General features: G+C 71.7%; 435 protein-coding genes, 3 tRNA genes, 3 rRNA genes, 1 other RNA gene and 3 pseudogenes (2 of these 445 running past the window's edge). 159 read left to right on the plus strand and 286 right to left on the minus strand.

Annotated features, from left to right (window positions below; genetic code table 11):
• From FB470_RS05835 to FB470_RS05875, 9 genes are all read right to left on the minus strand, one after another.
• Window positions 1–1,324 carry the 5' end (the start) of an ATP-binding protein gene (locus tag FB470_RS05835; protein ID WP_306989342.1) on the minus strand. Its footprint begins 1,589 nt before the window's first position, so only the first 1,324 of its 2,913 coding nucleotides appear in the window; its start codon is at window positions 1,322–1,324; its stop codon lies off the left edge, out of view.
• A gap of 10 nt (window positions 1,325–1,334) precedes the next feature.
• A complete protein-coding gene (locus FB470_RS05840) occupies window positions 1,335–1,790 on the minus strand; it encodes a hypothetical protein (RefSeq protein WP_306989343.1) in 456 nt (151 codons plus the stop codon).
• Between the two features lie 18 nt (window positions 1,791–1,808).
• Window positions 1,809–2,075, minus strand: a complete 267-nt coding sequence (locus FB470_RS05845; protein ID WP_306989344.1) for a hypothetical protein — start codon at window positions 2,073–2,075, stop codon at window positions 1,809–1,811.
• Between the two features lie 765 nt (window positions 2,076–2,840).
• The gene (locus tag FB470_RS05850) at window positions 2,841–3,710 is read right to left on the minus strand and encodes an SCO6745 family protein (RefSeq protein ID WP_306989345.1); all 870 of its coding nucleotides are present in this window, start codon (window positions 3,708–3,710) and stop codon (window positions 2,841–2,843) included.
• Between the two features lie 38 nt (window positions 3,711–3,748).
• Window positions 3,749–4,135: RNase P RNA component class A (gene rnpB, locus FB470_RS05855), an RNA gene on the minus strand.
• Between the two features lie 86 nt (window positions 4,136–4,221).
• Complete coding sequence (locus FB470_RS05860; RefSeq protein ID WP_306989347.1) at window positions 4,222–5,448, minus strand: SLC13 family permease; 1,227 nt, start codon at window positions 5,446–5,448, stop codon at window positions 4,222–4,224.
• Window positions 5,449–5,660: 212 nt separating this feature from the next.
• Complete coding sequence (locus FB470_RS05865) at window positions 5,661–6,740, minus strand: bifunctional RNase H/acid phosphatase (protein ID WP_306989348.1); 1,080 nt, start codon at window positions 6,738–6,740, stop codon at window positions 5,661–5,663.
• Window positions 6,737–7,474, minus strand: a complete 738-nt coding sequence (locus FB470_RS05870) for a zinc ribbon domain-containing protein (RefSeq protein ID WP_306989350.1) — start codon at window positions 7,472–7,474, stop codon at window positions 6,737–6,739. Before FB470_RS05870 ends, FB470_RS05865 begins: the two co-directional genes overlap by 4 nt.
• Before the next feature lie 14 nt (window positions 7,475–7,488).
• A complete protein-coding gene (locus FB470_RS05875; protein ID WP_306989352.1) occupies window positions 7,489–8,295 on the minus strand; it encodes a Nif3-like dinuclear metal center hexameric protein in 807 nt (268 codons plus the stop codon).
• 40 nt (window positions 8,296–8,335) lie between these two features.
• Here FB470_RS05875 and FB470_RS05880 point away from each other — a divergent pair, with 40 nt between their 5' ends.
• From FB470_RS05880 to FB470_RS05890, 3 genes are all read left to right on the plus strand, one after another.
• The gene (locus FB470_RS05880; protein WP_306989354.1) at window positions 8,336–8,809 is read left to right on the plus strand and encodes a low molecular weight protein-tyrosine-phosphatase; all 474 of its coding nucleotides are present in this window, start codon (window positions 8,336–8,338) and stop codon (window positions 8,807–8,809) included.
• A 43-nt stretch (window positions 8,810–8,852) separates the two neighbouring features.
• Window positions 8,853–9,713, plus strand: a complete 861-nt coding sequence (locus FB470_RS05885; RefSeq protein ID WP_306989356.1) for a fructosamine kinase family protein — start codon at window positions 8,853–8,855, stop codon at window positions 9,711–9,713.
• A 665-nt stretch (window positions 9,714–10,378) separates the two neighbouring features.
• Window positions 10,379–11,251 carry an SURF1 family cytochrome oxidase biogenesis protein gene (locus tag FB470_RS05890; RefSeq protein ID WP_306989358.1) on the plus strand — a complete coding sequence of 291 codons (873 nt, stop codon included), beginning with the start codon at window positions 10,379–10,381 and terminating at the stop codon, window positions 11,249–11,251.
• On the opposite strand, the gene FB470_RS05895 is transcribed toward FB470_RS05890, so the two are convergent.
• On the minus strand, window positions 11,199–12,134 hold the full coding sequence (locus FB470_RS05895) for a cobalamin biosynthesis protein CobD/CbiB (protein WP_306989360.1): 936 nt from the start codon (window positions 12,132–12,134) through the stop codon (window positions 11,199–11,201). The two genes, FB470_RS05890 and FB470_RS05895, sit on opposite strands and share 53 nt — an antisense overlap.
• 34 nt (window positions 12,135–12,168) lie before the next feature.
• A complete protein-coding gene (locus FB470_RS05900) occupies window positions 12,169–12,837 on the minus strand; it encodes a FadR/GntR family transcriptional regulator (protein ID WP_306999072.1) in 669 nt (222 codons plus the stop codon).
• A 127-nt stretch (window positions 12,838–12,964) separates the two neighbouring features.
• On the opposite strand from FB470_RS05900, the gene FB470_RS05905 reads away from it, so the two are divergent.
• Together FB470_RS05905 and FB470_RS05910 are read left to right on the plus strand one after the other, a co-directional pair.
• A complete protein-coding gene (locus FB470_RS05905) occupies window positions 12,965–13,462 on the plus strand; it encodes a gluconokinase (RefSeq protein WP_306989362.1) in 498 nt (165 codons plus the stop codon).
• On the plus strand, window positions 13,459–14,832 hold the full coding sequence (locus tag FB470_RS05910) for a GntT/GntP/DsdX family permease (protein ID WP_306989364.1): 1,374 nt from the start codon (window positions 13,459–13,461) through the stop codon (window positions 14,830–14,832). The genes FB470_RS05905 and FB470_RS05910 overlap by 4 nt, the downstream gene beginning before the upstream one ends.
• Before the next feature lie 48 nt (window positions 14,833–14,880).
• On the opposite strand, the gene nudC is transcribed toward FB470_RS05910, so the two are convergent.
• From nudC to FB470_RS05930, 4 genes are all read right to left on the minus strand, one after another.
• Complete coding sequence (gene nudC / locus FB470_RS05915) at window positions 14,881–15,888, minus strand: NAD(+) diphosphatase (RefSeq protein WP_306989366.1); 1,008 nt, start codon at window positions 15,886–15,888, stop codon at window positions 14,881–14,883.
• The gene (locus FB470_RS05920) at window positions 15,885–17,267 is read right to left on the minus strand and encodes a M16 family metallopeptidase (protein ID WP_306989368.1); all 1,383 of its coding nucleotides are present in this window, start codon (window positions 17,265–17,267) and stop codon (window positions 15,885–15,887) included. The genes nudC and FB470_RS05920 overlap by 4 nt, the downstream gene beginning before the upstream one ends.
• A complete protein-coding gene (locus FB470_RS05925; RefSeq protein ID WP_306989370.1) occupies window positions 17,264–18,550 on the minus strand; it encodes a M16 family metallopeptidase in 1,287 nt (428 codons plus the stop codon). Before FB470_RS05925 ends, FB470_RS05920 begins: the two co-directional genes overlap by 4 nt.
• A gap of 166 nt (window positions 18,551–18,716) precedes the next feature.
• Window positions 18,717–19,574: an RDD family protein gene (locus FB470_RS05930; RefSeq protein ID WP_306989371.1), complete on the minus strand. Its 858-nt coding sequence runs from the start codon at window positions 19,572–19,574 to the stop codon at window positions 18,717–18,719.
• A 22-nt stretch (window positions 19,575–19,596) separates the two neighbouring features.
• Between FB470_RS05930 and FB470_RS05935 the strand changes: the two genes are divergently transcribed.
• The 3 genes from FB470_RS05935 to FB470_RS05945 are packed head-to-tail and all read left to right on the plus strand — an operon-like array spanning window position 19,597 to window position 21,134.
• Complete coding sequence (locus FB470_RS05935) at window positions 19,597–20,601, plus strand: stage II sporulation protein M (protein WP_306989373.1); 1,005 nt, start codon at window positions 19,597–19,599, stop codon at window positions 20,599–20,601.
• A gap of 46 nt (window positions 20,602–20,647) precedes the next feature.
• The gene (locus FB470_RS05940) at window positions 20,648–20,860 is read left to right on the plus strand and encodes a hypothetical protein (protein WP_306989374.1); all 213 of its coding nucleotides are present in this window, start codon (window positions 20,648–20,650) and stop codon (window positions 20,858–20,860) included.
• Window positions 20,841–21,134 (plus strand): hypothetical protein, encoded by a 294-nt coding sequence (locus FB470_RS05945; protein WP_306989375.1) that lies wholly within the window; start codon window positions 20,841–20,843, stop codon window positions 21,132–21,134. Before FB470_RS05940 ends, FB470_RS05945 begins: the two co-directional genes overlap by 20 nt.
• Window positions 21,135–21,185: 51 nt before the next feature.
• Here FB470_RS05945 and FB470_RS05950 read toward each other — a convergent pair whose 3' ends face one another.
• The 5 genes from FB470_RS05950 to FB470_RS05970 are packed head-to-tail and all read right to left on the minus strand — an operon-like array spanning window position 21,186 to window position 26,262.
• Entirely contained in the window at window positions 21,186–22,490 is a 1,305-nt protein-coding gene (locus FB470_RS05950) for a DUF58 domain-containing protein (protein ID WP_306989376.1), read from the minus strand.
• 1 nt (window position 22,491) lies between these two features.
• Entirely contained in the window at window positions 22,492–23,460 is a 969-nt protein-coding gene (locus tag FB470_RS05955) for an AAA family ATPase (protein ID WP_306989378.1), read from the minus strand.
• Window positions 23,457–24,575 (minus strand): DUF4350 domain-containing protein, encoded by a 1,119-nt coding sequence (locus tag FB470_RS05960; protein WP_306989379.1) that lies wholly within the window; start codon window positions 24,573–24,575, stop codon window positions 23,457–23,459. The genes FB470_RS05955 and FB470_RS05960 overlap by 4 nt, the downstream gene beginning before the upstream one ends.
• Entirely contained in the window at window positions 24,572–25,204 is a 633-nt protein-coding gene (locus FB470_RS05965) for a DUF4129 domain-containing protein (protein ID WP_370876447.1), read from the minus strand. The genes FB470_RS05960 and FB470_RS05965 overlap by 4 nt, the downstream gene beginning before the upstream one ends.
• On the minus strand, window positions 25,201–26,262 hold the full coding sequence (locus FB470_RS05970; protein ID WP_306989381.1) for a hypothetical protein: 1,062 nt from the start codon (window positions 26,260–26,262) through the stop codon (window positions 25,201–25,203). Before FB470_RS05970 ends, FB470_RS05965 begins: the two co-directional genes overlap by 4 nt.
• Before the next feature lie 241 nt (window positions 26,263–26,503).
• Here FB470_RS05970 and FB470_RS05975 point away from each other — a divergent pair, with 241 nt between their 5' ends.
• The gene (locus tag FB470_RS05975) at window positions 26,504–27,376 is read left to right on the plus strand and encodes a neutral zinc metallopeptidase (RefSeq protein ID WP_306999076.1); all 873 of its coding nucleotides are present in this window, start codon (window positions 26,504–26,506) and stop codon (window positions 27,374–27,376) included.
• Between the two features lie 82 nt (window positions 27,377–27,458).
• On the opposite strand, the gene FB470_RS05980 is transcribed toward FB470_RS05975, so the two are convergent.
• The 4 genes from FB470_RS05980 to FB470_RS05995 form a co-directional block, all read right to left on the minus strand.
• Window positions 27,459–27,908 carry a hypothetical protein gene (locus tag FB470_RS05980; protein ID WP_306989383.1) on the minus strand — a complete coding sequence of 150 codons (450 nt, stop codon included), beginning with the start codon at window positions 27,906–27,908 and terminating at the stop codon, window positions 27,459–27,461.
• Window positions 27,909–27,960: 52 nt separating this feature from the next.
• The gene (locus tag FB470_RS05985) at window positions 27,961–28,962 is read right to left on the minus strand and encodes a potassium channel family protein (protein ID WP_306999078.1); all 1,002 of its coding nucleotides are present in this window, start codon (window positions 28,960–28,962) and stop codon (window positions 27,961–27,963) included.
• A 70-nt stretch (window positions 28,963–29,032) separates the two neighbouring features.
• Window positions 29,033–32,269: an ATP-dependent helicase gene (locus tag FB470_RS05990; protein WP_306989384.1), complete on the minus strand. Its 3,237-nt coding sequence runs from the start codon at window positions 32,267–32,269 to the stop codon at window positions 29,033–29,035.
• 808 nt (window positions 32,270–33,077) lie between these two features.
• Window positions 33,078–36,293: an ATP-dependent helicase gene (locus tag FB470_RS05995; protein ID WP_306989386.1), complete on the minus strand. Its 3,216-nt coding sequence runs from the start codon at window positions 36,291–36,293 to the stop codon at window positions 33,078–33,080.
• Window positions 36,294–36,352: 59 nt separating this feature from the next.
• Here FB470_RS05995 and FB470_RS06000 point away from each other — a divergent pair, with 59 nt between their 5' ends.
• Complete coding sequence (locus tag FB470_RS06000) at window positions 36,353–36,640, plus strand: MGMT family protein (RefSeq protein WP_306989388.1); 288 nt, start codon at window positions 36,353–36,355, stop codon at window positions 36,638–36,640.
• Between the two features lie 26 nt (window positions 36,641–36,666).
• Here FB470_RS06000 and FB470_RS06005 read toward each other — a convergent pair whose 3' ends face one another.
• The gene (locus FB470_RS06005) at window positions 36,667–37,473 is read right to left on the minus strand and encodes a uroporphyrinogen-III synthase (protein WP_306989389.1); all 807 of its coding nucleotides are present in this window, start codon (window positions 37,471–37,473) and stop codon (window positions 36,667–36,669) included.
• Window positions 37,466–38,431 (minus strand): helix-turn-helix transcriptional regulator, encoded by a 966-nt coding sequence (locus tag FB470_RS06010; protein ID WP_306989391.1) that lies wholly within the window; start codon window positions 38,429–38,431, stop codon window positions 37,466–37,468. The genes FB470_RS06005 and FB470_RS06010 overlap by 8 nt, the downstream gene beginning before the upstream one ends.
• 61 nt (window positions 38,432–38,492) lie before the next feature.
• Here FB470_RS06010 and FB470_RS06015 point away from each other — a divergent pair, with 61 nt between their 5' ends.
• Both FB470_RS06015 and FB470_RS06020 read left to right on the plus strand, forming a co-directional pair.
• Window positions 38,493–38,885, plus strand: a complete 393-nt coding sequence (locus FB470_RS06015) for a DUF3224 domain-containing protein (protein ID WP_306989393.1) — start codon at window positions 38,493–38,495, stop codon at window positions 38,883–38,885.
• Entirely contained in the window at window positions 38,885–40,006 is a 1,122-nt protein-coding gene (locus FB470_RS06020; RefSeq protein WP_306989395.1) for a DNA glycosylase AlkZ-like family protein, read from the plus strand. The genes FB470_RS06015 and FB470_RS06020 overlap by 1 nt, the downstream gene beginning before the upstream one ends.
• Window positions 40,007–40,160: 154 nt before the next feature.
• Here FB470_RS06020 and FB470_RS06025 read toward each other — a convergent pair whose 3' ends face one another.
• From FB470_RS06025 to FB470_RS06070, 10 genes are all read right to left on the minus strand, one after another.
• Window positions 40,161–40,472, minus strand: a complete 312-nt coding sequence (locus FB470_RS06025) for a hypothetical protein (RefSeq protein ID WP_306989396.1) — start codon at window positions 40,470–40,472, stop codon at window positions 40,161–40,163.
• 96 nt (window positions 40,473–40,568) lie between these two features.
• A complete protein-coding gene (locus FB470_RS06030; RefSeq protein ID WP_306989398.1) occupies window positions 40,569–41,252 on the minus strand; it encodes a sirohydrochlorin chelatase in 684 nt (227 codons plus the stop codon).
• The gene (locus FB470_RS06035; protein WP_306989399.1) at window positions 41,249–42,361 is read right to left on the minus strand and encodes a uroporphyrinogen-III synthase; all 1,113 of its coding nucleotides are present in this window, start codon (window positions 42,359–42,361) and stop codon (window positions 41,249–41,251) included. Before FB470_RS06035 ends, FB470_RS06030 begins: the two co-directional genes overlap by 4 nt.
• A complete protein-coding gene (gene nirD / locus FB470_RS06040; protein WP_306989401.1) occupies window positions 42,358–42,708 on the minus strand; it encodes a nitrite reductase small subunit NirD in 351 nt (116 codons plus the stop codon). The genes FB470_RS06035 and nirD overlap by 4 nt, the downstream gene beginning before the upstream one ends.
• Window positions 42,705–45,251 (minus strand): nitrite reductase large subunit NirB, encoded by a 2,547-nt coding sequence (gene nirB, locus FB470_RS06045; protein ID WP_306989402.1) that lies wholly within the window; start codon window positions 45,249–45,251, stop codon window positions 42,705–42,707. Before nirB ends, nirD begins: the two co-directional genes overlap by 4 nt.
• Window positions 45,252–45,283: 32 nt before the next feature.
• On the minus strand, window positions 45,284–46,648 hold the full coding sequence (locus FB470_RS06050; RefSeq protein ID WP_306989404.1) for a nitrate/nitrite transporter: 1,365 nt from the start codon (window positions 46,646–46,648) through the stop codon (window positions 45,284–45,286).
• A gap of 10 nt (window positions 46,649–46,658) precedes the next feature.
• Window positions 46,659–48,101 carry an FAD-dependent oxidoreductase gene (locus FB470_RS06055; protein WP_306989406.1) on the minus strand — a complete coding sequence of 481 codons (1,443 nt, stop codon included), beginning with the start codon at window positions 48,099–48,101 and terminating at the stop codon, window positions 46,659–46,661.
• Entirely contained in the window at window positions 48,098–50,179 is a 2,082-nt protein-coding gene (locus FB470_RS06060) for a molybdopterin oxidoreductase family protein (protein WP_370876448.1), read from the minus strand. Before FB470_RS06060 ends, FB470_RS06055 begins: the two co-directional genes overlap by 4 nt.
• A gap of 124 nt (window positions 50,180–50,303) precedes the next feature.
• Window positions 50,304–51,110, minus strand: coding sequence for a TIGR02569 family protein (locus FB470_RS06065; protein WP_306989408.1), 807 nt, complete (start codon window positions 51,108–51,110; stop codon window positions 50,304–50,306).
• A 40-nt stretch (window positions 51,111–51,150) separates the two neighbouring features.
• Complete coding sequence (locus FB470_RS06070) at window positions 51,151–51,564, minus strand: helix-turn-helix domain-containing protein (RefSeq protein WP_306989410.1); 414 nt, start codon at window positions 51,562–51,564, stop codon at window positions 51,151–51,153.
• Window positions 51,565–51,588: 24 nt separating this feature from the next.
• On the opposite strand from FB470_RS06070, the gene FB470_RS06075 reads away from it, so the two are divergent.
• Window positions 51,589–52,443, plus strand: coding sequence for an alpha/beta hydrolase family protein (locus FB470_RS06075; protein WP_306989412.1), 855 nt, complete (start codon window positions 51,589–51,591; stop codon window positions 52,441–52,443).
• Between the two features lie 48 nt (window positions 52,444–52,491).
• Here FB470_RS06075 and moeZ read toward each other — a convergent pair whose 3' ends face one another.
• From moeZ to FB470_RS06090, 3 genes are all read right to left on the minus strand, one after another.
• Window positions 52,492–53,670: an adenylyltransferase/sulfurtransferase MoeZ gene (gene moeZ / locus FB470_RS06080; protein WP_306989413.1), complete on the minus strand. Its 1,179-nt coding sequence runs from the start codon at window positions 53,668–53,670 to the stop codon at window positions 52,492–52,494.
• Window positions 53,671–53,766: 96 nt separating this feature from the next.
• Window positions 53,767–54,876, minus strand: coding sequence for a DUF3152 domain-containing protein (locus FB470_RS06085; protein WP_306989415.1), 1,110 nt, complete (start codon window positions 54,874–54,876; stop codon window positions 53,767–53,769).
• Window positions 54,877–54,958: 82 nt separating this feature from the next.
• Window positions 54,959–55,969 (minus strand): alpha/beta fold hydrolase, encoded by a 1,011-nt coding sequence (locus FB470_RS06090; RefSeq protein ID WP_306989416.1) that lies wholly within the window; start codon window positions 55,967–55,969, stop codon window positions 54,959–54,961.
• Window positions 55,970–56,053: 84 nt separating this feature from the next.
• Here FB470_RS06090 and FB470_RS06095 point away from each other — a divergent pair, with 84 nt between their 5' ends.
• Window positions 56,054–56,692, plus strand: coding sequence for a TetR/AcrR family transcriptional regulator (locus tag FB470_RS06095; RefSeq protein WP_306989417.1), 639 nt, complete (start codon window positions 56,054–56,056; stop codon window positions 56,690–56,692).
• Window position 56,693: 1 nt separating this feature from the next.
• On the opposite strand, the gene FB470_RS06100 is transcribed toward FB470_RS06095, so the two are convergent.
• Complete coding sequence (locus FB470_RS06100) at window positions 56,694–57,587, minus strand: alpha/beta fold hydrolase (protein WP_306989418.1); 894 nt, start codon at window positions 57,585–57,587, stop codon at window positions 56,694–56,696.
• Window positions 57,584–58,489 (minus strand): AurF N-oxygenase family protein, encoded by a 906-nt coding sequence (locus FB470_RS06105; RefSeq protein ID WP_306989419.1) that lies wholly within the window; start codon window positions 58,487–58,489, stop codon window positions 57,584–57,586. Before FB470_RS06105 ends, FB470_RS06100 begins: the two co-directional genes overlap by 4 nt.
• Before the next feature lie 61 nt (window positions 58,490–58,550).
• On the opposite strand from FB470_RS06105, the gene FB470_RS06110 reads away from it, so the two are divergent.
• Both FB470_RS06110 and FB470_RS06115 read left to right on the plus strand, forming a co-directional pair.
• Window positions 58,551–59,309, plus strand: coding sequence for a TetR/AcrR family transcriptional regulator (locus tag FB470_RS06110; protein WP_306989420.1), 759 nt, complete (start codon window positions 58,551–58,553; stop codon window positions 59,307–59,309).
• The gene (locus FB470_RS06115) at window positions 59,299–59,616 is read left to right on the plus strand and encodes a DUF4873 domain-containing protein (RefSeq protein WP_306989422.1); all 318 of its coding nucleotides are present in this window, start codon (window positions 59,299–59,301) and stop codon (window positions 59,614–59,616) included. Before FB470_RS06110 ends, FB470_RS06115 begins: the two co-directional genes overlap by 11 nt.
• A gap of 54 nt (window positions 59,617–59,670) precedes the next feature.
• Here FB470_RS06115 and FB470_RS06120 read toward each other — a convergent pair whose 3' ends face one another.
• The gene (locus FB470_RS06120; protein WP_306989423.1) at window positions 59,671–59,901 is read right to left on the minus strand and encodes a DUF3107 domain-containing protein; all 231 of its coding nucleotides are present in this window, start codon (window positions 59,899–59,901) and stop codon (window positions 59,671–59,673) included.
• A gap of 42 nt (window positions 59,902–59,943) precedes the next feature.
• Complete coding sequence (locus FB470_RS06125; RefSeq protein WP_306989425.1) at window positions 59,944–60,591, minus strand: ferritin-like fold-containing protein; 648 nt, start codon at window positions 60,589–60,591, stop codon at window positions 59,944–59,946.
• A 336-nt stretch (window positions 60,592–60,927) separates the two neighbouring features.
• On the opposite strand from FB470_RS06125, the gene FB470_RS06130 reads away from it, so the two are divergent.
• The 4 genes and pseudogenes from FB470_RS06130 to FB470_RS06145 all read left to right on the plus strand — a co-directional run.
• Window positions 60,928–62,541 carry a DEAD/DEAH box helicase gene (locus FB470_RS06130; RefSeq protein WP_306989427.1) on the plus strand — a complete coding sequence of 538 codons (1,614 nt, stop codon included), beginning with the start codon at window positions 60,928–60,930 and terminating at the stop codon, window positions 62,539–62,541.
• A gap of 45 nt (window positions 62,542–62,586) precedes the next feature.
• A complete protein-coding gene (locus FB470_RS06135) occupies window positions 62,587–63,939 on the plus strand; it encodes an Rv3212 family protein (protein ID WP_306989428.1) in 1,353 nt (450 codons plus the stop codon).
• Window positions 63,936–64,781 (plus strand): alpha/beta fold hydrolase, encoded by an 846-nt coding sequence (locus FB470_RS06140; protein ID WP_306989431.1) that lies wholly within the window; start codon window positions 63,936–63,938, stop codon window positions 64,779–64,781. The genes FB470_RS06135 and FB470_RS06140 overlap by 4 nt, the downstream gene beginning before the upstream one ends.
• Before the next feature lie 229 nt (window positions 64,782–65,010).
• Window positions 65,011–65,303 (plus strand): annotated as a pseudogene (locus FB470_RS06145) (IS481 family transposase); the annotation flags it as partial.
• A 66-nt stretch (window positions 65,304–65,369) separates the two neighbouring features.
• Here FB470_RS06145 and FB470_RS06150 read toward each other — a convergent pair.
• From FB470_RS06150 to FB470_RS06160, 3 genes are all read right to left on the minus strand, one after another.
• Window positions 65,370–66,263, minus strand: coding sequence for an IS982 family transposase (locus tag FB470_RS06150; protein WP_306989434.1), 894 nt, complete (start codon window positions 66,261–66,263; stop codon window positions 65,370–65,372).
• A gap of 62 nt (window positions 66,264–66,325) precedes the next feature.
• On the minus strand, window positions 66,326–66,658 hold the full coding sequence (locus FB470_RS06155) for a hypothetical protein (protein ID WP_306989436.1): 333 nt from the start codon (window positions 66,656–66,658) through the stop codon (window positions 66,326–66,328).
• 306 nt (window positions 66,659–66,964) lie between these two features.
• Window positions 66,965–67,822 (minus strand): RecB family exonuclease, encoded by an 858-nt coding sequence (locus FB470_RS06160; RefSeq protein WP_306989437.1) that lies wholly within the window; start codon window positions 67,820–67,822, stop codon window positions 66,965–66,967.
• Between the two features lie 99 nt (window positions 67,823–67,921).
• On the opposite strand from FB470_RS06160, the gene FB470_RS06165 reads away from it, so the two are divergent.
• Both FB470_RS06165 and FB470_RS06170 read left to right on the plus strand, forming a co-directional pair.
• Window positions 67,922–68,650 (plus strand): ESX secretion-associated protein EspG, encoded by a 729-nt coding sequence (locus FB470_RS06165; protein WP_306989439.1) that lies wholly within the window; start codon window positions 67,922–67,924, stop codon window positions 68,648–68,650.
• A 74-nt stretch (window positions 68,651–68,724) separates the two neighbouring features.
• Window positions 68,725–70,152 (plus strand): hypothetical protein, encoded by a 1,428-nt coding sequence (locus FB470_RS06170; RefSeq protein WP_306989440.1) that lies wholly within the window; start codon window positions 68,725–68,727, stop codon window positions 70,150–70,152.
• Here the strand turns inward: FB470_RS06170 and FB470_RS06175 are convergent, their stop codons facing one another.
• From FB470_RS06175 to FB470_RS06190, 4 genes are read right to left on the minus strand one after another with little or no spacing between them, the layout of a single operon-like run.
• Complete coding sequence (locus FB470_RS06175; protein ID WP_306989442.1) at window positions 70,153–70,782, minus strand: MarC family protein; 630 nt, start codon at window positions 70,780–70,782, stop codon at window positions 70,153–70,155.
• Window positions 70,783–70,784: 2 nt separating this feature from the next.
• Window positions 70,785–71,642 carry a PHP domain-containing protein gene (locus FB470_RS06180; RefSeq protein ID WP_306989444.1) on the minus strand — a complete coding sequence of 286 codons (858 nt, stop codon included), beginning with the start codon at window positions 71,640–71,642 and terminating at the stop codon, window positions 70,785–70,787.
• A 46-nt stretch (window positions 71,643–71,688) separates the two neighbouring features.
• Window positions 71,689–72,249: a PH domain-containing protein gene (locus FB470_RS06185; protein ID WP_306989445.1), complete on the minus strand. Its 561-nt coding sequence runs from the start codon at window positions 72,247–72,249 to the stop codon at window positions 71,689–71,691.
• A gap of 21 nt (window positions 72,250–72,270) precedes the next feature.
• Entirely contained in the window at window positions 72,271–72,444 is a 174-nt protein-coding gene (locus tag FB470_RS06190) for a hypothetical protein (protein ID WP_085929391.1), read from the minus strand.
• 163 nt (window positions 72,445–72,607) lie between these two features.
• Here FB470_RS06190 and FB470_RS06195 point away from each other — a divergent pair, with 163 nt between their 5' ends.
• A complete protein-coding gene (locus FB470_RS06195; protein WP_306989447.1) occupies window positions 72,608–73,009 on the plus strand; it encodes an NUDIX hydrolase in 402 nt (133 codons plus the stop codon).
• 450 nt (window positions 73,010–73,459) lie between these two features.
• Here FB470_RS06195 and FB470_RS06200 read toward each other — a convergent pair whose 3' ends face one another.
• The 3 genes from FB470_RS06200 to FB470_RS06210 are packed head-to-tail and all read right to left on the minus strand — an operon-like array spanning window position 73,460 to window position 76,711.
• Window positions 73,460–75,052, minus strand: a complete 1,593-nt coding sequence (locus FB470_RS06200; RefSeq protein ID WP_306989448.1) for an acyl--CoA ligase family protein — start codon at window positions 75,050–75,052, stop codon at window positions 73,460–73,462.
• A gap of 39 nt (window positions 75,053–75,091) precedes the next feature.
• Window positions 75,092–76,198, minus strand: coding sequence for a DUF2332 domain-containing protein (locus FB470_RS06205; protein ID WP_306989450.1), 1,107 nt, complete (start codon window positions 76,196–76,198; stop codon window positions 75,092–75,094).
• A 9-nt stretch (window positions 76,199–76,207) separates the two neighbouring features.
• Window positions 76,208–76,711 (minus strand): MaoC family dehydratase, encoded by a 504-nt coding sequence (locus tag FB470_RS06210; protein WP_306989452.1) that lies wholly within the window; start codon window positions 76,709–76,711, stop codon window positions 76,208–76,210.
• A 314-nt stretch (window positions 76,712–77,025) separates the two neighbouring features.
• Between FB470_RS06210 and FB470_RS06215 the strand changes: the two genes are divergently transcribed.
• The 3 genes from FB470_RS06215 to FB470_RS06225 all read left to right on the plus strand — a co-directional run bounded on the left by FB470_RS06215 (window position 77,026) and on the right by FB470_RS06225 (window position 79,794).
• Window positions 77,026–78,111 (plus strand): magnesium and cobalt transport protein CorA, encoded by a 1,086-nt coding sequence (locus FB470_RS06215; RefSeq protein ID WP_306989454.1) that lies wholly within the window; start codon window positions 77,026–77,028, stop codon window positions 78,109–78,111.
• A gap of 169 nt (window positions 78,112–78,280) precedes the next feature.
• A complete protein-coding gene (locus FB470_RS06220) occupies window positions 78,281–78,949 on the plus strand; it encodes a metallophosphoesterase family protein (protein ID WP_306989456.1) in 669 nt (222 codons plus the stop codon).
• Window positions 78,946–79,794, plus strand: a complete 849-nt coding sequence (locus tag FB470_RS06225; protein ID WP_306989458.1) for a chromosome partitioning protein ParB — start codon at window positions 78,946–78,948, stop codon at window positions 79,792–79,794. Before FB470_RS06220 ends, FB470_RS06225 begins: the two co-directional genes overlap by 4 nt.
• 62 nt (window positions 79,795–79,856) lie before the next feature.
• Here FB470_RS06225 and FB470_RS06230 read toward each other — a convergent pair whose 3' ends face one another.
• From FB470_RS06230 to FB470_RS06240, 3 genes and pseudogenes are all read right to left on the minus strand, one after another.
• Window positions 79,857–80,366, minus strand: a complete 510-nt coding sequence (locus FB470_RS06230) for a DUF3558 domain-containing protein (protein ID WP_306989460.1) — start codon at window positions 80,364–80,366, stop codon at window positions 79,857–79,859.
• Window positions 80,366–80,794, minus strand: a complete 429-nt coding sequence (locus FB470_RS06235) for a hypothetical protein (RefSeq protein ID WP_306989462.1) — start codon at window positions 80,792–80,794, stop codon at window positions 80,366–80,368. The genes FB470_RS06230 and FB470_RS06235 overlap by 1 nt, the downstream gene beginning before the upstream one ends.
• 335 nt (window positions 80,795–81,129) lie before the next feature.
• Window positions 81,130–81,793, minus strand: a pseudogene (locus FB470_RS06240) (MFS transporter); the annotation flags it as partial.
• A gap of 100 nt (window positions 81,794–81,893) precedes the next feature.
• On the opposite strand from FB470_RS06240, the gene FB470_RS06245 reads away from it, so the two are divergent.
• Entirely contained in the window at window positions 81,894–82,565 is a 672-nt protein-coding gene (locus FB470_RS06245; protein WP_306989463.1) for a TetR/AcrR family transcriptional regulator, read from the plus strand.
• Window positions 82,566–82,749: 184 nt separating this feature from the next.
• Window positions 82,750–83,637, plus strand: coding sequence for a hypothetical protein (locus FB470_RS06250; RefSeq protein WP_306989465.1), 888 nt, complete (start codon window positions 82,750–82,752; stop codon window positions 83,635–83,637).
• Window positions 83,638–83,858: 221 nt separating this feature from the next.
• On the opposite strand, the gene FB470_RS06255 is transcribed toward FB470_RS06250, so the two are convergent.
• From FB470_RS06255 to FB470_RS06285, 7 genes are all read right to left on the minus strand, one after another.
• Complete coding sequence (locus FB470_RS06255; RefSeq protein ID WP_306989467.1) at window positions 83,859–85,040, minus strand: ABC transporter ATP-binding protein; 1,182 nt, start codon at window positions 85,038–85,040, stop codon at window positions 83,859–83,861.
• A gap of 5 nt (window positions 85,041–85,045) precedes the next feature.
• Window positions 85,046–85,888 (minus strand): carbohydrate ABC transporter permease, encoded by an 843-nt coding sequence (locus FB470_RS06260; RefSeq protein ID WP_306989469.1) that lies wholly within the window; start codon window positions 85,886–85,888, stop codon window positions 85,046–85,048.
• Window positions 85,888–86,835 (minus strand): carbohydrate ABC transporter permease, encoded by a 948-nt coding sequence (locus FB470_RS06265; RefSeq protein WP_306989471.1) that lies wholly within the window; start codon window positions 86,833–86,835, stop codon window positions 85,888–85,890. Before FB470_RS06265 ends, FB470_RS06260 begins: the two co-directional genes overlap by 1 nt.
• The gene (locus FB470_RS06270) at window positions 86,832–88,154 is read right to left on the minus strand and encodes an ABC transporter substrate-binding protein (protein ID WP_306989473.1); all 1,323 of its coding nucleotides are present in this window, start codon (window positions 88,152–88,154) and stop codon (window positions 86,832–86,834) included. Before FB470_RS06270 ends, FB470_RS06265 begins: the two co-directional genes overlap by 4 nt.
• A 157-nt stretch (window positions 88,155–88,311) precedes the next feature.
• Window positions 88,312–88,845 (minus strand): YflT domain-containing protein, encoded by a 534-nt coding sequence (locus FB470_RS06275; RefSeq protein WP_306989475.1) that lies wholly within the window; start codon window positions 88,843–88,845, stop codon window positions 88,312–88,314.
• 226 nt (window positions 88,846–89,071) lie between these two features.
• Window positions 89,072–90,268 (minus strand): acyl-CoA dehydrogenase family protein, encoded by a 1,197-nt coding sequence (locus FB470_RS06280; protein WP_306989477.1) that lies wholly within the window; start codon window positions 90,266–90,268, stop codon window positions 89,072–89,074.
• Window positions 90,269–90,359: 91 nt separating this feature from the next.
• The gene (locus tag FB470_RS06285; RefSeq protein ID WP_306989479.1) at window positions 90,360–91,187 is read right to left on the minus strand and encodes an SPFH domain-containing protein; all 828 of its coding nucleotides are present in this window, start codon (window positions 91,185–91,187) and stop codon (window positions 90,360–90,362) included.
• Between the two features lie 304 nt (window positions 91,188–91,491).
• Here FB470_RS06285 and FB470_RS06290 point away from each other — a divergent pair, with 304 nt between their 5' ends.
• Genes FB470_RS06290 through FB470_RS06305 form a run of 4 tightly spaced genes read left to right on the plus strand, consistent with a single transcriptional unit; the run spans window position 91,492 to window position 94,604 of the window.
• A complete protein-coding gene (locus tag FB470_RS06290) occupies window positions 91,492–91,632 on the plus strand; it encodes a hypothetical protein (RefSeq protein ID WP_306989481.1) in 141 nt (46 codons plus the stop codon).
• A 10-nt stretch (window positions 91,633–91,642) separates the two neighbouring features.
• A complete protein-coding gene (locus tag FB470_RS06295) occupies window positions 91,643–92,935 on the plus strand; it encodes a magnesium transporter MgtE N-terminal domain-containing protein (protein WP_306989483.1) in 1,293 nt (430 codons plus the stop codon).
• Entirely contained in the window at window positions 92,928–93,449 is a 522-nt protein-coding gene (locus FB470_RS06300) for a DUF1003 domain-containing protein (protein WP_306989484.1), read from the plus strand. Before FB470_RS06295 ends, FB470_RS06300 begins: the two co-directional genes overlap by 8 nt.
• A 9-nt stretch (window positions 93,450–93,458) precedes the next feature.
• The gene (locus tag FB470_RS06305) at window positions 93,459–94,604 is read left to right on the plus strand and encodes an Mrp/NBP35 family ATP-binding protein (protein ID WP_306989486.1); all 1,146 of its coding nucleotides are present in this window, start codon (window positions 93,459–93,461) and stop codon (window positions 94,602–94,604) included.
• A 132-nt stretch (window positions 94,605–94,736) separates the two neighbouring features.
• On the opposite strand, the gene tatB is transcribed toward FB470_RS06305, so the two are convergent.
• From tatB to sigE, 4 genes are all read right to left on the minus strand, one after another.
• On the minus strand, window positions 94,737–95,150 hold the full coding sequence (gene tatB, locus FB470_RS06310) for a Sec-independent protein translocase protein TatB (protein WP_306989488.1): 414 nt from the start codon (window positions 95,148–95,150) through the stop codon (window positions 94,737–94,739).
• Between the two features lie 101 nt (window positions 95,151–95,251).
• Window positions 95,252–96,781: a S1C family serine protease gene (locus FB470_RS06315; protein WP_306989489.1), complete on the minus strand. Its 1,530-nt coding sequence runs from the start codon at window positions 96,779–96,781 to the stop codon at window positions 95,252–95,254.
• An 81-nt stretch (window positions 96,782–96,862) separates the two neighbouring features.
• The gene (locus tag FB470_RS06320) at window positions 96,863–97,522 is read right to left on the minus strand and encodes an anti-sigma factor family protein (RefSeq protein ID WP_306989491.1); all 660 of its coding nucleotides are present in this window, start codon (window positions 97,520–97,522) and stop codon (window positions 96,863–96,865) included.
• On the minus strand, window positions 97,519–98,118 hold the full coding sequence (gene sigE / locus FB470_RS06325; RefSeq protein WP_370876449.1) for an RNA polymerase sigma factor SigE: 600 nt from the start codon (window positions 98,116–98,118) through the stop codon (window positions 97,519–97,521). The genes FB470_RS06320 and sigE overlap by 4 nt, the downstream gene beginning before the upstream one ends.
• Window positions 98,119–98,330: 212 nt before the next feature.
• On the opposite strand from sigE, the gene FB470_RS06330 reads away from it, so the two are divergent.
• The 3 genes from FB470_RS06330 (at window position 98,331) to FB470_RS06340 (ending at window position 100,291) form a co-directional block, all read left to right on the plus strand.
• Window positions 98,331–98,969: an O-methyltransferase gene (locus FB470_RS06330; RefSeq protein WP_306989493.1), complete on the plus strand. Its 639-nt coding sequence runs from the start codon at window positions 98,331–98,333 to the stop codon at window positions 98,967–98,969.
• Between the two features lie 149 nt (window positions 98,970–99,118).
• Complete coding sequence (locus FB470_RS06335; protein ID WP_306989495.1) at window positions 99,119–99,898, plus strand: helix-turn-helix transcriptional regulator; 780 nt, start codon at window positions 99,119–99,121, stop codon at window positions 99,896–99,898.
• A 24-nt stretch (window positions 99,899–99,922) separates the two neighbouring features.
• Window positions 99,923–100,291 (plus strand): VOC family protein, encoded by a 369-nt coding sequence (locus FB470_RS06340; protein WP_306989496.1) that lies wholly within the window; start codon window positions 99,923–99,925, stop codon window positions 100,289–100,291.
• Here the strand turns inward: FB470_RS06340 and FB470_RS06345 are convergent.
• Window positions 100,218–101,417, minus strand: a complete 1,200-nt coding sequence (locus FB470_RS06345; RefSeq protein ID WP_306999081.1) for an MFS transporter — start codon at window positions 101,415–101,417, stop codon at window positions 100,218–100,220. The two genes, FB470_RS06340 and FB470_RS06345, sit on opposite strands and share 74 nt — an antisense overlap.
• Before the next feature lie 140 nt (window positions 101,418–101,557).
• On the opposite strand from FB470_RS06345, the gene FB470_RS06350 reads away from it, so the two are divergent.
• Complete coding sequence (locus FB470_RS06350) at window positions 101,558–102,448, plus strand: LysR family transcriptional regulator (protein WP_370876654.1); 891 nt, start codon at window positions 101,558–101,560, stop codon at window positions 102,446–102,448.
• Window positions 102,449–102,452: 4 nt separating this feature from the next.
• Here the strand turns inward: FB470_RS06350 and FB470_RS06355 are convergent, their stop codons facing one another.
• Window positions 102,453–103,880, minus strand: a complete 1,428-nt coding sequence (locus tag FB470_RS06355) for a leucyl aminopeptidase family protein (RefSeq protein ID WP_306989498.1) — start codon at window positions 103,878–103,880, stop codon at window positions 102,453–102,455.
• Between the two features lie 72 nt (window positions 103,881–103,952).
• Window positions 103,953–104,120 (minus strand): DUF3117 domain-containing protein, encoded by a 168-nt coding sequence (locus FB470_RS06360; protein WP_081617745.1) that lies wholly within the window; start codon window positions 104,118–104,120, stop codon window positions 103,953–103,955.
• 168 nt (window positions 104,121–104,288) lie between these two features.
• Here FB470_RS06360 and FB470_RS06365 point away from each other — a divergent pair, with 168 nt between their 5' ends.
• Complete coding sequence (locus FB470_RS06365) at window positions 104,289–105,083, plus strand: enoyl-CoA hydratase-related protein (protein WP_306989504.1); 795 nt, start codon at window positions 104,289–104,291, stop codon at window positions 105,081–105,083.
• Between the two features lies 1 nt (window position 105,084).
• Here FB470_RS06365 and FB470_RS06370 read toward each other — a convergent pair whose 3' ends face one another.
• The 4 genes from FB470_RS06370 to FB470_RS06385 are packed head-to-tail and all read right to left on the minus strand — an operon-like array spanning window position 105,085 to window position 107,351.
• Entirely contained in the window at window positions 105,085–105,654 is a 570-nt protein-coding gene (locus FB470_RS06370; protein ID WP_306989505.1) for a DNA-3-methyladenine glycosylase I, read from the minus strand.
• A complete protein-coding gene (locus FB470_RS06375) occupies window positions 105,651–106,106 on the minus strand; it encodes an SRPBCC family protein (RefSeq protein WP_306989507.1) in 456 nt (151 codons plus the stop codon). Before FB470_RS06375 ends, FB470_RS06370 begins: the two co-directional genes overlap by 4 nt.
• Complete coding sequence (locus FB470_RS06380; RefSeq protein WP_306989508.1) at window positions 106,103–106,405, minus strand: DivIVA domain-containing protein; 303 nt, start codon at window positions 106,403–106,405, stop codon at window positions 106,103–106,105. Before FB470_RS06380 ends, FB470_RS06375 begins: the two co-directional genes overlap by 4 nt.
• Window position 106,406: 1 nt before the next feature.
• The gene (locus FB470_RS06385) at window positions 106,407–107,351 is read right to left on the minus strand and encodes a glucosyl-3-phosphoglycerate synthase (RefSeq protein WP_306999082.1); all 945 of its coding nucleotides are present in this window, start codon (window positions 107,349–107,351) and stop codon (window positions 106,407–106,409) included.
• Between the two features lie 48 nt (window positions 107,352–107,399).
• On the opposite strand from FB470_RS06385, the gene FB470_RS06390 reads away from it, so the two are divergent.
• The gene (locus FB470_RS06390) at window positions 107,400–108,071 is read left to right on the plus strand and encodes a lysophospholipid acyltransferase family protein (RefSeq protein ID WP_306989510.1); all 672 of its coding nucleotides are present in this window, start codon (window positions 107,400–107,402) and stop codon (window positions 108,069–108,071) included.
• A gap of 3 nt (window positions 108,072–108,074) precedes the next feature.
• Here the strand turns inward: FB470_RS06390 and FB470_RS06395 are convergent, their stop codons facing one another.
• The 3 genes from FB470_RS06395 to dapE are packed head-to-tail and all read right to left on the minus strand — an operon-like array spanning window position 108,075 to window position 110,514.
• Complete coding sequence (locus FB470_RS06395) at window positions 108,075–108,641, minus strand: LOG family protein (RefSeq protein ID WP_306989513.1); 567 nt, start codon at window positions 108,639–108,641, stop codon at window positions 108,075–108,077.
• On the minus strand, window positions 108,642–109,412 hold the full coding sequence (locus FB470_RS06400; RefSeq protein WP_306999084.1) for an LOG family protein: 771 nt from the start codon (window positions 109,410–109,412) through the stop codon (window positions 108,642–108,644).
• 25 nt (window positions 109,413–109,437) lie between these two features.
• A complete protein-coding gene (dapE, locus tag FB470_RS06405) occupies window positions 109,438–110,514 on the minus strand; it encodes a succinyl-diaminopimelate desuccinylase (protein WP_306989515.1) in 1,077 nt (358 codons plus the stop codon).
• Between the two features lie 34 nt (window positions 110,515–110,548).
• Between dapE and FB470_RS06410 the strand changes: the two genes are divergently transcribed.
• From FB470_RS06410 to FB470_RS06420, 3 genes are read left to right on the plus strand one after another with little or no spacing between them, the layout of a single operon-like run.
• Window positions 110,549–110,983 carry a hypothetical protein gene (locus FB470_RS06410; RefSeq protein WP_306989517.1) on the plus strand — a complete coding sequence of 145 codons (435 nt, stop codon included), beginning with the start codon at window positions 110,549–110,551 and terminating at the stop codon, window positions 110,981–110,983.
• 15 nt (window positions 110,984–110,998) lie between these two features.
• Entirely contained in the window at window positions 110,999–111,979 is a 981-nt protein-coding gene (gene dapD / locus FB470_RS06415) for a 2,3,4,5-tetrahydropyridine-2,6-dicarboxylate N-succinyltransferase (RefSeq protein WP_306989519.1), read from the plus strand.
• Window positions 111,980–112,015: 36 nt separating this feature from the next.
• Window positions 112,016–112,957: a CHAD domain-containing protein gene (locus FB470_RS06420; RefSeq protein WP_306989521.1), complete on the plus strand. Its 942-nt coding sequence runs from the start codon at window positions 112,016–112,018 to the stop codon at window positions 112,955–112,957.
• A gap of 287 nt (window positions 112,958–113,244) precedes the next feature.
• Here FB470_RS06420 and FB470_RS06425 read toward each other — a convergent pair whose 3' ends face one another.
• Window positions 113,245–114,621: an FAD-dependent monooxygenase gene (locus tag FB470_RS06425; protein WP_306989523.1), complete on the minus strand. Its 1,377-nt coding sequence runs from the start codon at window positions 114,619–114,621 to the stop codon at window positions 113,245–113,247.
• Between the two features lie 69 nt (window positions 114,622–114,690).
• Here FB470_RS06425 and FB470_RS06430 point away from each other — a divergent pair, with 69 nt between their 5' ends.
• On the plus strand, window positions 114,691–115,287 hold the full coding sequence (locus tag FB470_RS06430; RefSeq protein WP_306989525.1) for a TetR/AcrR family transcriptional regulator: 597 nt from the start codon (window positions 114,691–114,693) through the stop codon (window positions 115,285–115,287).
• On the opposite strand, the gene dapC is transcribed toward FB470_RS06430, so the two are convergent.
• Entirely contained in the window at window positions 115,281–116,375 is a 1,095-nt protein-coding gene (gene dapC / locus FB470_RS06435) for a succinyldiaminopimelate transaminase (RefSeq protein WP_306989527.1), read from the minus strand. The genes FB470_RS06430 and dapC overlap by 7 nt on opposite strands.
• A complete protein-coding gene (fdxA, locus tag FB470_RS06440; RefSeq protein ID WP_020420964.1) occupies window positions 116,372–116,692 on the minus strand; it encodes a ferredoxin in 321 nt (106 codons plus the stop codon). Before fdxA ends, dapC begins: the two co-directional genes overlap by 4 nt.
• Window positions 116,693–116,809: 117 nt before the next feature.
• On the opposite strand from fdxA, the gene FB470_RS06445 reads away from it, so the two are divergent.
• The 5 genes from FB470_RS06445 to FB470_RS06465 are packed head-to-tail and all read left to right on the plus strand — an operon-like array spanning window position 116,810 to window position 120,761.
• The gene (locus tag FB470_RS06445) at window positions 116,810–117,556 is read left to right on the plus strand and encodes a GNAT family N-acetyltransferase (protein WP_306989531.1); all 747 of its coding nucleotides are present in this window, start codon (window positions 116,810–116,812) and stop codon (window positions 117,554–117,556) included.
• Window positions 117,553–118,548 carry a 2-phospho-L-lactate transferase gene (gene cofD, locus FB470_RS06450; protein ID WP_306989533.1) on the plus strand — a complete coding sequence of 332 codons (996 nt, stop codon included), beginning with the start codon at window positions 117,553–117,555 and terminating at the stop codon, window positions 118,546–118,548. The genes FB470_RS06445 and cofD overlap by 4 nt, the downstream gene beginning before the upstream one ends.
• Entirely contained in the window at window positions 118,541–119,872 is a 1,332-nt protein-coding gene (locus FB470_RS06455) for a coenzyme F420-0:L-glutamate ligase (RefSeq protein ID WP_306989535.1), read from the plus strand. Before cofD ends, FB470_RS06455 begins: the two co-directional genes overlap by 8 nt.
• A complete protein-coding gene (locus FB470_RS06460) occupies window positions 119,869–120,399 on the plus strand; it encodes an NUDIX hydrolase (protein ID WP_306989537.1) in 531 nt (176 codons plus the stop codon). Before FB470_RS06455 ends, FB470_RS06460 begins: the two co-directional genes overlap by 4 nt.
• A complete protein-coding gene (locus tag FB470_RS06465; protein ID WP_306999086.1) occupies window positions 120,396–120,761 on the plus strand; it encodes a GntR family transcriptional regulator in 366 nt (121 codons plus the stop codon). The genes FB470_RS06460 and FB470_RS06465 overlap by 4 nt, the downstream gene beginning before the upstream one ends.
• 53 nt (window positions 120,762–120,814) lie before the next feature.
• Here the strand turns inward: FB470_RS06465 and FB470_RS06470 are convergent, their stop codons facing one another.
• Window positions 120,815–121,711, minus strand: a complete 897-nt coding sequence (locus tag FB470_RS06470) for a DNA-3-methyladenine glycosylase family protein (protein ID WP_306989539.1) — start codon at window positions 121,709–121,711, stop codon at window positions 120,815–120,817.
• Window positions 121,711–122,790 carry a mannose-1-phosphate guanylyltransferase gene (manB, locus tag FB470_RS06475; RefSeq protein ID WP_306989541.1) on the minus strand — a complete coding sequence of 360 codons (1,080 nt, stop codon included), beginning with the start codon at window positions 122,788–122,790 and terminating at the stop codon, window positions 121,711–121,713. The genes FB470_RS06470 and manB overlap by 1 nt, the downstream gene beginning before the upstream one ends.
• A 143-nt stretch (window positions 122,791–122,933) precedes the next feature.
• Here manB and FB470_RS06480 point away from each other — a divergent pair, with 143 nt between their 5' ends.
• On the plus strand, window positions 122,934–123,278 hold the full coding sequence (locus FB470_RS06480) for a hypothetical protein (protein ID WP_306989542.1): 345 nt from the start codon (window positions 122,934–122,936) through the stop codon (window positions 123,276–123,278).
• A gap of 6 nt (window positions 123,279–123,284) precedes the next feature.
• Here the strand turns inward: FB470_RS06480 and FB470_RS06485 are convergent, their stop codons facing one another.
• The 3 genes from FB470_RS06485 to FB470_RS06495 all read right to left on the minus strand — a co-directional run bounded on the left by FB470_RS06485 (window position 123,285) and on the right by FB470_RS06495 (window position 126,646).
• The gene (locus tag FB470_RS06485; RefSeq protein ID WP_306989545.1) at window positions 123,285–124,157 is read right to left on the minus strand and encodes a glycosyltransferase family 2 protein; all 873 of its coding nucleotides are present in this window, start codon (window positions 124,155–124,157) and stop codon (window positions 123,285–123,287) included.
• Between the two features lie 251 nt (window positions 124,158–124,408).
• The gene (locus tag FB470_RS06490) at window positions 124,409–125,554 is read right to left on the minus strand and encodes a glycosyltransferase family 4 protein (protein WP_306989547.1); all 1,146 of its coding nucleotides are present in this window, start codon (window positions 125,552–125,554) and stop codon (window positions 124,409–124,411) included.
• A gap of 42 nt (window positions 125,555–125,596) precedes the next feature.
• Window positions 125,597–126,646, minus strand: coding sequence for a glycosyltransferase family 4 protein (locus FB470_RS06495; protein ID WP_306989548.1), 1,050 nt, complete (start codon window positions 126,644–126,646; stop codon window positions 125,597–125,599).
• Window positions 126,647–126,664: 18 nt separating this feature from the next.
• Here FB470_RS06495 and FB470_RS06500 point away from each other — a divergent pair, with 18 nt between their 5' ends.
• The 3 genes from FB470_RS06500 to FB470_RS06510 are packed head-to-tail and all read left to right on the plus strand — an operon-like array spanning window position 126,665 to window position 131,189.
• On the plus strand, window positions 126,665–127,570 hold the full coding sequence (locus FB470_RS06500) for a glycosyltransferase family 2 protein (protein ID WP_306989549.1): 906 nt from the start codon (window positions 126,665–126,667) through the stop codon (window positions 127,568–127,570).
• Window positions 127,571–127,606: 36 nt separating this feature from the next.
• Window positions 127,607–130,111 carry a glycosyltransferase gene (locus tag FB470_RS06505; protein WP_306989551.1) on the plus strand — a complete coding sequence of 835 codons (2,505 nt, stop codon included), beginning with the start codon at window positions 127,607–127,609 and terminating at the stop codon, window positions 130,109–130,111.
• Window positions 130,104–131,189 (plus strand): glycosyltransferase family 4 protein, encoded by a 1,086-nt coding sequence (locus tag FB470_RS06510; protein WP_306989552.1) that lies wholly within the window; start codon window positions 130,104–130,106, stop codon window positions 131,187–131,189. Before FB470_RS06505 ends, FB470_RS06510 begins: the two co-directional genes overlap by 8 nt.
• Before the next feature lie 629 nt (window positions 131,190–131,818).
• Here FB470_RS06510 and rfbD read toward each other — a convergent pair.
• Both rfbD and rfbB read right to left on the minus strand, forming a co-directional pair.
• Complete coding sequence (gene rfbD, locus FB470_RS06515; protein ID WP_306999088.1) at window positions 131,819–132,700, minus strand: dTDP-4-dehydrorhamnose reductase; 882 nt, start codon at window positions 132,698–132,700, stop codon at window positions 131,819–131,821.
• Window positions 132,701–132,702: 2 nt separating this feature from the next.
• Window positions 132,703–133,695 carry a dTDP-glucose 4,6-dehydratase gene (rfbB, locus tag FB470_RS06520; protein ID WP_306989553.1) on the minus strand — a complete coding sequence of 331 codons (993 nt, stop codon included), beginning with the start codon at window positions 133,693–133,695 and terminating at the stop codon, window positions 132,703–132,705.
• A 108-nt stretch (window positions 133,696–133,803) separates the two neighbouring features.
• On the opposite strand from rfbB, the gene FB470_RS06525 reads away from it, so the two are divergent.
• From FB470_RS06525 to FB470_RS06550, 6 genes are all read left to right on the plus strand, one after another.
• Window positions 133,804–135,117 carry an LCP family protein gene (locus tag FB470_RS06525; RefSeq protein ID WP_306989554.1) on the plus strand — a complete coding sequence of 438 codons (1,314 nt, stop codon included), beginning with the start codon at window positions 133,804–133,806 and terminating at the stop codon, window positions 135,115–135,117.
• A gap of 52 nt (window positions 135,118–135,169) precedes the next feature.
• Entirely contained in the window at window positions 135,170–136,378 is a 1,209-nt protein-coding gene (locus tag FB470_RS06530; protein WP_306989556.1) for an LCP family protein, read from the plus strand.
• Between the two features lie 923 nt (window positions 136,379–137,301).
• Window positions 137,302–137,850 carry a SigE family RNA polymerase sigma factor gene (locus FB470_RS06535; protein WP_306989558.1) on the plus strand — a complete coding sequence of 183 codons (549 nt, stop codon included), beginning with the start codon at window positions 137,302–137,304 and terminating at the stop codon, window positions 137,848–137,850.
• Window positions 137,793–138,146: a hypothetical protein gene (locus FB470_RS06540; RefSeq protein ID WP_306989559.1), complete on the plus strand. Its 354-nt coding sequence runs from the start codon at window positions 137,793–137,795 to the stop codon at window positions 138,144–138,146. Before FB470_RS06535 ends, FB470_RS06540 begins: the two co-directional genes overlap by 58 nt.
• Window positions 138,143–138,841, plus strand: a complete 699-nt coding sequence (locus tag FB470_RS06545) for a TIGR03089 family protein (RefSeq protein WP_306989560.1) — start codon at window positions 138,143–138,145, stop codon at window positions 138,839–138,841. Before FB470_RS06540 ends, FB470_RS06545 begins: the two co-directional genes overlap by 4 nt.
• A gap of 343 nt (window positions 138,842–139,184) precedes the next feature.
• Window positions 139,185–139,334 carry a hypothetical protein gene (locus FB470_RS06550; RefSeq protein WP_306989561.1) on the plus strand — a complete coding sequence of 50 codons (150 nt, stop codon included), beginning with the start codon at window positions 139,185–139,187 and terminating at the stop codon, window positions 139,332–139,334.
• A 61-nt stretch (window positions 139,335–139,395) separates the two neighbouring features.
• Here FB470_RS06550 and FB470_RS06555 read toward each other — a convergent pair whose 3' ends face one another.
• Window positions 139,396–140,598, minus strand: coding sequence for an acyl-CoA dehydrogenase family protein (locus tag FB470_RS06555; RefSeq protein WP_306989563.1), 1,203 nt, complete (start codon window positions 140,596–140,598; stop codon window positions 139,396–139,398).
• Between the two features lie 63 nt (window positions 140,599–140,661).
• On the opposite strand from FB470_RS06555, the gene FB470_RS06560 reads away from it, so the two are divergent.
• Window positions 140,662–142,320, plus strand: a complete 1,659-nt coding sequence (locus tag FB470_RS06560) for a class I adenylate-forming enzyme family protein (protein WP_306989565.1) — start codon at window positions 140,662–140,664, stop codon at window positions 142,318–142,320.
• Here the strand turns inward: FB470_RS06560 and FB470_RS06565 are convergent.
• The 6 genes from FB470_RS06565 to FB470_RS06590 form a co-directional block, all read right to left on the minus strand.
• Window positions 142,317–143,351, minus strand: a complete 1,035-nt coding sequence (locus FB470_RS06565) for a F420-dependent hydroxymycolic acid dehydrogenase (RefSeq protein WP_306989567.1) — start codon at window positions 143,349–143,351, stop codon at window positions 142,317–142,319. The two genes, FB470_RS06560 and FB470_RS06565, sit on opposite strands and share 4 nt — an antisense overlap.
• A gap of 82 nt (window positions 143,352–143,433) precedes the next feature.
• A complete protein-coding gene (gene purE, locus FB470_RS06570) occupies window positions 143,434–143,976 on the minus strand; it encodes a 5-(carboxyamino)imidazole ribonucleotide mutase (RefSeq protein WP_306989568.1) in 543 nt (180 codons plus the stop codon).
• Window positions 143,931–145,130: a 5-(carboxyamino)imidazole ribonucleotide synthase gene (locus FB470_RS06575; RefSeq protein ID WP_306989569.1), complete on the minus strand. Its 1,200-nt coding sequence runs from the start codon at window positions 145,128–145,130 to the stop codon at window positions 143,931–143,933. Before FB470_RS06575 ends, purE begins: the two co-directional genes overlap by 46 nt.
• 7 nt (window positions 145,131–145,137) lie before the next feature.
• A complete protein-coding gene (locus FB470_RS06580) occupies window positions 145,138–146,280 on the minus strand; it encodes a glycosyltransferase 87 family protein (RefSeq protein WP_370876450.1) in 1,143 nt (380 codons plus the stop codon).
• Window positions 146,255–147,586: a glycosyltransferase 87 family protein gene (locus FB470_RS06585; protein WP_306989571.1), complete on the minus strand. Its 1,332-nt coding sequence runs from the start codon at window positions 147,584–147,586 to the stop codon at window positions 146,255–146,257. The genes FB470_RS06580 and FB470_RS06585 overlap by 26 nt, the downstream gene beginning before the upstream one ends.
• A gap of 43 nt (window positions 147,587–147,629) precedes the next feature.
• Window positions 147,630–148,445 carry a GGDEF domain-containing protein gene (locus FB470_RS06590; RefSeq protein ID WP_306999090.1) on the minus strand — a complete coding sequence of 272 codons (816 nt, stop codon included), beginning with the start codon at window positions 148,443–148,445 and terminating at the stop codon, window positions 147,630–147,632.
• Between the two features lie 167 nt (window positions 148,446–148,612).
• Between FB470_RS06590 and FB470_RS06595 the strand changes: the two genes are divergently transcribed.
• Together FB470_RS06595 and FB470_RS06600 are read left to right on the plus strand one after the other, a co-directional pair.
• Window positions 148,613–150,754, plus strand: coding sequence for a sigma-70 family RNA polymerase sigma factor (locus FB470_RS06595; protein ID WP_306989573.1), 2,142 nt, complete (start codon window positions 148,613–148,615; stop codon window positions 150,752–150,754).
• A gap of 89 nt (window positions 150,755–150,843) precedes the next feature.
• A complete protein-coding gene (locus FB470_RS06600; RefSeq protein WP_306989574.1) occupies window positions 150,844–151,371 on the plus strand; it encodes a GtrA family protein in 528 nt (175 codons plus the stop codon).
• A gap of 22 nt (window positions 151,372–151,393) precedes the next feature.
• Here FB470_RS06600 and FB470_RS06605 read toward each other — a convergent pair whose 3' ends face one another.
• Entirely contained in the window at window positions 151,394–152,683 is a 1,290-nt protein-coding gene (locus FB470_RS06605; RefSeq protein ID WP_306989576.1) for an ATP-binding protein, read from the minus strand.
• Complete coding sequence (locus tag FB470_RS06610; protein WP_306999092.1) at window positions 152,683–153,375, minus strand: response regulator transcription factor; 693 nt, start codon at window positions 153,373–153,375, stop codon at window positions 152,683–152,685. Before FB470_RS06610 ends, FB470_RS06605 begins: the two co-directional genes overlap by 1 nt.
• A 47-nt stretch (window positions 153,376–153,422) precedes the next feature.
• On the opposite strand from FB470_RS06610, the gene hisN reads away from it, so the two are divergent.
• On the plus strand, window positions 153,423–154,205 hold the full coding sequence (hisN, locus tag FB470_RS06615; RefSeq protein WP_306989578.1) for a histidinol-phosphatase: 783 nt from the start codon (window positions 153,423–153,425) through the stop codon (window positions 154,203–154,205).
• Window positions 154,206–154,296: 91 nt separating this feature from the next.
• On the opposite strand, the gene FB470_RS06620 is transcribed toward hisN, so the two are convergent.
• The 8 genes from FB470_RS06620 to FB470_RS06655 form a co-directional block, all read right to left on the minus strand.
• The gene (locus FB470_RS06620) at window positions 154,297–154,830 is read right to left on the minus strand and encodes a DinB family protein (RefSeq protein ID WP_306989579.1); all 534 of its coding nucleotides are present in this window, start codon (window positions 154,828–154,830) and stop codon (window positions 154,297–154,299) included.
• Window positions 154,831–154,898: 68 nt separating this feature from the next.
• Window positions 154,899–155,177, minus strand: coding sequence for a hypothetical protein (locus FB470_RS06625; protein WP_306989580.1), 279 nt, complete (start codon window positions 155,175–155,177; stop codon window positions 154,899–154,901).
• Window positions 155,174–157,093 (minus strand): TNT domain-containing protein, encoded by a 1,920-nt coding sequence (locus FB470_RS06630; protein ID WP_306989582.1) that lies wholly within the window; start codon window positions 157,091–157,093, stop codon window positions 155,174–155,176. Before FB470_RS06630 ends, FB470_RS06625 begins: the two co-directional genes overlap by 4 nt.
• A gap of 3 nt (window positions 157,094–157,096) precedes the next feature.
• Window positions 157,097–157,417: a hypothetical protein gene (locus FB470_RS06635; protein ID WP_306989583.1), complete on the minus strand. Its 321-nt coding sequence runs from the start codon at window positions 157,415–157,417 to the stop codon at window positions 157,097–157,099.
• A complete protein-coding gene (locus FB470_RS06640) occupies window positions 157,414–157,839 on the minus strand; it encodes a YbaB/EbfC family nucleoid-associated protein (protein WP_306989585.1) in 426 nt (141 codons plus the stop codon). The genes FB470_RS06635 and FB470_RS06640 overlap by 4 nt, the downstream gene beginning before the upstream one ends.
• 86 nt (window positions 157,840–157,925) lie before the next feature.
• Window positions 157,926–158,525, minus strand: coding sequence for a GNAT family N-acetyltransferase (locus tag FB470_RS06645; protein ID WP_306989586.1), 600 nt, complete (start codon window positions 158,523–158,525; stop codon window positions 157,926–157,928).
• Window positions 158,506–159,051 (minus strand): PH domain-containing protein, encoded by a 546-nt coding sequence (locus tag FB470_RS06650; protein ID WP_306989587.1) that lies wholly within the window; start codon window positions 159,049–159,051, stop codon window positions 158,506–158,508. Before FB470_RS06650 ends, FB470_RS06645 begins: the two co-directional genes overlap by 20 nt.
• A 23-nt stretch (window positions 159,052–159,074) precedes the next feature.
• Window positions 159,075–159,896, minus strand: a complete 822-nt coding sequence (locus tag FB470_RS06655; protein ID WP_306989588.1) for a biotin--[acetyl-CoA-carboxylase] ligase — start codon at window positions 159,894–159,896, stop codon at window positions 159,075–159,077.
• A 102-nt stretch (window positions 159,897–159,998) separates the two neighbouring features.
• On the opposite strand from FB470_RS06655, the gene FB470_RS06660 reads away from it, so the two are divergent.
• Complete coding sequence (locus FB470_RS06660) at window positions 159,999–161,129, plus strand: C40 family peptidase (protein ID WP_306999094.1); 1,131 nt, start codon at window positions 159,999–160,001, stop codon at window positions 161,127–161,129.
• Between the two features lie 423 nt (window positions 161,130–161,552).
• On the opposite strand, the gene FB470_RS06665 is transcribed toward FB470_RS06660, so the two are convergent.
• Window positions 161,553–164,513, minus strand: coding sequence for a BTAD domain-containing putative transcriptional regulator (locus FB470_RS06665; RefSeq protein ID WP_306989590.1), 2,961 nt, complete (start codon window positions 164,511–164,513; stop codon window positions 161,553–161,555).
• Window positions 164,514–164,581: 68 nt separating this feature from the next.
• On the opposite strand from FB470_RS06665, the gene FB470_RS06670 reads away from it, so the two are divergent.
• Window positions 164,582–165,451: an alpha/beta fold hydrolase gene (locus FB470_RS06670; protein ID WP_306989591.1), complete on the plus strand. Its 870-nt coding sequence runs from the start codon at window positions 164,582–164,584 to the stop codon at window positions 165,449–165,451.
• A 147-nt stretch (window positions 165,452–165,598) separates the two neighbouring features.
• Window positions 165,599–165,793 (plus strand): N-acetyltransferase, encoded by a 195-nt coding sequence (locus FB470_RS06675; RefSeq protein ID WP_306989593.1) that lies wholly within the window; start codon window positions 165,599–165,601, stop codon window positions 165,791–165,793.
• Here the strand turns inward: FB470_RS06675 and FB470_RS06680 are convergent.
• Both FB470_RS06680 and FB470_RS06685 read right to left on the minus strand, forming a co-directional pair.
• Window positions 165,790–166,965 (minus strand): serine hydrolase domain-containing protein, encoded by a 1,176-nt coding sequence (locus tag FB470_RS06680; RefSeq protein ID WP_306989594.1) that lies wholly within the window; start codon window positions 166,963–166,965, stop codon window positions 165,790–165,792. The genes FB470_RS06675 and FB470_RS06680 overlap by 4 nt on opposite strands.
• A 57-nt stretch (window positions 166,966–167,022) precedes the next feature.
• The gene (locus tag FB470_RS06685) at window positions 167,023–167,550 is read right to left on the minus strand and encodes a peroxiredoxin-like family protein (protein WP_306989595.1); all 528 of its coding nucleotides are present in this window, start codon (window positions 167,548–167,550) and stop codon (window positions 167,023–167,025) included.
• A gap of 50 nt (window positions 167,551–167,600) precedes the next feature.
• On the opposite strand from FB470_RS06685, the gene FB470_RS06690 reads away from it, so the two are divergent.
• Complete coding sequence (locus FB470_RS06690; RefSeq protein ID WP_306989596.1) at window positions 167,601–168,230, plus strand: TetR/AcrR family transcriptional regulator; 630 nt, start codon at window positions 167,601–167,603, stop codon at window positions 168,228–168,230.
• On the opposite strand, the gene FB470_RS06695 is transcribed toward FB470_RS06690, so the two are convergent.
• Window positions 168,227–168,667, minus strand: coding sequence for a PPOX class F420-dependent oxidoreductase (locus FB470_RS06695; RefSeq protein WP_306989597.1), 441 nt, complete (start codon window positions 168,665–168,667; stop codon window positions 168,227–168,229). The two genes, FB470_RS06690 and FB470_RS06695, sit on opposite strands and share 4 nt — an antisense overlap.
• A gap of 111 nt (window positions 168,668–168,778) precedes the next feature.
• Between FB470_RS06695 and FB470_RS06700 the strand changes: the two genes are divergently transcribed.
• The 4 genes from FB470_RS06700 to FB470_RS06715 all read left to right on the plus strand — a co-directional run bounded on the left by FB470_RS06700 (window position 168,779) and on the right by FB470_RS06715 (window position 172,280).
• On the plus strand, window positions 168,779–169,090 hold the full coding sequence (locus tag FB470_RS06700; RefSeq protein ID WP_306989598.1) for an ArsR/SmtB family transcription factor: 312 nt from the start codon (window positions 168,779–168,781) through the stop codon (window positions 169,088–169,090).
• Window positions 169,087–170,031, plus strand: coding sequence for an SRPBCC family protein (locus FB470_RS06705; protein ID WP_306989599.1), 945 nt, complete (start codon window positions 169,087–169,089; stop codon window positions 170,029–170,031). The genes FB470_RS06700 and FB470_RS06705 overlap by 4 nt, the downstream gene beginning before the upstream one ends.
• 358 nt (window positions 170,032–170,389) lie before the next feature.
• Complete coding sequence (locus tag FB470_RS06710) at window positions 170,390–172,030, plus strand: acyl-CoA carboxylase subunit beta (RefSeq protein ID WP_306989600.1); 1,641 nt, start codon at window positions 170,390–170,392, stop codon at window positions 172,028–172,030.
• Between the two features lie 10 nt (window positions 172,031–172,040).
• Entirely contained in the window at window positions 172,041–172,280 is a 240-nt protein-coding gene (locus tag FB470_RS06715; RefSeq protein WP_306989602.1) for an acyl-CoA carboxylase epsilon subunit, read from the plus strand.
• A 33-nt stretch (window positions 172,281–172,313) separates the two neighbouring features.
• Here FB470_RS06715 and FB470_RS06720 read toward each other — a convergent pair whose 3' ends face one another.
• Window positions 172,314–173,567, minus strand: coding sequence for an MFS transporter (locus FB470_RS06720; RefSeq protein ID WP_306989605.1), 1,254 nt, complete (start codon window positions 173,565–173,567; stop codon window positions 172,314–172,316).
• A gap of 59 nt (window positions 173,568–173,626) precedes the next feature.
• Between FB470_RS06720 and FB470_RS06725 the strand changes: the two genes are divergently transcribed.
• From FB470_RS06725 to FB470_RS06740, 4 genes are all read left to right on the plus strand, one after another.
• The gene (locus FB470_RS06725; RefSeq protein ID WP_306989606.1) at window positions 173,627–174,274 is read left to right on the plus strand and encodes a GntR family transcriptional regulator; all 648 of its coding nucleotides are present in this window, start codon (window positions 173,627–173,629) and stop codon (window positions 174,272–174,274) included.
• Window positions 174,275–174,362: 88 nt separating this feature from the next.
• Window positions 174,363–174,977 (plus strand): PadR family transcriptional regulator, encoded by a 615-nt coding sequence (locus FB470_RS06730; RefSeq protein WP_306989607.1) that lies wholly within the window; start codon window positions 174,363–174,365, stop codon window positions 174,975–174,977.
• Entirely contained in the window at window positions 174,961–176,409 is a 1,449-nt protein-coding gene (locus FB470_RS06735; protein WP_306989609.1) for a DHA2 family efflux MFS transporter permease subunit, read from the plus strand. The genes FB470_RS06730 and FB470_RS06735 overlap by 17 nt, the downstream gene beginning before the upstream one ends.
• Before the next feature lie 16 nt (window positions 176,410–176,425).
• Complete coding sequence (locus tag FB470_RS06740) at window positions 176,426–177,049, plus strand: Maf family protein (protein WP_306989611.1); 624 nt, start codon at window positions 176,426–176,428, stop codon at window positions 177,047–177,049.
• Between the two features lie 44 nt (window positions 177,050–177,093).
• On the opposite strand, the gene FB470_RS06745 is transcribed toward FB470_RS06740, so the two are convergent.
• Both FB470_RS06745 and FB470_RS06750 read right to left on the minus strand, forming a co-directional pair.
• On the minus strand, window positions 177,094–178,437 hold the full coding sequence (locus tag FB470_RS06745) for a dicarboxylate/amino acid:cation symporter (protein ID WP_306989612.1): 1,344 nt from the start codon (window positions 178,435–178,437) through the stop codon (window positions 177,094–177,096).
• 151 nt (window positions 178,438–178,588) lie between these two features.
• Complete coding sequence (locus tag FB470_RS06750) at window positions 178,589–179,245, minus strand: hypothetical protein (RefSeq protein ID WP_306989614.1); 657 nt, start codon at window positions 179,243–179,245, stop codon at window positions 178,589–178,591.
• A gap of 146 nt (window positions 179,246–179,391) precedes the next feature.
• Between FB470_RS06750 and FB470_RS06755 the strand changes: the two genes are divergently transcribed.
• From FB470_RS06755 to FB470_RS06770, 4 genes are all read left to right on the plus strand, one after another.
• Entirely contained in the window at window positions 179,392–181,191 is a 1,800-nt protein-coding gene (locus FB470_RS06755) for an acetyl/propionyl/methylcrotonyl-CoA carboxylase subunit alpha (protein WP_306989616.1), read from the plus strand.
• Window positions 181,192–181,200: 9 nt separating this feature from the next.
• The gene (locus FB470_RS06760; RefSeq protein WP_306989617.1) at window positions 181,201–181,689 is read left to right on the plus strand and encodes a DUF1707 domain-containing protein; all 489 of its coding nucleotides are present in this window, start codon (window positions 181,201–181,203) and stop codon (window positions 181,687–181,689) included.
• Window positions 181,686–182,048: a DUF1707 SHOCT-like domain-containing protein gene (locus FB470_RS06765; RefSeq protein WP_306989619.1), complete on the plus strand. Its 363-nt coding sequence runs from the start codon at window positions 181,686–181,688 to the stop codon at window positions 182,046–182,048. Before FB470_RS06760 ends, FB470_RS06765 begins: the two co-directional genes overlap by 4 nt.
• A gap of 134 nt (window positions 182,049–182,182) precedes the next feature.
• Window positions 182,183–182,821, plus strand: coding sequence for an AMP-binding protein (locus FB470_RS06770; RefSeq protein WP_306989620.1), 639 nt, complete (start codon window positions 182,183–182,185; stop codon window positions 182,819–182,821).
• 61 nt (window positions 182,822–182,882) lie between these two features.
• Here the strand turns inward: FB470_RS06770 and FB470_RS06775 are convergent, their stop codons facing one another.
• Window positions 182,883–184,595: a glycerol-3-phosphate dehydrogenase/oxidase gene (locus tag FB470_RS06775; protein WP_306989622.1), complete on the minus strand. Its 1,713-nt coding sequence runs from the start codon at window positions 184,593–184,595 to the stop codon at window positions 182,883–182,885.
• 150 nt (window positions 184,596–184,745) lie between these two features.
• Here FB470_RS06775 and FB470_RS06780 point away from each other — a divergent pair, with 150 nt between their 5' ends.
• Together FB470_RS06780 and glpK are read left to right on the plus strand one after the other, a co-directional pair.
• Window positions 184,746–185,738 carry an MIP/aquaporin family protein gene (locus tag FB470_RS06780; protein WP_306989623.1) on the plus strand — a complete coding sequence of 331 codons (993 nt, stop codon included), beginning with the start codon at window positions 184,746–184,748 and terminating at the stop codon, window positions 185,736–185,738.
• 32 nt (window positions 185,739–185,770) lie between these two features.
• Window positions 185,771–187,276, plus strand: a complete 1,506-nt coding sequence (gene glpK / locus FB470_RS06785) for a glycerol kinase GlpK (RefSeq protein WP_306989625.1) — start codon at window positions 185,771–185,773, stop codon at window positions 187,274–187,276.
• A gap of 54 nt (window positions 187,277–187,330) precedes the next feature.
• Here glpK and FB470_RS06790 read toward each other — a convergent pair whose 3' ends face one another.
• Window positions 187,331–187,825: a hypothetical protein gene (locus FB470_RS06790; RefSeq protein ID WP_306989627.1), complete on the minus strand. Its 495-nt coding sequence runs from the start codon at window positions 187,823–187,825 to the stop codon at window positions 187,331–187,333.
• A gap of 82 nt (window positions 187,826–187,907) precedes the next feature.
• Window positions 187,908–189,311: an NAD(P)H-quinone dehydrogenase gene (locus FB470_RS06795; protein WP_306989629.1), complete on the minus strand. Its 1,404-nt coding sequence runs from the start codon at window positions 189,309–189,311 to the stop codon at window positions 187,908–187,910.
• A gap of 97 nt (window positions 189,312–189,408) precedes the next feature.
• On the opposite strand from FB470_RS06795, the gene FB470_RS06800 reads away from it, so the two are divergent.
• Entirely contained in the window at window positions 189,409–189,861 is a 453-nt protein-coding gene (locus tag FB470_RS06800) for a gamma-glutamylcyclotransferase (RefSeq protein ID WP_306989631.1), read from the plus strand.
• A gap of 647 nt (window positions 189,862–190,508) precedes the next feature.
• Here the strand turns inward: FB470_RS06800 and FB470_RS06805 are convergent.
• From FB470_RS06805 to FB470_RS06825, 5 genes are all read right to left on the minus strand, one after another.
• A complete protein-coding gene (locus tag FB470_RS06805) occupies window positions 190,509–191,804 on the minus strand; it encodes a M20 family metallopeptidase (protein WP_306989633.1) in 1,296 nt (431 codons plus the stop codon).
• A 165-nt stretch (window positions 191,805–191,969) separates the two neighbouring features.
• Complete coding sequence (locus tag FB470_RS06810; RefSeq protein WP_306989635.1) at window positions 191,970–192,263, minus strand: hypothetical protein; 294 nt, start codon at window positions 192,261–192,263, stop codon at window positions 191,970–191,972.
• A gap of 42 nt (window positions 192,264–192,305) precedes the next feature.
• A complete protein-coding gene (meaB, locus tag FB470_RS06815) occupies window positions 192,306–193,289 on the minus strand; it encodes a methylmalonyl Co-A mutase-associated GTPase MeaB (RefSeq protein ID WP_306989636.1) in 984 nt (327 codons plus the stop codon).
• Window positions 193,290–193,293: 4 nt separating this feature from the next.
• The gene (gene scpA / locus FB470_RS06820; protein ID WP_306989638.1) at window positions 193,294–195,462 is read right to left on the minus strand and encodes a methylmalonyl-CoA mutase; all 2,169 of its coding nucleotides are present in this window, start codon (window positions 195,460–195,462) and stop codon (window positions 193,294–193,296) included.
• Complete coding sequence (locus tag FB470_RS06825) at window positions 195,462–197,333, minus strand: methylmalonyl-CoA mutase family protein (RefSeq protein ID WP_306989640.1); 1,872 nt, start codon at window positions 197,331–197,333, stop codon at window positions 195,462–195,464. Before FB470_RS06825 ends, scpA begins: the two co-directional genes overlap by 1 nt.
• Before the next feature lie 121 nt (window positions 197,334–197,454).
• On the opposite strand from FB470_RS06825, the gene FB470_RS06830 reads away from it, so the two are divergent.
• The 3 genes from FB470_RS06830 to FB470_RS06840 are packed head-to-tail and all read left to right on the plus strand — an operon-like array spanning window position 197,455 to window position 201,711.
• Window positions 197,455–199,236: a serine/threonine-protein kinase gene (locus FB470_RS06830; RefSeq protein WP_306999096.1), complete on the plus strand. Its 1,782-nt coding sequence runs from the start codon at window positions 197,455–197,457 to the stop codon at window positions 199,234–199,236.
• A gap of 40 nt (window positions 199,237–199,276) precedes the next feature.
• A complete protein-coding gene (locus FB470_RS06835) occupies window positions 199,277–200,068 on the plus strand; it encodes a purine-nucleoside phosphorylase (RefSeq protein ID WP_306989642.1) in 792 nt (263 codons plus the stop codon).
• A complete protein-coding gene (locus FB470_RS06840; RefSeq protein WP_306989644.1) occupies window positions 200,065–201,711 on the plus strand; it encodes a phospho-sugar mutase in 1,647 nt (548 codons plus the stop codon). Before FB470_RS06835 ends, FB470_RS06840 begins: the two co-directional genes overlap by 4 nt.
• 107 nt (window positions 201,712–201,818) lie before the next feature.
• Here the strand turns inward: FB470_RS06840 and rrf are convergent.
• The 3 genes from rrf to FB470_RS06855 all read right to left on the minus strand — a co-directional run bounded on the left by rrf (window position 201,819) and on the right by FB470_RS06855 (window position 206,943).
• Window positions 201,819–201,935 (minus strand): 5S ribosomal RNA (gene rrf, locus FB470_RS06845).
• Between the two features lie 76 nt (window positions 201,936–202,011).
• A 23S ribosomal RNA gene (locus tag FB470_RS06850) occupies window positions 202,012–205,132 on the minus strand.
• A 288-nt stretch (window positions 205,133–205,420) separates the two neighbouring features.
• Window positions 205,421–206,943: ribosomal RNA gene (locus FB470_RS06855) — 16S ribosomal RNA — on the minus strand.
• Together the 16S, 23S and 5S rRNA genes form the textbook arrangement of a ribosomal RNA operon.
• 785 nt (window positions 206,944–207,728) lie before the next feature.
• On the opposite strand from FB470_RS06855, the gene FB470_RS06860 reads away from it, so the two are divergent.
• From FB470_RS06860 to FB470_RS06870, 3 genes are all read left to right on the plus strand, one after another.
• On the plus strand, window positions 207,729–207,866 hold the full coding sequence (locus tag FB470_RS06860) for a hypothetical protein (protein ID WP_306989646.1): 138 nt from the start codon (window positions 207,729–207,731) through the stop codon (window positions 207,864–207,866).
• Window positions 207,867–207,952: 86 nt separating this feature from the next.
• Window positions 207,953–208,405, plus strand: a complete 453-nt coding sequence (locus tag FB470_RS06865) for a flavodoxin family protein (RefSeq protein ID WP_306989648.1) — start codon at window positions 207,953–207,955, stop codon at window positions 208,403–208,405.
• A gap of 66 nt (window positions 208,406–208,471) precedes the next feature.
• Window positions 208,472–208,861 (plus strand): hypothetical protein, encoded by a 390-nt coding sequence (locus FB470_RS06870; protein WP_306999098.1) that lies wholly within the window; start codon window positions 208,472–208,474, stop codon window positions 208,859–208,861.
• 25 nt (window positions 208,862–208,886) lie between these two features.
• Here the strand turns inward: FB470_RS06870 and FB470_RS06875 are convergent, their stop codons facing one another.
• Entirely contained in the window at window positions 208,887–209,867 is a 981-nt protein-coding gene (locus tag FB470_RS06875; protein ID WP_306989649.1) for an aldo/keto reductase, read from the minus strand.
• Window positions 209,864–210,268: a MerR family transcriptional regulator gene (locus FB470_RS06880; protein ID WP_306989650.1), complete on the minus strand. Its 405-nt coding sequence runs from the start codon at window positions 210,266–210,268 to the stop codon at window positions 209,864–209,866. The genes FB470_RS06875 and FB470_RS06880 overlap by 4 nt, the downstream gene beginning before the upstream one ends.
• 82 nt (window positions 210,269–210,350) lie before the next feature.
• Here FB470_RS06880 and FB470_RS06885 point away from each other — a divergent pair, with 82 nt between their 5' ends.
• Entirely contained in the window at window positions 210,351–210,941 is a 591-nt protein-coding gene (locus FB470_RS06885) for a TetR/AcrR family transcriptional regulator (RefSeq protein WP_306989652.1), read from the plus strand.
• On the opposite strand, the gene FB470_RS06890 is transcribed toward FB470_RS06885, so the two are convergent.
• Both FB470_RS06890 and upp read right to left on the minus strand, forming a co-directional pair.
• The gene (locus tag FB470_RS06890; RefSeq protein ID WP_306989653.1) at window positions 210,938–211,528 is read right to left on the minus strand and encodes a class I SAM-dependent methyltransferase; all 591 of its coding nucleotides are present in this window, start codon (window positions 211,526–211,528) and stop codon (window positions 210,938–210,940) included. The two genes, FB470_RS06885 and FB470_RS06890, sit on opposite strands and share 4 nt — an antisense overlap.
• On the minus strand, window positions 211,518–212,141 hold the full coding sequence (gene upp, locus FB470_RS06895) for a uracil phosphoribosyltransferase (RefSeq protein ID WP_306989655.1): 624 nt from the start codon (window positions 212,139–212,141) through the stop codon (window positions 211,518–211,520). The genes FB470_RS06890 and upp overlap by 11 nt, the downstream gene beginning before the upstream one ends.
• 257 nt (window positions 212,142–212,398) lie before the next feature.
• On the opposite strand from upp, the gene FB470_RS06900 reads away from it, so the two are divergent.
• The 4 genes from FB470_RS06900 to FB470_RS06915 are packed head-to-tail and all read left to right on the plus strand — an operon-like array spanning window position 212,399 to window position 216,261.
• The gene (locus FB470_RS06900) at window positions 212,399–213,019 is read left to right on the plus strand and encodes a DUF1707 SHOCT-like domain-containing protein (protein ID WP_306999100.1); all 621 of its coding nucleotides are present in this window, start codon (window positions 212,399–212,401) and stop codon (window positions 213,017–213,019) included.
• Window positions 213,016–213,969, plus strand: a complete 954-nt coding sequence (deoC, locus tag FB470_RS06905) for a deoxyribose-phosphate aldolase (RefSeq protein ID WP_306989657.1) — start codon at window positions 213,016–213,018, stop codon at window positions 213,967–213,969. The genes FB470_RS06900 and deoC overlap by 4 nt, the downstream gene beginning before the upstream one ends.
• Entirely contained in the window at window positions 213,969–215,402 is a 1,434-nt protein-coding gene (locus FB470_RS06910) for an aldehyde dehydrogenase family protein (RefSeq protein WP_306989658.1), read from the plus strand. Before deoC ends, FB470_RS06910 begins: the two co-directional genes overlap by 1 nt.
• Window positions 215,395–216,261, plus strand: a complete 867-nt coding sequence (locus FB470_RS06915; protein ID WP_306989661.1) for an aldehyde dehydrogenase family protein — start codon at window positions 215,395–215,397, stop codon at window positions 216,259–216,261. Before FB470_RS06910 ends, FB470_RS06915 begins: the two co-directional genes overlap by 8 nt.
• 572 nt (window positions 216,262–216,833) lie before the next feature.
• On the opposite strand, the gene FB470_RS06920 is transcribed toward FB470_RS06915, so the two are convergent.
• Together FB470_RS06920 and FB470_RS06925 are read right to left on the minus strand one after the other, a co-directional pair.
• Complete coding sequence (locus FB470_RS06920) at window positions 216,834–217,463, minus strand: GNAT family N-acetyltransferase (protein WP_306999102.1); 630 nt, start codon at window positions 217,461–217,463, stop codon at window positions 216,834–216,836.
• 11 nt (window positions 217,464–217,474) lie between these two features.
• Window positions 217,475–218,107, minus strand: coding sequence for a TetR/AcrR family transcriptional regulator (locus FB470_RS06925; RefSeq protein ID WP_306989662.1), 633 nt, complete (start codon window positions 218,105–218,107; stop codon window positions 217,475–217,477).
• 129 nt (window positions 218,108–218,236) lie between these two features.
• On the opposite strand from FB470_RS06925, the gene FB470_RS06930 reads away from it, so the two are divergent.
• Both FB470_RS06930 and FB470_RS06935 read left to right on the plus strand, forming a co-directional pair.
• Window positions 218,237–219,421 (plus strand): cytochrome P450, encoded by a 1,185-nt coding sequence (locus FB470_RS06930; RefSeq protein ID WP_306989665.1) that lies wholly within the window; start codon window positions 218,237–218,239, stop codon window positions 219,419–219,421.
• 8 nt (window positions 219,422–219,429) lie between these two features.
• Window positions 219,430–219,624, plus strand: coding sequence for a ferredoxin (locus FB470_RS06935; protein WP_306989666.1), 195 nt, complete (start codon window positions 219,430–219,432; stop codon window positions 219,622–219,624).
• A gap of 1 nt (window position 219,625) precedes the next feature.
• On the opposite strand, the gene FB470_RS06940 is transcribed toward FB470_RS06935, so the two are convergent.
• The 4 genes from FB470_RS06940 to FB470_RS06955 are packed head-to-tail and all read right to left on the minus strand — an operon-like array spanning window position 219,626 to window position 223,716.
• Window positions 219,626–220,450: a carbohydrate ABC transporter permease gene (locus FB470_RS06940; protein ID WP_306989668.1), complete on the minus strand. Its 825-nt coding sequence runs from the start codon at window positions 220,448–220,450 to the stop codon at window positions 219,626–219,628.
• The gene (locus FB470_RS06945) at window positions 220,447–221,382 is read right to left on the minus strand and encodes a carbohydrate ABC transporter permease (protein ID WP_306989670.1); all 936 of its coding nucleotides are present in this window, start codon (window positions 221,380–221,382) and stop codon (window positions 220,447–220,449) included. The genes FB470_RS06940 and FB470_RS06945 overlap by 4 nt, the downstream gene beginning before the upstream one ends.
• Entirely contained in the window at window positions 221,379–222,719 is a 1,341-nt protein-coding gene (locus FB470_RS06950) for an ABC transporter substrate-binding protein (RefSeq protein WP_306989672.1), read from the minus strand. Before FB470_RS06950 ends, FB470_RS06945 begins: the two co-directional genes overlap by 4 nt.
• A complete protein-coding gene (locus tag FB470_RS06955) occupies window positions 222,712–223,716 on the minus strand; it encodes a zinc-dependent alcohol dehydrogenase family protein (RefSeq protein WP_306989674.1) in 1,005 nt (334 codons plus the stop codon). Before FB470_RS06955 ends, FB470_RS06950 begins: the two co-directional genes overlap by 8 nt.
• A 137-nt stretch (window positions 223,717–223,853) precedes the next feature.
• Between FB470_RS06955 and FB470_RS06960 the strand changes: the two genes are divergently transcribed.
• Window positions 223,854–224,795, plus strand: a complete 942-nt coding sequence (locus FB470_RS06960; RefSeq protein ID WP_306999104.1) for a sugar-binding transcriptional regulator — start codon at window positions 223,854–223,856, stop codon at window positions 224,793–224,795.
• A gap of 130 nt (window positions 224,796–224,925) precedes the next feature.
• Here the strand turns inward: FB470_RS06960 and FB470_RS06965 are convergent, their stop codons facing one another.
• Window positions 224,926–226,188, minus strand: a complete 1,263-nt coding sequence (locus FB470_RS06965) for a cytochrome P450 (RefSeq protein WP_306989676.1) — start codon at window positions 226,186–226,188, stop codon at window positions 224,926–224,928.
• 154 nt (window positions 226,189–226,342) lie between these two features.
• Here FB470_RS06965 and FB470_RS06970 point away from each other — a divergent pair, with 154 nt between their 5' ends.
• A complete protein-coding gene (locus FB470_RS06970) occupies window positions 226,343–227,371 on the plus strand; it encodes a hypothetical protein (protein WP_306989678.1) in 1,029 nt (342 codons plus the stop codon).
• Between the two features lie 109 nt (window positions 227,372–227,480).
• Here FB470_RS06970 and FB470_RS06975 read toward each other — a convergent pair whose 3' ends face one another.
• Window positions 227,481–229,994 carry a DEAD/DEAH box helicase gene (locus FB470_RS06975; RefSeq protein WP_306989680.1) on the minus strand — a complete coding sequence of 838 codons (2,514 nt, stop codon included), beginning with the start codon at window positions 229,992–229,994 and terminating at the stop codon, window positions 227,481–227,483.
• A 108-nt stretch (window positions 229,995–230,102) separates the two neighbouring features.
• Between FB470_RS06975 and FB470_RS06980 the strand changes: the two genes are divergently transcribed.
• Window positions 230,103–231,368: a primosomal protein gene (locus tag FB470_RS06980; RefSeq protein WP_306989682.1), complete on the plus strand. Its 1,266-nt coding sequence runs from the start codon at window positions 230,103–230,105 to the stop codon at window positions 231,366–231,368.
• A gap of 6 nt (window positions 231,369–231,374) precedes the next feature.
• Here the strand turns inward: FB470_RS06980 and FB470_RS06985 are convergent, their stop codons facing one another.
• From FB470_RS06985 to FB470_RS06995, 3 genes are all read right to left on the minus strand, one after another.
• Window positions 231,375–231,539, minus strand: a complete 165-nt coding sequence (locus tag FB470_RS06985) for a hypothetical protein (RefSeq protein ID WP_306989684.1) — start codon at window positions 231,537–231,539, stop codon at window positions 231,375–231,377.
• Window positions 231,540–231,759: 220 nt separating this feature from the next.
• Entirely contained in the window at window positions 231,760–232,950 is a 1,191-nt protein-coding gene (locus tag FB470_RS06990) for an MFS transporter (RefSeq protein WP_306989686.1), read from the minus strand.
• 79 nt (window positions 232,951–233,029) lie between these two features.
• On the minus strand, window positions 233,030–234,130 hold the full coding sequence (locus FB470_RS06995; RefSeq protein WP_306989688.1) for an adenosine deaminase: 1,101 nt from the start codon (window positions 234,128–234,130) through the stop codon (window positions 233,030–233,032).
• A 215-nt stretch (window positions 234,131–234,345) separates the two neighbouring features.
• Here FB470_RS06995 and FB470_RS07000 point away from each other — a divergent pair, with 215 nt between their 5' ends.
• Both FB470_RS07000 and FB470_RS07005 read left to right on the plus strand, forming a co-directional pair.
• Window positions 234,346–235,494, plus strand: coding sequence for a PA containing protein (locus FB470_RS07000; RefSeq protein WP_306989691.1), 1,149 nt, complete (start codon window positions 234,346–234,348; stop codon window positions 235,492–235,494).
• A gap of 71 nt (window positions 235,495–235,565) precedes the next feature.
• Complete coding sequence (locus tag FB470_RS07005; protein ID WP_306989693.1) at window positions 235,566–235,934, plus strand: VOC family protein; 369 nt, start codon at window positions 235,566–235,568, stop codon at window positions 235,932–235,934.
• A gap of 647 nt (window positions 235,935–236,581) precedes the next feature.
• Here the strand turns inward: FB470_RS07005 and FB470_RS07010 are convergent.
• The 6 genes from FB470_RS07010 to FB470_RS07035 all read right to left on the minus strand — a co-directional run bounded on the left by FB470_RS07010 (window position 236,582) and on the right by FB470_RS07035 (window position 243,313).
• Window positions 236,582–237,856, minus strand: a complete 1,275-nt coding sequence (locus FB470_RS07010; RefSeq protein WP_306989695.1) for a thymidine phosphorylase — start codon at window positions 237,854–237,856, stop codon at window positions 236,582–236,584.
• Complete coding sequence (locus FB470_RS07015; protein ID WP_306989697.1) at window positions 237,853–238,242, minus strand: cytidine deaminase; 390 nt, start codon at window positions 238,240–238,242, stop codon at window positions 237,853–237,855. The genes FB470_RS07010 and FB470_RS07015 overlap by 4 nt, the downstream gene beginning before the upstream one ends.
• Window positions 238,242–239,510: an ABC transporter permease gene (locus tag FB470_RS07020; RefSeq protein ID WP_306989699.1), complete on the minus strand. Its 1,269-nt coding sequence runs from the start codon at window positions 239,508–239,510 to the stop codon at window positions 238,242–238,244. The genes FB470_RS07015 and FB470_RS07020 overlap by 1 nt, the downstream gene beginning before the upstream one ends.
• On the minus strand, window positions 239,507–240,598 hold the full coding sequence (locus tag FB470_RS07025) for an ABC transporter permease (RefSeq protein ID WP_306989701.1): 1,092 nt from the start codon (window positions 240,596–240,598) through the stop codon (window positions 239,507–239,509). Before FB470_RS07025 ends, FB470_RS07020 begins: the two co-directional genes overlap by 4 nt.
• Window positions 240,595–242,136 carry an ABC transporter ATP-binding protein gene (locus FB470_RS07030; protein WP_306989703.1) on the minus strand — a complete coding sequence of 514 codons (1,542 nt, stop codon included), beginning with the start codon at window positions 242,134–242,136 and terminating at the stop codon, window positions 240,595–240,597. Before FB470_RS07030 ends, FB470_RS07025 begins: the two co-directional genes overlap by 4 nt.
• Window positions 242,137–242,209: 73 nt before the next feature.
• Window positions 242,210–243,313 (minus strand): BMP family lipoprotein, encoded by a 1,104-nt coding sequence (locus FB470_RS07035; protein WP_306999106.1) that lies wholly within the window; start codon window positions 243,311–243,313, stop codon window positions 242,210–242,212.
• A 505-nt stretch (window positions 243,314–243,818) separates the two neighbouring features.
• On the opposite strand from FB470_RS07035, the gene sdhC reads away from it, so the two are divergent.
• Genes sdhC through FB470_RS07055 form a run of 4 tightly spaced genes read left to right on the plus strand, consistent with a single transcriptional unit; the run spans window position 243,819 to window position 247,284 of the window.
• On the plus strand, window positions 243,819–244,268 hold the full coding sequence (sdhC, locus tag FB470_RS07040) for a succinate dehydrogenase, cytochrome b556 subunit (RefSeq protein WP_306989704.1): 450 nt from the start codon (window positions 243,819–243,821) through the stop codon (window positions 244,266–244,268).
• Between the two features lie 7 nt (window positions 244,269–244,275).
• Window positions 244,276–244,695 (plus strand): succinate dehydrogenase hydrophobic membrane anchor subunit, encoded by a 420-nt coding sequence (locus FB470_RS07045; protein WP_306989705.1) that lies wholly within the window; start codon window positions 244,276–244,278, stop codon window positions 244,693–244,695.
• A 28-nt stretch (window positions 244,696–244,723) separates the two neighbouring features.
• Window positions 244,724–246,511 carry a succinate dehydrogenase flavoprotein subunit gene (gene sdhA / locus FB470_RS07050; RefSeq protein ID WP_306989706.1) on the plus strand — a complete coding sequence of 596 codons (1,788 nt, stop codon included), beginning with the start codon at window positions 244,724–244,726 and terminating at the stop codon, window positions 246,509–246,511.
• A complete protein-coding gene (locus FB470_RS07055) occupies window positions 246,511–247,284 on the plus strand; it encodes a succinate dehydrogenase iron-sulfur subunit (RefSeq protein ID WP_306989707.1) in 774 nt (257 codons plus the stop codon). Before sdhA ends, FB470_RS07055 begins: the two co-directional genes overlap by 1 nt.
• Window positions 247,285–247,340: 56 nt before the next feature.
• Here FB470_RS07055 and FB470_RS07060 read toward each other — a convergent pair whose 3' ends face one another.
• Together FB470_RS07060 and FB470_RS07065 are read right to left on the minus strand one after the other, a co-directional pair.
• Window positions 247,341–249,194: a vWA domain-containing protein gene (locus FB470_RS07060; protein WP_306989708.1), complete on the minus strand. Its 1,854-nt coding sequence runs from the start codon at window positions 249,192–249,194 to the stop codon at window positions 247,341–247,343.
• A gap of 186 nt (window positions 249,195–249,380) precedes the next feature.
• The gene (locus FB470_RS07065; protein ID WP_306989709.1) at window positions 249,381–249,620 is read right to left on the minus strand and encodes an SCO4848 family membrane protein; all 240 of its coding nucleotides are present in this window, start codon (window positions 249,618–249,620) and stop codon (window positions 249,381–249,383) included.
• A 73-nt stretch (window positions 249,621–249,693) separates the two neighbouring features.
• Here FB470_RS07065 and FB470_RS07070 point away from each other — a divergent pair, with 73 nt between their 5' ends.
• Complete coding sequence (locus FB470_RS07070) at window positions 249,694–250,896, plus strand: D-alanyl-D-alanine carboxypeptidase family protein (RefSeq protein ID WP_370876451.1); 1,203 nt, start codon at window positions 249,694–249,696, stop codon at window positions 250,894–250,896.
• A gap of 42 nt (window positions 250,897–250,938) precedes the next feature.
• On the opposite strand, the gene yhjD is transcribed toward FB470_RS07070, so the two are convergent.
• The 3 genes from yhjD to FB470_RS07085 all read right to left on the minus strand — a co-directional run bounded on the left by yhjD (window position 250,939) and on the right by FB470_RS07085 (window position 253,947).
• On the minus strand, window positions 250,939–251,943 hold the full coding sequence (gene yhjD / locus FB470_RS07075) for an inner membrane protein YhjD (RefSeq protein ID WP_306989710.1): 1,005 nt from the start codon (window positions 251,941–251,943) through the stop codon (window positions 250,939–250,941).
• Window positions 251,944–252,008: 65 nt separating this feature from the next.
• Window positions 252,009–253,037 (minus strand): tryptophan--tRNA ligase, encoded by a 1,029-nt coding sequence (gene trpS, locus FB470_RS07080; RefSeq protein ID WP_306989711.1) that lies wholly within the window; start codon window positions 253,035–253,037, stop codon window positions 252,009–252,011.
• A 13-nt stretch (window positions 253,038–253,050) separates the two neighbouring features.
• Entirely contained in the window at window positions 253,051–253,947 is an 897-nt protein-coding gene (locus tag FB470_RS07085) for a LysR family transcriptional regulator (protein ID WP_306989712.1), read from the minus strand.
• Between the two features lie 70 nt (window positions 253,948–254,017).
• Here FB470_RS07085 and FB470_RS07090 point away from each other — a divergent pair, with 70 nt between their 5' ends.
• Complete coding sequence (locus FB470_RS07090) at window positions 254,018–255,043, plus strand: TDT family transporter (RefSeq protein WP_306989713.1); 1,026 nt, start codon at window positions 254,018–254,020, stop codon at window positions 255,041–255,043.
• Here the strand turns inward: FB470_RS07090 and FB470_RS07095 are convergent.
• On the minus strand, window positions 255,022–255,318 hold the full coding sequence (locus FB470_RS07095; RefSeq protein WP_370876452.1) for a hypothetical protein: 297 nt from the start codon (window positions 255,316–255,318) through the stop codon (window positions 255,022–255,024). The genes FB470_RS07090 and FB470_RS07095 overlap by 22 nt on opposite strands.
• A 204-nt stretch (window positions 255,319–255,522) precedes the next feature.
• On the opposite strand from FB470_RS07095, the gene FB470_RS07100 reads away from it, so the two are divergent.
• Entirely contained in the window at window positions 255,523–256,137 is a 615-nt protein-coding gene (locus FB470_RS07100; RefSeq protein ID WP_306989714.1) for an ArsR/SmtB family transcription factor, read from the plus strand.
• Window positions 256,138–256,164: 27 nt separating this feature from the next.
• On the opposite strand, the gene FB470_RS07105 is transcribed toward FB470_RS07100, so the two are convergent.
• The gene (locus FB470_RS07105) at window positions 256,165–256,983 is read right to left on the minus strand and encodes an exodeoxyribonuclease III (protein ID WP_306999112.1); all 819 of its coding nucleotides are present in this window, start codon (window positions 256,981–256,983) and stop codon (window positions 256,165–256,167) included.
• Window positions 256,984–257,026: 43 nt separating this feature from the next.
• Here FB470_RS07105 and FB470_RS07110 point away from each other — a divergent pair, with 43 nt between their 5' ends.
• A complete protein-coding gene (locus FB470_RS07110) occupies window positions 257,027–257,761 on the plus strand; it encodes an MBL fold metallo-hydrolase (RefSeq protein WP_306989715.1) in 735 nt (244 codons plus the stop codon).
• A gap of 1 nt (window position 257,762) precedes the next feature.
• On the opposite strand, the gene FB470_RS07115 is transcribed toward FB470_RS07110, so the two are convergent.
• The 3 genes from FB470_RS07115 to FB470_RS07125 all read right to left on the minus strand — a co-directional run bounded on the left by FB470_RS07115 (window position 257,763) and on the right by FB470_RS07125 (window position 260,215).
• Window positions 257,763–258,080, minus strand: a complete 318-nt coding sequence (locus FB470_RS07115; RefSeq protein WP_306989717.1) for an SH3 domain-containing protein — start codon at window positions 258,078–258,080, stop codon at window positions 257,763–257,765.
• Window positions 258,081–258,175: 95 nt separating this feature from the next.
• On the minus strand, window positions 258,176–258,862 hold the full coding sequence (locus FB470_RS07120) for a hypothetical protein (RefSeq protein ID WP_306989718.1): 687 nt from the start codon (window positions 258,860–258,862) through the stop codon (window positions 258,176–258,178).
• Between the two features lie 129 nt (window positions 258,863–258,991).
• A complete protein-coding gene (locus FB470_RS07125; RefSeq protein ID WP_306989719.1) occupies window positions 258,992–260,215 on the minus strand; it encodes an NADP-dependent isocitrate dehydrogenase in 1,224 nt (407 codons plus the stop codon).
• Window positions 260,216–260,418: 203 nt separating this feature from the next.
• Here FB470_RS07125 and FB470_RS07130 point away from each other — a divergent pair, with 203 nt between their 5' ends.
• Window positions 260,419–260,991 (plus strand): HhH-GPD-type base excision DNA repair protein, encoded by a 573-nt coding sequence (locus FB470_RS07130; RefSeq protein WP_306989721.1) that lies wholly within the window; start codon window positions 260,419–260,421, stop codon window positions 260,989–260,991.
• Window position 260,992: 1 nt separating this feature from the next.
• Here FB470_RS07130 and FB470_RS07135 read toward each other — a convergent pair whose 3' ends face one another.
• A complete protein-coding gene (locus tag FB470_RS07135) occupies window positions 260,993–261,253 on the minus strand; it encodes a Prokaryotic metallothionein (protein ID WP_306989722.1) in 261 nt (86 codons plus the stop codon).
• A gap of 141 nt (window positions 261,254–261,394) precedes the next feature.
• On the opposite strand from FB470_RS07135, the gene FB470_RS07140 reads away from it, so the two are divergent.
• Window positions 261,395–261,595 carry a DUF1918 domain-containing protein gene (locus FB470_RS07140; RefSeq protein ID WP_306989724.1) on the plus strand — a complete coding sequence of 67 codons (201 nt, stop codon included), beginning with the start codon at window positions 261,395–261,397 and terminating at the stop codon, window positions 261,593–261,595.
• A 199-nt stretch (window positions 261,596–261,794) separates the two neighbouring features.
• Window positions 261,795–262,970: an MFS transporter gene (locus tag FB470_RS07145; protein ID WP_306999114.1), complete on the plus strand. Its 1,176-nt coding sequence runs from the start codon at window positions 261,795–261,797 to the stop codon at window positions 262,968–262,970.
• Window position 262,971: 1 nt separating this feature from the next.
• On the opposite strand, the gene FB470_RS07150 is transcribed toward FB470_RS07145, so the two are convergent.
• Together FB470_RS07150 and FB470_RS07155 are read right to left on the minus strand one after the other, a co-directional pair.
• Window positions 262,972–263,268 (minus strand): DUF3017 domain-containing protein, encoded by a 297-nt coding sequence (locus FB470_RS07150; protein WP_306989726.1) that lies wholly within the window; start codon window positions 263,266–263,268, stop codon window positions 262,972–262,974.
• Window positions 263,249–264,115, minus strand: coding sequence for a bifunctional methylenetetrahydrofolate dehydrogenase/methenyltetrahydrofolate cyclohydrolase (locus FB470_RS07155; RefSeq protein WP_306989728.1), 867 nt, complete (start codon window positions 264,113–264,115; stop codon window positions 263,249–263,251). Before FB470_RS07155 ends, FB470_RS07150 begins: the two co-directional genes overlap by 20 nt.
• A 162-nt stretch (window positions 264,116–264,277) precedes the next feature.
• On the opposite strand from FB470_RS07155, the gene FB470_RS07160 reads away from it, so the two are divergent.
• The gene (locus tag FB470_RS07160; protein ID WP_306989729.1) at window positions 264,278–267,616 is read left to right on the plus strand and encodes a glycohydrolase toxin TNT-related protein; all 3,339 of its coding nucleotides are present in this window, start codon (window positions 264,278–264,280) and stop codon (window positions 267,614–267,616) included.
• A 21-nt stretch (window positions 267,617–267,637) separates the two neighbouring features.
• Here FB470_RS07160 and FB470_RS07165 read toward each other — a convergent pair whose 3' ends face one another.
• The 7 genes from FB470_RS07165 to FB470_RS07195 all read right to left on the minus strand — a co-directional run bounded on the left by FB470_RS07165 (window position 267,638) and on the right by FB470_RS07195 (window position 275,406).
• Entirely contained in the window at window positions 267,638–268,222 is a 585-nt protein-coding gene (locus FB470_RS07165; protein WP_306989730.1) for a pentapeptide repeat-containing protein, read from the minus strand.
• Between the two features lie 108 nt (window positions 268,223–268,330).
• Window positions 268,331–268,801 (minus strand): NUDIX hydrolase, encoded by a 471-nt coding sequence (locus tag FB470_RS07170; protein WP_306989732.1) that lies wholly within the window; start codon window positions 268,799–268,801, stop codon window positions 268,331–268,333.
• The gene (locus FB470_RS07175; protein WP_306989735.1) at window positions 268,798–272,124 is read right to left on the minus strand and encodes an error-prone DNA polymerase; all 3,327 of its coding nucleotides are present in this window, start codon (window positions 272,122–272,124) and stop codon (window positions 268,798–268,800) included. Before FB470_RS07175 ends, FB470_RS07170 begins: the two co-directional genes overlap by 4 nt.
• Window positions 272,124–272,255 carry a hypothetical protein gene (locus FB470_RS07180; RefSeq protein ID WP_306989736.1) on the minus strand — a complete coding sequence of 44 codons (132 nt, stop codon included), beginning with the start codon at window positions 272,253–272,255 and terminating at the stop codon, window positions 272,124–272,126. Before FB470_RS07180 ends, FB470_RS07175 begins: the two co-directional genes overlap by 1 nt.
• Complete coding sequence (locus FB470_RS07185; protein ID WP_306999116.1) at window positions 272,255–273,841, minus strand: DNA polymerase Y family protein; 1,587 nt, start codon at window positions 273,839–273,841, stop codon at window positions 272,255–272,257. The genes FB470_RS07180 and FB470_RS07185 overlap by 1 nt, the downstream gene beginning before the upstream one ends.
• 211 nt (window positions 273,842–274,052) lie before the next feature.
• Entirely contained in the window at window positions 274,053–274,748 is a 696-nt protein-coding gene (locus FB470_RS07190; protein ID WP_306989738.1) for a hypothetical protein, read from the minus strand.
• A 118-nt stretch (window positions 274,749–274,866) separates the two neighbouring features.
• On the minus strand, window positions 274,867–275,406 hold the full coding sequence (locus FB470_RS07195; RefSeq protein ID WP_306989740.1) for a TetR/AcrR family transcriptional regulator: 540 nt from the start codon (window positions 275,404–275,406) through the stop codon (window positions 274,867–274,869).
• Window positions 275,407–275,523: 117 nt separating this feature from the next.
• Here FB470_RS07195 and FB470_RS07200 point away from each other — a divergent pair, with 117 nt between their 5' ends.
• Together FB470_RS07200 and FB470_RS07205 are read left to right on the plus strand one after the other, a co-directional pair.
• Window positions 275,524–276,465 (plus strand): aldo/keto reductase, encoded by a 942-nt coding sequence (locus tag FB470_RS07200; protein WP_306989741.1) that lies wholly within the window; start codon window positions 275,524–275,526, stop codon window positions 276,463–276,465.
• Window positions 276,462–277,292: a PhzF family phenazine biosynthesis isomerase gene (locus tag FB470_RS07205; RefSeq protein WP_306989742.1), complete on the plus strand. Its 831-nt coding sequence runs from the start codon at window positions 276,462–276,464 to the stop codon at window positions 277,290–277,292. The genes FB470_RS07200 and FB470_RS07205 overlap by 4 nt, the downstream gene beginning before the upstream one ends.
• Window positions 277,293–277,296: 4 nt before the next feature.
• Here FB470_RS07205 and purH read toward each other — a convergent pair whose 3' ends face one another.
• The 7 genes from purH to FB470_RS07240 all read right to left on the minus strand — a co-directional run bounded on the left by purH (window position 277,297) and on the right by FB470_RS07240 (window position 286,828).
• A complete protein-coding gene (purH, locus tag FB470_RS07210; RefSeq protein ID WP_306989743.1) occupies window positions 277,297–278,856 on the minus strand; it encodes a bifunctional phosphoribosylaminoimidazolecarboxamide formyltransferase/IMP cyclohydrolase in 1,560 nt (519 codons plus the stop codon).
• Entirely contained in the window at window positions 278,853–279,470 is a 618-nt protein-coding gene (purN, locus tag FB470_RS07215; RefSeq protein ID WP_306999118.1) for a phosphoribosylglycinamide formyltransferase, read from the minus strand. The genes purH and purN overlap by 4 nt, the downstream gene beginning before the upstream one ends.
• A 105-nt stretch (window positions 279,471–279,575) precedes the next feature.
• Window positions 279,576–280,988: a cell division protein PerM gene (locus FB470_RS07220; RefSeq protein WP_306989744.1), complete on the minus strand. Its 1,413-nt coding sequence runs from the start codon at window positions 280,986–280,988 to the stop codon at window positions 279,576–279,578.
• Between the two features lie 504 nt (window positions 280,989–281,492).
• Window positions 281,493–282,209, minus strand: coding sequence for a DUF5336 domain-containing protein (locus tag FB470_RS07225; RefSeq protein WP_306989745.1), 717 nt, complete (start codon window positions 282,207–282,209; stop codon window positions 281,493–281,495).
• A 202-nt stretch (window positions 282,210–282,411) separates the two neighbouring features.
• On the minus strand, window positions 282,412–283,302 hold the full coding sequence (sucD, locus tag FB470_RS07230) for a succinate--CoA ligase subunit alpha (RefSeq protein ID WP_091504942.1): 891 nt from the start codon (window positions 283,300–283,302) through the stop codon (window positions 282,412–282,414).
• A gap of 5 nt (window positions 283,303–283,307) precedes the next feature.
• Window positions 283,308–284,477, minus strand: a complete 1,170-nt coding sequence (gene sucC / locus FB470_RS07235) for an ADP-forming succinate--CoA ligase subunit beta (RefSeq protein WP_306989749.1) — start codon at window positions 284,475–284,477, stop codon at window positions 283,308–283,310.
• Window positions 284,478–284,632: 155 nt separating this feature from the next.
• The gene (locus tag FB470_RS07240) at window positions 284,633–286,828 is read right to left on the minus strand and encodes a hypothetical protein (protein WP_306989750.1); all 2,196 of its coding nucleotides are present in this window, start codon (window positions 286,826–286,828) and stop codon (window positions 284,633–284,635) included.
• A gap of 483 nt (window positions 286,829–287,311) precedes the next feature.
• Between FB470_RS07240 and FB470_RS07245 the strand changes: the two genes are divergently transcribed.
• Entirely contained in the window at window positions 287,312–288,127 is an 816-nt protein-coding gene (locus FB470_RS07245; protein ID WP_306989751.1) for a M23 family metallopeptidase, read from the plus strand.
• 16 nt (window positions 288,128–288,143) lie between these two features.
• Here the strand turns inward: FB470_RS07245 and FB470_RS07250 are convergent, their stop codons facing one another.
• The 3 genes from FB470_RS07250 to pcrA form a co-directional block, all read right to left on the minus strand.
• A complete protein-coding gene (locus FB470_RS07250) occupies window positions 288,144–288,386 on the minus strand; it encodes a hypothetical protein (RefSeq protein ID WP_306989752.1) in 243 nt (80 codons plus the stop codon).
• A gap of 103 nt (window positions 288,387–288,489) precedes the next feature.
• Window positions 288,490–289,596 carry an amidohydrolase family protein gene (locus tag FB470_RS07255; protein ID WP_306989753.1) on the minus strand — a complete coding sequence of 369 codons (1,107 nt, stop codon included), beginning with the start codon at window positions 289,594–289,596 and terminating at the stop codon, window positions 288,490–288,492.
• Window positions 289,597–292,002, minus strand: a complete 2,406-nt coding sequence (pcrA, locus tag FB470_RS07260) for a DNA helicase PcrA (protein WP_306989754.1) — start codon at window positions 292,000–292,002, stop codon at window positions 289,597–289,599.
• Window positions 292,003–292,112: 110 nt separating this feature from the next.
• Between pcrA and FB470_RS07265 the strand changes: the two genes are divergently transcribed.
• The 7 genes from FB470_RS07265 (at window position 292,113) to FB470_RS07295 (ending at window position 298,477) form a co-directional block, all read left to right on the plus strand.
• On the plus strand, window positions 292,113–292,499 hold the full coding sequence (locus FB470_RS07265) for a DUF1707 SHOCT-like domain-containing protein (protein WP_306989755.1): 387 nt from the start codon (window positions 292,113–292,115) through the stop codon (window positions 292,497–292,499).
• 165 nt (window positions 292,500–292,664) lie between these two features.
• Complete coding sequence (locus FB470_RS07270) at window positions 292,665–292,970, plus strand: chorismate mutase (protein ID WP_306989756.1); 306 nt, start codon at window positions 292,665–292,667, stop codon at window positions 292,968–292,970.
• Window positions 292,971–293,036: 66 nt separating this feature from the next.
• The gene (locus tag FB470_RS07275) at window positions 293,037–293,342 is read left to right on the plus strand and encodes a hypothetical protein (protein WP_306989757.1); all 306 of its coding nucleotides are present in this window, start codon (window positions 293,037–293,039) and stop codon (window positions 293,340–293,342) included.
• Window positions 293,343–293,653: 311 nt separating this feature from the next.
• Window positions 293,654–294,721 carry a hypothetical protein gene (locus FB470_RS07280; protein WP_306989758.1) on the plus strand — a complete coding sequence of 356 codons (1,068 nt, stop codon included), beginning with the start codon at window positions 293,654–293,656 and terminating at the stop codon, window positions 294,719–294,721.
• Between the two features lie 161 nt (window positions 294,722–294,882).
• The gene (locus FB470_RS07285; protein WP_306989759.1) at window positions 294,883–295,716 is read left to right on the plus strand and encodes a hypothetical protein; all 834 of its coding nucleotides are present in this window, start codon (window positions 294,883–294,885) and stop codon (window positions 295,714–295,716) included.
• A 187-nt stretch (window positions 295,717–295,903) separates the two neighbouring features.
• Window positions 295,904–297,451: a serine/threonine-protein kinase gene (locus FB470_RS07290; RefSeq protein WP_306989760.1), complete on the plus strand. Its 1,548-nt coding sequence runs from the start codon at window positions 295,904–295,906 to the stop codon at window positions 297,449–297,451.
• 81 nt (window positions 297,452–297,532) lie between these two features.
• Window positions 297,533–298,477: a serine/threonine-protein kinase gene (locus FB470_RS07295; protein ID WP_306989761.1), complete on the plus strand. Its 945-nt coding sequence runs from the start codon at window positions 297,533–297,535 to the stop codon at window positions 298,475–298,477.
• A 6-nt stretch (window positions 298,478–298,483) separates the two neighbouring features.
• On the opposite strand, the gene FB470_RS07300 is transcribed toward FB470_RS07295, so the two are convergent.
• Together FB470_RS07300 and FB470_RS07305 are read right to left on the minus strand one after the other, a co-directional pair.
• Entirely contained in the window at window positions 298,484–299,158 is a 675-nt protein-coding gene (locus FB470_RS07300; RefSeq protein ID WP_306989762.1) for a response regulator, read from the minus strand.
• Window positions 299,155–300,498, minus strand: coding sequence for an ATP-binding protein (locus tag FB470_RS07305; protein ID WP_306989763.1), 1,344 nt, complete (start codon window positions 300,496–300,498; stop codon window positions 299,155–299,157). The genes FB470_RS07300 and FB470_RS07305 overlap by 4 nt, the downstream gene beginning before the upstream one ends.
• Before the next feature lie 113 nt (window positions 300,499–300,611).
• Between FB470_RS07305 and FB470_RS07310 the strand changes: the two genes are divergently transcribed.
• Both FB470_RS07310 and FB470_RS07315 read left to right on the plus strand, forming a co-directional pair.
• The gene (locus tag FB470_RS07310; protein ID WP_370876655.1) at window positions 300,612–301,880 is read left to right on the plus strand and encodes a PspC domain-containing protein; all 1,269 of its coding nucleotides are present in this window, start codon (window positions 300,612–300,614) and stop codon (window positions 301,878–301,880) included.
• Window positions 301,873–302,115: a hypothetical protein gene (locus tag FB470_RS07315; RefSeq protein WP_306989765.1), complete on the plus strand. Its 243-nt coding sequence runs from the start codon at window positions 301,873–301,875 to the stop codon at window positions 302,113–302,115. Before FB470_RS07310 ends, FB470_RS07315 begins: the two co-directional genes overlap by 8 nt.
• Before the next feature lie 71 nt (window positions 302,116–302,186).
• Here the strand turns inward: FB470_RS07315 and guaA are convergent, their stop codons facing one another.
• Entirely contained in the window at window positions 302,187–303,743 is a 1,557-nt protein-coding gene (gene guaA / locus FB470_RS07320; RefSeq protein WP_306989766.1) for a glutamine-hydrolyzing GMP synthase, read from the minus strand.
• 335 nt (window positions 303,744–304,078) lie between these two features.
• Here guaA and FB470_RS07325 point away from each other — a divergent pair, with 335 nt between their 5' ends.
• Window positions 304,079–304,486, plus strand: coding sequence for a hypothetical protein (locus tag FB470_RS07325; protein WP_306989767.1), 408 nt, complete (start codon window positions 304,079–304,081; stop codon window positions 304,484–304,486).
• Between the two features lie 50 nt (window positions 304,487–304,536).
• On the plus strand, window positions 304,537–305,982 hold the full coding sequence (locus FB470_RS07330; protein WP_306989768.1) for an aldehyde dehydrogenase family protein: 1,446 nt from the start codon (window positions 304,537–304,539) through the stop codon (window positions 305,980–305,982).
• On the opposite strand, the gene FB470_RS07335 is transcribed toward FB470_RS07330, so the two are convergent.
• Entirely contained in the window at window positions 305,954–307,687 is a 1,734-nt protein-coding gene (locus FB470_RS07335; protein WP_306989769.1) for a GMC family oxidoreductase, read from the minus strand. The genes FB470_RS07330 and FB470_RS07335 overlap by 29 nt on opposite strands.
• Before the next feature lie 143 nt (window positions 307,688–307,830).
• Between FB470_RS07335 and FB470_RS07340 the strand changes: the two genes are divergently transcribed.
• From FB470_RS07340 to FB470_RS07350, 3 genes are read left to right on the plus strand one after another with little or no spacing between them, the layout of a single operon-like run.
• Window positions 307,831–310,443 carry an HAD family hydrolase gene (locus FB470_RS07340; protein WP_306989770.1) on the plus strand — a complete coding sequence of 871 codons (2,613 nt, stop codon included), beginning with the start codon at window positions 307,831–307,833 and terminating at the stop codon, window positions 310,441–310,443.
• Window positions 310,440–311,441 carry a class I SAM-dependent methyltransferase gene (locus tag FB470_RS07345; RefSeq protein ID WP_306989771.1) on the plus strand — a complete coding sequence of 334 codons (1,002 nt, stop codon included), beginning with the start codon at window positions 310,440–310,442 and terminating at the stop codon, window positions 311,439–311,441. Before FB470_RS07340 ends, FB470_RS07345 begins: the two co-directional genes overlap by 4 nt.
• A complete protein-coding gene (locus FB470_RS07350; RefSeq protein WP_306989772.1) occupies window positions 311,438–312,790 on the plus strand; it encodes a glucosyltransferase in 1,353 nt (450 codons plus the stop codon). Before FB470_RS07345 ends, FB470_RS07350 begins: the two co-directional genes overlap by 4 nt.
• Here the strand turns inward: FB470_RS07350 and FB470_RS07355 are convergent.
• Both FB470_RS07355 and guaB read right to left on the minus strand, forming a co-directional pair.
• On the minus strand, window positions 312,787–313,920 hold the full coding sequence (locus FB470_RS07355; RefSeq protein ID WP_306989773.1) for a GuaB3 family IMP dehydrogenase-related protein: 1,134 nt from the start codon (window positions 313,918–313,920) through the stop codon (window positions 312,787–312,789). The genes FB470_RS07350 and FB470_RS07355 overlap by 4 nt on opposite strands.
• A gap of 75 nt (window positions 313,921–313,995) precedes the next feature.
• A complete protein-coding gene (gene guaB, locus FB470_RS07360) occupies window positions 313,996–315,498 on the minus strand; it encodes an IMP dehydrogenase (protein WP_306989775.1) in 1,503 nt (500 codons plus the stop codon).
• A gap of 172 nt (window positions 315,499–315,670) precedes the next feature.
• Between guaB and FB470_RS07365 the strand changes: the two genes are divergently transcribed.
• On the plus strand, window positions 315,671–316,060 hold the full coding sequence (locus tag FB470_RS07365; RefSeq protein WP_306989777.1) for a DUF5319 domain-containing protein: 390 nt from the start codon (window positions 315,671–315,673) through the stop codon (window positions 316,058–316,060).
• Between the two features lie 138 nt (window positions 316,061–316,198).
• Here the strand turns inward: FB470_RS07365 and FB470_RS07370 are convergent, their stop codons facing one another.
• The 5 genes from FB470_RS07370 to FB470_RS07390 all read right to left on the minus strand — a co-directional run bounded on the left by FB470_RS07370 (window position 316,199) and on the right by FB470_RS07390 (window position 320,447).
• Window positions 316,199–317,140, minus strand: a complete 942-nt coding sequence (locus tag FB470_RS07370; RefSeq protein WP_306989778.1) for an anti-sigma-D factor RsdA — start codon at window positions 317,138–317,140, stop codon at window positions 316,199–316,201.
• Entirely contained in the window at window positions 317,141–317,713 is a 573-nt protein-coding gene (locus FB470_RS07375; protein ID WP_306999120.1) for a sigma-70 family RNA polymerase sigma factor, read from the minus strand. It lies immediately after the preceding gene.
• A gap of 252 nt (window positions 317,714–317,965) precedes the next feature.
• The gene (locus tag FB470_RS07380) at window positions 317,966–318,562 is read right to left on the minus strand and encodes a response regulator transcription factor (protein WP_017986686.1); all 597 of its coding nucleotides are present in this window, start codon (window positions 318,560–318,562) and stop codon (window positions 317,966–317,968) included.
• Window positions 318,563–318,703: 141 nt separating this feature from the next.
• The gene (locus FB470_RS07385; protein WP_306989780.1) at window positions 318,704–319,540 is read right to left on the minus strand and encodes a hypothetical protein; all 837 of its coding nucleotides are present in this window, start codon (window positions 319,538–319,540) and stop codon (window positions 318,704–318,706) included.
• 1 nt (window position 319,541) lies between these two features.
• The gene (locus tag FB470_RS07390) at window positions 319,542–320,447 is read right to left on the minus strand and encodes a MerR family transcriptional regulator (protein ID WP_370876656.1); all 906 of its coding nucleotides are present in this window, start codon (window positions 320,445–320,447) and stop codon (window positions 319,542–319,544) included.
• Between the two features lie 266 nt (window positions 320,448–320,713).
• Between FB470_RS07390 and FB470_RS07395 the strand changes: the two genes are divergently transcribed.
• Window positions 320,714–321,016, plus strand: coding sequence for a WhiB family transcriptional regulator (locus FB470_RS07395; RefSeq protein WP_306989782.1), 303 nt, complete (start codon window positions 320,714–320,716; stop codon window positions 321,014–321,016).
• Between the two features lie 39 nt (window positions 321,017–321,055).
• Here FB470_RS07395 and FB470_RS07400 read toward each other — a convergent pair whose 3' ends face one another.
• Entirely contained in the window at window positions 321,056–321,649 is a 594-nt protein-coding gene (locus tag FB470_RS07400; RefSeq protein WP_306989783.1) for a TetR/AcrR family transcriptional regulator, read from the minus strand.
• 74 nt (window positions 321,650–321,723) lie between these two features.
• On the opposite strand from FB470_RS07400, the gene FB470_RS07405 reads away from it, so the two are divergent.
• Window positions 321,724–322,464, plus strand: coding sequence for an SDR family NAD(P)-dependent oxidoreductase (locus FB470_RS07405; RefSeq protein ID WP_306989785.1), 741 nt, complete (start codon window positions 321,724–321,726; stop codon window positions 322,462–322,464).
• Between the two features lie 159 nt (window positions 322,465–322,623).
• On the opposite strand, the pseudogene FB470_RS07410 reads toward FB470_RS07405, so the two are convergent.
• The 4 genes and pseudogenes from FB470_RS07410 to FB470_RS07425 all read right to left on the minus strand — a co-directional run.
• Window positions 322,624–322,928 (minus strand): annotated as a pseudogene (locus tag FB470_RS07410) (leucine zipper domain-containing protein); the annotation flags it as partial.
• A gap of 148 nt (window positions 322,929–323,076) precedes the next feature.
• Window positions 323,077–324,693, minus strand: a complete 1,617-nt coding sequence (gene groL, locus FB470_RS07415; protein WP_306989787.1) for a chaperonin GroEL — start codon at window positions 324,691–324,693, stop codon at window positions 323,077–323,079.
• Window positions 324,694–324,770: 77 nt separating this feature from the next.
• Entirely contained in the window at window positions 324,771–325,064 is a 294-nt protein-coding gene (gene groES, locus FB470_RS07420; protein ID WP_026153773.1) for a co-chaperone GroES, read from the minus strand.
• Window positions 325,065–325,691: 627 nt separating this feature from the next.
• Entirely contained in the window at window positions 325,692–326,546 is an 855-nt protein-coding gene (locus FB470_RS07425; protein ID WP_306989789.1) for an NADP-dependent oxidoreductase, read from the minus strand.
• Between the two features lie 67 nt (window positions 326,547–326,613).
• Between FB470_RS07425 and FB470_RS07430 the strand changes: the two genes are divergently transcribed.
• Window positions 326,614–326,997 (plus strand): winged helix-turn-helix transcriptional regulator, encoded by a 384-nt coding sequence (locus FB470_RS07430; protein WP_306989791.1) that lies wholly within the window; start codon window positions 326,614–326,616, stop codon window positions 326,995–326,997.
• A 141-nt stretch (window positions 326,998–327,138) separates the two neighbouring features.
• Window positions 327,139–329,040 carry an N-acetylmuramoyl-L-alanine amidase gene (locus tag FB470_RS07435; protein ID WP_306989792.1) on the plus strand — a complete coding sequence of 634 codons (1,902 nt, stop codon included), beginning with the start codon at window positions 327,139–327,141 and terminating at the stop codon, window positions 329,038–329,040.
• Window positions 329,041–329,657: 617 nt separating this feature from the next.
• Here FB470_RS07435 and tsaD read toward each other — a convergent pair.
• The 4 genes from tsaD to FB470_RS07455 all read right to left on the minus strand — a co-directional run bounded on the left by tsaD (window position 329,658) and on the right by FB470_RS07455 (window position 333,179).
• Complete coding sequence (gene tsaD, locus FB470_RS07440; protein ID WP_306989793.1) at window positions 329,658–330,710, minus strand: tRNA (adenosine(37)-N6)-threonylcarbamoyltransferase complex transferase subunit TsaD; 1,053 nt, start codon at window positions 330,708–330,710, stop codon at window positions 329,658–329,660.
• A complete protein-coding gene (gene rimI / locus FB470_RS07445; protein ID WP_306989794.1) occupies window positions 330,710–331,180 on the minus strand; it encodes a ribosomal protein S18-alanine N-acetyltransferase in 471 nt (156 codons plus the stop codon). The genes tsaD and rimI overlap by 1 nt, the downstream gene beginning before the upstream one ends.
• Window positions 331,177–331,830: a tRNA (adenosine(37)-N6)-threonylcarbamoyltransferase complex dimerization subunit type 1 TsaB gene (tsaB, locus tag FB470_RS07450; RefSeq protein WP_306989795.1), complete on the minus strand. Its 654-nt coding sequence runs from the start codon at window positions 331,828–331,830 to the stop codon at window positions 331,177–331,179. Before tsaB ends, rimI begins: the two co-directional genes overlap by 4 nt.
• A gap of 644 nt (window positions 331,831–332,474) precedes the next feature.
• A complete protein-coding gene (locus tag FB470_RS07455) occupies window positions 332,475–333,179 on the minus strand; it encodes a FadR/GntR family transcriptional regulator (RefSeq protein ID WP_306989796.1) in 705 nt (234 codons plus the stop codon).
• Between the two features lie 100 nt (window positions 333,180–333,279).
• On the opposite strand from FB470_RS07455, the gene FB470_RS07460 reads away from it, so the two are divergent.
• From FB470_RS07460 to FB470_RS07470, 3 genes are read left to right on the plus strand one after another with little or no spacing between them, the layout of a single operon-like run.
• On the plus strand, window positions 333,280–334,575 hold the full coding sequence (locus tag FB470_RS07460) for an SLC13 family permease (RefSeq protein WP_306989797.1): 1,296 nt from the start codon (window positions 333,280–333,282) through the stop codon (window positions 334,573–334,575).
• 16 nt (window positions 334,576–334,591) lie between these two features.
• Window positions 334,592–336,031: an acyl-CoA synthetase gene (locus FB470_RS07465; RefSeq protein ID WP_306989799.1), complete on the plus strand. Its 1,440-nt coding sequence runs from the start codon at window positions 334,592–334,594 to the stop codon at window positions 336,029–336,031.
• Window positions 336,024–337,349, plus strand: coding sequence for a carboxyl transferase domain-containing protein (locus FB470_RS07470; protein WP_306989800.1), 1,326 nt, complete (start codon window positions 336,024–336,026; stop codon window positions 337,347–337,349). The genes FB470_RS07465 and FB470_RS07470 overlap by 8 nt, the downstream gene beginning before the upstream one ends.
• Here the strand turns inward: FB470_RS07470 and FB470_RS07475 are convergent.
• The 9 genes from FB470_RS07475 to glmS form a co-directional block, all read right to left on the minus strand.
• Window positions 337,346–338,347, minus strand: a complete 1,002-nt coding sequence (locus tag FB470_RS07475) for a zinc-dependent alcohol dehydrogenase (RefSeq protein ID WP_306989801.1) — start codon at window positions 338,345–338,347, stop codon at window positions 337,346–337,348. The two genes, FB470_RS07470 and FB470_RS07475, sit on opposite strands and share 4 nt — an antisense overlap.
• The gene (tsaE, locus tag FB470_RS07480; protein ID WP_306989802.1) at window positions 338,348–338,806 is read right to left on the minus strand and encodes a tRNA (adenosine(37)-N6)-threonylcarbamoyltransferase complex ATPase subunit type 1 TsaE; all 459 of its coding nucleotides are present in this window, start codon (window positions 338,804–338,806) and stop codon (window positions 338,348–338,350) included.
• A complete protein-coding gene (locus tag FB470_RS07485; RefSeq protein WP_306989803.1) occupies window positions 338,803–339,897 on the minus strand; it encodes an alpha/beta fold hydrolase in 1,095 nt (364 codons plus the stop codon). Before FB470_RS07485 ends, tsaE begins: the two co-directional genes overlap by 4 nt.
• Window positions 339,897–341,018 (minus strand): alanine racemase, encoded by a 1,122-nt coding sequence (gene alr, locus FB470_RS07490; RefSeq protein WP_306989804.1) that lies wholly within the window; start codon window positions 341,016–341,018, stop codon window positions 339,897–339,899. Before alr ends, FB470_RS07485 begins: the two co-directional genes overlap by 1 nt.
• A 101-nt stretch (window positions 341,019–341,119) precedes the next feature.
• Window positions 341,120–342,538 (minus strand): xylulokinase, encoded by a 1,419-nt coding sequence (xylB, locus tag FB470_RS07495; RefSeq protein ID WP_306989805.1) that lies wholly within the window; start codon window positions 342,536–342,538, stop codon window positions 341,120–341,122.
• Window positions 342,535–343,320, minus strand: a complete 786-nt coding sequence (locus FB470_RS07500; RefSeq protein ID WP_306989807.1) for a DeoR/GlpR family DNA-binding transcription regulator — start codon at window positions 343,318–343,320, stop codon at window positions 342,535–342,537. The genes xylB and FB470_RS07500 overlap by 4 nt, the downstream gene beginning before the upstream one ends.
• Window positions 343,313–344,329, minus strand: coding sequence for an NAD(P)-dependent alcohol dehydrogenase (locus FB470_RS07505; RefSeq protein WP_306989808.1), 1,017 nt, complete (start codon window positions 344,327–344,329; stop codon window positions 343,313–343,315). The genes FB470_RS07500 and FB470_RS07505 overlap by 8 nt, the downstream gene beginning before the upstream one ends.
• A gap of 28 nt (window positions 344,330–344,357) precedes the next feature.
• Entirely contained in the window at window positions 344,358–345,791 is a 1,434-nt protein-coding gene (locus FB470_RS07510; protein ID WP_306989810.1) for an NAD(P)H-hydrate dehydratase, read from the minus strand.
• Between the two features lie 22 nt (window positions 345,792–345,813).
• On the minus strand, window positions 345,814–347,676 hold the full coding sequence (gene glmS / locus FB470_RS07515) for a glutamine--fructose-6-phosphate transaminase (isomerizing) (RefSeq protein WP_306989811.1): 1,863 nt from the start codon (window positions 347,674–347,676) through the stop codon (window positions 345,814–345,816).
• 122 nt (window positions 347,677–347,798) lie between these two features.
• Here glmS and FB470_RS07520 point away from each other — a divergent pair, with 122 nt between their 5' ends.
• Window positions 347,799–348,689, plus strand: coding sequence for an alpha/beta hydrolase family protein (locus tag FB470_RS07520; protein WP_306989812.1), 891 nt, complete (start codon window positions 347,799–347,801; stop codon window positions 348,687–348,689).
• 657 nt (window positions 348,690–349,346) lie between these two features.
• On the opposite strand, the gene FB470_RS07525 is transcribed toward FB470_RS07520, so the two are convergent.
• The 6 genes from FB470_RS07525 to rplM all read right to left on the minus strand — a co-directional run bounded on the left by FB470_RS07525 (window position 349,347) and on the right by rplM (window position 355,302).
• Window positions 349,347–349,712 carry a hypothetical protein gene (locus FB470_RS07525; RefSeq protein ID WP_306989813.1) on the minus strand — a complete coding sequence of 122 codons (366 nt, stop codon included), beginning with the start codon at window positions 349,710–349,712 and terminating at the stop codon, window positions 349,347–349,349.
• Window positions 349,709–352,432, minus strand: a complete 2,724-nt coding sequence (locus FB470_RS07530; RefSeq protein WP_306989815.1) for a collagen-like domain-containing protein — start codon at window positions 352,430–352,432, stop codon at window positions 349,709–349,711. The genes FB470_RS07525 and FB470_RS07530 overlap by 4 nt, the downstream gene beginning before the upstream one ends.
• Window positions 352,432–352,740 (minus strand): hypothetical protein, encoded by a 309-nt coding sequence (locus FB470_RS07535; RefSeq protein ID WP_306989816.1) that lies wholly within the window; start codon window positions 352,738–352,740, stop codon window positions 352,432–352,434. The genes FB470_RS07530 and FB470_RS07535 overlap by 1 nt, the downstream gene beginning before the upstream one ends.
• Before the next feature lie 72 nt (window positions 352,741–352,812).
• Window positions 352,813–354,147, minus strand: a complete 1,335-nt coding sequence (glmM, locus tag FB470_RS07540; RefSeq protein ID WP_306989818.1) for a phosphoglucosamine mutase — start codon at window positions 354,145–354,147, stop codon at window positions 352,813–352,815.
• Between the two features lie 211 nt (window positions 354,148–354,358).
• On the minus strand, window positions 354,359–354,835 hold the full coding sequence (rpsI, locus tag FB470_RS07545; RefSeq protein ID WP_306989820.1) for a 30S ribosomal protein S9: 477 nt from the start codon (window positions 354,833–354,835) through the stop codon (window positions 354,359–354,361).
• A gap of 14 nt (window positions 354,836–354,849) precedes the next feature.
• Complete coding sequence (rplM, locus tag FB470_RS07550) at window positions 354,850–355,302, minus strand: 50S ribosomal protein L13 (protein ID WP_306989822.1); 453 nt, start codon at window positions 355,300–355,302, stop codon at window positions 354,850–354,852.
• Window positions 355,303–355,534: 232 nt separating this feature from the next.
• Here rplM and FB470_RS07555 point away from each other — a divergent pair, with 232 nt between their 5' ends.
• Window positions 355,535–356,395 (plus strand): hypothetical protein, encoded by an 861-nt coding sequence (locus FB470_RS07555; RefSeq protein WP_306989823.1) that lies wholly within the window; start codon window positions 355,535–355,537, stop codon window positions 356,393–356,395.
• 226 nt (window positions 356,396–356,621) lie between these two features.
• Window positions 356,622–356,813: a hypothetical protein gene (locus FB470_RS07560; RefSeq protein ID WP_306989824.1), complete on the plus strand. Its 192-nt coding sequence runs from the start codon at window positions 356,622–356,624 to the stop codon at window positions 356,811–356,813.
• On the opposite strand, the gene FB470_RS07565 is transcribed toward FB470_RS07560, so the two are convergent.
• Window positions 356,810–357,208 carry a hypothetical protein gene (locus FB470_RS07565; RefSeq protein ID WP_306989825.1) on the minus strand — a complete coding sequence of 133 codons (399 nt, stop codon included), beginning with the start codon at window positions 357,206–357,208 and terminating at the stop codon, window positions 356,810–356,812. The two genes, FB470_RS07560 and FB470_RS07565, sit on opposite strands and share 4 nt — an antisense overlap.
• 660 nt (window positions 357,209–357,868) lie before the next feature.
• On the opposite strand from FB470_RS07565, the gene FB470_RS07570 reads away from it, so the two are divergent.
• Entirely contained in the window at window positions 357,869–358,138 is a 270-nt protein-coding gene (locus tag FB470_RS07570) for a DUF4333 domain-containing protein (RefSeq protein WP_306989826.1), read from the plus strand.
• A gap of 60 nt (window positions 358,139–358,198) precedes the next feature.
• Here FB470_RS07570 and FB470_RS07575 read toward each other — a convergent pair whose 3' ends face one another.
• The 4 genes from FB470_RS07575 to eccCa all read right to left on the minus strand — a co-directional run bounded on the left by FB470_RS07575 (window position 358,199) and on the right by eccCa (window position 365,061).
• Complete coding sequence (locus FB470_RS07575) at window positions 358,199–358,492, minus strand: WXG100 family type VII secretion target (protein ID WP_306989827.1); 294 nt, start codon at window positions 358,490–358,492, stop codon at window positions 358,199–358,201.
• Window positions 358,493–358,544: 52 nt separating this feature from the next.
• A complete protein-coding gene (locus tag FB470_RS07580) occupies window positions 358,545–358,862 on the minus strand; it encodes a WXG100 family type VII secretion target (protein WP_306989828.1) in 318 nt (105 codons plus the stop codon).
• Window positions 358,863–359,027: 165 nt separating this feature from the next.
• Window positions 359,028–360,935, minus strand: a complete 1,908-nt coding sequence (locus FB470_RS07585) for a type VII secretion-associated protein (protein WP_306989829.1) — start codon at window positions 360,933–360,935, stop codon at window positions 359,028–359,030.
• Window positions 360,936–361,044: 109 nt separating this feature from the next.
• Entirely contained in the window at window positions 361,045–365,061 is a 4,017-nt protein-coding gene (gene eccCa / locus FB470_RS07590) for a type VII secretion protein EccCa (protein ID WP_306989831.1), read from the minus strand.
• Window positions 365,062–365,369: 308 nt separating this feature from the next.
• Between eccCa and eccD the strand changes: the two genes are divergently transcribed.
• Window positions 365,370–366,734, plus strand: coding sequence for a type VII secretion integral membrane protein EccD (gene eccD, locus FB470_RS07595; protein ID WP_306989832.1), 1,365 nt, complete (start codon window positions 365,370–365,372; stop codon window positions 366,732–366,734).
• Between the two features lie 22 nt (window positions 366,735–366,756).
• A complete protein-coding gene (gene mycP, locus FB470_RS07600) occupies window positions 366,757–368,211 on the plus strand; it encodes a type VII secretion-associated serine protease mycosin (protein WP_306989834.1) in 1,455 nt (484 codons plus the stop codon).
• A gap of 126 nt (window positions 368,212–368,337) precedes the next feature.
• Here the strand turns inward: mycP and eccB are convergent, their stop codons facing one another.
• Window positions 368,338–369,966, minus strand: coding sequence for a type VII secretion protein EccB (gene eccB / locus FB470_RS07605; protein ID WP_306989836.1), 1,629 nt, complete (start codon window positions 369,964–369,966; stop codon window positions 368,338–368,340).
• A gap of 511 nt (window positions 369,967–370,477) precedes the next feature.
• On the opposite strand from eccB, the gene eccE reads away from it, so the two are divergent.
• Window positions 370,478–371,656: a type VII secretion protein EccE gene (gene eccE, locus FB470_RS07610; protein ID WP_306989837.1), complete on the plus strand. Its 1,179-nt coding sequence runs from the start codon at window positions 370,478–370,480 to the stop codon at window positions 371,654–371,656.
• Window positions 371,653–372,372, plus strand: coding sequence for a hypothetical protein (locus FB470_RS07615; protein WP_306989838.1), 720 nt, complete (start codon window positions 371,653–371,655; stop codon window positions 372,370–372,372). The genes eccE and FB470_RS07615 overlap by 4 nt, the downstream gene beginning before the upstream one ends.
• 830 nt (window positions 372,373–373,202) lie before the next feature.
• On the opposite strand, the gene truA is transcribed toward FB470_RS07615, so the two are convergent.
• The 38 genes from truA to rpsL all read right to left on the minus strand — a co-directional run bounded on the left by truA (window position 373,203) and on the right by rpsL (window position 396,736).
• Window positions 373,203–374,039 carry a tRNA pseudouridine(38-40) synthase TruA gene (gene truA / locus FB470_RS07620; RefSeq protein WP_306999126.1) on the minus strand — a complete coding sequence of 279 codons (837 nt, stop codon included), beginning with the start codon at window positions 374,037–374,039 and terminating at the stop codon, window positions 373,203–373,205.
• 68 nt (window positions 374,040–374,107) lie between these two features.
• The gene (gene rplQ, locus FB470_RS07625) at window positions 374,108–374,686 is read right to left on the minus strand and encodes a 50S ribosomal protein L17 (protein ID WP_306989839.1); all 579 of its coding nucleotides are present in this window, start codon (window positions 374,684–374,686) and stop codon (window positions 374,108–374,110) included.
• Window positions 374,687–374,765: 79 nt separating this feature from the next.
• Window positions 374,766–375,833 (minus strand): DNA-directed RNA polymerase subunit alpha, encoded by a 1,068-nt coding sequence (locus tag FB470_RS07630; protein WP_306989841.1) that lies wholly within the window; start codon window positions 375,831–375,833, stop codon window positions 374,766–374,768.
• 115 nt (window positions 375,834–375,948) lie between these two features.
• Window positions 375,949–376,554: a 30S ribosomal protein S4 gene (rpsD, locus tag FB470_RS07635; RefSeq protein WP_306989842.1), complete on the minus strand. Its 606-nt coding sequence runs from the start codon at window positions 376,552–376,554 to the stop codon at window positions 375,949–375,951.
• A 23-nt stretch (window positions 376,555–376,577) separates the two neighbouring features.
• The gene (gene rpsK / locus FB470_RS07640) at window positions 376,578–376,979 is read right to left on the minus strand and encodes a 30S ribosomal protein S11 (protein WP_017986633.1); all 402 of its coding nucleotides are present in this window, start codon (window positions 376,977–376,979) and stop codon (window positions 376,578–376,580) included.
• 15 nt (window positions 376,980–376,994) lie between these two features.
• Window positions 376,995–377,198 carry a hypothetical protein gene (locus tag FB470_RS07645; RefSeq protein WP_306989845.1) on the minus strand — a complete coding sequence of 68 codons (204 nt, stop codon included), beginning with the start codon at window positions 377,196–377,198 and terminating at the stop codon, window positions 376,995–376,997.
• A complete protein-coding gene (gene rpsM, locus FB470_RS07650; RefSeq protein WP_017986631.1) occupies window positions 377,195–377,575 on the minus strand; it encodes a 30S ribosomal protein S13 in 381 nt (126 codons plus the stop codon). Before rpsM ends, FB470_RS07645 begins: the two co-directional genes overlap by 4 nt.
• A 208-nt stretch (window positions 377,576–377,783) precedes the next feature.
• Window positions 377,784–377,897 carry a 50S ribosomal protein L36 gene (gene rpmJ, locus FB470_RS07655; RefSeq protein ID WP_092535219.1) on the minus strand — a complete coding sequence of 38 codons (114 nt, stop codon included), beginning with the start codon at window positions 377,895–377,897 and terminating at the stop codon, window positions 377,784–377,786.
• 32 nt (window positions 377,898–377,929) lie between these two features.
• Window positions 377,930–378,151: a translation initiation factor IF-1 gene (gene infA, locus FB470_RS07660; protein WP_005443304.1), complete on the minus strand. Its 222-nt coding sequence runs from the start codon at window positions 378,149–378,151 to the stop codon at window positions 377,930–377,932.
• A gap of 241 nt (window positions 378,152–378,392) precedes the next feature.
• Window positions 378,393–379,187 carry a type I methionyl aminopeptidase gene (gene map, locus FB470_RS07665; RefSeq protein WP_306989859.1) on the minus strand — a complete coding sequence of 265 codons (795 nt, stop codon included), beginning with the start codon at window positions 379,185–379,187 and terminating at the stop codon, window positions 378,393–378,395.
• Between the two features lie 14 nt (window positions 379,188–379,201).
• On the minus strand, window positions 379,202–379,756 hold the full coding sequence (locus tag FB470_RS07670) for an adenylate kinase (RefSeq protein ID WP_306989861.1): 555 nt from the start codon (window positions 379,754–379,756) through the stop codon (window positions 379,202–379,204).
• Window positions 379,753–381,060, minus strand: a complete 1,308-nt coding sequence (gene secY, locus FB470_RS07675) for a preprotein translocase subunit SecY (protein WP_306999128.1) — start codon at window positions 381,058–381,060, stop codon at window positions 379,753–379,755. The genes FB470_RS07670 and secY overlap by 4 nt, the downstream gene beginning before the upstream one ends.
• A 392-nt stretch (window positions 381,061–381,452) precedes the next feature.
• On the minus strand, window positions 381,453–382,250 hold the full coding sequence (locus tag FB470_RS07680; protein WP_306989862.1) for a hypothetical protein: 798 nt from the start codon (window positions 382,248–382,250) through the stop codon (window positions 381,453–381,455).
• Window positions 382,251–382,407: 157 nt separating this feature from the next.
• Window positions 382,408–382,854, minus strand: a complete 447-nt coding sequence (gene rplO / locus FB470_RS07685) for a 50S ribosomal protein L15 (RefSeq protein ID WP_306989863.1) — start codon at window positions 382,852–382,854, stop codon at window positions 382,408–382,410.
• On the minus strand, window positions 382,851–383,036 hold the full coding sequence (rpmD, locus tag FB470_RS07690; protein WP_017986623.1) for a 50S ribosomal protein L30: 186 nt from the start codon (window positions 383,034–383,036) through the stop codon (window positions 382,851–382,853). Before rpmD ends, rplO begins: the two co-directional genes overlap by 4 nt.
• A 1-nt stretch (window position 383,037) precedes the next feature.
• Complete coding sequence (gene rpsE, locus FB470_RS07695) at window positions 383,038–383,667, minus strand: 30S ribosomal protein S5 (protein ID WP_167100487.1); 630 nt, start codon at window positions 383,665–383,667, stop codon at window positions 383,038–383,040.
• A 37-nt stretch (window positions 383,668–383,704) separates the two neighbouring features.
• Entirely contained in the window at window positions 383,705–384,106 is a 402-nt protein-coding gene (rplR, locus tag FB470_RS07700; RefSeq protein WP_306989865.1) for a 50S ribosomal protein L18, read from the minus strand.
• A 2-nt stretch (window positions 384,107–384,108) separates the two neighbouring features.
• Window positions 384,109–384,648, minus strand: a complete 540-nt coding sequence (gene rplF, locus FB470_RS07705; RefSeq protein WP_017986620.1) for a 50S ribosomal protein L6 — start codon at window positions 384,646–384,648, stop codon at window positions 384,109–384,111.
• A gap of 17 nt (window positions 384,649–384,665) precedes the next feature.
• Window positions 384,666–385,064, minus strand: coding sequence for a 30S ribosomal protein S8 (gene rpsH, locus FB470_RS07710; protein WP_020417564.1), 399 nt, complete (start codon window positions 385,062–385,064; stop codon window positions 384,666–384,668).
• 74 nt (window positions 385,065–385,138) lie between these two features.
• Window positions 385,139–385,324, minus strand: a complete 186-nt coding sequence (locus FB470_RS07715) for a type Z 30S ribosomal protein S14 (protein WP_017986618.1) — start codon at window positions 385,322–385,324, stop codon at window positions 385,139–385,141.
• Window positions 385,324–385,887 carry a 50S ribosomal protein L5 gene (rplE, locus tag FB470_RS07720; RefSeq protein ID WP_306989866.1) on the minus strand — a complete coding sequence of 188 codons (564 nt, stop codon included), beginning with the start codon at window positions 385,885–385,887 and terminating at the stop codon, window positions 385,324–385,326. The genes FB470_RS07715 and rplE overlap by 1 nt, the downstream gene beginning before the upstream one ends.
• Window positions 385,887–386,201, minus strand: coding sequence for a 50S ribosomal protein L24 (gene rplX, locus FB470_RS07725; RefSeq protein ID WP_017986616.1), 315 nt, complete (start codon window positions 386,199–386,201; stop codon window positions 385,887–385,889). The genes rplE and rplX overlap by 1 nt, the downstream gene beginning before the upstream one ends.
• Entirely contained in the window at window positions 386,201–386,569 is a 369-nt protein-coding gene (rplN, locus tag FB470_RS07730; RefSeq protein ID WP_017986615.1) for a 50S ribosomal protein L14, read from the minus strand. Before rplN ends, rplX begins: the two co-directional genes overlap by 1 nt.
• Window positions 386,570–386,651: 82 nt before the next feature.
• A complete protein-coding gene (gene rpsQ / locus FB470_RS07735) occupies window positions 386,652–386,957 on the minus strand; it encodes a 30S ribosomal protein S17 (RefSeq protein ID WP_020417563.1) in 306 nt (101 codons plus the stop codon).
• Window positions 386,957–387,205, minus strand: coding sequence for a 50S ribosomal protein L29 (gene rpmC, locus FB470_RS07740; RefSeq protein WP_017986613.1), 249 nt, complete (start codon window positions 387,203–387,205; stop codon window positions 386,957–386,959). The genes rpsQ and rpmC overlap by 1 nt, the downstream gene beginning before the upstream one ends.
• Entirely contained in the window at window positions 387,205–387,624 is a 420-nt protein-coding gene (rplP, locus tag FB470_RS07745) for a 50S ribosomal protein L16 (RefSeq protein WP_179772135.1), read from the minus strand. Before rplP ends, rpmC begins: the two co-directional genes overlap by 1 nt.
• A 3-nt stretch (window positions 387,625–387,627) precedes the next feature.
• Window positions 387,628–388,473: a 30S ribosomal protein S3 gene (rpsC, locus tag FB470_RS07750; protein WP_167100496.1), complete on the minus strand. Its 846-nt coding sequence runs from the start codon at window positions 388,471–388,473 to the stop codon at window positions 387,628–387,630.
• Window positions 388,473–388,874 carry a 50S ribosomal protein L22 gene (gene rplV, locus FB470_RS07755; protein WP_306989869.1) on the minus strand — a complete coding sequence of 134 codons (402 nt, stop codon included), beginning with the start codon at window positions 388,872–388,874 and terminating at the stop codon, window positions 388,473–388,475. Before rplV ends, rpsC begins: the two co-directional genes overlap by 1 nt.
• A gap of 31 nt (window positions 388,875–388,905) precedes the next feature.
• Window positions 388,906–389,187: a 30S ribosomal protein S19 gene (gene rpsS / locus FB470_RS07760; RefSeq protein WP_017986609.1), complete on the minus strand. Its 282-nt coding sequence runs from the start codon at window positions 389,185–389,187 to the stop codon at window positions 388,906–388,908.
• 18 nt (window positions 389,188–389,205) lie between these two features.
• Window positions 389,206–390,039: a 50S ribosomal protein L2 gene (gene rplB / locus FB470_RS07765; protein ID WP_306989871.1), complete on the minus strand. Its 834-nt coding sequence runs from the start codon at window positions 390,037–390,039 to the stop codon at window positions 389,206–389,208.
• 15 nt (window positions 390,040–390,054) lie between these two features.
• A complete protein-coding gene (gene rplW, locus FB470_RS07770) occupies window positions 390,055–390,366 on the minus strand; it encodes a 50S ribosomal protein L23 (RefSeq protein ID WP_306989873.1) in 312 nt (103 codons plus the stop codon).
• Complete coding sequence (rplD, locus tag FB470_RS07775) at window positions 390,363–391,049, minus strand: 50S ribosomal protein L4 (protein WP_306989875.1); 687 nt, start codon at window positions 391,047–391,049, stop codon at window positions 390,363–390,365. Before rplD ends, rplW begins: the two co-directional genes overlap by 4 nt.
• Window positions 391,046–391,702 (minus strand): 50S ribosomal protein L3, encoded by a 657-nt coding sequence (rplC, locus tag FB470_RS07780; RefSeq protein ID WP_306989877.1) that lies wholly within the window; start codon window positions 391,700–391,702, stop codon window positions 391,046–391,048. Before rplC ends, rplD begins: the two co-directional genes overlap by 4 nt.
• A gap of 31 nt (window positions 391,703–391,733) precedes the next feature.
• On the minus strand, window positions 391,734–392,039 hold the full coding sequence (gene rpsJ / locus FB470_RS07785) for a 30S ribosomal protein S10 (RefSeq protein ID WP_003883485.1): 306 nt from the start codon (window positions 392,037–392,039) through the stop codon (window positions 391,734–391,736).
• Between the two features lie 363 nt (window positions 392,040–392,402).
• Complete coding sequence (gene tuf / locus FB470_RS07790; RefSeq protein WP_017986604.1) at window positions 392,403–393,596, minus strand: elongation factor Tu; 1,194 nt, start codon at window positions 393,594–393,596, stop codon at window positions 392,403–392,405.
• Between the two features lie 131 nt (window positions 393,597–393,727).
• Window positions 393,728–395,827 carry an elongation factor G gene (gene fusA / locus FB470_RS07795; RefSeq protein WP_306990012.1) on the minus strand — a complete coding sequence of 700 codons (2,100 nt, stop codon included), beginning with the start codon at window positions 395,825–395,827 and terminating at the stop codon, window positions 393,728–393,730.
• Window positions 395,828–395,891: 64 nt separating this feature from the next.
• Window positions 395,892–396,362: a 30S ribosomal protein S7 gene (gene rpsG, locus FB470_RS07800; protein ID WP_306990014.1), complete on the minus strand. Its 471-nt coding sequence runs from the start codon at window positions 396,360–396,362 to the stop codon at window positions 395,892–395,894.
• Complete coding sequence (gene rpsL / locus FB470_RS07805; protein WP_003102113.1) at window positions 396,362–396,736, minus strand: 30S ribosomal protein S12; 375 nt, start codon at window positions 396,734–396,736, stop codon at window positions 396,362–396,364. The genes rpsG and rpsL overlap by 1 nt, the downstream gene beginning before the upstream one ends.
• 548 nt (window positions 396,737–397,284) lie before the next feature.
• On the opposite strand from rpsL, the gene FB470_RS07810 reads away from it, so the two are divergent.
• The 3 genes from FB470_RS07810 to FB470_RS07820 are packed head-to-tail and all read left to right on the plus strand — an operon-like array spanning window position 397,285 to window position 399,381.
• Window positions 397,285–397,872: a YbaB/EbfC family nucleoid-associated protein gene (locus tag FB470_RS07810; protein WP_306990015.1), complete on the plus strand. Its 588-nt coding sequence runs from the start codon at window positions 397,285–397,287 to the stop codon at window positions 397,870–397,872.
• Window positions 397,869–398,219, plus strand: coding sequence for a type VII secretion target (locus FB470_RS07815; protein WP_306990018.1), 351 nt, complete (start codon window positions 397,869–397,871; stop codon window positions 398,217–398,219). The genes FB470_RS07810 and FB470_RS07815 overlap by 4 nt, the downstream gene beginning before the upstream one ends.
• A 1-nt stretch (window position 398,220) precedes the next feature.
• Window positions 398,221–399,381, plus strand: coding sequence for a hypothetical protein (locus FB470_RS07820; RefSeq protein ID WP_306990020.1), 1,161 nt, complete (start codon window positions 398,221–398,223; stop codon window positions 399,379–399,381).
• Between the two features lie 56 nt (window positions 399,382–399,437).
• Here the strand turns inward: FB470_RS07820 and FB470_RS07825 are convergent, their stop codons facing one another.
• The 16 genes from FB470_RS07825 to rplJ form a co-directional block, all read right to left on the minus strand.
• A complete protein-coding gene (locus tag FB470_RS07825; RefSeq protein WP_306990021.1) occupies window positions 399,438–399,584 on the minus strand; it encodes a hypothetical protein in 147 nt (48 codons plus the stop codon).
• A gap of 117 nt (window positions 399,585–399,701) precedes the next feature.
• Complete coding sequence (locus tag FB470_RS07830; protein ID WP_306990023.1) at window positions 399,702–403,613, minus strand: DNA-directed RNA polymerase subunit beta'; 3,912 nt, start codon at window positions 403,611–403,613, stop codon at window positions 399,702–399,704.
• 87 nt (window positions 403,614–403,700) lie between these two features.
• Entirely contained in the window at window positions 403,701–407,201 is a 3,501-nt protein-coding gene (rpoB, locus tag FB470_RS07835) for a DNA-directed RNA polymerase subunit beta (RefSeq protein ID WP_306990025.1), read from the minus strand.
• A 582-nt stretch (window positions 407,202–407,783) separates the two neighbouring features.
• Window positions 407,784–408,737 carry a hypothetical protein gene (locus FB470_RS07840; protein WP_306990027.1) on the minus strand — a complete coding sequence of 318 codons (954 nt, stop codon included), beginning with the start codon at window positions 408,735–408,737 and terminating at the stop codon, window positions 407,784–407,786.
• 33 nt (window positions 408,738–408,770) lie between these two features.
• Complete coding sequence (locus FB470_RS07845; protein WP_306990030.1) at window positions 408,771–409,379, minus strand: hypothetical protein; 609 nt, start codon at window positions 409,377–409,379, stop codon at window positions 408,771–408,773.
• Between the two features lie 25 nt (window positions 409,380–409,404).
• Window positions 409,405–410,661 carry an MlaD family protein gene (locus tag FB470_RS07850; RefSeq protein ID WP_306990032.1) on the minus strand — a complete coding sequence of 419 codons (1,257 nt, stop codon included), beginning with the start codon at window positions 410,659–410,661 and terminating at the stop codon, window positions 409,405–409,407.
• Window positions 410,661–411,884 (minus strand): MCE family protein, encoded by a 1,224-nt coding sequence (locus tag FB470_RS07855; RefSeq protein WP_306990034.1) that lies wholly within the window; start codon window positions 411,882–411,884, stop codon window positions 410,661–410,663. Before FB470_RS07855 ends, FB470_RS07850 begins: the two co-directional genes overlap by 1 nt.
• Window positions 411,881–413,065 (minus strand): MCE family protein, encoded by a 1,185-nt coding sequence (locus tag FB470_RS07860; protein ID WP_306990035.1) that lies wholly within the window; start codon window positions 413,063–413,065, stop codon window positions 411,881–411,883. Before FB470_RS07860 ends, FB470_RS07855 begins: the two co-directional genes overlap by 4 nt.
• Entirely contained in the window at window positions 413,062–414,048 is a 987-nt protein-coding gene (locus FB470_RS07865) for an MCE family protein (protein WP_306990037.1), read from the minus strand. Before FB470_RS07865 ends, FB470_RS07860 begins: the two co-directional genes overlap by 4 nt.
• A complete protein-coding gene (locus FB470_RS07870) occupies window positions 414,045–415,076 on the minus strand; it encodes an MCE family protein (protein ID WP_306990039.1) in 1,032 nt (343 codons plus the stop codon). Before FB470_RS07870 ends, FB470_RS07865 begins: the two co-directional genes overlap by 4 nt.
• Window positions 415,073–416,410: an MCE family protein gene (locus FB470_RS07875; RefSeq protein ID WP_306990041.1), complete on the minus strand. Its 1,338-nt coding sequence runs from the start codon at window positions 416,408–416,410 to the stop codon at window positions 415,073–415,075. Before FB470_RS07875 ends, FB470_RS07870 begins: the two co-directional genes overlap by 4 nt.
• Before the next feature lie 7 nt (window positions 416,411–416,417).
• Window positions 416,418–417,257 (minus strand): MlaE family ABC transporter permease, encoded by an 840-nt coding sequence (locus FB470_RS07880; protein WP_306990043.1) that lies wholly within the window; start codon window positions 417,255–417,257, stop codon window positions 416,418–416,420.
• Window positions 417,258–417,259: 2 nt separating this feature from the next.
• Window positions 417,260–418,012: an MlaE family ABC transporter permease gene (locus FB470_RS07885; RefSeq protein ID WP_370876453.1), complete on the minus strand. Its 753-nt coding sequence runs from the start codon at window positions 418,010–418,012 to the stop codon at window positions 417,260–417,262.
• Between the two features lie 38 nt (window positions 418,013–418,050).
• Window positions 418,051–419,226, minus strand: a complete 1,176-nt coding sequence (locus tag FB470_RS07890) for an ABC transporter ATP-binding protein (protein WP_306990047.1) — start codon at window positions 419,224–419,226, stop codon at window positions 418,051–418,053.
• 187 nt (window positions 419,227–419,413) lie between these two features.
• The gene (gene rplL, locus FB470_RS07895; protein WP_094003880.1) at window positions 419,414–419,806 is read right to left on the minus strand and encodes a 50S ribosomal protein L7/L12; all 393 of its coding nucleotides are present in this window, start codon (window positions 419,804–419,806) and stop codon (window positions 419,414–419,416) included.
• Window positions 419,807–419,850: 44 nt separating this feature from the next.
• The gene (gene rplJ, locus FB470_RS07900) at window positions 419,851–420,387 is read right to left on the minus strand and encodes a 50S ribosomal protein L10 (RefSeq protein ID WP_306990050.1); all 537 of its coding nucleotides are present in this window, start codon (window positions 420,385–420,387) and stop codon (window positions 419,851–419,853) included.
• 720 nt (window positions 420,388–421,107) lie between these two features.
• Here rplJ and FB470_RS07905 point away from each other — a divergent pair.
• A complete protein-coding gene (locus FB470_RS07905) occupies window positions 421,108–422,019 on the plus strand; it encodes a hypothetical protein (RefSeq protein ID WP_306990051.1) in 912 nt (303 codons plus the stop codon).
• 56 nt (window positions 422,020–422,075) lie between these two features.
• On the opposite strand, the gene rplA is transcribed toward FB470_RS07905, so the two are convergent.
• The 5 genes from rplA to FB470_RS07930 form a co-directional block, all read right to left on the minus strand.
• Window positions 422,076–422,795, minus strand: a complete 720-nt coding sequence (rplA, locus tag FB470_RS07910) for a 50S ribosomal protein L1 (RefSeq protein ID WP_306990052.1) — start codon at window positions 422,793–422,795, stop codon at window positions 422,076–422,078.
• Window positions 422,796–422,874: 79 nt separating this feature from the next.
• A complete protein-coding gene (gene rplK, locus FB470_RS07915; RefSeq protein WP_306990054.1) occupies window positions 422,875–423,306 on the minus strand; it encodes a 50S ribosomal protein L11 in 432 nt (143 codons plus the stop codon).
• A 77-nt stretch (window positions 423,307–423,383) separates the two neighbouring features.
• The gene (gene nusG, locus FB470_RS07920; RefSeq protein ID WP_306990056.1) at window positions 423,384–424,223 is read right to left on the minus strand and encodes a transcription termination/antitermination protein NusG; all 840 of its coding nucleotides are present in this window, start codon (window positions 424,221–424,223) and stop codon (window positions 423,384–423,386) included.
• A 55-nt stretch (window positions 424,224–424,278) separates the two neighbouring features.
• Entirely contained in the window at window positions 424,279–424,728 is a 450-nt protein-coding gene (secE, locus tag FB470_RS07925; protein ID WP_306990058.1) for a preprotein translocase subunit SecE, read from the minus strand.
• Window positions 424,729–424,755: 27 nt separating this feature from the next.
• Window positions 424,756–424,828, minus strand: a tRNA-Trp gene (locus FB470_RS07930).
• A gap of 178 nt (window positions 424,829–425,006) precedes the next feature.
• Between FB470_RS07930 and FB470_RS07935 the strand changes: the two genes are divergently transcribed.
• On the plus strand, window positions 425,007–426,233 hold the full coding sequence (locus FB470_RS07935; RefSeq protein ID WP_306990060.1) for a pyridoxal phosphate-dependent aminotransferase: 1,227 nt from the start codon (window positions 425,007–425,009) through the stop codon (window positions 426,231–426,233).
• 76 nt (window positions 426,234–426,309) lie between these two features.
• The gene (locus FB470_RS07940) at window positions 426,310–427,215 is read left to right on the plus strand and encodes an SGNH/GDSL hydrolase family protein (RefSeq protein WP_306990062.1); all 906 of its coding nucleotides are present in this window, start codon (window positions 426,310–426,312) and stop codon (window positions 427,213–427,215) included.
• A gap of 166 nt (window positions 427,216–427,381) precedes the next feature.
• Here the strand turns inward: FB470_RS07940 and FB470_RS07945 are convergent, their stop codons facing one another.
• The 8 genes from FB470_RS07945 to FB470_RS07980 all read right to left on the minus strand — a co-directional run bounded on the left by FB470_RS07945 (window position 427,382) and on the right by FB470_RS07980 (window position 432,118).
• Complete coding sequence (locus tag FB470_RS07945) at window positions 427,382–427,684, minus strand: type II toxin-antitoxin system PemK/MazF family toxin (RefSeq protein WP_306990063.1); 303 nt, start codon at window positions 427,682–427,684, stop codon at window positions 427,382–427,384.
• Entirely contained in the window at window positions 427,684–427,911 is a 228-nt protein-coding gene (locus tag FB470_RS07950) for a YlcI/YnfO family protein (RefSeq protein WP_306990065.1), read from the minus strand. The genes FB470_RS07945 and FB470_RS07950 overlap by 1 nt, the downstream gene beginning before the upstream one ends.
• A gap of 35 nt (window positions 427,912–427,946) precedes the next feature.
• Window positions 427,947–428,342, minus strand: coding sequence for a MaoC family dehydratase (locus FB470_RS07955; RefSeq protein WP_306990066.1), 396 nt, complete (start codon window positions 428,340–428,342; stop codon window positions 427,947–427,949).
• Complete coding sequence (locus tag FB470_RS07960) at window positions 428,342–428,791, minus strand: MaoC family dehydratase N-terminal domain-containing protein (protein WP_306990068.1); 450 nt, start codon at window positions 428,789–428,791, stop codon at window positions 428,342–428,344. Before FB470_RS07960 ends, FB470_RS07955 begins: the two co-directional genes overlap by 1 nt.
• Window positions 428,792–428,886: 95 nt before the next feature.
• Window positions 428,887–429,051: a 50S ribosomal protein L33 gene (rpmG, locus tag FB470_RS07965; RefSeq protein WP_005453176.1), complete on the minus strand. Its 165-nt coding sequence runs from the start codon at window positions 429,049–429,051 to the stop codon at window positions 428,887–428,889.
• A gap of 176 nt (window positions 429,052–429,227) precedes the next feature.
• A tRNA-Met gene (locus FB470_RS07970) sits at window positions 429,228–429,300 on the minus strand.
• Window positions 429,301–429,353: 53 nt separating this feature from the next.
• Window positions 429,354–429,426: transfer RNA gene (locus FB470_RS07975), tRNA-Thr, on the minus strand.
• 76 nt (window positions 429,427–429,502) lie between these two features.
• Window positions 429,503–432,118: a putative bifunctional diguanylate cyclase/phosphodiesterase gene (locus FB470_RS07980; RefSeq protein WP_306990069.1), complete on the minus strand. Its 2,616-nt coding sequence runs from the start codon at window positions 432,116–432,118 to the stop codon at window positions 429,503–429,505.
• Between the two features lie 534 nt (window positions 432,119–432,652).
• Here FB470_RS07980 and lon point away from each other — a divergent pair.
• Window positions 432,653–435,055 carry an endopeptidase La gene (gene lon, locus FB470_RS07985; protein WP_306990070.1) on the plus strand — a complete coding sequence of 801 codons (2,403 nt, stop codon included), beginning with the start codon at window positions 432,653–432,655 and terminating at the stop codon, window positions 435,053–435,055.
• A 50-nt stretch (window positions 435,056–435,105) separates the two neighbouring features.
• Here lon and FB470_RS07990 read toward each other — a convergent pair whose 3' ends face one another.
• Window positions 435,106–435,744 carry a DedA family protein gene (locus FB470_RS07990; RefSeq protein WP_306990071.1) on the minus strand — a complete coding sequence of 213 codons (639 nt, stop codon included), beginning with the start codon at window positions 435,742–435,744 and terminating at the stop codon, window positions 435,106–435,108.
• A gap of 107 nt (window positions 435,745–435,851) precedes the next feature.
• Here FB470_RS07990 and FB470_RS07995 point away from each other — a divergent pair, with 107 nt between their 5' ends.
• From FB470_RS07995 to FB470_RS08005, 3 genes are all read left to right on the plus strand, one after another.
• A complete protein-coding gene (locus tag FB470_RS07995; protein ID WP_306990072.1) occupies window positions 435,852–436,982 on the plus strand; it encodes a sensor histidine kinase in 1,131 nt (376 codons plus the stop codon).
• Window positions 436,973–437,617: a response regulator transcription factor gene (locus FB470_RS08000; RefSeq protein ID WP_306990073.1), complete on the plus strand. Its 645-nt coding sequence runs from the start codon at window positions 436,973–436,975 to the stop codon at window positions 437,615–437,617. Before FB470_RS07995 ends, FB470_RS08000 begins: the two co-directional genes overlap by 10 nt.
• Before the next feature lie 84 nt (window positions 437,618–437,701).
• Window positions 437,702–438,640 (plus strand): sporulation protein, encoded by a 939-nt coding sequence (locus FB470_RS08005; RefSeq protein WP_306990074.1) that lies wholly within the window; start codon window positions 437,702–437,704, stop codon window positions 438,638–438,640.
• Here FB470_RS08005 and FB470_RS08010 read toward each other — a convergent pair whose 3' ends face one another.
• Window positions 438,641–440,122: a multicopper oxidase family protein gene (locus FB470_RS08010; RefSeq protein ID WP_306990077.1), complete on the minus strand. Its 1,482-nt coding sequence runs from the start codon at window positions 440,120–440,122 to the stop codon at window positions 438,641–438,643.
• A gap of 108 nt (window positions 440,123–440,230) precedes the next feature.
• Here FB470_RS08010 and FB470_RS08015 point away from each other — a divergent pair, with 108 nt between their 5' ends.
• Complete coding sequence (locus FB470_RS08015; RefSeq protein WP_306990078.1) at window positions 440,231–441,358, plus strand: sensor histidine kinase; 1,128 nt, start codon at window positions 440,231–440,233, stop codon at window positions 441,356–441,358.
• Entirely contained in the window at window positions 441,355–442,014 is a 660-nt protein-coding gene (locus FB470_RS08020) for a response regulator (RefSeq protein WP_306990080.1), read from the plus strand. Before FB470_RS08015 ends, FB470_RS08020 begins: the two co-directional genes overlap by 4 nt.
• A gap of 80 nt (window positions 442,015–442,094) precedes the next feature.
• Here the strand turns inward: FB470_RS08020 and FB470_RS08025 are convergent, their stop codons facing one another.
• The gene (locus FB470_RS08025; RefSeq protein WP_306990081.1) at window positions 442,095–443,042 is read right to left on the minus strand and encodes a LysR family transcriptional regulator; all 948 of its coding nucleotides are present in this window, start codon (window positions 443,040–443,042) and stop codon (window positions 442,095–442,097) included.
• A 240-nt stretch (window positions 443,043–443,282) separates the two neighbouring features.
• Here FB470_RS08025 and FB470_RS08030 point away from each other — a divergent pair, with 240 nt between their 5' ends.
• From FB470_RS08030 to FB470_RS08045, 4 genes are all read left to right on the plus strand, one after another.
• Complete coding sequence (locus FB470_RS08030; RefSeq protein ID WP_370876657.1) at window positions 443,283–444,446, plus strand: glycosyltransferase family 4 protein; 1,164 nt, start codon at window positions 443,283–443,285, stop codon at window positions 444,444–444,446.
• Window positions 444,443–446,563, plus strand: a complete 2,121-nt coding sequence (locus FB470_RS08035) for an amylo-alpha-1,6-glucosidase (RefSeq protein WP_306990086.1) — start codon at window positions 444,443–444,445, stop codon at window positions 446,561–446,563. Before FB470_RS08030 ends, FB470_RS08035 begins: the two co-directional genes overlap by 4 nt.
• Window positions 446,564–446,647: 84 nt before the next feature.
• A complete protein-coding gene (locus FB470_RS08040) occupies window positions 446,648–447,664 on the plus strand; it encodes an ABC transporter substrate-binding protein (protein WP_306990088.1) in 1,017 nt (338 codons plus the stop codon).
• A gap of 67 nt (window positions 447,665–447,731) precedes the next feature.
• Complete coding sequence (locus FB470_RS08045) at window positions 447,732–448,265, plus strand: GNAT family N-acetyltransferase (RefSeq protein WP_306990089.1); 534 nt, start codon at window positions 447,732–447,734, stop codon at window positions 448,263–448,265.
• A 50-nt stretch (window positions 448,266–448,315) separates the two neighbouring features.
• On the opposite strand, the gene FB470_RS08050 is transcribed toward FB470_RS08045, so the two are convergent.
• Both FB470_RS08050 and FB470_RS08055 read right to left on the minus strand, forming a co-directional pair.
• The gene (locus FB470_RS08050) at window positions 448,316–451,699 is read right to left on the minus strand and encodes a non-ribosomal peptide synthetase (RefSeq protein WP_306990091.1); all 3,384 of its coding nucleotides are present in this window, start codon (window positions 451,697–451,699) and stop codon (window positions 448,316–448,318) included.
• Window positions 451,693–455,968: the 3' portion of a non-ribosomal peptide synthetase gene (locus tag FB470_RS08055; protein ID WP_306990093.1), read on the minus strand. 2,918 nt of this gene lie beyond the right edge of the window; 4,276 of the gene's 7,194 nt are visible here — the last part of the coding sequence; the start codon falls outside the window, past its right edge; its stop codon occupies window positions 451,693–451,695. The genes FB470_RS08050 and FB470_RS08055 overlap by 7 nt, the downstream gene beginning before the upstream one ends.

Here is a 455,968-nt window from a genome sequence, read left to right on the forward strand (position 1 = left end):
ACAGCGGCTCGCCCGGGATGAACTCCCTGGCCAGCGAGTACTGCGCCTCCGGGTGCTCGATGGCGATCTTCGGCTTGTACAGGTCGAGCAGCTGCTGGGCCAGGCGCAGCGCCTCGCGTTCGGTGTCGCCGGACACCGCGAGCCGCCACCACGACCGCACGCGGGTGGCCAGCGCGGTGAAGCCGGACGTCATCTCGTCGTCGATCTCGAGCACGCGCGTCGCCTGCCGCGCCAGCGACTGCGGCGGCTCCAGCTCGTGCTCGTCGGTGTAGTGCTTGACCTGCGAGCGCACCTTGTTCATCTGGCGCTGCAGCTCGCCGGCCACCTCCTCGGGACGGCGCACGTAGATGCGGGCCGACCACTCCACCGAAGCGGGCAGCCGGTCCGCGTGTTGCACCCACGGGTCGTCGACCTCGGGGATCTGCAGGCCGTGCATCTGGCCGACGGTCAGCACCGCGAGGTGCCGCTGCACCCCGGCGTTCGACCCGGTGCGGCCGCGCACGGTGAGCGTCGGCGCGTACGGCTCGGCGTGGAAGTCCGCCGCGTCGGTGAAGCTGGCCAGGTCCTCCGGCTCCCAGGTCGCGCCGGGCACGGCGGGCAGGTGCCGGGGCGCGGGCAGGCCCAGCGAGCAGGACCGGTGCATCAGCCAGGACATCTCCTCGGCGTGCACCGGGCGGCCCTCCAGACCGGACGAGCCGATCACCTGGTCCAGGTGCTCGACCTCGGAGTCCAGCGCGGCCAGTTCGGCGTCGACCGCCTCGGGCAGGATGCGGCGCAGCAGGGGCGCGGCGCGCTCCACCGCGCGGTCGACGACACGCCGGGTCTGCACCTGGACGCCGATGTAGACCTCTTTCTCGGCCATCGACCGGCCGAGCAGCTGCTGCTGCTCCCCGATCAGGTAGTCGTCGAACGACAGCGCGCCGGGCACGTCCTGCGGGCGGCGGATGGCGTTGTGGACGTGGGCCTCCGCCCACATGCGGATCGGGTACGGCCGCGTCGTGACGCGCAGGTGCAGCCAGCGGCCCTGCAGCTCCGCGTACTGGCCCGCGATCGCGGCGATCAGGTCCCGGCGCTGGGAGTCCGAGCGGAACGACCAGCGCTGCGGCGCCAGCCGGTACCAGGCGTAGACCTCGTTCTCCGTGCGCACCAGGTGGCCGTCGATCGTGCGGAGCGAGATCGACGGGGTGTAGCTGGGTATGGCCTGTTCACCGGGCAGCCGGCGACCGGACTGCTTGCCGGGGGCGCGACCGTTCTGCGGCGGCCACTGCGTGGCCCCGCTGGGGTCGGGCTTCCCGGCCTTCCGGCGTCCGCCGCTTCCGAACAACCTCTACCTCCTACCGTGGCGCCGAAGTGCGCGCGCCACGCGGTCGTGCTGTCTGGTGGTGAGGATGAGCCCCCGCCGTGGTGAGGCGCCGTTTGTGCTTGGGCAGCGGGCGCTCGTGCCGGATGCGGATCTTCGTGGCCGTGACCGCACCGCCCTCTCCGGAGGTCTTCTCGCGGGGCGTCTGCAGCTCACGCAGCCACATGGTCATGACCGCGCCGAGCGGACGCTCATGACTGATCTTGGCCGTGATCATCCGGGTGATCAAGATCGTCAGGACGAACGCCCAGGCCGTGGAGAAGAAGCCGAACCCGAAGCCGAGCTGCCGCTCGATCGCGAGGACGACGAGGAACACGGGGATGCCGACACCCCAGGCCACGTAGCGGGCCCGCCACGGGAACGTCGCCTTCGGCGGGCCGAGCCACACCGCATCGACCCGGTAGACCTCGTCATCGGTTCGAATCCGCACGCGCGCTACCCCGCGCCGTCAGCTGGTGAACAAGCCGGCGATCCATTCGCCGACGTTGACGCCGAGCCCGCTCACGGCGAGGCCGACGATCGCGAGCGCGATCACCACACCGGCCAGGCGGCGCATGACTCCGGCGTTGTCGCCCTTGCCGCCTCCGAGCCAGAGCAGCAGCAGCGCGACGGCGAGCAGGACCAGCGGGATGATGTTGTCCAGCAGCCACTGCTGGACCCCGCGGGTCTTGATCTCACCCTGCGCCAGGTGCTCCACAAGTGTCATCATGGTCATCGCGTACTCCAGGTGCGAGGAGTGTGGGTGTCGGGTGGGTCGGCTCGGGGCAGGCCCACGAGGTCGGAAGGTCCGGTCCGGTCTGTCTAGCCCATCATGGCGTCACAAGCTGTGACGGTCAAAGCGCTCTCTGTCGAACGGCAGTCCATTCACACACCAGGCACAGTACGGCCACTTCTCCTGAACTCGTCGTCCTCCATCATCGTGGCAAGACCGCTCAGGGTTAACCCCCGGCACCCGGATTTCCTAGTGTGGGTAGGGACTCACTCACAGGCGCAATCTCGCTTCACTCTGGGTGTGCGGTATCGCCCGTCGACGGGGCGGGGAACAGTGTGGCATGCCCCGATCGGCCGCATCGCACGTACCCGGGCGTGACGACGTCTCCGGGCGAGTCGATCATCCGTTCCGGCGAACGCGGTCACGGAGCGCCCTGGTGGGCCGTTTTGTCCTCACGTCGCGTGATCACGGCACACTTTCCGGTGGACCCGGGTGTAAGCGCTCACCACGGCGGGGGTGCGGTGTGGCGCGGTACCGGGATGACGGGTGGTGAGCGCGAGCGCTTTCCTGCTCACGCGATGTGACCTGGCGGCGCGATGCGCGATGGGCGCGGGCAGGCAGCGGACGCTGTGCGGCGCGGCGCGATCAGGCGCGCGAGGCCGCGCAGTAGCCCTCGCGAACCAGGCGGCTCCGGCCGGCGCTAGTAACCCCGTGCCGGACCGCCGATCCAGGTCTGGACCGGCGGTGCGTGGTGTGCCAGGGGCGCGGTCAGGCGCGCGGGGTCGCGAACACGCCGTCCGGGAAGGCGCCGTTCGCCACGGCGGTCCGGGCCAGTTCGCGGGCCAGGTCGTGCAGCCGGGCGGCCTTCTCGGCCCCCAGGCGGCGCCACGGGGCGACCGCCGACGCGTTCGTCTGCTCCTCGACGCTCTCCCGCAGCACGGTGCCCTCCGCGGTGAGCCGGCCCTCCTCGTCGAGCAGGCCCTGTTCCCGCAGGTCCGCCACACCGGCGTCCCACTGCTCGTCGGACCAGCCGCGGGACGCCTTCGCCACCGGCAGCAGAAAGCCCTTGCCCGTCGCGGTGTAGGTGATCAGCGCCGCGAGCCCGCCGAGGCCGTGGCCGACCAGCGCGGCGATGTGGCCGTCGCCGCGGTACTCGCGCAGCAGGGTCGCCGCGTGCCAGAGGACCAGGTGCGGCTCCGACGGCCAGGCCAGCCCCGCGTGCCCCGCGAACAACGGCCGGCCCTCGACCGTGCACGCCTCGCAGGCCTCGCGCGCCAGCTCCGCCGCCTCGGCCAGCCGGGGCGAGGTGACGAGCTCCCCCAGCACCCGGCGCAACCCGGCGTCCGCCGCCGACAACCGCGCCTCGAGGATGCGCGACGGCTCGGCGAGCGTCCACGCCCGCGGGATGTGCCGGGCGACCAGCTCCGGGTTGAAGTTGTAGAAGGTGGCCGCGACGACGTCCGCGGTCACCCGGCCCATCGGCGCGGAGCGGCTCGCGAAGTAGCCCATCCGGCCGGGACGCAGCCCCGCGGCGGTCAGTGCCTGCTCGGCCTCGGGCGCGAAGTAGACGAACGAGTGCAGCGGCTCCAGCACCCGGTGGCACCGGTACGCGACGGCGCGGGCTTCTTCGTGATCCACGAGCCGACCGTAGGGCACGGGAGCCGGGCGGGAAAGGGCGGACGAGTTGGCCTGTAAGCCGGATCCTGTCCCGCGGCGCGAAGCCGCGGTGGCGGCCATCCATCTAGGCCTGCCGTCGCCGGCAGGCTCGAGCGGCCTACCCGCAGGCATCGGACGGGCCGTCCTCGATCGCCTGCGCAGGCACCTCGCGGCGCCCTCTTGGCCTTGCTCCGGGTGGGGTTTACCGAGCCACCCCGGTCACCCGGGGTGCTGGTGGTCTCTTACACCACCGTTTCACCCTTACCCCGGCCGTTGCGGGCCGGGGCGGTCTGTTTTCTGTGGCACTGTCCCGCGGGTCGCCCCGGGTTGCGGTTAGCAACCACCCTGCCCTGTGGAGTCCGGACTTTCCTCGAGGGGATCACCCTCGCGACCGCCCGGCCAACTCGTCCGCACACCCAGGGTAACCGTTCCCGCGCCGCGGACGTCGGTTGCCCCACGGGCGGACTCGCGAGTCCACTTCGGACCACCGGCGCTACGGGAGAGCGAGCCACAGCGCCACGGTCGCGGCGGCCAGGCTCACCAGGACGGTCACCAGGCCGAGCCGGGTGAACTCGCCGAGGCCGGGCGCGTCGCGCCCGAGCACCCGCCGCCACAGCAGCGTCGCGAGCGAGCCGAGGTAGGTGGCGTTCGGGCCGATGTTCACGCCGAGCAGCACGGCGAGCAGCACGCCGGTGTCCGGGTGCGGCCCGAGCACCGCCAGGAGGAGCAGCGTGGCCGGCAGGTTGTTCAGCAGGTTGGCCAGCGCGGCGGCGACGAACGCGGTCAGCAGCAGCTCGGGCAGCCCCGCGGTGTCCGGCAGGAGCGCCCGCAGCGGGCCGCCGAGGAGGTGGTCGGACACGGCCTGCACGACGATCGCGAGCCCCAGCACGAACAGCGTGAGCAGCGGGTTCGCGGCGACGACCAGCCGTCGCGGGGTCGTCTCCCGTCGGGCGAGCGCTCGGGCGGCGAGCACGGCGGCGGCGATCGCCGCGACCCAGCCCGGCGCGAGCCCGATCACCGGACCGGCGCCGAACCCGGCGAGCGTCAGCCCGAGGACGACGAGTGCGAAGACCGGCGCCGGGCGGTCGTCGCGCCGGGCGCTGGTCCGTCCGGTCAGGTCCCGGCGGAAGAACCACAGGAAGACCGCGAGCTCGATCGCGACCGTGACCAGCCACGGCAGCGCCATGATCGCGGCGAACCCGGTGAAGGAGAGCCCGGACGCGGCGAAGGCCAGCAGGTTGGTCAGGTTCGACACCGGCAGCAGGGTCGACGCGGAGTTCGCCAGGTGCGCGCAGGCGTAGACGTGTGGCTTGGGCGGCAGGTCGAGCGTCCTCGTCGTGGCCAGGACGACCGGCGTGAGCAGGACGACGGTCGCGTCGAGGCTGAGGACGGCGGTGGTGCCCCCGGCGGCGGCGAAGGTCAGGACGAGCAGTGTGCGCGGGTGGCCGCGGCACGCGGTGGCCAGGCGCGCGCCGAGCCAGGAGAAGACGCCCTCGCGGTCGGCGAGGTCGGCCAGGGCGAGGATCGCCGCCAGGAACCCGAGGGTCGGCGCCATGGTCAGGACCTGGTCGCGGGCCTCGGGGAGCGACACGAGCCCGGTCGCGAGGACGACGAGTGCGGCCGGAACGGCGACGAGCGCCTCCGGCCAGCCACGCGGACGCGCCACGGCGAATCCGAGAACGGCGGCGAGCGCCCCGAGGCTCCCGACCGCCGCGACCACGGCTCCACGCTAGCGAGGCGACGGCGCCCCTCCGACTCCGGCCAGGACGATGCCGGGGCCCGCGCCGGCCGCCGGCTTGCCGGTGATCGTTGCGATTGCCTCGTCGCCGGCGGGCGGGAGCGGCCACCGCGCCACCGCGATCGCCACGACGCCGGGCCGCACCGACCGCCGCACGGCGACCGGACCCCGGCACCGCACCGCCGCGGGCCGCGCTAGCCCAGGTGCGAGATGTCGTTCACCAGCCGCACCGAGGCGTTGCCGTCGGGGTAGAACTCGACGATCGACAGCGACGCCAGGTCCAGGTGCAGACGGAACAGCAGCGACGGCCCGGCGTCCAGCCCCAGCCGCAGCAGCGACTTGATCGGCGTGACGTGGCTGACCACCACGATCGTCTCCCCGCCGTGGGTCTCGAGCAGTTCGTCGCGCGTCCGGCGCACCCGCTGGTGCACCGCGTCGAAACTCTCCCCGCCGGGCGACGGCACGGACGGGTCGCGCAACCACCGGCCGTGCAGCTCGGGGTCGCGCCGGGCGGCCTCGGCGAAGGTCAGGCCCTCCCACTCGCCGAAGTCGGTCTCCAGCAGGCCGGGATGGGTCTCGACCCGGCCGCCGAGCGCGTCGGCGACGGCCTGCGCGGTCTGCTTCGCCCTGGTCAGCGGCGACGTGACGATCACGGTGTCCGCGCCCAGGCCCGGCATTCCGGCCAGGCGCTTCGCGGCGGCGGCCGCCTGCTGCAGGCCGTGCTCGGTCAGCGGCACGTCACCGCGCCCGGAGTAGCGGCGGTCGACCGACATCGAGGTCTGGCCGTGCCGCAGGAGCATCATCCGGGTCGGGGTGCCCTGGGCGCCGGTCCACTTCTGCGGCGTCGTGCGCTCCGGACCGGCCGTCTTGCCCGCCTGGGTGTCCATCGCCTCGTTCGCGAGCCGGTCGGCGTGGGCGTTCCGGGCACGCGGGATCCACTCGTAGGTGACGCTCCCGAACCCGGCGGCCAGCTCGCGGGCCTGTGCCGCGAGGGGGCGCAGCGCCTCGTTCTTGATCTTCCACCGGCCGGACATCTGCTCGACGACCAGCTTGGAGTCCATCCGCACGGCGACGTCGCTGGCGCCCAGCTCGGACGCGGCCCGCAGCCCGGCGATCAGACCCGAGTACTCGGCGACGTTGTTGGTCGCCACCCCCAGGCCGTCCTGCCGCTCGGCCAGCACCGCACCGGTCCCGGCGTCCCGGACCACGGCGCCGTACCCGGCCGGACCGGGGTTGCCCCGCGCCCCGCCATCGGCCTCGACGACGACCTTCACAGACCCGACTCCACGGTGCGGACGAGGATCGCGCCGCAGTTCTCGCACTGCACGACCTCGTCCTCGGCGGCGGCCTTGATCTCCCCGACGGTGGCGCGGTCGAACTCCATGTTGCAGGCCAGGCACTTGCGCTGGCGGACCAGCGCCGCGCCGATGCCCTTGTGCTCGCGGACCCGCTCGTACAGCTTGAGCAGGCCCTCCGGGAAGCGCGGCACCAGCTTCGCGCGGTCCTCCTCGCGGCGGGCCTTCGTGGTGTCGAGGTCCTTGAGCGTCTCGTCGCGACGGCGCTGCGCGTCGGCCAGCGCCTGCTCGGTCTTGTCGACCTCGGCGCCGGTGCGCTGGACGTCCAGCTCCAGCGCCTCACGGCGCTCCATCAGCTCGAGCTGGTCGTCCTCGAGCGCGCTCTGCCGGCGGGCGAGGGTCTCCAGCTCGTGCTGGAGGTCGGCGACCTGCTTGGCGTTGACGGTGCCGCCGTCGATCAGCTTGCGGTCGCGGTCCTCGCGGGCGCGGACGGACTCGATCTCCTTCTCCTGCCGCGCGATCTCGCGGTCCAGGTCCGAGGCCGCGGTCTCGTGGCGGATCGCCGTGTCGCGCAGCTCACGCAGCGTCTTCTCGATGCCCTCGATCTCGGCGACCTCGGGCATGGTGCGGCGGCGGTGCTCCACCCGGGACAGCTCGGCATCCACTTTCGCGAGCTCGAGCAGCTGACGCTGGACGGCCGGCTCTGCCTTCACTGGTACTCCCTCGGTTACGCGCGGATGGTCCACGGATCGGTTCGGCGCGCGGACACGTGAACGTTGACGTTACCCGCAAAGGCGGCGCGCAGGACCGCCGAGGCTTGACCGCACCACGGCCACTCGCTGGCCCAGTGGGTCAGTCCGACGAGCGCGGGCGCGTCCGGACCGGTTTCCAGGTGCTCGCCCGCGGGGTGGTGGCGCAGGTCGGCGGTGACGTAGGCGTCGACTCCCCGCGCACGGGCCGCGTCGAGGAAGCTGTCCCCGGCGCCGCCCGAGACCGCGACTGTCCTAATCGGACGATCGGGGTCCCCGGCGCCGAGAACGCCGGGTTCGGTGCGCGGCAGGGCGTCGGCGACGCGCCGTACGAACGCGGCGAACGGCTCGGGCTCGGGCAGCTCGCCGATGCGGCCGAGACCGGTCGTGCCGTCCGGATGCGGGTCGAGTGGCCGGAGGTCGCCCAGGCCGATCGCCTCGGCGAGCGCGTCCGAGACGCCCGGGTTCGCGGAGTCGGCGTTGGTGTGCGCGCAGTAGAGGGCGACGCCGGCGCGGATGAGCCGGTGCACGAGGCGGCCCTTCGGGGTGTCGGCCGGGACGCCGTGCACGCCGCGCAGCAGCAACGGGTGGTGCGCCACGACCAGCTGGGCGCCGGAGGTGATCGCCTCGTCGATGGTGGCTTCCACCGGGTCGACGCAGATCAGGACGTTGTCGACGGGCTCTCGCGGGTCCCCGCACACGAGGCCGACGGCGTCCCAGCTCTCGGCCAGCGCGGGCGGGTAGGCCGCCTCGAGGACGGCGATGATGTCGGCGAGCACGGGCATGCGCCGATCTTCGCACGCGCGGTGAGGCAGACTGCGGGGTGTGAGCGAGCCGAGCCTGCACATCTGCTTCGTCTGTTCCGGCAACATCTGCCGCTCGCCGATGGCGGCCATCGTGTTCCGGGCGCACCTCGAGCGGGCCGGGCTGGCCGACCGGGTGCGGGTCACCAGCGCCGGCACCGGGCCGTGGCACGTCGGCGAACCCGCCGACGCGCGGGCCCGCGACACGCTGCGCGAGCACGGCTACCGCGGCAAGCACGTGGCCGCCCAGGTCGACGGCGACCACCTCGGCGCGGACCTGCTGCTGGCCGCCGACCGGGGCCACCTGCGCGAGTTGCGCCGGATGGTCGACGATCCGGAGCGGGTGCGGCTGCTGCGCTCGTTCGACCCCGCGGCGCCGGACGGCGCCGAGGTGCCCGACCCCTACTACGGCGGCGACGACGGTTTCGACGAGGTCCTCGCGATGATCGAGCGGACCGTGCCGGCGCTGCTGGACTGGGCGAAAGCCCGGGTGTGACGCGCCCGTGCGATCCGGGCGGACCACCGATACGGTGACGGAAATGAGCGCACGCGAAGCCGTCGAACGACTGCTCGGCGTTCCCGTCACCGGGGTTCGCCGCAGCAGCGGTGCGGTGTTCCTGGTCACGGCCGAGGGCCGGGGTGTCCTGGTCGCGAAGGAGGGCATCGGGCCGGGCGCGACCGACGCCGAGGCCGCCGGCCTGCGCTGGCTCGGCGAGCACGGTGACGTGCCGGTGCCGCACGTCCACGCGCACGACGACGAGTGGATCGTGATGGACTACGTCGCGCCCACGTACCCCGAGGAGGGCGCGGCGGAAGCGTTCGGACGCGGTTTGGCGCGGCTGCACCTGCGCGGGGCGCCGGCGTACGGTTCGCCCCCGCCCGGCGGGCCGGTCGACGCGTGGATGGGCATCGCCCCGATGCGGAACGAGGCGTCCGCCGATTGGCCGTCGTTCTACGCGGCGCACCGGGTGTTGCCGTACGTGCGGATGTGCGTGGACCAGGGGTTGTACGACGGCGAGCAGGCCGCGGTGTTCGAGCGGGTGTGCGACCGGATGCCGTCGCTGGCCGGCCCGGCCGAACCCCCGGCCCGCCTCCACGGCGATGCCTGGAGCGGCAACGTGCACTGGGCGCGGGGTGCGGTGTGGCTGATCGACCCCGCCGCGCACGGTGGACACCGCGAGACCGACCTCGCGATGCTCCAGCTGTTCGGCACGCCGCTGCTGGGGCACATCCTGGGCGCGTACGAAGAGGCGGCCAAGGACATGGACGCGCCGTTGACGGACGGCTGGCGGGAGCGGGTGCAGCTGCACCAGCTGTTCCCGCTGCTCATGCACGCTGCGGTGTTCGGGGGCGGGTACGCGAGGCAGGCCCTCCGGGCGGCTGAGGCCGCGCTCCGCTGAGGCGGGGTTTCGCTGGGCGGGGCTCCGCTTAGGCCTGGCTCAGCTGGGCGGGTGTGTTGGCCAGCAGTGCAGGCGCGGATGGGGCTGTCGTGCTGCCGCGAGCACCGGTGGACCGATGGTGAGGGTGCGAGCGGACACCTCGTTTTCGCGCCGTGACGGGCGTGGATGGACCAACGGTGATGGGGCGAACGGACCGTTCATGCAGCGGCGGACGCCAAGGGACCAGCGACGAAGGCACGAACGGACCGTTCATCCGGCTGGCAGCACCAAGGGACCAACGGTGAAGGCACGAACGGGCCTCTCGTTCGCGCGCCGTGACGGGCGTCAACGGAGCAACGATGGCGCCACCAACGAACCGTTCATGCAGCGGCGGGCGCGCGGCAGCGAGCACCAACGGACCAGCGACGGAGCCATGAACGGACCATTCACCCAGCCACCTGCACCCAGTAGACCAGCGCCGAACCGCCGCTCGGGTTCGTCCCGCGCCGTCAGCGTCGGGCGGCCCTCGGGCAACCGCCGCCCGGCTCATCCCACGACGGCACCACCACCAGGCGCCCGCCCGGTTCGTCCCGCGTCGTCCGCGGCGTCCGGCGTCGGGGGGCCGCCAAGGGCCCGCGGCGCACCTCCCCGCACCTGCTCGCCCGGCGACGGCTTACCGTAGGGGTGTGCGGCTGAAGTTCCTCCTCCGGCCGAGCTGGCTCGCCCTCGTGGTGGGCGTGCTCGCGTTCGCGTTCGCTTGCTTCACGCTGCTGTCCCCGTGGCAGTTCAACCGCAACGACGAGCGCGAAGTCCAGAACAAGGCCATCGAGGCCTCCCTCACCGCCGAGCCGCGCCCGCTGAACGACGTCCTCCCCCCGGGCGCCGTCCCGGACAGCCGCACCGAGTGGGCCCGCGTCTCCATCACCGGCACCTACCTGCCCGAGCAGGAAGTCGTCGCGCGGCTGCGCACCGTGCAGGGCCAGCCCGCCTTCGAGGTGCTCACCCCGTTCCGCACCACCGACAACCAGGTCGTCCTCGTCGACCGCGGCTACCTCCCGCCGGACTCCCGCACCGAGGTCCCGCCCTACGCCGCACCCCCCACCGGCACCGTGACGGTCGTCGCCCGGATCCGGCAGGACGAGACCGACCCGAAGAACCGCGACGCGTTCGCCGACGCCTCCACCCACGGCAAACTCCAGAGCTACGTCGTCGACTCGAAGGTCGTCGCCCGCTCCAGCGGCCTCGACATCCGCAGCGGCTACTTCCAGCTCGACGACGCCCAGCCCGGCGTCCTCAACCCGCTACCGCTCCCGCAACTGGAAGCCGGCCCGTTCTTCTCCTACGCACTCCAGTGGATCGCGTTCGGGATCATGGCCATCGCCGGCCTCGTCTACTTCACGGCACGCGAGATGAAACCCGGCGGCGTGCTCAACGAAATGGCCCAGCGCGAGAAGAACAAGCGCCGCAAGCGCAAGTCCGTCGCCGAAATCCTCGCCGAGGACGAGGTCACCGGGAACGAGGCCGCAGACCGAGAACAGCAGCCAGCACAGCGGAACTGACCCCGGCCAGCCACCCCACCACCCGGGACAGCTCGACCGCGCGCGTCACGTGCCCGGCGTCCGGGTTCCGCCCGTCGCCCAGCACCGGCAGCTCCTCCACCCCGTGCGGGTACACCGTGCGCCCGCCCAGCCGGATCTCCAGCGCCCCCGCGAAAGCCGCCTCCATCCGCCCGGCGTTGGGACCCGGGTGCGCCGACGTGTCCCGCCGCCACGCGCGCCACGCCCCCGCCGCCGAACCGCCCACCACCGGCGCGCTCGACACCGTCAGCGCCGCCGCGAACCGCGTCGGCAGCAGGTTCACCAGGTCGTCCAGCCGCCGCCCGAACCAGCCCGCCGGCCGCGTCGGGTCGCCGAGCGTGCGCAGCACCGAAACCGTCCGCGCGGCCAGCAACCCGGGCACCCCGGCCACCGCGCCCCAGAACAACGGCCCCACCACGGCATCCGCGGTGTGCTGAGCGACCGACTCCACCGACGCCCGGGACAGCCCGATGACGTCCAGGCTCTCCGTCCGCCGGCTGTCCAATCCGGACAGTGTCTCGCGCGCCGCGTCGAGCTCGCCCTCCTCGAGGTCGCGCGCCAGCTCGGTGCCGTCGTCCGCGAGCCCGGCCCCGCCCAGCACGGCCCACGTCGCCACGGCCGTGCCCAGCGCCTGCAGCACCGGACTGCGGCGCACCGACCGCTCCGCGAGCAACCCGGCCAGCACCGCCGACCCGGCCAGCCCGCCGGCGAACGCGACACCGGCCAGGCGGTGTTCCGGAAGCCTGGCGTCGAGGTCGCGGACGGTTCGCGTGAACACGGTGACCGGCCGTCCGCGCTTCGGCTCGCCGATCACCCCGTCCGCCGCCGCCCCCAGCAGCAGTCCGATCGCCCGTGCGGCACTCACTCGTCGCTCCCCGAGGTCGAAATCCGCCCCGAGACTACTGGAACTGCTCGGCTACCTCGTCGCGCGCCTGCACCATGATGTCCCGCATCGCCCGCTCGGCCCGGTCCGCGTCGGCCCCGTCGATAGCGTGCGCGACCTCCAGGTGCAGGGCCACGGCCTCCGGCTGCGGCTCGGGCGGCATCAGGCCGTGCTCGGTGCGCCCGGTCAGCACCTGCGCGATCACCTCGGACAGCTGCCCGAACATCGGGTTGCGCGAGGCCGCGAGCACGACGTGGTGGAACGCGATGTCGTGCCCGAGGAACGCGGTGAGGTCCCGGGCGTGTGCGGTGGCCTCCAGCCGGGCACCCAGGGCGCGCAGGCGGCCGCGCTCCTCGGGGCTCGCGCGGAGCGCGGCGAACCGCGCCGCGCTCGGCTCGACGGCCCAGCGCAGCTCCATGAGGTTGCGCAGGGCGACCGGCCGTTGCTCGCCGTCGAGCTGCCAGCGGATCAACCGGGGGTCGTAGTGGTTCCAGTCGGCGCAGTCCCGCACGGTGATGCCGACCCGGCGTTTGCTCGTGGTCAGGCGCATCGCCTCCAGCGCCCGCACCACCTCGCGGGCCACGGTGCGCGACGCCCCGAAGCTCTGCTGCAGCTCCTCCAGGCGCAGCACCGATCCCGGCGACAGCTCACCGCAGGCGATCGCGGTGCCCACCGCGTCGAGCATGCGCTCGTGCATTCCCTCGGCCACGAGCGTGACGCTAGACCTCTGATTCGATTAAGTAGTACTTGTGTCTTGAATAAGTACTACCTTTGCGGTGCACTGATCAGGTGACAGCGAGGTCGGAGGAGCAATGACGGTCATCGTCGTGATGGGTGTGGCCGGATCGGGCAAGACGACGATCGGGGCGGCACTGGCGGAGCGCCTGGGCGTCGAGTACGCCGAGGCGGACGCGTTCCACCCGCCGGCCAACATCCAGAAGATGTCGTCCGGGCACCCGCTGACCGACGACGACCGGTGGCCGTGGTTGCACGCGATCGCGGCCTGGATCTCCGAGCACCAGCAGACGGGCGGCGTCGTGTCGTCGTCCGCGCTCAAACGGCGCTACCGCGACGTGCTGCGCACCGGCGGGGACGTGTGGTTCCTGCACCTGACCGGTCCGCGCGACGTCCTGGCGGCGCGAATGCGGGCGCGGTCCGGGCACTTCATGCCGGTGTCGCTGCTGGACTCCCAGCTCGCCGACCTCGAACCCCTCGAAACCGATGAGCGCGGCCTGATCGCCGACATCCTGGAATCCCCCGCGGCGATCGTGGACCGCGCGCTCACCGAGCTGGCAAAGGAGCAGCCGTGAGTAACCTCGCCGCCGCGTGGACCGGGACCGACACCCGGCTCGTCGTGGCCACCCTGATCGGCATCGCCGTGATCGTGGTGCTGATCAGCAAGGCGCGCATGCACGCCTTCCTGTCGCTGATCATCGGATCGATCGTGGTCGGCCTGCTGGGCGGGCTACCGGTCGACAAAGTGATCAAGAGTTTTTCCAGCGGGGTCGGCTCGACCGTCGCCTCGGTCGGGCTGCTGATCGCGCTGGGCGCCATGCTCGGCAAGCTGCTCGCCGACTCCGGCGGCGCGGAGCAGATCGTCGACACGATCCTCTCGCGCACCTCGTCGAAGGCCCTGCCGTGGGCGATGGCGCTGGTCGCCGCGCTGATCGGGTTGCCGATGTTCTTCGAGATCGGCCTGGTCATGCTGATCCCGGTGGTGCTGCTGGTCGCCAAGCGCAGCGGCAGGCCGCTGATGCTGGTCGGCGTGCCCGCGCTGGCCGGCCTGTCGGTGCTGCACGGCCTGGTGCCGCCGCACCCGGGTCCGCTGGCGGCGGCGGGCGCGCTCAACGCGAGCGTGGGCATCGTGCTCGGCCTCGGGTTGCTGGTGGCGATCCCGACGCTGATCATCTCCGGCCCGCTGTTCGGCATGGTCGCCGCGCGGTGGGTGCCGGGCGCCAGGGCGCCGGAACACCTGGTCCCGGCGCGCGGCGGCAGCGAGGACGACGTGCGGCGCCCGAGCTTCGGCGCGACGCTGCTGACCGTGCTGCTGCCGGTGGTCCTGATGCTCGCCAAGGCGATCGCGGACATCTCGGCCGGCAGCGGCAACACCGCGCGGCGCGTGCTGGACTTCGTCGGTGACCCGCTGATCGCGCTGCTCGCGGCCGTGCTGGTCGGCATGGTCACGCTCGGCCGCGCCGCGGGGTTCACGCGGGACCGGCTGTCGTCGACGATCGGCGCCTCGCTCGGGCCGATCGCCGGGATCATCCTGATCGTCGCCGCGGGCGGCGGGTTCAAGCAGATCCTGGTCGACGCGGGTGTCGGCAACGTCGTGACGCAGCTGGCCACCGGGGCGCACATCCCCGCCTTGCTGCTCGGCTGGCTGGTCGCGGTGCTGATCCGGCTCGCGACAGGCTCGGCGACCGTGGCGACGGTGTCCGCGGCAGGGCTGGTGTCGGGACTGGCGGCGACGATGTCGCCGACCGGGGCCGCGCTGCTGGTGCTCGCGATCGGCGCCGGGTCGCTGTTCTTCTCGCACGTCAACGACGCCGGGTTCTGGCTGGTCAAGGAGTACTTCGGGCTCTCGGTCGGCCAGACGATCAAGAGCTGGTCGGTGATGGAGACGGTGATCTCGGTGGTCGCGATCGCGATCATCCTGCCACTGGGGGCACTGCTGACGTAGTGAACCGCGCTGGGGGCCTCCGGCACGTGCCGGAGGCCCCCAGCCGCGTCAACCCCGCTCGGCGTAGGCCCAGGCTTCGAGCATCACGCGGGCGATCGATGAATTCCCCGGCAGGATCAGCTCGCTCACCCCGTCCAGGATCGGCACCGGCCGCCCCTGCGCCTCGAACGCCGCCCGCACGTCGGCCCGCGGCACCCACAGCGCGGTCTCGATCTCGCCGTCGGCGGGGACCAGCGGCCGGGACGGGTCGGCCTTCGCGGTGAACCCCAGCATGATCGACCGCGGGAACGGCCACGGCTGGCTGCCCAGGTACCGCACGTCGTGGACGTCGGCACCGACCTCTTCCCGGATCTCCCGCACGCAACAGCCCTCGAGCGACTCGCCGGCCTCGACGAACCCGGCCAGCACCGAATACCGCCCGGGCGGCCACGCCGGCTGGCGCGCCAGCAGCACCTGCTCGCCGTTGACGCCCTCGTCGTCGTGCACCAGGCAGATGATCGCCGGGTCGGTGCGCGGGTACTCCTCGCGCCCGCACGCCTCGCACTTGGACGCCCACCCGAACTGCACCAGGTGCGTCGGGCTGCCGTCGCGCACGCAGAACCGCGCCTGGCGGTGCCACACGCGCAGCGCCTGCGCCGTGGTGAACAGGCCGGCCGCCGTGTCGTCGAGCTGGTCGCCGTGCGCCCGCAGGGTCACCCACAGCTCGCCGTCGGCCAGCGGCGCCTCCTCGAGGACGCCCCAGCTGCCGGGGACCTCGACGACCTCCGCACCGGGGTCCGGCTCGCCCGGCAGCGACCAGTAGTCGACGCCCTGCCACTCGCCGAGGAAGACTGCGTCGGCCGGCGGCTCCTCGCCGAAGGCCAGGGCCTTGCGGGTGGCCAGCACCGCCTCACCGCGCCGCACGGGACTGCGCAGCTTCTTGTCCAGCAGCATCACCTGGGCGTCGGACCAGCGGGAGCGCAGGCGATCGGGGTTGGTGCGCAACATCTCCTGACGATCCACAGTAGACCGGGAGAGCGTCGGGAGGCGGCTGAGCGCGAAGGGTGCGACGGTCACTTGCCGGGCTCCCCCACCGCGAACCCGCCCAGAGCGGTCAGCTGTGGCGCCAGGATCTCGGCGTCGCCGACCACCACGCCCGTGAACCGGGTGGGCGCGAAGAACTCGAGCGCCGCCTGCGCGACCTCCTCGACCGTGACCTCCGCGATCCGCGCCGGGTGCTCGGCCAGCCACTCCGCGCCGAGGCCCGCGGCAGTCAGCGCGGCGAGCTGGCTGGCCAGCCCTGCCTGCGAGGACGTGGCGGTGAGCAGCGAGCCGATGGCGTACTGGCGCACCGACTCGACCTCCTCGGCGGTCGGCGGCACGAGGGCGAGGCGGCCCAGCTCGTAGCGGGTCTCCAGCAGGGCGGCCGCGGTGACCTCGTTGGCGGTGTCCGCGTCGACACCGACCGTCGCCGTCGAACCGGTGAACTCGAAACCGGAGTGGGCGCTGTAGGTGTAGCCCTTGTCCTCGCGGATGTTCTCGACCAGCCGGGACGAGAAGTACCCGCCGTAGGTGAGGTTCGCCAGCTGCAGCGCGGCGTAGCGCGGGTCCGTGCGCGGCAGGGACTGCGCGATGAGCCGGATCTGCGACTGCACCGCACCGGAACGCGGCACCAGCAGCAGGTCGCCGCCGGTCACCTCGGGCAGCCCGGGCATGGCCACCGCCTCGCGGTCGGCCGACCAGCCGGCCAGCGCGCGCTCGACGTCACCCGCGATCCGGTCCGGGTCGATGTCGCCGACGACCACGAGGACCGAACCCCGCGGCAGGACCGACGCCGCGTGCAGCGCGCGGACCATCCGGGCGTCGACCGCTGCGACATCACCGGCCTGCGGGACCTCGCGCGTCGCCGGGTGGTCGCCGTAAACGTGCTTGAGCAGCGCCTCCCGCGCGATCACCCGTGGCTGGGTGCGGGACACCGCCAGCCGCTCGACCAGCCGGGCCGACTCCCGCGCGACCTCGTCGTCCACATAGGACGCGGAGGTGAGCGCGTCGGCGAGCACGTCCAGCAGCGTCGGCAGCCCGGTGGCCAGCGCGTTGCCCGAGATCGTCAGGCGTTCCGGGTCGACCACGGTGCTCAGCTCGCCACCGATCAGCGCCAGCTCGGTGTCGATCTCGACGCGGTCACGGCGCGCCGTGCCGGTCAGCATGGTCTCGGCGAGCACCTCGGCGGTGGCCGCGTGCAGCGGCTCGGTGCCGCCGAACGGGATGCGCAGGCGCACCTCGACCAGCGGCACGGTCGGCTTGCGGACCGCGAGCAGGCGCAGGCCGTTCGGCAGCACGGTGTCCACATGCGACAGATCCGCGGCCGCGGTCTGGTCGCCCAGCTCGGGGACCGGGCGCGGACCGGTGGCGGTGCGGCCGATCTCCTCGGCGCTGCGGTGCTGAACAGAAGTCACTTCGCTCCCCCTTCGGGCTCGACCAGCAGGACCGCGCGCGAGTCGGGCCGCAGCGCCTTCGCGGCGGCGGCCACGTCCTCGACGGTGACGGCGGCCATCCGGTCCGGCAGCCGGTACACCAGGGACGGGTCCCCGTAGAGCAGCTCGAACGCGCCGAGCGACAGCGTCCGGGACATCAGCCGGTCGTGCTCGGCGTGCAGGCTCGCGCTCCAGCGCGCGGTCACCTTGGCCAGTTCCTGGGCGTCCGGCGGCGTGGCCGCCAGCTTTTCCAGCTCCTCGTCCACCGCGGCCAGCACCCGCTCGGCGGTGACGTCCGGCGAGTGGATCGCGGTGATGGAGAACGTGTCCGGGTCGCGGGCCTCGAACGGGCCGAACAGGCCGGCGCCCGCGCCGATGTCGGTCACCAGCGGCTCGCGGTGCACCAGCCGCTGCTGCAGGCGGGAACCGTCGCCGTCGGTCAGGACGCTCGCCAGGACCAGGTTGGCGAGGTACCCGTCCAGCTCGCCGACCGGGTCCGGCATCCGGTAGCCGATGGCCAGCGCGGGCAGCGGCGCGTGCGGATCGGTGTGGTGGCCGCGGACCTCGCCGGCGGGCGGCGGCTCGGCGAACGAGCGGCGCGGCGGCGCCGGGCGGTGCGGCACGTCGCCGAAGTGCTTCTCGATCAGCTCGCGGGCCCGGTCGGGCTCGAAGTCCCCGGCGACGGTGAGGACGGCGTTGGCCGGCGAGTAGTAGGTGTCGAAGAAGGCGGCGCAGTCGTCCAGGCCGGCCTGTTCGAGGTCGGTGAAGTCGCCGTAACCGTTGTGGGCGTTGGGGAACGTCTGGTACAGCACCGGCGGCAGGAGGATCCACGGGAACCCGCCGTAGGGCCGGTTCAGCACGTTGAGGCGGATCTCCTCCTTGACGACGTCGATCTGGTTGGCGAGGTTCTCCCGCGTCAGCTTCGGCGCGCGCATGCGGTCGGCCTCGAGGAACAGCGCCCGCTCCAGCGCGGCGGAGGGCAGAACCTCGTAGTAATCGGTGTAGTCCGGGTGGGTCGACCCGTTGAAGGTGCCGCCGCTGGACTGCACGATCTTGAAGTGCGCGAGCTTCTCCAGGCTCTCGCTGCCCTGGAACATCAGGTGCTCGAACAGGTGCGCGAAGCCGGTGCGCCCTTCCGGCTCGGAGCGGAAGCCGACGTCGTAGTGCACGGCGACGCCGACCACCGGAGCGGTCGAGTCCGGCGCGAGCACCACGCGCAAGCCGTTGTCCAGGGTGAACCGGGAGGTCCGGGAAGTCTCCGCCATGCGCCCCACCATACGGCCATCGGACGGGCCGGGGTCGGCGACGGTCCTGCAGCGCGACGGCGACTTCACCGACAGCGAACGCCGCTCCCGGGAGGCGACGGTTGCGGTGCCGGCGAGCGGACCCGGCTCACTGTCGGTCAGGGCCGAATCACCGAGCGCGGCGACGTCAGCTCGGCGGGGCGAACCCGCGCGGCGGCGTGGCCGCCCCCGGTTCGGCCGGCGGTGCCGCGGGTGCCGGGGGCACCGGCGGTGGCGCGGGCCACCCGTTCACCGCGGCGTACCCGGCGACGCGGCGGCGGCGTTCGGCGAGCACGGCCTGCAGGTAGGCCCACGCCGGGACCCCCGGTGGCAGCGGGGCGCCGATCCGCGACGCCACGTCGTGCACGAGCTGGTGCCCCAACGGTTCCCGCACCCGCGGGCTCAGCTCGCCGTAACGGGCGAGGTACTGCCGCATCGACAACGCGAGGTCGTCCGTGACCGCGGTCAGGTCGAGCTGCGACGCCCAGCCCGCCAGCGCGGGTGGCATCGTGATCGACGGTGCCGCGAGGTGCGGTGCGCGTTCCCGGATCACCACGGTGCCCGCCAAGTAGTCACCGACCCGCTTGGACCGCGGCGAGAACAGCGAAACGAACAACGCCACGGCGCTCCACGCGAGCACCGGTCCGAAGTCGACGATCGCGCCCGCGAGCGCCCGCGTCAGCGCCTGCCGGAACCGGATCGGGCCGCCGTCGTCGCGCACCACGCGCAACCCGAGCGACATCTTGCCGAGCGTGCGGCCCCGGCTGAGCGTCTCGAACAGCACCGAGTACCCGACCCGCACGAGCACGAAGAAGCTCAGCGCCAGCGCGGCGAACAACGCCGTGTCGGACACCCCGAACAGCCCGAGCGCGAGCAGGAACAGCAGGAGCGCGGCGGCCTGCACCGCCACGTCGAGGGCGAACGCCGCGGCCCGGCTGGCCAGCTGCGCGACCGGCAGCTCGAGGACGACGGCGTCGCCGGTCACCAACTCGGGTTCTCCGGACACCGGCCCACTGTAATCTGCCCCCGTGGACGTGGACCTGTTCGTGGCGGCCCACCGCGCCGAATGGGCCCGGCTGGACCACCTGCTCGCCGCGCGCAGGCTGACCGGGCCGGAGGCCGACGAGCTGGTCCGGCTCTACCAGCGCGCGGCCACGCACCTGTCGGTCGTGCGCTCGTCGGCGCCCGACCCGGCGCTGCTGTCCTGGTTGTCGTCGCTGGTCACGCGCGCGCGGTCGGCGGTGACCGGGTCGCACACGCCGGCGTGGCGCGAGATCGGCCTGTTCTTCGCGCAGCGGTTCCCCGCCGCGGTCTACCGCACCGCCCGGTGGTGGGTGCCGACCGCGCTCGTCACGATCGTGGTGAGCGGGCTGCTGGGGGTGTGGATCGCCACCGATCCCCAGGTGCAGGCGAGCATCGCCGCGCCCGACGCGGTCCGCGCGCTCACCGAACCGGGCGGGCGGTTCGAGACCTACTACTCCAGCAACCCCGCGGGTTCGTTCGCCGCCCAGGTGTGGACGAACAACGCCTGGGTGGCCGCGACGTGCCTGTTCTTCGGGGTGCTGCTGGGGATCCCGGTGCTGATCGCGTTGTGGCAGAACGCCCTCAACGTCGCGATCTCGGCCGGGCTGATGGCCGCGGCGGGGCGGCTGGACGTGTTCTTCGGGCTGATCGCGCCGCACGGGCTGCTCGAACTGACGGCGGTGTTCGTCGCGGCGGGCACCGGTCTGCGTCTGGGGTGGACGGTCGTCCAGCCCGGCCGGCGGTCGCGGTCGGCGGCGCTGGCGCGGGAGGGGCGGTCGGCGGCCGGGATCGCGCTGGGGCTGGCGTGCGTGCTGCTCGTGTCCGGGGTGATCGAGGCGTTCGTGACGCCGTCCGGGCTGCCGACGTGGGGGCGCGTCGCGATCGGGGTGGCCGCCGAGGTGCTGTTCCTGGGGTACGTGTTCGTGTTCGGCCGGCGGGCCGCGCGGGCCGGGGTCACCGGGGACGCGGACGCCCGCCACGCCGGTGACCTGCTCCCGGAGGCCGGCTGACACGCCGCTGCCCGGAATCGTCGGTGGGCGGTTTTAGGGTGGGGGCATGCGACTCGAACTCTCCGCCGACACGTACGCGCAGGTCAGGGCCCGTGCCGAGGAAGCAGGGCAGTCCGTGCACGAGTGGATCGTGGCGGCGGTCGAGCGGGAGGCGTACCGGCAGCTGTGCGAGCAGCAGGCGCGGTGGAACGCCGAGCACCCCGACCAGGTGCGCGCCGCCGCGGACGAATGGCGTGCCCGTGGCTCTTCGGCCGCGTAGGGGCCAGATCTGGGCGGTGTCCGGCGGGGCGCGCCGGGTGCTGGTCTTCTCGGGCAACATGCTGAACGACATCGACGACGAGCACGTGGTGACGATGGAGGTCATCGAGCACGCGGTGCCGCTGAGCGTGGCCACCGGGACCGGCGGGTGGATCCGGTACACGTGGCTGGACCACGTTCCGAAGGAGTCGCTCACGCGGCAGGTGGGCGAGGTGAGCGGCGAGCTGATGCAGCGGCTGAGCACGCGGCTGTTCATGGTGATCGCGACGGACTGACGTTCGGGGCCCCGCGCGGACGCACCGCCGGCGAAACCCGCCGCCGGTGCGTTACAGGCGGCCGGCGGCCTTCAGCGCCAGGTAGCGGTCCGCCAGGGCGGGCGCGAGCTCGTCCGGCACGGCGTCCACCACCGAGACGCCGTGCCGCGCCAGCAGGCCGGTGACGTGGCGCCGTTCGGCCAGTGTGCGTTCCGCGGCGGCCGCGTCGTAGACCGCTTCGGCGTCGCCCCGGGCGGAGGCCATTTCGGCGATCCGGGGGTCGGCCACGCCGGCCACCAGCAGCTGGTGCCGTCCCACCACGGACGGCAGCACCGGCATCAGTCCCTCCTCCAGCGGTGCCGCGTCCAGGCCCGTCAGCAGCACCACCAGCGACCGCCGCCGGGTGCGGCGCAGCACTTCGGCCACCATGCCGCGCGCGTCGGTCTCCAGGAGGCTCGCCTCCAGGGGAGCCATCGCGTTCACCAGCGCCGTCAGCCGGCCACCGGTCACCTCGGCGCGGACCTGGCGGTCGTACGCCAGGAAGTCGACCCGGTCGCCCGCCTGGGACGCCAGCACCGCGAGCAGCAACGCCGCATCCATCGCCGCGTCCAGACGCGGCACGCCACCGACGCCCCCGAGCGCCGCGCCGACCCGCCCCGCGGCCGTGCGGCCCGTGTCCAGCACCAGCAGCACGTGCCGGTCCCGCTCCGGGCGCCAGGTCCGTACCATCACGTCCGCAGCCCGGGCCGTGGCCCGCCAGTCGATCGAGCGCACGTCGTCGCCGATGACGTACTCGCGCAGCGAGTCGAACTCCGTCCCGGAGCCCCGCACGCGCGCCGCCTGACGGCCGTCCAGCTGCTGCAGCCGCGCCAGCCGCGACGGCAGGTGCTTGCGCGCGTGGAACGGCGGCAGCACCCGCACGCTCCACGGCACCCGGTGCGACCCCTGCCGTCCCGCCAGCCCGAGCGGCCCCAGCGCCCGCACCGTCACCACGGCCGACGACCGGTCGCCCCGGCGCACCGGGGACAACCGCACCACGACCGGCCGCGTTTCCCCCGCCGGCACCGAGATCCGGAACCGGTCCCGCGCCACACCGGCGCTCGGCGGCCAGGCGTCGCGCAGCGTTCCGCGCAACGGCCGCGATCCGGGGTTGGTCACCGACAGCGTCACCTCGGCCGTCTCGCCCAGCCGCGCCGCCGTCGCCCCGGACCGCGCGAACCGCAGGGCCGACACGGACGCCGCGAACAGCAGGTCCACCGCGACCCCGAGCACGATCACGCCGAGCACCGCCAGCACCCCGGTCCACGACGGCACCCCGAGCGCCACCACGACCACGCCCACGACCGCCAGCAGGCCGGCCCGGCCGGTGATCGCCATGTCAGCGCGGAACGGGAACGGTGGCCAGCACGCGGTCGACGACGCCGTCCGCGGTCGCGCCCTCCAGCTCGGCTTCCGGCCGCAGGTCCAGCCGGTGCCGCAACGCCGGGCGCGCGAGCGCCTTCACGTCGTCCGGGGTGGCGAACCCGCGGCCGGACAACCACGCCCACGCCCGGGTCGCGGCCAGCAACGCCGTCGCCCCACGCGGGGAGACGCCCAGCCGCACCGCGGGCATCGTCCGCGTCGCGCGGCACAGGTCGACGATGTAACCGAGCACCTCCGGCCCGACCGTCACCCCGGCGACCGCCGCCCGCGCGGCCGCCAGCTGCTCCGCCCCGGCGACCGGCCGCACCCCGGCGGCCGGCAGGTCTCGCGGGTCGAACCCCTGGGCGTGCCGGGCCAGCACGCCCAGCTCGTCCTCGCGGCTGGGCAGTGGCACGGTGAGCTTGAACAGGAACCGGTCGAGCTGCGCCTCGGGCAGCGGGTAGGTGCCCTCGTACTCGACCGGGTTCTGGGTGGCGATCACGATGAACGGGTCCGGCAGCGCCCGTGGCCGCCCGTCGACCGACACCTGCCGCTCCTCCATCGCCTCCAGCAGCGCGGACTGCGTCTTCGGCGGGGTGCGGTTGATCTCGTCGGCGAGCAGCAGGTTCGTGAACACCGGCCCCTCGCGGAAGGAGAACTCGCCGGAGCGGGCGTCGTAGACGAGGGAGCCGGTGACGTCGCCGGGCATCAGGTCGGGGGTGAACTGGATCCGCGAGGTCCCCAGGTCCAGTGCCGTCGCCAGCGCCCGCACCAGCAGGGTCTTGGCGACACCCGGCACGCCCTCGACGAGCACGTGGCCGCGGCACAGCAGCGCGATGATGAGCCCGGTGACCGTGGCGTCGTTGCCGACGACCGCCTTGCCGACCTCGGCGCGCAACGCGATCAGCGCGTCCCGCGCGGCCGAGGTGTTGTCCGTGCCGCTCAACTGATCTCCCTCTCGATGCGGTCCAGCTCGTCGGCGAGCCGGACCAGACCCGCGTCGTCCCCCGGCGCGGGACCGTACAGAAGTGCCCCGACCACGGCGTCCGGCCGTCCGGTGCGCGCCGCGATCGCGGCGACCACCGCCGCCGGTTCGGCGCCCGCGCCGAGGCCCAGCAGCGGCCGTGCCCGGTCGATCACCGCCTGCCGCAGCGTAGCCGCGGCGTGGTCGGCCGCACCCGCCCGACGGTAGAGCCGGGCCCGGCCTTCGGTGGTTTCGGCGGCGCGCACGGCGACCGGCAACGGTTCCGCCACGACCGGCCCGAGCCGCCGGGCGCGCCACAACCCGAACAGCACCGCGGCGACGGCGAGCTGGATCGCCCCGAAGACCCAGGCCCGCGGCAACAGGTCGAACGGGGACCGCTGCTCCATGCCCGCGCCGGTGTCGCCCGGCGACGGCACGTACCAGACGAGGGTGGCGTTGCGGCCGAGCAACCGCATGGTCAGCGCCGCGTTGCCCGCATCGTCGAGGCGGTCGTTGGTCATCGGGTCGCCGCTGCCGAGGAGCGTCGTGGTGCCCGCGCCGCCGGGCAGCTGCAGCATGGTGCCGTCGTAACAGCCGCGCGCCCGGCTGTGCGCGGCGTAGGTGAGCCCGCCGATCACGACCTTCCCGGCCGCGACGGCGCCGGCGACGGTGCACCCCGGGTCCCGTGCCGTCGCCGGGACCAGCGCGCCGACGACGACGCCGGGCTCCAGCACGTCGAGCGCCGCGTCACCGGGAGCGACCAGCACCGCGTCGGCGGCGCGCGATCGCAGGGCCGCGAGGCGGGCGGGTTCGACCAGGTCCGGGGCGGTCACCAGCAGCGTCGCGTCCGCGCTCACGGCGGCCTCGGCTTCGGCGTAGCTGCGCGCCGGGACGACGCGGACGCCCTCGCGTTCGAGCAGCCGCGCCAGCGCCCGCGACCCGGCCGGGGCCGCGGCTTCCGGGTCCAGCGAACCGTGCCGCTGCCCGGCCGAACTCAACACCACGACCACCGCGCCGATCAGCACGATCAGCACGATCACCAGCGGAGCACGCGCGGCCCGCCAGATGCGGCGCGTGTCCGGGGAAACGCTCGTCACGCCGGCACCCCGGGACGCGCGCGCCGGACGAGCTCGTCGAGTTCGGCGAGCCGCCGGTAACCGTCCCCGGTGGCCGGCCGTCCCCCGTAGTGCACGGCGTCGAACAGCCCGGCGCCCTGCCGCAGCGCGTCCCGCACGGACGGCAGCCGGACGCCCGCCTCGTGCGCGGCCTCGTCGGCCGTGCGTCCCGCGCGTTCGTCGAGCACACCGCGCTCCTCGAGCGTGCGGACCACGGCGCGGAACCGGTCGCGCACCGCCGCGCCCAGGTCCCCGGCGGCGAAGGCACGCTCGGCCGCGTCGCGGTAGTCGCGGGAGGTCCGCGACCGGTCCGCGAACACCTCACCCGGCCGTCGCGCGGACCGCGCCACGCGGCCGACCCGCAGCCGCACCACCACGACCACCAGCACGACGACCGCGAGCAGGATCAGCACCCCGAGCCCGCCACCCGGCACGACGCCCGTCACCGCGGCGAACAGGTCCGCGATGCGCTGCGCGATCCACCCGATCACCCGGTCGAACCAGCCCGGCCGGGCCGCCGCGTAGACCGGGTCGGACAGCTCGGCCTCCGCGGCGCGGCGCGCGTCGTCCGCGTCGATGTCGACCGGGACCCCGGCGAGGACGGCGATCAAGCCGTACCCGCCGCCCGCGCCAGCTGGATGTCCATGCCCTCCTTGCGCATGCGCTGGTCGATGTAGAGCAGGGCCGTCGTGTTGGCGGTGAACGGTGCGACGATCGTGGTCGCGATCACCTGCCCCAGCGCGACGAGCAGCAGACCGCCCCACCCGACCGGGACGGCCTCACCGGTCAGCACGCCGGTGCCACCCGCCGCCAGGCTGAAGGGGATGTCGACCAGGTACGACAGCACGGTGCCGATGACCCCGGCCAGCAGGAGGATGGCGAAGCAGCGCCACCACGAACCGGACACCAGCTCACGCGAGCGCGTCAGCGCCTGCCCGACCTTCGCGCGCTCCAGCACCAGGGCGGGCGTGGTGAGACCGAACAGGGTGTAGAGCCAGATGCCGGGGATCAGGCACAGGATCGAGCCCGCCGTCACCATCAGCCCGTACACGATGGTCGCGCCGAGCAGCGGCAGGAACCGCGGCCGCGCCTCGGCCATGGCCTCGGCGAACGTGACGGGCCTGCCCAGCACGGCCTTGCCGATGACCACGGTCAGGAACCCGGACAGGAAGGTCTGGGTGAGCAGCGTGATGATGCCACCGACGCCGATGATCAGCGCGCTGTCGCCGAGGGCGCTCAGCGCCGCGTCCTGGATCTCCTGGTCGGTCGCGGCCGGCCCGAGGTTCCGCAGCGCCTCGACGTCCGGCAGCAGGTACTTGCTGGCCAGCAGCTGCAGCACGGCCCCGATCACCGCGACGACCGCCGACGAGCCGAACACCAGGGCCGGGTGGCGCCGCATGGTCGTGATCGCGCCGTCGAGGATCTCCCCCACCGACAGCGGGCGCAGCGGGATCACGCCGGGCTTGCCGTAGCCGGGCCGCGGTCCCCAGCCGTACTGCTGGTAGGGCTGCCCGGGCGGCGGCGCGGGGTACTGCCCGCCGGGGTTCGGAGGCTCCGGCTGCTGCTGCCGCCCGGGTTCGGGCGGCGGCAGGGGGTTCCCGGCGGGGGGTGTCGCGTCGTCGGGCCGGTCCTCGGGGTCCGGACCTGCCCAGCCGCCGGTGTCGCTCATCCGTCTTCTCCACTCGCATGCGGGTCGTTCCGCCGCCCACTCTCGCAGAGCCGTCCGGCACCGGCCACGGGTGCCACGCGGCCGCCGCCGAGTCGTGATCTCCCCCGTCCGGTTCGGGCGCTGACTATGCTGACGGCCGATGACGCCTCCGCCGCAGCGCCCCCGGGAGCCGTTGCCGCCGCCCCGTCCGGCCGCGCGGCACCGGGCGCAGAGCCGTTCCACACGCCCGGTCACCGCGTTCGTGCTCAGCACCGTCGCGGTGCTGCTGGCCGGGCTCGTCGTGTTCGTCACGGTCCGCGGCGGATCGGACTCGCCGTCCCCCACGGTGGCCGCGCCCGCGTCGACGGCGGTCAGCGGCGGCAACGCGGCGGGCGCGGCGACCTCGTCGCCGGACGGCGAGAAGATCCTCGAGCTGGCGAACCACCCGATGCTGCAGAACCCGGACGACGGGCTGCAGAACTTCGCCTGCGACCTGCCCGAACTGACCGACCAGGCGTCCTTCGAGCAGTTCTTCCGGGCCGCCGGCCGGTGCCTCGACGAGGCCTGGGGCCCCTTCCTGAGGCGCTACAACCTGCCGTTCGAGCCCCCGGCACTGCACTTCCCGCAGGGCACCGCGTTCACCACCGCCTGCGGCACGATCGCGGTGAGCGTGGCGACCGCGGCCTACTACTGCGACGACAACCTGTACGTGCCCTTCCAGGGCCTGCAGACCGACCAGTACGGCCGCAACCCGGGCGTCTACCTGGCGTTGTTCGCGCACGAGTACGGCCACCACGTGCAGGAGGTGGCCGGGATCATGGACGCGGTGTGGCAGCAGATCTACGCCGTCGGCCAGAACACCCCGGCCGGGCTGGAGCTGTCCCGCCGCAAGGAACTGCAGGCGCAGTGCTTCTCCGGGATGTTCCTCGGCGCGGTGGTCGACCGCGGCGGCTCGGTGACCCGCGACATGTACTCCAAGGCCTGGCGCGACCAGGACACCCGCGGCGACAACACCTCGGGCAGCCAGGACCACGGCACCAACGCGCACTACGCGCAGTGGTGGCGCACCGGTGCCCAGTTCAACCGGATCGCGCAGTGCAACACCTTCGCCGCGCCGGCCTCCGCGGTCAGCTGAGCTTCACCGCGCGCCGGGACGGCGGCCGCTTCCGGTCACCGGATCCGCCGCCGAGGCGGCGCCACCCCACCGGACCCGGAAGTCAGCTCGCGGTCGCCGCGTGGTCGCGTCGCGGGCCGCGGTGGACGAGGAACGCGTAGGTGCCGCCGCCGAGGCAGCTCAACGCCAGCAGCGCGAGGCCGACCGGGCGGCGCAGGTCGTCGTGACCGGTGACGACGTCGGCCAGGTGGACCTGCACGTCACCGTCCCCGGCCGAGGCCGGCACCGTGACGTCCACCCGGTCGTTCGCGTCGTGCCCGCACGCGTCGAGGACACCGGTGCGCGCCTGGCCGCCGAGGGTGATCTCGACCGTCTCCTGCGGGTCCGGCGCCGAGCACTCGGCGCCCTTGGTGACCGTGGCCTGCGCGACCGTGCCCTGCGCCGCGGCCGCGGTGCCCAGCACGCCCGGACCCGCCCACCACACGGCGGTCACGATGGCGATGCCGACGAGCACGGCGACGGCGAGCGTGTTCCAGCGCAGCACGATCCCCATGCTTCCAGAAGGTCCCGGCGAAGCACAGCCGTCGCCGGGCAGCCGAGATCTATCACTCAACCTGGTCTGCAGGAGTCACTTTCCGCACATAGAGCAGCCGATCGCCCGGTTCGATGGCGTCCACGGCGGGCGAGTCGACCCGGAACAGCTGCCCGTCGCGGACCACGCCGAGCACGATGTCCGGCAGGTGCCGCGGCGAGCCGCCCTCCTCGGACTTCTCCGCCGGGCGCTCCGCGATGGCCAGCCCGGACTCCGGGGTCAGCAGGTCCTCGAACATGTCGACGACCACGGGTGTGGAGGTCGCCATGCCCAGCAGCCGTCCCGCCGTCTCGCTCGACACCACCACCTGGTTGGCGCCGGACTGCTTGAGCAGGTGGACGTTCTCCGCCTCGCGCACCGACACCACGATGTGCGCCTTCGGAGCCAGCTCACGCGCGGTGAGGGTGGCCAGCACCGCCGAGTCGTCCCGGTCCGCGGCCACCACGACCGCGCGGGCCCGCTGCACCGCCGCCACGCGCAGCACGTCCGACCGGGTGGCCGAGCCGTGCACGGTGACCAGGCCCAGCGCGGCGGCCGCGTCCAGCGCCTGCTGCGAGGTGTCCACCACGACGATCTTGTTCGGTTCGATCGCCTCGTCCCCGAGCAGGGTCTTGACCGCGGCCCGGCCCTTCGTGCCGAACCCGACGACCACCACGTGGTCCCGCACCCTGGTCCTCCACTTCTGAATCCGGAACGCCTGCCGTGACCGTTCGGTCAGCACCTCGAGCGTGGTGCCGACCAGGACGATGAGGAACAGCACCCGCAGCGGCGTGATCACCAGGACGTTGATCAGCCGGGCGGAGGCGCTGACCGGGGTGATGTCGCCGTAGCCCGTCGTCGACAGGGACACCGTCGCGTAGTAGAAGGCGTCCAGCAGCGACAGCCCGTCCTCGTTGACGTCACGGTAGCCGTCCCGGCCGAGGTAGACGATGAACACCGCGGCGACGAGCGCGATCAGGGCCCACAGGACGCGTCTGCCGATGGACCGGATCGGGCTGATCGTCGACTCGGGCATCCGGACGACGCCGACGAGCGAATGGTCCGGCTGGTCCCTGACTCGCACCCGCGGATCGTAAGCGATCACTTCACCCGTCGCCAGGGTGAGGGACGCTGCGGAGCAGTTCGCGCAGGCCGTCCGCGTCGAGCAGGTCCACCGGGCGCACCGTGTGGTCGTGGCGGACGTAGTGGAAGGCGGCGCGCACCTTCTCCAGCGGCGTTCCGGACAGCGACGCCCAGGCCAGCCGGTACGCGGCGAGCTGCACCGCGAGGGCGCCCATCCGGCCCTCCTCGGGCACCGCGCCGGTCTTCCAGTCCACGACGGTCCAGCCGCCGTCCGGATCGGCGAACACGGCGTCCATCCGCCCGCGCACGGTGACCCCGTCGACCTCCGTGGAGAACGGCACCTCCACCTCGTGCGGGGTGCGCAGGGCCCAGGCGCTGCGGTCGAACGCCGCCTGCAGCGCCTCGAGCGCGTCGTCGCCGGCCTCGTCCGGGTCGGCGGCGCCGGGCAGTTCGTCGAGGTCGAACAGGCGGTCACCGGCGAAGCGGCGCTCCAGCCAGCCGTGGAAGGCGGTGCCGCGCCGGGCGAAGGTGTTGGGCGGCACCGGAAGCGGGCGGCGCAGGCGGCGGGCGAGCCCGCCCGGGTCGGCGGCGAGCTCGACGAGCTGGCTCACCGACAGGTGGTCGGGCAGCGTGACCTGCTCGGCCGTGCCGGACCGCTTCGCGTACTCGGCGAGCAGGACGTCGGTGTCGGCGATCCAGCCGTCCTCGTCGTCCTCCTCGTCCTCGTCCACCTCGCCCTCGGCGAGCGCGGTGCGGACCAGGTCGGCGCCCTCGGCCACCGCGTCCCGGCGCCCACCCAGCGGATCGGTGGGCCACTGCGCCGACCTGGCCTGGCTGACCAGCGGGTTCTCCTCGTCGGCTGGGGGTTCCTCGGCCCAGGTGGCGATCTTGCCGACGCCGTCCTCGACGAGCGCGCCGACCTCCAGCAGGAAGTCCGACGGGCCCTTGGGCCGGGCGCTCGTCTCGTTCCACCAGTGCCCGGAGACGATGAGGGCGCGCTCGGAGCGGGTGAGCGCGACGTAGCAGAGGCGGCGTTCCTCGTCGGCCTCGCGCTCGGCGAAGTCCTGCTCGTGGATCTCGAAGGCCTCGATGACCTCCTTGCGGTCCATGCCGTCGGACACGCGCAGCTTCGGCAGGTCCTCGGAGTCGCCGCGCAGGGCGGCGGGCAGGCTCGTGACCGTGCGCAGCCAGGAGGACGAGCGGCGCTTGTTGGGGAAGACCTCGCGCGCCAGGTGCGGCACGGCGACGACCTCCCATTCCAGGCCCTTCGCGGAGTGCACGGTGAGCACCTGCACGCGGTCCGGGACCACCTCGACCTCGCCGGGCGTGAGCCCGTCCTCGGCGTGCGCGGCGGTCGCGAGGTAGTCCACGAAGGACATGAGTGTGGCGGTCGGCGAGGTCTCCGCGAAGTCGGTGACCACGTCGGCGAAGGCGTCCAAGTGGGCGCGGCGGGCGCTGCCGGGGCGGGCCTGGGCCTCGACGTCGAGCAGCATGGTCCGTTCGACGTCGGCGACCAGCTCGGGCAGGGACTGGTCGAGCCGGCGTCGCAGGGCGGCCAGCTCGTGGCCGAGTTCGCGGATGCGGCGGTAGCCCTCGGGCGAGTAGCGCCTGGGATCGCCCGGGTCGTCGAGGGCGTCGATGAGGCCGGTCTGCTCGGCGCGTTCGGCGAACAGGTCGTCCATTCCGGACTCTTCGGTGGGCGGCGGCGCGGAGATTTCGCCGGCGCGGCGCCACAGCGCGGCGAGGTCGGCGGCGGCGATGCGCCAGCGGGCGCCGGTGAGCAGGCGCGCGGCGGCCGTGCCGGCCAGCGGGTCGGCGAGGACGCGGAGGGTCGCGACGAGGTCGGCCACCTCGGGTTCGTCGAGGAGCCCGCCGAGGCCGACGACCTCGACCGGCAGGCCGCGGGCGCGCAGCTCGGCGGCGATCGGGGCCATGTCGGCGCGGCGGCGGACCAGCACCGCGGCGGTGGGCGGGGCGCCGTGCTCGGCCTGGTGGGCGAACCACCGTTGCGCGACGGCGTCGGCGACCCATTCGCGTTCGGTGCGGATGTCCGGCAGGAGGGCGACCTCGATGTCGGCGGGGTCGGCGTTGTCGCGGGCGCGGAGCCGTTCGACGCCGAGGCCGCGTGCTCGCAGGGGTTCGGCGATGCCGTTGGCGAGCACGAGGACTTCGGCCGGGTTGCGGAAGCTGGTGAGGAGGCCGTACTGGCGGGCGGGTGCGAGCTGCCCGCCGTCCTTGCGGGGGAAGTCGGTGGTGAAGCGGGGCAGGTTGGCCGCGCTCGCGCCGCGCCAGCCGTAGATGGCCTGGGCGGGGTCGCCGACGGCGGTGACCGGCAGGGGTTCGTTGTCGACGCCGCCGAAGAGGGCGCGCAGGAGGATTCGCTGGGCGTGGCCGGTGTCCTGGTACTCGTCGAGGAGGACGGCGCCGTAGCGGGCGCGTTCGCCTTCCGCGACTTGCGGGTGGCCGGCGGCCAGCGTCGCGGCGAGGGACATCTGGTCGGCGAAGTCGAGGGCGCCCTCGGCCCGTTTGCGGCGCTGGTACTCCTCGATGAGCGGGACGAGGGCGAGGCGGAACTGTTGCGCCGCGATGATGTCGGAGAGGCTTTTCGGCATCGCGGCGCGCTGGCCCTTGGCGCGGGGGGCGCGTTCGATGAGGTCGCAGAGCCGGCGGGTGTAGTCGGCGAGTTCGGCTTCGGTGACCAGGTGCTCGCCGAGCTCGCCGGTGAGGGCGAGGAGCTGGGCGGTGACCGAGGCCGGGACCCGGTCGGTGTCCAGGTCGGCGTCCCAAGTGGACACCACACGGTGGGCGAGCTGCCAGGACGAGGTTTCCGACAGCAGGCGGACGCCGGGCTGCACCGGGAGGCGGAGGCCGTGTTCGGCGAGGAGGCGGCCGGCGTAGGCGTGGTAGGTGAGGACGGTGGGTTCGCCGGCGAGGAGCGCCGCGCGGCGGGAGCCCCCCGGGTCGAGGCGGTCGAGGAGGTCCGTGCCGGCCAGGCGGCGCAGCCGGGCCCGGACGCGGTCGGCGAGCTGGCGGGCGGCCTTGCGGGTGAACGTGAGGCCCAGGACGCGCTCCGGGGTGACGAACCCGTTGGCGACGAGGTAGACGACGCGGGCGGCCATGGTCTCGGTCTTGCCGGCCCCCGCCCCCGCGACGACGAGCGCGGGCTCGATCGGCGCCGCGATGACCGCCGCCTGCTCCGGGGTGGGCGGGTGGAGGCCCAGCGCGTGGGCCACCTCGGCGGGACTGGCTACGGGGGTCATCGGGTGGCTCCGGGGCGGTGCTGGGTGTTCGTGATGCTGGAGGTGCTGTGGGCGCTTGAGGTGCTGCGGGGGCTCGAGGTGTGCTGGGGGCTCGAGGTGTGATGGGGGCTCGAGGTGCAGCTCGGGTTGAAGGTGCTTGAGGATTCCGAGGCGCAACAGGTGCGTGAGGCGCTTGAGGTTTCGGAGGTGAAGGACGTGCCCGCACCTGAGGTGCAGGAGGTGCACGTCGGATGTGAGGTGCTTGAGCTGTTTGAGGGGCTCGGGTGCAGGCACGGACACGGGCGGTGCAGGCACCGGCACCGGCACGGGCGGAGCCGATGGACCTTTGACGCGGTCATGGTTGGGCCGGTCGTGCGCTCAGGGGTTGCCTCCGCGTGAATGGCCCGCTCGCCCCTGCACGAACGGACAACTCGCGCCCTTGTCTCGGGACCAACCACGCCCAAGCGAGCCGCCAGCGCACGACTGGTCCACTCGCCGCCGCGCGAACGGTCCATCCGCGCACGCACCGCTGGGGCCTTCGTGCCGTCGCCAGCCGCCGCCACGCGAGTGGGCCGTTCGGGCGCGGGCGAAGGAACCACTCGCGAACTCGCCAACGGACCAGCCATCGCGCCGCCAATCACCAGGACGCGACTTGCAATCGACCCAATCGCGCGGAGGTTCCTGTCCGCGGCGCAGGTCGAGCAGCTGGCTGAGCTGCGAGGTCGGCCTGGATGTGTACTGCTTCGGGCCACCGGCGCGTCCACCACCGGCCCGCGCACGCGGACCACCGGCCCACCCGCGCCGCGCACCAGAACGCCCAATCCCCGGCTCACGGCCCCGTCACCTGCCGCCCTTCGGGGCGCAGCGGGCAGGATCCCCGGGCCGGGCAGCGGTCGCAGTCGGGGTTCTCGGTCGCCTCGTAGCCGGGTCCCGTCGCTGATGCGGCGACCTTCCGCACCAGCTCCAGCCACTCGCGGCCGCTCTCGTCGTCCAGTGCGGGCTGCTCCCGCACGGTCGCGCCGGTCTTGTTGTGCGACTTCGCCAGGTACACCAGCTTCGCGCCCCCGGGCCGACGCCCCGAACCGAACGCCCCCAGCAGCACCGACAGCTGGTACGCCGCCAGCTGCGGGTTCACCTCGGCATCCGCCGCGCTCACCGCGGTCTTCCCGGTCTTCAGGTCGACGATCACCGGCCGGCCCTCGCCGTCGTGTTCGAGCCGGTCCACGCGGCCGCGCAGCTTCACCAGCAGCCCGTCGGACCCGACCGGCAGCTCGACCTCGATGTCCTGTTCGATCCCGATCTGCTGCAACTCCGCTCGCGACACCGACAGCCACGTCAGGAAGTTCCGCACCATCTGCTCGACGCGACGGCGCTCCCGCCGCGAGAACCACGGCGCGCCGGCGTCCACCTTCGCCCAGGCGTCGTCCAGCGCCCGGCGCAACCCCTCGTCGTCCGCACCGGACGCCGCGGCCTGCGCCAGCTCGTGCACCAGCGTGCCGGTGATCGCCGCCAGCTGGGCCGGGTCACTGCCCCCGTGACGCTCGATCAGCCACCGCAACGGACACTTCTTCAGGGTATCCACAGTGGACGGCGAGATCCGCACGACGTCGCCCTCGCCGTACAGCGGCTCGTCCGTCGACGCGTCGACGATGCCGTACCACGAATCCGGATGCGCCCCCGGTACACCCGCCCGCGCCAGCCGCGCCAGCTGCCGCGCGGCCCGCGCCCGCCGCGACGGCGACACCTCCGGATCGCACACCGCCCGGCGCAGATCCCCCACCAGCTCGGCCAGCACGAGCGACCGCCCCGGCGGCTTGACCCGCGAGTCCACACCGGACTCGTCGGCGGCGTTGCGCTCCAGGTCGTCGACGAAGCGGGACGGCTGCTCGTCCTCCCCGATCACGGCACTCACCAGCAACGTCCGCTTCGCCCGGCCCAACGCGACGTAGAACAACCGCCGCTCCTCGGCCAGGATCGGCGCCGTCGCCGACACCGTCTCCTCCTCCACACCGGACAGCAGGTCCACCAGCCGCTCGACGCCGAGCAGCGAACCGCGCAGCCGCAGATCCGGCCAGCTGCCCTCCTGCACGTTCGCCACGGCCACGACCGTCCACTCGCGACCCGCCGCGCCGTGCGCGGTCAGCAGCGACACGCCGTCCCCGCGCTGCGCGACCGGCGCGAGGCTGTCGCCCGCGATGTTCTGCGACGAGAGGTAGTCCGCGAACGCCGCGACACCCGCCTTCGGCAACCGGTCCACGTAGTTCCCGGCCGCGTGGAACAGGGCGACCACCGCGTCCAGATCACGGTCGGCCTGCGCACCCAGCGTCCCGCCGCGCGCCGAAAGCCGCACCCACCGCTTCTGCAGGCCGCTTTCCTTCCACACGTCCCACAGCACCTGCTCGACACCCGCGCCCCGCTCGATCGCGGCGCGCGCGATCGCGATCAGCCCGCCGACCCGCCGGATCGGCGCCGCCTCGGCCTCCGCCAGTCCAGCAAGCTTGTCGTTGTCCCGCAACACTTCCACGAGCAGCTCGTCACTGGACCGCTCACCGCCACCGGCGAGCTCCAGCCGCCGCAGACCCCGTCGCATCCGGCGCAGCGCCAGCGGGTCCGCACCGCCGAGCGGGGACGCCAGCAGCATCTCGGCGAGGTCGGCGTCGAGCACCTCCGGATCGGCGGCCACGCGCAGCACCGCCAGCAACGGCCGCACCGCGGGCTGGCGGGCCAGCGGCAGCTCCTCGAGCGCCGACGCGATCGGCACTCCCGCCGCGCGCAACGCCCGCTGCAGCACCGGGAACGACCGCCCCGGCGAGCGCACCAGCACGGCCATCTCCGACCACGGCACCCCGTCGATGAGGTGCGCGCGGCGCAGCTGGTCGGCGACCCAGCTCGCCTCCGCCGACGGAGTCGGCAGCAGCCGGACCTTCACCTCGCCCGGCTCGGTCCCCGGGTCGACGGCGATCGCGCGGTGCCGGTTCGCCCCCGGCAGCGTCGCGCCGAGCTTCGTCACCGCCTCGTGCACGGCCAGGCTCAGCCGGTGGGTGCGGGTGAGCGTGATCGTGCGGCCGCCGTCGGAGTCGGCCCGGGACAGCAGGTTCGGGTCGGCGCCGCGGAAGGAGAAGATCGCCTGGTCGGGGTCGCCGGTCACGACGAAGTCCGCGGCCGCGGTGCCGAGCAGCCGCAGCAGGCGGAACTGCAGGTGGTCCAGGTGCTGGGCGTCGTCGACGAACACGTGCCGGATGCGCGCCTGCTCGCGGGCCAGCAGGTCCGGGTCGCCCTCCAGCTCGACCAGCGCGCTCGCGACCAGCTCGGCCGCGTCCAGCGCGGGCGAACCGGGCGCGCCCAGCGCGTTGCCGCCCGCGCCCTGCAGGACCGTGACCTCTTCGTACTGCCGCCAGAACGCGCCGGCCGCCACCCACTCCGGACGGTCCTTGCGCCTGCCGAGTTTGACCAGGTCCTCCGGGCCCAGACCGCGTTCGGCGGCGCGCAGCAGCAGGTCTCGCAGCTCCTCGGCGAAGCCCGGCACGGCCAGCGCTGGCCGGAGCTGCTCGGGCCAGTTCTCCGCGCCATGGGCGAGGTCGCCGGCCAGCAGCTCGCGGACCACCACGTCCTGCTCCGGGCTGGACAGCAGCCGCGGCGCGGGCAGGTCCTGCAACCCGGCCTGCAACCGCAGCAACGAGAACGCGTACGAGTGGACCGTTCGCACGATCGGCTCACGGATCGTGCGCGGCGCCCCGTCGGCGGCGTGCGCGGTGACGCGGCGCGTGATGTCCGCGCGCAGGGCGTTCGCGGCGCGGCGCGACGCGGTGAGCACCAGCAGGCGCTCCGGATCGACGCCACCCGCGATGCGGTGCGCGGCGGCGCTGGTGATCAGCGTCGTCTTGCCGGTGCCCGGCCCGCCGAGGACCCGGACGAACCCGCGCGGCGCCTCCAGCACCGCCCGCACGTCGTCGTCCCAGTGTTCCGGGCGCGGCCGGCCGGCGGGCAGCCGAACCAGCCGCGCGCCCGTCCGGGACCGGGTGCCCTCTCCGCTCACGTCTGGCATGGAACCACGCCCCGCCGACAGAACCGGGGACCGGCACACGTTGGCGGTAACTTGGTCACGTGGACGAGGAGCTGCACGAGCGGGTGCGCGAGGTGGTCGCCACGGTGCCGCCGGGGAAGGTCGCCACGTACGGTGACATCGCGGCGATCGCCGGGGCCCCCTCGCCCCGGATGATCGGCCGGATCCTGTCCGAGGACGGCGCGGACCTGCCGTGGCACCGGATCCTGCGCGCCAACGGAACGCCCGCGCCGCACCTGGTGCACCGCCAGCTGGAGCTGCTCCGGGCCGAAGGAGTGCTCGCCGACGGCCAGAAGGTGAACCTGAAGACCTACCGCTGGCGCCCGTAGCGGGCCCTCCGGCCGAGGACCGCCCGCTACGAACCCAGCTCCGTGACCAGCAGTTTCACCAGCGCACCGAGCCGTTGCCGCTCCGGTTGCAGCGTCGGCACGCCCGCCTCGGTGAACGGCGCCGCCGTCACCGGGCCCACGCAGGCGCACACCACGTCCCCCCGCAGGGCCTGCACCAACGAATCGTAGGTGCCGCGCGAGCGGGCCAGCTCCAGCATGTTCGCGCTGGCCGGGGCGCTCGTGAACGCCAGCGCGTGCACCCGGCCCTCCAGCACGCCGTCCAGCAGGGAGTGCGCCGGCGCCAGGTCGGCGGGCCACTCCCACCGGTACGGCTGCACCTCGATCACCCGGGCACCGGCCTCGCGCAGCGGTGCGATGTACTCGGGCAGCGGCGAGCCGTGCAGCTGAACGGCCAGGCGCGCACCGCTCACGCCGGCGTCCAGCACGTGGCCGAACAGCTGCCGGTTGCTCTCCTCGGGCGCGGCCCACTCCTCGGTGAGCCCCACGCCGCGCACGGCGCCCGTGCCCTTCGGCCCGCGGACGAACACCCGCGCCCGGGTCAGGGACGCCAGCAGGTCGTCCCGCAGGCCCCAGCCCTCGGCGGCCTCGATCCACCCGCGGAAACCGGCGCCGGTGGTGACGGCGAGGACGTCCAGCGGCTCGGCGAGGACCTCTTCGGTGGCCGCGCGCAACCGGGCGTCGTCCGGGAGCGGCACGATGTGGATCAGCGGCGCGTGCCGCACGGTGGCCCCGTTGCGTTCCAGCGCGCCGATGAACTCCCCGGCCCGGCGTTCCGCCGTCACCCCGATGGTGACCCCGCTCAGGTCACCCATAGAACGCCCCCATCCGGCCCACCGCCGCGGCCACCTGGTCACGCAGCTCAGCGGGTTCGAGCACCTGCAGCTCGGGCCCGAACCGCAGCAGCTCGCCCAGCGCCGGCGCGCCGGGCTCCACCGGTAACTCCACGCGCAACCACCCGTCGTCGTCGGGAACGTCCGGGCACTCCCGCAGGGCGCGGGCGCCCACCGCTCCCAGGTAGAACGGTACGAGGTCCCGGCCCAGCGGGGAAAGCCTGACCACAGCGACCCGCGGGTACATCCGCCGCTCGAACTGCTCCGACCACTCCCGCCAGTACGCGGTGAGGTCGAACCCCGCCGGGCGCTCGAACGCACCGCCGGGCTCGAGCGCGAGTATCCGGGACACCCGGTAGGTCCGGGTCGCACCGTCGCAGTGAGCGGCAAGGTACCAGTTCCCGGCCTTGAGGATCAGCCCCAGTGGCTCCAGGACCCGGTTCGTCTCACTGCCGTCCCACCGCCGGTACCGGACGGAAACCCGCCGCGCGTCCCAGACCGCCTGCGCCACCTCGGCCAGCCGTGGCAGGCTTTCGATACCGCGGAACCAGCCGGGAACGTCGAGCACGAACCGCTCGGCGACCTTGCCCGCGCGGCTGCGCAGCTCGTCCGGCAGCGCCGCGTAGAGCTTGAGCTGGGCGGCGGTCAGCACGGTGCCCAGGCCCAGCTCGGCGGCCGCGTCCGGCAGCCCGGCCAGCGGCAGCGACTGGGCCTCCTCACCGGTCAGGCCGGTCAGCCGGGTGCGGTAGCCGTCGAGCAGCCGGTACCCGCCTGACCGGCCCCGCTCCGCGTAGACCGGGACACCGGCCGCCGAGAGCGAGTCGATGTCCCGGTACACGGTCCGCACCGACACCTCGAGCTCCTCCGCCAGCTCCTCGGCGGTCATCCGGCCGCGGCTCTGCAACAGCAACAGCACCGACAGCAACCTGCTCGCACGCACGGGTCCAGTATTTCCCGAAAACCTGACAGAAGATGTCAGTCATGGTTCGCATACTGGGCTCATGACGAACACTTTCACCATGCGCAGCTGGGACGAGAAGGTCGTGAGCGGCCCCGAGGACGGCCCCCGGTACGCCCACGCGCACGCCACGTTCACCTACTCGGGGCTGATCGAGGGCGAGTCGGCCTGCGACTACCTGCTGTACTACCCGGGCGAGGGCTACACCGGCAGCACGCAGACCGCGCCCGGGTTCGAGCGGATCGAGGGCAGCGTGGACGGCCGGAAGGGCAGCTTCGTGATCCGGCACGACGTGTCCTACGGTGCGAACGGCATCCAGGGCACGTTCACCGTCGTCGAGGGCTCGGGCACCGGGGAACTGGCCGGGCTGACCGGCACGGGCACGATCGGAGGAGCGAGCGAAACCGTGGACTACACCTTCGACCACCGGTTCTGATGCTCGACGTCGACCGCGAGCAGGTGCTCGCCCACCGGATCGCGGCGCAGGGCCTGCACCGCGACCGGTCCGACCCGGGCGAGCTGAGCGTGTTCGACCTCGGTCTGCAGAGCACGCAGCGCGACACCGCGGCGATCTCCCTCGCGGCGCGGCTGCCCGGCGCGATCACGGAAGAGTCCGTTGTGGACGATTCGCGGTTCGTGCTGGCGTGGACGCACCGCGGGGCGCCGCACTTCCACCGCGCCGGCGAGATCGCCCGGGTCACCGCGGCGCTGGTCCCGCTCGGCGAGGAGGACGCGATGGCGCGGATGGGCTGGCAGCGCAAGCAGGTCGAGGCGGCCGGGATGGGCGCGCTCGAGGGCCTGTTCACCGCGGCCAGGGCGCTGCGGAAGGTGGTCACCGGTGTGATGACCAAGGGCGCGGCGAGCGAAGCGGTCACGAAGATCATCCCGGACGGCCTGTCGTACTGGTGCCGGGGCTGCCAGGCCACGCACATCCTGGAGCAGGTCATGCGGCTGGCGGCGATCCACGGCGGGGTGCGGCTGGAGGCCGGGGCGCAGCCCGCGACACTCGCGCCGCTCCCCGGTCGCGGCCGGATGCGCACCACACCGGATCCGGCCGCCGCGACGGCCGTCGTGCGCGACTACCTGCGCCTGCACGGCCCGGCGACGCCGAAGGAGGCGGCCGGTTTCGTCGGCACGACGGCGACCCTGGTCCGGCAGATGTGGCCGGAGGATCTCGTCGAGGTGCGGGTGGCCGGCCGGAAGGCCTGGCTGCCCGGGGCCGAGGTGGCCGCGCTGGAGAACCCGCCGGAGCCGGCCGTCGTGCGGTTGCTGCCGCCGTGGGATCCGTTCCTGCAGTCGCGGGACCGGAACGTCCTCGTGCCGGACCGGGCGCGGCAGAAGGAGGTCTGGCGGATCCTGGGCAACCCCGGGGCGCTGCTCGCGGACGGCGAAGTGGCCGGCGTCTGGCGGTCGAAGGGCAGCGGGCGCAAGCGGCTCGACTTCACGATCACCGCCTTCGACCCGCTCCCACCGGCGACGCGGACGGCCGCCGAGGAGGAAGCCGAGCGCGTCGCGAAGACGCGCGGGTTCCTGGATCTCCGGGTGACCTGGAACTGAGTCCGGACAACCGGGCGCGTCCCCGGAGCCGTGGTGGTGGAAACCCTCGAGGAGGGTGTCGGCCGGCGGCTGCTTCCCGCGGCGCTCCCACCGCTGTCGAGCGCGGTGATCTGCGCGCCGAGGCGGCGGGCTCGCGCCTCGGCGTCGGCCCGGCTCATCCGGTGCCCAGCTGACCCACGTCCGGCGGGGTGCCGTAACCGCCCATCTGCCCGATGCTCGGTGGCCGCTGGGTCGAGCTGCCCGAATGCCCGATCACGAAACCCGCGCTGCCACCGGCGACCAGCGCCGCGGCGGCGATGATGCCCGCGATGCCCCGCGACAGCCGGGCGGCCTCGGGTTTGGCCGGTGGGCTGCCGCCCCAGGTCGAAGGTGCGGCGGGGACCGGCGGGTGCACGGCGGTAGTGTCCTGCGCGTCGGCCCGGTCCTCGGCGGGCCCGGCCTCGCTACGAGCAGGATCGGTTGTCATCGCGTCGTCCCTCCCGGGAGTCGGTTCCTCGTGCACCCGAGGTACCCGGCCGCCGCGGATGTGGCCCACCGGGTTTCGGTGTGCGAACCGCAAGCCTCAGGCGGCGACCGCCGACCGGCGCTGGGCCCGCTGGTACCGGGCCAGCACCAGGCCGACCACGCCGGGGTGCACGCCGAGCGGCTCGGCGACCACGTCCGCACCCGCGCCCAGCACCTTCCGCTGGAACAGGCCCGGCGCGAGCAGCCACGACGCGACCGCCACGCGCCGTCCGCGTCCGCGGGCCGCCGCGACCGCGTCGTCGACCGACGGCTGCGCCGTCGCCACGTGACCAACCCGCACGGAGGTCTCCAGCAGGGCATCCAGCCGATCCGCCGCCACGCGAACCTCCGCCAGCGCACGCGGATCGCTCGACCCCGCCGCGGCCAGCACCACCGCGTCACCCGCGCGGTAGCCCGCGCACTCGAGCCGGTCGCGCATCACGCCGACCAGTTCCGGCGCCGGGCCGAACGGGTCGGCCAGCAGGGTGTTGCGGTGCCCGCTCGCGGCGATCTGCGCCGGGATGTCCGTCCGCACGTGATACCCCGCGGCGAGGAACGCCGGCACGACGACGGCCTGGTAGCCGCGCACCGAGTCGAGCACGGTCGCCACGTCGGGCTGCCGCACGTCGGCGTAGGCCACGCGCACCGGCACCGGTGTCCGGGCCCGCACGCGCTCCGCCAGTTCCTCCACCACCCGCGCGCCCCGGGGGTCCCGCGTTCCGTGCGCCGCCAGCACGATCACCGTTCCACCGCCAGCCGGTATCCCCGCTTCACCACGGTCTGCACGAGCTTCCCTTCCCCGAGCGACGTGCGCAGCCGCCCGATCGCGGTCTCCACCGCGTGTTCCTCACCGCCGCCGGGCAGTGCGGCCGTCAGCTCGCGCCGCGACACCACCCGGCCCGGCTCGCGGGCCAGCGCCCGCAGCACCGCCATCGGCGCGGGCGCCACCTCGCGCAGGTGACCGTCCACAATGGCCGCCTGGCCACGCAGCTCGATCTGCCGCCCGGCCGCGCACAGCCTGGGCGACCGCTCCACCAGCGCCTGCGCGACGGTGCGCGCCAGCGCGCCGATCCGCGCCCGCTCCGGCTGGACCGTGGGAATCCCGACGGCGGCCAGCGGCGCGGCGGTGATCGGCCCGACGCACGCGACCAGCACCCGGCGGGTCAGCGCCTCGACCAGCGCCGCCAGCCGTCCGGTGCGCTTGGCCATCGCCAGCGTGCTCGCCGCGGCCGGCGCGCTGGTGAACGGCATCGCGTCCACCGAACCGTCCAGCACCGCGTCGATCAGCCGGTCCAGCGGCCCCGGATCGGACGGCCCGACCCAGCGGTACACCGGCACCTCGATCACCTCGGCACCGGCCTCCCGCAACGACTCCACGAAGTACGGCAGCGGTTCGCCGTGCAACTGCACCGCGATCCGCTGACCCTCCACACCGGACTCCAGCAGGTGCTGCACCAGCTCGGCGCTGCTCTCCGACGCCGGCGAGTAGCTCTCGGACAGCCCGGCCGCCCGGATCGCGCCACGCGCCTTCGGACCGCGCGCCAGCAGGGACGCCCTGCCCAGCTGCTCGACCAGCGCCTCACCCAGGCCCCAGCCTTCGGCCGCCTCGACCCAGCCGCGGAACCCGATCCCGGTGGTCGCCACCACGACGTCGACCGGCTCCGCGAGCAACCGCTCCGTCGCGGCGTGCAGCTCGGTGTCGTCGGCCAGCGGCACGATCCGGATCGCCGGCCCGTACCGCACGGTCGCGCCCTTGCGCACCAGCAGGGCGCCGAGCTCGTCCGCGCGGCGCGCGGCGGTGATACCGACCGCGAAACCGGCGAGCGGGAGGGTGGGCGGGGAGTCGATCATGGTTGGACGTACACCACGCCCTCGACCACCCGCACCGGGTAGGTGCGGACAGCCACCGCGTCATCCTCGAGCGAGTGGCCGGTGGCCAGCTCGAAGCGGTGTTTCAGCATGGGCGAGGCGACGTGCGGCACGCCACCGACGTCGCCGATGATCCCGCGCGACAGCACGGCGGCCCTGGTGAACGGATCCACGTTGGACAGCGCGTACACCTCGCCGGCCACGGTGCGGAAGATCGCCACCTGCCTGCCGTCGGGCAGCAGGGCGGCCACCCCGCGCCCGGGGATCAGCCGGTCGAACGCGCAGACCTCCACCACGCCGGTCGAGCGCTTCTCCTCCACCGCGGTCATCGCGACACCACCTCCGGAACACCCAGCAGAACGGGAACTCTCTGGTCGCGTTCCTCGCGGAACGACACGGTCGGGTCGGGGGTGCCCGGCGCGTTCACGAACGAGGTGAACCGGGCGAGTTTCTCCGGGTCCTCGATCACGCCGCGCCACTCGTCGGCGTAGTTCTCCACGTGCTTGGCCATCGCGGCGTCCAGCTCGTCGCAGATGCCGAGCTTGTCGTCGACGATGACCGCGCGCAGGTGGTCCAGGCCGCCGTCCATCTCCTCGATCCACGGCGCGGTGCGCTGCAGCCGGCCGGCGGTGCGGACGTAGAACATCAGGAACCGGTCGATGTAGGTGATCAGCGTGTCCTTGTCCAGGTCGGACGCCAGCAGCTCGGCGTGCCGCGGCAGCGCGCCGCCGTTGCCGCCGACGTAGAGGTTCCAGCCCTTCTCGGTCGCGATCACGCCGAAGTCCTTGCCGCGGGCCTCCGCGCACTCGCGCGCGCAGCCGGACACCCCGGACTTGAGCTTGTGCGGCGACCGCAGGCCGCGGTAGCGCAGCTCCAGCTCGACGGCCAGCCCGACACTGTCCTGCACGCCGTAGCGGCACCAGGTGGAACCGACGCAGGACTTCACCGTGCGCAGCGACTTGCCGTAGGCGTGCCCGGACTCCATGCCCGCGTCCACCAGCCGCTTCCAGATGAACGGCAGCTGGTCCACCGTCGCGCCGAACATGTCGATCCGCTGGCCACCGGTGATCTTGGTGTAGAGGCCGAACTCCTCGGCCACCTCGGCGATCACCTTCAGCTTCGCCGGGGTGATCTCGCCGCCGGGGATCCGCGGCACCACCGAGTACGTGCCGTTGCGCTGCATGTTCGCCAGGAAGTGGTCGTTGGTGTCCTGCAGCGCGGCCTGCTCGCCGGACAGGACGTGACCGCCCTCGCGGTGGGTGGTGTCGAGCGTGGCCAGGATCGAGGCGACCGCCGGCTTGCAGATCTCGCACCCGGAACCGGTGCCGTGCTTGGCGATCAGCTCGCCGAACGTGGTCAGCCGCGTCGCGCTGATGATCTGGAACAGCTCCTGGCGCGAGTGGGCGAAGTGCTCGCACAGCGCCGTGGACTGCTCGACCCCGCAGGCGTCGAGCAGCTTGGCCAGCATCGGCACGCACGAACCGCACGTCGTGCCCGCCTTGGTGCAGCCCTTGATCTTCGCGACGCTGTCGCAGCCGTCGTCGTGGATCGCGCTGGTGATGGCGCCCTTGCTGACCGCGTTGCACGAGCAGATCTGCGCCTCGTCCGGCAGAGCATCCACTCCCACACCGCCGCCCGCGCTTCCGTCGGGCGTGAGCATCGCGGCCGGGTCGGCCGGCAGCGGGCTGCCGACCAGTGGCCGGAGCAGGTTGTAGGCGCTCGCGTCGCCGACCAGCACACCGCCCAAGAGGACGCATCCACCGTGCTCGTCAGGGCTGGACACCACGAGCTTCTTGTAGTAGCCGCCGACCGCGTCGGACAGCACGACCTCGACGGAGTTCTCCGTGGTGGCGTGGGCGTCGCCGAAACTGGCCACGTCCACGCCCATCAGCTTGAGCTTCGTGGACAGGTCCGCACCGGGGAACTCGCCGGCACGGCCGAGCAGCTGCGCGGCGACGATCTCGGCCATCGTGTACCCCGGCGCGACCAGGCCGTAGCAGCGGCCCTCGACCGCGGCGCACTCGCCGACGGCCCAGATGTCCGGGTCGCTCGTGCGGCACGCCAGATCGGTGATGATGCCGCCGCGCTCGCCGACCGCCAGTCCGGACGAGCGGGCGAGGTCGTCGCGCGGGCGGACGCCGGCGGAGAACACCACCAGGTCCAGGTCGAGCTCCGTGCCGTTGGTCAGCCTCGTGAACAGGCGATCGCCGTCCTGCTCGATCTTCTCCGCCGACGTCGCGGTGTGGACGGTCAGGTCGAGCTCGGTGACCAGCTTGCGCAGCAGCCGGCCGCCGCCCTCGTCGACCTGGATCGGCATCAGCCGCGGCGCCATCTCGACCACGTGCGGCGACAGGCCCATGTCGCGCAGGGCCTTCGCCGCCTCCAGGCCGAGCAGGCCACCGCCCACGACCATCGCCGCGGCCCGGCCGCGCTTGGTCGCCTTCGCCCGCTCGACCGCCGCCCGGATCGCGTCCAGGTCCTCGATTGTGCGGTAGACGAAGCACCCCGGCAGGTCGTGCCCCGGCACCGGCGGCACGAACGGGCGCGAACCGGTGGCCAGCACCAGCGCGTCGTAGGGCTGCACGTGCCCGGCGGCCGTGGTGACCGTCTTCGCCGCGCGGTCCACCGAGGTGACGGGGTCGCCCAGCCGCAACTCGACCAGGTCGTCGCCCGCGTAGTCCGAACCGGACAGGGTGAGCGCCCGGACGTCCCACCCGTCCACGTAGGAGGTCAGGGCGACCCGGTCGTAGGCCGGGCGCGGCTCCTCGGCGAGCACGACCACCCGCCAGGTGCCCTCGGTGTCCTCGTCCCGCAGTGCCTCCACCAGGCGGTGGCCCACCATGCCGTTGCCGACGACGACGAGTGTGCGCATTACCGGAACCTCCTGCTCGCGTTCGTGCTGCTTCAGACCCGCGCGCCGGCCAGCGCCAGCCCGCGCTCGCTCACCGGGGCGTCCGACTTGCGGAGGTAGACCGCCCAGGTGAGCGCGAAGCACACCCCGTAGAAGACGAGGAACCCGGCGAACGCCGGCACCCCGCTCTTGGTGTCCAGGAACGACTGGCGGAACGCCAGGTTGATGAACAGGCCGCCGAGCGCTCCGATCGCGCCGGCCAGTCCGATCAGCGCACCGGACCGCTTGCGGGCCTTGAGCAGTTCGGCCGTCTCGTCGGCGCCGGCCGCGATCGCCGCCTTCGCCTTGGTGCGGAAGATGGCCGGGATGCTCTTGTAGGTGGAGCCGTTGCCAACGCCGGTCAGCACGAACAGCACGATGAACGCGGTGGTGAACAGCGCCAGCGACCGCGTGTTCGACGCGATGATCAGGATCGCGGTCATCACCGCCATGCCGACGAACGTCCAGAACGTGACCCGGGAGCCGCCCAGCTTGTCCGCGATCCGCCCACCGACCGGGCGGGCCAGCGACCCGAGGAGCGGGCCGAGGAAGGTCACCGCGGCGGCCTGCAGCGGGGTGCGGCCGAACTGGTTCTGCAGCACCAGGCCGAAGGCGAAGCTGTAGCCGATGAACGAGCCGAAGGTGCCGATGTAGAGGAACGACATGAGCCAGGTGTGGGCGTCGCCGACGACCTCGCGCATCGCCTTCTGGTCGCGCCGCACGGAGGCGATGTTGTCCATGAACAGCGCCGAGCACACCGCGGCGACCACGATCAGCGGGATGTAGATGTAGAGGATGATCCGCGGCGCGCCGGTGCCCGCCGTCGCGATGATCAGCAGGCCGACCAGCTGGATCACGGCCACCCCGAGGTTGCCGCCGCCCGCGTTGAGCCCCAGCGCCACGCCCTTGGCCTTCTCCGGGAAGAAGGTGTTGATGTTGGTCATCGAGGAGGCGAAGTTGCCGCCGCCGACGCCACCGAGAGCCGCGACGACCAGGAACACCCACAGCGGGGTGCCCGGCTCCATCACGATCGCCGCGCCGACGCTGGGGATCAGCAGCAGCGAGGCGCTGACGATCGTCCAGTTGCGACCGCCGAACTTCGCCACCGCCCAGCTGTAGGGCAGCCGCGCGATCGCGCCGATCAGGGTCGGCGTCGAGGTCAGCAGGAACTTGTCCGCGGCCGAGAACCCGTACTGCGGCCCCATGAACAGGACCATGACCGACCACAGTGTCCAGACGGAGAACCCGATGTGCTCGGAGAAGATCGAGAACCACAGGTTGCGGTTGGCGATCTTCCTGCCGCCTGCCTCCCAGAACGATTCGTTCTCCGGATCCCAGTGCTCGATCCAGCGCTTGCGCGCGGTGGTGGTCGTCGTCATGTGCACACTCCTAAGCGGTCGTCGCGAGCCAGTCGGCGATGCCGCACACGGCGTCACGGCAGCTGCCACATCCGGTCGTCGCTCTGGTCACGGAGGCGAGGCCGGTGACGTCGGTGGCCCCGGCGCGGAACGCCTCGACCAGCCGGCCCTTCGTCACCGAGTTGCACCGGCAGACGACGGCGGCCGCCGGGAGGTCGGCGGGGCTCGACGCGACGGTCGCCCCCGCGGGCAACGCGCGTCCCAGCAGGACGGCGAGCCGGTCTTCGGGAACCGGGACACCCCGGTCGAACAGGTGCGTGATGGTCGCGGCGGCATCCGGCGCACCCAGCAGGATCGCGCCGGTCACCCGCTCCTCGCGCACCACGAGCTTGGCGTAGCGGCCGCGGGTCGCGTCGGTCAGGCACACGACCTCGGCGTCGGTGTCACCGGCGTCGGCGTGGACGTCGCCGAGCGCGGTGAGGTCGATGCCGCGGGCCTTGAGCTTGGTGATGACCCGCGTGCCGCGGTAGCGCGCCGCCACGTCGGTGCCGGTCAGCAGGTCCGCCAGCACCCGGGCCTGCTGCCAGGCCGGTTCGACCAGCCCGGAGACGGTGCCGGGGTGCTGGGCGCAGTCGCCGATCGCGTGGATGCGGCCGTCGCTGGTGCGCAGCGCGTCGTCGACCACGATGCCGCGGTCGACCGCCAGGCCGGCCTCGACGGCCGGCGTCGTCTCGCTCCGCACCCCGGTGCTGACGACCACGAGGTCGGCGTGGACCTTGCTGCCGTCGTCGAGCTTGAGGCCGTCGCCGGGCAGGTAGCGGGCGGCGCCGGCGCCGAGCTTGAAATCGATGCCCAACTCGCCCAGCGCGCGGGCGAGCACCCGTCCGGCACCGGCGTCGAGCTGGCGTTCCATCACGTGGCCGACCGGGTGCACGACCGTGACCAGGTTGCCGCGGCCGGCCAGCCCGCGCGCCGCCTCCAGGCCGAGCAGGCCGCCGCCGAGCACCGCGACCGGCGCCCCGGCCTTGGCCGCGTCCAGGATCCGGTCGCAGTCGTCGAGCGTGCGGAAGGTGACCACACCCGGCGCCGGGGTGCCGTCGTCGAGGGTCAGACCTTCGATCGGCGGCAGCCACGGGCGGCTGCCGGTGGCCAGCACCAGCGCGTCGTAGTCCACAGTGGAACCGTCGGTCGTCCGGACGCGGCGCGCCGCGCGGTCGATGTGCTCGGCCTTGACGCCCGTGCGCAGGTCGATGTTGTGCCGCGCGGCCCAGTCCGCGTCGTGCAGCCGGACCATCTCCGGCCGCATGGTGCCGGCGACGACGGCGGAGAGCAGGACCCGGTTGTACGCGGCGTGCGGCTCCTCGCCGATGACGGTCAGCGTGACGCGGGTGCCTTCGGGGTCGCGGGCCCGGATCTCGTCGGCGAGCCGGGCCCCGGCCATGCCGTAGCCGAGCACCACCACCTTGCGGGTCATTCCGCACCGTCCTTCGGGGTCAGGCGAACCGCGCACACCTTGAACTCGGGCATGCGGCTCGTCGGGTCCAGGGCCGGGTTGGTCAGCAGGTTCGCCCGCTGCGCACCGGGGAAGTGGAAGGGCAGGAACACCGTGTCCGGGCGCATGGAGGCGAGGCAGCGCACCCGCGCCGTGGTCTCCCCGCGCCGGGAGACGACGCGCGCCCAGTCACCGTCGGCGAGGCCGTGCCGGGCGGCGGTGTCCGGGTGCACCTCGACGTAGGCCTCTGCGACCACGGCGTTCAGCTCGGCGACCAGCCGGGTCTGGGCGCCCGACTGGTAGTGCTGCAGCACCCGTCCGGTGGTGGCTATCAGCGGGAACTCGTCGTCGGTGGGCTCGGCCGGGCCGCGGTGCTCGACCGGCACGAACCGGGCGCGCCCGTCGGCGTGGGCGAAGGAGTCCAGGAACACGCGCGGCGTGCCGGCGTGCCCGGTGCCCGGCACCGGCCAGTACAGCGCCTCGCCGGCGTGCAGGCGGTCGTAGGTGATGCCGGAGTAGTCCGCGAGCCCGCCCCGCGAGGCCTCGCGGAGCTCGGCGAAGACGGTCTCGGCGTCGGTGGGGAAGCGTTCCGCGGGCTGACCCAGGCGCTGCGCGAGTCCACTGAGGACTTCCAGGTCGCTGCGCACCCCGGACGGCGGGTCGAGCGCGCGCTGCCGCAGCAGGACCCGGCCCTCGAGGTTGGTCATCGTCCCGCTCTCCTCGGCCCACTGCGTGACCGGGAGGACGACGTCGGCCATCGCGGCGGTCTCCGACAGCACGAAGTCCGCAACCACGAGGAGGTCCAGGCTGCCCAGGCGCTCCGCGACGTGCGCCGACCGCGGGGCCGACACCACGACGTTGCTGCCGAAGACGAGCATCGCCCTGGGGCCGGTCTCGGTGCCGAGCGCGTCGAGCAGCTCGTAGGCGGACCGGCCCGGGCCGGGCAGCGAAGCCGGGTCCACGCCCCACACCCCGGCGACGTGCTCGCGGGCCGCCGGGTCGTCGATCTTGCGGTAGCCGGGCAGCTGGTCGGCCTTCTGACCGTGCTCGCGGCCGCCCTGGCCGTTGCCCTGACCGGTGAGGCAGCCGTAGCCGGAGCCCGCGCGGCCGGGCAGGCCGAGCGCGAGCGCGAGGTTGATCCACGCGCTGACGGTGTCCGACCCGCTCGCGTGCTGCTCGGTGCCCCGTGCGGTGAGGATGTAGGCGTTGCGTGCGCCGGCCAGCAGGGCGGCCACACGCCGCTGGTCCGCGGCCGCGACGCCGGTGATCCGCTCGACGCGCTCCGGCCACCAGCGGGCCGCGATCTGCCACACCGCCTCGAAACCGCGGGTGCGCTCGTCCACATAGGACCGGTCGAGGCGGCCGTCGGCGACGAGCGCGTGCAGGATGCCCAGCGCCAGCGCGAGATCGGTGCCCGGCGCGGGCGCGAGGTGCAGGCTCGCCTGCCCGGCGGTCGGGGTTCGGCGCGGGTCCACCACGATCAGCCCGCCGGCGTCGATCGCCTTGCGCAGGTGCTGCATGAACGGCGGCATCGTCTCGGCCGGGTTCGACCCGACCAGCAGGACCGCGTCGGCCTCACCGATGTCGGTCAGCGGGAACGGCAGGCCGCGGTCGAGGCCGAACGCCCTGGTGCCGGCCGCCGCCGCGGACGACATGCAGAACCGTCCGTTGTAGTCGACCTGCGAAGTGCGCAGCGCGACCCGCGCGAACTTGCCCAGCAGGTAGCTCTTCTCGTTGGTCAGGCCACCGCCGCCGAAGAGCGCGACGCCGTCGCGGCCGTGTTCGGCCTGCACCTCGGTGATCCGGCGCGCGACGAGGTCGAGCGCGTCGTCCCAGGTCGCGGGCACCAGGTCGCTGTCCACCCGGACCAGCGGCGTGGTCAGCCGCGCCGGGGTGGTGAGCAGGCTGCCCGAGGTCCAGCCCTTCTGGCACAGGCCGCCGCCGTTGGTGGGGAACTCGCGGGGTGCGACAGCGGTGCCGGACAGGCTCATCCCGCACTGCAGGGCGCAGTAGGGGCAGTGGGTGGCCACCGCGGCCCGGGGTTCTGCCGTGAGCGTCACGCGCACCTCCTTCCGTCGTGGTGATGACGGTAGGAACGGCGTGTTACCTGGAAACTCCCGAATGTTTCAGGCGTTTGACATTGCTACGGCGTTTCCGGCGGTGCCCGGTGAGAAGTGACGCGGGCTACAGGATTTCGCTCACCGCGGCCGCCGCGGCGCGCAGACCGTCCAGCGAAGCGGCCGTGGCGCGCGGGCTGAGCGCGTTGCCCGCCAAGCGGAACAGCACGGCGCGCAACAGCAGCTGGGGCCATTCCGGCAGGTGGGCCCAGCGCTCGAGGAACTCGGGCGCGGCGTCCCCCCACGCGACCGCGTCCACGGCGGCAACCGCGGCGCCCCACTCGGCGGGCCGGTGGAACGGGTCGAAGTCGACGATGCCCGGCGGCGCGTCCCCGTCGAACAGCACAGCGCCGAACAGGTCACCGGGCACCACCTGGTCCGGCAGGTCCACGGGTCTTCGCGCGACCGCGAGCACCTCGAACCAGCGGCCGCCCTTGGCCTCGTCCACGGGCACGTCGGCCTCGCCCCACGCGACCCGGTCGGCGATCGCGTCGGGATCGGTACGGGCGCCGAGGAACGGGGGCCGGGGCAGGCCGGACAGGGCGTGCGCGAGCTTGAGGGCCGCGAGCATGATCTCGTCGTGCCGGTGCTGGGGCGCGCCCGTGAGGAAGTGGCGCGCGGACCAGCCGGCGACGATCCACCGGCCGTCCCTGGCCCTGATCGGACGGGCGATGCGCAGGTCCGGCACGTCCAGTGCGTGGAGGGTCTGCGCGAGCCAGAGGGCCTTCGGACGATCCTCGACCGGGGTGAGCACCGTGTCACGGCAGCGGTGGGCGCGGCCGCCCGGGAGGGGTTCGGGCGTGGTGCCGCTGAGCCCGAACGCCATCAGCACGGCGCCCGGTGGGGGCTGGCGTGCTCTCGGACCGGCGGACACGCGCCGAGATTACCCCGCCGGGACGACGTTTTCGGCGCGGTCAGGCCTCCGGCTCGGCGGCCGGGAAGAGGATCGGACTGAGCAGGTAGCGGGAGCGTTCGCCGGTGGCGTCGTTGGTCAGGTGAGGCGTGATCGCCTGGCGGAGGCCGGCGATCAGGTGGTCCCGTTCCGCCTCGCTCAGCCAGAGCGCGTGCTGCCGGAAGCCGACCTGGTCGCGCACCGGGTCCGGGTCGTGGTCGAGGTAGGCGCCGAACTCGGCGACCAGGGTGGCGACGGCGGCGGCGAACGCCTTCCGGTAATCCTCGGTGCCGAGGTCGGCGGGGTCGATGACCGCCTGGTCCCGCCGCAGCCGGTAGCGCCGCTCGACCGCCCCCCGGACGCGCCGCTCCCCCGCCGTTTCGAGGACGCCGGCGCCGGCGAGCACGTCGACGTGCCGGTAGACGGTGGCCTTCAAGACGCCGGGCAGCCGCTCGCGTGGATGTGGGAACCCCCGGACTACGCGGTCCCGGAGTCGTTCGTCGAACACGAGGTGGCCGGCACGCTGACGCTGCCCGTGGCGTCCGGCCCGCGGCCCGGCGTGGTGCTGCTCGCCGGTGGCGGGCCGGTGGACCGGGACGAGACGAGCGGCCCGAACAAGCCGCTGAAGGACCTGGCGTGGGGCCTGGCGAGCCGGGGCGTGGCCGTGGTCCGGTTCGACAAGCGGTCCGGCGGGGTGACGATGGCCGAGGAGTACGTGCCGGACTCCGTCGCCGCGGTGCGCCTGGTCGCCACCGAGTCCGATCGGGTGTTCCTGGTGGGGCACAGCATGGGCGGCAAGGCGGCGCCCCGGGTCGCCGCGTCCGAGCCGCCCGTCGCGGGGCTGGTGATCCTGGCCGGCGATACGCAGCCGATGCACGAGGCCGCGGTGCGGGTCGCGCGGCACCTCCGGTCGATCGGCGCCGTGCCGGCCGAGCTGGTCGACGCGATCACCCGGCAGGCGGCGGCCGTGAGCCAGCTGACCCCGTCGGCCCCGGCCGAGGACCTGCTGTTCGGGTTCCCCGCGTCGTACTGGCTGGACCTGCGCGACTACGACCCCGTCGCCACGGCCGCCGCCGTGGACCGTCCGATCCTCATCCTGCAGGGCGGCCGCGACTACCAGGTCACCGTCGCCGACGACCTCGCCCGCTGGCGCGCCGGGCTCGCGGACCGCGACGACGTCACGATCCGGGTGCACGAGGCGGCCGACCACCTCTTCTTCCCCGGCACGCAACCCTCGACACCGGCCCAGTACGCCGAACGGCAGCACGTGGACGCCGCGGTGATCGACGACATCGCGAGCTGGATCCAGCGATGAGAAAGGCCCGCCGCGGCGAACCGCGGCGGGCCTGTCACCAGAGCCGGCTCAGTAGGTCGGCAGGCTCTTGTCGATCTGGTTGGCCCAGGCCAGCACGCCGCCACCGAGGTGGGTGGCGTCCTTGAACCCGGCCCGGTGCAGCGCCGCCAGCGCCTCCGCCGACCGCGCGCCCGACTTGCAGTGCAGCACGATCGGCTTGTCCTGCGGCAGCTCCGCCAGCGCCTCGCCGGAGAGGATGCGGTCCTTCGGGATCAGCTTGGCGCCCTTGATGTTCACGATCTCGTACTCGTGCGGCTCGCGGACGTCGATGAGCGCGAAGTCCTCACCCGCGTCGAACTTGGCCTTCAGCTCGGCCGGGGTGATGGTGCTGCCCGACGCCGCCTGCTGCGCCTCGTCCGACACGACACCGCAGAACGCCTCGTAGTCGATCAGCTCGGTGATCTTCGGCGTCTCCGGGTCCTTGCGGATCTTGACCTCGCGGTAGCGCATCTCCAGCGCGTCGTAGCTGATCAGGCGGCCGAGCAGCGGCTCACCGATACCGGTGATCAGCTTGATCGCCTCGGTCACCATGATCGAGCCGATCGAGGCGCACAGCACGCCCAGCACGCCGCCCTCGGCGCACGAGGGGACCATGCCCGGAGGCGGCGGCTCGGGGTAGAGGTCGCGGTAGTTCAGGCCCTGCCCGTTCGGCGCGTCCTCCCAGAACACGCTGACCTGGCCCTCGAACCGGAAGATCGAACCCCACACGTACGGCTTGCCCAGCAGCACGGCGGCGTCGTTGACCAGGTACCGGGTCGCGAAGTTGTCGGTGCCGTCGAGGATCAGGTCGTACCCGCGGAACACGTCCAGCGCGTTCGCGGTGGTCAGCTGCTCGGTGTGCAGGATGACGTCGACGAACGGGTTGATCTCGGCGATCGACTCCTTGGCCGAGACGGCCTTGGGCTTGCCGATGTCGGACTGACCGTGGATGACCTGGCGCTGCAGGTTCGACTCGTCGACGACGTCGAAGTCGATCACGCCGAGCGTGCCCACACCGGCGGCTGCGAGGTACAGCAGAGCGGGGCTGCCGAGGCCACCGGCACCGATGACCAGGACCTTCGCGTTCTTCAGCCGCTTCTGCCCGTCCATCCCGACATCCGGGATGATCAGGTGCCGACTGTAGCGGGCCACCTCTTCCTTGGTGAGCTCGGCCGCCGGCTCCACGAGCGGCGGCAGTGTGCCTGCCATCGGTCCTCCAAATCGCGCGGCTGTCAGTGTCGCTTCCCCCAGTATCCACAACACGCAGCGCAACCGGACTCTTCCCGGCCTCCCACGATGTGGGAATCAGCCGCCGCCGGGAACCTTGTCGCCGAAGTCGAGCACCGGCCACGCGTTCGGCACGCAGGTCTTGCCGTCCGCGGGCACGGCCTTCGAGTTGTACTTGTCCACCGAGTTCAGCTGGGCCACGTAGTCGTTGGAGACCCCGAACGTCTGCTGCATCATCACGGGCGCCAGCGCGCCGTTCTCCTTGCAGCCCACGTGGCTGTTGCCCAGCGCGTGCCCGACCTCGTGGTTGATCGCGTACTGCCGGTACAGCCCGAGGTCGGTGAACGCGAGCGCGCCGCGCACCCACCGGGCGAGGTTGATCACCACGCGGTGGTCGAACGACCGCGAGTAGCACGACGTCGGGAACTGGATGTCGAACCCGCAGACGTCCGGCCGCTTCGCGGTGTCCGGAGTGGTGAGGCTCACGCGGAAGTCGATGTCCGGCGCGTCCGCGCCGACCCGCTGCAACTTGACCTTGCCGGTGCCGATCCAGCTGCGCACGTCCGACAGGGTCCGCTCCACGGCGCTGGCGAACGCGTCGTCGCCGGCGTAGCTGGACGGGTCGATGCCGTTCTCGACCTCGATCGTGTAGTGGTAGACGGTCCCGCCGCTGCCGACCTCCTTGCCGCTCACGCCGTCGGGCGGCACCGGCACCACGTGGTAGGCCATCGCGCCGCTCTGCGTGAAACCACCGCCGGTGGGCAGCTCGGCGGTGGGGATGTTCAGGTCGCGGGGCGGGGCCGGTTGTTCCTCCGGCCCCGGATCTTCGACGCCCACGCCCTCCCTGGACTGGGCCGAGTTCGACGGCGGCGCCGGTTCACCCGCGGTGTTGAACGCCACCAGGACGGTGATCACGACCAGCACCGGCAGGGCGTACACCCGCCAGCCGTAGGTGCCGACGAGACGGCGCACCTTGCCCCGGCGGCGACGCGCCTCGCGGGCCTCCTCCGGGTCCTGCTCGAGCTGCGCCTGCGGCGGTTTCCAGGACGCGGCCAGCGGCTCGGCCTGGACGCGGCGGCTGCGCGGGCGGTAGCGGTCCTCGCTCAGGCGGACCGACGACCGGTCCGGGGAAGGTGCGTACTGCGTCCGCCGCCCCTCGCCACGCTCGCCCCTGCTCGCCCGGTTCACGGCTCCCAGATTGCCACATGCGCAGAGTTACGCAACGCGCGACCAACCCGTCACTCTGCGGGCTCGACGTCACTCGAATGGGCTACCACGAACCGGCGGCCACCTGTTCCCACATACCCAGAATCGCCTTCGCTACGACAACCGGGCGTTCCATCTGCGCCACATGGCCGGTGCGGGGTAGGACGAGCAGCCGAGCGCGCGGCAGCAACTCGGCGGTACGGGCGGCCCGCCGGACCGAGATCACCTTGTCCTCGGTGCCCCACACCACCAGCGTCGGAACCGTCACCGTCGGCGCGACCCGCCACAGCGACGCGGCGCCGCGGGCGAACCAGGTCCGGAAGATGCCGAACGTACTGCGCGACATCGCCGTGTTCGCCCAGGCCAGCTCGGCGCGCGCGGAGTGCTCCTCGACCAGCTCGGCCATCCGGTGCTCGGGGAAGGAACCCGGATCGGCGAAGCACAGCTTGATGACCTGTTGCGCGCGTTCCCGTGCGGTGTAGGCCGCCAGCTTGCGGCGCGCCCTGCGGCCCAGCAGCGGCAGGTAGGCCAGCGCCATCAGCGGATCGGACAGCCGCCGCGGGTCGGGGCGCCGGTCGGGCATCGCCGGCGAGATCAGCGTGAGCGTCTTGACCAGGTGCGGGTGCCGGGCCGCGAGGAGCAGCGCCACCGCGCCGCCCATCGAGTTGCCGACCAGGTGCACCGGCCCGCGGTCCAGGCCTTCGGCGAACTTCCGCACCACCTCGGCGTGCGCGTCGAGGCTGAAGTCGAAGGCCCGTTCCGGCTCGGAGAACCCGAACCCGGGCAGGTCGACGGCCACCCCGCCCGCGGTCGGCGCCAGCAGCGCGGCCAGGTCCGTCCAGTTCGTCGACGAGCCGCCGAGCCCGTGCACGTAGAGCACGGTCTCCTCCTCGGCGCCCGGGGTGCGCCGGACGTGCAGGGAAACGCCGCCGACGTGTTCCGTACCGCCGGGCCACGGCGGGAGTTCCGGGTCGAGTTCGGGTAACTCACGAGTGGACAGCGGTACGTGGGTGACGGGCACCCGGGGCGCCCCGGCGTCCGGGGCCGGCCGGGAACTCGGGACGGTGTCGGTCATGGATTCAGGATGCCTACCCACCCGGCCCTTGGCGACTCGGCGATACCGGCGAGTAATCTCGAACGGGTTCTTTGGGAGGAAAGCATGACGGAGACTGCGGCGGCGCAACAGCGGGGAGTCCGGCTGCCCCGGACCGAGCGGCGCGCTCAGCTTCTGGCCGCGGCGCAGCGGGTCTTCTCGGCCAACGGGTACCACGCGGCGGCCATGGACGAGATCGCCGAGCAGGCCGGTGTCAGCAAGCCCGTGCTGTACCAGCACTTCCCCGGCAAGCTCGACCTCTACACGGCCCTGCTGGAGAACCACGTCGACGAGCTGGTCGCCCGGGTGGGCGAGGCGCTCGCCTCGACCACCGACAACAAGCTGCGCGTGCGCGCCGCCGTCGGCGCCTTCTTCGACTTCGTCGCCAGCGAGACCGGCGCCTTCCGGATGATCTTCGAGTCCGACCTGCGCGGCGAGCCCGTCGTGCAGGAGGCCGTGGACCGCGCGACCACCGAGTGCGTCAACGCGATCACCGAGACCATCACCTCGGACGCGGGCCTGGACGAGGGCCGCGCACGCCTGCTGGCGGTCGGCCTGGTCGGGTTGAGCCAGGTCAGCGCCCGGTTCTGGCTGGCCCACCACAGCACGATGAGCCGCGAGGAGGCCGTCGCCCTGACCGCGACGCTCGCCTGGCGCGGCATCGGCGGCGGCTTCCCGCTCCAGCACGCCCCCGGCGAGGCGTAGCTCAGACCTTCAGCAGGCGGCTCAGCCGGGCCGCCACCTCCCGCGTCCGCTCGTAGGTCAGCTCGTGACCGGCGCCCGGGAACAGCACGAACTCCGCGTCCGGCAGCTCCTCGGCGATCACGCGCGCGTGGTGCACCGGCGTGATCCGGTCCCGGTCCCCCACCAGCACCACCGCGGGCGTGTCGCGCAGGGTGGCCAGCGCCTTGCGCCGGTCGTGCTCGGACATCGAGTCGCGGAACCCGCCCACGCTGCGCGGGTGCGCCCGCAGGAACTGCTCCGTCATCGCCCGCACGTCGGCCCGTCGGACCTTCTTCCCGAACGCCAGCCACTTCACCGACGGGCGCGCCAGCGGTGCCGGGATCGGCACGTGCTCGGCACCCCAGCGGTTCAGCAGCCGCCCGAACGCCTTGTCCACGCGGGCCGCGACCCGCCCCGCGGTGCCGTCGAGGCCCAGCGTGAGCCGGTCCATGTCGCAGCAGGACGTGGCGATGAACGCCACCCCGGCGACCCGCGACGCGACCAGGTCCGGGTGCCGTTCGGCCAGGGCCATCACGGTCATCCCGCCCATCGAGTGCCCGGCCAGCACGAGCTTGCCCTCGGGCACCAGCTCCGCGATCAGCTCGGCGAGGTCGTCTGCCAGCTGCGCGACCGTCGCGGTGCCCGGCCGCGCCGGCTCGGACAGGCCGTGCCCGCGGTGGTCGTAGCGCAGCACCTGGACGCCGGTGGGCAGCAGCGGCAGCACCGGGTCCCACTCCAGGTGGTCCTGGGTCCACGCGTGCACCAGGACCAGGGTGACCGCGGCGTCGCGCGGCCCGGACAGATCGACGTGCAGGGCGGTGCCGTCGCCGGTGGTGAAGCGACGGTCCGTCCCCCTACGCCGGACCGTCGCCGTCATCGGGCCCCCAGCAGGAAGGACTTGCGCCACCAGTACGTGCCCGGCGAGCCGACCAGCCCGGCCTCGTCCAGGAACGCCATGATCCGCTCGCCGGACCAGCGCAGCGTCTCGTGCCAGTGGGGGTTTTTCATCGCGGTCTCCCACGCCTCGCGCGGGTTGAGCCCGACCGCCTGGTAGACGCGCGGGTTGATCAGGCTGCGGGTGATGGCGAAACTCACCACCGCGATGAGCCAGCGCTGGTAGAACAGCTCGACCCGGCCCAGGTTCGCCATGCCGCGGGTGACCTCCTCGCGCGCGAAGGTCACGTGCCGCGCCTCCTCCAGCACGTGGATGCGGTTGACCATGCGCACGAGCGGCTGGATGTTCTCGTCGGCCATGCTCTCCCGCTGGATGCGGTCGAGGATCTCCTCGGCGACCAGGATCGAGCCGTAGAGCGCGGGCCCGTACCCGATGAACGGCAGCAGCTTGCCCAGCCGGTGCACGATCTTGACCGGTCCGTACGCCGGCGCGCCGAGCCGTTCGACCGAGCGCGCGAACATCGTCGAATGGCGGCACTCGTCGGCGATCTCGGTGAGCGCGTACTGCACGTGCCGCTTGGTGGGGTCGGAGTTGTAGACCTCCTTGAGCAGCATCTGCATCAGCAGGACCTCGAAGAAGATGCCGTTGCTGGCGATGCTGGCGAGCTCGTGCTTGCCCAGCTCCAGCCGCTGCTCCGGGGTGAGCCGGTCCCACAGGTGCGTGCCGTACAGCGAGCTGCGGTGCTCCAGCTGGAACGGCTTGCCCTCGGCCAGCGGGGCGTTCCAGTCGATGTCGACCTCGGGGTCGTAGAACTTGTTCGCCGAGGACTTCAGCAACCGCTCCGCGGTCTTCTCCCGGCCGTGGTCGTCCAGCGTTCGCGTCATCGCGTGCTCCCCACTGATTGTGTAACCCGTGGTAACAGTTACCTCTGGTAGCTTGAAGCGCGTGACGGATCGTGTCAAGCGCAGCGGCAAACACCCGACGGCCGGTGAACCCGCGACCGGCGACGCCCGGCGGGACCGCTGGCGCAAGCACCGGGTCGAGCGGCGGGCGGAGTTCGTCGAGGCGGCGCTGAAGGCACTGGACGAGCACGGCCCGGACCTGGCGATGGACGACGTCGCCGTCGCCGCCGGGGTCACCAAACCGGTGCTGTACCGGCACTTCGCGGACAAGGCCGACCTCTACGACGCGCTCGGCCAGCGCGGCACGGAGCTGCTGTTCTCGCGCCTGGTCCCGGCGATCAACGCCGAGCTGGCGCCGGTGCCGCGGATCCGCATGGCGCTGGACGCGTTCTTCACCGTCATCGAGGAGCACCCGAACCTGTACCGGCTGCTGGTGCGCGGGTCGTTCGCCGGCAAGCAGGCCGACGCCGACGTGGTGGCCGAGGACAAGGAGCTCATCGCCACGGCGCTGACCGCCCTGCTCGGCGACTACATGCGGATGTTCAACATGGACTCCGGCGCGGCCGAGCCGTGGGCCTACGGGATCGTGGGGATGGTCCAGAACACCGGAGAGTGGTGGCTGGAGCGCCGGTCGATGAGCCGCGACAGCGTCGTGGAGTACCTGACGCAGATCATCTGGGCCGCCATCGACGGGCTCGCGCGCCAGCACGGGGTCACGATCGACCCGGACAAGCCGCTGGAGGAGAACAAGATCGTCCAGCTCGGACGGGGACGCCCGAAGGAGGAGACGGATGTCGGCTGACGACGAAGACGGCTACACCGGTCCCGCGCAGGTGGTGGTCGAGGGCACCGAGATCGCGGTCGAGGTGGAGCTGCGCGGCCACTTCCAGCCGATCGACGGCTACTACCGCTGGTACGGCCGCATCGCGCCGAACGCCGAGCTGGACGCGCTGTGCGGCGGCCGCAAGAAGACGGGCGAGATCCGCACGCCGGAGGGCTCCGCGACGGGCGAGTTCGCCGACCCGGACCCGTGGGGCCGCTACCGCGTCCTCGGGACGAGCACCCCGCCGTTCACGGTGCCCACAACCCTGGCCGAACTGGCCGGGTAGCGAAAAAGGGGCGCCCACCTGGTCCAGGTGGGCGCCCCTTCGTTCGTCGGAGGCTTACGAGCCGACCGCGAAACCGACCCGGCGCACGTCCGAGGGCGCGATCTCGACGTAGGCGATCCGGTCCGAGGGGACCATGAACTTGCGGCCCTTGTCGTCGGTGAGGCTGAACAGGCCGTCCGCGGTCTTCAGCGCGTCGGCGACCAGCTTCTCGACCTCCTCGGCCGACTGGCCGCTGGACACCACCAGCTCACGCGGCGTGTCCTTGATGCCGATCTTGACCTCCACCTGTACCTCCGGCTCGTTCTGCCACGTTCTCCACCGCCCAGGCTAGCCCAGCCCGAGCTTCTGCATCCGTTTGGCGTGCCCCTGCTGCAACCGGCGGAACAGCCCGGCGATTCCCGACAGGTCGCCCGACCCGGACACGATCAGCTCGGCCAGCGGGTCGCGCTCGGCCACCACGTACTGCGCCTGGGTGAGCGCCTCGCCGAGCAGCCGCCGCCCCCACAGCGCCAGCTTGTCGCGCGTCTTCGGGTCGGCCTCGATGCCGGCCGCGACCTCCCGCTCGGCGAACGCCGAGTGCCCGGTGTCGGCGAGCACGGTCACCACGAGGTCCTTGGTCTCCGGGTCCAGCCAGCTGCCCACCTCGCGGTACAGGTCGGCCGCCAGCCCGTCGCCGACGTAGGCCTTGACCAGCGACTCCAGCCACGACCTCGGCGCGGTGGACGCGTGCCAGGCGTCGAAGCGGGCGACGAAGGGCTCCATCGCGTCCTCGACCCGCCTGCCGTGGTCGGCGAGGAACTTCGCCAGCATGTCGTAGTGCCCGATCTCGGCGGCCGCCATCGCCGACAGCGCCGCGCGGCCGGACAGGGTGGGCGCCTGGCGCGCGTCCTCGGCCATCCGGTCGAACGCGGACAGCTCGCCGTAGGCGATGACCCCGAGCAGGTCGACGACGCCTTCGCTGATCTCTCGTGTCACGGCCGTGAGCGTACCGCCGCTACGAGGAGACGAATCTAACGTGGACACACCGGGCCGAAATACCGAGGCCGGCGCCGCACCGGTTACAATTGGACGGGAAAGCTACCGCATTCGCTCAGATGCGCCCCACCCGAGGCACCCCCGCCTCGACTCGCCGGAGGACGAGCACACCCGGGCGCAGGGCGAGCGGCAGGTAATGCGCGTGCACGCCGTCCAGGCAATCCCGGTGGACCTTCCCGCCGGTTGAGTGCCGAATCTCGACCAGGCCGTGCGCGCTGGTAGAGAGAGGCGATCACACTGACCGCGACCGAATCCGACAACAACCAGATCGACCCGGTGACCCTCGAGCACAGCGAGAGCGGCGTCCCGGACACCGACACCTCGCACCCCCTGCAGGCCGACCACGTCGAGCCCGCCACCCCCACCTTCGCCGAGCTGGGTGTTCGCCCCGAGATCGTGCGGGCGCTCGCCGAGGCCGGCATCGAGCACACCTTCGCCATCCAGGCCCTCACGCTGCCGCTCGCGCTGGCCGGTGACGACCTGATCGGCCAGGCCCGCACCGGCATGGGCAAGACGCTGGGCTTCGGCGTCCCGCTGCTGCAGCGCCTGGTCAGCCCCGGCGACGGAACCCCGCAGGCGCTCGTCGTCGTGCCGACCCGCGAGCTGTGCCTGCAGGTCACGCGTGACATCACCGACGCCGCGAAGCACCTGGACGTGCAGACGCTGGCCATCTACGGCGGCCGCCCCTACGAGCAGCAGATCAGCGCGCTGCGCAAGGGCGTCGACGTGGTCGTCGGCACCCCCGGCCGCCTGCTCGACCTCGCCGAGCAGAAGGCGCTGGTCCTGGGCAAGGTCCGCGCGCTGGTGCTGGACGAGGCCGACGAGATGCTCGACCTGGGCTTCCTCCCGGACATCGAGCGCATCCTCGGCATGGTGCCCGACGAGCGGCAGACGATGCTGTTCTCGGCCACGATGCCGGACCCGATCATCAAGCTGGCGCGCACCTTCCTCAACCGCCCCACGCACGTGCGGGCCGAGGAGAACGACTCGAGCGCGGTGCACGAGCGCACCACCCAGTTCGCCTACCGGGCGCACTCGCTGGACAAGCCGGAGCTCATCGCCCGCGTCCTGCAGGCCAGGGACCGCGGCCTGACGATGATCTTCACCCGCACCAAGCGCACCGCCCAGAAGGTGGCCGACGACCTCGCCGAGCGCGGGTTCGCCGCCGCCGCGGTGCACGGTGACCTGGGCCAGGGCGCCCGTGAGCAGGCGCTGCGCGCGTTCCGCTCGGGCAAGGTCGACGTGCTGGTGGCCACCGACGTGGCGGCCCGCGGCATCGACGTCACCGACGTGACGCACGTGATCAACTACCAGACGCCCGAGGACGAGAGCACCTACGTGCACCGCATCGGCCGCACCGGCCGCGCGGGCAAGACCGGCGTCGCGATCACGCTGGTCGACTGGGACGACATGCACCGCTGGCAGAGCATCAACGACGCGCTCAAGCTCGACCTGGCCGAGCCGGTCGAGACGTACTCGACGTCGAAGCACCTGTTCAGCGACCTGGACATCCCGGAGGACGCCACCGGGCGCCTGCCGCTGTCCAAGCGCACCCGCGCCGGCCTGTCGGCCGAGCCGGAGGAGCAGATGGGCGGCCGCCGCCGCTCCGGTGGCAGCACCCGCACCCGTCGTCGCACGCGCGGCGCGAAGGGCACCGAGGGCGAGCCGGCCGAGGCCACCGGCGAGTCGTCCGGCGAGGAGCGCCGTCCGCGCCGCCGCACGCGCGGTGGCAAGGCGGTCGGTGACGCCTCGGGGCCGGCGGACAAGGGCCCGGCCGAGCGCGAGGCCGGCGAGTCGGCGGAGCGTCCGGCGCGTCGGCGCCGCCGTCGCCGTTCGGGTTCGGCGGGCGCGACGGCGAACACGTCTGATACACCGGGTTCGGCAGACTGAGGTCGACCGGCGCTGCAGGCGCCGCCGGACACCGGGAGCAGGAACGTGAGCGAGCCCGTGGAGGGGGGACGGCACCGTCGTCCCCAGGGCGGCGAGGCCACCGAGCTGATCGGCGCGGAGGACGTGCTGGCCGGCCCGCCCGCCACGGTCCGTCCCGCCGCGCCGCGGCGGGACCGGCGCTCGCCGTGGAACCGCCGTCGCGACCGGGTGATCGCCGTCGTGATCGCCGTGGTCGTGGTCGCCACCGGGCTCGCGATCTGGGCCGGTAGCGAAAGCCGCGCGACGGTGCAGCAGACGTCCGCACCCGGCACTCCCCTGCCGCCGTCACCCGCGACCGTGCCGGCGACGCTGCGCGAGCTGTGGCGGGCACCCAGCGGCGCGGCGCCGGTGCCGATCGCCGAGGGCGCGGCCGTGGCCACGGCCAACGGCGGGGAGATCACCGGGCGCGACCCGATGACCGGCGAGGTCCGCTGGCGCTACGCGCGCGACCTGTCGCTGTGCACGGCCACCGAAGCCTGGGGGCGGGTGCTGGCGGTGTACCGGAAGGACGGCGTCAACGGCGAGTCCGGCTGCTCCGAGGTGGTCGCGCTCGGCATCGACACCGGGCAGCGCAAGGCGCAGCGCACCGGCAGCGCCGAGCTGGGCACCGGCCTGGTCGGCGACGGCAGCCAGGTCACCGCGACCGGCCAGGACCTGCTCGTGACCTGGCGGGACGACCTCGTCGAGACCAACGAGTACGGCCGGGTTCCCGCGCTGGTGAACCCGGACAAGCAGCCGCGGACGGGGTGCACCTACGGCTCGGTCGCCATGGCGTCGGGCCGCATCGGCGTGATCGAGCGGTGCCCTGGCGACCCCGGCGACCGGCTGTCCGTGATGAAGGCCGTACCCAAGGAGTCGGACCAGCCGCAGCTGTCGTTCAGCGCGATCATGCCGGGACGGGACGCGAAGGTGGTCGCGATGTCCGGCGACTTCACCGCGGTGGCGATGCCGGACCAGAAGCTGCTGGTGCTCTACGACCAGGACGGCGACCAGACCGCCGCCTACCCGCTGGACGTGCCGCAGGCCGATCTGGCGCAGGACCCGCCGGGCCGGGTGGCGGCGACGACGACCACGTCGGCGAACGTGTACTGGTACACCGGCTCGAAGATGATGGCGTTCTCCCGGGACACCTTGACTCCACTGTGGACGTTGAACGGCGCGCGCGGCCCGGGGGTCACCTTCGCGCACCAGCTGGTCGTGCCGATCGACGGCGGGCTGGCGGTGCTCAACGAGTCGGACGGCTCGACGATCCGGACGATCGCGGTGGACCGGCACGGCTACACCGGCACGGTGCGGCTGGCCGCGCTGGGCCCGGTGCTGCTGGAACAGCGCGGCGACACCGTGGTCGCGCTGTCGTGACCGCCCAGCTCACCCCGCACGGCGCGGAGAAGGTCCGCTACCGGAACCTGGCCGCGCTGCGCACCCCGGCCCCGGCGAAGGCGACGGCCCTGCTGGTGCCCGGCTACACGGGGTCCAAAGAGGACTTCGCGCCGCTGCTGGACGGCATCGCGGCCGACGGGCTCCGGGCGGTGGCGATCGACCTGCCCGGCCAGTTCGAGTCGCCCGGCCCCGAGGACGAGGCGGCGTACCTGCCGTCCGCGTTGGGCGCGGTCGTGGCCGCGCTGGTCGAGGATCTCGCGGCCGAGGGGCCGGTGGTGCTGCTGGGGCACTCCTACGGTGGTCTGGTCGCGCGGGCCGCGGTGCTGGCCGGCGCGCCGGTCGCGGGTCTGACGTTGCTGGACAGCGGGCCCGGCGAGCTGCCCGAGGGCGCGCGGCGGCAGGCGCTGGGCGTGGGCGAGCCGGTGCTGCGGACGTCCGGTTTGGACGGGGTGTACCGGGTGCGCGAGCAGGTGAGCGCGCGGTCGCCGATGTGGGCGGCGTTGCCCGCGGAGCTGAAGGACTTCCTGCGGCTGCGGTTCCTGGCGTCGAGCCCGGCGGGACTGCTCGGGATGGCCGCGGGGTTGCGGACCGAGCCGGACCGGGTCGCCGAGCTGGCCGCGACGGGCGTCCGGACGCTGGTGGTGGCCGGCGAACGCGACGACGCGTGGAGCGTGGCCACGCAACGCGAGATGGCCGCGCGGCTGGGCGCGCCGTTCGAGCTCATCACGGGCGCCGCGCACTCCCCGAACACCGAAAACCCGGTCGCACTGTTACGCGTGCTGCTCCCCGCGTGGCGGGAGTGGCTGGGGTGGCCTCGCTAGCTGTAGTGCCCATGGACGTTGTCGATGGTGTGGTCGGCGCGTCGGGTCGATCAGGAAGACCTCCGTGTGGGGTGAAGGTGTCCGACGCCTTCCCCGACGAGCGGAGGTCTTCGTGTCTCGCCGCAATGCCCGGTTGACGGAGTACGGCGTATGTGGCGGCGGAGATGGGGGTGTCGCGGGCGACCGGGCACATGTGGGTGCGCCGGTTCCGGGAGAAGGGCCAGGCCGCCGCTACGAGCGGGACCGGCCCGGCGAGTCGGTGCACGTCGATGTGAAGAAACTCGGACGGCTGCGCGAGGGCGGCGGGTGGTGGGCCCACGGCCGCGGCAGCGATGAGCACCAGGCCGCCCGCCGCGCACGTGCACTGCGCCGTCCGACGATCACTCCGGGCTGGCCTACGCCGAGATCCACCCCGACGAAACCGCCGCCACCTGCGCGGACTTCCTCCGCCGCGCCACCGCCGTGTTCGCCACCCACGGCATCCCGGCCATCGAACGGGTCATGACCGGCAACGCTTTCAGCCCCTCACACGAACGCACCGCCGCAATTCCCGGTTGACGAAACCTAGATGAGTGATTCCGAATTTGATCAGTGGTCGTAGGCGATCAGGGATCGGGTGGTGGGTTGGCCGGTGGCGCGGTTGTGCCAGATGGCGGCGGTGAGGGCGAGCAGTCGTTGGGTGATGCGGGCGGCGACTCCTTCGATGGTGCGGCCACCGTGTAGCTCGAGGTCGAGTTGGCCTTTGAGGGTGTCGTTGACCGACTCGATCAGTTGGCGGACTGGCTTGAGCAGGTGTTGGGCGGGATGCGGGGTTCGGTTGCGGTAGGACGGGCGCAGCAGGCGCACCCTGCGGTCGGCGAGGTAGGTGTCGAGTTCGCGGGAGACGTAGCCCTTGTCGGCCAGGATCAGCAGTCCGGGCCGGTCGTGGATCAACGCGCGATCCTGATCCAGCATCGCCATCAGCACCTGACGTTCGTCGATTTTGGGGTCGGCCAGGGCCCAGGTGACTGGCAGGCCGGCCGGGGTGCAGATCAGGTGCAGGCGAAGGCCCCAGAAGAAACGGGAATGGCTGGCGCAGTAGCCGTAACCGGCCCAGCCGGCCAAGTTCGACCGCTTCACCGTGGGACGAGACCGTGCGCATTCCACCGGGGTGGAATCCACGATCCAGGTGGTGTCGCTCCACAGGTCGGTGTCGGCGGCCAAGACCCGGATCAGCCGTTTGAGCAGCGGGACCGCGGCCCGCAGCCGCTTGTTGTAGCCGGACTGGCCGGGCAGGTAAGGGAACGCGCCGGGCAGGTGGCGGGGCACAAACCGCAACCACCGGGCCTCCGAGCGCACCCCCAGCAGCACCTGCGCCACCGCCAGCGTCAGCAGTTCAGCATCGGTCAGCCGCGGCGGCCTGCCGATACGCACGGGCTTGCCGAGATGGTCATCGATCTTGACGTACAGTGCGGTCAGAAGGGTGTTCAGATCGGTCCTCACAAACTGATCTTGAACACCCTTCACCCATCTCCACACACCACCCAGGGTTAAGACTTACTCGTCTAGCTCCACCAGAAGGTCCACAGCGCCACCGCGAGGACGGCGACGACCAGGAGGCCGGCCACACCGGCCACCGGGCCGTTCCTCCGGTCGGCGACGCGCTGTGCGAGCAGGGCGAGGGCCGCGGCGACCGGGTGGGCGATCATCGGTTCGGCGCCGGGGCCGGGGACGTCGAGGAACGCGCACAGCACGCCCGCCCCCAGGACGAGCACCGCCAGCGCGACGAGGCCCGCCGCGAGCGAGCCGGTGAAGCCGCGCCACCAGCGAGCCGCGCGGTTCCGGCCGCGGGCCGCGGCGAGCTCGAGCTCGTCGGTGTCCGCCATGTCGTCGCTCACCTGATCCACCAGTCCGTAGGCCACACTCCCCCGACGATTCCACCACGCCCCCGCCGCCGGCCGACCACCCGCGGTGGGGATTTTCCAATGGGCGGTCACCCCGTCCGGCACCTGCCGGGAGCCCTCCGCGCCACCGGCGCGACCCCCACTCCACGCCACGGCACCCGCCCGAACGCACTTCCGGCGCCAACTCCGCTCACCAGGCGCCGCCCCGGCCGCTTTCCCGGCGCTACGCACTCCCGATCGAGGCACACAGCCGCCCACGCGATGCGCCCCGTACCGCGCTCGGAACCGAACGCACCGGACCTACGGCGCCAGCAACTCCCACGGCTTCGCGGCGGGGGCGGCTTGCCGTCCGGCCTCGCAGCTGGGCCGGAAGTCGCACCAGGCGCAGCGGGGTGCGGGGCGCGCCGGGAACAGCGTGTCGGCCTCGCCGCCAGCTTCCAGGGTGTCGGTTGCCAGGCGCACGTCCTCGGCGGTCTCCTCCGCGCGGCTGAGGTGGCGGCGCAGGCTCTCGGGCGTGTGCGTGGCCTCGGCGACCGTGCCGCTGGGCAGGTGGTGCAGCTCGACCTTGTGACACGGCCGCCGCAGCGTGCGCGACGCCGCCACCGCGTACATCGCCAGCGCCTGCGAACCGCGGGCCTCGTACTCGTCCGGTGCGCGGCGCCCGGTCTTGTAGTCGACGATGACCAGCTCGCCGCCGCGCTGGTCGATCCGGTCCGCCCGGCCCTCGATGATCATCGACGCCGGCTGTCCCGGCTCGGGGTTGACCGGCGCCGACACCCAGCGCTCGACGCCGACCGGGTCGCTCGTCACGTCGTGGTGCTCCACGTACTCCGCGACCCACTCCTTGGCACGGGCGCGGTAGACCGCGGCCTGGTCGCCGTCCGCGAACCCGGCGTCCTGCCAGTGCTCGGACACCAGCGCGGCGGCCCGTTCGGGCGTGCGGCGCGCGGGCGGGACGTCGAACAGCGCGCGCAGGGCGTTGTGGACGACCGCGCCGAGCGTGCTGTGCGCCCACGGTCCGGTGCGCTGCGGGGTCGGCCGGTCGAGGTAGGCCATGCGGTACCGGCGCGGGCAGTCCGCGAAGGTCGCCAGCCGCGCCGGGCTCACCTTCGTCAACCGCCGCGGCTGGACCGCGAACTCGAACCCCAATTGCTCCACGGCCACTACGTTACGCACCACCACCGACACTTTCGGCTCCGGTCCGGCCGTCCGCCGCATATGATCCGGATCGTCGGTTCGCGGATCAGGGGGCAGTGGGTGTTGACGTTCGAAACGGCGCCGGCCGAGTTGGACATCCTCGACGAGGAACTGGGACTCGGGAGGTTCGTCTACCCGCACAAGATCCCGTACGTGAGCGGCACGATGAGCGAGCGCGCCCGGCAACGGCAGCGGGTGTTCGAGCACTGGCAGCGCACCGGCCGCATGTCGCGGGACCGGGTGCGCGGCGACTTCGAGGCGCTGTTCCGGTTGTGGGCCCGCCCCGAGGTGCTCGTCACGCAGGTCGCCACCGAACCGGCGACCGGGGCGAAGGTCCTCTCGCGCGGCGGGTGGACCGGCGAGCAGGGCGTGCTGAGCCGCCAGACGGGCGATGCGGTGTCGTTCACCGAGCTGCGGGCCGCGCAGGTGGTGCCCCAGCTCCTGGAGTTCCTGCCGGAGGTGCCGCCGGTGCGGATCGCGCCGGTGAGCTACGTCGCCCAGGCCAGCGGCGGCGGCGACCTGTTCGGCGGCGGCGAGCCGCCGCGGGAGAAGCGCGCGGCGGACCGGTACTTCGCGGCGCCGCCGCTGCGCGCCGGGGTCGTCTCGTGCTCGGTCCGCGGTGCCGACGCGGGCCGGATGACCTGGTTCGACACCCCGGACGGCCGGTTCTTCAAGACCGTCGACGAGCTGCCCGACGGCGCGCAGCGGCACACGTTCACACCCGCCGACCGGGCCCGGATCGGTCAGTGGATCCGGGACCGCGTCAACCAGCGGCTGGGCGGCTACTGATCGCGGCGAACCGGTAACACGGCGGGGCCGGACGCGCTACCGTGTCGACCGGGAGCAGGGGAGGAAGTTGAGCCATGACGCAGCCTGACAACGGCCACTCGCGTCGGTACGAGTCCGAGGTCTACGCCGAGACCGCGGGCCGCCACACCAGCGCGTGGGCGTTCGCGCCCGACGCGGCGGAGGTCGCGGGCAAGTACTCGGTCAAGTCGGGTGAGATCTACACCAAGAAGCTGCAGGCCGAGGGCGGCGCCTACCGCGACGGGCTCCCGCCGTCGGAGATCGACTACCGCACGATGGACCACCAGGCCCTGTCCGACATGGTGAAGGACGGCGCGTCCCCGGAAGAGGTCGACGAGCAGGGCATCATCGTCAACGACCTCGGCAACGCGTTCGGCGAGATGGCCTCCGCGCTGCGGGACGGCGTCGCGAAGGAGCAGGCCGGCTGGCAGGGCAACGGCGCCCAGTCCGCCTTCGGCTACTTCACCACGCTCGCGACCTGGGCGGACAGCTCCCGCGACGCCGCGTACCTGTCCTCGAACCGCTACTCGCAAACCTCCGCCGCACTGGCCCAGGCCCGCAACAGCATGCCGGAGCCCGCGGGCAGGTCGGTCGACGAGTCGTTGGCCACGGCGCAGCAGCAGTTCACCAGCGGTGACTGGCAGGCGGCCAGCGCCACCCTCAACGACATGGAGCAGCAGGCCGCCCTGCAGGAGCAGGCCCGCCAGCAGGCCGCGGCGGTGCTCGCGCAGCGGGACGTGATGCTCCACTCGGGTGGTTCGACGCAGCCCCTCTACGCCACGCCCACGACACAGCCGGACACCGGACAGGCCACGCACCCGCAGTTCGCGGCCAACGACAACACCACCGCGTCCAGCTCGGTCGGCGTCGGCCCGATGGGCGGTGCGGCGGGCGGCATCCGCACGACCGCGGGCATCGCGCCACCCACGACACCGCTGCCGGGCGTGGGGACGGCCACCGGCGCGTCCCCCGTGGCCGGCCTGCCCGACGGTGCCGGCGGCTGGGGCCGCTCCCCCGGGATCACCGTGCCGGGTGGTTCGGGGGTGACGGCGGGGCCGGGGATGATGCCGGTCGGCCCGGGCCAGGCCGAGCAGACGCGCACGTCACCCCGCCCGGGTTCGGTCGCGGGCCGGGCCGGTCTGTCGCCGCGCGCCGGTGTCGGCGGGCGAGCGGCCGGAGGTGCGTCCGGCCGGATCGGTGGCGCCGCCGATCGGGAAGCGCTGGGGCGCAAGGCCGGGGTCGCCGAACCGGGCGCCAGGGCCGCCGCGGAAAGCGCGAACAGCGGGCGCGCCGGTGCCGCGGGCAAGGCGGGCGCGTCCGGCGCGGGGGTGGGCGGTCCGGCGGGCAACTCGAAGAAGGACGAGGACAAGGAGCACGAGCGGCCCTCGTACCTGCTCGAGGACGACCCGGACAGCATCTTCGGCCTGGAGGGCGGCCGGGACGAGAACGGCAACCGCATCAGCCCGCCGGTGATCGGCGGCTGATCAGCCGCCCTCGACGAAGCCGCGCACGGAGTTGGCCACGAGTTCCACCGCGATCGCCGCGAGGAGCAGGCCCGCGATCTTGGCGAGCAACGTGATACCGCTTTCCTTGATCAGGCGGATCACCACGCCGGAGAAGCGCATGCACGCGTAGATCACCACGTGCACGGCCACGATCGCGCAGCCCAGCGCGACGTAGGCGCCCACGTGCCCGGCCGCCTGCCGCACGAAGACGATCGTCGCGGCGATCGCGCCCGGGCCGGCCAGCAGCGGGGTGCCCAGCGGCACGAGTGCCACGTTCACGTCCTCGACCACGTTCGGCTCGCTCGTCGCGCCGCGCCCGGTCAGCAGGTCCAGCGCGATCAGCAGCAGGAGCAGCCCGCCGGCGCCCTGCAGCGCGGGCACGCCGATCCCCAGGTAGGCCAGGATCGCCTGCCCCGCGATCGCGAACAGCGAGATCACCAGCAGCGACACCAGTACCGCCTGCCGGGCCGCGCGCGCCCGCACGGCGGGCGGTTTGCGGCCGACGAGGCTCAGGAACACCGGTACCGTCCCGGGCGGGTCCATGATCACGACCAGCGTGATCGACGCGGCCAGGAACAGCTTCACGTCGAAGAAGTCGGCGACCGTCAAGGTCAGCCCACCGCGATCTGCGCGCCCGACGCCTTGTCGATGAGCGCCTCGAACTGCTCGGGGTCGGTGCTCTCCGCGCCGATCGGGATCGTCTTGTTGGTGCCGTGGTAGTCGCTCGACCCGGTCCGGACCAGCCCGAGGTCGTCGGCCAGCGCACGCAGCTCGGCACGGGTCGCCTCGTCGTGATTCGGGTGGTCCACCTCGAGGCCGGTCAGCCCGATCTCCGCCAGCTCGACGATGGCCTCCGGCGACACGATGCGCCCTCGGCTGCGCGCGAACGGGTGCGCGAACACGGTAACCCCACCGGCCTCGGCGATCATCTCGATCGCCGTCTCGACCGGCGTGTCCTGCCGCGGCAGGTAGTAGCCGCGCCCGTTGCCGAGGTACTCGGCGAACGCCTGGTCCACGCTGGTCACCAGGCCGGCCCGGACCAGCGCCTGCGCGAGGTGCGGGCGCCCGGCCGGCGAGTCGGGACCGAGGGAGTCGAGCAGCTCGTCCGCGTCGATCGGCAGGCCGTCGGCGGCCATCCGCACCGCCATCGCCCGCAGCCGCGTGCGGCGCTCCTGCCGCAGCCGCGTCTGCTCGGCGACGATCGCCGGCGCCGTCGGGTCGAACAGGTAGGCCAGGAGGTGGATGCTGACTCCGAAGCTGCTCACGCACGACAGCTCGGCGCCGGGCACGAGCGTGAGGCCCGGCGGAAGTGCCGCGGTCGCCTCGGCCCAGCCGGCCGTGGTGTCGTGATCGGTGAGCGCGACCACGTCGAGGCCGGCCGCCGCCGCGGTGGTCACGAGCTGGGCCGGGCTGTCGGTGCCGTCCGACACGGTGGAATGGGTGTGCAGATCGATGCGCATCGGAACCATTGTCGCCTACCCGGACCGCAGGCCGCCGACCAGGCAGGACGGCGGCTCAGCCGACGATCTTCTTGCCGCGGGCCAGGCGCTGGGCCTTGATCATGGAGAAGCGCTCGCTCTGCTTGTGCTTGTCGCCGAAGACCAGCTCGGAGATCGTGTCGTAGAAGTCTTCCGGGCTGGGCAGGAACTCGATGCGGTTGAGGGCCTGGATCTGGCCGGCCGACTCGACGACGACCGTGCCGTAGCCGAACATCCGGCCCCAGGCCGAGCGTTCGTAGGTCAGGTCGGTGACCTTGGAGATGGGCATCATCGCGACCTTGGTCGTGAAGACGCCGGTGGTGAGCACGAACCGTTTGTCGGTCACCACCAGGCGCTCCACCCACCACTCGATGACCTTGAACGCGTACACGACGACGACGAGCAGCGCCGCGTACCAGAGGATGTTCTGCACGACCCACAGGGACGGCGGGAGCAGGTACGACACCATCACGCAGATGGCGAGGAGCGCCACCGCCTCGAAGGTGTCCCAGGCGAGGAACGCCCAGTGCCTGCGGACCCGGACCACACGCCGCTCGGTGTCGAGCAGGTACTCGTCGGGATCCCGTGGGGCGAACATCAAGCCAGCCTATCCGGCCGCCTACGAAGTGAACACGTTGCTGACGAAGGTGATGACGGCCTCGGCCGACTCACGCAGGAAGTCGACGATGTTGCTGACCAGGTTGGCCGCGTTGCCCGGCTGGGCGATCACGAAGAACAGCACCAACGCGATACCCACGAGCCCGGCAATCTTCTTCGCGTTCACAACGATCAATCCCGTCTCTTACTCCGGCGTCGGACTGGCAAGCTCACCAGTAACGTTGTACCGCACTCCGCAGCGTTACGGGAGGTAAGTCCCGCGCTTGGGTCAGTGTCCGGGTGTGATCTCATCGGTTGATTACTCTCCGCTTCCGGCGCGCCCGAGTTAGGCTGCCCTCATGAGCGCGATCGACGCCGTTCCGGTGCGCTGCGTAGGCGGCATCTTGCACGATCAAGAGGGCCGGTTGCTGCTCATCCAGCGCGCCCACGACCCCGGGCGCGGACTGTGGTCGATCCCCGGCGGACGCGTCGAACCCGGCGAAACGGACAGCGAGGCGCTGATCCGGGAGATGCGCGAGGAGACGGGGTTCGAGGTGCGGCCGGGCGTGCTGGCCGGGCACGTGGTCCGCGGCCGGTACGAGATCTACGACTACGTCTGCTCGGTGTCCGGCGGGTCCCTGCGGGCCGGCGACGACGCGGCCGACGCGCGCTGGGTCGACACGGCGGCCTTCACGGCGCTCGCCCTGACCGACGGGCTGGCCGACACGTTGCGCGGCTGGGAGCTGCTGCCCCGCTGCTGAGGGCGCTTTCCCGGAGCGCCGGCGCCGCGGCCGGGCCGGCGAACACCCGCTCCCGCGTCGCCCAGCCGTGGATGCGCGACGGGTTCGCTGCCGGCGGTCACCCCGGCGGCTCCGGCCGGGTCTGCGGCTCCGCCTTGGCGCGCGACTGCGGTCCACTCCGCGCGACCGCACCCGCGCGGAGTGGGCGCGCGGCGTGGGCATCCGGTGGCCGCCCCGGCAGCGCGCGGCCCGGCTCAGCCCGGGACGCCCGCCGCGCCCGCGCTCCCGGCCCGCGTGGAAAGCCACTCCGGCCGGTGTAGCGCCCTCTGTCGCGCGACCGCGACCCAAGCCGCGCGATCACCCGCGCACAGCGGACACGTGGCACTGCCACTCGGCCACTGCCCCAGCGCGGCCGGGATCTGCCAAGCGACCTGTCCGCTCGCGGCCGCTCGCGGCAGGGCGCGGCTCGGCTCAGCCCTGGATCCGCGACTCGGCCCCGCCCCAGTCGCGTTCGCGCAGCTGGAACTTCTGGATCTTGCCCGTCGAGGTCTTGGGCAGCGCGTCGACGAACTCGATGTGGTCCGGCACCTTGAAGCGGGCGATCTGCGAGCGCACGTGTTCCCGCAGCTCGTCGGCCGTCACGGACGCTCCCGGCCGCAGCACGACGTACCCCTTCGGCCGCTCGCCCCACTTCTCGTCCGGCACGCCGACCACCGCGACCTCCGCGACGGCCTCGTGCGAGTCCAGGGCGGCCTCGACCTCGATGGTGGAGATGTTCTCGCCCCCGGAGACGATGATGTCCTTCGCCCGGTCACGCAGCTGGATGTAGCCGTCCGGATGCCACACGCCCAGGTCACCGGAGTGGAACCACCCGCCGCGGAACGCCTTCGCCGTCGCCTCCTCGTCCGCGAAGTACCCGGACATCACGTTGTTCCCGCGCATCACGACCTCGCCCATCGTGACGCCGTCGCGCGGCACGTCCCGCATCTGCTCGTCCACCACGCGGATCCCGTCGGTCACCAGCATCCCGACGCCCTGCCGCGCCAGGAGCCTGCTCCGCTCGGCGATGTCGAGCTTGACCCAGCCCTCCTGCGGCTCGCACACCGTGTACGGGCCGTAGGTCTCGGTCAGCCCGTACACGTGCACCAGCCGCGCACCGAGGTCCGTCATCCGCCGGATCACGGTCGGCGACGGCGGGGCCCCCGCGGTCGTCACCACGACTTCACGGGACAGCGGGTGCGCGCCCGGGTGCCCGGCGATCGTGTTCAGCACCGTCGGCGCGCCGTTGAGGTGCGTGACGCCCTCGCTGTCCAGCAACCGCCAGATCTCCGCGGCGTCGACCGCCCGCAGGCACACGTGCGTGCCGCCGATCGCGGTGACCGCCCACGTCGTGCACCAGCCGTTGCAGTGGAACATCGGCAGCGTCCACAGGTACCGCGACTCCGGCGAATGGTCCGAATGGATGATCTCGGAGAGTGAATTCAGGTACACGCCACGATGGTGGTACTGCACGCCCTTCGGCCGGCCCGTGGTCCCGGACGTGTAGTTGATCGAGATCGTGGACCGCTCGTCCGCGACGCTCCACGGCAGCGGCTCGTCGCTCCCCCGCGCCAGCAGCTCGTCGTAGCCGATCCCGCCGACCGACGGGTCCGGTGTGGCGCCGTCGGCGACCGTCACGATGTCCACGCCGGTCCCGGACGGGACCGAGTTGTGCAGGGCGGCGTCCACCACCAGCACCTTCGCCCCGGAGTGCTCGAGGATGTAGCGGACCTCGGCCGGCGCCAGGCGCGTGTTGATCGCGACCAGCACCGCGCCGGCCAGCGGCACCGCGAAGTGCGCGACCAGCATCTCCGGGATGTTCGGCAACAGGTACGCGACGCGGTCGCCGGGCTCGACGCCGCTCGCCTGCAGCGCGCGGGCCACGCGCGTCGCCTCGGCGGCGAACTCGCGGTAGCTCACGCGGCGCTCGCCGTAGACGATCGCCTCCTTCGACGGGAAGACCTCGGCGGCGCGCTCGAGGAAGGCCAGCGGGGTGAGCGGGGTGAACCACGTGTCGTCAGCCATGGCCCCATCCTCACCGGAGTGGGCCACACCACACAACAGCTACGCGGCCAGCCAGGTCATCCGGGCGCCGTAGCGCGTCGTGCGGGCCAGGGCGACCGCGTCCCAGCCGTCGGCGGTGCGCCGCGCCACGCCGAGCGTCGTCAGGCCGTCCCGGGCGAAGGCCAGCTCGTCGCGGCCGGGCAGCACGGCGGACAACCCGTGCTCGTACGTCTCGTCCATGACCCACCACAGTGGACGTTCCTGACCCAGCGCCGCCAGCCGGGACACGAACGCGGCGCGGTGGTCCGCGTCGCCGATGTGCCCCACCGTCCGGCTGGTGAGCACCACCAGCGGCGCGTCGGCGGGCAGCCGGGACAGCGCTTCGTCGAGATCATCGACCGCGTCGCCCGTCACGATCTCCGGCGGCGCCTTGCGCTGCGCCAGCGCGGCCGCCCGCAGCAACCGCACCCGGTCCGGCTGGTCCGCCCACACACAGGCCTCCAGCCACGCCAGCTCGTCCTCATCGGACAGATCCAGCGGGTACGGGTCGAGCCCGGCCTTCGCCACCACCGTCAGCTTCTTCGGCAGCTTCGGCAGCACCGCACCGGGCGCCAGGTCCAGCGCGCAGTGCAGCCCTACCGCCGCCTTGGCCGGTCCGGCCACCAGCTGCTCGCCACCGTCGCACTGGTAGCGGTAGGCGAACTTGTCCATCCCGAGCAGCAGACCACCGGCCGTGCCGACCTCGAGCAGCGCGATCTTGCCCCCGGCCTGCTTGGCCGCGAACGCGACACCGGGGTAGGCGGCCGCGGCCCGGCGCACCTCGTTGTTGGCCAGCGACCGCGTCGCGAGCATCCCGGCCGCCTCGTCGGCGTGCGCGAGCAGGAACTCGCGGAACAGCGGCCAGGTCTCGCCGTCGACGCCGTCGAACCCGCCCAGCGACGGGTAGTAGCGCGACAGCGGGTGGATCGGGTCGGCCTGGATGAGCCGGTGCGCCACCGCGAGCAGCAGCGCCGGGCCGGCGCTCTCCGGCGCGGCGGCCAGCAGACCGGCCACCTCGTCGTCCTCCGCGGCCCGCGACGCGAGGTGCGCGTACAGCGGCGACTCGTCCGCCGCATCACCGGCGAACTCGCTGAGCCGCCGCCTGGCCTCGGCCAACCCGATCGTCACGCGCTCTCCTCACTCGTGCGGCGTGGGACGCCCCGGCTGCTCGCCCCCACGCGCTTCACCGTAGTTCTGCTTGGGTACCAGAACCTTGCGCCGGAAGGTGCACACGATCGTGCCGTCCTGCTTGTAGCCCCGGGTCTCCACGTACACGACACCACGGTCGTCCTTGGATTTCGACGGGGTTTTCTCCAGCACCTCGGTCTCACCGTAGATGGTGTCGCCGTGGAAGGTGGGCTTGACGTGCCGCAGCGACTCGATCTCCAGGTTGGCGATCGCCTTGCCCGACACGTCCGGCACCGACATGCCCAGCAGGAGCGAGTAGATGTAGTTGCCCACCACGACGTTCTCGCCGAAGTCGGTCGTCTCGCCCGCGTAGTGCGCGTCCAGGTGCAGCGGGTGGTGGTTCATGGTGAGCAGGCAGAACAGGTGGTCGTCGTACTCGGTCACCGTCTTGCCGGGCCAGTGCTTGTACACCGCGCCCACCTCGAACTCCTCGAAATACCGCCCGAACCGCACCGCTCGACCTCCCTGCGGGTAACGCCACACCGACCTGGAGCGACGTCAACTGATGTTGAGGAGTACCCTCGACCAATGGCGGCGGTGCGTCAACGCGACAGCCGCCACGTTGCCGGTCCGGCTGGAGGAGGTGAGGAACGCACGATGAGTAGTGGCGATAGTCCGCTCCCTAGTAATCCCAGCGTTTCCCTCCGAACGGCCGGGGCCCTTTCTCGCCGTTAGACGGTATTTCCCCGGGAAACGCTGGTGGTGCCGGGCGGACACCTGTGCCCGCCCGGCGGTCGTGGTACGCACTGCGAAAGCCAGGAGATCCCATGCCCGCGATTCCCTCCCTCGGTGGCCTGCGCGGCCGGGGCAACGGCCGGTCCAGCCGGGTCGCGCCCCCGGTGCCCGTGCCGGTCTCCGCCTACATCGTCGACTGCGCCGTGTACGTCGACGGTGCGCGGCTGCCCGGGCGCTGGACCCACGCTGAGGCCATCAAGGAGGTCCGGCGGCGGCGGGACGGGTTCGTCTGGATCGGCCTGCACGAGCCGGACGAGCGGCAGATCCAGGGCATCGCCGACGTCTACGGCCTGCACGAACTCGCCGTCGAGGACGCGGTGCAGGCGCACCAGCGGCCCAAGCTCGAGCGCTACGACGACACGCTGTTCATGGTGCTCAAGACGGTCCGCTACGTCGAGCACGAGTCGCCGACCACGGCCAACGAGATCGTCGAGACCGGCGAGCTGATGGCGTTCCTCGGGCTGGACTTCATCATCACCGTCCGGCACGGCGCGCACTCCGGCCTGGCCCGGCTGCGCCGCGACCTCGACGAGGACCCGGAACGGCTCACCAACGGCCCGGCCGCGGTGCTGCACGCCATCACCGACCTGATCGTCGACCAGTACCTCGACGTCACCTCCTCGATCGAGGAGGACATCGACGAGATGGAGACGCGCGTGTTCGCGCCCCGGTCGCCGGTCAGCGCGGAGCAGATCTACCTCATGAAACGCGAGGTGCTGGAGCTGCGCCGCGCGGTGTTGCCGCTGGTCACGCCGGTGCGTCGGCTGGCGGAGGGCTTCACCCGGCTGGTGCCGGACGAGGTCCGGTCCTATTTCCGGGACGTCGACGACCACCTGACGACCGTGTCGGAGCGGGTGGGCAACTTCGACGAACTGCTGACCACGCTGGTCGACGCGACGGTCGCGAAGATCACGCTGCAGCAGAACACCGACATGCGCAAGATCACCGCCTGGGCGGCGATGATCACGGTACCGACGATGATCGCCGGTATCGAGGGCATGAATTTCGACTTCATGCCGGAACTGCGGTGGCAGTTCGGTTATCCGGTGGTCCTGATCCTCATTCTCGGGATCTGCCTGCTTCTTTACCGAATATTCAGGAAGAACAACTGGCTCTAGTCGATTCCTGAACTGTTCGACGAAAGGAGTTCCCCGTGACCAGACTGCTGACGAACCTCAAGTTCTGGGCCCTGGCCCTGGCCGTCGTGTGGATCGCGGTGGTGGCGGTGCTGGTGGCCGACCACCCCGAACTCGCGCAGGCGCACTGACGAGTCCCTATCGTGGACCCATGCGCGCGCTGGTGGTCGCCGACGAGGTCGACGAACGGTTGTGGGCCGGTCTCGGCCCCGGCTGCGACGTCGACCTCGTCCTGGCCGCCGGCGACCTGCCCTTCGACTACCTGGAGTTCCTGACCGACGCGCTGGGCGGCAAGCCGTGCGTGTTCGTGCCGGGCAACCACGACCCGGACCTGTCCGGTTTCACCCGGCACGGCGGCCTGTTCATGCGGGCCGGCTTCCCCCAGGCCTGGCCTGGCCCGGCCGGTGGGATCAACGCCGACGGCCGGGTGGTGGACGTGTGCGGCCTGCGGATCGCCGGGCTGGGCGGATCGGTCCGCTACAACGAGGGCCCGAACCAGTGGACGCAGGCGCAGCAGGCCCGCCGGGCCCGGCGGCTGGTCCGGATCGCCGCGCGGCGGCACCGCCGGGACGGGCGCCGCGTGGACGTCCTGCTCACCCACGCCCCGCCGCGCGGCGTCGGCGACCGCGAGGACCCGGCGCACCGCGGGTTCGACTGCCTGCACCCGACGGTCGACCGCATGCGGCCGGACTGGTTGCTGCACGGCCACATCCACCCCTACGGCGAGCACCCGCGCGAGCACCGCATGGGCGCCACGCGCGTCCGCAACGTCGTCGGCAAGCACGTCCTCGAGTTCACCCCGCACGAGGTCCGCACGTGAACGCGGCCCGCGACACCGGTTTCCCGCGCGCCGACGCCGAGCACGACTTCCTGCGCGCCCGGCGGCGGCAGGTGCTGTCCCGGCTGGCGAACTGGCTGCGCCGGGAACCCGACGACGTCAACATCATGCTGCCGTTCGACGAGGTCGTGGACGCGCTCGGCTACGTCAGCGAGCGGCGCATCGGGCTGCGGGTGATCCCGCTGAGCTCGATCGTCGGCAGTGTGGACCGGAGCCGGGACTTCGACCGCCGGTTCCGGCCGACCTCGGGCCGGGTGCGGGAGCGCTGGGAGCGGCTCGCGCTGGCCGCCCGGCGCGGCGAGCACATCCCGCCGATCGAGGTGTACCGGGTCGGCGACCTGCACTTCGTGATCGACGGGCACCACCGGGTGTCCGTGGCCTACGCGCTGGGCCTGGAGACCATCGAGGCCGCGGTCACCGAGGTGCAGACCAAGCTCAACCCGAAGGGCATCCGCTACCGGGGCGACCTGATCGTCAAGGACTACCGGCGGCTGTTCCTGTCCCGCGTGCCGCTGAGCGGCGAGGCGCGGGCCGCGATCGTGGTGAGCGACCCGTGGGACTACGCGCACCTCGGCGAGCACGTCGAGGCGTGGGGGTTCCGGCTGATGCAGTCCGAGGGCGAGTTCCTCGACCGCGCCACGATCGCGCGGCGCTGGTACACCGAGGAGTACCAGCCGGTGGTGGAGATGCTGCGGCAGGCGGAGCTGATCGGCGACCGCACCGAGGCCGAGGCCTACATGTGGGTCGCCGGTGAGCGCTACCGCCTGATCCGCCAGCACCGCTGGGACGACGAGGTCATCGAGGCGCTGCGGGCCCGCCGGCGCTGAGACCGGGGGCCCCCGGCGGCTCACGCGTGGACGACGGGCAGGTCGGAGCCTTACAGACGGTCTCAGCGCCTCGGCAACAGCGCCTCGACCCGCTCCGCCAAGTCGTGTGCCAGCGGGCACGCTTCCGCATTGCGCTCCGGCTGGGACATGGCCATTTGCGCAAGCACACGGGCATGGTCGCTCACCTCGAATGCGATCGTGCAACCGAGCGGGTTCTGTTCCTGCAATGCTTTGCGGCCGTTCACCCTGATGTCGATGGATTCGGGGTTGATTTGTTTGAATGCCGCTAATCCCTGCACCGGGTCAAGCGCGAGCCCGTCGCTACCGAGCCCGGGTTTTGTTGCCGTGCATTCATTGCGGCGGCTGATATTGTCGCCGGGATTGAAGCCTTGGCCGGCATTGAGTTGGTCCAGCACCCGGCAGGCAACCATTCCAGCGAACGGATCGCCGGCGTCCGCCGATGTGGGAGTTCCGCTCATCGCCGGGGCCGGCGTACCAGACACCGTGGACGTGCACCCAGTCGCGGCAATTGCCGCACAGACAAACGCGACCGCCGTCAGCCTTTTGCTCACTACTCCGCATCCTTGAACTTGCCGAGATATTGCGTGGCCGCCTCATTCGACGCGTCGTATTTGCTTATGGCGATGTCTAGCGCTTCACGTATCGTTCTGAGGTTTTCCAGCACGGTTTGATAAACCGGAATGAGCGATTGCTGGTCAGAATCCATTGCACACTGGAAATGCGCGGCCGCCTGTTGTGCGTATTGATCATTGCCGAATGGCGGTTTGTTGCGCAGCCGTTCAATGTTGAGTGAAATTCGCGAAAGTCGGTCCTCCGCCTGCGTAACCGCGTTGCGGAGGTGTGCGCCGGTCTCTTCATCCACGGCCCACCCACCAGACTTGGCCTCGGCCAGCAGGTGTTGCGCCTGGTCCCCCATCGCTTTGAGCTTTTCCCGATCGCCGAACGCGGCGGTTATCCCCGTGTCTGTCCAGGCAGCCATACCGTCGCGCCCCCTCCTCGTGATGCTCTGCGATCGACACCCTAGCAGGTTGCCCGTATGGTCGACATCACAAGCTTTGTATCTGGATCAGCGTCGGAGATGAAGTATCCGGTAACAGTGCATCCCTCATCCGAGCTTCGTGAATGCCATTGTTCAGCCCTCGCTCATTGCACGGTCTTGTTCGCGTAGGAACTCGATGTCTTCGTTCACTACTCGATCTTCTTTACCAATCACATCGACAAGGAAGCTGAGCACTTCAACTTGGTGTTGAATGGCGGACAGCCATCAGTTGATGGTGCAGGTTACGCGGCTGATAGGGACCAGCCGTGCGTCTCGACCGCGCCCGGGATGTCCAGCTTCGGGCGGTCCTCCGACGGCCGGTGCCGCAGCAGGGTGGAACCGCCGGCGAACGCGATCACCGCGAAGATGATGTTGACGAGCATGCACCAGCGCCAGTCGAGGTACTCGGTGAGCACGCCACCGAGCAGCAGGCCGACCGCGGCACCCCCCGCCGGCGATCGCCCCGAAGATGCCGAACGCGCGGCCGCGTTCCTTCGGGTCGATGAAAGTCGTGGTCAGCAGCGACAGCGCGGCCGGCGCGAGCAGCGCGCCGAACACACCCTGCGCGGCGCGCGCGACGATCAGCATCTCGATGCCGTTCGCGGCGCCGCCGACTGCGGAGGCGATGGCGAACCCGGCCAGCCCGGTGAGGAACGCCCGCTTCCGTCCGAACAGGTCGTTCACCCGCCCGCCGAGCAGCAGGAGGCTGCCGAAGGCCAGCGCGTAGGCGGTGACCACCCACTGGCGGGCGTCACTGGAGAAGCCCAGCTCGTGCTGGGCGGTGGGCAGGGCGATGTTCACGATGGTCGCGTCGAGCACGACCATCAGCTGGGCCAGCCCGATCACCACCAGGATCAGCCAGCGCCGCGCGTGGTGCGGATCGTCCGTCGAGCCGGCTGGACTCCCCCCGGCGGGCTCGGCGTAGGTGGTTCGCGTCATGACAGGTCCTCGCAGACGATGTGGAGGAGAGATCTCCTCTTCCGCTTCCACGTTACGCAAAAAGCGGAGGAGCTACCTCCTGTTTGCTATAGTGGCTTTCATGACGCGGGACACACTGCGCGCCGCATCGCCGCGGCCGCTGCGGCGCGACGCCGAACGGAACCGGTTGCGGATCCTGTCGGCGGCCAAGGAGGTGTTCCGGGAACGCGGCTTCGACGCCACGCTCGACGACGTCGCCCATCGCGCCGGCCTCGGCGTCGGCACGGTCTACCGGCGGTTCCCCAACAAGGAACACCTGATCGACGCGATGTTCGCCCGCCGCCTCGAAGAGATCGAGGAAGGTGCCCGCGCGGCACTGGCCGATCCGGACCCGTGGCACGGGTTCCGGCAGTTCGTGTGGGACATCGTCGAGCTGATGGCCACCGACCGCGGGATACGGGACACGTTGCTGAGCAACGCGTTCGGCCGGGTGGACGTGGCGCAGGCCAAGGACCGCCTGGTGCCGATCGTCACGGAGCTGGTGCAGCGGGCCAAGGACAGCGGCAAGCTGCGCGCCGACTTCGCCGAGACCGACTGCCCGATGCTGTTCAAGATGGCGGCCTCGGTCGTGGAGTACTCGCAGGACCTGGCGCCCGACCTGTGGCAGCGGTACCTGACCATGCTGCTGGACGGTCTGCGGGCGGACTCCGGTGAGCGCCGGCCGCTGCCGGTGCCGCCGCTGGACCACGAAACGCTGGACTGCGCCATGAACGCGTGGCACGCGCGACGCTGAGGCCGCTGCGGCGGGTGGCCAGCACGGCGAGCCCGGCGATGGCGGTCGCGCCACAGGCGGCGAGGGTGGGCAGGTCGAGTCCGGGCGCCTCGCCGAGGACGGCGACGCCGAGCGCGGTCGCCACGACGGGGTTGGCCGCGGTCTGGCAGCCGACGACGACGTCCGGCGGGCCGCTGGCGTAAGCGTGCTGGACGAGCCAGGCGGCGGTGGCGAAGGCGAGCACGGCGGTGACCAGGGAGAGCCAGGGCAGGCCCGGCGAGTGCAGGACGTCCCTGGCGAGCACCGCGGCGAGCCCGTAGCCGGCCCCGGCGGCGACGGCGAGCGCGGCGCTGCGGGCGACCTTCTCGGTGAACGCCGCGACGGCGACCAGGACCGCGACGAGAACGGCGACGATCCGACCCGCCTCGGCGACGGCGTCGGGCGGGATGGCGGCGGGGGCCTGCGCGCGGGCGGTGAGCGTCACGAACACCGCGACGGCGAGCGTGACGGCCACGGCGGCCGCCTGCGCGACCCGGTCCCGTGGTCCATTGAGGACAGCGAGCACCGGCAGGGCCAGGACGACGAGCGGCGTGACCACCGTGACCGGAGCGAACGCGAGGGCGAGGCCCTGCAATCCGGTGCACGCGGTGAGCACACCGAGGCCGAGCATCCACGCCCGGTTGCGCACGAGCGCGACCGGCCGGGGCGCGCTCCCGGCGACGCCGCGGTGCTGCAACCACGCCCCGGCCGCCGCGGCGACCGCGGCAACCGCCGCACAGAGCACCCCCACGGCGATCATCGGCGAACCTCCCTCACTGCAAGAGAGGATGCCCGCCGGTGGCTGAGAAGTTCCTCAAGCGGCTGGACGTCCGGCGGAAGTTCGCACACCGCGCTCGGCGCCGGCCGGCCACCCAGTCACCCCGTCGAGGTGCGGTGGTTCCTGATCGAGGAGCCGCCGCTGCTGGTCGTGGTCGATCAACGCGCACCGTCGGTGCCCTGCTTGTCGCGGTCGCCCGCGCGCACACCGCCGCCGACACGACGCACCTGGCTGCCTACGCCGGCACCGCCCCCCACCAGCCGGACCTCCTACTAGCGGAAACGCGACGAACGCAAGAAACACTACGAATACCGCAGAGGTCCGGCACCCACCAGTTGCGCCGTCGCGAGCTGGATCGCGTCGTACGCGCAGGCCGTGCACTCCGCCGAGCCGGGCGTCCCCCGCGAGGTCCGGATCGGTCGCCGCGTCGAGGACGCGAAGAGAGGCCGGGCACGCCACTTCCGGGTGAAAGGGCGTTCCCGGCCCGAACGGCGTACTCAGCCCTCGAAGGTGAGGTTCCGCCCCGAGGACGGGTCGAACAGCTGCACCTTCTGCACGTCGAACCAGACGTCGAGCATGCCGCCCTCCTGGGCCCCCGACACCGGCGACAGGCGGGCCGTGATCGAGGCGCCCCCGCCGGGGACGTCGTCGGCGCCCGCGTCCGCCGCCAGCTCCGCCAGTTCGGACGTCGCGGCCAGCTCGCCTTCGACCGTGAAGTACGCGTACTTCTCCGACCCCATCGACTCCAGCACGTCCACGTGCGCGCTGAACACGCAGCCGCCGGCCTGCGCGGTCTCGTCGAGCAACGCGGCGTCCTCGAAGTGCTCCGGCCGGATGCCGGCGATCACCTCGCGCGGCGCGTTCGCGGCCTCGGCCAGCCGGCGCAGCCGGTCCGGCAGCGTGACCGTGCCCAGCGCGCTCTTCAGGCTGCCCTCCTCGAGCGTCGCCGGCACGAAGTTCATCGACGGCGAGCCGATGAACCCCGCCACGAACAGGTTCGTCGGGTGGTCGTAGAGGAACTGCGGCGACCCGATCTGCTGCACGTACCCGGCCCGCAGCACGACGACGCGGTCGCCCAGCGTCATCGCCTCGGTCTGGTCGTGGGTGACGTACAACGTGGTCGTGCCGAGCTGCCGCTGCAGCTTCGACACCGACGTCCGCATCTGCCCGCGCAGCTTCGCGTCCAGGTTGGACAGCGGTTCGTCCATCAGGAACGCCTTGGGGCTGCGCACGATCGCCCGGCCCATGGCCACCCGCTGCCGCTGCCCACCGGAGAGGTTGGACGGCTTGCGGTCCAGGTGCTGGGTCAGGTCCAGGATCTCGGCCGCCTCCTCGACCTTCGCCTTCACCGTCGCGTCGTCAACTTTGGCCAGGCGCAGCGGGAAGGCCATGTTCTCCCGCACGCTCATGTGCGGGTACAGCGCGTAGGACTGGAACACCATCGCGATGTCCCGGTCCTTCGGTGCGCGCTCGTTCATCCGCTGACCGTCGATGCGCAGCTCGCCGGAGGAGATGTCCTCCAGCCCGGCCACCATGTTCAGCGTGGTCGACTTCCCGCACCCGGACGGGCCGACCAGGATGATGAACTCGCCGTCGGCGACCTGCAAGTCCACTTCGGACACAGCGAGCGCGCCGTCCGGATAGCGCTTGCTCACCTTGTCCAGCACGATCTCAGCCATGGCGCTTACCCCTTCACCGCACCGGAGGTCAGCCCCGCGACGATGCGGCGCTGGAAGAACAACACGAACAGGATGATCGGGACGGTGATCACCACGGCCGCGGCGCAGATCGTCCCGGCGGGGTCCTCGAACTGCGAGGCCCCGGTGAAGAACGACAACGCCGCCGGCACCGTCCGCGACGCGTTGGTCGAGGTCAGCGAGATGGCGAACAGGAAGTCGTTCCAGCAGAAGATGAACACCAGGATGGCCGTGGTGAACACACCCGGCGCGGCCAGCGGGGCGATGACCCGCCGGAACGCCTGACCGGGCGTGGCACCGTCCATCTTGGCCGCCTTCTCCAGCTCCCACGGGATTTCCCGGAAGAACGCCGACAGCGTGTAGATCGCCAGCGGCAGGGCGAAGGTGATGTAGGGCAGGATCAGCCCCGGCCAGGTGTCGAACAGGCCCAGCGTGCGCTCGATGTTGAACAGCGGGCTGACCAGCGAGACCTGCGGGAACATCGCGATCAGCAGCGAGACCCCGACCAGCAGCCGCTTGCCGGGGAAGTCCAGCCGCGCGATCGCGTACGCCGCCATCGTGCCCAGGACCACCGCGATCAGCGTCGCGATGAGCGAGATGCCGATCGAGTTGATCAGCGCTCGCACGAAGTCCAGCGTCTGGAAGATGTCCGCGTAGTTCTGCAGGGTCCACGACCGCGGGATGAACTTCCCGTCGTCGAGGGTGTCCTTAGTCTTGAGCGACAACGACAGGATCCACAGCACCGGCACCAGCGCGTAGACCACCACGATGATGTCGATGATCGTCCACTTGGTCTTGCGGCCGGTGGTGACCGCGCCACCCATCACCATCAGCGCTTCCCCCCTTGGTCACTGCCCGGAGCCGCGGTGCCGAACAGCTTGATGAAGATGAACGCGATGATCGCGACCGTGATGAAGATCAGCACCGACATCGTCGACCCGATGCCGAGGTTCAGACCCTTGATCAGGTTGTTGTAGGTCTGCATGGACACCGACGACGTGTTGTTCTGGCCGCTGGTGAGCACGTAGATGTTGTCGAAGATGCGGAACGCGTCCAGCGTGCGGAACAGCAGCGCCACCAGGATCGCCGGCTTCATCACCGGCACCATCACCTTGATGAACCGCTGCCAGCCGTTGGCGCCGTCCATCGCGGCCGCCTTGAGCAGGTCGTCCGGCACCAGCGCCAGCCCGGCCATCAGCAGCAGCGCCATGAACGGCGTCGTCTTCCACACCTCGGCCAGGATGATGATCGCCAGCGACGGGATGTACTGCGTCAGCGGCGCCGAGTTCCCGGCGAGGGTGTTGGCCAGGTACCCGGTGTCCGGCGTCCACGCGTAGTACCAGGAGAACGCCGCCACCACGGTCACGATCCCGTACGGGATCAGCGACACCGTGCGCACCAGACCGCGCCCGACGAGAGTCCGGTGCATGATCAGGGCCAGCAGCATGCCCAGCACCAGCTCGATCGCGACCGAGATGATCGTGAGCCCCATCGTCGTGGCGAACGCCGTCCACCAGTAGGAGTCGGACAGCACCGCCGCGTAGTTCGCCAGCCCCACGAACTCGGTGTTCTGCGGGAACCGCAGGTCGTATCGCTGCAGCGACAGCCAGATCGAGTAGACGATCGGATACCCGGTGACCGCGAGCATCACGATCGCCGCGGGTGCGCACAACAGCCAGCCCAGCCGCCGCTCCGCCCTCTTGCCCTCGCTCAGCGCCGGTTTTCCCGGTTTCGTCGTGGTCTTCGGCGCGGTGGACACGTCCTCGACCGTGCTCACGGGATCACCCCTTTCGAATTCAGCGCGTCGGTCAGCCGGCTGCGCAGTTCGTCGGCGGTCTTCTGCGGATCGATCTTCGACGGCGGCGACAGGACCTTGGAGATGACGGTGGACAGGCTCTGGTACGCGGGCGTCAGCGGGCGCACCGCGGCATTCTTGAGCGCGGCGAAGATCGCGTCCCGCATCGGGTACGCGGTGGCCATGCTCGGGTTGTTGTCCGGGTCGACCGGCTTCGTGGGGTCGAGCGGCGTGTCGTCGGTGTAGAGCGCCTCCAGGCTCGGCGGGACACCGTCCTTGACCGCGGAGAACTTCTGGTTCTCCTGGCTGCGCAGGCACAGCGCCGCTTCGAACGCCTCCGGCTTGTGCTGCGACGTGGAGCTGACCGCGAGGTCGTAACCACCGATCGTGGTCCTGGCCGGGACGCCGGGATCGACGGCCGGGTAGGTCGACCACTTGAAGTGCGGCAGGTCCTGCGGCTGCTCGTCGGCGAAGGACGCGTAGACGAACGGCCAGTTCAGCTGGAACGCGCCGTTGCCGCGCTGGAACGCCTGCCGGACGTCGTCCTCCTTCATGTTCGTCAGCGACGGGTCGGTGACGCCGCTCGACGTGACGCGCTTGAGGATCTCCAGTGCCTGCACCGCGCCCTGGTCCATGACCACGGACTTGCCGTCGTCGGAGAGGATGTGGCCGCCCGCGGACGCGACGAGCGTGTTGTAGATGACCACCAGGCCCTCGTACTGGGCGCCGGTGAACAGGATGTTGTGCGGCTTGCCCGCGGCCTTGAGCTGCTCGGCCGCGGTGATCATGTCGTCCCACGTGGCCGGCGGCTGCGGGGTGATCCGGTCGTCGTACCAGAGCAGCTGGACGTTGGTGTTCTTCGTGGCCGCGTACAGCTTGCCGTTCCAGGTCGCGGTGGCCAGCGGACCGGGCAGCACCCCGGCCTCGGCCTTCGCCCGGTTGGCACCGGTCCACTCCTCGGCCCAGCCGGCCTCGGCGAACTCCGGCACCCACGTGACGTCCAGGCCCAGGATGTCCAGGCCCTTGTCACCGGCGGCGAGCCGTCGCGCCATCTGCAGCCGCTGGTCGTCGGCGCCGCGCTGGAGCTTGTTGTAGACGATCTTGTAGCGCCCCGCCGCCTGGGCGTTGCAGTTGTCCACCACCTTCTGGAAGGTGTCCTCCGGCGCGTAGTACAGGTTGAGCGTCGTGCCCTGCTCCGAGCTGCACGCGGTGACCAGCCCCGCGGTCAGCATCCCGGCGCCGAGCACCGCGGCGATCTGACCGGGCGGCCTGCCCCGGCGGCCACCCCTACCGTTCCCCATCAGGCCTCCTCCTCGGCACGCGACCGGCGGGAGACCCACCCCGCACGGCGTCGTGCATGCCATCAGGCAATCCGGTGCTGTCAACCCGGATCGCGCGATCGGTGGGAAGCCAAACTATGCCCGGCGATCACGCCCCGCAAGCGCTGCGGGTCACGATTCAGTCGGTTGACCCGGATGGCCGCATCGCGAGCTTCGCCAGCAGGTCACGGCCCTGCTCCGCGTTGCGGGGCTGGCACAGGACGTCGTAGCGGCCGGCGACCAGCTGGCTGGCCGAGGCGAAGTCGCGGCGCCCGCGCGAGGAGGCGTAGCTGATGGCGGCGAACACCAGGCCGAACAGCACGCCGGAGGCCAGGCCGACCAGGATGGGCTGGTAGGTGACCGACGCACCGGAGGCGAACATCGCCAGCAGGAAACCCACGAACAGGCCGAACCAGGCGCCCGAGACCGCGCCGGTCATGAGGACCCGGCCCCACGACAGGCGGCCCAGCACCCGCTCGACGAGCATCAGGTCCACGCCGACGATGGTCACGTCCTCGACCGTGAACTGGTTGTCGGCGAGGTAGTCGACCGCCCGCTGCGCCTCCTGGTACGTGGCGTAGGAGCCGATCGGCCACCCCGTGGGCGGGGTCGGCAAGCGCGGCAGCCCCTGCGCGGGACGGCCTCCGGAGGAGAACGGGCTGGTCACGGTCATCACCTGTGCTGTCGTAGTGATCGAGTGACTTCATCCTGCCAACCCCCATGAAACCACGCGAACCCGACACTCGAGGGACCGAAGAGCCGGATGATGCCGCGGTGCCCGTAATTCCCGGTCCGGAGCGGTGAGGTGGCCCCGCTGAGCGCACCCCCGGTACGCACGCGAACGCGACCTTCAGCCGACTCGGCGGAAGGCCGCGTTCGGGAACCGGGATTGCCGGCCCTCAGGAGCGGGACTGGTACTCGCGCAGCAGGCCGCGGCTGATGATCGTCTTCTGGATCTCGCTGGTGCCTTCGCCGATGAGCAGGAACGGCGCCTCGCGCATCAGCCGCTCGATCTCGTACTCCTTGGAGTACCCGTAGCCGCCGTGGATGCGGAACGCCTCCTGGGTCACCTCGGCGCAGTACTCGGACGCGATGAGCTTGGCCATCCCGGCCGCGACGTCGTTGCGCTCGCCGGTGTCCTTCAACCGGGCGGCGTTGACCATCATCAGGTGCGCGGCCTCGACCTTGGTGGCCATCTCGGCCAGCTTGAACGCGATCGCCTGGTGCTGCGCGATCGGCTTGCCGAAGGTCTTGCGCTGCTGCGCGTACTCCACCGCCAGCTCGAACGCCCGGATCGCGATCCCGCACGCCCGCGCCGCCACGTTCACCCGGCCGACCTCGATACCGTCCATCATGAACGCGAACCCCCGGCCCGGCGCCGCCCCCAGCACCTGCGCGGCCGGGATGCGGAAACCGTCGAACACCGCCTCGGTGGTGTCGACGCCCTTGTAACCCATCTTGTCGATCTTGCCCGGGATGGTCAGCCCGGGCGCCACCTCACCGAAGCCCTCCGGCTTCTCCACCAGGAACGTCGTCAGGTTCTGGTGCGACTTCTGCGCACCCTCGTCGGTGCGCACCAGCAGCGCGATCAGGTTCGACGACCCGCCGTTGGTCAGCCACATCTTCGACCCGTCGATCACGTACTCGTCCCCGTCCCGCCGGGCGCGGGTCTTGATCGCCGCCACGTCCGACCCCAGATCCGGCTCCGACATCGAAAACGACCCACGGATCTCACCGGTGGCCATCCTGGGCAGGTAGCGCTGCTTCTGCTCCGGCGTCCCGTGCCGGGAGATCATGTGCGCCACGATGAAATGCGTGTTGATCACACCCGACACGCTCATCCACCCACGCGCGATCTCCTCCACCACCAGCGCATAGGTCAGCAACGACTCGCCCAGCCCGCCGAACTCCTCCGGGATCGTGATCCCGAACAGCCCCATCTCCTTCATGCCCTCGACGATCTCGGCCGGGTAGGCGTCCGCGTGCTCCAGCTCCTGGGCGTGCGGAATGATCTCCTTGTCCACGAACGACCGGACCGTGGACAGGATCTCCGACTGCACCTCGGTGAGACCGGCGGTCTGGGCCAGACGGGCCATGGGGCGACTCCTGTGTCTGCGAGACGAATTACCGGCGAGTATGACCCGCGCCGGAACGTCCCGCATATGAGGCGCCTCACCCGGCCCGGTGTCAGGTCGCCTGGTCCACCGCGGCCTCGCCGGACTGGCGGGGCATCGGCGCGTGCCCGTTCACCTGCTGATCGGCGGCGGTGGTCTGTCGTTCGAGAAAGCGCAGCAGCTCCACCGGGAACGGCAGCACGAGCGTCGAGTTCTTCTCCGCCGCCACCTGCACCACCGTCTCCAGCAGTCGCAGCTGCAGCGCGGCCGGGGTGTCGGACATGACGCCGGCGGCCTCGGACAGCTTGTGCGACGCCTGCAGCTCACCGTCGGCGGAGATGACCCGCGCCCGGCGCTCCCGTTCGGCCTCCGCCTGGCGGGACATCGACCGCTTCATCGACTCCGGCAGGGCGACGTCCTTGATCTCCACCCGGTCGATGTGCACGCCCCAGTCCAGGGCCGGGCTGTCGATCATCAGCTCGAGCCCCTGGTTGAGCCGTTCGCGGTTGGACAGCAGGTCGTCCAGGTCGCTCTTGCCGATGATCGAGCGCAGCGAGGTCTGCGCCACCTGCCCGACGGCGAACCGGTAGTCCTGGACGTTGATCGCGGCCACGATCGGGTCGATGACCTTGAAGTAGACGACGGCGTCGACGCGGACGGTCACGTTGTCGCGGGTGATGCCCTCCTGCGCCGGGATCGGCAGGGTGACGATCTGCATGTTCACCTTCTGCAGCCGGTCGGCGACCGGCACCAGCAGGGTCAGGCCCGGCTCGCGGATGGCGCTGCGGACCCGTCCGAAGCGGTAGATCAGCCCGCGCTCGTACTGCCTGACCACGCGGACGCTGGCGGCGAGTCCGGTGACTCCCACGGCGGCGACGATGGAGATGATTTCGGCCAGCATGGCGGCTCCCGGGGGTGCGTGTCCCTTGACGCGATGTTACGCCCGTCACACCTGTTGGGAAGTGCCCGAGCACGGGCAGTCCGGACGGCGCCCGGGGGGCAGGGCCGATCGGCTGCGGGGGCCGCACCGCCGGTCTTGCCGGCGGCCGCGGATCGAAGGGACCACCGCGGCGCGGCGGCACGCGCCCGTGTCCCTCCCGCGACGCGACGGTGCGTCACCGGGACTGTCCATCTGGGATGGTCGTGGTGCCGGAAATCCGCTACCGGACACGAAATCCGGAACGTCCGGTATCACGCGGTCCACAGTGGAAGACGGGTTCGCGGTGGACTGGACCCGCGGCGGGTGCGGGCGAGCCCGCCCGTGCACCCGGTTCCCGGCCGCCGAGCCGGACGTGCCCGGCGTGCCGACGCCGCGTGCGATCGCCGAGCGGGCGGCACTCGAATAGTGTTGGCCGCATGGCGGGAGTGAACAGGGTCTTCGCCGCCCAGCTGGCCGGCCTGCCGGTCTTCGGGCCGGACGGTGAGTCGATCGGCAAGGTGCGCGACCTGGTCGCCGGCCTCCGCCTCGACCAGCAGCCGCCGCGCGTGCTCGGGCTCGTCGTCGAACTGGCCACCCGGCGCCGCGTGTTCGTGCCGATGTTGCGGGTCACCGCCATCGAACCCAACGCCGTCACGCTCGCGACCGGGTCGGTCAACATGCGCCAGTTCCACCGGCGCCCCAACGAGGTGCTCGTGCTGGGGCAGCTCATCGACGCGCAGGCGCGCCTGGCCTCCACGGAAGCGCGGGTCACGGTCACCGACGCGGCGATGGAACAGGTCCGGACCCGCGACTGGGTGCTCGCCAGGCTCGCCGTCCGCGAACGCTCCGGCCGGCTCGGGCTGAGCCGGCGGCGGTCGTCGCTGCAGGTCCTGTCGTGGTCGGAGGTGCGCGGGCTGAGCCTGACCGACCTGACCGGGCAACCGCAGGGCGCCGGGCAGCTGCTCATGCTGTTCGACACCATGCGCCCGGTGGACATCGCGGCGACGATGCGCGACCTGCCGACCAAACGGCGGCACGAGGTGGTCGACTCGATGGACGACGAACGGCTCGCCGACGTGCTCGAGGAGCTCCCGGAGGAGGACCAGAAGGAGCTGCTCGCGCACCTGGCCGAGGAACGGGCCGCCGACATCCTCGAGGCGATGAACCCCGACGACGCGGTCGACCTGCTCGGCGAACTGGCCCCGGCCGAGCAGAGCCGCCTGCTCGACCTGATGCACCCCGACGAGTCCGAGCCGCTGAAACGCCTGCTCAGCTACTCCTCGGACACCGCGGGCGGCCTGATGACGCCGGAGCCGGTCATCCTCACACCGGACGCCACGATCGCCGAGGCGCTGGCCCACATCCGCAACCCCGACCTGCCCGCCGCGCTCGCCAGCCTGGTCTTCGTGTGCCGTCCGCCGACCGAGACCCCGACCGGCCGCTACGTCGGGTGCGTCCACTTCCAGCGTCTGCTCCGCGAACCGCCCGCGGAGCTGGTCGCCAGCGCCGTCGACACCGACCTGCCCGCCCTGCACCCGGACACCGGGCTGTCCGAGATCACCCGCTACTTCGCGGCCTACAACCTCGCCTGCGGACCGGTCGTGGACGACCAGGACCACCTGCTGGGCGCCGTCACCGTCGACGACCTGCTCGACCACCTGCTGCCCGACCGCTGGCGCGAGACCGGGCTGCACGACGTCACCGAGGGACAGGAGATAGACAGTGCCTGAGCTCACCACCCGACGACGCCTCGACCAGCCCCGGGCGAGCCGGGGACCGGTCCTGTCCATCGACCCGGACAGCTTCGGACGGCTGTCCGAGCGGCTGGCCCGGTTCCTCGGTACCGGCAAGTACCTGTTCTGGCAGACGCTCATCGTGGTCGTCTGGATCATCATCAACCTGGGCGCGGCCACGCTGCGCTGGGACCCGTACCCGTTCATCCTGCTCAACCTGGCGTTCTCCACCCAGGCCGCGTACGCCGCACCGCTGATCCTGCTCGCGCAGAACCGCCAGGACGACCGCGACCGGGTGTCGCTGGAGGAGGACCGGCACCGGGCGGCGCAGACCAAGGCCGACACCGAGTACCTGGCCCGTGAGCTGGCCGCGCTGCGCCTCGCGGTGGGCGAGGTGGCCACCCGCGACTACCTGCGCGGCGAACTGGACAAGCTCCGCGAGGACCTCAACACCAAGCCGCGACGTGGCAAAAGCAATAGGGCGCAGGCAGACGCCGCTACCGGTCCGTAGCATGGGGGCGTGACCAGTACGCAGCAGATCCCCAGCGTCGAGGACGTCCGCGCAGCGCTGAAGGACGTGCACGACCCCGAGATCCGCAAGCCCATCACGGACCTCGGCATGGTCAAGGACGTCACGGTGGGCGACCACGGCGTCGTCACGGTCGCGGTGTACCTGACGGTCGCCGGCTGTCCGCTGAAGGACACCATCACGAAGGACACCCAGGCCGCGGTCGGCAAGCTCGCCGGCGTCCGCGAGGTGCGGGTCGAGCTGGACGTGATGAGCGACGAGCAACGCACCGAGCTGCGGAAACAGCTGCGCGGCGACGCGGCGGAGCCGGTCATCCCGTTCGCCCAGCCCGGTTCGATGACGCGGGTCTACTGCGTCGCGTCCGGCAAGGGCGGGGTCGGCAAGTCCAGTGTGACGGTCAACCTCGCGGTCGCGATGGCGCAGCGCGGGCTGTCCGTCGGGGTCGTCGACGCGGACATCTACGGTCACTCCGTGCCGCGCATGCTGGGCGCGCGCGAGAAGCCCACCAAGGTCGAGCAGATGATCATGCCGCCGCAGGCGCACGGCGTGAAGGTCATCTCGATCGGCATGTTCACCCCGGGCAACACGCCGGTGGTGTGGCGCGGGCCGATGCTGCACCGCGCGCTGCAGCAGTTCCTCGCCGACGTGTTCTGGGGCGATCTGGACATCCTGCTGCTGGACCTGCCGCCGGGCACCGGTGACATCGCCATCTCGGTCGCGCAGCTCATCCCGAACGCGGAGATCCTGGTGGTGACGACGCCGCAGCAGGCGGCCGCCGAGGTCGCCGAGCGCGCGGGTGCGATCGCGATGCAGACGCGGCAGCGGCTGGCCGGGGTCATCGAGAACATGTCGTGGCTGGAGACGCCGTCCGGGGAGCGGATGGAGATCTTCGGCTCCGGCGGTGGCCAGACGGTGGCGGATTCGCTGTCGAAGTCGGTCGGTTCCGAGGTGCCACTGCTGGGTCAGGTGCCGCTCGACCCGCGGCTGCGGGAACAAGGTGACGCCGGCACCCCCCTGGTGCTGGCCGAGCCGGAGGCTCCGGCTTCCCAGGTGCTGCGGGACGTGGCCAAGAAGCTGTCGGTCCGGGCGCGCGGGCTGGCCGGGAAGATGCTGAACCTGAGCCCCACCGGCCGCTGAGGAGCTGCTGACGTCGCCCGGGTCGCGGTGGGACACGCGCCTCACGGCGGCCTGGGGAGGCCGGGTGCCGGCTTCGTTGCCGTGGCCTGTTGAGCCGGCACAACGGGCCGTCTGAATGCCTTTTCCGGCTGGTCAGGTGGCGTCGGGGTCGACGGGCGGTTTTTCGCCGGGCTTGAGGGGCTCCGGTTCGGGCTTGGCGGCCGGGGTGGCGCTCGCGGCGGGGTAGCCGTTCGGCTTCACGCTGCCGCCGGACAGGCCGTTGAGGCCGAGCGGGTCCGGGTCGCCGTCGAAGAGGTGCTGCGTCACCGCCCGGCGCGGGTCGAAGTTGCGCAGCTGCCGCAGGTCCTCCAGCGGCTTCTGGAACTGCTCGAAGTCCGAGCCCATCTCGTCCTTGAGCTGCTGCCGCGCACCGTTGGCGAACTCGCGCATCTTGCGCACGTTGCGGCCCAGCCAGGCCGCCGCCTCGGGCAGCCGCTCCGGCCCCAGGATGAACAGGCCCGCGACGATCAGGACGAGGATCTCGCCCCAGCCAACGCTTTCGAACATTCGCGAACCTCCGCCTCACACGGCCCAGCGCTCCCAGCCTACCCCGGCCGCTGCCCCGATCGGATACTCCGCACGGAGTTCACGTCCTCGCCATCCGGCCGTCAGTCCGAACCGAGCGTCACGTCGACCACCAGCGTGCGGCCCTGCCGCACCAGCTGCACCGGCACCGTCTCGCCGATGTCGTGCTGCCGGACGGCGACGGTCAGCTCCGCCGCGTTGCGGACCAGCCGGTCGCCGAGCCTGGTGATCACGTCGCCCTCCGCGATGCCGGCCCGCGCGGCCGGGCCGCCGTCGGCGACGTTGAGCACCTGCGCGCCCTCGGACGTCTCCGCCGCGACCGACGCCGCGTTCACCCCGATGTCGGCGTGCTTGACCTGGCCACTGCCGATGAGCGTGCGGGCGATCTTGATCGCGTCGTCGGCCGGGATCGCGAACCCGATGCCGATGCTGCCGCCCGAGCCGTCCGCACCGCCGTCGGTGCGGATCGACGAGTTGATGCCCACCAGCGCGCCGGTCGAGTCGACGAGTGCGCCGCCGGAGTTGCCGCGGTTGATCGGGGCGTCGGTCTGGATGGCGTCGTAGGTGACCGGCGGCTCGCCGTTCTCCCCCGCCGCCGTCACCGGCCGGTGCAACGCGCTCACGATGCCCGAGGTCACGGTGTTCTCCAGGCCCAGCGGCGAACCGACGGCGATCACCGAGTCGCCCGGTTCGAGGTTCGCCGGATCGCCGACCTGCAGCACGACCGGGTTCGACACCGCCACCTTGACCACCGCGAGGTCGGTCTTCGGGTCCGTGCCCACGACGCGCGCCTCGGTGCGGGTGCCGTCGGTGAACACCGCGGTGATCTTGGCCTGCGGATCGCTCGTGGCCAGCGAGATGACGTGGTTGTTCGTGATCGCGTAGCCCTGCGGGTCGATCATCACACCCGAGCCGACGCTGCCGGACTGGCCGGACTTGACCTCGATCGACACCACCGCGGGCGCGACCCGCTGGGCGATTCCCGCGATCGACCCCGGTGCGCGCTCCTTGCCCGCCTCGGCCTCGGAGATCGTCGCCGAGCCGGTCAGCGAGTCGCCCGCGCCGCCGAGCCACCAGCCGATCAGGCCGCCGACGGCACCGATGAGCAGGCAGATCACGCCGAGCAGGCCGAGCGCGACCGGCTTGACCCGCCGGCCGAACAGCAGCTCGGGCAGCGACAGCTGGGCGCTGCGGGGCCGTTCGGAGTCCTCGTCGTCGTCGTTCCCGGGCTCGAGCGCGGGCCGGGACAGCACCGCGGCGGACCCCGGGTCGCGCCACGGATCGGTCATGCGGGACCACAGCGGCGGCTCCGGCTCACCGGGACGGCGGCCGCTGTCCTCGGCCGGGCGCTGGAGCCGGACGTCCTCGGCGCCGGGCGGGCGCCCGAACGCCTCGGCCAGCGACTCCGGGGCCGGCGGGGTGGAGACGATCTTGTCGCCGTTGCGCGTCCCGGGCGCGTAGAGCTTGTCGAAGGCGCCCTCGACGCCGTGCGGGCGGCCGAACGCGCCGGCCTCCGCGGGATCCACCGGGGGCCGGTCCAGGGGCCGGGGCGCCAGCCGCGGCTCGGTCCGCGGCGCACCGGCGGTGTCCTGTGGTGGGTTCGGCTGGCTCATCGTTCCCCGGGTGGCTGGCTCGTCGTGCTGTCGGCGCGACCCTACGCCACCGATTGTCCCGCGGAAGCGGTGAAGGGCGCGTCAGCGACCGGCGACCGCAACGGGGCTGGTGGTCGTCGTGGTGGTCGCCGGGGGCACCACCGTCGGCTCGCCGCCGAGCTGGGCGCGCAGCACCCCGGGCGCGGGCGCCGGTCCCGGCTCCGGGTTCGCCTGACCGGGATCGCCGCCGCTCGCCGAGGTCGCGACGAGCGCGAGCGCGCTCAGGACCAGGCCGGACACGGCCACCCCGGCGCCCTGTGCGACACGGCGCCGCACCGACGGATGGCGCTGCGCACCCAGTACGGCGGAACCGCTACCGAGTGGCGCGCTCGACCCGAGCGGCGCCGACGAACCGAAAGGGGACGATTTGAGACCTGCCACGCGATCGGGTCGCTGGATCGCGACGAGCTGGCCGTCCTCGGTGACCGCGAGGTTGTCCGGCGTGGTGGGCAGGTCGGTGTCCTGCGGGATGTTGCGCAGGGTCGCCAGCAGGCCGGCGGGCATCGACGGCGCCCCGGCGTGCCGGACCGCGGCACGCACCTGGCGCTGCGAACTCACCTCTGCGGCGCAGATCGGGCACCGCGCCACGTGGGACGCGGCCCGCTCGCGGGCCCCGAGGCCCATCTCCCCGTCGACGAAGGCGACGACGGCATCCGGAAGGAGGTGAGACTCGGGCAGGCCCCAGCCTCGCAGTTCGCTCATGCGGAAACCTCCACGGACTCCTCCTTGGCCGCCCGGCGCCGTTCGAGCGAGGCACGCAGCGCCTGCCGGCCACGGTGGATCCGGCTGCGCACGGTGCCCAGCTTCACGCCGAGCGTCGCACCGATCTCCTCGTAGGAAAGACCTTCGACGTCGCAGAGCACCACCGCGGCGCGGAACTCCGGCGGCAGCTCGTCGAGCGCCGCCTGCAGGTCCGGGTCCAGGTGGGTGTCGCTGTAGACCTGCTCGGGGCTCGGGTCGTCACCGACGATGCGGTCGGTGTCCTCCGGCAGCCCCTCCATGCGCACCCGCGAACGGCGGCGCGCCATGTCCAGGAACAGGTTGGTGGTGATGCGGTGCAGCCAGCCCTCGAAGGTGCCCGGCTTGTAGGAGGCCAGGGAGCGGAACACCCGGATGAACGTCTCCTGGGTGAGGTCCTCGGCGTCGTGGGTGTTGCCGGTCAGGCGGTACGCCAGCCGGTAGACCCGGTCGCCGTGCTCGCGCACGACCTCGTCCCAGGACGGCGGGGTCCACGCGGCGTCGTCCACGGTGACCGGGCGGCCCTCGGCGACCTGCTCGTTGTCCAGAGTGTTCGGCATCGTGGGGGACGGCACCTCCATCAGGCTGTTCTCCCAACTGATCTCTCCAACGCGGGCCATCCGCACTGTGTTCCCGGCAGACCCCGCCGGGATGCTGGGACCCAGCTTGGACCCCTTCCTTATGTGGGTAGTGAGACCAGACTGAGAGCGGCCTGAGAGAAGTGTGCACGTCTTCCACAGCTTTGGCGACGACCAGCGCTAACCTTTGCCGCGTGACCTCCGAGACGCTCGCGGCGAGTGGCGGCGACCACGCCGAGGGCTACCTGCCCGGCCACCCGACCGACGGTGCGCTGCTCGCCGCGCTGGCACGCTCGGCGGAGCTCGGCTGCCTCGCGCTCGGGCCGGCGACCGGTGCCGCGCTGTGCTTCCTCGCGACCAGCCTGCGGGCCCGCGCGGTGGTCGAGATCGGCACCGGCATCGGGGTCAGCGGGCTCTACCTGCTGCGCGGCATGGCGCCGGACGGGGTCCTCACCTCGATCGACATCGAGCCCGAACACCACCAGGCGGCGCGCCGCACGTTCCGCGACGCCGGGTACCCGCCGGGCCGGACGCGGCTGATCATGGGGCGCGCCCTGGACGTGCTGCCCCGGCTGACCAGCGGCGGGTACGACCTGGTGTTCGTCGACGCGGCCCGCGCCGAGTACCCGAGGTACTTCGAGCACGGCGTGCAGCTGCTGCGGCCGGGCGGGGTCATCGCGTTCCACGGCGTCACCGACGCCGCGCGCGGCGAGCGGCGGGACCCGGGGGTGCTCGCGGCGCGGGAGCTGGCGCGGGCGATCCGCGAGGACGAGCGGCTGGTGCCGGCGTTGCTGCCCGTCGGCGGGGGGTTGCTGGTCGCCGCGGTGCAGTGAGCTCGCCGGCGCGTTCCCCCACATGATCGTTCCTGGTCAGCGCGCTGCGTCGCGCGGTGCTCGCGAGGTGTCACGGGCCTCGAAATTGTCGTACCCCTGGTGCAGGATCGCCTCACGCACCGTCCGGATCGGCGAGGGGGTCGTCACACATGCGCGAGGCAGTGCTGAGCGCGGCGCGGTTCATCACCACGCGCGCGCACGAACCGATAGCTCTGGGGGACGTCGCCGACCACGTCGGGTACAGCCCGTTCCACCTGGCCCGCACCTTCGAGCGGGAGATGGGCATCCCGCCGGGCCAGTTCCTCACCGCACACCGGTTCCAGCGGGCCAAACAGCTCCTGCTGCACACCGACGAGCGGATCATCGACATCTGCAACGAGGTCGGCTTCTCCGCGGTGGGCACGTTCACCACCCGCTTCACCGCGGCGGTCGGCACCACGCCGGTGGAGTTCCGGCGGCTGCCGGACGTGCTGACCGCGTCCCCGCCGCGGCCCGTCTCGGTCCCGGACGGTGACCACGACGGCGGCGCGGTCACGGGTACGGTCCGGCTCAGCCCGGCCGCGCTGGCCGCCCTCGGCCCGAACCCGGCCGTCTACGTCGGGCTGTTCCCCCGCCGCGCCGCCCGCGGGTTCCCGGTCAGCGGCACGCTCCTCGCCGAACCGGGGTGTTTCCTGCTCACCGGCGTCCCGCCGGGCACGTACTGGGTGCTGTCCTCGGCAGTGCCCACCCGGGACGGGCCGCAGGCCCAGCTGATCCCCGGCCGCAGCGTGCTCGGCGCCTGCCCGCGCGCGGTCCGCGTGACGCCCGAGACGCCGGTGCACCACCGCGACGTCGACCTGGACGTGGGCGCGGAGTGGTCCCAGCCGGTCCTGATCGCCCTGCCCGCCCTGACCTCGGCCGGAGCGCAAGAACGGAGAAGACAACGGTGAGAGCGCCACCGTAGGTTCCGTGACGTGATCAGCCACCTGCACTCCGCCACGATCCTGGTCACCGACCAGGAGGAGGCCCTGCGCTTCTACGTCGGCAAGCTCGGGTGGGAGAAGCGGGAGGACAACCGGTTCGGGCCTGCACACCGGTTCCTGACCGTGGCGCCACCGGGCGGGGTCACGGCGATCGTGCTCGGGCAGCCGGAGGTGTACGACCGCGCCGTTGCGCCCGGCGGCACCGGCATCACGGTGATCACACCCGACCTGGCCGCGGCCCGCGCCGAGATGACCGCCCAGGGCGTGGCCGTCGGCGAGCCGCAGGTCATGCCGTGGGGTGCGAAGGCGACGTGGTTCGCCGACCCGTTCGGGAACGAGTACTTCCTGCTCGAAGGCTGACCACCGCGAGCCCGCCCAGCGCCAGCCAGAGCACCGCGACGCCGACCAGCCAGCTCCACCCGGCGTGCGCGAACACGACGCTGCCGAGCGTGCCGCCGACGCTGCTGCCGAGGTAGTAGGCGAGGTTGTAGGTGCCCGAGGCCTGGCCGCGCGCGCCCTCCGGCGCCTCGGCCGCCGCCCAGCCGTTGGCCACCGAGTGCGCCGCGAAGAACCCGCCGGTCAGCACGAGGAACCCGGCCACCACCAGGGGCAGCGAGTCGGGCAGCGTGAGCAGGATGCCGGCCGCCATCACGGTCAGCCCGCCCAGCACGGCGCGCGGACGGCCGAAGCGGGCGACCAGACGTCCGGCGTTGGAGGACGACACCGAGCCGACCGCGTAAGCGAGGAACACCAGTGACGCGACGGCCGGGGAGAGGTTCAGCGGTTCGCCGGTCAGCCGGAAGCCGGCGGCGTTGTACATGGCGACGAAGCCGCCCATCGCGAGCATCGCGACGCCGTATTGCACGAGCAGCACCCGGCTGCGCAGTGCCGCACCGAGGCCGGTGACGACGGTACCCAGCTGGTTCCCGGAGCGGGTTCCGCGCGCGCGGCCGCCGCCCGGCAGCGCGCGGATCGTGACCGCGGTGCACACCAGCGCCACTCCGGCGACCACGGCCAGCGCGCCGTGCCAGCCGAACGACTCCGCCGTGAACCCCGCGGACAGACGCCCGAGCATGCCGCCGACGGTGTTGCCCGCGATCATCGCCCCGACCGCGGCCGCCACCCCGGTCTGGCCCAGTTGTTCGACCAGGTACGCCGACGCCACGCCCGGGAAGCCCGCGATCGCGATGCCCTGCAGGGCCCGCAGCGCCAGCAGCAGCGGGTACGTGGGCGCGAACGGGAGCAGCAGGCCCAGCACGACCGACAAGGTCACCGACGCGATGATGACCGGCCGCCGCCCGATGATCTCGGACAGCGCCGCGATCGGCAGCACCGATATCGCCAGCGCGCCCGTCGCCACCGACACCGCCAGCGACGCCGAGCCCGGGTCGAGGTGGTACTGCTCGGCGAGCTGGGGCAGCACCGGCTGCGGCGCGTAGAGCAGGGCGAACGACGAGATCCCGGCGGTGGCGACGGCGAGCTTCACGCGCCGGGTGTTCGGGCGGGCGGGGGCGGCGACGGGCACGAACTCGAAAGTAAGCTCCGCTAATCAATAGTCCAATACGCAGATCTGTCACTATTCATACCGTGGTGCATGAGAACGTCGAGGAATCGCCTGACCAGGGGCTGACCGCTCGGCTGGCACCCAGCCTGGCTCTCCTGGCCGTTGTGGGTGAAACGCGCAACATCACCCGTGCGGCCGAGCGACTGGGGGTTCCGCAACCCACCGTGAGCCGCCGGCTGGCCACCTTGTCCGAGGTCGCCGGCGCACCGCTGACCGAGCCGGACGGCCGTGGGGTGCGCCTGACGCGGGCGGGCGAGATCCTCGCCGCGACGGCCGTCCGGGCGCTCGGCGTGGTCGAGACGGGCGTGCGGCAGCTGCGGGAGGAGATCTCACCCGACAGCGGGCACGTCGTCCTCGGGTTCCTGCACCTGCTGGGCCGCTGGCTGGTGCCGTCCCTGCTCCGCGACTTCCGGGCCGCGCACCCCGGTGTGCGGTTCTCGCTGGTCCAAGGTTCGCGGCAGCACGTGCTCGACCGGCTGGCCGGCGGCGAGCTGGACCTCGCGCTGGTCGCTCCCCTCCCGGACGACCCGGCGTTGGAGAGCTTCGCGCTGTCGGAGCAGGACCTGCTGCTGTCGGTGCCGGAGGCGCACCCGCTGGCCCGGCGGCGCCGCATCCGCGTGCGGGAGCTGGCCGACGAACCGTTCGTGACGCTCGAGCACGGCTACGGGCTGCGGCAGATCGTCGACGACCTCTGTGCGGCGGCCGGGTTCGAGCCGAAGATCGCGTTCGAGAGCCAGGAGTCGGACACCGCGCGCGGCCTGGTCGCGGCCGGCCTGGGGGTGGCGCTCCTCCCCCGGTTCGGCCCGGCCCCGCCCGCCGGTGTGGTCGAGGTGCCGCTGTCCCCGCAGGTCAGCCGCACGATCGGACTGACCTGGCGTGCGGGCGAACACCTGACGCCCGCGGTGCACGCCTTCCGCGACTACGTCCGCACCGAGGGCAGGCGGCACGCCTGACCGGCTACCGGACCGCCTGGTCGGTGCCGAAGGACTCCGCGAAGGCGACCAGCGTCCGGGCGGCGAAGCCGGTCGCTCCGGGAACGACCTCCGCGTACGGCTTCTCGGCGCGTGCGGGGCCCGCGATGTCCAGGTGCGCCCACGGCAGGCCTTCAGTGAACTCGCGCAGGAACAGCGCCGCCGTGATGCCGCCCGGCCCGCCCGGCGCCTGCTTCACGTCGGCCAGCTCGCCGCGCACCGCGTCGGCGTGGGCGTCCAGCAGCGGCATCCGCCACCAGGCCTCGCCGACGCTCGCGCCGGCCTCGCGGATCCCGTCGGCCAGCTTGTCGTCCGTCGCGAACAGCCCGCCGGTCCGCAGGCCCAGCGCGACCTTCATCGCGCCGGTCAGGGTGGCCACGTCGATCACCGCGTCGGGGGTGAACCGCCGGATCCCGTAGGCGAGGGCGTCGGCCAGCACCATGCGGCCCTCGGCGTCGGTGTTGGCCACCTCGGTGGTCCGCCCGCCGTAGTGCCGGACCACGTCACCCGGGCGGTACGACGACCCCGAGACGTGGTTCTCCGCCGCCGGCACCAGTGCCGTGACCCGCACCGGCAGCCGCAGCGACGCGATGGCCCGTGCCGCGGCGATGACGGCCCCGCCGCCGGCCATGTCGGTGCGCATCAGGTGCATCCCGTCGGCCGGCTTGATCGACAACCCGCCGGTGTCGAACGTGATGCCCTTGCCGACCAGCAGCAGGTGCCGGACCGCGCCGCGCGGCCGGTAGGTCAGCTCGATCAGCCGCGGCGGGCTCGCCGAGCCGCCGCCGACCGCGAGGATCCCGCCGAAGCCCTGGGCGGCCAGCCACTGCTCGTCCCGGACGGTGGCGGTCAGGCCGGGCACTTCGGCGGCCAGGCGCGCGGCCGTGTCCGCCAGCCACTCCGGGTTCTTGATGTTGGACGGGGTGTTCGCCAGATCCCTGGCCAGGGCCGATGCTTCGGCCAGCGCGCGGACCCGGTCGACGATCCGCTGGTGACCGCCCTCCGGCGTCACCAGGCGCAGGGTGCGCAGCGCGGGCCGGCCGGAGTCCGCGGTGACCTTGAAGCGGTACCCGCCGAGCAGGGCGCCCAGGGTCAGCTCGGCCACCTGATCGCCGGTGACGTCACCACCCAGCTCGACCTGGACCGCCTTGACGTCCGCGGCTTCCCGGGCGAGCGCGGCGCCCGCGGTGCGCCACTGCGCGGGCTCGCCCTCACCGATCCCCACCAGCCAGTGCACGTCCCCGCCGGGGAGCCGCCGGACCTCACCGGGCTTGCCGGAGTGCGGCACGCCGGCGACCGGCTCGCCGGCACCCGCGGGCACCAGAACGGCCACCTCGGCGCCACGCCGGGGCGAGCCGGCGACCTCGACCTCGATCAACCGGCTGGGAACGGACGGCAGGGGAAACCGCGCCATCTGGCGACCTCCTGGAACCTCGAGACTGCGGCCGCGCGTGACGTCAGCCGGTGACGACGGGAGCGGGACGGATCAGCTGGTGGCCTCCTGCAGGGCGACCCCCAGGTCCTTGGCCTCTTCGGCCGACAGCTCGACGACAAGTCGCCCACCGCCCTCGAGCGGAACGCGCATCACGAGGCCCCGCCCCTCCTTAGTCACCTCGAGGGGACCATCTCCGGTCCGGGGCTTCATGGCCGCCATAGCGTGCTCCCTCCGTCTCAACCGGCGCGCCCGGGTCGCGCTCCTCAAGCCAACCGGGTCAGGCCCATTCTCCCTCATCAGGATGGGGGCGCGAACGCGGACCGATCTTTTCGTGTTTGCTTAGGTGCTGGTATCGCCCGACACCCGACATATCAGGAGGACCCTCCGGTGACCACCGAGGACGTGCTGCTCACCGCCGACGCCGACGGCGTGCGCACCGTGACGCTCAACCGCCCCAAGGCCTACAACTCGCTCACGGTCGAGCTGAAGAAGCGCCTGCTGGCCGCGTTGCGCGACGCTTCCGCAGACCCCTCGGTGCGCGCGGTGGTGCTGACCGGGACGGGCAAGGCGTTCTGCGCGGGCCAGGACCTCAAGGAGCACGTCGGGCTGCTGCAGGCGGGCGACCCGGCGCCGCTGCGGACCGTCCAGGACCACTACAACCCGATCGTCCGGGCCATCGTCGAAATGCCCAAACCGGTGATCGCCGCGGTCAACGGGCCGGCCGCGGGTGCGGGAGCCGCCTTCGCCTACGCCGCCGACCTGCGGATCGCCGCGTCGTCGGCGAACTTCCTGATGGCGTTCGCCAACGTCGGATTGGGGCCGGACTCGGGCGCGTCGTGGACGCTGCAGCGGCTGGTCGGCTACGGCCGGGCGGCCGAGCTGATGCTGCTCGCGCGCACGGTCGCGGCCGAGGAGGCGCTGTCGCTGGGCCTGGTCACCGAGGTCGTGCCGGACGAGGAGCTGGCCGGGCGGGCGCAGGCGCTCGCGGCGAAACTCGCCGCCGGGCCGACGGTCAGCTACGCCAAGATCAAGCAGGTCCTGACCGTCGCCGCGGAGGGCAGCCTCGAGGACGCCCTGGCCGCCGAGGACGCCGCGCAGACCGTGCTCGGCTCGACGGCCGACCACCGCGAGGCGGTCGAGGCGTTCGTCGCCAAGCGCAAGCCCGACTTCCAGGGCAAGTAGGTCACGAGGACGCGCGGAAGCAGGTCACCAGGTGGTCGTCGACCATGCCGGTGGCCTGCATCAGCGCGTAGCAGGTGGTCGGGCCGACGAAGGCGAAGCCGCGCTTCTTCAGCGCCTTCGCCATCGCGGTCGACTCCGGCGTGATGGCCGGGACGTCGGCGAGCGTCTTCGGGCGCGGCCGCTTCCCGGTCGGCGCGAACGACCACAGCAGCTCGTCGAGCGGCTGGTCGAGGGCGACCACGGCGCGCGCGTTGGTGATCGCGGCCAGGATCTTCGCCCGGTTCCGCACGATCGACGCGTCGGCCATCAGGCGCTCGACGTCGTCGTCACCGAACTCGGCCACCTTCTCCGGCACGAACCCGGCGAAGGCGTTCCGGAAGCCCGCGCGCTTGCGCAGGATCGTGATCCACGACAGCCCGGACTGGAACGCCTCCAGGCACAGCCGCTCGAACAGCGCGTCCTGCCCGTGCAGCGGCACGCCCCACTCCGTGTCGTGGTACTCGGCGTAGTCCGGGGACGAGTTGCCCCACGGGCAGCGCGCGACCCCGTCGGCCCCCACCAGTTCCGTCATACCTGCCCCACCGAGTAGCTCTCCGCGAACTTCGCGAACCGTTTCAGCGAATACCGCAATCCGAGCACGAACGCCGGCTTCACCACCGGCCACCCCAGCTGCCCGGCCGGCCCGAGCGGCGGCACCAGGCTCTCCGACCAGACGAACGTCGAGGAGTTCGCGCCCTTGGCGTGCACGTGGAAGGCGCCGGTGCCCTTGACGACCCCGCCCAGGTGCCGCACGGTGCACCGCACCGGCGGCTCCCAGCTGGTGATCTCCATCGGGTCGGTGACGCCCACCCCGCGCACGCCGGTGAACGCCGTGAGCTTCGACCCGACGCTGCGCCCGTCGCCCTCGGTGACCTCCACGTGCGTGCCCAGCATCCACTCGTGCTGCCGTTCCCAATCGGTCAGCGCGAGCCAGGTCGTGCCTGCGCTCGCGCGGACGTCCACGGACAGGACCAGGTCGATCATCCCGACGTCTGCCGTTCCGCCTCGAGCTGGGCCACCCGCTCGCGGAGCGTGTCGATCTCGGTGCCCAGACGGCGCATCACCCAGTCCACTTCGGACATCTTGTACCCGCGCAGCACCAGCTGGAAGCGCACCTGGTGCACGTCCTCGCCGGTGATGTCGCGCACCGGCAGGCGCGTCGGCGAGCTGCCCGGCGGCAGCGGCGCGAGCTCCTCGCCGCGGCCGAACACGACAGCGGCCAGCAGGAACACCACCGCCGCCACGAGCAGCATGATCACGAGGTAGATCAGGGCGGTCGTCACATCAAAATCCTGGCACACCGGGCCGCGGTTCGTCCCCCGAGCGGGCCGTGCGCATCGGGGGCCGGTCGGCCACCAGCACGTCGGCATCCCGCGGCACCCAGGCACCCGCCTCCGGCACGAACTGGGTCAGCGTCCCGGAGCCGCCCGCGTCGATCCCGCACCGGGCCAGCGCCGTGCCGAGGATCTGCCGCGCCATGACGCCCAGCTGCAGCAGTGACCGGTTGCGGTGCTTGCGCACCCCGAGGTTGACCTGCGCGAGCCCGTCCATGCCGTAGCGGGCCTCGGCGTCGAGCAGCAGCCCGATCTCCACCCCGTACCCGGCCGCGAAGGGCACCGACTCGAGGAACTCGCGCGTGGCGGCGTACTCGCCGCCGAGCGGCTGGACCACCGACGACAGCGCGGGGCGCAGGGCTGACAGGACCGGCCGCGCGAGCAGCTCGGTGACGCGGCCGCCGCCGGTGCCGGCCTCCGCCGACTCCAGTCGCAGCGGGCGCCGGTAGAAACCCTTGACCAGGTGCACACCCTCGGTGAGCAGCAGCGGGCCGAGCAGCGCGGGCACGAACCCCGGGTCGGGGTCGACGAGATCGGAGTCGAGGAACACGACGAGGTCGCCGGCGGTCGCGGCCAGTGAACGCCACAGCACCTCACCCTTGCCGGGCAGCGGCTCGAGGTGCGGCAGGACGTCCTCGCGGTGCACGACCCGCGCGCCGGCCTCGGCCGCGACCTTGACCGTGGCGTCCGTCGAACCGGAGTCGACGACCACCAGTTCGTCGACGAGCGTGCCGACCAGGGGCCGCACCGAGGCGACCACGTCGCCCACGGTCTCCTCCTCGTCGAGCGCGGGCAGCACCACCGACACGGTGCGGCCCGCTTTCGCCCGAACCAGGTCGGCGGGGTCGAAATCGGGCTCCTGCCACGTGCGCCGCGCGAACCAGCCGGTGTCCATGAGCGCCGATCGTGCCATGCTGGAACCGAAGACGAACTGGAGGGAACCGTGCTTTACCAGCTGATCCGCGTCGTCGCCGTCCCGGTGGTCAAGTTGATCTACCGTCCGGAGGTCCGCGGCGCGGAGAGGGTTCCCGAGCGCGGCCCGGTGCTGCTGGCGCCCAACCACCGCGCGGCCGTCGACACGACGGTGTTGTCGCTGGTCAGCCCGCGCCGGGTGCGGTTCCTGGGCAAGGCGGAGTACTTCACCGGCAAGGGGCTCCGGGGCCGGCTGATGGCCGCCTTCCTCGACGCGCTCGGGTTCGTGCCGGTGGAGCGCGGCAACGCCAAGGCCGGGCTCGCGGCGCTCGAATCGGGCCGCAAGGTGCTCGACGACGGGGGCGTGTTCGGGATCTACCCGGAGGGCACGCGCTCGCTCGACGGGCGGCTGCACCGCGGGCACACCGGCGTCGGGTCGCTGGCGCTGGCGACCGGTGCGAAGGTGGTGCCGGTCGCGCTCACCGGCACCGAGAAGCTGCTGCCGAAGGGGAAGCTGTTCCCGCGACCGGCCAAGGTCACCGTCGAGTTCGGCGAGCCGCTGGACTTCTCCCGCTACGACGGCCTGGACGCCTCGCCCGCGATCCGGCGGGCGGTGACCGACGAGATCATGTACGCGATCGCCGAGCTGTCCGGGCAGGAGTACGTGGACAAGTACCACAAGCGGCCCGGAGAGGCCGCGTAGCCGCTACTGCCACTTGGCGATGCGGGGGGCCTCGTAGGCCGCGAAGGCGTCCAGCAACGCCGCCGGGTCCTCGTGCACGAAGATCAGGTCCCGGTGCTCCGGGCGCAGGAACTTCTCCGTCACCATGTGGTCAATGAACTCGCGGAAGGGGCGGTAGTACCCGGCCACGTCGAGCAGGCCGATCGGCTTGGCGTGCAGTCCCAGCTGGGCCCAGGTCCAGACCTCGGCGAGCTCCTCCAGCGTCCCCGCGCCGCCGGGCAGGGCCAGGAACGCGTCGGCGTACTCGGCCATCTTCGCCTTGCGTTCGTGCATGTCGGCGGTCACCACCAGCTCCGACAGGCCGTGGTGGGCGATCTCGACGCGCTTGAGGTGCTCGGGTATCACGCCGATCACCTCGCCGCCCGCCGACAGCGCGCCGTCGGCGACCGCGCCCATCAGCCCGACGCTCGCGCCCCCGTACACCAGGCCGATTCCCCGCTCGGCGAGCAGCTTGCCCAGTCCGGTCGCGGCGTCGGCGTACACCGGCGAGCCGCCGCCGGACGAACCGCAGAACACACAGATCCGCTTCACCTAGTGCGTGTCCTCCCAGGCCTGGTAGGCCTCCTCGACCTTGGCCACCGCGTCGTCGACGTCGTCGGTCAGGTGCAGCAGCGCCAGGTCCTTGTCGCTGACCTTGCCCTGGGCGTGCACCACGTCCCGGACCCAGTCGTAGAGCCCGCCCCAGTAGGACCGTCCGAAGAGGACCACCGGGAACTTCGTCACCTTCTTGGTCTGGACCAGGGTGAGCGCCTCGAAGAGCTCGTCCAGTGTGCCGAACCCACCGGGCAGGCAGATGAACGCCTGCGCGTACTTGATGAACATCGTCTTGCGGGCGAAGAAATACCGGAAGTTCACCCCGAGATCGACCCACGGGTTCAGGCCCTGCTCGAACGGCAGCTCGATCCCCAGCCCGATGGACAACCCGCCCGCCTCGGACGCGCCCCGGTTGACCGCCTCCATCGCGCCCGGCCCACCGCCGGTGATGACCGCGAAGCCGGCGTTCGCGAGCCCGACGCCGATCTTGCGTCCCAGCTCGTACTCGGGGTGGTCGCGCGGGGTGCGGGCCGAGCCGAACACGGTGACCGCGCGCGGCACCTCGGCCAGCGCGCCGAAACCCTCGACGAACTCGGCCTGGATGCGCATGACCCGCCACGGGTCCGTGTGCACCCAGTCGCTGGGCCCGCGAGCGTCGAGCAGGCGCTGGTCGGTGGTGGTCGACTCGATGCGGCGCTCGCGGCGCAGCACGACCGGGCCCCGCTGCTTCTCCCGCGGGTGCTCGGGATACTCGGACGTTTCGTCCACTTCTTCCCCTGTCACGCCGCCGAGCTTACTGGCCCAGGAAGTTCCGCAGCACGCGCGTGACCTGCCGGATCTCCCGCGCCGCGACGTGCTCCTCGCGCGTGTGCGCGAGCGTCGGGTTCCCGGGGCCGAAGTTCACCGCCGCCATGCCGAGCGCGGCGAACCTCGCGACGTCCGTCCACCCCAGCTTCGCCGCCGCCTCGCCGCCCGCGGCCCGGACCAGTTCCGCCGTCGCCGGGGCGGTCAGGCCGGGCAGCGCACCGGGCGAAAGGTCCACAACGGACAGTTCGTAGCCGTCGAACACCTCGCGCAGGTGCTTTTCGGCCTGTTCGGCGCTGCGGTCCGGGGCGAACCGGAAGTTGACGGCGAGCACCGCCTCGTCCGGCACCACGTTGCCGGCCACCCCGCCGGACACCCGCACCGCCTGCAGGCCCTCGCGGTAGGTCAGCCCGTCGATGTCGACGATCCGCGCCTGGTAGGCCTCCAGCCGCCGCAGCGGCTCGCCGAGCGCGTGGATCGCGTTGACACCCATCCACGCCCGTGCGGTGTGGGCGCGTTTGCCGGACAGGCGCACCTCGACCCGCATGGTGCCCTGGCAGCCGGCCTCGATGACCGCGTTCGACGGTTCGCCGACGATCGCCAGGTCGCCCGCGAGCCAGCCCGGCATCTCCCGCTCGATCCGGCCGAGACCGTTGCGGACCGCCTCGACCTCCTCGTTGTCGTAGAAGACGAAGGTGACGTCGTGACGCGGCTCGGTGACGGTGGCCGCCAGGTGCAGGAACACCGCGTCGCCACCCTTCATGTCGACCGTGCCGAGCCCGTGCAGCACCTCGTCGTCGCCCGAGCCCTCGCGGCGCACCGGCAGGTTGTCGTTGACCGGCACCGTGTCCAGGTGCCCGGCGAGCACCACGCGCGACGGGCGGCCCAGGTTCGTGCGGGCCAGCACGGCGTCGCCGTTGCGCACGACCTCGAGGTGCCCGGCCTGCTCCAGCAGCGCGGTCTCCACCGCGTCGGCGAGCGCCGCCTCCTGCCCGGAGACGCTCCGGACCTCCACCAGTGCGGCGGTCAGGTCCACCGGATCGGCGTGCAGGTCGAGAGTGGTCATGTGCCGACTCTAAGGGGTGTCGTACGGTGAGGACGTGCGCACGTGCAAGCCCCTGATCGCCCTCGGCGCGCTGGCACTCGTGCTGGCCGGCTGCTCGAACGAGGCCGGCCCGACCCCGAAGGGCAGCGTCGGCCAGGCCGACACGCCCTACGCCCTGTCGGTCAAGCTCGACGCGCTCGCCGCGGACCCGTGCTTCCGCGATCCGGCCGGGTCGACGCCGCGCGGGTGCGGCAAGTACGTCACCGAACTGGGCAGCACCCCGGGCCTGGTGCGCGAGCAGGCCGGCACCAGGCACCCGGACCTGGTCGCGCTGGCCGGCGACCTGGAGCGCGGGATCGGCACCTACCGCGACGGCCGGTGCGACACCGTCGCCGATCCCGGCGACCCGTGCACCCCCGCGCTGACCAAGATCGCGGACACCCTGCGCTCCATCAAGCAACTGGTGGACACGGACCTCGTCACCCGCTGAGTTACCGTTGGGGCCGTGAGCGAGCAGAGCCCGAACCCCGAGACCACCGGCGCCCACGGCATCGGCCTGGCCACCGTCACCACCGACGGGACCGTGCTGGACACCTGGTTCCCCCAGCCCAAGCTGGGCGAGCCCGGGACCAGCGGGACCGAGCGGCTGACCCGCGACGAGGCCGCCGAGGTCCTCGGCGAGGCCGCCGCCGCGCTGCTCGGCCCGGACGACGCCCGCGGCGTGGAGGTGGTCGCGGTCCGCACCACCATCGGCACCCTCGCGCAGGCCCCGGTCAGCGCGCACGACGTCTACCTGCGCCTGCACCTGCTGTCGCACCGCCTGGTGCAGCCGCACGGCCAGAGCCTGGACGGCATCTTCGGCCTGCTGGCCAACGTCGTGTGGACCAACCACGGCCCGTGCCCGGTGGAGGGCTTCGAGCAGACCCGCCTGCGGCTGCGGGCGCGCGGGCCGGTGACCGTGTACAGCGTCGACAAGTTCCCGCGCATGGTCGACTACGTGGTGCCGACCGGTGTCCGGATCGGGGACGCCGACCGCGTACGCCTGGGCGCGCACCTGGCGAGCGGCACGACGGTCATGCACGAGGGCTTCGTGAACTTCAACGCCGGCACGCTCGGCGCGTCGATGGTCGAGGGCCGCATCTCGGCCGGTGTGGTCGTGGGCGACGGCACCGACGTGGGCGGCGGGGCGTCGATCATGGGCACGCTGTCCGGTGGCGGAAAGGAGGTCATCTCGCTGGGTGAGCGCTGCCTGATCGGCGCGAACGGCGGGGTCGGCATCTCACTGGGCGACGACTCGGTGGTCGAGGCCGGCCTGTACGTCACGGCCGGGACGAAGGTCGTGGTCGAGGGCAAGACCGTGAAGGCCCGTGAGCTGTCCGGGATCTCCGGCGCGCTGTTCCGGCGGAACTCCGAGACCGGCGCGGTCGAGGCCGTCCCGCGGACCGGTGCCGGGATCGAGCTGAACGAGATGCTGCACGCCAACTGAGCGGGACGTGGATCTCGTTCACCTATCATTCATGCGGTGAGCACCGCTACGCTGCCATCCCGCGTCCTGACCGTGGGCGACCTCGGCCTGCCCGGGACGCCGCTGGCGGCGGGCCGGGGAGACACGCCGGAAGCGCTGCTCCGGGCCCGGATCGACGGGCAGTTGCGGGCATTGCTGGCGTACGAGCCGGGCACGCGGTCCGGCGCCGATCCGGAGGATCTGCACCAGATGCGCGTGGCCGTCCGCCGGCTCCGCAGCGCGCTCAAGCTGCTGGGGCCGGCGGGCGACGACGTGCGGGCCGAGCTGAAGTGGCTCGGCGCCGCTCTGGGCGAGGTGCGTGACCACGACGTGCTGATCGGGCACCTGCGGGCGACGGTCGCGTCGTTCGAGGCGGCCGACCAGCCGGCCGGGGCGCGGCTGGTCCGGATCTTCGTGGCCGAGCGCGCCAAGGCGAAGCGGCGGCTCAACCGCTGCCTGGGCAGCTCGCGGTACACGGCGCTGCTGCGTTCCGCGGCGCGGCTGGTGCTCACCGAGCTGCCGCTGGCCACGGCGGACGGCCCGGTCGTGGTCGACGTCGCCGCCCTGATCCGGAAGCCGTACCGCAAGCTGGTGAAGGCGGTCGCCGCGCTGCCGGCCGACCCGCCCGACGACGAGTTGCACGAGTTGCGGATCTACGGCAAGCGCTTGCGGTACGCCGCGGAGACGGCGAAGTCGGCCGCGCGGAAGAAGGAGATCGCGCAGGTCAAGTCGCTGATCAAGGCAACCAGGCAGCTGCAGGACGTGCTGGGCGACCACCAGGACGCCGTGGTGGCCGCCGCGCGGATGCGGGAGCTGGTCGCCACGGCCGACGAGGCCGCCGTCGGGTTCGTCGCGGGGCGCATCGCGGAGCGCGAACTCCGGCGACGGGCCACCGCGCGGGCGGCATGGCCGGCGGCGCTGTCCACCCTGGACGCGGCGGCGGGGAAGCTCTGCCGCTGAGGGCTGCACCACGCCGCGCGCGGGCATTCTGCACCCAGGTTGCCGCCGCTGAGGGCCGCTGGTGCCTCCTCCGGAAAGGTTGGCGTGGTAGCCGAGCCGAGTCGATCGGCTGGGAGGCTCTCGCCGGAGGTGGCTCCTGGCTGAACTGGATCGAGCCGCGTAGGAAGCCGCGATCGCCGGATACGGCCGGTGGACCCACAAACACGCCCGACCCGAGCACACCGCTTCGCACCCGAATCCAAGATCCGCAGGCGCCGCGGGCGTCCGTCCCGGTGCCCACCGCCGGGCTACCGGCTCAGCGCGCCCACGTACCCGTCCGGTCGCACCACGACCCGCGTCGCGGCGTAGGCCTTGTACGCGTGTCCCTCGACGTCGGTCACGTAGTTGCCCGCCGCGGCCTCCCCCGGGCGCAGCACCGCGTACGCGTGCGGCTCGGCCGGCGCCTCGGCCCCGAAGACGAGTGTTGTCGCGTGGGGGCCCCGGAAGAGGTCGAACAGGCGCACCGCCTTGCCGTCGGCGTCCCGCAACGGCGCGTCCGGCGCCCGGTCCCCCACCGCCAGCCCCGGCTCGTTCGTGGTGCGGTAGCTGATGTTCAGCTGCTGCGTGTCCTCCCCGCGCTCGTGCGCCCGCTCGTCGCCGTCGATGTACCTGCGCATCAGCTCCGACGACAGCCCCAGCACGCCGGCGGCCACGGCGCGGCGCTCGGTCTCGTAGCTGTCCAGCAGCTCGGGCGAACCGCCGGCCAGCTTCCAGCCCAGGTTGTACGCGTCCTGCACCCCGGTGTTCAGCCCCTGCCCGCCGGTGGGCGGGTGGACGTGCGCCGCGTCGCCGGCCAGGAACACCCGGCCGACGCGGAAACGCTTCGCCAGCCGCACGTTCGGCCGCCACACCGTCGACCACGTCATCTCCCGCAGCCGCACCCCGGCGTTCACCGCGTCCAGCTTCGCCTGCAACGTCGCCACCGTCGGCTCGACGTCGTCCTCCCCCAGCGGCGCCCCGAACTGGAACAGGCCGATCCCGGGCAGCGGGCTCATCATCACACCCCGCATCGGGTGCGCCGAGGCCGCGAACCAGTACCCGTACTCCGGATCGAGGTCGGCCGCCACATCGCCCAGCAGCATCCGGACCGACTCGTCGGTGACGCCCTCGAACTCGATCCCCAGCGCCTTCCGCACGAAACTGCGCCCACCGTCCGCGCCGACCAGGTAGTCCGCCCGCACGGTCTCACCGGTCGACAACCGGGCGGTCACACCCGAGGAGTCCTGCGTCAACCCGGTCAGCGCCGCACCCAGTTCGACGTGCACGCCGAACTCGGCGAGCCGGTCGCGCAGGATGCCCTCGGTCTGCGCCTGGCCCAGCATCCGCCCGCTGGGATAGGGCACGTCCGGCGCCGGGTCGCGGAGCTCGGCCATCCGCCGCTCCATCGCGAACCTGCCGTCCAGGTGCACGCGGAACGTCGGCGCGTCCCGGCCCGCCGCCAGCACCGCGTCGATCACGCCGAGGTCGTCGAACACCTCCAGGGTGCGCGGCTGCAGCCCGTCGCCTCGGGAACCGGGGAAGAACCCGGTCGCCTTGTCGACGATCCGCACGCCCACCCCGCGGCGGGCGAGGTCGATGGCCAGCGTCAGCCCGGTCGGCCCGGCTCCCGCGATCAGCACATCCATGACTGAATCTCCATTCACTGAATCTTGATTCATAGTGCGCCTTGCTAGCGTGCCAGTCAAGGAGGTGCCGTGAATCGCAAGGAGAGGGCGGCGGAGACCGAGGCCGCGCTGAAGGCGGCCGCCCAGCGGCTGTTCGCCACGCGCGGCTACCTGAACACCAAGATCACCGACATCACCGCCGAGGCGGGCCGGGCGGCCGGGTCGTTCTACAACCACTTCGCGAGCAAGGAAGAACTGCTCGAGTCACTGCTCGCCGACCTGGAGGAGGCCGGCGACGAGAGCGCCGGCCTGCCCGGGCACAGCCCGGACTTCGCCGACCCGGCCGCGATCCGCTACCACATCGCGGCGTACTGGGGGTTCTACCGCCGGCACGCGGCGACGATCCGCGCGCTGCGCCAGGCCGCGCTGGTGAACGAGGACTTCGCGCGCAAGCTCACCGCGTTCCGCCGCGCGCAGAACGAGGAGCTGACCGGCCACGCCGACTACGTGACCAAGGCGGGCCTGCGGCTGCCCACCACGCCGATCGCGAGCGTGGTGATGATGTCCGCGCTGATCGACAACTTCGTCCAGATGTGGCACGACGGCCAGCCGGACCTCGCCGAGGAGGACGCGATCGACGCCCTCACCCGGTTCGTCTACCGCGGCTTCACCGGCCGCGACTACTGAGACAGGCGCTCGGCCGCGGCCTCGATGCGCTCGTCGGTCGCGGTCAGCGCCACCCGCACGTGCGAGCCGCCCGCCGGACCGTAGAACGTGCCCGGCGCGACGAGGATCCCGCGCTCGGACAGCCACTGCACGGTCTGCCAGGCGTCCTCACCCCGGGTGGCCCACAGGTAGAGCCCGGCCTCGGAGTGGTCGATGCGGAAACCGTTGTCCTGCAACGCCTTCTGCAGCACCAGGCGACGGCGCGCGTAGCGCTCCCGCTGCGTCTCCAGCGCGGCGTCGTCCGCCAGTGCGGCGGTCATCGCCTCCTGCACCGGGCGCGGCACGATCATGCCGGCGTGCTTGCGCACCGCCAGCAGACCGGCGACCAGCTCCGGGTCACCGGTGACGAACCCGGCGCGGTAGCTGGCCAGGTTCGCGGACTTGGACAGCGAGTGCACGGCCAGCAGGTTGTCGTGACGGCCGCCGCACACGGACGGGTGCAGGATCGACACCGGGTCCGCGTCCCAGCCGAGCGCGAGGTAGCACTCGTCGGACACGACGATGACGTCCCGCTCGCGCGCCCACTCGACGATCTCGCGCAGCGCCTGCGCGCCCAGCACGCGACCGGTCGGGTTGGACGGCGAATTCAGCCACAGCAGCGCGGGCGGCTCGGCGAGGCTCCGCGGGTTGTCGCTGCGCAGCACCCCGGCTCCGGCGAGCAGCGCGCCGACCTCGTAGGTCGGGTACGCCAGCTCCGGGATCACCACGGTGTCGCCCGGCTCGGTGCCGAGCAGGCGCGGTAGCCACGCCACCAGCTCCTTGGACCCGATGGTCGGCAGCACCGCCACCGGGTCGACCCCGGTGATGCCGTGCCGGCGGCTCAGCGCCCCGACCGCGGCCGCGCGCAGCTCCGGCGTCCCGTGCGTGGTGGGGTAGCCGGGGATCTCCGAGACCGACGCCAGCGCGGCGCGGATCGAGTCGGGCACCGGGTCGACGGGAGTGCCGACCGAGAGGTCGACCAGGCCGCCGGGGTGCGACTTCGCCCGCGCCGTGGGCTCGGCGAGCGAGTCCCACGGGAAATCGGGCAGACCGGTACCGCCGCGGTTCATTCGCCCTGCGGGGGCAGGTCCTTGATCCACTGCGGATCGTTGCTGGTCTTGCCGACCTTGGAGGCGCCGCCGGGCGAGCCGAGGCTGTCGAAGAAGTCGACGTTGGCCTTGGTGTACTCGGCCCACTCGTCCGGGACGTCGTCCTCGTAGTAGATCGCCTCGACCGGGCACACCGGCTCGCAGGCGCCGCAGTCCACGCACTCGTCGGGGTGGATGTAGAGCATCCGGTCGCCCTCGTAGATGCAGTCGACAGGGCACTCGTCGATGCACGCCTTGTCGAGCACGTCGACGCAGGGCTCGGCGATCACGTACGTCACTGCGGTCTCCTGCTAGGTCAAAGGATCCACTATCACTGCTGGACATTACGCGCCGATGCGGGCGCCTTCCAAAGTAAGGCCACCCTTAATCCGCGCGTACCGAGCACAATGTGAACCGTGGACGCCTTCGAAACGCTCGAGCTGCGCTGTGCCGACGCCTGGCCCGCGGTGAGCACGGACAAGATCGGTGACTGGCGGCTTCGCGCCGCCGGCGGGTTCACCGGCCGGGCCAACAGCGCACTGGCGGTCGGCGACCCGGGGTCGCCGACCGGGAGCGCACTGCGGGGCGTTTGTGACTTCGCCCACGCCCACCGGATCCCGCCCGTCGTCCAGGTGGTCGCCGGGAGCGAGACGGAGCGCGCGATCGCGGCGGCCGGGTGGGTGCCGAACTCCGGGCACGCGGCGGGGCACGTCGTGTCCGTGCTCACCGGACCGCTCGGCGAGGGCGCCGACGAGGTGCCCGTGCTGGCTTCGCCGACCGGGGGGTGGTGGGAGCTGACCGTGGGACGGCCCGAGCCGACCGACGCGGAGCGGCACGTGCTGACCACCGGGGAGATCGGCTACGCGCTCGCCGACGTGATGGGTGTCACGGCGGGCGCGGTGCGGGCGGCGGTCGTCGACGACGTGCTGCACATCGCCCGGCTCGCGGTCCGGCCCGGGTACCGCCGCCGCGGCCTGGCCTCGGCGTTGATGGCCGCGTGCGGGCCGTGGGCCGCCGAGCGCGGCGCGACGCGGACCGTGCTCCAGGTCGCCGTGGAGAACGCCGGCGCGCTGGCGTTCTACGACCGGCTCGGGTTCACCGAACACCACAGGTACCGGTACTGGGTCCCCGGGCCCGGCGCGTGCGAGGATCGCTCGCTGTGAAGGTTGTCGTACTTGTCGGCGGGGTCGGCGGCGCCCGCTTCCTGCTCGGAGTCAAAGCCGCTCTGAACCTGCCCCCGGTCGGCCCCGGGGAATCCCCGCACGAGGTCACCGCGGTGGTCAACACCGGCGACGACGTGTGGATGCACGGCCTGCGGATCAGCCCGGACCTGGACACCTGCATGTACACGCTCGGCGGCGGCATCGACACCGAGCGCGGCTGGGGGCACCAGGGCGAGACGTGGGTGGTGAAGGAGGAGCTGGCGGCCTACGGCGCCGAGCCGACCTGGTTCGGTCTCGGCGACAAGGACATCGCCACCCACCTGATCCGCACGCGCATGCTGCGCGCCGGCTACCCGCTGTCCGCGGTCACCGAGGCGCTGTGCGACCGGTGGCAGCCGGGTGTGCGGCTGCTGCCGATGAGCGACGACCGGGTCGAGACCCACGTCGTGATCGACGACCCGGACGAGGCCGGCAACCGCAAGGCGATCCACTTCCAGGAGTGGTGGGTGCGCTACCGCGCGGAGCCGGTGGCGCACTCGATCGTGCCGGTCGGCGTCGAGGAGGCCAAGCCCGCGCCGGGCGTGCTGGACGCGATCGCCGAGGCCGACGCCGTCCTGTTCGCACCGTCCAATCCGGTCGTCTCGGTCGGGACGGTGCTGGCCGTGCCCGGCGTGAAGGAGGCGCTGCGCAAGACCGCGGCCGGGGTGGTCGGCGTGTCGCCGATCATCAGCGGCAAGCCGGTGCGCGGCATGGCCGACGCGTGCCTGTCCGCGATCGGGGTGGAGACGTCGGCGGAGGCCGTCGGCATCCACTACGGGTCGCGGCAGACGTCGGAGGACGGCCTGCTCGACGGGTGGCTGGTCGCCGAGGGCGAGACCGTGCACGTGCCGGGCGTCGCGGTGCGCGCGGTTCCGCTGCTGATGTCCGATGTGGACGCGACAGCGGCGATGGCGCGGGCCGCGCTGGAACTCGCGGGAGCCGAAGTTGAGTGACCATTCCGCCGCGCGCCTGGAGGTCCTGCCGGTCGAGGGCCTGCCGGAGTTCCGGCCGGGCGACGACCTGACCGGCGCGATCGCCGCGGCCGCGCCCTGGCTGCGCTCCGGTGACGTCCTCGTGGTCACGAGCAAGGTCGTGTCGAAGATCGAGGGACGGCTGGTGCGCGTGCCCAGCGACCCGGAGGCCCGCGACGCGGCCCGGCGCGAGCTGGTCGAGCAGGAGTCGGTGCGCGTGCTGGCCCGGTTCAACCGGACCCTGATCACGCAGAACCGGATCGGGATCGTGCAGGCTGCGTCCGGTGTGGACGCGTCCAATGTGGCCGGTGATGAGATCGCCCTGCTGCCCGCCGACCCGGACGCCTCCGCGCTGGCGCTGCGCAACGGACTGCGGGAGCGGCTGGGCGTCGAGGTCGCGGTCGTCATCACCGACACGATGGGCCGGGCGTGGCGGGTCGGGCAGACCGACCAGGCGATCGGCGCCAGCGGGATCCGGGTGCTGCACTCCTACGAGGGCGAGGTCGACCCCCAGGGCAACGAGCTGCAGGTCACCGAGATCGCGGTGGCCGACGAGATCGCCGCGGCCGCGGATCTGGTGAAGGGCAAGCTGACGGCGACACCGGTCGCCGTGGTGCGCGGGCTGGAGCCGGTCGACGACGGGTCGACGGCGCGCAAGCTGGTACGGCCGTCCGAAGAGGACATGTTCTCGCTCGGCACCCGGGAGGCGATCGCGCGGGGCCGCCGGGAGGCGGTGCTGGTGCGCCGGTCGGTGCGGTCGTTCACGGACGAGCCGGTCGATCCCGAGGCGGTGCGCCGCGCGATCGGCGCCGGGCTGACCGCGCCCGCCCCCCACCACACGCGGCCGGTGCGGTTCGTGTGGCTGCGCGACCGCGGGTTGCGGACGAAGCTGCTCGAGGCGATGCGCGAGGCGTGGCGGGCCGACCTGTCCGGCGACGCGTTCACCGAGGAGCAGATCGCCCGGCGCGTGGCGCGCGGGGACATCCTGTTCGACGCGCCGGAGGTCGTGATCCCGTTCCTGGTGCCCGAGGGCATGCACACCTACCCGGACGAGCGGCGCAACGCCTGCGAGCGGACGATGTTCACGGTCGCCGGTGGCGCCGCGGTGCAGGGTCTGCTGGTCGCGCTCGCGGCGGAGGACCTGGGGTCGTGCTGGATCGGGTCGACGATCTTCGCCGCGGACGTGGTGCGCGAGGTGCTGGGGCTGGAGCCGTCGTGGCAGCCGCTGGGTGCGGTCGCGATCGGGCACCCGGTTTCGGCCGCCCCGCCGCGCGAGCCGGTGAGCGACGGGCTGGTCGAGCTGTGAGCCTGCACGCGGATGCCGTGGCGACGCTGGAGAAGTGGCAGCCGGGGACGTCCGGTCAGGAGGCGCTGCGGCACGCGTTCCTGGGTTTCCTCGCCGCGCGGGACGACGCCTGTCAGCGGTCGTGCGCGGCCGGGCACCTCACGGCGTCGGCCGTGGTGCTGGACGCTTCGCGGTCGCGGGTGTTGCTGACGTTGCACCCGCGGGTGGGGCGGTGGTTGCAGCTGGGCGGACATTGCGAGGCTTCCGACGTGTCGCTGGCCGCGGCGGCCCTGCGGGAGGCGTCGGAGGAGTCCGGGATGAGCGGGCTGAGGATCTCGCCGGAGCCGGTGCACCTGGACGTGCACCCGATCACGTGCTCGCTGGGCGTGCCGACGCGGCACTTCGACGTGCGGTTCGTGGTGGTGGCGCCGGACGGTGCGTCGCCGGTGCGCAGCGACGAGTCGGACGACCTGCGGTGGTGGCCGCTGACCGCGCTGCCGCCCGGGTCGGAGGAGCTGACCGAGTTGATCGCGGCGGCGTGCGAATGATCGTCTCGGTGGATCCGTCGTCGGGGGTGCCGCCGTTCGAGCAGGTGCGGTCGGGGCTGGCGCGGCAGATCAACGCCGGCACGCTGGCGGTGGGCACGAAGCTGCCGACGGTGCGCGGGCTGGCGGAGGAACTGGGCATCGCGCCGAACACGATCGCGCGCGCCTACCGCGAACTGGAGGAGGCTGGCCTGATCGAAACGCGCGGCCGGGCGGGTTCGTTCGTGGCCTCCTCCGGCGACGAGTCGCTGAGCCGGGCCCGTGAAGCGGCGGAGACGTACGCGGCGGTGACGCGGGCGCTGGGCGTTTCCGCGGACGAGGCGCTGAAGATCGTGCGCGCGGCGCTGAACCACGCGGACCGCTGACCGAGCTCGCCCGTAGCCCACCGCGCCGGCTGGGCCGGCGCCCGCGCCGGGCCTCACATCGCGCGGTAGTCGCGCGGCGAGAACCTCGGCCCGAACCTCGGGCGCGAGAAGCCGGCCGCCTCCAGGTACCGCACCGCGCGCTGCCGCTGCGGCGCGTAGGGCGCCAGCACCTCCGCCATGCCCTCGTCGTCCAGCGGCGTGCCCAGCAGCGCGTACCCGACCACCGCCGGGATGTGGAAGTCCCCGAAGCTGACCGCGTCCGGGTCGCCCCAGGCGCGCTGCGCGACCTCCGCCGCGGTCCACACCCCGATGCCCGGCACCTTCCGCAGCCAGGCGCGCCCCTCGGCGCCCCGAAGCGAAGCCGCCTTCTCCAGCCGGTGCGCGACCTGCGCCGAGAAGATCAGGGCCTTGCGCCGGCTGTGGTCCACGCCCGCGCGGTGCCACGTCCAGTCCGGTATGGACATGATCGCCTTCGGCGTGGGCGGCACCCGCATCCCCTCCGGCGCCGGGCCGGGCGCGGGCTCGCCGAACCACCGGCACAGCTCGCGCCACGACCGCCGCGCCTCGTAGCCGGTGACCTTCTGCTCCAGCACCGCCGGCACCAGCGCGTCCCACACCCGCCCGGTCGCGCCCAGGCGCAGCCCCGGCATGCGGCGCCGCACCTGGGCGACCTGGTCGTGGTGGGAGACGAACCCACTGTCGTCGTCCTCGGCGCCGACCAGCGCCGGCACGCCGTCGAGCAGCCGTTCCGCGCCCGGGCCCCACGCGGCGGCCTCGATCTCCCCGTCGGGGAACCGGCGCAGCGCCAGGGTTCCCGGTCCGTCCGCGGTGTTGCCGGTCAGCCACGTCGTGCCCGACTCGTCCGCGCGCAGGCACGGGTCGCCCTTGCCGCGCCGGTGCGGACGCAAGACCGCATCGAGGTCGAGGGGGAACGGCGGGCGGTACCGCATCAGGCGTCGCTGGAAAACCGGATCGAACCGTCGGGCAGGGTCACGTCCGGCCACACCCGCGCACCGTCGAGCAGCTCGCACCCGGCGCCGACGACCGCGCCGTCACCGAGGACGACGCCCCTGAGCACCGCGCCCTTGCCGACGCGCGCGCCCACACCCAGCACGGAGTTCTCCACAACGGCATTCTCCGCCACGGTTACCCGGTCGAACAGCACCGACCCCGAAATCCGCGCGCCGGAGGCGACGTGCGACCCGGCGCCGACGGTCGATCCGCCCGTGACGACCGCGTCCGCGGCGACGTCCGCGCCCTCCAGCACCAGGGCCTCCCCGGGCGCGCCCGGCAGCGCCGAGGTGGGGGCGTGCCCGCGCACCAGGTCCGCGCTGCCGCGCACGAACGCCTCCGGGGTGCCGACGTCGAGCCAGTAGGAGGCGTCGACGAACCCGTGCAGGTGCGCGCCGCCCTCCAGCAGGCCGGGGAACGTCTCGCGTTCCACCGACACGCGACGGCCGGCCGGGATGGACTCCAGCACCGGGCGGCGGAAGACGTAGCAGCCGGCGTTGATCTGGTCGGTCGGCGGGTCGGGGGTCTTCTCCAGGAACGCGGTGACGCGGCCGTCGGCGTCGGTCGGCACCGAGCCGAAGCGGCTCGGGTCCTCGACGCGCTGCAGGTGCAGGGTGACGTCCGCGTTCGTGTCCAGATGGGTCTGGACCAGTGCCCGCAGGTCGGCGCCGGAGAGGATGTCGCCGTTGAAGATGACGGCGTGGTCGGCGCGCAGGTGGCCGGCCACGTTGCGGATGGCGCCGCCGGTGTCCAGCGGCTCGTCCTCGACGACGTACTCGAGTTCCAGCCCCAGCGACGCGCCGTCACCGAAGTGTTCCTCGAACACCTCGGCGCGATAGGACGTGCCGAGCACCACGTGCCGGATCCCCGCCGCGCGGATGCGGGACAGCAGGTGGGTCAGGAACGGCACGCCCGCGGTGGGCAGCATCGGTTTCGGGGCGGACAGGGTCAACGGCCGCAGGCGGGTTCCCTTGCCGCCCACGAGCACAACGGCATCGACATCAAGTTCCGATGTCACGTCAAGATCCTTCCCGTTATCACGCACCGGCGGGCGACAAACCGCGGGAAACAATGACGGCGACGGCCCGGAGGCCCTACCCTAGACAGCACACGGAGGGCCCCGTCCGGAGAGGGCCCACGTCGAGTCGGGAGGCCGAGGGGATGGACCCCCGCGATCGAGCGGACGCTCTGCTGGCCAGGGCACAGTCCCGGGGCGCGTTCGTGGTGACACCGGACGCCGCGGTTTCGCCGATGGACGCTTCGAGCACGCAGCAGATCCCCAGATCGGTCGTCGACCGGATCGACGAGCAGGACCCGGACACGACAGCCGTCGTGCCGTCGTCGGTGATCGAATCCGTGCAGGGCAGCATCGCCGCCGAAGCCAAGCCGGACACGCGGGTCGGGATGGCGCCGGTGCAGCCGGAGGAAGAGGTCGACGGCCTGGTCCCGACCACCAAGACGCAGACCGGGACGTCCGACTTCGCGCGGCGGCTGGAAGGGCTGTAGCCCCGGCTACTTGCCCCGCGTTTCGAACGTCAGCCTCAGCCGGAGGCCGAGCTTGACCGCGGCCAGCACCGGTTTCCACAGCAGGCCGCGGTGGCGGTCGGCGAGGTAGCGGTAAGCGCTCTCGTGGTGCGCGGCCAGCATCTTCTTGGGCGCGCGGGACGTGGCCTTGCCGCCGATGTGCGTGACCGCCGCCGAGGGCACGTAGACGTTGAGCCAGCCGGCGCGGCCGATGCGGTCGCCGAGGTCGACGTCCTCGAAGTACATGAAGTAGCGGGTGTCGAAGCCGTCGACGGAGTCCCACGCCTCGCGGCGGATGAGCTGGCAGGAGCCGGACAGCCAGCCGGACGTGCGTTCGGCCGGGGCGGCGTGTTCCTGGCGGTAGGCGCGGGTCCACGGGTTGGCCGGCCAGACCTTGCCGAAGACGGCGTGGCCGATGCCGCGGCCGAGCGAGGGCAGCAGGCGGGCAGAGGGGTAGACGGTGCCGTCTGGGTCGCGGATCAGCGGCCCGAACGCGCCGCCGCGCGGCCAGCGCTGACCGGCCTCGACGAGGGTGTCGAGCGAGCCGGGTTCCCATTCGAGGTCCGGGTTGGCGATGACGATCCAGCCGTAGCGGTCGTCGAGGGTCGCCACGCCGCGGTTGGCGCCGCCGCCGTAGCCGAGGTTCTGGCCGATGCGCAGGACATGGGTGTTCTTCCGCTGCTCGGCCCGGTCGAGGGCGTCGTCGGTCGAGTCGTTGTCGGCGACGACGACGTGGATGTCGCGCGTGGTCGCCTTTTCGAGGCTGTCGAGGAAGCGATCGAGGTCCTCGCCGGGGAAGTACGTCACGACAACCACGGCGACCCCGTCGCCGTAACGGCTCGGCTCGGTCACGGGCGCCATTGTGCCCCGACTACCGAACGCGACGGGACGGGCACCCCTCGATGGTCAACCGCGGCGGTCCGCTACCAGGCAATCACCCGGCTACGTCTCGGCGAGTATATGACCGCGCGAACGCGGAAGACCGAGGAGCAGGACCGGCAACGCTGCCCCGGGGAAGCGGTCAGGGATCTGGTCGCCTGCCACGCTCAGCGGGTCGACGGGGGCATCGCGCCATCGACTACACCCCGCCCGGCCGAACGCCGTCCAACGAGCTACTGCTCCCGCTTGTGCAGGTGCCACGCCTTGGCGTACACCTCGCGGTGCTTCTCCGCGCTCGTGGCCCACGAGAACTCCTTCGCGCGGCGCTGGGCGGCCGAGGCGAGCGAAGCGCGCCGTGCGGGGTCGTCCAGCAGCTCGCCGAGCGCCACGGCCACGTCGCCGGGCCCGACGCCGCAGTAGGCGACCGCGTCGCCGCCCACCTCGGGCAGCGACAGGCGCCGGGTGGTCAGCACGCACGCCCCGCACGCCATCGCCTCCAGGACCGGCAACCCGAAGCCCTCCCCGAGGCTCGGGTAGGCCACCAGCTCCGCCCCGCCCAGGAACCCGGCCAGCGTGTCGAACGGCAGGTACCCGGCCCGGATCACCCGCAGCCGCAACGGCGCCGCCGCCAGTGCCTTCTCCACCTGCGTGTCCCAGCCCGGCTGACCGGCCAGCACCAGCGCCGGCGGGTCTGGCCGGTGCTCCACCGCCTTCACGAAACCCCGGATCAACGCCGGCACGTTCTTCCGCGGCTCCAGCGCCCCCAGGAAGGCCACGTAAGGCGTCCGCTCGAGCCCGATCGCCGCGCGCGCCGCCCGCACTTCTTCCGGTGCCGGCGGGTGGAACCGCTCCACGTCGACCCCGTGCTCGATGATCTCCAGCCGCCGCGCCCGCGCCACGCGCGCCAACTCCGACGCGGTCGCCTTCGACGGCACCACGCACAGGGTGGCCCGGCGGAGCGCGGTGCGCGTCCAGCCGCGGAAGAACCGCGCCTTCACCGAGGAGTGCAGCACCGCGTCGGTGAAGAAGGTCGCGTCGTGCAGCGTCACCACCGAGGCCGCCGGCCCGGCCAGCGGCATCGTGTAATGCGGCGAATGCACCACATCCACCCCGAGCCGCCGCGCCAGCGATGGCAGCGTGGTCTGCTCCCAGATCAACCGCGCGGTGCGCGTCGCGGTGGACTGGACCGCCGGGACGACCCGCGAGTGCGGTGCCAGCCGGTCGAAGAGCCGGAAGTCGCGCGGCTGGCACACGACGGTGATGGGCGCGCCGTCGTCGTCCAGCGCCGCCACCAGCGAGTCCACGTAACGACCGACCCCGCCCCGGTCCGCGGGCACGGCGGTGGCATCGATCAGGACGCTGGGTTCGCCTCTTCCCACTCGTGCAGGGTACGGCTGATCGACACCACCGTGGTCGGGAACTCACGAAGTGGCGGGTTCGTGAACGGCCCACACGGCTTCCGCCGCCCGCGCCCACGAGAACGACGCCGCACGCGCCCGTCCGCGACTCACCAGGTCAGCGGCCCGTTCCGGGTCGGACAGCACACCGTTCAAGGCCGCCGCCAGCGCCGCGGCGTCCCCGCGCGGCACCCGCACCCCCGCTCCCCCGGCGACCTCGACCAGCGCTGGAGCGTCCGAGTGCACCACCGGTACCCCCGCCGCCATCGCCTCCAGCAGCGGTAGCCCGAACCCCTCCGCGAGGCTCGGCACCGCGAGCACGGACGCCCGCCGCAGGACCGCCGCGAGCGCATCGTCGTCCAACCGCCCGAGCACCCGCACGTCCGCGCGGTCGCCGGCCATCGCGACGGGGTCCAGACCACCCCAGCCGGGCTGCCCGGCCAGCACCAGCGGAACGCCGACCCGCGCCATCGCCGAGATCAGCACGTCGATGCCCTTGCGCGGCTCGAGCGTCCCGACCGCCAGGACGTACCGCGCCGGGACGTCCACTTCGGGCAGGTCGTCGCGCGTGAACACCGACGCGACCCCGTGCCCGGCCACCGTGACCGGCGCCCGCACCGGAACGCGCTTCGCCAGGTCGTCCGCGACGGCCCGCGTCGGCACCACCAGCCCCGTCGCACGCCGGGCGGCCCGCGCGATCACCGCCCGGTGCCAGCGCACCCCGCGCGGCGTCAGCGTTTCCGGATGCGTCCACGGCACCGTGTCGTGGACGGTCACCGACAGCGTGCGCCCCTTCGGCACGCGCGCCGGGGCCAGCGGCGTCGGCGCGTGCACCGCGTCCCCACCCGGCCAGTACGGCACGCCGGCCTGCCAGGCCGCGATCAGCGCCCGCGGCGGCAGCGGCAGCGTCCGCGCGCCCGGCAACCCCCGCTTGTGCCGCGCGGTGACGCTGGACACCGTCCACCCGGCCGGCGCGGTCTCGGCCAGCGCGCGCACCAACTCGGCGGTGTAGCGGCCCGTCCCGCCGGGGACGGGCGCGAGCAGTTGCTCGGCGATGACCACGAGTTCCGGCACGACCCGTATTCTTCCCGCGTGCCGATCCGCAGCACCGTCGTGGTGGTCACCTGGCGCGGTGCCGCGCACATCACCGCCTGCCTGGACGCCGTCGCCGCGCAGACCCGCCCGCACCGGCTGCTGGTGGTCGACAACGCCTCCGACGACGGCACGGCCGCCCTCCTGGCCCGGCACCCGTCCACGCCGGAGACGATCCGCCTCCCCCGCAACACCGGGTACGCCGGCGCCATGGCCCGCGCGCTGTCCGAAGTGGACACCGAGTTCATGGTGTGGCTGAACGACGACGCCACCCCGGCCGCGGACTGGCTCGCCGAGCTGGAGGACAACCTGGGCGAAGCCGCGGCCGCCACGTCCCGCCTCGAGTACGCCGACGGCCAGGTCCAGTCCCTCGGTGTCGGCCTCACCGCGGACGGGCACGGCCGGGACGTCACGACCACACCGGCGTTCGGCTTCTGCGGCGGGGCGGCGCTGATCCGCACGGAGATCCTGCGCGCAGCCGGCGGCGTCCCGGCGGGCTTCTTCTGCTACTACGAGGACACCGACACCGCCTGGCGGCTGCGGCTCGCGGGCCACGACATCGTGACGGTTCCCAGTGCCCGTGTCACACACCGCCACGGCGCCAGCACGCGACCCGGTTCGGACAGCTTCCACCGCTGGAACGAACGCAACCGCCTGCTGACCCTGCTCCGCTGCGCACCGGCCGCGGTCGCCGCGCGCGAACTGGCGCGGTTCGCCGTCCTCACCGCGCTGCTGCCGCTGCGCCGCGGCGTGCCCGAAGCGCCCAATTTCCGCGTCGGCCTGCGGTGCCGGGTACTGGGCGAGATCATCGTCCGGCTGCCCGCCACGCTCGCCGCGCGGAAGTCGATCACGCGCCGCTCGACGGTCGGCCGAGGCGCGGTCTGGGCGGCCTGGACCTCCCGATAGTCTCTCCGGCAGAGCAGCGAATTCGGAGGTCGGGCGTTGGTCCAGGGGGATGCACCACTGCCGCTGGTCTCGGTGATCTTGGTGAACTACCGGGGCGCGGAACACACGATCAACTGCCTGCGCGCGCTGCGCGAGGACCTCGACTACCCGAACCTCGAGGTGCTGGTGGTCGACAACGCCTCCGGCGGTGACGACGTCGCGCGCATCAAGTCCGCGGCCGGTGACGCGACGGTGATCGAGTCGGACACCAACACCGGTTTCGCGGGCGGCTGCAACCTCGGCGCGAAGCACGCGCGGGGCAGCGTGCTCGCGTTCCTCAACAACGACGCCCGCCCGGACGCGGCGTGGGCGAAGGCCGCGGTCGAGGTCCTGCGCGCGGAGCCGGCCGTCGCCGCGGTGGCCAGCAAGGTCCTGGACTGGGACGGCACCGGTGTCGACTTCGTGGACGCGGGGCTGACCTGGTTCGGCATGGGCTACAAGCGGCACGCCGGCGGACCGCTGGCCGATGTCGCGACCGGCGAGCACGAGGTCGCGAAGGACGTCCTGTTCGCGACCGGCTCGGCCATGTTCGTCCGGGCCGAGGTGTTCCGGGCGCTGGACGGGTTCGACGAGCGCTTCTTCATGTTCTACGAGGACGTCGACCTGGGCTGGCGGCTGAACCTGCGCGGCTGGCGCGTGCGGTACGTGCCGGAGTCGGTGGCCTACCACCGCCACCACGGCACGATGTCCGAAGTGGACGTTCCGGACACCGGCCGGGAGACGTTCCTGCTGGAGCGCAACGCACTCGCCGCTCTCTACAAGAACCTCTCCGACGAGACGCTGGCGAAGGTGCTGCCCGCCGCGCTCGCGCTGGCCGTCCGCCGGGCCACCGCACGCGGCGAGCTGGACCCCACGCAGCTGGACCTCGCGAAGTCCGGTCCGGTCGAGACCGCGCCGGTCGCGATCCCGCGCACCACGCTGGCCGGTGTGCTGGCGATCGACCAGTTCGTCGAACTGCTGCCGTCGCTGGCCGGGTCGCGGGCCGCCGAGCAGGCCGCTCGCGTGCGCACCGACGCCGACCTGATCCCGCTCATGCGCAAGGCCCTGGAACCGGCCTACCCGCTGCCGCGCTACCTCGCGGCGCACGACGTCCTGGCCGACGTCTTCGGCATCGAGGCCGTGTTCGGGCAGCGCCGGAAGGTCCTGGTGATCACCGGCGACGCGATCACCGAGCGCATGGCCGGCCCGGCGATCCGCGCGTGGAACATCGCGTCGGTGCTGTCGGCCGAGCACGACGTCCGCCTGGTCACGGTCAACCCGCTGGCCGCGCCGCCGCCCGCGCCGTTCCCGGTCAGCGCGGCCCGCAAGCGCGACCTGACCGAGCCGGTCGCGTGGGCCGACGTCGTGATCCTGCAGGGTCACGTGCTGGAGATGGCGCCCGCGCTGAAGGCCAGGGACTCCAGCAAGATCGTGGTCTGCGACCTCTACGACCCGATGCACCTGGAGCTGCTGGAGCAGGGCAAGAGCGCGCCGGACGACCGGCGCGCGGCAGACCTGGCCGGCGTTACCCGGGTGCTGGACGCGCAGCTGCTGCGCGGTGACTTCTTCCTGTGCGCCTCCGAGCGGCAGCGGCTGTTCTGGCTGGGGCACCTGGCCGCGCTGGGCCGGCTTTCGCCGCGGCTCTACGACGCGGACCCGACGACGCAGTCGCTGCTGGCGGTCGTCCCGTTCGGGTTGTCGCCCGAACCGCCGGTGCGCACCGGTCCGGGCCTGCGCGCCACCCTGGACATCGACCAGGGTGACCGGGTCGTGCTGTGGGCGGGTGGCGTCTACAGCTGGTTCGACCCGCTGACCCTGGTCGAGGCGATCGACCGGCTGCGGCAGCGGCGGCCGGACGTGAAGCTGGTGTTCCTCGGGATGAAGCACCCGAACCCCGAGGTCGCGGAGATGGACATCGGGGCGCGCACGATGCGGCTGGCCGACCGTCTCGGGCTGACCGACAAGCACGTCTACTTCAACGAGCACTGGGTGCCCTTCGGCGAGCGGCAGAACTGGCTGCTCGACGCGGACTGCGGGGTCACCACGCACTTCGAGCACGTCGAGACGACGTTCGCGTTCCGCACCCGCGTGCTCGACTACCTGTGGGCCGGGCTGCCGATCGTGACCACGGACGGCGACGCGTTCGCCGACCTGGTCCGCGACGAGCGGCTGGGTGTCGTGGTGCCGGCCGAGGACGTGGACGCCCTCGCCGACGCGCTGGAGCGGGTGCTCTACGACGAGGAGTTCGCCGCCGGGTGCCGGGAGCGCATCGAGGTGGTGGCGCAGCGGTACGCGTGGCCGACCGCGCTGGCGCCGTTGGTGGAGTTCTGCCGTGACCCGCGTCCGGCGGCGGACCGGTTGGTCGGCGCGGCCGAGCTGACGGTCGAGGAGCCGGTGCGCGGCGCCGAGGCCGTGCGGCGGGATCTGGCGCTGGTGAAGGAATACCTCGCCGACGGCGGACCGAAGGAGCTGGCTCGACGGGTCGCCGGGCGGGTGCGGAAGGTAGCCCGGCGCCGTGGCTGAGCGAGCGCTCCGGGTCCTGCTGGACGGTACGCCGCTGCTGGGCGACCGGACCGGCATCGGGCGCTACACCGCGTCCCTGGCCGAAGAGCTCGCGTCGATGTCCGAAGTGGACATGCGCGCGGTCGCCTTCACGCTGCGCGGGTGGCGTCGGCTGCGCTACGTGTTGCCGCACGGTGCACGGGCCCGCGGCATGCCGGTCGCCGCGCGGATGCTGCGCAAGGCGTGGCTGCGCTCGACGTTCCCGCCGGTGGAGTTGTTCGCGGGCCGGGCGGACGTGGTGCACGGAACGAACTTCGTGCTGCCCGGTGCGGCGCGGGCCGCGGGCGTGCTCACCATCCATGACCTGGCTTTCCTCGACACGCCCGGTGAGCTGCCGCCCAGCGACCGCGAGCTGCCGGAACTGGTCCGCCGCGGCGCCGCCCGCGCGGACGTCATCTGCACGCCGACGGAGGCCGTCGCGGACGCGGTCGCGGCCCGCTTGGACGTCGACCGCGGGAAGATCGTGGTCACGCCGCTGGGCGTGGACGCGGCCTGGTTCACCGGGCACCCGCCCGACGAGCCGATGCGCGAGCGTCTGGGCCTGCCGGAGCGGTACCTGTTGTTCGTCGGCGCCGCCGGCCCGCGCAAGGGGCTGGAGTGGCTGCTCAAGGCCCACGCCGCCGCGGACGACCTGCCCCCGCTCGTGTTCTCCGGCCCCGGGCCGGCACCGAGCACGCCCAGGGCCCGGCGGTTGGGTTACCTGTCCGAACGGGACTTGCACAACGTGATGGCGGGGGCGGCCGCGCTGGTGCTCCCGTCGCGGGACGAGGGTTTCGGACTGCCCGTGCTGGAGGCGCTGGCCTCGGACGTGCCCGTGGTGTGCTCGGACATCCCGGCGCTGCGCGAGATTTCCGGCGGGTTCGCCCACCTCGTGCCGTATGGGGAGATGGACGCCCTGATCAGCGCGCTCCGGGAAGCCGTCGCCGAGCCCCCGTCCGCGTCGGTGTCCATCGAGCGCCGAGCCCACGCGGCGGGCTTCACCTGGCGCCGCACGGCCGAAACCACCCTGGCCGCCTACCGCCAAGCCGCCCAACGCTAGGGGCGCGCCGCCCTCAAAGGAGCTGGGTGGTCATCCCGTCGCCTGAGGCCGTCACATCACTGTGAGCCAGGCCCGCACCCTGCGCCGGGTCCGGCGGCCGAAGAACACAAGCGTGCGGGCCTGGCTCACAGTGATAGGCCTCGATCAGGCGACGGGATGACCACCCAGCGACCCACTGCATGAGGTGAGATGACTGCATTCCCCGGTCATCCCGGAGCCTGCCCGTCCGGCGAGGACATTCTTTTGATCTTTTCCCACCGCTTCGCGGCGGTGGGCGCCTGCGGCGCCGAACGGTCACCTTGGGTGCCGACCTCCCCCGCCCCCTCCGGGTGGAGTGTTTTCGGTCGCCGAGCAGGCGTGTCAAGGCGGGAAAGAGTACCTTGACACGCCTGGTCGGCGACCAAAGGCGGGCTGGGGATCGGGGGCGGGGGAGGTCTGGTGACGTCGCGCCTCGCCTGGCGTTGCCGGGCGCCTGGGGGGTGCGAGGAGGTCTGGCGAGGTCCCTGGTCGCCTAGCGTTGCCGGGCGCCGGGAGGTCTGGCGAGGCAGCGTCTCACGTGGCGTTGCCGGGTTCCGGTTCGGGTGGTGGGTCCGCGTCGCCGAGCGTTGTCGGCTTCCGGTTCGTCGTTGCTAGGCGCTGAAGTACGCGTGCAGCGCCTCGCGCCAGGGGCGCAGCTTCGTCAATCCCGCGGTCACCCAGGCCTCATTGGACAGCACCGAGTACGGCGGCCTCGGCGCGGGCCGCGGGAATTCGGCCGTCGTGCAGGGCTTCACCCGCTCCGGGTCGGCACCCAGCTCTTCGAAGATCGCCCGCGCGAAGCCGAACCACGTCGTCTCCCCGGCGTTGGTGCAGTGCAACACGCGTCGTTGCGGGGCGCGGCCCTCGGCGATCGCCCGGCCGAGCTCCAGCAGCCCCCCGGCGAGGTCCCCGGCGAAGGTCGGGGAACCGCGCTGATCGTCCACAACAGACACGGTGTCCCGCTCGGATTCCAGTCGCCGCATGGTTTCCACGAAGTTCGCCCCGCCCGCGCCGTACACCCACGCGGTCCGCACCACCCACACCTGCGCGCCCGAGCCGAGCACGGCGTCCTCACCGGCCGCCTTCGTCCGGCCGTAGGCGCTGCGCGGCCCGAGCGGGTCTTCCGGCTCGTACGGGCGGGACGCGTCGCCGGGGAACACGTAGTCCGTCGAGACGTGGATCAACGGCACACGCCGCGAGGAGCAAGCCGCGGCGAGCACCCGTGCGCCGTCCGCGTTGACCCGGAACGCCCGGGGCTCGTCGGTCTCCGCGGCGTCCACCGCGGTGTAGGCGGCCGCGTTGATCACCAGCGGCTTGCGCCCGGCCTCGGCGGCCTCCGCGGCCAGTGCGTTGACCGCGGCGATCACGGACCCGGCGCTGGTCACGTCCACATCGGCCGAGGACGGCGCCACCACCTGGACCCCGGGCGACGCGAGTGCGGACAGGGCCTGGCCGAGCTGCCCCGTCCCACCGGGCACGAGCACACTGAGCATCGTCACTTCCCCACCAGCGCGGCGCGGCTCTTCAACGGCTCCCACCACGCCCGATTGTCGGCGTACCAGCGCACCGTATCCGCCAGACCCTCGTCGAAGGAAACCCTCGGCGCGTACCCGAGCTCGGTGCTGATCTTGGTGATGTCCACCGAGTACCGCCGGTCGTGCCCCTTGCGGTCGGCGACCCGCTCGACGCGCTCCCAGCCGACGCCCACCGCGGCCAGCAGCCGCTCGGTCAGCTCCCGGTTCGTCAGCTCGGTCCCGCCGCCGATGTTGTAGATCTCCCCGCCACGGCCGCCGTCGGCGACCAGCTGGATGCCGTGGCAGTGGTCGTCCACGTGCAGCCAGTCACGGACGTAGAGCCCGTCACCGTAGAGCGGAACGGTCAGTCCGTCCAACAAATTGGTAACGAAAAGCGGGATGACTTTCTCCGGAAACTGATACGGACCGTAGTTGTTCGAGCACCGGGTCACGCACACGGGCAGCCCGTGGGTCCGGAAGTAGGAGCGGGCGATCAGGTCCGACGACGCCTTCGACGCGGAATACGGCGAATTCGGCTCCAGTACGTGATCTTCCGACCACGATCCGCTCTCGATCGAGCCGTACACCTCGTCGGTCGACACGTGCACGAACCTGCCGACCTCCGCCTCCAGCGCGGCCTGCAGCAGGGTCTGGGTGCCGAGCACGTTGGTGCGCACGAAATCCGCCGAGCCGAGGATCGAGCGGTCCACATGGGACTCCGCGGCGAAGTGGACGACCAGGTCAACGCCCTTCATGACCTCGGTGACCACCTCGGCATCGGCGATGTCGCCGCGCACGAAACGCAGCCGCGGCGAGTCCGCGACCGGCGCCAGGTTGGCCTCGTTGCCGGCGTAGGTGAGCTTGTCGAGCACCACCACCTCGGCGTCGGCCAGGGCCGGGTAGGCCCCGGACAGCGCCTGCCGGACGTAGTGCGAGCCGATGAAACCCGCACCCCCGGTCACCAGGACCCGCATCGCGCACTCCTCCACTTGATCGTCTTGGCCCGGCCCACGGCCGCTTCACTCACCCGAACAGTAATCTGGAGACAATCACTCGGGTCGGGGGCTGGGAGGGGAGTGAGCGTGACCGACGGGCTTACCACCCGCCTGGACGCCGCGGACGAGGTCACGTGGCCCGCGCGGCCCATTCCGTCTCCCAGACGGCGGGGCAACCGTATCGCCGTTGTCGCCCGTCGCGGTGGCAAGCTCATCGTCGCGCTCGTGTCGGTGGCCGTCCTGACCGTCACCTGGTACGGCTGGCAGTTCATCGGCGACCCGAACTCGGGCCTGTCCACCACCGGTGTGTTCGACGACGAGGAACTGCACGCGGTGCCGTTGGACGGCGCGATCGACATCCTGCTGGTCGGCATGGACAGCCGCACCGACGCGCAGGGCAACCCGCTGCCGCGCGAGGTGCTGGACATGCTGCACGCCGGCGACGCCGACGGCGAGAAGCAGACCGACACCATGATCCTCGTGCACATCCCGCAGGACGGGCGCCGCGCGGTGGCGATCTCGTTCCCGCGCGACTCGTGGGTCGAGCTGTCCGGCGGGTTCGGCAAGCACAAGCTCAACGGCGCGTTCGTCTACGCCTACAACGACAAGTTCCGGGAACTGCAGCAGCAGGGCGTCGATCTCGCCGACGCGGACGACCAGGCCAAGGTCGCCGGGCGGAAGAACCTGATCTCGACGCTGGAGACGTTCATCGGCAAACCAGGCATGATCGACCGCTACGCCGAGGTGAACCTCGCGAGCTTCTACGAGGTGACCCGTGCCCTCGGGGGCATCGAGGTGTGCCTGAAGGCGCCGGTGCGGGAACGCAAGTCCGGGGTCGATCTGCCCGCGGGGCGGCAGACGGTCGAAGGGGTGCAGGCGCTGGCGTTCGTGCGGCAGCGGTACGACCTGCCGAACGGCGACCTGGACCGCATCGCCCGGCAACAGGCGTTCCTGTCCGGGCTGGCCCGGAAGATGCTGTCCCGCGACGTGCTGGCCAACCCCGGCAAACTCGCCGACGTGATCAACGCCGTCAAGAAGTCGGTCGTGCTGTCCGACAACTGGGACCTGCCCGAGTTCGCGGCCCAGATGCGCGGGCTCAACGGCGGCAACATCGAGTTCCGGACCATCCCGGTGATCGGCAACGCGGTCATCGGCGGCGCGGACGTGGTGCGGGTCGACCCGGCGGCCGTGCACACCTTCGTGGACCAGCTCACGGCCGATCCCGGCACGCGCACGTCGACCTCGGTCACCGCCACGTCGTCGCCGCCGTCGTCCAGCGTCCCGGCGACTTCGAGCCGCCGGGTCAGCTCGCCGCCGCCGGCCACCTCCTCGTCGGCCTCGACGACGACCTCACCCCCGCCGCCGCCGATCACGGCGGGCGACGTGCCGTGCGTGAACTGACGCCGGTGGTCACCTAACCTGGGACGGGGTCCGAGGAGGGGGAGACACGGGGATGGACGACGAACCGAAACCGACGCCCTACCCGCGGTCGACGCCTCCGGGCGACGAGCCGCGGGACGAGGGGGAAGCGCGCCGCCGCCGTCCCGTGCGCGCCACCGGGAAGGTGTTGCTGGCGCTCGTGTCGGTCGCCGCGCTGGTCGCGACCGGCTACGCGTGGGCGACCTACCACGAGGTCCAGGGCAACGTGCACACCACCGACGCACTCGACCTGCCCGCCGGCCAGCCCGCGCCGCCCGCGGACGACGGCGCGGAGGACATCCTGCTGGTCGGCGCGGACGCGCGCACCGACATGCAGGGCAACGCGCTGCCGCTGCAGGTGCTCAAGACGTTGCGCACCGAGCAGACCAGCGGCGTGAACACCGACACGATCATCGTCGTGCGGATCCCGAAGAACGGCGCGAAGCCGTACGCGGTGTCGATCCCGCGGGACACCTGGATCGACGTGCCGCGCGGCGGGCAGGGGAAGATCAACTCGGTGTACGGCCTGGCGAAACAGGCGAAGGCCGACGAGCTGCGCCGCCAGGGCCGGCGCGACTCGGCCACCGTCGAACGCGATTCCGACCAGGCCGGGCGGCAGGCGCTGGTGCAGGCGGTGCAGGACTTCACGCAGGTGCGGATCGACCACTACGCCGAGGTCAACCTGCTCGGGTTCTACCTGATCACGGAGGCGCTCGGGGGCGTCGAGGTGTGCCTGAACCACGCGACGGAGGACAAGGACTCCGGCGCCGACTTCCGGGCCGGGGTGCAGACGGTGTCCGGCGGCGAGGCGCTGTCGTTCGTGCGGCAACGGAAGAACCTGCCGCGCGGTGACCTCGACCGGATCGTCCGGCAGCAGGCGTTCCTGTCCTCGGCGTTGCACAAGGTGCTGTCGGCCGGGGTGCTGGCGAACCCGGGGACCCTGGGTGAGCTGACCGACGCGCTGCACCGGTCTCTGGTGCTGGACCCGAACTTCGACCTGTTGCAGTTCGCGGACAAGGCGAAGGGCCTGGCGACCGGCGACGTCACCTTCACGACCATCCCGGTGACCACGATCGACGGCCGCAGCCCCGACGGGCAGCAGAGCATCGTGCAGGTGGACCCGCTCGCGGTGCGGCAGTTCTTCGCCGGGCTGGCGGGTCGGAGCCCCGGCTCGGGTGGCGGGGCGTCCGGTGGAGGTGCCCCGGCGAAGGCCGTGCCCGCCGGGGTGAGCTGTGTGAACTGAATCCGGTGCAACCGATCGGGTCGCTGCCGGCATGAGTAAGGGCAGAGACGCCACCACCGTGGTGGTGTCACGTGCCGAGGAGACTCATGCGTATCCGAACTGTGGTGGCCGGCGCGCTCGCCGCCGGGGTGGCGCTCGTGGGCGGTTCACTGGCCATCGCCGACGCGACGACCGGAGCCGGGCCGGTGCCCGTCGAGCCCCAGGTGCCCACCGCCGCGCCGGTGCCGGCGATTGCTGACCCGGGCACTCCGGCCGCCGCGCCAGCCCCGACCGCCGAGACGCGGGTGCCAGCCCCGCCCCATGCCGACACGCGAGTGCCCACCGCCACGCCAGCCCTACCCAGCGCCGAGCCCAGCGGGCCCACCGCCGCACCAGCCCCGCCCAGCGCCGAGCCCAGCGGGCCCACCGCCGCGCCGGCCCCGCCCAATGCCGAGACACGGGTGCCCGTTGCGGTGCCAGCCCCGCCCCATGCCGACGCCCGAGTGCCCGCCGCCGCGCCAGCCCCGACCGCCGAGACACGGGTGCCGACTGCGGCGCCAGCCCCGCCCACCGCCGACACCCGAGTGCCCACCACCGCGGTGCCGGCCCCGCCCCATGCCGACACGCGAGTGCCCACCGCGGCGCCAGCGCCGCCCCATGCCGACACCCGGGTGCCGGCTGCGGCGCCAGCCCCGCCCACCGCCGACACCCGAGTGCCCACCACCGCGGTGCCGGCCCCGCCCCATGCCGACACGCGAGTGCCCACCGCGGCGCCAGCGCCGCCCCATGCCGACACCCGGGTGCCGGCTGCGGCGCCAGCCCCGCCCACCGCCGACACCCGAGTGCCCACCGCCGAGCCAGCCCCGCCCAGCGCCGAGCCCGGCGGGCCCACCGCCGCCCCCGCACCACCCGTCGCCGCGCCGGCTCCGGCGGTCGCTCGCTAGGTGGGCCGCTCCCCGGCGCCGTGGGACGGCGAGTTCAGCCAGTACTTCGCCCGCAACGCGCGTGCCCTCCGCACCACCGCCTACCTCCTGTGCCACGACTGGCACCGGGCGGAGGACATCGCGCAGGCCGCGTTGCTGAAGCTGTACGTCGCCTGGCCGCGGCTGTCCCGCCACGACGCGCTGGACGCCTACGCCCGGCGCGTCGTGGTGCGCACCTTCCTCGCCGACAACCGACGCGCCCTGCACCGGCGCGAGCACCTGACGGACACTCCCCCGGAACCCCCGTCCGCGACGGGCGACCCCGACCAGCGGGTCGTCCTCGCCGAGGCGCTGTCCGCCGTCCCGCCCCGACAGCGCGCGGTGCTGGTCCTGCGCTACTACAACGATCTGTCCGTCGAGGAGACCGCCCACGTGCTGCGCTGTTCCACCGGCACGGTGAAGAGCCAGGCCGCGCGGGGTCTCGCCACGCTGAGGCAACGGCTGGAGGTGACATGCGCGACGACGACATCCGCGTCCTCTTCGACGAGGTCGACGACGGACCGGCGATGAGCGTCAGCGCGGATGACGTCATCGCGCGGGGCGCGCGGATTCGCGACCGCAGGCGCACGCTGGCGATCATCGGCAGCGCCCTCGCCAGCGCCGCCGCGGTGATCGGGGTGGCCGTCGCGGTGTCCCCGGCGGATCGCGAGCCGATCCGGCCGGCCGGCCCGGTCCGGACCGTCACCCCCGCGCCCGCGCCGCCGATCGCGGTGCCGCCGCCGGGCGTACCCACCGCGGACCCGGTGCCGGGGGCGGAGCCCCGTAGCCCCGGCGCGTCGAGCCGGCAGGCAGAATCGACACCGTGAGCCTGACCGACGCGCTGTTCCGCCCCCTGCTGGCCCAGCCGGGGAAGCCGCTGATCACCCACTACGACGACGCGGCGGGCACGCGCGTCGAGCTGTCGGTGGCGACCACCGCGAACTGGGCCGCGAAGACGGCGAACTGGCTGGTCGAGGAGTTCGACGTGGAGCCGGGCGATCCGGTGGCCGTGGTGCTGCCCGCGCACTGGCAGACCGCCGGCGTGCTGCTCGGCGCGTGGTGGTGCGGCGCGGAGGTGGTCGCTTCGCCGTCCGGGGCCCGGGTGGCGTTCGTGGCGCCGGGCGGTTCGGGCGCGGGCGCCGAGGCGACGGCCGTCGTGGCGCTGGACCCGATGGGCCGCGGCCTGACGGCGCCGGTCGAGGGCGCGCTGGACTACCTGAACGAGGCCCGCGCGTACGGCGACGACTTCAGCCCGATGATGCCGATCCCGGGTGATACACCGGCGCTGGCCGGTTCCACTGTGGACGAGGTGCTGGCGGAAGCCCGATCCCGTGCGGAAAACATCGGATCCGGCGCACGGGTGTTGTCCACTGTGGAGTGGAGCGTGCCCGAGGGCGTGCTGGGCGGCCTGCTGACCCCGTTGTCGGCCGGCGCCCACCTGGTGCAGATCTCGAACCCGGACCCGGCCGCATTGGACGACCGCCGGGCCGCCGAGCGCACGACGGTCGACCTGCTCGCCTAGCCGGTCCGCAGCTCGGCCCGGCGCGCCCGCCGCCGCGCCCAGGGTGAGCACGAGTTCGTAGCCGCCCTGGCCGGTCAGGCCGTGGTCAACGTGAACGGCGATCATCGCGCCGGCCCCGCCGATCGCGAACAGCACACCCACCACGGGCAGCGCGACGTCAGCGATGAACGCGACGGCGCCCACGGTCTCGACGCCGCTCATCAGGTCGACCCACACTCTCGACATGCCAAGGTGCCGAGTGGTTGAGGCGGTCCGACAAGACCGCTGACCGGAAGGAGGCCTCTCGTATGTCTACGTCCCACCCCAATGCACCGACGGCCTGATCTTCGCGCCGATCGCCGGCATGGTCGCGTGGCCGCTGGTGGTCCTCGGGCTGCTCCTGTCGCCGGTCGGCCTCGGCCGGGCGCGCAACACGGTCGACGGCAAGGAAGCCAAGACCGGCACCGCGACCGGCCAGTTCGCGATCGCCTCCTGCGACAACTTCGGGAACTGACCCGGCAACGAAAACGGCGCGGCACCCGGACCCCGGGCGCCGCGCCGAACTTCGGAGAACGTCAGCCCTTCAACAGGGCCCGCGCCATCACCATGCGCTGGATCTGGTTGGTGCCTTCGTAGATCTGGGTGATCTTCGCGTCGCGCATCATGCGTTCGACCGGGAAGTCGCGGGTGTAGCCGGCACCGCCGAAGAGCTGCACGGCGTCCGTGGTCACCGACATCGCCACGTCCGACGCATACGACTTCGCCGCCGAGGCCATGAACCCGGCGCGCGCGTCGCCGCGCTCGGAAGCCGCCGCGGAGGCGTACACCAGGTGCCGGGCGGCCTCGATCTTCGTGCCCATGTCCGCCAGCATGAACTGCACGCCCTGGAACTCGGCGATCGCCTTGCCGAACTGCTTGCGCTCCTTCACGTACGCCACCGCCGCGTCCAGCGCGCCCTGCGCGATGCCCAGCGCCTGCGCCCCGATCGTCGGCCGCGTGTGGTCCAGCGTCCGCAGCGCCGTCTTCAGCCCGGTGCCCGGCTCACCGATGATCCGGTCCGCCGGGATCGTGCAGTTCTCGAAGTGGATCTCCCGCGTCGGCGAGCCCTTGATGCCCAGCTTGCGCTCCTTGGGCCCGACCGAAAAGCCCGGGTCGTCCTTGTGCACCACGAACGCCGAGATCCCGTTGGACTTCTTCGGCGCGTCCGGGTCGGTCACCGCCATCACCGTGTACCACGTCGACTCGCCGGCGTTGGTGATCCACGCCTTCGTCCCGTTGAGCACCCAGTGGTCCCCGTCCAGCCGGGCCCGCGTGCGCATCGACGCGGTGTCCGAACCGGCCTCGCGCTCCGACAGCCCGTACGACGCCGTCGCGCCCGCCGCGATCTCCGGCAGCACCAGCTTCTTCAGCTCGTCCGACGCGGACAGGATGATCGGCTGCGTGCCCAGCTTGTTCACCGCCGGGATCAGCGACGCCGACGCGTCGACCCGCGCGACCTCCTCGATCACGATGCACGCCGCGATCGCGTCCGCACCCTGACCCTCGTACTCGTCCGGGATGTGCACGGCGTTGAAGCCCGACGCGTTGAGCGCCTTCAGGGCCTCCACCGGGTACCGCTCCTGCTCGTCCACCTCGGCGGCGTAAGGCGCGATCTCCTTCTCCGCCAGCGCACGCACGGCGGCACGCAGCTCCTCGTGCTCCTCGGCCAGCTGGTAGAGGCCCGGGGTCTCCGACACCTGCGTCACCTTCCTCGAACGGGTAAGAAGTCCGTCATCCATGTTAATGCTCGTTCACCACCCGAAGTTGTGTTCTGGGCCGCAGATCCGCTCTATGGTGGAGTGATGCCGATCACCGCTGGGTCATGGCCGCCCCACTTCCCGAGATCGCTGGACTACCCCGACGTGCCCGCCGGCTCGATCCTCGCCGGCGCCGCGAAGCGGTACGGGGACCGAATCGCGTTCGCCCACCACGACCGCTCCCTGACGTACGCGCAGGCGTACGCGGGCGCGTGCCAGTTCGCCAACGCGCTTCGGGAGCAAGGGATCGGGCCCGGTTCGACCGTCGCCATCCACCTGCCGAACTGCCTCGCCTACCCCGTCACCTATTACGGGATTCTGCTCGCCGGCGCCACCTTCACCCCGGCGAACCCGCTGCTCCCGCCCGCCGACCTCGCGCACCAGCTCGCCGACTCGGGCGCGGTCGCGGCGGTCACCCTCGGCAAGGTGGCGCCGGTGCTGACCGCCGTCCGCGACCAGACGTCGGTGCGCCTGGTGATCGTCGTCGCGCCGGACGACCTCGCCGACGGCCAGGTCGAGTTCGAGTCGTTCCTCGCCGGCCAGCCCGGCACCCGCCCCGATCTGGACATCGACACCCGCACCGCACTGGCCCACCTGTCCTACACCGGCGGCACCACCGGACGGTCCAAGGGCGTCCGGCTGCCGCACCGCAACGTCGTGGTCAACACGCTCCAGTACGCCTGCTGGGGCACCGGGTCCCTCCCGGCCCTGGACGCGGACGGCGACCTCACGCTCGACCAGGTCGGCAGCGAGGACGAGTGGACGGTCCGCCTCGGCACCGGCTCGGGCATCAACCTCACGCCGTGGTTCCACGCGATGGGCACCATCGGCGGGCTCAACGTGCCGGTCATGGCCGGTGGTTCGACCACGCTGCACGACCGCTTCGACCCGGTCGCCTACCTCGCCGACGCCGAGCGCCTGCGGGTCACGGGCATCGGCGGCGCGCCCGCGCTGTTCGCGGCGCTGCTGGCCTGCCCCGACCTGGCGACGCGGGACCTGTCGTCGGTCCGCGGGATCAGCTCCGGCGCCGCGCCGCTGCCCCACGAAATGCTCAAGGCACTGGCCGCGCGGTTCCCGGACGCGGTGATCACCGAGGGTTACGGCCTCACCGAGGTCACCATGGGCGCGACGCTCAACCCGTCGTTCCGGTCCGGACTGCGCAAGCAGGGCACGGTGGGCGTGCCGGTGTTCGACACCGAGGTCAAGATCGTGCCGCTGGAGGGCGGCGAGGAGCCGCTGCCCGAGGGTGAACAGGGCGAGGTGTGCCTCCGCGGCCCGCAGGTCATGGAGGGCTACCACCACCGCCCCGACGAGACGGCCGCGGTGCTCGTCGACGGGTGGCTGCACACCGGCGACATCGGCGTGCTGGACAAGGACGGCTACTTGTCCATTGTGGATCGCAAGAAGGACATGCTGCTCTACAAGGGGTACAACGTGTACCCGCGCGAGCTGGAGGAGCTGCTCATCGCGCATCCCGGTGTCGCGGCCGCGGCCGTCGTGGGGCGCAAGCAGGTCGAGGTCGGCGAGCTGCCGGTGGCGTTCGTGGTGCGGGCGGACGAGAGCGTGACCGAGGAGGAGATCCTGTCCGCGGTCAACGACAACGTGCTGCCCTACAAGCGGATCCGCGAACTGCGGTTCGTCGACGAGATCCCGGTCTCGGCGGCGGGCAAGATCCTCAAGCGGGAGCTGCGCCGGCAGCTCTAGAGCCGCGGCAGGACCCGGGTGCGGTAGAACTCGATGGCCGCGCCCGGGTCCTGCTGCGGGAAGTGCAGGACCGGCGTCACGCCCGCGTCCAGCAGTTTCCGCACCGCCTCGACGTGCACCGCCGGATCGGTGCCCACGGCCCACCGCGACGCCACCTCCGCGAGCGACGTGGCCTGCGCGGCCTCCTGGATCGCCTCGGGGTTGGGCAGGTCGGCGGGCTTCACGGTGAACCGCCAGCGGGCGGCCGCCAGGTCGATCTCGCGCTGGTCGCCGGCCACCGCGAACAGCTCGGCCCACTTCGGCATCGCGTCCGGGTTCTTGCCCGCCGCCCGCGCACCCTCGGCGAAGGCGTTCCGCAGCGCCGGGTCGAGCGACGCCCCGGCCTGGGTGATCCAGCCGTCGCCGTACCGGCCCGCCAGCCGCGCGCTCTTCGGCCCCTGCGCGGCCACGTACACCGGCGGCGGCTTCGACGGCAGGTCGTACAGCTTGAGCTGGTCGGTCGTGAAGAACCGGCCACGGAAGGTGACGCGCTCCCCCGTCCACAGGCGGCGGATCAGCTCGATCGCCTCGGCCAGCCGGTCGTGCCGCTCGGCGTAGCGGCCGTACTGGCCCGTGCCGGCCTGCTCGTTGACCGCTTCCCCGGTGCCCACGCCGAGGAACGTCCGTCCCGGTGCGAGCAGTTCGAGCGAGGCAAACGCTTGCGCCACCTCGCTCGGGTGATGCCGGTAGCTGGGGCAGGTCACGCCGGACCCGAAGGCGAGCCGTCGCGTCCGCTCGCCGACCAGCGCGAGCGTCAGCCACGGGAACATCGAGTGGCCCTGGTCGTCCTGCCACGGCTGCAGGTGGTCGCTGGCCCACACGAACGAAAAGCCGGCGTCCTCCGCCTGGCGGGCGAAGTCCAGCAGGCGTGCGGTGGGGAACTGCTCGTGCGACAACACCAGCCCGACGGGCGCCCGCGCCGCCGGAGGTTCGAACCGGGGCAGCCCGGCGGAGGCGGCGAACATGCCCAGCGTGCGGCGCGAGAACTCCATGATTGCCGGATACCCGGCGCGCACCGGATCGAGCCGGAGTTCACCTGTTCGCGCGTGGTGGCGGGACGGGCCCGCCCGGGCCTCAGGGCTGCGGACGCACGCGTTCGCGGAGCTTGGCGTCCTTGTCGAGCACCAGTTGTTCGAGGTCGGCCTGGAAGGCGGCCATCTTCTCCCGCAGCGCCGGGTCCTGCGCGGCCAGGATCCGCACCGCCAGCAGCCCGGCGTTGCGGGCGCCGCCGACGGACACCGTGGCCACCGGGACCCCGGCCGGCATCTGCACGATCGACAGCAGCGAGTCCATACCGTCCAGGTACTTCAACGGCACCGGCACGCCGATCACCGGCAGGACGGTCGCCGAGGCGACCATGCCCGGCAGGTGCGCGGCTCCACCGGCGCCGGCGATGATCACCTTGAGGCCACGCTCCGCCGCCGTGCGGGCGTAGTCCAGCATGCGCTGCGGCGTCCGGTGCGCGGAGTACACGCCGACCTCGTAGGACACGCCGAACTCGTCCAGCGCCGCCCCGGCCGCCTCCAGCACGGGCCAGTCCGAGTCACTGCCCATGATCACGCCGACGTCGGTCACGAGCGCGCTCCCTTGCCGTGGATGTCGTAGCCATCGGGCCATTCGGCGTGCGACAGCCAGTGCGCGGCCAGCTTGGCCCGCGTCCGCAGGTTCTCCAGGTCGCCGCCGACGAAGTTGACGTGCCCGAGCTTGCGACCGGGCCGCTCGCCCTTGCCGTAGAGGTGCACGTGCGCGTCCGGGAAGCGGGCGAACAGGTGGTGCAGCCGCTCGTCGGGCGCCATCTCCGGCGTGACCGGCGCGCCGAGGACGTTCGCCATCACCGTCGGCGCGAGCAGGTCGGTCACACCCAGCGGGTAGTCCAGGACCGCGCGCACGTGCTGCTCGAACTGCGAGGTCGCCGACCCGTCCATCGTCCAGTGGCCGGAGTTGTGCGGGCGCATCGCCAGCTCGTTGACCAGCAGGCCGCCGTCGGTCTCGAACAGCTCGACCGCCAGGATGCCGACCACGTTCAGCTCGTCCGCCAGCCGCAGCGCCAGCTCCTGCGCCTCGTGCACCTGGCGCGAGGTGAGGCCCGGCGCGGGCGCCAGCACCTCGGTGTTGATGCCGTTCTCCTGCACCGTCTCCACGACCGGCCACGCCGCGCCCTGCCCGAACGGCGAGCGGGCGACCAGCGCGGAGAGCTCGCGCTTCATCTCGACGCGCTGCTCCACCAGCAGCTCGGTGCCCGCGGCCAGCAGCTCGGGGACGAGCTTGCGCGCCTCGGCGTCGTCGTCGACCATCCACACGCCACGGCCGTCGTACCCGCCGGTGGCGGCCTTCAGCACGACCGGCCACGAGTGCTCCGCGCCGAACTTGAGCAGGTCCTCCACTTCGGACACTTCCGCGTACGGCGGGCACGGGAAGCCGGTGGCCGACAGCCGGTCGCGCATCACGAGCTTGTTCTGCGCGAACGCCAGCGCGTCCGGGCCGGGACGGACCGTGAAACCCTCGTTGACCAGCGCGAAGAGGTGCTCCCACGGGACGTGCTCGTGGTCGAAGGTGACCACGTCGACCGTCTTCGCGAACTCGCGAAGCGCGTCCAGGTCGGTGTGGTGCCCGATCTGGACGCTCCCGGCGACCATCGCGGCCGAGTCGTTCTCGTCGACCGCGAGCACCCGCATCGACTGTCCCAGCGAGATCGCGGCCTGGTGTGTCATCCTGGCGAGCTGGCCGCCGCCCACCATCCCGACGATCGGGAGGCCTGTGCGCTTGTCCATAACACGTTTAGATTACGGGGAGACGCAGCTCACGGGCCGCCAGGCCGAGGATTCCGAGCGCCGCGGCCAGCACGTAGGCGTTGCCGGGCACGAACAGCTCCGGCCCCCAGCCGAACTCGGTGTCACCGCCGTTGGGCACCAGCATCACGACGCAGCTGGCGAAGAACGCGGTCACCAGGCCGGCCCACACCCAGCGCCCCTTCGACGCGAGCAGCACCGCCAGCGGCACCGCCCACACCCAGTGGTGCGACCACGACACCGGCGAGACGAGCAGCCCGAGGAACGCCGTGACCAGCAGCGCGGCCAGCGTCTCACCGCGCCGGTGCAGCCGCACGACCAGCCACACCGCGGGCACCGCGAGCAGCGCGCCGATGCCCAGCGCGACCGCGGTCGACCAGGACGCCTGGTGGGAGAGCCGGTTGACCAGCCCGCCGAGCGACTGGTTGAAGATCCAGGACACCCCGCCCACGCGGTCCGGGTCGAACGCCGCCTCGGCCCAGTACCGCGCGGCGTCGCCCGGCATGAGCACGAACATCAGGACCTGCAGCCCGGCGAACGTGGCCAGCGCGCGCAGGCCGTCGCGCCACCGGCCGGTGACGAACAGGTGCGCCACGAAGATCAACGGGGTCAGCTTGACCGCGGCCGCGACCCCGGTCAGCACCCCCGGCCACCGGGTGCCGGCCAGCACCAGCACGTCGACCACGACCAGCGCGAGCAGCACGAGGTTGATCTGGCCGAGGAAGATCGTCTTCCACACCGGCTCGAGCCCGAGCGCCGCCACGGTCAGCCCGGCGACCGCCCAGCCCCGGAACCGCCCGCTGACCCGGACCACGACGGCCAGCGACAGCACCGACGCCGCCGCCAGGATCCCCCAGGTCAGGCCGCTGGGCAGCGCGGTCAGCGGCACGAACAGCAGGGCGGCGGCCGGCGGGTAGGTGAACGGGAGGGACACCCACGACGGCAGGGTGGTCAGCCGTTCCGGCGTGTAGACGTCGTCGCCGTGCAGGAAGGTCAGCGCACCGGCGCGGTAGACGGCGCTGTCCGCGCCCAGCTGCCAGCCGCCGAGCCAGACGGCCACCCCCACCGCGAACGCGCCCAGCACGAGGGCGCCGACCAGCGCCGGTTCAGCGCGCGAGCGAAGCGTCGTCACGCGCGCGCTCCCGCCGGCGCTGCACCGCCCAGCGCGTCACCAGCACCACGGTCAGGACCAGTGGCGTCAGGATGTAGGCGTTGCCCAGCACGCTCTGCCAGAACTTCCAGTGCAGCTCGATGTTGCGCCCGTTCGGCAACGCCAGCAGCACGCAGCTGATGAACACCGCGGCCACCGCCGCGGTACCGACCCAGCGCTTCCACGCCGCGGCGAAGGTGGTCTGCGGCAGCCGCGACACGAGCAGCACGATCAGCGGCACCGCCCACACCCAGTGGTGCGACCACGAGATCGGCGAGGCCAGCAGCCCGAAGAACGCCGTGACCAGCAGCGCGGCCAGCGCCTGCCCGCGGCGGTGGAAGCGCAGCACCAGCCACACCGCCGGCACCGCCAGCAGCGCGGCCACGCCCAGCGCCGCCTTCGACGCCCACGGTGCGAGGTCGGTGACGCGGTTCATCAGGCCGTTCAGCGACTGGTTGCCCGCCCAGTGCACCGGGCCGATGCGGCCGGTGTCGGAGATCGTCTTGGTCCAGTAGCGGATCGTGTCGCCCGGGATGAGCAGCAGCATCAGCAGCTGCAGCCCGACGAACACGCCGAACGCGTTCACCGCCTCGCGGCGCTTGCCGGTCAGGAACAGGTGCGCCACGAACACCAGCGGCGTCAGCTTCACCGCCGAGGCGATGCCGACCAGCACCCCGCCCCACCGCGAACCGCGCGTGGTGACGACGAGGACGTCGAGCACCACGATCGCCATCAGGATCAGGTTGATCTGACCGAGGAAGATCGTCCGCCACACCGGCTCCAGGCCCAGCATGACGACGGAGAACAGCAGCGTCGCGCGCGCGGGTGAGGACCACCAGCGGCGCACCGCGGGCGGCGTCGGCAACGACCCGATCGCCACGCGGATCACCAGCGCCATCGCCAGCACCGAGATCGCGGTCAGCACACCCCAGGCGATCTGGACCGGCAGGATCGCCAGCGGCACGAACAGCAGCGCGGCCGTCGGCGGGTAGGTGAACGGCAGCAGCGCCCACCACGGCTCCGGCGGCAGCGTGTTCGCGTCGTACAGCGGGTCACCGTGCAGCAGGGTGATCGCCCCCGCCCGGTACACCGCGCTGTCGACACCGAGCCGCCAGTCGACCAGCCAGCCGACGACGCCGAAGACGATGCCGAGCAGCGGGACGAGGGACAGCAGCAGGATCGAACGCGGCCGGACCGACAACCGGGCGAGCGAGGTCCGCAGGGCCAGGCGCGGGTGCGCAGGCTCTCCGAGCGGTTCGCCGCCGGCGGCGGGCACTGACTGTGTCACCCTTTCAGGAAATCACGAATCGGCCACACCGTGGCGAGAAGGGTCAGGTTCGCGCGAGCCGCTGGAGGAGATCGCACGCGGACCGGTGCGTGGCGGGCAGCCGGATCAGCTTGATCTTCGGCGCGCCGACCTGTTCCAGCTGGTCGTCGACCGACAGGCGCTCGTGCAGCTCGCGTCGCAGCAGTACCGCCTTCCCGGCGATCCGGCCGTCCCGCGGCACCACGGCGGCGGCGGTGGACGGCCCGAGCGAGGCGATGCTCTCGCCGCCGTCGAACACCGCCCGTAGCGCCTCCGCGATCAGGATCATCGCGGTCAGCCGCGGCCACCCGCTCACGCCGGACAGGTCGACCGACACGACGAGCAGGGTGTGGTCCTCGGCGACCTGGTGGCCGGGCCGCCCGTACAGCTCGCGCAGCCGGGTGCGCAGGTACGCGGCGGTCGGCAGGCCGGTCAGCGGGTCGATCACCTCGGTGCTGGCGAGCTTGTCCATCGCCACGTCGGCCCAGGCCAGTGCCGCCACGCGCAGCAACCGGGACGGCAGGGCGTCCACGTCCGGGCTCATGAGGTCGCCGGCATCCCCCGGAGAGGTGATCACGGCGTGTAACGCCGCGAGATCGAGTAGCGTTTCGGCGAGCCCGGCACCCGCCACGGCTCGGGCCCTGGCCAGGCCCGCGATCGCGATGTCCGGCGGAACGTCGCGCAGCAGGGCCGCGCACACGCTGTCGACCTCCGGCAACGCCCAGTCGCTGGGGAACCGCCACCCCGCGGCCAGGCTCGCGGACTGCCAGCGGGCGCGCAGCACCTGCAGCGACCCGCCGCGCTCCGGTTCGAGCCGCACACCCCTGGCCGGCACGTCCACTGGCAACCGTCCCTTCGTCCCGCGACCGCTGTTCCGGTGAAGTGACGAAGCAAGCGGCGCGCCGTGACGGAATTACACCGTGCGGGTCAATAGGGCGAGGCGGCGCGTGACTGACCGGGGCGGGTCAGTCACACTGATCGCGCGCAACACTGGGGATAAGGAGAGCGGTGTCCACCCAACCGGTCGACTTCGAGGGCAAGAGCGACGCGGAGCTGATCAGCGACGTGCGCACCGGCACCCTGGCCGCGTACGGCACGCTCTACGAACGGCACGTCGCCGCGGCCTACAACCTGGCGCGGCAGCTGGCCCGGTCCACCGCCGAGGCCGACGACCTCGTCTCCGACGCGTTCGCCAAGGTCCTGGACACCCTGCGGGCGGGCAAGGGCCCGGACAGCGCGTTCCGGGCGTACCTGCTCACCGCGCTGCGGCACACCGCCTACGACAAGACCCGCAAGGACAAGCGCGTCGACCTCAACGAGGACATGACGACCGTCGGCAGCGAGGCGCTGACGGTCCCGTTCTCCGACACCGCCGTCGCCGGGCTGGAACGGACGATGGCCGCCAAGGCCTTCGCGTCGCTGCCCGAACGCTGGCAGGCCGTGCTCTGGCACACCGAGATCGAGGGGCAGAGCCCGGCCGAGGTCGCCCCGCTGCTGGGCCTGACGCCCAACGGCGTGTCCGCGCTCGCCTACCGGGCGCGCGAGGGGCTGCGGCAGGCCTACCTGCAGGTCCACCTCGCCGAGACCTCCGCCGACAAGTGCCGCGCGTGCACCGACCGGCTGGGCGCGTGGACGCGTGACGGGCTGTCCAAACGGGAACGCGCCCAGGTCGAGGCGCACCTGGACGAGTGCGACCAGTGCCGCGCCCTGGCCGCCGAGCTGGCCGAGGTCAACGGCGCGCTGCGGGCGATCATCGCCCCGATCGTGCTCGGCGGGGCCGCGCTGGGCTACCTGGCGACCGCGGGCAAGGCGACCGCCGCCACGGTGGCCACCGCGGGCGCGTCGGCCGGCGCGGCGGGCGGCGCCGCCTCCCTCGCCGCCGCGGGACCGCGCCAGTTCGTCGGAGTCGGCATCTCGGGTGTCGCGGTGGCCGCCGCCGTGGCCGCCGCGCTGGCCGCGGGTGGCGGCACGCAGGAGATCCCGGCGGCGGCACAGGCCCCGGCGCCGCCCGCCGTCGTCGCACCCGCGCAGCCACCGGCCGCACCGCCGCCCCCCGCTCCCCCGGCCGCGCCACCGGCCCCGGCCGTCGAACCGGCGCCCGCCCCGGTCGCGCCCCCGGCGCCGGCACCCGCACCCGCGCCGCCACCCCCGGCCGCGGCGCCCGCCGCCATCACGGCCGAGGGGCCGACGTCGGCCCTCGAACTCGAACCGGGCGGTGACCCGGTCGCGCTGCCGATCACCGTGCGCAACAACGGCGGCACGGTGTCCGACCCGGTGTCGGCGACGCTGAACCTGCCGCCGAACATCCGGGCCGTGCCCGCGGGCGGCGGCGGTGGCGGTGCCGGCGGTTACGGCATGCAGGCGCAGGCCGGGCCGCTGCTGGTCGACTGCCCGCCGGGGACCGGCACGGTCACCTGCACCACGCCGCGCGGGCTGCAGCCCGGCGAGACCGCGGTGCTGACGTTCCTGCTGAAGGCCGACGCCGGTGCCACGTCCGGGCAGGTCACGGGGTCGGTGAACGCGGGGGCGGACATCCGGCTGTCGGTCGACGTGCCGGTGTCGGTGGCCGAGGCGCCGGACCGGCTGGCGCTCGACGCGAAGGCGGCGTGGAGCGAGCAGCCCGCGTGGGGGCACTCGGCGTGGCTGTCGGTGGACGTCACCAACACCGGGCCCAACACGAAACCGGTCACGCTCCTGATCGACGACGAGGCCCGGGTCGTGCTGGGCGGCTTCCGGGCGGCGTGCACGAGCGGGCCGGCTGCGACGACGTGCACCAGCGTGAACGCGCTGAAGCCGGGCGAGCACCTGCGGCTGTGGTTCGAGCTGGACCGGCCGTGGCAGCAGGCGCGGACGGTCACGGTGTCGGCGACGCTGGGCACGGCCCACGTGGCGCGCACGGTGACGTTCGACTGCGGGTTCCCGTTCTGCGACGTGCCCCCGCCGCCGGCCCTGGCACCGAGCCTGCCGACCACGACGACGACCACCTCGGGGTCCCGGACGACGTCTCCGGAGCCGACGACGTCGAGCTCCAGCGCGCCGACCACGACCACCACCACCACCACGACGTCTTCGACGACCACCACCACGACGACGTCGCCGGCGAAGGACCACGGCCGTCCTTGGTGGTGGCTGCCGTGGATCCCGCACTGACGTGACAATTGTGACGGCGGGAATGGGATGAAACCGGCTCATGCGCCGCCTCGCGACCCGGTCCGCGCGGGACTACGTACACTGCGCAAGTGACCGTTGTGGAAAGCGTGTTGTCGCACACGCCCGAGCCTTTGCGCTCGGTGTTGATCAAGCATCGGGAGCTGCTGAAATTCGGGATCGTCGGCGGAACGACGTTCGTCGTCGACAACGGTGTGTGGTACCTGCTGAAACTCAGCGTGCTGGAGGACAAGCCGACCACGGCGAAAGCGATCGCGATCATCGTCGCGACGATCGTGTCCTACATTCTCAACCGCGAATGGTCGTTCCGGACCCGCGGTGGGCGGGAAAGGCACCACGAGGCCGCGCTGTTCTTCGTGATCAGCGGGCTGGCCGTGGTGGTGAACCTGATTCCGCTGTACATCTCGCGTTACTTCCTGCACCTGGAAGTACCGAACGTGAGCCGGTTCGTGCAGGAAACGGCTGACTTCGTCAGCGGGTCCATCATCGGCATGCTGCTGGCGATGGTGTTCCGCTTCTGGGGTTTCAAGAAGTGGGTCTTCCCCGACGAACTGGGCCAACGCCGCCGCGACGCGAGCCGCCACAGCGCCGGCGCCTGACCCGGCAGATCTCGCGCGTGGGTCAGCGCGGGACGCGTTCGGCGGGCCAGCGCACCTCCGGCACGTCCCCCGGGTTCGGCACCCGCAGGAACAGCGAGAACACCGCCGGCCGGCGGCTCGACAACTCCAACCGCCCGCCGTCGGCCTCGGCCAGTGCCCGCGCCAGCGCCAGGCCGACCCCCGTCGAGCCCCCGCCGGAGAACCCCCGCTCGAAGATGTGCGGCGCCAGGTCGTCCGGGATGCCGGAGCCGGTGTCGCTCACCTCGACCACCACCGTGCCCTCGGCCTCGCCCCGGCGCGCGGCCAGCGTCACCGTTCCCGCGCCGTGGCGCAGCGCGTTGTCCAGCAGCACCCCGACCACCTCGCGCAACCGGCCGGGTGTGGCCCGCGCCATCAGCCCGTCGCCGATCCGCAAGCGCAGGTTGCGGCCCTCCGCGCGCAGCAGCTGCCGCCACTCCTGCGCCACCTCGGGCAGCTCCGCGGCCAGCTCCAGCGCCTCGGTGTCGACCTCGCTCGCCGCGCGGGCCGCCGCCAGCAGCTCCTCCAGCGCCTCCGACAACCGGTCCGCCTGCTCCTGCGCCGCCCGCGCCTCCTCGGCGATGTCCGGGTCGTCCGCGACCGTCAGCGACTCCAGCCGCAGCTGCAACGCCGTCAACCGGCTCCGCAGCTGGTGCGACACGTCCCCCACCAGCTGCCGTTCCCGCTGCACGAGCTGGGCCAGCGCCGTCCCGGACGTGTCCAGCGCCTCGGCCACCATGTCCAGCTCGCCGATGCTGTACCGGCTCGGATCCGGGCGGAAGTCACCACCACCGAGGCGCGCCGCCCGCTCCGCGACGTGCCGCAACGGCTTCGCCAGCCGCCGGGCCGTCACCGTCGCCACCACCGTCCCGATCGTCACCGAGAACACCACGAGCAGCAGCACCGCGAGCGTCACCGTCGTCTGCCGCGAGCGCAGCGGCCCGGACGGGATGGACAGCTCCAGGTGCCCCTGCCGCGCCAGCTGCACGGTCGCGGTCACCGGCTCCTCACCCGGATCGGCGCCCTCGGTCATCGGCTTCTGCCCGGGCACGTCGACCACCAGCTTGCCGCCCTGCGGGATGGCGACCGACACCTGCACGAGGTCGGCCTGGTCGAGCGCGCCGTCGGCCAGCGAGGTGTCCAGCGTCGCGGCGATCTGGGCGGCCCGGCCGGCGAGGTCCTCGTTGTAGATGCTGTCGACCAGCTTCCACGCGGTCACGCCCAGCGGGATGCCCAGGGCCGCCGCGGTGACCGCGACGGCCAGCAGGATGGCGAGCAGGATCCGGCGGCGCACTAGTCTGCGTTGAACCGGAAGCCGACGCCGCGGACGGTCGCGATCCGCCGCTCACCGTCGCCGTGGTGGATCACCGAACCCTTGCCGTCGCTGGTCACCGACAGTTTCCGGCGCAGCCACGACATGTGCATGTCGAGCGTCTTCGACGTCTTGGACTCCAGGTCGTTCCACACCTCGGCGAGGATCTCGTCGCGGCTCACGACCTGCCCGGCGTGGCTCATCAGGACCCGCAGCAGCTCGAACTCCTTGTTGGCCAGCTGCACCTCGCGGCCGTCGACCAGCACCATCCGCGCGCCCAGGTCCATGCGGACCCCGCCGGCCTCGAGCACCTCGGGCGCCCGGCGGCGCAGCAGCGCGCGGATCCGGGCCAGCAGCTCGGCGAGGCGGAACGGTTTGGCGACGTAGTCGTCGGCGCCCGCGTCCAGCCCGACCACGAAGTCCACCTCGTCGGTGCGCGCGGTGAGCATCAGCACCGGCAGTTCGCTGCCGTTGGCGCGCAGCCTGCGGCACACCTCGAGACCGTCCATCCCGGGCAGGCCGAGATCGAGTACGAGCAGGTCGACGCGCTTGGCGTGCGTGACGTCGAGCACCGCGGGACCGTCCGCGACCACCTCGACCTCATAGCCCTCCCGTTCGAGCGCGCGCGACAGCGGATCCGCGATCGCCGGGTCGTCCTCGGCCAGCAACACCATGCTCACCTGGCCAACTCTACGACCGCGGGCCGTGAAACCATCGTGGCGTGGCGAGCTACACGGACGATCTCATCCTGGCGGGGAAACTGGCGGACGCGGCGGACTCGATCACCACCGCCCGGTTCCGCGCCCGCGACCTGAAGATCAGCAGCAAGCCGGACCGCACCCCGGTCACCGACGCCGACACCGCCGTCGAGGACGCCGTGCGCGAAGTGCTCGCCGCGCAACGCCCGGACGACAACGTGGCCGGCGAGGAGCGCGGCGGCACGGCGTGGCAGTCGGGCCGGGCGTGGGTGCTGGACCCCATCGACGGCACGAAGAACTTCCTCCGCGGCGGCCCGGTGTGGGCGACGCTCATCGCACTGGTCGACGAGGGCCGTCCGGTCGTCGGCATGATCAGCGCACCGCTGCTGGGGCGCCGGTGGTGGGCCGCGGCGGGCGAGGGCGCGTGGATGAGCGACCAGGCCGGCGAGCGGCGGATCTCGGTGTCCGGGGTGACGGAACTGTCGGATGCGTACCTGTCGACGACCGACCTCGGTTCGTGGAGCGAGTACCACTCGCGCGAGGCCTACCTGAGCCTGGTCGACGCGTGCTGGGAAACCCGCGCCTTCGGGGACTTCTGGCACCACTGCCTCGTGGCCGAGGGCGCGATCGACCTGGCCGCCGAGCCGATCGTGAACCCGTGGGACGTGGCGCCGATGCAGATCCTGCTCACCGAGGCCGGCGGGCGGTTCAGCGACCTGAGCGGCCAGGCCCGCTTCGACGGCGGCTCGGCACTGTCGTCGAACGGCCACCTGCACGACGAGGCCCTGGCCCACGTGCGGCGCTGACCCGGCAGTGACCGGCACCGCGCGACAGGCAGGCAGCCGGCAGCGAGAACCGGCCGGACAGGCACGCGACGGGACGACCACCCAGCTCGGGTCAGGGCACCGGCGCTGCCGTGCCCCACACGTCCCACAGGTGGTGCACCGGGTCGTGGATGAAGTACTGCGCGAAGGTGGCCGTCGTGAAGCGGGCGCCGTCGCTGCGGGTGCCGGTGCGCGTCCAGTCCTCGCCGGACACCCGGTCGAACGCGGTGGCCAGCGTGTCGGCCGCGTCCGACAGCTCGCCGGCCACCACCGCGGGGTCCTGCGAGTCGTAGCGGTCCTCGACGGCCGTCGCGTCCTGGTCCCAGTTCGGGAACAGCGGGCCGTCCTCCGTCAGCATCAGCTCCAGCCGCCGGGCGAAGATCCGGCACACGTCCCGAACGTGGCAGCCGTACTCCAGCGCCGACCACTTGTCCGCCCGCGGCCGCTCCCGCGCGTCGGGTCCGGCCAGCACTTGCTGCCACTGCGCGGCATTGGCCCGCAGCATCGCCGGAACGTCCTCCGGCCGGGCGGTGGAGGCGTCGAACCCGCACTCCGGGCACGGCGTGCCCAGCACCCAGGTCCAGTCCTTCGTGTCAGGGGTGATCATGCGTCGAGCATCGGCAACGCGAACCCGGCGCGCCAGCGGGGATCCGGACAGCGCCCGTCAGCATTCCGTCACGCCGGTGCGGGCAGCAGCCCGACCGCCCCGCGCGCGACCTGCGACCAGGCCAGCCTGCCGAACAGGTAGTGGCACGCGACCTGCTCGTTGGTGAACCGGGCCCAGTCGTAGCGGTTGCCCTGCTCGCGCCAGAACACCTCCCACACCGGGCCGCCCTCTTCGGACTCCTCGACCCGCAGCAGGCACCACGCGTTGTCGGCCTCGGCGCCGACCGAGATCACCTCGCGCGGCACCCCGATCGCCGCCAGCCACCGCACGATCGACTCGACGTTCACTGCGCAGCGTCCTCCTCGAACGTGATGTCCGCCAGGTACCCCAGGGTGACCAGCTCGTCGGCCGAGTAGACACCGCGATAACGCTCACCGCCGCCGGGCTGGCCGAACCACGGCGCCGAAACCGCCCGCCACATCGGCACGTCCCGCACCACGCGGTACCGCCGGTACCCGGCCTCGCGCATCGACGGCGGCAACGACCGCCGCGCGAACGGCGTGCCGTCCGGCGCGAACACCCGGCCCCGCGGATCGCCGAACCGGTCGACGACCGTGCCCTCGGTCAGCACCTCGGGCTCGCCCTCCCCGGTGCCGCCCTCGGGATAGCGCTCTCCGGGCGGCCACGCGTACTCCGGCACCTCGCGGCGTTTCCCGGCCAGGAACCGGCGATCCCAGTCGCGCTCCGCCAGCCCGCCGAGCGGGTCGTACCCGGCCAGCAGCCCGGCCGGCGGCGGCCCGGGCGGCGACGGCAGCCTGCCGTACCCGGCCTGGACCTTCGCCAGCGCGTCCGTCGTGTCGATCAGGTCCGAGCGCGGGTGGTCGTGCGGCGGGAAACGCAGCCCCGGCGCGTAGTCCACCTCGCACGGCGGCGCGGGCAGCTGCCGTGCCGGTTTGTCCGTGGCGACCGGCAGGTGCCCGATCGGGAACATGTGGACCCGGAACAGCGCGACGATGGTCTCGCGTTCCTGCCGCGGCGCGCCCACGGGCGACGGGGGCGGCTCCGGTTGGTACGGCTGCTGGTACGGGTGCCGGGGCGCCGGCGCCGCACCGCGGACGGGGCCCGGCTGCGCGTGGGGCCCCGTCTGCGCGTGGGGCACCCCCGGTTGCGCCACGGGCGCCGGCGGCGCGACCGGAGCGGGCGGCGCGAATCCGGCGACGGGCGCGGGCGGCGGCGCGACCGGAGCGGGCGGCGCGAATCCGGCGACGGGCGGCGGCACGACGGGCGCGGGCGGCGGCGCGACCGTTGCGGGCGGCGCGGGCGGCGCGACGGGAGCGGGCGGGGGCGGCGACGGCACCGCGGCCTCGGTGAACCCCGCGGCGACAGTGGCGTTGGGCAAACCGGTGGACGGCGTCGGGACGTCGTCGAAACCGCCGGAATCCAGCAACCCGCCGTATTGCGGCATGGCGGGCGGGGTCGGCGGGTCGGGCAGCCGGACCGGGCCGGTGTCGCCGTCGGCGAAGGCCGGCTCGGGCACCACGGGCGGCACCACCGGCGGGGTCAGCACGGTCCCGGGCGCGGCGGACGCCGGGGTCATCAACGGCGCGGCGGGCGGGGCGGTGCCGAGCACCGCCGGCGCGGGCGCGAGCACCGGCGCCACCAGTTCCGGCGCCAAACCCGTTGCCACACCGAGCAACGCGCCCTGGCCGTCCGGGGTGCGCGCGCCGGGGTTCGGCTCGACGAGCGGGGTCACCAGGGAACCCACCGGCCCCGGCCCGAGCGTCGCGGCCAGCCCGTGCGTGACGACGGCCAGGTTCGCCGCCGTGCCGCGCAGGACCGTGTCGACGCCGAGGATGGCCGTGGGGTGACCGTTCCCGGCCGCGGCCACGCTCGCGTCGCGGTTCTTCGCGGCCTCGACCAGTTGCCGCACCAGTTCGACCTTCGCGGCGCCGACCTGGTCGGCCGCGGTCTCCAGCCGGTCGGCGGCTTCGGCGGCTCCGCGCGCGGCGACCGTCAGGTGCCCGCGCTCCGGGTCGACGAACTCGGACCACGCACGGCCGGCGGCCTCGCCCGCGTCGTCGGACAGCGCGGCGATCGCCGATCCGGCGTGCTCGTCGGCCTCCGCGGCGAGCGCGGTGAGGTCGCGGTGCGCGTCCCGCCAGGCGGCGGCCTGCTCGCGCAGCCGGTCCTCGTCGGCCTGCGGCCAGGACAGACCGGTTTCGGCGGCGAGATCGGCGAGTTCCCGCGGCAGCTCGATACCCATCCGCTACCCCCGTGCCGTGTCGGTGATCGCCTGCTGGGCGTCCTCTTCGGACCCGCGGTAGCGGTCGGCGGCCTCCCCGGCGATCCCGCCGAAACGGGTCAGCCGTCCGGCCAGGTTCCGCAGCCCGTCCAGGGTTTCGTCGGCGTGGGCGGCGTGCGCGGCGGCGAAGCTGCGGCCGACGAGGTCGTCACCCCACGCCCGGTCCGCACCCTCGAGGGCGCTTTCCAGCCGCTGCGCGACGGCCGCCGCGCGGACGGCGAGTCCGTCGAAGTCACCGGACGAGGCCGCGAGCCGGCCGGCGTCGGCCTCGAACCCGCCGTTCACCGCGTCATCCAGGTCTGGTCTTCGAGGCTTTCCTCGTCCGGCGCGGAGCGGGGTTTCGCCGGAGCGATCTCCGTCGCGTCCAGGTCACCGGTGCCGAGCAGCAGCGCCTGCGGATCGGTGCCGGCGGGCAGGACCGGCGCGAGCACCTCACCGGCCTGCGCGAGGGCGCGCACGGTCGCTTCGGCGGTCACGCGCACGATCTGCTGGCCCAGCTCCTCCGGCCGGTACCGCCAGTAGGCGCCGTCGGAAATCGTGAGGGAGGTCAACGTGCCGCGCGGGCCGACGGTCGCCGTGATCAGCCCGGCGGCGTCGGTCGCCGAGGCGGTGACGGTGGCCAGCGCGCGCTGCGCCGAAGCGAGGTTCTCGCGGCTGCGACGGTAGTCGGCGAGCAGTTCCTCCACCTGCGCCCGATGCTCGGTCACGGCACCCCTCCTCGCGAGTACAGCAGTCGGCCCGGACTCGGACGCGTGCCACCGCGTTCCGGTTCCCCCTTGGGAACCAGGTTCCCTCATGGAGCCGGAATACGCATGAGCGCACGGCGCGTGTCGCGGCGCGCCACGAGATCGAACCCCGCCGCGGCGAACATGTCCACCGTTCCGTGGTACAGCTCGCCCGCCGCCCGCTTTTCCTTGGCCTCCACCGGATACCCCTCGACGACCCGCGCGCCGCGGGCGAACGCCTGCCGGGTCGCGGCGGCGAGCATCCGGCTCGCCAGGCCGCGCCCCCGCGCTCGCCGGTGCACGTAGAAGCAGGTCACGGCCCAGACACCGGCGGCATCGCCGTCCGATGACGCCGCCACTCGCGAGGTGGCCAGCCGCGGATTGTCCAGCCGCGGTGAGACGGCGACCCACGCGACGGGCTCGTCGTCCAGGATTCCCAGCAGCCCCAGCGGTTTCCCGGCGCGCACCGCGTCGTGGACGTGCGCCTTGCGGTCCGCGGCACCGGCGGCGCGGAACTGCCGGCCCGGCATCCGGAAGAACGCGCACCAGCACCCGCCCTGCAACCCGGTCGGGCCGAGCAGCCGCTCGAACAGCGGCCACGTCCCGGCCGTCAGCTCGACGACCCGCAAATCGCCGGATCGGGTGATCTCAGCGGACGCCGCGGCCATGGGGTTGTGGCCCCTGCTCGCCCGGGAAGTCGTCGTACGGGTTGTCGTTGACCTGGCGGTAGATCATCGTGTGCACCCGCTCGACGCGGGGGATGTCGTCGAAGCGCAGCGGTTCGTCCGACGCCGACTCGACCACCAGGGTGCCGCAGCCGAAGATCCGGTCGACGAGGCCGTGCTCGAACTGCACGCTGCTGATCCGGCCGAGCGGGATATCGATGCCGGTGCGCTTGATCACGCCCTCGCGCACGATGAGGCGATCGGTCGTCACGATGAAGTGGGTCGTGCGCCAGCGGATCAGCGGCACCAGGAAGAACCAGATGATCAGCACGACCGCGACCACGCCGATCGCGATGCGCGCGACGCCGTCCCACGGCGCGGGCGCGTCACCCGCGAGCGTGACGAGCCAGATCCCCACCCCGAGCGTCACGAGGAGCCCGATCACCGGCCCGATCAGCATCTTGGCGTGCGGATGGCTGTGCACTATGACCTGCTCGTTCTCGCTGAGCAGATCGTCGGGGTAGGCCACTGCGAACTCCTCTCGCGACCGTTTCACCGTACCGGGCGGAGGTGCACGACGTCTCCGGCGAACACGGTGTGCCGCCTGCCGTCGTGCCCGCGCACCTCGAGCTGGCCGGACGCGTCGACGGCCTCGGCGGTGCCGACGAGCGCGGTGTCGCCCGGCAGCAGCACCCGCACCTCCTGGCCGAGCGTCTCGCACCGCGCCCGGTAGTCCTCCAGCAGACCGGCCTTCGCGAGGTCACCGCCCGCGGCGCGCCAGCGGTCCTCGCGGTCGGCGAGCGCGGCCAGCAGCAGCGCGGCGATGTCGGTGCGGTCGGTGGTCCGGGCGCCCTGCTCGGCCAGCGACGTGGGCTGCAGGCCGCCCGCGCCCGCTTCGACCCCCGGCCCGAGCGGCCGCACGTTGAGCCCGATGCCGAGGACCACGGCCAGCTCGTCCCCGGCGACGGCCTCGGACAGGATGCCGGCGCACTTGCCGCGGTCCGGTCCGGCGAGCACGTCGTTGGGCCACTTGAGGACCGCGTCGACGCCCAGTTCGGCCGTCAGGTCGGTGACCGCGAGCCCGGCGGCGACGGCGAGCGAGCCCAGTGCGCTGAACGGGACCCCGGCCGGGCGCAGCAGCACGCTGAGGTACACGCCGCTGCCCTTGGGCGAGGACCACAGCCGGGCCCGGCGGCCGACGCCGGAGGTCTGTTCCTCGGCGATCAGCACGGTGCGGTCGGCGGCGCCCGCCATGCCGGCTCTGCGCAGGTCGGCGTTGGTCGACCCGGTGCTGGACACCACGTCGAGCGCGGCGTAGGGGCCATCCGGTGCGAGCAGTTCGGCGCGCAGCCGCCCGGCGTTGATCGCGTTCATGAGAGGCAGCCTAGGAGTGCCGTTCGTGACTTCACGAGGGGTCCGTTCGTTGGACTCCGTATCCGGGTGCGGCCGTTGTCTTTTAGTGTTGGCGAGGTGACCATGCGTTTCCGATCCTGGGGGAGGGCCGCCGCCGGGCGTGCCCTGATCGCGCTGATCCTCGTCGCCGCGGTGGGCACCTGCGGCTGGCTGCTGGTCGAGCCGCCGCAGGAGCAGCCGGCGCGGGCCGCGGCCGACGTGCTGCCGCCCGCCCAGCCCGCGGGCAACGCGGCGCTCGCGTCCGCGCCGACCGTGCTGGAACCGAACGCGCCGGTGCAGGCGCAGGCGCCGCAGGAGCAGGGCAAGAGCGAGCTGGAGAAGTGGGCGGCCGGGCTGAGCGGGCCGTTGGACATCCCCGAGCGCGCGCTGATCGGGTACGCGACGGGTGAACTCACCTTGCGCGAGGAGGACCCGGGCTGCCACCTGTCGTGGGTGACGCTCGCCGGGATCGGCAAGGCCAGCTCGGACCACGGCCGGTTCGGGGGCGGGTCGCTGGACGCGAACGGCACGCTGACGAAGGCACTGGGCGCGGTGCCGCTGACCGGGGCGGCCGGGGAGGCGGCGACCGAGTCGCGCAGCGGGCCGATGCAGCTGACGCAGGCGGAGTGGCAGCGCGCCGGGGTGCGCGGGAACATCCAGGACATCGACGACGCGGCCGTCGCGGCGGGCCGCACCCTGTGCGCGGGCGGCACGGACCTGCAGGCCGGGCAGGGCTGGTGGAAGGCGATCGCGACCTACCGCGACTCGGACCTGTTCCGGCAGCAGGCGCTGGGCAACGCGCAGCTGTACGCGCAGCTCTCGCTCGACCCGGCGTCGGCGTCCGCGCCGTCCGTGCGGGCCACCCGGTTCGCGCTCGACCAGCTCGGACTGCCCTACGTGTGGGGCGGCAACGGACCGGACGCGGGCGCGGCCGGGTTCGACTGCTCGGGCCTGACCAAGGCCGCCTACGACGCGGCCGGGGTGGACCTGCTGCGCACCGCGGACATGCAGTTCCGGTCCGTCGCGCCCGTCGCCGAGCCGAAGATGGGCGACCTGGTGTTCTACGGCAACCCGGCCACGCGGATCCACCACGTGGGCCTCTACCTGGGCAACGGCCTGATGATCAACGCGCCGACGCAGGGCATGGCGATCCAGATCGCGACCTACCGCACCCGGACGGACGACTACGCGGGCGCCGGCCGCCCAGCGCCGTGATGTCCGGCGCCGTGATGCCCAGCGCATGATGCCCGGCGCTTGCCTGCTCGGCGAGCACTGCGGAGCCCATTGCGGTCGCCCGCGGAGTCCGTCGGCCTGGCGGGTTGGCCTCGAGGCGCTTGCCGGCGCCGCGGCGCCCACCGGACAGTGGCCGCCGCGGTGGCCTGAGCCCGTTCGGCTTGCACGGGCCGCGCCGCTCGCGCGGGTCCTGCGGCTCGTACGAGCGTGCCGCTCGCGCGGCGGTTGCACCCTCCGCGGGAGCAGGCGCACCTCCATCCGCGCCCGCTCCTGCGTCGGGCCGAAGGCCCGCGAGGCGGCGACCTGCCGGTGCGCGATGTGGCGCAGGCCCATCACCGGACGGCGGACCCAGCCGAACCCCAGCCCCGCCGACCCAGCCCGGGCCGCCACCCCAGCCCGTTGGGCCTAGCGACCCTGCCCGTGCCGGGCGAGCTGGGCGAGGTAGCCGGCGACCGGGCCGAGGGTGAGCAGGCCGCTGCCGGCGCCGGCGAGTTCGTCCGCCGCGGGCAGCAGCTCTGCGTGCAACCGCCGCATCGCGGGGCGGTCGCCCCGGCGCACCGCGACCAGGGCGTGCAGGCAGGTCCGCGCTTCGAACAGCAGATCGCGCGGCGAGTCCGGGATCGGTGAACCGTCGTCGCTCACGACGGGGCGGCACCACGGCTCGTAGGCGCCGAAATCGAGGTCGTGCCCGGGGTCCGCCCCGCGCTGGAGCCGGTCGCACAGCAGCGCGAAACCGAGGATCCCACCGTCCAAACCGGACATCCCGGTGCCGGTCAGACGTGCGGCCGCGGCCCGGTAGGCGGCCTCGGCCGGCTGCCCCGACGCGGACAGCCGCATCGCCCGGAACCACTGCGTGAACACGCCCACCAGCGGAAGCCGGTGCCGCTCACCCAGGCGATCGGCCGCCTCCGCGTGCCGCGCCGCGGCCGGGAGGTCGGCCAGAGCGGAGCAGGCCTGCATGAGCACGAGGTGCCCCAGCACCTCGAACGCCACCAGCTCGTGCCGGGCCGCGAGATCGACCAGCTCCCGCCCGATGCGGGCTCGCTCGGGCGCGAGTCCGGCCCGCTCGAAGGACTGCATGAACCGGGCGTTCAGCGCGAACGCCAGCAGCCCCGGATCGCCCAGCCGGCGAGCCAGCGACTCGGCCTCGCGGGCCGCCGCCGGTCCGCGGTCGCCGGCGGTGTTGCGCAGCTCCAGCGCGAGGGTGGCGAGCAGGCGGCTGCGCACGGCCTCCTCCCCCGCCGGCAACGCGTCGAGGGTCCGCTCGGTGACCGCGACGATCCGCCGGGCCAGGGCCGGGTCGTCGTTCTCCGTCCAGATCGCCGGCACGTCGAACGCGGCGAGCACCCGCGCGGTCAGCGACGGGTCGCCGAGGCGTTCGGCGAGCGTGACGGCTTCCGCACGGTGGCGGCGGGCCTCGTCGAGCCGCCCGGTCACGGCCAGCGCGCGCACCAGGCCCATGACCAGCTCCAGCCGGCCGGGCCCATCCGCACTCGAACGGTCGAGCGCCGCCTGCCAGAGCCGGGCAGCCTCGTGCGGGGCGAACCGGCGCTCGGCGTCCTCGGCCGCCGCCCGCGCGTACCGCACCGCGGCCGGCGACCCGGCCAGCAGGAAGTGGTGCGCCAGCGCGGCGACGTCGCCGGGCCGCAGCCGTTCGATCTCGGCACCGGTCTCGGCGTGCAGACGAGCTCGGCGCGAGTGCGACAGGTCCTGGTAGAGGGTGTCCCGCACGAGCGCGTGCGCGAAGCGGAAGCGTCCGGGCCCGTGCTCGACGAGGAAACCCCGCTCGGTGGCGATCTCGACGGCGTCGAGCGCGTCGCCGGGCAGGAGGTCGAGGTCGATCTCGGTGCCGATGACAGCGGCTCGTCGCAGGACCGTCCGCACGTCCTCGGGCAGCTGGCCGACGCGGTACCGCACGACGTCACGCACCCCCGCGGGCACCGCGGACAGCGCGCCGTCGCTGTCGAGCACGCGCGCGAGTTCCCGCGCGAAGAACGGGTTGCCGCCGCTGCGCTGGTGGATGATCCGCGCGGTACCCGGGTCCACGTCCCGCCCGGTGATGTCGCGCACGAGCGCGGGCACCGCGTCGGCCGGTAGCCCGCCGAGGTAGATCCGCACGGGCTCGGCGCGCGCGGCGCGGCCGAGGAAGTCGGCGAGCCGCGCCGGGACGTCGGTGCTGCGGTAGGTCGCCACCACGAGGACCGGCCCCCCGGCGAGTTCGGCCAGCAGGGCGAGGGTTTCCTCGTCGGCCCAGTGGAGATCGTCGAGGACCAGCAGCAACGGGCGCCGCGCGGCCAGGTGCTCCCGCACGGCCTGGTGCCACCGGAAGCGGGCGGTCGCGGGGTCGCCGTCGGGCACCGGCACGTGCAGGCCGAGGCTGTCCAGGATCTGCCGCCACGGCCAGGCCGCCGGGACGCCCTCGTGCTCGGGGCTGGCGCCCCAGGCGATGGTCCAGCCGCGCCCCTCGAGGGTCGCGGCGAACGCTTCGGCGAGCGCGGTCTTGCCCGCCCCGGCCTCGCCCGAGATCAGGACGAGACGGGGGTGCAGGACGGCCTCGGCGAGCCGGGCCAGCTCGCCGTCCCGCCCGACCAGGGCGGGCACCGGCGGGGCGGCGGTCAGTTCGGCGGACTGCGCGAGGATGGCGGACTCCAGGTTCCGCAGGCCCGGGCCGGGATCCACGCCCAGTTCGTCGGCGAGGGCGCGCCGGACCCGGCGGAGGGCGGCGAGCGCGTCGCCCTGACGTCCGGCCCGGTAGAGCGCGAGCGCCAGCAGCCGCCACGCGTCCTCGCGGAGCGGGTGCGCTCCGGCGTGCGACTCCAGCTCCGGCACGGCTTCGGCGGCGCGGCCCAGGTCGAGCAGGGCCTCCGCCCGGCGCTCCCGCGCCTGCCGGCGCAGCTCGTCCAAGCGCGTGATCTCCGCGCGCGCCCAGCCCTGGTCGGCGAACTCGGCGTAGGCGGGGCCGCGCCACAGGGCCAGCGCCTCGTCCACAAGGGACAGTGCGGCGGCCGCGGGGAGCTCGCGCGCCCGGGTGAGCGCCTCCTCGAACCGCCACGCGTCGACGGATTCGGCGTGCAGCGCGTAGCCGGGGCCGGTGGTGACGAGGAGCCGGGCCGGTGCGCGGGGCGGGCGGTCCGGTTCCAGCGCGCGGCGGAGCGCCGAGACGAAGGTCTGGATGGCGCCGACCGCGCCGTCGGGCGGGTCGGCCCACAGGTCGTCGACGAGCCGGCCGACCGGAACGACGCGGCCGCGGGCGATCAGCAGGCGCGCGAGGACCGCCCGGTGCCGCGGTCCCTTGAGGTCGAGCGGGCCGCGCCCGGTCTCGGCCACCAGCGGGCCGAGCACCGCGAACCGCACGGACGAACCCATCACCACGCACTGTAGCCGCTCAGCGCGTGCTGACCGGTTGCTGATCCGGGTGGGGGACGCTCGGCCCCATGCAGATCACCGGATTCGACTACCAGCGGGTTCCCGTCGCCGACGGCGTCTCACTCAACGTCGCGATCGGCGGCTCCGGCAGCCCGGTCGTGTTGTTGCACGGGTTCCCGCAGACCCACCTGATGTGGCGGCACGTGGCCGCCGACCTCGCCGCCGATCACACCGTGATCGTGCCCGACCTGCGCGGATACGGCGACAGCGACAAGCCGGCCGACACCGGCGAGACGTACTCGAAGCGCACGATGGCGGCCGACGTCGTGGCCGTGGCCAGGGCGTTCGGGCATGCGCGGTTCGCACTGGCCGGCCACGACCGGGGCGCGCTCGTCGCGATCCGCGCCGGGCTGGACCACCCGGACGCGGTGACGCACCTGGCGTCGCTCGACGTGCTGCCGACGCTGGACATGTGGGACGTGATGCACGGCGCGAGCGCGGCGGTCGGGTTCCACCTCTACCTGATGGCGCAGCCGCCCGGGCTGGCCGAGAAGATGATCGGCGCGGTGCCGGACGAGTTCTTCGGGTACTTCCTGGACGCGTGGACGCAGAACCCGGACGCGATCCCGGCGGACGTGCGGGCCGAGTACCTGCGAGCCTCCCGCGAGGCGGTGACCTCCATCGTCGCCGACTACCGGGCCACCGCGGGGATCGACATCACGCACGACACCGCGGACCGGGAGGCCGGCCGCCGGCTTGCGATGCCGGTGACGGTGCTGCAGCAGGACTGGGGCGCGGCGCTGGGCTACGACGCCGAGGCGGTGTGGCGCGCGTGGGCGCCCGACCTGGTGCACCGCACGGTCACGAGCGGGCACTTCATGGCGGAAGAGGGTCCGGCCGAAGTGATCAAAGCCCTGCGCGACCTCCTCGCGCGATGATGGCGGCGTCGACTTCCTGATCCGCCGGGATCAACCAGTGGCCACCGCGTTTCCCGCGCGAGTCGGTGGCGGAGCCATCGCCGCGGGGGAAGCGTTCCTGGCCGTGCGTACGTCTCGCGACTGGCGGTCGCCCGGAGGGCCGCCGGGGTGGGCCGCCAGGTCCTGACGTGGATCGGGGCCCAGGCCGCGGCATCCGGGCGGCGGTACGTGCGGTTGGCGACCGCCCGGGACGACCGCCCGCTGCGGGCGTACTACGAACGCGCCGGATACCGGCACGTCGGGGACCCACCGCACGCCAAGTGGCCGACGAGCCTGTACGAGCGCGCCATCGAAAGCGGCTAGTCCGCGATCGCCTGGTACACCGAGGTCCAGTAGTCCAGGTACAGGTTGCTGAACTGCGGGAACCCGGCCTTCTGCGTGAGCAGGATCCCGATCAGGTCCTCCTTCGGGTCGGAGAACCAGGATGTGCCGAGCCCGCCGTCCCATCCGAAGCGGCCGGGGACGGACGCCACGCCGTCGCGGGCGGTGGTCATCGACAGGCCGAACCCCCAGCCCCGGGTGTCGAAGTAGCCGGGGTAGAAGCCGGACACCGCCTTCTCGCCGGGGGTGAGCTGGTCGGTCACCATCGCCTCGACCGTGGGCCGCGCCAGCAGCCGTTCGCTGCCGAAGCGTCCGAAGTGGAGCATCATCCGCCCGAACGCCAGGTAGTCGTCCACCGTGGAAACCAGTCCGGCGGCGGCCGACGGGAACGCCGGCGGGCGGGACCACTCGCCCTCCGGCGGGTCGTACACGCTCCCGTCGCCCAGGTACGCGGTCACCAGCCGGCCCGGGTCACCGCAGAACCGCGTGTCGTCCATGCCCAGCGGGTCGAGCACCGCCTCCCGCAGCACGTCCTCCAGCGGCTTGCCGGTCACCCGCGCCAGCAGCACGCCCAGCACGTCCGAGCCGGTGTTGTACAGCCAGCGCATCCCCGGCGGGTACATCAGCGGGAACGCGCCCAGCCGCCGCATCCACTCGTCCGGCTCCGGCATCTCCGACGGCCGCGGCGGGCCCATGCCGAGGCCGGCCTCGTTCGCCGCCCGCACGATCGGCGGCTCCTCCGGCAGGTAGAGCTGCCCGAACCCCATCCGGAACGTCAGCAGGTCGCGCAGGGTCAGGGCCCGCTCGGCCGGCACCGTGTCGTCCAGCGGGCCGTCCGCCCGCGTCAGCACGCGCCGGTCCGCGAGCTCGGGCAGCAGCTCGTCGACGGGTTCGTCGAGGCGGAGCCGGCACTGCTCGACGAGCACCATCGCGGCCGCCGCGGCCACCGGCTTGGTCATCGAGCTGATGCGGAACAGGTTGTCCCGGCGCAGCGGCGGCCCGCCGAAGGCGACCGACCCGAGCACGTCGACGTGCACCTCGCCGCGACGTTCCACCAGCGTGACGACACCGGGCACCTCGCCGCGTTCGACGTAACCGGCCATCACGTCGTGCAACCGCCCCAGTCGAGCCTTCGACAGTCCGCCTGTGCTCATCCGCAGATTGAAGCGGAGTGCCGGGCCCGTGTGAAGACCTCCGGACCCGGCGCTGCTTCACCGCGGCACCGCCGCCCGCGCGTGGGTCAGCAGCTCGTCGACCGACCACTGGTCGTAGGCGTGCTCGCCGTACTTGTGCGCCAGTACCTCCCCGCCGGGCGCGATCAGGAAGTCCGCGGGCAGGCCGAGCCGCCCGCCCTCCTGTCTGGCCGCGGGTGGCCGGAACTTCCCGCGCAGCGTCAGGGCCGATCCGCGCACGATCGCGCCCCAGGTCCGCGGGTGCAGCAGCGCCCGGCGGCTCGATTCGACCCCGAACTCGCGGTAGTACCGCTTGCCCGGGTCCGCGATCACCGCGAACGGCAGGTCGTACGAGCGCAGCTCGTCGGCGGGCGAGTGGAAGAACACCACCTCGCGGACGCCGGCGGCGGTGATCTCGTCGTGCCGCTGGACGACCGAGCGCAGGTGGAGGTTGCAGACCGGGCAGCCGGCGAACCGCCGGAACTGCAGGTGGACCAGGCGTTCGGGGTCGGGAACCGGGAAACGGTCGCCGGTGACCGCGACCAGTTCTCGTGCGTCGACGTGCATGAGCGCCCCTCTCGTAGGCGTGCGCTGTACTCCTACGAACGTATGCGCGTATGATGTACGCTGTCAACGCCATGCCGCGCCCCCGTTCCCTGACGACCGACCAGATCGCCGCCGCGGCACTGGCCGTCCTCGACCGCGACGGGCTGGACGCGCTGTCGATGCGCACGGTCGCCAAGGAGCTCGGCGTCGGCACGATGTCGCTCTACCGCTACGTGTCCGACCGCGACCAGCTCGAAGGACTCGTGGTCGACCTGGTGCTGCGCGCGATCGACCTGTCCGTGCCGATCGGTTCCGCCGGCGAACGGCTGACCGCCCTGGCCGACCGGGTGCGGACAGCGGTGTCGCACCACCCGGCGGTCGTGCCGCTGCTGCTGATCCACCGCCACCGCGCGCCCAGCTCGACGCGCTGGGGCGAAGCGATGCTGACCGTCCTCACCGAGGCGGGCATCACCGGCGAGCAGCGGGTGATCGCGTTCCGGGCGATCCTGGGTTACGTCTTCGGCGCCCTGCAGGTCGAGCACTTCGGGGCGCTGTCCGGGCCGGGCACGGCCGCGCTCGCCGAGCTGCCGCGCGAGGAGTTCCCGGTCCTGTCCGAAACCGCCGCGCAGGCCCGGTCGATCCCGCCGGAGGTGGAGTTCCGGCGCGGCTTCGACCTCCTGCTGCGCGGCCTGGGCCTCTAGTCCGGCACCGGGAGGGCGCCCGGCGGCAGACCGTACACCCGGGACACCGGGATCCGGATCACCACGCGCTGGTCCTCGACCATGCGCCGGTAAAACGCGCCGAGATCGGCGTAGGGGTCCTCGAACCGCGTGGCGTACTCGGCCATCTCCCGCCCGGTGGCGTCACCCGGCTCGGTGCTGACCGGCGAGACCTCGGCGTCGCCCTCGACGACCGCGTACGCCAGGCCGTTCGGAGCCGCGACGTGCAGCACGGCGCGCGGGTCGCGGCGCAGGTTCCAGACCTTCGCCCGGTCCGCCGTCGAGCTCAAGCGGATGAGCTTCTCCTCGGGGTACCAGCCGTAGATCACGGTGGACAGTTGCGGCCTGCCGTCCTTGCGGACGGTGGCCAGGGTGCCGAACCGCTGGTCCGCCACGAGGTCGAGGAGTGCTTGGCTCATGATCCGATCCTGGCTCAGCGGCGTCGGCCGCGACAGAAGGCACTTTCCCGTGCCCGGGGAACACCGCTGTTACGGTCTTGACTCATATTCCAGACGGGTTATATTACCGATATGGCATCAACGTTCGAGGTCCTCGCCGAGCCGCGGCGCCGCGAGATCCTCGACCTGCTCCGCGCGTCCGAGCGGCCGGTCGGGGACCTGGTCGAGCGCCTGCAGCTGACCCAGCCCGCGGTGTCCAAGCACCTCAAGGTGCTCCGCGAGGCGGGCCTGGTCGAGGTGCGGCAGGACGCGCAACGGCGGTGGTACCGGCTGCGCCCGGAGCCGCTCGCCGAGATCGACGCGTGGCTGGCGCCCTACCGGCGCATGTGGGACGCGAGCCTGGACGCCCTCGAACGGCACCTGGACTCGATGGAGGAACCGTGACCGAACTGCGGACGATCGCCGGAAAGCCCGTGCTGCGCTTCGAACGGCGGCTGGCCCACCGGCCCGAGAAGGTGTGGCGGGCGGTCACCGAACCGGCCGAGCTCGCGCACTGGTTCCCCGCGCGGGTCGAGACGCAGGCGCGGGTGGGCGCGCCGATGCGGTTCGTCTTCCCCGAGCAGGCGCCGGTGGACGACGGCGGCACCGGGGAGGTCCTCGAGTTCGACCCGCCGAAGGTGTTCGCGTTCCGCTGGAACCTCGACGTGCTGCGGTTCGAGCTCCGGCCCGACGGCGACGGCTGCCTGCTGGTCTTCACCCAGACGCTCGGCGGCGGCGAGATCGGGCGGCTGTCCGGCGGGCGCAACGCGTTCGGCTGGACCGTCTGCCTCGACGGCCTCGCCGCGCGCCTCGACGGCACCGAGGCCCCGCCGCGGCCGGACCCGCTCCACGAGATGGAGCGCTACATCGAGGAGTTCGGCCTCGGCGAGGGCTCGGTGCACGAGACGGCCGAGGGCTACGAGTTGCGGTTCGCACGCGACCTGGTGTGGAAGCCGGCCGACGAGGTCTGGCGGCTGCTGACCGAGGACTCGCCGGTCACACCCGGCGGCCCGGCGCCGCTGCCGGCGACGAACGGTGCGGTGCCCGCCGGCCGCGTGTTCACGGCTTCCGCGCCGCACGTGCTGGAGTACGAGTGGCTGCACGACGGTTCCCCGGCGGGCCGGGTCCGGTTCGAGGTCGTGGTGGATCCGGAACTGGGCACGCGCATCGAGCTGACGCAGACGGTGCCGTTCGCGCTGGCGCACCTGCGGGCCGAGCTGCTGGCCGCCTGGCAGACCCACCTGGAGCTGTTCTTCGCGGCCACCTTCGGTGAGATCCGCTGCCCCTGGCCGGAGGCGCGCACCGCGGAACTGACCAAGCGCTACGCGCAGCGGCTGGCGAGCTGAGCGTTCCCGCGCCGCGCGTCCTGGTCGCGAGCAACGAACCGTGGGGAAACCCCTGCTCACCGAGGCCACGCGGCGCGGCTGGCGGCTCACCCGGCTGGTGCCGGACCTCACCGGCACCACGCCGGGCGACCCAGTGCCCGTCACGACCCCGGACACCGCCCCGCGCGCGCCTGCCAGCAGCCCGCCGAGGCGTGCGCGTTCGGCGCCTACCTGGGTACGCCGGCGCCGCCGCGCCCGGCACGAAGTTCCCCCGGGTCTGCTCGTCGACCCTCCCAGTGCCGCCCAGGCCGCGGTCGCGGCTCGCCGGGTGAGGTTCACGCCACACACGCGCCCCTTGCGCAGTAGATAGGCTCCCGTCATGAGCAGCGCGACGGAGCCGATCGGGACGCCTCCGGCGGAGGAGCCGGACATCCACACCACGGCCGGGAAGCTGGCCGACCTGTACCGCCGGAACGACGAGGCGGTGCACGCCGGGTCCGCCCGGGCGGTGGAGCGTCAGCACGCCAAGGGCAAGAAGACCGCTCGCGAGCGGATCGACCTGCTGCTCGACCCCGGTTCGTTCGTCGAGCTCGACGAACTGGCCCGGCACCGGTCGACGAACTTCGGGCAGGAGAAGAACCGCCCCTACGGCGACGGCGTGGTCACCGGGTACGGCACCATCGACGGCCGCCCGGTGTGCGTGTTCAGCCAGGACGTGACCGTGTTCGGCGGTTCGCTGGGCGAGGTCTACGGCGAGAAGATCGTCAAGGTGATGGACCTGGCCATCAAGACCGGCCGCCCGATCATCGGGATCAACGAGGGCGGCGGCGCGCGCATCCAGGAGGGCGTGGTCTCGCTCGGCCTCTACGGCGAGATCTTCACCCGCAACGTCAAGGCCTCCGGTGTGGTGCCGCAGATCTCGCTGATCATGGGCGCCAACGCGGGCGGGCACGTGTACTCCCCCGCGCTCACCGACTTCGTCGTGATGGTCGACCAGACCTCGCACATGTTCATCACCGGCCCGGACGTGGTGAAGACCGTGACCGGCGAGGAGGTCACCTTCGAAGAGCTGGGCGGCGCGCGGACCCACAACACCAAGTCGGGCAACGCGCACTACCTCGGCTCCGACGAGGAGGACGCGATCGCCTACGTCAAGGAGCTGCTGTCCTTCCTGCCGTCGAACAACCTGTCCGAGCCGCCGGTGTTCGAGTCGCCGGAGCCGGTGGACGGGTCGATCGCGGACGGCGTGACCGAGTCCGACCTCGAGCTGGACACCCTGATCCCGGACTCGCCGAACCAGCCTTACGACATGCACGAGGTCGTCACCCGCGTGCTGGACGACGGCGAGTTCCTGGAGATCCAGGAGCTGTTCGCGCCGAACGTCATCGTCGGGTTCGGGCGGGTCGACGGGCACGCGGTCGGCGTGGTCGCCAACCAGCCGACGCAGTTCGCCGGGTGCCTCGACATCGACGCCTCGGAGAAGGCAGCGCGGTTCGTGCGGACCTGCGACGCCTTCAACGTGCCGGTGCTGACCTTCGTGGACGTGCCGGGCTTCCTGCCGGGCACCGACCAGGAGTGGAACGGCATCATCCGCCGCGGCGCGAAGCTGATCTACGCCTACGCCGAGGCGACGGTCCCGCTGGTCACGGTCATCACGCGCAAGGCCTACGGCGGCGCCTACGACGTCATGGGCTCCAAGCACCTGGGTGCGGACATCAACCTGGCCTGGCCGACGGCGCAGGTCGCGGTGATGGGCGCCCAGGGCGCGGCGAACATCGTGCACCGCAAGACGCTCGCGAAGGCCGCCGACGAGGGCAAGGACGTCGAGGCGCTGCGGGCCGAGCTGATCCAGGAGTACGAGGACACGCTGCTCAACCCCTACGAGGCGGCCGAGCGCGGGTACGTGGACTCGGTGATCGTGCCGTCCCACACGCGCGGCCACGTGGCCCGGGCGCTGTCCATGCTGCGTGACAAGCGCGAGACGCTGCCGCCCAAGAAGCACGGCAACATCCCGCTGTGAGGGGGTTTTCATGAGCGAGCCGCAGGAGACGCCTCCCGCCCGCCCGATGCTGCGCGTCGTGCGCGGCACTCCCGACGAGACCGAGCTGGCCGCGCTGACCGCGGTCGTGGCCGCGGCAGCGTCGTCCGGCGGGGCCGAGCCGGAGAAGCCGGAGCGGACCTCGTTCTGGGCGGACCGCGCGGCGCTGGTGCGCAAGCCGTTGCCGCAGCCCGGTTCGGGCGCCTGGCGCGCCTCCGCCTGGCCGCGCTGACGCATCCCGGCCGCACTCCCGTGCGGCCGGGCCTCAGGCGGGTTCCAGCACGCGTCCGGGGTGGGGCGACAACACCCCGGCGTGGCGGTGCAGCATCACCAGCCGCACCGTCCCCGCCAACCCCATCACCAGGGCGACGAGGAACGACAGCCGGTAGGCCGGCGGTCCGCCGACCCCGTGCCGCAGCAACTCGTCGAGCAGCAGGCCGGCGCCGAGTTCCGCGACCACGGCGAACGTGAACCCGCCCATGTTCGCCACCCCGCTCGCCACCCCGGCCCGGTGCCCGTGGTTGGCCGACCGGGCCAGGTCGAACGCCAGCATGCTCACCGCGCCAGCGGCGCCGATCAGGAACAGGACCGGCCCCAGCACCACGACCGGCAACGGGCCGGGCACCGCGACGAGCACCGTCCAGCACAGCACGCTCACCACGGCCGCCACGGCGACCATCGGCCCGCGCACCCCCGGCCGCCGCGAAGCCAGCTGCCCGGCGAACGTTCCGACCAGCACGAATCCGACCACGACCACGGTCAGCAGCGCGCTCGCCGCCGCGGGGGTGCGGCCCTGCGCGTGCACCAGGTAGGGCTGCCCGAGCACGGCGGTGAACGTCACGAACGCGCCCATCAGCGTGAAGTGCGTCCACATCGCGTGCCGGGTGCCGCGGTTGTGCCACACGTGCCGCAGGCTGACGCGCAACGGCTCCTGCGGCGCCTCCCGCGAGGCGGCCGACGGCCCGTCCCGCAGCGCGACGCCGACCACGGCCAGCAGCACCGCCGTGATCACCCCGGCGACCAGGAACGCCGACGTCCACCCGAACCCGGTGAGCAGCGCGGCCAGCGGCGCGGTCGCGATCAGCTGGCCGAGCCCGCCGATGATCCCGGTGAGCGCGGCGACCAGCGCGTACCGGCGGCCGGGGAACCAGTTGTGCGCCAGGCGCAGCACGTTGACGAACAGGAACGCGTCACCGGCGCCGATCAGCGCCCGCCCCGCCATCGCCGCCGCGTAGGCCGTGGCCAGCGCGAACACGATCGACCCGGCCGCCATCAACGCCATGCCCAGCGACAGCAGCCGTCGCGGCCCGAACCGGTCGGCGGCGGCGCCCACGGGCACCTGCAGAACGGCGTAGAGCACGAACTGCATCACCGAGAACGCGGCCAGCCCGGTCGCGTCGATCGAGAACCGCTCCTGCGCGGTGAGCCCGGCCACCGAGAGGCTCATCCGGTGGAACAGCGCCGTCAGGTAGCACAGCGCCCCCAGCCCCCACATCAGCCAAGCCCTGGCCGCGCGCACCGGACCACCTCCCGTTGCATCTATCTTGTATCTATCAGCGTCCTGGCTACGATGCGCCCATGTCAACGAGGGACCGCTCACAGGCGGCCGGCGACCGGGCCTACCACTGGACCAAGGACCGCATCCTCGACGGCCGCCTCGAAGGCGGGCGGCTGATCAGCGAGGGTGAGGTCGCCGACGCCCTGCAGCTGTCCCGGACCCCGGTCCGGGAGGCGTTCCTGCGCCTGTCGGCCGAGGGCCTGCTCCGCCTGTACCCGAAACGCGGCGCCCTGATCGTGCCCGTGTCACCGAACGAGGTGCACGACATCGCCGAGGCGCGGATCTTCCTGGAGCGGCACGCGGCCGCGAAGGTCATCGCGGCCGGCGCCCACCGCCAGGTGGCCGACAAGATGCGCGCGGTCCTCGACGAGCAGCGCGCGGTCTCGATGCCGGAGCACACGCCGCGGTTCACCAAGCTCGACCGCGAGTTCCACGCCACCCTGGTCCAGGCCGCGGGCAACCAGCTGTTCGACGAGTTCTACTCCGGCCTGCGCGACCGCCAGCTGCGCATGGTCAACACCGCCCTGCGCGACAACACGGTCCGCCCGCCGATCATCCTCGACGAGCACGCGCGGATCTGCGATCTCCTCGCGGCGGGCGACGCCGACGGTCTCCAGGCCCTCATCGGCGACCACATCTCCGCGGTCCGGGACGAAGCCGCGCACTGAGCCGCTTGTTCCAGCTGTGCCCGGCGCCGTATAGTCCATGCGGAATAAACGGACTGGAGCGATCATGGCTGCCCCGAAACTCACTCCGATGGCCCTGGCCGTTCTGGAACTGCTGCACGAGCGGCCGATGCACCCGTACGAGATGACCCAGCTCATGCGCGACCGGCACCTGGAGCACCGGGTCGCGGTCAAACCGGGGTCGCTCTACCACACGGTCGACCGCCTGGCGGCCGCCGGGCACATCAAGGTCGTCGGCACCCAGCGCGAGGGCCGCCGTCCCGAACGCACCGTCTACGCCCTGACCGAGCAGGGGCGCGACGCGTTCGTGGACCGGGCCACGACGATGCTCGGCACCCTCGCCGACGAGCGCCCCGAGTTCCTCAGCGCGCTCGGTGCGATGGACGACCTCGGCCGCGAGATCTCCCTCGACCAGCTGGAGATGCGCCTGATGCGCCTGGAGGCCAAGGCGGCCTCCCAGGAGGTCATCACGCGCAAGCTGCTCGACGAGGTACCGGCGATCTACTGGGTCGACTGGCGCTACACGACCGCGCAGGTGCGGTTCGAACTCGAGTGGACCCGGCAGCTGATCGACGACATCAAGGCCGGCCGGCTGGACTGGTCGGCGCGGAACTGCCACCCGGCCAGGCTCTCCGCCGTCCCCACCGAATCCACTGAGGACAGACCGAATGAGCGAGCGAGCTAACCCGTGGGCGGCGCTCGGCGCGCTGTGCATCGGGTTCTTCATGATCCTGTTGGACACCACGATCGTCTCGATCGCGATCCCGTCGATGGTGCGCGGCCTGGACGCCGACCTCAACTCCATCGTCTGGGTGATGAGCGTCTACCTGCTCACCTACGCGGTCCCGATGCTGTTCACCAGCAGGCTCGGCGACCGCTTCGGCCCGAAGCGGCTGTTCGTCGCCGGGCTCGCGGTGTTCACGCTCGCGTCGCTGTGGTGCGGCCTGTCCGGCACGGCCGAGATGCTGATCGCCGCCCGCGCCGTGCAGGGCCTGGGCGCCGCGCTCATGACGCCGCAGACGCTGGCGTTCATCACCCACCTCTTCCCGCCCGCCAAGCGCGGCCCGGCGATGGGCCTGTGGGGCGGCGTCGCGGGCCTGGCCACGATCACCGGACCGCTGCTCGGCGGGGTACTGGTGGACAACCTGGGCTGGGAGTGGATCTTCTTCGTCAACGTGCCGATCGGCGCGGTCGGGCTGGTGCTGGCGATGCTCCTGGTACCGGACTGGCAACCGCGGCACTCGCACTCCTTCGACATCCCCGGAATCCTGCTGTCGGTCGCGGGGATGTCGCTGGTCGTCTTCGGGCTGCAGAACGGGCAGCACTACGACTGGGGCACCGTCGCCGGGCCGGTCAACGTCGCCGAGGTGATCGCCGCGGGCGTGGTGCTGCTGGTCGCGTTCGTGGTGTGGCAGCGCTACAACCGCCGCGAACCGCTGTTGCCGTTGCGCGTGTTCGGCAACCGCAACTTCTCCGCGGGCACGCTGACCTCGGTCACGATCGGCTTCACCATGACCGCGATGTTCCTGCCGCTGGTGATCTACATCCAGGACGTCCTGCTGCTCTCCCCCACCTCGGCGGGCCTGATCACCGCGCCGATGTCGCTGCTGTCCGGTCTCCTCGCGCCGTTCATCGGGCGGCTGTCGGACAAGGTCAACCCGAAGTACCTGGTGATCCTCGGAATCGTCGCGCTCGCCGCCGGTCTCGCGCTGATCGCGCTGATGGCCCGCGAGACGAGCACGTGGTGGGTCACCTTCCCCGGCCTGCTGTTGTGCGGCGTGGGCACCGGTTCGGTGTTCGCGCCGATGAGCAACGCGACGATGAGCTCGGTCGAGCCGCGGCTGGCCGGCACCGCGTCGGGCATCTTCAACACGGCCCGCCAGATCGGTGGCGTGCTGGGCAGCGCGGCGTGCGGCGTGTTGCTGCAGGCGCGGATCAGCGCGGGCATGGCGGCCAGCCACGGCAACGCGCCCCAGGCCCTCACCCAGGCGGCTCGGGAAACGCTGCTCCTGCCGATCGCGGTGCTGCTGCTCGGGATCGTGGCGGCGGCCGCGATGCGGCGCCCGGCGGCCCGGCCCGCGCAGTCCCAGCCCGACACGGCGGGCGCCCGCGCCTGACGGCTAGTCTCGCGCCGTGCACTTCGTTCTGGCCTCCCAGTCCCCCGCCCGTCTCGCGGTGCTGCGCGCCGCGGGCATCGACCCGAGCGTCGTGGTGTCCGGCGTTGACGAGGACGCCGTGGCCGCGGCACTGACCGACCCGTCCCGCGAGGAGCTCGTCACCGCGCTCGCCCTCGCGAAGGCGGAGGCCGTGCTGCCCACGGTCGCCCGGACGCACGCCGACGCGGTGGTCGTCGGGTGCGACTCGATGCTGTCGTTCAACGACGAGATGCTGGGCAAGCCGGGCGACGCGGAGACCGCCCGCAAGCGGTGGGCCCAGATGGCCGGCGGCACCGGTGACCTGCTGACCGGGCACGCCGTGCTGCGGGTCGAGGGCGGCGAGAAGGTCCGCGAGGCGGTCGGCACGCAGACCACGCAGGTGCGGTTCGCCTCACCCACCCAGGCCGAGATCGACGCCTACGTCGCGACGGGCGAGCCGCTGCAGGTCGCCGGCGCGTTCACGCTGGACGGGCTGGGCGGCTGGTTCGTCGAGGGCGTCGACGGCGACCCGTCCAGCGTCATCGGGATCAGCCTGCCCCTGACGCGGCGGCTGCTGGCGGAGGTCGGAGTCGGCGTCACCGACCTGTGGACGTCCCGATGACGGGGCCCGGCCACCGCACGGTGGCCGGGCCCTGAGGGCAGCGGTCAGGCGTTCGCCGGAGCCGGTTCCCGCGCCGGCTCGCCCGCCGGGGCGTCCAGCAGGGGTGTCGACGTCTTGGAGTGCAGCACCTCGTCGTCGAGGAGGCCTTCGGTGCGGGCGATCCACGTCGGGATCGCGATCTGGCCCGCCACGTTGGTCGCGGTGCGCATCATGTCCAGGATCGGGTCGATGCCGTAGATCACGGCGATGCCGGTGGCGATCACCTCGGGCGGCAGGTTCAGCGTGCTCAGGGTCAGCGTGAGCATCGTGAACCAGCCGGTCACGCCGGCCGTCGCGATGGCGCCGAACACGGCGACCACCACGATCAGCACGTAGTCACCGAAGCTGAGCGAGATGCCGAACAGGTTCGCGATGAAGATCGTGGCCACCGCCGGGTACACCGCGGCGCAACCGTCCATTTTGGTCGTCGTGCCGAGCGGGACGGCGAAGCTCGCGTAACCCGGGTCCACGCCGAGGTTCACCGCGGTCTGGCGGCTCAGCGGCAGCGTCGCGCCGGACGAGCGGGACACGAACGCGAACTGCAGCGCCGTCCAGGCCTTGCGGAAGAACAGCGCCGGGCTCACCTTGCCGACGAAGCGCAGCAGCAGCGGGTACACCACGAACAGCACGAGCAGGGTGCCCGCGTAGACGGCGACGATCAGCGACAGCAGCGGCCGCACGAACTGGTCGCCGTAGGTGGCGAACGCGTTGCCGATCAGGCCGAGCACGCCCAGCGGGGCCAGCCGGATGATCCAGCCCAGCACCTTCTGCACGATGTCGAACACGGCCCGGTTGAAGCTGACGAACGGCTGGGCACGGTCGCCCAGCGCGTACGCGGCCAGGCCGACGGCCAGCGACACGAGCACCACCTGCAGGATCTCGCCGTCGGCGAAGGCCTCGACCAGGTTGCTCGGCACCAGGTTGTTGATCAGGTCCAGCCACGAGCCGTGGTCCCGCGAGGCGAGCTTCTGCACCGTCGACGGCTGGGGCTGCAGGGAGACGCCGCTGCCCGGGTTGACGATCTTGCCGACGGCGATGCCGATGAGCACCGCGATCAGCGAGGTCGTCGCGAACCACAGGACGGTCTTGCCGCCGAGCCGGGCCGCGGTGCGGGCGCCGCCGAGGCCGCGCAGGCTGACGATGCCGAGGACGATCGCCGTGAAGACCAGCGGCAGGACGGTGACCTGCAGCAGGTTCGTGAAGATCGACCCGATGGTGTGGAGGGTCGTGACGAGCCAGCCCTGGCCGGTCTGCTTCGCCAGGACGCCCAGCAGGGCACCCACGACGAGGGCGACGACCACGATCAGGCCGAAGACCTTGGGTTTCGAGTAGGTCCGTAACAGGGACACGGGTTCGCTCCGGGGCGTGAAATTTCCTGGTTGTGCCGCGTGTGGTCAACACGTGGCGTCACCGGGCTCTTCCCCGTGACCCGTTCGTGTGGGCGAGTTCTCAGCATGTGGGAGACACGGCCGGACGTGCCGCCGCGCGCCGGCGGGCTTGCTAGTTGCAGGCCCGCAGATCACCGGACGACAGCTGCACCTCGGGCCACCCGCGCAACTGGCCGACCGCCGTGTAGCGCCGGGTGCAGCCCAGCGCGCTGCCGTCGAGCGCGAAGACCCGCGCCAGCACCGGCGAGGTCTGCACGACCACGACCTCCGGCGCGTTGTCGCCCGTCACGTCGTCCAGCCGCACCACGCCGGCGCTCGAGTAGTACGGCTTGTCCACCGACCGCCACGTGCCGGCGCGGTTCACGACCAGCTGCGCGATCATCGCGGCGTCCTGCCGGCCGCGCACCAGGCACGCGGACACCGGACCGCCCACGCAGGACAGCGAATTCGCGTCGAGCTTGCCGCCCAGCGCGCTCACCGCCACCTCGACGACGGTGCCGTCCGCCTCGAACCGCCCGTTGCCGCCCTGCGCGTCGGCCAGCAACTCGACCGCGCGGCCGTCCACGGCCGCCCGGGACACCACCTGGCACGGACCCTCGCCGCAGTCCACGCCCGTGGTCACCGCGCTGCCCCCGGCACCGCCGGCGGGCACCTGCGCGCTGCTCCCGTCCTCGCGCAGCAACCGCACCGTGACCAGGGCGGACAACGCCACCACGGCGGCCAGAACCGCGGTCACGACGACCGAACGAGGTGCGCGTCCCCTGCCCACGTGCCCACCCCTTTCCCCTTCAGGGTAAGCGTGAGCCGGGTCTCACCGCAGCACGACTACTCCGCCGTAAACTCCGGGAAAGGCCCGCGGAAGCGCCGCGCGACGCTCCGGGGGGATTGCGTGAAGGACCAGATGGAGGTAAGGGCGTGCCCGAGCAGGCCAGCGCGACCCAGGGCGGACCGGTGACCAAGATCCTCGTAGCCAACCGGGGTGAGATCGCGGTCCGCGTCATCAGAGCGGCCAAGGACGCCGGGCTCGCGAGTGTCGCGGTGTACGCCGAGCCCGACCGCGACGCCCCGCACGTCCAGCTCGCCGACGAGGCATACGCCCTCGGCGGGACCACGGCGGCGGAGAGCTACCTCGTCATCGACAAGCTCATCGACGTCGCCAAGCGGTCCGGCGCCGACTCCGTCCACCCCGGCTACGGCTTCCTCTCCGAGAACGCCGACTTCGCGCAGGCGGTCATCGACGCGGGCCTGACCTGGATCGGGCCGAGCCCGCAGGCCATCCGCGACCTCGGCGACAAGGTCACCGCGCGGCACATCGCGCTCAAGGCCGGTGCCCCCCTGGTCCCGGGCACCAAGGACCCGGTGTCGAACGCCGACGAGATCATCGCCTTCGCCGACGAGCACGGTCTGCCGGTGGCCATCAAGGCGGCCTTCGGTGGTGGTGGCCGCGGTCTGAAGGTGGCACGCACCAAGGAGGAGATCCCCGAGCTGTTCGAGTCGGCCACCCGCGAGGCGGTCGCCGCGTTCGGCCGGGGCGAGTGCTTCGTCGAGCGCTACCTCGACAAGCCGCGCCACGTCGAGGCCCAGGTCCTGGCCGACCTGCACGGCAACGTCGTGGTGGTCGGCACCCGCGACTGCTCGCTGCAGCGCCGTCACCAGAAGCTCGTCGAGGAGGCCCCCGCGCCGTTCCTGAACGACGAGCAGCGCCGCACGATCCACGAGTCCGCCAAGGCGATCTGCAAGGAGGCCGGCTACTCCGGCGCGGGCACGGTCGAGTACCTGGTGGGCCTGGACGGGACCATCTCGTTCCTCGAGGTCAACACCCGGCTGCAGGTCGAGCACCCGGTGTCGGAGGAGACCGCGGGCATCGACCTGGTGCGCGAGATGTTCCGCATCGCCCGCGGCGAGAAGCTGCGGTTCACGCACGACCCGGAGCCGCGCGGCCACTCGATCGAGTTCCGCATCAACGGTGAGGACGCCGGCCGCAACTTCCTGCCCGCGCCGGGCACCGTCACCAAGCTGGTGTTCCCGGAGGGCCCGGGTGTCCGGGTCGACTCCGGTGTGGTCACCGGCAGCGTCATCGGCGGCCAGTTCGACTCGATGCTCGCGAAGGTCATCGTCACCGGCACCGACCGGCAGAACGCGCTGGAGCGCAGCCGCCGGGCGCTGGACGAGATGGTCGTCGAGGGCATGGCCACGGTGCTGCCGTTCCACCGCGTCATCGTGCGCGACCCGGCGTTCGTCGGCGACGACGAGGGTTTCTCCGTCCACACCCGCTGGATCGAGACCGAGTTCGACAACCGGATCGAACCGTTCACCGCGGCCGCCGAAGCCGAGGAGGAGGCCGAGCCGCGCCAGACGGTGGTCGTCGAGGTCGGCGGCAAGCGGCTGGAGGTCTCGCTGCCCGGCGACCTCGCGCTCGGCGGGGGCGGCAAGGGCAACGGCGGTGGCGCCAAGGCCAAGCCGCGCAAGCGGGGCGGCGGCGCGAAGTCCGCGGTCAGCGGTGACACCGTCGCCGCGCCGATGCAGGGCACGATCGTCAAGATCGCGGTCGAGGACGGCCAGCAGGTCGAGGCGGGCGAGCTCCTCGTCGTGCTCGAGGCCATGAAGATGGAAAACCCGGTCACGGCACACAAGTCGGGCACCGTGACGGGACTTTCCGTCGAGGTGGGCACCGCGGTCACGCAAGGCGCTTCCCTGCTCGAAATCAAGGACTAACCTGGCGGTGTGACCGAGGTTCCCTCGCCTGATCTGCGGATCGGCGACGAAGAACGGGAGTCGGCGCTGACGGCACTCGGGGAGCACCTGAGTGCCGGGCGACTCGACCTCGACGAATACGGCGACCGTTCGGCGCGGGTCACCGCCGCTCGCACGCGGCGGGACCTCGCCGGACTGTTCGCCGACCTGCCCGAGCCGCACCCGCGGTTCGAGAAGCCGCAACCGCCGAAGGCGGTGGCGAAGAAGCCGGACCAGCCGCCCCAGTGGTCGGACCGCCCCCTGCCGCAGCGCGTCGCGGCCGCCGCGGTGCCGTTCCTGTGGGTGGCGGCGGTCGCGTTGTTCCTCACCGTCGGCGGCTGGTGGTGGTTCGCGCTGCCGTTCCTGTTCACCGCGGCGGGCAGCGCCTTCTGGGGCAAGGACTGGGAGCGGGACCGGCACGGCGCCTACGACCGGCGCGACCGGCGGGACCGCCGCCGTGACCGGTGGGACCGGCGGTGAACGACCAGCCGGACCTGCGGCTCTCCGATGACGAGCGTTCGGAGGCCCTGGAGGCCCTGTCCGAGCACGTCCGCACCGGTCGCCTGGACATCGACGAGTTCGGCCGCCGCTCGGCGCACGTCGCGGCGGCCCGCACCCGGTCGGAGCTGGCGCGGCAGTTCGCCGACCTGCCCGAACCCCGGCCTCGGGTGCTCGGCAAGCCCGTTCCGTCGCGGCCGCCCGCGCGGAAGGTCGGGATGGGCCTGCTGCCGCTGCTGGTGATCGCGGCGGTGGCGCTGTTCGTGCTGACCCGCGGTGTGTGGATGGTGGTCCTGATCCCGGTCGTGGTCGTGGCGGTGCTGACCCTGCGGCGCCGCTGACGAAACCGCCCGTCCCGCGCTCGCGCGGCACTGTGTTCTAGTCCTCTTGTGCTCGCCGACACAATTCCTCGCACCACCGGTCGGGTTGTGGTGATCTGGATTCAGATTCCTATTCAGCGCTGAACGGGGGGAACGTGGGCGAGTCCAGCGTCTTTCTGACCCGCATCCTCGACGTGCTGTTAGATGGCGGCGATCAGATCGCATTCGCCCATCGTGGCCGGTCGATGACGTATCGAGAGACCTTCGACACATTACGGCGGCTGCATGCGACACTGAAAACCGAGGGGATCGTCCCCGGCCAGCTCGTCGCAATTACCGGCGGAAACGCGCCGGAAACAATTCTTCTGCAGTTCGCCTCCCAGTTGCTCGGCGCACGAGTGGTGCACGTGGACGGTCCGCGCACCGATCTGCTGGAGCTGCTCGAGGTCGACCACGTGCTGTCCACCGAACCCGACGGGCCGCTGGTGTCGTCCCGCGTGCCGCGCGGCCCGCGCCGCGACGAGGACTCGGCCCTGCCGCGGGCGGTGGAGACGATGTTCTCCGGCGACGGCACGAACCTGGTCTGCTACCGCGACCTGTACGAGGAAATGGCGCGGTCGACCGAGCCGAACGCGGACGGACCGCAGCGAGTGCTGTTGATAGCGCCCCTGTCGCACCCGATCGGCAACCGTCTCACCTGCAAGGCACTCCTGGCTGGCGACACGGTGGTGCTCCACGAGCGCGCGAGCGGCACCGGCACCTTCGCCGCCGCCAACCTCGCCGGGGAGGCCTAGGAGCGCGCGTTTCCCCGGTGCGGCGTGCGGAGCGACGCCACACCGGGGAGCTCCGGGCCGGTCAGCCGACCGGCGCCGTGAGCCGCGCCCTGGCCTCGGGCGCGCTCGACCTGCGCTCGTCGGCCGCCTCGTCGCTCGGCTGCGTCTGCGAATCCCGCTCCGCCGCGACCCGCGCGTTGTACACCTCGACCTCGTGGGCAACCGTCTCCTCGGACCAGCCCAGCGTGTCCGCCACCAGCCGCGCCACCTGCTCGGCGCAGTCGACCCCGCGGTGCGGGTACTCGATGGAGATGCGCGTGCGCCGCGCGAGGATGTCCTCCAGGTGCAGCGCGCCCTCGTGGCTCGCCGCGTACACCGCCTCGACGGCGAGGTAGTCCGGCGCGTGCTCGATCGGCCGCAGCAGCTCCGGCTTGCCGTCGCCGATCGCGAGCACCTCGTGCACCAGCGAGCCGTAGCGGTCGAGCAGGTGCCGCACGCGGTAGGGGTGGAGCCCGTGCTTCGCGGCCAGGTGGTCGGCCTGGTTGACCAGCGCGTGGTAGCCGTCGGCGCCGAGCAGCGGCACCTTGTCCGTGATGGATGACTGCAGCCGTCCCGGCAGGTCGGGCGCGGCGGCGTCCACCGCGTCCGCGGCCATCACCCGGTAGGTCGTGTACTTGCCGCCCGCGATCGCGACCAGACCGGGCGCGACGCGCGCCACGGCGTGCTCGCGCGACAGCTTCGAGGTCTCCTCGCTCTCCCCCGCCAGCAGCGGCCGCAGTCCGGCGTAGACGCCTTCGATGTCGTCGTGCGTCAGCGGCGTCGCGAGGACGGAGTTGACGTGCTCGAGGATGTAGTCGATGTCGTTCTTCGTCGCCGCCGGGTGGGCGAGGTCCAGGTGCCAGTCGGTGTCGGTGGTGCCGACGATCCAGTGGTTGCGCCACGGGATCACGAACAGCACGGACTTCTCGGTGCGCAGGATCAGACCGGACTCCGACACGATCCGGTCCCGCGGCACGACGATGTGCACACCCTTGCTGGCCCGCACCCGGAACCGGCCGCGGCTGCCGGAGAGCCGCTGCAGCTCGTCGGTCCACACGCCGGTGCAGTTGATGACCGCGTTGGCGTGGACGTCGGTCTCGCGGCCGTCCTCGACGTCGCGCACGCGCACACCGGACACGCGGTCGGCCTCCCGGAGGAACTGCACGACCTGGGTACTGGTTCGGACCACAGCGCCGTAGTGGGCCGCGGTGCGGGCGACGGTCATCGTGTGGCGGGCGTCGTCGGCCTGCGAGTCGTAGTACCGGATTCCCCCGATCAGGGCGTCCCGTTTGAGCGCCGGGACCATCCGCAGCGCACCCGCACGGGTGAGGTGCTTCTGCCCGGGCACCGACCGGGCGCCGCCCATCGTGTCGTAGAGGAACAGGCCGGCCGCGGTGTAGGGGCGTTCCCACAGCCGGTGTGTGAGCGGGTACAGAAAGCTCACCGGTTTCACCAGGTGCGGCGCGATGCGGGTGAGCATCAGCTCCCGCTCCCGCAGCGCCTCGCGGACCAGCCCGAACTCCAGCTGCTCGAGGTACCGCAGGCCGCCGTGGAACAGCTTGCTGGACCGGCTCGACGTGCCCGAGGCCAGGTCACGGGCCTCGACCAGCGCCACCCGGAGCCCGCGCGTCGCCGCGTCGAGGGCGGTGCCCGCGCCGACCACGCCGCCACCGATCACCACGAGATCGAACGTCTCGGCACCGAGCCGCCGCCAGGTCTCCTCCCTCGCCTCCGGCCCCAGCTTCGCCTCAGTCACTCCGGTTTCCTCCCGTCGCAGACGTCCCCTGTCCCGTCCAGCATGACACGTTTCCGCATGTCCTCACCGTGCGAGAGCTTGTCGTCCGGTCAGCGCGCGAGCACGATGTGACTTCGGGACAACGTCGTCTCGCACATTGGGAGGTGTGCCATGACCGAGCGAACGTCGGGCGCCTGGACGAGGCTCCGACAGACCACGGCCGGTGAATTACTCGCCGAGTTCATCGGCACCGCGATTCTCATCATCCTGGGATGTGGCTCCGTGGCGGTCGCGGTGGCGGGGCTGCCCGGCTCGGGGCGGCAGACCGCCGACTTCGGACCCGCGAACTGGTTGATCATCGCCTGGGGCTGGGGCCTGGCCGTCGCATTGGCCGTGTACGTCGCGGGCGGCGTGAGCGGCGCCCACATCAACCCCGCGGTGACCCTGGCCTGGGCGATCCGCCGCAAGTTCCCCTGGGCGAAGGTCCTGCCCTACTGGGCGGCCCAGGTGGTCGGCGCGTTCGCCGGGGCGGCCGTCGTCCTCGCGGTCTACCACGACGCGATCAACGCGTTCCTCGCCGCGCAGAACCCGCCGACGGGCCGCTCGGGCTCGTTGAGCACGTTCTCGATCTTCGCGACGTTCCCCGCCAAGTACTTCGGCAACGGGATCTGGGGACCACTGGTCGACCAGATCGTCGGCACCGCGATCCTCGTCGCCATCATCGCCGCGATCATCGACGCCCGGAACCAGGCTCCGGCGGCCAACCTCGCCCCGTTCGTGGTGGGCCTGGTGGTCGTGGCCATCGGCCTCACCTACGGGACGAACGCGGGTTACGCCATCAACCCCGCTCGCGACCTGGGGCCACGGCTGCTGACCTACATCGCGGGGTGGGGCAGCAAGGCCTTCCCCGGTAACGGGGACTGGTTCAGCGGCTACTGGTGGATTCCGATAGTCGGGCCGCTCGTCGGCGGGGTGGTCGGTGTGCTGGTCTACGACCTGTTCATCGGCAACGTCCTGGCCGTCCGTCCGGCACCGGGCGCGGAGCCCACGCCGGAACCGGGCCGGGTTCCCGGTTCGGCGGACGGTGCCGGCCGGGGTGACGGCGCGGCGTCCGAGAGCGACGCCCTGCCCGAGGCCGGCCGTCAGGCCCAGAGATCCGAATAGCACAAGGCAGGCAAACCAACGAGAGGAGCACCATGCCCTCATATGTCGCCGCCATCGACCAGGGCACGACGTCCACCCGGGCGATGATCTTCGATCACTCGGGTGGCGTCGTCGCCGTGGACCAGCGAGAGCACGAGCAGATCTTCCCGCAGGCCGGGTGGGTCGAGCACAACGCCGAGGAGATCTGGGAGAACACGCGCGCGGTCACCGCGGGCGCGCTCGCGAAAGCCGATCTGCAGGCCGGCGACATCGCCGCCGTCGGGGTCACGAACCAGCGCGAGACGGCGCTGGTGTGGGACCGCACGACCGGCAAGCCGGTCTACAACGCGATCGTCTGGCAGGACACCCGCACCGACCGGATCGTCGACGAGCTCGGCGACCTCGGCGGCGGGCAGGAGCGGTACCGCCCGAAGACGGGTCTGCCCCTGGCGACCTACTTCTCCGGCCCGAAGATCAAGTGGATCCTCGACAACGTCGAGGGCGCGCGCGACCGCGCCGAGGCTGGCGACCTGGTGTTCGGCAACATGGACACCTGGGTCGTGTGGAACATGACCGGCGGCCCGGACGGCGGCGTGCACATCACCGACCCGACGAACGCGTCCCGGACCCTGCTGATGGACCTGGACACGTTGAGCTGGGACTCCGACAACGCCGCGGACATGGGCATCCCGATGTCGATGCTGCCGGAGATCCGGTCCTCGTCGGAGGAGTACGGCAAGGTCCGGCCGCGCGGGGTGCTCTCGGGTGTGCCGATCGCCGGCATCCTCGGCGACCAGCAGGCGGCGACGTTCGGGCAGGCGTGCCTGTCGCCCGGCGAGGCCAAGAACACCTACGGCACCGGCAATTTCGTGCTGCTGAACACGGGCACGGAAAAGGTGATGTCCGAAAACGGCCTCCTCACCACGGTCTGCTACAAGATCGGCTCCAACGACACGGTCTACGCGCTGGAGGGTTCCATCGCGGTGACCGGTTCGCTGGTGCAGTGGCTGCGCGACAACCTCGGCATCATCAGCAGTGCGGCGGAGATCGAGACGCTGGCCGGCACCGTGGACGACAACGGCGGGGCGTATTTCGTGCCGGCGTTCTCGGGTCTGTTCGCGCCGTACTGGCGCTCCGACGCGCGGGGCGTGATCGCCGGGTTGACGAGGTACGTGAACAAGGGGCACATCGCGCGGGCCGTCCTGGAGGCCACGGCGTTCCAGACGCGCGAGGTCATCGAGGCGATGAACGCCGACTCCGGTGTGCCGTTGAAGTCGCTGAAGGTGGACGGCGGGATGGTCGTCAACGAGCTGCTGATGCAGTTCCAGGCGGACATCCTGGACGTGCCGGTGATCCGCCCGGTGGTGGCCGAAACGACCGCGCTGGGCGCCGCCTACGCCGCCGGCCTGGCGACCGGTTTCTGGGAGAGCGAGGACGACATCCGCAACAACTGGGCCCAGGACAAGGAATGGACCCCGTCGATGGACGCCGGGCTGCGCGACGCCCAGTACCACAACTGGAAGAAGGCGGTCACGAAGACCTTCGACTGGGTGGAGTGAACCCACGGCGCGCTTCCGTTGCCGGGCAGGGGAAGCGCGCCGTCCACAGCGGACTCAAGGGGCCAGCGACCCGTCACCGGTTTCCGGCGCGCCCCGCGGCACGGTGCGCGTCTGCCCCGTGCCGGGCGTGGTGTCCGGCCGCCGCTGGAGCACGGTGAAGTGGACCGTCACCGGTTCCCCGCCGCAGTGGAACGACACCGGGTATGAGCCTTCGGGGACATCGCGGATCACCGTTTCGGCGAACAGCGCCCACGGCTGGTGCCCCTCCGCGTTCGCGGCCAGGGGTTGCGTCACCCGCAGGGCTCGGGTCGTGAGTGGACCGAACCGGTCGAAGCAGGCGGCGGCGACCGCGACCTTCTCGCCGGCGTGCCCGCTGTAGGCGGACAGTGTCAACCAGGCGGGCGTCGGCTCCGGCGAAGGCGGAGCCGACGAGGTCCCGCTGGGCGGAGCCGGGGACGACGAGCCGGGTTCAATGGTGCCCTGCGCGAACGCCGGCGTCGCGGCGAGCAGGGTCGCGAGCAGTCCGACGGCGATGGCGGTTGTTCTCATGGCGGCCTCACGGCGGTAGAGCTGATGGCCCTTAAGGCGCGCCGGCGGGGCCGCGGTTGGCTCCCGACATCGAACCGTGACGTCAGTCCAGGTCGTCGTGCCGCATCAGCTGCCGCGCGGCCTCGGTGATGGAGCCGGACAGCGACGGGTACACCGCGAACGTGAGCGCCAGGTGGTCCACCGTCAGCTGGTTCTGCACCGCGAGCGCGATCGGCAGGATCAGCTCGCTCGCCGTCGGCGCCACGACCACACCGCCGACGATCACGCCGGTCGCGGGGCGGCAGAACAGCTTCACGAAACCGCGCCGCAGGCCCTCCATCTTGGCGCGCGCGTTGGTCGCCAGCGGCAGCATGATGGTGCGCGCGGGCACCTCGCCGGAGTCGATGGCGCTCTGGCTGATGCCGACCGTCGCGATCTCCGGATGGGTGAACACGTTCGCGGCCACGGTCTTGAGCTTGATCGGCGCGACGCCCTCGCCGAGCGCGTGCCACATCGCGATGCGGCCCTGCATGCTGGCGACGGAGGCGAGCATCAGCACACCGGTGCAGTCGCCGGCCGCGTAGATGCCCGGGACGCTGGTGCGGGACACGCGGTCGACCGTGATGAACCCGCCCGGGCCCGGCTCGATGCCGACCTTCTCCAGGCCGATGTCCTCGGTGTTGGGGACCGATCCGACGGTCATCAGCGCGTGGCTGGCCTCGATGACGCGCCCGTCCTGCAGGTGGACCTCGACGCCCTTCTCGGTGCGCTCGACCCGCTCGGCGCGCGCGTGCTTGACGACGGTGTTGCCCCGCTGGGCGAACACCTCCTCCAGCACGGCCGCGGCGTCCGCGTCCTCGTGCGGCAGGACGCGGTCACGGCTGGAGACGAGCGTGACCTTGACGCCCATCTCGGTGTAGGCGGAAGCGAACTCGGCGCCGGTGACACCCGAGCCGACCACGACGAGGTGCTCGGGCAGTTCGGGCAGGTCGTAGAGCTGGCGCCAGTCGAGGATGCGCTCGCCGTCGGGCACCGCGCCGGGCAGCACGCGCGGGGTGGCGCCGGTGGCGATGAGGACCACGTCGGCGTCGAGCACGTCGACGTCACCGGTGTCCTTCGTGACGCGGACCTTGTGGGCGGCCAGGCCGGGTTCGTCGTCGTCGAAGCGACCCGTGCCGGTGAGGATCTTCACACCTTCGCGTTGCACGCGGGCGCGGATGTCGGCCGATTGGGCGAGGGCGAGTCCCTTCACGCGGCCGTGGACGGTGCGCAGGTCGACGCCCGTGTCGGCCATGTCGGTGATGATGCCCAGCTCACCGAGGCCGTGCATGTTGGCGCGGGCGCCGGAGGAGGCGATGAACGTCTTGGACGGGACGCAGTCGTAGAGCACGCAGGCGCCGCCGAGGCCGTCCTTCTCGACGATCGTGACGTCGGCGCCGTGCTGTGCGGCCACCAGCGCCGCCTCGTAGCCCGCCGGTCCGCCGCCCATGATCACGATCCTGGTCACGTACTCCTCCTCCTCACGCGCACTTCAGCCACAACCTTAGGCCGCGACACCCGGAGTACGTCCGGTCGGGTGAGCGAGGGGCGGCTAGGCTGTGCGCGTGCCGTTGTATGCCGCCTACGGGTCCAACATGGATCCGAATCAGATGATGGAACGGGCGCCGCATTCGCCCATGGCCGGCACCGGCTGGCTGGAGGGCTGGCGGCTGACCTTCGGGGGCGAGGACCTCGGGTGGGAAGGCGCGCTGGCGACCATCGTCGAGGACCCGGGCTCCCGGGTCTTCGTGGTGTTGTACGACGTGACGCCCCTGGACGAGGGACTGCTGGACCGCTGGGAGGGCGGCGAGCTCGGGCTGCACAACAAGATCCGGCTGCGGGTGCAGACCATGGACGGCTCGGTGCTGGCGTGGCTGTACGTCCTGGACGCCTACGAGGGCGGCCTGCCGTCCGCGCGGTACCTCGGCGTGCTGGCCGACTCCGCCGAAGCGGCCGGCGCGCCCACCGACTACGTGGACGACCTGCGCACCCGCCCCTGCCGCGGCATCACATCCTGACCCCGGCCGCCTGGGCGGACGCTCCGGCAGCCGACGCCGGTGCACCAGCTTCCCCGGCCGCCGTACCAGCCCCCGAGCCGGGACGCGCACCATTCCCGTAGCCCCCGGCCCAGGCGACGAGCCGGCTCCCGCGCGCACTCGGCACGACCCCGCAAGGCGCGCCCGCTGGGCCCGCCCACCCGCGCTCGCCGGACGACGCGCCCTCAGCGCCCAAGGCCTCACCTGCGCACCCGCCCGGCCCCGGCATCACAACCCGACCCCGGCCGCCTGGGCGGACGCTCCGGCGGCCGACGCCGGTGCACCCGCTTCCCCGAGCGCCCGACACACCCCGCGCAGGCACAACCGCTGACGCCCGCCCGCGCTCGGTGGACGACGCGCCCTAAGCGCCGAGGCCTGACCTGCGCACCCGCCCCTGCCGCGGCATCACATGCTGACCCGGCTGCCAGGGCAGCGGGCGAACTCCCCCGTCGAGGCGCCAAGCCCGCCTCACGCGCGCCCGGCAAAACGCAGGCCCCTGTCGACACCAGGCCGCCATATCACATCCTCACCCCCAGTTGTCCACAACCCCTGTGGACAACTCCCGCCCCTGTGGACAAGCGAAGGCCGGCGATCGTCGGGACGACGATCGCCGGCCTTGTTCCCGCTGCTCAGGCCAGGGCGGCCAGTGCGGTGTGGACCATCACGCGGACGCCGACGTGCAGGGCCCGCTCGTCGAGTTCGAAGGTGGGCCGGTGCAGGTCGCGCTGGTCGCCGTCGCCGGACCAGACGCCCAGCCGGCAGAAGGCGCCCGGCACGTGCTCGAGGTACCAGGCGAAGTCCTCGCCGCCCGACGACTGCTCGGTACCGGTCATCGCGTGGTCGCCGAGAGCGGCTTCGATCCCGGCCTGCAGCAGCGACGTGCTCTCCTGATCACCGACGACCGGCGGCACCCCGCGGCGGTAGTCCAGCTCGAAACCGACGCCGGTGGGCGCGAGCAGCGACTCCACGGCCGTCTGGACCATCGGCTCCAGCGCCTTCCACACCTCGTGCTCGGCGGTCCGCAGCGTCCCCCGCAGCACGCCCTCCTCGGGCACCGCGTTGGCGGCCTGCCCGGCGTGCACCGCGCCCCACACGAGCACGGTGCCCGACCGCGGGTCGACGCGCCGGGACAGCAGGGACGGCAGCGACGTGATGACCACGCCGAGCGCGTGCACCAGGTCGGCGGTCAGGTGCGGGCGGGACGTGTGACCGCCGGGCGAGGTCAGCCGCAGCTCGATCAGGTCGGCGGCGGAGGTCAGGGCGCCGACGCGGGTGCCGATGCGGCCCACCTCGACGCGCGGGTCGCAGTGCAGGCCGAAGATCCGGTCGACGCCGTCGAGCCCGCCCGCGGTGATCACGTCGAGCGCGCCGCCGGGCATGACCTCCTCGGCGGGCTGGAAGATCAGCCGCACGCGGCCGGGCAGCTCGGGCGCCGAGGCCAGGGCCTTGGCGACACCCAGCAGGATCGCGGTGTGCGCGTCGTGGCCGCAGGCGTGCGCCGCGCCGTCGACGGTCGACGAGTAGGGCAGGCCGGTCGCCTCGGTGAGCGGCAGGGCGTCGATGTCGGCACGCAGCGCGACGCACCGGTCACCGCTGCCGACGTCGCAGATCACGCCGGTGCCGCCGGGCAGGACCTCGGGATCGAGACCGGCCGAGCGCAGGATGCCGGTGATCAGCTCGGTGGTCGCGAACTCGTGCCGCGCCAGCTCGGGGTGGGCGTGCAGGTGGCGCCGCCAGGCGACCAGGTCGGCGCCACCGCGCTCGAGCCACTCGTCCAGCCAGAAGGGGCCCCGGCCCGCACCCAGATCGGTCACGGGAGCCATGCTGACGCCGTCCGCCGTGATCAGCGCGTCCGGCTCCTCGATCGAGGTAGGGCGACCACCCTGATCACCGGGAACCTCCGGACGGGAGTCCAGCACGGTCACGCCGCACCTCCATGCACAGTGAGAACTACGTAACCCATTTGCCGCAATCCTGCACCATGCAAGCAGCAATGTTCGAACCAGATCTCACGCTGGGCGACGGCCGGTAGTGGATCTGCGGCGAGCGGCACTACGGAATACGGCGTAACCGAATACTCCGCGGGCGGCTCAGCTGGACGCCTTGCGCCGCTTCTTCCGCACGCTCCGTCCCCACAGGACGATCAGCGCGAGCAGCGCGGCGAGCACCCCGACGACGATCTTGTTCTTCGTCTTCTCCTGGTTGGCCTTGCTGGTCTGCTCGGGGTCGATGCGGGGCCCCGGATCGGTGGTCTGCTGCGTCACCACGTCCGCGGCCGTCACGTGCACGGACACCGGGGCTGCCAGCGCGGGCGCGGCCGGCGCGGCGAGCGCCACCATCGTCGCCAGCACCAGACCCGTCAGCACGGCACGCACCTTGACCATGCAGCCCAGTGTGCCGGTTCGGTTACGCATCAACAAGGAGACTCACGCGGAGAAGGCGTCCAAGATCTTCTGCGCGGCGAGGGTCGCGGTGAGCCGTCCCTCCCGGACGTCCTCCTCGACCTCCGGCACCAGCGCCCGCACGCCGGGGTGCTCGGCCAGCCGCGCCTGCAGCTGCTCGCGCACCATCGCCCACGTCCAGTCGACCTGCTGCTGCTTGCGCTTGCGGTCCAGTTCGCCCGATTCGGACAGCGCTTCCCGGTGGCGCTCGATCTGCTGCCACACCGTGTCCAGGCCGATGTCGTTGAGCCCGCTGCAGGTCAGCACCGGCGGCGTCCACGCGGCGTCCGGCCCGTAGATCATCCGCAGCGCGCCGGCCAGCTCCCGCGCCGCGCGCTTGGCGTCGCGTTCGTGCTCGCCGTCGGCCTTGTTCACCGCGATCACGTCGGCGAGCTCCAGCACGCCCTTCTTGATGCCCTGCAGCTGGTCGCCGGTGCGGGCGAGGGTGAGGAACAGGAAGCAGTCGACCATGTTCGCGACCGTCACCTCGGACTGACCGACGCCGACGGTCTCGACCAGCACGACGTCGTACCCGGCGGCCTCCATCAGCACGATCGTCTCGCGGGTCGCGCGGGCGACGCCCCCGAGCGTGCCGGACGTCGGCGAGGGCCGGATGAACGCGGCCGGGTCGTTGGCCAGCCGCGCCATGCGGGTCTTGTCGCCGAGGATGCTGCCGCCGGTCCGCGTCGACGACGGGTCCACGGCCAGCACCGCGACCCGGTGACCGGCCTCGGTCAGGTCGGTGCCGAGCTGGTCGATGAAGGTCGACTTGCCGACACCGGGTACGCCGGTGATCCCGACCCGCCGCGCGCCACCGGCGTGCGGCAGCAGCTCGACCAGCAGTTCCTGGGCCTGCTGCCGGTGGTCCGGCCGCTGGGACTCGACCAGCGTGATCGCCCGGGACAGCGTGCCGCGGTCGCCCGCGAGCACGCCCTTGGCGTAGGCACCGACGTCGATCTTGCGCGGCAAGGGCTCAGGACTCCCGCTGCTCGAGCTGGTCGAGCAGGCCCAGCGCGGCGTCCGCGATGACCGTGCCCGGCCCGAAGATCGCCGACGCCCCCGCGGCGCGCAGCTCGTCGTAGTCCTGCGGCGGGATGACGCCACCGCACACGATCATGATGTCCTCGCGGCCGAGCCGGGCCAGCTCCTCGCGCAGCGCGGGCACCAGCGACAGGTGGCCGGCGGCCAGCGACGACACCCCGACGACGTGCACGTCCGCCTCGATCGCCTGGCGGGCGACCTCGGCCGGGGTGGAGAACAGCGGGCCCACGTCGACGTCGAAACCGAGGTCGGCGAACGCGGTCGCGATCACCTTCTGACCGCGGTCGTGCCCGTCCTGGCCCATCTTGGCGACGAGGATGCGCGGACGGCGCCCCTCGGCCTCGGCGAACGCCTCGACCCGCGCGCGTGCCTTCTCCACGTTCCCGGATTTCCCGACCTCGTCGCGGTACACGCCGGAGATCGTACGAATCTGCCCGGAGTGGCGGCCCCACACCTTCTCCAGCGCGTCGGAGATCTCCCCGACCGTCGCCTTGGCGCGGGCCGCGTCGACGGCCAGTGCGAGCAGGTTGCCCTCGCCCTCCGCCGCGCTGGTGAGCCGCCGCAGCGCGTCCTGCGTGGCGTCCTCGTCGCGCTCCTCGCGCAGCCGCCTGAGCTTCTCCAGCTGCTGGGCGCGGACACCGGCGTTGTCGACCTTGAGCACGTCGATCTGCTGGTCGTCGACCACCTGGTACTTGTTGACGCCGATCACCGGCTGGCGGCCGGAGTCGATGCGCGCCTGGGTCCGGGCGGCGGCCTCCTCGATGCGCAGCTTCGGGATGCCGGCGTCGATCGCGCGGGCCATGCCGCCCGCCGACTCGACCTCGTTGATGTGGCCCCACGCCTTGCGCGCGAGGTCGTAGGTCAGCCGCTCGACGAACGCGCTGCCGCCCCACGGGTCGATCACGCGGGTGGTGCCGGACTCCTGCTGCAGCAGCAGCTGGGTGTTGCGGGCGATGCGCGCGGAGAAGTCGCTCGGCAGGGCCAGCGCCTCGTCGAGCGCGTTGGTGTGCAGCGACTGCGTGTGCCCCTGCGTCGCGGCCATCGCCTCGACGCAGGTGCGGATCACGTTGTTGAACACGTCCTGCGCGGTCAGCGACCAGCCGCTGGTCTGGCTGTGCGTGCGCAGCGACAGGGACTTCTCCGACTTCGGCTCGAACTGCTTCACGAGCTTGGCCCACAGCAGCCGGGCCGCCCGCAGCTTGGCGACCTCCATGAAGAAGTTCATGCCGATCGCCCAGAAGAACGACAGCCGCGGTGCGAACTTGTCGATCTCCAGGCCCGCGTCCAGCCCGGCGCGGATGTACTCGACGCCGTCGGCCAGCGTGTAGGCCAGCTCCAGGTCGGCCGTCGCACCGGCCTCCTGCATGTGGTAACCGGAGATGGAGATCGAGTTGAACCGCGGCATCCGCTGCGAGGTGTAGGCGAAGATGTCGGAGATGATCCGCATCGACGGCTGCGGCGGGTAGATGTAGGTGTTGCGGACCATGAACTCCTTGAGGATGTCGTTCTGGATGGTCCCGGCCAGCTGCTCGGGCGCCACGCCCTGCTCCTCGGCCGCCACGATGTAGAGCGCCATGACGGGCAGCACGGCGCCGTTCATGGTCATCGACACGCTCATCTTGTCCAGCGGGATGCCGTCGAAGAGCTGGCGCATGTCGTAGATCGAGTCGATCGCCACGCCCGCCATGCCGACGTCACCGGCCACGCGCGGGTGGTCGGAGTCGTAGCCGCGGTGGGTGGCCAGGTCGAAGGCCACCGACAGCCCCTTCTGCCCGGCCGCGAGGTTGCGGCGGTAGAAGGCGTTGGACTCCGACGCGGTGGAGAACCCGGCGTACTGGCGGATCGTCCACGGCTGGTTCACGTACATCGTCGGGTACGGGCCGCGCAGGAACGGCGCGATGCCCGGGTACGTGCGCAGGAAGTCGAGGTCGGTGGTGTCCTCGGCGGTGTAGAGCGGCTTGATGCCGATGCCCTCGGGGGTTTCCCAGGTCAGGGCGTCGGCGCCCTTGCCGGTGCTCGAGTGCAGCGCCTCGGCCCAGTCGGCCTGGCTGCCCGGGTCCGGGATGCCGAGCTCGACGTCGGAGAAGTCCGGGATGGCCATCACTTCACTCCCAGCGTGTCGAGGGTGCTGGTCAGGGCCGCGAGCGCGTCGCAGCCGGCGTGCACGTAGGCGTCGACGTCCGGGTACCCCGGTTTGCCGGCCAGGATCACCCGCACCGCTCCGGCTTCCTTCAGGGCCTTCGCGGTTTCCGCCGCGCGTTCGGCGTAGAGCTTGTCGGTGCCGCACAGGCAGGCGACCTTCGCGCCGCTCTCGCGGAACGCCGCCACGACGTCGTCGACCGCACCGGGGTTGACCGGCTCGATGCCGCCGGCCTGGAACAGGTTCGACGCGAACGTGGCGCGCGCGGTGTGCGCGGCGACCGGGCCGAGCGTGGCGAGGAAGACCTTCGGCCGCTCCCCGGTTTCGGCGAGGTGGGCGTCGGAGCGGTCCCGCAGGGCCTCGTAGTCCTGCGCGTACCGCACGCGGGGCAGCCCGCCTTCGTCCACAACGGACGGGGCCGGGGTGCGCTCGACCGGTTTCTCGTGCAGGTCCGGGAACTCGCTGACGCCGGTGAGCGGGTCCTTGCGGGTGGCCAGGCGCTTCTTCCGCGCCTGCCACGTCTGGTCGAGCTTGGCGGCCAGCGCGCCCGAGTCCAGCACGGCCTCGATGCCGCCCTGGCGCTCGATCTCGGTGAACTCGCGCCAGGCCGCGTTGGCCAGCGCGTCGGTGAGGTTCTCGACGTACCAGGAGCCGCCCGCGGGGTCGATCACGCCGGACAGCTTGGACTCCTCGAGCAGGATCGACTGCGTGTTGCGGGCGATCCGGCGGGAGAACGCGTCGGGCAGGCCGATCGCGAAGTCGAACGGCAGGACGGTCACCGCGTCCGCGCCCCCGATCCCGGCCGCGAAGCACGCGACCGTGGTGCGCAGCATGTTCACCCAGGGGTCGCGGCGCGTGAACATGACGGGCGAGGTGACGGCGTGCTGCCGCATGCCGCGCCCGGGGGTCGCGCCGGACACCTCGCACACCCGCGCCCACAGCCGCCGCGCGGCGCGCAGCTTGGCGATGGTGAGGAACTGGTCGGCCGTCGCGGCGAAGCGGAACTCCAGCTGGCCGGCGGCGTCGTCGACGCTGAGCCCGGCCTCGGTGAGGGCCCGCAGGTAGGCGACCCCGGCGGCGATGGCGGCGCCGAGCTCCTGGGAGTCCGACCCGCCCGCCTCGTGGTAGGGCAGCGCGTTGACGACGAGCGTGCGCAGATCCGGGTGCTTCCCCGCCAGGCGGGCGGCCAGCGCGGCGGCGGGCGCGATGTCGTGCGGACGGCCGGTGCGGGCACGCAGCGCGATCGGGTCCGCGCCGATCGTGCCGGTGACCTCGCTGTCCGGGATGTTCTTCTCGGCGAGCAGCCCCAGCAGCGCGTCGGCGGCCGCCTCGTAGTCCGCGCCGGGGTCGAGCACGATCGGCGCGAGGTCCAGGTAGACCTCGTTGAGCGCGTCGGCCAGGCGGTCCAGTGGCAGAGCGTCACCGCCGACGCGCAGCCACACGGACGAGGCGCCGTTCTCCAGGTCCGCGAGGATGGCCTTGTTGGTCTCGGCCGGGTCCGCGCTGCCGTGCAGGACGCGCACGTCCCAGCCGGTGCCGACCGCACCCTCGGCCCGCGCGCCCCGCACGTACGGGGGCAGGCCCGGGAATCCGGCCGGGGGGGCCGCGTCATCCGCGGTGTAGAGCGGCTGGATCTCGATGCCGTCGTAGGTCTTGCTGCTCAGGAGGCTCTCCGGGGCGCCGTCGAAGCCTTCGGGCAGCACTCCGCTCTTGGTCAGCACCCCTGCGACGAGGCGTTGCCAGTCCTCCCGCCGCGGCGTCCCGAACTCGGCGGCGAGGGCCAGCTCGTCCGGCGAATCCGGGGTGGGCGCCGTTGTCCCAGCCTGAGTCATAGGTCCGATGGTAGGGCGCGGGCAAGGGGCACGATTGTGACTCTGCTCGCGGCCCGGCAGCGCCCGCGGTCACCGAGCGCGCATCCGCAACAATGGTCGGGTGGCGAGCGAGGAGACCAGGGTGGTGGCCGGGAGGTACCGGTTGCGCTCCGTGCTGGGTTCCGGCTCGATGGGCACGGTCTGGTCGGCCTACGACGAGTTCCTGCACCGCCCGGTCGCGGTCAAGGAGATCCTGCTGCCGCCCGGGGTGACCGCCGGGCAGGCCGACGAGCTCCGGGAGCGGACGCTGCGCGAGGCCCGCGCGATCGCCGTGCTGTCTCACCCGAACGTGATCACCCTGCACGACGTCGCACGTCAGGACGGCGAGCCGTTCGTCGTGATGGAGCTGCTGCCCTCGCACAGCCTGGCCGAGCTGATCCGCGAGCACGGCCCGCTGTCGGTCGAACAGGCCGCTGCGGTGGGCGACGCGGTCGCGGCGGCGCTCGGGGCCGCGCACAACGCGGGCATCACGCACCGTGACGTGAAGCCCGGCAACGTCCTGGTCGCGGAGGACGGGCGGATCAAGCTCACCGACTTCGGCATCGCGCGCAACGTGTCCGACGCGTCGATGACCCGCACCGGGATGACCCTGGGTTCGCCGGCGTACATCGCCCCCGAGGTGGCTTCCGGCAAGACGGTCACCCCGGCTGCGGACCTGTGGGGGCTGGGCGCCACGTTGTTCTGCGCGGTCGAGGGGCATCCGCCCTACGACGCGGACGGCGACCCGCTGGAGACGATCGGGAAGGTCGTCAAGGGTGAGGTGCCGCGGCCGTCGCCCGGGCCGCTCGCGCCGCTGATCAGCGCGCTGATGGCGAAGGAGCCGCGGGACCGGATGCCGCTGCGGCAGGTGCGTCGCGAGCTGTACCCGATCCTGGCGAAGGCACCGCGCGTGCTGTTCGGACCGGAGATGTTCGCCGCGGCGAGCGGCACGCGCGAGGAGGCCACCGACACGCGGGAGATCTCGGCCCGGCCGGCGCCGCACGAGGACGTGGCGGAGGCGAGCGGCGAGCTGGCGCCCGATCCGGGTCCGCTGCCGTTCGCGGCCGAGTCCAGCGCCGAGCTGGCGGCCGACCCCGGTCCCCTGCCGTTCGGGCCCGTGCGGCCGGGCGGTACGCCGTCGTCCGCCCCCGGCCCGCTCCCGTCCGCCGTGGTCCGGACCGCCGGGTCGGGCACGGTGGCCGCCGGTCCGGTCGCGCCGGACGCGCCCGCGTCCGGGCGGAGCACGGCGGCGACGGTGACGCTGGTCGTGGTGTCGATCGTGGTGTTCCTGGCCGCCGCGTTCGGGGGGTTCGTCGCGGCGCGGGTGATCGGTGGGCAGCCGGTGGCGCCGCCGTCGCGGGAGGAGACGACCGCGCCGTCGGTACCGCAGCCCACGGTGTTCGAGCGCCGCACGGGTGAGGCGTCGAGCGTGAAGGGCGCCCAGGACGGCACGTTCACGGTCGACGTGCCGGCCGACTGGACGCGGTTCACCAGCTCCCAGGCCGGCGACGGCCTGCCGTTGTCGACGCTGGTGCAGTTCGTGTCGGCGGACGGCTCGCAGATGCTCGCGGTGAACCACTTCCCGAAGTACTTCCCCGGCAACGACCTCGACGACTACGTGAAGGCGCTGGAGAACAGCCGTTCCGGCGGCGAGTTCCGCATGGTCAGCCAGGCGAAGCTGGCCGCGGAGGACGGCCTGGCGCTGATGTACCGGACGATCGACAGGGCGCCGTCGGGCTCGGTGAGCCGCACGACGTACGCCAAGGTCGTCCGCCGGGACTCGAGTCTGTGGGTGGTCAGCGTGACGGTGCCGACGGAACAGGAAGAAACGGCGAAGACCGCGCTCTACGACCGCATCCTGCCGACCTTCACGGCCACCGGCTAGGGTCCCCGCCCCCGGCCGGGGCGCCTGGAAAGATGGCGCCATGACCGAAAAAGACGTGGCCGCGGCTGCGGCGGCCACCATCGCCGAGCGCACCGGGTTCGCCAAACACGACATCGCCGTGGTGCTCGGTTCGGGCTGGCGTCCGGCGGCGGACGTGATCGGCGAGCCGGAGGCGGAGATCCCGCTCGGCGAGCTGCCCGGATTCGAGACCCCGACCGCGGTGGGGCACGGCGGTACGGTCCGCTCGGTGGACGTGGACGGCAAGCGCGCGCTGGTGCTGCTCGGCCGCACCCACCTGTACGAGGGCAAGGGCGTGAGCCGCGTCGTGCACAACGTGCGCACCGCCGCCGCGGCGGGCGTGAAGTCCGTCCTGCTCACCAACGCCGCCGGTGGGCTGCGCGAGGACTACCAGGTCGGCCAGCCCGTGCTCATCTGCGACCACCTCAACATGACGGCGACGTCGCCGATCACCGGCGCGAACTTCGTCGACCTCGTCGACCTGTACTCGCACCGCCTGCGCGACCTCGCTCGCGAGATCGACCCGAGCCTGTCCGAGGGCGTGTACGCCGGCCTGCCCGGCCCGCACTTCGAGACGCCCGCCGAGATCCGCATGCTGCGCACGCTCGGCGCGGACCTGGTCGGCATGTCCACCGTGCTGGAGGCCATCGCCGCGCGCGCCGCCGGCGTCGAGGTCTTCGGCCTGTCCCTGGTCACCAACCTGGCCGCCGGGATGACCGGCGAACCGCTGAGCCACCAGGAGGTCCTGGAGGCGGGCCGCGCGTCGGCCGAGAAGATGGGCACCCTGCTGCGCGAGCTCGTGGCGCGCGCATGACCGAGGCCCGCCTGACGCCCGAGCTGCGGGACCGCGCGATCCGCTGGATAGCCGACGACGTCGACCCGGCCGCGCGCCAGGAGTTGCAGGCCCTGCTCGCCGCCGCGATGAACGGCGCCCCGGACGCGGTGACCGATCTCGCCGACCGGATGGCGGGTCCGCTCGAGTTCGGCACGGCCGGGCTGCGCGGCCCGGTCCGCGCCGGGCCCAACGGCATGAACACGGCGGTCGTCGTGCGCACGACGGCCGGGGTCGCGAGCTGGCTGGCCGCGCACGGCAAGGCCTGCGGGACGGTGGTCGTGGGGCGGGACGCCCGGCACGGCTCGGAGGACTTCGCCGCCGCCGCGGCCGAGGTTCTGCACGCGACCGGGTTCGACGTGCGGGTCCTGCCCCGGCCGTTGCCGACACCGGTGCTGGCCTTCGCGACCAAGCACCTCGGCGCGGTGGCCGGCATCCAGATCACCGCGTCGCACAACCCGCCCGCCGACAACGGGTACAAGCTCTACGACGACAGCGCGATCCAGATCGTGCCGCCCGCCGACGCCGAGATCGAGGCCGCGATCGCCGCGGCCCCGGGTGCGTTCAGCGTGATGCGCACGCCCGGCGCGACGGTGCTCGGCGAGGACGTCCTCGACGAGTACCTGTACCGGGTGTCGCAGGTGCCGCGGTCGAGCGCGCGCGGCCTGCGGGTGGCCGCGACGGCGCTGCACGGGGTGGGTGCCGAGGTGCTGCGGGACGCGCTGGCGCGGGCCGGGTTCCACGATGTCCACCTGGTGGCCGAACAGTCCGATCCCGATCCCGACTTCCCGACGGTGTCGTTCCCCAACCCGGAGGAGCCCGGCGCCACGGACCTGCTGCTGGCGCTGGCCGCGGAGGTGGGCGCCGACCTCGCCGTCGCGCTGGACCCGGACGCCGACCGCTGCGCCATCGGGGTGCCCGGACCGGCCGGCGCGTGGCGGATGCTGCGCGGGGACGAGACCGGGGTGTTGCTGGGTGACTACGTGCTGTCGACGACCACCAACCCGAACCCGCTCGTGGCCACGACGATCGTGTCCGCGTCGATGCTCGGTGGCATCGCGCGGGCGCACGGCGCCCGGTACGCCGAGACGCTGACCGGGTTCAAGTGGCTGACCCGGGCCGGTGAAGGGCTGGTGTTCGCGTACGAAGAGGCCCTGGGCCTGTGTGTGAACCCGGATTTCGTGCGGGACAAGGACGGTGTCGCCGCGGCGGCGCTCGCGTGTGACCTGGCGGCGAAGCTGAAGGCCGAGGGCCGGTCGCTGCTGGACGAGCTGGACCGGCTCGCGGTGGCGCACGGGGTGCACGTGACCGATCAGGTTTCGTTGCGGGTGACGGACCTGTCGGTGCGGGGCCGCGTGATGGCGCGCCTGCGTGAGTCGCGGCCGGCCGATCTGGCCGGTGTCGCGGTGAGCACCGAGGACCTGCTGCCGGAGACCGATGCTCTGCGGATCTCCGGTGGCGGTGTGCGGGTGGTGATCCGGCCGTCGGGGACCGAACCGAAGTTGAAGTGCTACCTGCAGGTGGTGCGCGAGGTTCCGGACGCCGGCTCGCTCGGCGCGGTCCGCGCGGAGGCGACGGCGACGATGGCGGCGTTGCGCCGGGATGTGGAGGCTCTGCTGGCCTGACCGGGTCCGCCCGGTCCGCTGGCCGTCGGGCCGTCGGTCCGGGAAAAAGCTCGAGGCCCCGGGAGAACCGTGAAGGTTCTCGACCGGGGCCTCGAGTATCAAATTGTGTTCGGCGGTGTCCTACTCTCCCACACCCGCGAGGGTGCAGTACCATCGGCGCTGGCAGGCTTAGCTTCCGGGTTCGGAATGGGACCGGGCGTTTCCCTACCGCCATGACCACCGAAACTCTCCGAAACAACACCAGAGTGTTCCAGACTGGTGTGGTGTCTCAGAGTTGCAGAGCGGATGCGTAGCAGCTTTGTGGGCAAGTCCTCGGCCTATTAGTACCAGTCCACTCAAAAACACATTACTGTGCGTCCATGTCTGGCCTATCAACCCAATCGTCTCTTGGGGGCCTTAACCCACAAAGGGGTGGGAGACCTCATCTAGGAACAGGCTTCCCGCTTAGATGCCTTCAGCGGTTATCCCTTCCGAACGTAGCTAACCAGCCATGCCACTGGCGTGACAACTGGCATACCAGAGGTTCGTCCGTCCCGGTCCTCTCGTACTAGGGACAGCCTTCCTCAAGTCTCCTACGCGCGCGGCGGATAGGGACCGAACTGTCTCACGACGTTCTAAACCCAGCTCGCGTGCCGCTTTAATGGGCGAACAGCCCAACCCTTGGGACCTACTCCGGCCCCAGGATGCGACGAGCCGACATCGAGGTGCCAAACCATGCCGTCGATATGGACTCTTGGGCAAGATCAGCCTGTTATCCCCGGGGTACCTTTTATCCGTTGAGCGACATCCCTTCCACCAGGAGATGCCGGATCACTAGTCCCTGCTTTCGCACCTGCTCGACCCGTCAGTCTCACAGTCAAGCTCCCTTGTGCACTTACACTCAACACCTGATTGCCAACCAGGCTGAGGGAACCTTTGGGCGCCTCCGTTACCTTTTAGGAGGCAACCGCCCCAGTTAAACTACCCACCAGGCACTGTCCCTGAACCCGATCAGGGCCCTAGGTTAGATTCCCAATCCGACCAGAGTGGTATTTCAACAACGACTCCACCCGAACTAGCGTCCAAGCTTCACAGTCTCCCACCTATCCTACACAAGCCGAACCGAAAACCAATACCAAGCTATAGTAAAGGTCCCGGGGTCTTTCCGTCCTGCCGCGCGTAACGAGCATCTTTACTCGTAGTGCAATTTCACCGGGCCTGTGGTTGAGACAGCCGGAAAGTCGTTACGCCATTCGTGCAGGTCGGAACTTACCCGACAAGGAATTTCGCTACCTTAGGATGGTTATAGTTACCACCGCCGTTTACTGGCGCTTAAATTCTCAGCTTCGCCCCCCGAAGAGAGCTAACCGGTCCTCTTAACGTTCCAGCACCGGGCAGGCGTCAGTCCATATACATCGTCTTACGACTTCGCATGGACCTGTGTTTTTAGTAAACAGTCGCTTTCCGCTGGTCTCTGCGGCCAACTCACCCTAGCCCGCACGGGGCTTCAAGTGCTTTGGCCCCCCTTCTCCCGAAGTTACGGGGGCATTTTGCCGAGTTCCTTAACCACAGTTCACCCGACCGCCTTAGTATTCTCTACCTGACCACCTGTGTCGGTTTGGGGTACGGGCCGCACATGTTCTCGCTAGAGGCTTTTCTCGGCAGCAGAGGATCACCCTACTTCGCCTCAACGGCTACGCATCACGTCTCAGACTCTATGAGCAGCGGATTTACCTACCACTCGTCCTACACGCTTACACCAGTACAACCACTCACTGGCGGAGCTACCTTCCTGCGTCACCCCATCGCTTGACTACTACACACTCAGGCCCCACGCTCACCACCATTGGCCCGAAGGCCGCCGGCAGCTCGGGTGGTTAGTATCATGCGCCTCGTCATGGGCGAACATACGCGGGTACGGGAATATCAACCCGTTGTCCATCGACTACGCCTGTCGGCCTCGCCTTAGGTCCCGACTTACCCTGGGCAGATTAACTTGACCCAGGAACCCTTGGTCATCCGGCGGCAGAGTTTCCCACTCTGCATTCGCTACTCATGCCTGCATTCTCACTCCCACACCCTCCACGACTCGCTTCCGCGGCCGCTTCTCTGGATGCAGGACGCTCCCCTACCCAACAACACCACTGCACACAACACTCAAAGCATTGCGCGGATGTATATGTGTCATTGACACGGCTTCGGCGGTGTACTTCAGCCCCGCTACATTATCGGCGCAGGACCACTTGACCAGTGAGCTATTACGCACTCTTTCAAGGATGGCTGCTTCTAAGCCAACCTCCTGGTTGTCTCGGCGACCCCACATCCTTTCCCACTAAGCACACACTTAGGGGCCTTAGCCGGTGTTCTGGGCTGTTTCCCTCTCGACGACGAAGCTTATCCCCCGCCGTCTCACTGCCGCACTCTCACGTGATGGTATTCGGAGTTTGGTTGACTTCGGTAACCCGGTAAGGCCCCTAGGCCATCCAGTAGCTCTACCCCCACCACGAAACATGCGACGCTGCACCTAAATGCATTTCGGGGAGAACCAGCTATCACGGAGTTTGATTGGCCTTTCACCCCTACCCACAACTCATCCCCCAGGTTTTCAACCCTGGTGGGTTCGGCCCTCCACGAGGTCTTACCCTCGCTTCAGCCTGGCCATGGGTAGATCACTCCGCTTCGGGTCTAGACCACGCGACTCACACGCCCTATTCAGACTCGCTTTCGCTACGGCTACCCCACACGGGTTAACCTCGCCACGCAGCACTAACTCGCAGGCTCATTCTTCAAAAGGCACGCCATCACAAAACCAAAGCTTCGCTCTGACGGCTTGTAGGCACACGGTTTCAGGTACTCTTTCACTCCCCTCCCGGGGTACTTTTCATCTTTCCCTCACGGTACTCGTCCGCTATCGGTCACCAGGAAGTATTTAGGCTTACCGAGTGGTCCCGGCAGATTCACAGCAAATTCCACGAGCTCGCTGCTACTCGGGAACACCACCACACAACACCAACACAGCTTTCGCGTACGGGACTCTCACCCACTCCGGTCCACCATCCCAGGCGGTTCCACTAACTGCGCGGCATCATGCCAGGAGTGTCAGCTCCTGGAAGGCAGGTCCCACAACCCCGCACACACAACCCCTGACAGGTATCACATGCGCACGGTTTAGCCTCCTCCGCTTTCGCTCGCCACTACTCACGGAATCACTAGTGTTTTCTCTTCCTACGGGTACTGAGATGTTTCACTTCCCCGCGTTCCCTCCACGCACCCTATATATTCAGATGCGGGTAACACCTCATAACAGGTGCTGGGTTTCCCCATTCGGACACCCTCGGATCACAGCTCGGTTGACAGCTCCCCGAGGCTTATCGCAGCCTCCCACGTCCTTCATCGGCTCCTGATGCCAAGACATCCACCATGTGCCCTTAACAACTTGACCACAAAGATGCTCGCATCCACTCTGCAATTCTCAAACACCACACCCAGAAACAACACACGTGTTGCCTCAGGACCCAACAGCGTATCAACAAGCACCCACCACCCACACCGTGGACCCTCGTTCCACACCAACCGAAGCCGGCAGTACTAAACGAACCCTTGGTACAAGCGATGAGCATCAGCCAGCCGTCCACAATTCCTCGAGCAACCAGACAACACCACACACGGGCGTTCAGCCTGGCCACTCCACGTCCCACCACAGTGAGCGTGGATGTGTTGTGCTCCTTAGAAAGGAGGTGATCCAGCCGCACCTTCCGGTACGGCTACCTTGTTACGACTTCGTCCCAATCGCCAGTCCCACCTTCGACCACTCCCTCCCCGCAAGCGGGGTTGGGCCATGGGCTTCGGGTGTTACCGACTTTCATGACGTGACGGGCGGTGTGTACAAGGCCCGGGAACGTATTCACCGCAGCGTTGCTGATCTGCGATTACTAGCGACTCCGACTTCACGCAGTCGAGTTGCAGACTGCGATCCGAACTGAGACCGGCTTTAAGGGATTCGCTCCACCTCACGGTATCGCAGCCCTCTGTACCAGCCATTGTAGCATGTGTGAAGCCCTGGACATAAGGGGCATGATGACTTGACGTCATCCCCACCTTCCTCCGAGTTGACCCCGGCAGTCTCCCGCGAGTCCCCGCCATTACGCGCTGGCAACACAGGACAAGGGTTGCGCTCGTTGCGGGACTTAACCCAACATCTCACGACACGAGCTGACGACAGCCATGCACCACCTGCACACCGGCCACAAGGGGGCCGACATCTCTGCCGGTTTCCAGTGCATGTCAAGCCCAGGTAAGGTTCTTCGCGTTGCATCGAATTAATCCACATGCTCCGCCGCTTGTGCGGGCCCCCGTCAATTCCTTTGAGTTTTAGCCTTGCGGCCGTACTCCCCAGGCGGGGCGCTTAATGCGTTAGCTACGGCACGGACAACGTGGAAGTCACCCACACCTAGCGCCCAACGTTTACAGCGTGGACTACCAGGGTATCTAATCCTGTTCGCTCCCCACGCTTTCGCTCCTCAGCGTCAGTACCGGCCCAGAGACCCGCCTTCGCCACCGGTGTTCCTCCTGATATCTGCGCATTTCACCGCTACACCAGGAATTCCAGTCTCCCCTACCGAACTCAAGCCTGCCCGTATCCACTGCAGGTCCGGAGTTAAGCCCCGGATTTTCACAGCAGACGCGACAAGCCGCCTACGAGCTCTTTACGCCCAATAATTCCGGACAACGCTTGCACCCTACGTATTACCGCGGCTGCTGGCACGTAGTTAGCCGGTGCTTCTTCTCCAGGTACCGTCACTTACGCTTCGTCCCTGGCGAAAGAGGTTTACAACCCGAAGGCCGTCATCCCTCACGCGGCGTCGCTGCATCAGGCTTCCGCCCATTGTGCAATATTCCCCACTGCTGCCTCCCGTAGGAGTCTGGGCCGTGTCTCAGTCCCAGTGTGGCCGGACACCCTCTCAGGCCGGCTACCCGTCGTCGCCTTGGTAGGCCATCACCCCACCAACAAGCTGATAGGCCGCGGGCCCATCCCGTACCGCCGAAACTTTCCACCCCTGCGGATGCCCACAAAGGTCATATTCGGTATTAGACCCCGTTTCCAGGGCTTATCCCAAAGTACAGGGCAGGTTACCCACGTGTTACTCACCCGTTCGCCACTCATCCCCGGCCGAAACCGGTTCAGCGTTCGACTTGCATGTGTTAAGCACGCCGCCAGCGTTCGTCCTGAGCCAGGATCAAACTCTCCAACAATGTCAGAAAATCAAACCCGGCTATGATTCATAGCCTCAAAGGAACCCACAAAGGGTTCTAGCTAATCAAACTGGCTTTAGCTCATCAATACACTGTTGAGTTCTCAAACAACACGTTTTGTTGTGTCACCCGACGACCCCGACCAGCGGCACAGAGTCTCGCGACTCCAATTCGCAGCGGTTTCGTCTGGCGGCGGTCACCCACTCTACCACCCGAGGTGGGAGCTTGGTTCGTGACCCCCCGCCCGGTTTCCCGTTCCCTTGGGGCTTTTCCTCCCCGCCGGCCCGGTCTCCCTGGCGACGAAGAGAAGATTACATGCCCGGAAAAGGGCCCCGAACAGGGGGGTCCCTAAACGGTAAAACCGCTGATCAACTGGCTTGTCAGGGGCAGCAGGCCGCCCTCGGCGTGGAACTCCGCCGTCCCACCCTCGCCCGGCGCGAGTGCGACCGCAACTCCGACCGGGGCGCCTTGGGACGGGCCGCGGTGGCCTTCGTCGGGTGGACCTGCGCAGCAGCGGCAGGAACGCGTTGGTCACCCGGACCACGCGGAAGACGCTCGGCTCGTAGATCTGCCGGACCACCTCGGACGGACGGCGTCCCCGGTCGGGGGCCAATGCCCGCGTTCAGGGTGTCGAGCCTGCCGTGCCGCGACGGGAGCGGCTGCGCCGGAGGCCATATCCACGGACTACTACACGCGCCGCAGGTCGGCCGGTTCGAGGTCGGGTGCGCGGGGCTGCTGAAGGTGCCCGGCAGCCAGGACCTGGACGCCGTCGTACCCGCGAACGGATGAACCGCGGAACTCGCCGGGCCCGGGCGGCGACCTGGATGGCGGACCGCATCCGACAGGAGGAAACCATGGAGACACCGGGCAACTGCAACTGCGGGAACTGCTGCGACTGCGGCGGCGAGTACGGCCGCAACTAGCACCACCCGGGCACCCCCGGCGCGTCCGTCGCCGGGGGTGTTCCGCGTCCGGGCCCGGCGCCGGAGCGGTGAGGCATGCTGGGCCCATGCCGACCTTGCTGATCGTGCACCACACGCCGTCGCCGAACGTGCAGGCCATGTTCGAAGCCGTTGTCGACGGCGCGACGACCGACGAGATCGAAGGGGTGACCGTCGTGCGGCGGGCGGCTCTCGCGGCCACCGCCACCGATGTGCTCGAGGCGGACGGCTACCTCCTCGGGACCACCGCCAACCTCGGTTACATGGCGGGCGCCCTCAAGCACTTCTTCGACCAGGTCTACTACCCGTGTCTGGACTCCACGCGGGGTCGGCCGTTCGGGTGTTACGTGCACGGTGGCAGTGACGTCTCCGGGACCATCCGCGGCATCGAGTCGATCACCACGGGCCTCGGCTGGGAGAAGGCGGCGGAGTTCGTCACCGTGACCGGTGAACCGTCGAAGGACGACCTCGAGAAGTGCTGGGAGCTGGGCGCGACGGTCGCCGCCGGACTGATGGAATAACGACGTTACGTAACGCTGTTACGATCAGCGCAAGTCCTTCGAGAGAGGAAGCTCGCGATGATCGTCCTGTCCGGTCCCACCCAGTTGTTCACCGTGATCGCGCTGGTCTCGCTGCCCACGGTCATGTTCGGCGGCTACTCGCTGCTCGGCCTGCTCCGCAAGCGCAAGCTCACCGAGGAACAACGGGCCTTCTTCCGCGCCGGGCACGCCCACGCCGGCGTGCTGCTCGTGCTGGCCCTGGTCACATTGCAACTCGTCGCCGCCGGGGGCCTCGGCACCGCGGGCCGGTGGGCGGTGTCCGTCCTGCTGCTGGTCGGGATCCTCGCGCAGTCCGGCGGGCTGTTCCTGAACCTGCTGCCGGGCCGCAAGTCGCTCGCGCACGGCGTCACGGTGAGCGGCGCGGTGCTGCTCGCCGGGGCGATGATCACCACCGCGGTGGGCGTGGCGGTGGCCTGAGCGCGCGGCGCCCAGGCCACCCCGGTCACTTGCCGACGTTGCGGGCCAGCGCCGCGGGATAGCGCTCCCCCGCCACGGCGTCCACGGGAACCGCCGACCCGATGCGCGCGATGTCCTCGCCGGACAGGTCGAGCGTGGCCGCGGCGACGTTCTCCTCCAGGTAGGCGCGGCGCTTGGTGCCCGGGATCGGCACCACGTCCGCGCCCTGGTGCTGCACCCACGCCAGCGCCAGCTGCCCGGCCGTCACGCCCTTCTCCGCGGCGAGCTCGCGCAGAGCCTCCACGATGCGCAGGTTGCGGTCGATGTTGCCCTCGGCGAAACGCGGCAGGTTCCGGCGCATGTCGTCGGCGGGCAACTCGTCCACCGTCGTGATGCGGCCGGTGAGGAAACCGCGGCCCAGCGGCGAGAACGGCACGATCCCGACGCCCAGCTCACGGCAGGTGGGCACGACCTCGTCCTCGATCCCCCGCGTCCACAGGCTCCACTCGCTCTGCAACGCGGTGACCGGGTGGACGGCGTGCGCCCGGCGGATCGTGTCCGCGGACGCCTCCGAGATGCCGAGGTAGCGGACCTTGCCCTCGGTGACCAGCTCGGACAGGGCGCCCCACGTCTCCTCGACCGGCACATCCGGATCGACGCGGTGCTGGTAGTAGAGGTCGATGTGGTCGACGCCCAGGCGCCGCAACGACTCCTCGGCCGACCGGCGCACGTAGGCCGCGTCGCCGCGCACCTTCTGCCCCTCGTCGTCGTGGAAGATGCCGAACTTGGTGGCGAGCACGACCTGGTCCCGCCTGCCCGCGATCGCGCGCCCGACCAGTTCCTCGTTCGCGCCGGCGCCGTAGACGTTCGCGGTGTCCAGCAGCGTCACGCCGAGTTCGAGGGCCCGGTGGATGGTCGCGATGGACTCGCTGTCGTCGTCGCGCACGCCGTAGGCCTGGCTCATGCCCATGCAGCCCAAGCCCTGCGCGCCGACCTCCAGCTCGCCGAGCCGCCTCGTGCCGATCACGCGGAGATCTCCTCCCGGACCACGCCGGCGGCGCCCGGGATGCGGGCGCAGATCCGGTCGTAGTTGTCGATCTTGTAGTTGAGGACGTCCAGGCAGGCCTGCAGCTCGGCGATGCGCTCGGCGACCGAGCGGCGCTGCTCGACCAGGATCGCCCGGCGACGGCCGGCACCGGCGTCACCGGCGGACCGCAGCTGCGCGTACTCCCGCATCATCTTGATGGGCATGCCGGTGGTGCGGAGCTTGGTGAGGAAGCCCAGCCACGCGAGGTCCTGGTCGGAGTAGGCCCGCCGTCCCGCGGCGTCCCGGGCGGGCGGATCGAGGAGTTTGATGCGCTCGTAGTAGCGGAGGGTGTCGATCGACAGCCCGCTGCGACGTGCGGCTTCCGCTATCGAGTAGCTCATGCCGCGACACTACGACCTGGAGTGCGCTCCAGGTCAAATCCGGGCGCCACGATCAATAACAGTGTTGCGATAGCCTGGGTGCATGCCACGACCGCGTACCCACGACGAAGCACTCCGGCTGCGCCTGCTCGACCGCGCCGGCGAGCTGCTGTCCACGGACGGGCCGGCGGCGCTCAGCCTGCGCAAACTCGCCGCGGACGTGGGGACGTCGACGACCGCGGTGTACTCGCTCTTCGGCGGCAAACCGGAACTGGTCAACGCCGTCTACCTGGAGGGGTTCCGGCGGTTCGGGGCGCGCCTGCGCGGGATCGAGCGGTCCGGCGACCCGGTGGAGGACTTCGTGCGGCTCGGGCTGGCCTACCGGGCGAGCGCGCTGGCCGACCCGCACCTGTACTCGATCATGTTCACCAAGGCGGTGCCCGGGTTCGAGCCCGGCACCGAGGCGTCCCGGGTCGCGCGGGACTCGCTCGCGCCGCTGGTGGAAACCGTGCGCGCGGCGATCGACGCGGGGGCGTTCCGGGCGGTCGCGCCCGAGGTGATCGCGGTCAGCGCGTGGGGCATCGTGCACGGTCTGGTGTCGCTCGAGCTGAACGGCAACCTGCCGCCGGACTTCGACGTGGCCACCTCCTACGAGGCGGCGCTGCGGGCGCACGCGGACGGGTGGCGCGCCTAGGGTTTCGCCCAGGTCAGCGAGTACCGGCGGAGCACGTGCCGGCGGTAGCGCACGCCGGGGAGGATCCGTCGTGCCGTGTCCTTGACCTGCGCGTAGCTCATCGCGGGGGCGGTCGCCGGCATGCCGTCCGGGCCGCCCGCGCGGCGTAGCGCCTTCGTGATCCGCACGACCGGCGTGGCCGCGGCCCACCACGCCCAGTCCGCCGCGCTCGCCTCGCGCGCCAGGCCGACCACGACCAGCGTGCCGCCCGGCCGCAGCAGCTCCCGCATGCGGACGAGGGCTGGTTCGAACGCCATGTGGTGGATCGTGGCGACCGAGCAGATGAAGTCGTAGCCCTCGGCGGGCAGATCCGTGCCGAGGAAGTCGCCCTCGACGAACTCCGGTCCGCCGGCCTGCTCGCGGGCGCGGGCGATCATCTCCGGCGAGCGGTCGATGCCGGTGACCCGCTTCGCCCGGGCCGCCAGCTTCCGCGCGAGCAGCCCGTCCCCGCAACCCACGTCCAACGCGTCGGAACAGCCCGCCGGCACGGCGCGCAGGATGTCCGGGTGCCGGGCGACGTTGGTGTTCCAGTACGGGTCAGCGGGCACCGTACTGGCGGTCGCCCGCGTCCCCGAGGCCGGGGACGATGAAGCCGGAGTCGTTGAGCCTCTCGTCGATGCTCGCGGTCACCACCCGCACCGGCAGGCCCGAGTCCTCCAGGTGCTTGATGCCCTCCGGCGCGGCGAGCGCGCAGATCGCGGTGACGTCGGTGGCGCCGCGGCCGGTCAGCAGCCGGATCGTGTACTCCATCGAGCCGCCGGTGGCGAGCATCGGGTCGAGGACGAACACCGGGCGGTCGGAGAGGTCGTCGGGCAGGGACTCCATGTACGGCGTCGGCCGGAGGGTCTCCTCGTCGCGCGCCAGGCCGACGAACCCCATCTGCGCCTCGGGGATGAGCTTGTGCGCCTGGTCGGCCATGCCCAGGCCGGCGCGCAGGACGGGCACCAGCAGCGGCGGGTTCGCCAGGCGGAAGGCGTCGGTGCGGGCGACCGGCGTGTGGATCCGCTCGGTGCGGACCGGGGCCTCGCGCGTGGCCTCGTAGATGAGCATGACGGTCAGCTCGTGCAGGGCCGCCCGGAAGGCCGCGCTGTCCGTGCGGGCGTCACGCATGGTCGACAGCCTGGCCTTGGCCAGCGGGTGATCGACGACAAGCACGTCCATGGAGCGTCACGGTAGCCGACCCGGGGCGGTGCGGATGCCGACCGTGGTGGTGCTGGGGACCGGTGCCGTGCCGGCCGGTGCGCGCCGGCCGGCTGCCCCGCAGTCGGTTACGCCTTTCCCCCGCATCGTGTTGCCGGCGGTGCCCGATCTCGCGCTCGCGGAACTTCGGCTCGAGTCTCCGGAAGGTGACCCGGAAACCCCGCGGACCTCGGTAAGCTCGCGCGGTGGAACAGCCTGGGACCCCCGAGCGCCCGCCGATGCGGGCATCCGACACGGACCGGGAACGCGTCGCGCAGATCCTGCACAACGCGCTCGCCGAGGGGCGCATCACGGTGCAGGAACTCGAAGAGCGGCTCGACACCGTGTACGCGGCCAAGACACTCGCCGAACTCGAACCGCCCGTCGCCGACCTGCCGGGCGTCTCCGCGAGCGCCGTCGAACCCGCCCGGCCGCGCGCGCTCACCCCGGACGACCGCATCGGCGGGGTGCCCGGCTCGAAGGCCTCCATCGCGGTCATGTCCGGGGTCACCCGCAAAGGCCCGTGGACCGTGCCCGCCGAGCACACCAGCGTCGCCTTCTGGGGCGGCGTCGAGATGGACCTGCGCAGCGCCCGCTTCGCCGAGCGGCACACCACCATCACCGCCGTCGCGATCATGGGCGGCATCGACATCGTGGTGCCCGACGACATCATCGTCGAGGTCACCGGGATCGGTTTCATGGGCGCCTTCGAGGGGCAGGACCGCGACGGCGCGTCCACGCAGCCCCCGCCGCCGGGCGCGCCGGTCGTCAAGGTCACCGGGCTCGCGTTCTGGGGCGGGGTCACGGTGATCCGGAAGCCGCGGAAGGGTCAGACCCCGCAACTAGACTCGGGCGCGTGAGCGCACCCACTCTGCCGTCCGCCCTCGTCGACGCCACCCGCGACGACGCGAGCCTCCGGCGATTCCTGCACGGGCTGCCCGGCGTGGACCAGGTCGGGGTCGAGGCGAGGGCCACCGCCCTGGCCACCCGCAGCATCAAGAAGTCCAGCAAGCTGTGGGCCATCGACACCGCGATCTCGATGGTCGACCTGACCACCCTCGAAGGCGCCGACACGCACGGCAAGGTCCGCGCGCTGACCGCGAAGGCCCGGCGCCCCGACCCGGACCGGCCGGACACCCCGCAAGTTGCCGCGGTGTGCGTGTACCCGGACCTCGTCGCGACGGCCGTCGAGGGCCTCAAGGGCACGGGCATCGGCATCGCGAGCGTCGCCACCGCCTTCCCGTCCGGCCGCTCGTCCCGGCAGGTGAAGCTGGCCGACGTGGCGCTGGCCGTCGAGTCCGGCGCGACCGAGGTCGACATGGTGATCGACCGGGGCGCGTTCCTCGAGGGCCGCTACGGCGAGGTGTTCGAGGAGATCCAGGCGATCCGAGAAGCCTCCGGGCGTGCTCATTTGAAGGTCATCCTCGAGACCGGCGAGCTGGTCACCTACGACAACGTGCGCCGCGCGTCCTGGCTGGCGCTGCTGGCCGGCGGTGACTTCATCAAGACCTCCACCGGCAAGGTCTCCCCCGCCGCGACGCTGCCCGTCACGCACGTCATGCTGCAGGCCGTTCGCGACTGGTTCACCGCCACCGGCGAGCTGCGCGGCGTCAAGCCGGCCGGCGGCATCCGCACCACGAAGGACGCGATCAAGTACCTGGTCGCCGTGCACGAGGTCGCCGGCGAGCAGTGGCTCACCCCGGAGCTGTTCCGCTTCGGCGCCTCCAGCCTGCTCAACGACCTGCTCCTGCAACGGCGCACCCAGCACGACGGCCACTACAGCGGCCCCGACTACGTGGCGGTGGACTGATGCCGGCCTTCGAGTACGCGCCCGCGCCCGAGTCGCGCGAGCTGGCCAACCTCAAGCCGAGCTACCGGCCGTTCATCGACGGCGAGTTCACCGACGGCGGCGGCGAACCGCTCAAGACGGTCAACCCGGCCACCGAAGAGGTCCTCGCCGAAGTCGGCACCGCGAGCGAGGCCGACGTCGACACCGCGGTGAAGGCCGCGCGCAACGCGTTCGAGAAGACGTGGGGCCCGATGCCGGGCAGCGAGCGCGCGAAGTACCTGTTCCGGATCGCACGGCTGGTCCAGGAACGCTCGCGCGAGCTGGCGGTGCTGGAGACGCTCGACAACGGCAAGCCCATCAGGGAATCGCGCGACTCGGACCTGCCGCTGGTCGCCGCGCACTTCTTCTACCACGCCGGCTGGGCCGACAAGCTCGACTACGCGGGCTTCGGGCCGGACCCGAAACCGCTCGGCGTGGCCGGGCAGATCATCCCGTGGAACTTCCCGCTGCTGATGCTGGCGTGGAAGATCGCGCCCGCGCTGGCCACCGGCAACACGGTGGTGCTCAAGCCGGCCGAGACGACACCGCTGACCGCGCTGGTGTTCGGCGAGATCTGCCAGCAGGCCGGGCTGCCGCCGGGCGTGGTGAACATCCTGCCCGGCGCCGGTGACGTCGGCGCGCGGCTGGTCGGGCACCCGGGCGTGGACAAGATCGCCTTCACCGGCTCGACCGAGGTCGGCAAGCTGATCCAGCGCCAGGTCGCGGGCACGCCCAAGCGGCTCACCCTGGAGCTGGGCGGCAAGGCCGCCAACGTGGTGTTCGACGACGCGCCGCTGGACCAGGCCGTCGAAGGCATCGTCAACGGCATCTTCTTCAACCAGGGCCACGTGTGCTGCGCCGGTTCGCGGCTGCTCGCGCAGGAATCCGTGGTGGACGAGCTGCTGGACAAGCTGCGGTACCGGATTTCGACGCTGCGGCTGGGCGATCCGCTGGACAAGAACACCGACATCGGCGCGATCAACTCGGCCGAGCAGCTGACCAAGATCCGCGAGCTGGCCGACTCCGGCGAGGCCGAGGGCGCGCAGCGCTGGACCAGCCCGTGCCCGGTGCCCGACCGCGGGTTCTTCTTCGCGCCCACGGTGTTCTCCGGCGTGCACCAGTCGATGCGGATCGCCCGCGAGGAGATCTTCGGCCCGGTGCTGTCCGTGCTCACGTTCCGCACGCCCGACGAGGCGGTCGCGAAGGCCAACAACACGCCCTACGGCCTGTCCGCCGGGATCTGGAGCGAGAAGGGCTCGCGGATCCTGTGGACGGCGAACCGCCTGCGGGCCGGGGTGGTGTGGGCCAACACGTTCAACCGCTTCGACCCGGCCGCGCCGTTCGGCGGCTACCAGGAGTCGGGCTTCGGCCGCGAGGGTGGCCGCACGGGTCTGGAGGGATACCTCGATGTCTGACCGGGTCACCGTCGCGAAGACGTACAAGCTGTTCATCGGCGGCAAGTTCCCGCGCTCGGAGTCCGGCCGGGTGTACCCGGTGAACGACAGCAAGGGGCGCTTCCTCGCCAACGCCGCGCACGCCTCGCGCAAGGACGTCCGCGACGCGGTGGTGACCGCGCGCAAGGCGTTCGGCGAGTGGTCGGGCGCGACCGCCTACAACCGCGGGCAGGTGCTGTACCGGGTCGCGGAGGTGCTGGAGGGCCGTCGCGACCAGTTCGCCGCCGAGGTCGGGGCGGCCGAGGGGCTGTCCGGGCGCAAGGCCGAGTCGGTGGTGGACGCCGCGATCGACCGCTGGGTCTGGTACGCGGGGTGGACGGACAAGGTGGCGAGCGTCCTGGGGGCGGCGAACCCGGTCGCCGGGCCGTACTTCTCGTTCACCGTGCCCGAGCCGACCGGTGTCGTCGGGATCCTCGCGCCGCAGAAGTCGTCGCTGCTGGGGTTGGTGAGCGTGCTCGCGCCGGCGCTGGCGACCGGCTGCACGGCGGTCGTGGTGAGCAGCGCGGAGCGTCCGCTGCCGGCGATCACGCTGTCCGAGGTGCTGGCGACCTCCGACCTGCCGGGCGGGGTCGCGAACATCCTCACCGGGCGCGCCGCCGAGCTGGGCCCGTGGCTGGCGTCGCACGGCGATGTGAACGCGCTGGACCCGACGGGCGCCGACGTCGCGACGCGCGCGGAGCTGGCGCGCGAGGCGGCGGGCACGGTGAAGCGCGTGCTGGCCGTGCCGGCGGAGGAGCCGGACTGGACGCAGCGGCCGGACATCGCCCGCCTGCGCCGCTACCTCGAAGCGAAGACGGTCTGGCACCCGATGGGTGTCTGACACGCGGGGCCGGTGGGCCGGGACGGCGTGGGCGGGATCGGCCGGTCGCCGAGGACAGGGTCGTCGCCGGCCCGCGCTCGGGGAACGGCCCCGGCCCGGCAGGCCATCCCGGCGGCGGCCGCGGGGCCGGTAGGCCGGGACAGCGCGGGTGGGATCGGCCAGTCGCCGAGCACAGGGTCGTCGCCGGCCCCGCGCTCGGGGAACGACCCCGACCCGGCGGGCCATCCCGGCGGCGGCCGCAGCGCCGATAAGCCGGACAGCGCAGGCGGGACCGGCCAGTCGCCCAGCACACGGGCGCCGCCCGCCCCGCGCTCGCGGAACGGCCCCGGCCCGGCGGGGCATCCCGGCGGCGGCCGCGGGGCCGATAGGCCGGGACAGCACGGGCCGGATCGGCCGGTGGCCGAGCACACGGTCCGCCCGCCCCGCGCTCGGGGAACCGCCCCGACCCGGCGGGCTAACCCGGCGGCGGCCGCAGCGCCGATGAGCCGGGACAGCACGGGCCGGATCGGCCAGTCGCCGAGCACAGCGTCGCCGCCCGCCCCGCGCTCGCGGAACCGCCCCGACCCCGCGGGCTAACGATCCCGGTGGCGGCCGCGGGGCCGCCAGTGCCGGCCGCGCTCCCGGGCCGCCGGGAAGTCCGGGTGGATCTCGGCGAACTCGACGTCCGTGATGCCCATCTTCACCAGGTACTTGACGCCGTCCCGGGAGAGTTCCAGGTCGCGCACCCGGCCCTCCTCGCGGAAGCCGAGCATCGCGTGCAGCGACAGCGATCCGACGTTGCCGCCGTAGATGCTGACCTCGCACTTGCGGTAGCCGAGCTCACCGAACATGAAGCGCAGCAACGTGATCACCGCGTCGCCGGCGTACCCGCACCGCCGGTGCTGCGGCCCGATCCCGATGCCGTAGCTGAACCGGTCCGAGAGGTCCGCCTGCGTCGCCGACAGCGAGCCGACGACGAGCCCGCCGCGCAGGGTCTCGATCGCGAAGTGGAAGTCGGCCTCGGCGCGGTGCGCCGCCCAGTGCCGGTACTCGCCGACGCGGCGCGTGTCCGCCGCCTCCCGGTCGAACCCGGCCAGCCTGCGCTGGTCCGCCGGGGTGATCTCCCGCAGGCGCACCTTGCGGCCGGGCCGGCTGGGCACGTCCGGCGCGCGTCTGTGCGCCAGGTCGAGTCTGGGCGGGGGCATCACCATCGCGAGCACCATACCGGTCCCGGTCAACCGAACCGGAGGTCCTCGCCCGTGATCGGCCGCCCCGGCAAGGGGGTCCCGGGACGCGAGCGCAACCCGTCGAGCATCAGCACCGCGGCGCGCTCGAACGCGAGCATCTCCGGGTCGACCACCGCCGGCGGCTGCCGCAGCACCAACGAGAACAGGATGGCGACGTCACCGGATCCGACGTCGGCGCGGATGGCGCCCTCGGCCTGCGCCGCCTCGACGATCGCGTCCAGCTCGGCCATCAGCGCGTCCCGGAACGCGGCGGTCTGCGGATCGTCCTCGAGGATGTTCCGCGCCCGCTCGGAGACCAGTGCCAGCTGCACGCTCGCCTGCAGCTGGTGGGACCGGCCGACCAGGCGCACCAGCGCGTCCCACGCCGTCGGTTCCTCGGCCGCCGCGGCCCGCGCGTCCGCGAGGACCTCCGCGAAGCTCTCCCGCGCGACGGCCCGGATCAGGGCCTCGCGATCGGGAAAACGCCGGTAGAGCGTGCCGACACCGACCGCGGCGGCGCGCGCGATCTCCTCCATCGGCACGTCCGGCCCCGCGGCGGCGAACATCTCGCGGGCAGCGGCGACGATCTGGTCGCGGTTGCGCTGGGCGTCCGCGCGCAACCGGGTCTCCGAAGCCGTCATGGGCGTTCCTCTCCGTCACCGCCGGGAAATTCTCTCACCCGAAGGCAGGTGGACGAAAACCTTCCACATCCCCTACCTTGGCAATAAGTGGAAGACATCCTTCCACATTTGTCCGGATTGGGGTGCCACGTGACCGCTCAGCTTCCCGCCACACTGCCCATCACCCGCGGCTGCCCGTACGCGCCGCCGGAGGAGCACCGCAGGCTGCGCGACGAGGGGCCGATCCGGCGCGTGACCCTGCCCAGCGGTGAGACGGCCTGGGCGCTGACCCGGCACGAGGACATCCGGACGATGCTGACCGACCCGCGGTTCAGCTCCGACCGCCGCAACCCGAAGTTCCCGCTGCTGGTCAAGGGACAGCGCGTGAACACCGGCTTCCGCGCGTCACTGATCGGGATGGACCCGCCCGAGCACGGCCCGGCGCGGCGCAAGGTGGTCGGCGAGTTCACGGTGCGGCGCATGGAGGCGCTGCGCCCGCGCATCCAGGAGATCGTCGACCAGCACCTCGACGCGATGCTCGCCGGTCCCAAACCGGCCGACCTTGTGAAAGCGCTCTCCCTGCCCGTGCCGTCGCTGGTCATCTGCGAACAGCTCGGCGTCCCCTACGACGACCACGAGTTCTTCCAGCTGCACTCGTCGCGCATCATCAGCCGGGTCACCCCGCCGGAAGAGCGCCGGGCGTCCCTCGAAGCACTGCGCGACTACCTGCGCGATCTGATCGAGGAGAAGGCGAAGGCACCGGCCGACGACCTGCTGAGCCGCCAGCTGGACAAGCACGACGACCGCGAAGAGCTGGTCAGCCTCGCGTTCCTGCTGCTCGTCGCCGGTCACGAGACCACGGCGAACATGATTTCGCTGGGCACCATGACGTTCCTGGAGCACCCGGAGAACATCAAGGCGATCCAGGACGACCCGTCGAAGACGCCGACCGCGGTCGAGGAATTACTGCGGTACTTCACGATCGCCGAGTTCGCGGTCTCCCGCGTGGCGGTCGAGGACGTGGAGCTCGGTGGTGTGCTGATCAAGGCGGGCGAGGGCGTGGTGCCGCTGTCCAACCTGGCCAACCGCGACCCGGAGGCGTTCGACCACCCCGAGGAGCTGGACATCGAACGCGGTGCCCGGCACCACCTCGCTTTCGGCTTCGGCGCGCACCAGTGCCTGGGCCAGAACCTCGCGCGGATGGAGTTGCAGATCGTGTTCGACACGCTGTTCCGGAAGGTGCCCGGCCTGCGCGCCGCCGCGCCGCTGGATTCCCTGCCGTTCAAGGACGACGCTACCGTCTACGGTATCCACGAGTTCCCGGTGACCTGGTAGGAGGACCCATGCGCATCGTCGCCGACACCGACGTCTGCATCGGCGCGGGCCAGTGCGTGCTGACCGACCCCGACCTGTTCGACCAGGACGACGACGGCACGGTCGTCGTCCTGGCCGGCAGCCCCGAGGGCGAGAAGGTGGACAGCGCGCGGGAGGCGGTCAAGCTGTGCCCGTCCCAGGCGCTGTCGCTCGTGGCGGACTGAGCTACTTCACCGCACCCATCGACAGGCCGCGGACGAGGTGGTTCTGCGCGATCCACCCGACGATCATCACCGGCAGCGAGGCCAGCAGCGCGGCCGCGGACAGCTGCGCCCAGTACAGGCCTTCGCTGGTGATGAAGCCGACGAGGAACACCGGCACCGTGCCGGCCCGCGCCGCCGTCAGGTTGACCGCGTAGAAGAACTCGGTCCACGAGAAGATCACGCAGATCAGCGCGGTCGCCGCGATGCCGGGCGCGACCACGGGCAGGATCACCCGGTACAGCAGGGTCGGGAGGTTCGCCCCGTCGACGCGCCCGGCCTCGATCATCTCGGTGGGCACCTCGAGGAAGAACGAGCGCATCATCCAGATCGCGAGCGGCAGGTTCATCGCCGTGTAGAGGATGACCAGCGCCCACACGTTGTCCAGCAGCTGCGTGCGCTGCGAGATGACGTACAGCGGGATGATCGCGGCCACGACCGGCAGCATCTTCGTGGACAGGAAGAACCCGAGGACGTTGCTGGTCTTGGGCACCGGGGCGAGCGACAGCGCGTACGCCGCCGGCACGCCCAACAGCAGCACGATCAGCGTGGACAGGATCGTCACGAACGCGGAGTTGCCCAGGTAGGGCAGGAACCCGCGGCCGACGATGCTCGCGAACTGGTCCAGCGTCGGGGTGAACGCGATCCGCGGCGGGTCGGTGTAGGCGTCGGCCTCCTGCTTGAAGGCGGTCAGCACCATCCAGATCAGCGGGAAGACGAACAGGATCGCGATCACCCAGGTCGCCGTGGTCAGGGAGGCGGGACCGAGCCGCCTGCGCGCGGTGCTCACTTCACGACCCCCTTGCTCACGTCGAACGCGCGGAACATCAGGCGCAGCGCGAAGGTCGCCACGATGAGCGTCAGGATCACCACGATCACACCCATCGCCGAGGACTGGCCGATGTCGAAGCCCTGGAAGGCCCGCTGGTAGATGTAGTACGGCAGGTTCGTGCTCGCGGTTCCCGGACCGCCCTGTGTCATCAGGAAGATCGCGTCGAAGCTGTTCACGATGTAGATCGCGCCCAGCAGCACCGACAGCTGCAGGTACCGTGACAGGTGCGGCAGCGTGATCGACGCGAACGTGCGCCACCGCCCGGCGCCGTCGACCTGCGCGGCCTCCAGCACGTCCTTCGGCTGGCTCTGCAGGCCGGCCAGGATCAGCAGCATCATGAACGGCGTCCACTGCCACACGATCTGCGCCATCACCGACGCCAGCGGGAACTGCGACAGCCAGTCGGTCTCGCCGCCGAAGACGAAGTTCGGCAGCCCGTAGGTCGGGTCGAACATCGTCGTCTTCCACAGCAGCGCGCCCGCCGCGGGCAGGATGAGGAACGGCGTGATCAGCAGCGTGCGCACCACGCCGCGGCCGAGGAACTTGCGGTCCAGCAGCAGCGCGAGCCCGAGCCCGAGGAGCAGCGCGATCACCACGCACACCACGGTGAGCAGCACGGTGTTGAGCATCGCGCCGCGGAACTGGGAGTCGGCGAACACGTCGACGTAGTTCCGCAGCCCGACGAAGTGCTGCGACCCCGGCCGCACCAGGTTCCACGACTGGAACGAGTAGACCACCGTGAGGATGAACGGGATCTGGGTCACCACGACGGTGAACAGCAACGCCGGCAGCAGGGGCGCCCGCCGCGCCCAGACACCGGTCCCCTTGCGCCGCTCCGGTTTCGCGACTACCTTCTGTCCACTTTCTACAGTGGGCGCCACCGCAGTCATTTCGTCTCCCGGTAGGAATCGCCGACGGTCTGCGCGTACTTCTGCGACTGGTCGAGGGCCTCGTCGACCGTGATCTGCCCGGCGATCGCGGCCGAGAGCTCCTGGCTGACCCGCGTGCCCAGGTCCTGGAACTCGGGGATGCCCACGAACTGGATGCCCGGGTAGGGCACCGGCTCGGTCATCACCTTGCGCTGGTCGGCCGCGTCGATCCCGTCCAGGGTCGGCTGGGCGTAGGCCTTCGCCGCGTCGGCGTACTCCGGGATCCGGTAGGTGGAGAACCGGCACCCCGGCGGGACGCGGTTCCAGCCGTAGGTCCTGCCGACGGTCTGCACGAACTCCTTGCCGGTCATCCACCGCAGGAACGTCCAGGCGTCCTGCTTGTTCTTGGCCACCTTCGGGATCGCCAAGGACCACGTGTAGAGCCAGCCGCTGGCCTCGGTCTTGACCACCGGAGCGGCGACGTACCCGGACTTGCCGACGATCTTGCTCGACTCCGGGTCCTCGTTCGTCCCGGCCATGACCGTGGCGTCGTACCACATCGCGGCCTGGCCCTGGCCGTAACGGGTGCCGCATTCGGAGAACCCGGCGCTGGAGGCACCGACCTCGCCGTGCTCGCGGACCAGGTTCACGTAGAAGTTCGCCGCCTCGCGGAACTCCGGCGAGTCCAGCTTCGCGTTCCAGTCCTGGTCGAACCACCGCGCGCCGAAGGTGTTGGCGACCGTGGTGAACGGCGCGAGGCTCTCCCCCCAGCCGGGCTTGCCGCGCAGGCAGATGCCGGAAACGCCCGCCGCCTTGTTGTCGAGCTTCGCGGCGAAGTCGGCGATCTGCTGCCACGTCGGGTGCTCCGGCATGGTCAGCCCGGCCTGGGCGAACAGGTCCTTCCGGTAGGCCAGGAACGACGACTCGCCGTAGAACGGCACCGCGTACATCGAGCCCTGGTAGGACAGCGAGTCGCGGATGCTCGGGATGAAGTCGTCCGGGTCGTAACCGGGGCTGGAGTCGATGTAGGGCTGCAGGTTCTCCAGCCAGCCGTTGGCCGCCCACTGCGGGGTCTCGTAGTTGCTGATCATCACCGCGTCGAACTCGCCGCCCTGGGTGGCGGTGGAGGCGGTGATCTTCGCGCGCGCCTGGTTCTCCGGCAGCGACACGAACTTGAGCTTGACGCCCGGGTTCGCCGCTTCGAACTCGTGCGACAGCGAGATCGCGTCGTTCATCTGCGGGTTCGCCACGATCGCGATGACGAGCGTGTTGCCGCCGGCGCCGATCGCACCGGCGCCCGCGCAGCCGGTGAGGGTGAGCAGCGCGGCGACCGCGAGGAGTGCCAGGCGCTTACGCATTCGGAGCTCCCGGCAGCACCTGCACCTTCAGACCCGCACCACTGCGCATCAGGTCCAGGGCGTCGGGGAACGACTCGAGCGGCAACGCGTCGGTCAGCAGGGCTTGCGTGTCGACCGCGCCGGACGCCACGAGGTCCAGCGCAGCACCGTAGGAGTGCAGAACAGCCATCGAACCCACCACCGTGATCTCGTCGTTGTAGATCCGGAACGGCGAAAGCGCGACGCGCGCCTCCGCCGGGGCGACGCCGAAGACGAGCAGACGCCCGCCGCGGCGCAGCGAATCGAACGCGGCCTCGATCGCCGGGGCCGCACCGGTGCAGTCGGCGGCGGCGTCGAACCGCTCACCGTCCAGTTCGGACACGTCGGTGGCGACGGCGTGCGCACCGAGGTCCTTCGCCCGCGGCAGGCGGGACGCGTTGCGGTCGACCACCGTGACGCGCGCACCGGCCCGCTGCAGGAGCATCTGCATGATCAGGCCCATCGTCCCGGCGCCGACGACGAGGAAGTGCTCCCCGGCCTCGACCCCCACGCGGCGGACGCCGTGCACCGCGCAGGACACCGGCTCGACGAGGGCGCCCTCTCGCCAGGACAGGTGGTCCGGCAGGCGGTAACAGGTGCTCGCCGGGACCGCGACGTACTCGGCGAAGGCGCCGTCGACGGTGTCGCCGGTGGCACCCCAGTTCTCGCAGAGGTTGCCGTGTCCGGCGCGGCACGGGTCGCAGTAGCCGCAGAACAGGGACGGGTCGACGGCCACCCGGTCACCGACCTGCCAGCCTCCCGGGACGTCCCGGCCGAGCTCGACGATCTCGCCGGCGAACTCGTGGCCGGGAACGATCGGGTAGGGCGTCGGCGGGAAGTGGCCGTCGGCGATGTGCAGGTCGGTGCCGCAGATGCCGCACGCGCCGACCTTGATGACGACGTCACGCTCCCCCGGTGTGGGATCGGGGACCTCGCCCACCCTGACGGAACCCGGTTGATCGACGATGGCGGCCCGCATGCCTCGTTCACCTCTCCTTGCGCTCATCTGAGCGCTTCACGACTCTGTGGTCACATGCTCGACTGTGAATTAGAGGGTTTTGCCGGGGGTCGCGTCAACGGGATCGGCGGTATAGTGCTCATATGAGCGAGACCGGCATGCTGGACGGACTGACGGCGACGCTGGTCGCGCACCGGTTCTACGTACTCGGCCGTTCCAAGATCGAAATCGCCGCCGACCTCGGGATCAGCCGGTTCAAGGTGGCCCGGCTGATCGACGCCGCGCTGGAGCGGGGACTGGTGCGGGTGGAGTTCGCTCCCCCGGCGCCGGTGGACGTCCGGCTGTCCGACGAGCTGCGGTCCGCGTACGGGCTCCGGCAGGCGTTCGTGCTCAATCGAGCGGCCAGCGCGGGGCAGCGGCCTCAGGTGCGGCGGCAGATCGGGGCGTTCGCGGCCCAGTTGCTGGCGGAGACGGTCACCGAGGACGACGTGCTGGGCCTGTCGTGGGCGCGGTCGGTGAACGCGATGGCCGCGGCGGTGCGGCGGTTGCCGAGGTGCCCGATCGTGCAGTTGTGCGGGGTGCAGGCCGGGATGGACATGCGGGACCGGTCGGTGGAGACCGTGCGGCAGGTGGCCGAGGTGTCGGGTGGGGACGCGTACCCGATCTACGGGCCGCTGGTGCTGCCGGACCGCCGGACGACGGAGATCCTGCGGCGGCAGCCGGGCATCGCGGAGACGTTCGCGCAGTTCCCGCGCCTGACGAAGGCTGTGGTGAGCATCGGGGCGTGGCTTCCCGGCGAGTCGACGGTGTACGACGCGGTCTCGCCGGCCGAACGCGAGGCGATCACCGCCCGCGGTGCGAAGGCGGAGGTCGCGGCGCGGCTGTGGGACGGCGACGGCAAGCCGCTGTCGACGGGGCTGGCGCACCACGTGCTGGCGATCGACACCGCGGAGCTGCTGCGGGTGCCCGAGGTGATCGCCCTCGGCTACACGGCCCCCAAAGCCGAAGCGATCGACGCCGTGCTGCGGGCCGGGCTGGTGTCAACGCTGATCACGGACACTCCGGCCGCCGAGCGGGTGCTGCAACTCCGCGGCGCCTGACCCGCGCGAGTCCCACACTCGCGAACGCCGGTCGCACGTTCTGCACCGCGAGTCCGACGGCCGGCCTGACGAGTTGCGCGTTCGGCGAAATCGGCGTGGCGCGCGAACGTGGGATTCGCGGCGCGGCGGGTTACTCGACCCGCACCGGCAGGGTGTCCACCCCGTACACGATCGAGGTCCGGCGGTAGCTCAGGTGCTCCGGCTCGACGTCGAGCCGCAGACCGGGGAAACGGCGGACCAGCGCGGGGTACGCGGCGCGCAGCTCCATGCGGGCCAGCTCCGCCCCGATGCACCGGTGCGCGCCCCAGCCGAAGGCCAGGTGCTGCGTCGCCGGGCGGGTCGCGTCGAAGGACTCCATGCCCTCGCCCAGGGCGGCGTCCCGGTTCGCGCCGCTCAGCGACACGAACACGATGTCACCCGCCGAGATCTCCTGCCCGCCGACCGCGACGTCCTCCCGCGCGAACCGCGGGAACGCCACCTGCACCACCGTCAGGTACCGCAGGAGCTCCTCGACGAAGTTGTGCGCCGCTTCGTCGGAGTCGCGCACCAGCTCGAACGTCGCGCGGTCGCGCAGCAGCACGATCGCCCCGAGGGCCAGCATGCTCGCCGTCGTCTCGAGGCCGCCGGTGAGCACGCCGTCGGCCAGCCCCGCCAGCTCGCGGTCGGAGATCTCGTCGCCGTGCTCCTTCACCAGCATCCCGAGCAGCCCGTCCCCCGGCGACTCGCGCTGCTTCCGCACGATCTCGAGCAAGTAGGACAGCGACTCCGAGATCGCGCCGAACGACGCACCCGCACCGGCGAACAGGTCGAACCGCACCGTGCTCAGCCGCTGGAAGTCGTCCCGGTCCTCGTAGGACACCCCGAGCAGCTCGCAGATCGTCAGCGACGGGATCGGCAACGCGAACGCCTGCATGAGGTCGACCGGGCCGTCCGCCGCTTCCATCGCGTCGAGCTGGGCGGCGATGATCTCGTCGATGCGCGGGGTGAGCCGGCCCAGCCGCCGCATCGTGAACTCCGGCGTGAGCAGCTTGCGCAGCCGGGTGTGGTCCGGCGGGTCGGCGAACCCCAGGCCGCCCGGGTTCTGCTCCGCGGACAGGCCGGCCTTGCCGACCAGGTTCGTGTAGTCGTTGCTGAACTTGTCGGTCGCGGCGAGCACGTCCTTCGCCTCCGCGTAGCCGGTGACCAGCCACGCGGTGATGCCGAACGGCAGCGGCAGGCGGCTCACCGGCGCCTCGTCGCGGGTCGCGCCCAGTTCGGGCACCGGGTCCAGGCCGTCCCGGCGCAGCGGCATCAACGCGGAATCGGGCAGGATCGACAGGTCCAAGCCCGTTTTCTGCGCTCTCGCCAGGTACCGCCGCCCCAGCCAGGAAACCACACGCGCGCGAAGCCCCATGGCCGCAGGTTACACGCGGGGACCGGCGCTTCCGGCGTCGCAAGAGAAGTCACTCGCGCAGGTGGTGCAGGTCACCCGGTAGGTCGGCATCTGGTCTGGACCCGGCTGTCCCGGGTACATCGTGGCGTCACCACGAACACAGGGGAGTGCCGAAATGCCTGACAGGGCCCGCCTCGGGACGGCCGCCGCACTGGGCGTCCTCCTGCCGCTCGGGCCGGCCGTGGCGCACGCCGCGCCGGCCGTCAACCAGTCCACGCTCGCAGCGGGGATCACCGACATACCCCCCGGTCTGTGGGGCCTGCTGGGACTGCTCGGGCTGTTCGGCCTGGTGGGGCTGTCCCGGCGCGGGCCGAAGCGCAACGCCAAGAACCCGCTGGCCGGCTACGGCGGCGAGGACGAACTCGCCCGCGGCACCGGGCGGCACCACGCACCGCCCGCGCCGCGCACCGGCTCGCCGATGGACATCCTGCCCGGCGGCGACCGGGGCCGTCCGGCGGAGCGGCCGCCGACGGTGCGGACGGACCAGCCGGTCGCGCCCCGGCCGGACTACGCCTCGATGTCGCCCGGAGACGTGCCGCGGCCGGACTACGCCGCGGCGATGTCGCCGGGTGATCCGGCGCGGCCCGACCACACCGCGACTCCGCCCGGTGACCTGCCGCGCCCGGACTACGCCTCGATGCCCCCGGCCGAGCAGGTCCGGCTGGCCGAGCCGTACGGCACGCGTGAGGAGGTCCCCTCCGGGGCCCAGCCGATGCCCTACGGCACGCGGGAGGAGGTTCCGTCCGGCTCGCAGCCCGCGATGCCGTACGGCGCCTACGCCGAGGCCCCGTCGCAGGCTGCCCCGGCCGAGGCCCTGATGCCGCAGTACGCCGAGGCCCCGTCGGCGCCGCCCGCGATGCCGAACTACGCGGCGCTGGCCTCGCGGGGCGAGCTCGCGTCCGCCACACGGGTCCCGTCGCCGATGGACACCGCGCCCACCACGCCGACCCCGGCGCAGTACAGCCGCACCCCGGAGCCGTACCCGCAGACGGACCAGGACCCGCCGGCCCAGCAGCCGGCGGTGCCGCAGCAGCACAGCCCCACGGCGGGCACCGGCTCGACTTTCGCCGGCCTGCCCCGCTACCCCGAGACCGCGACGCCGGACCCAGGCCCGGTCGACGCCGGGCCCCGACACCGGCGCTGACCGCTCGCTCCCCGCCGCGGCGTCCACACCCCCGGGACCCGCGGCGGGGAGCCATCCGCGAAGGCGGCTTTCGGGCCGGTGCACCCGGCGGCTCACCGCCCGTCGGCCCTCAGAGCTGGTCCACCGCCGTCACGCGGAGCACCGCCGCGCCGGCCTCGTCGGACGCCGCCAGGTCCACCTCGGCGCTGATGCCCCAGTCGTGGTCGCCCTCGGGGTCGTCGAAGATCTGCCGCACGCGCCACATGTCCGGCTCCTTCGTGATCATCAGCATGGCGGGCCCGCGGGCGTCCGCACCGATGCCGATCGAGTCGTGCTGCTCGAAGTAGGCCTCCAACGCGGCTTCCCACTCGATGTCGTTCCAGCCGGAGGCCGCGTCCAGCTCGCCCAGCTCCGCGTACGCCCGGCGCGCCGCCAGCTCGACCCGCCGGAACATCTGGTTGCGCACCAGCACCCGGAAAGCCCGTTCGTTGCCGGTGACCGGCGGCGGCTTCTCCGGCAGGCGCTCGGCCGGCACCGGCTCCTCCCCCGGGTGCCGCAGCGCCTCCCACTCGTCCAGCAGGCTCGAGTCGACCTGGCGCACCATCTCGCCGAGCCACGCGATCAGGTCCTCCAGCGGCTCGGTCTTCGCCTCGTCGGGCACCGTCCGGCGCAGCGCGTCGTAGGTGTCCGCCAGGTACCGCAGCACCAGGCCCTCCGAGCGGGCGAGCGAGTAGAAGTTGATGTACTCGACGAAGTTCATCGCCCGCTCGTACATGTCGCGCACGACCGACTTCGGCTTCAGCTCGTAGTCGGCGACCCACGGGTGCCCGCGCCGGTAGGTGTCGTACGCCGCCTCCAGCAGCTCCTCCAGCGGCTTCGGGTACGTCACGTCGTCGAGCAGCGCCATCCGCTCCTCGTACTCGACGCCCTCCGCCTTCAACGCCGCGACCGCCTCACCGCGCGCCTTGAACTGCTGCTGCGACAGCACCGGACGCGGGTTCTCCACAGTGGACTCGATCACCGACACCACGTCCAGCGCGTACGTGGGCGATCCGGGGTCCAGCAGCTCGATCGCGGCCAGCGCGAACGGCGACAACGGCTGGTTCAGCGCGAAGTCGAGCTGCAGGTCCATCGTCAGCCGCACGATGCGGCCCGTGGAGTCCGGTTCGGACAGCCGCTCCACGACCCCCGCGGCGACCAGCGCGCGGTAGATCGCGATGGCGCGGCGGATGTGCTTGCGCTGCGACGGCCGGTCCTCGTGGTTGTCCTCCAGCAGGTGCCGCATGTGCTCGAACGCGTTGCCCGGCCGGGAAATCACGTTGAGCAGCATCGCGTGGCTGACCTGGAAGCTGGACGTCAGCGGCTCGGGCGGCGACGAGATCAGCCGCTCGAACGTGCTCTCGGTCCAGTTGACGAACCCCTCGGGCGCGCTCTTGCGGACGATCTTGCGCTTCTTCTTCGGGTCGTCGCCCGCCTTCTGCAGCGCCTTGGCGTTCTCGATGACGTGGTCCGGCGCCTGCACGACGACGTACCCGTCGGTGTCGTACCCGGCCCGCCCCGCGCGCCCGGCGATCTGGTGGAACTCCCGCGCCTTGAGGTGCCGCTGGCGGACCCCGTCGTACTTGGTCAGCGCGGAGAACACCACCGTGCGGATCGGCACGTTGATGCCCACGCCGAGCGTGTCGGTCCCGCAGATCACCTTGAGCAGCCCGGCCTGCGCCAGCTGCTCGACCAGGCGCCGGTACTTGGGCAGCATGCCGGCGTGGTGCACGCCGATGCCGTGCCGCACCAGCCGCGACAGGGTCTTGCCGAACCCGGCGGAGAACCGGAAGTCGCCGATCGCCTCGGCGAGGGCGTCCTTCTCGGCCCGGGTGGTGACGTTGATGCTCATCAGCGCCTGCGCCCGCTCGATCGCCGCGGCCTGCGAGAAGTGCACGACGTACACCGGGGCCTGCCCGCCGGTGAGCAGCTCGGTCATCGTCTCGTGCAGCGGCGTGAGCGCGTACCGGTAGGTCAGCGGCACCGGGCGCTGCGCGGAGGTGACGACCGCGGTGGCACGGCCGGTGCGGCGGGTCAGGTCCTTCTCGAAGAACGTGACGTCACCCAGCGTGGCCGACATCAACACGAACTGTGCGTGCGGCAGCTCCAGCAGCGGCACCTGCCACGCCCAGCCGCGGTCGGGCTCGCTGTAGAAGTGGAACTCGTCGGCCACCACCTGGCCGACCGGGGCGTCGGCACCGAAGCGCAACGCGATGTTCGCCAGGATTTCCGCCGTGCAGCAGATGATCGGCGCGTCCGGGTTGACGGCGGAGTCGCCGGTCATCATCCCGACGTTGTCCGCGCCGAAGATCTCGATGAGCTGGAAGAACTTCTCCGACACCAGCGCCTTGATCGGAGCGGTGTAGTAGGAGCGCTTCCCCTGCGCCATCGCGGTGAAGTGCGCACCCACCGCGACCAGGCTCTTTCCCGAGCCGGTGGGGGTGGACAGGATCACGTTGGCGCCCGAGACGACCTCGATCAGCGCCTCTTCCTGCGCCGGGTACAGCTCGAGCCCGCGTTCGGCCGTCCAGGCCGAAAACGTCTCGAACAGCGTGTCGGGATCCGGATCCGCTGGAAGAAGCTGAGAGAGGCCCTGTGATGTCATCGTGGGTACCATCGTGCCACCCGCGGCCGGAGAGCAGATGGGGCCCATCGCGGCCGGTCCCGTCAAGCCGTAGGCTTCCCACACACAGGTGTAATCCGGAGGGCTGGCATGGCACAGGACATCGTCCCGATCGAACTCGGGCTGCCGCAGGGGGACCTGGTGACCCTCTGGGCCCCGCGCTGGCGGGAGGACGGCGAGGAGTGGGAGGCCTTCCTCGGCGACGAGGAGGATCTGTACGCCTTCCCCGACGCCGCGCACCTGGCCGCGTTCGTCCGCACCGCCGAGCAGCACGACCTGATCGACCACCCGGCGTGGCACGCGGTCCCGGCGCTGAACGTGCCGGAGCTGATCCCGGACGACGACCACTCCTACGACCTGGTCGGCGTGCCCGAGCTGGTGGCCGAGGACCCGGACTCGTGGACGATCAGCGAGCTCGCCGAGATCGTCGGCATCGTGCGCTCGCTGGCCGACGTGTGCGAGCTCGACGAGGTCCACGAGGTCCTGGACGCCACCGAGGGCTTCTCGCTGCTGGAGCAGGGCCGTCTGCCCTTCACCGGCCGCGAGGGCGAGCGGCTGTGGAACGACCTGTCCGAGGCCGTGTCCGAGAAGTGGGACACCGTGCTGGACGCGATCGACGGCCTGGTCAAGGTGCCCGATGTGGACGCCGGTGTGCTCGAGCAGACCGCCGAGGAGCTGGCGACGTTCCTCGAGGAGTCCGCGGAGGCCGAGGTCGAGGTCGAGCAGGAGGACGAGGACCTCGACACCGTCGACAGCACCGACGCCGAGGACGACGAGGAAGCGGATGAGGACGTCCCGGCCGGCTTCTGGGGCGAGGTCGGCATCGACCCGATCAAGATCATCACCGCCGACCGCGAGTACTACACGCTGCGGTGCTACCTCGACGACGAGCCGATCTTCCTCGGTGACGACGGCAAGATCGACGTGTTCAAGTCGGAGAAGGCGCTCGCCCGCGCGCTGGCCGACAGCAGCGCCTTCGCCGACTCCGACCTCGCCGAAGTGTCCACTTGGGACGAGGTCCTGTCGAAGGCGACCGCGGGCGAGCTGGAGATCGAGGTCGACACCGAGAACACCTACGTGCTGGCCGGCCTGGACGAGGACCTGGCCGAGGGGCCGGACGCGATCGACCCGACGCAGCTGGACCTGGCGGTCGAGCTGATCACCGACGCGGCGGACTGGGCGGACGACGACAGCGTGGCCGCCGCACTGTCCACTTCGGAGAGCCTGGGCTGGCTGGTGTCGTTCGTGCTCAAGCCGGACCCCGGCCGCCTCGCGCCGAGCGCTCCGTTCGACACCGAGCAGAGCGAGTGGCGCAAGCTGGTGGAGGCCTTCGAGAACCGGCTGCGGGTGCACTGAGTCCCGTCACAGTCCGAGCAGGCGCGCCGCGGTCCGACCGAGGACCGCGGCGCGCACTGTTTCCGCCCGCGTGTCGCCGTCGATCGCCGCGATCCAGTGCGCGCCGCCGAGCCGGCTGATCACGACGGGGCTGCGCGGGTACTTCCGGGCGAGCGTGCCGATGGTCGCCACGTCCGCGGCGGTCGTCGGGGCCTCGCTCGCACCACGACCGGGAGCCCGTCGGCCGCGCAGCACCGGCTCGACCGCGGCTTCCCCGTCCGCCCGGACAGGCCCCGCTCCAGCAGGGCCAGCTGCCCTGACATGGTGGGAAGGTCCAGTCGTGCTGATCGGTGAGCCGGCCCGGCGCACCGGGACGACCGAGCTACCGCGCGGGCCGCACTCCGTCAGGCCATCACGACCGGGTCTCGGCTCGAACGGGCGTGAGGCCGATCGCCAGCACCGGGAAGATCGCGGCCACGCAGAACGCCAGCGCGTAACGCGAATCGCCGATCACCAGGCCCAGCAGCGGTGGGGTCAGCGACGACGCGACGTTCTGCGCGGTGTTCTGCGCCCCCATCGCGCGCCCGGCCCAGTCGGTCCCGGCCAGCTCGGCCGACGCGGTGAACCCGAGCCCGTTGTCCGCCACCGTGATCACCGCGGCCAGGACCAGCGCGAACAACACCACCCACATCCAGCTCACGTCCCCGACGGCGACCAGCAGCATCACCGCCGCGCTCGCCACCGCCAGCTGCCGCATCGGGCGCAGCCTGCTGCCCACCCGGTCCGACCACCACCCCGACACCAGGCGCCCGGCCGCGCCGAGCACCTGCACCGCCGCGAGGAACCAGCCGGCCGCCAGCGCGCTCCACCCGTGCGCCGACACCAGGTACACGGGTGCGAACGCCGACACCGCGAACTGCGGCACCACCAGCAGCGCGCTCGCCCCGTGCAGCCGCCACAGGGTGGGCGTCCGGTACGGCGACGCCGGCTTCGGCGCGCCCGGCTTCTTCTCCGGCCGCGGCGGGTCGATCACCAGCCACGCCACCAGCACGGCGACGACCAGCCCGAACACCGCGGGGAACAGCAGCGCGGTGTGGAAACCGCCGTGCTGCGCCAGCGGCGGCAGGGCCAGTGCCGCGACTCCCACACCGAGCGGCTGCGCGGTCTGCCGGATGCCCATCGCCGTGCCGCGCTCGGCCGGCCCGAACCAGCCCATCACCGCCCGGCCGCTGGCCGCGTTCACCGACGCCGTGAGCGCCCCGGCCAGCAGGAACAGCGCGAACTGGGCGCCGGTGGACGGCGCGGTCAGGCCGGTCACCAGCAGCAGCACCGACGACGCGCCCAGGCCCAGCGCCATCACCACCCGCTCGCCGTAGCGATCGGCGGCCGCGCCCCACAGGATCAGGGTGAACAGCAGCCCGATGCTGGGCGCGGCGACGATCGTGCCCGCCTCGGCGAGCGTCAGGCCACCCGCCCGCATGTCGGGCACCAGGAACGGGATGCCGAAGAGGAACGAGCAGCTCGCGGTCTGGGCGGCGAGACCGAGGGCGAGGATGCCCCACCGGCGCCTACTCCTCGTGTCCAGCACCGCTGTGCCGCCCATCCCGCACCGTCCCAAAATGTGAGAAGTCGTTCCTACATCTTGGACTTTACTCAGCAGGGCTAAGGATCACAAGGGAGTTTCAGATCAGCGCGGCGTAGCCCGGTTTGATCACGTTGTTGATCACCTCGAGCCGTTGATCGAAATCGAGGAACGCCGACTTCATCGCGTTGATCGTGAACCACTGGAAGTCGGCCCACCCGTAGCCGAACGCCTCCGCCAGCGCCGCGAACTCGCTCGACATCGTGCACCCGCTCATGAGCCGGTTGTCGGTGTTGACGGTCACCCGGAAGCGCAACCCGGCGAGTAACCCGATCGGATGTTCCGCGATCGACGGCGCGGCACCCGTCTGGACGTTGGAAGACGGGCAGATCTCCAGCGGGATGCGGCGGTCGCGGACGTAGCTCGCGAGCCGGCCGAGGTGGACCGTCCCATCCGGATCGCGCTTGATGTCGTCGACGATCCGCACCCCGTGCCCGAGCCGTTCCGCGCCACAATGCTGAATCGCCTCCCAAATGGAGGCGAGGCCGAACGCCTCACCGGCGTGAATGGTGAAATGCGCATTGTTGGTGCGCAAATATTCGAATGCGTCGAGGTTGCGGGTGGGCGGGAATCCGGCTTCCGGTCCGGCGATGTCGAACCCGGCCACTCCCGAGTCCCGGTAACGCACCGCGATCTCGGCTATCTCCTGCGCCCGAGCGTGCTGACGCATCGCACACAGCAAAGTACCCATTCGGATGACTTTTCCCTGTTGAGCGGCTCGACGCTCACCCTCCGCAAACCCCGCCTGGACGGCTTCGACGACGGCGTCCAGGGCGAGCCCGCGCTCGGCGAACAGCTCCGGCGCGTAGCGCACCTCGGCGTACACGACACCGTCGGCGGCCAGGTCCTCCACGCACTCCGCGGCCACCCTGACCAGCGCTTCTTCGGTCTGCATGACGCCGCAGGTGTGGGCGAAGGTCTCCAGGTAGGACTCGAGGGAGCCGGAGTCGGCGGCGTCGCGGAACCAGCGGCTCAGCTCGGCCACGTCCGTCGTCGGCAGATCGCGGTATCCGAGCGCGTCCGCGAGTTCGACCACGGTCTCCGGACGGAGTCCTCCGTCGAGGTGGTCGTGGAGCAGGACCTTGGGCGCCCGGCGGATGTTTTCCATGGTCAGGGGCGCGGCAGCGGGGTTGTCTGGCATGCTCCGACGGTACCCCGGCGGCGGTCACCCACCTGGACGCGCGCGCCGCAACTCTCAGCCTCCACTGAAGCTTCAGCCGCCGGCCGGCGCACCCGCATTCGGCCAGTCGGGGTGACCACCGCGTTCCCGCCTTTACGGGGGCGATACCCAGAGCAATTCCGCAATGGTTAAGCTTCGCCCACGTCCCTCTTTCCCCGCCGACGAAGGACACCGAAGTGACCACTGATAACCACATTGGAGCTCCGTCCTTCGACCGGATGCGCAACATGCTGGTGCGCGCGGCCGAAGTCCGCGAGAGCGAGCAGCAGCAGATCTTCGACGCGCTCGACGACATCTACGCGCGGCTGGCTCCGGTCGACTCGCTGGGCGCCGTGCGCAAGCGGCTGTCGGAGCTGCCCGACCGCACCGAGGTCGGTGTGCTGGCCGAGCGCCTGGACGAGGCCATGTCGCGGCTGGAGGCGCAGGACAACGCGCTGGCGGACCTCGCGCGGGCGGTGGAGAGCGTCGTCGACAAGCTGGCGAAGCCGTTCGCCCAGCTCGATGGTCGCCTGGACGGTGTGGCCGCCCGGTTCGAGGCCGTGGCCGGCCGGATGGACGGGCTCGAGGACAAGCTGGAGAACATCCACCGCCGCCTCGACGACCTGAACGGGCACCTGGACAAGCAGGACGCGAAGCTGGATGCCCTGCCGCAGGCCGTGCACGGCCCGGTCAAGGAGCGCATCGAGATGGCCGAGTCGGTCCTGCGCGACCGGGTGGACTCCGGTCTCGGCGAGCTGCGCGAGCGGGTGGACAACGGGGTCGGCGAGCTGCGCGAGCGGGTCGCGAACGGCCTGTCCGAGCTGCGCGGCCGGGTGGACGAGGTGGACACCCAGAACCGTGAGCGCGTCGAGTCGGCCACGCAGGCGCTGCGCGGCGCGATCGACGAGACCGGCGAGATGCTGGACCCGACCGAGCGGCTGGAAGCGCTGTCGTCGCGGCTGGAGCAGATCAGCGGGCGCCTGGACGACCTGGGCGGCCGGATCGACAAGGTGGACGAGGGTGTCGCGGCGCAGTTCGGCGACCTCGGCGGGGTCGTCAAGAGCGGCTTCTCGCGCGTGGAGGGCACGCTCGCGAGCCGTCCGGACACCGACGACGTGAGCTCCGTGGTGCGGCGCAGCAACGAGGAGTCCGAGCGGCGGATCGGCGGCCAGCTCGACGAGGCGATGGCGACGTTCGCGGAGCTGATGCTCGGCGGCGGCCCGTCCGTCCCGCAGATCGCCCCGCCGCCTCCCGCGCAGCGCCAGCCGCGCCGGGCCCGCAACGGCCGGGCGCCGAAGAACGCCGACGTGAAGTCCAAGCCCGAGGGCGACGACTCGGAGGCCTGAGTCCGGTTTCCCGGAAGCCCCGGCACGCGTTCGTCGTGCCCGGGGCTTCCGCGTGTTCTAGGGTGGGCGCCATGTTGCGACTGGGGATCACGGTGCTCGGCGTGAACGACATCGAGCGCGCGACGGAGTTCTGGTCGGCGGCGCTGGGCGTGACCACGAGCAGCGAGTGGGACTACCCGGACTGGCGCACCCTGAGCGACGAACGTGGGCCGGTGCTCGGGTTGATGCACAGCGAGACGCCGGTGCAGCAGCATCCACGGGTGCACCTGGACCTGTTCGTCGACAGCCGCTCCGAGCAGGACGCCGAGGTCGCCCGGCTGGTCGGCCTGGGGGCGACGAAGGTGGACTGGGAGCTGTACCCGGAGGACCCGGACTTCGTGGTACTGGCCGATCCCGAGGGGAACATCTTCTGCGTCGTGGACCTCAGCCACGCCCAGTAAAGCTGACAGCGCCCAACCCCGACGCAGCCAGGCGGCGCGGACCCACCACCGCCCAAACCAGAAGCCGGCCACGCAAGCCGACCCACCGCCCTCACCAGACCTCCGGCGGCCGGCGACGCTAGGCGAGGTGCGACGTCACCAGACCTCCCCCGCACCTCCAGGCGGCCGGCGACGCCAGGCGAGGTGCGACGTCACCAGACCTCCCCCGCCCCCGATCCCCAGCCCGCCTTTGGTCGCCGATCAGGCGTGTCAAGGTACTCTTTCCCGCCTTGACACGCCTGCTCGGCGACCGAAACCCTCCAACCGGAGGGGGCGGGGGAGGTCGGCACCCAAGGCGACCACCCAGCGCCGTAGGCGCCTTCTTTTCAGCGCGCAAGCGCGGCTTTAAAGATCAAAAGATGTCCTCGCCGGACGGGCAGGCTCCGGGATGACCGGGGATGCAGGCCGGGTCACCTCATGCAGTGGGTCGCTGGGTGGTCATCCCGTCGCCTGCATTGAGGCCTATCACTGTGAGCCAGGCCCGCACGCTTTGGTTCTTCGGCCGCCGGACCCGGCGCAGGGTGCGGGCCTGGCTCACAGTGATCTGACGGCCTCAGGCGACGGGATGACCACCCAGCTCCGTTTTGGAGCAGGGCGCTTCGCGCCGCTCAGGTGATGCGGTCCAGGATCAGGTCCCGCTTCTCCGGTGGGGAATCGGCGATGCCGATCGCGTCGGTGAGGGCCTCGCGAGCCGCCGGGACCGCGTCGGGCGTGTTGGTGTGCAGCTCCAGCAGCGGCTGCCCCTTGGCGACCCGCTCCCCCGGCTTCGCCAGGCAGAGGACCCCGGCGGCGTGCTGCACCGGGTCTTCCTTGCGCGCCCGGCCCGCCCCCAACCGCCACGCCGCCACCCCGACGGCGTAGGCGTCCACAACGGACAGATACCCGTCCGAAGGCGCTTCCACCACGCTCACGTGCGCGGGCCTGGGCAGGGGCGCGGACGGGTCACCACCCTGCGCCGCGATCATCCGGCACCACGTCTCGTACGCCTCGCCGGACGCCAGCACCTCCGCCGGATCCACCGGGAGCCCGGCCAGGGCCAGCATCTCCCGCGCCAACGCCACCGTCAGCTCCACGACGTCGGCCGGCCCACCACCCTGCAGGACCTCGACCGCCTCCGCGACCTCCACCGCGTTGCCGACCGCCGCGCCCAGCGGCGTGTTCATGTCCGTCAACAAGGCCGTCGTCGCCACACCGTGCGCCGTGCCGATCTCGACCAGCGTCCGGGCCAGCTCCGACGCCTCCTCGACGCTCTTCATGAACGCCCCGGACCCCGTCTTCACGTCCAGGACCAACCCGGCCGAACCCTCCGCGATCTTCTTGCTCATGATCGAGCTCGCGATCAACGGGATCGACTCGACTGTGCCCGTCACGTCCCGCAACGCGTACAGCTTCCGGTCCGCCGGCGCCAGCCCCTCCGTGGCCGCGCAGACCACCGCGCCCACGTCGTTCAGCTGCCGCACGATTTCGTCCACGGACAACGCGGCCCGCCAACCCGGGATCGACTCGAGCTTGTCCAGCGTGCCGCCCGTGTGGCCCAGCCCGCGACCGGACAGCTGGGGCACCGCCGCCCCGCACGCGGCCACCAGCGGGGCCAGCGGCAAGGTGATCTTGTCGCCGACCCCACCGGTCGAGTGCTTGTCCACCGTCGGACGATCGACGTCCAGTGACAACCGCGAACCGGAGTCGATCATCGCGCCGGTCCAGGTCGCCGTCTCCCGCGCGTCCATCCCGCGCAGGAACACCGCCATCGCCAGCGCGGCCATCTGCTCCTCGGCCACGTCGCCCCGCGTGTAGGCGTCGACGACCCAACGGATCTGCTCGTCGCTCAACGCGGCGCCGTCACGCTTCGCCCGGATGACGTCGACCGCCGCGAACGCTGTCACGGCAGGTCCGCGGGACCGAAGGCGTCGGGCAGCACCGAGGTCATCGGCAGGACCCCGGACGGCGTGTCCACCAGACACGACCCACCGCCCAGCTCGAACAGGATCTGACGGCACCGGCCGCACGGCATCAGCAGGTCACCGTCGCCCGACCGGCACGCCACCGCCACCAGACGCCCGCCACCGGACAGCCGCAGCTGCCCGGCCATCGTGCACTCCGCGCACAACCCGAGGCCGTAGGAAGCGTTTTCCACGTTGCACCCGACGACCACCCGGCCGTCGTCCACCAGCCCGGCGACGCCGACGTGCAGACCCGAGTAGGGCGCGTACGCGCTCTTCGCCGCCAGCACCGCTCGAGCGCGCAGCGCCTCCCAGTCGATCTCGCTCACTAGTCCCCCTCACCACGCCGGTACCGGGCACCGCCGGCCTTGGGCGGCCTGAGTCGCTGCGAGGCCACCGCCAGCACGATCAACGTCACGACGTGCGCGGTGTACGGGGTCAGCTCGCTGGGCAGCGTGTCGTTGGACCAGTAGATCCAGTACAGGATCCCGGCGCCGGCGACACCGAGCGCCGCCGCGATCCACTGCCGCCGGATCAGCTGCACCACCACGATCACGACCAGCAGCAGCACCACGCCGTACAACAGCGCGAGCACCGCCTTGCCGCCGCCGGAGAGCTGCAGACCGTCCGCGTACCCGAACAGCGCCGCACCACCGAGCAGCCCGCCCGGCCGCCAGTTGCCGAAGATCATCGCGGCCAGGCCGATGTAGCCGCGGCCGTTGGTCTGGTTCTCCAGGTAACCGCCGCCGCCCTGGAGCAGCACCAGCGACGCGCCGCCCATGCCGGCCAGTCCGCCGGAGATCAGCACGCCGAGGTACTTGTGCGCGTACACGTTGATGCCCAGCGACTCGGCCGCCACCGGGTTCTCGCCGCACGACCGCAGCCGCAGCCCGAGCCGCGTCCGCCACAGCACCAGGTAGCTCACGGGCACCAGCAGGATCGCGATCATGGTCAACGGCGCCACCCCGGTCACCAGCCCGTTGATCAGGCCCGCCGCGTCCGAGATGAACACGCGCTGCTGGTCCTCGAGGCGGGTGAGCCAGTTCGACAGGAACGTCGCCGAGTAGGTGTCGAACGTCGGCACCGTGGGCGACTGCCGCGGGTTGCCGGACAGCGGCTCGAAGATCAGCGTCGCCAGGTACTTCGCGACGCCCAGCCCGAGCAGGTTGATCGCCACACCGGAGACGATGTGGTTGACGTTGAACGTCACCGTCGCGATCGCGTGCAGCAGGCCACCGAGCGCGCCGAACAGGATCGCCGCGCCCAGGCCCGCCCACGGGCCGCCGTAGTAGGCGCCCCACGCCGCACCCCAGGTGCCGAGGATCATCATGCCCTCGAGACCGATGTTCACCACGCCGCCGCGCTCGGACCACAGCCCGCCGAGGGCGCACAGGAGGATCGGCAGCGCCAGCCGGAGCGCGGTCTGCGCGGTGTTGGTCGAGGTCAGGGTGTTGACCCCGGTGAAGTACGACGCGGCGGAGAGCACCGCGACGATCCCGACCGCCCAGATGATGCCGCGCGCCCAGCCGGGGATCCGGCGCTTGCGCGGGGTGGGCGGAACCGTCATCGGCGCCTCGGTCTCGGTCGCGAGACTCATACCGCACCCCCTTCGCTCACCGGAGCCGGGCGGCCGCCCGACAACGCGCGGCCGACGCGGCGCTGCGCGGCGGCCAGGTCGGCCCGCTTCACGATCTCGTACGCCACGACGACCGACAGCACGATCGCGCCCTGCATGATGGTCGCGATCTCCTTCGGCACGTCGACCTGCTCCAGCGACACCGCCGACTTGTCCAGGAACGCCCACAGCAGCGCGCCGAGCGCGATCCCGCCGGGGTGGTTGCGGCCCAGCAGCGCGACCGCGATGCCGGTGAAGCCGTAGCCCTGCGTCGAGGTGATGGCGTAGGTGTAGTCGCGGCCGACGAGCTCCGGGATCGCGACCAGCCCGGCCACCGCGCCGGAGAGCAGCATCGCGATCAGCGTCATCTTCTTCGCGTTCACCCCGCCCGCGGCCGCCGCCGTGGTCGACTCACCACTGGCCCGTAGCTCGAACCCGAACCGGGTGCGGTTGAGCATGAACCAGTAGGCGAAGCCGATGACCGCGGCGATGATCACGAACCCGAACAGCTTCGCGTCGCCGATCGGGATGTTCGGCACCCGGCCGGACGGCGCGATCTCCTCGGTCTTGAGGTTGTTCCCGGTCAGCACCCCGAACTGGTCGGGGTTGATCAGGAACGCCACGATGCCGCCGACGATCGCGTTGAGCATGATCGTCGAGATGACCTCGCTGACGCCGCGGGTCACCTTGAGGATCGCCGGCACCGCCGCGTACAGCGCCCCGGCCAGCAGCGCGACCAGGATGATGAACACGACGTGGATGACCGGCGGCAGCACGACGGCCCCGCCGATGATCGCGGCGACCACGGCCGCGAACCGGTACTGGCCCTCGACACCGATGTTGAACAGGTTCATCTGGAAGCCGATGGCCACCGCGAGCCCGGACAGGTAGTAGACGACCGCCAGGTTCACCGTGTCCACGGCGGTGGTGCCCTTGAACAGCTGACCGATCATGGTGCCGTAGGCCTGCAGCGGATCGGATCCGGAGATCAGCAGCGCGATCGAGCAGATCAGCACCGAGAACACGATCGCCAGCAGGGGTGGCAGCACCTTGGTGCGCCAGGAGGTCACGCGGCTTCCTCCGCTCCGGTCATGGCCGAACCCAGTTCCGTCGGGGTGACGGTGGCGGGGTCGGCTTCGCTCACCAGTCGTCCGCGCAGCATGACGCGGATGGTGTCGGACAGGCCGATCAGTTCGTCGAGGTCGGCGGAGATCAGCAGCACGGCGAGGCCGTTGCGGCGGGCCTGGCGGATCTGCTCCCAGATCAGCGCCTGCGCGCCGACGTCCACACCGCGCGTCGGGTGCGAGGCGATCAGCAGCACCGGGTCACCGGACAGCTCGCGGCCGACCACCAGCTTCTGCTGGTTCCCGCCGGACAGCGCCGCCGCCGGCACCTCGATGCCGGGCGTGCGGACGTCGTAGTCGGCGACGATCCGCTCGGTGTCCTTGCGGGCACCGGCGATGTCCAGCAGCTGGCCCTTCGAAACCGGCCGCCGGGTCTGGTAGCCCAGGATCCGGTTGGCCCACAGCGGCTGGGTCAGCAACAGGCCGTGCCGGGTGCGGTCCTCCGGCACGTAGCCGATGCCGGCCTCACGGCGGGCCAGCGTGCCCAGGCCGGTCAGGTCCCGCGCCTCGCCGCCGGCCTCGACCAGCTCGATCGTGCCGCCACTGGCCTTGCGCATGCCCATGATCGTCTCGACCAGTTCGGTCTGGCCGTTGCCCTCGACACCGGCGATGCCCAGCACCTCGCCCGCGTGCACGGTGAAGGTGATGTCCGAAAGGACGGCCCGCGCGGTGTCATTCGTCCCCTCGGCGACCAGCCGCAGGTCCTTGACCCGCAGCACGTCCCGGTCGGTCACGGTCGATTCGCGCGTCTCCGGGCTGGGCAGCTCGGACCCGACCATCATCTCGGCGAGCTCACGCGAGGAGATCTTCTTCGGGTCGGCCGTGCCGACCGTGGTGCCGCGCCGGATCACGGTGACGGTGTCGGCGATCGCGCGGACCTCGTCGAGCTTGTGCGAGATGAAGATGAAGGTGAAGCCCTGGGCCTGCATGCCGCGCACCGTCTCGAACAGCGCCTCGACCTCCTGCGGCACCAGCACGGCGGTGGGTTCGTCGAGGATGACGATCCGGGCGCCGCGGTAGAGCACCTTCATGATCTCCACGCGCTGCCGGTCGGCGACACCGAGCGTCTCGACCAGCGCGTCCAGCGGCGCGGACAGCCCGACCTGCTTCTCCAGCTCGGCCAGCTTCGCGCGCGCGGCGCGGCCGATGCCGTTGAGGTTCTCGGCACCGAGCAGGACGTTCTCCCGCACGGTGAGGTTGTCGGCGAGCATGAAGTGCTGGTGCACCATGCCGATGCCCGCGCGGATCGCGTCCTGCGGGTTGCGCAACCGGATCTGCTCGCCGTTGATCGCGATCGTGCCCTCGTCCGGCGGCTGCATGCCGTAGAGGATCTTCATCAGGGTGGACTTGCCGGCCCCGTTCTCGCCGCAGATGGCGTGGACCTCGCCGGACGCCACGGTGAGGTTGACGTCGGAGTTGGCGACCACGCCGGGAAAGCGCTTGGTGATGCCGCGCAGCTCGACGGCCGGTGGTGAGTTCGTCATGAGACCCCCGGAAACGGCGTACGGGGCCCGGGAAGGGATCACCTTCCCGAGCCCCGGACGCGGCGATGGATCGTTACTTCTGCGGCGTGGTCGGGACCTTGATGCTGCCCGAGATGATCGCCTGCCGGTAGCCCTCGAGCTGCGGCTTGATGTCGTCGACCCGGCCACCGGAGGTGGAGTAGCCGACACCGTCGACCGACAGGTCGAACCGCTTCGGCAGCGAGCTCAGCGTGTTGCCGGCCAGCGCCTGGATGTAGTCGAACACGGCCACGTCGACCCGCTTGAGCATGGAGGTCATGATGACGTCCTTGTACTCGGCCACGGTCGCCTGGTTGTACTGGTCGGAGTCGACGCCGATCGCCAGGCCCTTGGCCGCGCTCGCGGCCTGGAAGACGCCCTTGCCGGAGGCGCCGGCGGCCTGGTAGACCACGTCGGCGCCGGCGGAGAACTCGGCCGCGGCCTTGATGTTGCCCTTGGCCGGGTCCTGGAACCCGGTGTTGTCACCGGCCGGGGTCAGGTAGTCGCTGGTGATCTGCACCTTGTTCGACGCGGCCTTCGCGCCCGCGACGAAGCCGGCCTCGAACTTCTGGATCAGCGGGGTGTTCACGCCGCCGACGAACCCGACGTGGCAGTTCTTGCTCTTGTAGACCGCGGCGACACCCACCAGGAAGGAGCCCTGCTCCTCGGAGAAGACCAGCGGGGTGACGTTCGGCGCGGTCACCGAGTCGTCGTCGACGATCGCGAACTTGGTGTTCGGGAACTTCGGCGCGACCGCCTGCACGGCGCTGGCGTAGGCGAACCCGACGGCCACGATCGGGTTGTACCCGTCGGTGGCCAGCTGGGTCAGGCGCTGCTCCTTGGCGGCCTCGTCCTCGGTCGGCGACGCGGTGCTCTCCCGGACGTCCTTGACGCCGAGCTCGCTCTTGGCCTTGTCCACGCCCGCGGCCGCGGCGTCGTTGAACGACGCGTCGCCCCGGCCCCCGATGTCGAACGCGAGACCGACCCGCAGCGCGCTGGCGTCGACCTTGGCGCCGGCGGCGCTCGAACTGGTCGACGCGGCGGTCGCCGCGGGTGCCTGGGCCGTGACGCAGGACCCGGCCGCGGCGTTGTTGTTGTTGCTGCTCCCACTGTTGCCGGAGTCCTTGGCACACCCTGTCAGCGCGAGTGCCGCCGCCATCGCGGTGGCGGCCAGCGTGGTGGCACGCGTCTTACGCACCCTGTCTCTCCCTCCCCGCTGTGTTCCAGCGGACCCGAGAACCGACCCGGCTCAGGTGCCGGGCTCGACGGGCGAACGGTACCCGCCTGTGAGCAAATGGCCATGCCAGAGCCACAGCACGTAACCTAAACGTTTGCTTGCTGTCCGGCACGGCGACAGTTCAATCACATGGAGTCACCCCCTCCCCACCGGGTGAGCGAGATTCACACCACGTCGCGGGGCGCCGTGACCGGCCGCAACACTCTGAGACGCAGGACACGCGGCCTGTGTCTGGTCGATCACACACACCAACCACAGGTTGAGTGCGGTATGGCGACCGGGTCTAGCATCCCCTTTATCCAAGCTCGATGGCCTTGAACACCCCGCCGGGGCGCCTGCGAAGTCCCAGGTGGACGCTCCCCGCGGCCCGGTGGATTCGCAGGTCAGCCGGGCACAGTCCAACCACGACGTTGGAGGCCGTACACCGATGTCCACCACGGCGAGCACCGCCGCCGACCAGACGGCGGCGGAGGCGAGCGATCGGGCGGGTGCCTCACGCCGGAGCGGGACCTTCTACCGGGGCGACCCCGGCATGTGGTCCTGGGTCCTGCACCGGATCACGGGCGTGCTCACCTTCTTCTTCCTGTTCGTCCACGTCCTCGACACCGCGCTGGTGCGGGTGTCGCCCGACACCTACAACGAGGTCATCGAGACCTACAAGACCCCGCTGGTCAACCTCATGGAGGTCGGCCTGGTCGGCGCCGTGCTGTTCCACGCGCTCAACGGCATCCGGGTCATGCTGGTCGACTTCTGGTCGAAGGGCACCAAGTACCAGAAGCACATGCTGTGGACGATCGCCGTCATCTGGGTGGTCGTGATGATCCCCGGTGCGATCGCGATGCTGTGGCGCACGGCGTCGGAAATGTTCGGAGGCTGAGCGAGAGATGGCTACCGAGACCCTCGCACTCGACAAGCCGCGCTCGCCGCGGCGCCCCGCCGCCCGGCGGAGCAACTTCGAGCTCTACAGCTGGCTGTTCATGCGGATCTCCGGCCTCGCGCTGGTCGTCCTGGTGCTCGGCCACCTGTTCATCATGAACATCCTCGACGGCGGCGTGCACCGCATCAACTGGGGCTTCGTCGCCGGCCGCTGGTCCTCGCCGTTCTGGCAGTTCTGGGACCTGGCGATGCTGTGGCTGGCCCAGATCCACGGTGGCAACGGCCTCCGCACGATCATCGACGACTACGCCCGCAAGGACAGCACGCGCTTCTGGCTGAAGATCGTGCTCTACGTCGCGATGGTCATCATCCTGTTCGTCGGCACCCTGGTGATCTTCACCTTCGACCCGAACATGGCCGGCAGCTGACCCACCACCACCCGAGGAAGAAGCGGACATGCAGTTCCACAAGTACGACGTGGTGATCGTGGGCGCCGGTGGCGCCGGTATGCGCGCCGCCATCGAGTCGGGCCAGCGCGCCCGCACCGCGGTCCTCACCAAGCTCTACCCCACCCGCTCCCACACCGGCGCGGCGCAGGGCGGCATGTGTGCCGCGCTGGCCAACGTCGAGGAGGACAACTGGGAGTGGCACACCTTCGACACGGTCAAGGGCGGCGACTACCTGACCGACCAGGACGCGGCGGAGATCATGGCCAAGGAGGCCATCGACGCCGTACTCGACCTGGAGAAGATGGGCCTGCCGTTCAACCGGACGCCGGAAGGCAAGATCGACCAGCGCCGGTTCGGCGGTCACACCCGTGACCACGGCAAGGCCGCGGTGCGCCGGGCCTGCTACGCGGCCGACCGCACCGGGCACATGATCCTCCAGACGCTGTACCAGAACTGCGTCAAGCACGGGATCGAGTTCTTCAACGAGTTCTACGTGCTCGACATGATCACGACCGAGACCGAGAACGGGCCCGTCGCCACGGGCGCCGTCGCCTACGAACTGGCCACCGGCGAGCTTCACGTCTTCCACGCCAAGGCGGTCGTGTTCGCCACCGGCGGCTTCGGCAAGGTCTTCAAGACCACGTCGAACGCGCACACCCTCACCGGTGACGGCATGGGCATCTACTACCGCAAGGGCCTGCCGCTGGAGGACATCGAGTTCTACCAGTTCCACCCGACCGGCCTGGCCGGCCTGGGCATCCTGCTCACCGAGGGTGCCCGCGGCGAGGGGGCGATCCTGCGCAACGCCTCGGGTGAGCGGTTCATGGAGCGCTACGCCCCCACCATCAAGGACCTCGCGCCGCGCGACATCGTCGCCCGGTCGATGGTGCTCGAGGTGCTGGAGGGCCGCGGGGCCGGCCCGCACAAGGACTACGTGCTCCTGGACTGCACGCACCTCGGTGCCGAGGTCCTGGAGACGAAGCTGCCGGACATCACCGAGTTCGCCCGCACCTACCTGGGCGTGGACCCGGTGAAGGAGCCGGTGCCGGTGTACCCGACCGCGCACTACGCGATGGGTGGCATCCCGACGAACGTCCACGGCGAGGCCCTGCTCGACAACGACACGGTCCTGCCCGGCGCGTACGCCGCCGGTGAGGTCGCGTGCGTGTCCGTGCACGGCGCGAACCGCCTGGGCACCAACTCGCTGCTGGACATCAACGTGTTCGGCCGCCGCGCCGGCATCGCCGCCGCGGAGTACGCGAACGGGCACGACTTCGTCGAGCTGCCGGAGAACCCGGCCAAGATGGTCGAGGGCATGGTCGACCACCTGCGCACCGCCCACGGCGGGGAGCGGGTGGCCGACATCCGCACCGAGCTGCAGCAGACGATGGACACCAACGCGGCCGTGTACCGCACCGAGGACACGCTGAAGACCGCGCTGACCGACGTCCAGCGGCTCAAGGAGCGCTACGGCCGGATCTCGATCCAGGACAAGGGCAAGCGGTACAACACCGACCTGCTGGAGGCGATCGAGCTGGGCTTCCTGCTCGACCTGGCCGAGGCGCTGGTCAACGCCGCTCTGGCGCGCAAGGAGTCGCGCGGCGGTCACGCCCGCGAGGACTACCCGAACCGGGACGACGTCAACTTCATGCGGCACTCGATGTCGTACAAGATGCTGCCGGACAAGCCCGACCCGGATGCCCCGCTGGGCATCAGCGGGTTCACGGCCGACATCCGGCTGGACTACAAGCCGGTGACCTTCACCCGGTACGAGCCGATGGAGCGGAAGTACTGATGACCGCGGTAGCCGAACAGAACACCGTCAACGGGATTCCCGCGCCGGAGGGCTCGGTCACCATCACGGTGAAGATCCAGCGGTACAACCCCGAGGTCGACGACGCGCCGCACTGGGAGTCCTACGACGTCCCGGCGCTGCCGACCGACCGGGTGCTGAACCTGCTGTTCAACATCAAGAACTACGTGGACGGCACGCTGTCGTTCCGCCGGTCGTGCGCCCACGGCATCTGCGGCTCGGACGCGATGCAGATCAACGGCATCAACCGGCTGGCCTGCAAGGTGCTGGTCAAGGACCTGCTGGCGAAGGACGGCAAGGAGACCACGGTCACCGTGGCCCCGATCAAGGGCCTGCCGACGCTGAAGGACCTCTACGTCGACATGGAGCCGTTCTTCGAGGCGTACCGGGCGGTCAAGCCGTACCTGATCACCTACGGCAACGAGCCCACGCGCGAGCGGATCCAGTCGGCGGCCGACCGCGAGCGGTTCGACGACACCACGAAGTGCATCCTGTGCGCGGCGTGCACCTCGTCGTGCCCGGTGTACTGGAACGACGGGTCGTACTTCGGCCCGGCGGCGATCGTCAACGCGCACCGGTTCATCTTCGACAGCCGCGACGAGGGTTCCGAGGAGCGGCTGGACATCCTGAACGACGCCGAGGGCGTCTGGCGCTGCCGGACGACCTTCAACTGCACCGACGCGTGCCCGCGTGGCATCCAGGTGACGAAGGCGATCCAGGAGGTCAAGCGGGCGCTGCTGTTCAAGCGCGTCTGAGGTTTCCGCACGCGAAACGGTCCCCTCGCTCGACGGCGAGGGGGCCGTTTCGTCTCTCAGACGCGGCGGCCGCGTACGGCCGGCACGATGATCGCGGCCAGCACGACGACGCCGGCGCCCGCCGCCCAGTAGGGCCAGACCGGGCTCTCCGCCGCGGCGGCCTCGGCAGGCACCGCTTCGGCGGTCTCGGTGGGCTTGTCGCCGCCGAAGACGCCGCCGGCCGGGGAGGTGTAGGCGGGACCGGGTTCGGGCGTGCCGGCGACCGTGAGGTCGAGCGTGACCGGCACCGGCACGTCCTCGCCCGCGTCGAAGGTCGCGCCCAGCTTGACCGCGATGTAGTACCAGCCCGCGACGGCCTGGGTGCGAACCTTCGAGTTGTCGGCGTCACGGTTGTGGTAGCGCACCGGGGCCGTCGCGATCGGCCCGTTCGTCGGCAGCGTGCCGCCGGAGCCGGTGAAGACCGTGGTGTCGGAGGCGATCTCGGCGCGGTACGGGTTGTAGGCGGTCGTGGCGATGTTGGACACGTTGTCGACGCCGGTGCCGCCCGCCTGTCCGAAGTGGACCTGGTACGCCAGGCCTTGCCCCCAGCCCAGCTTGACGCGGTAGAAGACGTACTCGCCGCGCTGCAGCGTGTCGGTGTAGCGGCCGCTGCCCGCCAGCGGCGCGGCGACGTTGAACGAGCCGCCACCGACGACCGGTGTGCCTTCACCGGCCGGTTCGGCGAGGGCGGTCGTGGGCAGCACCGCCCGCGGACCGCCGTCGGTGACCTCGGGCTCGACGCCGACGAGCAGCTCGACCGGCAGCCGCTCGGGCACCTCGGCCGACACGCGGCTCCAGGTCAGGGCGAAGTAGTACCGGCCGGCGCCGCGGCAGTTGCCGGAGCTGCTGCGGCCCGTCTTCGGCTCGGTCGCGCCGTCCCACGCCTTCGCGATGGTCAGGGCGACGCCGTCGCTGGACATCGTGGCCTGCTCGGACTGGAAGACGTGGCAGTCCTCGCCGTTCGCGCCGTACACGCGCAGCTGCAGGGAGTTGATGTCGTCGAGCCGGTCGACGTCCGGCAGCCGCGGGAACGACATCGTGCCGCTGAAGTAGGCGGTGGCGCCCTGCGGGACGTCGACGGCGTAGTAACGGGTTTCCCGCTGGCCGATGGTGTCGAGGTGCTGCCCGTTGCCGGCGACGGGGGCGGTGTTCCAGCTCGCGGTGCCGGTGATCGGGGTGCCGGCGGGTTCGTAGGTGCGCAGGGCGGTCGAGGTGACGCGCGGCAGGATGCGCTCGAGGGTCTTGCCGTCGGGCGCGTCGCTGTAGGTGCCGCCGGTGACCTGGGCGATGCAGGTGAGCTGCTGCCGGGACTTCTCGTCGACGTCGAAGCCGACCGTGTGGACGACGATCCGGGTGCCCTGCCGCGTCAGTTCCGCGGCGACCTCGCACGGGTCGGGCGGCGCGCAGGTGTCCTCACCGTCGGAGACGAGCACGACCGCGCGCGGGCCGGCCCCGGGAAGCGCGTCGGCGGCCGTGCGCAGCGCGGTGCCGATCGGGGTGTAGCCGCTGGGCCGGATGCCGTCGACGGCCGCGGTGAGGGCGGGTTTGTCGATGGTCCGCGGTGGTTGCAGGACCTGGACGTCCTGGCAGCCCGCGGACTTCTCCGCGTCCGCGGAGCCGGTGCGGGTGCCGTAGACGGTGAGGCCGACCTCGGCCTCCGCCGGTGCCGACCCGATGAACCGCTTGAGGGCCGTTTTCGCGGCGTCCATCTTCGTGCCGCTCGCCGGGTCGGCCTGCTTCATCGAGCCGGAGCCGTCGAGGATCAGCATGGTCGGGGCGTAGCCGGCTTCCTGGGCCCGCGCGACGGGCGCGAGCCCGAGCGCGACGAGGGCGGCCACGGCCACCGGCAGGAGCTTCGAAAGTCGGAACATGATCCCCCATCCGTGTCAGCGATGCGCCTTGGATGCGATCGCAAACGGACGGGTTCCGGTGAGTTCCGTCAGGCGCGGAAGATGGCAGGCAGCGGCGTGGGGCTGAAGCCGGGTTCGCGGAAAGCCGGTCGGCGTACTCGAGGAGCGGCGGGGACCGCAGGACCCACCGCCGGGTGGCTTCGCCGGTCAGGCGTCGACCTTCGCGCGGCGTTTCGTGCGCAGCCCGCGCCAGCCGATGACCCCGATGATCGTGCCCAGCACGAAGGACACGATGGCCAGGATCAGGTGCACGACGAAGAACCCGGTGGCCGACCCGTCGGGTGCCCACGAGTTGTCGCTGGCCCACAGGTTCTTCACGAACGTGATCCAGATGATCCAGGACCAGATCCCGAATCCGAGCAGGAACAGCGCCGTACGTCGAGACATGGTCCGAGTATCCCCCGATCGGATCGGGGCGCCGCGGCGGGGAACCCGTCCGCGCGTCCTCTAGCCTGCTTTGGTGCGACGCGGTTTCCTGCTCTCCCTCGTTCTCGTTGTGCTGTCCGGTCTCGTGCCGTTCGCCGGCACCGCGGCGGCCGCTTCCGCCGTGTGCCCGGACGCGGTCGCGCCGCCACCACCGGTAGACACCTCCGAGCAGCCACCGCCCGGCGTGGCCTCGCCCGCCCCGCTGCCCGTCCCGAAGGCCGCGGTCGGTGGCGCGCGCATGGCCGAGTGCGGTGTGGTCGCCCCGGCCGGCGCCGCGGCCCCGCCGGACACCACCGCCGCCTCCTGGGTGCTGCAGGACCTCGACACCGGCGAGGTACTGGCCGCGAAGAACCCGCACGCCCGCGAGCGGCCGGCGTCGCTGATCAAGACGCTCCTCGCGCTCGTCGTGATCCGCGAGATGAAGCCCGACCAGGTGCTCGTGCCCACGGTCGAGGACGCCAGCCAGGAATGCACCTGCGTGGGCCTCGTCGCGGGCGGCCGGTACACCGTCGACCTGCTGCTGCACGGCCTGCTGATGCACTCGGGCAACGACGTCGCCCACACCTTCGCCACCGCGCTCGGCGGCGTGCCCGCCGCGACCCAGAAGATGAACGCGCTGGCCGCGGAGCTGGGCGCGACGGACACCCGCGCGGCGACCCCCTCCGGCCTGGACGGTCCGGGCATGTCGGCGTCGGCCTACGACCTGAGCCTGATCTTCAACTACGGGATGAAGCAGCCGGAGTTCGCCGACTCGATCCGCACCCGCTCGATCCAGATCCCGGACCAGCCCGGCAAGCCGGCGTTCTCGATCGTCAACGACAACAAGCTGCTGGGCACCTATCCCGGCTTCCTCGGCGGCAAGACCGGATTCACCGACGACGCCCGGCACACCTACGTCGGCGGCGCCGAACAGGGCGGCCGGCGCGTGGCGGTGGTGATGATGCGCGCCGAGAACCGCCCGGCGCAGGTGGTGCAGCAGGCCCGGCAGCTGCTGGACTACGGCTTCGCCCTGATGAAGACCAACGCCTCCCCGGTCGGCCACCTGGTGTCGCCGGAGCAGGCGGCCGAGATCACCGGTTCCGCCGCGGCCGACGGCGTGAGCGGCACGAACGCCGCCGCGGAGGACCCGTTCGGCGTCACCGGCTGGATCCTGACGCTGGTCGTGGCGGCGATCATCGTGGCCGGCTTCGTGATCGGGCACTACCGCAAGAAGGGCCGGCAGCTCCAGCACCACTGAGGGCTTCGCGGCCGGGTGAGGGCGCGGGCCTCGGCCGCCGGCTCAGCCGCGGCGACGTCCCAGCCAGGCCAGGACCGCGCCGGCGCTGAACGCACCGGCCACCACGCCGGCCCCCGGCCCGCGCCGAACCTCGACGGTCGGCCGGATCACCGCCGGGGGCGGCGGCGTGACGCGTTCGACGACGTTCTCCCGCGCGGTCGCCGTCCACGCGGTGACGTACAGCAGGAACCGCGACACCAGGTTCGCGAACACCAGCAGACCGATGATCGGCCCGAACAGCGCCCCGCTGGGCGAACTGGTGACGCTCGCCAGGTAGATCGACCCGACCTGCTTGAGCACCTCGAACCCCACCGAGGCGATCGCGGCGCCCTTGATCGCGCTGCGCGCCGTCACCTTCTCCCGCGGCAGGCGCGACAGCACCCACAGGAACACGAGCATGTTCGCGAGCAGGCCCAGCACGATCGTCGCCAGGCGGAGGAGGAACAGGGCCCAGCTCTGGTCGTCCAGTCCGACCAGCCGCAGCAGCACGCGGCCGATCCCACCGCCGACCGCGGTCAGGCCGAACGACACCACCAGCGCCAGCCCGAGCCCGCCGAGCGCGAGCAGGTCCTTGATCGTCGTCGACACCAGCGGGCGGCTCTTCTTCTCCTGCCCCCACTGGGCGGTCAGCGCGTCCCGCAGGTTGCTCATCCAGCCGATCCCGGAGTAGAGCGCCAGCAGCAGGCCGAGGACCCCGGTGCCGCCGCGCGAGGCCAGCGCGGTGTCGACGATCTTCGCGACGAAGTCGCCGATACCCGGCGGCGTCGAGGACACGATGCCGTCGCGCAGCTCGTTCAGCGCGGCCGTGTTCCCGGCCAGCACGAACCCGGCGATCGAGAAACCCACCATGAGCAGCGGGAACAGCGACAGCACGCTGAAGTACGTGATCGCCGCGGCGTAGTGGTTGCCGTACCGCTCGCCGAACGCCTCGTTGGCCCGCACCAGGTGGTCGAGCCACGGGTACTTCCGGCGCAGCCTCGGAACCAGCTTTTCCTTCTCGTCCGCCACGGGAAAACGCTAACGACCACGCCCCGACCTCGCAATTCGGGGCCGGGGCGAATCCATTGTGGACGTCAGCGGGCGGGCGGCAGGAAACCGACGCGGTCGAACACGCGCTCGAGCGTCTCCGCCGACACCGCGCGGGCCTTCTCCGAGCCGCGCGCCAGGACCTTGTCCAGCTCGGCCACATCGTCCAGGTAGGACTGGACGCGCTGCTGGATCGGGGTGACCCATTCGACGAGCACCTCGGCGAGGTCCTTCTTCAGGTCGCCGTACCCCTTGCCCGCGTACGCGGCTTCCAGGTCGGCGATCGTGCGGTCGGTCAGCGCCGAGTAGATCGACAGCAGGTTGGACACGCCGGCCTTGTTCTCGCGGTCGAACACGATCTCGCGGCCGGTGTCGGTGACCGCCGAGCGAATCTTCTTCGCCGAGCGCTTCGGGTCCTCCAGCAGCTCGATGATGCCGTTCGGCGAGGACGCCGACTTGCTCATCTTCACCGCCGGGTCCTGCAGGTCGTAGATCTTCGCGGTGCCCTGGGGGATGTGCGGCTCGGGCACGGTGAACGTCTTGCCGAAGCGCTGGTTGAAGCGCTGCGCCAGATTGCGGGTGAGCTCCAGGTGCTGGCGCTGGTCCTCGCCGACCGGCACCGCGTCCGCCTGGTAGACGAGGATGTCCGCGGCCATCAGCACGGGGTAGGTGAACAGCCCGACGCTGGCGTGCTCGCTGCCCTGCTTGGCCGCCTTGTCCTTGAACTGCGTCATCCGGCTCGCTTCACCGAAGCCGGTCAGGCACTCCAGCACCCAGGACAACTGGGCGTGCTCGGGCACCTGGCTCTGCACGAACAAGGCGCTGCGCTCCGGGTCGACGCCCAGCGCGAGCAGCTGCGCGGCCGAGACCCGGGTGCGCTGCCGCAGCACCTTCGGGTCCTGCTCGACCGTGATGGCGTGCAGGTCGACGACCATGTAGAAGGTCTCGTGCGTGTCCTGCATGCGCACCCACTGCCGCAGGGCACCGAGGTAGTTGCCGAGGTGGAACGAGTCGGCCGTCGGCTGGATCCCCGACAGCACACGCGGGCGGGCGGTGGTTTCTGGCGCTTGCGACACGACCCCGATTGTCTCAGGCCCCGCGCACGGCGATGGCAGCGAGGTCGGCCGCCGGACCGCGCAGCCGGTGCCCGGACCGCCAGACCAGCCGGAGGTCGCGGCGCAGGTCGAGCCCGGCGACCTCGACGGCGACCAGCGTGCCCGCCGCGAGCTCGGCGGCGACGGTGTGCGCGCCCAGCACGGCCGGCCCGATGCCCTCCATCACGGCGGACTTGATCGCGGTGGTCGAGGACAGTTCGAGCAGGGGCCCGGCGGGTTCCTCCGGGGCCAGGGCGAGTTCGAGCGCGCGCCGGGTGCCGGAGCCGCGTTCCCGGCTGATCAGGGGCGTCGCGGCCAGCTCGTCCGGCCGGATCTTCCGGCGCCGCCGGGCCCACGGGTGGTCCGGGGCCACGACCAGCTCGAGCGCGTCGGTGCCGACCGTCTCCGCGCGGAGACCGGCCGGCAGGTCGGGACCTTCGACGAACCCGAGGTCGACCTCGCCCGCGAGCACCTGCGCGGCGACCTCGTCGGAGTTGCCGGAGGTGAGCGCCACGGCGGTTCCGGGGTCGAGGCGGCGCAGCGCGGCCAGCCAGCGCGGCAGCAGGTACTCGGCGACGGTGAGGCTGGCCGCGACGCGCAGGTGCTCGTCGCGGCGGGCGCGCAGCGCGGCGATCCCGGCATCGAGGTCCGCGGCCGCTTCGACGACGGGCCGGGCCCAGTCGGCCACGAGCGCCCCGGACTCGGTCAGGCTGGAGCCGCGCGGCGAGCGGTTGACGAGGATCACACCGGTCTGCGTCTCCAGCTGCCGGATCCGGGCGCTCGCGGCGGGCTGGGAGATCCCGTGCGCGCGGGCGGCCGCGCCGATGCTGCCGAGCTGCGCGACCGACAGCAGCAGCTCGAACCCGGCGAGGTCGGTCACGCGCAGAGTCATAGCCTCAGGTTATGGGCTCATCCGCGGGTGATCCCTACCGGCCGCGCGCGCCCGGACCGAAGGTGGGGGCATGCTCGAACGCGCCCCCGCCCTGCCCCGCCCCGGCACGACGCCGAACTGGTTCGCCTCGGTGATGGGCAGCGGCATCGTCGCGACCGGCTTGCCGCGACCGCTGGCGGTGCTGCGGCCCGTCGCGACGGTCGTGTGGGCGCTGGCGGCGATGTGGCTGGTCGTCCTGCTGTGGCAGGTGGTCGCGGACCGGCGCGGGCAGCGGCGACACTTCCGGGACCCGGTGATGATCCACTTCTGGGGCGCGCCGCCGATGGCCCTGCTCACGATCGGCGCCGGCTCGGTGGCGCTGGGCCGGGACTGGTTCGGCGGCGGCGCGCTGGTCGCGGGCGGCGTGTTGTGGGTCGCCGGGACCGTGCTCGGCCTGGTGACGGCGGTCGCGGTGCCGTACCGGATGATCGTCGGCCGGGTTCCGGCGGCGGAGGCGTTCGGCGGGTGGTTGATGCCGGTGGTGCCGCCGATGGTCTCGGCCGCGACGGGTGCGGCGCTGGTGCCCCACCTGCCGGCCGGGCAACCGCGGCTCGCCCTGCTGCTGGCCTGCTACGCGATGTTCGGGGTCAGCCTGTTCGCCACGCTCGCGCTGCTGCCGCAGATCTGGCAGCGGCTGGTGACGTCCGGCACGGAGGCGGGGCGGGTGCCCACGCTGTGGATCGTGCTGGGGCCGCTCGGCCAGTCGGTGACGGCGGCGAACCTGCTCGGCGCGGTCGCGCCCGGGGTCCTGCCGTTCGGCCCGGCAGCGGCGGCGTTCGGCCTGTTCTACGGGGTCGCGACGTGGGGGTTCGCGATGCTGTGGCTGGCGATCGCGGCGGCGGTGACCCTGCGGACCGTCCGGGCGGGGATGCCGTTCTCACTCACCTGGTGGAGTTTCACCTTCCCGGTCGGCACCTGCGTCACCGGTTCGAGCGCGCTCGCCGCGGTCACCGGTTCCGCCCTGTTCGACTGCGCGGCGGTGTCGCTCTACGTTTTGCTGATCGGCGCCTGGGTAGTCGTCGTACTGCGAACGGCTCAGGCCGGCGGACGACGGTAGGGGGTGAGCGGCCGCGTGGGCTCGTCGGGGGATTCGACGGGGACGGGGACGACCGCCTCCGCCTGGGCCTTGCGGCGCTGCCGGACGATGCCCAGCGCCATGCCGATGATGCCGAGCAGCACGGCGGCCAGGCCGACGGGGCCCAGCAGCCCGAACGAGACGCCCGCGGGCTCGGCCTGCGAAGCCGGGGCCGCCGCGGCGACGCCGGTGGTCGCGGTGGCCATGATCGCCAGGACCAGGCCGGCCCGCAGTACGTGCACGGTTCGGTTGCGCACCGGTGTGCCTCCTGAGACGAGACTGCCGTTCCAAGGTCGCCGTCACCCTAATGGGTGGCCGTTACCAGCGTGAAAACTACCGAGCGTGTCAAGCCCTGTCGTTCTTGATCACGCGCGGGCAGAGAGTAGCGCCCATTCGGAGTGCCGGAAACGCGGGGGCCATCCCTTCTCGACAACTCTTCTTTTCGGTGCGATGGTTCGGGGATGCTCGACGTGGCAGTGATCGACGACCCGGCCGCCGCCGAGGTGTCGCTGGACCCGATCCGCGCCCGGCTCCTGGCGGAACTGGCCGAGCCGGGCTCGGCGACGACACTGGCCGCCCAGGTGGGCCTGACGCGGCAGAAGGTCAACTACCACCTGCGGGCGCTGGAGCGGCACGGCCTGGTGGAGCTCGTGGAGGAGCGCCGGAAGGGCAATGTGACGGAGCGGGTGCTGCAGGCGACGGCCGCGTCGTACGTGATTTCGCCCGCCGCGCTGGCCGAGGTGGCGCCGGACCCGTCGCGCGCGCCGGACCAGCTGTCGGCCCGCTGGCTGCTCGCGCTGGCGGCCCGGATGGTGCGGGAGGTGGGCCAGCTGATCACGGGCGCGACCGCGGCGCGGAAGCGCCTCGCGACGTTCGCGATCGACTCGGAGATCCGGTTCGCCTCGGCCGCCGACCGGGCCGCGTTCGTGCGTGAACTCGGCTCCACGGTGACGGACCTCGCCGCGAAGTACCACGACGAGAGCGCGGAGGGCGGCCGGCGGCACCGGCTGGTGGTCGCACTGCACCCGAGCCTGAAAACGGTCGGCGAGGAGGGCAAACCGGCACCGCCCGCGTGAGTCCCGCCGAGGCGGGCAGACCGCGGATCAGACCCCGAAATCGACGTCGAACGTCGCGGTGACCGGGGCGTGGTCGGACCAGCGCAGGTCGTAGCTCGGGGCGCGGTCGACCATCACCGACGTGCACCGGTCGGCCAGCGCGGGCGTCGTGACGAGGTAGTCGATGCGCCAGCCCGCGTCGTTGTCGAAGGCCTTGCCCCGGTAGGACCACCAGGTGTACGGGCCGGGCCCCTCCGGGTCGAGCCGGCGCTGCACGTCGACGTACCCGGCCTCGCCGAACACGCGGCTCATCCAGGCCCGCTCCTCGGGCAGGAAGCCGGAGTTCTTCTGGTTGCCCTTCCAGTTCTTCAGGTCGATCTCGGCGTGCGCGATGTTCCAGTCGCCGCCGACGACGACCTCGCACCCGGCCGCCTCGGCCTTGCCGCGCAGCTCGACCAGGTACGGCAGGAACGCGGCCATGAACCGCTCCTTCTCGTCCTGCCGCGGCGTGCCCACGTCACCGCTGGGCAGGTACAGGCTCGCGACGATCACGCCCGGCAGGTGCACTTCGAGGTAGCGCCCGCTGTCCTCGAACTCCGCCTCGCCGAACCCGACCCGCACCTCCGATGGTTCGGCCCGGCTGTACACCGATACCCCGTTGCGCCCCTTCACGGCCGACGGCGCGTGGTGCGCGTGCCAGCCCTCGGGCGCGACGACGTCCTTCGGCAGCTGCCCCGCCTCGGCGCGCACCTCCTGGCACAGGACCACGTCGGACCCGCTCGCCGCGAGCCACTCGACGAACCCCTTCTTGGCGGCGGCGCGCATGCCGTTGACGTTGATTGTCGAGATCGTGAACACGCCCCGCACGCTACCTTCCGCCACCGACGATCCGGCTGCGAGACTGCCGGGCGTGAGCGAACTGACCGTGCTGGGCAGCTGCGGCGCCTGGCCGGAGCCGGGACGGGCGTGCGCGGGGTTCCTCTTGTCCCACGAAGGTTTCCGTCTCGTCCTGGACCTCGGGTACGGCACGATCGGCGCCCTTCTCGGCCGGTGCCCGCGCGGGGAGGTGGACGCCGTGATCGTCACCCACCGGCACCCGGACCACTGCGTCGACGTCAGCGCCCTCGCCCGGGTGCGGCACTACGAGGCGCCGGACCGGCCGAAGATCCCCCTGCACTGCGAGCCCGGCGTGCTGGACGTGCTGCGCGCCCTGGAACCCCGGCCCGACCCCACCACCGTCTTCGAAGTGCGCGCCCCCGAGCCCGGACGGCTCGGACCGTTCCGGCTCGAACCGATCGCGCTGCCGCACCACGTGCCCGTCCACGGCATCCGGCTGGAGGCCCCGGGCCTCACCCTCGCCTACACCGGCGACTGCGGCCCCACGCGGGCGCTGCGCGACCTGGCCCGCGACGCCGACCTCTTCATCGCCGACGCCACGCTGCAGCGGCAACCGCCGGAGGGCAGCGAGCGCAACGTCATGACGGCGACGGAAGCGACGACCTGGGCGCAGGCCGCAGGGGCGCGACGGCTGCTGCTCACGCACATCTGGCCGGGCAGCGACCGGGCCGTCTCCGCCGCGCAGGCCCGCGCGGCGTTCGACGGTGAGGTCCTCGTGGCCGAGGAAGGGCTCGTCGTGGCGCTGTGACTCAGCAGTTGGCGCCGCTCACCGGCTTGAGGTACTCCGCGCTCGCCCACTTGTTCTCGGCGATCTTGCGGAAGCCGTTCTGGACCTCGATCTGCGCGTCGGTCTCGGCGTTCTGGTTGAACTTGCCGACGATCTCCGCACCGGCGTCCGGGGCCGCCCGCACGTTGAGGACGTCGGCCGTCACCGTGACCCGGCAGCCGCCCGGCCCGCCGCCCGAGCCTCCGGAGGCCTGCTGGTCGTTGCCCATCACGTAGATCAGCCCGACTCCGGCGAGGATCGCGACGATGATCAGTGCCCGCTTAGGGATGCCCAGGAACACGGGTACTCCTCACCAGCCGATGTGCCTTCCGGGTAAGGGTAGCCACACTTCACCGCCCGCCGACAGGTCCGCGCGGGCGAACCACCCGAGCGGCGTCACCGGGTGAGCACGGTCGGTGACGAGGGCCCCGTCCACACGCTGTCGTGCCGCACCACCTGAGTGCCGGCGTGGTTCAGGAGGGCGACGGCGACCGGATCCCGTTGCGGATCGAAGGGGCGCTGCACCTTCCACAGGTGGTCGGTCAGCGCCCGCGCCAGGTGCCCGGCGGTCGCGAACCCGGGCACGGCGAGGACGGTCAGCGAGACGATCCGGTCCCCCGGGACCCGGCACACCACGTCGACGCGGCTGCGCACCGCGCCGGTGAGCCGCAGCGCGCGCAGGACGAGCCCGCAGAGCCACTGCGCGAGCACCTCGAGCAGCGCGAACGGCATCAGCACGAGCCACACCAGGATCTGCGCGCCGACGACGACCGCCTCCACGACCTGCCCGACGGCGCCGATGACGAGGATCGCGACCAGCAGCAACGGGCCCAGGTAGAGCCACCGCCAGCCGCTGACCCGCCGGGGGTCGAGCTTGTCCTCGCGCGCGGTCCTCCGCTGCTCGCGCCGCTCCTGGCGCCACTCCGACGGGGTGCGCCTCGTGTCCGTGCGCACGGCGCGGTAGGGGCGGTACTCACCGGACGCGATGTTCACCGGCTGCACGACGCGCTGCCACGGCACGAATCGGCGCTTCAGGGTCCAGACGTGGTCGCCGGGGTGGATCACCTGCACCAGCGCAGTCATACCCCACGCCGGGCGGCCCGGCGCGGACCGGGTCGGCCCCGGTGTGACCAGGCAGCGGCGCCGGACGTGGAAAAGCCCGGTCACCACGGGGGTGACCGGGCTTCTCGCTGTGGCCGGAAAAACGCGGACTCAGCCCTGGGCGATCTTCGCCGCCAGGTTCTGGTCCAGGGTCGCCAGGAACTCCTCCGTCGTCTGGAACGGCTGGTCCTTGCCGACGAGCAGAGCGAGGTCCTTGGTCATCTTGCCGCTCTCGACGGTCTCGACCACGACCTGCTCCAGCTTGTTGGCGAAGCCCACCAGCTCGGAGTTGCCGTCCAGCTTGCCGCGGTGCTCGAGACCCCGGGTCCACGCGAAGATCGACGCGATCGGGTTCGTCGAGGTCGGCTTGCCCTGCTGGTGCTGGCGGTAGTGCCGGGTGACCGTGCCGTGCGCGGCCTCGGCCTCCACGGTCTTGCCGTCCGGCGTGCGCAGCACCGAGGTCATCAGACCCAGCGAGCCGAAGCCCTGCGCCACGGTGTCGGACTGCACGTCACCGTCGTAGTTCTTGCACGCCCAGACGTAGCCGCCCTCCCACTTCAGCGAGGCGGCGACCATGTCGTCGATCAGGCGGTGCTCGTAGGTCAGGCCCTTGGCGTCGAAGTCCGCCTTGAACTCGTTGTCGAAGATCTCCTGGAAGGTGTCCTTGAACATGCCGTCGTAGGCCTTCAGGATGGTGTTCTTCGTCGACATGTAGACCGGCATGCCCCGGTCCAGGCCGTACTGCAGCGAAGCGCGCGCGAAGTCCTCGATGGACTTGCGGTAGTTGTACATGCCCATCGCGACGCCGCCACCCTCCGGGTAGCGGGCGACCTCGAACTCCATCGGCTCCGAGCCGTCCTCGGGCACGTACGTCATGGTCACCGTGCCGGGGCCGGGGACCTTGAAGTCGGTGGCCTTGTACTGGTCACCGTGCGCGTGACGGCCGATGATGATCGGCTTCGTCCAGCCCGGGACCAGCCGCGGGATGTTGGAGATGATGATCGGCTCACGGAAGACGACACCGCCGAGGATGTTGCGGATGGTCCCGTTCGGGCTCCGCCACATCTTCTTCAGGCCGAACTCCTCGACCCGGGCCTCGTCCGGGGTGATGGTGGCGCACTTGACGCCGACGCCGTGCTTCTTGATGGCGTTCGCCGAGTCGATGGTGACCTGGTCGTCGGTGCGGTCACGTTCCTCGATGCCGAGGTCGTAGTACTCGAGGTTGATGTCGAGGTACGGGTGGATCAGTTTGTCCTTGATGAACTTCCAGATGATGCGAGTCATCTCGTCGCCGTCGAGTTCTACGACGGTGCCCTCGACCTTGATCTTGGCCATGAGCCGCGGTGCTCCTCTCGCGGATCTGCGCGTGTCTGTGCAGCACGTCTTATGCGGTACAAGCGTACTGCTATTAGGAGACGAACGCCTTAGGTGGTGACGTAGGTCAGTCTCCCAAAGCCGGTAAGTGGCCGAAGTCACGGCCCCGGGTGCCGCCGTTGCGGGGAGTGCGGGCCGGGCGCCCGTGGTGCCACTATGTCCCCATGCCGAAGAAGCTCCGTCTCACCGGTGACCCCGCCGCGGACGAACTCCTCTCCGCGGACCCGTTCGCCCTCCTCACGGGCATGTTGCTGGACCAGCAGATCGCCATGGAGACGGCGTTCACCGGCCCCAGGAAGATCGCCGACCGGATGGACGGCTTCGACGTCCGCAAGATCGCCGAGTCGGACGTGGACGAGTTCGTCGAGCTGTGCGTGACCCCGCCGGCCATCCACCGCTACGGCGGCTCGATGGCGCGGCGCGTCCACGCCCTGGCCAACCACATCGTCGAGCACTACGACGGCAAGGCCGACCGCATCTGGAAGCAGGGCAAGCCGGACGGCAAGGAAGTCCTGCGCCGCCTCAAGGAGCTGCCCGGCTACGGCGACCAGAAGGCGCGGATATTCCTCGCGTTGCTCGGCAAGCAGCGCGACGTCCAGCCCGAGGGCTGGCGCGAGGCCGCCGGCGCCTACGGCGAGGACGGCTCGCGCCGCTCGATCGCGGACGTCGTCAGCCCGGAGACACTCGCCGAGGTCCGGGCGTTCAAGAAAGCCGCGAAGGCCGCCGCCAAGAAGTGACTCAGCCCGGGTGCGCACCGGCCGTGTCGCGGATTTCGGCGCCCAGACCCGAACCGCCTTCGCGTGCGCAGTGCGCGCAGCAGAAGAACCGGCCCTCGACCTCCACGCCGTGCCCGAGGATGCGGCACCCGCAGTGCTCGCAGTTCGGCGCGATCTTCTGCGCCGCGCATTCCAGGCTGTCGAAGGTGTAGGTGTCGCCGCTGACGGTGCGGACCTCGAAGGACATCCAGTAGTCGTTGCCGCAGACCACACAGGTCGCCATCGTCCCGCTCCTCCTCGATTTCCGTCCTTTTCGCAGAAAGCCTGCGCGCCTGGGGAATACCCGGCAACTTGATCAATTCCCGCCCCGGTGACAATTGCCGGGCACCCGATTTACCCTGGTTCTCGCGGGAGGTGGTCGGTGATGCACGCAGCCGTCGGAGACCGGATCCTGGTCCACGGGCGCACCGTGGGAGCGGCGGAACAACGCGGGGAGATCGTCGAGGTCCGCGGGGACAACGGCGGGCCACCGTTCCTCGTCCGGTTCGAGGACGGGCACGAAGGCCTGATCTTCCCCGGCTCCGACTGCGAGGTCACCCCGGAGCACCCGGCGAACAACCCCTGATCTCGGACAACCCCTCACCCGGACATCCTCGACGAGGCCGCGTTACGTGGGCATGGTCACCCCGCCGGCGGGATGACAGGACCAGCCGGCCCGGTTGAGACTGGATGAAGGACAGCTCGTACCGCCATGGACGGTGATGGGCTGTCCTTATTCGTGCCCGTCGACTGTATCGATGCAGACGTCCCTCGAAAGGAGAACCGTGCCCATCGCGCTGCTCGCGCTCGCCGTCGGTGCCTTCGGTATCGGCACCACGGAATTCGTCATGATGGGTGTCCTTCCGCAGACGGCCGCGACGTTCGGGGTGGACATCCCGACCGCGGGCCACCTCATCTCCGCCTACGCGCTCGGCGTCGTCGTCGGCGCGCCGCTGCTGACCGCCGTCGCCGTGCGGCTGCCGCGCAAGACGATGCTGCTGGCGATGATGGCGCTGTTCACGGCCGGCAACCTGCTGTTCGCCGTCGCGCCGAACCAGGAGTTCGGTGTGGTCTTCCGGTTCCTCGCCGGGCTGCCGCACGGCGCGTTCTTCGGCGCCGGCGCGGTCGTCGCGTCGAGCCTGGTCAAGCCCGGTGACCGCGCCAAGGCCGTGTCGATGATGTTCCTCGGCCTGACCCTGGCCAACGTCGTGGGCGTGCCGCTGGGCACGCTGCTCGGCCAGCAGGTCGGCTGGCGGTTCACCTTCGCCGTCGTCGCGATGATCGGCCTGGTCGCCGTGCTCGCGATCGCCAAGCTCGTGCCGCACCAGGGCCGTCCCGAATCCCCGTCGCTGCGCGGTGAACTCGGCGCGTTCCGCCGCCCGCAGGTGTGGCTGGCGCTGGCGATCGTCACGTTCGGCCTGGGTGGCGTGTTCGCCTGCCTGTCCTACGTCACGCCGATGATGACCGACGTCGCCGGCTACCAGCCCAGCACCGTGACACTGCTGCTCGCGCTCGCCGGGGTCGGCATGACCATCGGCAACCTGCTGGGCGGGCGGCTGGCCGACAAGGCGCTGATGCCGAGCCTGTACGTGGCGCTGCTCGCGCTCGCCGCGGTGCTGGGGGTCTTCACCGTCACCGCGCACAACAAGGTCGGCGCCGCGGTCACGATCTTCCTGGTCGGCATCGCCGGGTTCATGATCGGCCCGATGATGCAGACCCGCGTCATGCTCAAGGCCGGTGGCACGCCGTCGATGGTGTCGGCCGCGGTGCAGTCCGCGTTCAACGTCGCCAACTCGATCGGCGCGTACCTGGGCGGCCTGGTGATCGCGGGCGGGCTCGGCCTGGTCTCGCCGAACTGGGTCGGCGCCGGGCTGGCCGTCGTCGGCCTGACGATCGCGCTGGTGTCCGGTTCGCTGGACCGCCGCGAGCAGGCCCGGCCCCCGGCGATGGCCGAGGCCTGACTCACATGCCGAACGGTCCGTCGGTGATCGTGAAGGCCAGGAAGAGGATCAGCACGCCGAGCCCGGCGTAGCTCAGGACGTCCACCGGGCGGCCGCGGATGGCCAGCAGGCCGGCCCGCACGCCCGGGAGGACGCCCCGCAGGATCGCCGCCACGAGCAGGGCGCCGCCGATGATCGCGGCGCCCTGCCGCCAGTGGTACTGCCAGATCCGCAGCCCGGCGACGAGGACCAGGAGCATCACCAGCAGGAACGGGACCTGCTCGAGGAGCGCCGCGCGGTTACGCCGTGGCGAGTGCACGTTCGGCCGCCTCGACGACGTTGGTGACCAGCATCGCCCGGGTCATCGGGCCGACGCCGCCGGGGTTGGGCGACAGCCAGCCGGCGACCTCCGCGACCGCCGGGTCCACGTCACCGCTCAGCTTGCCCTCGACGTGCGAGACGCCCACGTCCAGCACCGCCGCGCCCGGCTTGACCATGTCCGGCTTGATCAGGTGCGGCACCCCGGCCGCGGCGATCACGATGTCCGCGCGCTTCACCTCGGCCGCCAGGTCGCGCGTGCCGGTGTGGCACAGCGTCACGGTGGCGTTCTCGCTGCGGCGGGTCAGCAGCAGGCCCATCGTCCGGCCCACGGTGACGCCGCGGCCGACGACGGTGACGTTCGCGCCGGCGATCGGCACGTCGTGCCGCTTGAGCAGCTCGAGGATCCCGTACGGGGTGCAGGGCAGCGGCCCGGCCTCGTTCAGGACCAGGCGGCCGAGGCTGACCGGCGCGAGGCCGTCGGCGTCCTTCTCCGGCGCGATGCGCTCGAGGATGCGGCCCGCGTCGAGGTGCTTGGGCAGCGGCAGCTGCACGATGTAGCCGTGGCAGGCCGGGTCGGCGTTGAGCTCGTCGATGACGGCCTCGAGCTTGGCCTGGCTGATGTCGCCCGGCAGGTCGCGGCGGATCGAGTTGACCCCGATCTTGGCGCTGTCGGCGTGCTTCATGCGCACGTACGAGTGCGAGCCCGGATCGTCGCCGACCAGGACGGTTCCCAGCCCGGGCGTCACGCCCCGCTCGGCCAGGGCGGCCACCCGCGGCTTGAGCTCTTCGAAGATGGCGTTCTTGGTCGCTTTGCCGTCGAGAACCGTCGCAGTCACGGCACCCATTCTGGCAAAGGAATGAACCGGCGCTCACGCGAGGACGCCGAAGGACACCATGAGTAGTTCCGCTGAAACCCTTCGTACCTCATTTGATGTATCTGCACTGGTCATTGCCCCTATTGGTGCGGGTGGTGTGCAATCGGATCAGTGACCAGTCAAAATGGCTGCGTGGCGCAACCGACGACCCAGCTGAACGCGACCGAGCAGGACACCCTGGTCAAGCAGATCGGACTGGCCCTGCTGCGGGCCGCTCCGCGGGACTGGCGGCGGGTGACCGCGACCTACCGGGCGGTCGGTCGCTACCACGAGCTGACCGGCGAGGTCCTGCTCGAGGACGGGTCCGCCCAGGAATGGATGGCCACCCACGACATCGCCACGCTGTTCGGCCGGCTGCGCGCCGGGATGTACCGCGAGGGCCGCGGCACCTGGTTCAACGCGCGCTACCAGCTCGACCACCCGTCGAGCTACAACCTCGAGTACGACCGCGACGAGCCGCGGTGGGACCTCATGCCGCCGCCCCAGGCCTACGCCGACGAGCTGCGGATGTTCCCGCGGTCCGAGGACAACGTCCCGGAGTGGCTGATGCGCCGGATGGCCGGCCTCGCGCCCGAGCAGCCCGGCCCGCGCTTCCGGCTCGCCCGGATCTTCGACGGGCACGAGCCCAGCGGCCGCCCGGTGCTCAACCGGCCCGAACTGGACGCCGACGAGCAGCAGCGGGTGCTCGAGTACCTGAACAACGCGCCGGTCGTGCGCGCCGAGCGGGGGTTCGACCTGGACCGGCTGGCGCAGCAGCCCGCGGCGACCGTGCCGGTGGCCTTCCACACCGACGGCACGTGGATCTGGCCGGCCGCGGTCAACTACTACCTGCAGGAGTACGGCGTCGCGCCGGAGGCCGAGCTGGTCCAGCACATCGCCGGGGCCGGGTACGCGCTGCCGGAGGTGCCGGAGCAGACCGTGCAGGCCGCCGCCGGGTACCTCACCCGCGGCACGCCGCCGCCGCGTCCGCCGCGGGGGGTGCCGGAGCAGGCGCCGGCGCCCGCGGACGCCGCGCCGGAGTTCGAGTCGCGCGCGGAGGAGCCGGCGTCGCCCCCGCAGGTGGAGCAGCCGACGACGTTGACGCCGGTGGTCGCCCCGGACGCCGGGCCGCCCACCATGCTGGTCCAGCCGGTGGGCAAGGACGAGCCGGAGTCGCGGGAAGGCGAGTGGGACGAGACACCGCCGCGTGACGGGGTCGCCCCGGAGGGCCGGGAGGCCGCGGATCAGGGCGGTCCGGAGACCCGGAGCTGGGACGCGCGCGAGGCGCTCGCCGAAGGGGCCGCGGAGGGTCCCGAGGCGCGCCGGAGCTGGGACCAGCCGGACGCGCGCGGGCAGGAGCAGCGCGGCTGGGAAGGCCGGGAGGACTCCAGCGACCTCGAAGACACCGAGGTGCGCCCCCCGGAGACGCGCGCCGGCTGGGAGCGCGAGGGCCTCGCCGAGCCCCGCGGCGGCCAGGAGGGGTTCGCCGGTCCGGAAGGTGCGGACACGCACGGCGCCCACGGCCGGGAAGCGTTCGCCGGGCAGGCGCCGCCCGGTGCGCACGGCCGCGAGGGGTTCGCCGGGCCGGAAGCGGGTGGCGCGCACGCGCAGGACCAGCGCGGCTGGGACAACCGCGAAGCGCTCGCCGGGACCGAATCGCCCGAGCAACGTGGTGGCCCGGCCTTCGCCGAGGCCGACCGGGAGCCCCGGAACTGGGAAGCGCCGGACACCCACGGCCGAGAAGCCTTCGGGCACGAAACCCCGGACGCCCGTAGCCGCGAGGCCGCCGGGCACGAGGCGCCGGACGCCCGCGGCCGAGCGGCCTTCGGGCACGAAGCACCCGAGGGCCGCGGCGGGCGGGAAGCCTTCCTCGGCCAGGAAGCGCCGGACGCGCGCGGCCGGGAGGGCTTCGGCCAGGAAGCGCCCGAACCCCATGGCCGGGACCCCTTGGGGCAGGAAGCGCCCGAAGCCCGTGGCCGCGAGGCGTTCGCCGGGCACGAGGCGCCGGATCGGCGCGGGGGGCCCTTCGCCGGGCAGGACACCCGCCCCGAGAACTTCGCGGGGCAGGAGCCCCGCCCCGGGGAGCCCTTCCCCGGACAGGACACCCGCCCCGGGGAGCCCTTCACCGGACAGGAGGCTCGCGCTCGGCAGGCCTTCGCCGGACAGGAGCCCCCTGCCGGAGGGTCCTTCGGTGGGCAGGAGCCCCGCCCCGGAGAGAACTTCACCGGACAGGACACCCGCCCCGGAGAGCCCTTCACCGGACAGGACACCCGCCCCGAGAACTTCACGGGGCAGGAGGCCCGCCCCGGGGAGTCCTTCGCCGGGCAGGAGGCTCGCCCGGGGGCGTTTGCGGGGCCGGGGCACCGGCCGGGGCCCGATCCGCGTGACAACCGTCCCGCGGCGCCGGACCACAGTCCGCCGACCATGGTGGCTCGCCCGGTCGCTCCACCGTCCGGGTCCAGCACCTTGCCGCCCGGGGCCGGCGCTCCGCTGCCCGCGGCCGGCGCCGTGCCGTCCGGGCCCGCCTCGCCGCCGTCCGGCTTCGCCGCGCCGCCGCAAGGGCCGCTCGCGCAGCCGTCCGGGGCGACGCCGCAACCGTCCGGGCCCACCGCACCGCACGCCGGGCAGGCCGCGCCGCAGTCCGGGCCCGCGCCGCACGCCGAACCGGCCCTGGCGAACCTGCGCTCGAAGCTCGCCGACCTCGGGGTGCCCGACGCGGCCTACCGCATCGGCGAACCGGCCGAGCACGGCTGGAGCCTGGAGAAGGTCGACGACGGCTGGCGCGTCGGCTGGTACGACGAGGCCCTGACCAGCCCCGCCGTCTTCGGGGACGCCGACGACGCGGCCGCGTTCATGCTCGGCAAGCTGCTGCTCAGCCAGGGCGGCCGCACCGCGCCACCGGCCCGGCCGGAGATCACCGCCACCGAGGTGCCGCGCACCCCGGCCCAGCAACGCGACGAGGCCGACTCCGAGCGGCACAACCTGCCGCAGCGCGCGCTGTCCGAACGCCTCGACGAGCCGGACCCCGCGGGGCCGCCCACGATGCTCGCCGCTCCCCCGGTCCCGCCGCCGCCCCCGCGCCGCGAACCGCCGCCACGCCGGGTCGAACCGGCGGCGGCCGCCTCCGGTGGCAACCAGCAGTGGCCGATCCAGCCGATGCCGGGCGAACCGCCGCTGACCTTGTTCCGCGGCAAGGAGATGCGGGAACTCCCGGCGGGCAGCGAGCTGGACCGCTTCGGCGGCCCGAACGGCAACCTGACCTACGCGGCCGGCACGCCGTTCGAGGAGCGGTCGCTGGTGCCGGAGTGGGTGAACCGCCCGTACCACGTGTACCGCGTGCAGCGCCCGATCGAGGCGCTGGCCGGTGTCGCGATCCCGTGGTTCAACCAGCCCGGCGGCGGCGCGGCCTACCTGCTGCCCGCCTCGATCGAGGACCTGCTCGCCTCGGGTGACCTGATCGAACTCGACCCGGGCGAACCGCCGATCGACTGAGCGTCGCGCACGGTCTGGGGGTCAGTCGACCACCAGGCCGTGCGCCGCCGCGTAGGCGACGGCCGTCTCCAGGTCCACCCTGGCGCCACGCAGTTTCGCCTGCACCAGGCCGTTCGCGTCGAGCTTCGCGCCGCGCAGGTCGGCGCCCGCCAGGTCCGCGCCGTGCAGCCGCGCGCCGCGGAAGTCGCTGTCCCGCAGGTCCGCCTCCGCCAGTTTCGCGTCCACGAAATTGGCCTCGCGGAACCGCAACCCCGGCAGCGACCGGCGCCGCAGATCCACCCGGCTGAAGTTCGCCAGCGAGAAATCGCTGTCCCGCACCGACATCCCGCGCAGGCCACTGTCCACGAAGGATGATCCCAGCAACGAGCAGCCGCTCCACGAGCTGTCCGCCAGCACCGTCCGGTCGAACACGCAGGACCGGAACGCGCTCGCCGAGTGCCGGGACTCCCCCAGGTCGGCGCCGGAGAAGTCGCACTCGTCGAAGGTGCAGCCCTGCGTGACCAGCCGCCGCAGGTCCGCGCCGCTGAAATCACACCCGCTGAACTGCCGCTTCTCCCACGTGGTCCCGGGCAGCACGGCGTCCCGGTAATCCTCGGCGATCTCCATCGGGCGAGCTAATCACACGGGACGGTTCGCGGCCGGAGCTGCCGTTCGTCCCGTTCTCCGACGCGCCGCCGGTCGAGTGGGGCGTGGTGCGGCGCGAGGAGACGGCGGTCAGCGCGCGGATCCGGTGACCCGCCGCGCGATCTCGGCGTCGAGCAGGCCCTGGTCGCGCAGCAGTCGGGTGCCGGGATGCCACCAGGCGATCGCGGACACCTCGTCGTGCCGGGGCCGTACCGCGGGCTCGGTCGCGAACCCGGCGCGGTAGACCGCCGCGTACTCGCGCCGCACCGGATCGCGCAGCACGAACCTCGCCACCGCGGCGAACCGCAGCCCGCTCACCACGATCCCGGTCTCCGCGGCCAGCTCCCGGACCGCGGCCCGGTGCGACGTCTCGCCGAGCTCGATCGTCCCGCCGGGCAGCCCCCACTGCCCGCGCCGCCGGTCGAACACCAGCAGCACGCGGCCGTCGACCTCGACGACCACCAGCGCCAGCGGCATCGGCGCGGTCAGGTCCCGCTCGGTGCCGAAGCGGAGGCTGACCAGCGTGTTCCCGCGCGCGTCGGTGACCGGCAGGCCGTTCACCGGAAGTCCCGTGACTTCGAGGGCACCCGCATCGACAGGTGCTGCAACCGGTCGGCCCGCACGCTCACCACGCCGTCCGCCCGCTCGATCACCCCGCGGATCAGCATGGCCGAACTGCCGCGCGCCACGCGGTGGTAGCGGCGCCACAACCCGGCCGTGCAGACAACGTTGACCATCCCCGTCTCGTCCTCGATGTTCAGGAACGTCACCCCGCCCGCGGTCGCCGGCCGTTGCCGGTGGGTCACCGCACCGCCGATCAGCACCCGGGTGCCGTCCTCGACGTCCATCAGCTTCCCCGCGGGCACCACGCCCAGCGCGTTCAGCCGGTCGCGGATGAACTGCGTCGGGAAGCTGTCCGGCGACAGGCCGGTGGCCCACACGTCGGCGATCGCCTCGTCGATCTCGTCCATGCCGGGCAGCGCCGGCGCGTGCGCGCCGGCCAGCGTGACCGGCAGTTTCTCCGGCCGTTCCTGCGCCACCGCCCCGGCCGCCCACAGGGCCCGGCGCCGGTCGCCGTCGATCTCCCCGAACCGGCCGAACGCGCCCGCCGTGGCCAGCGCCTCGATCTGCGGCGTGGTCAGCCGCACGCGACGCGCCAGGTCCGCCATGTCGGCGAACGCACCGCCCCGCTCACGTTCGGCGACGATCTCCTCGGCGAGCTTCTGCCCGATCATCCGTACGGTCGCCAGCCCGATCCGCACGGCCAGGCCGTCGTCACCCGGCTCCAGCGTCGCGTGCGGGAGGCTCGCGTTGATGTCCGGCCCGTGCACGGTGATGCCGTGCCGCCGGGCGTCGGCGACCAGCGACTGCGGCGAGTAGAACCCCATCGGCTGGGCGCGCAGCAGCGCCGCGCAGAACGCCGCCGGGTGGTAGCGCTTGAAGTACGCGCTGGCGAACACGAGGTAGGCGAAGCTCAGCGCGTGGCTCTCCGGGAACCCGAAGTTGGCGAACGCCATGAGCTTGTGGAAGATCCGGCCGATCAGCTCGTCGTCGAGACCGTTGCGCCGGGCGCCCTCGTAGAAGCGCTCCCGCAGCCGCTCCATCTTCCGCGTGGACCGCTTCGACCCCATCGCGTGCCGCAGCTCGTCGGCCTCGGCGGCGGTGAAGTCCGCGACGTCGAGCGCGATCTGCATCATCTGCTCCTGGAACAGCGGCACCCCGAGGGTCTTGTCCAGCGCGTTGGCCAGCAGCGGGTGGTCGTGCCGCCACTTCTCCTTCTCGGTGGCGCGCCGGATGTAGGGGTGCACCGAGCCGCCCTGGATCGGGCCGGGCCGGATCAGCGCGACCTCGATCGCCAGGTCGTAGAACGTCTTCGGCTTCAGCCGCGGCAGGGTCGCCATCTGCGCCCGGCTCTCCACCTGGAACACGCCGATCGCGTCCGCGCGCTGCAACATCTCGTAGACCTCGGCGTCCTTGAGGTCCAGTTTGGACAGATCCACGTCGGTGCCCTCGAACTCGCGCACCAGGTCCAGCATGTAGTGCAGCGCGGAGAGCATGCCCAGGCCGAGCAGGTCGAACTTGACCAGTCCCACCGACGCGCAGTCGTCCTTCTCCCACTGCAGCACGCTGCGGTCGGCCATGCGCGCCCATTCGATCGGGCACACCTCGCTCACCGGCCGGTTGCAGATCACCATCCCGCCGGAGTGGATGCCCAGGTGGCGCGGGAAGTCTTCGAGCGCGCCGGCGACCTGCAGGACCGGAAGCGGGATGTCGTGATCGGCGTCGTCCTTGGTGTCGCGCAACGGGCCCCAGCGGTCGATCTGCTTGCTCCACGCGTCCTGCTGGCCGGGCGAGTACCCGAAAGCCCGCGCCGCGTCGCGGATCGCCGACTTGGCGCGGTAGGTGATCACGTTCGCCACCTGCGCGGTGCGCAGGCGCCCGTACTTGCGGTAGACGTACTGGATCACCTCCTCGCGGCGGTCGGACTCGATGTCCAGGTCGATGTCCGGGTAGCCGTCCCGGTGCGGCGCGAGGAACCGCTCGAACAGCAGCTTCCACCGCACCGAGTCGACCTTCGTGATGCCCAGTGCGTAGCAGACCGCGGAGTTCGCCGCCGAGCCGCGGCCCTGGCACAGGATGTCGTTCCGGCGGCAGAACTCGACGATGTCCCAGACGATGAGGAAGTAGCCGGGGAACCCCAGCTGCTCGATGATCCGCAGCTCGTGCTCGATCTGGCGCAGGGCGTCCGGGTCGTTGCCGTAGCGGTGCGCCGCGCCGCGGTAGACCTCCTCGCGCAGGAAGGACGCCTCGGTGTAGCCGGCGGGGACGTCGTAGGGCGGCAGCTCGGGCGCGACCAGTTTGAGGTCGAAAGCGCACTCCAGCCCGAGCAGCGCGGCCCGCTGCACCGCACCGGGGTAGCGGGCGAACCGCTGCGCCATCTCCTCGCCGGAGCGCAGGAACGCCATGCCGGACGCGGGCAGCCAGCCGGCCATGTCGTCGAGGCCGCGGCGGGCCCGGATCGCGGCCATCGCGCCGGCCAGCCGTCCCCGGTCCGGGGTGGCGTAGTGGGCCGCGGTGGTGGCGACGGTCGGCAGGCCCTGCTCGGCGGCCAGCGCGGCGAGGATGTCGTTGTGCACCCCGTCCTCGGGACAGCCGTGGTCGGTCAGCTCGACGTACACCGACTCGAACCGGTCGCGGAGCCGCCGCAGTTCGCGCCCCGCCGCGTCCGGGCCGCCGCGCGCCAGCGCCCGCCGCACCGCGCCCTTGCGGCACCCGGTGAGCACCACGACCTGGCCGGTGACCTCGTTCGCGACGGCGTCCAGGTCGTAGACGGGGCGGCCCTTCTCCGCCCGCTCGGTCGACGTGGCGCGGTCGTGCCCGGCGAGCTGCCCGGCGGTGATCGCCCGGCACAGGGCGGCGTAACCGTCCTGCTGCTTGGCGAGCAGCAGCAGGTGCTCGCCCTCCGGATCGGCGACGCCGTTCTGCGGGCCGGACAGGCCGAAGCTCAGCTCGGTGCCGAACACCGTGCGCACACCCAGGTCGCGCGCCGCGTCGGCGAACCGCACCACGCCGTACATGCCGTCGTGGTCGGTGAGCGCGATCGCGTCGAGCCCCAGCCGCGACGCCTCCTCGACCAGCTCCTCGGGATGGCTCGCGCCGTCCAGGAAGCTGAAGTTGGAGTGGCAGTGCAGCTCGGCGTAGGGCACCCGGCGCCGCCCGCCCGCGTGGTCGTCCCCGCGCGGGGCTTCGACGGTGCCGGGCCGGACGTAGCCCTCCCGTTTCCGGCTCCAGGCGGGGCTGTCCCCGCCGTCGGCCGACTCGGGTTTGCCGGACAGCCGGCGTTCCAGCTCCTCCCACGGGACGGGCGGGTTGTTGAACCCCATCAGTCCACCGGGCGTCGCGGCACCGGGATGGGCAGCAGCATCTGCTCGTCGTCGGCCGGGTCCAGCGACTCCACCACCTTGCGCGGCAGGGCCAGCCAGTGCTGCAGGTCCCGGAAGTACTCGTCGTCCATCAGTCGTACACTCCCTCCACTGTCCATTGCGGACTCGATCCGCCCACTCTCGTCAGCAGGACCGCCGTTTCCGGTTCCCCGGCCAGCACGGCCTGCACCCGGGTGCGCACCCCGTCGCCGCCCGGCGTCCACCAGTGCGCGTCGACCAGCCACGGGCCGGCCCAGTCCAGGACCTCCCGCAGCGGACCGTCGCCCACCGCCACCCGGTGCGGTGGCGCGGAAAGCTCCCGCCTCCTGGTGATCCGCACCTCCGCGCCCGCCGCGTCGAGGACGCGCGCGGGCAGGGGCTGGGCGTAGACCGTGGCCGGGGACGGCGCGGGCAGCCGCCCCGGCCACGGCATGTCCGGCGGGCTCTGCGGTGCGCGTGGATCGCCCCAGGGCACCAGCCGGACGCATTCGGCCGGGCCGCGGCCGCCGTCGAGCACCGCGGTGAACACGCTGTCCGGGCCGAGCAGACCCTGCACCCGCACCAGCGCGCGGCCGGCTCGTTCGGCGGCCGGGCCGTGCTCGTCCGCGAGACCACCGAGCACACCGGTGCCTTCCCGCCACAGGCCCAGCTGCAGCGAATGCCCCTCGACGGTTTCCTCGGGCACCAGTCGCAGCCGCTCGACGCCGGCGGTCGGGCGTTCGTCCGGCGCGGCGCGCAGCCAGCCGTCGAACTGCCAGCGCACCCGGTCCGCGATGCCCTGCGGTGTCAGGGGTTCCGCGCAGCGCCACACCCGGCTGAGTTCTTCGCCGTTCTCGGTGGTGGCGTAGATGCCCAGGCGGGTGCAGGCCAGGCCGTGCCGGGCCAGCCCGCCGTGGAACCGCTCGGCGAGGGTGCGCGCCATGAACGCCGCGGCGTCCACGCGGTCCAGCGGCGGGTCGAAGGTTGTGGTGACGGTGAGTTCGGGCGGCGGGCGGCGCCGGTGCGGGGGCCGTTCATCGAGCCCGCGCGCCAGCCGGTGGGCGATCATGCCCGCGCGGCCGAACCGCGCGGCGACGTCCCGTTCGGCGAGTCCGGCGAACGCGCCCAGCGTGCGCAAACCCAGGCGCCGCAACAGGTCCACCAGTTCGGCGCGGTCGGCGTGCGGCTGGTCCAGTTCGGTGACCGGCAGCGGGGCGAGGAAGTCCGGGGTCCGGGTGCGCTCGACGAGCTGCGCGCGGTGGGCGGCGAGTGTCGCGGCGAACAGCCCGTCGGCGACGCCGATCTGGCACTCGACGCCGGTGTGCTGGGAGACGTGCTCGACGAGCAGTTCCGCGAGGCGCAGCTCGCCGCCGAAGTAGCCGGACGCGCCGCCGGCGGGCACCGCGACCAGGCCCGGGCGGACCACCTCGACCCCGACGACCAGCTGCTCGACCGCGGCCGCGACGGGCTCGAAGAGGCGCGCGTCGCGGTCGGCGTCCGGGGGGAACACGTTCAGTTCGGGACAGCGGGACTGCGCGTCCCGGCGCCGCATGCCCCGCCGGATGCCCGCCGCCCGGGCGACAGCGGTGCACGCGACGACGCGGTTGGCGTGGAAGACCGCGGCGGGCAGGTGCAGGGGTGTGCCGTCGGCCAGACACGCGGCGACCGCGGGCCAGTCCGGGCACCAGAGGGTCAGCATGCGCGGCGGCACGTCCTGCGCCCCGTCGCGGGGGGTGTCTACTGTGGACATGGCACGCTCCTGGTGCCGCTGGGGTGGCGGGCGTTCCGCCGCGCGGCCGACCTCGCGCGGCGGGCCACCCCGCCGGTAGCGCCGCGCCGCGCCACCGCCGGAAGAACCCCGCCCAGCATCCCGGCGCACCTCCCGCGCCGGGGTGTCATCTCCGCGCTCATCAGCCCGCCTCCTGGGCCAGGCTCAGTTCCCGCACCGGCTCGGGGGGTGCTGCTGCCGGGGCCCCCGCAGACCCCGGCAGCAGCAGATCCGCCCGCCGGGGCCGCGTCGCCGCGCCCCGGCCGGCACCCTGGACACGGACCCGCCGCTCACGCAGGTACCCGTGCCCGCCTTCGAGGCCGGTCCAGCGGCCGGCCTCACACCTCAACTCCACCTCGGCGCCGGGCCACGGGCCGAGGGAGAGCAGCACGACGCCCCGATGCCGTGCCCGCGCCGAAAGGCGCCGTGCGTCCTGCGGCGCCGCGCCCCGTGCGGCGACCGCCACCACATCCACCCCGTCCAGCAGTGCGGCCGTGACCGCGGTGAACTCGGCCCCGGGCCGCGGCACCAGCGCGAGCCGGCTCACCTCGACCCCGAGTTCCGCGGCGGCCACCAGACCGAGGTCCGGCATCCCCACCGCCGCTGCCCACGATCCGGTCGCCGTCGCCTCGGCCAGCAGCGCCAGGAGCAACGACGCCGATCCGCGCACCGCGATCGTGCTCCCGCGCCGCAGACCCGCCGACGGCAGCAGGCGGCGCAACTCCGGCCGCACCGGCAGCACCCGCCCGGTCAGCCGGGCGTGCTCCGCCGCGGCGGCCACCCCGCTGGCCGTGCTCACCCCGGGCAGCGCAGCCAACGTCGCGACCGGTGCCGTCACCGCATGTCACCTCCCCACGACGCGCCTGGAAGACCCTGCTGACGTCACCGTGGGGAAGCCGGCGACTTGTCGAACGCGTGTTCGACTCGCTTAGTGTGCCTCGAACACCTGTGCGATGTCAAGACGGGCGCAGCGCGTCCACCACAAGGCCGAGCAACCGGTCGACCTGCTCAGGGGTCTCACTGGCCGCGGTACTCAGGAAGACCCCCAGCAGCAGCGCGGTGACGTCCTCCGGGACGACGTCACGACGGAGTGATCCGGCGTCGGCCCCGGCGGCCAGGATCGTCGCGATGGCCGCGGTGACGCGCTCCCGCGTGCTCGGCGTGGCGATCCGCCCCGATGCCCAGCCGGCGCGAAGCGTTTCAGCCATGCCGCGCTTCGTCGCGACGAACTCGGCGTAGCGCCCCAGCCAGGCGCGCATCGCCTCATCCGGCGGGAGTTCCGCCAGCAGGACGGCGACGCTGCCGGTGACGTCGTCGAGTTCGGCGGCGTACACAGCCTCCGCCAGCGCCTCCCGCGTCGGAAAGTGCCGGTACAGCGTGCCGATGCCGACACCGGCCTCGCGGGCGATCCCTTCGAGCGAGGCGCCACCGGCCGCGAACGCAGCCCGTGCGACCTCGACGAGTTTGTCCCGATTGCGTTGCGCGTCGGCCCGCAAGGCGCGGACCTTCTTCCCGGCGTCCGAACTCAAAGCGGAGGCACCTCCGGTAAAAGTGCTACAGTCGATGAAGCGGAGGCAACTCCGCTTATTCTACCTTCGCGGGGAAGGAATCCCATGATCACGAACAACACGCCCGCGCGCGCCGGAGGGGCCGGGAGACTCGCCGGTCGCCCGGTGTCCCGCATCGGGTTCGGCGCGATGCAGCTGGAGCGCCTGCGCACCGACCGCGACGCAGCGATCGCCCTGCTGCGCCGGGCTGCGGAGCTCGGCGTCGACCACGTCGATACCGCCCAGTTCTACGGCGACGGCTTCGTCAACGGGGTCATCCGGGACGCGTTCCGCCCCGAGGACGGCGTCGTGGTCGTCAGCAAGGTCGGCGCCGATCCCAACCCGGCCGGCCCGCCCCCGCTGCGTCCCGCCCAACGGCCCGAGCAGCTGCGCGCGAGCGTCGAGGACAACCTCGAGGCCCTCGGCCTCGACCAGATCCCGGTGGTGAACCTGCGCCGCCTGGACACCCGGCCGGGCCTGCGAGCCGAGGGTGACCAGATCGTCGACCTCGACGACCAGCTCGCGGTGATGACGGCGATGCGGGACGAGGGCAAGATCGGCGCGATCGGCCTGAGCGGGGTCACCCTGGACGGACTGCGCCGGGCCCTGCCCGCCGGGATCGTCTGCGTCCAGAACTCCTACAGCCTGGTGGCTCGCGGGGACGAGGAGATGCTGCGGCTCTGCGCCGCCGAGCAGATCGCCTGGGTCCCGTTCTTCCCGCTCGGCGGCGCCTTCCCCGGCATGCCGAAGGTGAGCGACAACCCGGTCGTCGCCGCGGTCGCGGAGTCCCTCGGCCACACCCCCGCGCAGGTCGGCCTCGCCTGGCTGCTGCACCACGAGCCGAACGTGCTGCTCATCCCCGGCACCGCCGACCCCGCTCACCTGGACGCCAACGTCGCCGCCGGGACGATCGAGCTGGACGAAACGACCATGGCCGCGCTGAACGCGGTCGAGTCCGCTCCGACGACATCCCGCTCGGCTGAGCGGCCCGGCACAATCGGGGGATGACCGAGGTTCTCCGCTACACCGCGTTCAGCAGTGACCCCGCGGGCGGTAACCCCGCCGGTGTCGTTCTCGACGCGACCGGGCTCACCGACCGTGACATGCAGAAGATCGCCGCCGAGGTCGGCTACTCCGAGACCGCCTTCGCCACCCCGGCCGCGCCGCGGCACTACCGCGTGCGCTACTTCAGCCCGCTGGCCGAGGTCGCCTTCTGCGGTCACGCCACGATCGCCACCGCGGTCGCCCTCGCCGACCGCACCGGCACCGGTGACCTGGTCTTCGACACACCCGCGGGCACGATCACGCTCCGGACCAGCGGGCGGGAAACGATCACCGCCGGCTTCACCAGCGTCCCCACCCGCTCCCGGCCGGCCACCGCCGACGAACTGAACCGGGCCCTCGACGCGCTGCACTGGTCCAGCACCGACCTGGACCCGGCCTGGCCGCCCCACGTCGCCTTCGCCGGCAACGACCACCTGGTGCTCGCCGCCGCCACCCGCGACCGCCTGGCCCGCCTCGACTACGACTTCGACGGCCTGGCGACCGTCATGCGCGACCACGGCTGGACCACCGTGCACCTGTTCCACCCGCAGCACGAGAACACCGTGCACGCGCGTGACCCGTTCCCGGTCGGCGGCGTGGTCGAGGACCCGGCCACGGGCGCGGCCGCCGCGGCCTTCGGCGGCTACCTGCGGGCACTGGGCAAGGTGACCGAACCCCGGCGCATCACGATCGTCCAGGGCGAGGACATGGGGCGGCGCAGCGAACTGCTGGTCGACGTCCGCCCGGACGACGAGCGGGTGACGATCACGGGGACCGCCACCGCGCTCTGAGCGGTCAGTGCGTGAAGTGCCGCGTCCCGGTCAGGTACATCGTCACGCCGGCCTCCTCGGCCGCGGCGATGACCTCCGGATCGCGGATCGAGCCACCGGGCTGGACGACCGCCCGCACCCCGGCGTCGATCAGCACCTGCAGCCCGTCCGGGAACGGGAAGAACGCGTCCGAGGCGGCCACCGAGCCCTTGACCCGGTCGCCGGCGCGCTGCACGGCCAGCCGGGCGGAGTCGACGCGGTTGACCTGGCCCATGCCGACGCCGACCGTCGCCTGACCGCTGGCCAGCAGGATCGCGTTCGACTTGACCGCGCGGATCGCCCGCCACGCGAACACCAGGTCCGCGAGGGTGTCCGCGTCGACGGCTTCACCGGTGGCGAGCGTCCAGTTGGCCGGGGAGTCACCGGGCGCGTCGATCCGGTCGACGGTCTGCACGAGCATCCCGCCGGAGATCGGCCGGAACTCGATCGGGTCGGCGTCGGTCAGCGCGGGCAGCTTCAGCAGGCGCACGTTCTTCTTGCGCTTGAGCACGTCCAGCGCCTCGTCCTCGAAGTCCGGCGCGAGCACGACCTCGGTGAACACCTCGGCGATCTGCTCGGCCGCCTCACGCGTGACCGGCCGGTTCGCCGCGATCACGCCGCCGTAGGCCGACACCGGGTCGCAGGCGTGCGCCTTGCGGTGCGCCTCCGCGATGTCCACGCCGACCGCGATGCCGCACGGGTTGGCGTGCTTGATGATCGCGACCGCCGGGCCCTCGAAGTCGTAGGCGGCGCGGCGCGCGGCGTCGGTGTCGACGTAGTTGTTGTAGGACATGGCCTTGCCGTGCAGCTGCTCGGCGTGCGCGAGGCCGCCGCGCCAGTGCCGGTACACCGCCGCCCGCTGGTGCGGGTTCTCGCCGTAGCGCAGCACCTCGCCGAGCTCCCAGGTGCCCCCGGTGAAGTCGGGGAAACCGGAGTCGTCGGCCGGGGCGTAGACGTTGGCGAACCACGCCGCGACCGCCATGTCGTAGCTCGCGGTGTGCGCGTAGGCCTGTGCCGCGAGTCGCTTGCGGTCGGCCAGCTCGAAGCCGCCGGCGCGGACCTGCTCCAGCACCCACTCGTAGCGCGCCGGGTCGACCACGACGGCCACGTTGTTGTGGTTCTTCGCCGCGGCGCGGACCATCGCCGGACCGCCGATGTCGATGTTCTCCACGCAGTCCTCGGGGCTCGCGCCCGAGGCGACCGTCTCGCGGAACGGGTACAGGTTGACGACCAGCAGGTCGAACGGCGCGATGTCCAGCTCGCGCAGCTGGTCGACGTGCTCGGGGCGGTCGCGGTCGGCCAGCAGGCCGGCGTGCACCCGCGGGTGCAGCGTCTTCACGCGGCCGTCGAACGACTCCGCGAACCCGGTGACCTGCTCGACCGGCGTGACCGGCACACCCGCGTCGGCCAGGGCCTTCGCCGTCCCGCCGGTGGACACGATCTCCACGCCCGCCGCGTGCAGCGCGGTGCCCAGCTCCAGCAGGCCCGTCTTGTCCGAAACGCCGATCAGGGCGCGCTTGACCGGACGCCGGTCTTCCACCGTCACCGCAACCTCACCTTCCGTCCCTCGACCGTGGCACCGGCCCGGCCGAGTCGTTCCACCACGTCCACGAGCAGCCGTCGTTCCACGACCTTGATCCGCTCGTGCAGCCTCGCCTCGTCGTCGTCCGGCTCCACCGTCACCGCTTCCTGGGCGATGATCGGCCCGGTGTCCACCCCGGCGTCCACGAAGTGCACCGTGCAGCCCGTGAGCTTGACGCCCAGCTCCAGCGCGTCGGCCACGGAGTGCATCCCCGGGAACGACGGCAGCAGGGCCGGATGGGTGTTGATCACCCGGTTCGGGAAGCGCGCGAGGAAGTTCGTCCCCAGGATCTTCAGGAATCCCGCCGACACCACCAGGTCGGGCTCGTACGCCGCGACGGCCTCGGTGAGGGCCTTGTCCCAGGCGTTGCGGTCGGGGTGGTCGGCCAGGCGGACGGTGAAGTGCGGCACCCCGGCGCGCTCGGCGCGGGCCAGTGCCTCGACACCCGTCCGGTCGGTGCCGACGGCGACGATCTTCGCCGGGAAGTCGATGCGCTCGGTCGCGTCCAGGAGCGACTGCAGCAGCGTGCCCGATCCGGATGCGAGCACCACCAGCTTGACCGGGACGGGCAATTCCAACCGGCTGGAGTTCAACGCCTCTCCTTCGCCCGTGCCAACGTCCCACTGAGTCTATGCTGTGCCGCGAAGCGGCTCCGTCGAGGGCCGTGGTGGGAGACGGGTGGCCTAGCTGGGCTCTTCCGGCTTCCCGTCGGTGGGCGGGGGCTCTTCGGACTCCTCCGGTTCGGGTTCGTCCTCCTCGTCGTCCTCCTCGTCGTCCACCTCGTCGGCGGGCTCTTCGGCGTCGTCGCCGGTGTCCTCCCCGGTGTCTTCGAGGTCCTCTTCGAGCTCCTCGGCGATCTCGTCCAGCTCGGCGTCCAGCTCGTCGAGCTCGGCCTCGAGTTCGGGCTCGACCTCGGGTTCTTCCGCGGGCTCGGGTTCCGGTGCGGGCTCCGGCCGCGCCCGCGGGCCGGCGAACCACGCGACCAGCCCGCCCGGCACCGCGATCCAGGCGAACGCGGCGACCGAGACCAGTCCGACCGGGATGCTCACCGGGTCGAACGCGCCGCCGCCGAGCCGTCCGCCGGCGAGAGTGCCCAACAGCACACAACCGAAGCCCACCAGTGCGCCCGCGATGCCGACGATCCGCAGCCGGGCGAGCGGGCTGTCCTCGCTGCGGCGCAGCGTCCAGCCGAGCAGGGCGCCGACCGCGGCCGGCAGCAGCATCAGCAGCGGCCACCAGTGCGCCTGGTGCTCGGGGACCCCGGCGAGCACCGGCAGTCCCGGCACCGGGCCGCCGTCGAAGGTGAAGGCGCTGATCGAGAACGAGCCGATCGAGAACCCCGGCCCGGTGACGAACGCCAGCCCGCCGACGACCGCGTTGGGCAGGTAGCCCAGCGACAGCAGCAGCATCCCGGCGCCGCTGCCGAACCCGGGCGCGTTGGACGCGAACAGCTCGCGGATCGTGCCCGAGGCAAGCACCAGTCCGATCGTGTGCACGAGCGCGCCGACCGCGAGCAGCCCGGCCAGCCCGAGCGCGCCGGCCCGCAGTCCGCGCACCGCGAGCGGGTCGAGGTAGTCGCGGATGGCGGCCGCGACGTCGGACCGGGAGGCGACGCCGCCCGCGGCCGCGACCCCCGCGACGACCGCGGGCACGGCGAAGGCGGACAGCGGCTCGACCCGGACCGTGGCGGCGTTGTCGAACAGCGCGATCGCCAGCCCGGCCACGGCGTGCGCACTCGCGACGGCGGCGATCAGGGGCAGGGCGTCGCCGAGGTCCCGGTGGCCGAGGCGGCCGGTGGCGTTCGCGGCCGCACGCGCGATCACGGCGACCACCCCGGCCGTGGCGAGCAGCGGCAACACGCCCAACGGCCGGCCCGCGATCGTCACCGGCACCTGGTAGGCGGCGAGCCAGCCCGGCCCGGCGGCGTGCAACACGCCGGCGACGGAGACCTCCGCCGCCGATGCCAGGGCGGTGACCAGGCCGAACAGGGCGGCGACCACGACATAGCCGGTGACGAGGGGGCCGAGGACCGCCGCGGCGAACACCTTCGCCCGCGCCACCGGAGAGCGCTCGCCCCGGCGCTGCGGGTCCCTCACCCCTCTCCCGGAACGGCCGTACGAGGTGAGCACCTGCATGACCGCACCCTCGCACCATCACCGCGCCGGCCGGGTGAGCCACGCCGTTGCTCCCCCTCCCGGGTTAAGCCTGGAAGCGGCTCATGTGGTGATGCGGGCAGCCGGGCCTGGGCAGCCCTGACGGCGCCAGGGGCGGGCCGGGCAACCCTGCGTCCGCGCCCAGACGCCTGGGCCGGCGCACGCGGCAGGCGGGGCAGGCGCTGCACACACGCAGCCCGCGCCGGGGCGCGGCGCCCGAGGGAGCCACCCGGCGAGAGCGGACCCAAGCCCGCCGGGACCGGCCGCCCCACCCGGCACACGCCGCGCAGAACGGTGTCGCGGGTGCTGAACGGGTCGCCGGAGTACGCGGCCGGCGCCGCCTCGCGCAAGACCGCCGACGCGATCCGCGAGTGAGCCGCCCGGCAGCCGCACGACAAAGCGCCCCTCCCACGTGGGCCGCGGGACGGGGCGCTTTCCGGAAGAAGATCAGCTCTGCGGGCTGCCACCGGGCGGGGTGCCCGGGTGCTGGCCCGGCTGGCCCTGCTGCCCTTCGGGCTTGGCGGCCGGGTTGTAGAACTGGCCCTGCTGCGGCGCGTACACCGTCGACTGGGCCTGGGGCGGGTTCACCGGCGGCCCGTACTGGGTGCCGGACGGGCCACCCTTCGCCTGCTCACCGGGGCCCTGTCCGAACTGGCCCGGCTGACCGTAGGGCTGGCCGTACTGCGGCGCCTGCGGCTGCGGCATCTTCAGCACACCCGAGTCGAACAGCAGCGCCGCGATCGCCACCAGCATCTGCAGGATGCCGAGGATCAGGATCACCGTGATGATCCCCGGGGTCTCCGCCTGATCCGGGATGTGCACGACCACGAGGATCGCGGTCAGCGCGCCCAGCACGCTGAACAGCACCGCGAACGGCAGCGCGCGCGGCGCCCTCGGCACCACCGACAGCCCGGCCAGCAGGCCGCCGACCAGCAGGAACAGCAGCGGCTGGTCCGCGCCCTGCGACTCCTCGGAGAACGCGATGAAGTAGTTCACCAGGCCCAGCAGGGCGATGAACAGCGTCAGGATCATGCTCAGGTTCGCCGGCGAGAGGCTCGGCCCCGGCTGCGCCTGCGGGTGCTGCTGGGGGAACCCGCCGGTCCCCGGGGGCTGGCCACCGCCGCCCTGCTGCGGGTATCCCGGTCCACCACTGGGGAACGTCATCGCGCTTGCTCTCCTGTCTTCGCCCGAACCGGGGTAGCCGATATGTCCGGGAACGGTTTAGCGCATCCCGCGGTTCCCGGCCACCCCATCCGGCTAATCCGACGTACCGGAGCGCCGAACGGTTGCGTCGAGTTTCCGGCGCCCGGAAACACACCGGCCGGGCACCGCGGACGGTGCCCGGCCGGGATGTGGATCTCGTGCGTCAGTGCAGGTTCTCGTACAGCTCCCGGGCCAGCGCGGCGGTCTCGGACGGCGTCTTGCCGACCTTCACGCCCGCGGCCTCGAGGGCCTCCTTCTTCGCCTGCGCGGTACCGGCCGAGCCGGACACGATCGCGCCCGCGTGACCCATGGTCTTGCCCTCGGGGGCGGTGAAGCCCGCGACGTAGCCGACGACCGGCTTGGTCACGTTCTCCTTGATGTAGGCCGCGGCCCGCTCCTCGGCGTCGCCACCGATCTCACCGATCATGACGATGACCTCGGTCTCCGGGTCGGCCTGGAAGGCCTCCAGAGCGTCGATGTGCGTGGTGCCGATGATCGGGTCGCCACCGATGCCGACGGCCGTGGAGAAGCCGATGTCGCGCAGCTCGTACATCATCTGGTAGGTCAGCGTGCCCGACTTGGACACCAGGCCGATCTTGCCCGGGCCGGTGATGTTGGCCGGGATGATGCCGGCGTTCGACTTGCCCGGCGAGATGACGCCGGGGCAGTTCGGGCCGATGATGCGGGTCTTGTTGCCCTTGGCGACCGCGTGCGCCCAGAAGTACGCCGAGTCGTGCACCGGGATGCCCTCGGTGATGACCACGGCGAGCGGGATCTCGGCGTCGATGGCCTCGATGACCGCGTCCTTGGCGAACTTCGGCGGCACGAAGATGACCGACACGTCGGCGCCGGTCTCCTTCATGGCCTCCTCGACCGTGCCGAACACGGTGAGGTCCTTGCCGGCGATGGTGACCGTCTGGCCCGCCTTGCGGGCGTTGACGCCACCGACGATGTTCGAGCCGGCCTGCAGCATCTTGGTCGCGTGCTTGGTGCCCTCGGACCCGGTGATGCCCTGAACGATGATCTTGCTGCTGGAATCGAGGAAGATCGACATGTCTCTTACGCTCCTGCCGCCGCGAGCTCGGCAGCCTTGTCCGCCGCGTTGTCCATGGTGTCCACCTGCGTCACGAGCGGGTGGTTGGCCTCGTTCAGGATCCGGCGGCCTTCCTCGACGTTGTTGCCGTCGAGACGGACCACGAGCGGCTTGGTGGCCTCGTCGCCCAGGATCTTGAGGGCCTCGACGATGCCGGTCGCGACCGCGTCGCAGGCGGTGATGCCACCGAAGACGTTGACGAACACCGACTTGACGGCCGGGTCGTTCAGGATGACGTCCAGGCCGGCGGCCATGACCTCGGCCGAGGCGCCGCCGCCGATGTCGAGGAAGTTGGCCGGCTTGACGCCGCCGTGCTTCTCGCCGGCGTAGGCGACCACGTCCAGGGTGGACATGACCAGGCCCGCGCCGTTGCCGATGATGCCGACCTCGCCGTCGAGCTTGACGTAGTTGAGGTCCTTCGCCTTGGCCTTGGCCTCCAGCGGGTCCTCGGTCTGCTTGTCGACGAGCTCCTCCTGCTTCGGCTGCCGGAAGGAGGCGTTCTCGTCGAGGGTGACCTTGCCGTCGAGGGCGACGATCTTGTCCTGCGGGTCGCGGACCAGCGGGTTGACCTCGACCAGCGTGGCGTCCTCGGCCACGAAGGTCTCCCACAGCTTGACGACCACGTCGGCCGCCTGGTCGCGGATGACCTCGGGGAAGTTGCCCTGGGTCAGGATCTCCAGCGCCTTGGCCTTGTCGACACCGGCGATCGCGTCGACCGGCACCTTGGCGAGCGCCTCGGGCCGCTCCACGGCCAGCTGCTCGATCTCCATGCCGCCTTCGGCCGAGGCCATGGCGAGGAAGGTGCGGTTCGCGCGGTCCAGCAGGAAGGAGAAGTAGTACTCCTCCGCGATGTCGGACGCCTCGGTCACCAGCACGCGGTGCGTGATGTGGCCCTTGATGTCGAGGCCGAGGATGGCTTCCGCCTTCTCCTTGGCCTCGGCCGGGTTCTGGGCGAGCTTGACGCCACCGGCCTTGCCGCGGCCACCGGTCTTCACCTGGGCCTTGACGACGACCTGGCCACCGATCTTCTCGGCGGCGGCCTGGGCTTCTTCCGGGGTGCTCGCGACGGCGCCGGGCAGTACCGGCACGCCGTGGGCGGCGAAGAGGTCCTTCGCCTGGTATTCGTAGAGGTCCACTACTCCAGTCTCCTGACGACACACGCCGCTCGAGTTACCGGTCGCCTCCGCGAGGGGTAATCCAGAGCGGGTGCTTGTTGCAAACCATGCTGCCGGACGGAGACGACCCTAGCGACCTGCGCTTTGACGCGGGGCGGCGCATCCGGTGAACTCGGTCACCGTATGGATCCAGAGCGTGTTTTCGGGGTGTGAATCGTCCCACGCGCGGCCAGGACGGCCGCGATGACGAGGGCCAGGGCACATCCGAGCGCGAGCCACCAGCCGAGTCCGGCGTGGGCGCCGGCGATCTGGTCGCCGACGAGCGGCAGTTCGGCGGCCCGCAGCCCGGCGACGCACGCCGCCCCCGCGAGCAGCGCCGCGGCGCGCGCGGGGCGGCAGCGCGGGGCCAGGACGCACGCGCCGAGGACCGTGAGGAGCGCGACCAGCAGACCCCAGGACGGCGTGCCGAAGCTCGACCACAGGGCGGGCTCGACGTAGTCGGGCGCGAGGATCGACGGCGTGCCGAAGGCCCCGATGGCGAGGATCCCGGCGGCGACCAGCGGGGTGAGCAGATCGGCGCCCGGCAGGGCCGCACCCTCGCCGAAGGCCGTAGCCGGGTCGGTGGTCTCGTCGCGTTCGACCATGCCGGCGACGACGGAGCAGCACGCGGTGATGGCCGCTCCGACGATCGCGAGCGCGGTCCACAGCACACCCGGGCCGGGGGTGAGGCCGGCGCCGAGTTCGGTGGCGGTGACGGCCATGGTGAGCACCGCCGTGCCGGCCAGCGGGACGGTCACCCAGGCGACCGAGAGGACCGGCCGCACGTAGCCGGCGGGGACGGCGGTGAACATCACGAGGCCGAGGACGCCGACGAGCAGCCCGGCGACGAGCAGCGCCGAGCGGGACGGGCTCTGCGGGCCGCTCAGGTTCCCGGCGATGACGACCTGGGGCGTGAGGGCCCCGGCGACGGCGGCGGCCGCGGTGAGCACCGCGAGGACGCCGGTGACGATCCGCAGGCGGCGGATGCCGGGCATCGTGATCTCGCCGGCCTCGTCGTCCTGGGCGGCGTCACGGGTGGCCGCGGTGGGCAGGAAGGCGGCGGCGATCAGCCCGGCCGCGCCGACGAGGACGAGGATCGGGCCCGCCGAGAGCCGCACACCGGGCAGGCTCAGGCCGGAGACGAGGTTCGGCAACCCGACGACCGCCGCGGTGACGCCGAGGCCGAGCAACCCGCCACGCGCGACGGCGGTGCCCGACCCGGCGAGCAGCACGGTGGCGACGGGCAGCGCGAACGCGAGCAGCAGGCTGCCGGTGAGCACGAGGACGGGGCTCTCGAAGGCACTGGCCGCCGGCAGGAACGCGTCGGTGGAGGTGAAGGGCGCCATCATGACCCCGACCGCCGCGACGACCGCGGCGAACATGCCGACGATCAAGCCGCCCCGGCCCACCTCGGTGCCCTCGGGCCAGGCGCTGGCGGAGTCGCCCGGGCCGGGGGTGCCGGTTTCGGTGGCAGGGGCGCTTGTCCTTCCGGTCGAGCTCCCGCTGCCGGCCGCGGACGCGCCCCTCCCCTCGGTCGAGGCAGCGCCTGCGGCAGTGCCGGTGGAGTCGGCACCGATGCCGGACGCAACGGTGCCATCGGACTTCCGGGCCGCCACGGGCCCTGCCCCCGCTTCGGCGGGGCCCTTCGCGCCCCCGGAGCCCGCCCGGGCGGTTGCCGCCGCGTCGCCGCCGCGGGCGGCGTCGCGCGGGTCGGAGCCGCTCCCATCGCGGGCCTCGGTCGAGGCGGGGCTGCTCCCGCCGCCGGGCGCGCGGCTTGAGGTGGTGCTCCCGGCGCGGGTGGCACGCGCTTCGGCTGCCTCGGCGGCCGCGGAGGTGCGTGGTGTCCACGGGGCGTCGGCCTTGGGGGCGGCGGCCCGGGTCGCGATGATGCCCGCCACGACGGCCGCCAGGTGACCAGCCAGCAGGCACCACACGCCGGCCCCGGTGCCCGGTTCGGCCAGGGAGTGCAGCCGGAACAGCTCGGGGCGCGCGGCGCGCAGCGGGTCGGTCAGCAGGACCAGGTCGAGCACCAGCCGCCCGGGCGCGAGCGCCGCCACCGCGGCCAGCACGCCCGCCGCGGTCTGGTGGCGTCCGCGCAGGGCGAGCGCGGCCACCACGACCATCGGCGCGACGGCGAGCACCACGAGCAGCGGCACACTGTCGAACCCGCGCTCGACACCGGTCGCCACCGGCAGCACGGCCCCCGCGACGAGCAGCACGGCCGAGACCGCACCCGCCACGTAGGCCGGGACCGACGGGGACCGGCCCGCGGCCGGGTCGGGAGGGGCTGGGTGCCGCACGGCGAGCGCGCCGCCGGTGCTGTCAGTGTCCATGTGATCTCACGTAGCTCGAGGGTCGGAAGAGCGGTCGGGACGGCCGGCCTCGGCGGCCGAGAGCCGCGGGCGGACCGCAGCTGTGCCTGACGCACCAGCGCCCGGCTCGGACCACCGGGCACCGGCGATCGCGATCCCGCGCGCGGCCTCGCTACCAACACCGCCGCCGACGCTAGCAAGCCGCCGGGGTTGCCCTCGGGGCCCCACAAGGAAACAAACCGTGGCGCACATCACACTGCTGGCGGAATATCCCGTCTACCCAGTGTCATCGCGCCCGCCGCCCGCTCCCCCGGGTTGCCACGTTCGGCCCAGAGCACGTCCGGATCTTGCCGAAAACCACATCCCTTCGTTACTGTCCCCCGGTCCCCATCACGGTCAGGTCACGATGCGGGCAGCGGGCAACCACCCCCCGAACGGTTGCCCACCGGGATCCCCCGCCCGGGCGCCTGCCCTCTGACCCCCCGAGTAACGGAAGGCCCTGTCTTGGCTCGATACCGCTCCCCCGGCGGCCAAGCTCCTTCCCCGGAACTCGATGACGACGCTCTGGACGGCGCCGTCGTCCGTGTCCGGGGCGCCCACCGGCTCCCCGCGCCGTCGTCGGCGCTGCGCGGCCGGGTCGTGGTCGCCGCCGTCGCAGCAGGCGCGTTCGCCGCGGCCGCCGCGGGACAGACCCTCCACGCCGTGCAGACCTCCGACGCGGACGTGACCCCGCTGGCCAACTCCGAGGACGCCAGCGCGTCGTTCGCCGTCGGCGGCGACGCCCCGACCGGCGCGCCCGAGATCCTCCCCGCCTCGAACTTCGTCGACGCCACCGCCGAGGTGCAGCGCCTCACCGACAGCGAGAACGTCACGATGGCCCGTCAGGCCCGTGACGCCGAGGCGGCCCGCGCCGCGGCCGAGGAGGCCTCCCGCCCCAAGACCTGCCTGCCCGCCAAGGGCACCTACACCTCCGGCTTCGGTGCGCGGTGGGGCGCCACGCACTACGGCATCGACATCGCGAACTCGATCGGCACCCCGATCTACGCCGCCTCCGACGGGACGGTGATCGAGGCCGGGCCGGCCAGCGGTTTCGGCCTCTGGGTGAGGATCCAGCTCGACGACGGCACCATCCACGTGTACGGCCACGTGAACAGCTACTCGGTGCGCGAGGGCCAGAAGGTCAAGTGCGGCCAGCAGATCGCCGAGATCGGCAACCGCGGCCAGAGCACCGGGCCGCACCTGCACTTCGAGGTCTGGCAGAACGGCACCAAGAAGATCGACCCGCGGCCGTGGCTGGCGGCCCGCGGCATCTACCTCTGACGGCCCGTCCCGGGGCCTACGGCCGCAGGAACCAGGCCACCGCGACCTGCCACACCCCACACAGCCGCCGCGAGGTGCGGCGACAGCGCGCGCACCGTCCGTCCGGCCCGCCGTGCCGCTCCAGGAGCGTCCGCCACGCACCGAGGAGGACGAGCGCCTCCCCGGCCGGTAGTGCCCCGTCCCGGCTCGTCCGCGCCACCATGCGCTCGACGCGCTCGAGGACGCCTGCCCGCACGTACGGGAACCACTGCTCCGCCACACCATGCCCTCCCGAAGGTTCGAACTTCCGTTCGAGACAGGTATAGCGGAGGGGTCCGACAGTTTCGGGCACCCGCGGGACGAACGTGCCCGCGTGCGACTCGTCAGCGAACCCGGCGCCCGCCTCGCCAGACCGCCCGGACGCGGCCGGCCAGGTCCGCCACCTCGAGATCGGTGCCGTCGAGCAGCACGAGGTCCGCCCGCAGCCCCGCCGCCACCGAGCCCCGGTCGTCCAGGCCCAGCAAGCGGGCGCCCGCCGACGTCGCCGCGCGCACCGCGTCCAGCGGACCCAGGCCGGCCGCCGCGAGCAAGCCCACCTCGTCCAGCACCCGGTCGTAACCGGACACCGCATCGGAACCGGCGGCGATCGGGATGCCGGCCTCCAGTGCCAGCCGCACCGAACTGGTGTGCGCCTCCGCGACGCCGGAGCCCCGCGTGACCGACAGCGTGGGCACGTACCACGTCCCCCCGGCAGCCATCGCGGACACCGCGGCAGAGTCCAGGAAGGTGCCGTGCTCGACGCTGCGCACCCCGGCCACGGCGGCCGACTCCGCGGACCGGGCACCGTGCGCGTGCGCCATCACCCACCGGCCGCCCTGCCGCCCCGCTTCGTCCACCAGGGCGGCCAACTCGGCGTCGGTCACCTGGACGTCGTGCGCGCGCGGTCCCCGTTTCAGCGAGCCGCTCACCGCCACCTTGATCCAGTCCGTTCCGGCGCGCACCATCCGCCGCACCGCCGCACGCGCCGCGTCCGGACCGTCGAACACCGGGGACGGCATCGACGGGTCGTCGAACCGCTCCAGCGCACCGTCCGTGGCGTCCCAATGATCACCGATCCCGCCCGTGGCGGACAGTTGCCGCAGGCTGATCAGCAACTCCGGGCCGTCGATCCAGCCCCGGGCGACGGCCATCCGCAACCCGGCGTCCGCGCCCCACGCGTCGCGCACGGTCGTCACACCGGCGTGCAGCAGCGCCCGCAACACCGGCACGGCGGCCAGGGTGCGCGCACTGCGCGGCCCATACCGCTGGAACGCCACGTGCACGTGGCAGTCGATGAACCCGGGCACGAGCAGCCCACCGGAGCAGTCGACCCGCTCCGGATCGTCGAGGGACGGGCCGACCTCGACGATCCGCTCGCCCGACACCAGCACGTCCGCCCGCGTCACCTCGCCGGTGACGACATCCAGGACCGACCCACCGGCGAGCAGCATCTACAACTTCACCATCGGCACGCTGCCGATCAGCATCAGCTTCACCTTGCCCGCGCTGCCGAAGTCGATGGTCGCCGTCGCGCGGGGGCCTTCCCCGGAGGCTTCGACGACGGTGCCCAGGCCGTACTTGTCGTGGTTGACCCGGTCGCCCACCGCGAGCTTCAGCGCGACCGTGTTCTGCCAGCCCTTGAACGGGGTCGACCGCATGCCGCGGGCCGCGATGCCGGCCTGGGCGGAGTCCTCGCCGAAGCGCGAGCGCCGCCCCCAGGTGGTCGCCGCACGCGGGGACCCGAAGGACGGCTCCGATGCCGACGACGGCTCCTCCCGGCGCCAGTCCAGCAGCTCGGCCGGGACCTCGTCGAAGAACCGGGACGCCGGGTTCGTCATCGGCTGGCCCCACGCCGAGCGCGTGATCGCCCGGCTCAGGTACAGCCGCTGCCGGGCCCGCGTGATCGCCACGTACGCCAGCCGCCGTTCCTCGGCCAACTCGGCGGGTTCGCCGAGCGCGCGCAGGTGCGGGAAGACACCGTCCTCCCAGCCGGTGCAGAACACGACCGGGTACTCCAGGCCCTTCGCGGTGTGCACGGTCATCAGCGTGACCACACCGGAGTCCTCTTCCTCGCCGTCCTCGTCCGGGCTGGGCACCGAATCCGCGTCCGCGACCAGCGACACGCGCTCCAGGAACGCCGGCAGCGACCCCGGCTCGGGTACGCCCGCGTCGTCCTCGGTGACCGGCCCCAGTTCGGCCGCCTGCTCCGCGAACTCACGCGCGACGGTCACGAGCTCGGTCAGGTTGTCCACCCGCGAAGCGTCCTGCGGATCGTCGGAATCCTCCAGCTCGGTCCGGTACCCGGTGCGCTCCAGCACGGCCTCCAGGACGTCGGCGACCTCGGTGCCGTCCTCGACCAGCTCGATCAGGCCGTCGAGCAGTTCGACGAACCCGGCGATCGCCTTCTGCGAACGCGGGTTGAGCAGGGCGACCTTGCCGGCCACGGCGTCGCGCAGCGCGGCCGCGAACGAGATCCGCTCCCGCTCCGCGTGCGTGGCCACGACGGCTTCGGCCCGCTCGCCGATGCCCCGCTTGGGCACGTTGAGGATGCGCCGCAGGCTCACCGTGTCCTCCGGGTTGGCCAGCACCCGCAGGTAGGCCAGCGCGTCCCGGACCTCGCGCCGCTCGTAGAACCGGACACCGCCGACCACCCGGTACGGCAGCCCGAGCCGGATGAAGATCTCCTCGAACACCCGCGACTGGTTGTTGGTGCGGTAGAAGACCGCGACGTCGGAGTACTTCGCCTCGCCCTGGTCGACCAGCGCGTCGATCTCGCCCGCGACGAAGGCGGCCTCGTCGTGCTCGTTGTCGGCGACGTAGACGCCGATCTTCTCGCCGTCGCCGGAGTCGGTCCACAGCCGCTTGTCCCGCCGGTTCGGGTTGCGCGAGATGACCGCGTTGGCCGCCGACAGGATGGTCTGGGTGGAGCGGTAGTTCTGCTCCAGCAGGATCGTGCGCGCGTTCGGGAAGTCGCGCTCGAACTCCTCGATGTTGCGGATGGTCGCGCCGCGGAAGGCGTAGATCGACTGGTCCGCGTCACCCACCACGCACAGCTCGGCGGGCTCGACGCCGGACTCGGTGGCCTCGGTGCCGGCCAGCTCCCGCACCAGCGTGTACTGCGCGTGGTTGGTGTCCTGGTACTCGTCGACCAGGACGTGCCGGAACCGGCGCCGGTAGTGCTCGGCGACGTCGGGGAAGGCCTGGAACAGCTCGACCGTGCGCATGATCAGGTCGTCGAAGTCGAACGCGTTCGCCAGCCGCAGCCGCCGCTGGTACTCGGTGTAGACCTCGGCGACCCGGCGCTCCAGGTCGTTGGACGCCTTCGCCGCGGCGTCCTCGGGGCCGGTCAGCTCGTTCTTGTGGTTGGAGATGTGCACGGCCAGCGCGCGGGCCGGGTAGCGCTTGGGGTCGATGTCCAGGTCGCGCGCCACGAGCGTGACCAGGCGGCGGGTGTCGTCGGCGTCGTAGATCGAGAAGTTCGACGACATGTCCAGCGTCTTGGCCTCGCGGCGCAGCAGCCGCACGCACATCGAGTGGAACGTCGACACCCACATCGCGTTCGCCCGCCTGCCGACGAGGTCGCTGACGCGCTCGCGCATCTCGGCCGCGGCCTTGTTGGTGAACGTGATCGCCATGATCTCGCCGGGGTGCACGCCACGCTCGGCCAGCAGGTAGGCGATGCGGCGGGTCAGCACACGCGTCTTGCCCGAGCCGGCGCCGGCCACCACCAGCAGCGGCGCCCCGGCGTGCGTGACCGCTTCCCGTTGCGCGGGGTTGAGGTCGGCGAGCAGGTCGGCATGGCGGCCCGGCGCGGGGCGCGCGGGCGGCTCGGCGGGGAGGTCGAACAGGGTGCTCATCGGTTGTCCACGCTACTCGGGGGGTCCGACCGTTTACCGCACTGGACGTACTGTGCGGTGACGTCGCTCGACGGACGCGCGGCGGCCCGCGGCGGTGGAGCATCGAGGGCATGAACGCACCGACCAACCGGATTCGAGCCGGGGACCAGGACCGGGAACGCGTGGCGGCCCGGCTGCAACAGGCCAGCGGCGAGGGCAGGCTGACCCTCGCCGAGACCGAGGATCGTCTCGCGGCCGTGTACGCCGCGACCTACGTCGACGAACTGTCCGGGCTCACGCGCGACCTGCCGGAGCCGGCACCGCCGAGAGCACCGCGCTTCCCCGTGCCGCTGCGGGTGCACGCCGCGGTCGTGGCGGTGCTGTCGGCTCTCCTGATCGCCCGGTTCGTGGCGTCGGGCGCGCCGTTCTTCTGGCCGGCCGCGCCGATGTTCTGGCTGGGTGTGAGCCTCGTCCTGCACGCGGTCGTCCGCGCGCGGGGGCGGCTTGTGCCATACTGATCGCATGCGCCACCACGCGTACCGATTTTTCTACGGGACCCGGACTCCGGCTCCCGTGATCGCGTAGGTGCGCACACCACCATCACCACAAGCCCCGGAGTCCACGGACCCGGGGCTTTCGTCGGCTTCGGGGCCGCGGGGGTCCGGATCCGACCGGAGGGCCCGATGAACGCACAGACGAACGAGAAGGACACCGCGCCGGAGACCTCGGGGGAACCCGTGGCCACCGCCGAGGAGATCGCCGAGTTGCGCAAGGAGATCGACTGGCTCGACTCGGAGATCCTGCGGCTGGTCAAACGCCGGGTCGAGGTCTCCCAGACGATCGGCGCCGCCCGGATGGCCGCCGGGGGCACGCGGATCGTCTACAACCGGGAGATGGACGTGCTCGCCCGCTACCGCGAGCTCGGCCCGGACGGCCGGCAGCTCGCGATGGCGCTGCTGCAGCTGGGCCGCGGACGGCTGGGGCGCTAGAAAACCGTCCGAATTCGGGGGCTTCCCGGAGGTCCGGTGCGCCGGCGGACGGGCACACTGGAAGACATGATTAACGTCATCGCGGTCATCATCGCGATCGCCAGTGTGCTCGCCTCGCTCGCCCATGTGGGCTACCTGGCGCTGCTGAACAACGCGGCGCACAAGCGGGCGGGTGGGGCACCGGTGGCGCAGTACGTCCGCAGCCGGTGGGCGCTCGCCGGCGGGACGACCGCCGCATCGCTCCTCGCGTGGCTGTTCACCTCCGGCAACACCGGGATGGACATCCTCGCGATCATCGTCGCCGCGGGCAGTGGCGCGGTCGCGACCAAGGCGCTGCAGTCGACCCAGGCGCGCTACCGAAGCGGTGGGTGAGAAATTCACCGAGACCCCGACAGGGTGAACTTGCGAGTCCGGGCTTGGACGTCCGGCCCGGGCTCTTACCCTTGAGGCGTGGGACTGCCCAGATTCGGCGTCGCGCGCCCGGCCTCAGGTCGTGCGCGTGCAGTCGAGCGTGCAGGCGCACATGCATACGCTGCTCCATTCGGTCGAACCGGCCCCCGACCCGCGTCAGAGGGCGCAGAGGGCGGTGTCCACTCGGCATGACTGGCGGGGCCGAATTCGCGGACAGTTCTCGTACCCGGGCCGGCCGGCACCGACGTGGCGCCGGCACCTGGACCCCGGTCGTGCCGGCACACCCGCCGGACGCCCGGCGCGTACCCGAACCGTTCGACGCCCCGGCGCGCGGGTCCCTGCCGGTGGCCGGCCGGGTCCCGGAGTCCCGGCCCTCCGGCGCGGTGTTCCCGCCCGCGCGCGGCGAGGTCTTCCCGCCCGCGCACGGTGAACTGCCGGTCCCCCCGCCCGCGCAGCCGCCGCGGCGCACCAGGGTCAAGCTGAGCCCGCCCCGGCACCACTCCGACGCGCTGGACGACACCGACGTCCGCGTGTACGAAGCCGCGCCCACGACCGGCCTGGGCTCCTTCGACCTGGGCAACGTGCCCGCTTCGGTGACCCCGCCGCGCAGCTGGCGCAAGGCCGCGTGGTTCGCCACCGCGTCGTCCGGCGGCGTGGTCGTCGCCCTGATGTTCGCCGGCTCCGCGTTCGTCGCGAAGCCGGCGCCGGACCAGGCGGGCGGCGCGTGGATACCCGGCCTCGGCGGCGGCGTGCCCACCCTGTCCGGCGAGCAGATCGCGCCGCCGGTCGGTGGTGGCGGCGAGGAGCGGCGCACGTCGAGCACGACGCGCGACGGTCTCGCGGAGAGCGGATCGGCCGGCGTCACGCCGACCGGCAGCGCGGACCTGCGCGCCCCCGCGCCGACCACGGTCCGCGGCTCGGCAAGCCCCTCCGACGACGACGCCACGGTCAGCGCGACCGCCACCACCACCAGCACGATCCCGCCGAAGCCGGCGCCCTCCCCCGCGCCGTACCAGGCGGACCCCACCCGGTTCACCCAGTTCCCCGACGAGGACCCCAAGACGCTCGCCAGCACCTCGCAGAGCTTCCTCGACACGGTCACCGAGAACCCCGAGGCCGCCCACTCGATGACCGGCGGCGAGCTGCAGCAGGAGGGCACCGATGGTCTCGAGCGGAAGTACTCCGACGTGGCGTACTTCCAGGTCAAGCACATCCGGGTGCACCAGTACGACGGCCGGACCGTGTGCACCGTGCAGACCGTCTACAAGGACGGCCGCGAGGTCACCGAGGAGCGCACCCTCGAGTTCTCGGGGGACAAGATCACCAACGATGGCACCTGAGCACGCACTGGGCCCGGTGGGTGACGATTACTGCCGTTCGTCGAGCCGTGGCGCCCCTCCACCGATCGGTGGTGGCCGGTAACGCCCGGAGGGGGTTCGCTGATGAACAGCACGACACCCCCGGCCAGTCCCCCGAGACGGAAGATCCAGACGACAGGTCCATGAGAGTCGCACACGAACGGCACCGCACCCGGATGCCGGACGCACTCCGCGTCGAGGAGCTGATCTCCCCCGAGATCCTCGACAACGAGATGGTCGACCGCGAGTACCTCACGCAGGTGTTCCGCGAACCGCGGAAGTACCTGCCGCCGCCGCGTGGCCGCGTCAAGGCCGAACCGGTCCGGGAGCCGGAGAGCCGGGGCGCGAAGTTCGCCAAGCTCACCGGCCTCACCATGGCCGGCACGCTGCTCGTCGGCGCCGTCGTCGCGTCGTCGGTGGTCAGCCGCGGACGGGACGGGGCCGCTGCGCCCCTCAGCCCGGCGCCGCCGCAGATCACCGGCGTGGCCGCGCTGGGCGGGTTCGCCTCCGGCGGCGCGCCCGAGCAGGGCGGCGCCCCGGCCGCCGATCACACCCGGCCGAGCACGTCCGCGACCGCGCAGGTGCCGGTCACGCAGACGCAACCGATGCCGGTGGGCCCGGCCGCGAGCGCGGAACCGCCGTCACCCGTCACCACCACCCCGGAGGTTACCGACGCCGAGAAGCTGGACGTGGTCAACGAGTTCTACCGCCGGGTGGAGTCGGCTCCGGAGCGGGCGCTGGACCTGCTCAGCCCGGCCCTGGCCGGCGACGAGGCCGGTGACCTGGTGCGGGTGTGGAGCACCATGCGTGACGTCCAGGTGCTCGAGACGCACGTCCAGCCGGACGGGTCGGTGCGCGCGGTGGTCCTCATGCGCCGCGACGACGGCACGCGGTTGCGGGTGACCCAGCAGCTCGGCCTCGACGAAACCGGTCACAGCATCTCCCAGGCGGTCCTGCTGGCCGCCGAGGAGCTGTAGCGCAGGCCATAGCAGGCGCGTTCCGGGCACCCCACACAGTGCCGGATGTGTGTGCGCAGAGTGAGCACCCTAGCCTTGAAGTGAACGGATCTGGCCCAACCCCGGCCCACGGGCCGAGCTACGTGCATAAGGCTCCCAGGCGTGCGGCACTGCGTCGCGCCCTGAAACAGCCCCCGAAGGAGGTCGCGTGAGCGACGAGGGTCGCCTGGTCGCCGGCCGGTACCGGATCGAGCGGCGAATCGGCACCGGCGCCATGGGTGCGGTGTGGCAGGCGCATGACGACGTGCTCGGTCGGACGGTCGCGATCAAGCAGCTGCTCCTGCAACCGGGGCTGGACCACAACGAGGCCGAGGACGCCAAGCAGCGCACGATGCGTGAGGGCCGGATCGCCGCGCGCCTGCACCACCCGAACGCGATCAGCGTCTTCGACGTCGTCACCGACGACAACGGCCAGCCGTGCCTGGTCATGGAGTACCTGGCCTCGACGAGCCTCGCCGAGATGCTGCGCGACCGGAAGACGCTGCCACCGCGCGAGGTGGCGCGCATCGGCGCCCAGATCGCGGCCGCGCTCAAGGAAGCGCACGCGGTCGGCATCGTGCACCGGGACATCAAGCCGGGCAACATCCTGCTCGCCGACAACGGCGTGGTGAAGATCACCGACTTCGGCATCTCGCGGGCCAAGGACGACGTCACCGTCACCAAGACCGGGATGATCGCCGGCACCCCGGCGTACCTGGCGCCCGAGGTCGCGATCGGCGGCGACCCCGGGCCGGAGGCGGACGTCTTCTCGCTGGGCTCGACGCTGTACGCGGCGTGCGAGGGCCAGCCCCCGTTCGGCCTGAGCGAGAACACGCTGAGCCTGCTGCACGCGGTCGCCGCGGGGCAGATCAACCCGCCGCGGCAGTCCGGTCCGCTGGCGAGCGTGCTGGCGGTGCTGCTGCACCCCGAGGTCCAGCACCGCCCGACGGCCGAGGAGGCCGAGGAGCTGCTGGCCGCGGTCGCCCGTGGCGAGACCCCGCTGGGCGGGCCGTCGGACGAGACCCAGTTCTCCCCGGCGGGCGGCGCGATCGGCGGCGCACTGGCCGGCGGTGCTCTCGGCGCGGCCGCGGGTGCCGGTGCGACGCGCGCCTTCCGCGGCGACGAACTCGGCGCGCACTCCGGATCGCTCGCAAGCGGCGGGAGCGACCAGTTCTACGACGAGTACGACGACTACTCGGACGACCCGTACGCCCCCACCGCCGCCTACCCCGCGGACGACTACGACCGCCGGGGCGCCACGCGCGCGGTGCCGGCCGCGTACGACGGCTACGGCGACCAGCCCGCGCCGGCCGCCGAGGACGACGAGGACGAGAAGCCGGGCAAGTGGAAGGTGCCGGCCGCGATCGGCGCCGTCGTGGTGGCCGGCCTGGTGGCGCTGGGCATCTGGCTGTTCACCCCGGCGGGCAACAACACGCAGAACACCACCGAGACCAACCAGCCGGTGGTGCCACCGCCGGCGACCAGCTCCTCGGTAGTGACGACGACGGACAGCCCGACGGCGAGCGCGACCAGGTCGAGCGCCAACGAAGGCCCCACCTCGTCGCGTTCCCAGCGGCGCAGCACGGCCGAGTCGTCGAACAACGAAGAGCCGCCGCCGTCGAGCAGCAAGCCGCCGAGCAAGACGGCGTCGTCTTCGGACAAGCCGACGTCCAGCCCGCCGACCAACACGTCGACCAGCGGGGCCGACGGCGGCTGAGGCCAGCTGCCGGAAACGTTCAGGATCGGTCAGTAGGGTGGTTGGCGACCATCCGACAGGCCGGGACGACGAGAGGGTGTTGTGGGTACTGAGGGCGCACTCGTCGGCGGCCGGTACCGGTTGGACCAGCCGATCGGTCGCGGCCGGGCCGGAATCGTCTGGCTGGCGTACGACACGCAGCTGAACCGCACCGTGGCCGCCAAGAAGATGCCGGTCGCGCCGGGGCACAGCGAGCAGTCGATCGCGACCGCCCTGGACGAGGGCCGCGCCGCGATGCGGATCCAGCACAACTGCGCGATCGGCGTGTACGACGTGCTCCGCGACGGGCAGGACCCGTGGCTGGTCATGGAGTACGTGCCGTCACGCAACATGGCGGACTTCCTGACCGAGTACGGCACCCTGAGCCCGGACCAGACGGCCTTCCTGGGCATCCAGCTCGCGTCGGCGCTCAACGCGGCGCACCACGTCGGGGTCGTGCACCGCGGCCTGGAACCGGGCAACGTGCTGCTCGCCGACGACGGCGGCGTCAAGGTCACGGACATCGGGTTCACCGGCGCCGGGTTCAACCCCGCCTACCGGGCGCCCGAACTGTCCCGAGGCGCGACGGCCGCGCCGGCCACCGACGCCTTCTCCCTCGGCGCGACGCTCTACACCGCGGTCGAGGGTGTGCCGCCCTACGGCGACCACGGCAGCGGCCCGCTGCGCGAGCCCGAGAAGGCCGGCGTGCTGGCCCCCGCGCTGATGAAACTGCTGCGCGAGGACCCGCTGAGCCGCCCCACGCTGGCCGACAGCATCACCTCGTTCCAGGCGATCACGCAGGGACGCCAGACCGCGTTCATCCCGCCGACGGCGCCCGCGCTGCCGACGGTGCCGGCGTTCCGGCCGCAGCCCCCACCGCCCCCGGCGCCGAAGCAGCCGATCGTGAACCTGTCCCCGAAGCGGGTGCGGCAGCTGATCCTGACCACGATGGCCGTCCTGGTCGCGGCGGCGATCGGGATCGGGGTCAGCCAGCTGCTGTTCCTCTGACCCCGGTCACACCAGCCGGCGGTCGGAGGCCCAGCGGGACAGCTCGTAGCGGTTGGACAGCTGCGTCTTGCGCAGGACGCTGGAGACGTGCGTCTCGACCGTCTTCACCGAGATGAACAGCTCCGACGCGATCTCCTTGTAGGCGTACCCGCGCGCGAGCAGGCGCAGGACGTCCCGCTCGCGTGGGGTCAGCAGGTCCAGCTCCGGGTCGCTGATCGGCGCGGAGCCGGGGCGGTCGGCGAACGCGTCCAGCACGAAACCGGCCAGGCGCGGGGAAAACACCGCGTCGCCCTCGGAGACGCGGGCGATGGCGCGCACCAGTTCCTTCGACGAGATCGTCTTCGTGACGTACCCGCGGGCACCGGCGCGGATGACCGCGATGACGTCCTCCGCCGCGTCGGACACCGACAGCGCCAGGAACACCACGTCGGGCAGCTCGGTGCGGACCCGGCGCAGCACCTCGGCCCCGCCGCCGTCGGGCATGTGCACGTCCAGGAGCACCACCTGCGGCCTGGTCCGGGCGATCCCGGCGACCGCCTCGCCCACCGAACCCGCCTCGCCGACCACCCGCACCTCGTCGGTGATCGAGTCCAGCTCCGTGCGCACGCCCGCCCGGAACAGCGCGTGGTCGTCGACCAGGAACACGCTGATGGGGGCCTTCGGCTGCGGTGTCTCGCTCAACGCGTCCCTCCAGAATCGGCCTTGACCGGCATCTCCAGCTGCACCTCGGTCCCCTCCCCCGGGGACGTGCGCAGCCGCGTGGTGCCGCCGTTGCGCTCCATCCTCCCCCGGATCGAATCGGCCAGGCCATGCCGGTCCTCCGACACGGCGTCCGGGTCGAACCCCTTGCCCCGGTCGCGCACGAACACGGTGACCGCCGTGGGCTCGACCTCGGCGTACACGCTCACCTCGTCCACCCCGGCGTGCTTGGCCGCGTTGACCATCGCCTCGCGGGCCGCCAGGACCAGCGCGGTGAGCCGGTCGTCGAGCTCCGCGTCGCCGACGACGACCTGCGACACCGAGATCGCGAAGGTGTCCTCGACCTCGCCGCACGCGCCCGCGATCGCCTCCGACAGCTGCCGGGTCGCCCGCTCGGTCTTCGGCGTCCCGTAGCCCGACGGCCCGTACAGCCAGCCGCGCAGCTCGCGTTCCTGGCTGCGCGCCAGCCGGGCGACCTCCTTCGGCGCCTCCGCCTGCTTCTGGATCAGCGCCAGCGTCTGCAGCACCGAATCGTGCAGGTGCGCCGCGATCTCCGCGCGCTCCTCGGTGCGGATGCGGGCGCGCCGCTCCTCCCCCAGGTCACGCACCATCCGGAGCCAGAACGGGACCGTCAGCACGGCCACCCCGACCAGCGTCGCGAGCACGGCGAGCAGCGCGAACTGCACCTGGTCGAGCGAACCCGAGCGGAGCACGACGACCCCGATCCCGGTGATCACCAGTGCGACGCCCGCGAGGATCCGGATCGCGGCCGACCACCCGCCACCCCCGAGCACGACACCGGCGACGCCGGACCGCGCCCCGATCCGCCAGCGGCGGCGCTGCGACTCGTCGGCCTCGCGCCACACGACCGCGGCGCCGACCAGCGCGAGCGCCAGTGGCACCGCGACCCAGCCGTTGATCGCCCCCGTGATGGCACCGCCGGCGACCAGCAGGCCGATGCCCAGGATCAGCAGACCGATGGCCTGCTGCTTTTCCTTGGCCGTCGCCGGCGCCTCGGTCTCCTCGCGGCGCCGCTGCGGCACGAACACCCACAGCAACCCGTAGGCGACCATCCCGGCGCCGCCGAACGCGGCCAGCACGGCGAAGGTGGCCCGCACCCACAGCACCTTGACGCCGAGGTGGTCGGCCAGCCCGGAGGCGACACCGGCCACCACGCGGCTGGACCGGCGCCGGTACATCCTGGGCCGCTCGTCGGCCTCGGTCAGCGCGCTCCCGGCTGCCGGCACCACGGCACCCTCGCCCGCGGGGCGCGGCAACGGCATGCCGGTCTCGGTCCGGGTTCTTTCCTGCACGTGATCCATGGTTCTGCCATGGTCACATGGCCGCAAGAACGATTCATCAGGGAAAACCCCCGGGATCTCCGCCCGCGAAACCTCAGGGTCGTTCCCCGATGTGCCCGGCGGCGCGCTCGCGCATCCTGGTCACCATGAACGACACGGCAGAAGCTCCGAAACCGCAAGGCCTGGGCGGTTTCGAGGAGACCGTGAAGGACTTCTGGGCCAGCCGCCCGCGGCGCCCCGCACGGGGAGGCAAGATCGGCGGTGTCGCGGCCGCGATCGGCAACAGGTACGGCATCGACCCGGTGATCGTGCGGGTGGCGTTCGTGACGGCGACCGTCTTCGGCGGTGTCGGCGCCTCGCTCTACGTGCTGTGCTGGCTGCTGTTCCCGGCCGAGGGCGACGGGAGCTCGCCGATCGAGGCGCTGTTCGGGCAGGGCCGCAGCTCGATGAGCAAGCACATGACGATCGTGCTGGCGATCCTGTTCTTCCCGCTGTCCAGCTGGGCGTTCGCCGGGGGCTGGTTCGACGGCGGCGGCATCATCGGGGCGGCGCTGATGGTCGTCGCGCTGTACCTGCTGCACCGGGGGCGGGGCCACCTGTACCGGCCGGCGCCGGTGACCCGCGTGGCCACCGACGTGGGGCCCGCCGCGTTCTCCATGAGCACGCCGGGGAGCACCACCACCGAGCGGAACGAGCCCGGGTGGGACCCGCTCGGCGCGGATCCGATGGCGTGGGACCTGCCGGACCCGCAACCCGCCCCGGTTCCCTCGCCGCCGCCACCGCCGCCCGCGCCGCGCCGGCGGAGCAAGATCGGCATCGCGACGTTCGGGATCGCACTGCTGGTGGCCGGGGTCGGCGCGGCGATCGGCGCCGACGGGGAGACCTGGTTTTCGCCGCAGCACGTCATCGGGCTGGTGCTCGGGGTGCTGGGCGTCGGGATGGTGGCCGGCGCGTTCGCCGGCGGTGGCCGCAAGCTGGCCATCCTCGCGGTCCCGCTGTCCATCGCGGGCATCGCGCTCACCACGGTGCCGGTCGCGGACTACGCCGGTGGCGTCGGTGACCTGCGGGCCACGCCGCTGACCGCGGCGCAGGTGCAGCCGACCTACCAGCGGACGGCGGGTTCGGTGGACCTGGACCTCACCGCCTTGCCCGCGGACGTGCCGGTGACGACCGAGATCCACCTGGGTGCGGGCGAAACGACCGTGCTGGTGCCGGCCACGGCCGACGTGACCTACTCGTGCGAGTCGCACGCCGGTGACGTGCAGTGCCTGGGTCACGGCAGCAGCGGGCTGGGAGCCGGCCCCACGACGGGCGTCGACTACGGCAAGGACGGTCCCGGTGGGCTGCAGCTCAACCTCAAGATCGACCAGGGAGCGGGCGACGTGGAGGTGAACCGTGGCTGAGCAGGACAACCCCTACGCCCACGACACGGAGACGCGGGCGCCGGAACGCCGGCGCGGGGTGGACGCCTTCACCCTGGTCCTCGGCATCGGGACGCTGCTGGTCTCGGCGTACGTCCTCAGCGACGGCGCGACCTGGCTGCCCGCGTTCGACCTCAAGTGGGTGCTCGCCGGGGGCGCGGTGCTCGTCGGGGTGCTGATGCTGGGAGCCTCGATGCGGGGAGGGCGCCGGGACTGACGGTGCCGGCCAGGCCGGAAAAAGGGAGCCGCGGATGTCCGCGGCTCCCTTTTTCGTGCACAGCTGTGGGGTCACTCCCACTCGATGGTGCCCGGTGGCTTGCTGGTCACGTCCAGCACGACCCGGTTGACCTCGGCGACCTCGTTGGTGATGCGGGTGGAGATGCGCTCCAGCACGTCGTAGGGCAGGCGGGTCCAGTCGGCCGTCATGGCGTCCTCGCTGGACACCGGGCGCAGCACGACCGGGTGGCCGTAGGTGCGGCCGTCGCCCTGGACGCCGACGCTGCGGACGTCCGCGAGCAGCACCACGGGGCACTGCCAGATGTCGCGGTCCAGGCCCGCGGCGGTCAGCTCCTCGCGGGCGATCGCGTCGGCCGCGCGCAACGTCTCCAGGCGGTCGGCGGTGACCTCGCCGATGATCCGGATGCCCAGTCCGGGGCCGGGGAACGGCTGCCGGTGCACGATCGTCTCCGGCAGGCCCAGCTCCAGGCCGACGCGGCGGACCTCGTCCTTGAACAGCAACCGCAACGGCTCGACCAGCTCGAACTGCAGGTCCTCCGGCAGGCCGCCGACGTTGTGGTGGCTCTTGATGTTGGCCGCCCCGGTGCCGCCCCCGGACTCGACGACGTCCGGGTACAGCGTGCCCTGCACGAGGAAGCGGTAGTCGCCCTCGGCCTTGAGGTCGCGTTCGGCCTGCTCGAAGACCCGGATGAACTCGCGGCCGATGATCTTGCGCTTCTGCTCGGGGTCGGTGACCCCGCCGAGGGCGTCGAGGAAGCGGTCACGGGCGTCGACGGTCACCAGGTTCACGCCCGTGGCGGCGACGAAGTCGCGCTCGACCTGGGCCCGCTCGCCCTTGCGTAGCAGTCCGTGGTCGACGAAGACGCAGGTCAGCCGGTCACCGATGGCGCGCTGGACGAGCGCGGCGGCGACGGCGGAGTCGACGCCGCCGGACAGGCCGCAGATCGCGCGGCCGTCACCGATCTGCTCGCGGATGCGCGCGATCTGCTCCTCGACGATGGAGGCGGTGGTCCACTGCGGCTTGATGCCGGCGATGTCGTGGAGGAAGCGGCGCAGGACCTCCTGGCCGTGCGGCGAGTGCAGCACCTCGGGGTGGTACTGGACGCCGGCGATGCGGTCCCGCGTGTTCTCGTAGGCGGCGACCGGCGCGCCCTCGGAGGTCGCCGTGACCTTCGCGCCGGCCGGCGGTTTGGTGACGCTGTCGCCGTGGCTCATCCACACCTGGTGGCGGGCGGGGAGTTCGCGGTGCAGGACGCCGCCGTCGGCCGGGACGTGGACCTCGGTGCGCCCGTACTCGCGGTTGCCGGTGGCCTCGACGGTGCCGCCGAGCGCCTGGGCGAGGACCTGGAAGCCGTAGCAGATGCCGAAGATCGGGACGCCGGACTTGGCCAGCGCGGGGTCCATGCCGGGCGCGTCGGGTGAGTAGGCGCTGGCCGGGCCGCCGGAAAGGATGATCGCGGAGGGGTTCTTCGCGAGGATCTCGTCCACCGGCGTGGTGTGCGGCACCACCTCCGAGTAGACCTGGGCCTCGCGGACGCGGCGGGCGATCAACTGCGCGTACTGCGCGCCGAAGTCGACGACGAGCACCGGACCGCTCGGATTGGACACCGGACCTCCATCAGGACGACGTGTGTCTCCCATCGTCCCAGGTGGGCTGGGTCACGTGCGCCCGGGGACGCCGATTGACCGAAGGCCCCGGGCGGTGTCGGCGCGGGGCCTTCGCGGGCTCGGGGTCGGCGCGGCGGTCGCCTCTCGGCGAAAGGTCCGAACAGGGCTCCGGCCGAATCGGTGTTCCCTGACGGCGAAGTGGTGAGGCCCGGGGGACACGGACCGCGCCGACCGCTTCGTTCAACGGCGCGTGCCGGGCGGGTATTCCGTAACGGGCCGCGCGCTGCTCCCGATCTTGGTGCGTCGCCGAGGAGGAGCAGAGCGACTTCCGGTGGATGCTGCCCGGATGCGCGCTGATCCTGGCGAGCATCGTGATCGGGTTCGCCTGGAACCTCGCGGCGAGCCGCGCCATGGGCTGGTACAAGAACGCTTGCCACGTCGACCTCGACGGGCCCGGGAACGTCGGTCTGCTGGCGATCCTTGTTCCGCAGTTGCTCTCGTTCATCGTCTACTCCGGCATCGCCGGATGGGTGATCGTCTGGCGTTGCCGTCGGTGGCTCTGGCGGGTCCTGGCCCTGGTCGTCACCGTCGCCGGGGCGGTTCTGCTGACCTGGGCCTTCTGGACCTGGCAGCTCACCGAAGTGGTCCCCCACGTCGCCGAGCTGGGCACCTTGAACCCCATCTGCCTGGTCGACGACCCACCCGGCTGGCCATCCTTTTTCCCGATTCACCCGATGGGCTAGACGCGCCGACCACGAAACCACCCTCCGTCAGGCGGCCTAAGTTGTCAGGCATGGACACCATCACGCCGGAACCGCGCCCGGCCTGGATCGCCGGCCGGGCGGAGCAGGGTACCGCCACGCTGAACGTGCACCACCCGTTCGACGGAAGCGAGGTGGCGACCGTCGCGGTGCCGGGGCCGGACCAGGTCGAGCGCGCGGTGGCCGCCGCGGTCGCCGTCGCTCCCCGGCTGCGCCGCGCCCCCGCGCACCAGCGGGCCGCCGCCCTGGAGCACACCTCGAAACAACTCGCCGCGCGCGCCGAGGAACTCGCCGAGCTGATCACCGCCGAGAACGGCAAGCCCCTGAAGTGGGCCGAGGCCGAGGTCCGCCGCGCGGTCTCGGTCTTCCGCATCGCCGCCGAGGAAGCCCGCCGCTTCTCCGGCGACCTCCAGCGCCTGGACACCGACACCGCCGGCGAGGGGCGCCTCGCCGTGGTGCGCCGCGTTCCCCGCGGCCCCGTGCTGGGCATCGCACCGTTCAACTTCCCGCTCAACCTGGTCGCCCACAAGGTCGCGCCCGCGCTCGCGGTCGGCGCGCCGATCATCGTCAAGCCGGCGCCGCGCACCCCGCTGTCCGCGCTCGTCCTGGGCGAGATCCTGGCCGAGACGGACCTGCCCGCGGGTGCGTTCTCCGTGCTGCCGCTGGGCAACGAGGACACCGCGAAGCTCGTCACCGACCCGCGCCTGCCGGTCGTGTCGTTCACCGGCTCGGGCCCGGTCGGCTGGTCGCTGGCCGACGCCGCCCCGCGCAAGCACGTCGTCCTCGAGCTGGGCGGCAACGCGGCCGCGGTCGTGCTCGGCGACTGGACGGACCTGGCCGGCGCCGCGCAGCGCATCGCGACGTTCGGCAATTACCAGGCCGGCCAGTCGTGCATCGCGGTGCAGCGGGTGATCGTCGAGCGGTCCGTCGCCGACGAGTTCATCCCGGCGCTCGCCGAGGCCATCGCGGCACAGCGCACCGGCGACCCCTATGACTCCACAGTGGACGTCGGCCCGGTCGTCGACGAGGCCGCCGCCGAGCGGATCGTGGCGTGGGTCGACGAGGCCGTCGCCGCCGGCGCCAAGCTCCTGGCCGGCGGCTCACGCCAGGGCGCGACCGTCGAACCGACCCTGCTCACCAGCGTCCCCGCGGACGTGAAGGCCTGGTCGGAGGAGATCTTCGGCCCCGTCCTGGCCGTCTCGGTGGTCGACGACGCCGACGAGGCCTTCGCCGCGGTGAACGCCTCCGCCTACGGGCTGCAAGCGGGGGTGTTCACGCGCGACGTGCGGCTCGCCTTCCGCGCCTCCGCCGAACTCGAGGTCGGCGGCGTGATCATCGGCGACGTCCCGTCCTACCGCGCCGACCAGATGCCCTACGGCGGGGTGAAGGGCTCCGGGGTGGGTCGCGAGGGCGTCCTCGCCGCCATGCACGACCTCACCGAGGAGCGGGTCACCGTGTTCGCCGGGATCGATCTGTAGACACCAGGGGCAGGCGCAGGGCGGCCGGTGCGTCGGCCGGGACCGCCGGGTTCGACGGCGCGACCGGCTCGATCCGCCGGTAGCCCTGCGACTGGTCCGGCCGCGGATCGGCCTCGCCCTTGTTGGGCCAGAACGAGAACGCGCGCTCGGCCTGCGCGGTGATCGTCAGCGACGGGTTCACGCCCAGGTTCGCGGTGATCGCCGTACCGTCCACGATGGACAGGCCGGGGTAGTTGAACACCCGGTGGTAGGGGTCGATCACGCCGTCCTCGGGGCTGGTGCCGATGGGGGCGCCGCCGATGAAGTGCGCGGTGAGCGGGATGTCGAACACCTCGCCCCACGTGCCACCGGCGATGCCGTCGATGTGCTTCGCGGTCAGCTCGTTGGCCTGGTGGCCGGCCGGGATGAACGACGGGTTCGGCTCGCCGTGGCCCTGTTTGGACGTGTACCTGCGCCGCCCGAACAGGCCGCGCTTGGTGTAGGTGGTGATCGAGTTGTCCAGGCTCTGCATCACCAGCAGGATGACGGTCCGTTCGCTCCACCGGTAGCCGTTGAGCAGCTTCGCGCTCTGCACCGGGTGCTTGACGAGGAACCGCACCGCCTGCAGCCAGCGCGGCGCCTGCGCCGAGCCGTCGGTGGCGATGGTCTGGAGCAGGCTCATCGCGTTGCTGCCCTTGCCGTAACGCACCGGCTCGATGTGGGTGGTCTCGTCCGGGTGGAACGACGAGGTGATCGCGACACCTTTGCTGTAGTCGTGGTCCGGGTCCACCCTCGGGCGCCCCGCGCCGATGATGGCTTCGGAGTTGGTGCGGGTCAGCTCACCGAACTTCGGCGACAGCCGGGGCAGCACGCCCTGGTCGCGCATCTCGTGCAGCAGCCGCTGGGTGCCCCAGGTGCCGGCGGCGAGCACGACCTGCCCGGCGGTGAGCGTGGTCCGGAACTTCTTCGAACGCGTGCCGGTCTTGCGGACGTCGACCTCGAACGACCCGTCACCGCGGGGGCGCACGGCGGTGACCGTGGTGAGCGGGATGACCTTCGCACCACCCCGCTCGGCGAGGTACAGGTAGTTCTTGACCAGCGTGTTCTTCGCGCCGACGCGGCAGCCGGTCATGCACGAGCCGCATTCCGTGCAGCCGGTCCGCTCCGGTCCGGCGCCGCCGAAGAACGGGTCCGCCACCCGCTCGCCCGGCTTGTCGAAGAACACCCCGACCGGCGTCGGGTGGTAGCTCTCCGCCACGCCCATGTCGGCGGCGACCTTCTGCATCACCTCGTCCGACGGCGTCACCGTCGGGTTGGTGACCACGCCGAGCATCCGGCTCGCCTGGTCGTAGTACGGCGCGAGTTCGGACTCCCAGTCGGTGATGTGCGCCCACTGCCGGTCGCGGTAGAACGGTTTGAGCGGGCGGTACAACGTGTTGGCGTAGACCAGCGACCCGCCGCCGACACCGGCTCCGGCGAGGATCATCACGTCGCGGAGCAGGTGGATGCGCTGGATGCCGAAGCAGCCCAGCGCGGGCGCCCACAGGTAGCGCTTGAGGTCCCAGGACGTCTTGGCGAACTCGTCGTCGGCGAACCGGCGGCCCGCCTCGACGACGGCCACCCGGTAGCCCTTCTCGGTCAGCCGGAGCGCGGCGACACTGCCGCCGAATCCCGATCCGACCACGATGACGTCATAGTCAGCCGCATTGCTGTTACGCGTGGTCACAGGTAAAGGGTAACCGCGACCTCCGGATCCTGACCAGTAGTAAGTTACTCATCAGTCGGGGCAACCACGATGAAATCCGTAACGTATCTCGTCCATCTGAGTGATTCTCTGTGTAGCAGCAGTCACACGATGGGGAGACCACGTTGTCCGTACCGCCCTCGCTCGCCCGCGTCCGTCGCCTGATCACCGACGGTTCGTGCGCGGCGCTGTCCCTGGACGTCTTCGACACGATCCTGTGGCGGCGCACGCCGCGGCCGACCGATCTGTTCGCCGTGCTGGGCGCGCGGCTGGTCCGCGACGGCCGGTGCCCGGACTGGGTCACGCCCGCGGCGTTCCGGCGGATGCGCATCGTCGCCGAGCAGGCGGCCAGACGCGCGGACGAAGCTCTGGGCACCGAGGTCTCGTTGTTCGACATCTGGCAGCACATGCCGTTGCGGATCTTCAACGCCGATCTGTCCGAACTGGTCCACGCCGAGGTGCTGTGCGAGCGGGACTTCACGGTGCCCGACCTCGACATCGCCGAACTCGTCGAACTCGCCGGCAAGCACCACGTCCCCACCGTGCTGGTGTCCGACACCTACTTCACCGAGGAGCACCTCACCGAACTGCTCGACCGACCCGGGCTCGGCGCCCTGCGCGAGGCCCGGATCTTCCGCTCGCACCAGCATGGTCTGGACAAGACCGACGGGCTGTGGGAGATCGTGCTCGACGCGCTGGACGTGCATCCCGAGCAGATCGTGCACATCGGCGACAACGCGATCGCCGACATCGAGGTCCCGCAGGAGCTGGGCATCCGCACCGTCCACTACGAACGGCTGGACGAGCGGTTCCTCGCCGTCCTGGAACGCGAACGCGAGCCGCTCGGCCTGGAGGACCCGCTCGGCGATCACCTCGACACCGACGAGGGCGACTTCGGCCTCACCAGCCTGCGCGCGAAGACCCTCCAGCGCGTCGATCCCGGCGCCCAGACGCCGGTGCGCACCGCGTGGCGCTACGGCGCGTCCGTGCTCGGCCCGGTGTTGACCGGGTTCGCCGAATGGGTCGCCGCGCGCGCCCACGAGTCCGGCATTGCGGTGCTGTGGTGCCCGATGCGCGAGGGGACCCTGCTGTCCGCACTGATCAACAACGCGGCGCAGGCCCGCGGCTGGACCGTCGAGGCCCGTCCGGTGTGGCTGTCCCGGCACGTCACCTCGCTCGCCGCGCTCGACCCCGCGGACGCGGGCTCGCTGCGCGAGTTCGTCCGGCAGCGCCACGGGCTCACCGTCCGCCAGCTGCTCCAGGCCCTGCACCTGCGGCCGGGCGAGGTCCCGCCGCTGGCCGAGATGCTGGACACCGTCCTGGACAACGACCGCGAGATCGACCTGATCAGCGACGTGCTCACCGAAACCGCGCACCTGCGCAACCGGCTGACGGTGACGGTGACCCGCATTCGTGAGCGGGTGGTGCGCGAGCTGCGGCGGACGGGCATGCTCGAGGAAGCCGAGCCGGCGCTGGTCGACCTCGGCTGGGGCGGCACCATCCAGTTCTTCCTCGGCCAGGTGCTCGAGCAGGCCGGCACCGGGGCTCGCCCGGCGGGCTTCTACCTCGCCACCGACGACCGGTCCACCCGCGTGTTCCGCGCCGGGTTGCGCATCGAGGGCTACCTGAGTCAGGGCGGCCACCCGCCCGAGATCGCGCGGACCATCAGCCGCAGCCCCGAGGTGCTGGAGCAGTCGGTCAACGACTTCTGCGGCTCGCTGCTGGACTTCGCCGACGACGGTTCGCCCGTCCTCGGCCCGGCCTCCGACAGCGAGGCCCAGCTGGCGCAGCGGCGCGCGGTGCAGGACGGCATCCGCGAGTTCCAGAACCAGTGGTACCGCTACGCCGAGGACGGCTGGCCGGACCTCACCGGCACCGCGCGGCACCGGCTCGCGAACATCCTGGTGTCCGCCCTCAAGGCGCCGACAGCCGAAGAAGCCGCGGTGTTCGGCAACTGGGCGCACGAGGACAACTTCGGGTCCGCGCTGGTCACGCGGGTCGTCCCGGAGGACCTGGTGCCCGCCGTCCCCTACCTCTCCCCCGGCGACCTGGCCGATCTGACCATGCGGGACGCGTTCTGGCCCGCCCTGCTGGCCGCCTCGGACACCCGGCTCGCGGCGGGGGCCCGCGCCCTCGCGGACAAGCAGGTCGACCCCGGACTCTTCGAGCCGTCCGACGAGCCGGCCATGACCAGGCTGAGCGTGCGCACCGGCGACGGCGAGTGGCAGGACGGGCCGGGGCGCCGCGTCCGGATCAACCACAACGGACTGTCCTTCGCCCGGCTGGACTTCCGCGCCGCCGACATCACCGACCTGGCACTGGCGATCCCGGGCCGTCCCGCGCTGGTGCGGATCGACTGGGTCGAGGTCAGGGCGCTGGTGCCCGGCCAGGCCGTGCCCCGGGTCGAGCGCTGGGACAAGCCGGACGACTTCGCCGGCCTGATCCACGCCGCGTGCCGCTGGCTGGGTGGGACCCTGTTCGAGTTCGACGGCGACGAGTCGGCGATCTGGTTCCCGGTCGGCGCCCGGATGGGCGCCCCGGTGACGTCCGGGCAGGTGACCGTGGCGTTCGCGATGCTGCCGAAGTCGCGCACCGGGCTCGGCGGACGTCCGCCGTCCGCGCCGCGGCTGACCAGGGTGACCAGCCGGGTGCGCGAGGAGTACCGCACCCGCGGACCGGTCGGGCTGGCCACCTCGGCGGCCCGGATCGCCGTGCGGCAGCTGCGGAGTGGCAAGTGAACGACTACGGCACGCGCGAAGACCCGCACGCCCAGGCGCGGGCGGCCCGGCAGCTGCCCCTGCTGCTGCACTCGCTGTCCTGCTTCCGGGAGATCTTCGAGATCGTCTACGCCCACCACCCGATCTCCACGGTGGTCGAGGTCGGGGTGGAATCCGGGCAGGTCAGCGGCATCTACGCCGAGCTCGGCGCGTCCGCGGTGTACTGCGTGGACCCGGCGCCGACGGAGAGCCTGCGCGCCGCGATCGCCGCGAACGAGGCACTGCACCTGGTCGAGAACTGGTCGCCGGACGTGCTGGCCGACCTGCCGGTCGCCGATCTGTACGTGCTGGACGGCGACCACAACTACGCGACGGTGCGCGCCGAACTGGAGTGGGTGCTCACGCACGCCCCGGACGCCGTCGTCGTGCTGCACGACCTGCTCTGGCCGTGTTCGCGGCGGGACCAGTACTACGAGCCGTCCGGCCTCGCGGCCGAGGACCGTCACCCGTCCAGTTCGGACGGTCCGACGATCTGGCACGACGAGCTGACCCCGGCCGGTTTCGTGGGCCTCGGCGCGTTCACGTGCGCGCAGGAGGCCGGTGGCGAGCGCAACGGTGTGCTCACCGCGGTCGAGGACGCCCTGGCCGCGCACGACGGCTGGCGGCTGGCGATGATCCCGGCGATCTTCGGCGTCGGCGTCCTCACGCGGGACGAGGCGCTGCTCACCGCGCTGGCGCCGTACCGCGACTCGACGTTGCTGTCCACCATGGAGAACAACCGGCTCGCGCTGTACACCCGGTTGCTGCAGCTGCAGTTCGAAGCGGTCGCGCACTCCGGTCACGCCGACCAGCTGGCCGAGACGATCGCCCGGCAAGGGCGCGACATCGAGCGGCTCACCGGTGAGGCCGCGGGCCTGCGCGCCGAGGCCGACGACCTGCGACGGCAGAACGAGCGGTTGCGCGCGATGCTCGACGAACGTCCCGCGACGCGGGCCGGCCGCGTCCTCCGACGGCGGTGAACCGGCCCCGCATCGCGACGGTCGCGGCGAGCCTCGGGTGGGTGCTCGCCGCGACCTGGGTGCAGCTCATGCGCAGACCCGGCCTGCGGGTGTACGACGTGGTGTGGGCGGAGGACGGCGGGGTCTTCCTCAACCAGGCGATGCGGCATTCGTTGTGGCACAACGTGGTCACGCCGCACGCCGGGTACCTGCAGGTGGTCGCGAAGCTGGTCGTCCAGCCGGTCGCGGCGCTGCCGCTGTCGTGGGCGGCGGCCGGTCTCGCGACCGGGGCCGCGCTGGTGGTGGCGCTGATCTCGCTGCTCGTGTGGTTCCGCAGCGGCGCCGTGCTGCGGTCGACGTGGGCGCGGGTGCTGGTGACGGCGATCGTGCCGCTGCTGCCGCAGGCCGGGTTCGAGGTGAACGCGGCGGTCAACGATCTGCACTGGTACCTGGCGTACGCGGCGTTCTGGGTGCTGCTGGCGCCGCCGCGGTCGGTGCGCGGGCAGGCCGGCGCGGCGGCGGTGGTGGCGCTGGCAGCGCTTTCCGATCCGCTGACCGCACTGGTGCTGCCCGCGGCGATCGTCGGGATCGTGCGCGCTCAACGGCGTCGGATCGCGTGCATCGCGCCGGCGGTGATGGTGGTGGCGCTGGCCGTGCAGGGCTGGGTGCACCTGACGCGCGCCGCCGGGTACCGGGCGAGCGAAACCGTGTGGGGCGAACTGCCGTCGATCTACGGGTTGCGGGTGCTGCTGAGCGCGGTGACCGGCGACCGGTTGCTGGGGCCGGTGTACCGCTCGTTCGGCCTGGCGCCGGTGGCGGTCGCCGGCGTGGTGGTGGCGCTGGCGGTGGCCGCGCTGCTCTGGCGGGCGGAGCGGGTGGCGCGGCAGGTCGTGGCGGTGAGCCTGGTCTGTTCGGTGGCGTACCTCGTGGTGTCCGTGGGGTTGCGCGGCACGGGCGGTTTCCTGGACCGGGCGGAGTTCTCGCTGAACGGGTCGCGGTACGCGATCGTGCCGCTGCTGCTGGTGTGGGTGGCGGTGGCGGCCCTGCTCGACCGCCTGCGCCCACGGGCGGTCGTCGGCGGGGTGGTGGCGGTGTTCCTGGGCGTGCAGGTCCTCAGCGACTGGGGCGCGGCCGGGGTGCGGGCCGGGGGGCCGTCGTGGCGCGCATCGGTGGCCGCGGCGCGTTCTGCCTGTGCCGCACCGGCCCGCGCACCCCAACCGGCGCCGCTGGTGGCCGAAGAGGACGGCCCGTACGCCGCGCCGATCACGCCCGGCCCCGACGACGTGACGATCATCGTGGCACCCGAGCCGCCCGCCGGGGAGCCGCTGCTGTTCGCGGTGGTGGCCCCGTGCGCGGAGTTGCGGGGTTAACGGCGGACGGAGAGCCCCACGCGCTGGAACTCCTTGAGGTCCGAGTACCCCGTCTTGGCCATCGCGCGGCGCAGGCCGCCGAAGAGGTTCACCGAGCCCTCCGCGTCGGACGAGGGGCCGAACAGCAGGGTCTTCAGGTCGACCTCGATGTCCGGTCCGGCCGCGACCCGCGAGCGCGGCAGGTTCGGGTGCGCGGCGGCCGCCGTCCAGTACAGGCCGTGCCCGGGCGCCTCGGAGGCGGCGGCCAGCGGCGCCCCGACCACCACGGCGTCCGCGCCGCACGCGATCGCCTTCGCGATGTCGCCCGAGCTGGTCATCCCGCCGTCGGCGAGCACGTGCACGTACCGGCCGCCCGTCTCGTCCAGGTAGTCGCGCCGGGCGGCGGCCGCGTCGATGATCGCGGTCGCCATCGGCACGCCGATGCCCAGCACGCGGTCGGTGCTCGTCACGCCCGGCGTGTACCCGTGGCCGACGATCACGCCCGCCGCGCCGGTGCGCATCAGGTGCATCGCGGTCCGGTAGTCGGACACGCCACCGGCGATCACCGGCACGTCCAGACCACCGATGAAGTCCTTGAGGTCCAGCGGATCCGCGTCGTCGTGCGCGACGTGCTCCGCGGAGATGATCGTGCCCTGCACGACCAGGATCTCCACGCCGGCGGCGATCAGGTGCGGCGTCAGCTCGGCGGCGCGCTGCGGGCTCACCCGCGCGGCGACCGTCACACCCGACTCGCGCACCTGCCGCATCGCCTCGGCCAGCAGCTCGGGCTGGACGGGCGCGGAGTGCAGTTCCTGCAGGGTCCGCACCAGCGCGGTGCGGTCCTCGTCCTTGGCGGCGTCGACCAGGCGGAGCAGCGCCCGCTCGGCGTCGGCGTGGCGGGCCCACAGGCCCTCGGCGTTGAGCACGCCCAGACCGCCCAGCTTGCCGACCTCGACCGCGGTCGCCGGGGACACCACCGCGTCCGTCGGGTGGGTGACCAGCGGGATGTCGAAGCGGTAGGCGTCGATCTGCCACGCGGTGGACACGACCGCCGACGACCGGGTCCGCCGCGACGGGACGATCTCCACGTCATCGAGGTCGTACGCCCGCCGTGCGGTGCGTCCCATGCCGATCTCGACCAGATCGCGCACGTCAGGTCCCTTCTCGCCGCCAGTGGTTGACGCCCCATTGTCGCTAGGCCACCGGTGTGACCTGCGCGCAGGGGGTCAGCGCGAGGTGTAGTTGGGCGCCTCGACCGTCATCGTCACGTCGTGCGGGTGGCTCTCCTTCAGGCCGGCGGCGGTGATCCGCACCAGCTGAGCCCGCTGCAGCTGTTCGATCGTCTCCGCGCCCGCGTAACCCATGCCCGACCGCAGGCCGCCGACCAGCTGGTGCACGACGTTGACGAGCGGGCCGCGGAAGGGGATGCGGCCCTCGATGCCCTCCGGCACCAGCTTGTCCTCGCTCAGCACGTCGTCCTGCGAGTAGCGGTCCTTCGAGTAGGACTTGCGCCCGTCCCGCGACTGCATCGCGCCGAGCGACCCCATGCCCCGGTAGGTCTTGAACTGCTTGCCGTTGACCAGGATCAGGTCGCCCGGCGACTCGGCGGTGCCGGCGAGCAGGCTGCCCAGCATCACGGTGGACGCGCCGGCCGTGATGGCCTTGGCGATGTCGCCGGAGTACTGGATGCCGCCGTCGCCGATCACCGGCACGCCGGCCGGGCGGCAGGCCTTGTCGGCCTCGTAGATCGCGGAGATCTGCGGCACGCCGACGCCGGCGACGATGCGGGTGGTGCAGATCGAGCCGGGCCCGACGCCCACCTTGACCGCGTCCGCGCCCGCGTCGACCAGCGCCTGGGCGCCCGCGCGGGTCGCGACGTTGCCGCCGACGACGTCGACGGTGTCGCCCAGCTCCTTCTTCAGGGTGGCGACCATGTCGACGACCGCGCGCGAGTGGCCGTGCGCGGTGTCGACCATCAGCACGTCCACACCCGCGTCGGCGAGCGCCATCGCGCGCTGGTGACCGGCCGCGCCGACGCCGACCGCGGCGCCGACGACCAGGCGGCCGTCCGGGTCCTTGGTCGCGTGCGGGTACTGCTCGGTCTTGACGAAGTCCTTGACGGTGATCAGGCCGCGCAGCTTGCCGGCGCCGTCGACGATCGGCAGCTTCTCGATCTTGTGGCGGCGCAGCAGGCCCAGCGCGGCGTCCGCGGTGACCCCGACCTGCGCGGTGATCAGGTTCTCGCGGGTCATCACCTCGCTGACCGGGCGGCTGTGGTCCAGCTCGAACCGCATGTCGCGGTTGGTGATGATGCCGACCAGCGCGCCGGAGGCGTCGGTGACCGGGAGGCCGGAGATGCGGAAGCGGGCGCACAGGGCGTCCACCTCGGCGAGGGTGTCGTCCGGCGAGCAGGTGACCGGGTCGGTGACCATGCCGGCTTCGGACCGCTTGACGACCTCGACCGCCGCCGCCTGCTCCTCGATCGGCAGGTTGCGGTGCAGGACGCCCATGCCGCCCTGGCGCGCCATGGCGATCGCCATGCGGGCCTCGGTGACGGTGTCCATGGCCGCCGAGATCAGCGGGATGCGCAGGGTCACGTTCCGGGACAGCCGGGTCGACGTGTCGACACTGCTGGGCACGACGTCGGACTCGGCCGGCAGCAGCAGCACGTCGTCGAAGGTCAGCCCGAGCATCGCGAACTTGTCTTCCGGGGCGAACTCGCTCGTCATGTGGGTGGCTGACCTTCCTGGCGGTGGCGGGTGAACCTGACCTCGATGGTATCTGGCGGCCGGGCTCATAACGCCCGGGCAGGGGCCCAACGTGACCGGGGAAACTCGGCTCCGTTCCCGCGACGCAAAGGCCCTGGACAAGCAACCCGGTCGGGCGGGTACGGTTCGACGCGTGCCGCACGAAGTGTTGCCCCCCGACCCGTTCGCCGACGACCCGGACGACCCCGCTCGGGAGCTCGCCGGCTTCGGGGACGACGAGCTGGCCGAACCGATGGACGCGCAGGCGCGCGCCGAGTTGCTCGCGGACCTGTCTGACCTCGCGGTCTACCAGGCGCTGCTGGAACCGCGCGGGGTGCGCGGGATCGTGGTCGACTGCGGCGAGTGCGATCAGCCGCACTTCCACGACTGGCACCTGCTGCGCGCGAGCCTCGAGCAACTGCTCGCGGACGGGCGGATGCGCCCGCACGAGCCGGCCTTCGACCCCGACCCGGCGGACTACGTCAGCTGGGACTACTGCCGCGGCTTCGCCGACGGCATCACCACGACCGAGAACGCCTACTGATCGAAAGACGGACGAGGGCCCGGCCACAGCGGCCGGGCCCGTTTCACGCCCGGGGCCGCCCAGTGGTGGGCGATGCGCCACCAGGCCCCACGGAAAGAGGCCCGGCCGCACCGGCCGGGCCTCCTCGTGTCTCGCGGGTCAGTGTGAGCTGCTCGTGGTGCCGCTGTCGACGCCGGCGGGCTGGCCGGAGCCGGAGCCGGTACCCGCGGCCGGGGTGTCGTAGCGGATGGTGCTGCCCGACGTGCCGTCGCCGGGCGGGGTGGTGCTGCTCTCCGTCGACGGGGTCGGCGAGGTCGTGCTGCTCGGCGACGGGGTGGTCGTCGTGGTCGGCTGGGACGACGAGGTCGTCGACGAGGACGGCAGCCTCGTGGAGCTCACCGGCGGCATCGCGGCCGACGTGGGCGACGACGTCGACGAGTCGGGCGTGCTGGTCGAGGAATCCGGCAGCATCGAGGCGAGCTGCTGGTGCTCGGCCATCAGCTGGCTGAGGTTCTCCTCCTCGGTGACCTGGCTCAGCTTCGCGGCGGCCTCGGCCAGCGCCCGCTGCGCCTCGGCGATGCGCCCCTGGGACAGGGCGATGCTCGCCTGCTGCATGTCGATCCGGGCCGCGGACGCGGCCTCGACCGACCGCGCGTGGTCGGCGTAGAGCACCTTGGTCAGGCCCCACAGCGTGTCGCCGGGCTGGGCGTCCCGCGCGGCGATGCTGGTGCCGGTGAACCCGATGGCGAGGACCGCGGCGGCCGCGGCGACCGGCACGAGCAGACGGCGACGGCGTGCCCGCTGCCCGTGGCGGCGGGCCAGCGCGGCCGTCTTGATCGTGGTGACCGCCGTGTCGGTGTCGATCAGCTCGGCGAGCGGCTCGCTGTCGATGTCCCGTCGCCAGGACAGCAACAGCGCGTTGAGTTCCTGGTCACCGAGGTCGTCGGCGATGCCCGGGTCGGACCCGCCGAGCGAGTCCAGCAGACCGTCGTCGGCGCGGATCGCGGTGAGGTCCGCCTCGAACTCCGCCTGTGACGAACTCATGGTGGGGTCGAACTCGAGCTCGTCGAGCTCACGTCTGACGTCGTCGCGATCGGTCACTCAGGCCACCTCCTCGGACGCCAGCGCCTTGCGGAGCCGGGCCAGCGCGCGGTGCTGGGCGACCCGGACGGCACCCGGCGTCGAACCGACCGCATCGGCGGTCTCCTCGGCGGACAGGCCCACGACCACTCGCAACACCACGATCTCGCGCTGCTTGTCGGGCAGAACCCGGAGCAGCTGTGCCATGCGCTCGTTCAACTCCCCCTGCAGTGCGCGTTGTTCCGGCCCGATGTCGCCCTCGATCTCGTCGGGGATCTCGGCGACCGGCTCGGCCCGGTTGCGCGCGGCGGCCCGATGCGCGTCGGCCACCTTGTGCTGGGCGATGCCGTACACAAAGGCCAGGAACGGGCGCCCTTGGTCACGGTACGAAGGCAACGCCGTGAGCACTGCGAGACACACCTCCTGAGCCACATCGTCTGCCGAGGCGAACGACCGCTCCTGTCGTCCGACCCTGGCGCGGCAGTACCGCACCACCAGGGGACGGATAGCGGCCAGTAGCCGCTCGACCGCCTGGGGATCCCCCTCGACAGCGGCGGCGACTGGCTCATCCAGCCCGTCCCCCACATTGGCCATCGCAGACAACAGTCCCAGCGTTACGTGTAGGCGTGCAAAATTAACGGCGCGGCAATCCCCACATCGCTCACACCGGTGATGCCTACGGTACCTGGCGACGCCGGTGTCGCGTGTGCGTGGTCGGCTCTCGAGCCGCGCCGGCCTCGCCGAACCGAGGCCGCCCAGTATCGCACGGATGTGGCTTGAGGGGGGTGTTCGAGTGAAGCGGCGCGCGGACCCGCGAAAATTATTCGCCGAATCCGCGCGTCCGCGTCAGGAGACGAGCCCGCGGCGGAACCCGTGGGCGACCGCCTGCGCACGGTCCCGCACGCCGAGCTTGCGGAACAGCCGCCGGGCGTGGGTCTTGACCGTGTCCTCGGACAGGTAGAGCTCGCGGCCGATCTGGCCGTTGCTCTTGCCCTGGCTCATCCCGCGCAGTACCTGCAGCTCCCGCTCGGTGAGCTGGACGCCCGGGTCGGCCGGCTGGCGCGGCGCGGGCACGGAGGTGCTGGCGAGGGTGTGCGCGAGCGCGGCGACCAGCTCCGGCCGGGACGCGTCCCAGCGCAGGTAGCCGCGAGCGCCGCCGGCGATGGCGGCGGCGATGCTGCCGGCGTCGTCCGGCGCGCCGAAGACGATCACGTTGGCCTGAGGGTTGGCGGACACCAGCCGCCGAGTCGCCTCCACCCCGGCCGGCATCGCGCGCTGGGTGCCGACGAGCACGACGTCGACCGGCTGCCGCGAGTACCGGGCCAGCAACTCGTCACCGTGCGCTACACAGTCGATGCGACTGACACCGGGGACAGCAGACATCACGCGGGTGAGCCCTTCGCGGACACTGCGTCGGTCGTCGCAGATCAAGACCGTCGTCACGGGTGTTCCTTCCTGCAGCCGGGTGACATTCCATATCCCCTATCGGACGCTTGAGGCCGTACCTTGACACGATCCGGTGGCTTTTTTTGGAAAGTCTTCGCCCGGATGTCGGTATGGCCGTCCAGAGCCCCGCACCCGGGGTCAGACCGGTACCCACGGTGATTCACGTGCCAGCCGCCTCCCCTCGGGGTCTGAGCTTAGTAACACTGCGTGTAACACCGCAGCGGTTCGAGCGCGGTGGCGGGCCGCCTGCGCGGGCCACAGATCCGCCGCGATGAGCCCGGCGGGCCAGGACAACGAGGACAATTCGTACTTGTCCGCCGCCGCGAGCGCGCCGGAGACGAGGTCCCCGGCTCTTCGCTTGTGCCCGATGGCGCCGAGCGCGGCGGCCAGCACCAGCCGGGACTTGACGGTGTGCCGGACCGATCCGGCGGCCGTGGCCTCCTCGAGGGCCGCCTCGGCGGGCGCGGTGGCCGCGCGGGCGTCACCCGAGGCGAGGGCGAGCTCGGCGGTGACCCAGCCGAGCCGGACCCGCGTGCGCCAGTTCCGCACCGCCTCGCCCGCCCGGTCGAGCACCCGGCGGGACGCGCTGAGCCGTCCGGTGCCGAGGTGGTCGGCGGCGAGACCGAGGAGTGCGTCGGCGAGCGCACCCGGGGCGTCCAGCCCGTCCGGGTCGGCGTCCGACGCCGCCCCGGAGGCGCGGCGCAGCGCGGCACCGTCCAGTCCGCGGGCGGTGGTGTGGCCGCCGAGCTGGCGGCGGTGCGAGGCGAGGGCGCTCAGCGCCAGTGCGGCGATCACCGGATCCCGATCGCGGGCGAGCGGCTCCAGGAGAGCCGACGCCGCCGCGTAGCGGCCCTGGGCGCCGAGCACGATGGCACCGAGCAGGCGCCGCCTCGGTGGTCCGCCGGACGCGAGGACGTCCGGCGTCGGCGCGGGCCGGTCACCGAAGGCCGCCCGTCGGAACTCGATCTCGGACACCTCACTTCCCTACCAGGACGTACTCGATGCGGTCCGTCGCCATCCGCAGACCGGGCAGCAGCTCGACGCGCTCGGGCAGCGCCGGCCCGCGCCAGCCGTCACCGACCGCGAACAGGCGGCTGCGCAGCCCGCCGCGGGACACCTCGGGGAACAGCGCGGGGTCCGCCTTGCCCCCGTGGTCGGCCCACAGCACGACGGCGGCGGGCGAACTGCGCCGGACGGCGGCGGACAGCGCGGGGCCGGGCAGCGGCAGCCCGAACAGCTGACATCCGATGCGCCGGCCGGCCAGTCCGGCGGCCAGCACGTGCAGCGGCAGCGGGTCCGGCTCCTCCGGCGCGCGGCTGAGCAGGACCGGACGCTGGTTGCGCGGGTGCTCGAGCACGGGCGTGGCGCGCACGACCGCGGTGAGCACCGACTCGGCCAGCAGGGCGTGCACCTCGACCCCGGCCGGGGTGCCCGGCCAGCCCGCCCCGCAGGCGTCCAGGACCGGGGAGATCACGCCCTCCCACGCGTCGATGACCCCGGCCGCGCCGATGGCGTCGTCGAGGGTCTGTTGCACGGCCCGCCCGTCGAGCGCGACCGCTGCCGAGCGAAGCCGCCGGGCGGCGGCGCCGTTCTGGGCGGCCGTCAGCTGCTCCGCGGGCGGCGGGAGGGGCTGGGGCGGGGCCTGCGGCGCGGATCCGGACGACTTGGGGATCTGCTGGAGCGCGTAGCGCGCGGCCTCCGCGGTCGAGGCCCCGCGCAGCAGGGCGCGCTGCATCAGTTCGAGGCGGCCGATGTCGGCGGCGCAGTAGCGGCGGTGCTTGCCGCCGGTGTGGCGGCTCGGCCCGAGACCGTACCGGCGGTCCCAGGTGCGCAGGGTCGACGGCGCGACACCCAGCCGCCGGGCGACGGCGGCCACGGGCATCGTCGGCTCGACCTGACCGGCACCCCTGGGACGGCTCACCCGAACCAATATCCCGGTACCACCCGAACGGGGCAACCTGAATCAGTTTCGGCATTTTCCCTGTTTAAAGCCGTGATCTCACGCGCAAGGGGGACTCCTAACGGCTGAATCGCCTGGTTTCCCTTGAACAACTATTGGCGCGCTTCTAACGTTACGGCCGTTGCGCCATTTGGAGTAATCGCCGGGCAACAAAGCAGGGGTGTCAGACCGAATCGGAGGCGGTCACGATGGCAGACACGCGCAGGCTTCCGGGCCCGAACGCCGATATCTGGGAATGGCAGCTCCGGGGGTCGTGCAGGGGGATGGACAGCGGCGCCTTCTTCCACCCGGACGGGGAGCGGGGGCCGGCGAGAGCGCGACGGGAAGCTCGCGCCAAGGCGATCTGCCAGTCCTGTCCGGTGCTGCGCCTGTGCCGGGAGCACGCGCTCGCGGTCCACGAGCCGTACGGGATCTGGGGCGGGCTGTCGGAGGCGGAGCGGGAGACGATCATCCGGACCGGGAAACCGCAACTGACCCTCGCCGGCCAGTAACCGGAACGGAAAATCCGACGGCACCCGGCTGAACGCCCGTCAGCCGGGTGCCGTCGCCTTTCGCAGAAATCGCGGCCACGCGGTCATCGCCGCGTCGATGACCGCTTCCAGGTCGGCCAGTTCCGCGCCGTCGCGCGCCTGAATCGACATCCCGTGCAGAATCGTGCCGTAGAACCGGACGATCGCGTCGATGTCGACATCTTCTTCCGCCGCGGCCCGCAACCGCGCGGCGAGGGCCGCCAGATTGTTCCGCCGCTTGGCGGCGAGGAAATCCCGGATGCCCTGATTCTGTTCCGTGCAGTTGATGGCGGCCAGCACGACCATGCACCCGCGCGGGCGCCCCTCCGCGACGTACTCGCGGGCGGTGTCCCGCAGCCACCGTTCGACGATCTCCCTGGCCGTCCCGGTCTCCGGCGGCTGGTGCCCGAACCGCTCGCGGTAGCGGTCGACCGCCTCGCGGAAGAGCGACTCCTTGCCGCCGAAGGCGGCGTACAGGCTGGGCGAGTTGATGCCCATCGCCGCGGTCAGGTCGGACAGTGACGTGCCCTCGTAGCCGCGCTCCCAGAACACGTACATCGCCTCGTCGAGGGCCGCGTCCCGGTCGAAGGCCCTCGGGCGTCCCCGTGGTGACATGGTTCGCATTCTATAGCGATCGGCACAGAAGTCGCTCTAACTTCTGTGCCGATCACTACAGAAATGGAGGCCTCATGGGGACGCTGGACGGCAAGGTCGCGCTCGTGACCGGGGGCAGCAGGGGAATCGGCGCGGCGATCGCGCGGAAGCTGGCCGCGGAGGGTGCGGACGTCGCGGTGACCTACGAACGGTCCGCCTCGCGCGCGGCCGAGGTGGTGGCGTCGATCGAGGGGCTGGGGCGCAAGGCGCTCGCCGTGCGGGCGGACAGTGCCGACGCGGCCGCCCTGACCGCGGCGGTGGTCCACGTCGCGGAGGCGCTCGGCGGGCTGGACGTGCTGGTCAACAACGCCGGGGTGTTCCCGCGCGGGACCGTCGAGGAGATGAGCCTGGCGGACCTGGACCGGATCCTGGCGGTCAACGTGCGGGCGGTGTTCGTCGCGACCCAGGCCGCCGCGCGGCACCTGCGTGCCGGGGGCCGGGTGGTGAACATCGGCAGCACGGTCGGGGAACGGGTGACCGGGCCGGGGATGAGCGCGTACGCGGCCACGAAGGCCGCCGTCGTGGGGATGAGCCGGGGGTTCGCGCGGGACCTCGGGCCGCGGGGGATCACGTCGGTGGTGGTTCAGCCCGGCCCGACGGACACCGACATGAACCCGGCCGAGGGGCCTCGCGCCACGAAGACCCTGGCCCTGTCCGTCGTCGGGCGGCACGCGTCACCGGACGACGTGGCGGCGACGGTCGCCCACGTGGCCGGGCCCGGCGGGGCGTTCATCACCGGCTCGGTGATCACCGTCGACGGCGGGGTCAACGCCTAGGTGTTCTGTTCGGAGAGGTTGGGAACGCGGCTGGGGCGGGTGGTTGGCCTGCGAGTGCGGTGATTGCAGGTGCGCTTGGCGGCGTTCGGTCTCGGATTGGTGGGTCCGGTCAGAGGCCCATTCGTCGAGCAGGGTGCGGTCGAACCGCTCGACCTCGTCGCGAGGCACCGTCGATCCGAGCAGGTAGCCGAGGTGGGCGGTCACCAGCGGCGGATCACCCGAGAGGTTGATGGTCCGCCGCTCGGCGCGCGTCGGCGTCTGATCCGGGCTGGCGTGCGGGCGGCTGGACCGGTCGGCCATGCCCGCTGTGCCGTGGTCCGGGTAGCGGCCGGCCCGCCGGCACGCGTCGAGGCCCACACCTGGAACCGCTCCGCGACCCGCCGCAGCAACCACCCGTCCGCAACGAAGCCGCGGGCCAGGCGCAGTCTCCCGACCGGGGTCAGGGGCGCGTCAGCGCGGGCCACGAGGGCCGTCCGTTGGTGGGATCTCGCAATCCACACCGAACCCCGGAGGCTGTCCCCACGATCGCAACCGCCCAGGGCAGTACACCTGAGTCAGGTACGCAGAAGAGAGGGCCCCCGCCGTCGGCGAGGGCCCTCTTCGCTGCCGTGATCAGTGTGCGTGACCGTGGCCGTGGCCGGTGTTCTCCGGCTCCTCGGCCGGCTTGTCCACCACGGTGCTTTCCGTGGTCAGGACGAGCCGGGCGATGGACGCCGCGTTGGCGACGGCCGAGCGGGTGACCTTGACCGGGTCGACGATGCCGGCCTGCAGCAGGTCGGTGAGCTCGCCGGTGGCCGCGTTGAAACCGTGGCCCCAGCCCTGCTCCTGCACCTTGGACACGATGACCGCGCCCTCGTAGCCGGCGTTCGTGGCGATCCAGTGCAGCGGCGCGGTCAGGGCGTCGCGCACGATGCGGACCCCCGTCGCCTCGTCGCCGGTCAGGCCGAGGTCGCCCTCGAGCTCCTTCACCGCGTGGACGATCGCCGAACCACCGCCGGGCACGATGCCCTCCTCGACGGCCGCCTTGGTGGAGGCCACGGCGTCCTCGATGCGGTGCTTGCGCTCGTTCAGCTCGGTCTCGGTGGCCGCGCCGACCTTGATCACCGCGACGCCGCCGCCGAGCTTCGCCAGGCGCTCCTGCAGCTTCTCGCGGTCCCAGTCGGAGTCGGTGGTCTCGATCTCCTTGCGGATCTGCGCGATGCGGGCCTCGATGTCGGCCTTGGTGCCGGCACCGTCGACGATCGTCGTGTTGTCCTTGGTGATCTCGATGCGCCGGGCGGTGCCCAGCGAGTCGAGGCCGATCTCGGACAGCTTGAGGCCGACCTCCGACGAGATGACCTGCGCGCCGGTGACGACGGCCAGGTCGTCCAGGAACGCCTTGCGGCGGTCGCCGAAGAACGGCGCCTTCACCGCGACCGCGACGAGGGTCTTGCGCAGGGCGTTGACGACCAGGGTGGACAGCGCCTCGCCCTCGACGTCCTCGGCGATGATCAGCAGCGGCTTCTTGGCCTCGGCGACCTTCTCCAGGATCGGGAGCAGGTCGGCCAGCGCCGAGATCTTCTCGCGGTGCAGCAGCACGTAGGCGTTCTCGAGGATCGCCCGCTGCTCCTCCGGGTCGGTCGCGAAGTGCGCCGACAGGTAGCCCTTGTCGAACTGCACACCTTCGGTGATCTCGAGTTCGGTGGCCAGCGTGGAGGACTCCTCCACGGTGATCACGCCGTCCTCGCCGACCCGCTCCACGGCCTCGCCGAGCAGCGCGCCGATGGTGGCGTCCCGCGAGGTGACCGTGCCGACCTGGGCGATGTTGTCGCGGCCCTTGACCGGAGTGGCCTTGGACTTGAGCACCTCGATGACCTTCTCGGCGGCCGCCTCGATGCCCTTGCCGAGACCGGCCGGGTTGGCACCGGCGGCCACGTTGCGCAGGCCGACCTTCACCAGAGACTGCGCCAGCACGGTGGCCGTGGTGGTGCCGTCGCCGGCGACGTCGTTGGTCTTGGTGGCCACGTTCTTGGCCAGCTGGGCACCCAGGTTCTCGAACGGGTCCTCCAGTTCGATCTCCCGGGCGACGGTGACGCCGTCGAGGGTGATCGTGGGCCCGCCGAACTTCTTGTCGAGCACGACGTGGCGACCGCGCGGGCCGAGGGTGACCTTGACCGCGTCGGCGAGCTTGTTGACGCCGCGCTCGAGGGCTCGACGAGCGTCCTCGTCGAAGTTGATCTGCTTGGGCATGGAAGTCCTCTCAGACAGCAGAACGCCCCGTCCCCGGCTTTCCAGCGGGGCCCGGGGCGTTCACCGCAGCGCCTTTGTCAGTTGACGACAGCCAGCACGTCGCGGGCCGACAGGATCAGGTAGTCCTCGCCGTTGTACTTGACCTCGGTGCCGCCGTACTTCGAGTAGATGACGACGTCACCGACGTTGACGTCGACGGGGATGCGGTTCCCCTTGTCGTCGACGCGGCCCGGGCCCACGGCCAGAACCTTGCCCTCCTGGGGCTTTTCCTTCGCGGTGTCGGGGATGACGAGGCCGGACGCGGTCGTCTCCTCGGCCTCGCTCGTCTGGACAACGATCTTGTCCTCGAGCGGTTTGATGTTCACGCTCACCGGGTTGACCTCCACGGGTCGTCGAAAGCGTTGGCAGGTACTTACTGGGTTTCGGCGCCTACCACCCCCGCCGTCGCGGGTGCCGGGGCGTGTGCGGTGCCTTCGATTAGCACTCTAGCCACGGGAGTGCTAGCCGCGCAAGGAGGGTCCCCCGGTGCCGCGCGAACCGCACCACAACCCGCCTGACCGGGGACTTTGCCCCGCGACCAGCAGCGGTGCCCGCCACGCCAGGATTCGCGGCATTTCTGCACCGCGACGGCCACGACGACCGGCACGACGACCGCCCCGCGGAGGCAGGTGAGGCGGTTGGAGACGTTGCGGGCCGGGGCACCGGCCGAACACATCAGCGATGGCCGATCAGTTCACCGGAGCGCGGAGGTCGCACCTGGTCACGCAGCGATACCGCCATCTCACCCTTTGAGCGGTGTTGACCACCGGTCGCGCTCCCTACCTTGGGAAACGGCCCGGACACGACTGGAAGGAATGGTGTTTTCCATGGGTGGTTGCAGCTGTTGCAGCTCGTGCAGTGGCCCCGGTTGCGGTTGCTGCGGAGGCTGCAACTAGATCCGGCCTCGACCTGAGCGGCCCCGGGACCCCAACGGCGCGGTCCCGGGGCCGCTCGTTCGTCTACACGGTCAGCACGATCTTCCCGCGCACCCGGCCGCTCTCGCTCAGCTCGTGCGCCTTGGCCGCCTCCTCGAGCGGCAGGACCTGCGAGACGTGCACCCGCACGCCCGCCACGGCACGAACGAGTTCCGCCGCCGACGGCTGCACGAAGAACCGCCGGTACCGCGGATCTCCGGCGGCATCGTTGCCCTGGGCGTCGATCAGCACGCCGTCCGGCTTGAGCACCTCCAGCGACCGCGCTCCGTAGGCACCGCCGACCAGGTCGCACACGAGGTCCACATCGGACACGACGGCCGTGAAGTCCACCGCCGTGTGGTCGATGAGCTCGTCCGCGCCCAGGGACCGGAGGAACTCGTGGTTCGCCGCCCGGGCCGTGCCGATCACGTACGCGCCGCGTGCCCGCGCGATCTGCACGGCGACGTGCCCGACGCCGCCCGCCGCGGCGTGGATCAGCACCCGCTGCCCGGCGCGCAGGTCGGCCAGCGCCTGTGATGCGGTCAGCACCGCGGTGGGGAGGGCGGCGGCGTCCACGTGGTCCAGCGACGCCGGTTTCGGGGCGAGGGTGTCGCGCGGCACCGCCACGTACTCGGCGTACGCGCCCCACCGCGACAGCACCAGCCCGAACACCTCCTCGCCGGTCTCCTCGACCACGCCGGAGAAATCCAGCCCGAGCCGGAACGGCGGCTCGAACCCGAGCCCGTCGACCAGCCCGCGGCGCAGCTTCCAGTCCGCCGGGTTCACCCCCACCGCGTGCACCCGCACCAGCACCTCACCCGGGCCGGGCACCGGCCGCGGGGCGGCGACGACTTCCAGGACCTCGGGCCCGCCCAGGGCCCGGACATCGACGGCTTTCACACCGGAGATCGTCACCTCGGGCGGTATCCGTTGTGAAGAAGGCACCTTCCTGATATCCAGGTACCTCGTGGATACCGTCCAGTCCTACCTCCGCGCCTGCCCGGCCCGCACGGTTCTCGACGTGCTCGCCAACAAGTGGACGCTGCTGGTGCTCAGCTCCCTGCGCGGCAGCGACGGGCCGGTGCGGTTCAACGAGCTGCGCCGCCGCCTGGAGGGCATCACGCAGAAGTCGCTCACCCAGACCCTGCGCGCCCTCGAGCGCGACGGCCTCGTCGCCCGCGCCGTCTACCCCACGGTGCCGCCCCGCGTCGAGTACTCCCTCACGAGCCTGGGCACACAGGTCGGCGACATGTTCACGGTGCTCGGCGAGTGGGCGGAGGAACACGTCGGCGAAATCCTCGCGGCCCGGGAGGCCTTCGACCGGCGGCCGGAACCCGAACCGGTCCGCTGAGGCAGCTCCACTCCCCTGCCACCCGATCGGGTGGGTCCCGTTTACCCGGACCGCAGGCGTCAGCAGGCCGGCTACGAAAGGTAGTTCCGAGTCTCGTTGACAGTGTGTAGTTTTCTCGCTGCATTCTCTGAGGGAGGCAGCATGACGTCGTTCACCCGCCGCGGTGCCCTGCGCGCGCTGGCCGCCGGCACGGCCGGGGCGGCTGTGGTCGCCGCTCCCGGCGCGTCGGCCGCCGCGGGTTCCGCGCGGCAACGGGCGTTCGCGGACGCGGCGGCGGAGTTCGGCGTTCCGGAGTCCGTGCTGCTCGGCGTGTCGTATCTGAAGTCCCGCTGGGACTCCCACGGTGGCGCGCCGAGCACCAGCGCCGGGTTCGGTCCGATGCACCTGACGGACCTGCGGGCGGTCGCGGCCGGGGGCAGCCACCACGACAAGGGCGCCGAGGACCCGCGCGGCGACCTCGCCCGGGGGGTGCTCGCGCCACGGAGGTCGGCGGCGCTGCAGACGGTGGACCTCGCCGCGTCGCTGACCGGGGTGGACGCCGCCACGCTCCGCACCGACCCGGTGCAGAACATCCGCGGTGGCGCGGCGGTTCTGGCTCAGTACCAGCGCGAACTCGGCGTGCGCGCGGACGGGCCGGCCGGCTGGTACGGCGCGGTCGCCCGCTACAGCGGGGCGTCCGACACGGGCGCGGCGACGTTCTTCGCGGACGAGGTGTTCGCGACGATCGCCGCGGGCGCTCACCGCACGACCGACGACGGGCAGGCGGTGACCCTCCCGGCGATTCCGGTGTCGCCGCAACGCGAGCAGGTGCGGGCGCTCGGGCTGGCCGCGGTCGCCGAGGGTGCGGCGGAGGCCCCGCCCGGGCTGGCCGTCGAGTGGATCCCGGCGCCGTACCAGGACCTCGGCGACGGCAACTACGGCAACTACGACAAGGCCGAGCGGCCGCACTCGCAGAAGATCACCCACATCGTCATCCACGACACCGAGTGCACCTACGACGCGGCGATCGGCCTGGTGCAGGACCCGACGTACCTGGCGTGGCACTACACGCTGCGCTCCACGGACGGGCACGTCGCCCAGCACGTGCTGACCAAGGACGTCGGCTGGCACGCCGGCAACTGGTACGTCAACGCGAAGTCGATCGGCGTGGAGCACGAGGGCTTCGCGGCCCAGGGCAGCTGGTACACGGAGGCGATGTACCGCGCGTCGGCGCAGCTGGTGAGGTTCCTGGCCGCGAAGTACCGGATCCCGCTCGACCGCGAGCACATCATCGGCCACGACAACGTGCCCGGCACGACGCCGGAGACGGTGGCGGGGATGCACTGGGACCCGGCGCCGTACTGGGACTGGGCGCACTACTTCGACCTGCTGGGCGCGCCGCTGAACGCGCGACCGGTGCGGCAGCCGACCGGGCTGGTGATGATCAAGCCGGATTTCGCGTCCAACCCGGCGGGGTACACGGGGTGCGATGCGTCGGCGCCCGGTGCCGCGTGCCCGGCGCGCGGTTCGTCGGCGGTGTTCTTGCGCACCGAGCCCCGGGACGACGCTCCCCTGCTGGCGGATGCCGGTCTGCACCCGGACGGCGGACCGTCGACGGCGGCGATTTCCGACGTCGGCAGCCGGGCGTCGACCGGGCAGCGGTACGCGGTGGCGGAGACGCGCGGCGAGTGGACCGCGGTGTGGTTCCTCGGGCAGAAGGGCTGGTTGCGCTCGTCGGGGGTGGTGCCGGTGCTCGGGCAGGTGGTGACGCCGCGGCCGGGGTTGTCGTCGATCCCGGTGTACGGGCGGGCGTATCCGGAGGCGGCGGCCTACCCGGAGGGGATCACGCCGCAGGAGATCGTGCCGTTGCCGTACACGCTGGCCGCGGGCCAGAAGTACGCGGCCGGCCCGACGCTGGAGAGCGAATACTTCTGGGCGACGACCTTCGACCCGGCGTCCCACGTGGTCGTCCGCGGCGCCACGAAGTACGTGCAGATCCAGTTCGGCCATCGAGTGGCCTTCGTCCAGCTCGACGACGTGGTGGTGGCCCGCACGAGTCCCTGAGGCCCGGTTGCCTCTCCTTGCTCGCACCGCTTCCCGCCGCCTCCCGCGGTGGGCAGGTGGGTGGGCAACTGGCTGAGCCACTTCACCACTGGTGGTCGCCTCGACATTGGAGGTGCGCGCCAGTGGCTCAGCCACTCGACCAGTCGTCTGGGCGCGGTTCCTCCTCGGTTCAGTGGCTCAGCCACCGGACCGGTCGACCAGACAATCGATAGGAGCCGCAACCGGACCCCAATCCAAGGGACTCAAGGCGGCAAAGCCGCTCCGCCGAATCAGGCCTCAAGCGAAACGATTTCCCTCCGCGCCGCCAACCGCACCGGCCACACCGCCGCCGCCCGCACGTGGGACCTGGGCGGCCTGCTGACACTCACCGCCGGCGGCGCGCTCGGCAGGCACCTGCCCTACACGCAAGGGGCGGACGTGCAGCTCTGGTCATCCCGCCAGCTCAGGCCTCAAGCGAAACGATGTCCCCTCCGCGCCGCCGACCGCTTCGGCCGCACCGCCGCCGCCCGCATGTGGGGGCCTGGGCGGCCTGCCGGCACTCGCCACCGGCGGCACGCTCGGCAGGCACCTGCCCTACGCGCAGGGCACGGGCGTGCAGCTCTGGTCATCCCGCCGAATCAGGCCTCGAGCGAAACGATCTCCACCGGCAGCGCCGGGTTCGCCGAGAGGTCCAGCGCCGAGGGCTTCCGGCCCGCCGCCACGACGTGCGCCCCCAGCGCGGCGATCATCGCGCCGTTGTCGGTGCACAGCCGGGGCCGCGGGACGCGCACCTCGATGCCCGCCGCCGCACAGCGATCTCGTGCGAGGCCGGCCAGGCGCGAGTTCGCGGCCACCCCGCCGGAGATCACCAGCGTCCCGATGCCCATCTCCGTCGCCGCCCGCACGGCCTTCGCGGTCAGGACGTCGGCCACCGCCTCCTGGAAGGACGCCGCCACGTCGTTGACCGGGATGTCCTCGCCGCGTCGCTCCGCGTTCTCCACCCACCGCGCCACCGCGGTCTTCAAGCCGGAGAACGAGAAGTCGAACTTCGCGTCGCGGGGGCCGGTCATGCCGCGCGGGAAGTCGATCGCCGCGGGGTTGCCCTCCTTCGCGGCCTTGTCGATCGGCGGGCCACCCGGGTACGGCAGCCCGAGCACGCGCGCCACCTTGTCGTAGGCCTCCCCGGCCGCGTCATCCACAGTGGACCCGATTTCGGTGATCCCGCCCGCGATGTCGTCCACTCGCAACAACTGCGTGTGCCCACCGGACACCAGCAGCGCCAGGCACGGTTCGGGCAACGGCCCGTGCTGCAGGGTGTCCACCGCGATGTGACCCGCCAGGTGGTTGACCCCGTAGAGCGGGACGTCCAGCGCCGCCGCGTAGGCCTTCGCCGCCGAGACGCCGACCAGCAGCGCACCGGCCAACCCGGGTCCGGCGGTCACCGCAATGGCGTCCACATCGGACAGCCCGAGCCCGGCGGTCGCGAACGCGCGCTCGGCGGTCGGCACCATCGCCTCGAGGTGGGCGCGGCTGGCGACCTCGGGCACGACACCGCCGAAGCGGGCGTGCTGCTCAACGCTCGAGGCGACCTCGTCGGCGAGCAGCTCGACGGTGCCGTCGTCGTGCAGGCGCACGAGACCGACGCCGGTCTCGTCGCAGGAGCTTTCGATGCCGAGGATGATGCGGGGCATCAGCCCACCTCCTGCTTGCTCACGGCCGGGCGCATCATCGTGTACGCGTCCGCGCCGGACGGGTGGTAGTAGCGCTTGCGCAGACCGATCTGCTCGAAACCGTGCCGCCGGTACAGGTCCTGCGCGCGGTCGTTGTCGGTGCGAACCTCGAGGAACACCGGCGCCTGCACCTCGTCCGCGCGGGCGAGCAGCGCGCGCAGCAGCGCGGTGCCGATGCCCTGCCCCTGGTAGGCGGGGTCGACCCCGATGGTGTGAACGCTCGCCTCGTAATCGCCGCGGCTCCCGACGACCGCGAGCCCCGCGTAGCCGACGAGGACGTCCTCCGGCGTGTACGCGCCGAGGTAGTACCCGCCGGAGTCCAGCTCGCTGTGGAAGGCGCGGGAACTCCACGGGTCGTCGCCCGCGAACAGCACCTTCTCGATCTCCACGCAGCGCGGGATGTCCTTGCGGCGCAGCTTGCCGAGCTTCACGACGTGGTCACCCGCTTCCGCGCGCCTGGCTCGACGGCGTCCGGGCGTCGCAGGTAGAGCGGCGTGAGCGGGGCGGGCTGGGCGTTGCTGGTCAGCGCGGCCCGGGCGGCGTGGACGAGACCGGCGGTGTTCGGGTAGTACGGCTCGATGACCTCCGCGCCGAGCTTCTCGGCGTGGAGGCGGGCCCCGTCACCGGCGGCTCGCGTGACGGTCAGCTCCGCGGGCGGCTGCACGTGCGGTCCATCGGTGCGGGCGCCGGTGGCGTCGTAGGCGGCCCAGTAGACCTCGCGGCGGCGGGCGTCGGTGATGACGTGGAACGGCTCGCCGGCGGGGACCTGCCGGGCGATCGCGTCGAGGCTGCAGACCGGGTGGACCGGGATGCCGAGGGCGTGCCCGAGGGCGGCGGCGGTGGCCAGACCCGCCCGCAGACCGGTGAACGGCCCCGGCCCGGCGCCGACGACGATCGCCGCGAGGTCCTGGAGGGTGACACCCGCTTCCCGGGTCGTGTCCAGGGCGTGCGGGGTGATGAGTTCGCCGTGTGCGCGCGCGTCGAGCGTCACCCGCTCGGCGAGCACGGTGACGTCCGCAGCGAGGTCGGCGACCCCGGCGGTCACCGCGGGCGTCGACGTGTCCAGAGCCAGTACCAGCACAGCTCTCCAGAGTACGGGCTGCCCGGCGACCTGCGGTTACCGGGCTGAGCTGGCGCCCGTCGGGCGTCGATCGGTCACCGGGGCCTCTCCTGCCCGCTTCGCGACCACGGGCGACTGAGGGGCGGGGGAGGTCTGGTGAGGTGCCACATCACCGGGCGCCGCCGGGTACCGGCTCCGGGTGACAGCGGTCGACGCGTGCTCGATCGGGCGGGTGGGGGTGGCCGGCACGGGCCGGGATCAGGCAACAGCGGATGGGGGGACCGCCGGAGCGCGGGCGGTTGCTCACGAGCCGCGGCGTGGCGAGACGGAACCCCTGGGAGCCCGTGATCGCGACCGGGCGGGGGAGGCGAGTCCCTGGGGCGCCGGCCGGGCGGGAGGGGCACGCCCCTGCGGCACCGGCCGGGCGGCAAGCCCCTGGGGCGCCGGCCGACGGGGACTGCAAGCAGCTGCCGCCCCGGCGGACGGGGGCGGCAAGCCCCTGCCGCGCCCACCGCACGGAAACCACGAGCCCCAGCCGCACCCGCCACGCGGAAACCACGAGCCCCAGCCGCACCCGCCACGCGGAAACCACGAGCCCCAGCCGCGCCGACCGGGCGGGAACGGCGAGCCCCGGCGGCGCCGACCGACGGGGAGGGCCCGCGACCTCAGTCCGTGTCCGGGTCCCAGGAGAGCAGCCGCACCTCGGCGACCGTGCGGAGGTGCTCGCGCATCGCGGTGGAGGCGGCTGCCGGGTTGCGGTCCCGGATCGCCTCGGCGATCCGGATGTGCTGCTCCAGCGACCGGGGCGGCCGCCCGGGCTGGCGGAGCGACTCGGTGCGGCTCTCGGTGATCTGGTCGGCTATCGCGCCCATGAACTCGGCCAGCAGGGCGCTGTGCGCGGCCCCGGTCACGGCCGCGTGGAACCGGCGGTCACCCTCGACGCCGGCTCCGCCGTCGGCCAGTTCCGACGCCATGAACTCCAGCGCGGACTCCACCGCGGCCAGGTCCTCGTCCGTGCGGCGCATCGCGGCCAGCTCGGCCAGCTTCGTCTCCAGCGCCTCGCGCGCGTCCAGCACGTCGGGCAACCGACGGCGGCGCTCGACCATCCGCTCCACCGGCTCGGCGGCCAGCGTGTCCCGCACCAGGTACGTCCCGCCGCCGTGCCGCGTCTCGACCAGGCCCTGCACCGCCAGCACGACGATCGCCTGCTTCACCGACGCCCGGCTCACCCCCAGCCGCTGCGCCAGTTCACGCTCGGCCGGCAACCGGTCACCGGCGCGCAACCCGGCATCGGCGGCATAAGCCCGCAGCCGCTCGAGAACCTGCTCGTACAGGCGCGGCCGGGCCATCGGACTCAGTGCGTCGGACACGTCCCGAAGCGTACCGACGGACTTGACAGGCTGAGTGGCTGAGCCGCAAAGTGGTTCAGCCACTCAGCCACTTTTGATTCCCAACGCCGGGAGTTCCCGAATGTCCGCTGAGCTGATCTCGATCCTCGTCCTGGCGGTCGTCTTCGTGATCGCGACGACCCGTTCGATCAACATGGGGGTGCTGTCCTTCGCGGCCGCGTTCGGCGTCGGCACGCTGGCCGCGAGCATGGACGCCGACGAGATCTTCGCCGGCTTCCCCGGCGACCTCTTCGTCGTTCTCGTCGGCGTCACCTTCCTGTTCGCCATCGCCCGCGCCAACGGCACCACGGACTGGCTGGTCGACGCCGCCGTCCGGCTCGTGCGCGGCCGCGTCGCGCTGATCCCCTGGGTCACCTTCGCGATCACCGCGGTCCTCACCGCGATCGGCGCGGTCAGCCCGGCCGCGGTCGCCATCGTCGCGCCCGTCGCGCTCGGCTTCGCCGCCCAGTACGGCATCCACCCGCTGCTCATGGGCGCGATGGTCGTCCACGGCGCGCAGGCCGGCGGGTTCTCACCGATCAGCGTCTACGGCACGATCGTCAACGGCATCGTCGCCCGCGAGCACCTCCCCGGCAGCGAGCTCACGCTCTTCCTGGCCAGCTTCGTGGTCAACCTGGTGATCGCGGCCGTCGTGTTCGTGCTCCTCCGCCGCAAGCAGCTGGTCCACGCGGTCACCCCGGAGCGTGAACTCGTCGCCGCAGGCACGCCGAGCTCGCCCCCGGCCGGCTCGGCGAGAGTCGAAGCCCCGCAGCGCCTCCGCCTGGACGCGCCCCGCGCGGCGACCCTCGCGAGCCTCGTCGTGCTGGTCGTCGCGACCCTGGTGTTCGACCTCGACGTCGGCCTGACCGCGATGACGCTCGCCGTCGTGCTCAGCGTGGTCTGGCCCGCGACCAGCAAGAAGGCCGTCGGCGAAGTCACCTGGCCGACCGTGCTGCTGATCTGCGGCGTGCTGACCTACGTCGGGGTCCTGCAGGAGATGGGCACGATCGACTGGGCCGGCCAGCGCGTCGGCGGCATCGGCGCGCCCCTGCTCGCCGCGCTGTTGCTCTGCTACATCGGCGCGATCGTGTCGGCGTTCGCGTCCTCGGTCGGGATCATGGGCGCGCTCATCCCGCTCGCGGTGCCGTTCCTCGCGCTCGGCACCGTCGGCCCGGTCGGCATGATCTGCGCGCTCGCGGTGTCGGCGACGGTGGTCGACGTCAGCCCGTTCTCCACCAACGGCGCGCTCGTGCTGGCCAACGCCCGCGAGGTGGACCGCGATGCCTTCTTCCGGCAGCTGCTCGTCTACGGCGGCATCATGGTCGCCGTGGTACCCGCCGTGGTCTGGCTCGTCTTCATCGTGCCCGGCTTCGGCTGACAAGTAAGGAGTTCCCGTGCCCGAACGGTTCATCCCGGCCCTCGCGGAGCCACCGGAGAAGGAGGCGCTGCGCTTCGGCGAGACCTCCCTCGACTACGCCGAGCTGGCCGCGATCGCCGGTTCACTCGCCCGTGAACTGCGCGCCCAATCACCCACCAGGGTGGCCGTGTGGGCGACGCCGACCATCCACACGAGTGTCGCCGTCGTCGCGGCGCTGCTCGCGGGGATCCCGGCGGTGCCGGTCAACCCGAAGATCGGTGAGCGCGAACTCGACCACATCGTCAACGACAGCGCCCCGTCCCTGGTCCTGAGCGCACCGGGCGCGAAGCTGCCGGAGCGGCTGGCCTCCCTCCCGCGCCAGCAGGTCGCGCTGGTCGGCAGCCCGGGCGACCTGCCCGACGAGCCGGACGACGAGGCGCCCGCCCTGATCGTGTACACGTCGGGGACCACCGGTCCACCCAAGGGTGTCGTGCTCCCCCGGCGTGCCCTCTCCAGCACCCTCGACGCGCTGGAGGACGCCTGGCAGTGGACCGCGGACGACGTGCTCGTCCACGCCCTGCCGCTGTTCCACGTGCACGGCCTGATCCTCGGGATCCTCGGTCCGCTGCGCCGCGGCGGCACCGTGCACCACGCCGGCCGCTTCTCCACCGAGGTCATCGCCCGCGAGCTGGCGACCGAGGCGACGATGATGTTCGGCGTGCCCACGATGTACCACCGGATCGCGGAGGAGGTGGGCACCAACCCCGAGCTGGCGCAGGCCCTGAGCAAGGCCCGGCTGCTGGTGTCCGGGTCGGCCGCGCTGCCGGTGCACGACCACGAACGCATCCGCGCCGCGACCGGGCAGCAGGTGGTGGAGCGCTACGGCATGAGCGAGACGCTGATGAACACCAGCGTCCGCGCCGACGGCGAGCGCAAACCGGGCACCGTCGGCGTGCCGCTGCGCGGGGTCGAGGCACGGCTGGTGGACGAGTCGGGTGCCGTGATCGAGGCCAGCGACGGCGAGACCGTCGGCGAGATCCACGTGCGCGGGCCGAACCTGTTCACCGAGTACCTGAACCGGCCGGACGCGACGGCCGAGGTGTTCGCCGACGGCTGGTTCCGCACCGGCGACATGGCGACGCGGGACGCCGACGGCTACTACCGGATCGTCGGCCGCAAGGCCACGGACCTGATCAAGAGCGGCGGCTACAAGATCGGCGCCGGGGAGATCGAGAACGCGCTGCTGGAACACCCGGGCGTGGCCGAGGCCGCGGTCACCGGCGAACCGGACCCCGACCTCGGCGAGCGGATCGTGGCGTGGATCGTGCCCTCCGGTGAGCCGCCCGCGGAGCAGGAGCTGGCCGACCACGTCGCGCGGCTGCTGTCGCCGCACAAGCGGCCGCGGGTCGTGCGGTTCCTGGATGCCCTGCCGCGCAACGACATGGGCAAGGTCATGAAGCGGGCGCTGAATGCGTGAGTCCGCCCGCACCGTGATCGACTCGGTGTGCTCCGGGTTCACCGAGCTGCCCGTGTCCACTCCGGACGAGTCCGGCGTGGACGGTCCGATCGGCTGGCCGGGCTATGACGACGCGCGTGCCCGGGCCGTCGAGCGAACCGGCGAAGCAGAGTCGGTGGTCTGCGGCGTCGGCAAGTTCGGCGACACCGAGGCGACCGTGATCGCGTGGGAGTTCGGGTTCCTCGGGGGATCGCTCGGGCGGCGGACCGGCGACCGGATCGAGGCCGCGTTCACCCGGGCGCGGGAGCTGCGGACGCCGGTGGTGTCGATGATCGCGACCGGGGGCAGCCGGATGCAGGAGGGCATGGCCGCGCTGTCCCAGTTGCAGCGGATCGCCCGCCAGGCAGCGCTGACCAGGGCGGACGGGCTGCCGCAGGTCGCGGTGGTCCGGGACCCGACGACCGGCGGCGGCTGGGCGACGCTCGGGGCCGGGGCGGACGTGACCCTGGCCCTGCCCGGCGCGCAGGTCGGGTTCGCCGGGTCGCGGGTGCGCCCGGAGGGTGACGCCTCGGCCTACACCGCGGAGTCGCAACTGGCGTCGGGGCACGTCGACCAGATCGTGCCGGCCGGGGACCTCGCCGAGCGGCTGGGCCGGTGGTTGTCGCTGCTGACGGGCGCGGACGGGCAGCCGGCCCCACCGCCCGCCGCGCTCGGGGCCATCGATCTGCCCACGGACGGGTGGGCGGCCGTGCGGGCGGCGCGGGCGGCTGCGCGACCGCGCGCGGAGTCCTATTTGGACGCCTACTTCGACTGGCGCGAGGACATCAGCGGTGATCGGTGCGGCGGGGTGGATCCCGGTGTCCGGTGCGGGTTCGGGATGCGCGAGGGCATCGCGGTCGCCTACGCCGCGCAGTGCGGAACGCCGACGCTGCCCTCGGGGTTCCGGACGGCCGCGCGGCTGGTCCGGCTCGCGGACCGCCTCGGAATCCCGGTGCTCACGCTGGTCGACACCCCCGGCGCGGCGAACGACCCGGCGGCCGAACGGTCCGGTGCCGGCGCGGCGATCGCGGAGCTGTTCGCCGCCGTCGCCGGCGCACGGGTGCCGGTGACGACGCTGGTGATCGGGGAGGGCGGTTCCGGCGGCGCGCTGGCGTTCGCCCACCCCGAACGGACGTGGGTGACGCCGGACAGCTACTTCTCGGTGACCTCTCCGGAAGCGGCGGCGTCCATCCTGAAGCGCCCGCCCGAGGAAGTCCCGGCGACCGCGAACCAGCTCCGGCTGCGCCCGCAGGACCTGGTGGATCTCGGCATCGCGCGGGGAATCGTGGACCGGCGCTAGGGGTGCAGCAGCACCTTCCCGGCCTCCGCGTCCGGGAAGCTCAGCAGCTGCAGCGCGCGCTCGGCGTCCTCCAGCGGGAACTCGTGCGTGATCAGCAGCGCGGGGTCGAGCAGGCCGGCCGCGAAGGTGCGCACCGCGTGCGTCCAGGCCCGCGACGGCGCGCCGAACACGGTGTAGACCGTCACGGCGGCCGTGACCAGGTCCGCCGGGGCGAGCGGTTCCGTCTCGTGACCGGCCAGACCGGTCAGGACGACCCGGCCGCCGCGGCGGGTCATCCGCACCGCCTGCCGGCCCGTGCCGGGGGCGCCCGCGGCCTCCACGACCACGTCGAACCCGCCGGGCGCCGCACCCGGCGAACAGAAACCCGTCGCCCCGCAGGACGACGCCAGCGGGGCCCGCGACGCCCGCGGGTCGACCACCAGCAGTTCGGCGGGACCGCTCGCAGCGAGCAGCTGGGTGGCCAGCAGGCCGAGCGTGCCGCCGCCGATCACCGCGACCCGCTCGCCCGGCACCACCGCGGCCTGCAGCGCCGCCGCCGCCATGCAGGCCGCCGGTTCCAGCAGCGCAGCCGCGCGCAGGTCGGCGTCGTCGGGCAGGACGTGCAGCAGCCGCGCGGGGATCCGCAGCTCGTCGGCCCACGCGCCGGGCTGGGTGAAACCGGTTTCGTCGTACTCGGCGGCGCACAGGGTCGTGTCGCCGCGACGGCACGCGGCGCACCGGCCGCAGTTGCGGAACCCCTCGCCCACCACCGGTTTGCCCAGCAGGTCCGGATCGGTGCCCGGCCCCAGCTCGACGACCGTGCCGGACCACTCGTGCCCCGGCACCACGGGGTACCGCACGAACCCCTCCGGCCGCGTCCCGGCCAGCACCTCGCGGTCCGACCCGCAGATGCCCGACCACGCGACGCGGACGACGACCTCGCCGTGCCCCGGCTCCTCCGGCTCCGCCCGGACGACGCTCAGCTTGCCCGGCCCTTCGATGACGACCGCGCGGCCCATTCAGCCCACCAGCTCGGGGACGCGCTCGGCCCACGACCCGTGCGGCTCCAGGGTCAGCTCGCGCACGTCGTCGGGCCGCCGCACCAGCCGCACCACCAGGTAGTCCGTCGACAACCGCTCCGCCGAGCCCTCGCCCCACTCCACGACCACCGCCGACGCCTCCAGGTCGGTGTCCAGGTCGAGGTCGTCGAGCTGCGCGAGGTCGCCACCCAGCCGGTAGGCGTCGACGTGCACCAGTGGCACGCCCCGCTCCCCCGCCGGGTGCACGCGCGCCAGCACGAACGTCGGCGAACTGACCCGCCCGGACACGCCCAGCCCGGCCGCGATGCCGCGCGTCAGCACGGTCTTGCCCGCGCCGAGCGGTCCGGCGAGCAGCACGAGGTCGCCCGCCCGCAGGGTCCGGCCGAGGGATTCGCCGAACGCCACGGTGTCCTCGGCTGTCGGTAACTGGATGCTCATTGGTTCAACCACCGCCACATCCGGCCCGGGCGGCCTTCGTCGGCCACACCCGCGCATCGCTGTACCAGGTCGATGAGGTGACTGTTGACCACCTCGGGTTGTTCGAGCTGCACCATGTGCCCGGCTCCGCGCACCCGCACCAGCTCCGCGTCCGGCAGCTCGGCCGCGATCCGCTCCGCGTGCGAGTACGGCGTGAACCGGTCGGTGTCCCCGCCGATCACCAGCACGTGGACGTGCTTCAGACCGGCGAGCGCGGCGTACCGGTTGTGGCTGCCGAGCGTGTCGACGAAACCGACCAGCTCCTTCACCGAGGTCACGGCCAGCATCTCGAGCATGAAGTCGACCAGCCGCGGGTCGACGTCGCGGGAACCGAACGCCAGCAGCCGCACGGCCTGCCGGGTCAGCTGCCCGCCCGCGGCGCGCACGAACTCCACCAGCCCCGGCTGCCACCCGGCGAGCTCACCGACGCCGCGGGTGAGCGGGTTGTACTTGGACAGCAGCCCGCGCGGCAGGCCCTTGCGGCCCACCTCGCCCGCGGCGGTCGCGATGAACGCGACCCCGCAGATGCGGTCGGCGAACAGGTCCGGGTTCTGCTGCGCCAGCTCCATGATCACCATGCCGCCCATGGAGTGGCCCAAAAGCACGATCGGCCCCTCGGGCGTGACCGCGCGCAGCACCGCGTCCAGGTCCCTGGCCAGCTGCTCGATGGTGCTGGCTTTCTCGCTGGCCGGGCCGGAGGTGCCGTGGCCGCGGTGGTCGTAGTAGACCTGCCGGACGCGCGGCAACGTGAGCGACGCCAGGTCGCGGCGCTGGAAGTGCCAGCTCAGCTGCGACAACGCGAACCCGTGCACGCCCACCACGGTCAGCTCGGGTTCGCCACCGTCGGCCGGGTCGATCTCCGACACCGACAGCGGCGTGCCGTCGTCGGCGGCCACGGTCGAGGTGCGGTCCGCTTCCAGCGCGCCGAGCGGTTCGGTGGCCAGGTGGTCGCGCTGGCGCTGCTGGGCGGTCACCGCGATCGTGGCCGCCGCCGTCCCGGTCACCAGCGCCGCGGCACCGCCGAGCACGGTGAGCATGCGGCGGGACACCATCAGCCGTCCTCCCCCACGTAGCGGCGCCGGATCCGGGGCCGGTACATCCCGGTGACGATCTCGTAGTCGATGGTGCCGATCTTGTCGGCCCACTCCCGCGCGGTCGGCTCGCCGCGGTCGCCGTTGCCGAACAGGATCACCTCGGCGCCCGGCTCCGGCTCGTCGTCACCGCAGTCGACGACGAACTGGTCCATGCACACGCGCCCGGCCACCGGGCGGCGTTTCCCGTGCAGCCACACGTCCATCCGGCCGGAGAGCGTGCGCGGGACACCGTCCGCGTACCCGGCGGGCACGAGGGCCAGGGTGGTGTCGCGCGCGGCGGTCCACGTGTGTCCATAGGAGACGGACTCGCCGGCCTTGATCCGCTTGGTGAGCACGACCGAGGAGCGGAACGTCATGACCGGGCGCAGGTCCTCGGGTTCCGGGTTGGGGTTGAGGCCGTAGATCGCGATGCCCGGGCGGACGAGGTCGAAGTGCAGGTCCGGGCGGTTGAGGGTGGCGGCGGAGTTCGCGATGTGCCGCGCCGGGTTCAGGCCCGCCTCAAGCGCGATGCGGTAGGCGGCGTCGAAGCGCTCGGCCTGCTGGTCGATCGACGGGTGGCCGGGCTCGTCGGCGCACGCGAGGTGCGACCAGATGGCGACGACCTCGATGCGCGGGTCGACGGCTTGCTCGACCAGAGCGGGCCAGTCCGCCAGGGGGCAGCCGTTGCGGGACAGGCCGGTGTCGATCTTGAGGTGGACGCGGGCGCGTTTTCCGGTGCGCGCCGCGGCTTCGGCGATGCGGGCGAGTTCGGCCGGCGAACTGGCGGCGAGGTCGACGTCGGCGGCGATGCCCGGCGCGAAGTCGACGTCCGGCAGGTCGAGCCAGGACAGGATGGGGGCGGTGAGGCCGGCCTCGCGGAGGGCGAGCGCCTCGCCCAGCGAGCAGGCCCCCAGCCAGGTCGCCCCGCTCTCGAGCGCGGCGCGCGCCACGGGCACGGCGCCGTGACCGTAGCCGTCGGCCTTGACGACGGCCATCGTGGCGGCACCGGAAGCCGCCGCCCGGCTCGCGAGCAGGGCGACGTTGTGGCGCACGGCAGCCAGGTCGACAACAACCTCGGCACGGGGGAGATCGGGGCTCATCGGCGCCCATTTTCCCACGTCCGGGATAGTGGGCGCCCTTCGGGCGGGCGACACCGCGCGGTACCGGCGGGGTCGCGCCCGGCGTCGCCGGGCGGCGTCGATCAGGCGCCTGCCACCGGCACGTGGTGCACCAGCTGCCGGGCCGCCAGGTGACGGCCCCGGATCTCCTCCCCGGCCTCGGGCGACGCCGGCCCGTCGAGCGTCACCTGCGCCTTCGACTCCCACGCCGGCGGCTCCGCGCCCCCGGCCAGCGCCCACGCGGCTTGCCGGGCGGCGCCCAGGGCCACGTGCTCGGCCGGCTCCGGGATCACCACCGGCACCCCGAACACGATCGGCGCCACGGCGCGCACCGCTGCGGACTGGGCCGCCCCGCCGATCAGCAGCACCCGCCGGACGGCCAGGCCGTGCGCCGCCACCGCGTCCAGCCCGGCCGACAACCCGCACAACATCCCCTCGACCGCCGCGCGGGCCAGGTTCTCCGGGGTCATGTTCGCCCGCCGCAGGCCGTGCAGCGAACCCGCCGCGGAGGGCAGGTTGGGCGTGCGCTCGCCGTCCAGGTACGGCAGCAGGGTCAGGCCGTCGGCGCCCGGCGAGGCGGCCAGCGCCAGCCGGTCCAGTCCGGCGAGGTCCGTGCCCAGCATGTGGGCCGTCGCGGTGAGCACCCGCGCCGCGTTCAGGGTGCAGGCCAGCGGCAGGAACCTGCCCGTCGCGTCGGCGAAACCGGCGACCAGGCCCGTCGCATCCGCGGGCGCCGTCTCGCTGACCCCGAACACCGTCCCGCTCGTGCCCAGCGACACGACCACGTCGCCCTCGCCCAAGCCGAGCGCGAGCGCCGCGGCCATGTTGTCGCCCGTCCCGGCCGAGACCAGCACACCATCCGGGGTCTCGCCCGCCACTTCGGACGGTCCGATCACCCGCGGCAGCTCGGGGTCGCGACCGCCGAACGCGTGCTTGAGGATGTCCCGCCGGTAGGTCCCCTCGGCGGGCGAGAAGTACCCGGTGCCGGACGCGTCGCCCCGGTCGGTCACCGGTTCGCCACCGGTCAGGCGCCACGTCAGCCAGTCGTGCGGCAGCACCACTCGGGCCACGCGGTCGGCCGCCCCGGGCTCGTTCTCGGCCAGCCACCGCAGCTTGGTCACGGTGAAGCTCGCCACGGGCACCGACCCCACGGCCTCCGCCCACACCGCAGGCCCGCCGAGCTCCCGCGTCAGGTCCTCGGCCGCCTGGCCGGACCGGGTGTCGTTCCACAGCAACGCCGGCCGCACCACGGAACCGTCCTCGTCGAGCGTGACCATGCCGTGCTGCTGACCGCCGACACCGATCGCGGCGACGCCGTCCAGCAGGCCGTCGCTCGCCTCGCCGAAAGCCCGCCACCACTCCCGCGGGTCCACCTCGGTCGCGTCCGGGTGCGCGGCCCGTCCGGTGCGCACCACCGCGCCGGTCGCCGCGTCGCACACGACGATCTTCGTGGACTGCGTGGAGGAGTCGACCCCGGCCACGAGCGTCGGCTTGTCCGTCATGATTCCTCCCGGAGTTCGGCAACCAGCACCTCGACGCCGAGGCCGCGCATCGCGGCGATCTCCTCGGCGGGCGTTCCTTCGTCGGTGACGACCAGGTCGTAGGCGCCGACGTCGCCGTAGGCGTGCGTCGCGGTCCGCCCGAACTTCGAGTGGTCCACGACCAGCACGTTCCGCGCGCACGCGGCCAGCGCCGCCGTCTTCAGCTCCGCGTACTCCCGCACCGGGTGGTACAGCCGCCCGCCGGCGATCGCGGTCGCGGAGACGAACCCGACGTCCGCCCGCATCCGGCGCAGCGCGGCGACCGTGTCCGGCCCGGCGCACGAGTCGAACTCGGTGTAGCGGCCGCCGAGCAACCGGACCTCGATGCTCTCGTCGGCGCCGAGGATCCGCGCCTCCTCCAGCGAGTTCGTGATCACCGACAGCGGGCCGGCGAACCGGCGGACCAGCGGGAACAGGGTCGTCGAGTCGTCGACGAACACCGTCTGCCCGCCGCGCACCTCCGCGAACGCCAGCGCGGACAGCGCTTCCTTCACCGGCAGGTTGAGGTTCTCGCGAAAGCGCTTGGCCGTCTCCATGGTCAGCGCGGGGTAGGCCGCGACCTTGCCGCGCAGCTTGCGCAGCAACCGCCGCTCGGCGAGGTCGTCGAGGTCGCGGTGCATCGTCATCAGGCTGACCCCGAACTGCTCGGTCAGCCGGTCGATGCGGACCTCACCGCAGTCGATGACGTGCCTGAGGACGTCCTGGCGGCGCTGCTCGACCTCGGCGTCCGGCGGTCTAGGCACGCACGACCGCCTTGATCACCGAGTCGTCCTTCGCGGCGACGGTCAGCGCCTGCTCGACCTCGTCCAGGCCGAAGCGGTGGGTGACGAGCGCGTCCAGGTCGACCTCGCCCGCGGCGAGCGCGATCGCCGTCGGCCAGGTGTTGGCGTACCGGAACGTGCCGGTGACCTCGATCTCGGAGTTCTGCACGTGCGACAGCGGCAGCGGCAGTTCGTCGCCGCCCATGCCGACGAGCACGACCCGCCCCGCGCGCCCGACCGTGCGGATCGCCTGCGCGGCCGCGGCCGGCACGCCGGAGCATTCCAGCAGCACGTCCGGGGTGAAACCGGCGTCGGCGAGGCTGTCGCGCGAGACGTCGATGGTGCCCGTCGCGCCCAGCTCCTCGGCGACCCGCAGGCGGCGCGGGTTCACGTCGGTGACCACGACTTCGCTCGCCCCGAAGGCGCGGGCGGTCTGCGTGGCGACCAGGCCGATCGGGCCCGCGCCGGTGATCAGGACGCGGCTGCCGGGCGCGATGCGCGACTTCCGGCTCGCCCACACGCCCACGGACAGCGGTTCGAGCAGAGCGGCCGCGTCGTCGCTCAGGGTGTCGGGGACCGGGTGCGCGAAGTCCTCACGCAGCACCACGTACTCGCAGAACGCGCCGTCGACCGGCGGCGTGCCGAAGAACCGCATGCGCGGGCAGAGGTTGTAGCGGCCGGCCTTGCACTCGGCGCACACCGAGCACGGCACGCCCGGTTCGAGCGCGACGCGCGCGCCGATCTCGTGCCGGTGCGCGTCCCGGCCGCGGGCGACGACGACCCCGCTGGGCTCGTGCCCGAGGACCAGGGGTTGCTCCACGACGAAGTCGCCGATCCGGCCGTGCTCGTAGTAGTGCACGTCCGACCCGCAGGTGCCGACGGAGGAGACGCGGATCAGGACCTCGTCCGGCGCGGGCCGCGGAACGGGCCGCTCTTCGATCCGGATGTCGTGGATCCCGTGCAGCACCGCGACCTTCATCGAGTCGTCCACCGCACGAACTTAACACAAAACTCGATAACTAAAGCGCCCGTACCTGCCGGATCGCGTCCGGGATCGCCGCCAGAACCCCACTCGCCGACACCGGCACCCCGCGCGCGGCCAGATCCCCGGCCAGCGAATGCACGTACGCGGCGCACCCGGCCGCGAGCCACGGGTCGAGCCCGCTCGCGAGCAGCGCCCCGACCAGGCCGGACAGCACGTCCCCGGAGCCCGCCGTGGCCAGCCAGGACCCGCGCGCGACGTTCACCAGCACGCGCCCATCCGGGTCGGCGATGATCGTCACGTTGCCCTTGAGCAGCACGACCGCGTCGTACTTCGCCGCGGCCTCGCGCACCGACGCCACCCGGTCCTCGCCCGGCGGCCGCCCCATGAGCCGTTCGAACTCGCCCGCGTGCGGGGTCAGGACCAGCGGGGTGTCCGGGTCGCGGGCGTCGAGGACGCCGGGCTGCTGGGCCATCAGCGTGGTCGCGTCGGCGTCCGCGCACACCGGCACCCCGGCGGCGAGGACGTGGGTGAGCACCTCGCGGCCCTCGCGCCCGGTGCCGATCCCCGGCCCGACCACCCACGCCTGCGCGCGTCCGGCGTCGGTCACCGAACCGGTGGCCACGACCTCCGGCCAGCGCGAGCGCACGACGTCGGCCGCCGGGCCGGCGTAGCGCACCATGCCGGAGGTGCCCAGCACCGCGGACCCGGTCGCGAGCACCGCCGCACCCGGGTAGGTCGCCGAGCCGGCCGCGATGCCGGTGACGCCCTGGCTGTACTTGTCGTCGTCCGGACCGGGCAGCGGCCAGGCCAGGCCGACGTCGACCGGATCCAGTTGCCGCAGGTCCGGCTCGCCGAGGTCCAGGCCGAGCTCGACGAACTCGACCCGGCCGCAGCGGTCCGGGTTGAGGACGTGCACCGGTTTGCGGGCGCCGAAGGTGACCGTGCGGGTGGCCGTCACCGCGTCGCCCGGCACCGCGCCGGTGTCCGGTTCGACGCCGCTGGGCAGGTCGACCGCCAGGACCGGCGCGCTGACGTGCTCGAGCAGCGCCGCCGCCTCCGGGCGCAGACCGCCGTGCGCGGACAGGCCCACGATGCCGTCGATCACCAGGTCCGCGGCTTGCAGCGCGCGCGGACCGTCGTCGGCCCCCACGATGCGGCCTCCTCCGCGGCGCAGGGCCGCGAGACCCGCGGCGTGCGCCTTCTCCGGCTTGAGCAGGACCGCGGTCACGCCGACGTTGCGGCGCCGCAGGAACGCCCCGGCCCACAACGCGTCACCGCCGTTGTTGCCCGCGCCGACGAGGAGCACGACGCGACACCCGGACACCTTCCCGGTGTGCTCGGCCAGCATGTCGGCGGCGTGCACGGAGACCGCGAACGCGGCCTTGTGCATCAGCGCGCCTTCGGGCGTGACGGCCAGCAGGCGCTCCTCGGCCGCGCGGATTCGCTCGGTGGTCCAGAAACCTCGCACGGGTCGAGGCTAGCGGCCGGCCCTACTCGACGGTGACGGACTTCGCCAGGTTGCGCGGCTTGTCGACGTCGTAACCACGCGAGCGCGCGATTTCGGCCGACAGCACCTGCAGCGGAACCGTCGAGACCAGCGGCTGCAACAGGGTCGGCACCGCCGGGACCTCGATCAGCTCGTCGGCGAACGGGCGCACGGTGTCGTCGCCCTCCTCGGCGATGACGATCGTGCGGGCACCGCGCGCCTGGATCTCGCTGATGTTGGACACCAGCTTGGCGTGCAGCACCGCGCGGCCCTTCGGCGACGGCATCACCACGACGACCGGCAGGCCCTCCTCGATCAGCGCGATCGGGCCGTGCTTGAGCTCGCCCGCGGCGAACGCCTCGGCGTGCATGTACGCCAGCTCCTTGAGCTTGAGCGCACCCTCCAGCGCCACCGGGTAACCGACGTGCCTGCCCAGGAACAGCACCGCCTTCGAGTCGGCGATGCCGCGGGACAGCTCACGCACCTGGTCCACAGTGGACAGCGCCTTGTGCACGGCCGCCGGCATGGCCTCCAGCTCGGCGAACTCGCGCGCCACCTCGTCCGGGTACTTGGTGCCGCGGGCCTGCGCGAGCGCGAGACCGACGAGGTAGTTCGCGGCGAGCTGCGACAGGAACGTCTTCGTCGCCGCGACGCCGACCTCCGGACCGGCGTGCGTGTAGAGCACCGCGTCGGACTCGCGCGGGATCTGCGCGCCGTTGGTGTTGCAGACGGCCAGCACGCGCGCCTTCTGGTCGCGGGCGTGCCGGATCGCTTCGAGCGTGTCGGCGGTCTCGCCGGACTGGGACACGGCGACGACCAGGGTGTCCCGGTCGAGCACCGGGTCGCGGTAGCGGAACTCACTGGCCAGCTCGACCTCGACCGGCAGGCGGCACCAGTGCTCGATCGCGTACTTCGCGACCAGACCGGAGTGGTAGGCCGACCCGCAGGCGACGACGAACACCTTGTCGACCTCGCGCAGGTCCTGGTCGGACAGGCGCTGCTCGTCGAGGATGACCCGGCCCTTGTCGAAGTGCCCGCGCAGCGTGTTCGCCAGCGCCTCGGGCTGCTCCTCGATCTCCTTGAGCATGAAGTACTCGTGGCCGCCCTTCTCGGCGGCGGAGAGGTCCCAGTTGACCGTGAACGGCTTGCCCTGCGCGGGCTCGCCGGCGAAGTCGCTGATGTCGTAGCCCTCGCGGCTGATGACGACGACCTGGTCCTGCCCCAGCTCCACGGCCTCGCGCGTGTGCTCGATGAAGGCCGACACGTCGGAGGCGACGAAGTGCTCACCCGCACCGACGCCGACGACCAGCGGCGAGGACCGGCGGGCGGCGACGATCATGTCCGGCTGGTCCGCGTGGGTCACGACCAGGGTGAACGCGCCCTCGAGGCGGCGGCACACGGCGCGGACGCTGCCGGGCAGGTCCCCGGCGGTGGGTCCGTCGGCGTAGGCGCGGGCCACCAGGTGGGCGGCGGTCTCGGTGTCGGTGTCGCTGGACATCTCGACGCCGTCGGCCTCCAGCTCGGCGCGCAGGGCGGCGAAGTTCTCGATGATGCCGTTGTGCACGACGGCGACGCGCTCGGTGGCGTCGCGGTGCGGGTGCGAGTTGCGGTCGATCGGGGCGCCGTGGGTGGCCCAGCGGGTGTGCCCCATGCCCGCGGTGCCGGCGAACCGGTCGAGACCGGTTTCGGCGAGGGCGCCCTCCAGGTTGGCCAGGCGGCCGGCCTTGCGCTCGACGGTCAGCGCGCCCGCGCCGTCCAGCACGGCCACCCCGGCCGAGTCATAGCCTCGGTACTCCATCCGGCGCAGCCCGCCGAGCACGACGTCCAGCGCCTGCCGGTGACCGACATATCCCACGATTCCGCACACGCCACCAGCCTAACGAGGGATACGGGGTGCGCTCCCCCGGCTCATCTCCACCGCGGGGGAAACCGCGCTTCCGGAGGATGTTGCGCAGCCGCGGCGGGGCGCGCTGCCCTAAGCTCTCGACCATGGTCAGCAAGCCCAAGGAGCTGCTCGAAGAGCTGTCGCACGCGGGACCGCACGAGGTGCTGCGGGGCAACCTCGCGCTCGCCGGATTGCCCGGTGTGGTCTTCACCCCACGGAGCGGCCTGGGCCTGCCGGCCGTCGCGTTCGGCCACGGGTGGCTGCAGCCGCCGGGGCGCTACCGCGGGCTGCTGAGCCACCTGGCGAGCTGGGGCGTCGTCGCCGCGGCGCCGGCCACGCAGCTGGGGCCGCTGCCGTCGCACCGCCTGCTGGCCGCCGACCTGCGCACGACGCTCGACATCGTGACCGGTGTGCGGCTGGGGCCGGACAGCATCAGCGTCGACCCGGCGCGGCTCGGTGTGGCGGGGCATTCGACCGGTGGCGGTTCGGCGGTGCTCGCGGCGGCGGGTGCGGCCGGGGCGGTCGCCCGCGCCGCTGGTGAGGCCGGAGCGGTGGCGGCCCGCGCCGCGGGTGAGGCCCGGGCGGTGGGTGGGGTCCGCGCGGTGGCCACGTTCGCGGCGGCGCAGACCCTGCCCTCGGCGACGGCGGCGGCGGCTTCCGTCACGGTTCCGGGCCTGCACTTGGCCGCAGACGGCGACCTGGTGGCCCCCGCGATCGGCAACGCGGAGGCGATCGCCAAGGCGTGGGGCGGGCCGGTCCAGTACCGGAAACTCAACAAGTCGACGCACCTCGCGGTGACCGAGGGGAGCCACTGGAGCCAGCGGCTGCTGCACGGCAAGCCGCAGCACCGGACGCAGGCGCTGGTGCGCGCGTTGTTCACCGCGTTCTTCCTGACGCACCTCACCGGGACCGACAAGTACCGTCCTCTGCTGGACTCGGATGTGAAACGCGCCACCATCGAGTTCGAGCGAGGCCCCGAACCGGTGGCGGCCTGAGGTCGGGTTGGCGGTGGGCCTCGCCTCGGCGAAGTACCTGCAGCCGTCGCCCGAGCACCTGATGCCGCCCCGTCCTCCAACACCGTCACGGTGCCCGTAGGGCCGGGCCGCTCGGCGGGCGGATCGTTCATGGCGCCGTGCCCGCTGACATAGCGCGAGCCTGGGCAAAGCCTCCCGTCCGGTGGGCGCAGGGCGTCGCGCTGCTGCTGACGCCAAGTTCTGCTCCCCGCCGCGACGGCTTGGCCGGCCGTGCGGCGGGGCGCCTCATGCCCGGGACAGGCCGGCCAATCCCCAACCCCACGTGTGGCAGCCACTCGACTGGGAAACGGTTCATGCCGCGGGGCCGCCCCCAGGACGGCGCGGCATGCCGAAGCCGCACACTGCGACCGGGCAAGCCAACCAACCACCCCACCCCGGAGCCGCCCGACTCAGGAGCGAGTCCTTGCCGCAGGACCCGCCTCCCAGGGCGCCCCGGCATGCCGAGACCCACGCGGCGACTGGGCGGGGCCGCCCCAGGGCGGCGCGGCATGCCGATACCCCACACGGCGACCGGGCAAGCCAACCAACCACAGCAGCCCCGGCAGCCGCCCGACTCGGGAGCTGGTCAGGTCGTGGGGCCGGCCCGCAGCGGTTGACCTGTGGGCGGGTTTCGCGGCGTCAGGCGAGCCAGTCCTTGGCCGAGTAGTCGTCGTCCTCGGGGTCGTCGCTTCGGGCGTGGCGGCCGCGGCGGGCGGGGGTGGGCGCGGGGTGCCGGTTGGTCGGTTCGGTCGCCAGCTCCGGGTCCTCGAACGCCAGGCCGAGCGACTCGTTGGGGTCCGGTTTGTCCGGGCGTTCCCAGCCCGCGGCCGTCGTGCGGCTCGCCCGCTCGTGGAGGTCCTGCAGCTCGGCGCCGGCCGTCTGGCGCAGCGCGTCGGCCCGGGCGCGGCTCTCCGCGAGACTCGTCTCGACGCGCCGGCTGACCAGGTCGTTGCGAGCGGCTCGCTCGGCGGCGATCGCGTCCAGCTTCACCTGGAACTCGTTCACCGGCCGGACTCCTCGTCGTCCAGGGAACCGCTGATCCGGCCTACCGAGCCCGCCGTCTCGAAGATGTCGCCGTCCACGCGGTAGGCACGCGACGTCCGTTCCGGATCGTCACCGCCCTGCGCAGCGCCGCCACCCATCGGGGGCATCATGCTCATCCCGCCGTCGTCACCGGCCACCCCGCTCCCGGCCGGATCGAGCCCGGGCGCGGTGCCCAACGTCGCCCCCGCTGCCGCGGGCACCGGCTGGTCGAGTGCGCGGGGGTCGCCGAGCGAGCCGCTGACGGCCGCCGCTGGAGCGAGCCCGTCCGCGACACCGCCGACGGCATGAGCCGGGACGGTGGTGCCCGATTCGGCCGGGAGGCCAGGCTGGGCTACTCCGGCATCGCCGGCCAACCCGACGGACTGGCCACTCCCCACCGGACCACCGGTAACGCCCTGCGCCGTCCCCCCATCAATGCCGCCGGCCTGAGCCACTCCGGCATCGCCGGCCAACCCGACGGACTGGCCACTCCCCACTGGACCACCGGTAACGCCGTGCGGCGTCCCCACGTCAATGCCGCCGGCCTGAGCCACTCCGGCATCGCCGGCCAACCCCGCGGACTGCGCACCCGCCACCGGACCACCGGCAACGCCCTGCGCCGTCCCCACGTCAATGCCGCCGGCCTGAGCCACTCCGGCATCGCCGGCCAACCCCGCGGACTGCGCACCCGCCACCGGACCACCGGCAACGCCCTGCGCCGTCCCCACATCAGTGCCGCCGGGCTGCACCAGTCCGGCATCGCCGGCCAACCCGACGGACTGCGCACTCCCCACTGGACCACCGGTCACGCCCTGCGCCGTCCCCGCCTCGGTGAGGCCGGCGGGACCGCCCGACGTGCCGTCCGTGGTGAGTCCGGCGGAGTGGGCCGAGCCAGTCACGCCGGTGCTGCCGCCCTGCCCCGGGGACAGCGCTCCGCCGTTCGAGGCCAGGGGGTTCACCGCTCCGGGACCCGCTGGCGGCATCGGTGTGCTGGCCAGGGGCTCCTCGCCGAGGGTGTAGGTCGTCGGGGTGCCGGTGCCGTCGTCGATGGTGACCACTGTCGCGCCAGCCGGGCCCTCGGGGCGTTCCGCGGTGATGCGGAGGCCACCGTCGTCGATGTGGATCTTCCCGTCGGCGCCGGGGGTGTACGCGGAGGGCTGCGACGGATCGGCCGCACCCCAGTTGAGCTGGTAGTCCTTCGCCTCTCCCGGACCGGTGTCGATCGTGATGCCCATGCGCCCGTTCCGGTCCGGCTCGGACATCTCGATCCTGCTGTCGCCCCGCTGGACCGTCAGCGTGTCGCGCTCGCCGGGCTCCGGTGGGACAACGGGAGGAGCGGCCGCCGGGCCGGCGGGGGCCGGCGGCACAACAGCCGGAGCGGCCGGGGGCACGGCGCCCGCACCTCCGCCGGAGCCGGCCGGACCACCACCGGCGCCGCCGCCCGAACCGCCCGAGCCCCCAGAGCTCCCAGAGCCGCCGGAACCACCGCGCGCGGCCGTCCTGGCCGGCGGCGCAGCGGCAGCCTCACCTACCGCCGCGAACGGGTTGTCCGGCACCTTCTGCAGCTCCGTGTTCAGCGCCGACCACTGGCTCGCCACGGCGACACGGGTGTTCTCGCACATCGTCTGGAAGTCCCCGACGAACCGGGAAAACCAGGTGCAGAAATCAGTCAGCTGCTGCTTCGCCCACGCCTGCACGGCGTCGAGCAGCTCGTCCGACATGCCGAAGCTCTCGCCGGCCATCAGCTGCCCGGCCAGCGGCGACCGCGTCGCCAGCAGGTAACCGAGGAGGTGCTTGAAGTCGTCCGCGCTGGCATTGCGGCCCAGTTCGGCGATCCGCGCGAGGCGATCCATCTCCTGCGCCGTCAGCCCACCGTTCTGCGGCCACACCTGGAACGAGAACCGCAGCACCCACGACGCCTTTTCGCGGCACGAGGCGGCGATCGCGGCGATGGTCCGGTTGATCACGTCCGCCGCGTGCTCGAGCGTCTGCTCGACCGTCTTCACCCCGTCGCCGAACTTCGCCCAGGACGCCGAAGCCGCGTTCTTCCCGTCGCCCTCCCACTGGCCGAACAGGTTCTGCATCGCCTGGTTCTGCGTCGGCGACGCGTCCGCGACCGACTCCCGGACCTGCACGATCTCGTTCACCCCGGCGGCGAACTTGTCGAACGGGATGTCGCGCTGCTCGTCGTACCGGTCGAGGATGTCCTGCTGCAACCCGAAATCCGGCAGGCCCGGCGCCACGATCGCGCGCGCCTTGCGGTAGACCGGCAGCCAGTTGCGGAACGTGTCCAGGCCGGCGACCGCGGTGTCGAGGATCTCGTTCGAGTTCCCGGCACCCGCGGCGATGTCCGAGGCCTTGCCGGTCAACCCGTCGAGACGCGCCTTCCCGTCGCCGACCGCGCGCTTTTCGGCCTCGCGCGCAGCATCCAGGTTCGCGTCGTGCTGCCCCTGCGCCTTCGAATACGCGTCGTAGGCGTACGGGCCGTCGCGCAGATCCGTGGCGTCGAAACCGAAACGGTCCTGGTACTGCTCCAGGAGCTGCTTCTTCTGGTTGTCGTTGGTGAAGCCGTAGACCACCGGGTCGACGTTGTCGATCGCGTCGAAGTAGCGGGTCAGCAGCGTGCGCTTGGTGTCGTCGTCGATCTTCGGGTCGTCGACGAGCTGCTGGACCTCCTGGATCGTGGGAAGCCGCTGCGCCATCAGCTCGCCGCCGTCCGCACGTCGCGCTGGGTCTGGTCGTCGGCCGTGGCGTAGGACTTGCCCGCACCCGTCAGGTTGTCGGCGTAGACACCGGAGGCCCGCACGTAACTGTCCACACAGGCCACCAGCCGCTGCATCCCGGCGCGGTAGCCCTCGAACGACTCGTGGTGCTTGCGGCCGAAGTCCTCGGCCTTGATCTGCACGTCCCTGAGGTTCGGCAGCGTGTATTTCAGCTGTGAGCCGGGCTCGTCGCGGACCGTGCCCGCGGCGGCGTTCAGCTGCTGTGGATCGACCTGGTACCCGGCCACGACGGCTCCCCCTCACTCCGTGTCGTCGTCAGCACAGAATGTACCCACCGGGTACGACAATCCGCAGTCGGTTCAGCAGACCGACGACACGACACCCGCGAGGCGGTCCGCGGCGGCCTGGGCGGTGTCCTGCGCCGGCGCCTCCACCATCACCCGCACCAGCTGCTCGGTGCCCGACGGGCGCAGCAGGACGCGGCCCTCGTCGCCCAGCTCGGCCTCCACGGCCTCGACCGCTTCGCGCACGACCTCGGATCCGGCGACCGTCGCCTTGTCCGTGACCCGCACGTTCACCAGCACCTGCGGCAGCTTGCGCATGACCCCGGCCAGCTCGGCCAGCGGCTTGCCGGTGGACGCGACGCGGCTCATCACCCGCAGCGCGGTGAGCAGGCCGTCGCCGGTGGTGGCCAGCGCCGGGAACACCACGTGACCCGACTGCTCGCCGCCCAGCGCGTAGCCGCCGGCGCGCAGCTCCTCCAGGACGTACCGGTCGCCGACGGCCGTGGTGCGCAGCTTGACCTGGTGGTCCCGCATCGCCAGGTGCAGGCCCAGGTTGCTCATCACGGTCGCGACCAGGGTGTCGTGCGTCAGCTCACCGGCCTCGGCCATCGCCAGCGCCAGGATCGCCATGATCTGGTCGCCGTCCACCAGCTCACCCGAGGCGTCCACGGCCAGGCAGCGGTCCGCGTCGCCGTCGTGCGCGATGCCCAGGTCGGCGCCGTGCTCGACCACCATCGCCTGCAGCTTCTCGGGGTGCGTGGAACCGCAGCCGTCGTTGATGTTGATGCCGTCCGGCTCGGAGTGCATCGCGATGACCTCGGCGCCGGCCTTGCGGTAGACCTCCGGCGCGGCGAACGAGGCCGCCCCGTTGGCGCAGTCGACGACGATCCGCAGGCCGGTCAACGGGTGCGGGGTCGCCGCGAGCAGGTGGTTCGTGTAGCGGTCGAGCGCGTCGTCGACGTCGCTGACGCGGCCGATCGCCGCCCCGGTCGGGCGGGGGCCGTCGCCGGTCAGGCCGGCCTCGATCTCGTCCTCGATGCCGTCCGGCAGCTTGTGCCCACCGGAGGCGAAGAGCTTGATGCCGTTGTCCGGCATGGGGTTGTGCGACGCCGAGATCATCACGCCCAGGTCCGCCTCGAGCGCGCCGACCAGGTGCGCGACGGCGGGAGTGGGCTGCACCCCGACGCGCAGGACGTCCGCGCCGGCGGACGCGAGACCGGCCACCACCGCCGCCTCCAGCATCTCGCCGCTCGCGCGGGGGTCACGCCCGACGACCGCCACCGGGCGGTGCGAGCGGTCGTGCGCGGCGAGCACGCGGGCCGCGCTGGCCGCGACGGACAACGCCAGCTCCGGCGTCAGCTCCGCATTGGCCAGACCCCGTACCCCGTCGGTGCCGAAAAGGCGAGCCATCTCATCCTCTCCTCGAGCCGTGCAACCCGGACAACCTAGCGTCCTCCCGTTCGACGGTAACGCTCCCCATGGACATCGCCGGAGGGGTGCTTTCCGCTGCACGAACGCGCATTCCGCACGTGACAGATCCGGCCGGGATGTCACTTGAACCGGCAACGAAAAGGCGCCCACCCGGTACCGGATGGGCGCCTTCGCGTCGAACTGGCGCAGGTCAGCGCTTGCTGTACTGCGGGGCCTTGCGGGCCTTCTTGAGGCCGTACTTCTTGCGCTCGGTGGCACGCGCGTCGCGGGTCAGGAACCCGGCCTTCTTCAGCGCGGGCCGGTCGTCGGCGTCGACCTCGACCAGGGCGCGGGCGATCGCCAGGCGCAGCGCGCCCGCCTGGCCCGAGATGCCGCCACCGGTGAGGTTGCCGAAGACGTCGAACGAGTCCGGCTTCTCGACGGTGACCAGGGGCTCACGGATGAGCTGCTGGTGCACCTTGTTCGGGAAGTACTCCTCGAGGCTGCGGCCGTTGAGCTTGAACTGGCCGGTGCCGGGGACGAGCCGCACGCGGACGACGGCCTCCTTGCGGCGACCGACGGTCTGGGCGGAGCCACCGGCAGCGCGCGACGGCCGCGGCGCGGCCGGCGTCTCGCTGGTCACGACCGCCTCGGTGGCCTCGGGGGCCTCGGTCTCGGTGCTGGTCACAGACACTTCCTCACTCACTGGGCGACCTGCGCGATCTTGGTGATCTGGAACGGCTGCGGCTGCTGCGCGGCGTGCGGGTGCTGCGGGCCGGCGTAGACCTTCAGCTTCTTGGCCTGGGCGCGGCCGAGCTTGTTCTTCGGCAGCATGCCCTTGACGACCTTCTCCAGCAGCCGGTCGGGCCGGGTGTCGAGCAGTTCGCCGAACGAGCGCTTGCGCAGACCGCCGGGGTAACCGCTGTGCCGGTACGCGAACTTCTGGTCGCGCTTGTTGCCGGTCAGACGGACCTTCTCGGCGTTGACGATGATGACGAAGTCACCGGTGTCCACGTGAGGTGCATACGTGGGCTTGTGCTTGCCGCGCAGCAGCGTGGCGACCTCGGTCGCGAGCCGGCCGAGCACGACATCCTCGGCATCGATCACATGCCAGGCACGGGTGACATCGCCAGGCTTAGGGCTGTACGTGGGCAAGGGTCTACCTCGTGGTCAACGGTGCGTTTGGGGTCGAGTGCGTACCCAGCGCGGACGCTTGCTGCACGCACAACGACATATGAAGATACCCGCCGGGTTCGGCGACCTTGAAGGCGGGGTGTCCCCGGCTTACATACTAGGGTTACGCGCAGTCGACAACACGGCAATCCGCCTGGAGGGGGCCACCGGCGTGTCCGCGCGTACGAGATCCAGCTTACCGAGGTTGACCGCGGTGCTCGCCACTGCCGGATTGCTCGCCGCGACCCTCACCGCGTGCGGCAGCGCCCGCGCCGGGACGCCCGTCCCGAACGGCGAGGACGCCGCCGCGTACGTGAGCGCGAAGTTCGACAACACGCTGGACGCGCTGTCCGACACCCTCTACGCGAACGACACGCGCAAGACCAGGCTCGACACGATCGTGCGGTTCGACGAGAAGCGCATCAACCAGACGATCAGCTCGGTGCAGCTCGGGCACCCGCCCGCGCGGCTGAGCCGCAACCACTCCAACCTGGACCCGAACGAGTACCTCGACGTCTACCACCCGGCCGACAGCCCGTACGAGTACCTGCGGCTGGGTCCCGTGTACGCGAGCCTCGCGCCGACGCCGTGGGTCCAGACGCCCTGGACCTCCGGGCAGTACAACGAGTGCTACTGGGAGGGTGCGCAGGGCATGTGCAAGCTCCTCGACGCCACGCAGGACGCCGTCGCCGCCGGGCACGCCATGAGCGCGAACCGCAAGGCCGACGGGAGCCTGGAACTGATCGCGAACGTGAGCCTGGCGAACTTCATCGACGCCGCCGTGGTGACCTTCCCGGACTCGATCCAGCAGCAGTTCACCGCGGACATGAAGGCCCAGACCTTCCGCACGCGCGTCGCGCTGGACCCGCAGGGCAAGCTCAGCGAGATCCAGATGCAGGGCAAGATCACCGGCAACGGGCACGAACTGGAGGTCGACATCCACTACCGGCTGGACGGCACCCCCAGCGAGAACGACCTGCCCAAGCTGCCGGACCCGTCGCAGGTGACGGTGCTCGCGGACAGCGCCGCGGTGAACGACTTCTACGCCCGCATGGGCGAGATCCAGGGCAGGTGAGCCGCGGTGAACCAGCCCGGGTGGGGTGAACCGAACGAGCCGGGTGGCGGGCAGTGGGCGCCGCGCGGTGATGCCGGGCCCGGGCAGCCGGGTGCGGGGCCGGGTGGCCCGGGACAGCCGGGGGCCGGGCAGGGCGGTCCGGGGCAGCCGGGGGTCGGCCCGGGGCAGCCGGCCAGCGGGCCCGTGCCGGGGCAGCCGGGTGTAGGCCCGGGACAGCCGGGGCGAGGTGAACCGGGTGCTGGGCAGCCGGATGTGGGGCCGGGCGGCCCCGGACAGCCGGCGGCAGGGCAGGGCGGGCCAGGACAGCCGGATGCGGGGCCTGGTGGCCCGGGACAGCCGGCGGCAGGGCAGGGCGGGCTGGGGCAGCCGGAGGCCGGGCACGGTGGTCCGGGGCAGCCCGATCAGCCGGGGCACCTAGGGCTGGGTGAGCCGGGCGCTGGGCAGCCGGACGTGGAGCCGGGCGGCCGCGGACAGCCGGCGGCCGGGCAGGGCGGGCCGGGGCAGCCGGCCAGCGGGCCCGTGCCGGGGCAGCCGGGCGCGGGGCAGCAGGCGCCGGGGCAAGCCACTGGTGGGCAGCTCCCAGGTGGGCCGACGGGTGGAGCGGCGCCCCAGGGTTGGGGACAGCCCGCCCAGCAGGCTCAGTGGGCCGGGCCGCAGGGGCAGTGGAGCCCTCCGCAGGGCGGCGCACAGCCCGCCTCTGGTGAACAGCCCGCGTGGGGCGCCCACCCGGGACAGGCCGCGCAGGGCGCCCAGACTGCCTCCGGTGCACAGCCAGGACAGGGCGGGCCCGCACAGGGCCTCCAGCGGGGACACGGCGGGCCCGCGCAGCCGGGACAGGGCTGGCAGCCGGCGCAGGGTGCGCCGCCGGCAGTGGCTCAGGGGCCGTGGAGCGGTCCGGTCCAACAACAGGGCCCCGCAGGCGGACCGGTAGCCCAACCCGGCTACCCGGGTGGTCCAGTCCAGCAGCACGGCCCCACGAGCGGGCCCTTCCCCCAAGGAACACCGGCCGGACCGTTCACCCAACCCGGCACCGCCAGCGGGCCGGCGTCCCAAGCCACGCCCAACGGAACCACCCACCCTGGCCCCGCGAGCGGACCGGTGGCCCAACCCGGCTACCCGGGTGGTCAGCAGCACGGCACCCCCAGCGGACCCATCCCCCAAGGAACACCGCACGGACCGTTCACCCAACCCGGCACCGCCAGCGGGCCGGCGTCCCAAGCAACGCCCAACGGAACCACCCACCCTGGCCCCGCAAGCGGACCGGTCCCACTACCCGGCTACCCGGGTGGTCCAGTCCAGCAGCACGGTCCCCCGAGCGGGCCGCTTCCAGAGCAGGGGGCGTCCCCGGCGCAGGGCACTCCGTTCGGCGGCGGGCAACGGTGGCAGCCCAGCTATGGCGGGTTCGGCGCGTTCGCCGAGCAGAAACCCAAGCGCTCCAAGAAACCGTTCCTCATCGCCGGGGCTGCGGTCGTCGTGCTCGTGGGGGCCGGCCTCGGCGCCTGGCTGCTCGGCGCGTTCCAGGGTGACACGCTCGACCAGGCCGCCGTCCAGGACGGGGTCATGCAGGTTCTGCGCGAGGACTTCGGCGAGGGCGACGTCAAGAACGCGCAATGCCCCGAGGACCAGCCGGTCAAGACGGGGACCACCTTCGAATGCACGGTGACCGTTGCGGGACAGCCGAAGAAGGTCACGGTTCGCGTCCTCAACGACCAGGCCCAGTACGAAGTCGGCATGCCGCGCTGACGCACGAACGTGAAAAAGGGCCCCGGCGCGAAACCGGGGCCCTTCTCCACGACGCGGTGATCAGCCGCCGAACATCCGGGTGACGCCGGTGTCCGTCGCCTGGTAGCCGTCGGCGATCTGCGGCAGCGCGGTGGCGATGCGGGCGAGAAGGCCCTTCATGTCCTCCAGCGCCTGGTTCCACTCGACCTGACGGTCGTGCCACGCGTCCTTCGCGTCACCGCTCCAGCTGTCGGTCAGCGGCGCGATGTCCGACTTCAGCTTCTCGAACAGGTTCTCCAGCTCACCACCGGTCTTCTGGCAGTCCTGTGCCGCCTGGTGGATCGTGGCGTAATCGACCTTCATCGGGCCCGACATGATTGTCCTCTCTGGTCTGGAAGTCAGTGGGGTGACGGCGCGCAGGCCGCGATCACAGGCCTTCGAGCGCGGCCTGGAGCGAGCTCAGCTGCTGGTTGACGTCCTGGTCCTGCGTCTCGTACTGGACACCGGAGGACTTCAGCATTTCGGCGATGTGCTCGAGCGCGTCGTTCAGCTTCTTCGACTTCTGCCCGAAGGCGTCCATGACCTCCTGGAAGACCTTCGCCGCCGGACCGGTCCAGCCCGCCTGCGTGGCCTCGATGTTGTTGGCCAGCTGCATCAGGTTCTGGTCCATCGCCAGCTTGGTCTCGGTGACCTTCGAGTGCGCGTCCGCAAACTGTGCCGGATCCCCGGTGAAACCGCCTGCCATGAGGAGATACCCCCTTCGTTCGTGGTGTCGTCCGCAACGATCCCAACCGCCTTGCGGACCTACGACGACGACCTTGCCATGCCCGGTTCCGCCTTGTCCCGCTTTGCGCGGAAGTAGTTGCGAGAGTGAATGCACAGCTCACCCGGACGAGTGCGCCGCCGTTTTTCAGGCGCCGATGTTCAACGTCCGGATCACCTGGGTGCAGGCCGCGTTCACCCGTTCCCGCGCGGATTCGTTCGCGTACACGCATCCGACGTTCACCTGGACGTTGCCCTGCGCCAGCGCGTACCAGTCGATCCCGGCGTCCGGCAGGGCCTGGTGGTACACGATCACGTCGCGGCCGCCGTAGTTCGCGTCCGGGTTGAACCCCGAGTACTGCGTGGTGTCCTTCCCGATCGCCTCGCGCAACTCCCGCACCAGCCGGTCCCGGTCCGCCGACGCGTCGTAGTTCAGCGGGTGCTCCTGCACCGACACCGCGTCGAACTGTTCCTGCGCGTTCGCCGGCCGGATCACCGTCTCGCGCAGGCCGGCGTCGCCGCCCGTCTGCGTCCAGTCCGGCGGCGCGGTGAACTGGTAGTGGTACTGCGCGATGACCTTCCCGGGCGGCGGATCGTCACCGCCCGCGTTCAACGCGACCAGCACCCCGGCGACCGCGGCGGCGACGAGCACGACCGCGCCGCCGATGATCCACGGCAGCTTCGGTTTCCGGCGGCGCGGCACCGGCGTCGCGGGAATCCCGCGCGGCGGCGACACCGGCGCCGAACCGTGGGGCGGACGCGGCGGGCCCGGCGGCGGGCGCCGCACCCCCTGCGGAGCCTGGCGCGGCACGGCCGGCCCGCTGAACCCGCCGGGCGGAGTGGGCGGCCGCGGCGAGAAGCCCGGGCGTGGCGCGTTCGGGTTGCGGACGACCTCGGTGCGCTGCTCGGCCAGCTGACGCGGCGGCGGCGCGGACGGTCGTTCGGGCACCTTCTGGACGGCGACCAGCGCACCCCGCGCGACGACCGTCTCCGGCTGGTCCAAAGTGGTCGGTACGACGCCGGTGCGTTCGTGCACCAGTCGCGAGATCATCGGGATCCGGCTCGACCCGCCCACCAGGAAGATCGCGCTGAGCTGCTTCGGCCGCAGCCCGGCCTCTTCGATCGCGGCGCAGGTGAGCTCGACCGCGCGGCCGAGTGGGGCCGCGACCAGGCGCTCCAGGTCCTCGCGCGTCACGTGCGCGTCGGCGAACGGCGGCGGCATCGGCACGTCCGTGTAGGCGTGCCGGGACAGCGTTTCCTTGGCGCCGCGGACGTCCTGGCGCAGCACGCGGCGACGGCGCCGGTCGGCCAGTTCCCGGCCCTCCACCAGCTGCCGCCAGGCCTCCGGGTCCGCCGACGAGACCAGGCCGCCGACGTGCTCGAGCAGCAACTGGTCGACGTCCGCACCGCCGAAACTCGGGTCGCCCCGCGTGGCCAGCACCTGGAAACCACCGCGGTTGCCGGGAACCCGGCTCACCACGCTCACGTCGACCGTGCCACCGCCGAGGTCCAGCACCGCCAGTGTCGCACCGGGACGGTTGCTGATCTCGACCGTGCGGTCGGAGTTGATCTCCTCCGGGGCGAACGTGGCGGCGTGGAACACGGCGGCCGCGACCGGCTCCGGGACGAGCGTGACCTCCCGCGCGAGCCCGCCCGCGGCCTGCCGCAGCAGCCGGGTGCGCACGGCGCCCCAGTCGGCCGGGTGGGTCAGCACCAGCAGCCCGACCTCCGCTCCGCTCGCCAGCCGCCGCGCCTCGCTCACAGCGCGTTGGAGCACCGCGTGGACGACGTCGGTGACCCGGAGGACGCGGTCGCCGAGGAGCAGCTCGCCCTCGTCGATGCGGCGCTTCGGGTTCGGCTCGTACCGGGACGGGTCCATCGCCGCCTGCCGGTCGGCCTCCTGACCGACGAACAGGGTGCCGTCGGGCGCCGCGTAGACGGCCGAGGACATCAGCGGCTGCCCGTCGACCACCACCACCTGCGACGGCCTGCCGTTGAGCGCGGCCACCACACAGGTGCTCGACGTGCCGAAGTCCACGGCGACGCGCAGGGTCACGAGGCGCCCCCGGTGGACACCTCACCCGCCGCGGCGCGGGCAGCCCGGCCACTGTGGACGGGCCACCGGGCGCCCACCGGCCGCAACCGTCCACAGTGGACCGTGTCGATCACTCGGGTTGGATCCACGAGACCTGCATGAGTTGTTTGCCGATTTTGCGGCTGACGAGGGTGCCGCGGCCGGGGGGTAGGGGGCCGGGTTTGACGTTGCCGAGGAGTTGGCCTTCGTCCTTGCTGCCGTTCATGACGATGCCGGGTGCGGCGATTTCTTTGAGTTTGCCGATGATGGGGTCGTAGGCGGCGCGGGCGGCGCCGCCGGTGCGGCGGGCGACGATCATGTGCAGGCCGACGTCTTTGGCCTGGGCCAGGAATTCCGAGAGGGGTTTGAGGGGGTTGGTGGTTTGGGTGGCGACCAGGTCGTAGTCGTCGACCACGATGAACAGTTCGGGGCCTTTCCACCAGGATCGGTTGCGTAGTTGTTCCTGGGTGACGTCGGGGCCGGGCAGGCGCCTGGTCATCGAGCCGACGATGTCTTTCACCATGCCTTCGAGCTGGTTGGCGGACACGGCGTAGCCGAGTAGGTGGTTGCCCTCGACGAAGCCGAGCATGGTGCGGCGGTAGTCGACCAGGACGATGACGGCTTCCTTGGCGGTGTAGCGGTCGGTGATCCCGCGGGTGATCTGGCGCAGCAGGTTGGTTTTGCCGGACTCGCCGTCGGCGAAGGCGATGAAGTGCGGGTCGGCGTCGAAGTCCAGGTAGACCGGGGCCAGCTCGTCCTCGTTGAGACCGATGGGCACGAGTTTGGTGTGTCGCTGTTTGTCGAGGGACAGCACCTCGTCGTAGGAGACCAGGTCGGGCAGCAGCCGCACCTGCGGGGCGGGGCGGCCCGGCCAGGCGGCTTTGATCTTGGCGACGGCGTCGGCCACGCCGGCGCCGATGGTGCCGGCGTCGCTGGAGCCGTCGATGCGGGGCAGGCCGATGAGCATGTGCAGCCGGTCGCGGGTCAGCCCGCGGCCCGGGCGTCCCTCGGGCACGTTGACCGCGACCCGGCGGTCGATGTCGGACTCGCTGGGGTCGCCCAGGCGCAGCTCGAACCGGGTGCCCAGCATGTCCTTGATCGCCGGGCGGATGTCGGCCCACCGGTTCGCCGAGATGATCACGTGCACGCCGTAGGCCAGGCCGCGCTGGGCCAGCGCGGTGATCTGCGGCTCCAGCTCCTCGAAGTCGTCGCGCAGGGCCCGCCAGCCGTCCACGATCAGGAACGCGTCCCCGAACGGGTCCTGCTCCGGGGTGATCTCGCCGCGGCGCTTGCGGTTGCGGAACTCGGCCATCGAGTCGATGCCCAGCTGCCCGAACAGGCCCTCCCGCTCGTTGGCCAGCGCGTTGAGCTCGGCCACGATCCGGCGGGCCTTGTCCGGCTCACGCCGGGCCACCGCCACCCCACCCACGTGGGGCAGGTCGGACAGGCCCGCCAGGGTGCCGCCACCGAGGTCGATGCAGTAGAACTGCGCCTCGGCCGGGGTGTTGGCCAGCGCCAGCGACATGATCAGCGTGCGCAGCAGGGTCGACTTGCCCGACTGCGGACCACCCACGATCACCCCGTGCCCGGCCGCGCCGGAGAAATCCGCCCACAACGGGTCCCGCCGCTGCTCGAAGGGCCGGTCGACGATCCCGAGGGGCACCTGCAGCTTGCCGTTGCCGAAAAACCCCACCGGCGACAGACCCCGGTCCTCGGTCGGGTTGAGGTTGGGCAGCAGCGTGTCCAGCGAGTTCGACTCGTCCAACGGCGGCAGCCACACCTCGTGCGCCGGCGGGCCCTGACCGATCAACCGGTCGACGATCACCTCCAGCTCGGTGGGCTCGCTGCCCTCCTCCGGCCGCGGCGCCGGCGCCGCCTCCACCCGCACCGGCTCCCCCTCCGGCTCGGGCTCCGGCGGCAGCTCCACGAAATCGGGCACGAACAACTGCGGCCGCTTGTCCGCGCGCACCACATTGGCCACCGGCCCGGCCGACTGCATCCCCGCCGGCCGATAGGGGCCGGACACATACGAGGCCTTGAACCGGACCATCGTGTTCGTGTCGTACTTCAGATACCCCGACCCCGGGATCGAGGGCAGCTCGAACGCGTCCGGCACCCCGATCGCCGCGCGGGATTCCGCCGCGGAAAACGTCTTCAACCCGATCCGGTAGGACAGGAACGTGTCCAGGCCACGCAGCTTGCCCTCCTCCAACCGCTGCGACGCCAACAGCATGTGCATCTGCAACGACCGGCCCACCCGGCCGATCTGCAGGAAGATGTCGATGAAGTCCGGCTTGGCCGTCAACATCTCGGAAAACTCGTCGATACAGATGAACAACGCCGGCAGCGGATCCAGATCGGCCCCGTTCTCCCGGGCCTTCTCGTAGTCCCACACGTTCTTGTAGTTGCCCTTGGCCAGCACCTCCTGGCGGCGCGCGACCTCCCCGGCGATGGCGTCCTTCATCCGGTCGACCAGCGTCAGATCCCCGGCCAGGTTGGTGATCGTGGCGGCCACGTGCGGGGCCTTGTCCAACCCCAGGAACGTCGCACCACCCTTGAAGTCCACCAGGATCATGTTCAGCGTCGTGCTCGAATGCGTGGCCAGCAGACCCAGCACCAGGGTGCGCAGGAACTCCGACTTCCCCGAACCGGTCGCCCCGATGCACAACCCGTGCGGGCCCATGCCCTCCATCGCGGCTTCCTTGATGTCGAGCTCCACCGCCTGCCCGAACTCGCCCACCCCGAACGGCACCCGATACCGATCCCGCACCGGCCGCGGCCGCCACGCCTGCTGCACGTCGAACGTCATCGGATCACCCGGAATCCCGAGCAACTCCAGCAACGTCGGATTCGACAGCAGCGGCTCGTCCTCGCTGGCCTCCTGCGCGGCGCTGCCGACGCGGTATGGCGCGAGCTTGCGGGCCAGCGCCTCGCACTCCACCACGCTCAGGGTGTCCGGCTTGCCGAACCACTCGATCCCGCCACCACTGCGCGCCCCCACGCGCTCCTTCTCCACCACCAGCCGCAGACCACGCCGCGCGGCCAGATTGCCCAGCGAATCCGACAGGTCGATCAGGGTGACACCGACCAGACCCTCCTCCAGGATGATCTGCTCCTCCCGGGTCACCTCCGCGTCGTCGAGCACGATCACGACGTGCGGCTGATCCGGCGACGGCGTCGCGTTACGCGAAAACCGGGGCCGGTCACGCAGCTCCGCGTCCAGCCACTGCTCGATCTGCGCCAACGAACCCGCCATCATCCGCAACTGGCCGATACCATCCGCCAGCTCCGGGTGCTGCACATGCGGCAGCCACTTCGCCCACTCCCACTCCGCCTTCGCCCGACCCGTCGTGGCGAACGCGAGCAACACATCATCACAACTGTGGAACGTGACCAGCTGCGCCAACATCGCCCTGGTCAAACCCCGCGTCAGCGTCTTGTCACCACTCAGGCTCACCGCCGCGAACCCGCGCAACGTGATCTGCGTGGGCAGGTCGGGCACGATCGAATGCGCCCGCACGAACCGGCGCAACGCCAACGTCGCGATCGGCTCAAGCTCATCCACCGGCCCGGTCTGCGGCGGCACCAACCGCGTCGCCAGCCGGTGCGAACTACGCCCCACCCGCAGATGCAGAAAATCCTGATCGTTCTGGCGGCGCTCCCACATCCGACGGCTCGCCGCCAACGACCACAACGCCTGCGGATCCGGATGCACCCACTCCAACGAAGCGCGCTGCTCGGCCATCGCCTCCCGAGCCCGCTCCCGCATCTGCCCCAAATACCGCAGGTAATCCTTGCGGTCCTCGTTCATCTCGGCCTTCTTGGCCCCACCGCTCTTACCCCCGCCGGCGAACATGCCCCCCATGGACATGAGCATCATCAACGGGAACATCAGGGTCAGCGGGCTGCGCGCGGCCGCGCCGCCGGTGGTGAACATGACCACGACCATGCCCATGGTGGCCACGATCATGACCACCGGCATCATCTTCTGGACGACGTTGCCCGGGATCGTGCGGGGCACCTCGGGCGGCGGTTCGAGGTGGACCTCACCGCCCGGTGGGCGCGGCGCAGCAAGCCTTGGTGACCTCTTGAACTGCAGCGTGCTCACCGAAGGGTCCCCTCTTCAACTCGATGTTGCCTGCTCCTCCAGCGCCCACACGGTAGCGAACGACGACCCCCCAGGAGGCCGAGACCGCGCAACCGGCACCGAATGCCTGAAACCACCCCCGTGGCGGAGCCAGGTGCAGTAATACTAGGACCGCCCACCGACAGTCCGGAACGATCCGCGAGCGCACGTTGGGCAGGAATTCACGGGCAGCGGCTGCCTCGGACACGGTCGTTCGGTATAAGTAGCCCGCAGCATTCTCTCGGGTAGGGGGCAGGCAAGTGGCAACGGGCACGACGGTATTCAGCAGGGTGACGGTGGTGGCACCCCGCACGAGGATCGACGTGGCGCTGCCCGCCGACGTCGCGGTGGCGGACCTGATGCCGATGCTGCTCGACATGGCGCGGGAGACCTCGCCCGACGGCGGCGCCCGCCACGGCGGCTGGGCGCTGGCCAAGCTCGGCGACGCCCCGCTCGACCCGAGCCGCACGCTCGCCTCGCTCGGCATCGTCGACGGCGACCTGCTCCAGCTGCGCAAGCGCAACGAGAACCCGCCACCGCCGCTCTACGACGACGTCGTCGACGCGATCGCCGACGCCCAGCCGGACACGTTCCGGCCGTGGACCAAGGAGACCGCGCGCCGCATCGGGCACATCGCCGGCGGGCTGGCTCTGTGCACCGCGGCGCTGGCCCTGTTCTTCGGCGGCCCGCTGTTCGGCGGCAACGGGCTGGCCGCCGCCCTGACCGCGGGTGTGGCCGCCATCGCGTGCCTCGCCGTCGGCGCGACGCTGGCCAAGGCCTACCAGGTCGAGGCGACCGGCGTGGTGATCGCGGCCGCGGGTGGGCTGCCGTTCGCCTTCGTCGCCGGCTTCTACGCCGTGCCCGGGCTCACCGTGCGCGCCAACCTGCTGCTGGCCAGCGGTCTCGTGGTGATCCTCGCCGCGGTCGCCATCATGATCATGGGCGCGGGCATCACGACGTTCATCGCGGCCGCCACCGCGGGGGTGATCGGGGTCCTCGCGTTCACCTTCGCGACCCTGATCGCGCACCCGGCGGCCGGCATCGCCGCGGGCACCGCCGCCATCTCGCTGGCGCTGATCTCCCTGCTCCCGCGCGCGACGATCTGGCTGGCCAAGCTGCCGCTGCCGCACGTCCCCGGCACCGCCGAGGAGCTCAAAGAGGACACCACGTTCCCGGACTACACCGAGATCGAGCGCCGCACGGCCGTCGCCCACAACTACATGACCGGCCTGCTGATCGGCTGCGGCAGCGCGACCGCGATCGCCGCGATCATCACCGCCACCGCGCCCGGCGTGTGGGGCATCCTCACCGCGGCCGTCGCGACGATGGTGCTGCTGCTGCGCGCCCGCTCCTACGCCAACGGCAGCCAGGCCGTCGCACTGCTGACCACCGGGATCGTCTCCGGCGCCGGCATCCTGATCGGCTGGTTGTTCACCCAGTCGCCGATGGGCCGCCTGCTGTGGGTGTTCGCCGTGCTGGTGGTCATCGGCGCCGGCGCGCTGGTCGTCGGCGTGGTGTTCCCGAACCAGCGGTTCTCGCCGCCGCTGCGCCGCACCGTCGAGATCTTCGAGGCCATCTGCATCGCCACCGTGCTGCCGCTGGCCCTGGCCGTCATGGACCTCTACGCCACGTTGCGGCACATCTCGTTCGGCTGAGCGGAACTCGAGGGGATCTCGGATGCGGACACTCGGTGTGCCCGGCCGGACGGCGACCGTCCTGCTGGCGGCGTCGATCGGCGTGCTGGCGACGGGAACGGCGCAGGCCCAGACGGGCGGCACCGGGTCGGACGGGTACTGGGCGGTGCCGCCGCCGTACGTCTCGTCCTACCTGCCGGGCGACAACGGCGGCCGGAACAGCTTCGACTACCAGCCCAAGAACGCCTGCGTGACGCGCGACCTCGGGCAGCAGCAGGTGGTGCTGCGGGAGAAGCCGTGGGGCCAGCAGTACCTGCAGGTCGACGAGGCCCAGCAGCTGGTCCGCGCAAAGACCGGGGCGGCGGGGCGCGGGATCCGGGTCGCGGTGATCGACACCGGCGTCACCCGGCACCCGTACCTGCCCAACCTCGAGGGCGGCGGCGACTACGTGGTGGCCGGTGACAACGGCCTCAACGACTGCGACGGCCACGGCACCGAGGTGGCGGGGATCATCGCCGCCAGGACACCGGCCGACCAGATCGGGTTCACCGGGGTGGCGCCGGACGCCACGATCGTCTCGATCCGGCAGTCCAGTCAGAACTACCAGAAGCCGGACGCCGGGGGCGCCACGAGCGGTCAGCAGACCGGGGGCCGCCAGCAGAACGACGCCAACGGCGCGGGCACCACGCAAACGCTTGCGCAGGCGATCGTGCGCGCGGTGAACCTGCACGTCGACGTGATCAACATGTCGGTGGACAACTGCCGGCCCGCCGACGGTTCGATCACCGACGGCGAGCGCGCCGTCCAGGCCGCGGTGCGCTGGGCCGTGGACAACAACATCGTCGTGGTCGCGGCCGCGGGCAACACGTCGGAGTCCTGCCCGCAGAACGACCAGGCGGACCCGAACCGGCCCCGGTCGATCGTGACGCCACCGTGGTTCTCCGACGACGTGCTCTCGGTCGCGGCGATCGACGAGAACGGCGGTGTGGCGCCGTTCTCCGTGAACGGGCCGTGGGTGAGCGTGGCCGCGCCGGGCACCAACATCATCTCGCTGGACCCGTCGAAGGGTTCGAACCAGCTGGCGAACCAGACGATCGAGAACGACAAGGCCACCCCGATCCAGGGCACGAGCTTCGCGGCGCCGTACGTGGCGGGCGTGGCCGCGCTGGTGGCGGCGCAGTACCCGCAGCTGACCGCGCGGCAGATCATGAACCGCATCCGCGTGACCGCCCAGCACCCGGGCGCGCAGGGCGGGCGGGACAACTTCATCGGCTACGGCGTGGTGAACCCGGTCGCCGCCGTGACGGCGATCGTGCCGTCCGAAGAGGGCGTCGCGGCGGACTCGGCGCAGCAGCTGCCCTCCGGCCTGCCGGACGACGGGGCGAAGGACTGGACGCCGATGATCGTCGCGCTGGCCGGCACCGGTGGTGGGCTGGTCGTGCTCCTGGTGGTGATGTTCGTGATGCGGACAATCCGCCGGACCCGCGAAGCCCGCTGACGCGCAGCGGCGCAGGCGCGGGCCACCCCCTGGAGAAGGCGAGCCGACAAGGCTCGCCCGTCATCCCGAGCGCGCTCACGACAACGGCCCCGCACGGCGCGTGCGGGGCCGTTGTCGCGTGTGGACTCAGTTGCGTGAGGAGGAGCCGGAGCTGCCGGTGGCTCCCGCTTGCTGTTGCTGGCTCGGGAAGCTGCCCGCGTTGGCGGGGATCGGCACCGAGTCGTAGCTGCGTTGCGCGTCTTGGGCGTTCAGGGACGCGCCGGTGGGCAGCAGGCGCACGATGGCGTCCGGGGCGGGTCGCGGGTCGGTCAGGCCCAGTGCGTTCGCCGTGGCGGTGTTCGGCACCCCGTAGCGCAGGCCGCGGTCCGTCACCAGTGAGATGGGGCCGGTCGTGAACGACTGCTTCGACGTCGCGGAGCGGATGACGGCTCCACGGCCCGGGGGCATGTAGAAGCTGTCGATCTTGAGGCCGTCCGGGCTCGGCTGTCCGATCCGGATCGGCTCGGCGCCGGCGGGCACCGGGAGCTGCGTTCCGATGTAGACGGCCGTGTGCTCGTCCTCGGTGGCCGGGTCGCCGGGGTTGACGACGTTCCAGCCGAGGCAGGTCACCGGCGTCTGCGTGGGATCCAGCACGGTCGGGATGGTGGCCGGCATCGTGTCGACCTTCAGCGCGTCGGTGTCGCCGGACTGGACCTGCCGGATGCTGCTGATCAGGTCGGGACGGACCTCGACCGGCCGCGGCGAGTTGTCGTTGCTGGAGGAGAACCGGATGAGGTCCGCGACCGCGGGAGACACGCGCTGGATGCCGTTCTGCAAGATCACGTACGTCGCGATGTCACCCGTCGCCGAGGGCACCGCGAACACCTGGCCCACCGACAGGGCGAGGTCCTGCAACGCCTTGAACTGCGTCGGGTTGCCGGCGCCCGGAATCGCCGGCGGCGTGAACGGCGTCACCTGCGGAATGGCGTTCAGCAGGCCGATCGAGATGCGGCGCGCGTTCTGCGGGTTCAGCCCGAGTGCCGTGTAGACACCGGCCTTCGACGGGTCCAGCTCGGCGCGGACGGTGTTCGCGTTGGGCTGGTTCGGGTTCCGCTCCAGGTGGTAGATGAGGTACGGCTTGTCGTTGTCCCCGACGGCGAGCACGGCCTCGTTGTCCGCGAGCTCACGGCCCGGGTTGGACACACCGGCGAGCACGGTCGTCGCGTTCGTGGCCTGCTGCAGCGCCAGCTGCGCGGGCAGGTCGGACCGGATGGTCAGCTGGTCGCACACCGCCCAGTCGTCGGAGATGCGCTGGGACGTGGTCGGCAGCAGTTGCGGCCCGTCCACGATGCCCGTCAACCGCCCGCGCGGGATGTCCTTGAGCTGGTCGTCCGGGACCACCGACGGCTCCACCGCCGTCGTTGCGCCGCCGTTCTGCCCCTGCTGGGACATGAGAATCAGCCGCGCGGAGGCGAGGTTGAAGGTCGGGATCAGCCGCTTCGGGCTGCCCGCCACGACGTAGATCGCGCCGGACTCCTTGCCGATGACGATGTTGCCCGCGTCCGGCACGGCCGGCTTCGGGCTGATCAGGCCGAAGATCACGAAGCCGACGACACCGAGCAGCGCCAGGATGAACCCGACGAGCGTCGCTCGCCCGTGGGTCCGCATGGGGTCGTGGAGCATGACCGAGTCACGCCGGACCAGCGCGGACTGCATGCGGCGCAGCACGAACTGGTAGGCGTGAACTTGCGATTTGGTTGTCGGTGTTGACGGCATTCTCGACCTACTGCTCCCGGAGTCGCGGTACGGTTCCGCAGGATAGCGGTACGGGAATGGGGCGGTGTGGGTTTCTCCCAACTCCGACTAGGGTCAGGTTCCCGGCCGACCGGCTTGCCGGGATCGCTGTAGGTACGAGGGGAAGAACGAGCGGATGTCCGTCACCACTCCGCCACGTCCGGGCGGGCCCACGGGTTCGCCGCCGCCGAGGGGCCGTCCGCCGGGTCCGCCGCCGCACGGGGGCAGGCCGGGAGGGCCGGCAGGCGGGCCGGGAGGACCCGCCGGACCACGCGGCCCGGGCGGACCCGGAGGCCCCGGTGGGCCTGGTGGTCCCGGCGGTCGCGGGCCCGGTGGACCTGGCGGACCTGGTGGTCCCGGTGGACCTGGTGGTCCCGGTGGCCCGGGTGGACAGGGCGGCCCGCCGCCGGCACAGCCGCCCGCCGAACGTCCGGCACCGGTCGCTCCCCCGGCCCGGCGCCGCGTCCTGCAGACCCGGCTCGGTCCCATCCCGGTGACCAACCTCGTGGTGCTGGAGATCGGGCTGGCGATCGGCCTGATCCTCATCGCGATCAACGAGTCGCTGCTCTACGTCGGCGTCGGCGTGCTCGCCCTCGCCCTGATCATCGCGATCCTGCGCTGGCGCGGTCAGTGGTTCACCCAATGGGTTGGACTCACGCTGCGCTATTCGTTCCGCAACCACGACCGGGTGTCGACGCCGCCGAAGTCCGACGCCCAGGCCATCGCCACCGGCGAGGTGTCCGTTACCGGGCCCGAGGACCCGCGGGTCGGCCTGCTCCGCCTGGTCGTGCCGGACCTCGTGGTGGCGCACGGCAAGGACCACGAGCTGCAGGAGGTCGGCCTCGCCTGGCACGACGGCACGTGGACCGCGGTCCTGTTGGTCGAGCCGACGCCCGCGCTGATCACCCAGGCCGGCGGGGCGCCGAGCCTGCCGCTGTCGGCGCTGGCCCCGTGCCTGGAGGACCGGGGCGTCGTCCTCGACTCCATCCAGATGATCTGGCACTGCTACCCCGGTTCGGCGGCGCTGCCCGCGGATTCGCCGGCGTTGACGTCCTATCTGGAGGTTCTCGGCCCGCTGCCCGCCGCCGCGCGGCGCACCACGTGGGTCGCGATCCGGCTGGACCCGCGCCGCTGCCCGACCGCCATCCGGGAACGCGGCGGCGGCGTGGTCGGCGCGCACCGCGCCCTGATCGGGGCGCTGTCCCGCGTTCGCAACGCGCTGGAGTCGCAGGGCGTGCCGACGCGCCCGCTGAACCCGGACGAGCTCCTGCGGGCCGGCATCTCGGCCGCGGAGCTGACGGCAGCCGTCGGTGCCGGTTCGCCGGTGAAGCTGAAGGAGAACTGGACCAGCGCGACCGCGGCCGGGGTCGGGCACGCCAGCTACGCGATCACCAGCTGGCCGAAGGGCAAGATCCGCACGACCCTGAACGCGCTGACGAGCGTCCGGACGCTGTCCTCGACGGTCGCGATGGCCATTTCGCCCGCGGACGACGAGGGCAAGGTCGCGCTGCGCGGCGTGGTGCGGGTGAGCGCGCGGAACCCGCGTGAGCTGGACACCGCCGATGAGCGGCTGAGCACGCTCGCCGACCGCGTCGGGGTGTCGCTGACCCCGTTGCGCGGCCTGCAGATCGACGCGCTCGCCGCGACCATGCCGATGGGAGGCACCGCATGAGCCTGCGGCTTCGTGATCCGGGCCGTCACACGGGTGTCGCGCCCGAGTTCGTGGTCGACCCGATGCTGCTGGACGCGGTCAGCCCGTCCGGTGACCGCGGCGGGATCGTCGTCGGTTCGGGTCTCAAGGGCGAGCCGCTGACCATCTCGGCCCTGCGCGCCCAGCCGACCCGGATCGTGCTGGTGGGTGGTCTGTACCTGGCTCGGCAGGTCGCGCTGCGGGCGATGGCCGTCGGGGCGTGGGTGACGATCGCGACGGGGCGGCCCGCGGCCTGGCAGGTGCTGCCAAAGGCGGCCGGGAACCAGCCGAACGGGCGACCGCCGTTGGTGACCATCCGGCGCCTGTCGCCGGTCGAACTGCCGCGCCCGTCGGAGGACGCGCCGCTGCTCGTGGTCACCGACGGTGGCCCGACGCCGCAGGACCTGTTCCCGCCACGATCGCCCTGGCACACGACGGTCTACGTGCTGCCCTACCTGCACCCGCAAGCCGCGACGATCGCGAATGCCGCGGACGTCGTCCTGATGCAGCGGTTGCCCGCGGGACAGGCCGAGCTGGCGGCCCGGATCTGGCGCCTGCCGCCGCAGATGATGCGCCAGCTGACCACCCTGAAGGACGATCAGGTGGTGGCGCTGGGCCAGAACCTGTGGCGCCCCCTGCGGCTGGTCACCACGCCGAAGGAGCAGCAGCTGCTGGGACCCGTCCGGCGCGGGGACTGACCTGGGCGGCCAGCTTCGCGGTTCAGCAGGCGCGTCAGCGCCCGTGCCCCAAAGAGAGCTGGGTGGTCATCCCGTCGCCTGAGGCCGTCACATCACTGTGAGCCAGGCCCGCACCCTGCGCCGGGTCCGGCGGCCGAAAGACCAAAGCGTGCGGGCCTGGCTCACAGTGATAGGCCTCGATCAGGCGACGGGATGACCACCCAGCGACCCACTGCATGAGGTGACCCGGCCTGCATTCCCCGGTCATCCCGGAGCCTGCCCGTCCGGCGAGGACATCTTTTTGATCTTTTTCTCTGGCCTTCGGCCAGGGGCGCCTCACGGCGCTGTGTGGTCGCCTTGGGTGCCGACCTCCCCCGCCCCCTCCGGATGGAGTGTTTTCGGTCGCCGAGCAGGCGTGTCAAGGCGGGAAAGAGTACCTTGACACGCCTGATCGGCGACCAAAGGCGGGCTGAGGATCGGGGGCGGGGGAGGTCTGGGGAGGCCGTGTGTCGCCTGGCGTTGCCGGCCGGAGGTCTGGGAAGGCCGCACCTCGCCTGACGTCGCCGGCCGCCTGGGGGTGCGGGGAGGTCTGGGGAGGCCCGTGTGCCGGCTTGCGTTGCCGGCTGCCCGATCGCGCGTGGGGCGGGCGGCCGGACACGCGCTGCCTCGCCATGCGCCGCCGGGTCGGGCGTTGGGCGGGCGGGCCGGGCATGCGCTGGCTCTCCATGCGTTGCCGACCGCCGGGGTCGCGCGTGGCGACCGCCGGGCCGGGGCACGCGCTCGCCCTCCACGCACCGCCGTCCACAGATCAGCCCTGTCCTGTGGACAACTCCTGTGGATTGTGGATAACCCTAGGAGGCTTCGGACGCTGCGCGCATGTTGCGTGTCTGCTCCGCACGCGCTGCCAGTTCCGCGTCGGGTGGGTAGTCGACCCCGATCAGGGTCAGGCCGTGCGCCGGCGCCACCGCGCTGTCCCGCACTCCCCCGCGCAGCAGCTCGGCGGGCCAGGACACCGGGCGACGGCCGTCCCCCACCAAGAGCATCGCTCCGACCAGGCTGCGCACCATCGAGTGGCAGAAGGCATCCGCGGACACCTCAGCCTCCACCACATGCTTGTCGATCCGCCGCCAGGTGAACCGTTGCAGCTCGCGGATCGTCGTGCCGCCCGCGCGCTGCTTGCAGAACGCCGCGAAGTCCCGCAGGCCCAGCAGCGCCTCGGAAGCCTCGTTCATCGCCGTCAGCGACAGCGGCCTGCCCCACGCCAGGGTGTCGAACCGGCGCAACGGGTCGACACCCCATGGCGCGTCCGAGACCCGGTAGCGGTAGTGCCTGCGCACCGCGGAGAACCGGGCGTCGAACCCCTCCGGCGCGACCCGGGCGTCCAGCACCCGCACGTCACCGGGCAGGAACCGGTTCCAGCGGTGCCGCATGCGCTCCAGGTCCGGGATGCCCCGGGAATCCACGGCGATCCGCCCCACCGGGCCGGCCAGCGGCACCACGTCCACGTGCACGACCTGCCCGGTCGCGTGCACACCAGCGTCCGTGCGCCCCGCCACGACCACCGACTTGGGCACCGCGGCGCCGGGCGGCTGCTTCGCGAGCGCCTCCTCCAGCAACCCCTGGACCGTCCGGCGACCCGGCTGGCGCGCCCACCCCGAGAACTCCGTGCCGTCGTAACTGACGTCCAGGCGCAGACGAACGAGCCCGCCCTCCCCGGAGGGAGAAGCGGGCTCGTCGCCTGGAACGAACTCTGCCGTCAGGACTCGTCCTTCGTGGACTCGGCCGACGCGTCGTCCGCGCCCTCGGCCGGCGCGTCCGTGGCCTCGGTGGTGGCCGACTCGGGCGCCTCGGCGTCCTGGTCGGTCTCCTCGACCTTGGCCTCCTCGGCCTTGGTCTCCTCAGCCGCGGGCGAAGCCTCGGCGGTGTCCTTGGCCGCGAACTTCGTCTTGCGCGCCTTCTCGGCCTCCGAGGTGACGGTCTTCTCGGACACCAGCTCGATGACCGCCATCGGGGCGTTGTCGCCCTTGCGCGGCAGCGTCTTGGTGATCCGGGTGTAGCCGCCGTTGCGGTCCGCGAAGAACGGGCCGATCTCGGCCAGCAGCTTGTGAACCACGTCCTTGTCGCGGATCACGCGCTGGATCTGACGCCGGTTGTGCAGATCGCCGCGCTTCGCCTTGGTGATCAGCTTCTCGGCGAGCGGCCGCATCCGGCGGGCCTTGGCCTCGGTCGTGGTGATCTTGCCGTGCTCGAACAGCGACGTGGCGAGGTTCGCCATCATCAGCCGCTCGTGGGCCGCGGATCCACCGAGACGGGGGCCCTTCGTGGGGGTGGGCATTGCTTCTCCTCGTAAATCCGGCCGCTGGCAGGCCGGCGCCCGCCCCGCACGAGTCACTCAGCGGGGCGGGCCGCCGTCCTTACAGCTGCTCCGTCTCTGCGTAGTCCTGGCCGTCGTCGTGGCCGTTGTCCGACAGACCGCCGACACCCTCGGCGGACCAGCTCTCGCCGCCCTCGTAGGAGGCAGCCGCCGCGGTCGGGTCGAACCCGGGCGGGCTGTCCTTCAGCGAGAGGCCGAGGCCGACGAGCTTCATCTTGACCTCGTCGATCGACTTCGCGCCGAAGTTGCGGATGTCGAGCAGGTCGGCCTCGCTGCGCGAGACCAGTTCGCCGACCGTGTGGATGCCCTCGCGCTTGAGGCAGTTGTACGACCGGACCGTCAGGTCCAGGTCCTCGATCGGCATCGCGTAGGCGGCGATGGTGTCCGCCTCCTGCGGCGACGGCCCGATCTCGATGCCCTCGGCGTCGACGTTGAGCTCCCGGGCCAGACCGAACAGCTCGACCAGCGTCTTGCCGGCGGAGGCGACGGCGTCGCGCGGGGTGATCGACGGCTTGGTCTCGACGTCCAGGATCAGCTTGTCGAAGTCGGTGCGCTGCTCGACACGGGTCGCCTCGACCTTGTACGTCACCTTCAGCACCGGCGAGTAGATCGAGTCGACCGGGATCCGGCCGATCTCGGCACCCGCCTGCTTGTTCTGCTGGGCAGGCACGTAACCGCGGCCGCGCTCGACGACCAGTTCGATCTCCAGCTTGCCCTTGCCGTTCAGCGAGGCGATGTGCAGATCCGGGTTGTGCACGGTGACACCCGCGGGCGGAACGATGTCGGCCGCGGTGACCTCACCCGGGCCCTGCTTGCGCAGGTACATGGTGACGGGCTCGTCCTCCTCGGAGGACACGACCAGTTCCTTGAGGTTCAGGATGATATCGGTGACGTCTTCCTTCACCCCGGGGACCGTGGTGAATTCGTGCAGCACACCGTCGATGCGGATGCTGGTGACCGCCGCGCCCGGGATGGACGACAGCAGCGTGCGCCGCAGCGAGTTGCCGAGCGTGTACCCGAAGCCGGGCTCCAGCGGCTCGATGGTGAACCGGGACCGGGTCTCGTTGATCGGCTCCTCGCCGAGGGCCGGTCGCTGGGAAATCAGCACTTTCTTCTCTTCCTTTCCTGCCGGCGCCCGCCATATGACGCCGAAAGGGTGGCGAGGTGGCGGCGCACCTGTTGCGCCGCCACCGGACCGGGACCGGGCCGGGCCCGGTCGCCGATCACTTCGAGTAGTACTCGACGATCAGCTGTTCCTGGACCGGAACGTCGATCTGCGCCCGCTCCGGGAGCTGGTGCACCAGGATGCGGAGGTTGTTCTGCACGACCTGCAGCCAGCCGGGGATCGGCCGGTCGCCGAAGTTCTCCTTCGCGGCCACGAACGGCAGCATCTGGAGCGACTTCGGACGCACATCGATGATGTCGAACTTCTCGACCTGGTAGCTGGGGATGGTCACCTTGACGCCGTTGACGGTGAAGTGACCGTGTGCCACCAGCTGACGCGCCTGACGACGGGTCCGGGCCAGGCCGGCGCGGTACACGACGTTGTCCAGGCGGGACTCGAGGATCTGCAGCAGGTTCTCACCGGTCTTGCCGGGGCGCCGCGCGGCCTCCTTGTAGTAGCGGCTGAACTGCCGCTCGAGGACGCCGTACGTGTAGCGAGCCTTCTGCTTCTCCTGCAGCTGGAGCAGGTACTCGGACTCCTTGACCCGGCCGCGGCCGTGCTGGCCGGGCGGGTACGGGCGGCGCTCGAAAGCCTGGTCGCCGCCGACGAGGTCAACCTTGAGGCGCCGCGAGATGCGAGTCGCGGGGCCGGTGTAGCGAGCCATGTGTTGTTACTCCTCCCCGTTCCTCAGACCCGGCGCCGCTTGGGCGGGCGGCAGCCGTTGTGAGGCTGCGGGGTCACGTCCTGGATGGTGCCGACCTCGAGACCGGCGGCCTGCAGCGAGCGGATCGCCGTCTCCCGGCCGGAGCCCGGGCCCTTGACGAACACGTCGACCTTCTTCATCCCGTGCTCGGCGGCCTTGCGGGCCGCGTTCTCGGCGGCCATCTGGGCGGCGAACGGGGTGGACTTGCGGGAGCCCTTGAAGCCGACGTGGCCCGAGGAGGCCCACGAGATCACCGCACCGTTCGGGTCGGTGATCGACACGATGGTGTTGTTGAACGTGCTCTTGATGTGAGCGTGGCCGTGGGCCACGTTCTTCTTTTCCTTCCGCCGGACCTTCTTGGCCCCGGCGCGAGCCTTGGGTGGCATGGTGGGGTGCTTCTCCTAGCGCGAGTTGTCGGTCTGTGCGGCGGCAGCGGCGGCCTCGCGGGCCTCCCGCTGGCCACGCCGGATCAGTGAGCCGGCGTCGGTGTAGAGCTGGCGGAGCGCCATCGGGCGGGCGTACAGGGCCTTCGGCGAAACGCACGAATTGTTGCGGCGGCGCACCTGCCCGGCACCGGCCACGACCTTCTTGCCCTGGATGCTCACTTCTTGCCAGCCTTCTTCTTGCCGGCGACCGTCTTCTTCGGGCCCTTGCGGGTACGGGCGTTGGTCTTGGTCCGCTGACCGCGGACGGGCAGACCGCGGCGCCACCGCAGACCCTCGTAGCAGCCGATCTCGATCTTGCGACGGATGTCGGCCTGCACCTCGCGGCGGAGGTCACCCTCGACCTTGAAGTTCTCTTCGATGTGGTCCCGCAGCTTGACGAGGTCGTCGTCGGTCAGGTCGCGCACCCGGGTGTCCGGGTTCAGCGACGTGGCCGCGATGAGCTCCTTCGAGCGGGTACGGCCGATGCCGTAGATGTAGGTCAGCGCGATCTCCAACCGCTTCTCGCGGGGGAGGTCTACGCCGGCGAGTCGTGCCATGGCGCTTGATGCTCCTTCTGGTGAATCGTTGCTCCAGGTGTTCTCCCCGCCCGGTCCCGGGACCGACTCGCATGTCGTCCGGAGCACTTGCGTGTCCGGTGTCCCGGCCCCGGCCTGGAGTCCGGGGGTCGGCCGGATCGCTCACGCGACCCGGCAGGTGCGGGGAGGGTGTTCAGCTGTCCGTCCGCTCCGCGGGTGCGAGCGGTGATCAGCCCTGCCGCTGCTTGTGCCGCAGGTTCTCGCAGATCACCATGATGCGTCCGTGGCGACGGACGATCTGGCACTTGTCGCAGATCTTCTTGACGCTTGGCTGGACCTTCACGTCTCCTGCTTCCTTATGCGTTGCTCACCGTGTCACTTGTAGCGGTAGACAATGCGACCGCGAGACAGGTCGTACGGCGACAACTCGACGACCACCCGGTCCTCCGGGAGGATGCGGATGTAGTGCTGCCGCATCTTGCCGCTGATGTGTGCCAGGACCTTGTGACCGTTCTCCAACTCGACTCGGAACATCGCGTTGGGGAGTGGCTCGATGACCCGACCCTCGACCTCGATGGCCCCGTCTTTCTTAGCCATGTCCTCCGCGTTTCGTGACTTGGTGGAGCAGCCGATCGGCTTCTCTGGGTGTACCGGCGCACACGCCACCCCGACCCCGAGAACCCGAGCATTTACGAGCACGCTGGAACCGGCGTGATGACTACGCCGACTAGACAGTGTACGCAGCCTGTGTCGCACCTCGCGAGGCGGGGTGATGTGTGGTAGACAACGCCACCCGCCACGGTACGCCTGTTCACCCCGCCGGGGGTGAAACCGCAGGTCAGGAGCCTTCCGGCAGGGTGAGGACGCGCGGACCGTCGTCGGTGATGGCGACGGTGTGCTCCCAGTGGGCGGCGCGCGAGCGGTCCGCGGTGATGACGGTCCAGCCGTCCTCGAGCTCGATGGTCTCGGCGCTGCCGCCGGTCAGCATCGGCTCGATCGCCAGGGCCATGCCGGGCTTGAGCTTCGGGCCCCGGCCGGGCTTGCCGACGTTCGGCAGGAACGGCTCCATGTGCATCTCGGTCCCGATGCCGTGCCCGCCGTACTCGACGATCTGGCCGTAGTCGATGCCGTCCGCCGCGGACGACGTCTCGGCCGAGGACTGCACGGCGTGCGAGATGTCGGTGAGCCGGGCGCCGGGCACGGCGGCCTCGATGCCGGCGAGCATCGCGGCACGGGTGGCCGCCGACAACGCCTGGTCGGCGGCCGACACGGTCCCGATGGCCAGGGTGACGGCGGAATCACCGTGCCAGCCGTCGAGGATGGCGCCGCAGTCGACGGACAGCAGGTCGCCGTCGGCGAGCACCGTGCTCTTCGCCGGGATGCCGTGCACGACCTGCTCGTTCACCGATGCGCAGATCGAGGCCGGGAAGCCGTGGTAGCCCTTGAACGAGGGCACCGCGCCCGCGGCCCGGATGGTCTGCTCGGCGATCTCGTCGAGGTCGGCCGTGCTGACCCCGGGCTTCGCGGCCTCGGCGACCGCCGCGAGGGTACGGGCCACCACGATCCCGGCGGCCCGCATCGCGTCGAGCTCGCCGGGCGTCTTGATCTCGATACCGCGGTGGCGGCGGAGCACGGAGGGCACCAGGTTCACGCGCGCGCGTCGAGTGCGTTCACGATGCGCGAGGACACCTCGTCGACCTCGCCGACGCCGTCGACCTTCACCAGGATGTCCCGGTAGTAGTCGAGCAGCGGGGCGGTCTCCGACTGGTAGACCTGCTGACGACGGCGGATGACCTCTTCGGTGTCGTCCGTGCGGCCGCGGCCCAGCAGCCGCTCGACCAGGACGTCCTCCGGCACGTCGAGCTGGATGACGGCGTCGAGCTCGCTGTCGGTCTCGGCCAGCATCTCGCCGAGCACCTCGGCCTGCTTGGTGTTGCGCGGGAACCCGTCCAGCAGGAAGCCGGCCTTGGTGTCCGCCTCGGCCAGGCGCTCGCGGACCATCTCGTTGGTCACGCTGTCCGGGACCAGCTCGCCCGAGTCGAGGTAGCGCTTCGCCTCCTCGCCCAGCGGCGTCTGCTCGGCCACGTGGGCGCGGAACAGGTCACCGGTGGAGATGTGCGGGATGGAGAGCCGCTGCGACAGCGCTACCGCCTGAGTACCCTTTCCTGCTCCGGGCGGGCCGACAAGAACCAGGCGCGTCATCGCAAGAACCCTTCGTAATTCCGCTGCATCAGCTGGCTTTCGATCTGCTTCACCGTGTCGAGGCCGACGCCGACCATGATCAGCACCGCGGTGCCGCCGAACGGGAAGTTCTGGTTGTTGCCCTGCTGCGTGATGGACAGGAAGAAGTTCGGGAGGATCGCGATGATGCCCAGGTAGATCGAACCCGGGAAGGTGATCCGGCCGAGTACGAAGCTCAGGTACTCGGCGGTCGGCCGGCCGGGACGGATGCCCGGGATGAAGCCGCCGAACTTCTTCATCTCCTCCGCGCGCTCATCCACGTTGAACGTGATGGTGATGTAGAAGTACGTGAAGAAGATGATCAGCGCGAAGTACAGCAGGATGTGCACCCAGCTGGACTGGTTGACCACGTACGTCTGCAGGAACGCCTGCCAGCCCGAGGCCGTGGTCGGGTCGCCGAACAGCCGGCTGATGAGGTCGGGCAGGTAGAGCAGCGACGAGGCGAAGATGACCGGGATGACACCGGCCTGGTTCACCTTGATCGGCAGGTAGGTCGACGTGCCGCCGTACATCCGGCGGCCGATCATGCGCTTGGCGTACTGCACCGGGATCCGGCGCTGGCCCTGCTCGACGAAGATGACGCTGGCGATGATCACCAGACCGAACACGCAGACGAGGGCGAAGACGAGACCGCCCTGGCCGTCGAGGATGTTCTTGCCCTCGGCCGGGATCCGGGCCGCGATGTTCAGGAAGATCAGCACCGACATGCCGTTGCCGACGCCGCGCTCGGTGATGAGCTCACCCAGCCACATCATCACCGCGGTGCCCGCCGTCATCGTGACGACGATCAGCGCCAGCGAGAAGATGCTGTTGTCCGGGATGATCGACTGCGCGCAGTTCGGGAACAGCTGGCCGCGGTCGGCCAGCGCCACCACACCGGTCGCCTGCAGGATCGCCAGCGCGATCGTCAGGTAACGGGTGTACTGCGTCAGCTTGTTCTGGCCGGCCTGGCCTTCCTTCTTCAGCTCCTCGAACCGCGGGATGACGACGGTGAGCAGCTGGATGATGATGCTGGCCGTGATGTACGGCATGATGCCGGTCGAGAAGATCGACAGCTGCAGGAGCGCCCCGCCGCTGAACAGGTTCAGCAGGGAGTAGATGCCGGACTGGTCGGCACCGGCCTGGCAGGCCTGCACATTGGGATAGGAGACCCCGGGCGCCGGAGTGACGGCACCGATCCGGTACACGGCCACGATCAACAGCGTGAACAGGATCTTCTTGCGCAGGTCCGGCGTGGCGAGAGCCGAGCGGAAGGCGCTGAGCACGCGGGGGACCTCCTCGGCGTCGCCGGTGGGTGTCACCGGCGATCGGCTTGGCCGGCACGCTGGCCGGCAGGAACACCATGTCGCTGGCAAGCCAGCAGCGCTACGGGCATGGTCGACCCGCAGCGCGTCGCCCGACTTTAACAGCCGGGCGTTGGAGGGTTGTGAGGTAGGCCGTGTTATGCGCCCGAGCCCGCCGGCGCGCCTGTCCCGCGGAGCAGGACGACCGCCGCGCTGCGGCCCGCGTTCTCACCTGCGAGCCGCCTCCTTGACGGCACCACTCAGGACCGGTGGGGCGACGCGACGCGAACCGGGCCAGGCGGCGTGGGACGTTGCGGGGTGCCGCCGCCGCGGCACCACACCCGAGCGCGGCGGCGGAGGCGCTGTGCTGCCCGCTAGGAGGCGCGGTGGTCGTCTGGCGGGGGTGGGTCCCGGGGCGGCTCCCCCAGCGGCTCCGGCCGCCTCACCGCCGGGGGCGGGGCCTGCCTGGCCTGGTACGGCTCGCCGCCGGGCCAGTGCAGTGCGGGGGCCGGGAACTGGGGGCCGGGCCGTTCGGCCTGCGGCGCCGGAAATCCGTAGCGCGGCGTGGTCAGGTCGGCGCTGCGCGGGCGACGGGACCGCGCCGCGGCCAGGATCGTCGCCACGATGGCCAGCGCCGTGGCACCCGCGACGAGCCAGAACCCGAGCCCGAAGCTGCTCGCCGTGGTGATCCCCGCCTGCTCGATCGGCCGGAAGCTCGCGCGCAGGCTCAGCGCCTGCAGGACCAGCGACAAGGTGGTCGCGGCGAGGAAACCGGTCCCGATGCCGGTCACCAGCGCCGCAGCGAACTTGCTGCCCGCGGACGAAGCCCGGCGTGCCGCGGCGACCCCCATCACCGCCGCCACCAGCAACAACAGTCCCGCGCCGGCAAGGGCCCAGCCGTTGCGCACCGGCTCGCCGAACGCGCTCGCCGGCGTGCCGGGCTCGGCCGGGGACGAGACGTTCAGGCCCCAGCCGGTCACCGCCAGCCTCAGCCGCAACTGCTCCCCCAGCCGCACCTCGCCGGTGAACAACTCCAGGAACGTCGCGGTGATCGCGGCCGCCGCGGCGAGCAGTGCCAGTACCGCGCCCACCACCCGCCTGCCGTGCCAGCCGGGCACGCGGTGCGGCACGGGCTCATATCCCAGGGGAGGTGGTGCCGCCGGGAACGACATCGTCCGATGGTGGCACCGTCACGCCGTGACACGCGTCACGAGAGCGTCACGATCCCCGCGCCACGGGCGGATGGAGCAAGCGGCGCCGCCGACCGGGGGCACGAACGACAACGGCCCGCCGGTCGCAGTGACCGGCGGGCCGTTGTCGTCGAGAGAATCAGAGCTCGGTGGCCGTGCCGCCGGCCGCCTCGAGCTTCTCCTTCGCGGACGCGGAGAACTTGTCGGCGGTGACGTTCAGCTTGACACCGTTCAGGTCGCCGTTGCCGAGGACCTTGACGAGCTCGTTCTTGCGGACCAGGCCGCGCTCGACCAGCTGCTCCTTGGTGACGTCGCCACCGTCCGGGAAGACCCGGGCGATGTCGCCGACGTTCACCGGCTGGTACTCGGTGCGGAACCGGTTCTTGAACCCACGCAGCTTCGGCAGCCGCATGTGGATGGGCATCTGCCCACCCTCGAACCCGGCGGGCACGTTCTTCCGGGCCTTGGTGCCCTTCGTACCGCGACCGGCGGTCTTGCCCTTCGAACCCTCACCACGACCGACGCGGATCTTGTCCCGCTTCGCGCCCGGGGCCGGGCGCAGGTGGTGGATCTTGATGGCCGTCATGCCTGGACCTCCTCAACCGTCACGAGGTGGCGGACGGTGTGGATCAGACCGCGGACCTCCGGGGTGTCCTCGCGCACCACGGACTGCCGGATCTTGCGCAGCCCGAGGGTCCGCAGGGACTCCCGGTGGTTGTGCTTGGTACCGATCTTGCTCTTGACCTGGGTCACCTTGAGCTGAGCCATGTCAGACCCCCTGTCCCGCACGCTGACGCAGCATCCGGGCCGGGGCGACGTCCTCGAGCGGCAGACCGCGACGAGCGGCCACCTCCTCCGGACGCTGGAGCCCCTTCAGGGCCGCCACGGTCGCGTGCACGATGTTGATCGCGTTGTCCGAGCCGAGCGACTTCGACAGCACGTCGTGCACGCCCGCGCACTCCAGCACCGCACGCACCGGGCCACCGGCGATGACACCGGTACCGGCGCTGGCGGGACGGAGCAGGACCACACCGGCGGCCTCCTCACCCTGGATCGGGTGCGGGATGGTGCCGGCGATCCGGGGAACGCGGAAGAAGTTCTTCTTCGCTTCCTCGACGCCCTTGGCGATGGCCGCGGGAACTTCCTTGGCCTTGCCGTAGCCGACGCCGACCTGACCGTCGCCGTCACCGACGACCACCAGGGCGGTGAAGCTGAAGCGACGACCACCCTTCACGACCTTGGCGACGCGGTTGATCGCGACGACGCGCTCGAGGTGCGGGGTCTTCTCCTGGCCGGCCCCGCCACGGCCACCGTCGCGACGGTCGCGGCGGTCACGACGGTCGCGGTCGTTGCCGCCCGGACCGCCCTGCCCACCGGACTGCCGTGTACGTCCCGGCATCAGGCTTTCCTTCCATTCGCGAGCTTGTGCATGGTTCTCAGAACTCCAACCCCGCCTCGCGAGCGGCGTCGGCCAGCGCGGCGATGCGGCCGTGGTAGCGGTTGCCACCGCGGTCGAACACGACACTGGAGATGCCCGCATCCTTCGAGCGGGCGGCCACGAGCTCGCCGACCTTGGCGGCCTTGGCCTTCTTGTCGCCCTCGAGCGCACGCACGTCGGCCTCGAGGCTCGACGCGGAGGCCAGGGTGTGCCCGGCCACGTCGTCGATCACCTGGACCGTGATGTGCCGCGAGGACCGGTGGATGACCAGCCGGGGCCGCTGCGCGGACCCGGTGACCTTCTTGCGAAGCCGGAAGTGACGGCGCGCCTTCGCGACGCGGCGCCGGGTCGAGATGTCCTTGCCGACCGGCTTCCGCTTCTTCGTTGCCGTTTCGCTCATGATCACTTACCCGTCTTTCCGACCTTGCGACGGATGCGCTCACCTTCGTAGCGCAGCCCCTTGCCCTTGTACGGGTCCGGACGGCGGAGCCGGCGGATCACCGCGGCGATCTGGCCGACCTTCTGCTTGTCGATGCCGGACACCGAGAACCGGGTCGGGGTCTCGACCTTGAAGGTGATGCCTTCCGGCGCCTCGATCAGCACGGGGTGGCTGTAGCCGAGGGCGAACTCGAGGTTGCTGCCCTTGGCCTGGACGCGGTAACCGACACCGTGGATCTCGAGCTTCTTCTCGTAACCCTCGGTCACACCCACGACCAGGTTGTTGACCAGCGTGCGGGTCAGACCGTGCAGCGCACGGCTCTCCCGCTCGTCGTCCGGGCGCTTGACCAGCAGCGCACCGTCCTCACCGCGCTCGACCGTGATCGGCTCGGCGACAGTGTGGGAAAGGGTGCCCTTGGGACCCTTCACCGAGATGTTCTGGCCGTCGATGGTCACCTCGACCCCGGAAGGGACGGTGATCGGCTGCTTACCGATGCGCGACATGCCTGCTCTCCCTTCCGTTACCAGACGTAGGCGAGGACTTCCCCGCCCACACCGTTGCGCTTGGCCTGCCGGTCGGTCTGAAGGCCGCCCGACGTCGAGATGATCGCGATGCCCAGCCCGCCCAGCACGCTCGGCAGCTCGGTCGACTTGGCGTACACCCGCAGACCCGGCTTGGACACCCGGCGCAGACCGGCGATGCTGCGCTCGCGGTTGCGGCCGTACTTCAGTTCCACGATGAGGTTCTTGTGCTTCTCACCCGGCTCGTCCCGGTAGCCCGAGATGTAACCCTCGCGCTTGAGGATCTCGGCGATGTTCGCCTTGAGCTTCGAGTGCGGAACCACGACCTCGTCGTGATACGCCGAGTTGGCGTTGCGCAGACGTGTCAGGAAGTCTGCGATGGGGTCGGTCATCGTCATGGTGACCTTCAACCTTTCTCGCCTGGTTCCCCCTCTTCAGAGGGCCTGTGGCGAAGTGGGAGCTTCTGTCGTTCCTACCAGCTGGACTTCGACACACCGGGCAGCTCGCCCGCGTGCGCCATCTCGCGCAGGCAAACCCGGCACAGTCCGAACTTGCGGAACACCGAGTGGGGCCGGCCGCACTTGTTGCAGCGCGTGTAGGCACGCACCTTGAACTTCGGCTTGCGGGCCGCCTTGGCGATCAGAGCCTTCTTGGCCATCAGTTCTCCTTGAACGGGAAGCCGAGCTTGCGGAGCAGTGCGCGGCCCTCGTCGTCGGTGGTAGCGGTGGTGACAACGGTGACGTCCATGCCGCGCGGGCGGTCGATGGAGTCGGGGTCGATCTCGTGGAACATCGACTGCTCGTTGAGACCGAAGGTGTAGTTGCCGTTGCCGTCGAACTGCTTGGCCGACAGCCCGCGGAAGTCACGGATACGCGGCAGCGCGATGGTCAGCAGCCGGTCCAGGAACTCCCACATGCGGTCGCCGCGCAGGGTCACGCGCGCACCGATCGGCTGGCCCTCGCGCAGCTTGAACTGCGCGATGGACTTGCGCGCCCGGCGCACCTCGGGCTTCTGACCGGTGATGGCCGCGAGGTCGCGGATCGCACCGTCGATCAGCTTGCTGTCCCGCGCGGCGTCGCCGACGCCCATGTTGACGACGACCTTGACCACGCCCGGGATCTGGTGGACGTTCTCGTAGCCGAACTCGCCACGGAGCTCGCCCTTGATCTCTTCGCGGTACCGCGTCTTCAACCGCGGCACGATCTTCTCTGCGGTCGTCATCAGATGTCCTTACCGGTCCGGCGCGAGATGCGAACCTTCTTGCCGTCCTCGCCGATGCGGTAGCCCACGCGGGTCGGCTTGCCGTCGGAGTCCACGACCATCACGTTCGACACGTGGATCGGGGCCTCCTGGGTCACGATGCCGCCGGACTGCGCGCCGCGCTGGGTCTGCGAGATCCGGGTGTGCTTCTTGATCCGGTTCACGCCCTCGACCAGCACCCGCTGGCGCTCCGGGTAGGCCTTGATGACCTTGCCCTTGGCGCCCTTGTCCTTACCGGCGATGACGACGACCGTGTCGCCCTTCTTCACCTTCATCAGAGCACCTCCGGCGCCAGCGAGATGATCTTCATGAACTTGCGGTCACGCAGCTCGCGGCCGACCGGGCCGAAGATGCGGGTACCGCGCGGCTCGTTGTCGTTCTTGATGAGCACCGCGGCGTTCTCGTCGAACTTGATGTAGGAGCCGTCCGGGCGACGCCGCTCCTTCGTCGTGCGGACGACGACGGCCTTGACCACGTCACCCTTCTTCACCCCGGCAGCCGGGATGGCGTCCTTGACGGTGGCGACGATGATGTCGCCGATACCCGCGTAGCGCCGTCCCGAGCCACCGAGCACGCGGATGCAGAGGATCTCCTTGGCACCCGTGTTGTCGGCGACTCGCAGCCGCGACTCCTGCTGGATCACGTCAACTCCTGTATGTCGCGCCGGTTCTCACCCGTTTGCGATGAGCCTGGCGGAACGGAGGAGGCCCGAGGTGGGCCTCCGATTACTTGGCCTTCTCCACGATCCGCACGAGCCGCCACCGCTTGGTGGCCGAGGTCGGGCGGGTCTCCATGAGGATCACGCGGTCACCGATGCCGGCGGTGTTCTCCTCGTCGTGCGCCTTCACCTTGCTGGTGGAGCGGAGAACCTTGCCGTAACGGCGGTGCTTCTTGCGGTCCTCGAGCTCGACCACGATCGTCTTGTCCATCTTGTCCGAGACGACGTAGCCCTCGCGGACCTTCCGGTAGTTGCGACCGGACTCGGCACTCTGCACCGGCTGCGCGGCGAGCTCTGGGGTCTGCTCACTCATCAGGCAGCACCTTCTTCATTCTCGGCGTCGGGGGAAACGGACAGGCCGAGCTCGCGCTCCCGCATGACCGTGTAGATCCGAGCGATGTCGGCACGGACGGTGCGGAGGCGGCGGTTGTTGTCCAGCTGCCCGGTGGCCATCTGGAAGCGGAGGTTGAACAGCTCCTCCTTGGCCTCCTTCAGGCGCAGCACGAGCTCCTCGTTGGTGAGCTCACGCAGCTCTGCGGCGGCGACACCAGCCTGCGCCATCAGAACTCACCACCTTCACGGGTCACGATGCGGCACTTCATGGGCAGCTTGTGGATCGCGCGGCGCAGCGCCTCGCGGGCCTGGGTCTCGTTCGGGAAGCTCAGCTCGAACATGACGCGGCCCGGCTTGACGTTGGCGACCCACCACTCGGGCGAACCCTTACCGGAACCCATGCGGGTTTCGGCCGGCTTCTTGGTGAGCGGGCGGTCCGGGAAGATGTTGATCCACACCTTGCCGCCACGCTTGATGTGCCGGGTGATGGCGATACGAGCGGACTCGATCTGCCGGTTGGTCACGTAGTGGTGCTCAAGCGCCTGGATGCCGTACTCACCGAAGGTGACCTTCGTGCCGCCCTTGGCGGCACCGGAACGCTTCGGCGAGTGCTGCTTGCGGTGCTTGACCTTGCGTGGGACGAGCACGCCTCAGCCCTCCGTCTTCTCGGCCGCGTCCGGCGAGCCCTGCGCGGGCGCCTCGCTGGTCGCGACATCCGTGTCGGCCTTCGCGGCGGCAGCGGCGCGGCCGGCTTCGGTCGAGGTCGGCGTCGTGCCCTGCGCGCCGGACCGGCGCGGGCGCGACGGACGCTCCCGGCGCGGACGCTCGTTGGCGGCCGCGGCGTCCCGCTCGGCCTTGGCCTTCAGGCCGCCGACCAGGTCGCCCTTGTAGATCCACACCTTCACGCCGATGCGGCCGAAGGTGGTGCGGGCCTCGAAGAAGCCGTAGTCGATGTCCGCGCGCAGCGTGTGCAGCGGGACCCGGCCGTCGCGGTAGTGCTCCGACCGCGACATCTCGGCACCGCCGAGACGGCCGCTGCACTGCACGCGGATGCCCTTGACCTGCGACGAGCGCATGGTCGTCTGGATCGCCTTGCGCATCGCGCGGCGGAACGCCACGCGGTTGGACAGCTGCTCGGCGACACCCTGCGCGACGAGCTGGGCGTCGGCCTCGGGGTTCTTGACCTCGAGGATGTTCAGCTGCACCTGCTTGCCGGTCAGCTTCTCCAGCGAGCCGCGGATCCGGTCGGCCTCCGCACCGCGGCGGCCGATCACGATGCCCGGGCGCGCGGTGTGGATGTCGACGCGCACGCGGTCACGGGTGCGCTCGATCTCGACCTTGGAGATGCCGGCGCGCTCCATGCCCGTGGAGAGCAGCTTGCGGATCTTGACGTCCTCGGCCACGTACTCCGCGTACTGCTTGTCGGCGTACCAGCGCGACTTCCAGTCCGTGGTGATTCCCAGCCGGAAGCCGTGCGGGTTGATCTTCTGGCCCACTAGCGGCCACCTGCCTTCTTCTTACCGCTCTTCTTCGCTTCCGGACGCGAAACGACCTCGACCGTGATGTGGCTGGTCCGCTTGCGGATCCGGTACGCACGGCCCTGGGCGCGCGGCTGGATGCGCTTGAGGGTCGGCCCCTCGTCGGCGTACGCGTTCTTGACGAACAGCGTGTCCGGGTCCAGGTTGAGGTTGTTCTCAGCGTTGGCCACGGCGCTCGCGAGCACCTTCGCCACCGGCTGGCTCGCCGCGTACGGCGAGAACCGGAGCACGGCGAGGGCTTCGGCGGCGCTAAGACCCTTGATCAGCTCGATCACCCGGCGCACCTTCGTCGGCGAGTCCCGGACGAAGCGAGCCCGCGCCACGGCCACCTGGGCCGGAGCGGTTTCTGGGGCTGTCATCGCTTGCTTTCCCTAACTCTCGTGTGCCCGCTCAGCGGCGGCGCGACTTCCGGTCATCCTTGACGTGACCCTTGAAGGTCCGCGTCGGGGCGAACTCGCCGAGCTTGTGGCCCACCATGGCCTCGCTGACGAACACCGGCACGTGCTTGCGGCCGTCGTGCACCGCGATGGTGTGACCCAGCATGTCCGGGATGATCGTGGACCGGCGGGACCACGTCTTGATCACGGTCTTCTTGCCCGACTCGTTGAGCGCGTCCACCTTCTTGAGCAGGTGGTCGTCCACGAACGGGCCCTTCTTAAGGCTGCGCGGCATGTTCTCTTACCTCCCTGCTCAGCGCTTCTTGCCGGTACGCCGGCGGCGGACGATCAGTGCGTCGGACGGCTTGCGACGGCGGGTGCGGCCCTCCGGCTTGCCGTTCGGGTTGACCGGGTGGCGGCCACCCGAGGTCTTGCCCTCACCACCACCGTGCGGGTGGTCGACCGGGTTCATGACGACACCGCGGACGGTCGGGCGCTTGCCGCGCCAGCGGTTGCGGCCCGCCTTGCCCCAGTTGATGTTGGCGTGCTCGGAGTTGCCGACCTCGCCGACCGTGGCGCGGTTGCGCACGTCCACGTTGCGGATTTCGCCCGAGGGCATCCGCAGCTGGGCGTACGGACCGTCCTTGGCCACCAGCTGCACGCGGGCACCGGCCGAGCGGGCGATCTTCGCGCCGCCACCGGGGCGCAGCTCGATCGCGTGCACCACGGTGCCGACCGGGATGTTGCGCAGCGGCAGGTTGTTGCCCGGTTTGATGTCGGCGCGCGGGCCGCTCTCCACCTTGTCGCCCTGCTTGAGCTTGTCGGGGGCGATGATGTAGCGCTTCTCGCCGTCGACGTAGTGCAGCAGCGCGATGCGGGCGGACCGGTTCGGGTCGTACTCGATGTGCGCGACCTTGGCCGGGATGCCGTCCTTGTCGTTGCGCCGGAAGTCGATGACCCGGTAGGCCCGCTTGTGGCCGCCACCCTTGTGCCGGGTGGTGATCTTGCCCGAGGAGTTGCGGCCGCCGCTCTTGCTCAGCGGGCGCAGCAGCGACTTCTCCGGCTCCGACCGGGTGATCTCGGCGAAGTCCGACACGCTCGAGCCACGGCGGCCCGGAGTCGTCGGCTTGTACTTACGAATACCCATGACAGCTTCCGTCCCTTACGCGGCGGGTCCGCCGAAGATCTCGATCGGCTTGCTCTCGGCGGACAGCGTCACGACGGCGCGCTTGACGTCCTTGCGCTTGCCGAAGCCGTAGCGGGTCCGCTTGCGCTTGCCCTGCCGGTTCAGCGTGTTCACGCTGACGACCTTGACGCCGAAGATCTGCTCGACGGCGATCTTGATCTGCGTCTTGTTGGCGTCCGGCCGGACCACGAACGTGTACTTGTGGTCCTCGAGGAGCCCGTAGGACTTCTCGGAGATCACCGGCGCGAGCACGATGTCACGAGGGTCCGGGATGGCAACGCTGCTCACTGCGCTTCACTCCCTTCAACCTCACTCGACCGCGCGGAAGCCTTGGCCGCCTTGCCCTTGACCGGGCCGGCGATGAAGGCGTCGTACGCGGCCTTGGTGAACACCACGTCGTCGTTGACCAGCACGTCGTAGGTGTTGAGCTGGTCCGGGTTGATCAGGTGCACGTTCGGCAGGTTGCGGGCCGACAGCCAGCCCTGCTCGTCCTCGCGGTGCAGCACGACCAGCAGGCGCTTGGCCTGGGTCACGGCGGCGAGGGCCTGCTTCGCCTCCTTGGTGGAGGGCTTCTCGCCCGACACCAGCTCGGTGATGACGTGCACCTGGCCGGCGCGCGCCCGGTCGGAGAGGGCACCGCGCAGGGCGGCGGCCTTCATCTTCTTCGGGGTGCGCTGGGTGTAGTCGCGCGGCGTGGGGCCGTGGACGGTGCCACCACCGGCGAACTGCGGGGCGCGGGTCGAACCCTGGCGGGCGCGGCCGGTGCCCTTCTGGCGGTACGGCTTCTTGCCGCCACCGGAGACCTCACCGCGGGTCTTCGTGTCGTGCGTGCCCTGGCGCGCGGCGGCCTGCTGGGCCACCACGACCTGGTGCATCAGCGGCACGTTGGCCTGCACGTCGAAGATGTCGGCGGGGAGCTCGACGGTGCCCTCGGCGCTGCCGGCCGGGGTCTTCAGCTCGACGCTGGTCATGCGGTCGCACCACCCTTCGCGGCGGTCTTGACGAAGACGAGGCTGCCCTTGGGGCCGGGGACGGCACCCTTGATGAGCAGCAGGCCCTCTTCGGCGCGCACGTCGTGGACGGTCAGGCCCTGCGTGGTGACCCGGGCGCCGCCCATGCGGCCGGCCATCCGCAGGCCCTTGAACACGCGGCCCGGGGTGGCGCAGCCACCGATCGAGCCGGGGGCGCGGTGCTTGGCCTGGTTACCGTGGCTGGCGCCCTGGCCCTTGAAGCCGTGGCGCTTCATGACACCGGCGTAGCCCTTGCCCTTGCTGGTGCCCGTGACGTCGACGCGGGAGCCGGCCGGGAACACCTCGGCGGTGATCTCCTGGCCGACCTCGTAGCTTTCGGCGTCGGTCGTGCGCAGCTCGGCCAGGAACCGCCGCGGGGTCACGCCCGCCTTCTGGAAGTGGCCGGTCTCGGGCTTGTTGACCTTGCGCGGGTCGACGGCGCCGAAAGCCAGCTGGACGGCCTGGTAGCCGTCGTTGTCCTGGGTACGGATCTGGGTCACCACGTTCGGCCCGGCCTGGACGACGGTCACCGGCACGATCCGGTTGTCCTCGCCGAAGACCTGGGTCATGCCGAGCTTGGTGCCCAGGATGCCCTTTACTTGCCTGTCAGACATGAGTCTCTTATCTCCGCCGCTCGCCCAACGCTTACTGGATGTTGACGTCGACGCTCGCCGGGAGGTCGATGCGCATGAGCGCGTCGACCGTCTTCGGCGTCGGGTCGAGGATGTCGATCAGCCGCTTGTGCGTGCGCATCTCGAAGTGCTCGCGCGAGTCCTTGTACTTGTGCGGCGAGCGGATGACGCAGTAAACGTTCTTCTCGGTGGGCAGCGGCACAGGTCCGACGACCGAGGCGCCGGTGCGCGTCACCGTCTCGACGATCTTGCGCGCGCTGGCATCGATCGCCTCGTGGTCGTAGGCCTTGAGCCTGATGCGGATCTTCTGTCCCGCCATGGTCGCAGCTCGTTCCTTCGTCTTGTGCCGCTATCTCTACCGGCACTTTCGCGCCGGTTTCCGCACGTCAACGCCCTCGCGTCCGATCCACGCGGTCGGGCGTGTCGCGCCCGCTGCGCAGACTGATCCCGTAGCAGGAATCGTCGTCGTGCCGGTTGGTCTTCACCGCGAGACGGCCGTGCCGGCCATCTGCGCGCCCGTGCTCTCCCCCTGGGATACCCACGGACCAAGGCCACTCGCGCCGGGGCGGCCGAATCTGCGAGAGATATCGGCCGCCCCGCAACGAGCAACTCAACTAGTGTCGCACACGTGGTTCCACAACCCGGCCCCGGGGTGCTATAAGCCTCCCGGGGCCGGATGGAATCACTTGATGATCTTGGTGACCTGGCCAGCGCCGACGGTCCGGCCACCCTCACGGATGGCGAACCGCAGACCCTCGTCCATGGCGACCGGCTGGATGAGCTGCACCTTGATCTCGGTGTTGTCACCCGGCATGACCATCTCGGTGCCCTCGGGGAGGGTGACGACACCGGTCACGTCGGTCGTGCGGAAGTAGAACTGCGGGCGGTAGTTGTTGAAGAACGGCGTGTGCCGGCCACCCTCGTCCTTGGACAGGATGTAGACCGAGCCCTCGAACTCCGTGTGCGGAGTCGTGGTGCCGGGCTTCACGACGACCTGGCCGCGCTCGACGTCCTCGCGCTTGATGCCACGCAGCAGCAGACCGACGTTGTCACCGGCCTGGCCCGAGTCGAGCAGCTTGCGGAACATCTCGACACCGGTGACGGTGGTCTTGGTCGACTTCTCGCGGATACCCACGATCTCGACCTCTTCGTTGACGTTGATCTGGCCGCGCTCCACACGACCGGTCACGACGGTGCCGCGGCCGGTGATGGTGAAGACGTCCTCGATCGGCATCAGGAACGGCTTGTCGAGGTCACGCACCGGGTCCGGCACGTTGTCGTCGACGGCCTGCATGAGCTCGAGAACCGACTCGGCCCACTTGGCGTCGCCCTCGAGGGCCTTGAGGCCGGAGACCTTGACCACGGGGGCGTCGTCGCCGGGGAACTCCTGCGAGGACAGCAGCTCGCGGACCTCCAGCTCGACGAGCTCGAGGATCTCCTCGTCGTCGACCATGTCGGCCTTGTTCAGCGCCACCACGATGTAGGGCACGCCGACCTGGCGGGCGAGCAGCACGTGCTCGCGGGTCTGCGGCATCGGGCCGTCGGTCGCGGCGACCACCAGGATCGCGCCGTCCATCTGGGCGGCACCGGTGATCATGTTCTTGATGTAGTCCGCGTGACCGGGGGCGTCCACGTGGGCGTAGTGACGCTTCTCGGTCTGGTACTCGACGTGCGAGATGTTGATCGTGATACCGCGCTGCTTCTCTTCCGGCGCGTTGTCGATCTGGTCGAACGCCCGGGACTCGTTGAGCTCCGGGTACTTGTCGTGCAGAACCTTGGTGATCGCCGCGGTCAGCGTGGTCTTGCCGTGGTCGACGTGACCGATGGTCCCGATGTTGACGTGCGGCTTGCTCCGCTCGAACTTCGCCTTCGCCACTGGAATGTCCTCCTGGACTCTTGCTTTGCTTCACCGGCCGACGTGGCTTAGTCGGACAGCGACTCAATCTGGTCGGTTGTGCGGACCTTAGGGGAGGCCCCGTTCGCGCCCGCGTTGGGTGCTCGAGGGCGTTACTCCCCCGTCGCCTTCGCGATGATCTCCTTCGCGACGTTCGAGGGAACCTCGGCGTAGGAGTCGAACGTCATCGAGTAGTTCGCCCGACCCTGGGTCCTGGACCGCAGGTCGCCGACGTACCCGAACATCTCGGACAGCGGAACCAGTGCCTTCACGACTCGGGTGCCTGCCCGCTCGTCCATGGCCTGGATCTGGCCACGGCGAGAGTTGAGGTCGCCGATGACGTCACCCATGTAGTCCTCGGGGGTGGTCACCTCGACGGCCATGACCGGCTCGAGCAGAACCGGGCTGGCCTGGCGCGCGGCCTCCTTGAGCGCCATGGAACCGGCGATCTTGAAGGCCATTTCCGACGAGTCGACCTCGTGGTACGCACCGTCCAACAGGGTCACCTTCAGCCCGACCAGCGGGTATCCGGCGAGGACACCGTACTGCATGGCGTCCTGGGCACCGGCGTCCACCGACGGGATGTACTCCCGCGGCACGCGGCCACCGGTGACCTTGTTGTCGAACTCGTAGAGGGCGCCGTCGCCAGTGGACAGCGGCTCCAGCTTGATGATCACGCGCGCGAACTGACCGGAGCCACCGGTCTGCTTCTTGTGCGTGTACTCGTACTTCTCGACCGTGCGGCGGATCGTCTCGCGGTAGGCGACCTGCGGCTTACCGATGTTCGCCTCGACCTTGTAGTCGGACTTCATGCGGTTCACCAGCACCTCGAGGTGCAGCTCGCCCATGCCCGCGATGATCGTCTGGCCGGTCTCCTCGTCCAGCTGGACCTGGAAGGTGGGGTCCTCCTCGGCCAGCTTCTGGATCGCGGTCGACAGCTTCTCCTGGTCGGCCTTCGTCTTGGGCTCGATGGCCACCTTGATGACCGGCTCCGGGAAGGTCATCGACTCGAGCACGATCGGGTTCTGCGGGTCGCACAGGGTGTCACCGGTCGTGGTGTCCTTGAGGCCGATGACCGCGTAGATGTGGCCGGCCTGGGCCTCGTCGACCGGGTTCTCCTTGTTGGAGTGCATCTGGAAGAGCTTCCCGATGCGCTCCTTGCGCTCCTTGGTCGAGTTGATGACCTGCGCGCCGGCGGCGACCTTGCCCGAGTACACCCGGACGTAGGTCAGCTTGCCGAAGAACGGGTGCGCGGCGATCTTGAACGCCAGTGCGGCGAACGGCTCCTCGACGGACGGCTTCCGCGACGCGGGGGTCTCACCGTCGGTGAGGGTGCCCTCGACGGCCGGGACGTCCAGCGGCGACGGCAGGTAGTCGATCACCGCGTCGAGCATGGGCTGCACGCCCTTGTTCTTGAACGCGGAGCCGCACAGCACCGGGTACGCCTCGCGGGCGACCGTCAGCTTGCGGATACCGGCCTTGATGTCGGCCTCGGACAGCTCCTCGCCGCCGAAGTACTTCTCCATCAGGGCGTCGTCGGTCTCCGCGACGGCCTCGATCAGCTTGTCGCGGTACTCGGCGGCCTTCTCGGCGAGGTCGGCCGGGATCTCCTCGACCTCGTAGTCCTCGCCCTTCTTGACCTCACCGCGCCAGGTCAGCGCCTTCATGCGGACCAGGTCGATGACGCCCTGGAAGTCGCTCTCGGCGCCGATCGGCAGCTGGATCACCAGCGGGCGGGCGCCGAGGCGCTCCTCGATGGTGCGCACGGTGAAGTAGAAGTCCGCGCCCAGCTTGTCCATCTTGTTGACGAAGCAGATGCGCGGAACCTCGTACTTGTCGGCCTGGCGCCAGACCTGCTCGGACTGGGGCTCCACACCCTCCTTGCCGTCGAAGACGGCAACGGCACCGTCGAGCACCCGCAGCGAACGCTCCACCTCGACGGTGAAGTCGACGTGGCCGGGGGTGTCGATGATGTTGATCTGGTGGTCGGCCCAGAAGGTGGTGGTGGCAGCCGAGGTGATGGTGATACCCCGCTTCTGCTCCTCCTCCATCCAGTCCATCGTCGCGGCGCCGTCGTGCACCTCGCCGATCTTGTAGTTGATCCCGGTGTAGAACAGGATCCGCTCGGTGGTGGTGGTCTTACCGGCGTCGATGTGAGCCATGATGCCGATGTTGCGGACCTTGTTCAGGTCGGTCAGCACGTCGCGTGCCACTGCACTGTTCCCCTGTCTCGAAGCTTGGGGCCCGGCCTGGCTTGTCTCGGCAGCCGGGCTACGTTCACCACCGGTAGTGGGCGAACGCCTTGTTGGACTCGGCCATCTTGTGGGTGTCCTCGCGGCGCTTCACGCTGGCCCCGAGGCCGTTGCTCGCATCGAGCAGCTCGTTCTGCAGGCGCTCGATCATCGTCTTCTCGCGGCGGGCGCGGGAGAAGGTGACGATCCACCGCAGCGCAAGGGTCGTCGAGCGGCCCGGCTTGACCTCGATCGGCACCTGGTAGGTGGCACCACCGACGCGGCGGCTCTTCACCTCGATGCTCGGCTTCACGTTGTCCAGCGCACGCTTGAGCGTGACGACGGGGTCCGTGCCGGTCTTCTCGCGGGCGCCTTCCAGCGCGCCGTAGACGATGCGCTCGGCCAGCGAGCGCTTGCCGTCGGTCAGCACCTTGTTGATCAGCTGCGTGACCAGCGGAGAACCGTAAACCGGGTCGGAGATCAGCGGCCGCTTCGGGGCCGGACCCTTGCGGGGCATTAGCTCTTCTCCTTCTTCGCGCCGTACCGGCTGCGCGCCTGCTTGCGGTTCTTCACGCCCTGCGTGTCGAGCGAACCGCGGATGATCTTGTAGCGAACACCGGGCAGGTCCTTCACACGGCCGCCGCGCACGAGCACCATCGAGTGCTCCTGCAGGTTGTGACCCTCGCCCGGGATGTAGGCGGTGACCTCGATGCCGCTGGTCAGCTTCACACGCGCGACCTTGCGCAGCGCCGAGTTCGGCTTCTTGGGCGTCGTGGTGTACACGCGGGTGCACACGCCACGCCGCTGCGGACTCCCCTTGAGGGCCGCGGTCTTCTGCTTGGCAGCCTTGTCCTGGCGGCCCTTGCGGACCAGCTGCTGGATCGTGGGCAATGGACCAGCCTTCTGTCGCGTATTGCTTGTTCCGTCTGTGTTCTCCCCGGCCCCCGAGGTCGGGCGTGTCGGCCCGCGTCTGGGTCTGTCGACCGCTAACGTTCCCTCGGATTTCCGTGGATCTCCGCTTCGCCGCGGCCGTCGCCACGGTGCCGCAGCACCCCGCTTGGCCGAAAAGCACGCAGAGCGGCCCGACGCATGCCGGGCACAGTCGTCAAAGATACCCGCCCGTGCGGCACGCGACGACATCGGGGGTCCCTAACGGGCTCACGCCCCGGCTCCGGCGAGAAGGTGGTACCGGGAGTTTAGCGGAACCGCGGCCCCATGGGGCCTTTTCACCGCCCGGCGCAACGCCGGCGGTTGTCGCGTTCGACCAGGTGGACGGCCAACTTCGGCACAGGTTCCAACGCCGGAATGGGCCGGGCAATTCCCGCTTGGCGAAATGCGCTCCGTCGAATCGGTGAGTTGCGGGTAAGCGCGCCCGCGCCGGACACGAGTGGTGCATGATCCGGTACCGAAGGTGCGTATTCACCACGGGGAGGGACTGCATGGCGTACGGCAGCCATGGCGATCTGGTCGCACAGTTGCAGGAGAAGCTGCGCCGGATCGACGAGCTGAAGCAGAAGGGTGACCAGCGGCAGGCCGCGCTCACCCGGATGAAGGACGAGATCGGCGCGATGTCGGTCACGGTGTCCTCACCCGACCGGGCGGTCACGGTGGTCGCCGGGCCCGGGGGCGGTGTGCAGTCGGTCCGGGTGAGCGACGAGGCGCTCCAGGGCAGTGCCATCCAGCTGTCCTCGACGATCACGACGACGATCCACGAGGCCGTGGCCGCGGCGGCGCGCCGGCAGGCGGCGATCGTCCAGGACGCGCTCGGCGAGCGGAGCACGGTGCTCGAGCAGGTGCTGCAGACCCAGGCCGAGGCGTTCGGCACCAGCGTGGCCGCACTCAAGGCGACGGTCGCCGACGAGCGTCCGGTGGTGCCGCAGCGACCCATCGACCAGGGCGCGGACTTCGCCGAGGAGGACTTCCTGGCCGACCAGCAGCAGGCGCGCCCGGCGCGCCCGGAGGTCCGCCGCAGGCCGGCCGAGGACGACGACTTCCTGGACCCGTTCGACGAGGGCGGCCACCGGTGAGCGGCGGGTTCAGCGTCGACATCGCGGCGCTGCGCAAGACGGCGGCCGCCGCGGCCGCCCAGACGGAGCGGGTGAGCGCGCTGCGGCAGGCGGTGAACGACGCGGATGTTCCGGAGGTGTCCTGGGGGCTGGTCGGGCTGCCCACGGTGTTCCCCTTCTACCAGGACATGCTCGGCCAGTTGACGGACCACCTGAGCCAGATGACCGAGGGCTACCGGGCGATCGGCGCGAAGCTGACCAAGGCGGCCGACGCCTACGCCGCGATGGACGACGGGGTGGTCGCCGCGTTCGAAGGCGTCGGCGAGGAGCTGGACGAGGCCGGTAGTGGCGTCGGGGAGGTGGGCTGACGTGCCGACGAGCTGGGAAGCGATCAGCGATCAGGTCGAGGGGGTCGGCGAGGAGTACGACGCCGAGGCCAACCTGGAGCGGCTGACCGACACAGCGCCGGCCAAGCTGGTCCAGGGCGCCGCGGATACGTTCCGGGCCGGTTTCCAGATCGGCTCGGACATCGTGAACGCCGACTTCGAAGCCCTTTCGGCGGACACCGCGGAGGCGGCCGCCACCGCACTCGGTTTCGTCGACGAGGCGGCAAATACCATCGGCAGCATCGTCTCGGACCCGCTCGGGTGGCTCATCTCGAACGGGGTCAGCTTCCTGATCAGCTGGATCGAACCGCTCAACGACATGCTCGACCTGGTCACCGGCGATCCGGACGCCCTGCAGTCCGGGGCGGACACGTTCAACAAGCTGGGCACCGAGATCGAGAAACTGCGCGAGGAGACCGAGCAGCTGCTCGCCGAGGGCCTGTCGGACTGGGACGGCCCCGCCGCAGCAGCGGCCGGCAAGCGGCTGGCGGAGTTCCGGGACGGCGTCTCCGGGACGGCGGGCGCGACCGGCGAGATCGCCACTCTGCTGGCTGTCAGCAGTGCTGTCATGAGCGTGATCAAGGACGTGATCACGAGCATCATCAGCGATCTCGTCGAATGGTTGATCGTGACGTGGCTGGCCGCGCTCGCGGCTTCGACGTTCACCTTCGGTGGCTCGGTCGTGGCCGCCGAGGGCACGACCGCGGTGGAAGCCGGAATGGCGACCAGCAAGGCCGGCCGGTGGGTGCAGCGGGTTCAGGCGATCATCCAGAAGCTGAAGGGCTTGGTCGACAAGATCAAGGCCTTCATCGGCAGGATTCCGCAGAAGCTCGTCGACGGAACCCTGACCGAGAACCTCGGCGAGAGCGCGGCGAAGGCGCTGGCGGGAGGCGGCAAGCAGGCCAGGCACACCATCGGCGGTCTGATCGGCCAACAGGTCGGCGACAAGGTGAAGGAAGCCACCGTCGACGCACTCAAGGACACCGTCTACGAGGGTGAGACGACCGGGGCCCCGAACATCGTCGGAACCATCGAGAAGAACGCGGAGACCGTCGAAGGCTTCGCCGACGCCCTCGAGCGGCGCAACACCGCCGGCGATCCGGACATGTCCGACGCCGAGATCAGCGGCAAGCTCGACTTCTGAACCACCACGAGAAGGGCCCCGGGCACATCGCCCGGGGCCCTTCTCGCTTCAAAGCCTCACTCGTCCTCGTCCGGCTTCGCGTGGTCCGGTTTGCCCGGGTTGGGGTCGCGGGACAGGTCGATCGCCGGGTGGGTCGGTGCGCCCTCGGGCGCTGCGTGCCGTCCCCTCGACGGCACCTCCTCCGGGCTCTTCTCAGCGTTCACAACGCCCTCCTCGTGTCGCTCGTGTGAACTCGGGCCTCACGCTACCTCCGCGCCCCGCCCCGGACACGACGAAGCCCCCGGCTCCCGAGCGGGAACCGGGGGCTTCGCGCGACACGATCAGCGGAAGTCGCGACCGAAGTCGTAGTCGTCCAGCGGGACGGCCGCACCCGTGCCGGTGCCGAAGACATCCGGGGTGTAGTAGCCGTCGTCGTAGGACGGGATGGCGTACGCCGCCACCCGGGCCTCCTCGGTCGGCTGCACCTGGATGTTGCGGTACCGGTTGATGCCGGTCCCGGCCGGGATCAGCTTACCGATGATCACGTTCTCCTTGAGGCCCACGAGCTTGTCGCTGCGGCCGTTGATCGCCGCGTCGGTCAGGACACGCGTGGTCTCCTGGAACGACGCCGCCGACAGCCACGAGTCCGTGGTCAGCGAGGCCTTCGTGATACCCATCAGCACCGGGCGACCCGAGGCCGGCTCGCCGCCCTCGGCCACGACCGACCGGTTCGTGCCCTCGAACTTGGTCCGCTCGGGCAGCTCGCCCGGCAGGAAGTCCGTCGAACCGGAGTCGATGATCGTGACCCGGCGCAGCATCTGCCGGACGATCACCTCGATGTGCTTGTCGTGGATCGACACGCCCTGGGCCCGGTACACCTTCTGGACCTCTTCCACGAGGTGCATCTGCGCCTCGCGCGGGCCCATGACACGCAGCACCTCGTGCGGGTCCGGTGTGCCCTCGAGCAGCAGCTGGCCGACGTGCACGTGGTCGCCGTCCTGCAGCGGCCCGGTCGGCGTGTTGGCCAGGCGCTGACGCTTCGACAGCTTGTCGAAGACGATCTCCTCGCCACCGTCGTCCGGGATGAGCGTGATCTTCCAGAACCGCTCGCTCTCCTCGATGCGCACGCGGCCATCGACGTCGGCGATCGGCGCCTTGCCCTTCGGGACCCGGGCCTCGAACAGCTCGGTGACACGGGGCAGACCGGTCGTGATGTCGTCACCGGCGACACCACCCTGGTGGAAGGTACGCATCGTCAGCTGGGTACCCGGCTCACCGATCGACTGGGCGGCGACGATACCGACGGCCTCACCCACGTCGACGAGCTTGCCGGTCGCCATCGAGCGGCCGTAGCACATCGCGCAGACCCCGACGGCCGACTCGCAGGTCAGCACCGAGCGGACCTTGACCTTGGTGACGCCGAAGGCGATCAGCTTCTCCATGGCCGGGTCGGACAGGTCGTCGCCCGCGTTGAGCACGACGTTGCCCTGGTCGTCGGTGACGTCCGTGGCGAGCGTCCGCGCGTACACGCTGGTCTCGACGTGCGCGCCCCGCAGCACGGTGCCGTCGGGCTGCTTCTCGCCGATCACCCGGGTCACGCCGCGGCTGGTGCCGCAGTCGGTCTCCCGGACGATGACGTCCTGCGACACGTCCACCAGACGACGGGTCAGGTAACCCGAGTCGGCGGTCCGCAGCGCGGTGTCGGCCAGACCCTTCCGCGCACCGTGGGTGGCGATGAAGTACTCCGCCACCGACAGGCCCTCGCGGAAGTTCGACTTGATCGGGCGCGGGATGTACTCACCCTTCGGGTTCGACACCAGGCCGCGCATACCGGCCAGCGACCGGACCTGCGTCATGTTGCCCGCCGCCCCGGACTTCACGATCATCGAGATCGGGTTGTCCTCGGGGAAGGCGTCCTCCATGATCTCGGCGACCTCGTCGGTCGCCTGGGTCCACACCTTGACCAACTCGTTGTTGCGCTCGGCGTGCGAGAGCTGACCACGCTGGTACCGCTTCTCCACCTGCGCGGCCTTCGCCTCGTACCGGTCCAGGATCTCCTTCTTCTCCGGCGGCACGATGACGTCGAACATCGACACCGTGACACCCGAGCGGGTGGCCCAGTAGAAGCCGGCGTCCTTGAGCCGGTCCAGGACCTGCGCGACCTGCGTCATCGAGTACCGCTCGGCGAGGTCGTTCACGATCGCCGCCTGGCGCTTCTTCGGCAGCGGCTCGTTGATGAACGGGTAGTCCGCCGGCAGCAGGTCGTTGAACAGCACCCGGCCCAGGGTGGTCTCGGCCAGCCACGGCTGACCGGGCTCCCAGCCCTTCTCGGTGAGCTCGGCGATCTGCGTCTTGTTCGGCTGACGGTCCTTGACGCGGATCTTGATCGGCGCGTGCAGGCCCAGCGTCTTGCGGTCGAAGGCCATGATGGCCTCGGCCGGCGAGCTGAACGCCTGGCCGGCACCGACCGCGTTCTCGTCCAGACGGGTCAGGTGGAACAGGCCGGTGACCATGTCCAGACGCGGCATGGCCAGCGGGCGGCCCGACGCCGGCGACAGGATGTTGTTCGCCGACAGCATCAGGATCCGCGCCTCGGCCTGCGCCTCGGCCGACAGCGGCAGGTGCACCGCCATCTGGTCACCGTCGAAGTCGGCGTTGAACGCCTCGCACACCAGCGGGTGCAGCTGGATGGCCTTGCCCTCGACCAGCTGCGGCTCGAAGGCCTGGATGCCCAGCCGGTGCAGGGTCGGCGCACGGTTGAGCAGCACCGGGTGACCGGTGATGACCTCTTCCAGCACGTCCCACACCTGCGGGCGGGCCCGCTCCACCATGCGCTTCGCGGACTTGATGTTCTGCGCGTGGTTCAGGTCGACCAGCCGCTTCATCACGAACGGCTTGAACAGCTCCAGCGCCATGTCCTTGGGCAGACCGCACTGGTGCAGCTTCAGCTGCGGGCCGACGATGATGACCGAACGGCCCGAGTAGTCGACGCGCTTGCCGAGCAGGTTCTGGCGGAACCGGCCCTGCTTGCCCTTGAGCAGGTCGGACAGCGACTTCAGCGGCCGGTTGCCCGGGCCGGTGACCGGACGGCCGCGGCGGCCGTTGTCGAACAGCGCGTCGACGGCCTCCTGCAGCATCCGCTTCTCGTTGTTGACGATGATCTCGGGCGCGCCGAGGTCGATCAGCCGCTTGAGGCGGTTGTTCCGGTTGATGACCCGGCGGTACAGGTCGTTGAGGTCCGAGGTGGCGAAGCGGCCACCGTCGAGCTGCACCATCGGGCGCAGGTCCGGCGGGATCACCGGGACGGCGTCGAGGACCATGCCGCGCGGGTCGTTGCCGGTGGCCTGGAACGCCGCGACGACCTTGAGCCGCTTCAGCGCGCGGAGCTTCTTCTGCCCCTTGCCGTTGCGGATGGTGTCGCGCAGCTTGTCGGCCTCGGCGTTGACGTCGAACTCGGTGGCCAGCTTCTGGATGGCCTCCGCGCCCATGCCGCCGGTGAAGTACTCGCCGTAGCGGTCGTACAGCTCGCGGTAGAGCGACTCGTCCGCGATCAGCTGACGCGGCTCGAGCTTGGTGAAGGTCGTCCAGACCTCCTCAAGCCGGTCCAGCTCGCGCTGGGCGCGGTCGCGGAGCTGGCGCATCTCCCGCTCGCCGCCCTCCTTGACCTTGCGGCGCACGTCGGACTTCGCGCCCTCGGCCTCGAGCTGGGCGAGGTCGGCCTCGAGCTTCTGCGCCCGCGCCTCGATGTCGGCGTCGCGCTTGGCCTCGATGTTCTTGCGCTCGACGCTGATCTCGTTCTCCAGCGTCGGCTGGTCGTTGTGCCGCAGCTCGGTGTTCACACCGGTGATCACGTAGGCCGCGAAGTAGATGATCTTCTCGAGGTCCTTCGGGGCCAGGTCGAGCAGGTAGCCCAGCCGCGACGGAACGCCCTTGAAGTACCAGATGTGCGTGACCGGGGCGGCCAGCTCGATGTGGCCCATCCGCTCACGGCGCACCTTGGCGCGGGTCACCTCGACACCACAGCGCTCGCAGATGATGCCCTTGAAGCGGACCCGCTTGTACTTACCGCAGTAGCACTCCCAGTCCCGGGTGGGGCCGAAGATCTTCTCGCAGAAGAGCCCGTCCTTCTCCGGCTTCAGGGTGCGGTAGTTGATGGTCTCCGGCTTCTTGACCTCGCCGAAGGACCACTGACGAATGTCGTCGGCGGTCGCCAGGCCGATCCGGAGCTCATCGAAGAAGTTGACGTCCAGCACGTCGTTGCATCCCCTTGGGGTTGATTCGGCTAGAGGAGTCGGCGTTCCGGCCGGGCGCCGCTGGGGCGCCCGACCGGGCTAGCCACGTCATTGCACGACGTCGTCCACCGAGGGCGACTCGTTGCGGGACAGGTTGATGCCGAGGTTGGCGGCGGCGCGCTCCAGGTCCTCGTCGTCGGAGTCGCGCATCTCGATCGCGGCGCCGTCACTGGAGAGGACCTCCACGTTCAGGCACAGCGACTGCAGCTCCTTGAGGAGAACCTTGAACGACTCGGGGATGCCCGGGTCGGGGATGTTCTCGCCCTTGACGATGGCCTCGTACACCTTCACCCGGCCGACCACGTCGTCCGACTTGATCGTCAGCAGCTCCTGCAGCGTGTAGGCCGCGCCGTAGGCCTGCATCGCCCAGCACTCCATCTCACCGAAGCGCTGGCCACCGAACTGCGCCTTACCACCCAGCGGCTGCTGGGTGATCATCGAGTACGGGCCGGTGGAGCGGGCGTGGATCTTGTCGTCCACCAGGTGGTGCAGCTTGAGGATGTACATGTAGCCGACGGCCACCGGGTACGGGAACGGCTCGCCGGACCGGCCGTCCAGCAGCACCGCCTTGCCGTTCTCCTTGACCATGCGCTCGCCGTCCCGGTTGGGCCGGGTCGACGCGAGCAGGCCGGTGAGCTCCTCTTCCTTGGCGCCGTCGAACACCGGGGTCGCGGTGTTCGTGCCGGGCTCCACGTCGTAGAGCTCCGCGGGCAGGTTCTTCGCCCAGTCGGGGTTGCCCTCGATCTTCCAGCCCTGGGAGGCGAGCCAGCCCAGGTGCAGCTCGAGGATCTGCCCGATGTTCATCCGTCGCGGCACACCGTGGGTGTTCAGGATGATGTCGACCGGGGTGCCGTCCTCCATGAACGGCATGTCCTCGGCCGGCAGGATCTTGCCGATGACACCCTTGTTGCCGTGACGGCCGGCGAGCTTGTCGCCCGGCTGGATCTTCCGCTTCTGCGCGACGTAGACCCGGACCAGCTCGTTCACGCCCGGGGGCAGCTCGTCGTCCTCCTCGCGGGAGAAGACGCGGACGCCGATGACCTTGCCGGTCTCGCCGTGCGGCACCTTCAGCGACGTGTCGCGGACCTCGCGGGCCTTCTCGCCGAAGATCGCGCGGAGCAGGCGCTCCTCCGGGGTCAGCTCGGTCTCGCCCTTCGGCGTGACCTTGCCGACCAGGATGTCGCCGTCGCGGACCTCGGCACCGATGCGCACGATGCCGCGCTCGTCGAGGTCGGCCAGGACCTCCTCGGAGACGTTCGGGATGTCCCGGGTGATCTCCTCGGCGCCGAGCTTGGTGTCGCGGGCGTCGATCTCGTGCTCCTCGATGTGGATCGAGGTGAGCACGTCGTCCTGCACCAGGCGCTCGGAGAGGATGATCGCGTCCTCGTAGTTGTGGCCCTCCCACGGCATGATCGCCACGAGCAGGTTCTTGCCGAGCGCCATCTCGCCCTTGTCGGTGGACGGGCCGTCGGCGATGACCTGACCGGCCTCGACGCGGTCGCCCTCCGACACGATCGGACGGTGGTTGAAGCAGGTGCCGGCGTTGGTGCGGCGGAACTTGTGCAGCCCGTAGCTCTTGCGGGTGCCGTCGTCGTGCATGACCGTGATCAGGTCCGCCGACAGCTCCTCCACCACACCGGACTGCTCGGCGACCAGCACGTCACCGGCGTCGACCGCGGCACGCAGCTCCATGCCGGTGCCGACCAGCGGCGACTCGGCGCGCAGCAGCGGCACCGCCTGGCGCTGCATGTTGGCACCCATCAGCGCGCGGTTGGCGTCGTCGTGCTCGAGGAACGGGATCATCGCGGTGGCGACCGACACCATCTGACGCGGCGACACGTCCATGTAGTCGATCTCCAGCGGGTCGAGCAGCTCGACCTCGCCACCCTTCCGTCGGCCCAGGACCTGGGCCTCGGCGAAGTGGCCGTCCTCCGTCAGCGGCGCGTTGGCCTGCGCCTTGACGAACCGGTCCTCCTCGTCGGCGGTCAGGTAGTCGATCTGGTCGGTGACCCGGCCCTCGACGACCTTCCGGTACGGCGTCTCGATGAAGCCGAACGGGTTGACCCGCGCGTACGAGCACAGCGAGCCGATCAGGCCGATGTTCGGGCCTTCCGGCGTCTCGATCGGGCACATGCGGCCGTAGTGCGACGGGTGGACGTCACGGACCTCCATGCCGGCGCGCTCACGGGACAGACCACCGGGGCCCAGCGCGTTGAGGCGGCGCTTGTGGGTCAGGCCCGACAGCGGGTTGTTCTGGTCCATGAACTGCGACAGCTGCGAGGTGCCGAAGAACTCCTTGATCGCCGCCACGACCGGGCGGATGTTGATCAGGGTCTGCGGCGTGATCGCCTCGACGTCCTGGGTGGTCATCCGCTCGCGGACGACGCGCTCCATGCGGGACAGGCCCACGCGGATCTGGTTCTGGATCAGCTCGCCGACCGTGCGCAGGCGCCGGTTGCCGAAGTGGTCGATGTCGTCGACCTCGACCGGGACCTCGTTCTCGCCCTCGCCCATCTTGGTCTCGCCCGCGTGCAGGCGGACCAGGTACTCGATGGTGGTGACGATGTCCTCTTCGGTGAGCGTGCCGGTGTCGTACGGCAGGTTCAGGCCGAGCTTCTTGTTGACCTTGTAGCGGCCGACCTTGGCCAGGTCGTAGCGCTTCTCCTTGAAGAACAGGTTCTCCAGGAGCAGCTGGGCGCTCTCCTTCGTCGGCGGCTCGCCCGGGCGCAGCTTGCGGTAGATGTCGAGCAGCGCCTCGTCGGTGCCGGCCGTGTGGTCCTTCTCGAGCGTCGCGAGCAGGGTCTCCGAGAAGTGGAACCGCTCGCGGATCTGCTCGGTGGTCCAGCCCAGGGCCTTCAGCAGCACGGTGACCGGCTGCCGGCGCTTGCGGTCGATGCGGACGCCGACGGTGTCGCGCTTGTCCACGTCGAACTCGAGCCACGCGCCGCGGCTCGGGATGATCTTGACGCTGTAGACGTCCTTGTCCGTCGACTTGTCGACGGAGGTGTCGAAGTACACGCCGGGCGAGCGGACGACCTGGGACACCACGACACGCTCGGTGCCGTTGATGATGAAGGTGCCCTTCTCCGTCATGACGGGGAAGTCACCCATGAAGACCGTCTGGCTCTTGATCTCGCCGGTCTCGTTGTTGATGAACTCCGCGGTCACGAACAGCGGGGCCGCGTAGGTCATGTCCTTGTCCTTGCACTCCTCGACCGAGGCCTTGACCTCGTCGAAGCGCGGGTCGGAGAAGGACAGCGACAACTTGCCGGCGAAGTCCTCGATCGGGGAGATCTCGGTGAGAACCTCCTCGAGGCCGCCGACGGGGTTCTCCTCGCCCTCGTTCACGCGGCGCTCGAACCACTTCTCGTCACCGGTGAACCACTGGAAGGACTGGATCTGCACGTCCAGCAGATTGGGGGTGGGGAGGGGTTCGCGAATCTTCGCGAACGAGACCCGCTTCGGGGCTCCGGGAATTCCCGTCGGGTTCGGCTCCGATACAGCCGAGGTGGTCGCAGCAGTGGCCTGGTTCGCGGGAGAGACTGCCAAGATGCGTCCTTCCGGGGACAATGAGCGGTGCGCAGCCGCGTTAGCAACAGCTAAAGCGACTGTCAAGGGTGCCGTGTGCCCACCATCCTAGCTCCCGTGCCCGGGCAGCCTGAAAGAGGGCAGCGCAAAGAAGCAGTCTAGCCCGAACGACGCGTTCTGTCGAGGGGGCCACTCGATGGGGCCCGCACCTCGATCACGACGTCCTCAGGCATCGCCTCTCGGCAGTCCCTCCCGCAGGGCGCTGCCGTTGGCGATAAGCGTGAACCCCCGGCGCCGAAGAGTCAAGATGCCACGCGGCGAACCCGCCGGTTGGCGCAATCCGGTAGCGGTCCGTACACGCCGTCGACCAGGGGTTTCAGGGCGACCGCGGCGCCCGGCGCCCGATCCGATCACGACGGGTTGCGGGGGTCGTCACGGCAGGCCAAGATCGTTCCCGGGTGTTCGTGAGAGCCGCGGCCGCGGGTGATGAGCGGTGCCGTGGAGCGGTGCGAGCGGAGGCGCGCGGCCCACAACAAAACAACAGACCCGAACGCACCACGGCCCGCCGAACCGGGGTTCGGCGGGCCGTGCGACGGCGGACGCTCAGCGGGACGGCGCCGGCGACGCGGGGGGCGCGCCGGGCGCCGGTGTGGTGGTCGGCGTCGGCTGCTCCGAGTCGTACGTGTTGAGGTCCGACACCTTCCACTTGCCGTCGACGTACTGCAGGTTCAGCCACAGCTGCGCGCTGCCGCTGGACGTCTGGTTCTGGTCGGTGCGGGTGGCGGTCTGGTCGACGAACACCATGGCCCGCGCGCGGTCCCCGTCCAGCATGATGACCCCGCTGCGCGTCGCCTTCACGGTGACCACGATCTTCTGCTGCGGGGCCAGCCGCTCGACCTCACCCATCAGGTTGTTGTACGTCGCCTTGACCTGGTCGTTCAGCAGGAGGTCCTTCGCGGCGTTCTGGGTCTTCGCGATGTTGTTGAAGTCGTACGAGAACAGCGTCTCCGCGGCACTCGACGCGGCCTGGCTGACCTCCGCCGTGCGCGCGGTGTCCAGCAGCGCGGTGTTCGACGTCAGCGCCTCGGTCTCGTTCGCCTTGATCTTGAACAGCACGGCGGCCGCGGTCAGCACCAGCGCCAGCCCGAACAGGGCCCCGGCCAGGACGTACGGGCTCAGCTTCCGCCGCGGCCCGGCGGCCTCCGGCTCGGCGACGTCCGGCTCGGCGGCCGAAGCCTCGGCCTCCGCGGCCTCGTAACTCGACGGCTTCGGACGGCCCCCGTCGCGGACCTTCGGCCGCGGGGTCGGCCGCCGCGGCTCCACCTCGGCGACCTCGTCCGGGTCGTCCGGGCCCTCGACGACCTCGGGAGCCGCGTGCCGCCCCGAGACCTCAGGCACCTCGGACGCCTCGGGCACCTCCGAGACCTCTGAGACCTCCTCGGACTCCACGTACTCCTCGTCGTGGGGCCGCGGGCTCGGCGAGGGACGCCGGATCCCGGCGCCGGCGACCTTGGGACGGCGGCGCACCGGCGGCGTCTGCCGGCGAGACGGTGGCATGACTGGTCCTCTCCTCGTACCGTGCGGCGACCGTTACTTGCCGCTCACGAGCGGCACCGACCCGATCCCGGACACCTTCCAGTCCTCACCGACCTTGGTCATCTGCACCTCCAGCCGCAGCGGTTTGGCGACCGGCTGCGCACCCTCCTTGGCGACCAGCGTGCTGATCGCGGCCAGGAAGCTCGCCTTCCCGCCGTGCAGGTCCAGCTCCTCCACCGCGATGTCCTGCACGGTGGTGGTCACCTTGGTCTTGGCGTCGGTCATGGCCTGGCGGTAGTTCTGCTCGGTGGCGGTGATCTGGTCGGCCAGCTCCTGGGTCGACACCGCCTTCTGCCGCGCGAAGTAGGCGTCCGGGTTGGTGTAGTCGAGCTCGGTGTACGCCTTGATCGCGGTGGTGCCCGACTTGACCACGTCGTCGCGGGCCTGCGCCAGGGCCAGGTTGTCGTCGGCCGAGGCGACCCACCACTGGACGCCGAACACCGCCGCCACGACCAGGGCGGCCACGGCCAGCGCGGCCGTCGCCAGCACCAGGTAGCGGGGCGTGCGGGTCTCGCCGCGGGCGACCGGTTCCCTGGTCACCGCGTACGGGTTCTGCTCGGGGGTGACCTCCTCGGTCTCCTCCCGCGGCTCGTCCGAACTCATAGCTCTCCACACTAGGTAGGTCGGGTCAGGGCAGGCCCAGCAGGGCGCTCAGGCTGTTGATCGAGACGCCCGGCGAACCGACGACACCGGGGGTGCCCCGCATGTACGCCAGCTGCTGCTCGTCCCGGTCGGAGTTCTGCTGCACCTGCTCCGGCGTCGGCGCGACCGGCACCCCGTTGTACGGCGCGTTCTGCGCACCGCGCACGTCGATCGGGCTGCCCGCCGGCTCCGCGCAGTAGGAACCGAGGTTCGGGTCCCGCGGGGTGGTCTCGGCGCCGGTCCGGTAGTTCTCCGGGTTCATGTAGCCCTTGGTGCACACCGGCGGGTCGAACAGGTTGAGCGCCAGTCCGAGGTGCGCGGTCCCGTCGCCGGGCGCGACGCTGCGGGCACCGACGGCCAGCACCGGGTAGCTGACCAGCACCTGCTGGATGCCGTCCTGCCGGGTGAGCAGCAGGTTCGACGTGGTCAGCAGGTTCGCGGTCAGCTCGCCGAGCCCGGGCCCGAGGTCGGCGACGAACTGGTTGAGCGTCTGCGCCGCACCGGGCGCGACCTCGATCAGCCTCCGGATGTCGGCGTCGGACCCCTTGAGCGTGGCGGACAGCTCGTTGAGGTTGCGGCTGAACTCGGCCAGGTTGCCCGCCTGCGCGTTCTGCGTCGCGAGCACCTTCTCGCCGGAGTCGAGCAGCTGCACCGTCTGCGGCAGGTACTGCTGCGCGGTGCCGGTGAAGTCCCGGGCGGTGTCGAGCAGCTCCTGCAGGTCGCGACCGGTGCCGTTGAACGCGTTGTACGACTCGTCGACGACGGTCCGCAGCGCGTCCTTGGGCACCGACGACGCGAGGCTGTCCAGGTCGGTGATGATCTGGTCGGTGCCGATCGGCACCTCGGTCTTGGCGGCCGGGATGACGGACCCGCCCTGCAGGTACGGCCCGCCGTCGGCGACCGGGCGCAGGTCGACGAACTGCTCGCCGACGGCCGAGCGGTTCGCGATCACGGCCTGCAGGTTCGCCGGCACCTGCGGGGTGTCCGGCGAGATCTCCAGGTCGGCCTGCAGCCCGTCCGCGGTGAGCCGCAGCTGGCCCACCTTGCCGATGTTGAAACCGCGGTAGGTGACCTCGGCGCCGGTGAAGATGCCGCCGGAGGAGTTCAGGTCCAGCTTGACCGTGTAACCGGTCTGGCCGAACACCTGCCCGAGCCCGGCGAACCGGATCAGCGCGTACACGATCGCGACCACGGAGATGACCAGGAACGCGACCAGTTGGATCCTCGTCTTGCGGACCAGCATCACACACCCCCTGCCAGCAGGCCGAAGATGCCCGCGGCCCCGGTCGGCTGAGGCTGGGCACCGGTCGAACCGGTCGCGGTGCCCGCCGGGTTCTGCTGCGCCGCCTGCGTCTGCAGCGGCAACGGCAGTGGCGGCGGCTGGTTGGCCTGCTCGCCGGAAACACCGCCGGTCAGCCCGTCGAGCGCGCCGGGCAGCATCCCGGACAGCGGGTTCTGCCTGCTGCGGCTCAGGTTCTGCAGCACGTTCTGCAGGTTGAGGTCGATCTTCGCGTAGAGGTTGAAGTAGTCGCCCTTGACGCCGTCGATCGCCGCGTCGGTGAACGGGTAGGTCAGCAGGATCTCCAGCGACTTGGGCAGGTCGGCGCCGGCCTCGCCGAGCTTCTGCAGGGTCGGCAGCAGCGCCCGCAGGTCGGCCACCAGGTTCGCCTGGCTCTTGTTCAGCGTGTCGACGGTGACGCCGGACAGGTTCTGCAGCGCCTGCAGCATGGTGACCAGCTGCGTGCGCTGCTGCTCCAGCACTCCGATGCCGGGTCCGAGGTCGTCGATCGCGTGCACGATCTTGTCCTTCTGCCCGGCCAGCGTGCTGGACAGCCGGTTGAGCCCGTCCAGGGCGCGCGTGATGTCGCCGGACTGGGAGTCCAGTGTGGACACCAGCCGGTCGGCGTTGTCCAGCAGCCGCCGGATGTCCGGCTCGCGGCCCTCGGTGGCGGCGTTGAGCTCCTTGGTGATGGTGTTGAGCTGCTCCACCCCGCCGCCGTTGAGCAGCATGGACAGCGCGCCCAGCACCTCCTCCACCTCGACGCTGCGGTTGGTGCGGGCCAGCGGGATCTCGGCGCCGTCGGTGAGCGTGCCCTGCGCGAGGTCGTCGCCCGGCGAGGCCAGCTCGACGTACTTCTCGCCGAGCAGGCTGGACTGCCGGATGTTGGCCAGCGCGTTGGCCGGCAGCTTCACGCCGCCGTTGATCCGAACGGTGACCTCGGCGTGCCAGCCGTCCGGGGTCAGCCCGACCTCCTCGACGCGGCCGACCGGCACCTCGTTGACCTTGACCCCGGCCTGCGGCACCAGGTCGAGCACGTCGGCGAACTGGACCTTCACGGTGTACGGGTGGTCGCCGAGGTCGGCGCCGCCGGGCAGCGGGACGTCGTAGATGCCGCCGAACGAGCAGCCGGACAGGGTCAGCGCCCCGGCCACGCCGGCGGCGACGAGCGCGAGTGCCTTCCTCACCGCGACGCCCCCGTTCCGTAGACGGTCTGGGCCAGCGGGAGCGGCAGCGGTGGCGGCTCGCCGTTCTGCAGCGCGTGCACGGTCTGCGCGACCGAGGGCAGCGGGACCGCCCCGTCCAGCAGCGGCGCGACCGAGCCGCACAGGTTGCCGAGCGCGTCCAGCGCCTTCGGGGTCTGCTTGAGCAGGTTGCAGATCATCACGATCGGCGGCTGGGTGAGCTCGTTGATGTTCGCCCGCGCGTCGAGCGTGCCGGACGAGCCGTTGTAGGCGTTGATGACGTTGTTCAGGCCCACCGGCGCGACGTCGAGGATCTCGGCGAGCGCGCTGCGCTGGTCCACCAGCACCTGGGTCACGCTGGCCAGCTTGTCCACGTTGGACTTGAGCCGGTCCTGGTGGGTGTTGATGAACTGCTGCACCGTCGCCAGCGTGGTGCCCAGCTGCTGCACCGTGGCGGCGAGGTTGTCCTTCTCCCCCGCCAGGTAGCCGGAGACGTCGGCGAGCCTGCTCTCGAACTGCCGCACCTGGTTGTCGCTCCGGGCCAGGGTGGTGGTGAAGTCGGCGAGGTTGCTGACCGTGGCGAACAGGTCGTCCTTGTTGCCCGCCAACGTCCGCGACGCCTGGCTCAGCTTGCTGATCGTGTCGTGCAGGGCCTGGCCGTTGCCGTCCACGTTCTGCGCGAGCGTGGTGAGCAGGTCCGACAGCGAGCCGTTGGAGTTGACCCCGTTCGGGCCGAGCGACTGGCTGATCTTGTCCAGGCTCTGGTAGAGCTGGTCGACCTCGACCGGCACCGCGGTCCGCTCGAGCGGGATCACGGCGCCCTCGCTGATCACCGGGCCACCGGTGTAGGCGGGAGCGAGCTGCACGTACCGGTCGCTGACCAGCGACGGCGCGACGATCGCGGCCTGCGCGTCGGCCGGGATCCGCACCGAGCGGTCGTACTCCATCTCGACCTTGACCCGGTCGCCCATCGGCTGGACCGCGGTCACCTTGCCCATGTCGACGCCGAGCACCCGCACGCTGTTGCCCACGTACAACCCGGTCGCACCGGTGAAGTAGGCGGTGACGTGCTTCCGGTCGGCGTCCTTGAGCGTCCACCACAGCACGCCGGCCACCACGAGACCGAGCACGCACGCCGCGGCGATGCCGCGCGCCAGTGAGCGTCCGAAACGGGTTTCCGTCATTTCTGGTTGCACCCCTCTTCGTTCAGGGGGCCGACCGACGGCAGGATCAGGCCGCAGATGTAGTTGTCGAACCAGTGGCCGTTGCCGACGGTGTTGGTGAACACGCGGATGTAGGGCGCGAAGCGGGCGATGCCCTGCGCCAGGGAGTCCTGGTTGCGCTGCAGCATCGCGGTCAGCTGGTCCAGTGAGGTCAGCACCGGGCCCAGCTGCGCGTCGTTGTCGCTCACCAGCCCCTGCAGCTGCCGGGACAGCTCCTGCGAACCCGTCAGCAGCGTCGAGATCGCCTGCTCCCGGGCGGCGACCTCCTGCAGCACCAGGTTCCCGTCGGACAGCAACCGGGTCAGCTGCTGGTCCCGGTCGGCCAGGGTCTGCGAGATCTGGTTCGTGTTCCGCAGCAGCTGGGACAGCTCGGTGTCCCGCTTGGCGATGGTGTCCGACAGCTGGGACAGGCCGTTGAGCGCCCCGCGCACGTTGTCCGGGGTGCCCGACAGCGTCTGCGACAGCACGTCGAACGACTGCGCCAGCTGGTCGGTGTCGATGTCGTTGACCGTGGTGGACAGGTCCCGGAACGCGTCGAGCACGTCGTAGGGCGCCAGGGTGCGTTCCTTGGGGATCGGCGTACCCGGGTCGAGCGCCTTCTCCCCCACCGGGTCCAGCGCCAGGTACTTCTGCCCGAGCAGCGTCTTGATCTTGATCGCCGCCGCGGTCTTGTCGCCCAGCCAGGTGTCCTTGACCTTGAACGTCACCTTCACCTGGGCGCCGTCCAGGTCCACGTCCGTGACCTTGCCGACCTTGACCCCGGCCACGCGCACCTCGTCGTCGGCCTTCAGGCCGGCCGCCTCGGTGAACTCGGCCTCGTAGGTGGTGCCGGCCCCGATGATCGGCAGGCTGTCGGCGTTCAGCGCGGCGATGAAGCCCAGCAGCATCAGCACGAGGCCGACGGCCGCGATGGGCACCGGGTTGCGGGACTGGAAGCTCCTCATGACCCGCACCGCTCACGGGTCGCCGGCAGGATCGGGATGTTGATCTCCTGGTTGATCAGCGGCGGCAGCGACACGCTCCCGCTCGCCGAGCAGAGGTAGAAGTTGAACCAGGAACCGTAGTCGGCCGTGCGCGCCAGCGTCGTGACCTTCTGCGGCAGGAACTGGATGAAGTGCTCCACCAGTGGCTCGCTGTCGTCGAGGTTCTGGGCCAGCCCGCCCAGCGCCGAGATGTCGTTCTTGAGCGGCTCGCGGGCGTGGTCGAGGAAGCCCGCGGTCGTGGTCGCCAGCCCGCCCAGCGCGTCGATCGCGTTGCCGATCGAATCGCGGTCCTGCGCCAGGCCGGTGGTCAGCTGCTGCAGCTTGTCGATCAGGTCGGTCAGCTGCGGGGTGTGCGCGTTGACCGCGTCCAGCACCGTGTTCAGGTTGGTCACCACCTGGCCGATCACCTGGTCCTTCTGGGCGATCGTGCTGGTCAGCGACGCGGTGTGGGCGAGCAGGCTGTCGATCGTGCCGCCCTCGCCCTGCAGGACCTGGATCAGCTCGTAGGACAGCTTGTTGACGTCCTCCGGGTTGAGCGCGCGGAACAGCGGCTTGAAGCCGTTGAACAGCTCGTCGAGGTCCAGCGCCGGTTTGGTGCGCTCGAGCGGGATCGTGCTGCCCGGCTTGAGCGTCTCGTTCTGGTCACCGGTGCCCTGGCCGAGCGAGAGGTACCGCTGCCCGACGAGGTTGCGGTACTTGATCTGCACGGTGACCCCGGCGGGCAGGCGGCGGCCCTGGTCGACCTCGAAGTCGATCTGCGCCTGGCGGCGGTCGACGATCTTGACGTTCGTGACCTGGCCGACCTTCACGCCGGCGATGCGGACGTCGTCACCGGGCAGCACGAGCGTGGCGTCGGTGAAGCGCGCGCTGTAGCCGGTGGTGTCCTGGGTGTTGATGTTGGCGATGCTGATGCCGAGGACCGCCGTGAACAACACGGTGATCACGATGAAGACCGTCAACTTGATCAGCGGCGCGAGCAGGCCCCTCACTGCACCGTCACCTCCGCCCCGCGGTAGAGCGGACCGACGAGCAGACCACTCCAGCCCGGCACGTCGGACGGCGCCATGCCGACCTGCGGGCCGACGAGCTGGGACAGGATCTCGAGTTCGGCGGCGCTGTTGGCCGGGTTGCCGCCCGCCGCGCCACCGCCGCCGTTGTAGCCACCGGCGTCGGCGATGGTGTTGGCCGGCTGGAGACCGTCACTGGCCGACCGCGAACCCGGGGTCGGCTGGGCGCCGTCCTTGATCGGCCCCTCCGGCGGGTACTGCGGGAACGGCTGCGGGAAGTCCTTGACGTTGTAGCAGCGCGGGCCCCGCTTGTCCTCGAAGCGAGGCTCGTCGCGGCCGGCCTTGTACGGCCCGCGCGAGGTGACGATCTCGATCGTCGCGTGCAGGCCGGGCTGGTTCGTGCCCTTGCCCAGAGCCTGGTCCACGTAGGGCACCAGTTCGGCCATCGACCCGAACAGGCACGGGTACTCCGGCGCGTACTTCGCCAGCAACTCTGCGGTGGGCCGCGAGTTCGCGGCGAAGCTGATCAGGTTGTTCGCATTCGCGCTCACGAACGATTCCAGGGTCTGCGAAGCGGCGGTCACGTTGCCGTAGAGGGCCTGCAGGTTCTGCTGCTCGTCGAAGATCGTCTTCGTGGTCGTCGACAGGTTGTCCAGCGTCTGCACCAGGTCCGGCGCCGAGTCGGACAGGTGGTCGGAGAACTTGGCCAGCTCGCGCAGGTTCTCCTGCAGCTGCGGCAGGTGCGGGTTCAGGTCGCCGACGTAGGTGCCCAGCTCGGACAGGGTCTGCCCGAGCGTCTCGCCGCGGCCCTCCAGGGCACTGGAGATCGCGGTCAGCGTGGCGGACAGCTTCTCCGGCTGCACGGCCTGCAGCACCGGCAGCAGGTCGTCCAGCGCCTGCGACAGCTGGACCGCGTTCTGCGTGCGGTCCTCCGGGATCACGTCACCGGCCGTGAGCGTCTTCGCCGACGGCTGCTTCGGGATCTCCAGGGAGACGTACCGCTCGCCGAACAGCGTCTTCGGCAGGAAGCGGGCGCTGACGTTCTCCGGGATCATCTTCGCCGACTCCGGGTCCAGCGCGAGGGTCAGCGTGGCGCCCTCGGCGTCCGCCTCGATCGACTTCACCGACCCGACGATCAGCCCGCGCACCTTGACGTCGGACTGCGGCAGCAGCTGGTTGCCGACCTCGCCCGCCTGCAGCTTCACGTCGACGGTCTTGGTGAACGCCTTGTTGTACATGGCGATCGACAGGGTCACGCCGCCCACCAGGACGGCGATCAGGAGCAGGCCCAGCAGCCTGCGGCGCAGGGTCACCACGGTGTCCTCACCCCGCGATCCGGACCGTCACCGAGGTCCCCCAGATGGCGAACCCGATGAAGAAGTTGATGATGGCGACCGTGACGATGCTCAGCCGCACCGCGCGGCCCACCGCCACACCCACGCCCGCCGGGCCGCCCGAGGCGCGGTACCCGAAGTAGCAGTGGGTCAGGATGATCACGACGCTGAATATCAGCACCTTGATGAACGAGTAGAAGACGTCCTGGGGAGGCAGGAACAGGTTGAAGTAGTGGTCGTACGTGCCCGCGGACTGGCCGTAGATGTAGATGACCACCAGTCGCGACGCCAGGTAGGACGACAGCAGGCCGATCACGTACAGCGGGATGACCGCGACGAACCCGGCGATGATCCGGGTGGTCACCAGGTACGGCAGACTCGGCACGCCCATCACCTCGAGCGCGTCGATCTCCTCCGAGATCCGCATCGCGCCCAGCTGGGCGGTGAACCCGGCGCCGACGGTCGCCGACAGCGCCAGGCCCGCGACCAGCGGCGCGATCTCGCGGGTGTTGAAGAACGCCGTCAGGAAGCCGGTGAACGCCGACGTGCCGATCGAGTTCAGGGCCGAGTAGCCCTGCAGGCCGACCAGCACACCGGTGAACAGCGTCAGGCCGATCATCACGCCGACCGTGCCGCCGATGACCGCCAGCGAACCCGAGCCGAAGCTCACCTCCGCCAGCAGCCGCAGGACCTCCTTGGTGTAGCGGCGGATCGTCCGCGGCGTCCACGCCAGCGCGCGGATGTAGAACGACATCTGATCGCCGAAGTTGTCCAGGACCTCGAGTGGACGGTGGGCGATCCGCTTCGCCGTCTGACCGATGCTCGCCATGATCAGCTCAGCTTTCCGGGGACGATCTGCAGGTAGATCAGCGTGATCACGAAGTTCACGACGAACAGCATCAGGAACGTGATGACGACGGACTGGTTCACCGCGTCGCCGACGCCCTTCGGGCCGCCGGACGGGTTCAGCCCGCGGTAGGCGGCGACCACGGCGGCGATGAACCCGAAGATCAACGCCTTGATCTCGCCGACCCACAGGTCGGGCAACTGCGCCAGCGCCGAGAAGCTCGCCAGGTACGCACCCGGCGTGCCGCCCTGCAGCACCACGTTGAAGAAGTAGCCGCCGAGCACGCCGATGACGCTGACCATGCCGTTGAGCAGCAGCGCGACGAGCATCGACGCGAGCACGCGCGGCACGATCAGCCGCTGCACCGCGGAGACGCCGAGCACCTCCATCGCGTCGATCTCCTCGCGGATGGTGCGCGCACCGATGTCCGCGCAGATCGCGCTGCCGCCGGCGCCCGCGACGAGCAGGGCGGTCACCAGCGGCGCGGCCTGCTGCACGGTCGCCAGCACGCTGCCGGCACCCGTGTAGGACTGGGCGCCCAGCTGGCGCGCGAGCGAGCCGAACTGCAGCGAGATGACCGCGCCGAACGGGATCGCGACCAAGGCGGTGGGCAGGATCGTCACGCTGGCGATGAACCAGGACTGCTGGATGAACTCACGCAGCTGGAACGGCCGCTGGAAGAACCCGCGGATGATGTCCAGCCCGAGGGCGAACAGCTTCCCGGTTTCACGCAACATTCCGATGCCGGGAACCTTGGCCGAGGTGGCCGACGAACTCATGCCTCACCGGCCCCCGGTCCACGCAACCGGTCGGTGGTCTCGGTTCTGCTCGGCCAGCCCGACTGCGGCATCCGGGCGATCTCCTCCTCGGAGAGCTGTCCCTGGTGGTGCGTCGGCAGCGGGGTGGTCACGGCCGCGTGCCGGCTGCCGGTGTGGACGGCGCGGCGCGGGCTGACACCGTAGTGCCGCTGCTCCTCGGGGGACAGGGACTCGATGATCCCCTCCTGCGCCGCCGGCGGCAGGGTGTGCAGGATCTTCATGACCCGGTCCTTGCGGCGGATGGCGCCCTGGCGGGTCGGCACACCCGGGGTCGGCTGCATCTGGGCGGGGATGCCGGAGACGTCCTCGACACCGCCCGCGTGGTGACCGGCCTCGAACATGGCGCGCTCCGCGGCCATCTGGGCGGTGTCCTTCTCCTCGGACATGCCGATCGGGCCGTCCATGCGGCCGTTGAGGAACTGCTTGACCACCGGCTCCTCGCTGGTCAGCAGCACCTCGCGCGGCCCGAACATGACCAGCTCCTTGCGGAACAGCATGCCCAGGTTGTCCGGCACCGTGCGGGCCAGGTTGATGTTGTGCGTGACGATCAGGAAGGTGGCGTCGATCTGCGCGTTCACGTCGATGAACAGCTGCGAGATGTAGGTGGTGCGCACCGGGTCCAGACCGGAGTCCGGCTCGTCGACCAGGATGATCTCCGGGTCCAGCACGAGGGCGCGGGCCAGGCCGGCGCGCTTGCGCATACCGCCGGAGATCTCACCGGGGAGCTTCTTCTCGGCACCGGCCAGACCGGTCATGTCGAGCTTTTCCAGGACGATCCGGCGGATCTCCGTCTCGGATTTCTTGGTGTGCTCGCGCAGCGGGAAGGCGACGTTGTCGTAGAGGTTCATCGACCCGAACAGCGCGCCGTCCTGGAACAGCACCCCGAACAGTTTTCGCGTTTCGTACAGCTTGTGCTCGCTGCACCGCACGATGTCGACGCCGTTGATGACGCACTTGCCCCGGTCGGGCTTGAGCAGCCCGATCATGGACTTGAGGAACACCGACTTACCGGTGCCCGACGGGCCGAGCATGACCGACACCTCGCCCGGAGGCAGCGTCAAGGTCACGTCCCGCCAAATGGTCTGCCGCCCGAAGGACTTGGTCAGACCCTCGATGACCACCTCGGCACCCATCGAACCTCCCGCAGCTCCGACGCCGTGGACAACACCCTGGCACACGCCTGCCCGGCGTCTTCAGGGTGCAACGAGTCAAGTCCCGAGCAGGTTACTCACCAGTTTTTCAAGCCACAATCCAGGTGAACGAAAAAAGCGGACCATCCTCGGAGGATGGTCCGCTTTTTCGTGATGCGGAATGCGCGAGTTACTTGACGCTGACCTTGGCGCCGGCAGCCTCGAGCTTCTCCTTGGCCGCGTTGGCGGCGTCCTTGTCGACCTTCTCCAGGAGCGGCTTCGGGGCGCCCTCGACGAGCTCCTTGGCCTCCTTCAGGCCCAGGCCGGAGACGACCTCGCGGACGACCTTGATGACCTGGATCTTCTTGTCGCCGGCACCCTCGAGGATGACGTCGAACTCGTCCTTCTCCTCCTCGGCCGGGGCGCCCGCGGCAGCGGCACCCGGGGCGGCCGCGACGGCGGCGACCGGGGCGGCGGCGGTGACGTCGAAGGTCTCCTCGAACTTCTTCACGAAGTCCGAGAGCTCCAGCAGGGTCAGCTCCTTGAACGCGTCGAGCAGTTCGTCGGTGCTCAGCTTCGCCATGATGGCGTTCCTTTCCTAACGGGTGGTACGGGGTGGGTGGTACTTCAGCTCTCGGCGGGTGCCTCGTCGCCCTGCTGCTTGTCGGCCAGGGCCTGCGCGAGGCGGGCGACCTGGGACGCCGGGGCCTGGAACAGTGCCGCGGCCTGGGACAGCTTGGCCTTGAACGCGCCGGCCGCCTTCGCGAGGAGAACCTCGCGGCTGTCGAGGTCGGCGATCTGGTTGACCTCGTCGACGGACAGCGGGCGGCCGTCCATGTAGCCGCCCTTGATGACCAGGGCGGCGTTGTCCTTGGCGAAGTTCTTCAGGGCCTTGGCGGCGTCGACCGGCTCACCCTGCACGAAGGCGATAGCGGTCGGGCCGACGAAGAGGTCCTGAAGACCCTCGATGCCGGCCTCTTCCGCGGCCCGCTGCACGAGGGTGTTCTTCGCGACCCGGTACTTGGCACTGGTGCCGAGAGCGCGGCGCAGCTGGGACAGCTGGGACACGGAGAGGCCGTTGTACTGCGTGATGACGGTGGCCGAGCTGTTGCGGAAGTGGTCCGCGATCTCGGCGACGGCCGCCACCTTGTCCGGCTTCGCCATGGGTCGCCTCCTCTCTTGGCTGGTTGTGACCGCCGGGTTCGAGGAGCCCCTGGAAGAAGAAAACGCCCACGCGCAGCAAGCACGGGGCGTTGGGGCACACACGTGGTGCGCCTGCCTCGTTCTTCCTGCGCGGGCCGCCCCCTCTTCGCGGGGCACTTCGCTTCACGCCGTGGAGACGTGAAGAACCAGCGGTCTTCGGTAGAACCGTCGTCCATCGTACCTGGTGGTTTTCGCAGGTGTCGCGGGGGCCGGGTTTCGCGGACCGTGCTGACTCGACCACGGGGCGGCAGGCATCATGGGCGGGTGGTGGAGCAGCGACCAGGCCAGCAGCCCGACGAGCCGTCCCGGAACGACCCCGCCGGGGCCGGTGGTCCCGGCGGGTCCGGCGGCGCCGGGGGTCCCGCTGGGCCGGGCGCCGGGGACGGCGGGGGTCCCGCTGGGCCGGGCGCCGGGGACGGCGGGGGTCCCGCTGGGCCGGGCGCCGGGGACGGCGGGGGTCCCGCTGGGCCGGGCGCCGGGGACGGTGGGGGTCCCGCTGGCGGCGCTGGCGCCAGGGGTGCCGGGGGCCCCGCTCGCGCCGGGCACGCCGGTGAGGGTGCCGGAGGCGCCGGCGAGGGTGCCACCTCGCCGCATGCCCAGCCTCCCGCCGGCGCGTTGCCGGCTCATGGATCGGCAGGCGATGGATCGACGGCCGGCGGTTCGGAAGGCAATGGAGCGGCAGTGGGCGGCCCAACGGCCGGTGGTTCGGTGCCCGGTGGTTTGCCGGCGGGCGGGGCCTCGCCGTCGACCGGCGGTTCGGCGGTCGAGCCCGTTCCCCCGCTGGATCCGGAGCAGCTGCGGCAGTTCCAGCAATTCCAGCAGTTCCAGGACTTCCTCCGCTACACCGAGGCCCAGCGCCAGGGGAACGGCCAGGTGGTCCCCGCGCAGAACGCCCCGGTCCAGAGCGCGCCCGGCTACGGCCCCCCGACGCAGCCCGGTCACGGCGGCCCCCCGATCCCCCCGCCCCCCTACGGCCAGCTCCAGGCCCCCCAACCACCCTCACCGAGGCCGAAGATCAAGGCCCCCCGCTGGGCGAAACGCCTGGCCGGCAAACTCCTGTCCGCGTTCCTGTTCCTGCTGGTCCTGGTGATCGCCGGGACGCTGGCGTACCGCCACTTCTTCCCCGAGGACGACCCGGACCTCCCCGCCTCCCAAACCGGCGGCGGCACCTACCACACGAACAAGATCTTCTCGACCCAACCGTACGAAGCGGTCCGGATGGTCTACGCCCAGATTGCCCAGAACCGGCCGGACCTCGCCTGCGGCTCGTTCGACATCCCGGTGCAGCAGAAGTTCGCCGAGGACCTCGGGTATCCCGACTGCCAGCAGGCGGTCTTCGCTTTGAAGCGGCAAGTCACCAACGCCAACGACTACGCCGAGTCGATCCCGAGCTCGGTCTCCGAACCGCCTCCCGGCGATACGTTGACGATCGACTCGTGCCGGTTCACCATCCGGGGCGGGCCCGCGCTCGGCACGTTCACGGTGCAGCGCGTGGACAAGGGCCAGTGGCTCATCACCGGGCACCGGTCCGGCCCCAACCCGTGCCCGGCACCGAGTGCCGGGTCGAGTCCGGCGACCCCCACCAGCCGATAGCAAAGAAGGGCCCCGGCGCGTCAGCGCCGGGGCCCTTCGTCAGCTACAGCCGGGAATCAGGCGGTCGCGTCCTCGGAGAGCAGGTTGCGCGTCCGGGACGGGTCGACCGGGATGCCGCGCCCCATGGTGGTCGAGACGACGACCTTCTTCACGTACCGGCCCTTCGCGGCGGAGGGCTTGGCCCGCAGGATCTCGTCCAGCGCGGCGGCGTAGTTCTCCACCAGCTTCTCGACCTCGAAGGACGCCTTGCCGATCACCAGGTGCAGGTTGGCCTGCTTGTCGACCCGGAAGTCGATCTTGCCGCCCTTGATCTCGGTGACCGCCTTGGCCACGTCGGGCGTCACGGTGCCGCTCTTGGGGTTCGGCATCAGGCCACGCGGACCCAGGATGCGGGCGATCCGCCCGACCTTCGCCATCTGGTCCGGCGTCGCGACAGCGGCGTCGAAGTCGAGCCAGCCACCCTGGATTCGCTCGATCAGGTCGTCGCTGCCGACGGCGTCCGCACCGGCGGCCTCGGCCTGCGCGGCCTTGTCGCCAACGGCGAACGCGATGACGCGGACGGTCTTACCGGTACCGTGCGGCAGGTTCACGGTGCCGCGGACCATCTGGTCGGCCTTGCGGGGGTCGACGCCGAGGCGCATCGCGACCTCGACCGTCTCGTCCATCTTGGACTTGGAGAGTTCCTTCGCGAGCTTGACGGCCTCCAGCGGCGCGTACAGCCGCGTGCGGTCCACCTGCTCAGCGGTCTGGCGGTAGACCTTGCTGCGCTTTGCCATGTCTGTCCTTAGCTAGAAATGTGGATCAGTTGTGGTGCGAGCCAGCGCCTGGCTCTCCCACGGTGAGCCCCGAGGGGGCTTATTCGACCGTGATGCCCATCGACCGCGCGGTGCCGGCGATGATCTTCGCGGCCTGGTCGATGTCGTTGGCGTTGAGGTCCGACTTCTTGGTCTCGGCGATCTCGCGCACCTGGTCCCAGGTCACCTTGGCGACCTTGGTCTTGTGCGGCTCGGCCGAGCCCTTGTCGACGCCCGCGGCCTTCAGCAGCAGCTTCGCGGCCGGCGGCGTCTTCAGCTTGAAGTCGAACGACCGGTCTTCGTACACGGAGATCTCGACCGGCACCACGTTGCCGCGCTGCGACTCGGTCGCGGCGTTGTAGGCCTTGCAGAACTCCATGATGTTGACGCCGTGCTGACCCAGCGCGGGGCCGACCGGCGGAGCCGGGTTCGCGGCACCCGCCTGAATCTGCAGCTTGATGATCGCTGCAAGCTTCTTCTTCTTGGGTGGCATTCCTAGTTCCTATTCAGTACCGAGTACCCCACGCGCCTGCCTGCGCGCGAGGGCCAACGATCCAGTGTACTGGGTCGTCAGATCTTGGCGACCTGCGTGAACGACAACTCGACCGGCGTCTCGCGGCCGAAGATCGACACCAGGACCTTCAACTTCTGCGCGTCCGCGTTGACCTCGCTGATCGTCGCGGGCAGCGTGGCGAACGGGCCGTCCATGACGGTGACCGACTCGCCGACCTCGAAGTCGACCTCGACCGCGGGCGCGCCCAGGGCGGCCTCCGCCGAGGCGGCCTCGCCCTTGGCCTTCGCCGGTGCGGCCTTGTCGACCTTCGGGGCCAGGAACTTGAGCACGTCGTCGATCGTCAGCGGGGACGGCTTCGACGTCGCGCCCACGAAACCGGTGACGCCGGGCGTGTTGCGGACCGCGCTCCAGGAGGCGTCGTTGAGCTCCATGCGGACCAGGATGTAACCGGGCAGCACCTTGCGCTGCACCAGCTTGCGCTGGCCGTTCTTGTTGATCTCGGTGACCTCTTCGGTCGGCACCTCGATCTGGAAGATGTAGTCCTCGACGTCCAGCGTCTGGGTACGGGTCTGGAGGTTGTTCTTGACCTTGTTCTCGTACCCGGCGTAGGAGTGCACGACGTACCACTCGCCCGGCAGGGAGCTGAGCTCCTTGCGCATCTTCTCGACCGGGTCCTCGTCGTCGTCCTCGGCCGGAGCGGCCTCGGTCTCGACGGCGGCCTCGGCCTCGGTCTCGCCTGCGTCCTCGGGCTCGGCCTCCGCGCTGTCGGTGTCGAGTCCGGCAGCCGCGGTGCCGGCGTCCTGGTCGGACACGGCGGCCTCGTCGTCCGCCACGGTGGCCGCCTCGACCGGCTCGTCGTACTCGTCGCCGGCTGCGACGCCGTTCTCGGAGGTCACGTTCCGTCCTCTCACTTGATCGCTTGTCGTGTCCGTGCCGGCCCCGCAGACGCGCTCAGCCGAACAGCCAGAACACGCCCTTGCGGAACGCGAAGTCCAGCAACGAGACCAGCGCGACCATGAAGGCCACGAAGACCAGCACCACCGTGGTGTAGGTGATCATCTGCTTGCGGGTCGGCCAGATGACCTTGCGCAGCTCCGCCCACACCTCGCGGATGAACCGCACCAGCCGGGCGAACAGCGACGGCTTCTTGTCCTTGCGGGTCCGCTTCGGGGTCGCGCGACCCTTCTTGACCTCGCCCGCCTTGGACTTGCCCTCGACGGCCGGAGCGCCCGCGGACGCCTTGCCCGCCGGACGCGCCTTGTCACCGTCCTTGGCCGCCTTGCCCGCAGGGCGCGCGGAGGCGCGACGTTCGCGCCGCGCCGCGGCCGTGACCGGGCGGGCAGTCCGCTTGGACTCCTGCTCCTGGTCCTTGCCGCCGGCGTCGTTGTCGCTCACGACCACTCCTCCGCTCAGGCACCTACTTCGACGCAGGGGTGACAGGACTTGAACCTGCAACCTGCGGTTTTGGAGACCGCTGCTCTGCCAATTGAGCTACACCCCTTCGAGCAATCCAGCCGCTCGCTGGACGCCCTTGACCCTCCCCGCATGCCCTGCGGGGTCAAGCGCCGGACGTTCCAAGTTCGGAAGTCTACGGCAAGCCCCGAACAGGCCCGCAACCGAGGGGCGCAGAACCGCTCCCGCGTGCTTCTCGACACACGCGACGTGCGAACATGAAGGCCATGAGCGCACCCGCAACCGTCACTGCCCGCTCCCGCATCTCGGCCCGCATCGCCGGCATCACGCCGTCGGCCACCCTCGCCGTCGACGCGAAGGCGAAGGAGCTGAAGGCGCAGGGCCGCCCGGTGATCGGCTTCGGTGCGGGGCAGCCGGACTTCCCGACCCCGGACTACGTCGTCGAGGCGGCCGCGAAGGCCGTCCACGACCGGGTCAACCACGGTTACACCGCGGCCGGCGGCCTGCCCGAGCTGAAGGAGGCCATCGCGGCGAAGACGCTGCGCGACTCCGGCTTCGCCATCGAGGCCAGCCAGGTCCTGGTCACCAACGGCGGCAAGCAGGCCGTCTACTCGGCGTTCGCGACGCTGTGCGACCCGGGCGACGAGGTCCTGCTGCTGGCGCCGTACTGGACCACCTACCCCGAGTCGATCAAGCTGGCCGGCGGCGTGCCGGTGCAGGTCACCGCCGACGAGTCGACCGGCTACCGGGTCACCGTGGACCAGCTCGAGGCCGCGCGCACCGACCGCACGAAGGTGCTGTTGTTCAACTCGCCGTCCAACCCGACCGGCGCGGTCTACACCCGGGAGCAGATCGAGGCCATCGGCAAGTGGGCCTACGAGCACGGCATCTGGGTGGTCACCGACGAGATCTACGAGCACCTGACCTACGACGGCGCCGAGAACCACTCGATGCCGGTCGTGGTGCCGGAGCTGGCCGACCAGACGCTGGTCCTCAACGGTGTCGCCAAGACCTACTCGATGACCGGGTGGCGCGTGGGCTGGATCGCCGGCCCGAAGGACGTGATCAAGGCGGCGACGGGCTACCAGTCGCACCTGTGCGGCAACGTGTCGAACGTCGCGCAGCGGGCCGCGCTGGCCGCGGTCGCCGGGCCGCTGGACGTCGTCGCCGAGATGCGCGCCGCGTTCGACACCCGCCGGAAGAAGATCGTCTCGCTGCTGTCGGACATCCCCGGTGTCGAGTGCCCGACGCCGGAGGGCGCCTTCTACGCGTACCCGTCGTTCAAGGAGATCCTGGGCAAGGAGATCCGCGGCGAGAAGCCGTCCGACACGCTCGAGCTGGCCGACCTGATCCTGCGCGAGGCCGACGTCGCGGCGGTGCCCGGTGAGGCCTTCGGCACGCCCGGCTACTTCCGGTTCTCCTACGCGCTGGCCGAGTCCGACCTCGTCGAGGGCGTGCAGCGGATCGCCGCCCTGCTGTCCGAGGCGAAGTAACCCGATCCGCGTAACCGCAGCGCCACTTCCGCAGTCCGGAAGTGGCGCTTCGGCTTTTTCGGGGTAGCCGGGTCGGGTGGGGAAGAAGGTACTGATCGGGGTGGTGGTGGCCGCGCTCGTCGGCGCGGCGGCCGCCGGTGTGGTGTTCTGGCGCAGCGGCCACGGCGATTCCGCCGAGCCGCCGAAGCCGCCCGGTTCGGTGCTCGGCCCCGGCACGGGCCGGTACGTCGCGCTCGGCGACTCGTACACGTCGTCCCCGCGAACCGGTGCCCCGGCGGGCACCCCGGCCGGCTGCGCGCGTTCGGACAACAACTACCCGCACCTGGTGGCCGCGGAGATCCGGCCCGCGTCGTTCGCGGACGTCAGCTGCGGCGGCGCGACGACCCAGCAGCTGACGGAGCCCCAGACGACGCCCGACGGGATCAACCCGCCCCAGCTCGACGCGGTGACACCGGACACGACGCTGGTGACGCTCGGGATGGGTGGCAACGACGTCGGCCTCGTGGGCCTCGCGCGGGACTGCCTGACGACGAACCGGGCGGTGTCGTTGTGCAAGCCGCGGCTGACCGCAGGGGGCCACGACGAGCTGGCGGACCGGATCACGGCGACGGCGCCGAAGATCCGGGCGGCGTTGCAGGAGATCCACTCGCGGGCTCCGCGGGCGCGGGTGATCGTGGTGGGGTACCCGACCGCCCTGCCGGATGGCACCGGGTGCTGGCCGTTCCTGCCGATCGGGCCGGACGACGTCGCTTACCTGCGCAGTTCGCTGTCCCGGCTGAACTCGATGCTGGCCACCGAGGCGAAGGCGAACCGGGCCGGGTACGCGGACACGGCGACGCCCAGCAAGGGGAAGGACATGTGCGCGAAGGCGCGGGTGAAGTGGGTGGAGGACGCGGTGCCCTCGTCTCCCGCGATGGAGCTGCATCCCAACGCGGTCGGGGAGCGCGGGATGGCGGACGTGGTGCTGGATCTGCTGGACTAGCGCTGAAAACTGCCCGAGGTTGTCGACAGTCTGGGCTGAGAAGGACCTGGTCAGGCGCGCGAACCGGCGAAATGTACCTGCGTCGCTACCGGCATCACCAGATCGGCCACTCGAGCGAACGCGTCAACGACCGACAGCAGTAGCACAACCAGCGGGCCGGGACGGGTCACTGATCGAGGTCGAAGGCCAGCCGGATCGCTTCGGTCAGTTCGCGTTCCTGCTCGGGCAGCAGGCGGCCGATCTGCTTGCCCAGCGCGGACTTCCGGATGGTCTGGATGTTGTCGCAGCTGATCACGCTGTCGTGGTCGAGGCCGTTCCGCTTGCCGACGGGGACCTCGGTCGACAGGCCGCGGATCGTGCTCGTGATCGGGGCGATCGTGACACGGGTCAGGTGCGGGCGGATCAACTCGCGGGTCAGCACCAGCACCGGCCGCACCTTGTCGAGCCGGGCGGTGTGGATCGGGCGCATCAGTCCAGGTCGTCCAAGGGGGCGGCGTGCTCTTCGATCCCGTCCAGGTCGTCCGGCACGCCGCCCGTCAGCAGTGCGATGTCGCGCTCGGCGATGAACCGCCTGCGCTCCCGCTCCAGAGCGCGGAAGACGAGGTCGGCACGGCTCGAGGCCTTGCCTTCCTCCACCACGTGGTCGATGAACGACACCAGCTCGTCGGGCAGACGAACGGCGATCTGCTTGGTCATACCACTACGGTACCAGTTTGGGATGCAACCCATCGTCAGCGGACGACGGCCTGGGCCTTCCCGAGGACCGTCTTGCCGGCGAACTTCGCGGTGATGTCCACGCGGGCGCGACCGTCCTCGCGGACCTCGGCGACGTTGCCGGTGAACTCGACGTCCGCTCCCTCGGGCGGGACCACCACCGGCCGCGTGAACCGGACGCTGTACTCGACCAGCTTCCCCGGGTCGCCCAGCCAGTCGGTGACCAGCCGTCCGCCCAGCGCCATCGTGAGCATCCCGTGCGCGATCACGTCGGGCAGCCCGACCTCCTTCGCGAACCGCTCGTTCCAGTGGATCGGGTTGAAGTCCAGCGACGCGCCGGCGTAGCGGACCAGCTGGTCACGCGTCACGTGCACCCGCAGCGGCGGCAGTTCCACGCCCTTTTCGTACCCCATCAGGCCCCCTCTCCCCGCACGACGAGCTGCGCCCTGGTCGTGCACACCAGCCGGCCGTCCGCGTCGACGATCTCGCCGCGCACGGTCAGGAAGTCGTTGCCGGCCCGGGCCATGATGTCCTCGACCGTCGTGGTGATGCGCAGCACGTCACCGGCGTGCACCGGGCGCGCGTAGGTGAAGCTCTGGGCGCCGTGCACCATCCGGCTGTAGTCCAGTCCCAGCTCCGGGTCCTCGGCGATGGCGTTGATCGCGTCGAGGTTGATCACCGTGAGGAACGTGGGCGGCGCGATGACGTCCGGGTAGCCGGCCGCGCGGGCCGCCTCCGGGTCGGTGTAGACGGGGTTCGCGTCGCCGATCGCGAGGGCGAACTCCCGGATCTTCTCGCGGCCGACTTCGTACGTGGAATCCGGCGGGTACGTCCGCCCGGTGAACGAGGGGTCCAAAGGCACCCGAGCAGCCTACCCACCGCCGTCGCGGCCCCGGACAGCACGAAGGCCGCCCCGGTGAACCGGAGCGGCCTTCGCGAAAACCTGAGGTGCTGGCGTCAGCGGGTTTCCTTGTGAACCCGGTGCGTACCGCAGTTCGGGCAGAACTTCTTCATCTCCAGGCGATCCGGGTCGTTGCGCCGGTTCTTCTTGGTGATGTAGTTGCGGTGCTTGCAGACCTCGCACGCCAGCGTGATCTTCGGTCGCACGTCGGTGGCAGCCACAGCAAAGCCTTTCTCTACACAACGAACCCCCCACAGGCGACGATAACCTCATCAGCCGCCCCATGTGGGGGTCCAGGGGGCTCTCCCCCTGGCGGGGGTTCGGGGGTCCGACCCCCGATGCAATGGCGAAGCGGAGCCGGCTCACGCAGTCCGTGAGCACAGTCCGCCCATCCGCGTAGCGGTGGCCGGACTTGAACCGGCGACACAGCGATTATGAGCCGCTTGCTCTACCGACTGAGCTACACCGCCTTGACCGGCCGTCAGGCTCCCCCGCCTGAGCGGGAGTGGCCTGCTGACCACCGAGCCCCAATACGGAATCGAACCGTAGACCTTCTCCTTACCATGGAGACGCTCTGCCGACTGAGCTATTGGGGCGAGTCCAACGCCTGAACGTTGAAGCCTCGAAGAGATTACATGGCCCACCGGGTACCTCCCGCAGGGGGGTCCCCTTTCACGTGAGCAGCGTCAGGACCGTCTCCATCTTCCGCCCGACCGACCGCGCGGTGCGGGCCTGAAGCCAGGCCTCCAGGCGGTCCTCGGCCAGCGGACGCGAGATCAGGTAGCCCTGGGCGACGTCGCAGCCCATCGCCTCCAGCTGGTCCCGCGCGACGTCCTCCTCGACGCCCTCGGCCACCACGGCCAGGCCCAGCGAGTGGCCCAGCTCGACGATCGAGCGCACCACGGCCAGGTCGCCGAGGTCGGTGCCCATGCCCAGCACGAAGCTCTTGTCGATCTTGACCTCGTCCACCGGCAGCTGCCGCAGGTAGGCCAGCGACGAGTAGCCGGTACCGAAGTCGTCGACCGCGAGCACGATCCCGAGACCGTGCAGCTCCCGCAGGATCGGCAGCGCCTTCTGCGGGTCGGCCATGACGCCGGACTCGGTGAGCTCGAACGTGAGCAGCTCGGGCGGCACGTCGAACTTGCGCAGCGCCTCGACGACCTTGCGCGGGAAGTCCTCGTCGGCCAGGTTCCGCACGGACAGGTTGACCGCGACCGAGATCCGCAGGCCCTCGTCCATCCACTTGCGGACCCGGATCAGCGACTGCTCGAGCACGAACCCGGTCAGCACGCCGACCAGGCCTGCGGCCTCGACGGCGGGCACGAACTCGTCCGGGTCGAGCCGGCCGAACTCGGGGTGCTGCCAGCGCACCAGCGCCTCCACGCCGAGCACCTGCTTGCTCGGCAGCGAGACCTTCGGCTGGTAGTGGACGCTGACCTGGCCCTCCTCGATGGCCTGCCGGAACTGGGTGACCATCTGGAACCGGCGCAGGAAGATCTGGCCCATGCTGGGCACGTACCCCCGGACCTCCTCGCCGCCGCGGGTGGCGCGGACGGCGACGTCGGCGCGCTGCAGCAGGGCGTCCACGTCACCGGCGTCGAGGGTGTCGTCATCGGCCGCGGAGGCGTACCCGACCATCGCGTTCGCCTCGACCGTCAGCCGGTCCACGGGGTAAGGCACGGACAGCTGGGCCCGCAGCAGTTCGGCGGCGTCGTGCACGCCCTCGTCGCACACGCCGGTGAGCAGCGCGGCGAAGGAGGCGCCCTCGAGCCGGGCCAGCGGCACGTCGGGGCCGAGCGCGTCGCGCAGGCGGCGCCCGGCGGCGATCACCATCCGGTCCGCCCAGGCGTAGCCGAGCGCGTCGCTGACGGCGGAGAACACGTCGAGGTCGATGCGCAGCACCACCGAGTCCGGGTGCTCGGCCAGCGGTTCGCGGGCGACCTGCCGGAAGCCGGGCCGGTTGAGCAGGCCGGTCAGCGGGTCGTGGTAGGCGTCGTGGCGCAGGGTCGCGAGCAGGCGGCGGTTGTCCAGCGCCGTCGCCAGGTGGCTCGCCATGGTGCCGAGCAGCTGCACGTCGTACTTGCCGAACCCGCGCCAGCGGGAGAGCCGGTCGTGGGCCTCGACCACGCCGAGCAGCTGGTTCGCGCTGCGCAGCGGGACGACGAGCGCCTCCTGCGCGCCGCGGACGAGCAGCCCGCCGGCGATGTCGCTGGTGGCCTCGGTGATGCGGAAGTGGCGCACGTGCGAACCGGGCAGGCGCAGCAACGGGTCGTCGGCGGGCAGGTCGGCCGAGGGCATCGGCTCCCCCGCCACGACGGCCCGCATGTCGGCGGTGGGTTCGAGCCGCAGCCGCAGCACGACACGCCCGGCGGAGAGCTGGTCCTTGATGCGCTCGGCGATGGTCTGCCACTCGCTGACGTTCACCCCGGCGGCCAGGTCGTCGGCGCCGCTGGCCGGACGCGCCGCGGCCTGCTGGCCGGACCGGGCGACCATCAGGCTCACGTCGGAGAGCGCTTCCATGTCCCGCTGCTCGCGCAGCAGGTCGGAGTAGGCCCAGTAGAGCGCGGACAGCCCGGCGAACACGGCGAGCACCAGCGGCCACGCGTTGGCCGAGCCGGCGATCACCAGGTAACCGCTCAGGCCGACCGAGGCGTTGACGAACCCGACGACGAGGATGCGGCCGGTGAGCCGCAGCGCGGTGCCGATCCGCATCCGGCGGCGCAGCACGCGGACGGCGGCCAGCGCCAGCAGGGTGCTCGTCAGCGGCGCGGTCAGCGTGCCGGCGAGCGCCGCGGGCCAGGTCATCTCGGTCGTGCCCATGATCCGCTCGACCAGCCCGGCGACCGCGAACGCGCTGGTGATCTCGAGCAGGAAGGCGCCGGCGTTGTAGAGCACCCGGCCGGAGACGCGGCGCACGACGAGCGTGCTGATCCCGGCCACCAGGTGCGCGGCGAGCACGACCTCGTACGGCGCGACGAAGAAGCCGATGACCAGCGGGATCTCGGTGAAGGAGATGGTCCAGGAGATGCCGGACCGGACGTCGACGTTGATGCCGAGCTGCTCGGCGAGCAGGAACGACAGGGCCAGCACCGGGCCGATCCACCAGAGCTTCGCCGAGCCGTGGAACGGCAGCCACAGCGAGACGGCGGCGGCGGTGAGCACACCGACGGAGAAGACGGTCAGCGTGTAGACCCGGAAGCGGCGCTCGTCCGCTCGCGCCTCGGCACCACCAGCATTGGCGGCTGCCGCCGGGATGGGGCCGTCGGGCCTGCCATCGGAGTCCGGCATGCAACCTCCTTCCACCCATTCGCCCCAGTGCGCCCGCCTGTACTCATCGCGCACGAGATGGTGATCTCTGTGCGAATGAGGGGATCACTGTACCCCGGAGGGCGTACTTCGGCCTCGTTCCGGCCGCCATGACATCACCTCATAGTTAACAACGCGCCAACTACGGTGACCAGCGGAGACTTCCGGGTGACGTGATCTTTCCGACGATCGCTCCGGGTAATCGGCGTTAAGCGCCACTCCCCCGCTACCACGCGTTCGCCCCGCCTCTCGGTGCTGCACTCCTTCGCACGTGTCGCGATTCCCCACCGAACGCGATTACGAGGGCCGATGACGCAGCGTGGTGTGGTGCATTACACCCCGGAAAACGTTTCCCGCAATGCGACGAGCGTCTCACTTCCAGCCGCCGGAACCGCTGGCACGAGGGCACCGGATTATTCCCCGACCCCGTCCGCTGCGAGCGAACTACCTGCGGAAACAAACTCGCCCTCGACAAAGTTGAGTTAGGCAGACTCAACCAGGTAGGGAGCAATCAGAATGACCGACACCAGGCTCCTCCCCGTTCTGCCCCTCGACGACGACGTGGTGCTGCCCGGCATGATCGTGCCGCTGGAGCTCGACGACCCCGAGACGCGGGCCGCGGTCGACTCCGCGCAGGCGAAAGCGCCGGGCGCCGCGTCGTTCCCGGGCATCCGATCGCTCCCGGCCGCCCAGGCCGAGGTCCTGATCGTGCCGAGGGTGCACGGGGAGTACGCCGAGCTGGGCACCGTCGCGACCATCGAGCGCGTCGGGCGCATTCCCGGCGGCAAGGCCGCCGTCCTGCTGCGGGCCACCCGCCGCGCGCGGGTCGGCGACAACGGCGACGGCCCCGGCGCGGCGCGCTGGGTGTACGCCGAGCCGGTCGCCGAGATCGCCGGCGAGCGGGCCCGCGCGCTGGCCGGCGAATACAAGACCGTCGTGATCTCGATCCTCCAGCAGCGCGGCGGCTGGCAGATGATCGACGCGGTGCAGCAGGTCGAGGACCCGTCGGCGATCGCCGACCTCGCCGGGAACTCGCCGTTCCTGAGCACCGAGCAGAAGCTGGACCTGTTGCGGGCGCTCGACGTCGCCGAGCGGCTGGACAAGGCGCTGGAGTGGAGCCGGGAGTACCTGGCCGAGCTCGAGGTCACCGACACCATCCGCAAGGACGTCGCCGAGGGCATGGAGAAGCAGCAGAAGGAATTCCTGCTGCGCCGCCAGCTGGAGGCGATCCGCAAGGAACTGGGCGAGCTGGACGGCACCGCCGACTCCGACGACTACCGCACCCGCGTGGAGAAGGCCGGCCTGCCGGAGCACGTCCGCACGGCCGCGCTGGCCGAGGTCGAGAAGCTGGAGCGCACCTCCGAGCAGTCCCCCGAGGGCGGCTGGATCCGCACGTGGCTGGACACCGTCCTGGAGCTGCCTTGGACTTCACGAACGACCGACCGCTATGACATCGCGGCGGCGCGGGCCGTGCTCGACGCCGACCACGCGGGCCTGGACGACGTGAAGGAACGCATCATCGAGTACCTGGCCGTGCGCGCCCGGCGCGCCGAGAGCGGTCAGGGGCAGGTCGGCGGCCGGCACTCCGGAGCCGTGCTGGCGCTGGTCGGCCCTCCGGGTGTCGGCAAGACGTCGCTCGGTGAATCCGTCGCCCGGGCGATGGGGCGCAAGTTCGTCCGCGTCGCGCTCGGCGGTGTCCGGGACGAGGCGGAGATCCGCGGCCACCGGCGCACCTACGTCGGCGCGCTGCCCGGCCGGATCGTCCGCGCGATCAAGGAGGCCGGGTCGATGAACCCGGTCGTCCTGCTCGACGAGGTGGACAAGGTGGGCGCGGACTACCGCGGCGACCCGACCGCGGCGCTGCTGGAGGTGCTCGACCCCGAGCAGAACCACACGTTCCGCGACCACTACCTCGAGGTCGAGCTGGACCTGTCGGACGTGGTGTTCCTCGCCACGGCCAACGCGCTGGAGACCATCCCCGGCCCGCTGCTGGACCGGATGGAGCTGGTGACGCTGGACGGCTACACCGAGCACGAGAAGGTCGTCATCGGCCGCGACCACCTGCTGCCGCGCGAGCTGGAGCGGGCCGGGCTGGGCCGCGACGACGTGCGGTTCACCGACGCGGCGCTGAGCCGGATCGCCGCCGAGTACACCCGCGAGGCGGGCGTGCGCGACGCGAACCGGACGATCGCGAAGGTGCTGCGCAAGATCGCGACCCGGGTCGCGCTGGCGGAGGCGACGCTGCCGGTGACCGTCGACGCGGCGGACCTGGAGCGCTACCTCGGCCGGCCGCGGCACCTGCCGGAGTCGGCGCTGCCCGCCTCGACCCAGCGGACCGCGACGCCGGGCGTGGCGACCGGTCTGGCCGTGACCGGCGCGGGCGGGGACGTCCTCTACATCGAGGCGTCGCTGGCCGATCCCGAGTCGGGCAGCTCCGGGCTCACGCTCACCGGTCAGCTGGGTGACGTGATGAAGGAGTCGGTGCAGATCGCGCTGTCCTACCTGCGCTCGCACGGCGCCGAACTGGAACTGCCGGTCGGCGACCTGAAGGACCGGGGCGTGCACGTCCACGTCCCCGCGGGCGCGGTGCCCAAGGACGGCCCGTCGGCGGGCATCACGATGACCACCGCGCTGGCGTCGCTGCTGTCCGGCCGCGTGGTGCGGGCCGACGTGGCGATGACCGGTGAGGTGTCGCTGACCGGGCGCGTCCTGCCGATCGGCGGGGTCAAGCAGAAGCTGCTGGCCGCGCACCGGGCCGGGATGAAGACGGTGATCATCCCGCAGCGCAACGAGCCGGACCTCGACGACGTCCCCGCGGACGTGCTGGCCCAGCTCGACGTGCACCCGGTGTCGAACGTCCGAGAGGTTCTCGACCTGGCGCTGGCGCCGGCCACCACCCCCGTGGCCCGTGCCGCCTGACGCCCTCCGGAGAGGCCGCCCTCCTTCCCCCGGGAGGGCGGCCTCTTGTTTCACGCCCGTGCGCGGGCGCGCAGCCGGGTGACGACGAACACGGCGAGCGCGACGACGACCGCCGCGATCACGACGTACTGGAAGATCCCGGCGTAGTCGTTCACCACGTGCCAGTTCGCGCCGAGCAGGTAGCCGGCGACGACGAAGATCGTGTTCCAGATCAGGCTGCCCAGCGCGGTGAGCACGAGGAATCGGCCGAACGGCATCCGCTCGATCCCCGCCGGCAGTGAGATGAGGCTGCGGAAGATCGGAACCATCCGGCCGAAGAACACCGCCTTGGTGCCGTGCCGGGCGAACCACGCCTCGGTGCGGTCGAAGTCGGAGGACTTGACCAGCGGGACGCGCAGCAGCAGCGCGCGGGTGCGCTCGCGGCCGAGCCACGCGCCCAGGCAGTAGACGATGATCGCGCCGGCGACCGAGCCGAACGTGGTCCAGGCCAGCGCGCCGAGCAGGCTGAACGTGCCCTGGCTCGCGGAGAACCCGGCGAGCGGCAGCACGAGTTCGCTGGGGATGGGCGGGAACAGGTTGTCCAGGCCGACGATGACGGCCGCGCCCGGGCCGCCGAGCGAGTCCATGAGCGAGACGGCCCAGCCCGCGAGTCCCCCGAGCGGTTCGGCCTGTGCGAGGTGAAGATCCATGGCTCGAAGGTAGGAATCCCGTGGCGGCGGGACCATGCGGTGCGGCACCCGGTCGTCCTGCGGAAAACCTCAGTACCGGCCCGGCGGAACCCGGCTAGCCTCGGATCATGCCCACTGTGGACCTGCGCCGGGCGTCGCGCGTGACGGCGGGGCTCGCACTCGGTGCGCTGTCGGCGTTCATCGAGGCGGTCTTCGTCGTGCTCGCCACGCTGGTGTCGGTGGTGCCTGCCGCGCGGTCCGCGGTGTTCCGGGCCACCCGGTGGTTCGCGGAGCTGGAACGGTCCCGGCTGCGCGGCTACCTGGACCAGGCGACCTCGGACGACTACGGGGACTGGCGTGCGCTGCGGTACCTGGGGGCGCGCAGTGTGGTGGGCGGTCTGGGCGCGGGCGTGTTCGCGCTCATCGGGCTGGGGCTGGCGACGGCGGCGATCACGGTGTGGCAGCTGTTGACCGGGCAGCCGCTCGGCGAGGACGACGACTGGTACGACGTGCCCGGGCTGCTGCTGATGGGCGCACTGCTGATCTTCCTCGCGGTGCAGGGGCTCATCGGCGTCGCCGCGCTGGAGCGGCGGCTGGCGCACCACTTCTCCGGGCCCACGAAACAGGAACGGTTGCAGCGCCGGGTCGACGCGCTGACGCACAGCCGCGCCGAGGTGGTCGAGGCGGTCAACGACGAGCGGCGGCGCATCGAGCGCGACCTGCACGACGGGGTGCAGCAGCGGATCGTGTCACTGGGCATGCTGCTCGGGCGGGCGCGGCGGGCGCGGGACGCGGAGCGGGCCTCGGCGCTGTTGCGGCAGGCGCACGAGGAGACGCAGCTGGCGTTGCAGGAACTGCGGGACGTGGCGTGGCGGGTGTACCCGATCGCGCTGGACGAAGGCGGGCTCGGCACGGCTTTGGAGGCGCTCGCCGAGCGGTCGAGCCTGCCGGTCGAGCTGCGGTGCGCGCTGGACGCGCGGGTGGACCCGGCGACCGAGACGGTGGCCTACTTCGTGGCCTCGGAGGCGGTGACGAACGCGATCAAGCACTCGGCCGCGAGCCGGATCGAGATCGCGGTGTCACGCTCCGGGCGGATGCTGTCCGTCAGCATCATCGACGACGGCGTCGGCGGGGCGTGCCCGTCCGGCAACGGCCTGTCCGGCCTGGCGCGCCGAGTCGGCGCGGCGGACGGCGTGTTCACAGTGGACAGTCCGGCCGGCGGGCCGACGGTGGTCCGGGCGGAGCTGCCGTGCGCGTGATCCTGGCCGAGGACTCGACGTTGCTGCGCGAAGGGCTGATCCGGCTGCTCGCGGAGGAGGGCCACGAGGTGCTGGCCGCGGTGGGCACCGCGGTGGAGTTGCTCGACGCGGTGTCCCGCCGGCAGCCCGACGTGGTGGTCACCGACATCCGGATGCCGCCGCACCACACCGACGAAGGCCTGCGGGCGGCGCTGGAGATCCGCCGGCGGTGGCCCGGCGTCGGGGTGCTGGTGCTGTCGCAGTACGTCGAGAAGCGGTACGCGACCGAGCTCATCACCGACGACGGCGGCCGGGTCGGCTACCTGCTGAAGGACCGGGTCATGCAGGTCGGCGAGTTCCTCGACGCCCTGGAGCGGGTCGGGTCCGGGGGTGCGGCGTTCGACCCGGAGGTCGTCCGGCGGCTGCTGGCGCGCACCACGCACGCCGACCCGCTCGCGACGCTGACCGCGCGCGAGAGCCAGGTGCTGGCGAAGATGGCGGAGGGGCAGACGAACGCGGGCATCGCGGCCGAGCTGTTCGTGTCGCAGTCCGCGGTGGAAAAGCACGTGAACGCGATCTTCGACAAGCTCGCGTTGAGCCGGACGAGCGGGTACAGCCGGCGGGTGCTGGCGGTGCTGCGGTACCTGGGGTCCTGACCGGCCGGCACCGCCGGTACCGCCGGAGCCGGTAGCCTCGATCTTGAGCCTGATTTGTCCGGATTTCCCCAGGAGGACCCTCGCATGTTCAAGCGGATGCTCAGCGCTTTCGCCGTCGGTGGGCCGTCGGTCGACACCGTGCTCGACTCGCCGCACTCGGCGCCCGGGCGGGTGCTCACCGGGGAGGTCCGCATCCGGGGCGGCAGCGCCGACGCGACCCTCGACCAGGTGGTGTTGTCGCTGGTCACGCGGGTCGAGATCGAGCGCGGCGGGCACGAGTCCGCGGCCACCGGGGAGTTCCACCGGCAGCTCGCGCAGCAGGGCGTGCGCGTCCCGGCCGGGCAGCTCGTCACCGTTCCCTTCGACCTGCGGCTGCCGTGGGAAACGCCCATCACCGCGGTCGGCGACACGCCCCTGCACGGCATGGCGGTCGGCGTGCGGACGGAACTCGTCATCGCGGGCGCGCCGGACAAGGGTGACCTCGACCCGGTCCACGTGCACCCCCTCCCCTCGCAGGACCGGGTGCTCGACGCGTTCGGCGAGCTCGGCTTCCGCTTCCGCACGGCCGACGTGGAGGCCGGCCGGCTCTCCGGCGTCCGGCAGGAGCTGGGCTTCTACCAGGAGATCGAGTTCTTCCCGCCCGCCGGGTTCGCCGGGCGCGTCAACGAGGTCGAGCTGACGTTCGTCGCCGGGCCGCACGACCTCACCGTGGTCCTCGAGGCCGACCGGCGCGGCCCCTTCCGGCGGGCCGGTGGCGACTCATCCGGCCGCTTCCACCTCTCGCACGCCGAAGCGGAAAACGCCGACTGGACCGCGCTGATCGGCCAGTGGCTGAGCGAAACCGCCCAGCGCGGCGGGCAACCCGCGTTCGGCAACCCGGCGTTCGGCGGCCACCACCCCGGCCACCACGGGCGCGGCATGGGCGTCGGCGGCATGGTCGCCGGCGCGGCCGCGGGTGTCGTCGGCGGCATGATCATGGGCGAGATGCTGGAGGAAGCCTTCGAGGGCGACTTCGAGGAGTGATCACCGCACCCGGAAGTTCGCCATCATCATCATGTCCTCGTGCTCCAGGTTGTGGCAGTGCAGGACGTACTTCCCGCGGTAACCGTCGAAGTGGACGAGCACCTCGGCCTGGTCACCGCTGGCCAGGTCGACGGTGTCCTTCCACCCCCGCGTGTACCGGCCGGCGCCGAGCACCTGGAACGGCGCCAGGTGGACGTGCACCGGGTGCGGCACGTTCTGCGCCCGGAACCGCCACAGCTCGACCGAACCCAGCGTGGGCTCGGCCGCGACGGAACCGGCGCCGAACGGCTCCCCGTTGACCGTCCACAGTGTCATCCCGTGCTGCTCGGCCCCGCCGCGCCGGAAGGTGAACTCGCGCTCGGCCACCGCATCCGCGCGGGACAACGGCCGGACGTCGGCCAGTCGCGTTGGGACGGCGCTGTCGTCGGCGGCCCGGTGCGTGACCACGAACCGCATCACGCGCGCCGTCCCGTCCTCGCCGAGCCGGTTCACCAGCGTGACCTCTTCCCCCGGCGGGTAGCCGGAGAAGTCGACCACGACGTCGAACCGTTCGGCCTGCGCGATCTGCAGCTGGTCGTGCGCGACCGGCGCGGCCAGCAGCCCCTGGTCGCTGCCGATCTGCACGAACCCGGGTCCCGGCGGGTCCAGCGCGAGCCGGTACCGGCGCGCGTTGGAGGCGTTCAGGATCCGGAACCGGTAGCGCGCGGCGGCCACCTCCAGCACCGGCCACGGCGCGCCGTTCACCAGCACGCAATCGCCGAGCACGCCGCTCACGAAATCGCGGGTGACGCCCGGGTGGCCGAGCAGGGACGGGTCGGTCGAGGGGTAGGCGAACGAGCCGTCCTCGGCGAACGACCGGTCCGCGATCATCAGCGGCACCTCCCGCTCGCCGCGCGGCAGGGGCAGCGCGTCCTCCTCGTCGTCGCGGTGCAGGTGGAACCCGGCGAGGCCGCGGTAGACCTGCGGGCCCGTGAAGTCGGCCCGGTGGTCGTGATACCAGAGCGTCGCCGCCGGCTGGTCCAGCGGGTAGACGTACTCGCGCGCGGCGCCGGGTGCGACGAGGTCCAGCGGATAGCCGTCGTGTTCGGGCGGGGTCCGTCCGCCGTGCAGGTGGACCGCGACCGGCACGCCGAGCTCGTTGCGCTGCCGGACGACGGTGGTGCGCCCGCGGCGGGACTCCAGCGTGGGGCCGGGGAAGACGCCGTCGTACCCCCACACCGTCGTCCGCAGGCCGGGCAGGATCTCCACGGGCGCCGCGCGCTGGGTGATCTCGTAGTAGTCGGTGGTGGCGTCGGTGCGCACCGGTTCGAGCACCGGCGGCACCGGCAGCGGCACGGTGAACGGCTCGGGCAGGTTCGCCGTGCTGCGCAACAGGGTTCCGGCGCTGGACTCGGTCTCGGTGTTGGCGCCGCCGGCGGCACACCCGGCCAGCAGCAGTCCGCCCGCGGTGACGCGGAACAGGGTGCGCCGGGAAAGCGTCATGCGGCCCGACCGTAGGCGGGTCCGGCCCCCGGGTCGTCCGTCCGCTGTCGACGGAGGGGTCAACATCGGACGACTGTGCGGACGCGGTCCGCTGGCTATCCTCGGGGGGTGAGCGAGCGACAGCGCGTGCTCGCCGACGCCGCGCTCGGGATCGCGACCTCAGCGGTGGTCGCCGTCGCCATCGCGATGGACCTCGGCGGCGCGCGAGCACCGGACCCGGTGGCCTACCTGTTCGCGGCGGGCCTGGGCGCGCTCATGTTCGTGCGGCGCCGGTTCCCGGTACTCGCGCTGACGGCGACCGCGGCCGGGCTGCTCGCCTACTACGCGGCCGGCTACCCGCCGGTCGGGCTCGCGCTGCCCGTGTCGGCCGCGTTGTACTCGGCGGCCGAGGCGGGCCGCCCCGCGGTCGCGGCGGCGACGGCGGCGGGACTGGTGCTGGTCAGCACGTTCTTCCGGTTGCGGCAGGGCGAGAACCCGGACTACCTGCTCGGGTTCGAGCTGGCCTCGACGATCGGCCTGATGCTGAGTGCGATCACGCTGGGCAGCACGGTGCGCGCGACCCGCCTGCTGCGCGCCGAACAGCGCCGGACCGCGCGACAGGCCGCCGCGGAACGGGAGTGGGAGGCCCGGCGGCGGGTCGAGGAGGAACGGCTGCGCATCGCACGCGACCTGCACGACGTCGTCGGCCACACCCTCGCCGTGGTGTCGGTCCAGGCCAGCGTGGCCACCGAGGCGCTCGACGACGACCCCGCCGCGGTCCGCTCCGCGCTGGCCGCGATCCGCCGTGCCGGCGACGAAGCGGTCAACGACCTGCGCACCACCCTCGGCCTGCTGACCCGTGACGACGCCGGGCGCGCCCCCGCCGGCAGCCTGCGGCACCTGGACCCGCTGATCGCCTCGACCGCGCTGGACGTGACCGTGTCGACGGACGGCGATCCGGTCCCGCTGCCCGCGGTCGTCGACACCACGGCGTACCGGATCGTGCAGGAGGCCCTGACGAACTGCCTGCGTCACGCGCGGGCGAGCCGGGCCGAGGTCCGGCTCCGCTACGAACCGGACCGCCTCCGGATCAGCGTGCGCGACGACGGGGTGGGCGCCGAACTGCCCGTGCGCGGCGGGCACGGCCTCGACGGCATGCGCGAGCGCGCGGTGCTGCTGGGCGGTTCGGTGACGCTCGAGTCCCGTCCCGGCGCCGGGTTCCTGGTCGACGCGAGCCTGCCGGTGGAGCCGCGGTGATCCGGGTCGCGCTCGCCGATGACCAGCACCTGATGCGGGCCGGCCTGTCCGCGCTGCTGGCGCGCGCCGAGGACATCACGATCGTCGGCGAGGCCGCCGACGGTGCGGAAGCCGTCGAACTGGCGCACACCCGACGGCCGGACGTCGTGCTGATGGACATCCGGATGCCGCGCCTGGACGGCATCGAGGCGACCCGGCGGATCGTCGCGGACCCGCGGCTGCGTGCCGTGCGGGTCGTGGTGCTGACCACGTTCGACACCGACGAGCACATCCTCGACGCGATCCGCGCCGGCGCCTCGGGTTTCCTGCTGAAGAACACCGAACCCGCGGAGCTGCGGGCCGCGGTGCGCACGGTCGCCGGCGGTGAGGCGCTGTTGTCGCCCTCGGTGACCCGGCGGGTCATGGCCACGCTCGCCCGCGGGCACGCCCCGGCCGATCCCGCGCGCCTGGCCCGGCTGACCGAGCGGGAACGGGAGCTGCTCAGGGAGGTCGCCGCCGGGCGGTCCAACGACGAGATCGCGCAGCGGTTGTTCCTCAGCCCGGCCACCACGCGGACCTACGTCAGCCGCCTGCTGTCCAAACTGGACGCTCGTGACCGCGCCCAGCTGGTGCACATCGCCTACGAAACCGGCCTGGTCCGTCCCGGCGGCGCCTAGACTGATCACCGCCGGCAAGGGCAACGTCTTACACGAACTCGACCGCTTCCCGGCCGAGCGCGGGGCGACCACTGACCGAGTCACGCATTGCTCGCCCAGGAGGTGCGCCCCCATGCGGGACGCCAGACCGGCCCGGGGACCGCCGCCAGGCTCCGGAAGTGGCGGATGATCGCGTGGAGCCGCGGGTGCGGGTCCACGCGGCGGAAGATGAGGGACAGCGGGTAGGCGATCGCCGGGCCGGCGACCGGGACGCGGCGCAGGTCGTGGTGCGCCGGCCAGGTCAGGCGGTCGCGCGGGCTGACGAGGGTGGCCACGTCCGGCGAGTCGGCGAGGGTCTCCAGCAGCACCTCGACGCCGAAGTTCGGGCCCGCGCCGTCGATGCGCAGGTCCAGGTCGGCGGCGAGCTCGTCGTAGAACTCCGCCCATTCGCTCCGGGGTGCGATGCCCGGGACCCAGATCCGGTGGCCGCGCAGCTGCGCCGGCGTGACCGTCCGCGCGGCGGCGAGCGGGTGACCCGGGCCGACGAGGAGCTCCAGCGGGACGTCGAGCACGTGGGTCATCCGGACCTCCGGTGGCAGCGTGGCCGGGTCGGTGACCGTGCGGAACGAGGCGTCGATGTCGCCCGCCCGTACGGCGGCGGCCACGACGCGCGGATCGCCGGCCCGCAGGGTCACCACGTCGAGGTCCGTGTCCGGATGCGCCCGCCAGTAGTCGTGCAGGATGACGGCCTGTCCGGTGCGGAACCCGAGGACGTCGATCCGCAGGGCGCGCGAGTTCGGCCGGACCGCGCGGATGCCGCGCTCGACGCCCGCGACGACGGCCCGTGCGTGCGGCAGGAACGCCTGGCCGTCGAGCGTCAGCTCGACCCCGCGGGCGGTGCGGGTGAACAGGCGGACCTCCAGCTCACGCTCCAGTGCGGCGATCCGCTTCGAGACCGCCTGTTGTGTCACCCCCAGCTCGTCCGCGGCGTGTTGCAACTGCCCGAGCTCCGCCGCCCGGACGAACGACCGCACCGCTTCGGTATCCACCGAGCGAGCTTAGGGTTCCCGCCGATCGGGGTGGCCCGGCGGGCAACGGCGCTCGGCCCGGCGATCGCCGCCACCCACCGGCTGTGACCGAGATCTCGCCCTTCCGGTGCTTGCCGCCAAGATCTCTCCTGAGTTAGCACTCTTAGGGGGAGAGTGCTAACTGAAGAGCCGGTCCGAGGAGGCAGCTTGAGCAGCGCGCATCGTCCAGCGTGGAAGGCCCGATCTGTTTCGCACACCGCCGTGCGGCGGGACGATCCCGGCCGCCCGCTTCGCGTGGCGATGGTCGTCCCGCCCTACTTCGACGTTCCCCCGAAGGCCTACGGCGGGGTCGAGGCCGTGGTCGCCGACCTCGCCGACGCCCTCGTCGACCGCGGGCACTCGGTCACGCTCATCGGCGCCGGACGGCCCGGCACGAAGGCCCGGTTCGTCCCGGTGTGGGACCGCACGGTGCCCGAGCTGCTCGGCGAGCCCTACCCCGAGGTCATGCACGCCGTCGCCGCGCGCCGGGCCGTGCAGCGGCTCGCCGCGACCGGCGGTGTCGACGTCGTGCACGACCACACGCTCGCCGGCCCGCTCAACGCACCCGCCTACGGGGTGCCGACCGTGGTCACCGTGCACGGCCCGGTCGGCGAGGACATGGCGCGCTACTACTCGGAACTGGGCGACGACGTGCACCTGGTCGCCATCAGCGACCGGCAGCGCGAGCTGGCGCCGGGTCTGAACTGGATCGGCACCGTCCACAACGCACTGCGCCTGGCCGACTGGCCGTACGAGTCCGAAAAGGACGACTACGCGCTGTTCCTCGGCCGGTTCCACCCGGACAAGGCGCCACACCTCGCACTCGAAGCGGCGCACCGCGCGGGCCTGCGGCTGATCCTGGCCGGCAAGTGCGCCGAGCCCGTCGAGAAGGAGTACTTCGAGCGGGAGGTCCGGCCGCGGCTCACCGAGCACGACCACGTGTTCGGCGTCGCCGACGCGACCGCGAAGCGCGAACTGCTCGCCAAGGCCCGCTGCCTGCTCTTCCCGATCCAGTGGGAGGAACCGTTCGGCATGGTCATGATCGAGGCGATGGCGTGCGGCACCCCGGTGGTGGCGCTGCGGTCCGGTGCGGTGCCGGAGGTCGTCGTCGACGGCGTCACCGGCCTGGTCCGCGACGATCCGGCCGACCTGGTGCGGGCCCTGCACGACGTCCGGCACCTCGATCCGGCGAAGTGCCGGGCGCACGTCGCCGAGCACTTCGACATCGGCGGCCTCGGCGCCGGCTACGAGGCGGCCTACCGGCGCGCGGTCGAGGTCAGCAGCCTCCGGCGGGACTACGCGGCACTGGACTCCGCGCTCGACCGGGCGTACGACCAGATGGACAACGACGGGCCCGCCCTGCAGCCCTCCGGAGGACGGCCATGACGCCCGAGGCGTTCAACGCCGGCGAACCGGTCCCGGTGAGCAGCCCGGGCGGGACGGTCACGCTCGTCGAGGGCAGCACGTTCTGCCTGTCCGGCAACACCGGGGACATCCAGGCGGGCACCTCGCACGGCCTGTTCTTCCGCGACGCGCGGCTGCTCTCCCGCTGGGAGCTGCGTCTCGACGGGCAGACCCCGCACCCGCTGTCGGTCATCTCGCCGGAGGCGTTCGCCGCGCGGTTCGTGCTGCGCCGCAACCCCAAGCCGGGCCAGGCCGACAGCACCCTGCTGCTGGTGCGCGAACGCCTCGTCGGCGACGGCCTGCGGGAGACGATCACGTTGCGGAACCTGGGCCGGGAGAACACCGTGGCGACGCTGACCCTGCACGTCGACGCGGACTTCTCCGACCTGTTCGCGGTCAAGGAGGGCCGCCCCGCGCACGGCGGGGCGGACGCCACCGTCGCGGGCTCGGAACTGTTGCTGCGCGACCGGTCCGACGGCTCCCGCGGTCTGTCGGTGAGCGCCACCGCGGACCCGCTCGCCGCGCCCGGCGTGCTGAACTGGCGGGTCGTCGTGCCCGCGCACGGCGAATGGTCGACCGAGATCGTGGTGCAGCCGACGCTGGGCAACCGGCGGGTGCGGCCGCAGTTCGACCGCGGCGAAGAGGTCGAGACCAGCGGGCCCGCCCGCAAGATCCGCGCGTGGCGGGACGACAGCACGGTGATCGCGGCCGACGACCCGGTGCTCACGCAGGTGCTCAACCGCACCGAAAGCGACCTCGGCGCGCTGCAGATCCACGACAAGAGCCAGGACGGCCGTCCGTTCGTCGCGGCCGGCGCGCCGTGGTTCATGACCCTGTTCGGCCGCGACAGCCTGCTCACCGCGTGGATGGCGCTGCCGCTGGACGTCGGCCTCGCGCTGGGCACGCTGGAAACCCTGGCCGAACTGCAGGGCAAACGGGTCGACCCGCTCACCGAGGAGGAACCCGGGCGGATCCTGCACGAGCTGCGGCTCGGCCCGGACAGCGACCAGGTGCTCGGCGGCAGCCACTACTACGGCACGGTGGACGCCTCGCCGCTGTTCGTCATGCTGCTGGCCGAATGCTGGCGCTGGGGTGCCGGGGAAACCGCGGTGCGGGCGCTGCTCCCGGCCGCCGACGCCGCGCTGGAGTGGCTGGAGCGCTACGGCGACCGCGACGGCGACGGGTTCGTCGAATACCGGCGCGCGACCGACCGCGGCCTGCTCAACCAGGGCTGGAAGGACAGCTTCGACGGCATCAACGACGCGGCCGGGCGCCTGGGCACCACGCCGATCGCGCTGTGCGAGGTGCAGGGGTACGCCTACGCCGCCTGGCTGGCCCGCGCCGAACTGGCCGACGCGTTCAACGACCCGGCCACCGCGGCCCGGTGCCGGGAGCGGGCGCAGCGGTTGCGCGAGCGGTTCGCCGACGCGTTCTGGCTGCCGGACCAGGGCTGGTACGCCGTCGCGCTGGACGGGCGCAAGCAGCCGCTGGACGCGTTGACCAGCAACACGGCGCACTGCCTGTGGTCGGGCATCGCGACCGACGAGCACGCGGCCGTGCTGATCGACCGGCTCAACCGGCCGGAGATGGACAGCGGCTACGGGCTGCGGACGTTGTCCTCGGCGATGGGCGCCTACAACCCGATGAGCTACCACAACGGTTCGGTGTGGCCGCACGACACGGCGATCGCGGTGGCCGGGCTGCTGCGGTACGCGCACCTGCCGGGCGCCGTCGAGCTGGCGCAGCGGCTCGCGACCGGGCTGCTCGACGCGGCGGCCGCGTTCGGCGGGCGGCTGCCCGAGCTGTTCTGCGGCTTCTCGCGGTCGGAGTTCAGCCCGCCGATCCCGTACCCGACGTCGTGCTCGCCGCAGGCGTGGGCGAGCGCGGCGCCGCTGCTGCTCGTGCGGTCGTTCCTCGGGCTCGAACCGCACGTGCCGCAGCAGCGGCTGGTGGTCCGCCCGCACCTGCCGCGGCAGTGGGGGCGGGTGAGCCTGGCGGATCTGCGGCTGGGCGAGCTGACCGTGCAGGTCGAGGCGGATCACGAAGTGGCCAAGGTCCAGGGGCTGCCGGAGGGGTGGGACCTGCGCGTGGGCGGGTGATCGGCGTCGCACCCGGAAGGGTTGCTTTATTAGGTTAGCCTTGCTTGACTTGGCCCGCTTTGTCCAGTTCCGAAAGGTGGTGCCATGTCTCGCAGGGTTCGCCTGCCCCGACTTCGCTCGCTCGTGGCCGCATCGGTCGCGGGCGTGCTCGGGCTCGGGCTCGTCGCGTGTGGTGACGTGCAGGATTCGTCGACGCAGACGGCGTCCTCCGCGAGTGCCGACCCTGCGGCCTTCCCGGTGAGCATCACGCACAAGTTCGGGACCACGAAGATCGAGAAGGCGCCGCAGCGCGTGGTGGTGATCGGGACGTCGAGCGACGACCTGGACGCGGCGATCGCCCTCGGCGTCACCCCGGTCGCCTACTTCAGCAAGGACGGCACGGCCGGCGTGCCGCCGTGGTTGCAGGGCGAGCTCGACCCGGCGAAGACGCAGATCGTCGACGCGGCCGGCGGCGTCAACGCGGAGAAGGTCGGCGAGCTGGCACCGGACCTGATCCTGGCGACCGCGGACTACGGTCTGGAGCAGGAGTACGACAACCTGGCCAAGATCGCGCCGACGGTCGGGTACGCGACCGAGTGGGGGGCGCAGACCTGGCAGGAGCACGTCCAGGTGGTGGCGCAGGCGCTGGGCAAGACCAGCGAGGCGGCGTCCGTGATCGCGTCCGGTCAGGCCGCCATCGACCAGGTCAGGACGCAGTACCCGGCCGCCGCGGGCAAGACGTTCACCGCCTCGGTGGGCAACACGGCGGGCAAGATGTTCACGCTGGCGTCCGAAAAGGACTTCGCGGTGCAGCTGCTGCGGTCGACCGGCCTGAAGCTGAGCCCGGCCGTCGCGGACGCATCGAAGAACGAGGCCGGCAGCCCGACGGGCACCGTGACGCCCGAGCAGTACGACAAGCTGGCCGCGGACCTGGTCGTGGTCGCCTTCACCTCGCCCGACCTGCGGCAGGCGTTCGAGAGCAACCAGCCGGTGGCCGGCCTCAAGAGCGGCAACTACCTGGTGACCGACATGCGGACGATCTCGGCCCTGCGCTACCCGACGGTGCTCGACATCCCGTGGGTGCTGGAGAAGCTGAAGCCCGGCTTCGCGAAGCTCTCCTGACCCGGCCGATCCCGAAAATCCCTCCCCGTTGCGGCGGGGAGGGATTTTTACTGGGGAGGTGCTTTCGATGCCGGAGACCCTGCCCGCGCACGGTGACGTGCGGTTGCGCCCCTTCAACGATGGCGATGCCGCCATGCTGGTCGACATGTCGACCGATCCGTATGTGCCGCTCACCGGAACCCTCCCCTTCCAGGCGACGCACGACGAGGTGCTGGCCTACATCCGGCGCCAGCACGGGCGGCTGCACACCGGATACGGCTACTCGTTCTGCATCGCGGACGCCCGGACGGACGAGCCGCTGGGGCAGACCGGCCTGTGGCTGGCGTCGATCGACCAGGGCCGGGCGACGGCCGGGTACTGCGTGGCGCCGCGCAGCCGCGGGCGGGGGCTGGCGGGGCAGGCTCTGCGGGCGTTGACCTCGTTCGCCTGGACCATCGAGGACTTGTACCGGGTCGAGTTGTACATCGAGCCGTGGAATGCGGCCTCGGTGCGGACTGCGGAGGGGGCCGGGTACGTGCGGGAGGGGTGTTTGCGGAGTCATCAGTGGATCGGGGAGCGGCGGGTCGACATGCTCCTTTACGCGGCGGTGTCCGGGGCGTAGCGAAGCCGGCGCCGGAGATACCCGCGTAGCGGCACCACCACGCGGCCGAATCAGAGCTGCGCGTCCACATCCTCCGCCGACAGGGCGTCGACCTCCAGGTAGATCTCCGCCACCTGTTCCAACCGCCCCGGCACCGGCTGGTCCGCCACGAGCCGAGCGGCCATCGCTCCCACGGTGAGCGTCGAGAACAGCGTCCGCACGCTCACGTCCGACGTGTCGAGCGCCTCCCGCAGCCGGCCGACGATCACCGTCGCCAGGACCGAGTCCCCGCCGAGTGCGAAGAACGGGTCGTCACGCCCGACGCGCTCCACTCCCAGCACCTCGGCCCACACCTTCGCCAGCACCTGCTCCAGCGGCGTCTCCGGCGCGACGTACGTGTCCGCCGCCGCCTGCCACTGCGCGGCCACCGCCCGCCGGTCGACTTTGCCGTTCGCGGTCAGCGGCAGCGCGTCCAGCACCACCACGCGCGCGGGGACCATGTGGGGCGGCAACAGGGTTCGCACGAACTTGCCGACCTCGGCGCCGTCTACGTCACCGGCCACCGCCGCGACGAGCTGGTTCCCGGCCACCCCCGCCACGCCCCGGTGTACGCCCGGATGTTCCGCCACCGCGGCCTCGACCTCGCCCAGCTCGATCCGCACCCCCCGCACCTTGACCTGGAAGTCCCGCCGCCCCAGGAACTCCAGCGTGCCGTCCGGCCAGTAGCGCGCCAGGTCCCCGGTCCGGTACCAGCGGCGCCCCTCGTGCGAAACGAAACGTTCGGCTGTCCGCGACGGATCCGCCCGGTAGCCGTGCGCAACCCCGTCGCCACCGATCCACAACTCCCCCGCGACCCAGTCCGGGCAGTCCCGCCCGCGCGCGTCCACCACGCGGCACACCACGTTCCGCAACGGCGTCCCGTACGGCACCGACCGCCACGACGACGGCACCCCGTGCACCTCGCACACCGTCGAATGGATCGCCGTCTCCGTGGTCCCGCCGAGCCCGGCGAACCGGCACCGCGGCGCCTGCTCCGCCACCCGCCCGGGCAGGTCCGTGCCCACCCAGTCACCGCCGAGCAGCACCGTGCGCAACCCGCTCAGCTCGCCCGGCCGCGCCGCGGACAACAGCATGTCCAGCAGCGCCGGCACGCAATTGACGAGCGTGACCCGGCGCGACGCGGCCAGCTCGGCCCACTGCCGCGCCTCCGTGCGGTCGCCCTCCTCGACCAGCACCACCGCGCCACCCGCGGACAGCAGGCCGAAGATGTCGTACACCGACAGGTCGAAGTCCAAAGCGGACACCGCCAGGCACCGGTCGTCCGCGCCGACCCCGAACCGCTCGTTGAGGTCGTCGATCGTGTTCATCGCCGCCCGGTGCGGCACCTCGACGCCCTTCGGTTCACCGGTGGAACCGGACGTGAACAACACGTACGCGATCTGCTCCGCGTCCACCCGCACCGGCCCCGCCAGCGGTTCGGCCGCGCCCCCGGCACCGGTGAGCACGTGCTTCACCTCGGCGATCCGCCGGATCCGCTCGGCCCGCGCCGGCGGCTGGTCGACCCCGATCGGCACGTACCCGGCGCCCGCCGCCAGCACCCCGAGTACCGCCGCGATCTGGTCCGGCCCCTTCGGCAGGCTCACCCCGACCAGGTCGCCCGGAACAACACCCCTGCCCTGCAACGAAGCCGCGACCCGCAACGCCCGGGCGGCCAGCTCGCCGTAGCTCAGCACCCCGTCCGCGCCCCACAGCAGCGCGGGCACGTCCGGCTGTGTGCGGGCCAGCTCGAAGAACCCGTCCTGCAGCAGCCGCCCGCTGCGCGGCCCCGCGGTCGCGTTGACGCGGGCCCGCACCTCGGCCTGCTCGCGCGGCAGCGCACCGCCGACCGGCTGCTCCCACGCGTCGTCCCGCTGACCGAGCCGCGTGATCAGGTCCTGGAACGCGGCGAACATCGCGTCGATCACCCCGGCCGGGAAGGCGTGCTCGCGCACGTCCCAGTTGATCAGCAGACCCTCGTTGACCTCGGTGACCTGCGCGTCGAGCAGCACCTGCGGTCCCTGCGAGATGATCCACACCGCCTCGCCGAAGCACCGCCGCACGCGTGCGTCGAACAGCTCGCCCAGGTTGAGCGCGCTGGTGAACACCACCGGTGCGAGCACCTGCTCGCCGTGGTGCCGGGACAGGTCGCGCAGCACCTCGACACCGGAGTACGCCGCGTGCTCCGCGTCGGCGTGCATCCGCTCCTGCAACGCCTTCGCGTGCTCCACAAAGGACGATTCCCGCGAGAAGTCGACCTCCAGCAGCACCGAGCTGGTGAAGTCGCCGACCAGCTTGTCGACGTCCGGGTGCGTGCCCCGCCGGTCGAACACGGGCAGGTTCATCAGGAACCGGGGCTGCGCGCTCCACGACGACAGCGTCTCGGCGAACGCGGCGGCGACGACCATCGCCGGGGTCAGGCCGTGCTCGTGCGCGCGGGCGCCGAGGCGTTTGCGGTCCTCGGGCTCGAGCCAGTGGTGCCGCCGGGTGACGCGGGTGGCGTCGGCGCGCTCGCTCTCCGGCACCAGCGGCAGGTCGGGCGCGGTCGGCAGCCCGGGGATCCGCCGCTGCCACCATTCGCGGGCCTTCTCCTGCTCGGCCTGGCGGGTGACCTCACGTTCGGCCAGGTAGCGCGGGTAGCTGTAGTTGATCGGCTCCGGCTCGGTGTCCGGCTCGTCGTAGAACCGCGCCAGATCCGCGAGCAGCACCCGGTAGCTCAGGGCGTCGGCGGCGAGCATGTCCACGTCGACGTGCAGCCGGGCGCGATCACCGGGCCGTCGGCTGAGCTGGATCTTGAACACCTCGCCGTGCGCCACGTCCAGCCGGGCGTGCGAGGAGGCGTCCCGCAGCTCCGCCAGGCGCCGGGCGGCCGCGTCCTCGTCGAGGTCGCGCAGGTCGTGCACCAGCAGCGAGGGCTGAGCGCGCTCGGGCAGGATGCGCTGGCGGCCGTCGTCGAGGAACGCCGCGCGCAGCATCCCGTGCCGGGCGACGAGCTTGCGCACCGCGACGTCCAGCCGGTGCGGGTCGAGATCGGGACCGTCGAACTCGACGTAGAGGTGCGCGGCGACCGACCCGAGGGTGGTCTCCTCGTCGCGGCCGATCCAGTAGGCGTGCTGCATCAGCGCGAGGGGGAACGGCTCGGTCTCGTCGACCTCGACGCTCACCTCCGGTTCGGGCGCGACGCCGGCCGCGGCGGTGAGGACCTCCCGCCACCCGGCGAGCGTGGGTGCCTTCGCCAGCTGGGCGAACCCGACCTTGATGCCGCGACGGCGCCACTTGTTCGCCACCTGCATGAGCTGGATCGAGTCGAGGCCCCATTCGATGAGGCTGTCGTTCTCGGACAGTTCCGCCGCCCCGGGCCCCAGCAGGTCGGTGACCTCGCGCAGGAGTTCTCCCGCCGTCGGCTGCTGACTCACCACGTGCCCAGCTCCTCTTCGAACTCGTCGATGTCTTCGTCGGTCACGTCCACCAGTGCCGTGTCGGCCGGACTCGGCGTGCTGCCGGTCAGTGCCGTGCGGAACAGTTCGGTCAGTTCGGGTACCGCGGGCCCGGTGATCGCGACGCGCAGGTACCCGTCGACGCTGACCGCGTCGACCGCCATCGCCCACTGCTCGACGCACGGCGGCAGCCGCAGCACCGGAGCTTCGGGCGCGACCGACCACGGCGAACCGTCGCCGCCGCGCAGCCGTCCCAGGTAGTTGACGACGATCGTCGGCTCCGGCAGGCCGAGCGGACGGAGGAGCCCGTAGCCGAGGCCGTGGTCGGGGAAGCTCTCCAGCTGGTCCCGGATGTCCCGCAGGCGCGCGCCCGGCCGCAGCCGCACCGGGAAGATGGTGGTGAACCAGCCGACGGTGGCCGACAGGTCGGCCCCGAGCTGTTCCTCGCGCCCGTGACCCTCGACCGCGATCACCGCGTCACCCCGGCCGCGCCAGGTTTCCAGCGCCTCGGCGAAGGCGCTGATCAGCAGTTCCCGCACGCCGGCCTGCTCGGCGCCGTCGGGAAGCGGCACGGTGAACTCGGTCTCGCACCGCTCGCCGCCGGGTTGGAACACCGGGTCGGCACCCTCGAGGATTCCGCGCCACAACTCGGTTTCGGCGCCGCGGTCCTGTGCGGCGAGCAGTTCGCTCCAGCGCCGGAACGACGTGCCGGTGCGGTGCAGTTCGCCGCCGTCCCAGGCCTCGGCGAGGTCGTCCATCAGGATCCGCCAGGAGACCCCGTCGACCACGAGGTGGTCGGCGACGATCAGCACGCGGTCCGGGAAGCGGACGACCTGCACCATCCGTTCGTCGGACAGGCGCTCGCGGGCGGCGCGCAGTTCGGCGTCGAGGCCGCCGGTCGCGTCCCGGACGATCTCGGCGGCGTCGGTGGCGTCGGCGGGGTCCGGCGGGATGACCAGCGAGCCGTCCTCCCACCGGGCGCGCAGCACGTCGTGCCGGTCCAGGACCGCTCGGACGACGCGGACCAGGCCGCCGTGGGTGAGGCCGCCGGGTGCGACCAGGAGCATCGCCTGGGCCAGGCCGCGTTCGCTCCAGCGCATGATCGGGGTCGGTTCGACGCGGCCGGTGCCGTCGTCGGCGGCGGTCACCGCGGTTCCGGCGACCGCGGCGAGCCCGGCCGGGGTGCGCTGCTCGAACACCTGCCGCGGTGTGATGGTCAGACCGGCCTTGCGGGCACGGCTGACCAACTGGACCGACACGATGCTGTCGCCGCCGAGGGTGAAGAAGCTGTCCTGCGCGCCGACCTCGTCCAAGCCCAGGACCTCGCCGAACAGCCGGCACAGCACGGCCTCGCGCTCGGTCGCGGGTTCGGCCCGCCCGGCCAGGCCGGCGAAGTCGGGCGCGGGCAGGGCGGTGCGGTCGAGCTTGCCGCTCGGCGTCAGCGGGAACTCGTCGAGCTGGACGATCGCGGACGGGATCATGTGGTCCGGCAGCCGGCGCGCCAAGCTGTCGGCGTCCACCCGGCCCACGACGTAGGCGATCAGACGCTCGTCCCGCACCACCGCGACCGCGCTGCGCGCCCCGGCGCGGGTGAGCTCGACCTCGACCTCGCCCGGCTCGATCCGGAAGCCGCGCAGCTTGACCTGGTCGTCGGCGCGTCCGACGAACTCCAGCACCCCGTTCCGGTGTTTCACCAGGTCGCCGGTGCGGTAGAGGCGCCCACCGGGCCCGGCGACGAACCGCGAGGCGGTGAGCCCCGGCCGGTTCAGGTAGCCGCGCGCGAGCTGGACACCGCCCAGGTACAGCTCGCCGGTGACGCCCGGCGGCACCGGGCGCAGGTACCGGTCGAGCACGTGGACCTGTGTGTTCCACACCGGCCGTCCGATCGGGACCGTGCCGTCGCCCGCGCCTTCGCTGCACGGCCAGAAGGTGACGTCGACCGCGGCCTCGGTGGGGCCGTAGAGGTTGTGCACGTTCGCCTGACCCAGATCGGACGGCAGGGCCTCGCCGCTGCAGATCACCCGCGTCAGCGCGGACAGGTCCCCGCCGGCTTCCACGAAGGCGCGCAGCATCGACGGCACGAAGTGGACGGTGGTGACCCGTTCGCGCGCGATGAGTTCGGCCAGGTAGTCCGGGTCCTTGTGCCCGTCGGGCTTGGCGAACACCAGGGTCGCGCCGGTGATGAGCGGCCAGAAGAACTCCCACACCGACACGTCGAAACTCGAGGGGGTCTTCTGCAGCACCCGGTCCTCGGCCGTGAGCCGGTACGCGTGCTGCATCCACAGCAGACGGTTCACGATCGCCCGGTGCGTGACCACCACGCCCTTGGGACGTCCCGTGGAACCCGACGTGTAGATGAGGTAAGCCGGGTTGTCCGGGCCCGCCGCCCGCGGCTCCCCTTCTCCGGCCAAAGCAGCGGGAAGAACCACCGTCGGCTGCGCGTCCTCGATCATCGTGTTCAGCCGCTCCGCCGGATACGACGGATCCAACGGCAGATAGGCGCCACCGGCCTTGAGCACGCCCAGCAGCGAGACGATCAGATCCAGCGAGCGGTCCTGCCGGATCCCGACGATGCGCTCCGGGCCCACGCCCGCCCCCGCCAACCGCTTCGCCAACGCGGTGGCGCGAGCGTCGAGTTCGGCATAGGTCAGGGACTCGCCCTCGAACACCACCGCCGTCGCATCCGGAGTGCGCGCCGCCTGCGCCGCGAACAACTCCGGCAGCGTCGTCTCCGGCACCTCACGCGCCGCACCGTCGGGGAGCGCGTCCCCGGCGGTGAGCACCGAGATCGCGGACAGGCGCTGGTCCGGCTCGGTCACCAGGTCCTCGACGAGCCGGACCAGCCGGGCCACCAGGTCATCCACAGTGGACTTTTCGAACAGGTCCGTGCGGTAGACGAGCCAGCCGTCGATCCCGGCGTCCTGCTCGAACAGGTGGAACGACAGGTCCAGCCGCGCGGCGTAGAAGTCGACGTGCTCCTCCCGCAGCGAGGCGCCGCCGAACGGCACCGGTCCGGCGGGTGCCCGCTGGTGGGCGAGCATGACCTGGAACAGCGGGTGCCGCCCCATCGAGCGCGCCGGGTTGAGCGCCTCGACGAGCCGCTCGAACGGCAGGTCCTGGTGCGCGAACGCCTCGAGGTCGGTGCGCCGGACGCGGTCGACGAGCTGCCGGAACGTCGGGTCGCCGGTCAGGTCGGTGCGCAGCACGAGGTTGTTGACGAAGAACCCGACCAGCCCGTCCAGCGCGCTGTCGGCGCGGCCGGCGACCGGCGCACCGATCGGCACGTCCTCCCCCGCGCCCATCCGGGCGAGCAGGGTCGCGACGGCGGCCTGGACGACCATGAACACCGTCGCGCCGGACTGGCGCGCCAGCTCGGCCAGCGCCCGGTGGATCTCCGGCGACAGGCGGAAGCCCACCGCGTCGCCGGCGAACGACGGGTCGGCGGGGCGCGCCCGGTCCGTGGGCAACGTGATCTCGTCCGGTAGGCCGGCGAGCTGCCGCGTCCAGTACGCGAGCTGGGTGGCGGCGAGGCTGTCCGGGTCGGCGTCGTTGCCGAGCAGGTCCCGCTGCCAGAGGGCGTAGTCGGCGTACTGCACGGGCAGGGGCGCCCAGCCGGGGCTGCGGCCGTGCGAGCGCGCGGTGTAGGCGGTGGTGAGGTCGGCGAGCAGGCGCTCGGCAGACCAGCCGTCGCTCGCGATGTGGTGCGTCAGCAGGGACAGCACGTGCGAGTCACCGTCGCGGAACAGCCGGGCCTCGAACGGCGGTTCGCGGTCCAGTCCGAAAGCCCGCCGGGCGGCGTCCCGCGGTGACCCGTGGCCGACGATCAGCGGCGGGACGGTGTCGAGGACCTGCTGGTAGGGCTTGCCCTCGAACTCGGGGTAGATCGTGCGCAGCACCTCGTGCCTGCTGACGACGTCGGCCAGGGCAGCTCGCAGTGCATCGACGTCGAGCGGCCCGTCGAGCCGGACCGCGAACGGCACGTTGTAGGTCGCGCTCGGGCCTTCCAGCCGGTACAGGAACCACAGGCGCTGTTGCGCCGACGACAGCGGGGTGCGGCGCGGGCGCGGCATCGGGGTGAGCGCGGGGCGCCTCCGCGTCCCGCCGTCGAGGGCCGTGGCCAGCCGGGCGACCGTGGGCGCGTCGAACACGGTGCCGATCGCGATGTCGATGCCGAGGTCGTCGCGGATCCGCCCGACGAGTCTGGTGACCAGCAGCGAATGCCCACCGAGGCTGAAGAAGTCGTCGTGCCGT

The sequence above is a fragment of the Amycolatopsis thermophila genome (assembly GCF_030814215.1).
In the GTDB taxonomy this organism is placed as follows: Bacteria; Actinomycetota; Actinomycetes; order Mycobacteriales; family Pseudonocardiaceae; genus Amycolatopsis_E; species Amycolatopsis_E thermophila.

Bases quoted from the DNA above. Each gene is read 5' to 3' on its own strand.
- rfbB (WP_306989553.1), bottom strand. From the start codon at position 133,695: ATGCGGGTCCTGGTGACCGGGGGTGCGGGTTTCATCGGCTCGCACTAC.
- FB470_RS06195 (WP_306989447.1), top strand. From the start codon at position 72,608: ATGAGCGCGATCGACGCCGTTCCGGTGCGCTGCGTAGGCGGCATCTTG.
- rpsQ (WP_020417563.1), bottom strand. From the start codon at position 386,957: ATGAGTGAGCAGACCCCAGAGCTCGCCGCGCAGCCGGTGCAGAGTGCC.
- FB470_RS07035 (WP_306999106.1), bottom strand. From the start codon at position 243,313: ATGGCGGCGGCACTCGCGCTGACAGGGTGTGCCAAGGACTCCGGCAAC.
- FB470_RS07885 (WP_370876453.1), bottom strand. From the start codon at position 418,012: ATGTTGCGTGAAACCGGGAAGCTGTTCGCCCTCGGGCTGGACATCATC.
- infA (WP_005443304.1), bottom strand. From the start codon at position 378,151: ATGGCTAAGAAAGACGGGGCCATCGAGGTCGAGGGTCGGGTCATCGAG.
- tsaD (WP_306989793.1), bottom strand. From the start codon at position 330,710: ATGCCCCGCATCATCCTCGGCATCGAAAGCTCCTGCGACGAGACCGGC.
- FB470_RS07400 (WP_306989783.1), bottom strand. From the start codon at position 321,649: ATGTCACCACGGGGACGCCCGAGGGCCTTCGACCGGGACGCGGCCCTC.
- groL (WP_306989787.1), bottom strand. From the start codon at position 324,693: ATGCCCAAGCAGATCAACTTCGACGAGGACGCTCGTCGAGCCCTCGAG.
- FB470_RS06235 (WP_306989462.1), bottom strand. From the start codon at position 80,794: ATGGCTGCCTGGACAGACACGGGGATAACCGCCGCGTTCGGCGATCGG.
- FB470_RS06900 (WP_306999100.1), top strand. From the start codon at position 212,399: ATGCGGGCATCCGACACGGACCGGGAACGCGTCGCGCAGATCCTGCAC.
- lon (WP_306990070.1), top strand. From the start codon at position 432,653: ATGACCGACACCAGGCTCCTCCCCGTTCTGCCCCTCGACGACGACGTG.
- FB470_RS06670 (WP_306989591.1), top strand. From the start codon at position 164,582: ATGCAGATCACCGGATTCGACTACCAGCGGGTTCCCGTCGCCGACGGC.
- FB470_RS07530 (WP_306989815.1), bottom strand. From the start codon at position 352,432: ATGGCGCAGCGGCTTCCCACGATCCAGGAGGTCCAGCAGCTCGTCGAC.
- FB470_RS07120 (WP_306989718.1), bottom strand. From the start codon at position 258,862: ATGACTGCGCTGGTGCAGGTGATCCACCCCGGCGACCACGTCTGGACC.
- FB470_RS06860 (WP_306989646.1), top strand. From the start codon at position 207,729: ATGAACCGCGGAACTCGCCGGGCCCGGGCGGCGACCTGGATGGCGGAC.
- FB470_RS06220 (WP_306989456.1), top strand. From the start codon at position 78,281: ATGCGCGCGCTGGTGGTCGCCGACGAGGTCGACGAACGGTTGTGGGCC.
- FB470_RS06555 (WP_306989563.1), bottom strand. From the start codon at position 140,598: ATGGATGACGGACTTCTTACCCGTTCGAGGAAGGTGACGCAGGTGTCG.
- purE (WP_306989568.1), bottom strand. From the start codon at position 143,976: ATGGCCCGATGGCTACGACATCCACGGCAAGGGAGCGCGCTCGTGACC.
- FB470_RS07175 (WP_306989735.1), bottom strand. From the start codon at position 272,124: ATGGGGTTCAACAACCCGCCCGTCCCGTGGGAGGAGCTGGAACGCCGG.
- FB470_RS06370 (WP_306989505.1), bottom strand. From the start codon at position 105,654: ATGACGGAACTGGTGGGGGCCGACGGGGTCGCGCGCTGCCCGTGGGGC.
- FB470_RS05950 (WP_306989376.1), bottom strand. From the start codon at position 22,490: ATGGCGATCACCGGCCGGGCCGGCCTGCTGGCGGTCGTGGGCGTGGTC.
- FB470_RS07435 (WP_306989792.1), top strand. From the start codon at position 327,139: ATGACGTCGTTCACCCGCCGCGGTGCCCTGCGCGCGCTGGCCGCCGGC.
- FB470_RS06715 (WP_306989602.1), top strand. From the start codon at position 172,041: ATGAGCGAGCCGCAGGAGACGCCTCCCGCCCGCCCGATGCTGCGCGTC.
- FB470_RS08045 (WP_306990089.1), top strand. From the start codon at position 447,732: ATGCCGGAGACCCTGCCCGCGCACGGTGACGTGCGGTTGCGCCCCTTC.
- sdhA (WP_306989706.1), top strand. From the start codon at position 244,724: ATGCAGTTCCACAAGTACGACGTGGTGATCGTGGGCGCCGGTGGCGCC.
- FB470_RS06215 (WP_306989454.1), top strand. From the start codon at position 77,026: ATGCCCGCGATTCCCTCCCTCGGTGGCCTGCGCGGCCGGGGCAACGGC.
- FB470_RS07990 (WP_306990071.1), bottom strand. From the start codon at position 435,744: ATGGATCTTCACCTCGCACAGGCCGAACCGCTCGGGGGACTCGCGGGC.
- FB470_RS05900 (WP_306999072.1), bottom strand. From the start codon at position 12,837: ATGCTCGACGCGGTGGGCACCGCGATCGCCTGCGGTGAGCTGTCGCCG.
- upp (WP_306989655.1), bottom strand. From the start codon at position 212,141: ATGGACGTGCTTGTCGTCGATCACCCGCTGGCCAAGGCCAGGCTGTCG.
- FB470_RS07130 (WP_306989721.1), top strand. From the start codon at position 260,419: ATGCCGAAGAAGCTCCGTCTCACCGGTGACCCCGCCGCGGACGAACTC.
- FB470_RS07950 (WP_306990065.1), bottom strand. From the start codon at position 427,911: ATGACCAAGCAGATCGCCGTTCGTCTGCCCGACGAGCTGGTGTCGTTC.
- rplA (WP_306990052.1), bottom strand. From the start codon at position 422,795: ATGGCAAAGCGCAGCAAGGTCTACCGCCAGACCGCTGAGCAGGTGGAC.
- FB470_RS07580 (WP_306989828.1), bottom strand. From the start codon at position 358,862: ATGGCAGGCGGTTTCACCGGGGATCCGGCACAGTTTGCGGACGCGCAC.
- eccB (WP_306989836.1), bottom strand. From the start codon at position 369,966: ATGCCGTCAACACCGACAACCAAATCGCAAGTTCACGCCTACCAGTTC.
- glpK (WP_306989625.1), top strand. From the start codon at position 185,771: ATGCCCTCATATGTCGCCGCCATCGACCAGGGCACGACGTCCACCCGG.
- FB470_RS06005 (WP_306989389.1), bottom strand. From the start codon at position 37,473: ATGGGTGACCTGAGCGGGGTCACCATCGGGGTGACGGCGGAACGCCGG.
- FB470_RS07180 (WP_306989736.1), bottom strand. From the start codon at position 272,255: ATGGACGACGAGTACTTCCGGGACCTGCAGCACTGGCTGGCCCTGCCG.
- FB470_RS06260 (WP_306989469.1), bottom strand. From the start codon at position 85,888: ATGGTGATGGGTGGCGCGGTCACCACCGGCCGCAAGACCAAGTGGACG.
- rplR (WP_306989865.1), bottom strand. From the start codon at position 384,106: ATGAGCGAAACGGCAACGAAGAAGCGGAAGCCGGTCGGCAAGGACATC.
- FB470_RS06840 (WP_306989644.1), top strand. From the start codon at position 200,065: ATGACCGAGGCCCGCCTGACGCCCGAGCTGCGGGACCGCGCGATCCGC.
- nirD (WP_306989401.1), bottom strand. From the start codon at position 42,708: ATGACCGCGGTGGAGGAGAAGCGCTCGACCGGCGTGGTGGAGGTCTGC.
- FB470_RS06560 (WP_306989565.1), top strand. From the start codon at position 140,662: ATGCCGATCACCGCTGGGTCATGGCCGCCCCACTTCCCGAGATCGCTG.
- nirB (WP_306989402.1), bottom strand. From the start codon at position 45,251: ATGCGCACACTCGTCGTCGTCGGCAACGGCATGGTGGGCCACCGCCTG.
- FB470_RS05885 (WP_306989356.1), top strand. From the start codon at position 8,853: ATGAGCGCACGCGAAGCCGTCGAACGACTGCTCGGCGTTCCCGTCACC.
- FB470_RS05940 (WP_306989374.1), top strand. From the start codon at position 20,648: ATGCGACTCGAACTCTCCGCCGACACGTACGCGCAGGTCAGGGCCCGT.
- rpmD (WP_017986623.1), bottom strand. From the start codon at position 383,036: ATGGCTCAGCTCAAGGTGACCCAGGTCAAGAGCAAGATCGGTACCAAG.
- rplE (WP_306989866.1), bottom strand. From the start codon at position 385,887: ATGACGACCGCAGAGAAGATCGTGCCGCGGTTGAAGACGCGGTACCGC.
- FB470_RS06020 (WP_306989395.1), top strand. From the start codon at position 38,885: ATGCTCGACGTCGACCGCGAGCAGGTGCTCGCCCACCGGATCGCGGCG.
- FB470_RS07880 (WP_306990043.1), bottom strand. From the start codon at position 417,257: ATGGCGAGCATCGGTCAGACGGCGAAGCGGATCGCCCACCGTCCACTC.
- FB470_RS07475 (WP_306989801.1), bottom strand. From the start codon at position 338,347: ATGGGCCGCGCGGTCGTCATCGAAGGGCCGGGCAAGCTGAGCGTCGTC.
- FB470_RS07390 (WP_370876656.1), bottom strand. From the start codon at position 320,447: ATGCCCGTGGCCGCCGTCGCCCGGCGGCTGGGTGTCGCGCCGTCGACC.
- FB470_RS06835 (WP_306989642.1), top strand. From the start codon at position 199,277: ATGACCGAAAAAGACGTGGCCGCGGCTGCGGCGGCCACCATCGCCGAG.
- FB470_RS06185 (WP_306989445.1), bottom strand. From the start codon at position 72,249: ATGTTCGCCCCACGGGATCCCGACGAGTACCTGCTCGACACCGAGCGG.
- FB470_RS06910 (WP_306989658.1), top strand. From the start codon at position 213,969: ATGCCGGCCTTCGAGTACGCGCCCGCGCCCGAGTCGCGCGAGCTGGCC.
- dapE (WP_306989515.1), bottom strand. From the start codon at position 110,514: ATGACCACTCTCGACCTGCACGCCGATCCGGTGGACCTGACCGCCGCA.
- sucD (WP_091504942.1), bottom strand. From the start codon at position 283,302: ATGTCGATCTTCCTCGATTCCAGCAGCAAGATCATCGTTCAGGGCATC.
- rplB (WP_306989871.1), bottom strand. From the start codon at position 390,039: ATGGGTATTCGTAAGTACAAGCCGACGACTCCGGGCCGCCGTGGCTCG.
- alr (WP_306989804.1), bottom strand. From the start codon at position 341,018: ATGAGCCCCGATCTCCCCCGTGCCGAGGTTGTTGTCGACCTGGCTGCC.
- FB470_RS06630 (WP_306989582.1), bottom strand. From the start codon at position 157,093: ATGGGTATCGAGCTGCCGCGGGAACTCGCCGATCTCGCCGCCGAAACC.
- FB470_RS07890 (WP_306990047.1), bottom strand. From the start codon at position 419,226: ATGGGTGCCGAGGTGGTCATCGAGGGTCTGACCAAGTCCTTCGGGCGG.
- rplQ (WP_306989839.1), bottom strand. From the start codon at position 374,686: ATGCCCACCCCCACGAAGGGCCCCCGTCTCGGTGGATCCGCGGCCCAC.
- FB470_RS06990 (WP_306989686.1), bottom strand. From the start codon at position 232,950: ATGGGCGGCACAGCGGTGCTGGACACGAGGAGTAGGCGCCGGTGGGGC.
- FB470_RS06035 (WP_306989399.1), bottom strand. From the start codon at position 42,361: ATGATCGACTCCCCGCCCACCCTCCCGCTCGCCGGTTTCGCGGTCGGT.
- FB470_RS07030 (WP_306989703.1), bottom strand. From the start codon at position 242,136: ATGACGAACTCACCACCGGCCGTCGAGCTGCGCGGCATCACCAAGCGC.
- FB470_RS07405 (WP_306989785.1), top strand. From the start codon at position 321,724: ATGGGGACGCTGGACGGCAAGGTCGCGCTCGTGACCGGGGGCAGCAGG.
- FB470_RS07305 (WP_306989763.1), bottom strand. From the start codon at position 300,498: ATGGATCACGTGCAGGAAAGAACCCGGACCGAGACCGGCATGCCGTTG.
- rfbD (WP_306999088.1), bottom strand. From the start codon at position 132,700: ATGCTCAGTGTGCTCGTGCCCGGTGGGACGGGGCAGCTCGGCCAGGCC.
- FB470_RS06055 (WP_306989406.1), bottom strand. From the start codon at position 48,101: ATGACCCGCAAGGTGGTGGTGCTCGGCTACGGCATGGCCGGGGCCCGG.
- FB470_RS07860 (WP_306990035.1), bottom strand. From the start codon at position 413,065: ATGACGGAAACCCGTTTCGGACGCTCACTGGCGCGCGGCATCGCCGCG.
- FB470_RS06725 (WP_306989606.1), top strand. From the start codon at position 173,627: ATGTCAACGAGGGACCGCTCACAGGCGGCCGGCGACCGGGCCTACCAC.
- FB470_RS06095 (WP_306989417.1), top strand. From the start codon at position 56,054: ATGACGGAGACTGCGGCGGCGCAACAGCGGGGAGTCCGGCTGCCCCGG.
- FB470_RS06680 (WP_306989594.1), bottom strand. From the start codon at position 166,965: ATGAGCACAGGCGGACTGTCGAAGGCTCGACTGGGGCGGTTGCACGAC.
- FB470_RS06575 (WP_306989569.1), bottom strand. From the start codon at position 145,130: ATGGACAAGCGCACAGGCCTCCCGATCGTCGGGATGGTGGGCGGCGGC.
- FB470_RS07155 (WP_306989728.1), bottom strand. From the start codon at position 264,115: ATGGGTGCCGTGACTGCGACGGTTCTCGACGGCAAAGCGACCAAGAAC.
- FB470_RS07980 (WP_306990069.1), bottom strand. From the start codon at position 432,118: ATGCCGGACTCCGATGGCAGGCCCGACGGCCCCATCCCGGCGGCAGCC.
- rpmC (WP_017986613.1), bottom strand. From the start codon at position 387,205: ATGGCGCAGGCTGGTGTCGCCGCCGCAGAGCTGCGTGAGCTCACCAAC.
- FB470_RS07865 (WP_306990037.1), bottom strand. From the start codon at position 414,048: ATGAGGAGCTTCCAGTCCCGCAACCCGGTGCCCATCGCGGCCGTCGGC.
- scpA (WP_306989638.1), bottom strand. From the start codon at position 195,462: ATGGCCATCCCGGACTTCTCCGACGTCGAGCTCGGCATCCCGGACCCG.
- FB470_RS06970 (WP_306989678.1), top strand. From the start codon at position 226,343: ATGCCTGACAGGGCCCGCCTCGGGACGGCCGCCGCACTGGGCGTCCTC.
- FB470_RS06710 (WP_306989600.1), top strand. From the start codon at position 170,390: ATGAGCAGCGCGACGGAGCCGATCGGGACGCCTCCGGCGGAGGAGCCG.
- FB470_RS06730 (WP_306989607.1), top strand. From the start codon at position 174,363: ATGGCCCTGGCCGTTCTGGAACTGCTGCACGAGCGGCCGATGCACCCG.
- FB470_RS07275 (WP_306989757.1), top strand. From the start codon at position 293,037: ATGATTAACGTCATCGCGGTCATCATCGCGATCGCCAGTGTGCTCGCC.
- rpsE (WP_167100487.1), bottom strand. From the start codon at position 383,667: ATGCCGGGACGTACACGGCAGTCCGGTGGGCAGGGCGGTCCGGGCGGC.
- FB470_RS06935 (WP_306989666.1), top strand. From the start codon at position 219,430: ATGCGCATCGTCGCCGACACCGACGTCTGCATCGGCGCGGGCCAGTGC.
- xylB (WP_306989805.1), bottom strand. From the start codon at position 342,538: ATGACGGACAAGCCGACGCTCGTGGCCGGGGTCGACTCCTCCACGCAG.
- rpsK (WP_017986633.1), bottom strand. From the start codon at position 376,979: ATGCCACCCAAGGCTCGCGCCGGGGCCAAGAAGGTCCGGCGGAAGGAA.
- FB470_RS06275 (WP_306989475.1), bottom strand. From the start codon at position 88,845: ATGACCGTGACCAGCCCGTTCTCCTCCGGAGGCCGTCCCGCGCAGGGG.
- glmM (WP_306989818.1), bottom strand. From the start codon at position 354,147: ATGGCTCGCCTTTTCGGCACCGACGGGGTACGGGGTCTGGCCAATGCG.
- FB470_RS06810 (WP_306989635.1), bottom strand. From the start codon at position 192,263: ATGGTCAAGGTGCGTGCCGTGCTGACGGGTCTGGTGCTGGCGACGATG.
- pcrA (WP_306989754.1), bottom strand. From the start codon at position 292,002: ATGAGCACCCTGTTCGACCTCCCCGCCGAGCCGCCCGCGCGCCCCGCG.
- FB470_RS06995 (WP_306989688.1), bottom strand. From the start codon at position 234,130: ATGCCAGACAACCCCGCTGCCGCGCCCCTGACCATGGAAAACATCCGC.
- FB470_RS06660 (WP_306999094.1), top strand. From the start codon at position 159,999: ATGCGTTTCCGATCCTGGGGGAGGGCCGCCGCCGGGCGTGCCCTGATC.
- rplK (WP_306990054.1), bottom strand. From the start codon at position 423,306: ATGCCACCCAAGAAGAAGAAGCTTGCAGCGATCATCAAGCTGCAGATT.
- FB470_RS06565 (WP_306989567.1), bottom strand. From the start codon at position 143,351: ATGGAGTTCTCGCGCCGCACGCTGGGCATGTTCGCCGCCTCCGCCGGG.
- FB470_RS06530 (WP_306989556.1), top strand. From the start codon at position 135,170: ATGGACGACGAACCGAAACCGACGCCCTACCCGCGGTCGACGCCTCCG.
- tsaE (WP_306989802.1), bottom strand. From the start codon at position 338,806: ATGAGCATCCAGTTACCGACAGCCGAGGACACCGTGGCGTTCGGCGAA.
- FB470_RS06470 (WP_306989539.1), bottom strand. From the start codon at position 121,711: ATGCGGTACCGCCCGCCGTTCCCCCTCGACCTCGATGCGGTCTTGCGT.
- FB470_RS07285 (WP_306989759.1), top strand. From the start codon at position 294,883: ATGAGAGTCGCACACGAACGGCACCGCACCCGGATGCCGGACGCACTC.
- rplO (WP_306989863.1), bottom strand. From the start codon at position 382,854: ATGACGGCCATCAAGATCCACCACCTGCGCCCGGCCCCGGGCGCGAAG.
- FB470_RS06780 (WP_306989623.1), top strand. From the start codon at position 184,746: ATGACCGAGCGAACGTCGGGCGCCTGGACGAGGCTCCGACAGACCACG.
- FB470_RS06115 (WP_306989422.1), top strand. From the start codon at position 59,299: ATGTCGGCTGACGACGAAGACGGCTACACCGGTCCCGCGCAGGTGGTG.
- rpsH (WP_020417564.1), bottom strand. From the start codon at position 385,064: ATGACGATGACCGACCCCATCGCAGACTTCCTGACACGTCTGCGCAAC.
- FB470_RS05925 (WP_306989370.1), bottom strand. From the start codon at position 18,550: ATGGCGGAGACTTCCCGGACCTCCCGGTTCACCCTGGACAACGGCTTG.
- FB470_RS06880 (WP_306989650.1), bottom strand. From the start codon at position 210,268: ATGAGCTACTCGATAGCGGAAGCCGCACGTCGCAGCGGGCTGTCGATC.
- FB470_RS06385 (WP_306999082.1), bottom strand. From the start codon at position 107,351: ATGGACACCGGCTGGTTCGCGCGGCGCACGTGGCAGGAGCCCGATTTC.
- FB470_RS06375 (WP_306989507.1), bottom strand. From the start codon at position 106,106: ATGATCGACCTGGTCCTGTCCGTGGACGTCCGCGCGAGCGCAGGCACG.
- FB470_RS07330 (WP_306989768.1), top strand. From the start codon at position 304,537: ATGGACACCATCACGCCGGAACCGCGCCCGGCCTGGATCGCCGGCCGG.
- rplX (WP_017986616.1), bottom strand. From the start codon at position 386,201: ATGAAGGTGAAGAAGGGCGACACGGTCGTCGTCATCGCCGGTAAGGAC.
- FB470_RS07085 (WP_306989712.1), bottom strand. From the start codon at position 253,947: ATGACTCTGCGCGTGACCGACCTCGCCGGGTTCGAGCTGCTGCTGTCG.
- FB470_RS07325 (WP_306989767.1), top strand. From the start codon at position 304,079: ATGCTGCCCGGATGCGCGCTGATCCTGGCGAGCATCGTGATCGGGTTC.
- FB470_RS06825 (WP_306989640.1), bottom strand. From the start codon at position 197,333: ATGACTCAGGCTGGGACAACGGCGCCCACCCCGGATTCGCCGGACGAG.
- rplV (WP_306989869.1), bottom strand. From the start codon at position 388,874: ATGACAGCCCCAGAAACCGCTCCGGCCCAGGTGGCCGTGGCGCGGGCT.
- FB470_RS07850 (WP_306990032.1), bottom strand. From the start codon at position 410,661: ATGCTGGTCCGCAAGACGAGGATCCAACTGGTCGCGTTCCTGGTCATC.
- FB470_RS07100 (WP_306989714.1), top strand. From the start codon at position 255,523: ATGCTCGACGTGGCAGTGATCGACGACCCGGCCGCCGCCGAGGTGTCG.
- FB470_RS07205 (WP_306989742.1), top strand. From the start codon at position 276,462: ATGACCGAGGTTCTCCGCTACACCGCGTTCAGCAGTGACCCCGCGGGC.
- FB470_RS06540 (WP_306989559.1), top strand. From the start codon at position 137,793: ATGCGCGACGACGACATCCGCGTCCTCTTCGACGAGGTCGACGACGGA.
- FB470_RS06270 (WP_306989473.1), bottom strand. From the start codon at position 88,154: ATGGGGAACGGTAGGGGTGGCCGCCGGGGCAGGCCGCCCGGTCAGATC.
- FB470_RS06355 (WP_306989498.1), bottom strand. From the start codon at position 103,880: ATGGCGCGGTTTCCCCTGCCGTCCGTTCCCAGCCGGTTGATCGAGGTC.
- FB470_RS06965 (WP_306989676.1), bottom strand. From the start codon at position 226,188: ATGGGGCTTCGCGCGCGTGTGGTTTCCTGGCTGGGGCGGCGGTACCTG.
- FB470_RS07005 (WP_306989693.1), top strand. From the start codon at position 235,566: ATGTTGCGACTGGGGATCACGGTGCTCGGCGTGAACGACATCGAGCGC.
- FB470_RS07615 (WP_306989838.1), top strand. From the start codon at position 371,653: ATGAGCCTGCGGCTTCGTGATCCGGGCCGTCACACGGGTGTCGCGCCC.
- FB470_RS06700 (WP_306989598.1), top strand. From the start codon at position 168,779: ATGGCATCAACGTTCGAGGTCCTCGCCGAGCCGCGGCGCCGCGAGATC.
- mycP (WP_306989834.1), top strand. From the start codon at position 366,757: ATGCGGACACTCGGTGTGCCCGGCCGGACGGCGACCGTCCTGCTGGCG.
- FB470_RS07135 (WP_306989722.1), bottom strand. From the start codon at position 261,253: ATGGCGACCTGTGTGGTCTGCGGCAACGACTACTGGATGTCCTTCGAG.
- FB470_RS07165 (WP_306989730.1), bottom strand. From the start codon at position 268,222: ATGGAGATCGCCGAGGATTACCGGGACGCCGTGCTGCCCGGGACCACG.
- FB470_RS06980 (WP_306989682.1), top strand. From the start codon at position 230,103: ATGGCACAGGACATCGTCCCGATCGAACTCGGGCTGCCGCAGGGGGAC.
- sdhC (WP_306989704.1), top strand. From the start codon at position 243,819: ATGTCCACCACGGCGAGCACCGCCGCCGACCAGACGGCGGCGGAGGCG.
- FB470_RS06105 (WP_306989419.1), bottom strand. From the start codon at position 58,489: ATGACGCGAACGCTGGACGACCACGGCCGGGAGAAGACCGCGGAGCGG.
- FB470_RS06100 (WP_306989418.1), bottom strand. From the start codon at position 57,587: ATGACGGCGACGGTCCGGCGTAGGGGGACGGACCGTCGCTTCACCACC.
- FB470_RS07060 (WP_306989708.1), bottom strand. From the start codon at position 249,194: ATGTTCCGACTTTCGAAGCTCCTGCCGGTGGCCGTGGCCGCCCTCGTC.
- FB470_RS06170 (WP_306989440.1), top strand. From the start codon at position 68,725: ATGACGCAGCCTGACAACGGCCACTCGCGTCGGTACGAGTCCGAGGTC.
- FB470_RS07955 (WP_306990066.1), bottom strand. From the start codon at position 428,342: ATGGGGTACGAAAAGGGCGTGGAACTGCCGCCGCTGCGGGTGCACGTG.
- FB470_RS07395 (WP_306989782.1), top strand. From the start codon at position 320,714: ATGGCAGACACGCGCAGGCTTCCGGGCCCGAACGCCGATATCTGGGAA.
- FB470_RS06245 (WP_306989463.1), top strand. From the start codon at position 81,894: ATGACGCGGGACACACTGCGCGCCGCATCGCCGCGGCCGCTGCGGCGC.
- FB470_RS07090 (WP_306989713.1), top strand. From the start codon at position 254,018: ATGCTCGAACGCGCCCCCGCCCTGCCCCGCCCCGGCACGACGCCGAAC.
- FB470_RS05845 (WP_306989344.1), bottom strand. From the start codon at position 2,075: ATGACCATGATGACACTTGTGGAGCACCTGGCGCAGGGTGAGATCAAG.
- FB470_RS06950 (WP_306989672.1), bottom strand. From the start codon at position 222,719: ATGCGTAAGCGCCTGGCACTCCTCGCGGTCGCCGCGCTGCTCACCCTC.
- FB470_RS05990 (WP_306989384.1), bottom strand. From the start codon at position 32,269: ATGACCCCCGTAGCCAGTCCCGCCGAGGTGGCCCACGCGCTGGGCCTC.
- FB470_RS06885 (WP_306989652.1), top strand. From the start codon at position 210,351: ATGCCACGACCGCGTACCCACGACGAAGCACTCCGGCTGCGCCTGCTC.
- FB470_RS06255 (WP_306989467.1), bottom strand. From the start codon at position 85,040: ATGGCTGAGATCGTGCTGGACAAGGTGAGCAAGCGCTATCCGGACGGC.
- rplD (WP_306989875.1), bottom strand. From the start codon at position 391,049: ATGACCAGCGTCGAGCTGAAGACCCCGGCCGGCAGCGCCGAGGGCACC.
- FB470_RS06685 (WP_306989595.1), bottom strand. From the start codon at position 167,550: ATGCACGTCGACGCACGAGAACTGGTCGCGGTCACCGGCGACCGTTTC.
- FB470_RS07225 (WP_306989745.1), bottom strand. From the start codon at position 282,209: ATGACGTTCCCCAGTGGTGGACCGGGATACCCGCAGCAGGGCGGCGGT.
- FB470_RS07935 (WP_306990060.1), top strand. From the start codon at position 425,007: ATGAGCGCACCCGCAACCGTCACTGCCCGCTCCCGCATCTCGGCCCGC.
- FB470_RS08040 (WP_306990088.1), top strand. From the start codon at position 446,648: ATGTCTCGCAGGGTTCGCCTGCCCCGACTTCGCTCGCTCGTGGCCGCA.
- FB470_RS06695 (WP_306989597.1), bottom strand. From the start codon at position 168,667: ATGAGCCAAGCACTCCTCGACCTCGTGGCGGACCAGCGGTTCGGCACC.
- FB470_RS07470 (WP_306989800.1), top strand. From the start codon at position 336,024: ATGCGTGAGTCCGCCCGCACCGTGATCGACTCGGTGTGCTCCGGGTTC.
- FB470_RS06610 (WP_306999092.1), bottom strand. From the start codon at position 153,375: ATGGTGTTGCTGGCCGAGGACGACCCGGCGATCGCGGATCCGCTGTCG.
- sigE (WP_370876449.1), bottom strand. From the start codon at position 98,118: ATGCCGAACACTCTGGACAACGAGCAGGTCGCCGAGGGCCGCCCGGTC.
- FB470_RS07255 (WP_306989753.1), bottom strand. From the start codon at position 289,596: ATGCTGCTCGCCGGTGGGTCGGTCCTGGATGTCGTCACCGGCGAGGTG.
- FB470_RS07240 (WP_306989750.1), bottom strand. From the start codon at position 286,828: ATGGACACTGACAGCACCGGCGGCGCGCTCGCCGTGCGGCACCCAGCC.
- rpsG (WP_306990014.1), bottom strand. From the start codon at position 396,362: ATGCCCCGCAAGGGTCCGGCCCCGAAGCGGCCGCTGATCTCCGACCCG.
- FB470_RS07840 (WP_306990027.1), bottom strand. From the start codon at position 408,737: ATGCCACCGTCTCGCCGGCAGACGCCGCCGGTGCGCCGCCGTCCCAAG.
- FB470_RS06425 (WP_306989523.1), bottom strand. From the start codon at position 114,621: ATGGATGTGCTGATCGCGGGAGCCGGGCCGACCGGGCTGACGCTGGCC.
- FB470_RS07845 (WP_306990030.1), bottom strand. From the start codon at position 409,379: ATGAGTTCGGACGAGCCGCGGGAGGAGACCGAGGAGGTCACCCCCGAG.
- FB470_RS06360 (WP_081617745.1), bottom strand. From the start codon at position 104,120: ATGGCGGCCATGAAGCCCCGGACCGGAGATGGTCCCCTCGAGGTGACT.
- FB470_RS06320 (WP_306989491.1), bottom strand. From the start codon at position 97,522: ATGAGCGAACTGCGAGGCTGGGGCCTGCCCGAGTCTCACCTCCTTCCG.
- FB470_RS06645 (WP_306989586.1), bottom strand. From the start codon at position 158,525: ATGGCCGCGGCGTCCGCTGAGATCACCCGATCCGGCGATTTGCGGGTC.
- FB470_RS08005 (WP_306990074.1), top strand. From the start codon at position 437,702: ATGTTCAAGCGGATGCTCAGCGCTTTCGCCGTCGGTGGGCCGTCGGTC.
- FB470_RS06485 (WP_306989545.1), bottom strand. From the start codon at position 124,157: ATGGCGCCCGTGACCGAGCCGAGCCGTTACGGCGACGGGGTCGCCGTG.
- FB470_RS06285 (WP_306989479.1), bottom strand. From the start codon at position 91,187: ATGCTGGCCGAAATCATCTCCATCGTCGCCGCCGTGGGAGTCACCGGA.
- rplL (WP_094003880.1), bottom strand. From the start codon at position 419,806: ATGGCGAAGCTGAGCACCGACGAACTGCTCGACGCGTTCAAGGAGCTG.
- rpsS (WP_017986609.1), bottom strand. From the start codon at position 389,187: ATGCCGCGCAGCCTTAAGAAGGGCCCGTTCGTGGACGACCACCTGCTC.
- FB470_RS07520 (WP_306989812.1), top strand. From the start codon at position 347,799: ATGGTCAGCAAGCCCAAGGAGCTGCTCGAAGAGCTGTCGCACGCGGGA.
- FB470_RS06665 (WP_306989590.1), bottom strand. From the start codon at position 164,513: ATGGGTTCGTCCGTGCGGTTCGCGGTGCTCGGCCCGCTGGTGGCCGAG.
- FB470_RS05995 (WP_306989386.1), bottom strand. From the start codon at position 36,293: ATGCCAGACGTGAGCGGAGAGGGCACCCGGTCCCGGACGGGCGCGCGG.
- FB470_RS07185 (WP_306999116.1), bottom strand. From the start codon at position 273,841: ATGCTGACCCTCTGGTGCCCGGACTGGCCCGCGGTCGCCGCGTGTCTG.
- FB470_RS08010 (WP_306990077.1), bottom strand. From the start codon at position 440,122: ATGACGCTTTCCCGGCGCACCCTGTTCCGCGTCACCGCGGGCGGACTG.
- FB470_RS06735 (WP_306989609.1), top strand. From the start codon at position 174,961: ATGAGCGAGCGAGCTAACCCGTGGGCGGCGCTCGGCGCGCTGTGCATC.
- FB470_RS06050 (WP_306989404.1), bottom strand. From the start codon at position 46,648: ATGACGACGACCACCACCGCGCGCAAGCGCTGGATCGAGCACTGGGAT.
- rpsM (WP_017986631.1), bottom strand. From the start codon at position 377,575: ATGGCACGACTCGCCGGCGTAGACCTCCCCCGCGAGAAGCGGTTGGAG.
- FB470_RS06180 (WP_306989444.1), bottom strand. From the start codon at position 71,642: ATGGTTCCGATGCGCATCGATCTGCACACCCATTCCACCGTGTCGGAC.
- FB470_RS06015 (WP_306989393.1), top strand. From the start codon at position 38,493: ATGACGAACACTTTCACCATGCGCAGCTGGGACGAGAAGGTCGTGAGC.
- FB470_RS07020 (WP_306989699.1), bottom strand. From the start codon at position 239,510: ATGAGTCTCGCGACCGAGACCGAGGCGCCGATGACGGTTCCGCCCACC.
- FB470_RS07485 (WP_306989803.1), bottom strand. From the start codon at position 339,897: ATGGTGTCCCGCCGCATGCTCACCGTGCTCGGCGGTGCCGCGGCGCTG.
- FB470_RS06025 (WP_306989396.1), bottom strand. From the start codon at position 40,472: ATGACAACCGATCCTGCTCGTAGCGAGGCCGGGCCCGCCGAGGACCGG.
- FB470_RS07045 (WP_306989705.1), top strand. From the start codon at position 244,276: ATGGCTACCGAGACCCTCGCACTCGACAAGCCGCGCTCGCCGCGGCGC.
- FB470_RS05980 (WP_306989383.1), bottom strand. From the start codon at position 27,908: ATGGGGATCGTGCTGCGCTGGAACACGCTCGCCGTCGCCGTGCTCGTC.
- FB470_RS08035 (WP_306990086.1), top strand. From the start codon at position 444,443: ATGACGCCCGAGGCGTTCAACGCCGGCGAACCGGTCCCGGTGAGCAGC.
- rpsD (WP_306989842.1), bottom strand. From the start codon at position 376,554: ATGGCTCGCTACACCGGCCCCGCGACTCGCATCTCGCGGCGCCTCAAG.
- FB470_RS06480 (WP_306989542.1), top strand. From the start codon at position 122,934: ATGGACCCCCGCGATCGAGCGGACGCTCTGCTGGCCAGGGCACAGTCC.
- rplF (WP_017986620.1), bottom strand. From the start codon at position 384,648: ATGTCGCGCATCGGTAAGCAGCCGATCACCGTCCCTTCCGGGGTCGAG.
- FB470_RS06075 (WP_306989412.1), top strand. From the start codon at position 51,589: ATGTGGGAACCCCCGGACTACGCGGTCCCGGAGTCGTTCGTCGAACAC.
- FB470_RS07375 (WP_306999120.1), bottom strand. From the start codon at position 317,713: ATGGCCAATGTGGGGGACGGGCTGGATGAGCCAGTCGCCGCCGCTGTC.
- FB470_RS07715 (WP_017986618.1), bottom strand. From the start codon at position 385,324: ATGGCCAAGAAGGCTCTGATCGCCAAGGCGGCCCGCAAGCCGAAGTTC.
- FB470_RS06280 (WP_306989477.1), bottom strand. From the start codon at position 90,268: ATGGCCCGTCTGGCCCAGACCGCCGGTCTCACCGAGGTGCAGTCGGAG.
- guaB (WP_306989775.1), bottom strand. From the start codon at position 315,498: ATGACGAGCGAGTTCGCCCCGGAAGACAAGTTCGCGATGCTCGGGCTG.
- FB470_RS06200 (WP_306989448.1), bottom strand. From the start codon at position 75,052: ATGGCTGACGACACGTGGTTCACCCCGCTCACCCCGCTGGCCTTCCTC.
- FB470_RS05875 (WP_306989352.1), bottom strand. From the start codon at position 8,295: ATGCCCGTGCTCGCCGACATCATCGCCGTCCTCGAGGCGGCCTACCCG.
- FB470_RS07945 (WP_306990063.1), bottom strand. From the start codon at position 427,684: ATGCGCCCGATCCACACCGCCCGGCTCGACAAGGTGCGGCCGGTGCTG.
- FB470_RS05905 (WP_306989362.1), top strand. From the start codon at position 12,965: ATGACGGTCATCGTCGTGATGGGTGTGGCCGGATCGGGCAAGACGACG.
- FB470_RS07055 (WP_306989707.1), top strand. From the start codon at position 246,511: ATGACCGCGGTAGCCGAACAGAACACCGTCAACGGGATTCCCGCGCCG.
- FB470_RS07200 (WP_306989741.1), top strand. From the start codon at position 275,524: ATGATCACGAACAACACGCCCGCGCGCGCCGGAGGGGCCGGGAGACTC.
- FB470_RS06790 (WP_306989627.1), bottom strand. From the start codon at position 187,825: ATGAGAACAACCGCCATCGCCGTCGGACTGCTCGCGACCCTGCTCGCC.
- rplC (WP_306989877.1), bottom strand. From the start codon at position 391,702: ATGTCTGACAGGCAAGTAAAGGGCATCCTGGGCACCAAGCTCGGCATG.
- FB470_RS07270 (WP_306989756.1), top strand. From the start codon at position 292,665: ATGAACGCACAGACGAACGAGAAGGACACCGCGCCGGAGACCTCGGGG.
- rplJ (WP_306990050.1), bottom strand. From the start codon at position 420,387: ATGGCGAAGCCGGACAAGGTGGCGGCCGTCGCCGAGATCGCGGACCAC.
- FB470_RS07140 (WP_306989724.1), top strand. From the start codon at position 261,395: ATGCACGCAGCCGTCGGAGACCGGATCCTGGTCCACGGGCGCACCGTG.
- FB470_RS06620 (WP_306989579.1), bottom strand. From the start codon at position 154,830: ATGATCACCCCTGACACGAAGGACTGGACCTGGGTGCTGGGCACGCCG.
- FB470_RS07995 (WP_306990072.1), top strand. From the start codon at position 435,852: ATGCCCACTGTGGACCTGCGCCGGGCGTCGCGCGTGACGGCGGGGCTC.
- FB470_RS06975 (WP_306989680.1), bottom strand. From the start codon at position 229,994: ATGACATCACAGGGCCTCTCTCAGCTTCTTCCAGCGGATCCGGATCCC.
- FB470_RS06925 (WP_306989662.1), bottom strand. From the start codon at position 218,107: ATGACGGCTTCGGAGACCCGGTTGCGCGCGGACGCCCAGCGCAACCGC.
- FB470_RS06920 (WP_306999102.1), bottom strand. From the start codon at position 217,463: ATGGTGCTCGCGATGGTGATGCCCCCGCCCAGACTCGACCTGGCGCAC.
- FB470_RS06335 (WP_306989495.1), top strand. From the start codon at position 99,119: ATGCGCGAGGCAGTGCTGAGCGCGGCGCGGTTCATCACCACGCGCGCG.
- FB470_RS06955 (WP_306989674.1), bottom strand. From the start codon at position 223,716: ATGCGGGCCGCCATCGTCGATCAACCGGGTTCCGTCAGGGTGGGCGAG.
- FB470_RS06465 (WP_306999086.1), top strand. From the start codon at position 120,396: ATGATCGTCTCGGTGGATCCGTCGTCGGGGGTGCCGCCGTTCGAGCAG.
- FB470_RS07265 (WP_306989755.1), top strand. From the start codon at position 292,113: ATGAACGCACCGACCAACCGGATTCGAGCCGGGGACCAGGACCGGGAA.
- FB470_RS06295 (WP_306989483.1), top strand. From the start codon at position 91,643: ATGGCGGGAGTGAACAGGGTCTTCGCCGCCCAGCTGGCCGGCCTGCCG.
- FB470_RS06090 (WP_306989416.1), bottom strand. From the start codon at position 55,969: ATGACCGACACCGTCCCGAGTTCCCGGCCGGCCCCGGACGCCGGGGCG.
- rpsJ (WP_003883485.1), bottom strand. From the start codon at position 392,039: ATGGCGGGACAGAAGATCCGCATCAGGCTCAAGGCCTACGACCACGAG.
- FB470_RS07680 (WP_306989862.1), bottom strand. From the start codon at position 382,250: ATGTCGTTCCCGGCGGCACCACCTCCCCTGGGATATGAGCCCGTGCCG.
- FB470_RS06655 (WP_306989588.1), bottom strand. From the start codon at position 159,896: ATGAACGCGATCAACGCCGGGCGGCTGCGCGCCGAACTGCTCGCACCG.
- FB470_RS06690 (WP_306989596.1), top strand. From the start codon at position 167,601: ATGATGTACGCTGTCAACGCCATGCCGCGCCCCCGTTCCCTGACGACC.
- dapC (WP_306989527.1), bottom strand. From the start codon at position 116,375: ATGAACCGCGGCGGTACCGGTCTGCCCGATTTCCCGTGGGACTCGCTC.
- FB470_RS07670 (WP_306989861.1), bottom strand. From the start codon at position 379,756: ATGACGCGCCTGGTTCTTGTCGGCCCGCCCGGAGCAGGAAAGGGTACT.
- FB470_RS06945 (WP_306989670.1), bottom strand. From the start codon at position 221,382: ATGACTGCGGTGGCGCCCACTGTAGAAAGTGGACAGAAGGTAGTCGCG.
- tatB (WP_306989488.1), bottom strand. From the start codon at position 95,150: ATGTTCGAAAGCGTTGGCTGGGGCGAGATCCTCGTCCTGATCGTCGCG.
- moeZ (WP_306989413.1), bottom strand. From the start codon at position 53,670: ATGGCAGGCACACTGCCGCCGCTCGTGGAGCCGGCGGCCGAGCTCACC.
- FB470_RS07460 (WP_306989797.1), top strand. From the start codon at position 333,280: ATGTCCGCTGAGCTGATCTCGATCCTCGTCCTGGCGGTCGTCTTCGTG.
- FB470_RS05970 (WP_306989381.1), bottom strand. From the start codon at position 26,262: ATGAGCGACACCGGCGGCTGGGCAGGTCCGGACCCCGAGGACCGGCCC.
- FB470_RS06865 (WP_306989648.1), top strand. From the start codon at position 207,953: ATGCCGACCTTGCTGATCGTGCACCACACGCCGTCGCCGAACGTGCAG.
- FB470_RS05985 (WP_306999078.1), bottom strand. From the start codon at position 28,962: ATGCCCGAGTCGACGATCAGCCCGATCCGGTCCATCGGCAGACGCGTC.
- FB470_RS07125 (WP_306989719.1), bottom strand. From the start codon at position 260,215: ATGGCCAAGATCAAGGTCGAGGGCACCGTCGTAGAACTCGACGGCGAC.
- FB470_RS06315 (WP_306989489.1), bottom strand. From the start codon at position 96,781: ATGAGCCAGCCGAACCCACCACAGGACACCGCCGGTGCGCCGCGGACC.
- FB470_RS07575 (WP_306989827.1), bottom strand. From the start codon at position 358,492: ATGTCGGGCCCGATGAAGGTCGATTACGCCACGATCCACCAGGCGGCA.
- FB470_RS06960 (WP_306999104.1), top strand. From the start codon at position 223,854: ATGCTGGACGGACTGACGGCGACGCTGGTCGCGCACCGGTTCTACGTA.
- FB470_RS06915 (WP_306989661.1), top strand. From the start codon at position 215,395: ATGTCTGACCGGGTCACCGTCGCGAAGACGTACAAGCTGTTCATCGGC.
- FB470_RS07065 (WP_306989709.1), bottom strand. From the start codon at position 249,620: ATGTCTCGACGTACGGCGCTGTTCCTGCTCGGATTCGGGATCTGGTCC.
- FB470_RS06550 (WP_306989561.1), top strand. From the start codon at position 139,185: ATGGTCGCGTGGCCGCTGGTGGTCCTCGGGCTGCTCCTGTCGCCGGTC.
- FB470_RS07810 (WP_306990015.1), top strand. From the start codon at position 397,285: ATGGCGTACGGCAGCCATGGCGATCTGGTCGCACAGTTGCAGGAGAAG.